Raw genomic sequence first — 449129 nt, 5'->3', positions numbered from 1 at the left:
CGTCGAGCTCCGGCCGATCGGGATGGTGACCACCCCGGGCCTGTAATCCGCCGGGGTGCGCAGGCAGTAACGCGCCACGGTCCAACTGCCGCGTCCGATGTCGACGAGCGTGCCACCGAGCAGAGCCGGGACACCGGCGAGTCGCTGCGGTGCCGAGCCTGCCGGTCGCAAGCCTTCGGGCGGCGGCAGCGGACGGACGAACCGTGCACTCACGACGAGCAGTGCCGCGAGAACCAACCCGACGGCGACGTCACCGAGCTGGGCCTGTCCCAGTACCAACAGGTAGACCGCCGTGAGTGCGGCGATCTTCGCGAGTGCGCGGACCATCTGGGTTCACCTCCGGATCAGGGCTTCGGCGGCTCTGCCGCTGAGTGCCAGTAAGGGCTCCGGCCACAACCCGGCGCCCAGGACGACGAATGCCAGGACGAGCATCAACGTTCGTAACGGCAGCGGACTGGCCTCGTGCCAGGCTTCTCCGATGGCCGACTCCCCGACCGGTCCGCTCCTGTGCCAGAAGACGTGCTGGTACACCTGGAACAGGTAGACCAGCGACAGGGCGCTCCCGACGAACAACAGGACCACGAGGGCGGTGCTGCTCGCGGCGATCGCCGTCCGGAACATCTCCAGTTTCCCGACGAAGCCCGCCGCGGGAGGCACACCGGCGACGCTGAACGCCCCGATCGCGAAGGCGGCGGCGACCAGCTTGCCCCGCAGGCCGGCGCTCAGAAACAGCAGTGTCTTGTTCAACCCGTTGACCACGCTGTAGAGCACCGCGGCCGTCAGGCCCACCGCTCCGCCGACTCCGATGGCGACCAGGACGTAGCCGATCTGCCCGATCGTGGAGTAGGCCAGCATCTCGGCGGGATCACCGCGGGACACCGCCAGCAGGGCGCCGTAGACGATCGAGGCGGCTCCGAGCACGATCACCACGATCGCGGCCGATTCCAACTGCGACTCGAACATTCCCACGCCGAACCGGAGCAGGCCGTACGAGCCGATGTTGGCGACGGCGCCGCTGAGGATGGCGGCCACGGCGGGACGTGTGCCGGCGTAGACGGTCGGAAGCCAGAAGTGAAAGGGGAACAGTCCCACCTTGACGCTGAACGCCACGAAGAAGCCCAGCGCGATGAGCAACACCGCGTTGGCGGGCACCTCTTCCATCCGGGCGGCCACATCGCTCATCAACAGTGTCCCGGTCACCCGGTAGGTACCGGCCACGGACAGCAGGAAGAGGAACGAACCCAACAGGTTGACCGCGGTGAAGACCAGTGCCGCCCGCAACTGCCTGGTGCGGCCCCCGTAGGCGGTCAGCACGTAGGACACGATCATCGACAACTCGAAGAAGACGTAGAAGTTGAACACGTCGTGGGTGAGGAACAGGCCGCTCAACCCGGTGGCGAGCAACACCACCAGGCCCGGAAACGTCCGGAGCCGGACACCGTTTATGGCTTCGGCGGTGGCTGCGACCAGCAACACGAACACCGACAGCAGAGCGAACGTGACACCCATCGCGTCGGCGCGCAGCACGATTCCCACACCCGCGGGCCAGCCGCCCGTCACCACCTGCGTGGTGCCGGTGGTGAAGACGTCGACCGCGAGCACGGTGAGTGCGGCCAGGTCGGCGGCGAGGGCGCCGACAGCGAGCCAGGCGACTGCCGGTCGCCGCCCGTCGAGCCCGACCAACACGACGCCCGCGACCCAGGGCAACGCCAGCGCTACCGTCACCGCCGTCACGTCGCCTCGTCACGATCGAGCTGTCGTTGGTCGGCCAGTGCCTGCTCGTACTCCGCCTCGCTCGTGGTCAGTTCGTCGCGACGGGCACTGCGGAACACCGTGGTGACCCGGCTGACCAGCGCGAGCAGCAGCGCCACAGTGGCCAGTCCGATGACCAGCGCTGTCAGTGCCAGCGCCTGGGGGAGCGGGTCGGCGACCGGCTCGTCGATCGGGGCGATCGGTGCCTTGCCCTGGAACAGACCGGAGCCGATGATCATCAACACGGCACTCTGCGAGATCAGCATGATCCCGGCGGTCACCCGGACGAGTTCGTGTTGCAGTAGCAGGTAGGCGCCGCTGCCGAACAGCAGTGAGGACGTGAAGGCGATCGCGAGGTTCACCGGACCTCCTCGTCCTTGAGCAGCTCCGCATTGGCGAGGAGGTGCAGCATCGTCGTCAACACACCCACCACCAGCAGCAGGATCGCCACGTCGTAGGCCAGCGGGGTGAACAGTTCCAACGTGCCCACGGTGGTCACGGACTCGCCGGGCCCGGGCCGGTGGCTCAACGGCGGTTCGCCGAGTGCCAGCGGGAAGAACGCCGTGGCCAGTGCCAGCAGCAGCCCGCCGAGCACCAGGGCCGGGCTGAAGCGCAACAACGGCAGGGCCCGTTCGGCGGCCGACGTTCCCAGCGCCACGTACTGCAGCGCGATCGTCAGAGCAATGATCATGCCGGCGCTGAAACCGTCCCCGACCTCGGCATACCCCTTGGCGACCAGTGCTACCGCGACGACGACGCTCGGGGTGAGCAGGAGCCGGGCCACTCCCCGGACGATGACATCGGGATGCCTCACCACAATCGCCCCCGACGCAGCAGGCTCGCCACCCCGACGCCCGCGATCACCAGGACGGTGATCTCCCCGAGCGTGTCCAGCCCACGGAAGTCGGCGACGATCACGGTGACGGTGTCCTTGCCGTGGGCCACGGGCGTGAGGGCGAGGAGGTCGGTCGCCACGTACGGCGCTCGGGCGGGGTGGGACAGGGCGCTCCACAGGGCGACGAACATGCCGAGGCCCGCAGCGGACCCGGCGACCAGATTCCGCAGGTTCTGCCGCGCCGGGTCGATGTGTTCCCGGTCGGGAGCGGAGGGAGGACCACCTCGGCTCTCCCTCCGGTGCCGGGGTAGCCGGGCCAGTGCCACGAGGAACACCAACGTGATCATGGTTTCGACCGTGACGGCCACCAGCGCGACGTCCGGTTCGCTGAAGAACGCGTAGACGGCGGCCAACGCGAACCCCACCACCGCGAGTGTGAGAACCAGGGGCAGCCGGGCCCGGGACCGGGCGACCGCCACCGTCGCGATGGCCACCAGCGCCAACAAGGCCACGATCAGCCAGTCACCACCGGACACCGTGCCGACGACGTAGGCCCGCTGCCTCGGGGTGGTGAGGAAGGCCAGACCGACCAGCAGCGCGGCGGGCACGAGGACCACCGCGATGCTGTTGCGCAGGGTACGGACCTCCCGGTCGTGGACGAGGTTGGAGAGCGTGGACAGTCCCCGCAGCGACCCCGCATAGCTCCGGCGGGGGCCCCACCGCTCTCCGACCGCGGCCAGCCACTGCGACACGCGGGCTGAGGTCCGCCGCCCCACGAGTAGCAGCCCGCCCAGTGCCCACGCGGACAGCGCCATCAGGTTCTCCGGCCGGGCGTCCAGGTGGTAGGCGGGCGACAGGTGCACTCCGCCGACGTTGCTGACGTTGCCCGCGGCCTCGGCCAGCCCGGCGAACGGTTGAACCACCAGCCCCGTCAGCACGGCGATGACGGCCAGCACGACGACGGGAGCGACGAGCAGCGGAGAGGCTCTGACCCCACCGGCCCCACCGGGCACACCGGTGTCGGCGTCGCCCACGCGTTCCCGGCCGAGGAACAGCTTCCCCCAGAAGCGTCCGATGTAGGCGAAGGTCAGAGTTGCCGCCAGCAGTGCCACCACGGTCTCCCACGGGCCCGCCTCCAGTGCGGCCTTGAAGAAGAGTTCGTCCTTGAAGAATCCCGAGGTGAGCGGCAAGGCCGCCAGGGTCGCCGCCGCCACTCCGGAGGCGACCGCCAGCACCGGCATGCGGCGCCGGAGTCCACCCAGCCGGGACAGCTGGTCTTCCCCGGTTGCCGTCGTCACCGCCCCGGCCGTCATGAACAGGGCGCTCTTGGCGACCCCGTGGACCAGGACGTAGAACGCCGCCGCGCCGTTGCCCGCGGGCCCTCCGATCCCGTACATCAGCACCATGTAGCCGTACTGGGAGATCGTGGAGTAGGCGAGAACCTGTTTGAGCCGGTCCTGCCCCAGGGCGAGCACCCCGCCGATGACGATCGACACCGTGCCCACCACCAGCAGCAAGGTGAGGACGGCGTCGCTCAAGGCGAGCAACGGATGGACCCGGCCGAGCACGAGGACACCGGCCGCCACCATCGCCGCCGAGTGGAGGTAGGCCGACACCGGGGTGGGGGCGGTCATGGCCCGTGGCAACCAGAAGTGGAGGGGCACCTGCGCGCTCTTGGCCAGGGCGGCCACGGCCAGTAGCGCGGCCGCGGCGGTGGTGGTCGGTTCGCTTTCCGCCAGCCGAACCAGTTCGGGGATCGAGAAGGTGCCGTAGCGGCCGTAGAACAGGACCGCGGCGATGAGCATCGCGACGGCGCTGGCCACGGTGATGATGAGAGAGGCGATCGCGGCGGTACGGGCGTCGCGCTGTTCCCGGTCGAACCCGATGAGGAAGTACGAGCAGATGGCGGTGAGGTCGAAGAAGACGAACAGCAGCACGAGATCCTGTGCCAGTGCCAGTCCGGCCATCGACGCGGCGAACAGCACCATCCACGGCCAGAAGCGCCATCTTTCGGAGAGCGGACGTTCCTCGTGTTCCAGGTGCAGCTTCAGGTAGCGACTGCCGTAGGCGAACACCAGCGCACCGACACCGGTGGCCAGCAGCGCGTACAGCGCACCAAGCCCGTCGAGCGAGAAACTCAGCCGCAGGTCGAGGCTCGGCGCCCAGGGCAGGGACACCGAGAAACCACCGGCCGACCACGCGAGCAGGAACAGCCCGAACCCGACCGCCACGACGGCGCACGAAGCCCACCCCAGCCAGTCTGTCGCCGGGGCGCGACGACGGGAGCCGTCGGGTGGCTCCCGAACTTCGGCGCCATGGGCAGCAGACACCTCGCTCCTCCATCAGCGGCCCCGCAGCCGCGACCTCGCAGGGTGATCGGTCACGCGCCTCAATCCTCACAACGGCCCGCCGCGGTCGCGACTCGATCACCCCGAGTGTGTGCGCGTTCGGGTCATGCGGGCAGGGGCTCGATGATGTCCACAGAAGGCGTGTGGTCGGCTGCTCGGTTCCGATGGGGCAGGCGTATCGCCCACAGTGGTGGGTGAGCCTTTCGGCGTGTCCGCATTCTGCGTACGGGTATTGTTACTTCAGCTCCTGCCCGTCTTGCCAGCGGGCGGGCGACGATGAGTCGCTGGATCTGTCATGTGCCTTCGAAGACGTCTTCACCTGGCCGCCAGATCATCCATTCAGTGCTGTCACACGCTGGATCGTGGATGCGCAGTTGTGCGATCTCGGGACCGACGAGTTCTCCCGGATCCGGGTTGACGGTGATCGATCCCAAGGGGAAACGGATCACCAGGCCTGCTCGTGGGCTCTCTTCCGTGCTCTCGACCTTGTGTCCGATGAAGGCGCAGAGTGCGTCCCGATATCCAGGGTCTTCGAGACGCCGCGGTGTTGACTCGATCGTGACGACCGGCCACACATAGCTTGTGAAGGCCAAACCGTCGAAGTCGAGTCGCAGGTAATCCGCCACGAAGATGACAGCCGACAGTGTCTCGCCGCTGAGCTTCGAGAAAAGCGTCTCCACCAAGGCATCTTGTCACGGCAGCTCGCAGGTCCATTGCAGTGAAGGTCCGCCCTTGGTGGTGTGTCGTAGCGCAGGTGTGGGACCGGCCCGATGACGGGCCCGACGACGACGCCCAAGGCGGTTCGGTCCGGCTGCCCGAGGAGCTTTCTCCGCTTGGGATCAGGCCGGTCCTGAAACGACAGCACGTCTGACCTGTATCGCACCTTTTCTGACAGGTTCCTGTGCTGACCCCGATTGACCACCCGTAATGGCGATCGCGTCGAGCCACCGCTTGCGGACCGGGCCAGCGCCGGCAGCGACCCAAGGGGTGTCGATCACCCGGTGCGCCGCGGAATGCGACACTCCGAACAGCGGTCCAAGCTGACGCATCGTCAGGTTCGTCCGCCAACAGGTCGCGACCAGCAGTACACGATCGGCCAGCCAAGCCGCCACTGACGACCAGGTCGGCCGTCGGCGGTCTCGTCACCACCAGACCCACACCGGATTACGAGACATCCTTCAGGTGGCGTCTTCAGACTCCCGTCCGCGCTTTCCCCTTCGGGCGCACGGCGTCGAGCAGGAGGTCGAGCAGGCGGTCGGTCCGCTCTTGGGAGGCGCCGTCGATGATGGCGGCGAATACGCCGATGAGCAGGGTGGTGATGTCGTCGGGGTCGATGTCCGTGCGGAGGGTGCCTGTGGCGGCGCCTCGATCGAGGATCGTGGCGATGGGGGCGGTGACGCGCTCGCGTGAGGGGGCGGCAATGCGCCCGGAGGCGAAGGCGGTGCGCAGCGTGTCCATCATTCCGCGCTTGGTGGCGACGAAGGTGGCGTAGCGGCCGATCCAGGCGCGTAGGGCGATGTCGGCGGGGTGCTGGTCGAGCAGGTCGGGGACGCTGGCGGTGACGGCGTCGAGTTCGCTGGCGTAGACGGCGTCGACGAGGTCTTCGCGCGTGGGGAAGTGCCGATAGAGGGTGCCGATGCCGACGCCGGCCTGGCGGGCGATGCCTTCCAAGGAGACCGGGCCCTCCGCTTGGGCAAAAGCGGCCTGGGCGACGGCGATGAGCTTGTCGCGGTTGCGCCGCGCATCACGGCGGACCGGCCGGCCGATCGGTCCAGCCGAGTCCGAGTTCTGGGAGTGGGACGACGAAGACAAAGCGGAGGGCCCTCCGGTAGTGCTACGGTAAACGTATACGGAGGCTCCTCCGTATACGCCCAGTCTCTCACGAGAGCAGGTAGCCATGACTTCCGAAACCACCCACGTTCCTCACCTCGGAGGGACTGGCGAGCTGGCCGGTCGCACCGTGGCGCGCATCGGCTACGGTGCGATGCAGTTGGAACGCCTGCGCGACGACCGATCCGCCGCCGTCGCTCTGCTGCGCCACGCCATCGACCTCGGCGTCGACCACGTGGACACCGCCGAGTTCTACGGCAACGGCTTCGTCAACAGCGTGATCCGCGACGCGCTGCGCCCTGAGGACGACGTTTCGATCGTCAGCAAGGTCGGCGCCGTCTCCGACCCCGGCGGCCCGTTCCCCATGCGGGTAGCCCAGCGCCCCGAAGAACTGCGCGCCGGCGTCGAGGCCAACCTCGCCACACTCGGCGTCGAGCGGATCCCGGTGGTCAACCTGCGCCGCATGGACGTCGGGTTCACCCCGCCCATCCCTGACGACCAGGTCATCGACCTCGACGACCAGCTCGCGGTGATGACCGCGCTGCGTGACGAGGGCAAGATCGGCGCGATCGGCCTGAGCAACGTGTCCCTGGACGTTCTGCGCCGGGCCCTACCGGCGGGCATCGTGTGCGTGCAGAACGCCTACAGCCTCGTGGCCCGTGAGGACGAGGAGCTGCTCAAGCTTTGCGCCGCCGAGCAGCTCGCCTGGGTGCCGTTCTTCCCTCTCGGCGGCGCGTTGCCGTGGATGCCGAAGGTGACCGACGAGCCCGCCGTGATCGCCGCCGCCGAACGCCTGGGATGCACCCCGGCCCAGGTCGGCCTGGCCTGGCTGCTGCACCACAGCCCCCAGACCCTCCTCATCCCGGGCACCGCCACCACCAGCCATCTTGAAGCCAACCTCGCGGTGGGCGCGATCACCCTCGACGGAGAGACCCTCGCCGCGCTCGACGCTGTCCCCACCCGCCCGGCCACCCTTCCGCACCACTGACCAGCTGCCCGCTCACGCCCACATCAGGAGTGACGGCGGCTACGACAGGACCGGGCGGTCCTGTCGTAGCGGGTGGCGATGCCACGCCAGGTGCTTCAGCCGGTTGAAGCACCTTTCCATGACGTTGCGGCGCTTGTAGACCTCGCGATCGAAGGCCGGCGGGCGGCCCCTTGGCTGCCTCGCCGGGCCCGGGTGCGGGCCTGGTCGGCCCGCTCAGGAACCGGGTGCGCGATACCGCGGCGTCGGAGCGGGTGTCGGAGGTTCGAATCCTCCCGGGGCACGCAGAACACGGGCAACGTCAACAGTCGAGCGGCTGGTACTCGAAGACACCTGGTGGGTGTGAGTACCAGCCGTTCTCGCTGTGCCACCGTCGACTTCCTGAACACCGGCCGCCCACCGGACCAGGACACCAACCGCACTGACGTCACACGGGCGCTGACATGTCCCCCGTGGGAGCTACTCGGATCGTCCGCTCGCTGGTGATTCGCCGACGTCGGTGCGCTTCTAGCGTTTCCAGCGGGTCGCCCAACCGTGCGGCCGTGGTCAACTGGAGGTCACCATGCACACGATGTCGGTCGCGCGTACGGACCAGCAGCCTGGGCGAGCGGGCCGCGTCTTGCGGTTTCCGCTCGTCTGGATGCTGGTCGGGATAGTCGGTGTCGGCGGGGTGGCGGCGCTGTCCTCGGGTGGGTCGCCGGTGCTGGCGGTCGTGGGCGCGGTTGCCGCGGTTGCCGTCTACTGGGTGGTCATGCGCTACGTCGCGCGGCGGAGCACGCCGGAGATCGCGAGGGCACGGGCCGGGATCCAGGCGTTGCTCGGCATCGGGCTCGGCGTCGTGTTCATCACCACCTCGATGCTCATGGTGATCAGCGAGTTCTCGTTCACCAGGGCGTCCGGGAGTGTCATGGCGACCGTGGCGAGCATCGCTGCGGTGCAGCTCGGTGCGGCGGTGACCGAGGAACTGCTCTTCCGCGGCCTGCTGTTGCAGGGGCTGGAACGGATGTGTGGCAGTTGGGCGGCGCTGGCGATCAGCGCGGTGCTGTTCGGTGCCATCCACCTGGCCAACCCCGGCGCCACGTTGTGGACCGGGTTCGCGATCGCCGTCGAGGCCGGTGTCCTGATGGGCGCCACGTTCCTGTGGCTGCGCAGCATCTGGGCGGTCGTGGGCCTGCACTTCGCCTGGAACACCATCGAAGGGCTGCTCGGCGTCCCGGTCTCGGGTCACGCGTCGCCGGGTTTGCTGATCACCGAACCGACGGGCCCGGAGTTGCTGACCGGCGGCCAGTTCGGCTTCGAGGGGTCGATCGTTCCCGTCGTCGTGAGCCTGCTGCTCGCCCTGCCCATGCTCATCGCCGCTCACAAGCGCGGCAACCTCGTGCCCATGCGGCGGCGCTAAACTCGCCGAATGCTTGCCAGCGCGGCATCCCGCCTCAGCGCCGCACTCAACAGGTGGCGAGACCTTCCATCGTCTGTAAAGGACAGTGTGTTGGCGGCGGTGGTGACCGTGCTGGCATTCACGCCGACCGTCGCCCACATCGGGCCGGAGATCGGCGATCTGCCCCGACGCGATCCGGGCGGAATCGGCGCGGTGGTCGGTGCGGCGCTGACGCTGGCGATGTGCCTGCCGCTCGCGGTACGCAGCCGGATGCCTGCCGTGTGCCTGTCGGTCGTCGGTACCGCGTTCGCGATCGGTCAGGTGCTGAGCTACCCGGACACGTTCGGCAAGGTGGGGATTCTCCTCGCGTTGTACGCCGCAGGCGCGCACCTGGTGCGGTTCCGTCGAGGGCTTGCCGCAGTGCTGACCGCGGGTTATGCGGTGCTCACCGTGGCACTGCACAACCTTGGCTCACCGCAACGGTTTCCGGATTTTGTCGCGTTCTATCTCGTGTTGGTGGTGATCTGGTTGGCCGGCACCGGCATGCGTCGATGGCGCTCGGAAGAGGCTGAACGTAGACGGCTGGCGGCCGAGGTGGCCGCGGCCACCGAGCGGGCACGCATCGCTCGGGACCTGCACGACGTGGTCACCCATCACGTGACCGCGATGGTGGTCCAGGCCGACGCGGCGCAGTTCCTGCTCGACTCCGCGCCGGAACGAACCGGGACAGGCCTGCGTGCCATCAGTGACACCGGACGCCGGGCGTTGACGGAGCTGCGGACCCTGCTCGGCATTCTCGAGGCGACCGGCGAGGCCGGGACCGCGGACCGGACGCCGGCCATGGGAAAGGTCGCTGATCTGGTTGAACGGGCCCGGCTGTCCGGCCAGCCCGTCGAGTGGACCGAGCAGGGCGAGCAACTACCGCGGTCCGTCGACGTGGAGCTGGCCACCTACCGCGTGGTACAAGAGGCGCTCACCAACGCGCTCAAACACGCGACCGGAAACCCGACCAAGGTCATGGTCCGACACGGTAAGGACCACATCGAGGTCGAGGTGATCACCCTCGGTCCCGTGGTCGGCGACACGGCCACACCATCCGGTGGCCGAGGCCTGACAGGACTTCGGGAACGGGTGCGGATGCTCGGCGGGGACCTGGTTTCCGGTGGCCTGCCCGACGACGGCGGCTTCCGCGTCTGGGCCGTGATTCCAGGGAGCCCCACATGACCGAGCCGATCCGGGTGCTGATCTGCGAGGACCAGGAACTGGTGCGCACCGGCTACGTCACCATCTTCTCCGCGCAGCCCGACATCGTGGTCGTCGGTGAGGCGGCCGACGGGCGCGCGGCGGTGGAGGCCGCGCGGCGGTTGCGCCCCGACGTGATCGTGATGGACGTCCGTATGCCCGTTCTGGACGGCATCGAGGCGACCCGCCAGCTGACCGGTCCCGGCGTCGAGGTACCAGTGAAGGTGCTGGTCGTCACCACGTTCAACGTCGACGAGTACGTGTACGAGGCACTTCGCGCCGGCGCCAGCGGGTTCCTCCTCAAGGACACGCCGCCGGCGCAGCTGGTCGACGGCGTCCGCACGATCGCCCGCGGCGACTCCCTGCTGGACCCCGCGGTCACCCGAAACCTGATCGGCCACTTCGCCGAACGGCTCCGCCCCGCCGACACCTCCCGCCCGGCACGAGACGCCGTCGTGCGGGCACTGGCACCCCGCGAGCTGGAAGTGCTCGAACACCTCGCTGCCGGCCTGTCCAACGCCGAAATCGCCGCGGAACTGGTCATCTCCTCCGAGACGGTGAAGACCTATGTGTCCCGAATCCTCACCAAACTCGACCTGCGGGACCGCGTACAAGCAGTCGTCCTCGCCTACCGGGTCGGCCTGGTATCCAACACGGACTGACACCCGCCACTTCTCAGACACACACGGACCGGTCACGAGACGGTCGAACCTCGATGAAGCCCGTTTCGACGCGGGGGAGCTCCTGATCAAGGAGAGCGGAATCGGCTGGCCACCACAAGAACAGTTACGAGACACCTCTTCAGCGGCTCGAACGGTGCGGGCATCTCAGGGGATCCAATACCGAAGGTGCGTTGAGGTTTGGGAGGCTAGTGTGCCACCGCACGCTTCGATGATTCTGGCGGACGCTGTGTTGGCTGTATCGCAGGTCACCAGTACCGCGCCGACCCCGACGGTTCGAGCGACGATCAAACTCTGACGCAGGATTTCGGTTCCGTAGCCTAGCCGACGATGACCGGGGCGGACGGCGTATCCGATGTGCCCGCCCTTGTTCCGTAACTGGTCATTGAGCCGGTGCCGGATCGATGTACGGCCCACGACGACCCCGTCGACGTGGGCCAGGAGAAAAGTCGCTGGGACCTGATTCGCCGCCAGTCCGACGCCGAGTCTGATCCGTTCCAATTTCGCCAAGTACTCGCGCCAGTCCAGTTCGGGGTGCCAGCCGTGCCCGAACTCGAAACTCTCTACCGCCAGTTCCTGATATGCCGTGCGAAATACCGACTCGTCAGCAGGCATCAGCGGGCGAAGGCGCAGACCCGTACTCATGGACCGAGTTTAGGGTGGCAAGCGACCGAGCCCAACCGAGTATCAGAACGGCAACGTGCCGGAGTTCGCTCATACCTCCGCCGTCCACCGTTCTTGCCGGTTTGTCGTGTGTCCTGGGCTCGGTGTATATCGGCCTGGCCTTCAGGAGCCCACCATCACGAGGCGAGGTACTGGGCTGACCGGGAACTCCGCAAGGCCGAGGAGATCAAGCGCACCGGGGTACACGAGGGACCGGGGCGGACGGTGAAGGTCTGAGCGAGAGAACCGCCCGTCACCGCGGAAAGCACAGTGGGCGGGCGGTTCTCGCTTCACGACCTACTTCAGTTCCTTGCTCGTCTTGCCCAACAGCTTGCGGGCCACGATGAGTTGCTGGATCTGTTGGGTGCCTTCGAAGATGTCCAGGATCTTCGAGTCGCGCGCCCACTTCTCCAGCAGCGACTCCTCCGTGTACCCGAAGGTGCCCGCGAGCTCGACACACTTGAGGGTGATGTCCACGACCGCGCGGCCCGCCTTGGCCTTCGCCATCGACGCCTGTAGCGAGTTCGGTTTGCGGTTGTCGGCCATCCACGCCGCTTCCAGCGTCGTCAGGTACGCCGCCTCGTAGTCGGCCTCCAGTTGCAGGAACGTCGCCGCGGCGGCGTGCTGCGCGAGCGCGGGCTTGTCGTAGTCCACCTCGATGCCGGCCTCTTCCAGGATCCGCCGGGTCTCCTCCAACGCCGCCCGCGCGACGCCGACGGCCATCGCGGCCACCAGCGGGCGGGTGTTGTCGAAGGTCTGCATGACCCCCGCGAAACCCTTCTTGGTGTCGATCTCCGGCGAGCCGAGCAGGTTCTTCGCGGGCACCCGGCAGTTGTCGAACCGCAGCACCGCCGTGTCGGACGCGCGGATGCCGAGTTTGTGCTCCAGCCGCACCACCTCGAAGCCGGGCGTGCCCTTCTCGACGACGAACGACTTGATGGCGGCGCGGCCCTTGCTCCTGTCCAGCGTCGCCCACACCACCACGGCGTCGGCGCGCTCGCCGGAGGTGACGAAGATCTTCTCCCCGTTGAGGACGTAGTCGTCGCCGTCCTTGGTGGCCGTGGTGGTGATGGCGGCCGAGTCGGAGCCGCAGCCGGGCTCGGTGATGGCCATGGCCGCCCACAGCTTGCCGAACCGTTCGAGCTGTTCGTCGTCGGCCACCGACGCGATGGCGGCGTTGCCGAGTCCCTGCCTCGGCATCGACAGCAGCAGCGCCACGTCGCCCCAGCACAGTTCGATGGTGCCGAGCACGGTGAGCAGGTTGCCGCCGTTGCGGTTGCCGGCAGTGTCCTTGCCGTCCTTGCCGTCCTTGTCGTCCTTGCGGCGCACCCCCGCCGCGCCCGCGCCGCCCTCGCCGGAGGTGTTCAGCCCGTCGAGCAGCGCGGCGAGCATGTCCAGCTCGGTGGGGTAGGAGTGCTCGGCGCGGTCGTACTTGCGCGAGATCGGCCGGAACACCTCGGTCGCGGCCTGCCTGGCCTGGTTGACCAGGGCCTTGGCCTTCTTCGGGACCTCAAGATTGATCATGCTGAGACGACCCCTTCCATGACGCCGACCGCGCGCAGGTCGCGGTACCAGCGCTCCACCGGGTGTTCCTTGACGAAGCCGTGCCCGCCGAGCAGCTGCACGCCGGTGTTGCCGATCCGCATGCCCTTGTCGGTGGCGAGCTTGCGCGCGAGCGCGACCTCACGGGCGTGCGACTTGTCCTGCTCCATGCGGGACGCCGCGCGCAGCGTCACCAGCCGCATGCCCTCCAGTTCGATGCCGATGTCGGCCACCTGGAAGGCCACGCCCTGCCGGTGGCTGACGGGCTCGCCGAACGCCTCCCGCTCGTTGACGTACGGGACGACGTAGTCGAGCACGGCCTTCGCGGTGCCGCACGCGAGCGCCGCCCACGCCAGGCGCGACGAGCGCACGACGTCGGTGAACACCTCGCGCCTCCCGCCGCCGATCAGCGCGCTCGCGGGCAGAGACACGTTGTCCAGCACGAGCTTGCCGGTGGCGGCGCCACGCAGGCCCATCGCGGGTTCGGCCTCGATCGACACCCCGCCGGTACCGGACTCGACGACGAACAGCGCCGGGCTGTGGCCCTGGGGGCCTTCCAGGTTCGCCGACACGACGAACAACTCCGCCTGCGCCGCCCTCGGCACCAGGTTCTTCACCCCGTCGAGGCGGTAGCCGTTCGGCGTGCGGCGCGCGGTGGTCCTCGGGGCGAACACGTCGAACAGCGGCGCGCTCTCCTGCAACGCCAGTGCCGCCGCCGGGACGTCCTCGCCGGTGAACGCGGGCAGGTAGGTCGACTGCTGGTGGGCGTCGCCGTGGCGGACGAGGACGTTACTCACCGCCGACGGCGCGAGCACGGCCACGGCCAGCCCCAGGTCGCCGTGGGCGAGGGCCTCCGCGACGAGCACGTTCGTGACGGCCGACCGCTCGGTGCCGACGCCACCGACCTCCTCGGGGATGCCGACCACCGTCAGTCCCAACTCCGCCGCGCGCACGAGCAGGCCGTCGGGAGGCGCGAGCTTGTCGTCGGCCTCGGCCGCGGCCGGCCGGAGCTGCTCGGCGGCGAACTCTCTGACCGTGTCGACGATCATCTGCTGCTCGTCGTCCGGCGTCAGGTCGAACAGCCCCGCCTCGGGGGCCGGAGCCAGCCGCGCGGGCTTGCCGAGCCGAGTGGTCGCCTTGAACGCCCGTTGCGCCGCGCCCGCTGCGCGGAAGCCTCCGCGCGTGGCCGTGGCCACGATCCTCTCCACGGGTTTGCGCAGTCCGGTGCGGTCGAGCAGTGGGTTTCCGGCGAGCCGGTTGAGCGCCGCGAGACCGAAGCCCATGGCGTCGCGTCGTGTCGCTTTCTGTCGGGCCACAGTGTTCCCCTCCGTGTACCTACTCGCGAGTAGGTTAACGGGTGGGGGTGGCGGTCCGCCAGTAGGGTGGGCGACTCAGTCGATGTCCAGTACCGCGTGCAGCAGCGTGGTCAGTTCCGCGACCAGGTTCGGCCGCGAGGCCACCCGGCGAGTCCGCGTGAGGTCGTTGGCGATGGTCAGCGCCGCATGGACGATGATCTTCGCTTCGCGGGTGTCCAGTTCGGGACGCACGGCCTCCAGCAGCCGCACCCACTGCGCCACGTAGTCGCGCTGGATCCGCAGCAGCTCCGGCCTGTCCTTCTCGTCGATGTGCACGTGATCCACAGAGAACGCCACGAGCAGCTCGGGCGGGCCGGTCAGGGTCCGCACGTAGGAGTCGGCGAGCCTGCGCAACGCCTCCCGCTCGTCGGGCGGGGCGCTCGCTCGCAGCGCGTGGTCGGCGGCGACCATGAGCCGGTCGCCCGCGCGCCTGCCGATGGCGGCGAGCAGCGCCGCCTTGCTGGGGAAGTGCCGGTACACGCTGGGCCCGGCGATCCCGACGGCCCTGCCGATGTCCTCCATGCTGACGTCGGTGAACCCGCGCCTGCGGAACAGCTCCGCGGCCTCGGTGAGCACCTGCTCGCGCCGCGACGGCCTGCCCAGGGCCAGTGCGGGCGGCGTGACCGCAGCGGACGGCTCGGCGTCGTCGGGCTCGGGCAGGTCCACGTGCAGCACGCGCAGCGCCAGCGTGGTGAGCAGGTCGGTGAACCGGCGCTTGGGCAGTGTCGTGCGGTGGACGGACACGCTGCCGAACACCGACAGCGTCGCCCAGCACAGCAGCTCGGCGTCCTCGCCGGGAAGTTCGGGACGCTTGCGCATGAGCACCTTCGCCCACGCCGCCAGCATGGCCGTGGAGCGGCGCCGGATCTGTTGCTGGGCGTCGGCGTCGAGGTGGCGCCCCTCCCAGCGCCACAGCGCGGCGACGTCCCTGCGTTCCACCGAGCGGGCCGCGAGGCCGGTGAGCAACTCGCGGATGCGGGCGTACGACTCGGTGCGGCTCTCGTCGAGCGCGGCCTCGGTGGCGAGCTCCATGTCGCCCAGCCCCGTGAGCAGTACGTGCGCGAGGATCGCCTGCTTGTCGGCGAAGTGCCGGTAGAGGGCGGGGCCCGTCACGCCGGCCGCGGCCGCGATGTCGTTGATGCTCACACCGTGGTAGCCGCGCTGCCGGAACAGCTCGGACGCGACCGCGGCGAGCTGGGCCTTCCGGTCGCGCGGACGCCTGTTCCTGCTGTTTCCATCACCCATAACGTGAGCCCACTCTAGCGTTTGTTGTCAGGGAGACAACCCGTTGACAACCTCGAACGATGCGGGATTATGTTAGTAGCGATTAGCACCACGAACGGCAATCTGCGCCAGGAAGGACCTCAGGCGTGAGTACAGAGGCGTTCATCTACGAGGCGATCCGTACGCCTCGTGGCAAGAACAAGGGCGGTTCCCTCCACGGAACCAAGCCGATCGACCTGGTGGTCGGCCTGATCGACGAACTCAAGGCGCGGCACCCGGGCCTGGACCCCGCGCTGATCGACGACATCATCCTCGGCGTCGTCTCGCCGGTGGGTGACCAGGGCGCCGACATCGCCCGCGCGGCCGCCATCGCCGCCGGGCTGCCCGAGACGGTCGCGGGTGTGCAGCTCAACCGCTTCTGTGCCTCGGGTCTGGAAGCCGTCAACCAGGCCGCACAGAAGGTCCGCGCGGGCTGGGACGACCTCGTCATCGGCGGTGGTGTCGAGTCGATGTCGCGCGTGCCCATGGGCTCCGACGGTGGTGCGATGTTCACCGACCCCGCCACCAACTACGACTCCTACTTCGTGCCGCAGGGCATCGGTGCCGACCTGATCGCGACCACCGAGGGCTTCACGCGTGAGGACGTCGACGCCTACGCCGTGCGCTCGCAGGAGCGGGCCGAGGCCGCGTGGGCGGGCGGTTACTTCGCCAAGTCCGTGGTGCCGGTCAAGGACATCAACGGCGTGACCATCCTCGACCACGACGAGCACCGCCGCCCCGGCACCACGATGGAGGCGCTCGCCAAGCTGCGTCCCGCGTTCGCCGACCTCGGTGACTTCGCCGGGTTCGACGCCGTGGCGCTGCAGAAGTACCACTGGGTCGAGAAGATCGACCACGTGCACACCGGTGGCAACTCGTCGGGCATCGTCGACGGCGCCGGGATCGTGCTGGTGGGCAGCGAGGAGATCGGCAAGCGGATCGGCATGGAGCCGCGTGCGCGCGTCGTCGCCACCGCGGTCACCGGTTCCGACCCGACGATCATGCTGACCGGCCCGACGCCCGCCACCGAGAAGGTGCTGGCCAAGGCGGGTCTCACGGTCGACGACATCGACCTGTTCGAGCTGAACGAGGCGTTCGCCGCCGTCGTCCTCAAGTGGATGAAGGACCTGAACCTCCCGGAGGAGAAGGTCAACGTCAACGGCGGCGCCATCGCCATGGGCCACCCGCTGGGCGCGACCGGCGCGATGATCCTGGGCACGATGGTGGACGAACTGGAGCGCCGCCAGGCTCGGCGCGCGCTCGTGACGCTGTGCATCGGCGGTGGCATGGGCCTCGCCACGATCATCGAGCGCGTGTGAGGGACGAGAACAAACGATGACTGAATCCAAGACCATCCGCTGGGAGAAGGACTCCGACGGCATCGTCGTGCTGACGCTCGACGACCCGAACCAGTCGGCGAACACGATGAACGCCGACTTCCGCTCCTCGCTGCGTGTGATCGTCGATCGCCTGGAGGCGGAACAGGACTCGATCACCGGTGTGGTGCTGGCCTCGGCGAAGAAGACGTTCTTCGCGGGCGGTGACCTCAACGACCTCATCAAGGCGACGCCCGCCGACGCCGAGGCCATCACCGAGATGTCCAACGCCATGAAACAGGACCTGCGCCGCCTGGAGACCCTGGGCAAGCCCGTGGTCGCCGCCATCAACGGCGCGGCCCTCGGCGGCGGCCTGGAGATCGCGCTGGCCTGCCACCACCGCATCGCAGCGGACGTGAAGGGCGTCCAGATCGGTCTGCCCGAGGTGACCCTCGGTCTGCTGCCCGGCGGCGGTGGCATCGTGCGCACCGTTCGCCTGCTCGGCATCCAGAACGCCGTGCTCAACGTCCTGGTGCAGGGCCAGCGGCACCGGCCCGCCAAGGCGCTGGAGCTTGGCCTGGTCCACGAGCTCGTGGGCTCGGTCGACGAGCTGCTGCCCAAGGCCAAGGAGTGGATCAAGGCCAACCCCGAGGCCCAGCAGCCGTGGGACGTCAAGGGCTACAAGATCCCCGGTGGCTCGCCGTCGAACCCGAAGTTCGCCGCCAACCTGCCCGCGTTCCCCGCGACGCTGCGCAAGCAGCTCAAGGGCGCGCCGATGCCCGCTCCGCGTGCCATCCTGGCCGCGGCGGTGGAGGGCGCGCAGGTGGACGTCGACACCGCGTCTCTGATCGAGACGCGGTACTTCGTCAGCCTCGTCACCGGCCAGGTCGCGAAGAACATGACGAAGGCGTTCTTCTTCGACCTGCAGCACATCAACTCCGGTGGCTCGCGGCCCGACGGCTACGAGAAGTACCAGGCGCGTAAGGTCGGTGTGCTCGGCGCGGGCATGATGGGCGCCGGTATCGCGTACGTGTCCGCGAAGGCGGGCATCGACGTCGTCCTCAAGGACGTCTCCAAGGAGAACGCCGAGAAGGGCAAGGACTACGCCCGCAAGCTGGAGAAGAAGGCTCTGGCGCGCGGCAAGACCACCGAGGAGAAGTCCAAGGCGCTGCTCGACCGGATCGTCACCACCGGTGACGCGGCCGACCTCGAAGGCGTCGACTTCGTGATCGAGGCGGTCTTCGAGAACACCGAGCTCAAGCACAAGGTGTTCGCCGAGATCGAGAACATCGTCGAATCCGACGCGGTGCTCGGCTCCAACACCTCCACGCTGCCCATCACCGGCCTGGCCGAGGGTGTGAAGCGGCAGGAGGACTTCATCGGCATCCACTTCTTCTCGCCGGTGGACAAGATGCCGCTCGTGGAGATCATCCGCGGGGAGAAGACCTCCGACGCCACGCTGGCGAAGGTCTTCGACTACACGCTGCAGATCAAGAAGACGCCCATCGTCGTCAACGACAGCCGGGGCTTCTTCACCAGCCGGGTCATCGGCACGTTCCTCAACGAGGCCGTCGCCGCGGTCGGCGAGGGCGTGGAGCCCGCCACCATCGAGCAGGCCGGTGCGCAGGCCGGGTACCCGGCGCCGCCGCTGCAGCTGATGGACGAGCTGACGCTGACGCTGCCGCGCAAGATCCGCGCCGAGACGAAGGCCGCGGTGGAGGCGGCGGGCGGCACGTGGACGCCGCACCCGTCCGAGGCCGTCATCGACCGGATGCTCGACGAGTTCGACCGCAAGGGCCGCTCCGCCGGGGCCGGGTTCTACGAGTACGACTCCGAGGGCAAGCGGGCCGGGCTGTGGCCGGGGCTGCGGGAGGCGTGGGGCAGCGGCAGCGGTGACGTGCCGTTCAGGGACCTCCAGGAGCGGATGCTGTTCGCCGAGGCGCTGGAGACCGTCAAGTGCTTCGACGAGGGCGTGCTCAACTCGGTGCAGGACGCCAACATCGGGTCGATCTTCGGCATCGGCTTCCCGGCGTGGACCGGCGGTGTGGTGCAGTACATGAACTCCTACGAGGGCGGGCTGAAGGGCTTCGTCGCGCGGGCGCGTGAGCTCGCGCAGCGCTACGGCAGCCACTTCGAGCCGCCGGCCTCCCTGGTGGAGAGGGCCGAGAAGGGCGAGCTCTTCGAGTAGGACCGCAAGGAGCGAGCCGAGGGCCACCGTCCCGTGCCGGGCCGGTGGCCCTCGCCGTCAGAGCAGGGGCGGCACCATGGCTTCGATGAGGTGGGGGCCGGGTTCGGACACCGCGCGGCGGAACTGCTCCGCGAGCTGCTCGGCCGTCTTCGCGCGGGTCGCCGGGACGCCGAAGCCCTCGGCCATCCTCACGAAGTCGAGGTCCGGTGTGGACAGGTCGAGCAGCCCGCTGGCCTTCGGCCCGGACGACTCCGCGCCGACCCGCTGCAACTCCATCCGCAGGATGGCGTACGCACGGTTGTTGAGCACCACGGTGGTGACGTCGAGGTTCTCCCGCGCCTGCGTCCACAGTGACTGAACGGTGTACAGAGCACTGCCGTCGGACTCCAGGTTGATCACCGGTCGGTCCGGAGCCGCGATGGCCGCGCCCGTGGCCACCGGCATCCCCTGGCCGATCGCGCCGCCCGTCAACGTCAGCACGTCGTGGCGGGGAGCTCCCGCCGTCGCCATCGGCACGAGCAATCCGGACGTGTTGGCCTCGTCGGAGACGATCGCGCCCTCGGGCAGCAGCGCGCCGATCACCTGCGCCCAGTTCTGCGGCGTCAGGTCACCGGTGGGCAGCTCCGGCCGCTGGGCGGGTGCGAGGTCCGGCTCGACATCGGCAGCCACCTCGTCCGCCAGCTCCTCCAGCGCGGCGACGACGTCGTCGCCCACCTCGGCCAGGGTGTGGACGTGTGCGCCCTCCGGTACGAGGTCGCTCGCCTTGCCCGGGTAGGCGAAGAACGACACGGGCGCACGCGTGCCCGCGACGACGACGTGCCGCACGCCGTCGAGCTGGTAGGCCACCTGCTCGGCGAGGTAGCCGAGCCGTTCGATGTTGGGCAGACCGGCTCCGCGCTCGATGCGTGCGGGGAACGTCTCCGCGAACGGCTTGGCGCCGGTGGCCTTCGCGATCCGGCTCAGCGCACGCAGGCCCGCTTCGCGACAGGCGACCCCACCGACCAGCAGGGCCACGGGCTCGCCCCCGCGCAGCACCTCGGCGACCGCCTTCACCACGTCCGACGCCACCGGACGCGGGGCGCGTGGAGGCACCGGCGCGGCGGGTGTGCCGCCGTCGCCCCACGAGACGTCGGCGGGCAGGACCAGCGTCGCCACCCGGCCGGGAGCGTCCTGGGCCGCCGCGACCGTCGCCGCGGCGTCGGCGCCGACGTCGGCCGTGCTCGGCGACCGCCGCACCCAGCCGTTCAGCGATCCGGCGAGGGCCTCGATGTCGGACTCCAGCGGAGCGTCGAACTTCTTGTGGTAGGTCGCGTGGTCGCCGATGACGTTGACGACCGGCGTGTTCGCGCGGCGGGCGTTGTGCAGGTTCGCGAGCCCGTTGGCGAGGCCGGGACCGAGGTGCAGCAGTGTCGCGGCGGGTTTGCCCGCCACCCGGCCGTACCCGTCGGCGGCACCGGTCACCACGCCCTCGGACAGCCCGAGCACGCCCCGGATCTGGGGCACGTCGTCGAGTGCGGCGACGAAGTGCATCTCGGACGTCCCGGGGTTGGTGAAGCACACGTCCACGTCGGCGTCGACGAGCGTGCGGATCAACGACTGGGCACCGTTCATGGCCATGTTCAATCCTCCCGGCCGAAGAGCACACCGGGGTTCAGAATCCCGGCGGGGTCGAACGCCCGCTTCACTCGGCTCATCAGTTCGATCTTGACTGGGTCCTCCAACCGGAGGAAGTGGTCCTTCTTCGCGCGTCCGATGCCGTGCTCGCCGGAGATGGCACCACCGAGTTCCATCCCCGCGGCGAAGATCTCGTGCAGGAGCCGGGCGCGCTTGTCCGGGTCCTTCTGGAACACGGCGAGGTGCACGTTCCCGTCACCCGCGTGGCCGCAGCCGACCACACCGGACTCCGTGCGCGCCGCGGCGGCCTGCGATTCGGCGAGGAACGCCGGGAGTGCCGAGCGCGGCACCACGACGTCGATCACCTCGTCGGCGCCTGCGGCCTTGGCGGTCCAGAACGCCTTCTCCCGCGCCTCGATGAGCTTGCGAGCGGACGGTCCTTCGAGCACGTAGGAGTCCGAGGCCCCGAGCTCGGCGAGCAGTGCTCCGACGGCCTCGACGTCGCCCGCGAGCCGGTCGGCGTCCCGGTTCTCCAGACCCACGACGAGGTAGGCCTGCGACGCCTCGCGTACGTCGTCGGGGATGCCGAGCGACAGCTGCGCGGTGTGGGTGATGGCGGCCATCGTGAAGGCGTCGATGTATTCGAGGATGTGCGGCGCGAGACCGCTGGAGACGATGCGCGGCACCGCGTTCATCACCGTGTCGAGTGTGGGGAAGGGCGCGAGCACCGTCGCGCCGTGGGCGAGACGGGGGTGCAGTTTGACGATCACTTCGGTGGCGAGCGCGAGCGTGCCCTCCGAACCGATGATGAGCTGGGTGAGGTCGTAGCCGGTGGAGGTCTTGACGGTGCGGCCTCCGGTGCGGACGAGCTCGCCCGTCGGCAGTGCCGCCTGGAGGCCGAGGATGTTGTTGCGGGTGACGCCGTACTTCACGGCGCGCATGCCGCCCGCGTTCGTGCCGACGTTGCCGCCGACGCTCGCGCTCATCTCACCGGGGTAGACGGTGTAGCCGAGGCCGACCTCGGCGGTCTTGACGTCCAGATCGGACAGTGTGACCCCGGGCTGCACCACGGCGACGTGGTTGGTGGTGTCGATGTCGAGAATCGCGTTCATCCGCTCGAAGGACACGACCATGCCGCCTGCCAGGGGGCGCGCCGCGCCGGAAAGGCCGGTGCCGGAACCCCGCGCGGTCACGGGTACGGATTCCTCGGTGGCCAGCCGCAGCACGGCGGCGACCTCTTCGGCGGTTCCGGGTTTCACCACGTGAGCGGGCCGGACCCGGTCTCCGGCGAGCGTCTCGTCGCCGGTGTAGTCGTCACCGACGGCGTCGCCGCTCGCCACGTTGTCGGCGCCGACGATCTCGGCCAGCCGCTGTGCTACGTCGCCCATGGGCGAGCAGCCTAGTACGGTCCGGCTCCCGTCGGCTATGAATCATTCTCGCGTTTTTGGCTTCGGACGAAAGCGGGGCCGACCCCGCGCCTGGTGCCGGCCCCGCTTTCGTCATGCCTGTGACGTCGTTTCTCAGACCAGCCAGCCGAGCAGGTGGGCGAGGTGCGCCAGCAGCCCGGTGAGGAGGTCGGTCGAGTGCACGGCGATGATCTGCATGAGGGGCTCCTTCACCAAAAGGATTCGTTGGCAGTACAGCGAATTGGTGTGCGCACACCGCTTTCGAAAGCGAGATCGACAATTCCAGGAGGAGGCGCTCGCTGTCAAAGATCCAGGTGTGCGGACGGAGCCCGAGGTGAAATCCCCTCAGTTTAAACACGTACCTCTTTCGGGTTTTACAGAGGGGCCAGTGTTTTCAGTCGGACGTGACAATTCGTGTTCGCCCGACCGGGTCGTTCTGCTGCGATGAGTTTTCACGTGTCCGTTTCGGACCTCCGGTCCACTCCAAAGAGTTACCACGTCAGTACTATGCGTGAATATCGCAACATTACCCGGTCGGGTGAACACCGCTGTGTCAAGCGCGGGCGAACGTCATGGTCTCCCCCTCGACCCCGCGCAACCACAGATCCTGGGCCGCGGCGGCCATCTCGTCGAGGCCCTCGATGATCGTGGCGAAGACGTTTCCCGGCACCCAGCCGGCGTCCCCGTTGATCAGCAGATTGTTGCGGCCGTAGAAAATGGCGAGATCGGTCGCGCCCTGCGCGCTGTGCGCCTCGCTGCCCTCGTCGTAGCCGTACGCGGGGTTGCCGATCTCCCACGCCTCGAACCCGAAGTACACGACGTCACCGGGAATGGGTGTCACCGTGGGGTTCTCACGGCCCGGTTTCGGGTCGGCGAACGGCGGGACGAGGGTGTAGACCTCGTTGCGGGCGTACTTCGCGTGGTACGCCGAACCGCTCTGGGGCAGGGCGTCCCACACCGCCCGGCACGTCCTCGGTGCCTCGGCGTCGAGCAGACGAGCGCGGCAGGAAACACCGCGCTTGTCGAGCGTGATGGTGATGTAGCGGGCCAACGGGTACTCCTCGTCAGACGGGATCGGTCACCGGCTCAGGCGCCGGTGACCGAGGCGACGACGTCGGCCCAGATCTCCAGCGCTTCGTCGATCTGCTCGGCGGTGACGACCAGTGGCGGGATCATGCGAACGACGTTCATGAACGCCCCGCACGTGAGCAGCAGCAGGCCCTTCTCGGCCGCGGCCTTCTGCACGGCCTGGGCGGTGGCGCCGTCCGGCTTGCCGTCGGCCGTGACGAACTCCGACCCGACGAGCAGCCCCAGCCCGCGCACGTCACCGATGCCCGGCGTCTTCTCGCCGACCGCCTTCGCGCCGTCGAGCAGTTGCCTGCCCCGTGCCGCCGCGTTCTCGACGAGGTTCTCCTCCCGGATCACGTCGAGGGTGGCGATGGCCGCCGCACACGACACGGCGTTGCCGCCGTAGGTGCCGCCCTGAGAGCCCGGCCAAGCCTTGCCCATGAGGTCCTTCGACGCGGCGATGCCCGACAGCGGGAAGCCGCTGGCGAGGCCCTTCGCGATGAGCACGACATCGGGGCGGACGTCGAAGTGCTCGTGGCCCCAGAACCGGCCGGTGCGCCCGAAACCGGTCTGGATCTCGTCGACGACGAGGAGGATGCCGTGCTCGTCCGCGCGGCGCCGCAGGCCCGCCATGAACTCGGTGTTCGCGGGCACGTACCCGCCCTCGCCCAGCATCGGCTCGACGAAGAACGCGGCCGTCTCCTGCGGCGAGGTCTGTGTGGCGAACAGGTAGTCCAGCTCGCGCAGCGCGAACTCCGTGGCCGTCCGCTCGTCCCACCCGTAGTGGTAGGCGTACGGGAAGGGCGCCACGTGCACGCCGCCCATGAGTGGCGAGAAACCCGCGCTGAAGCGGGTGCCGGAGGTGGTCATGGACGCCGCGGCCACCGTCCGGCCGTGGAATCCACCCTGGAACACGACGACGTTGGGTCTTCCGGTGGCCTGCCTGGTCAGGCGCAGCGCGGCCTCGACGGCCTCGCTGCCGGAGTTGGCGAAGAACAGGGAGTCGAGTCCCTTCGGCAGGACCTCGCCGAGCCGTTCGCTCAGTTCGAGCAGGGGCCGGTGCATCACGGTGGTGTACTGGCCGTGGATCAGTTTGCCGACCTGTTCCTGGGCGGCGGCCACCACGCGGGGGTGGCAGTGTCCGGTGCTGGTCACACCGATGCCCGCCGTGAAGTCGAGGTGTCGGCGTCCGCTCGTGTCGTAGAGGTAGGCGCCCTCGCCGTGATCGACGACGACAGGGGTGGCCTGCTTGAGGATCGGGGAAAGCTGGGCCATGTCAGCGTGCTCCTTTGGGACGCGGCGGTGAACGGGGTCGGACGGCGGTGAACGGGGTCGGACGGCGGTGAACGGGGTCGGACGGCGGTGGACGGAGTTGGACGGAGTTGGACGGCGGTGGACGGTGTTGGACATCGGGGGTGAGGGTGTGCTCACCTCGGTCGTGAGGGGAGCCCCGCATGTGTCGCGGTCGTGTCACCCTCGGGGTTGTAGATTGTCAACAATATTCGTAGCATGGCGCTCGCAGCGGCGCAATCAGCGACAGCAGGGAGTCTTCATGAGCGCGGTGACCGAGTCGGGCGTGGTGGACGCCGTCACCAAGGAGCTGTTCATCGGCGGCAAGTGGACGCCCGCCACCAGTGGCGCGACGTTCCCCGTGCACGACCCGGCGACGGGGGCGGTGCTCTGCGAGGTGGCCGATGCCTCCGCCTCGGACGGCATGGCGGCTCTGGACGCCGCCGTCTCGGCGCAGGCGGAGTGGGCGGCCCACCCGCCGAGGGAGCGAGGTGAGATCCTGCGCAGGGCCTACGACGCGCTGTTGGCGCGCCAGGAGGAACTGGCCCTGCTGATGACCCTCGAGATGGGCAAGCCGCTGGCGGAGTCCCGCGGCGAGGTCGCCTACGCCGCGGAGTTCTTCCGCTGGTTCGCCGAGGAGGCGGTGCGCATCGACGGCGGGTACGCCGTGGCTCCCAACGGCAGCGGCCGGTTCCTCGTCACCAAGCAGCCAGTGGGGCCGTCCCTGCTCATCACGCCGTGGAACTTCCCGATGGCGATGGGCACGCGCAAGATCGGTCCGGCCGTGGCGGCGGGCTGCACCATGGTCGTCAAGCCCGCCGAGCAGACGCCGCTGTCCATGCTGGCGCTGGCGCGGATCCTCGCCGACGCGGGACTGCCCGACGGCGTCCTCAACGTCGTCACCACGTCCGACGCGGGTGGCGTGATGGAGCCGCTCATCCGTGACGGCAGGGCCCGCAAGCTGTCGTTCACCGGCTCGACGGCGGTCGGCAGGCTCCTGCTGGAGCAGTGCGCCGACAAGGTGCTGCGCACATCGATGGAACTGGGGGGCAACGCGCCGTTTCTGGTGTTCGACGACGCCGACCTCGACGCCGCCGTGGAAGGCGCCATGCAGGCCAAGATGCGCAACATCGGTGAGGCGTGCACGGCGGCCAACCGTTTCTACGTGCAGCGCGGTGTGGCCGACGAGTTCGCCCGCAGGCTGACCGAGCGCATGTCCGCGTTGCCCATCGGCCGTGGCACGGAGGAGGGCGTCGTGGTCGGCCCGCTGATCGACCACGATGCCGTGACCAAGGTGGGCGAACTCGTCGAGGACGCGGCCAGGCGCGGTGCCGAGGTGCTGACCGGCGGCGCGACCGTGGACGGGCCGGGCAACTTCTACCAGCCGACCGTGCTCACCCGCGTGCCCGCCGACGCGCGCATGTCCCGCGAGGAGATCTTCGGCCCCGTCGCGCCGATCTCGGTGTTCGACACGGAGGAGGAGGCCCTCGCCGCCGCGAACGACACCGAGTACGGGCTCGTCGGGTACGTCTACACCAACGACGTCAAGCGCGCCCTGCGTGTCAGCGAGCGATTGGAGACGGGCATGGTGGGCCTGAACCAGGGCATCGTGTCGAACCCCGCGGCACCGTTCGGCGGTGTCAAGCAGTCCGGCCTGGGGCGGGAGGGCGGCACCGTCGGCATCGACGAGTTCCTGGAGACCAAGTACGTCGCGGTGAGCCTGTGAGTGCGCCGGTGAGGACCTACGAGATCGCCACCATCCCCGGCGACGGCATCGGTGTGGACGTCACCGTCGAGGCACGCAGAGTGCTCGACGCGGCGGCGGCCGAACACGGCTTCGCGCTGCGCTGGACGGAGTTCGACTACAGCTGCGAGCGCTACAGCGACACGGGCGCGATGATGCCGGAGGACGGCGTGTCGACGCTGTCCGGCTTCGACTCGATCCTGCTGGGCGCGGTCGGGTTCCCCGGCGTCCCGGACCACGTCTCGCTGTGGGGTCTGCTGATCCCGCTGCGACGTGCGTTCTCGCAGTACGTCAACCTCCGCCCGGTGCGGTTGCTGCCCGGCACCACGTCGGTGCTGGCGAACCGTACGGCCGACGAGCTGGAGATGGTCATCGTCCGCGAGAACTCCGAGGGCGAGTACTCCACGCTCGGCGGCAGGCACAACCAGGGGCAGCCGGGGGAGTTCGTGCTCCAGGAGTCGGTGTTCACCCGCGTCGGGGTGGAGCGCATCATCCGGTACGCGTTCGAGCTGGCCCGCACCCGGTCGAAGCGTGTCTGCTCGGCGACCAAGTCGAACGGCATCATCCACACGATGCCGTTCTGGGACGAGGTCTTCGAACTCGTCGCCGCCGAGTACCCGGACGTGGCGGCCGAGCAGTGCCATATCGACGCGCTCGCCGCGAGGGTGGTGCAGCAGCCGGAACGGCTGGACGTGATCGTGGCGTCCAACCTGTTCGGCGACATCCTGAGCGACCTCGCAGCGGCGGTGACGGGCGGACTCGGCATGGCCCCCTCCGGCAACATCAACCCGGAGCGCACGCACCCGTCGATGTTCGAGGCCGTGCACGGCAGCGCCCCGGACATCGCGGGAAAGGGCATCGCGAACCCGGTGGCGCAGATCCTCGCGGGCGCGATGATGCTCGAACACCTCGGTGAGACCGAGGCCGCGCGGGCGGTCGACGCGGCCGTCGAGAAGGTGCTGGCCGAGGGGCGCGTGGCGACTCCCGACCTCGGGGGCGAGGCCACGACGGAGCAGCTCGGCACCGCCATCGCCGAGGCCGTTTAGCACGCGGCGGACCTGCGGCGGGTGTCAGTCCGGCGGGAGTGGGCACCCTGCGCTTCATGAGGGTGTTCGGTGTCCCCCTGCCGGGGCCGCTGTCCGTCGTGGGAGCCGCCGTCGGCACCGCGCGCGGCGTCGTGTCGCTCGTGGGCACGCCCCCGCCCCGCGTGGTGGCGGGTTCGGACCACCTCTACGTCGACGTCCACGGCATCCACGGTGAGGGCGGTGCGCGGATCGCCCGGCGTATCGAACGCGCCGTCGAGGCTCATCCGGGAGTGGCGTGGGCCCGGGTCAACGGCCCTTCGTCGCGGCTGTGCGTGGCCGTGACCGAACCCCGGCCCCGGCCCTCGGAGATCGCGGCGATCGTTCGCAGGGCCGGCAGCACCCCGGCCGCACCCGACGACGAGGCCGCGGAGGACGAGATCCAGCACCCGGCCGACGGCCTGCGCGGCACGCGGGTGGTCCCGACCCTGGCCGTCGACCTGCTCGGCTTCGTGATGTCCCTGCTCACCCGGATCGCCCCGTGGGCACCGCTGCCCCCGGAGGTGGCCGCGCTCATCGGCGTGGCCGAACACCACCCGGCCGCCAAGGACGTCGTGGCCCGCCGTGCCCGCAGTCACACCAGAGCCGATTCGCTCACGTCGATGACGGGAGCGGTCACGCAGGGACTCGCGGCGGGCAACGAGGGCATCGTGCTGGACGTGGTGCAGCGGGTGGGCCAGTGGCGGGAGGCCCGGGCACTGTGGCGTGCGTGGTGGAACGTCGAGAAGGACGTGGTGACGGGCCCGGACGCGGTGGCTGCGGAGGTGTTGCCGACGGCGAGGCCGCCCAGGGAGGGGGAGGTCGAGCGCTACCAGCGGACGGCGTTGCGGGCGGGCCTCGTGGCAGGCACGGCGGCGTTGCCGTTCCTGGGGCCGCGCAAGGCACTGGCCGTGGGCCTGGCGACGATGCCGAAGGCGGCCGAGACGGGAAGGTCGGCGTTCGGCAGCGCGCTGGGGCGCGCGCTCGGCAGGCGAGGGACGGTGGTCATGGACCGTTCCGTGCTGCGCCACCTGGACTGTGTCGACGCGGTGGTGCTCGACCGTGCCGCGTTGAGCACGGGCAGGCTCGCCCTGTCGGATCTCGTCGCGCTGCCGGACGCCGATCCGCACGAGGTGGCCGAGCGGGCCTGGCGGCTCTTCGGGACGGGGGAGCGGGCGGAAACCGAGGTCACCGACGGCGACTGGTGGCTGGGGCCCGTGGACGGCCGGGAACTCGACGGATCTCGTGGGGAACAGGAGCGTGAGCGTCTCGCCCGGCGAGGCACCGCGCGGGTGCTCGGGCTCGGCCGGGGCCGCCGCCTGCACGCGGTCCTGGGACTGCGGAACGAGATGCTTCCCGGCGCTCACCTGCTGTCACTGGCCGCCCAGCACAGCAGACTTCCCGTGCACGAGACCGACGATCCGGTGGACGCGGTGCGGGACCTCCAGCGCCGTGGTCACGGCGTGCTGCTGGTGTCCGGTGACTGCCGCGCGCTCGCCATGGCGGACTGCGGGGCGGGAGTGCAGCTCGAAGGGCAGCCGCAGCCGTGGGGCGCGCACGTGCTGGTGGGCACGGACCTCGGGACGGCGGCGTTGCTCATCGAGGCCGTCGGCGCGATGAAGACCATGAACGCCCAGAGCGTCCGCATCAGCCAGACCGCCTCGGGGGTCGGCATGGTCGCGGCGTTGCGTGGTGGCCGGACCAACCCCACCAGTCGGGCGATGCACGCCGTCAACGCCGGTGCGGCCATCGCGTTGGTCAACGCCCGCAGACACGCGGCACGCCTGCGGGAACCGCGTGCCGTGGAGGTCGCCGACACGGTGCCGTGGCACGCCATGCCGGTGACCGCCGTGCTCGAACGGCTGTCCTGCTCGGACGGCGGGCTGACCGAACGGGAGGCCGCCCGCAGGAAGGTCGAACGCGGAGGCGGGCGCGAGCTGGGTACGAGCTTCGGCAGCGCGTTCCTCGCCGAGCTGGCCAACCCGTTGACGCCCGTGCTGGCGGGAGGCGCCGCGTTGTCGGCGGCCGTGGGATCGCCGACGGACGCCGGGCTGGTGGCGGCGGTGGTCGGGATCTCCGCGCTGGTCGGTAGCCTCCAACAGCTCGGCACCGAGCGCAGGCTCGCCGACCTGCTGCGGCGCTCGTCGGTGAGCGCGACCGTGGTGCGGGACGGGGACGAACGGGTGCTGACCGCCGAGGACCTCGTGCCCGGCGACCTCGTGGCCCTCACGGCGGGCGACGTGGTGCCCGCCGACTGCCGGGTCGTGGAGGCAAGCGGTTTCGAGGTGGACGAGTCCTCCCTCACCGGGGAGTCACTGCCCGTGGCCAAGACGCAGGCGCCTGTAGTGGCGTCGGAGGTGGCCGAACGCTCGTCGATGGTCTACGAGGGCACCACCGTGGCGGCCGGGCAGGCGACGGCCGTGGTGGTGGCCGTGGGCGACGACACGCAGGCCGGGCGCAGCATGGCCACCGCGAGGGAAGCCGCTCCCACGACCGGTGTCGAGTCACGGCTCACCGAACTGACCCAGCGCAGTCTGCCGCTGGCGGTCGGATCGGCGGCCGCGGTCGCCGGTTCGGGGCTGCTGCGGGGAGTGCCGTTGCGCGAGAGCATGGGCGCGGCCGTGAACCTCGCCGTGGCGTCGGTGCCCGAGGGGCTGCCGTTCCTCGTCAACGCGGCGCAGTTGGCGGCGGCGCGGCGACTCGCCGAGCTCGGAGCACTCGTACGCAATCCCCGCAGCATCGAGGCGCTCGGCCGGGTGGACGTGCTCTGCTTCGACAAGACGGGCACGCTCACCGAGGGCAGGCTCAGCGTCAGCGAGGTGGACGACGGACACGTGCGGTCGCGTGTGGACACCCTGACCGAGTCGCTGCGGCCCGTGCTGGCCGCGGCGCTGCGGGCGACCCCCCACTCCGACGTTCCCGAAGAACTGCCGCACGCCACCGACCGAGCCGTGGCGGAGGCCGGCGCGAGACTCGCCATCACCGCGGGGTCGGGAGCCTCGGGCTGGCGGGAGTTCGCGACGGTGCCGTTCGAACCCTCCCGCGGTTTCCACGCCACGGTGGGCCGCACCCGAAAGGGGCTGCTGCTCAGCGTGAAGGGCGCTCCGGAGGAGGTGCTGCCCCGGTGCGACGTCGACGCGCGGACGCGCAGGCGCCTGTCCGCCCGGCTGCGGACACTCGCGCAGGCCGGCCACCGGGTCCTGGCCGTGGCCGAACGACCGATCGAGGGTGACTCGCCGGAGACCGGGTGGGACGAGGACTCCGTGACGGGGCTGCGGTTCCTCGGGTTCCTCGCCATCGCCGACCCGGTGCGCGGCAGCGCCGCACCGGCCGCCGCCCGCCTGCGCGACGCGGGCGTCCACATCGTCATGCTGACCGGTGACCATCCGGCGACAGGCGAGGCGATCGCCGCGGAGATCAACGGCCACGACGACGGGCTCCACGTCATCACCGGTGCGGAGTTGGACGAGCTCGACGAGGCCGGGTTGCGGGAGATCCTGCCCGAGGTCGACGTGATCGCGCGGTGCACGCCCGCGCACAAGGTGCGGATCGTCGAGGCGTACCGCGCGTTGGGCCGGACGGTCGCGATGACGGGGGACGGTGCCAACGACGCACCGGCCATCCGGCTCGCCGACGTGGGCATCGCCCTCGGGGGCAGGGGAACGCCCGCGGCCCGCGCGGCGGCCGACGTCGTGGTGGCCGATGACAAGCTCGAAACGATCATCGCCGCGCTCGTGGAGGGCCGGGCCATGTGGGCGTCGGTGCGTTCGGCGCTCGGCGTGTTGCTCGGCGGCAACCTCGGTGAGATCGCGTTCAACGTGCTCGGTGCGGCGCTCACCGGCCGTTCACCGCTGAACGCGCGGCAACTGCTGCTGGTCAACCTGCTCACCGACCTCGCGCCGTCGATGGCGATCGCCTCCCGGCCACCGGAGGGGGACACCGTGGACGACCTGCTGCGGGAAGGACCGGAGAGTTCGCTCGGCAAGCCGCTCTACAGCGAGATCGGTGTCCGGGCGGGCACGACCACCCTGGGAGCGACCGCCGCCTGGACCCTGGCGAGATTCACCGGGCGCAGGCGCAGGGCGAGCACGGTGGCGCTGGCGGCGCTGGTCGGCACACAGCTCGCCCAGACGCTCGCGGAGGGATGGCGCAGCCCTGCCGTCCTCGCCAGCGGCCTCGGGTCCGCGGCGGTGCTGGCCGGCATGGTGCAGACTCCCGGGGTGAGCCACTTCTTCGGTTGCACGCCGCTCGGCCCGGTGGGCTGGACCACGGCCGTGGGCAGTGCCGCCGCGGCCACGGCGCTGGGAGCACTGGCCTCCTGAGACCGGCGCCCGGACGCCGACGGCGCTGGTTCCGGAAAGGGAGGATCGTGATACGCGCAGCACGAGAAGGTGACCTGACGATCTGCCAGGAGATCGAGCGCGCGGCGGGAGCGCCGTTCGCCGACCTCGGCATGTCGGCAGTGGCCGAGGACGAGCCACCGGGCCTGGACGTTCTCCGTGCGTTCCAGCGCTCGGGCCGGGCGTGGGTCCACGTCGACGACGACGACGTTCCGGCCGCCTACCTGCTTGCCTCGATGGTCGACGGTGCCGCGCACATCGAGCAGGTTTCGGTCTGCCCCACACACGCGAGGCGACGCCTGGGCCGGGCACTCGTCGAACACCTCGCCCAGTGGGCCCGCCGACGGCACGTCGAAGCCCTGACGCTGACGACCTTCACCGAGGTGCCGTGGAACGGCCCCTACTACCAGCGCTGCGGATTCCGCTACCTGACCGACGCCGAAGTGGGACCCGAACTGCGCGCGATCCGGGCGGACGAGGCCGCACGTGGCCTTGATCGGTGGCCAAGGGCCGCCATGCGCCGCGACCTGCGTCGCTCGTCCGCCGTCACGGCTCCGGGGTGGCACCCGTGACCAGGCTCTTCTCCGGCGCCAGGCGTTGCACGGCGTCCTCCATGTGCGCTTCCAGCAGCGCGAGCAGGAGTTCCTCGTCGCCGTCACGCAGGGCCTCGATGATGCGGTTGTGCTCGGCGATCCGCTCGTCGACGCCCTGGGAGTTGCGCCGGTACGTGCTCTGCAGCGCGGACAGACACATCCGGGTCTCGATGAGCAGCGTGCTGGCCATGCGCGCGAGCCGCCTGCTTCCCGCCGCCCCGATGAGCGCCTCGTGGAAGGCGAGATCGGCCTCGCTGAGCGCGGTGGGGTCGTCCTGCTCGTCGGCCTCGGCCATCGCGGCGACCGCGTCCGAGAGGACGTCGGCGACGCGGTCGCGGTCGGGCCCGCGCACGACACGTTGGGCCGCCGCCCTCTCGACGGCCGAGCGGGCCCAGTAGATGTCGTGCACGTCGTCGGGTTCGAGGTCGATCACGAACAGGCCGCGATGCGGTTCGCTGCGCAGCAGCCCTTCGGAAACCAACCGCTGCATGGCCTCACGCAGCGGGCCGCGTGACACCTCGAACCGGGAGGCCAGCTCCGCCTCGCCGAGCTGGGTACCCGGTGGCAGGGTGCCGGTCATGATCGCGTCCCGGAGCTGACGGGCGATGATCGACGCGGTCGACTCCCGGTTGACGGGTTCGATGTCGGCCAGCATGGCTACGTGCCTTTCCTTCGGAACAGGGTGCCCAGTCCGGGCACGGTGGGGATGTCACCGACGAGACGCAGACCCTCCCACACGGTCACCTGGTTGGCGGTCAGGACGGGTTTGCCGAGACGCTGTTCGAGGAGGTCGACCAGCGCGAGTGTGCGCATGGCCGTGTCGGGTACGAGCAGCGCGTCGGCGTCCGGCCGGTCGCGGCCGGCGATCAGCTCCACCACGGCGTCGGGGGAGAGCCGACCGACCTCGGCCGCAGTGACGATATCGGCACTCGACATGCCCACGACGTCCACACCGCCACGGCGGAGGAACTCGACGAACAGCTCGGCCACGTCGTCCGGGTAGCTGGCGGCGACGGCCACCGTGCGCACACCGAGAGCCCTGGCGGCCCGGACGAACGCGAACGAGGTGCTGGAGGCGGGCAGCCCGCCCGCCGCGGCGGAGAGCTGCTCGACCTGCGTGTGCGCACCGTCCCAGCCGTAGACGAAACTACCGCTCGTGCACGCCCACACCACCGCTGCGGGCTCGTGCGCGGCGAGTTGGGCGGCTCCTTCCGCGAGCCGGGCCGGGCTGCCGAGGTCGAGCAGTTCGGGAACCGCGTGGAGGTCGATGCCGTAGATGTGCTCGACCGGCAGTCGCGCCGTGCCGCCGAGGAGCTTCTCGGCGTACGGGTAGTCGTCCTCGGCGGCGTGGTCCGGATAGATGAACCCGACCGAGACGGCCGTGCTGTCCTGCTGGGTGGGCGACAACGGGCACCTCCTACGGCAGATTGTTGACAATCCTACTCAAAAATCAGGACACTTCGCGCAACCACTGGCCCGGTCCCACGATCGGCAGCTCCATGCGCCGCAGGCAGTCCCACATCGTGAGCTGGTTGGCCGTGAGCACCGGCTTGCCGAGCGCCTTCTCGAGCGGCTCGATGACGTCGTAGGTGGGGAGGTTCGTGCAGCTGACGAAGATCGCCTGAGCCTCGGTGTGGTCGGCGGCGAGGATGCGTTCGGCGATCGTGCGGTAGCTGACCTTCCAGATGCCGCCGCCGAGACCGAGATGGTCGCTGGTCACGGTGTCGACCCCCAGTTCGCCGAGGAACTCGTGCAGCCGTTCGGTCAGGTCGGCGTCGTAGGGCGTGAGCACGGAGATCCGGCGCAGGTCGAGCCGTCGCAGCACCTCGGCGAGCGCTCCCGAGGTGGTGACGGCCTCGGGCGCGCCCGCGTCGCAGATGACCTTGCGCAGCGACTCCTCGGCGCAGACCCCGTTGACGAAGCTGCCCGACGTGCACAGATAGGCCACGACCTCCGGCTCCACGTGGAGGACGTCACGTGTGGCGGCGGCGAGGTGAACCGAGTTGCTGACCAGGTGGGCCATCTCCATGCTGACGGGAACGGGCTCGTACGGAGTCCGCGCGAGATGCAGTGACACCTCCATGGGCACCCAGCGCCACAGTTCGCGTTCGAGGGCGAGGTCGAAGGGTGCGATCACGCCGATGCCGCGCTGCGCGAGCGGGCCGTCGAACGAAGGGATGTCGAGTGCTGCGAAATCCAAGGGTCGACCTCCGACGGCTTTTGTGCATGAAGGGACCTCCGGGGGGACTCCTCGGATTGTTGACAATCATACGACTGCCTCATACCGTGTCAACGTGAGCGGCACGGAAAGTCCGGTTCTCGCCGTTTTGTGCGGCGACCGGCGTCCCCCGGACATGGAACCCATCGAACGAGCGGCGACAGTTCGTTACGCCCGCGCGGACGAACTCCCCGACGCCCTTCGCGGTGCCGACGCGCTGTTCGTCTACGACTTCCTGTCGCGGGCCGTCCCCGGCGCGTGGCACGCCGCCGACCGGCTGAGGTGGCTGCACATCGCCAGCGCGGGCGTCGACCCGGTGATGTTCCCCGAGCTGCGTGACAGCGACGTCGTGCTCACCAACTCCCGTGGGGTGTTCGACTCGGCGATCGCGGAGTACGTCCTCGGCGTGGTGATCGCCTTCGCCAAGGACTTCGCCGGTTCGCTGCGCCTGCAGCAGCAACGCGCGTGGCGGCACCGCGAGACCGAGCGCGTCGCGGGCACCTCCGCCCTCGTCGTGGGAACGGGCCCGATCGGCAGAGCGATCGCGCGCCTGCTGGGTGCCGTGGGTATGCGCGTCACCGGAGCCGGTCGCCGTGCCAGGGACGGTGATCCCGACTTCGGGCGGGTCGTGGCGTCGGAGGACCTCACCCGGCACCTGCCCGACTTCGACGTCGTGGTCGCCGTGGCCCCCCTGACCGAGCAGACCAGGGGCATGTTCGACGCGCGCGCCTTCGCGGCGATGCGGCCGGGCGCCCGGTTCGTCAACGTCGGCCGGGGCGAGCTGGTGGTCACCGAGGACCTGGTGTCGGCCCTGCGCGGCGGACACCTCTCCGGCGCGGCTCTCGACGTGTTCGAGCAGGAGCCACTACCGCCCGAGAGTCCGTTGTGGGCGATGGAGAACGTCCTGGTCTCCGCGCACATGTCCGGTGACTTCGTGGGCTGGCGCAACGCGCTCGTGGAGGTCTTCGCCGACAACTTCGCCCGGTGGTGCGGTGGTAGACCCCTGCGCAATGTCGTGGACAAGCGTCTGGGCTATGTACCCTCGACGCCCTGACGCGCGAGCGGCCGTCGTCGACGAGCACGAGGAGAGTCATGTCGAGCACACCCATGCTGACCGCGAGCGAACTCGTCGCCGCGTACTCGTCCGGTGAGCTGTCGCCCGTCGAGGCCACGCGGGCCGCGCTCGACGTGATCGTCGAGCGCGACTCCGACTACCGGGCGTTCACACTCGTCGACCCCGAGGTGGCGCTCGACGCGGCCCGCGGTTCCGAGGAGCGGTGGCGCGAGGGAAACCCGATCGGGTGGCTCGACGGCGTTCCCGCATCGGTCAAGGACATGTTCCTCACCCAGGGCTGGCCGACGCTGCGCGGATCGCTGTGTATCGACCAGGACCAGGCGTGGGAGGTCGACAGCCCCGTCACCGCCCGGATGCGGGAGAACGGTCTCGTGCTGCTCGGCAAGACCACCACGCCGGAGCTGGGCTGGAAGGCCGTGACGGACAGCCCGCTCGACGGCATCACACGTAACCCGTGGAACCCGGCGCTGACCCCCGGCGGGTCGAGCGGTGGCAGCGCGGTGGCGGTGGCCACCGGGATGGGGGAGCTGTCCGTCGGCACGGACGGCGGTGGGTCGGTACGCATTCCCGCGTCGTTCTGCGGCGTGGTCGGGTTCAAGCCCACGGGAGGTCGCATCCCCCTGTACCCGGCGGGTCCGTTCGGCCCGCTCTCGCACGCGGGTCCGATCGCTCGCTCTGTGGACGACGTGGCGCTGCTCCTCGACGTGCTCACCACGTCCGACCACCGCGACCCGTCGTCGCTGCCGCCGCCGCCCGGCACCTACCGTGAGGCGGTTCGCCGTGACGTGCGGGGGCTGCGCGTGGCCTACTCGGCCGACCTCGGCTACGTCGACGTCGATCCGGAGATCGCGCAGATCGTCGTGGCGCTGGTGGCGAAACTGAGCGAAGCCGGGTTGACGGTCGAGGACGCCGATCCGGGCTTCAGCGACCCGGCCGCCGCGTTCGGGGTGTTGTGGTCCACGGGGGCCGCCAAATGGCTCGACTCGTTCCCACCGGGATCCGAGGAGAAGGTCGATCCCGGCCTGCGTGAGGTGTGGGAGCGCGGCCGGACCTACTCCGCGAGCGACTACCTGGAGGCCAACGCCGAGCGAATCGCGTTGGGCATCCACATGGGAGAGTTCCACACGGCCTACGACGTGCTGCTCACGCCCACCATGCCGATCGCGCCGTTCGAGGTGGGACACGACGTGCCACCCGGCGGCGACTACGGGAGCTGGCCGGAGTGGACGCGGTTCACCTACCCGTTCAACATGACGCAGCAGCCCGCCATCACCGTGCCCGCGGGGTTCACCTCGAAGGGGCTGCCCGTGGGACTGCAGATCGTCGGGCCCCGCCACTCCGACGACCTGGTGCTGGCCGTGGCCAAGCTGGTCGAGGAGATCAGCCCGTGGCCGACCGATCGCCCAGCGGGTTCCCGGGACTGACCCGGCGCTCCACCGAACCACCGTGTCCGCAGCCTGTGTACGGGTGTTCGCAGTTTCCGTACGGCGGTGTGTACAGGAAGTGCAAACACGCGTGCGAGAAGTGCGGACACGCGTACGTAACCTGCGGACACGGTGTTGGTGGTTACAGCACCGCGCGTTCCAGGGCCGCCAGGCCGTCCTCCAGGTGGGTGAGGAGACGTTGGAGGTGCGGTACGCGGCGGCGACAGCCCGTGATGCCGACGTCGAGTGTGTCGCCGCTCGTGGTCGTCGTGATGTTCAGGGCCAGCCCGTCGAGCAGCACCGAAGCCGGGTAGAGGCCGTCGAGGCGGGCGCCGTTCCAGTACAGCCGAGTGCGTGGACCCGGCACGTTCGAGATCACGACGTTGAACGCCGGGCGGGTGTGGGTGACGAACCCGGGCAACGGTGCGGCGGCGAACGGCGCGACGTTCAACGCCGACAGCAGCAACGCCTGCAGCGGCGACAGGTCGCTGAACAACCGCTTGCCGTCCGCCATCGATCGCCGGATCACCGCGAGCCGGTCGGCCGGATCCGCCAGGTGGGTGCCGAGGTCGCACAACAGCGCACCGATGCGGTTGCCCGACGTCTCGCCCCCCGCGTGCGGGCGCAGGGACACCGGAACCATCGCCACCAGCGGTGCGTCCGGCAGGGCGTCGTGATCGAGCAGGTAGCTCCGCAACGCGGCCGAGCACATCGCGAGCATCACGTCGTTACGGGACACGCCCGCCGCCGAGGCCACGGCTCCGAGTCGTTCCAGCTCCCACGACTGCGCGGCGAACCGGCGAGCACCGCCCACCGGAACGTTGAACATCGTCCTCGGCGCCTGCAGGGGCAGGGTGAGCCGGTGTTCCCGGAACGCCTCGCCTGCCACGCGGGCGGCGAGCGGCGCCATGCCGGCCAACTCGCTCACCGCGCGACGGCCGGCCCGCAGCATCGTGCGTGGGCGCAGGCCCGGGCGCTCGCGGTCGCCCCGCACGTCGCGGGAGCCCCAGGGAGGCGGACAGTCACGCGCGGTCGGGTCGTCGGTGAGAAAGCTCTGGAGATGGCGCAGTGCCGACACTCCGTCCAGGAGCGCGTGGTGCACCTTGCTGTAGAGGGCGAAGCGGCCGTCGGCGAGACCCTCCACGAGGTGGATCTCCCACAGCGGCCGGTGCCGGTCGAGCGGCGTGCTGTGCCATCGCGACGTCACTTCGAGCAGTTCGCGGATGCGCCCGGGACGCGGCAACGCCGAGTGCCGGAAGTGGTAGTCGAGGTCCAGTTCGGTGTCCTCGACCCACGACAGGTACCCGCGGGTGCTCAGTGGGGTCGCGGGCCGGAGCCGGAACACGTCGCGGACACTGGAGTTCGTGAGCAGGTCCTCCCGCAGTGTTCGCAGGTGGTCGCGGTCCGCGTCGGCAGGAGGGGTGAACAACGCGAGGCCACCGACGTGCATGGGGTGCTCCCGCGTTTCGAGCGCGAGGAACATGGAGTCGGTGACCGGCATCAACCTCATCAGCGCCCCACCTCATCGCCGTCCCAGCACGCCGTGCCGGTGAGTCTACGGTTCACCGGAGTACTAGCGTCGGCGCCATGAGCATCGAGACGGACCCGGAGACCGGGCAGTTCCACCGCGCTCCCAATCACTTCGCCTCCCGTATCACCGCCGACGGCCGTGACGGGTGGCCCGTCGAACCCGGCCGCTACCGCCTCGTCGTCAGCCGCGCGTGCCCGTGGGCCAGCCGGGCACTCGTCGTGCGACGGCTCCTCGGACTGGAGCACGCGCTGTCGGTCGCCGTGGCCGACCCGATCCAGGACGAACGCAGCTGGCGCTTCACCCTCGATCCGGACGGCCGCGACCCCGTGCTCGGTATCCGTTTCCTCGGCGAGGCCTACGCCAAGGCCGACCCGGACTACTCGGGTGGCATCAGCGTGCCCGCGATCGTGGACATACCCAGTGGGAAGGTGGTGACCAACGACTATCCGCAGATCACGCTCGATCTGTCGACGGAGTGGACCGCCCACCACCGGCCCGGCGCTCCCGACCTCTACCCCGAGGCACTGCGGGACGAGATCGACGAGGTGAACGCCGCCGTCTACGCCGACGTCAACGCGGCCGTCTACGAGGCGGGGTTCGCCACGAAGCAGGAGGCGTACGACGACGCCTACGACCGCCTGTTCGCACGCCTCGACGCGCTGTCGGAGCGGCTGGAGACGCAGCGCTACCTGGTGGGTGACACGATCACGGAGGCGGACGTCCGGCTGTTCACCACGCTCGTCCGGTTCGACGCCGTCTACCACGGTCACTTCAAGTGCAACCGCGACAAGCTCACGGAGCTGCCCGTGCTGTGGGCGTACGCGCGGGACCTGTTCCAGACTCCCGGGTTCGGTGACACGGTCGACTTCGACCACATCAAGCGGCACTACTACCAGGTGCACGAGGGGATCAACCCGACGCGGATCGTGCCGAAGGGCCCCGACCTGTCGTTGTGGGCCACGCCCCACGGCCGCGAGGCGCTCGGCGGACGTCCCTTCGGCGACGGCACTCCACCCGGGCCGCCTCCGCGCGAGGAGACCCTGCCCGCCCAGTGGTGACGAAGATCGTATCCTCGCCGCGTGGCGGTGAACGGTGCGCGCAGTCTCGTGAGGACTCTGACCGAGCTCGGAGTCGACGCCGCCTTCGGGCTCCCCGGTGCGCACAGCCTGCCGATCTGGGACGCGCTGGCCGACAGCGAACTCGGAGGTATCCGGCTCGTCGGTGTGCGGCACGAACAGGCAGCGGCCCACGCAGCCGACGGCTACTCCAGGGCGGTGGGCTCGCTCGGCGTCGCCCTCGTGACGACGGGCCCGGGCGCGGTCAACACGTTGCGCGCGGTCGGGGAGGCGAGGGCGTCGGCCTCGCCCGTGCTGGTGATCGCCACGGACGTGCCTTCCACCCCGCGAGCAGCAGGCACCGGACGTGGCTCGGCGCAGGAGATCGACTGCCAGGAGAGGCTCTTCGAGCCGCTGACGAAGGCGGCCTTCACGGTGGAGCAGCCGACCGAGATCGCCGCCGTGGTGCGCCGGGCGGCCGAGATCGCGATGCGGCCGCAGAGCGGTCCCGTGTACGTCGGTATTCCGGCGGACTTCCTCGGTGAGCCGGTCATGGAGCAGCCGGAGCCCGCAGGCCCGGTCGTGCCCGGACCGCCGTCGGTGGCGAGCGAGGACGTGGAGCGCGCGCGGGAGGCGCTGGTGGAGGCCCGGCGTCCGCTGATCTGGGTGGGCGGAGGTGCCCTGCGCTCGGGGGCGGGTGAGGCGATCGGCGGCCTCGCCGAGCGGCTCGCCGCACCCATCATCACCACGTTCGCCGCGCGCGGCATCGTGCCGCCCGATCACCCGTGCCTGGCGTCCAACCCGGTGCACGCGCCCGAGGTGGGTGCGTTATGGGACGAGGCCGACGTCGTGCTCGCGGTGGGCACCGACTTCGACGGCACGATGACGCAGAACGGGCGCATGCCGCAGCCGCCGGGCCTCATCGCGGTGAACATCGACGCCGAGGACGCGGCGAAGAACTACCCACCGGATTTGCTGCTGCTCGGTGACGCGCGGGAGGTCGTGGAGGAGTTGTCGCTGGGCATCTCCCCGAAGCCCGGTCTCGACGAGCTGACGCGCAGGCTCGACGAGATCGAGGTGCGGGTGCGCAGACGGGTGCGCAAGGAGGAGCCGCACGCCGCCGAGTTCCTGTCCGCGCTCAAGGAGACGCTGCCCGAGGGCTCCGTCCTCGTGTCGGACATGTGTGTGGCGGGGTACTGGATCGGTGGCTTCCACCGGGTGTCGGGGCCGAGGCAGCTCGCCCTGCCGACGGGCTGGGGCACCGTGGGTTTCGGTTTCCCCGCGGCGTTGGGCGTCGCCGCCGCGGGTGCGGTGCGGGCCGTGTGCGTGACGGGTGACGGCGGATTCCTGCCCGGATGCGCGGAGTTGGCGACAGCCATCCAGGAGAAGCTGCCCGTCACCGTGGTGATCGTCGACGACGGTGGTTACGGCATGTTGCGCTACGACCAGGCTCACGCGGGGTTCGAACACCACGGCGTCGACCTCGTGACGCCGGACTTCGTGGGGCTCGCCAAGTCGTTCGGCGTCTACGCCGATCGCGTCGACGGCTTCGGGAGGGCGTTCCGGCGGCTGCTGCGCGAGTTCACGCGCTCGGACGAGCCGAACGTGCTCGTGGTGAGCGCGGAGCTGCGCCCGCCGCTGAACACGTCGTCCCGCTGGTATCGGTAGCAGAACACGTGGTAGTACAGCGGGGCACTCGGGAAGGGACGACACCATGACGACCAGCCGACCACCGGCCGAACGGATCCTGCGCGAGTTCGACACCATCGCCGTGGTGGGACTCAGCCGCGACCCCGCGAAGGAGGCGCACTCGGTGCCTGCCGCGATGCGTGACGCGGGCTTTCGGGTCATCCCGGTGAACCCGGTCGCCGAGCCGGGGAGCGTGCTGCTCACCGAGACCGTGTTCCGCAACCTCGGCGAGGCGGCGGAGGCGGGCAGGCCGATCGAGGTCGTCAACGTGTTCCGGCCTTCACCCGAGGCCGCTGCGGTGACACGGGACGCCGTGCGGGTCGGTGCGCGGGCGGTGTGGCTGCAACTGGGCATCGCGTCGGCCGAGGCACGGGCACTGGCGGAGGACGCGGGGATGCTCTACGTCGAGGACGAGTGCATGGCCGTGGTCCGCGCCCGGCTCGGGATCGTGAAGAGCGCCGGAGAAGGCGGAGAAAAGGGCTCTCGGTGACGAAGGTCTCGTAGTAGCATCGCGGTCATGCGCACCCGATGTTGACTGACGCGACCGCGACGTCCGACCGGACCCGAACGCGTACTCGTTCGCCGGCTGCGCCTGTGGGCGTTGCTTTCGGAATCCGTTCCGTTCTATCCGCTGTACGCGCTGTTGTTCGCCGACGTCGGACTGTCGGACGCCGAGATCTCGTGGTTGTTCGTCGCCTGGTCGGTGACAGGCATCCTCGCCGAGGTGCCCAGCGGCGCGCTGGCCGACCGCTTCTCCCGCCGGGGTTCGATGGCGCTGGGTGGGCTCGCCCAGGCTTCTGCCTACGTGTTGTGGACCGCTTGGCCGGGGTTCACCTCGTTCGCTCTCGGCTTCGTGCTGTGGGGAGTCGGTGGGGCTCTGGTGTCCGGGGCGATGGAGGCGCTGCTGTACGACGGGCTGTCGGCGGTGGGCGCTGCCGAGAAGTTCGGCCGGTTCTACGGGCAGCTCGACGCCATCCAGCTCGCCGCCAACGTGCCCGCCGCCGTGGCTGCCACCACGTTGTTCGCCGCCGGTGGCTTCTCACTGGTCGGCTGGGTGAGTGTCGGTGTCTGCGCGGCGGCGGCCGTATCGGCCGCGTGCCTTCCGGAGCCGCCGAGGGCGCAGCCGGACAGTCCCGAGGAGGTCGGGCAGCCGGACAGCTACGTCGGCGTGCTCCGGGCCGGAGCCGTCGAGGCGCTGACCAACCCGGTGCTGCGCGGGGCCGTAACGGCGGTGGCGCTGCTGACGTCGCTGGATGCGATGGAGGAGTACTTCGGTCTCCTGGCCCGTGACTGGGGTGTGCCCACGCAGTGGATCCCCGCGGCGGTGGTGGGCATCCCGATCGCCGGAGCGCTCGGTTCCGTGTGGGCGGGGCGGCTCACACACGTTCGCCCGAGCACCCTGGCGTCGCTCTTCGGCGCGGCCGTCGGTGTGTTCGCCGTCGCAGTGCTGGTGGGGCAGACGGGTGGACTCGTGGGCGTGGCGGTGTTCTACGCCACCTACCGGGCCGTGCTCGTGGTGGCCAACACCTGGGTGCAGGAACGCATTCGTGGCGGTGAACGCGCCACCGTCACGTCGTTCGTCGGGCTGGGCACAGAGCTGGCGTGCATGCTGGTCTACGCCGCGTGGGCGCTGGGACAGGCCGATGCGGTGGTCGTGTTGTCGGTGGCGATCGCGCTGTTCCTGCCGTACGGGCTGCGCCGTCCCGGCCCGCCGCGCCGTAATCGGCCACTGTGGACCATGACGGCGAGAGAACGTGCGCGGTGAGTGACCCTGCCCCGCTGCCACCACACCCGTGGGCGGCGGACCCCACCGCGCCCCGGTGAAGGGTGAGGCTGGTCACGCGGAGCAACCTTTCCGATTCCTGCTGTTGAATTTGATCTGCTGAATGGCGACGCTGTGCTTCCTTTTGGTCGGGAATCAGTGTCGGATCCCACTGCAACGACTGCAATTGGATACGGGCAGTCAGCTATTTCGCTACGCGAACGAGATGGTGGGTACGTGACCCGTGCCGCTGTGGAGATCATAATTCCCGATCGAGAGTGAACGACGTCATGTTCAGACATTTTCGCTGGTCAGAGCGACGAAACCTGGTTGGGTAAACCGCACTGGCGCGGGCCAAACGCAGTCGATCTGTGTTCCTGGCCACCCGTTAGTGATTTTTGGTGTTTCCGTTTCGTAATCTCGCACAGGTCTTCGCGTTGACCGAACCTTTCCCCCGAGGGGTCGCGCGAAGCAGCCGTCGGTCGAAGCCCCCGAACAGTACCGGCGGTACCTCAGCGAGAAGGAGATCCACGCTCGTGGCAGACCACAAGATGTTCGAGCGCGTGAAGAAGATGATCGCGCTTCAGGCCCCGACCCGGAACATCTCCGCGCCTGCGATGTCGCTCGGCCGGTCCATGCGGGACGTCGCCCGCGGCTACGCCTCGGTCGGTGTGCTCGCTCTGTTCGTCACCGGAGTGGCGAGCCCCGCTGTGATGGCGGGCACGGACGAGGAAGCAACGAAGGTTGTGGCGGCTGACACCGCTGCCGTCGTCCAGCAGAGCAACGCCCAGCCGGGCAAGAACGCCGACGGCGGTGACAAGGCGGAGAACGCGGAGAACAAGAACGACGCCGCCGGTCCCGTCGGCGGTGGCGCTCCCGCCCCGAGGAGCGGTGACCCCGCCGCGCACGACGAGCCTGCCGTCGCAGAGAAGCAGGAGGCCGCCCCCGAGCCCGCGGCGCAGCCGGAGCCAGCCCCGCAGCAGGCCGAGCCCGCAGCGAACGCCCAGGGCGGCGGTGCCCAGCCTCCGGCACCGGTCGAGCCGGTCGACGAGCTCGACGGCTGGATCCGGACGGCGATCGACGTGATGCAGGCCAACGGCATCCCCGTGTCCGAAGCGGACATCCCCAGCATCCGGACCGTCATCGAGAAGGAGTCCAGCGGTGACCCCCGGGCCATCAACCTGTGGGACATCAACGCCAAGCGCGGTACTCCGTCCAAGGGTCTGATGCAGACCATCGACTCGACGTTCAACGCCCACAAGCTGCCCGGCTACGACGACATCTACGACCCGGTGTCCAACATCATCGCCGGCACCCGGTACACGTTGAGCCGCTACGGCAGCTTCGCCGAGCACCCCGGCCTGGCCCAGATGGCCGCGGGTGGCGGCTACCGCGGCTACTGATCCGACAGCGGACGTTTCCTGTAACACACGCCACACCCGGCCGGTGAGTCATCGGCCGGGTGTGGCGTGTTCCGTTTCGTACGGAGTGGACGGTTCCCTCAACGCTGCCCCGGATGCGTTGGGGAAAGCGGTCCCAGCGGTTTCTTCCCTCCGGGGGCGGAGCGCGGCGGCAGAGCGTCGGTGAGCACCGGCCTCCAGGTGGTCCAGCACCGGCGCGTCACACGGGAGGAACGGAGGTGCCGGGAGCCGCACCGGGTTCGTCGCGCTCGGCCGCGACGAGCTCCTTCACGGCCGGAGCGATCCGGTCGCCGAACTCGGCGACCGTGTCCGGGTCGTCGGTGGCGAGGACGAACGTGGACACGCCGTACTTCAACACGATGTCGGTCAACACCCGTGGGTCGAGGTCCTGCGGAGTGATGTTCAACCAGCGCCGGATCTCGGTCGGCTTCCGGCCCGCCTCGACCGCGGCGGCATCGATGATCTCGTTCATACCGGCGAGGGCTTCCGGGCCGGGGAGGTAGGGAAGCGAAGGCAGCCAGCCGTCGGCCGCGCGTCCGACCAGGCGCAGCATCCGGGGCTTGTAGGCGCCGAGAACGATCGGGACGTCGTGCGCGGGTGCGGGCCCGCGTTTCGCGCCCACGACCTGGTAGCGCTCACCGTCGTGGCGCACACCACCGCGCTGGGAGGTGTCCCAGAGGTCCCGGATGATCTCGATCGCCTCCGCGAGTGCGGCCACGGCCTCGCCCGGTGTCAGCCGCCGGCCTCCCATGGCCTCGATGGCGTCCCAGAACCCGCCTGCACCGAGACCGAGTTCGACCCGGCCGCCGCTGAGGAGGTCGAGGCTTGCCGCGGCCCTGGCGAGGACCGCGGGAGGTCGCAGCGGCAGGTTCGCGACGTTGGGTGCGAGCAGCACGCGCTCGGTGCGGGCGGCGACGAACGACAGCAGCGTCCAGGTGTCCAGGAACGCGGGTTGGTACGGGTGGTCCTGGAACGTGACGAGGTCGAGCCCTGCCTGCTCACTGAGCTGGGCGAGGTGCACCACCTGTTCCGGTTGCGCCGCCTTCGGCGTGAGGAACGTGCCGAACCGCGGGTCGTGTCCGTAGCCGCCCATGTGCAGCCCCCTGGTAGTTGAGAGATGAAGTGTATCCCGTCACACCGCCGTGGTGTCGTTCTCGAACCGGACGGGCATCCACCGGGCACCCCGTTTCGTGAGCGAGGAGGCGGCATGACCTACGGCAGAGAGGTACGGCACGGCCTGCGGGAACCCACGCGCGCACTGCGGAGCGCGATCCCCGGCGCGTATGAGGGATACGCACGGTTGCACGGCGCGGCAATGGAAGCGGGCGCACTCGACACCCGGACGAAGGAGCTCATCGCGCTGGCCATCGCGGTGAGCGAGCAGTGCGACGGCTGCGTCGCCGCGCACGCCCAGGCCGCCGTGCACCACGGTGCCCAGCCGCAGGAGGCCGCGGAGGCGATCGGTGTGACGTTCCTGATGAACGGGGGGCCCGCCACCGTGTACGGCGCGCGGGCGTACGCGGCGTTCCTGGAGTACTACGAGGAGAAGGAGCAGCGGGACTCCCGTTGAGACAGGGCAGGGGCGGGCTCGCGTCCTGACCGCGGATCACACGAAGTGGCACGCGAGTGTCCGCCTCCCCGGCCAGGCTGGTTCGCCGTCCGAGCCGTGATTCCGGGGGAGCGAGGACGAACCAGTCCCATCCGTACAGAGGCGCGCCGGGACACGTGTCTCCACAGCGGATGCCGCCACCGCAGGTGCCGCTGTGACAATCGCCGCCGGGACCACCGGGGCAGGTGCCGCAGTGGCAGATCCCGCCTCTTCCCTCTTCGCCGCAGTCGGCACCGCCCCCCGCACGGGTACTCACCCCACTGGCAGCGACCCCCAGCAGCCGCGACGGGTTCCGGTCGGTGTTCTCGTCGGGGTCAGCCTCCGGGCGTCTGCTCGTCGTGGTGTTCGCCTGCACCGGTTTCTTCGCCATCGTCGGCGACGTGGGATTCGACGCGGTGATGCCGGGCTGAGTCGGCAGGCGAGCCTGTTCACCGCGATCGTCTACATGGGGCTACTGCTGTACCCGGCGTTCACGGGAGGACGGCGACACGAGCCGAACTCGCCGTGGCTGCGCGGGGCCACCGCCGTGTTGCTGCTGCTCGTGCCGGGCACGTTCCTGACGTTGATGGGCGGTGACCTCAGTGAGACCGGGTCGCTGTTCGAGCACCTGCCGACGCCGCTCGTGGTGCTGGTCGACTGGATCGCCGTCGGGCGCGGCCAGGCGGCGGTGATGTGGTGGCACCCGATCACCTGAGTAGGCCCTCCGCTGGCGTATCTGGTGCACTTCCTCGCCGCGGTGCTGTTCGGCCGGGTACCTGCTCTACGGCTGCGCGAAGGTGAAGTCCCTGGTGGCGGCAGGTGTGACGTCCCCGCAACCGCCGGTCCGGTACTGAGCTGTTGGACGGAAGTTTTCGAAATCCGCATTGACTCCGCGAGATCGTCACCGCACGATGCGGACCGTGCGACGAACCCTGCACGACGCACTCATCTTGCGGAGGCGCAATGCGTAGACGGATCGGATATGTGCTCGCCGTTCTGGCACTCGTACTCAGTGGCACCGTCGTGACGGGCGTGCTGGCGCCCGCCACCGCGTCGGCCGACGAGTGCTACACGTGGAGCCGCGTGCTCAAACGCGGTATGAGCGGCAGTGACGTGAGGGAACTGCAGATCCGGGTGGCCGGCTGGGTCGCTTCGGGAGAGAACCTCGCCATCGACGGCAGCTACGGCCCCGCCACCGAGGCGGCGGTCAAGCGATTCCAAAGTGGATACGGACTGAGCGCGGACGGCGTGGCCGGTACCAACACCTTCAACAAGATCTACCAGTTGCAGGACGCCGACTGCACGCCGATCCACTTCAGCCACTCCGAGTTCAACTACAACTGCGGCGCCCGTAACTACAACGGCGGGAAGGTCACGGCGGCCACGGCCAGGGAGAACATGCGCCGCATCATGTGGCAGCTCGAAGCGCTGCGACACAAGCTCGGTGACCGCCCGCTGGTGGTGACCTCCGGCTTCCGCAGCGTGTCGTGCAACTCGTCGGTGGGTGGGTCGTCCACCAGCCTGCACATGTACGGGCAGGCGGCCGACCTCGGGCTGAGCAGCTCGCCGACGCAGTGCCAGATGTTCCACGGCTCGAAGTCGGCCGGTTTCGAGGAGATCCTCGGGCCGGGCTATCCGGGCCACAACGACCACGTGCACGTGGGTAACAAGGCGAGCCGGTTCTGGAGCGCCCCTAACTGCTGACTGCTGACGCCGTGTGGTCGCCGGTCGCGAGGGCGGGCCGACGACCACACGGCGCCGCCGCCGGAGGGCGGCACGGCGGTCATCGGGTGGCGGCCTCGACGAAGCGGTCCAGCGTGCCGGTCCAGCCACCAGGGGAGTCGAACACCGCGTACATCCTGTCGGCCTGGTCGCCGTAACGTTCGAGGTGGCGATGCCGGAGTTCCACCACTGTCCGGCTGGCGGACTCCGCGGTGAAGGTCACCTCGACCTCCGTCTCCAGTCGCGGGTCGTAGCGGAAGTCGGCGCCGATCTGCCACAACAGCACGACCCGCTCGGGCGGTTCCCACACCGCGACCCGGCCCCACGGGCACTCGACGCCATCGGTTCCGCGTTCGTACCAACGCCCCTCGACTTCGGGCTCGACAACGACCTCGGCGATCGGCGAGGTGCCTATCGAGTGCTCCGTGGGCCAGAACTCGCTCATCCGGGCAGTGAACAGGTCGAAGGCCTTCGCCGGGCTCAACGGCACCGTGACCGTGCGGTGAACCTGAACCTCGGTGGTCTGTTCGCTTGTCATCAAGTCTCCTCGTGATTGTCGGCGGAGGCGTCGTGATGTGCTGCCTCGGCTCTGGCCAGCGCGGCGAACCGAGACAACGTGGTGTCCCAGAAACGGTCGAGGTAGTCCCGCACGGCATCGGCGCCCGACGGATTCAGCTCGTACAGGTGCCGGGTTCCTTCCACCCGGACGATCACCAACTCGGCTTCCTTGAGTACCCGCAAGTGCTGGGAGACCGCCGGCCGTGAGACGGGCAGCTGGTCGGCGAGCACCCGGACAGGCAGGGGGCCTGCGGACAAGCGCTCCACGATCGCGCGCCGGGTCGCATCGCCCAGCGCGTCCAGTACGACTTCGGGAGGAACGGACACTTGGTAAGTATGAACTAACGGTAAGTTGAAAGCAACCATTCCGGGCTTCCCTGATTCGGTCGCGCCTCCACCGGGTGCCCTGCCTTCCGTACTGACGGCACGGTGCGGAAACCAGCCGAGCCCGTGTGGCGGGAATTGTTGAGCGCACTCACCGTGGGGTGGGGCGGTCCCCACGGTGGATGCGGTGGTACGCAGGCGTGTGCGAGCAGGGACCTGCGGACGAGAGTGAACGGTGACACCAGCGCTCCCGTCGAAAGGGTCTCGATGTCTCCTCACAACGTCACCGCGGTCACGACCGCGGAGTCCAGTCGTGCGCCGCGTCCTGTTCGGACCGCTGCGATCCTGTGGGTGGTCGCCATCGCGGCTGGTGTGTTCGAGACGGTGCTGGCGATCGTCGGACTGCTCGGAGAGCGGCCGGTTCCGTTCGGCGAGCTTGTCACGGGTGCGGGTGTGCGGCTCGTCGTCTTCGTCGTGGCCGGTTGCCTCGTCGTCCGGCTGCTCGGAGGGCGGAACTGGGCTCGCTGGGCGTTGACACTGCTGTTGGGGATGCTCGGCGGGGCGTCTCTGCTGATCGATCCGGTCCGATGGCTACTGGACGGCAACGACCTCGGCGAAACCCTCGCGGCCTTCGCCGCCGCTGACTGGCTGTTCGCGGTGAGTCGTGTCGTGCACCTCGGCGCGGTGGTCGCCGCGCTGGTGTCGATGTTCCGTCCGGAGTCGAACCGCTACCTCACCGCCACCACCCACGGTGAAGCGGCGTGCGGCCTGCCGAGGAAGTGACGTTCTCCCGGGAGTCCGGTCTCATCTGTTGCGGGCCATCGCTTCGACACCTCCGACGAGGAGGTCGAGGCCGAACCGGATGTGGCGTTCGGGGTCCTCGCACTCGCTCAACGGGTTCGCCGCCTCGGCAAGACGGGGGAACCGGTCGGGTTCCAGCGACTCCAGAAAGAGCCGCATCCGGCGTCGGGTCTCCGTCAGCTCGGGGTTGTCCGGCCGGGGGACCGCTTCGACGAGATGGGCGAGAGTGCTCAGTGCGTGCCTCGCGATCTGTGTTGCGTCCCTCGGTGAGAACCCGCCGCGCCTCAGGATGTCGAGCAGTGCCTCGGTGATCCGCAGGCTGCTTTCGGACGCCGGGCTGCGGGTGGCGAACAAGGGCGCGGCCGACGGGTACCTGCGCAGAACGTCGATGACCGAGCCGAGGAGGTCCCGGAGCTGTCGAGGCCAGGGCGCTGAAGAGTCCGCAGTGGGCTCCATCTGTGAGTAGAGTTCGCCGACCATACCGTCCAGCAGCTCGTCCTTGTTGCGGAAGTGCCAGTAGAGCGCCATGGGCGTCACGCCCAACTCCTTGGCCAGTCGCCGGATCGTGACCGATTCCAGACCGGCGGATTCGGCGAGTGAGAGTGCCGCGCCGACCACTGTCCGAGGAGTGAGAGGGGGCCTTTCCGTGTCGACTGCTTCGTGTGCCATCGCTGCGCGATTGTACAGCGTAAAGGGGCCCTGTACGGTGTACATGTACGTTGTAGAGGAGTGGGCGATGGGTTTGAAGACGTGGTTCTATCGCGGCGGGCACCCGAATCGGCTCGCCCGCCTGCTCGACCGAGCCACCGCGGCGCTGTACGCCAGGGGAGTGGCCCCGAACCGCCTCGTCACGTTGGAGGTGGCAGGGCGGAGTTCGGGCAGGATCGTCATGCTGCCGCTGGTCATGACCGTTGTCGGTGGCGAGCGCTATCTCGTCTCGATGCTCGGCGGCGGTGCGAACTGGGTGCGCAACGTGCGAGCCGCGCGGGGTGAGGTCGTCCTCCGCCACGGCCGTCGTGAGCGGGTGCGGCTGGAAGAGGTGGGACCCGAGCGACGGGCTCCGGTCCTCAAGGCATATCTGCACCGGGCGCCCAACGCCAGGGCGCACCTGCCGGTCGGCAAGAACGCGCCGCTGGCGGAGTTCGAGCGGGTGGCTTCGGGTTACCCCGTCTTCCGGGTCGTGTCGAAGGGTGAGGCCGGGGGCGCCGGTTGACCACCTGTCACGGTCGGTCGGTGGTGCGGGCGTTCGCGCGTTGGACGGACCGCTGGACCAGCTTGCGCAGCGGGGGCAACCGGATAGCGCGGATCATCAGTTCGCGCGCCAAGACGTGAGCCGTGGAGGGCGGTGCGTACTGACTCATTCCCTTACGGGCCAGTGCCTGTCGTTTGCGGACCTCGGTGCGCAGCGGCTTCTCCCAGTGCGTCAACGCCGAGGGGACGTCACGGCCGTGCGCTTCGAGGGCGGCGCCGAGCTGGTCGGCCCCGGTGAGCGCGAGGGCTGCACCGTAACCGGCGAACAGCGTGACGCACCAGGCCGCGTCGCCGACCAGCACCACTCGACCCCGGCTCCACGAGTCCATCGTGATCTGGCTGACCGAATCGAAATAGGCGTCGGCCGGGTCGGCGGCGAGCTGGCGGAGAACGGCGGGAACGCCTCCGCCCAGATCTCCGAAAGCCGTGGTGAGGGCTCGCCCCGGTCCTTTCGTCAGCTCGGCTTCCGGGTCCGCGTCGCGGTAGGTGAAGAAGGCCGATGACCGCCCCGGCCCCAAGTTGATCACCGCCGCCGTACGTCCAGGGCCGATGTAGGTGGTACCGGCCCCCTCCGGCACGTCCTGCGGAACCCGCTCCAGGGGGAACGCCGCGACAAGGTGCCGGAAGTCCACGCGGAAGTCGGTCTCCGGGCCGAACACGAGCTCGCGGACACCGGAGTGCACGCCATCGGCGCCGACGAGAAGGTCGGCGCGCTCGGAGGTGCCGTCACTGAGTACGACCTCGACCTCATCGGCGCTCTGTGTGACGGTGTGCACGGTGGTGCCGAAGCGGATGGGGACGATGTCGCGTACAGCCTCGAACAGGGCGGATTCCAGATCGCCGCGGAACACCGTGATCGCCCGAGACCCGAGTGCGGACTGAGCGAGTTCGGCTGGAACAGCGAACTTCGGCCGGCCGTCGGCCTTGACGAGGACCGAGGTGAACGCGCCGATGTCCCGGCCTGTCAGTTCGGGGAGCACACCCAGCCGGTCCGCGGCGTCATAGCCGTATCCCAGCAGGTTCACCAGGTAACCGCTGCTGCGCCTTCCCGGCGCGCGCTCGACAACGAGCACGTTCCAGCCAGCCTGGTGGCATCGCAGCGCCGTCGCCAGGCCTGCGATCCCGGCGCCCACGACGATCACTCGGCCTGCCCGCGCAGTACGGCCCGCCCCATTCACCACGGTTTTGCTCCTCCGCTTTGTTTGGTCATGTGTTCAAACCAGTATGAACACATGTTCAAACGCATGGCAAGTCAGCTACAATCCGGACGTGCCCAGAGGCGTCGCCATCCCCGAGCTCAGGCAACAGCTGTTCTCCGCCGTGGAACGCGTGATCACGCGGGACGGCCCTGGCAGGCTCAGCGGACGCGCTGTCACCGCGGAAGCCGGCGTCGCGACCGGACTGCTCCACGCGCACTTCGCCGACCTCGACGACTTCCTGACGGCGTACGCCGTCGATCGGTCCTTCCTGGTTTCCGCAGAGGCCGCGAACCTGCCGGAACGGGCCGGGACCGGAAGCGTGGCGGAGAACCTGTGCGACGCCGTGCTGGCGACGCCGCCGCAGACCCTTCTGACCCTTGCCAGGTTGCTCGTCTCGCGACCGGAACTGACAGGGCGTGTTCAGGCCGTACTCGGCGACCGGACGGCTGGCCTCGGCGCGATCGAGACCGCCGCCGCGCGCTACCTCGCCGACGAGCAGCGGCTCGGGCGGGTCGCCAGTACGGCACAGCCGGCGGTGCTGGCGCTCGCACTTGTCGGCGTACTGCACCACCTCGTGCTCACCGCCACTCCCGAGGCCGAGCTGCACGCACGCATCCGGCACACGGTCACCACACTGGTCGAGGAGGTCACCGCCGCACCCACACGACACGGTGCCCCCGCAAGCCGAGCGGCGACCAAGGGGCACGACCCGAAGTAGTCCCAAGGTCTCTGACCGTGCTTGTGACCAGCGCAGGAGTTGGTCTTCAGCGCCTGCTCCGGGATCCCTCTCGTCGTCTTCGTCCGCTCCGGCGTCCGCTTCGGGAAAGGCCACTTCGTCGAACGGCGCGAAGCGGTTCGAACCTCGACTCACCCACGAGTCCCGACAATCGCTCGTCAATGCCGGGGGCGGCGTTTGTGGAGGTCCACGGCCGTGTCGAGGACCCGATCGATGTCGGCGGCGATGCTGGTGTCCGTGTTGTTCAGGTGCCGCACGATCGCCGCGCCCGCCCACGTGACGGCTGTGGGAGGTACGGGAACCGTCTGGAAGAGCTGCGGAAATCCGTAGATGTGGCGGAGGATCTCCTCCACGACGAACTCGTTGACCGGTCGCCGCTCGCTCCGGTGCCCGGCGGCGACCTCGTCGCTGAACGCCGCGAGGTCCTCGATGTCGCACCGGTTGCCCAGTCGCGGCGCGAGGAGCACGGCGACCACCGAGACGAGGAAGTCGTTTATCTGGCCGGAAACCGGACGCCATTCGTTTCGGGTCGATGGTCGTTGGTGGCGGATCACAGGTTCTCCTGCACTTGGACGTCTTCGCCGTGGTACTGGGGACAACGATGGAGAATCGCGCCAAGAGCACCCGTTGCTAAGCTGACCGGTGGCCGACCGTGCTCACGACGTTGTACAACGCTGAACGCACAAACGAACACCGCTGACGTCAGTCTCGGGGTGGCGGTCAGGCCGGTTCGGGTGGTCGGAGATCATGTCACGAGTTCGGTGTGTTTCTGTGCGGTCAGGATTGGGTGACAACCGGCGTCATCGATCGTCGGTCACCGCATGCCGATCAAGGGAATGCGTGTTGTGGATGTTGGCCGACGGACTCGGGACGGTCGGAACTTCCCGGCACGGTCGATCGAGTTCCGTCCGGTTGTCCTCGATGTCACCGGTGTCGCTCCCGTAGATGTCGTCCGCAGTGGGCCCGGCCTCCTTGGCCACGGTGAGCCAGTCGTCGGCCACCGCTGCGAACGCATCCGGATTCACGTCCTGGAGCTGCTGGTAGGCGATCATGGGATGGATGGTGGGAACCGGGACGCAGTGGGCCAAGGCCATACGGAGGCCAAACCGGCCGGTATGGCTGACCTGCGAGAACGTCAACCCGTGGCCTGCCCTGTCGTCCGGTTCCGCCGCTACCGTCGGGTGATCCGGGCACCGCAGACGGCAGCGGCGATGTCGCGGGGGAGGGAGACCGCGACGATGGCGCTCGATCTCCACGGGCGCCTGTTCCCGAACCGTCTGGGCGAGGTCGCCGTTCGCATGGACCGGGCGGTGTGCGACCCGAATGTGCCCCGCGAACGATCTCGACTGGGGTTGGAACGCTCTCGGCGGCACCGTCGGCGGGATCCGAACTCGCGAGACCCGCTTCGGTAGGGGTTGGGAGCGGTTGGGCTCGTGCGAACTGGCGACCTGTGGAAACAACGGTTCGCGCGATGCTGACGTTGCCGTCGTTGTCCACGGACGACCGGACTCGATCGGGTGTCACCGGGTTCGGTCGGGTAAGACGAGATCGGGCCCCGACTGGCGTTTCCGCTGGTCGAGGCCCGTTTATTGTGCTGCGCGTGGGGCGCCCTCGGCAGGATTCGAACCTGCGACACCTGCCTCCGGAGGGCAGTGCTCTATCCACTGAGCTACGAGGGCCCATCGCGTGTGCGACGAGTGAAGCTTAGCGCATACCCCGTAGGGCCCGTTCCGGTGGGTTGCTTTCCGCGATCCCGGGTTTTGTCGCGCTGGGCGCAGGGAAGCTCCGACGGCGGCGGGAGGCGTCGCTTGGACGCGTCGCGCCATCCTTGCATTCATGCGCATGTGCTTATATGTTCGCCCTCGACACGGTCGGAGGAAGGCGAGGCGATGGGACACGGCCACGGACACGGGCACCTGCCTCCGCAGGGGGCGAGCGCATCCGGACGCTACGTCGTGAGCCTGGGCGTCGCGCTCGTGCTCGGCGCGGTCGTCATGGTCGTCGAGTTCGGCGTGGGGTTCGCGACCTCGTCGCTGGCGCTCATCTCCGACGCCGCTCACATGCTCACCGACGTGCTCGGGATCGGCATGGCGCTCGTCGCCGTCCAGCTCGCCCGCCGCAGCGGGCCGACCTTCACGCGGACGTTCGGCATGTACCGCGCCGAAGTGCTGGCCGCCCTCGCCAACGCCGTGCTGTTGTTCGGGGTCGCCGGATACGTCGTCTACGAGGCCGTCGGCCGCCTCACCGATCCGCCCGAGGTTCCCGGACTGCCCGTCCTGCTGGTGGCGGCACTCGGCCTCGTGGCGAACGTGATCGCCTTCCTCCTGCTGCGCCGGGGTGCCGAGGAGAGTCTCAACGTGCGCGGCGCCTACCTGGAGGTGCTCGCAGACCTCGTCGGTTCGATCGGCGTGCTCGTCAGCGGCGCACTGACCCTCACCACCGGCTGGCGTTACGCCGACCCGATCATCGGTGTGGCCATCGGCGTGTTCGTGCTGCCCCGCACCTTCGTGCTCGCCCGCCGGGCGCTGCGCATCCTCTTCCAGCACGCACCCCACGGCATCGACGTGGCGGCGCTCAACAGTGATCTGCACGGGCTGCCGGGCGTCGAGGACGTGCACGACCTGCACGTCTGGACGCTGACCTCCGGGATGGAGGTCGCCTCGGCACACCTCACTGTCGACGCGGGCACCGACCCGGCCGAGGTGCTCACGTCAGCGCAACAGCTGCTGTCCTCGCGCTACGCGATCGAGCACGCCACACTCCAGGTGGAGCCGAAGGAGTCGGCCCGCCGCTGCGCGCAACTGCGCTGGTGACCGGTCAGGGGAACGGCAGTGGCTGCGCCCCGCGTTCGGCCAGCATCCCGCGCATCGTGTCCATCTCGGCGTCCTGTGAGACGAGCATGCTGTTCGCGAGCGTCTTCACCGCCCGCACAGACGAGTGGTCGTAGCCGTACTGGGCCATCTCGACACCACCCTGGTGGTGGCGCAGCATGAGCTGGAGGAAGTAGACGTCCAGCTCTTCGCCCGACAGCGAGCGCAGCTTGGCCAACTCCTCCTCACTGGCCATGCCGGGCATCCGGCCGTCGTCGGACGCATCGGGCGCATCGGACGCATCGGACACGGCCCCGCCGCTCGAACCGTGGGCGTGTCCCTGCGGACCCGACATCCACGTCATCGGTTCGCCCAGCGGCTCCTCGGGCTGGCTCCACAACATGAGCCAGCCCTTCATCCGCCCCACCTGTTCGAGCTGAACACTCGCGATGTCGAACGCGAGCTGCTTGATCGCCGGGTCGTCACTGTGGTCACGAGCCCAGTTGGCCATCGTGACGGCCTGGAGGTGATGCCGCGACATGTCCTGGGCGAATCCAACCGCGACCGAGCCTGCCTGCGGGGACGCCGGGGGCTCGTCACCCGCGCGACTCTGCCCGATGACGAGCCCGATCGTGGCTCCGATCAGCAGCGCCGCGAGGGCCGCGGCACCGAAGATCACCGCGCGGGACCACGTGGGCGGCGCGCTGCGCGGAGGGCCCGCCGTCTCGGCGGACGTCTCCGGGCCGGACTGCTCCTGCGCCGCCATCACTCAGCCCTCGCTCGGCGTCGACGACTCCGACTGCTGCTGCGGCAGCTGGGTTCCCATGCTCTCGTCAGCGGCGCCCTCGCTGCCCTGGTAGTCCATCGGCTTGGCGTCCGGACCGGGAGGCTCGGCGTTGAACGCGGGCGGGTTGTCCGGGTCGAACATGCCCGGCCCCAGCGCGTCACAGGAGGCGCCGATCTCCGGGTAGGTGTTCGGGTTGCGGCGCAGCGCGGCGATGAACTGGTCGATGCGCTCGTCCTCGACGCTGTCGAGCTTGAGCTGGTGGCCCCACGACTGCAGCGAGATGGGCGAGTCGAGCCCGGGATACGGCGACATCATCATGAACGGCTCGCCCTCGACGCGGAGCTTGAGCTGCTCCAGGGCCTCGCCCTTGATCCGGTCCGGGTCGTAGGCGACCCACACCGCACCGTGTTCGAGCGAGTGGACCATGTTCTCGGTCCGCACGGCCTGCGGGTAGACGACGCCGTTGCACGCGGCCCAGAAGCCGTCGTGCGGGCCGCCGAACGGCGGGGTCTTGTCGTAGGCGACGCGTTCGGTTGGCAGTACGTGAGCACCGCCCACGTACTCCTGCTTCACCACACCCTCGATCTTGCCGGAGGGGTCGGGGTTGTTCTCGCTCGGCGCGAAGCTGGCCGCGGCCTCCTCCCGGTCGCGCTGAGCGCGTTGGTCGCTGGAGGCCACGTAGTAGTAACCGAACACGCCGGCGGCAAGCAGAACGATGCCCACGACCGCGGCGATGGTGCCCCACGGAGTCTGCTTTCCGGCGACCACCGAACCCCGGGCCGCGGCGACGCTGCCCTTCTTCTTCGCGGCGCCCTTCTTCTGCTTTCCGTTGGCCATGGCTCCTGTCGTTTCGTCCGGCGACGGTTACCCGCTCTGAAGTGTAGTGATACTACCGACGACCGGTGTCAACCGTGGACGTCGCCGGACTTACACTCGCCTCGTGACTCCCGCCGCTCTTGCTGATCTCGTTCGCACGTCCGCCGCCCGGATCTTCTCCGATCGTGGGCTCGATCACGGCATCCTGCCCGAACGGGTGACAGTGGAGCGACCTCGCAATCCCGAGCACGGCGACTACGCCACGAATCTCGCCCTCCAGGTGGCGAAAAAGGCCGGGTTGAAGCCCCGGGAGTTCGCGCAGGAACTCGCCGATGTGATCTCTGCCTCACCCGGTATCGACTCGGCCGAGGTCGCGGGTCCGGGCTTCCTCAACCTCCGCCTCGCCGCCGACGCCCAGGGTCAGATCGTGTGGCAGGTGCTGCGGGAGGGGACGGCGTACGGCCGCGGCACGACCTACGAAGGTCGCAGGATCAACCTGGAGTTCGTGTCGGCGAACCCGACCGGTCCCATCCACCTCGGTGGCACCCGGTGGGCCGCCGTCGGCGACGCGCTCGGCAGGTTGCTCGCCGCGCAGGGCGCCGAGGTGACGCGCGAGTACTACTTCAACGACGCGGGCGCCCAGATCGACCGGTTCGTGCGCTCGCTGATCGCGGCAGCGAAGGGCGAGCCCGTGCCCGAGGACGGGTACGCGGGCACGTACGTGAACGACATCGCCGCGCAGGTGCTGCGCGAGGAGCCGAACGCGCTGGCACTGTCGGAGGACGAGCGTCACGAGACGTTCCGCCGCATCGGTGTCGGGCTCATGTTCTCGGAGATCAAGAAGAGCCTGCACGAGTTCGGCACCGACTTCGACGTGTTCTTCCACGAGGACTCCCTGCACGCCTCCGGTGCGGTCGACTCGGTGGTGGAGGAGCTCAAGGCCGGCGACAGCCTCTACTTCGCCGACAACGCCTGGTGGCTGCGCTCCACCGAGCACGGCGACGACAAGGACCGTGTCGTCATCAAGTCCGACGGAGCACCCGCCTACATCGCGGGTGACCTCGCCTACCTGCGCGACAAGATCAACCGTGGCTTCGACCTGTGCATCTACATGCTGGGTGCCGACCACCACGGCTACATCGCGCGGCTCAAGGCCGCCGCGGCGGCGATGGGGCACAGCCCCGACACCGTCGAAGTGCTGATCGGGCAGCTCGTCAACCTCGTCAGTGGTGGCAAGCCGGTGCGCATGAGCAAGCGTGCTGGCACGGTCGTCACGATGGAGGACCTGGTCGAGGCCGTCGGCGTGGACGCCGCCCGCTATGAGCTGTCGCGGTACTCCGTCGACTCCTCCCTGGACGTGGACCTGGACCTGCTGCGCAAGCGCAGCAACGACAACCCGGTCTTCTACGTGCAGTACGCACACGCCAGGCTGGCCTCCCTGCAACGCAACGCGGCCGAGCTGAACCTCGAACCGCGTCCCGACGCGGACGTCAGCCTGTTGACCCACCCGAGGGAGGGTGACCTGATCAGGACGATCGGGGAGTTCCCCTCGGTGTTGAAGAAGGCGGCCGAACTGCGGGAACCGCACCGCGTCGCCCGCTACCTCGAATCGCTGGCGTCGGCCTACCACAAGTTCTACGACGCCGCACGGGTCCTGCCGCAGGGGGACGAGGAGCCGACCCCACTCACGTACGCCCGGCTCGCCCTGTGTGAGGCCGCCCGTCAGGTGATCGCCAACGGGCTGTCACTGCTCGGAGTGTCCGCACCGGAGCGGATGTAGCAGGGCGTCCGGCGACTCGGCGCGCGAGTGCCGAGCCGTGGCCAACTGCAATGCCCCGGCGATGCTTCGGCGTCGCACGGGATCGCCGTAAAGGAACGTAGCAATGTGCGCACATCCCGCGGGGCCCCGGCACGCGGAGGTCTACCCACACGCGGACCAGGCGGGTTTCCCGCCGTCCACTTCGGAGGAAATCGACCGGCTCTACCCGAAGGTCTGGCCACGCAACACCTACCGCGCCCCCGACGGTGTCGTCCGCATCGCGGGGGTGGACGTGCGGGAACTCGCCCGGACGTACGGCACGCCGCTGTTCGTGATCGACGAGGTGGACTTCAAGGCGCGCTGCGCCGAGTACGCCGAGGCGTTCGAGGACCCGGCCCTGGTGCACTACGCCGCCAAGGCGTTCCTGTGCACGGAGGTCGCCCGCTGGGTGGCCGAGAAGGGCCTCAGCCTCGACGTGTGCAGCGGCGGTGAGCTGGCCATCGCGCTGCGGGCGGAGTTTCCGCCCGAACGCATCGCGTTCCACGGCAACAACAAGTCGCTCGCCGAGCTGGAGCAGGCCGTCGAGGCCGGCGTGGGCACCGTGGTGCTCGACTCCTACCACGAGATCGCGCGGCTCGCCGAGATCGCGGAGCGACACGGTGTGGTGCAGGCGGTCATGGTCAGGGTCACCGTGGGTGTCGAGGCGCACACGCACGAGTTCATCGCCACGGCCCACGAGGACCAGAAGTTCGGGTTCTCGCTGGCCTCCGGTGACGCCGCGGAGGCGGTGCGCCGGGTGCTGAACAGCACGTCGTTGAAGCTCGTCGGCCTGCACAGCCACATCGGCTCGCAGATCTTCGACACCGACGGCTTCGAGGTCGCCGCGCGTCGTGTCGTCGGCCTGCTCGCCGAGCTGCGCAAGGAGCACGGTCCGGAGCTGCTCGACCAACTGTCGGTCGTGGACCTCGGCGGCGGCTTCGGCATCTCCTACACCGATCGCGACAACCCCCCGCCGCCCGCCCAGATGATCACGCAGATCCGGGACATCGTGCGCAAGGAGTGCGAGTTCGCCGACCTGCCCGTGCCACGGATCGCCGGTGAGCCGGGACGCGCCATCGCCGGGCCGGGCACCGTGACCCTGTACGAGGTGGGCACCATCAAGGACGTCACTCTCGGTGAGGACGCGGCGCGGCGTTACGTGAGCGTGGACGGCGGTATGAGCGACAACATCCGCACCGCCCTGTACGACGCGGCGTACGACTGCCGGCTGGTGTCGCGGGCCAGCGACGACGGCCAGCCAGGTGAGGTGCGCGCCGTGCTGTCCCGGGTCGTGGGAAAGCACTGTGAGTCCGGCGACATCGTGGTCCGCGACTGCTGGTTGCCGGACACCCTGGCTCCGGGCGACCTGCTCGCCGTGGCGGCGACGGGTGCGTACTGCTACTCGATGGCGAGCAACTACAACAAGCAGCCGAGGCCCGCTGTGGTGGCGGTGCGCAACGGCAACCACAGGCTGTTGCTGAGGCGGGAGACGAACGAGGACATGTTCCGACTGGAGGTGTCGTGAGTGAGCATCGTGTGGGCACTCGCGGGCACCGACCGGGGTGGGCCCCCTTCGCGGCAAGGGCCGCGGATGGGGAGGGTGTCCCGCAGGGCACTGGAGATGTCGCGAGCATGCTGGAGGTGTCGTGAACGAGCGTCGTGAGGCTCCCGTCCGGGTCGCGTTGCTGGGTTGCGGCACGGTCGGCAGTGAGGTCACCCGCCGGTTGCTGGGTGACGCCGACGAACTGGCCGCGAGGATCGGCGCGCCCGTCGAGCTGGCCGGTATCGCGGTGCGTAGACCCGACAAGCACCCGGAGCTGCCACAGCACCTGCTGACGGCCGACGCGGGCGAGCTCGTCGAGTCCGACGTGGACGTCGTGATCGAGTTGATCGGTGGCATCGAGCCCGTGCGCGGTTGGCTGCTGACCGCCCTGCGCAAGGGAAAGTCGGTGGTCACCGGTAACAAGGCGTTGCTGGCGGAGCACGGCGCGGAACTCGCCGCCGCGGCGGGCGAGTCGGGTGCCGACCTCTACTACGAGGCCGCGGTGGCGGGTGCGATTCCGCTGCTGCGCCCGCTTCGGGAGTCTCTGGCGGGTGACCGGATCACGCGCGTCATGGGCATCGTCAACGGCACCACGAACTTCATCCTGTCCGCGATGGACTCCACGGGTGCGAGCTATGCCGAGACGCTCGACGAGGCGACCCGCCTCGGATACGCGGAGGCGGACCCCAGCGCCGACGTGGACGGCTACGACGCCGCGTCGAAGGCGGCGATCCTCGCGTCACTGGCCTTCCACACGCGGGTGACGGCGTCCGATGTGCACCGTGAGGGCATCACGGGCATCAGCGCGTCGGACATCGTCGCGGCGAAGCGGTTGAACCGCACGGTGAAACTGCTCGCGATCTGTGAGCGGGTGACGGCCGGGGAAGGCGCCGACGGCACCGAGTCGGTGTCGGCGCGGGTGCACCCGGTGATGATTCCGAGGAATCACCAGCTCGCGGGTGTGGGCGGCGCTTTCAACGCGGTGTACGTCGAGGCGGAGGCCGCGGGCGAGCTCATGTTCTACGGGCAGGGTGCCGGAGGCGCTCCCACGGCCAGTGCCGTGCTGGGCGACTTCGTGGCGGCTGCCCGCAACCGCGTCGCGGGCGGCCGGGGGCCGCGCGAGTCCGCGCACGCCGCGTTGCCGGTACGGCCGATGGGGCAGACGCCGACGCGCTACCACATCAGCCTCGACGTGGCCGACAAGCCGGGTGTGCTCGCGCAGATCGCGCAGGTCTTCGCCGTGCACGGGGTGAGCATCGCGGCGGTGCGGCAGCGGGACAAGCACTCCACCGCCAGCCTCGTGGTGGTGACGCACCTGGCGCCGGACGCGGCGCTGCAGGCCACGGTCAGCGAGATCAGCAAGTTGGACGTGGTACGGGAAGTGGTCAGTGTGATGCGGGTGGAAGGCGAGGACTCGTGAACGCGCAGAGCTCTTCGGCGGCGGGACAGGGTGTGCGCCCGGGCTGGCCGGGCATCATCGCGGCGTACGCGTCGCGCATCCCGATCCCGGAGGGCGCCGAGATCATCACGCTGGGCGAGGGCAACACACCGCTGCTGTTCGCTCCGCACCTGTCCGAGCTCACCGGCTGCACCGTGTACCTGAAGGTCGAGGGGGCCAACCCCACCGGCTCGTTCAAGGACCGCGGTATGACGGTGGCGATCACGCATGCCCTGGCCAGCGGGTTGAAGGCCGTCATCTGCGCGTCCACGGGCAACACCTCGGCCTCGGCGTCCGCCTACGCCGCCCGGGCGGGGCTCACCACGGCGGTGCTGGTGCCCCAGGGCAAGATCGCGATGGGCAAGATGGCCCAGGCGGTGACGCACGGTGCCCGCATCCTGCAGATCGACGGTAACTTCGACGACTGCCTGGAGTTGGCGCGTAAGACGGCGGCCGACTACCCGGTGACGCTGGTCAACTCGGTGAACCCGGTCCGGCTGGTGGGGCAGAAGACCGCGGCGTGGGAGATCTGTGACGCGCTGGGGCAGGCCCCCGACATCCACTGTCTCCCGGTGGGCAACGCGGGCAACATCACCGCCTACTGGGCCGGCTACACCGAGTACGCCGCCGACGATGTCGTCAGCACCGTGCCCCGGATGTTCGGCTTCCAGGCCGCGGGCGCCGCTCCGCTGGTGAAGGGCGAGCCGGTGAAGGAGCCGGAGACGGTGGCGACGGCGATCCGCGTGGGTAGCCCGGCGTCGTGGGAGTCGGCGGTGAAGGCGAAGACCGCCAGCGGCGGGCTTTTCGAGGCCGTGACCGACGAACGCATCCTGGACGCCTACCGGCTTCTGGCCCGGCGCGAGGGCGTGTTCGTGGAGCCCGCGTCGGCGACGAGCGTCGCCGGGTTGCTGCTGACGGCGGCCGACGGGCGGCTGCCGAAGGGCTCGACGGTGGTGTGCACGGTCACAGGCCATGGTCTCAAGGACCCCGCGACAGCCCTGGAGGGCAACGTGGAGGTCGAGCCGCTCGCGGTCGATCCGCGGGCCGTCGCGGCGGCGCTACAGCTGTAGCCGCCGCCGGGAAACGAGTGTTGGCGTGAAGTACACGATCACCGTCCCGGCGTCGACGGCGAACCTCGGTCCGGGGTTCGACACGTTCGGCCTGGCGTTGGCACTGCACGACGTCGTCGAGGTCGAGGTGACCGGGTCCGGCCTCAGCGTCGAGGTGATCGACGCCGGAGCGGGGGACATGTCCGGCGTGCCCACCGACGAGTCCCACCTCGTGGTGCGCGCGCTGCGACGTGCCTGTCGTCATCTGGACGTGGCGGTGCCCGGTGTGGCGCTGCGGTGTCACAACGCCATCCCGCACGCGCGGGGACTCGGCTCGTCGGCCGCGGCGGTCGTCGCGGGGGTCGCGGCGGGATACGCGTTGGCGGGCAAGGACATCGACGAGGGCGCGCTGCAACTCGCCTCGGAGTTCGAGGGCCACGCCGACAACGCCGCGGCGAGCCTGCTGGGCGGGTTCGTGGTGGCGTGGCAGTCGGGTGCGACGTTCCACGCGGAGCGGCTTTCGCCGCACTCCGCGATCAGGCCGGTGGTGGCCGTGCCCGACGAGCGGTCGGCCACGGACCAGACGCGGGGACTGCTGCCCGACTACGTTCCGCACGGCGACGCCGCGTTCACGGCGAGCCGTAGCGCGTTGGCCGTGCACGCCGTGACGACGCGACCGGACCTGCTGTTCGCGGCGACGGAGGACCGGCTGCACCAGGAGTACCGTGAGCCCGCGTATCCGGCTTCGGTGCGGCTGATGCGGGCCCTGCGGTCGCGGGGGGTCGCCGCTGTGATCTCGGGCGCAGGACCCACCGTGCTCGCGTTGACCACCACGGGAATACTTCCGGAAGGCGTGGACGTTACGGGATTCGAGGTCATGGAGTTACCCATCGATCCGGTCGGAGTCCGCCTCGGAGCGGACTCCGTGACGGCGCCGGGACGGCCCCGTGGCGACTCCCTCCGATGATCGGAAGATGATCGGAAAAGGGCGGCGCCATGTGGGGGGTGGTTGTTGCACCGCGTGCCTGGGCGGTCTACCCTCGGAGGCGTTCGGTCACCGTGCGGTTTCCGCACCCGGTGCTGGTTCCGGAGCCTCTTCCGGATCGGATCTTTTCCGTTGGTTCTCGACGGGGTTTCGGGTAAACACGGTGATCGATTGATCTCTTGCCGGCGGTTCTCGCTGTGTCTCGCATGCTCGGCGACGAACCGACCGCACAGGGATCCCAGTACGCCGTCTCGCAATTCGGACGCGGGCGGTGGTCCGCTGGTCCGCGCATGGAGCGTTGACCGGTCAGGAAGGACATGTGTGAGCAACACCGATCTGTTGAGCGGCGACGAGACCCAGGCAGCCCCATCTGCATCGTCCGACTCGGGTGAGCGGACGCCGCAGTCCAACGGCGCGGGATCGGCCCCGAAGCGGCGTCCCGGCGGCCTGTCGGGCATGGTGATCGCCGAACTCCGTGCACTCGCCACCGAGTTGGGCATCGGCGACACCACGGGCATGCGCAAGGGCGATCTGATCGCGGCCATTCGCGAGCGCCAGGGCAAGACGAAGCGCACGAGGTCGACGGCCAAGGACACCGCTGCGGCTCCCGAGGCCGCCAAGGAGGCGACCCTGCCTCTCGACGGAGTGGGCCAGGCCGACACGGCCGGTGACGCCGGTGACGCCAAGGAGAAGCGGTCGGCCAAGCGCGGAGGCGCCGGTCAGGACGGGGGTCCGTCCGAGCAGGCTGCTGGGAGCGACGCCGACACAGGCAACACCGGCAAGGACTCCGGTGACGGTAAGGACGGCGGCAAGGACGCCAAGCCCACCGGTGACGCCCAGGACGACAGCGGGAGCAGGCCGAACAGGCGTCGGCGTGGCTCGCGGGGCGGCTCGGGCGTGGCCGAGGGCGGTGCCGCGCAGCGCTCCGACGACGAGTCGGGCCAGCGTGACGGCGGCGAGAAGGACGGCAAGTCCGACTCCGGCAAGCCCGAGAGCAAGCAGGACGGCAAGTCCGACGGCAAGCAGGCCGGCAACCAGCAGCGCGGCCAGGGCGGCAACGCGGGCGGTGGCCAGAACGGCAACAACCAGGGCGAGGACGACGATCGGGGCGGTCGCCGCAGCAGGCGCTTCCGTGACCGTCGCCGCCGTGGCCGGGGCGAGGGTGGCGGCGGTGCCGACACCGAGATCAGGGAGGACGACGTCCTCCTCCCCGTCGCGGGCATCCTCGACGTGCTGGAGAACTACGCGTTCGTCCGGACCTCCGGCTACCTGCCCGGACCCAACGACGTCTACGTGTCGTTGTCGCTGGTGCGCAAGTACGGCCTGCGCCGTGGTGACGCCATCACGGGTGTCGTGAAGCAGCCGCGTGAGGGCGAGCAGCAGCGTCAGAAGTTCAACCCGCTGGTGCGTGTCGACTCGATCAACGGGCTCGACCCCGAGGTCGCGAAGAAGCGCCCCGAGTTCCACAAGCTGACCCCGCTGTACCCGAACGAGCGACTGCGGCTGGAGACCACGCCGAACAAGCTCACCACGCGGGTCATCGACCTGGTGATGCCGGTCGGCAAGGGGCAGCGTGCGCTGATCGTGTCGCCGCCGAAGGCGGGCAAGACGACGATCATGCAGGACATCGCGAACGCGATCACGACGAACAACCCGGAGTGCCACCTCATGGTGGTGCTGGTGGACGAACGGCCCGAAGAGGTCACCGACATGCAGCGGTCGGTGAAGGGCGAGGTCATCGCCTCGACGTTCGACCGCCCGCCGTCAGATCACACCTCGGTGGCCGAGCTGTCCATCGAGCGGGCCAAGCGGCTCGTCGAGATGGGGCACGACGTCGTGGTGCTGCTCGACTCGATCACCCGTCTCGGCCGTGCCTACAACCTGGCCGCCCCGGCGTCCGGGCGCATCCTGTCGGGTGGTGTCGACTCCACTGCGCTGTTCCCGCCGAAGCGGTTCCTGGGCGCGGCCCGCAACATCGAGGGCGGCGGCTCGCTCACCATCTTCGCCACGGCGATGGTGGAGACGGGTTCCACGGGTGACACGGTGATCTTCGAGGAGTTCAAGGGCACCGGCAACGCCGAGCTCAAGCTCGACCGCAAGATCGCCGAGCGTCGGGTGTTCCCGGCCGTGGACGTCAACCCGTCGGGTACCCGCAAGGAGGAGCTGCTGCTCTCGCCCGACGAGCTGGCGGTGACCCACAAGCTGCACCGGGTGCTGCACGCGCTCGACTCGCAGCAGGCCATCGACCTGTTGCTGGACCGGCTGCGCAAGACGAAGACCAACATCGAGTTCCTGATGCAGGTCTCCAAGACCGCGCCCGGCATGGACGACGACTGAGACGTCGCGCCCACGAAGGCGGTAGTCGGGGCCTGCCCGGTAGTCACAGCGACACCGGGCAGGCCCCGTTTCGGTTTTCAGGGCGATGTTCGTCTCGGTGTTCTTCAGTGTTCTTCAGTGTTCTTCAGTGTTCTTCAGAGGCCGCGCAGCGAGGTGAGCCGGGACAGGTAGGCGTCCCGGGATGGCAGGAGGTGGGCGCGGCAGGTCTCGGCGAGGGCGTCGGAGTCCTGCCGTCGCAACGCCTGGATCATTTCCCAGTGCTCCTGCTGGCTGCGGTGGAGGTACTCGGGTGAGGTCACGGTGACCGACCTGATGGCGTAGGTCATCTGTGCGTGCCTGCGGATGGCGTCCACCAGCACGGTGTTGTCCGACAGGCTGAACAGTTCGTGGTGGAACTCCATGTTGGTCTTCACGACCCCGCGGAGGTCGTTCGTCTCCACCATCCTGTCGTGCTGCCGCTGGATCTCGGTCAACCGGTCCAGACGTGACTGCTCGACCGGCAGCGGGATCAGCTTCGCGCAGTGCACCTCGAGCAGTTCCCGCACCGCGTACACGTCGTGCACTTCCTTGGCGGTGTAGGCCCTGACGAACGCCCCCACGTTGGGCTTGCGCTCGACGAGTCCCCTGTTCTCCAGTTCCTGGAGAGCGCTTCGCACGACGTGTCGCTTGGCTGAGAAGCTGCGCATCAGATCGTCCTCGACGAGCCGCTCCCTCGGGTAGCGGAGTCCGAGCACGATTTCCTCTTCCAGCTGTTCCACCAGCGACAAGGCGCTGTCCCTCCGTCGTGCGGCTGCCTGACTGACTGTCAAGTCTGGCACGGCTCTTGCCCAGCGCGTCACACGCGTGCTTAGATGACGCCGATTTTATCGCATAGATTATTGATAATAAGGATGACAGTGGATCGGCACACATCAGGCACGGGCATGGCGAAGGGGCTGCCGAACTACGGCGATCCCGGCTTCTCCCTGTTCCTGCGCAAGGCGTTCATCAAAGGCGCCGGCTACACCGACGACGCGCTCGACCGCACCGTGGTCGGCATCGTCGACACGGGCAGCGGCTTCAACCCCTGCCACGGCAACGCGGCCCAACTGGTGGAGGCCGTCAAGCGTGGAGTGCTGCTCGCCGGAGGGCTCCCCGTCGAGTTTCCGACAATCTCGTTGCACGAGAGCTTCTCCAATCCGACGAGCATGTACCTGCGCAACCTCATGTCGATGGACACCGAGGAGATGATCAAGGCGTTGCCGCTCGACGCGGTGGTGCTGATCGGTGGTTGCGACAAGACCGTGCCCGCGCAACTGATGGGCGCTGCGTCCGCGGGGATCCCGGCCATCCAGCTCGTGACCGGCTCCATGCTCACCGGCGGCTACCGGGGCCGGCGGGTCGGGGCGTGCACGGACTGCCGCGCGTACTGGGGTTCCTACCGCGGTGGGGAGATCGACGACGCCGAGATCACCGAGGTCAACTCCCGGCTCGTGGGCAGTGTGGGAACGTGCTCGGTGATGGGCACGGCCAGCACGATGGCGTGTGTTTCCGAGGCGATGGGCATCGCGCTGCCCGGCAGTGCCACCCCGCCCGCAGTCACCGCCGACCGGGCCCGCGTGGCCGAGGAGACGGGGCGCCGCGCGGTCGGGCTGGCCGCAGAAGGCCTGACGATCGACCGCATCCTCACCGAGGACGCCTTCGAGAACGCGTTGCGGGTACTACTGGCGCTCGGCGGGTCGACGAACGGAATCGTGCACCTGGCGGCGATCGCGGGCCGGCTGGGTTTCGACATCGACCTCGACACCTTCGACGCGCTCAGCCGTGAGACTCCGGTCCTGGTGAACCTGAAGCCGGCGGGCAGTCACTACATGGAGGACCTGCACCGGGCCGGTGGGGTTCCGCGGCTGCTGAACGAGCTTCGCGACCAGCTCAACCTGGACGCGCTCACCGTCACCGGGCGCACGCTGGGGGAGGAGCTCGACGAGCGGCGTGAGGACTTCCCCCAGGACGTCATCAGGACCCGCGACAACCCGGTCTACGCCTCGGGTGGCATCGCCGTCCTCCGCGGCAACCTCGCACCCGGCGGTGCCATCGTCAAGCAGGCGGCGGCCTCTCCCGAACTGCTGGAGCACCGGGGAAGGGCCGTGGTGTTCGAGAACTCGGCCGACCTCGCCCGGCGCATCGACGACGACGACCTCGACGTCACCGCCGACGACGTGCTCGTGCTGAAGAACATCGGCCCGGTGGGTGCGCCGGGAATGCCCGAGGCCGGCTACATTCCGATCCCGAAGAAGCTGGCCAGGGCCGGAGTCAAGGACATGGTCAGGATCTCCGACGGCCGCATGTCCGGAACGGCCGCGGGCACGATCGTGCTGCACGTGTCCCCCGAGGCAGCGGTCGGCGGACCGCTCAAGCATGTCCGGACCGGCGACATGGTGCGGCTCAGCATCAGCGAGCGCCGCCTCGATGTCGAAATCCCGCCCGAGGAGCTGCGCCGCCGCGAGCAGGCCGACACCTCCGGCACCACAGCCGCGGTCGAGCCGCCCGAGCGAGGCTACGCGCGCCTGTTCGTCGAGCAGGTGACCCAGGCCGAGCACGGCTGCGACTTCCGGTTCCTGCGGGCGCGCGAGCAGCGCGGTTCGGTTCCCCGCGCGCGGTGACCCGCGATCCCTTCCCCTTCCCCTTTCCCCATCGACATCAATGGTGATGCCATGACAACGACCACGTGGACACTCCTCGCCGCCGTCCTCGCGGTTGCTCTGCTGCTCGTGCTGGTGATCTGGGTCAAGCTCCAGGCGTTCGTCGCGCTGCTCATGGTGAGCATCGGGTTCGGCCTGGCGACCGGCGTCGACGCCCTCGAACTGGTCGATCTGATCGTCGACGAGATGGGTGGTGGCCTCGGCCAGGTCGCCCTCGTCATCGGACTCGGGTCGGTCTTCGGTGAAGTCCTCCAGAGAGCCGGGGCGGCCCAGCGCCTGGCCTCGACACTGGTGGAACGGTTCTCCGACCGGAACGTCGCGTACGGGCTCGGGTTCGCCGGTTTCCTCGTCTCGATCGCCGTGTTCATCGACGTCGCGATCGTCATCCTGGTGCCGATGCTGTACGGCATCGCGCGCCGGACCGGGAAGTCCCTGCTGTTCTACGGGATCCCGCTCGCGGCGGGCCTGAGTGTGACCCACACCTTCATCCCGCCCACCCCTGGGCCCATCGCGACCGCGGGGATCATGGGAGCGGACCTCGGCCTGGTCATCCTGTTCGGCGTGCTGTGCGGGGTGCCCGCCATGCTCGTCGCGGGCCCGGTCTTCGGCCGCTTCATCTCGAAACGGCTCTTCGTGCCCGTGCCGGAGGAGCTCGCGGCCGGCCAGGCGGACGACGCTTCGGACGGCAACCCGCTGCCGAGCTTCGCCAGTGTCGTCGGGGCCCTGCTGCTGCCGCTCGTGCTGATCCTGGGTGGGACGACGGCCGACGCCGTGCTCGCGGAGGGCTCGGTGCCGCACACGGTGCTCAGCTTCATCGGGCATCCGGTGATCGCGTTGCTGCTGACCTGCCTCTACACGCTGTACTTCTTCGGAGTGCGGCGAGGTGCCTCACGCGACGAACTCCAAGCGCTGAGCACCCGCGCGCTCGGCCCCGCCGGCGTGATCATCCTGATCACCGGCGCGGGTGGAGTGTTCGGCGGTCTGCTCGTGGAGTCGGGAGTCGGCGACACGCTCGCCGACTGGATGCAGGGCATGAACATGCCGATCATCCTGTTCGGCTTCCTCACCTCGGCGGTGGTCCGCATCTCGCAGGGCTCCGGCACCGTCGCGATGATCACCGGTGCGACACTGACGGCGCCGGTCGCCGAGCTGATGGGCGTCGGCGGCGGGATGCTCGCGCTGACCTGCATCGCGATCGCGTGTGGCGGCACGGCGTTCTCCCACGTCAACGACTCCGGTTTCTGGATGGCCAACCGCTACTTCGGGATGTCGGTCGCCGACACGCTGAAGTCCTGGACGGCCATGAAGACGATCGTGGGCTTGACCGGGTGTGCCGCCGCGCTCGCCCTGAGCACGGTCGTGTCGTGAGGAATACTCACCCACGAGGGTGCGTTGAAGGCTTCGTCTGTCCCTCTGGCAGACTTGTTCCGCTGACGTCCGGCTCCGGTTCACCCCACGCGGTTGTGTGGGGATCCGGCGGCCACGAGGAGAGGACACCATGAAGAGCGGTATTCACCCGGACTACCACGTCACCACTGTGAACTGCGGTTGCGGCAACACCTTCACCACCCGCAGCACCGCCGCCTCCGACTCGATCAATGTCGAGGTCTGCTCGAACTGCCACCCGTTCTACACGGGCAAGCAGAAGATCCTCGACACCGGTGGTCGGGTGGCGCGCTTCGAGGCTCGCTACGGCAAGCGCAAGAAGTAGCTTGGTGGACGGCGCTCGCTTCTGCTCGTGCGGCAGGAGCGGGCGCCGTTTCGCTTTTCACAGTGCCTGGGGTCCGCGAGGAAGGCGTTCGAGAGAGGTAAGGCCGTGGAGTCGGAATCACTGCGAGGATTGCTCGACGAGTACGCCGAGCTCGAAGAGCAGTTGGCGGACCCGGCAGTGCATGCCGATCAGGCTCGTGCCCGCAAGCTGGGACGCCGCTACGCGGAGTTGTCACCCGTCGTCAAGACGGTCAGGGAGCTGGAGTCCACCCGCTCGGACCTGGTCGCGGCCAGGGAGTTGGCCGCGGAGGACGAGACGTTCGCCGAAGAGGCCCAGGGGCTGGCCGAGCGGCTCCCGGCGCTGGAGGCGCGGCTGACGGAGCTGCTGCTGCCCCGCGACCCGTACGACGGTTCGGACGCCGTCATGGAGATCAAGTCCGGTGAGGGCGGCGAGGAGTCCGCGCTGTTCGCCGGTGACCTGCTGCGCATGTACCTGCGGTTCGCCGAACGGCAGGGCTGGTCGACGGAGATCCTCGACGCCACGGCCTCGGACCTCGGCGGCTACAAGGACGTGACCGTGGCCATCAAGAGCAAGGGCACGGACGTCGACGGTGTGTGGGCCCGCCTGAAGTTCGAGGGCGGGGTGCACCGCGTGCAGCGGGTGCCCGCCACCGAGTCGCAGGGCCGCATCCACACCTCGGCGGCGGGGGTGTTGATCTACCCCGAGCCGGAGGAGGTCGAGGTCGAGATCGACCCCAACGACCTGCGCATCGACGTGTTCCGGTCGTCAGGGCCGGGCGGGCAGAGCGTGAACACCACCGATTCGGCGGTCCGGGTCACCCACCTGCCCACCGGCATCGTGGTGTCGTGCCAGAACGAGAAGTCGCAGATCCAGAACCGGGCGCGCGCCATCCAGGTGCTGCAGGCACGGTTGCAGGCGCTGGCGGAGGAGGAGGCCGCGGCGAAGGCCGCCGACGCCCGCCGCTCGCAGGTGCGGACGGTGGACCGCTCCGAGCGCGTGCGCACCTACAACTTCCCCGAGAACCGGATCTCCGACCACCGCGTCAACTACAAGGCCTACAACCTGGACCAGGTGCTGGACGGCGAGCTGACGGGTGTGCTGGACGCGCTGCGCGCCGCCGACCGCGAGGAGCGCATGGCGCAGGCCCAGTCGGGCGCCTGAGCGACTGTTCCCAACCGTTCGTGGTCGGGCTGACGGTGGCAGCCGCGCCGAGAGCCCGGTAGTCGGTTCGACCGGCTCGGTGTGTCGTAAGTGGTCTCCCGCGGATCCGCCGTTTCTCAGTGCCGCTTTTGACCTTTTTCAGGGAGCCCTCGACAGGGCGCGGTCCGTGTTATAACCCCCATACCGGTGGTCGGAGAAGGTCTGTCGTGACACCGAGCAGGGGGTGTGGATGCCGGACCACAGAGCCGCCTTCGGCGAGCTCACCGCGTTGCTGGCCGGTTGCGTGGAAGGCCGGGGCGGGCTCGCGTTGGTCACCGGCGGGCTCGGTAGTGGGAAGACCGAACTGTTGCAGCGGTTCACCGATCATGCCGGTGAGGCCGGAGCGCTGGTGTTGTCCGCGGGCGGGGCGTGGAGCGAGCAGTCGCTGCCCGCAGGGGTACTGGACCAGCTCGCGCACAGTTCCGGCCTGCCGCCCGAGGTCGCCGACCGGCTCGCCGAGCTGATCAAGCCCTGCGTCGGGCAGGTACCCGAGCACCGGTCGAGCGCTCGCCTGCTCCACGAGCTGTGTGCGGAGTTGCTGGAGCTGTCGTGCAGGCGGCCGGTCGTGGTCAGCATCGACGACGTGCAGTTCGCCGACTGTCTGTCCCAGCGGTTCCTGCTCCAACTGCGCCGGAGGGTGTCCTCGGCGCGGATCCTGCTGGTCCTCGGCAAGTGGGACCACTCCCACCCCCTGTCGATGCGGCTGCACGCGGAGGTCGACCAGAGGCCGACCCGCCGGATCTGGCTCGGTCCCCTGAGCGAGTCGGGGATCGCCGCGCTACTCGCGGAGCACACCGATTCCGCGACGGCCTCGCGGCTCGCGCCACTGTGGCTCCGGTGGAGCGGCGGCAACGTGATGCTGGTGCGCGCGATGATCGACGACCTCGCCACGGGCCACGCCGCCGACGAGGAAGGGCTCGGACCCGCCGCCGTCGGTTCGGTGCTCGCGGCGCTGCACCGCTGGGAGCCGTCGATCACGGCTGTCGCCCAGGCGATGGCGGTGCTCGGCGACGACTGCTCCGTGGACCTCGTCGCACGGCTCGCGGCGGTCACCACCGAGGTCGCGAGGCAACTCGTGGCGTTTCTGGGTACGTCGGGGCTGGTGCTGGACACCCGGTTCCGGCATCCCGGTGCGCGAGCGGCGGTGTTGCACAGCCTCTCCACCGACGAACGTTCCGCGTTGCACGGTCGGGCGGCCGAGGTGCTCTACCGCCGTGGCGACGACGCCACCACGGTCGCGGCACACCTGCTCGCGCTCGGCCGGATCGATGCCGAGTACGCCCCCTGGGCGGTCGACGTGCTGCGGGTCGCGGCCGAACAGGCGCTGTCGGCCGACGACGTCGACGCCGCGATCCGGTGCCTGGAACTCGCGCTGGCCGCGGCTACCGGGTCGCAACACCTCGACGTGAGCCGGATGCTCGTGCGCGCGCTGTGGCGGATCAACCCGTCGGCGTCGGCCGCGCACCTCGAACCGCTGCGCACGGCGATGTGGGCAGGCCGGTTGCACGGCCGGGACGTGGTGGTCCTGCTGTGGCACGCCCTGTGGACCGGTGACCACACCACGGTCGACCGCGTGCTGGGAGTGTGCCGGGAGAACCCCGACCTCCTCGACGTCCAGTCGGCGGCGGAGTTGAGGATCGTCTGCCAGTTCCACGGCGTGGGCGTGGGGTACGCGGGCGGGCTGGCGATGGTGCCGTCGGGCTCCGACCCGTGGGCCGAGGCCGGGCGTGCGCTCGGACAGTTCTGGACCACGAAGTTCGACCGGCGGGCGGTGGCCGCGGCGGAGCACGTCCTCAAGAGCAGCCGTCCCGGTGAGATGGCACCGGAAGTGGTCGCCACCGCGCTTCTGGTGCTGGTCTTCGCGGGGGACGTCGGAGCCGCCGCGCACTGGTGCGGCCGGGTGATCGACGAGGCCCTCAAGGGTGGCGTGCGGACGTGGCAGGCGTTCTTCGAGGTCGTGCGGGCCCACCTGACCTTGCGGCGGGGGGATCCGGCGACGGCCTTCCGGCTCGCCGAGTCCGCGCTGAGGCTGTTGCCGACGCAGAGCTGGGGCGTGTTGATCGGCTACCCCGCCGCCGTGCTGCTCACCGCTCTCGCGGAACTCGGGGAGACGCACCTGCTGGAGGAACTGCTGCGGCTGCCGGTTCCCGAGGCGATGTTCGACAACGTCATCGGCCTGTTCTACCTGCACGCCCGGGGACACGCCCAGCTTGCGCGCGGCCGTGCGCTCGCCGCCATCAGCGACTTCCAGCACTGTGGTCTGAAGATGGAGAAGTGGGGATCGGACCTGCCGTTGGTGGCGCCGTGGAGGCTCGACCTCGCGGAGGCCAACATCGCGCTCGGCAGGCACGACGCCGCACGTGACCTCGTCACCGAGCAGCTCACGAGGCCGAAGGTCGGCCGCCGGACCCGGGGCATCGCGTTGCGCATCCTGGCCGAGTTGAGCGCTCCGCATGACCGTATCGGCCTGTTGAGGGAGTCGGTCGAGCTGTTGAAGGCCTCCGGCGACGGCCAGGAGCTCGCGAAGGCGCGGCACCGACTCGACCTGCTCTCCCACGGCGGGCCGGTCCCCGCCGACCACTCGGCACCTCAGGACATCCCGGCGTGTTCGCCGCACGGGTCCTCAGGGGTGTCGACGTTGAGCGACTCCGAACGAAAGGTCGCCGAGCTCGCCGCGACCGGACACACCAACCGCGAGATCAGCGCCCTGCTCTACATCACGGTGAGCACGGTCGAACAGCACCTCACCCGGGTGTACCGAAAGCTGGGAGTGAAGGGCCGTGCCGAACTCCCGCGAGAACTGGGCATTCCCGTCGACGTCTACGGCACGGGTGCCTGAGTCCTGTTCGCGAACCACGAAACGGAGAACGTCCATGGCACCCGAACCCCACGAACCCGCCGCACCCCACTGCCGGATCTGCGGTGCCGCGGTCGCCGAGTTCCTCGACTTCGGCACCCAGCCCCTGTCGGACGCGTTCCGCGACCCCGCCGACGTGACGGAGGAGTTCACCTTCCGGCTCGCGGTCGGCCTGTGCGGAACGTGCGGCATGGTGCAGTTGACGGAGGAGGTACCGCGCGAGGAGATGTTCCACGAGGACTATCCGTACCTGTCGCGCGGCTCGGCGGTGATGCGCGAGCACTTCCGCTCGCTGGCCGAGAGGTTCCTCGCGACGGAGTTGTCCGGAGAGGACTCGTTCATCGTCGAGCTGGGTTGCAACGACGGCACCATGCTGAAGACCGTGGCCGACGCGGGGGTCCGGCACCTGGGGGTGGAACCTTCGGGCGCCGTGGCCGACCTGGCGGCCGGGGAGGGCGTTCGGGTGCGGAAGGACTTCTTCGAGGAGGCCACGGCCCTCGACATCGCCGACACCGAGGGCCGGGCCGACGTCGTCTACGCGGCCAACACCCTGTGCCACATCCCGTACATGTCCTCGATCCTGCGGGGAGTCACGGCACTGTTGAAGCCGAACGGCGTGTTCGTGTTCGAGGACCCCTATCTCGGTGACATCGTCGAGCGCACGTCCTTCGACCAGATCTACGACGAGCATTTCTTCTTCTTCAGCGCGAGCTCCGTCGACGAGATGGCCCGCAGGCACGACCTCGAACTGGTCGACGTGGAACGCCTTCCCGTGCACGGCGGCGAGGTCCGTTACACACTCGCGCGTCCCGGAGCGCGCAGGCGCTCCTCGGCGGTCGCCGAGTTGCTCGCCGAGGAACGCCGCACCGGCCTCGGTGAACTCGCCGTGCTGGAGGGCTTCGCCGACCGGGTACGCGCCGTCAGGGACGACCTGGTGGAGCTTCTGACCCGCCTGCGTGCGGAGGGCCACCGCATCGTGGGTTACGGCGCTACCGCGAAGAGCGCCACGGTGACGAACTTCTGCGGTATCGGGCCGGAGTTGGTGGAGTTCGTGTGCGACACCACTCCGGCGAAGCAGCACAAGCTCACGCCGGGCGCGCACATCCCGGTGCGGCCACCGGAGGCGTTCGCCGAGGACTACCCGCCGTACGCGTTGCTGTTCGCGTGGAACCACGCTGACGAGATCATGGCCAAGGAGCGGGCGTTCCGGGAGGCGGGTGGCCGATGGATCCGGTACGTGCCGAACGTGCACGTGGTCTGACGGTGGGGTCCCTGCCCGCGGGGACCCGCGTGGTCGTGCTCGGCGGCTCGGGTTTCATCGGTTCGGCCGTGGCCGCGCGGTTCGCGGCGGTGGGCGCGACAGTGCGGTCGGTGTCGTCGAGCGGCCGTGCCCCCTGCGCCGACGTCGAGGGGGTGGCCGCCGATCTGACCGAGCCCGGCCGGGTGGCCGAGGTGATCGCGGACGCGGACGTGGTGCTGCCGCTCGTGCTGTACACGGGCGGTGGCACGTACCGGGTCGGTGAGCACGAAGCCGCCGCGGCGGCACGGGTGAACGTCTCCGTCGTGCGTTCGGTGCTCGCTTCCGTGACGGCGGGATGCGTGGTGGTGTTCGCCGGGTCGACGTCGCAGGTCGGTTCCGGGGCGCGCGACCGCATCGACGGCACGGAACCGGACGAGCCGACCACCGAGTACGACCGGCAGAAACTGGCGGCCGAACGCGTGGTGCTCGACGGCGGCGGCGTCAGCCTGCGATTGCCCACGGTCTACGGACCCGCGCCGGTCGCGCTCGACCGTGGCGTGGTGACCGCGATGGTCCGCAGGGCACTGGCGGGAGTGCCGCTGACGGTGTGGGGTGACGGTGCGATGGAGCGGGACCTCGTCTTCGTCGACGACGTCGCGAACGCGTTCGTCCACGCCGTCGTCGACGCCCGTCGACTCGCGGGACGGCACTGGCTGCTGGGCTCCGGACGTGGCGTCGGGGTGCGCGAGCTGTTCGATCGGATAGCGGCGTCCGTGGCCGCCCACACCGGACGGCCACCGGTGCCGGTGGTGTCCGTGCCGCCGCCGCAGCAGGCCACCGCGATGGACGTGCGCAGCCTGGTCGCCGATTCCACGGCGTTCACGGCGGCGACCGGATGGCGCGCCGCGGTCGGTCTGGCCGACGGAATCGACGCGACCGTCGCGGCCGTGGCGGCCCGGGAGGGCCGGGCGAGCGACCCCTATTCCGGGAATTAGGGGTAGGGCTGTGGTTGACCACCGGAAACGCGCGCGACGAAGCTTGCCGGTGCCGGCGGCTGTGTCGGCCGCGGGGCCCACCACGGTCGATCACCGGCATCGCGGAAACGCCAGTCCTGCCGAAGGAGTCGCTCGGTGGTCGCTCCCTTTCGCCCCCCGTCGCGCGGTGAAGCCGCGTCCCGCCTGACCGACTCGCTGCTTGCGCCGGGTTCCCACCTTCCCGGCACGGCCGCGGTGCACGACTGGCTCGCGGGGTTGTCGCGGCACACCTGGATGGAGACGCAGCGGGCCGGGCTCGACGAGCTGGCCGGTTGGGTGCGGGAACCGGACACGGGATTCCTGCGCCACCACACCGGACGGTTCTTCAGCGTCGAGGCGGTGACCGTGGAGCGAGCCGACGCCGTCGTGCCGTCGTGGCGGCAACCGATCATCAACCAACCCGAGATCGGCATTCTCGGAATCCTGGTGAAGGAGATCGACGGGGTACTGCACTGCCTGATCCAGGCCAAACAGGAGCCGGGCAACCCGGGGGGCGGGCTGCAGCTGTCGCCGACGGTGCAGGCGACCCGCAGCAACTACACGGGAGTGCACAGGGGACGAGCGATCCCGTACCTGGAGTACTTCCGCGAACCCGCCGGGCGCGGGGTGCTCGTGGACATCCGGCAGTCGGAACAGGGCGCCTGGTTCTACCGCAAACGCAACCGCAACATGGTGGTGGAGGTCGGGGACGACGTCGAGGCCGTCGACGGGTTCTGCTGGCTGACGCTTCGCCAGCTCGCCGAACTGCTCAGCGTGCCGGACCTCGTGAACATGGACACCCGGACGGTGCTGGCCTGCCTGCCGGGTGGGGGTGCGTACTGGTCGGAAGCCGTCGCCTCACGGCCGGGCGACGACTTCCTCGCGGCGTTGGCGCGCTCCGCCGACCCCGCCGCACCGTCCGTGCACACCACCGACGAGGTGCTGAGCTGGATCACCGAGGCCAGGACCCGCACCGAGCTGCGGGTGGAACGCACCCCGCTGCGGGAACTCGCTGGGTGGTGCACAGAGGACGGTGTGATCTCCCACCGCAGCGGTCGCTTCTTCTCCGTCGTCGGCGTGCACGTGAAGGCCGAGGGCCGGGAGGTCGGTGCGTGGTCACAGCCGATGATCGAGCCGGTGGGCACGGGCGTGATCGCCTTCCTCGTCAGGACGATCGACGGTGTGCTGCACGTGCTCACCCACGCGAGGACCGAGCCCGGCTACGCCGACGTCGTCGAGCTCGCCCCCACCGTGCAGTGCACTCCCGAGAACTACGACGTGCTTCCCGACGCGGCGCGTCCCCGGTTCCTCGACGAGGTGCTGCGCTCGGAGCGGATCCGGTTCGACACGGTGCTGTCCGAGGAGGGCGGCCGGTTCCTGGGGGCGCAGAACCGGTACGTGATCGTGGAGACCGACGCGGACGTCGCCGCCGACGACCCCGACTACCGCTGGCTGACGCTGTCCCAGTACGACGAGCTGTTGCGGCACAGTTTCTACGTCAACATCCAGGCGCGCAGCCTGCTGCTGTGCCTGCGGAGCCTGGCCGTGACGTGACCGGCCGCCGACAGCTCCCTGACAGCCCCGACGCTATTCGTTCGCCCCGGTCACGCCCGCCAGGCGCATCAGCAGGTGACCCCGGCGGTACCGTTCCCCCTCGCCCGGTTCCCGCAGCATCCTGCCGATCTCGGTGAACCCCGCTTCGCCCGCCAGCTCCGCGAGGTCGTCGATCGGCCACCGGTAGGCCGTCGTCACCTTGTGGTCGAACGTCGTGAGCGGTCCGCCCTCCGACTCGAAGAAGGCGAGCAGGAGGTGGCCGCCGGGCGCGAGTACGCGGCGGAACTCGGCGAAGTACGAGGGCAGGTCACGCGGTGGGGTGTGGATGATCGAATACCACGACACGATGCCGTGGAGCGCTCCGTCGGCGAGGTCGAGAGCGTCCATGGAACCGTGTTCGAACCGCAGGTCCGGGTAGGCCTCACGGGCCAGCTCGATCATCACTGGCGACAGGTCGACGCCGAAGACGTCGAGCCCCAGATCCCGCAGGTGCGCGGTGGTCTGGCCGGGGCCGCAGCCCAGCTCGGCGACGGTTCCGGAACCGGTGGTCCGCACGAGTTCGGCGAAGGCGGCGAGCACGGCGCGATCCAGGGGAAAGGCGTCGAATGCGTCGCGAGCGAATTCGGCGTAGAGGACGGCGACGGCGTCGTAGGCCTCCGCTGTCGTCTGGAGTGAGGGCTCGGTCACGCGAGGACACTAGCGGGTCGAGCCCGCCGACTGCCCGCAGGACCGCTACTAGACCGTGGCCAGCACCGACCTGAGCGCGTCGATCACGCGGTCCTGCGTTTCGCGGGGCAGCGACGGGTACATCGGCAGGGAGAAGATCTCCTTCGCCACCGCCTCCGTGACCGGCAGGCTGCCTTCTGCGTAGCCGAGGTGGGCGAAGCCCGTCATCGTGTGCACCGGCCACGGGTAGCTGACGTTGAGCTGGATGTCGTGGGCCTTCAGGGCTTCGAGGATCTCGTCACGGCGGGGATGACGCACGACGTACACGTAGTACACGTGCGTGTTGCCCTCGGCGGTGGTCGGCAGCACGAGCTCGGTGTCGGACAACGCCTCGGCGTAACGGTCGGCGACGGCCTGCCTGCCCTTGACGTAGCCGTCGAGCCTGCGCAGCTTGCGCCGCAGGATCTCGGCCTGCACCTCGTCGAGCCTGCAGTTGTGCCCCGGCGTCTCGACGACGTAGTACCGCTGCTCCATCCCGTAGTAGCGGTGACGGCGGAGGTTGGCGTCGACGGTGGCGTCGTCGGTGATCGTCGCGCCCCCGTCACCGTAGGCGCCCAGCACCTTCGTGGGGTAGAAGGAGAACGCCGCCGCCGTGCCCATGGACCCGGCCACCCTGCCGTGGTGACGGGCGCCGTGAGCCTGGGCGCAGTCCTCCAGGACGAGCAGGCCGTGCCTGTCGGCCAACTCGCGCAGCGGTGCCATGTCGACGCACTGCCCGTAGAGGTGGACGGGCAGCAGACACCGCGTCCTGGCCGTGATCGCCGCCTCGACCTGCTCGACGTTCATCAGGTAGGTGTCGGGGTCGACGTCGACGAAGACCGGGGTGGCGCCGACGGCGTCGATCGCCACGACCGTGGGCGCCGCCGTGTTCGACACGGTGATCACCTCGTCGCCCCTGCCGATGCCCATGGCCTGGAGCGCGAGCCGGATCGCGTTGGTGCCGTTGTCGACGCCGACGCAGTGGGAGACGCCGTGGTAGTCCGCGAACTCCGCCTCGAACGACGAAACGCTCCGTCCGAGGACGAGCCGGCCCGACGAGAACACCGTCTCCACCGCGTCGAGGATGTCGTCGTGCTCGTCGTGGTATTCGTGCAGGTAGTCCCAGACCAGCGTTGGCATCGTCGTCCCTGTCGCCCTTCGGCTCGCGCGGTTTGCCGCCAGCATAGGTACGGGCGAGGCCATAGGGGTAACCCCTAATCCGGCGGGTGAGGAGGGCGGACCGGCCCTGCCAGGGGCGGCGCCACTGCTCCGTTCCGCGTATCGGACACCTCCGTGGGGGATAGGGGAGCGGGTAGGGGTTTCGGTCGCCTCGTGTCGGCTTTACGTTGTCGGCGGCGGCCGTAGTGCCTGATCAGCGCGTGATCCGCTGCGTTCCCGTGCCGCCGAGTCCGATCCCCGGTGGGAGCCGACATGCCACGCAAGATCCTGTTTCTGTGCCATCCCGACCACGGGCACGTCATTCCGAGCCTGGCCATGGTGGCCGAGCTGGTGCGCCGAGGTCACGAGGTGCTGTACCTGACGGCGCCCAGCATGCGTGACATCGTCGCTGCCACGGGCGCGACCGTGCTGGCGTACGACTCCCACTACCGGGACGCCGACTTCACCCGCCTCGCCGAGGATCCCGGGTACCTGCTCTCCGTGCTGCTGGACGAGAGCGCGGCGATGCTCCACACAGCCGTGTCCGAAGTGGAGGGCATCGGTGAGGTGGCCGGCGTCGTTTACGACACGTCGGTGCTCTACGCGGGCCGGATCCTCTCGCGGCGCTGGGGAGTTCCCTCGGTGCAGCTCATCCCGTTCTTCGCGTCGAACGAGAAGTTCTCCTACCTCAACGCCATGTACAACGACGCGGGCGGCGACGGCCCCGCCACCGAGAAGCCGGCGGAGCTGCCCGAGTGGGTCGGCACGACGATGCGCCGGATCGGCGAGCTGAGCCACGCCCACGGTGTGGACACCCCGCCGCACGAACTCTGGTTCGAGGTCCCCGAGTGCAGTCTCGTGACGATTCCCCGCGAGTTCCAGTACGAGGGGGACAGCTTCGACGAGCGGTTCACGTTCGTCGGGCCGTGCGTGGGCGACCGTGACTTCCTCGGGGAGTGGACTCCGCCCGGCGGTGAGGAACCCGTCGTGCTGGTGTCACTCGGCGCCGTGTTCAACGAACACGAGGAGATCTTCCGCGCGTGTGTCGAGGCGTTCCGGGGCCGGCCGTGGCACGCGGTGCTGACCGTGGCGGAGGGGACCGACCCGGAGAGCCTCGGTGCGCTTCCGCCGAACGTCGAGGTGCACCGCTGGGTACCGCACGTGACCGTGCTCGAACACGCGGCCCTGTGCGTCACCCACGGAGGCATGGGCACGGTGATGGAGGCGTTGCGCGCGGGCACACCGCTGGTGTGCGTCCCCACCTCCGCGCTGGACCGGCCCACCGGGTGGCGGATCGGCGAACTCGGACTCGGCGTGGTGATCGACCCGGCCGACATCACCCCGGAGGTGCTCGCCGAGGCCGTCCGCTCGGTGCTGGCCGACCGGGCCGCGGCCGAGGCGGCCGAGCGGATGAGCAAGGCGGTGGCCGAGGCCGGAGGCGCGGCCCGCGCAGCGGAACGCATCGAGGACCACCTGGCGCGGGGACACTGATGGTCGGCCCGGTGCAGATCCAGATCATGGGCCCCGTCCGCGTCATGCGGGCGGAGCGGGAGATCCGGGTCGGAGGGGCCCGCGAACGGGCCGTTCTGGCCAGTCTCGTACTGGATGCGAACCGGGTGGTCAGCGTCGACCGGCTCATCGGTGCCGTCTGGGGTGGCGAGCCTCCCGCCAGCGCGCGCAGCCAGGTGGCCATCTGCGTGTCCCGGCTGCGCCGCGCGCTCAGCGTCGTGGGACTGGACAAGGCCATCGGCACCGCGAGCCCCGGCTATCTCATCCGGCTGGAGGAGAACGCGGCGGACTGGCTCCGGTTCGGGTCACTGACCGCGCGCGCCGCGGCGAAGGCCGCCGCGGGCGACCGGCTTGCCGCCGTGGCACTGCTACGCGAGGCGCTGGGCCTGTGGCGGGGTATGCCGTTCGAGAACCTGCCGGGCATGCGTGTCGAAGCGCACCGGCTCCACGAGGCCCGCCTCGACGCCGTGGAGACGTGTGCGGAGCTCGAACTCCAGCTCGGCAGGCACGACCGTATCGTCGCCGAGTTGTCCGCCGTGGTGGCGGAGCAGCCACTGCGGGAACGCGCGAGGGCGCAGCTCATGCTCGCCCAGTACCGCTCGGGACGGCGGGCGGAGGCGTTGCGGACCTACCAGGACGCCCGCCGTGTCCTGGTGGAGCAGATCGGGCTCGAACCCGGCCCCGAGCTGCGGGAACTTCACGAGCGCATCCTGCGGGACGCTCCCGCGCTGTCGCCTTCCCCCGTGCCACTGTCCCTTCCTGTCGCGCCGGCGTCCACCATTCCCTCGCAACTGCCGAGGCAACCGGTGCCCTTCGCGGGCCGGGGACAGGAGCTGCGGGCTCTCGACGAGGCACTCGCCGACCACCCGGACGCCCCCGGCACGATGGTGTTGTGCGGGCCGGGCGACGTGGGCAAGACGGCTCTCGCGCTGCGGTGGGCACACCAGCGGGCGGAGCGGTTCCCGCACGGCCAGTTGTTCGCCGATCTGCGCGACCCGAGTGGGAGGCCGGTGCCCACGTCCGCGGTCCTCGACCGTTTCCTGCACGCACTGGGCGTGGCACCGCAGTCCGTGCCGGGCGACCTCGCCGAGAAGGTCGCCCTCTACCGCAGCACGGTCGCCCGCAAGAGGCTTCTCGTGGTGCTCGACGACGCCGTCGACGTGGCCCAGGTGTTGCCGCTGCTACCGGGATGCTCCGACTGCCGGGTGCTCGTCACCAGCCGCGATCCGCTGAGCGACCTGGTCGTGCGGCAGGGAGCACGGCGCAGCGTGCTCGGCCCGCTGCCGCCGGGAGAGTCACGCGAGTTGCTCGCCCTGCTGTTGGGTGAGGACTGGGTCGACCGGCAGTCGCGGGACGCTGTGCGCATCGCGGGCATGGCAGGTGGGAACCCGGTGCTGCTCCGGCGTGCCGCGGCGGGGCTGAACTCGCCCGCGCCTCCGGTACTCCGCGTGCAGTCCCCTACGGTGTCCGCGTGAGGACGGTGTCCAGGACCTCCACGAGGACCTCCGCGCTCGCCGTGCCGTCGGCGACCCGCCAGGCCACGTGACCGTCCGGCCGGACCAGCACCGCTCCCGTCGGGCTCACTCCGTAGACCTCGGCCCACCGTGGTGCGGTGACGGCGACGTTTCCGCCCGCCCTCGGGGAGACCTCGATGGGCACGACGTGCACGCCGGTGCGGGTGCCGGCCTCCTCCGCCGCCTTCGCCCAGCCGCTCCCGTCAGGGGTGAACAGGGTGAAACCCGTGCCCATCAAGTCCAGAGTGGACATGTTCGTGCCGTTGCGACTCACCACGACGTGCGGGGCGCGGTGGCCGGGCCGGGCCGTCGCGACGTAGGTGCGGTAGGGATCGTCCGGTTCGGGCGGCCGGGTGCCGTCCGGAACCACCGCGGCCGACTCGTAGTGGAACCCGAGCACCAGACCCTCACTGCGTCTCCTGCCCGCCTGTAGTGCGATGGCCTCCTTCATCGTCAGCTCACCCTCCATCATGCGGAAGGTGATCAACGCGTTGTCGAGGCTCTCGGCGACCGTGCGCTGTCCGACGGGATGCCGTTCGGCGGAGTAGGTGTCGAGCAGTCCCTCGCCCGCGAGCCCCTTCAGCACGGCGGCGAGCTTCCACACGAGGTTGTGCGCGTCCTGGATGCCGCAGTTCATGCCGAACCCGCCCTGCGGGGTGGACACGTGCGCCGCGTCGCCCGCGAGGAAGATCCGCCCGTCACGGAACCGCTCGGCCGTCACGGCCTGTTGGAGCCACGGCATGATGCCCACCAGCTCCACGTCCAGGTCGGGCACCCCGACCGCCTCCCGCACCAGGTGAACGCAGAACTCCGGCGTGAAGTCCGCCGCGCTGCCGCCCTCCTCGGGGTCGTACCCGGTCTGGACGATCCAGCGGCGTTGGTTGTCGACGGCTTCGACGGCGCACGGGATGGTGCTTCTGAGGAAGTACAGCGCGCACATCCGGTCGTGCAGCAGGGGAACGAGGTCGGCGTCGAACATGATGCTGATCATGTGTCCGAGCGGGGGCGGGCCCTCCACCCCGATGCCGAGCCGCTGCCGGACACCGCTGCGTGCTCCGTCGGCGGCCACCGCGTAGGCGGCGCGGACCGTGAACGTGCCTGCCGCCGACTCGACCACGGCGGACACCCCGTCGGAGTCCTGCGTCAGAGACGTCATCGTGGTGGCGAACCGGACGTCCGCGCCGGGCATCGACTCGGCCGTGCGTTTGAGGACGACCTCGAACTTGTCCTGCGCGCAGATGTAGGTGTAGGTCGGGCTCTGCGGCGCGTCCTCCACGATGGGAGCGACCTCGCGATGGAAGTCCGGCGCGGTCAGCGAACTGCCCACGCCGACGGCGAGGCTCTCCTCCCTGGGCAACCCGAGGCGCTCCACCTCGTCCTGCAGCCCCCACGCGCGGACCAGCTCCATCGTGCGGGTGGACACGAGCCGTGCCTTGGGAAAGATCGACGTGCTCTCGTGCCGTTCGACCAGCAACGAGGTCAGTCCGTGCCGGGAACACTCCAGTGACGCGGTGAGGCCGACGGGCCCTCCGCCGACGATGAGGACGTCCACCTCGAGGTCAGCCATGCGCTTGAGCGTGAAGCACCGCGAGAACCCCGGTCAAGGTGCTGATATTCGCGTGATAAGTCGGTGAAATCCCGATTCAGTACGTTGGGCCGGCACGCCGACGGGCGCAGTCCGACAAGCGCCGGAAACCCTTGTGGAGTCGCGGATGTTCGCAGCAGGCTCGGTCGCTCTGGTCACCGGTGGGTCCCGTGGAATCGGTCGGGCGGTGGCGCTCGACCTCGCCGCCAACGGGAACCACGTGGTGATCAACTACTCCCGTTCGGAGGAGGCGGCCAAGGAACTGGTCGCACGGATCGAGTCGAACGGGGGGTCGGCGTCGACCATCCGGGCCGACGTCACCGACGAGGGCGCCGTCCGCGAGATGTTCCGGTCGTTGCGCTCGGAGCACGGCAGGCTCGACGTCCTCGTGACCAGTGCGGGAGTCACCCGCGACAAGCACCTCGTGGCGATGAGCAGTGACCTGTTCGACGAGACGATGGGCATCAACATGAAGGGCACGTTCTTCGCGTGCCGTGAGGCACTGCGCATCATGCAGCACCAGCGCCGTGGTTCCATCGTGACCCTCAGCTCGGCCAGCGGGCTCGACGGCGGTTTCCCCGGCCAGACCAACTACGTCGCCTCCAAGGGCGCGATCATCGCGTTCAGCAAGGCGTTGTCGTACGAGGCCGCGCCCTACGGGGTGCGGGTCAACGTGGTCGCCCCCGGCTTCGTCGAGACCGATATGACCAGGATGATTCCCACGAAGCTGCGGGAGAACTACGCCTCGCGTATCCGGCTCGGCCGGATGGGCCGGCCCGAGGAGATCGCCCACCTGGTGACCTTTTTGGCCTCGGATCGGGCTTCCTACATCACCAGCGAGACGTTCGTCGCCAACGGCGGCGGTCTCGGCTGAGCACAGCACCTTCGGAGGAGATTGTGACCATCGACGAACTCCGTGCCGCCGCAGCCGCACGACAGCAGACCTGCGCCCAGATCAAGAAAATGATCGTGTCGCGGCTCGACCTGCCGATCGAACCGGAGTGGATCACCGACGACCAGCCGCTGTTCGGCAGGGGCCTCGAACTCGACAGCCTCGACGTGCTCGAACTCTACGTCGCCATCGAGGCCGAGTTCGGCGTGGCGCTCTACGACAGCGACATGTCCGTGTTCGGTTCGGTCTCGCGGTTGGCCGAGTACGTCAACCCCGACCTGCCGAAGACGGAACCCGGGGCGGGCGAGCGCGCGGCATGACGACCACGAGCGAGCCGACCGCCACCCTGACGGGCCTGGACAACGACCGCATTCGACAGATCCTGCCGCACCGGTGGCCGATGCTCCTGCTCGACCGGGTCGAGCGGGTCGAACCCGGTGTCAGGGGAGTCGGAACCAAGAACGTCACCGCCACGGAGCCGTGGTTCCAGGGGCACTTCCCGGCCGACGCCGTGTTCCCCGGCGTGCTGGTCGCCGAGGCGCTGGCACAACTGTCCGGAGTGGTCTTCGCGCTCGCTGGGGCGGGTCCCATCGGTTACCTGGCCGGGGTGCGTTCGATGAGGTTCCGGCGTCCGGTGAGGCCGGGGGACTCGCTGCTGCTGACTTCGGAACGCACCGCGGGTGGCCGCGGCTTCTGCGAGTACAAGGTCAACGCCAGGGTGGACGGCGCCGTCGTCGCCGAAGGATCGATCACGATCGCCGACCCGGCCGCTACCAGTTCGAACGGAAAGGTCTGAAAACCCGTGAATGACACGCCAACCCTGACCTCGCCGCTGCGTTCGGCGCATCCGGAAGGCACGGTGTACGGCACCGTCGGTGAGGCCACCGCGACCCTGCGTTACTCGACTCTGGAGCAGGAGTACGACGCGATCCGCAACCGCGCCGCCGTGTTCGACCTCTCCGGCGCGCGGTTGATCGAGATCACGGGCGACGGTGCGGTGGAGTACGCGCAGCGGGTGCTCGCGCGGGACGTCGAGTACCTGACGGCCGAGCGTTGCATGACGAGCCTCGTGCTCGACGCCGAGGGTTCCGTCGTGGACGAGGTCGTGGTGTGGGGCCGGGAGGACGGGCTGCTGCTGGAGAGCTCGGTCGGTAACGGTGCACTCCTGCTGGAACACCTGCGGGCGCAGGCGGGCGACGATGTGACGATCACCGACCGCACCGGCGAGCTGGTCGTGCTCGCGCTGGAAGGCCCTTACGCGTGGGGCGTGGTCGGCAGACTCATCGACGGCGAGTTGGCGGCGCTGCCGTTCGAGTCCGTGGTCGACACGACGTGGGACGGCGAGGACATCGTCTTCGCGCGCACCGGGTCGACGGCCGAGTACGGCTACAAGGTCATCGCCTCGGCCACCTCGGTGGAGAAGCTGTGGAGCAAAGCCGTCGAGCAGGCCCTGCCCGCCGGGTACGAGGCTCTGGAGCTCGCGATGCTCGAGGTGCGTCAGCCCGTCGTGCGCCACGAGGCGACCGGCGCGGACATCATCGAGATGGGCGCGAACTGGCTCGTGGACATCACCAAGGAGGAATTCCTCGGCAGGGACGCGGTGCTGGCCGCGTTCAACGCGCCCGCCAAGCGGCGCACGATCGGCTTCTCCGGCGGGGACTCGGTGCCCGAGCCCGGTACGCCGGTGACGGTCGACGGAGAGCAGGTCGGCGAAGTCGTCCACGCAGCCCGCAGCATCGCGCTCGGCACCACCCTCGGGCTGGCCAGGGTCGCTCCCGAGCTGGCCGCGGCGGGGCTGACGCTGTCGGTCGGTGACGCCGAGGTGACCACGCTGACGAGCCCGTACATCACGCCGAAGAGCTGGAGCACCCCGATCATCTGATCGCCGCGAGGCGAGTGAGGAGCGAACATGGTGCTGCGCCCTGTCGTCATCACCGGGGTCGGGGTGATCTGTGCGGTGGGCCGTGACGCGGACGAGTTCTGGCGGCGGCTCATGGCGGGCGAGTCCGGCATCACCGCCGTGCGCGACGAGCGGTTCTCCGCGTTCGAGGCCCGCTTCGCGGGCCAGGTGCCGGACGAGTGGATCGACGGGCAGTTGCCCGAGGCGGACCACCGTCTCGACCGGACAGCCCGGCTGGCACTGGCCGCGGCGCGCCAGGCCGTGGCACACGCGCGCCTCGACGAGGTTCCCGCCGAACGGTTCGGGTTGGTGCTGGGCAAGTGCCAGGCCACGCCCGACGGAGTGGGGGCCTACCAACCGATGCACGCCACCGCCGACACGGTGGGAAGGCGCCTCGGTGCGGGTGGCCCCCGCATCCTGGTGTCCACGGCGTGCGCGGCGGGAGGCAACGCCGTCGGCCTGGCGAAGGACAAGATCCTCACCGGTGAGGCCGACGTCGTGCTGGCCGGTGGCGTGGACCCGCTGCTGTTCGGCACGTACGCGGGTTTCGCGGGGCTTCAGGCGCTCAGCTCACGGCCGTGCGCGCCCTACAGCCGTTCCGACGGGCTGAACCTGGGTGAGGGTGCGGCGTTCCTGGTGGTGGAGCCACTCGACCGGGCACTCGCGCGCGGCGCCGAGCCGCTCGCCGAGGTGGCGGGATACGGGCTGTCCGCCGACGCCTACCACGCCACCGCCCCCGACCCCACGGGACGCGGCGGGGTCAGCGCGGTGCGGCGGGCGTTGGCCGACGCGGGACTGACCACCGACGACGTCGACTACGTCAACGGACACGGCACGGGAACGCCGGCCAACGACGCGATGGAGAAGAAGGTCATGCGCACCGTCTTCGGCGAGCGTGCGGGGGCGGTGCCGACCAGCAGCATCAAGTCCTTCATCGGCCACACCCTCGGTGCGGCGGGAGCGGTGGAGGCGGTGGCGAGCGTGCTCGCGCTCCGGCACGGGGCCGCGCCACCCACCATCGGGTTCACCGACGAGGCCGTCGCCTCGGCGACGTTGGACTTCGTGCCCAACACGTCGCGAGCGCTGCCGATGGACGTCGTCGTGTCCAACAACTACGCGTTCGGCGGCAACAACGCCTCGCTCGTGCTGCGCAAACCGGAACCGGAGCGCGAGTACACCGAACTGCCGGCCAAGGAAGCCGTGATCACCGGAATCGGGCCCGTGCTCGGTCTCGGCACGGGGGTCGACCAGCTCGCGCGGGCACTCGCCGAGGGCCGCACCGCCGTCGGCGCCGAACCCGTGCTGGACGGCCGGACGTTCGCGCCGCGCTCACTGTGGCGGCACATGAACCACCTGTCGCGCATGGCGATCGCCGCCTCGCGGCTGGCGTGGGAGGACGCGCGGTTGAAGCTCGGCAGGTCGGCGCTGGAGAACGTCGGCGTCGTCTTCGCCACCGCCGCGGGGTCGGTGGAGAGCACCCTGGGGTTCGACGAGAGCGTGCTGGCCAACCCGAACAAGCCGGCTGTGCTGAGTTTCTCCAACGTGGTGCTGAACGCGACCGGCGGCGCGGTGTGCCAGACCCTGGGGCTGCGCGGTGTCACGACCACGATCTGCAACGGCAACGCGTCGGCTTCGATCGCCCTGGACTGCGCGATGGAGGCCATCCGCTGCGGCAAGGCCGAGGTGGTGCTGGTGGTGGCCGCGGACGAGGCGGTGGAGGGTGCGTCCGCCCCAACCACGGTGACCCCGTACGACGCGGACTCCGCCGCCGTGGCGACGGCGTCCGGTGCGGTGTGTCTGGTGGTGGAGTCGGCCGAGCACGCGGCCGCGCGCGGCGCCACCCCGTACGCCAGGGTGCTGGGCTCGTCCCACACCTCGGTGGTCGGTGATGACGAGGCGACACTCGTCGAGCGCGGCATCGCCGCCGTGGCGGGCGAGGGCGCCGACCTCGTGGTCGGGTCCGCCTTGGGCGGCGAGGACGACGCCTCGGAGGCCCGCGCCGTCCTCTCCGCCGCACCGGGTGGACCGCTCACCGCGTCGGCGGGACTGACAGGTGACCTGCGTTCGGCGACCGGGGCCCTGAACCTCGCCCTGGGGGCGCTGGCGGTGCGCGACGGCGTCGCACCCGCACTCGTGGACCTGGCGAGTCCTCGCGTCGGAACGCTCGGCGACTACCTCACGAAACCCGACGCGGTCGCGAGTGTGCGGACCGCGCTGGTGCTCAGTTCCGCACCGGGGTCCGTGCGCGGCGTGACACTGCTGGGGGCGGTATGACGTCGGCACCTTTCGACGTGCTCGAAACCGACCGCCTGCTCACCACCACGCGTTCGGTGCGGCGCAGGCTGGACTTCGAGCGGCCCGTGCCCCGGGAGGTGATCGAGGAGGCGCTGGAGGTCGCCGTGCAGGCGCCCACGGCCAACAACCAGCAGAACTGGCGCTGGGTCGTCATCACCGAGACGTCGGTGAAGGAACAGCTCGCGGAGCTGTTCGACATCTCGTGGCGCTTCCACCAGAAGGAGGTCTGGACCGCGTCGGGGCGGCGACGCAACAGCCGTCAGGCGCAGCGCAACAACGACTCGGCCGCACAGCTGGCCCGCGACATCGCGAGGGTGCCGGTACTCGTCGTCCCGTGCGTGCTGGGCAGGCCACCGGACATCGGCGCGATCGACACCGAGTGGCTGCGGTCGCGGGCCGACGACGCGGCGACGGCCCGCGACGACGTCCGCATCGGTGCCATGCGGGCCAGCATCTTCTACGGCTCGATCTTCCCCGCCGTCTGGTCGTTCCAGCTCGCGCTCCGTAGCCGAGGACTGGGCAGCACGATCACGTGCATGCACCTTCCGTTCGAGCGGCGCGTCGGCGAGCTGCTCGGCATCCCGGCCGGGGTGACACAGGTGTGCATGGTGCCCGTGGCGTACACGGTCGGCACCGACTTCGCTCCCGCCAAGCGGTATCCGGCGAAGTCGCGCACGAGTTGGGAGAGGTGGCAGGCATGAGTGTGGAAGACACCGACGTCGTCATCGTGGGTGGCGGCATGGCGGGTACGGCGGCCGCCGCCTACCTGAGCGCGAACGGACTGTCGGTGGTGTTGCTCGAAAAACAGGAGTCCTACACCGACATCGTCCGCGGCGAGTGGTTCGCGCCGTGGGGCATGCAGGAGGCACAGCGACTCGGTGTGGACGAGGCCATCGCGTTCGGTGGTGGCTGGGAGATCCGCGAGTGGACCCAGTGGGACGAGGTGGTGGCTCCGGACGAGGCGGAGACCGTCGACATGACGCACTTCGTACCCGGTGTCGGCGGCCCGCTGGGATTCCCGCATCACACGGTGTGCGAGGCGATGGCCGAGCAGGCGGCCGACTCGGGGGCGAAGGTCGTGATGGGCGCGCAGCGCTGTGAGGTGACGGCGGGCCGGGAGCCCTCCGTGCGCTACCAGCTCGACGGCGAGCCCCACGAGGTCCGCGCGCGGATGATCATCGGGGCGACCGGTCGTGGCGGCAGGGTGGGCAGGCAGATCGGTGTCTCGATGAGGACGGCCGTGCACCACTGGGGCGGTGGTGTGCGGGTCGAGGGGCTCGACGACTGGCCGATGGACGTCCAGGCGATGGGCACCGAGGGCGAGAAGAACTTCATGGTCTTCCCCCAGGGCGACGGCCGGGCCCGGCTGTACATCAACTTCCCCACGCACAACAAGCACCGGTACCGCGGCGCCGGGGGAGTGGAACGCTTCCTCGCCGACTTCGAGCTGGACTCCCTGCCGGACGGCGGCAAGTCCGTCTACGCCGCCGCGAAGCCGATCGGCCCGCTCAAGGTGTGGCCTTCGATGACGCTGCGGCCGGAGCAGTCCATCGTCGCGGAGGGCGCGGTGCTCGTCGGTGACGAGGCGGGCAACGCGGACACGGTGCTCGGCACGGGACTGTCCTGCGCGCTGCGCGACGTCCGGGTCGTGTGCGACATCCTGCTGTCCGAGAGCGACTGGTCACCCGAGGCGTTCGAGCCGTACCTGACCGAACGCGAGGCCCGCATGAAGCGGCTGGTGTTCGGGGCGTCGATCATCGCGAAGTTGCAGTGCGAGTTCGGACCCGAGGCGACGGAACGCCGACGCCGTGCCCGCAAGCTCATGGCCGAGAACCCCGCAGCCCAGGTGCTCGGCCTGCTCAACATGGTTCCGCCGGAGCAAGTTCCGGAGTTCGGCTTCAGCGAGTTCTTCGCGGAGCGCCTGTTCAGGGAGACCGCATGATCGCCAGACAGACACTGCTCACCGACTCGGTCCACGTCAACGGGGTGGACCTGGCCTACGTGGACAAGGGCGAGGGAGACCCCGTCGTGCTGCTGCACGGCTTCCCCGACTCCCACTACCTGTGGCGCCACCAGATCGATCCGCTGGTGGAGGCCGGTTTCCGGGTCATCGCACCCGACCTGCGCGGGTTCGGCGAGTCCGGCAAGCCGCAGGAGATCGAGGCCTACGACATGCGCACGATCGTCAACGACGTCGTGGGTCTGACACAGCACCTCGGCATCTCCAAGGCCCACCTCGTCGGGCACGACTGGGGCGCGGCCATCGCGTGGATGTACGCGTTCCTCATGCCCCGCCGGGTCGACCACCTCGCGGTGTTCTCGGTGGGTCACCCGGGCGTCTTCTCGACGCCGACGATCGAGCAGCGCAGGGCGAGCTGGTACATGCTCTTCTACCAGTTCCCCGGGGTGAGCGAACAACTGTTGCGGCGCAACGGCTGGCGGTTGTTCAAGGAGATCATGGGCACCGAGGGCGACTACCAGCGCTACCCCCGGGAGCTCGCGAAGCCGGGTGCGCTGACGGCGGCGCTGAACTGGTACCGGGCCAACCGGTCGCCCGAGGCCGAGCTGCGCGTGGAACGGAACTTCCCGCCCGTGCTCGCTCCGACGCTGGGGGTGTGGTCCACGGGGGACCAGGCCATGTTGGAGGAGGGCATGACCGGCTCGGCGAAGTTCGTCAAGGGCCCGTGGCGCTACGAGCGCGTCGAGAACTCCAGCCACTGGATTCCGCTCGACCAGCCGGAGCTGACCACGAAGTTGCTGACGGGCTTCCTCGGCACCGAGAAGCCCGCGACGATGCCGACCCGCAGGCGCAGGCTCTGACCCGGGAGCGGAGGACGTGGTGATCGGTTTCGTGTTCCCCGGCCAGGGCACCGTACGGGTCGGCATGGGCGGCTGGCTGCGGCGTGACCCCGTCGGCGGCGCGGTGGTGCGGCGGGTGGACGAGCTGTTGCCGGAACCGATCAGCCCGTTGTGCGCGCGGGGTCCGCTGCCTCTGCTGGTGGACACCGCGCACGCCCAGCCCGCCGTGACGGCGTGCAACCTCGCCGCGCTCTCGGTGCTGCGGGACCGGGGGCACACCCCGGACGTCGTGGCGGGACACAGCGTCGGTGAGCTCAGCGCCCTGTGCGCCGCGGGAGTGCTGGACGTCGACACGACGATCCGGCTGGTGGCCGCCCGGTCCCGGCTGATGTCCGAGCTCGCGGAGACCGGCGCGATGGCCTCGGTGCTGGGCCTGCCGGTGGAACGGGTCGAGCAGCTCGCCGCGCAGGTGGCCGCGCCGGACGAGCCCCTGGTGGTGGGCCTGGAGAACACGGCCGACCAGACCGTGGTGTCGGGCTCGGCGCGGGCGATCGAACGGTTCACGGCGGCGGCGGCCGACGCCCGCAAGATCGTGCCGCTGAAGGTGAGCAACGCCTTCCACTCGCCGTTGATGGCGGGTGCGGTGGACGGCTGGGCCGAGGCGGTGCGCTCGGCACCCATGCGGCCACCGGAGATCCCCGTGATCCCCAACGTCACCGCCGAGCCGACCACCGACCTCCCCACGATCGTCGACGCCCTGATCGGGCAGCTCACCGGGAGGGTCCGGTGGACGTCGACCATGCGCGCACTGTCCGGCGTGGACCAGTGTGTCGAGGTGGGCGACAGTAAGGCGCTGACGGGAATGCTGCGCACCGAGGGTGTCCGCTGCGTCAGCATGTCGGCACCCACCGCGCTGCGCGCGTTGGCGGGGAGGACCGCGACATGACGTACGGGACGCCGTGGGGAAGCGCGGCCGTGCCGTTCGGCGGGATCAGCACGCCGGACGCGCTGGTGGACCCGCTGCCGCTGGAGGCGGTCTTCACCCACGCCGAGCGCGTGCGTTCGAGCAGGGGCCGGACCGTCCAGCACTGGGCGGGACGGCTCGCCGCCAAGTACGCCGTACTGCGGTTGCTGGGGGTGGACGGGGACCCGGCCGCCGGACGGCTCGGCGAGGTGGAGATCCTTCCCCGCCCGTCACCGCTCTGCGGCCGCACGGCGGCGTGCCTGCACGGACACCCGCCCGGCGTGCGACTTCGAGGGGCGCTGCGTGGCCGGGTGGAGCCGGGCACGCGCGTCGGGGTGTCGATCAGCCATGCGGCGGGGTTGGCGCTCGCCGTGGCGCTGGCGTCCGCGCCACTGCCCGAGGACGGCCCCGAGAATGACGAGGACGGGAACGGATGAACCTCACGGAGACCGCGCGAAGCTGGGTGTCGGCGTGGCGGGACGGTAGTGCCGAGGAGGTGGCCGCCGTGGTCACGTCCTTCGCCGATCCCGACACTCCCGAGCCGGTGACGGGCGAGGCGTTGAGGCACCACCTCGACACGGTGTTCCTGCGGTTTCCGAAGTGGACGCTGGAGGTGGAGTCCGTCGCCGACGCCGGGTCCACCGCCGTGATCACGTGGACGCTCTCCGCCCCGCAGCGCGCGTCCTACCTCGGCATCCCGGTCACCGGGGGCGATGCCGCGGTGACCGGCGTGCGGGGTTGTGACGTGCTCACCCTCGTGGCGGGGCAGGTCCACGCGCGGCGCTACTACGACCGTCTTGACGTCGCCGACTCGCTCGGCCACAGCGCCCGGTTCCTGCCCCCACCCACCCGGGAGTTGCAGTACGGCACGAGTTTCCGCTCCGGCACCGACCGCGCCACCCGGCCCGCCGCGTTCACCCTGACCTGGCTCGACGTCCGGGACGAGGAGGAGGGCGCCGACGTCACGCTGCTCAGCACCGAAGTGGTCAGATCACTGAGCACCACCAAGGGCTTCCTCGGCGCGGCGATCTTCGAGATCGGCGACCGGAAGTACACCCTCAGCGCGTTCGACTCGCTCGCCGCCGTCCGTGCCGTGCACGCGAGGCCGCACCAGCGTGCCATGCGCAGGTTCTTCCGGGGCGGTCTGTGCACCGGCGCCTACACCAGTGTGTGGCAACTCGAACGCGACAGCCTCTACGTGCGGTGTCCCTCCTGCGACACGATGGTCTCCGCGCCCCCCGATGCCGCTGGGGCCGACGGCGCGTCGTGCGACTGCGGGTGGACGCCTCCGCCCAGCCCCCTGTTCCCCCGAAGCGAGGAGTGAGGTCCGTTGCCCACCTTCACCGCCGAGCACTACAACACCCCCGCGGACCGGCCCCTCGTCGCCTTCATGTCCGCGTTGTTCGCGGGCAAGTGGATCTGGGACCACCCGTTCGACGCCCTGTCGCGGGCGGGTTGGCCGGTGCTGCGCACGAACGAGGCGATCTGCGCGGTCGACGCGAGAGTGGCGGGCTCCATCGAACGGCTCGGTGACGCGTTCCTGGAGTCGTGCGACGACGTGGGAGCCAGCGAGGTCGTCGTCTGCGCCAACTCGCTGGGCGGGCTGGTGGCCATCGACCTGGCGGGCCGGTTCCCCGATCGGGTCCGCGGCATCGTCGTCAGCGGCGCGCCCGGGTTGAGTACCGAGCCGGACGTGGGCCTGAGCATGGACCGGCGGGGCAGCGTCAAGCTCGCCACCGACCAGTTCCGGGAACGCATGCTGAGCGCGTTGTTCCACGGCGAGCCGCTGTTCACCGAGGAGCAGATCCGCGACACCGGTGAGCTGCTCTCCACCGGCCCGGCCATGGTCGCGATGGCCCGCAGCCTGCGTGCCACACGTACCTACCGGGTGCCGTCCGGACTGGACAAGGTCCGCTGTCCCTCGTTGTACGTGTGGGGCCGCCACGACCGGATGACGCCGGTGGAGCCGTGGCGGGAACTGGTGCCGCGCCACCCGGACACGGAGTTCGTCACGGTGGACGACTGCGGCCACATCCCGATGGTGGAGCGCGCGGACGACTACACGCGGCGGCTGCTGTCCTTCCTCGACCGGATCACCGGATGAGGGTGCCCGCTGTGCTGTTCGGCGTCGACGTCCTGGACGCGCGGAGGGTGGCCGAAGCCCTCGACCGCAACGGTGCCGTGTACGCCAGGCACGTCATCGCGGCGGACGAGCGGGACCTCACCGAGGACCGTGCGCTGGCCACCGCGGTCGGCGTCGCGGTGAAGGAGAGCTTCGTCAAGGCAGTGGGCGGACGGCCTCCGGGGTTCTCCTGGCACGACTTCGCCGCGTGCGAGGACACCGAAGTCCCCGGCCCGGCCGAACGGTTGCTGACAGACGCGCTGCCGTCCATCACCGCGGCCACCGACATCACGTTGACCGAAAGGCGCACCTACGTGGTGCGCGGGGCCAGCCGGGACGCGGCGCTGGCCCGACTGGGGGCGACGGGCCACGACGGGACGTCCGTGGTCGGCGCCGCCCGCTGGGGACGACACCACGAGGTGATCGTCGCCCTTGCCGTACTCGTCACCTCTGCGAAGGAGTCCTCATGAGTTCCGCGACCGATGCCCGCACCGAGGTTTCCGTGGCTCCGGGTGAGTCGGTGCAGGCCGCACTCGACGCCGCCGGGCCGGGAACGGTGGTGCGGCTCGCCGAAGGGACCTACGAGGGCAGCCTCGCCCTCACCGAACCCGGCGTGAGGCTGGTGGGCGCGGGTTCGGGGCGCACGGTGATCGTGCCCGGCGCGGTGGCTCCGACGACGATCCCGCCGCTGCACGACGCACCGGACGGCGTGGTCAGCGGCATCGCGGTCCACGCGGTCTCGGACGTGGAGATCGAGGGCCTGACCGTCCGTGGCTTCAGCGGTGCGGGCGTGTACGTCCACAGCTGCTCGGGCGTGCGACTGCGAGACGTCGAGGCCGACGACAACCGGGTGTGGGGACTGTACCTGCGCGAGTCGAGCGACCTGGCGGTGGAGCGGTGCCGGGCGAGCGCGAGTCAGTACGCCGGGGTCGCGTTCGCGTTCTGTCCCGAGGCGGAGGCGGTCGTGTCCGACAGCGACTGCACCGGCAGCGCGTTCGGGGTGTTCGTCGACAACTCCAGCCGTGTGAGGGTGTTGGGCAACCGCTGCCACGGCAACGCCGCGGGCATTCTCCTGCTGCACCAGACCTACGAGGGTGAACTGCCGGGCGGGGTGCGGGACTGCCTGGTGGCGGGCAACGAGACGGTCGGCAACACGCTCGCCGCGGGCGGCGAAGAACCGGATGCCCTGGGCGCGGCGGGCCCGCCGATCTCCGGTGTGGGCATCGCCGCGATCGGGGTCGAGCGGGTCGCGGTCGTCGGCAACCGCGTGCACGACAACCGCCCGTCCGGGCCCTCGGTCATGCCTGGTGCGCTGGTACTGGCCAGCTCGGCCGACTGGGGCGGCTCCGACGCGGTGGACAACTCCTTCGAGTGGAACGTCGTCACCGATAACGAACCGTTCGACGCTTTGGTCGGAACCGACCCGTCCGCGCAGCGGTTCCGCAACAATGTGGTCGGCTCCTCACAGCCCGAAGGACCATTCGGTGGAAACGGACCACAGGGGACGGTATGACCGCTGCTCTCAGCTGCGAGAACCTGGTCAAGCGGTACGGCGACAAGACGGTGGTCGACCAGGTCGGCTTCCACATCGAGCCCGGTGAGGCGTACGGCCTGCTCGGCCCGAACGGCGCGGGGAAGACCACGACCATCTCGATGCTCGTGGGACTGCTGAGACCCGACGAGGGGTCGGTGCGGGTCCACGGCATCGACGTGGGGGACGACCCGGTGGCCGCCAAGCGGCTCATCGGTTACGTGCCACAGGAGATCGCCCTCTACCCCGAGCTGACCGCGCGGGAGAACCTGCGGTACTTCGGGCGGCTCTACGGCCTACCGCGGAAGCGACTCGCCCAGCGCATCGACGAGGTGTTGGCGGCGGTCGGGCTCACCGAACGCGGTGACGACAAGGTGCAGACCTACTCCGGTGGCATGAAGCGCCGCACCAACATCGGTGTGGCACTGCTGCACGAGCCGAGGCTGCTGATCCTCGACGAACCCACGGTGGGCGTCGACCCGCAGAGCCGGGTGGCGATCCTCGACAACGTCGAGCGGCTCGTCGGCGACGGCATGAGCCTGCTCTACACCTCGCACTACATGGAAGAGGTCGAACGCGTCTGCACGCGGGTCGGCATCATCGACAAGGGCAGGGTCGTGGCCGACGGTACGAGGCGGGAGCTGGTGTCCGAACTCGGCGGCACCGACACGGTCGAACTCGTTCTCGACGGTGACGTCGAAGCCGCGGCCGAGAAGCTACGGGTCGTGGAGGGCGTCACCGAGGCCGCGGTCACCGGGCAGAACTCGGTGCGACTGCTGGCCGTCGGGGGGCGGCACCTGCTTCCCGGCCTGCTCGCCGCCGTGACCGGCGTGGCGCAGGTGACGGGTGTCGAGGTGATCGAGCCGGACCTCGAAGCGGCGTTTCTCCACCTGACCGGCAGCACACTGCGCGACTGACCACAGGAGTGAGCGTGGCGAGCAAGCTCGGCCCTCTGGCCGTGATCGTCGGTCATGAACTGAGGTCCCGCCTGCGGGACGGAACCGCGTTGTTGATCGCCTTCGTCGCGCCGGTCGTGCTGGCGACGCTGTTCGGTGTCGCGCTCGGCGGCGACGACGAGGGCCCGCTGCGCACGGTGATCGGTGTCGTCGACGACGACGGCGGCGAGTTCCCGGCGAGCGTGCAGCGGGAGGCGATGGAGACCGAGGAGCTGCGGGAGTTGCTGGAGTTCCGGCAGTTCCCCGACGAACCCGGCGCGCGGGGCGCACTGGACGCGGGTGAGATCGGTGCGGCCATCGTGTTCCCCACCGGGTTCAGCGACAGCGTCAGCGCGGGAGAGGGCGGCGAGGTGTCGGTCCTGGAGTCGGTGGAGGCTCCGTACGCCGGAGCCATCGCCAGGAGCCTGGTGAACCAGATCTCGGCGCTGGTCGAGGCGCGGACACTCGCGGTCAAGGCCTCGCTGGACGCGGGGGTCCCGGCCGACGAGGTCAAACTGTTCGTGGAGGCCAACGGCGCCGACGGCCCGGCGCTGAGGATCTCCGGTGACACGGTGGCCGCGGCCGAGGTCGACATGACGGTGCACTACGGCGCCGGGATGGCCGTGATGTTCGCGTTCTTCGTGGCGGGGACGTCGGCGCGCAGCCTGCTCACCGAACGGCAGCTCGGGACGCTCGACCGCATGAGAGCGGCGCCGATCCCGCTGTGGACGACGCTGGCGGGCAAGGCCGCGGTGGGCTTTCTGCTCGCGCTCGTGAGCATGTGCGTCACCTGGGTGTCCTCGGTGGTGATCTTCGGCACAGACTGGGGCGACCCGACGGCGGTGTTCCTGCTGCTGTTCGGGCACACCTTCGCCGCGACGATGCTCGTGCTGCTCGTGGCGAGTCGCGCCAGAACCGACGCGCAGGTGGACGGCTTCGTCATGGCCGTCTCGTTCGTGTTCGCGCTGCTGGGCGGCAGCATCGTCCCCGTCTACAACCTGCCTGACCTCCTCCAGACGGCCACGCTGATCACTCCCAACGGCTGGGTGTCGACCGGCCTCGGTGAGCTCGCCGAGGCCGGTGCTGGGGTGTCCGCCGTGGCCACGCCGGTGGCGGTGCTGCTGGGCATCGGCGTCGCGGCGGGGGTACCGGCATTCCTGCGGTTCGCGAAGGGACGGTTCGCATGAGACCACGTCCGATTGCCGCGCTGGTCGCGGCGAACCTGCTGCGGCAGGTGCGCGACCGCGTGGGTCTGTTCTTCATGGTCGTCATGCCGTTCGTGACGATCCTGTTCGTGGGGCTGGCCATGGGCGGCACCTCCGCCGACGACGAACTGCCGATCGCCGTGTACGCACACGAGACCGACCCGGTGGCCGCCGCGGTGTTGTCCGAGCTGGAGCGAGGCGACCACGTCGTCGTCGAGCCCGCTGACTCCGTGGAGGAGCTGCGAGACGAGGTGAGCAAGGGCACCGTGGCGGCCGGGCTCGTGATCGAACCGGGCGAGCCGGAGCTCGACATCGTGATGGCGCAGACCAACGGGACGACGCTGGCGGCGCGCGCCGAGATCGACGTCGCCGTCGGCAAGGTGGCCGCCGTACTGGAAGCCCGGCGGGCCGCCGAGAAGGCGGGCGCCACGCCCGAGGAAGCGGCCCGGTACGTGAGCCAGGCGCAGGCCGAGGCCGCGCCTGCCACCGTCGGCGTCCGCACCAGCGAGGGAGCCGACGACGGTGGCACGCCCAGCGGGTTCGCCTACACCGCCCCCGCCAACCTGTTGCTGTTCACGTTCATCAACTCCATGGCCGTCGCCGCCGCCCTCGTGGAGAGCAAGCGGCTCGGCATGATCCGGCGTTCCGTGGCGGCGCCGGTGAGTCAGGAGCGCATCCTGGTGGGCGAGGCGGTGAGCCGGTTCGCCGTGGCACTGGCACAGTCGCTGCTCATCATCACGGTGAGCGCGCTGCTGTTCGACGTCGAATGGGGCGATCCGCTCGGCGTCGCCGTGGTGGTGGGCGTCTTCTGCCTGGTGGCCACGGGTGCGGCGATGCTCGTCGGCGCCTACGTCTCCTCGCCGCAACAGGCCCCCGCGATCGGTCCGCCGCTGGGCATCGTGCTCGGCATGCTCGGCGGCTGCCTGTGGCCACGCGAGGTGGCCGGGGAACCGCTGAGCACGCTCGGTTACCTCTTCCCGCACGCGTGGGGCATGGACGCACTCCTGGCACTCACCGAACCGGGCGCGGGGCTGGCCGACGTGTGGCCGGAGGTGGCCGTCATCGCGGGTATGGCGGTGGTCGTGCTCGGTGCGGCCCTCGTGGTCTTCCGCAGGCGGGCCGTGGTCGTCACCTGAGGCGGCCCGCCCCTCAGGACACGGTCACGCCCGGGACTCCGTGGCGAAGCGGACGAAACCGGTGACGCGGGGGTGGAACGTGACCGGGCATTCCCGGCCGATGCCGGAGCGCAGGCTCTCCGCCACCTCGGCGTCCGGCTCACCGAAAACGTCGAAGCGCTCCACCCGGCAGTGCTCCATCACCTCCCGGATGTAGGGGTCCGCGAGCTTCCAGTGCGTCCGGACCGCGTCGGAGTCGCGGTAGAGCTGGAAGCTGTGCGCGAGCATCCGCTCGGTGTCCACGAAGGTCTCCACCAGCAACTGCGGTCCGTGTTGCCGGACGAACTCCACGGCTCGGACGACGGCGTCACGGAAGCTCTCCAGATGGCCGTCGGTGATCCGCATGGTGTTGTGGAAGAGAAGGATCGTGTTCGTGTCGCTGTGTGCCGTCATGCACCCACTCTCGTACCTCGACCAAACTGGAGATCAAGCGTCGGCCGCCTGTGGTCGGCGCAGGAAGTCCGTCACGACCTTCAGCCACTCGGCCGGAGCCTCCGCGCCGATGGCGTGCCCGCAGTCGATCTCCACGAGCCGCGCTCCGGGGATGCCGTGCGCGAGTTCACGCCCGAGGTCGGCACTCACGAGCTGGTCGCGGGTCGTGGCCACGACGAGCGTCGGCACGCTGATGCGCGGCAGTTCGGCCCGCGTGTCCACGGAGGCGACCAGGTCGACGTGCTCCGGACTGCCGGGCGGGATCGTCGCGGCGAGGTTCTCGACGGCCCTCCCGAGTGCCTCGGGGGTGAGTTCGGCCAGCCGAACCGGGTCCGTGGCCGCGTAGGTGAGGAACTCCGCGAGAGTCCGGCGGTCGCCGTCGAGCAGACGACGCCAGATCTCGATGCCGAGGCGCATGCGGTTGTCGAGTCGGGAGAACCCGGCGGTGAGGATCAGTCCTGTCACCCGTTCCGGGTGCCGGGTGGCCGCCCTCACCGCGACCGCCGTGCCCAGCGAGTAGCCCAGGACGGTGAACCGTGGCACTCCCGCTCGCACGGCCGCGGCCACGAGCGAGTCGGCCAGCCCGTCGAGACTCAGCGGGGTGGTGCTGCGCGGCGTGGCGCCGCTGCCCGGGTAGTCGGAGCCGATCACGGTGTGGGTACGGGCCAGTTCGTCGATCAACGGTGCGAAGTTCGCTTCCACGCCGCCGCCCGCACCGTGGGCCAGCAGCAGCCCGGGCCCCGAACCCCTCGTCGACGTCGCGAAATTATCGATCATGCCGCGACGTTAGAGCCTGACACCGGTGACAAGGTCAAGACTGGAGGGTGACGTGCTGATCGGTGAGTTGTCCGCCCGTACGGGAGTGAGTGCCCGGCTGCTGCGGTACTACGAGTCCCAGGGGTTGCTCCAGGTGCGGCGTGACACCAACGGGTACCGCGTCTACGACGAGGACGCGATCATCCGGGTGCGGCAGATCAAGGCGTTGCTCGGCGCGGGCCTCTCCACCGAGCAGATCCGGCACGTGCTCCCGTGCGCGCGAGGGGAGAAGCCGGACCTCGACATGTGTCCCCAGCTGCGCGAACTACTGGAAGGGCAGCTCCGCGCCGTCGACGACCACATCGAGAGGTTGCGACGCAACCGGACGGCGCTGGCGGGCCTGGCCGGTCGGGTCCCGGTCTGACCACGCTGTCCGGGGCATGTGCAAGTCTTGACGCCGTGAAGAGACTGCCCCTGCGACTGGCGCTGATGGAGGCTGCTCGAATCCTGGACGAGGCCGGCGTCGCGTCACCGCGCACCGAGGCCGAACTCATCGCCGCCCACGTGCTGGGTGTCGACCGGGGACGGCTGCCGCTCGTTCCCCTCGTCGATCCACCCGTCGTGGAGGCCATCCGTCGCATCGTCGCCGAACGCGCCACCCGCGTGCCGCTCCAGTACCTCCTCGGGGAGGCCGTGATGGGCGGCATCGGTGTCCGGGTCGGTCCGGGAGTGTTCGTTCCCCGGCCCGAGACCGAACTGTTGCTGGAGTGGGGGCTCAAGCTGCTCAAGGGCCGCGAGTACCCGGTGGTGGTGGACCTGTGCACCGGGTCGGGTGCCCTCGCCCTCGCCGTGGCGCACGCCAGGCCGGACGCGGTCGTCTACGCGGTGGACAACGACCCCGACGCGCTCGCCTGGGCCCGGCACAACGCCGACCTGCGCGCCGAGGCCGGTGACACGCCCATCCGCCTGTACTCCGGCGATGTGACGGACGACACGGTGTTCGCCGAGCTGGACGGACTCGTCGACCTCGTGCTGTGCAACCCGCCGTACGTGCCGCAGGGCACACCCGTGCCGCCGGAGGTCGCCGACTACGACCCGCCGCAGGCGGTGTTCGCGACGCAGGGCGGGCTCGACGTGATCAGACACGTCGTCACGATGGCGGCTCGCCTGCTGAGACCGGGGGGCGGCGTCGCCGTCGAGCACGACGACACCCACGCGCACGCGGTGCCGCCCCTCCTGGAGGCCCGGCGCGTGCTCACCGACGTGGTCGACCACCCCGACCTGGCGGGGCGGCCACGCTTCGTCACGGCCCGCAGGGTGTGACCGCCGGGGCCGTGGCCCGGCGCAACGGCATCGCTAAGCTTGGCGCGCATGAGCGCGGTGTACGACTGCGGTGAGCCGCACACGAGGTCCGACGGGCTGAAGGCTGCCGCCTCGGCGGTGCGTTCCGGCAGGCTCGTGGTCCTGCCGACCGACACCGTCTACGGAATCGGTGCCGACGCCTTCGACGCGGAGGCCGTGCGCGCCCTGCTGCGGGCCAAGAACCGGGGGCCGGACATGCCGGTCGGCGTCCTCGTCGGTTCATGGTCCACAGTGGATGGGCTGGTGCTCGGTCTCTCCCAGCAGGCCCGGAGTCTCATCGAGGCGTTCTGGCCCGGCGATCTCTCGATCGTCGTGCCGCACGCGCCGAGCCTGCAGTGGAATCTCGGCAGCACCCGGGGCACAGTGATGCTGCGCATGCCGCTGCACCCCGTGGCGCTCGAACTGCTGCGGGAGGTCGGGCCCATGGCCGTGTCGAGCGCCAACGTCTCCGGGCAGCCGCCCGCGTCCACGGCGCAACAGGCACGTGACCAGCTCGGCGAGTCCGTCGCGGTCTATCTCGACGGCGGCCCCAGCGGGGAACCCGTGCCGTCGACCATTGTCGATCTCACCGGCGACACCCCGTCCCTGCTTCGCGAGGGTGCGGTGAGTGCCGAGGCGGTGTCGGAGGCGCTGGGCATGGAGATCGGCCCGAAAGAGTGACCGTGATCGGTAGCGGTAGCGTTGCGCACTGTGAACCACCCGTTCGTATGTTTCGGAGGGTGACGCGGTCGTGAACTCCGCTGTCCCCACCGGTCTCCCCATCCGCGAGTACCTGCTCGTCGCTCTCGTCTCCGCCGCGGTGACCTACCTGCTCACCGCTCTCGTGCGCCGTTTCGCCATCAAGGTCAAGGCCGTCGCCGTCCCGCGCAAACGCGACGTCCACGTCGTCCCGATCCCGAGGATGGGCGGGCTCGCGATGTACCTCGGTGTGGTCGGCGGCATGGCGCTGGCCCACCAGCTGCCGGTGCTGAGACGGGCCTTCGAGTACTCCTACGATCCCGTCGCCGTCCTCATCGGTGGTGGCGTCATCGTGCTCATCGGCGCGCTCGACGACCGGTTCGAGATCGACGCGTGGACCAAGCTCGCGGGTCAGATCCTGTGCGCGGGCATCCTCGTGCTGTTCGGCGTGCAGTGGGTCTCGTTGTGGGTGCCGTGGGGCGGGGACGCGGACGCGCTCGGCAACGTGCTCATGTTCGACCGCAACCAGGGTGGGTTGCTGGTCGTGCTGCTGGTCGTGGTCATGGTGAACGCGATGAACTTCGTCGACGGCCTCGACGGGCTCGCGAGCGGGCTCGGGCTCATCGCGGCGGCGGCGACGTGCACGTTCACGCTCTGGCTGCTCGACTCCTCCGGCGGTGAGGTGAGCACCTATCCGCCCGCGCTCATCGCGGCGACGCTCGCCGGCGCCTGTCTCGGGTTCCTTCCGCACAACTTCCAGCCCGCGAAGATCTTCATGGGCGACTCGGGCTCGATGCTGATCGGGCTGATGCTGGCCGCGGCGAGCACGTCGGCGTCGGGCCGGATCGTCTACACGTCGTTCGACGCCACCGACGTCGTGGCCCTGCTCTCGCCGTTGTTCGTGGTGGCGGCGGTGCTGTTCCTGCCGCTGCTCGACCTGGTGCTGGCGGTCGTCCGCCGCACCCGGCGCGGGGAGAGCCCGTTCGCGGCCGACAAGATGCACCTGCACCACCGGTTGCTGGAGATCGGGCACTCCCAGCGTCGGGCCGTGCTTCTCATCTATCTGTGGGCCGCTCTGCTCGCGTTCGGGGCGGTCGCGGTGGCGATGTTCGACACGGCGGCCGTGTTCTGGGGCACGTGTGGGGGGCTGTTGGTCGCCGCGCTCGTCTCGTTCGTGCCGCGCCTGCGACGTCAGGGCCAGAAGAACACCGCATAGGCTGTGGCGAGGCCGGCGAGGCCGGCGAGGCCGGCCGGTGTGGTGAGGCAGCAGGTGATCGGAGGGGCGAGGCGAGTGAACGCAGTGGACGGTGGCGCGGACGCCGGGACGGCCGCCCACGACTCCGCGCAGGACGCCGCCCGTGACTCCGCCGAGGCGGAGGTCCGTGCCGCGCACGCGCGATCGGTGTACGCGCTCGCCGACGCGATGTTGCGGTGGGGCATGCTCCTGTCGCTGCCGTCGGTGCTCGTCACAGTGGGCGTGGCCACGCTCTCGGCGGGGCGACCCGGGCTGGTGGGTGCCGCGTTCGGTGTCGTGCTGGGATTCGGTTCGTCCCTCGTGACGATCACGATGATGCGGGTCGCGGCCACGCGCCCGCCGAGCACGCTCATGACCCTCGCGCTGGGTGGCTACGCGGTGAAGATGACGGCGTTGTTGCTGGTCATGCTCCTGCTGAGGGACGTCGAGGGGTTCAGCAGGCCCGCACTCGCGTTCGGCATGCTGGTGACCGTCGTGGCGTGGGCGGCGGCCGAGGTGGTGGCGTTCCGGACGACCCGGACCCCCACGCTCGTCGTCCCCCGTTCGGTGGAGCGGACTACGGACGAGTAGCCCGGTCGTCCGATCGAGGTCCGTTGAAGTACGCCCGTACGGATTGCCTGTTCCGCTCCTGGTATCGTCCGCAACGAGGTCTCATCCCCGTTCGGGGATGCCCTGCACGGTGCCGGAACTGTATCCGGTACGTTAAGTCCAGGTTTGTGACGATTCCCCCGGCGGAGTGAACGCCGGCCGGGAGAACCGGAAGGAGCCCAGTTGGGCGCGCTGGTACTAGCCGCAGGTGACGAATTCACACCGCCGACGGCAGAAGCCTTCAATCTGCCGGCAATCTTCGGCTGGGTCACGAAACCCATGCTGCTTGCCGTGCTCTCGGTCGTCATCATCGTGGCTTTCTTCCTGCTGACCACCAGGAAGATGAGCGTCGTTCCGGGCAAGGGGCAGTTCCTCGTCGAATCGCTCTACGACTTCGGGCGCAACAACATCGCCCGTGAGCAGATCGGCGCGGCGGACTTCCTCCGTTTCGTGCCGCTGGTGCTGAGCCTGTTCACCTTCATCCTGGTGAACAACCTCTTCGGGATCGTGCCGATCCTCCAGTTCCCGACGATGTCGCACATCGGGTTCCCGCTGGCCCTGTCGGTGCTGGTGGTGTACCCGGTGTACCACTACGCGGGCATCAGGAAGCACGGCCTCGGCAAATACCTCAGGCTGCAGCTCGCGCCTCCGGGAGCGCCGAAGCTCGTGTACATCCTGCTCAGCCCGATCGAGTTCTTCACCAAGTTCTTCATGAACCCGATCACGCTGGCGATCCGGGTTTTCGCGGCCATGTTCGCGGGTCACCTGCTGATCATGCTGTTCGGGATCTCGGCCGAGTACCTGTTGTTGCACGGCGAGGGTCTGGTGAAGGCGGTTTCCGCGTTCTCGTTCGCGGGTGCCTTGGCGATGACCTTCATCGAGGCACTCATCATGGTGATCCAGGCGTTCATCTTCGCGTTGTTGTCGGCCAACTACATCGGAGCGGCTCTGGCCGAAGAGCACTGAGCCGAACCAGAAAAGACCGGCGGACGGCCTACGCGAAGGTGACGTCCGTTCGACCCCAAGGCAAAGACTCCGTTAACCGAACACGGACGAAGTTGGAAAGGGAAATCACGTGAGCTCCATGCTTCTTGCCCAGCAGGCCGCCGAGACCGACATCAACGCGGGTCTCGCCGTCATCGGCTACGGCCTCGGTGCCATCGGTGGTGGTATCGGCGTGGGCATGATCTTCTCGTCGGTCATCAGCGGCACCGCCCGCCAGCCGGAGGCGCAGGGCAAGCTGATGAACATCGGCTTCACCACGTTCGCCCTGGTCGAGGTGCTCGCGCTGCTCGGGTTCGTGCTCTTCTTCCTCGCGGGCTGACGTCCCTCCACCGACTGCTTGAGTAACCAGACGAAGTGGAGACGGCGATGATTCTGGCGCAGGAAGAGTACAACCCTGTTCTTCCGCACACCTCCGAGATCATCATCGGTCTTATCGCTTTCCTCCTCCTGCTGTTCGTCATGACGAAGTTCGTCAAACCGCGCTTCGAGAAGCTGTACGAGGAGCGGGCAGCCAAGATCGAGGGCGGCATCGAGAAGGCCGAGAAGGCTCAGGCCGAGGCCGAGCAGGCGCTGGCGCAGTACAAGGCGCAGCTCGCCGAGGCTCGCAGCGAGGCGGCCAAGATCCGCGATGACGCGCGGGCCGAGGCCGAGCAGATCAAGGAAGAGCTGCGGGCGCAGGCCGAGGAGGAGGCGCGACGCATCGTCGCGCAGGGCGAGGCGCAGTTGCAGGCCCAGCGGGCTCAGCTGGTGGCCGAGCTTCGAGAGGATCTCGGGCGCAACGCCGTCCTGCTCGCCGGGCGGATCGTGGGTGAATCGCTCGAGGACGAGGCGCGGCGCCGTGGCACCGTTGACCGGTTCCTGAACGAGCTCGAAGTCAGTGGTGCGGCCGGAGCAAGGAAGTAGGGCCTAGATGACGCTGCATGCTGCGAGCCGCGAGGCTCTGAGCTTCGCCGAGACCCGTCTCGACGGAGTACTCGGCGACGCGGGCGCCGATCCGTCCGCCGTCGGGGAAGAGCTGCTCTCCGTGGTGGACCTGCTCACCAAGGAGATCGGGTTGCGGCGGGCCGTGTCGGACGGTTCGTCGGACCCCGAGGCCCGCAAGCAGCTGGTCGCGACCCTGCTGCGGGACAAGCTTTCGGCTCCCGCGCTGTCGGTGCTGGAAGCCGTGGTGGGGCAACGGTGGTCGACCCCGCGTGAGCTGGTGGACGGCCTCGAACACCTCGGTTTCTCCGCCCTGCTCGTCGGTGCGGAAAAAGCAGGCAAACTGGACGCCGTCGAGGACGAGTTGTTCCAGTTCGCTCGTATCCTGGACGGTAAGCCCGAGCTGGAGGGGGCGCTGTCCGAAAGGACGGCGCCCGCCGAGGCGAAGCGCAGCCTCGTCCGTCAGCTCATCGCGGACAAGGTCGACCCGATCACCAGGGTGCTGGTCGAGCAGGTCGTGCTCCGTCCACGCGGTCGCAGCGTCGCACGCGGTGTCGACCAGCTGGTGGAGCTGGCCGCCGGTCGTAACGACCGGGTGGTGGCCTACGTCACCAGCGCGACGGAGCTGACGGCCGAGCAGCGGGAGCGCCTCTCGGGTCAGCTGGAACGGCTCTACGGGCGACCGACCGCGTTGCACGTGGCCCTCGATCGTTCGCTGGGCTCCGGCCTGGTGGTCCGGGTCGGCGACGAGGTGATCGACGGCAGTGCCGCCGGCAGGCTGGAAGCCCTCCGCAGGCAACTGGCCGGGTGAACGAGCCGGCGACATGACACATACTTTGCACACTGGCAAGAACGAAGTGAGAGCGGGAACGACATGGCGGAGCTGACGATCTCCTCGGATGAGATCGCCAACGCGATCGAGAACTACGTCTCGAGTTATTCCCCGGACGTGAGCCGGGAAGAGGTCGGCGTCGTCGTCGACACCGGCGACGGTGTTGCCCACGTCGAAGGCCTGCCGGGCACCATGGCGAACGAGCTGCTGGAGTTCCCCGGCGGCATCCTCGGCGTCGCGCAGAACCTCGACCCGCGCGAGATCGGTGTCGTCATCCTCGGTGACTTCGACTCGATCGAAGAGGGCCAGGAGGTCAAGCGCACCGGCCAGATCCTCTCGATCCCGGTCGGCGAGAACTTCCTCGGCCGTGTCATCGACCCGCTCGGCAAGCCGATCGACGGCCTCGGCGACATCGAGTCCACGGAGCGCCGCGCACTGGAGCTCCAGGCCGCCTCGGTGGTGGAGCGGCAGCCGGTGGGTGAGCCGCTGCAGACCGGTATCACGGCCATCGACTCCATGACGCCCATCGGCCGTGGCCAGCGCCAGTTGATCATCGGCGACCGCAAGACCGGCAAGACCGCCGTCTGCGTCGACACGATCATCAACCAGAAGGCCAACTGGGAGAGCGGCGACCCGAAGAAGCAGGTTCGCTGCATCTACGTCGCCGTCGGCCAGAAGGGCTCGACGATCGCCTCCGTGCGCAAGTCGCTGGAGGACGCGGGCGCGATGGAGTACACGACCATCGTCGCCGCTCCGGCCTCCGACGCGGCCGGCTTCAAGTGGCTCGCGCCGTACTCGGGCTCCGCGCTCGGCCAGCACTGGATGTACCAGGGCAAGCACGTTCTGATCGTGTTCGACGACCTCACCAAGCAGGCCGAGGCCTACCGCGCGATCTCGCTGCTGCTGCGTCGTCCGCCGGGCCGCGAGGCCTTCCCCGGTGACGTCTTCTACTTGCACTCCCGTCTGCTGGAGCGCTGCGCCAAGCTGTCGGACGAGCTGGGTGGTGGCTCGCTGACCGGTCTGCCGGTCATCGAGACGAAGGCCAACGACATCTCGGCCTACATCCCGACCAACGTCATCTCGATCACCGACGGGCAGTGCTTCTTCCAGTCGGACCTCTTCAACTCGGGCCAGCGTCCCGCCGTCGACGTCACGACCTCGGTGTCGCGAGTCGGTGGTGACGCGCAGATCAAGGCCATGAAGACGGTCTCCGGTTCGCTGCGGATCGACCTGTCGCAGTACGAGGAACTGAAGGCGTTCGCCGCCTTCGCCTCGGACCTCGACGCCGCGTCGAAGGCGCAGCTCGACCGGGGTGCCCGCCTGTACGAGCTGCTCAAGCAGCCGCAGTACTCGCCGGTGCCCGTGGAGCAGCAGGTCCTCACCGTGTTCCTCGGCACGAAGGGGCACTACGACGACGTGCCGATCGAGGACACGGCGCGGTTCAACTCCGAGCTGCTCGAGCACATCCGGCACAAGCACGACGACATCCTCGCCTCGATCCGGGACACCGGTAAGTGGTCCGACGAGCTCGCGGAGCGGGTCGTGTCGGTCACCGCGGAGTTCAAGAAGGGCTTCACCACCTCCGAGGGCAAGTCGCTGGTCGGCGACGAGACCGTGGAGCCCATGGACGCCGACAAGGTCGGGCAGGAGTCCGTGAAGGTGCACCGTCCCGAGACTGTGAAGAAGTAGGGCGCGAGCAATGGCCGCTCAGCTTCGTGAGCTCCGGCAGAAGGTCCGGGCAACCAAGTCGATCGGGAAGATCACCAAGGCGATGGAGCTCATCGCCACGTCCCGCATCAGCAAGGCGCAGGCACGGGTCGAGGCGTCTCGGCCCTACGCCACGGAGATCACCAACGTGCTCTCCGCCCTGGCGGGGGCCAGCACCAGTCTCGATCATCCGCTGCTGGTCGAGCGCCCGAACCCCTCCCGGGTCGCGGTGCTGGTGGTCACCAGTGACCGGGGCCTGGTCGGTGGCTACAACGCCAACGCGCTGCGTGCGACCGAGGAGCTGCTCGCCCTGCTCCGCGAACAGGGCAAGAACCCGCAGCTCTACGTGATCGGCGGTAAGGGCGTGAACTTCTACCGGTTCCGTAACCGCGAGATCGCGGGCAGCTGGACCGGGTTCTCGCAGCAGCCGCACTACGAGAATGCCGCCGAGGTGGGCGAGACGCTGGTGAAGGCGTTCCTCGCGGGGGCGGACGATTCGGGCACCGACGCGGGCGCGGACGGTGTTCTGGGCGTGGACGAGCTGCACATCGTCTACACCGAGTTCCGTTCGATGCTCACCCAGACCCCGGTCGCGCGTCGTATCGCACCGCTCGAGATCGAGTACACCGAGGAGCCGGAAGGCATCCCGCCGGCGTACGAGTTCGAGCCGAGTGCCGAGCAGTTGCTGGGTGCGCTGCTGCCGAAGTACATCAACACGCGCATCTACGCGGCGTTGCTGGAGTCGGCGGCATCCGAACTGGCGGCTCAGCGCAACGCCATGAAGTCGGCGTCGGACAACGCCCAGGAGCTGGTCGAGACGTACACCCGACTGGCGAACCAGGCCCGCCAGGCCCAGATCACCCAGGAGATCAGCGAAATCGTCGGTGGGGCGGACGCGCTCGCCGCCACAGGAAGTGATGTGTAAGCCATGACTGCCGTGCAAGACACAGCAACCGCGGCCAAGGGGCGGATCGTCTCCGTGACCGGGCCGGTCGTCGACGTCGAGTTCCCTCGTGGCGCGGTGCCCAACCTGAACAACGCCCTCAAGGTCGAGATCGAGTTCGAGGAACTCCGCAAGACCGTCACCCTGGAGGTGGCTCAGCACCTCGGTGACAACCTCGTGCGCACCATCTCGCTCCAGCCGCAGGACGGTCTGGTGCGGGGCGCCGAGGTCACCGACACCGGTGCGCCGATCTCGGTGCCGGTGGGCGACAAGGTGAAGGGCCACGTCTACAACGCGCTCGGCGAGTGCCTCGACGAGCCCGGCTACGGCGAGGACCTGGAGCGGTGGAGCATCCACCGCAAGCCGCCGGCGTTCGACCAGCTCGAGGGCAAGACCCAGATGCTGGAGACCGGCCTCAAGGTGATCGACCTGCTCACCCCGTACGTGCAGGGTGGCAAGATCGGTCTGTTCGGTGGTGCCGGCGTCGGCAAGACGGTGCTCATCAAGGAGATGATCACCCGTGTCGCCAAGAACTTCGGTGGTACCTCGGTGTTCGCCGGTGTCGGCGAGCGCACCCGTGAGGGCACGGACCTCTTCCTGGAGATGAGCGAGGACGGCGTCATCAACGACACCGCGCTCGTGTTCGGGCAGATGGACGAGCCGCCCGGCACCCGTATGCGGGTGGCGCTGTCCGCTCTGACGATGGCGGAGTACTTCCGCGACGTGCAGAACCAGGACGTGCTGCTGTTCATCGACAACATCTTCCGGTTCACCCAGGCTGGTTCCGAGGTGTCGACCCTGCTGGGCCGCATGCCGTCGGCCGTGGGTTACCAGCCGACGCTGGCGGACGAGATGGGTGTGCTCCAGGAGCGCATCACCTCGACCCGGGGCCGGTCGATCACGTCGATGCAGGCGATCTACGTCCCGGCGGACGACTACACCGACCCCGCTCCGGCGACGACCTTCGCCCACCTGGACGCCACCACGGAGCTGTCCCGTTCGGTGTTCCAGAAGGGCATCTTCCCGGCCGTGGACCCGCTGGCCTCCAGCTCCACGATCCTCGACCCGGCCATCGTCGGTGAGGACCACTACCGGGTCGCCTCCGAGGTCATCCGGATCCTGCAGAAGTACAAGGAACTGCAGGACATCATCGCGATCCTCGGTATGGACGAGCTGTCGGAAGAGGACAAGCTGACGGTGAACAGGGCCCGCCGCATCGAGCGGTTCCTGTCGCAGAACATGCTGGTGGCGGAGACCTTCACCGGTATCCCCGGCTCGACGGTTCCGCTGTCGGAGACGGTCGAGGCGTTCGACAAGATCGCCAAGGGTGACTTCGACCACTACCCGGAGCAGGCGTTCCTGGGTATCGGTGGCCTTGACGACCTTGAGAAGAAGTACAAGGAAATCACCGGCAAGTGAGTTCCGTGAGCGACGGGGTGGCGTCCACTGTGGATGTGGCCCCGTCGTTCGTGTATCACCGGTGCGACCGCCCGCCGGCGGCCCCGGGCTACACTGGGCGGAACGCGCGTGAGGCATGAAGGAGAGCTACGTGGCTGAGATGTCCGTCGAGCTGGTGGCCGTCGAACGCCGCCTGTGGTCGGGGACGGCCAAGTTCGTCGCCGCGCAGACCACCGAGGGCGAGATCGGCATCCTGCCCGGCCACGAGCCGGTGCTGGGTCAGCTCGTCGAGGGTGGAATCGTCAAGGTGACGACCACGGACGACGAGACCGTGACGGCGGCCGTGCATGGCGGCTTCCTGTCGGTCACGGCCGGCGCCGTCAGCGTGCTCGCGGAGTCGGCCGAGCTGGGCGAGGAGGTCGACGTCGAGCAGGCGCGTCGCGCGCTTGCCGAGGAGGACGCGACCGAGCGCGCGAGGGCAGCGGCCAGGCTTCGAGCGGCTGGTCAAACGGTCTGACCGGGTAACGAGCGGGAGCCGACCATGGACATCGCAACGCTGGTCCTGGCGCTCCTGCTCGTGCTCCTCGTCGTGGCGCTGTGCTACGCGCTGCGATGGGTGTTCATGCGCCGCCGTGGCGGCGTCAGCGTGGCTCTGCGGTGGCGGCCGGACAGCGATCGCTCCGGCTGGCACCTCGGTGTGGGCCGGTATCGCGGTGAGGAGTTCGTCTGGTACCGCGTGTGGAGCCTGCGCATTGGGCCGAGTCGTGTCTTCCGCAGGGACACACTGCAGATCGTCGGGCGTCGTGACCCGGTGGGCACCGAGTCGTACGCCGTGCCCACGGGTTCGCGGGTGCTCCGTTGTCAGCCGGACGACGAGGAACCCATCGAGATCGCCATGGGGCCCGGCGCGCTGACGGGGTTCCTGTCGTGGCTGGAGTCAGCCCCTCCGGGCCGGAGGCTCCCCCGAGCGAGCTGACCGCGGCCGTGTCCTCACTTCCCGCACTCGTGTCCGCAGTCTGCGTACGCGTGTTCGTACTTCCCGTACGGCGGATCGACGGTGGCGAGCCCTCTCGGCGCCCCATCCCGCCCGTGGGTGTCGCCCTCAGCGGTCGCCGCCGGGCTTCCACAGCACGTCGCCGTCGGGGTTGGCGACTCTGGCGAGGATGAACAGCAGGTCCGAAAGCCGGTTGAGGTAGGTCACCGCGAGCGGGTTCGTGCCCTCCCGGTCGGCTTCCACCAGCGCCCACGCCGACCGTTCCGCCCTCCGGGCCACGGTCCGCGCCTGGTGCAGCAGCGCCGCACCGGGTGTGCCGCCGGGGAGGATGAACGACGTCAGCTTGCCCACCCGCTCGTTGAACTCGTCGCACCAGTCTTCGAGACGCTCGACGTAGTCCTTGGTGACGCGCAACGGCGGATGTGGAGGGTTGTCGGTCACCGGAGTGCTCAGGTCGGCGCCCACGTCGAACAGGTCGTTCTGCACGGTCCGGAGCACCCGCGTGATCTCGTCGGGCAGCGCACCGAGGGCGATCGCGACGCCGACCACCGAGTTGGTCTCGTCGACGTCGGCGTAGGCGCCCAGCCGGGGGTCGGTCTTGGGGACGCGGGTACCGTCGCCGAGTGCCGTGGTTCCGTTGTCGCCGACTCGGGTGTAGACGCGGTTGATCCGTACGGGCATGGCGGAAGTCTACGGCCACGCCTGCCGTGGAGGCACCGGACACATCGAGGTGTGACCATGGCCAGCGCGGGCTTATCGTCCTGTGGTATCCGAACGTTTCAGTATGAGCGAACCTGTGTCCTTGTTGATCGATAACGTGCCCCAGCGCACAGCCCGAGACCGAGCCGGGCAAGATGGGCGATTATGAGCGAGCACTTCGATGTGTACGGCGGTGCGCGTCTGGTCGGCGAGGTCGAGGTTGTCGGCGCCAAGAACAGCGTGTTGAAGTTGATGGCGGCCGCTCTGCTCGCCGAGGGGACCACCACGATCCGCAACTGCCCTCAGATTCTCGACGTCCCGTTGATGGCCGACGTGCTGCGCAGCGTGGGCTGCGAGGTCGAGATGGACGGCGACGTCACACGGATCACCACGCCCGCGGAACTCTCGCACCGCGCCGACTCGCCCGCGATGGGCAAGCTGCGCGCGTCCGTGTGCGTGCTCGGTCCGCTGGTCGGGCGGCTGAAGCGGGCGGTGGTGGCGCTTCCCGGCGGGGACGCCATCGGTTCGCGGCCGCTGGACATGCACCAGAACGGTCTGCGCAAACTGGGGGCGACGAGCGCGATCGAGCACGGCTGCGTGGTCGCCGAGGCGGACGGGCTGCACGGCGCGCAGATCTGGCTGGACTTTCCCAGCGTGGGGGCCACGGAGAACATCCTGATGGCGGCGGTGCTGGCCGAGGGCACCACAGTGATCGACAACGCCGCCCGCGAGCCCGAGATCATCGACCTGTGCACGATGCTCACCGAGATGGGCGCCCGCATCGAGGGGGCGGGTACGTCGACGTTGACCGTCGAGGGCGTCGACGCGCTGCGACCCACGGAACACCGCGTCATCGGTGACCGCATCGTCGGCGCGACGTGGGCGTTCGCCGCCGCCATGACCCAGGGAGACGTGACGGTGACGGGCGTCGACCCGCACCACCTCGACCTGGTGCTGGACAAGCTGAGGCTGGCTGGCGCCGACGTCACCGCGTTCGACGGGAAGGGCTTCCGCGTCGTGCAGGCCGACCGGCCGAAGGCCGTGGACTTCGTGACGCTGCCGTATCCGGGCTTCGCCACCGATCTCCAGCCCTTCGCGGTCGCCCTGTCGTCGGTGTCCGAGGGCACTTCGATGATCACGGAGAACGTCTACGAGGCACGGTTCCGGTTCATCGAGGAGATGGTGCGTCTCGGAGCTGACGCGCGGACCGACGGGCATCACGCCGTCGTTCGCGGCGTGGAGCGGTTGTCGAGCGCCCCGGTGTGGGCCTCCGACATCCGGGCCGGGGCGGGGCTCGTGCTCGCCGGTCTGTGCGCGGAGGGGGTCACGCAGGTGTGGGACGTGTTCCACATCGATCGCGGTTATCCGGCCTTCATCGAGAACCTCAATCGGCTCGGTGCGCGGGTCGAGCGAGTGGCTTCCGAGCCGGGACACGCCGCAGGGGAGTAGACGCGCTCAGCCCTCGACGGCGAGGGCGGCGCCGAAGCCGATGAGTGTCGTGCCGGTGGCCACGTCGAGGCCCCGGCGCACACTCCTGCGCTGAAGCCAGACCCGCACCGTGTGCACGAAGGCCACCAGCAGGAGCAGCCACACCGCGCCCAGCACCGCCACCGTGTAGGCGAGCAGCAGAGTGTCGCCGACCGAGTTGTGTGTGGGATCGATGAACTGCGGTAGCACCGAGAGGTAGAGGGCCAGCACCTTCGGATTGGTGACGTTGGAGAGGAACCCCTCTCGGAACCGGCGGAGCGCGCCGGACTGGGCTCCTGTCGCGTCGAGAGACGCGTAGTCGCCTCTGCGGGCCGATCGCAGGGCCTGCACTCCCAGGTAACAGAGATAGGCCACGCCGAGCCAACGGAGGGTGTGGAACACCGGCTGGGACCCCACGATGAGGGTGCCGAGCCCGAACGCCACCGCTGTGCCCTGGACGACGTTTCCCGTCGCGATCCCCGCCGTGGCCACCAAGCCGCCGCGGAAGCCTCCCGCGAACGAGTTCTTGAGTGTGACGACGGTGTCCGGTCCCGGGGCGAGCACCACGAGGACCACCAGCACGAGGTAACTGCCGTACGTACTCCAGGTCACGCTGCCCCAGCGTAACCGGAAGCGCAGTGTGCTCGTCGTCGTGCGCAGTGTGGTCACGCCGCCTCGCTCCGGGCCACGTCGGCTGCCGAAGTGGGTGGAATTCGCTTGTGCGTGCCGTTGAGCTGCGAAATCGCGGGTACGGACATACGGTCGGTATAAGGAATATGCGCTGTCGGAAGCTGAGTCGAAATGGTTGCCCGATGTTCGTGAAGTAGGCGGTCAAGGGGCCGGTCCCGCCGTTTCGAGACCTCAGGGTGTTGATCTCGTTCTGATAACGGAGGGTCACTTCGGTTTTGACCCGATCGTGTTGAACACCTACGTTCGGTGACCATGTAGGAGAAGATCGTTCGTCTGAGTCGGCGAACAGGCCCAATCGATAAGGGGTGCGATCATGGCTCAGGGTGAGTGGGCACGACGGGTTCTGTCCCGACGATCTGCCATGAAGGGCGCGCTGGCGGTCGGTGTCACCGCGACGCTCGCGGCGTGCACGGAAGCGCCACAAACGGGTGGCCAGGGCGGCGGGAACACGCTGCAGCGACTGCGCGACGCCGGCACTGTGAGGGTGGGTATCGCCGGCGAGATTCCGTACGGCTTCACGCGTGACGGCGAGGTGACCGGTGAGTCGCCCGAGGTCGCCAAGGCGGTGTTCAAGGCCATCGGAGTGCCCAACGTCGAGGCGACCCAGGTGGAGTTCGGCCAGCTGATCCCCGGGCTGAACGCGGGCCGGTACGACATGGTCGCCGCGGGCATGGCCATCATCCCGCAGCGGTGCGGGCAGGCGCAGTTCTCGGCCGTCGACTACGTCACCAACACGGCTTTCCTGGTGCCGCAAGGAAACCCCGAGGGCGTCAACAACTTCGACGACGTCAAGGCGAAGGGCGTGACCCTCGCCGTGCTCTCCGGGACGATCGAACAGCAGGTCGCCGAAGCGCTGGGCGTCACCAACCTGCAGACCTACGGGGCCCAGGCCGACATGCTGCAGGCTCTGCAGGCCGGTCGCGCCTACGCGGGTGCGCTCACCGACATCTCGCTGCGCGCGCTGCTGGAGCAGAACCCCGACGCGCAACTCGAGGTCACCGAGGGCTTCGTGCCGGTCGTGGACGGCAGGGAACAGATCCAGGCGGGTGGTTTCGTGTTCCGCAAGGGCGACACGGAGCTGGTGAACGCCTTCAACCAGGAACTGCGGAAGATCCACGAGAACGGCCAGTGGCTGGAGATCGTGCGGCCGTTCGGGTTCACGGAGGACAACCTGCCGCCGTCGGACGTCACCACCGAACAGCTGTGCTCGGGTGAGTGATGCCCGGGATTCGGTAACCGAGCATGTTCGACAACGCTTCCCACTTCGCCTCCGTCATAGCCGACGGACTGCTGGTGACGGTCCAGGCGACTGTCGGCGGCATCATCCTGGCCACTTTTTTGTCCTTTGTGGCCGGTCTGGCTATGCTCTCGCGCCACACCGCCGTGAGAGCGGTCACCCGGGTGTACGTCGAGATCTGGCGTGGCACGTCCGAGGTGGTCCAGCTCTTCTGGCTCTACTTCGTACTGCCCGTGCTGACCGGGTTCCAGCTCCTGCCGCTGTGGGCCGGGATCGTGGTGCTCGGTCTGAACTTCGGCGCGTACGGTGCCGAGATCGTCAGGGGTGCTGTGCAGTCGGTGCCCAAGGAACAGCACGAGGGCTGTGTGGCGCTCAACTTCAGCCCGGCCCAGCGGATGCAACGGGTCATCCTCCCGCAGGCGCTGGTGGAGATGGTGCCCCCGTTCAACAACCTGTTCATCCAGTTGCTCAAGGGCACGGCGCTGCTGACGTTCATCACGGTGCCCGAGATGACGCACCAGGCCACGGTCGTCCTCGTTCCCTCGTTCACGGGCCAGGTCGCACTGATCTTCACGATCCTGCTGCTGTTCTACCTCGTACTGTCCATTGTGATCACTTTCCTGATGCGGCTGCTGGAGCGCTGGGCCGCGAGGAAGGTCGGTAGGACACCGCCGAAGCGTGAGGCCGCGATCGCGAAGGGCGGTGGTGTCGCGTGAACTCGGTCTGGGACTGGAATTTCGCTCTCGAGGTGCTGCCCGCGATCCTCGAAGGGCTGCTGATCACCCTCCAGGCCACCGTCCTCGGCTCGTTGCTCGCCTACGTGCTGGGGCTGGTGTTCGCGCTGCTGCGCCGATCCCGTATCCGGGCGGTCAGCACGGTCGTGTGGCTGATCATGGAGTTCGTGCGGAGCACGCCGCTGCTGGTGCAGTTGTTCTTCCTGTTCTACGTGCTTCCTCTGGTGGGCGTCACGCTCTCGCCGATGGTGACCGGTGTGCTCGGACTCGGCCTGCACTACGCCACCTACACCGCCGAGGTCTACCGTGCGGGGATCGAGGCCGTGCCACGGGGTCAGTGGGAGGCCGCCACCGCGTTGAGCCTGCTCACCCACCGGATCTGGACCGGGGTGATCCTGCCGCAGGCCATTCCGAGGGTGCTGCCCGCGCTCGGCAACTACACCATCTCGATGTTCAAGGAAACGCCGTTGCTGCTCGCGATCGGTGTGCTCGACATCGTGGGCGCGGCCGAGGAGGAGGCGTCGCTGGCTTTCCGGTACGTCGAGCCGATCACGATCGCCGGTGTCCTGTTCCTCCTGCTGAGCTACCCCGCCTCACTGCTCGTTCGATACATGGAGCGTCGTTTTGGAATCGCAAAGTAATCCGTCGACCCGCCCGGTGTCCGACGTGATGATTCGTTTCGACCGGGTGTTGAAGAAGTTCGGCGACAACGTCGTGCTCCGTGATCTGAGCTTCGAGGTCGAGCCCGGCGAGTTCGTCACCCTCATCGGGCCGAGTGGTTCGGGAAAAACCACCATCCTGCGTTTGCTGATGACGTTGGAACGCGTCAACGGCGGCACCATCCAGGTGGGTGACGAGTACCTCAGCCACGTGGAGAAGAACGGCAAGCTCGTTCCCGCCGACGAGAAGCACCTCCGGCAGGTGCGCAAGCGCATCGGAATGGTGTTCCAGCAGTTCAACCTGTTCCCGAACATGAAGGTGCTGCAGAACATCACCGAGGCGCCGATCCGGGTGCTCGGCAAGTCCCGTGACGAGGCCGAGAGCAAGGCGGAGTCGCTGCTGGACATGGTGGGCTTGACCGACAAGATCGACGCTCACCCGTCGCAGCTCTCGGGCGGGCAGCAACAGCGTGTGGCCATCGCTCGTGCGTTGGCCATGGAACCCGACGTCCTGCTGCTCGACGAGGTGACCTCCGCGCTGGACCCCGAACTCGTGGCGGGCGTGCTCGGGGTGCTGAGGGAGATCGCCGAGACCACCGAGATCACGTTCCTGTGCGTGACGCACGAGATGCAGTTCGCGCGGGACGTTTCGGACCGCGTCATGATGTTCGACAAGGGCCAGGTCATCGAGGACGCCAAGCCGGACAAGCTGTTCACCGACCCGGACCACGAGCGGACCAGGGAGTTCCTGCACGCCGTGCTCGACCGGGCTTAGGCTTTGCCGGAAGGGCCGCCGTCCCGCTGCGGGCGGTGGCGTCTTCGGGGTTGGTGTGCTGGTCGAGGCGGGCTACGGTCGCAGCATGGGTGACTACGAACACGTCCTCGTCAAACGGGAGGACGACACCGTCACGATCACCATGAACCGGCCCGCGCGGCGCAACTCGCTGTCCGAGCCGCATCTGCGGGAACTGCTCGCCGCCTTCACCGAGGCGGGCGAGTCGGACGCGACCGGGATCGTGCTGGCCGGTGCGGGACCCGTGTTCTCCGCCGGCCACGACTTCGCCGACGTCGCGGCGCGCGACCTGAGCGCGGTGCGGGCGCTGCTGCGGTTGTGCACCGACGTGATGGGTGCCGTCCAGTCCGTGCCGCAGGTGGTCCTCGCCCGCGTTCACGGGCTCGCGACGGCAGCGGGCTGCCAGCTCGTGGCATCGTGCGACCTGGCCGTGGCCGCGGCCTCGGCGGCGTTCGCCCTGCCGGGCGGGAAGGGCGGATGGTTCTGCCACACCCCCGCCGTTCCGGTGGCACGCGCGGTCGGTCGGAAGAGGCTGATGGAGCTGGCGTTGACGGGGGACGCCATCGACGCCGCGACGGCGCTCGACTGGGGACTCGTCAACCGGGTGGTGCCGGACGCCGACCTCGACGAGGCTGTCGCCGAGCTGCTGGCCAGGGCGACCCGGGGCAGCCGCGCGTCCAAGGCGTTGGGCAAGCGGACGTTGTACGCGCAGCTCGACCGCCCGGAGCAGGACGCCTACGCGCTCGCACTGGAGGTCATGGCGTCGGCTTCGCAACTGCCCGGCGCCCGTGAGGGCATGGCGGCGTTTTTGGAGAAGCGCAACCCCGAATGGCCCGACTGACGCCTGACACGGTGTCCGCAGGTTGTGCACGCGTGTCCGCACCTGGTGTCACCGTGTCCGCAGGTTGCGTACGGGTGTTGGCAGTCCTGGTACGTGCGGGAAGTGCGGACACGCGTGCGGGTCAGGGGGTGTTGCGGCGTTCCCACAGGAGCAGGAGGGTGTAGGCGGCGACGGACTGGGCGTCGGTGATCTCGCCGTCGGCGATCATTCGCTCGACCTGCGCGCGGTCGAACCAGGCCGTTCGCATGTCCTGTTCCTCGGGTTCCGGTTCCGGCTCGCCGTCGGTGAGGTCCGTGGCGAGGAACACCCGCCCACGCTGACTCGCCAGCCCCGGTGCGACGTCGAGCAGCCCGAGCTCCACCAGGGATCCCGCGGACAGTCCGGTCTCCTCACGCAGCTCCCGCGCCGCGAGTTCGGCGGGAGGCAACTCAGCGCGGTCGGGCGCGGTGCCCTGCGGGAACTCCCACCGGCGGATCCCGAGTGGGTAACGAAACTGCTCGACAAGCTGGAGCTTGTCCCCGTCGAGCGGGATGACGAGCGCGTAGTCGGGCTTGTCGACGACACCGTAGACGCCGTCCGAACCGTCCGTCCTCCGGATCCGGTCCTCCCGGAGCGTCATCCACCTGTTGGCGTACACCTGGCGTGAGCTGAGTGTCTCCATTCCCCGCATTCTTCCCGAGCCACCCGATCGGGCCCGAGGTCCCGCGTGACTCGAACGGGGGATCGTCGCGGGTGGCGAGTACTCGCCCACTGGAGTCGCCTACCCTCTCGTCGTGCGCTTAGTGATCGCCCGGTGTCAGGTGGACTATGCGGGCCGCCTGACCGCCCATCTGCCGATGGCCACACGTCTGCTGCTCGTCAAGGCCGACGGGTCGGTGTCGGTGCATTCCGACGACCGTGCCTACAAGCCGCTGAACTGGATGAGCCCGCCGTGCTGGCTGATCGAGGACGGCGATCTGTGGATCGTCGAGAACAAGGCGGGCGAGAAACTCGTCATCACGATCGAGCAGGTCATCGACGAGATGAAGCACGATCTCGGGGCCGAACCGGGGTTGGTGAAGGACGGGGTCGAGGCGCATCTGCAGGAGCTTCTCGCCGAGCACATCACCACGCTCGGCGAGGGCTACACGCTCGTGCGCCGCGAGTACATGACCGCCATCGGCCCGGTGGACATCCTCGCGCGCGACGCCGACGGTGGCACCGTGGCCGTGGAGATCAAGCGGCGCGGCGAGATCGACGGTGTCGAGCAGCTCACGCGGTACCTGGAGTTGCTGAATCGTGACCCGTTGCTGGCACCCGTGCAGGGTGTCTTCGCGGCGCAGCAGATCAAGCCGCAGGCGCGCACGCTCGCCGAGGATCGCGGAATCCGGTGCGTGACCTTGGACTACGACAAGCTGCGCGGGATCGCGAGCAACGACCTCACTCTGTTCTGAGTCCTTGCCCGCCCGACGGCAAGGTCACGATCCCGGGAACCCCGCACGGCCGTGGAGGTGCGGCGGCTAACGTGCACACGTGCTGAGTCGTGCTGTATCGCGTCGGATGATCGTCTGCTGGGTCGCTGCGTTGGGTCTGCTCGCCGGTTGTGCCGGTGAGGACCTGGCGAAGAAGAACTTCGAGCGCACCACGGTGAAGGCCGAGCCGGGCACCGGTCAGGGGCAGGTGCCTTCCGGGCCGATCGACGATCCCGCCGTCGAGCTGACGGCCCTGCGGACGGTGGACGCCTGCGGACTGCTGGGTGACGACGTCGTCGGCAACTTCACTCCGCAGGACGACCCGACCGGCAGCGGATGGGGCATGTGCTCGCGCTCGTTCGTGGACCCGGGAGGCAAGCCCATCCGCGTGTTGCTCGAAGTGGGTGAGGGCAGCGTGTTCCCCGACCAGGCCACGAGCAACATCGCGGGGCTGCCGCTGGTGCAGACGAGCGTCGACGAGACGTCGTGCGTCTCCACCGCGGTGACGCAGCGCGATCCGGGCCTCGGTATCAGTGTGATGGCCACACACGAGCAGGGCGGTGATCCGTGCCAGAGCGGCTACGTGGTGCTCGAGAGCGTCATCGGGCAGTTGCGGGCGAACCCGCCGATGCTGACTCCCCAGGAGGGGTCGCTGCTGACGGTGGATCTCTGTGAGTCCCTCGCTTCCGAGGAGCTCGCCGCCGTGCTGGACACGGACGAGGAGGCCCGTGTGATGCCCAGCGGCCTGCACTTCTGTCAGCTCTCGCAGGACGACTTCGTCGTGTACGCCCACGCGCGCGTCGGTTTCCCCGTGTCGCCGACCGAGGGAACGAAGGAGATCGAGCTGGCGGAAGGCCTTCCCGCGGTGCAGGAGCCGGGTACGACGGACATGGCCGAGTGCGACGTGTCGTGGAACCACCTCGAACTGGGAGAGGACGAGGCCGAGCTCATCAGTTTGAGCTACTACGACTACGCGGGGGAAGGCGACGTCGACGCCGCGTGCGAACGGGCGACCGAACTCGCGAAGGCGATGGTGAAGACCCTGCCGTAGCAGCGGAATTTGGTTAGGTTGAGAACCGAACCCGCCACGCATTCCCGCGCTCGGAGGTAGCAGTGAAGAAGATCATCGACGATCCGGCGACGGTGGTCGCCGACTCGCTGGCGGGTCTCGCCGCCGCGCACGCCGACCTCGTGCGAGTGGAGTACGAGCCGAACATCGTCGTGCGCGCCGACTCGCCCGCGCGCGGGGTGTCGGTCATCTCCGGTGGCGGCTCGGGTCACGAACCGTTGCACGTGGGGTTCGTGGGGCCGGGGATGCTGCACGGAGCCGTTCCGGGCGCGGTGTTCACCTCGCCGACCCCGGACGCGGTCCAGGCGGCGATCTCGGCCACCACGGGCGAGGCGGGCGCGCTGCTGGTGGTGAAGAACTACACCGGGGACGTGCTGAACTTCGAGACCGCGGCCGAGCTGGCGTCGGCGGAGGGGCTCGACGTGCGCACCGTGGTGATCGACGACGACGTGGCCGTGGCCGACTCCACGTTCACCGCCGGACGTCGTGGCGTGGGCGGCACGGTGCTGCTGGAGAAGATCGCCGGGGCGGCGGCGGAACGGGGCGACGACCTCGACACCGTGGAGGCGGTGGCCCGCAGCGTGGTGGAGCGCGTGCGCTCGATCGGGGTGGCGCTGACGGCGCCGACCGTGCCCCACGTCGGCGAGCCCAGCTTCGAACTCGGTGCGGGCGAGGTGGAGTTCGGCATCGGCATCCACGGGGAACCGGGCCGTGAACGCATCGAGGTGGAGCCCGCCTCCGCGCTCGTGGAGCGCATGGTGGCGGCGGTGGCGGACGACTTCCCGCTGGAGCGTGGCGACGACGTCCTGCTCTTCACCAACTCGATGGGTGGCTCGCCGCTGCTGGAGGTGTACCTCGCGCACGGCATCGCGGAGCGGCTGCTCGCCGACCGGGGTGTCAACGTCGTACGCAGACTCGTCGGCCCGTACATCACGAGCCTGGAGATGCAGGGCATCAGTCTCACGATCCTGCGGTTGGACGAGCGGTTGACCGAGTTGTGGGACGCGCCCGTGAAGACTCCCGCTCTGCGTTGGGGGATGTGATGGCCTGCACCGCGAACGACGTCGCGGCCGCTCTGCGCGCCGCGGCCGAAACCGTCGCCGAGCATCGGGTGGAACTCACCGACCTCGACCGGCCGATCGGCGACGCCGACCACGGCGAGAACATGCACCGCGGGTTCACCGCGTTGACGGCCGGTCTCGAAGGGGCCGTCCCGGAGACACCCGGTGCTGTGCTCAAACTGGCGGCCACCACGCTCATCTCGAAGGTCGGTGGGGCGGCGGGCCCCCTGTACGGCACGGCGTTCCTGCGTGCGGCCACGGCTGTGGGTCAGGCGGGCGAGCTGGATGCGGCAGCGGTCGTGGCCGCGCTGCGTGCCGGGCTCGCGGGCGTGGTGGCCAGGGGCAAGGCCGAGGTCGGTGACGCCACGATGGTGGACGCGTTGAAGCCCGCCGTCGACGCCGCCGAACGGGCCGAGGGCGACGGCGTGGCGGCGGTGCTGTCCGCCGCGGCGGACGCGGCCGAGGAGGGGGCGAACTCCACGAAGCCGCTCGTGGCCAGGAAGGGCCGAGCGTCCTACCTCGGTGAACGCAGCATCGGGCACCTCGATCCGGGAGCCTGGTCCACGGCCCTGCTGTTGCGGGCGTTCGCGGAGGTGGCGCGATGAGGGTCGGTCTCGTGGTGGTGTCACACAGCGCCAAGCTCGCCGAGGGCATCGCCGAGGTCGCCGGGCAGATGGCGCCCGACGTCACGGTGGTGCCCGCGGGAGGGTCGCCGGACGGTGGGATCGGCACCGACTACGACGCGGTGTCCAACGCGGTCGAGCGGGCGAACACCGGTTCGGGAGCCGTGGTGTTGTACGACCTGGGAAGCGCGCAGATGACGGCCGAGATGGTCGTGGAGGCACTCGACGACCCGGGCGCGGCGGTGGTCGTGGACGCGCCGCTGGTGGAGGGTACGGTGGCGGCGGCCGTGGCCGCGCAGGGCGGTGCCGACCGCGCGGGTGTCGCGCAGGCCGCGAGCGAGGCCGCCGGCGCAGGCGAGGCTGCTCCCGCTTCCGCAGCCGCTCCCGCCGCCGAGGCGGAGGCCGTGGGGACGGAGTTCACGCTGGAGAACGAAGCGGGCCTGCACGCACGGCCCGCCGCGTTGCTGGTGAGGGCCATCGCCGGAGTGGACGCCGACGTCCGGATCCGGTTCGGTGCGGGCGAGGCCGACGGGCACAGCGTGCTGGCGATCATGTCGCTGGGTGCTCGCAAGGGCGATCGCGTCAGTGTGGAGGCCACCGGCCCGCAGGCGCAGGAGGCGATCACCCGGGTCGAGGCGCTGGTGCAACGACGTTTCGACGAGGACTGAGCAGACTCCGGGATCGCCGCGACGTCGCTCGCGCCGGACAGGGCCCGGCCACGGTCCGCTCTCGTCCTGGTCACGAGTCGGCTAAACGGGTGACATCGGCTGATCGGGTGACGATGTAGCACCTGTGTTGTCGAGACGTCTCGGAATTCTGTTCGCCCTGGTCGGTTTGCTGGCGTCGTGCACACCGACCGTGGACGGTACGGCCGACGCCGTTCACGTGCCGCCCCTGACGAGCGAGGAAGCGCTGGGTGAGCCCACCACGGTCGACTTCTGCAGCCTGCTCGACGAGCGGAAGCTGCGAGAAGCCGACGTGTCGGTGGAGCTGGCGACGTCGGGGTTCCTCCGGTGCTACGCGGAGGTCGAGCTGGGGACGGTCGGGCTGTCCGTGACGATCGGAGACCTGTACGAGGCCACACCGTTCCTCCAGTCCGACGAGTCCCGGGAACTCGCGCGGTCGGTGCACCGCCGCCACTTCGAGGAGGAGTGGGCCTGCTGGCGGGAACTCGTGTTCGCGGATGGGGTCGCTCTCGACGTCACCGTGTACGAGGCGTACGGCGACATCGAGGGCAGGCCGGGGGATGCCGAGATGTGCATCGTGGCCGATCTCGTCACCGACGGCGTGCAGCAGGCCGCGTACTTCGGTACCGGCGAGACGATGACCTTCGCCGAGGGGTCGTTGGCCGAGCTGGAGCCGTGTGCCCTGCTCACCGCCGACGAGGCCGCCGATGTCCTCGACGTGGAAAGCGTGCTGTACGAGGAGGCCCTCGGCGGTGGTGGGTGCTCGTTCTGGTGGTACGGCGAGCCGTACGTGGGGACGGACGTCGAGTTCGCCGTGACCGACCTGGGCACCGATGTCTCCGAGTACTACGAGGAGAACATCGGTGGAAGACCCAGCGCCACCTTCCTCAGCGAGGGCCGGTGTGTGCTGGAGACCCCGCACATGCCCGTACCCGCGGAGGTGTCCACCGAGTGGGAGGTGGTCAATGTCTACGTCTACGACGAGGAGGGCGACCCCTGCGCCGCGGCAACGGAGCTGGCCGAGCTGGTCTGGCCCCGGCTGCCCGAGTACGAAGACTGAGCAGGTGGCCGTCAGCCACAGCCGCAGGCGCCACCGCAGCAGCCGCCGCCTGTCGGGGCAGGTGTCTGCGCCGAACCAGTCAGCGCCACCGTGGTCAACAGCTTCACCGTGTCGTCGTGCCCCTCGGGGCAGGATGCGGGCGCAGCGGACTCGCTCATCGGACGGTTGAGCTCGAAGGACTCCGCGCACACGCGGCAGCGATAGGCGTAGGTCGGCATGAACCGATTATCGCCCGTTCCCCGTCGTCATGGGAGGCTGACGGGATGGACAAGCCCATGCTCGACGCCGGGACACCCCTGTTGGCCGAGGTGACCCCATCGGCGCTCGGTGCGCTCGGGGTCGCCGGTTTCGCCGACACGCTCGGTTTCGGTTCCCGGGTTCGCGTGGGAGTGCTGCTGGTCGACGGCCTCGGCTGGGACCTGCTGGCCGACCACGCCGCCGACGCCCCGGTGCTGTCCGGGCTGCCGCGCCGGCCGCTGCGCGTGGGCTACCCGGCCACCACCGCTGCCGGGCTCGCCGCGATCGGCACGGGCGTCGCCTCAGGTGAACACGGCCTGGTGGGCTACTCGTTCGACCTGCCGGGCGTGGGGGTGTTGAACGCGCTGCGCTGGCGCAGGCACCCGGACGGTGAGGACCTGCACGACCGCGTGCGCCCGGCCGAGGTGCAGCGACTGCCGACGACCTTCGCCCGCGCCGCCGAAGCCGGCCTGACCACCACCGTGGTGTCCTCCGCGTCGTTCGCCGACAGGCCGTTGACCCGGGCCGTGCTGTCGGGAGGGTCGTACGTGGGGGTGCACGCGCTCGGCGACCTCGCGGCGGCCATGTCCTCGGCGCTGAGCTCGCCGGGCAGCTTCTGTTACGCCTACCACGGTGATCTGGACTTCATGGGGCATCTCCACGGTCCCGGCTCGTTGCCGTGGCGGATGCAGTTACGGCAGGTGGACCGGCTGGTCGAGTCCGTGGTCGAGAACCTGCCGCCGGGTGCGGTCCTGGCCGTGGTTGCCGACCACGGCATGGTCACCCTCGACGGCAGCGCCGTCGACGTGGACGCCGAACCCGCGCTGACGGCCGGCGTGCGGGCGTTGGCGGGCGAGGTCAGGGCCCGGCACGTCTACGCCGAGAGCGGAGCGGTCGACGACGTGTTGACCACGTGGCGGGAGGTGCTCGGCGACCGCGCATGGGTGCTGCACAGGGACGACGCCGTGGAAGCGGGCTGGTTCGGACCGGTGGTGGCCCCTCATGTGCTGCCACGCATCGGTGACGTCGTGGCGGCCGCCCGTGGCCGTGCGGGGATGCTGCGGAAGACCTGCGAGCCCAAGGAGTCGGCGCTCGTCGGGCAGCACGGCTCGCTGTCCCCGGCGGAGCAGCTCGTACCGTTCGTTCTGGCGGAAGCCGGCTGACGTGTGGTCGGCGGCAGTGTGAGGGACGCTGTGGTGTGACGGTTACCGTGGAGCCATGCCCCGACGTAACCGTGCACGCCGTGTCGAACCCCGAACAGGTTCGTCCGCGGGTTGGGCACGTGCCGAATCGGGGCCCGACGGTGACTGGGTGGTGCGTTCGGTGCCGGGTGCGCAGGCCACCAAGACCTACCGCTGTCCCGGCTGCGACCACGAGATCCGGCCCGGGGTGGCGCACGTCGTGGCCTGGCCCGCCGGTGAGTACGGCTCCGCCACCGACCGGCGGCACTGGCACCAGGGCTGCTGGCGGGCGCGAACCCGCAGGGGACCGACCCGTCGCCGCTGGTGAGACCGGTCAGCCGGTGTGCCGGGGCTCTCTGCGGTAGTACACCGCGGGAGCGCCGCGGTAGAGGTCTCGCCGGTATTCCGAGAACGCCAGCTTCTCCGCCACCCGTCGCGCCGCGGTGTTGCGGACGTTCGTGACGATCACCACCGGTTTCTCGGGGAACTCCCGCTCGGCCCAGTCGATCAGTGCCGCCCCCATCTCGGGGGCGTAGCCGTGCCCCCAGGCGTCCGGGCGGAAGCGGTAGTACAGGTTGAGCACCGACTCCCCGTCGAGATCGGTGGTCTGGAGGCCGCCGACGCCGATCACGTCCCGGACCTCGGCGAGCTCCACCGCGACGTACCCGAAGCCGTGGTCGGCCCAGTGCCGCCGCCAGGAGTCGAACTGGACCCGTGCCTCGTCCGGGGTCGGGGGCGCGCCCTCGTGCGGATGGGTTTCCCGCGCGGCCTGGAGCCCGACCACGATCGGCAGGTCGTCGTCGACGAACGGTCGCAGCAGCAGCCGTGGCGTGCGCAGGGACCCCAGCCGTGTCATGTCCGCGAATCTAGTGCCTTCCCCCGACAATGGGAGGCATGTCGTCTCTGCCGCTGGTGCTGCTGCACGCCTATCCGCTCGACGCGCGCATGTGGGACCCCGTGCGCGCACCGCTCGCCGAACGTACGCGGCTGATCACGCCCGACCAGCGCGGGCTCGGTCGTTCCCCGCTGCCCGACAGCGGCGACACGGACGCCGAGCCGAGTCTCGACCACGCGGCTCGTGACGTGCTGGCCCTGCTCGACCGACTCGAACTCGACAAGGTCGTGCTCGGCGGCTGCTCGATGGGAGGCTACGTCACGCTCGCGCTCCTGAGGCTCGCTCCCGAACGCGTCGGTGGGGTCGCGTTGCTCGGTGCCAAGGCGACGGCCGACACCGACGAGGCCAGGGCGAACCGCCTGGAGGTGGCACGGCGGGCCGAGGCCGAGGGCACGGCGGGTTGGCTCGCCGAGCAGATGCTGCCGAAGCTGCTGGGCGAGACCACGCGACACCGCCGTCCCGAGGTGACCGAGCGGGTGCGCGAACTCGTCGAGCAGCAGCCGCCGTCGGGGGTCGCGTGGGCGCAACGTGCCATGGCCGCGCGTGGTGACTCCACCGAGCTGCTCCGCTCGGTGGACGTGCCCACCGTGGTGGTCGCGGGTGAGGAGGACACCGTGAACCCTCCGCAGACCGCGCGTGACCTCGCCGACACGGTGCCGCACGCCGAACTCGTGGTGCTGCCGGAGGCCGGTCACCTGACCCCGATGGAGGCCCCGGAAGCCGTGGTCGACGCCGTCTCGCGCGTACTCGGCTGAGGCGGTAGTGACGTAGCCAACAGGGCTCGTGGAACGCGCCCCCGTGAGCCACAACACGCACCTTCACCTGCGGTTTTCGGGTGATCGCGGCGGTGCGGTGGGTCGCGAGGGGGGTGGTCGGGAGGTCCGGGAAAGTGATCTGTGCTCCCGGTGCGCGAGCCCGGATGGGCGGAGGGATACGATCCCCCGTAGCCAACGTGGGTCCCCGCCCGTGGCGAGCAAGGTTCGCGGGGTTTCGAGTGCAGGAGGCTTCAGTGACGGCCGTAGCGCCCCAGCCGATCGCAACGCGTCCGTACCCGACGCGAGAGTCGGTGAAGGGATCGTCATTGTTGCGGTTCTTCCGCACGACGGACCACAAGCAGCTCGGCATCATGTACATGGTGACCGCGTTCGCTTTCTTCATGGCCGGCGGCGCGATGGCGATGCTGATCCGCACCGAGCTCGCGGTACCCGGTCAGCAGTTCCTGTCCCAGGAGCAGTACAACCAGCTGTTCACCATGCACGGCACGGTGATGCTGCTGTTCTACGCGACGCCGATCGTGTTCGGGTTCGCGAACTACGTCCTGCCGCTGCAGATCGGTTCGCCCGACGTCGCGTTCCCGCGGCTGAACGCCTTCTCGTACTGGCTGTACCTGTTCGGCGGCCTGACCTCCATGGCCGGCTTCATCACGCCAGGTGGTGCCGCCGACTTCGGCTGGTTCGCCTACACCCCGCTGTCGAACGCCATCTACTCGCCCGGCATCGGCGCGGACCTGTGGATCGCCGGGCTGGTCGTCAGTGGTCTGGGCACCATCCTCGGCGCGGTCAACATGATCACTACGGTGGTCTGCCTGCGTGCTCCCGGCATGACGATGTGGCGGATGCCGATCTTCACGTGGAACATCCTGATCACCAGCCTGCTCGTCCTGCTGGCGTTCCCGATCCTCACCGCCGCGCTCGTGGGCCTGCTCGCCGACCGCCAGCTGGGCGGCCACGTCTTCGACCCGGCCAACGGTGGCGTGATCCTGTGGCAGCACATGTTCTGGTTCTTCGGCCACCCCGAGGTGTACATCGTGGCGCTGCCGTTCTTCGGTATCGCCTCGGAGATCGTGCCGGTGTTCGCCCGCAAGCCGATCTTCGGTTACAAGGGTCTGGTCTGGGCCACGCTGTCCATCGCGGCGCTGTCGATCGCGGTGTGGGCGCACCACATGTACGCGACCGGCGCGGTGCTGCTGCCGTTCTTCGCCTTCATGACCTTCCTCATCGCCGTCCCGACCGGTGTGAAGTTCTTCAACTGGATCGGCACGATGTGGAAGGGGCAGATGAGCTTCGAGTCGCCGATGCTCTTCACCGTCGGTTTCATGGTCACCTTCCTCTTCGGTGGTCTGACCGGTGTTCTGCTGGCCGCGCCGTCGATCGACTTCCACGTCTCCGACAGCTACTTCGTGGTCGCGCACTTCCACTACGTGCTCTACGGCACGATCGTGTTCGCCACGTTCGCCGGCATCTACTTCTGGTTCCCGAAGATGACCGGCCGCATGATGGACGAGTCGTTGGCCAAGCTCCACTTCTGGCTCACGTTCCTCGGCTTCCACCTCACGTTCCTGGTGCAGCACTGGCTGGGCAACGAGGGCATGCCGCGCCGGTACGTGGACTACCTCGCCAGCGACGGGTTCACCACGCTGAACACGATCTCCACCATCGGCGCGTACATCCTGGGCGCTTCGACGCTGCCGTTCATCTGGAACGTGTTCAAGAGCTACCGCTACGGTGAGATCGTCACGGTGGACGACCCGTGGGGCTACGGCAACAGCCTCGAGTGGGCCACCAGCTGCCCGCCGCCTCGGCACAACTTCACCGAGCTGCCGCGGATCCGTTCCGAGCGCCCGGCGTTCGAGCTGCACTACCCGCACATGGTCGAGCGGATGCGTAGCGAGGGCCACGTGACGTTCACGGGCAAGACGCTGCCGCACAAGGACGCCAAGGACGCTCCGTCCGAGCTCGTCACCGCGGGCGCGATGCCCGGGGACCGGGACAAGGACAACGCAAGCGAACAGTGACCGGGACCTCCCGGCCATGCGAGCCGGAGCCGAAGGAGACGCAGTGAGTCCCACTCCAGTCCTGATCACCGCGACCGGACCGGACAAGCCGGGCGTCTCCTCGGTCCTGTTCGCCGCGTTGACCCGCCAGGGTGTCGAGGTCCTCGACATCGAGCAGGTCGTCATCAGGGGGCAGCTCGTACTCGGTGTGCTCGTCACCGTCGAGTCGGACCCAGAGGGCCTGCAGGAGATGGTCGAGCAGGCCATGGCGACCGTGGCCATGAACGTGGACGTGCGGATCGGGTCGGCCATCGGAGCCGACCCGTTCGCACCGGCCCGGCGCGGCTCGACTCACGTGCTGGTGCTGCTCGGCAGACCCATCACGGCCCGGGCCTTCACGCGGGTCGCCCGCTCGCTCGCGCGGATGAGCGTCAACATCGACACCATCCGCAGCATCGCGGACTATCCCGTCACCGGTCTCGAACTCCACGTCTCGGCCGCCGACGACACGCCTGAGGCCGACAGCGAACTCCGCACCGTGCTCGCCGACGTGGGCGCACGCGGTGGCCTGGACGTCTCGATCGAGCGCGCCGGCCTGTCGCGACGGGCCAAACGACTGGTGGTCTTCGACGTCGACTCGACCCTCATCCAGGGCGAGGTGATCGAGATGCTCGCCGCGCACGCCGGTGTCGAGCCGGAGGTCCGCGAGATCACCGACGCGGCCATGCGGGGTGAGTTGAACTTCACCGAGTCGCTGATGCGGCGTGTGTCGCTGCTGGAAGGTCTTCCCGAAACGGTGCTCGACGAGGTGGCCGCGAAGATCGAGCTCACCCCTGGGGCCCGGACCACCGTGCGGACCCTCAAGCGCCTCGGTTTCCGGTGCGGCGTGGTCTCCGGAGGGTTCACGCGCATCATCGACGGCCTCGTCACCGACCTCGGTCTCGACTTCGCCGTCGCCAACGAACTGGAGATCGTCGACGGCAGGCTCACTGGCCGGGTCGTCGGCGACGTCGTCGACCGTGCCGCGAAGGCGGAGTCGCTGAAGCGGTACGCCGCCGGCTACGGCATCCCCCTCGGCCAGTGCGTCGCGGTGGGCGACGGCGCCAACGACATCGACATGCTCACCACCGCGGGTATGGGCATCGCGTTCAACGCCAAACCCGCGCTGCGCGAGGTGGCCGACGCCGCCCTGTCGCACCCGTACCTGGACGCGGTGCTGTTCATGCTCGGGGTGACCCGTGCCGAGGTGGAGGCGGCCGACGTCGCTGACGGGCTTCCCCTGATCCGGCCATGACCGCGGCAGAGCAGGAACCCGTACTGGAGCCCGTGGCCGCCCGCTACGCGTGGTGGCTCGGGCTGCCCGCCGAGCGCACCGCCGACCGTGACGTGCCACCGGAGCAGGTGTGGGCGATGCCCGTGGTGCTTCGGATGGAGAAGTCGGCGCCGCCGTCGCGGACGCCACTGCTGGAGGCCGCGGCTGCCGCAGCGCTCGCCGTGTGTCTCCACGGCGACGCCCGTCCCGGAGGACCCTGGTACGAGGCGCTGCACACGTGGACGTCCGGCCACATCCGCAAGGTCGCGCGCCGCGCCAGGGGAGCGCACTGGGACGCGGTGCAGGAGTTGCCGGGCGTGACGATGGAGGTGGACGGCGCACAGGCCCGCGCGCTGCTGCCGTGCCGGGTCGGCGACCTCCCGCGCGAGGTCTCGCGGTTGCAGATCTCCGGCAGCGACCTTCCCGCCGACGAACCCGGACCCGCTCCCGGCGACCGACCCGTGCTGCTGCTGAACCCCGGCGTGACGATGTCGGCGGGCAAGGCCGCCGCACAGGTGGGCCACGCGACCATGCTGCTCGCGGCCCTGCTCGACTCCGCCCGGCTCGCCGCCTGGGCGGTACAGCACTACCGCTGCTATGTGCGCGTGGCCGAGGCGGAGCAGTGGGCGCGCTCGACGGCCGCGCTCGCGCGGCCCCACGAGGCGTGGAACGAGCACGGGTTGGTGGCCGTCCGCGACGCCGGGTTCACCGAGGTCGAGCCGGGCACCGTGACGGTGGTGGCGAGGCGGGCCTAGGGGCGGCTGAAGCCGTTGTCGCTGCGGGTGGGTGGCCGCCTTTCGGGCGGACTCCGAAGCCTCGCATGACGGCCGCCCGCCACCCTCGGGTCGCTCTCGCCCGCGCAGCTCTGCGACAGCGAGCCACGGCTGGCACCGTGGGGTGATGCCGAACATCAACGAACCCGACGACGGACGCGGCACACTGACGGTGACGTTCGGGCACGAGGAGCTGGTCCTACGCCGACGTTACGAGATCCTCAGCATCGGCAACGACCTGCTCATCGCGTTGTGGTTCGTGGCGGGCAGTGTGCTGTTCTTCTGGGAGTCCACCGCCACCGTCGGCACGTGGTTCTTCCTGGTGGGGAGCCTCCAGCTCGCCGCGCGGCCCGGTATCCGCCTGTTCCGCCGGGTTCACCTGCGCCGCGTCGCCGGTGCCGCTGCCGAGACGACGCGCGACTTCTGACGCCCTCACCGCCGCGACGTCCATGTGGCGGCCATCCGCCCACTCCGTCAACCTTGACGGCCTGGGTCGGGTTTCATGAGTCCTCCCCGTGCAGCCGGTACGCGGGAAGCGTGAAACACGGCCTAGTTCGCCTTCCACACGACGTACGCCTTGTCGGCGTCGGTGGTCATCGCCTCGACGAACGTGTCGTGGTCGAAGCCGGGAAGCGTCTGCAGCCGTTCGATCAGCGCGTCGGCGGCCGGATCACCGCTGGGAACCGCCGTGCCCGTGCCGTCGGAGGCCGCCAACATGAGGAAGACGTCCTCCTTCCACGGACCCTCGGGAATCACCCTCACGACGACGGCGGCCAGGTCGGTCCACGTGATCGACTCCTCGGTTCCGTCGGCCAACAGGCGACGGACACCGGTGTCGTCGACGCTGATGGAACGGGAACGGGCGCTGGACGAATCGGGCGGCAACGACATCTCCCTCGGTGTCGGGTTGGCGTCCACCGTAGTCCCTCGCCGTGGCCGACTCAGGCGGGGGCGGCGGCGTCGAGTCGCCGCAGGGCGTCGCGGACGACGTCGGGTCGCTGGGTCGGCCACAGCGGCGGCAGGGAGGCACGCAGGAAGCCGCCGTACCGAGCGGTGGCCAGCCTGGAGTCCAGCACCGCGACCACGCCGCGGTCGCTCACCGAGCGGTGCAGCCTGCCGACGCCCTGGGCGAGCAGCAGAGCCGCGTGCGTGGCGGCCACGGTGAGGAAGCCGTTCCCGCCTCGAGCCTCCACCGCGCGCTGCCGGGCCGACGCCACCGGATCGTCGGGCCGGGGAAACGGCAGCCGGTCCACGATGACGAGCGACAGCGACGGGCCGGGCACATCCACGCCCTGCCACAGCGACAGCGTGCCGAACAGGCACGTGCGGGCGTCCTCGGCGAACTTGTTGACCAGCAGTGACGTGGAGTCGTCACCCTGGCACAGGATGGGGTGCGCGATGCGGTCGCGGAGTTCCTCGGTGGCCTGCTTCGCGGCTCGCATGGAGGAGAACAACCCGAGCGTGCGACCGCCCGCCGCGTCGATCAGTTCGGCGATCTCGTCGAGTGTGGCCGTGCCGAGGCCGTCTCGACCTGGCGGAGGCAGGTGCTTGGCGACGTAGAGGATGCCGTTGCGGCGGTAGTCGAAGGGGGAACCGACGTCGAGCCCGCTCCACCGGGGGCCGCTGTCGGTGTCCGACGGCGGGGGTTTCTCCGTCGCCGTGCCGCTCGCCTTCTCGGTGGGCTGCGGTGCCGGGGGCAGACCCCACTGACGGGCGAGGGTGTCGAACGTGCCGCCCAGGGCCAGGGTCGCCGACGTGAGCACCGTGGTGCTCGTGCCGAACACCCGCTCGCGCAGCAGGCCGCCGACACCCAGTGGTGCGGCGTGCAGTGCGGGGGGCCTCGGACTCGCGGACTGCCTGTCGCCTGTGGCCCACACCACGTCCTTGCGGTCGGCGGGGTCGTCGTCGAACGCGTCGAGCAGCCGGACGGCCGTGTCGTGCACGTCGTCCAGCGAGGAACGCGCGAGCTTGCGTTTGGTGGCCTCATCGGGGTCCTCGCGGCGCTCGGAACCCAGCGCGGTGAGGCAGGCGTGCGCGGCGTCGCGCACGGCGGCGAGCGCGCCACCCAGAGCGTCGGGGAGCACGTCCAGCCTGCCCGGCGGTACGTCCTCCAGCATGAGCGACAGGCCCTCACCCGTCTCCAGCAGGCGGTCCGCGATGTCGGCGTCGATGAGCCTGCCGCAGCGCCGGGTCGCCGCCGTCACCATGGCGGGTGACAGGTCCGCGGTGGCCGCCGACGTCACGCGGTCGACCAGCTCGTGGGCCTCGTCGATGATCGTGACGTCGTGGTCGGGCAGGACCTGGTATTCCTGCAAGGCGTCGATGGCCAGCAGCGCGTGGTTGGTGACCACGACGTTCGCCCTGCCCGCCTCGGCCCGCGCCAGCTCGGCGAAGCAGTCGTCACCGACCGGGCAGCGGCCCGCGCCGAGACACTCCTTCGCCGTCACCGACACCTGGCGCCACGCCTGCTCGGACACGCCGGGAACCAGCTCGTCGCGGTCGCCGGTCTCGGTGTCGGACGACCACTCGTGGAGTCGTTTCACCTCGCGGCCGATCCGGGAGATGGCGAACTGGTCGAACAGGGCGGTGTCCTCCGGCTCGTCCTCCACGCCGGTGTGCACGCGGTGCAGGCACAGGTAGTTGCGTCGGCCCTTGAGGATCGCGAACGTCGGTTCCACGCCGAGGGGTTTCTTCAGCGCCCTGGCCAGGCGCGGCAGGTCGCGGTCGACGAGTTGGCGCTGCAGCGCGATCGTCGCCGTGGACACCACCACGGTGGTGTCGGACTCGACGGCGTGGCGGATGGCGGGGACGAGGTAGGCGAGCGACTTGCCGGTGCCCGTCCCCGCCTGCACGGCGAGGTGCTCGCCGGTGCGGATGGCGCGGTCCACGGCCTCGGCCATGCGAACCTGGCCCTCGCGCTCGGCACCACCCACCGCGTCGACGGCGTGGCTGAGGAGTTCGCGGACGCTGGGCAGGTCCGAACGGGCACCGGTCACGTCCCGAAACGTTACCGCCAGGGCCTGTCGTTCTCGTCGCCCACCGCGTGTGCCGCCCGCCCCGACATCGTGTCCGCGGTTCTCGTGCGGGTGTCCGCAGTTCCTGTACGTGTGTCCGCAGCCTCCGGCGCGGACACACGTGCACAACTTGCGGACACGGCGTCAGCGGGGGCGGGTGAGCAGTTTGAGTTCCTCCCGGTCCGGAAGGCCCGTCGTCTCGCCGGGGACGGTGAGGGAGAAGGCCCGGCACGCGGCGGCCGTGCGCAGTCGCCGATCCGGCGACGCACCTGTCAGGAACTCCGCCAGGTAGCCCGCGACGAACGCGTCGTCGGCGCCCTCGGTGTCCACCGACCGCACCGGGTAGCTCGGCACGTCGTACCGGGACCCGTGCAGCTCCGCCACGGCCCCGCGCGGCCCGAGCTCGATGATCACCTGTTCCGGTCCGAGTTCCGCCAGTCCGGCCGCCAGCTCCTGCGGATCGCCGTCCAGACCGAGCAGCCGGGCGGCGTCGTCCCCGGCGAACACGATGTCGCACAACGACACGAGGTCGTACAGGATGTCGGCCGCGTCCTCGGGGTACCAGAGAGCGTGGCCGTAGTCGATGTCGAGTGACACGGGAACGCCTTCGCCGCGGGCGGCCTCGGCCGCGGCGAACACCGCCTTGGCGGCCGAGTCCGAGAGCCCGGGGGTGAGGCCACTGAGGTGCAGCACGCCCGCCGCGCGGATGTGGTCTTCCGGGATGTCCTCCGGGCACAGCCGGGTTCCGGCGCTGCCGTTGCGGTAGTACGCGGAGCGAGTGGCGTCCGCGTTGCGGAAGTCCTTGATCATCAACCCGGTGGGTGCCTGGCGGTCGGTGCGCACGGCGGAGGTGTCCACCCCCTCCTCCCGCAGCCGTGCCAGGACGAGTGCGCCGGGTTCGTCGGCGCCGAGCCTCCCCGCCCACGCGGCGGGGACACCCAGCCTGGCCACACCGATGGCGACCATGGCCTCGGACCCGGCGATACCGACGTCCACCGAGGTGGCGTGCCGTAGTTTGCCCGACTGCGTGCTGAAAACCGTGAGCGCCTCGCCGAAGGTCAACAGCCCCGTACCCGTCACGAAGCGACCTTCGGTTCTCCGACGACGGCCACCTCGGCCTCACGCAGTTCCGCCAGCGCCGCGTCCACCGTGGACGCCGAGACGCCCGCGGTGAGGCCGGCGAGAACGCGGACGTCGAAGCCGTGCCGGGCGGCGTCGAGCGCGGTGGCGCGCACGCAGTGGTCGGTGGCGATCCCGACGACGTCGACCGCCGTCACCTCGCGCACCCGTAGCCAGTCGACGAGGAGCTCGCCCGCGTCCGTCTCGCCCTCGAAACCCGAGTAGCCGTCGCTGTACTGGCCCTTCGAGAACACCGCTGTGATCGGTGTGACGTCCAGGCGGGGGTGGAAGCTCGCGCCCGCCGTGTCAGCCACGCAGTGCCGGGGCCACGAACGCACGAAGTCGGGATCGTCGCTGAAGTGCTCACCGGGATCGATGTGGTAGTCGCGGGTGGCCACCACGTGGTCGTACGCGGAGCGGTCACCGCGCACGTACGCCGAGATGGCGTCGGCCACCGCGGCTCCTCCGGCGACCGCGAGCGAACCTCCCTCGCAGAAGTCGTTCTGCACGTCCACCACGATCAGTGCGGTAGCCATGTTCACCTCCGGGATCGACGCGACCACGTGCCGGCTAAAGGAAGGTCGTGGGAATGGCGGGGTCGCCGCTGGACAACTTCAGCCCTTCCCACGGCAGGCTCACCAGCGCGCGGCGCAGGCGCTGCCTGGCGTCTTCAAGGGTGGGCAGGTCCTCCGCCGGTTGTCCAGCACGCAGCAGGGGAATGTGCAGTTCCTTGTCGTGCTCGGCGGGCTCGGGCGGGTTGCCGGTCGGGTAGACGACCTCCTCCAGCGCGGTGCCCGTGGGCTTGTGGCGGCGCAGCGCGGCCTTGCGGCCTCCCCGGGATGCCTTGTGCTCACTGCGTTTCGCCACGGGCCGACCGTCCACCTCGACCAGTTTGTACACCATCCCGGCGGTGGGTGCGCCGGAGCCGGTGACGACGGACGTGCCCACGCCGTAGGCGTCCACGGGTTCGGCGCGCAGGGCGGCGATGGCGTGCTCGTCGAGGTCACCGGAGACGACGATGCGGGTGTCCTTGGCTCCCAACGCGTCGAGCTGTTCGCGGGCCTGCCGCGCGAGCACGCCGACGTCGCCGGAGTCGATGCGGATGGCACCGAGTTCGGGACCCGCCACGCGAACGGCGGTGTCGATTCCCTTGGTGATGTCGTAGGTGTCCACCAGCAGGGTGGTGTCGGTGCCCATCTTCTCGATCTGGGCGCGGAACGCGGCCTCCTCGGTGTCGTGCAGGAGCATGAACGCGTGTGCGACGGTGCCTCGGGTGGGAATGCCGTAGCTGCGGCCCGCTTCGAGGTTCGAGGTGGTGGCGAAGCCGGCGAGGTAGGCGGCACGGGCGGCGGCCACGGCGGCGTGCTCGTGCGTGCGCCGACCGCCCATCTCGATGATGGGGCGCCCGTTGGCGGCGGCCGACATCCGAGCGGCGGCGGAGGCGACCGCGCTGTCGTGGTTGAGGATCGAGAGCACCACGGTCTCGAGCAGGACGCTCTCGGCGAACGTGCCGCGCACGGTGAGGACCGGTGAGCCCGGGAAGTACAGCTCCCCCTCGGGGTAGCCGTCGATGTCGCCGGTGAACCGGTAGTTCGCGAGCCAGTCGAGCGTGGCCGAGTCGACCACGGCGGTCCGCTCCAGCTGGGCGAGTTCGGCTTCGGTGAACCGGAAATCGGCGATCGCGTCGAGAACCCGCTGTGTCCCGGCGACGACGCCGTAGCGGCGTCCGGCGGGAAGCCTGCGGGCGAACACCTCGAACACGCAGTCTCGTTCGCCGGTCCCGTCACGCAACGCGCTCGCCAGCATTGTCAGCTCGTAGTGGTCGGTGAACAGCGCGGTGCTGCTTCCGCTCGCCGGGGAGGACATGCCGCAAGATTATTCGTCACTCAGAACCGCGCGGCCAGGGTGGGCCGCCGGGTGGGTGCGGAAAGGGTGCACTCTCACCCGCGTGGCCTACCTCTGGCACGCCGGTGCTGTGCCCCGTGACACCATGGGGGGCATGACCACGCCCGTCGAGGCCGAAGAAACACTCGGTGCGGATCTCGGCGCCGAAGACCGACCGTGGCAGACGATCGTGTGGAACGACCCGGTCAACCTCATGTCCTACGTGACCTACGTGTTCCAGCGGATCTTCGGGTACAGCAAGGACCACGCCACGAAACTCATGCTCGACGTACACCACAAGGGCAGAGCCGTCGTGTCGTCGGGAACGAAGGAGAAGGTGGAGGGCGACGTCGCGAAACTTCACGCGGCGGGCCTGTGGGCGACGATGGAACAGCCGTGAGGGAATGGCGCCGCAGGGGCGGCAAGGTGGTCGGCGGTTTCGAGCAGCAGGAAGCGGCCGTGGTGCGCGGGCTGGTCGGCCAGATCGAGGACATGCTGAAGACGCGCGCGGACGAGGCTCCGCGGGACGAACTCGCTGAGCTGACCGGCATCCGCACCGGCCCGTCGGAGGGGCCGGAGGACCCCGTCCTGGGACGGTTGCTGCCCGACTTCCACAGGCTCGACCCCGACAGCCCGTCGAAGGAGTCGCTGGACTCGGCGGCGGCGTTGCGGTCGCTGCACGAGCCCGCGCTGCTGGACGCGAAGCTCGGCGTGGCCGAGGTGGTGTTGCGGACGCTGCCGCCCGGCGGTGGCGAGGTGCGCCTGACGTTCGAGCAGGCCGACGCGTGGCTGTCGGCGCTCAACGACGTGCGGCTCGCGCTGGGCACCGCGCTCGACGTCACCGAGGACATGCCCGACCAGTTGCCCGAGGACGACCCGCGTGCCCCGCACCTCGGCGTCTACCACTGGTTGACGTGGGTGCAGGACACGCTCGTGCAGGCGCTCACCGAGTGAGGCGGAACGGGTGACGACGACCAACCCGGGACGCCACAACGCGATCACGGACGTGCGGGGGATCCGGGTCGGCCACCACGACCGCACCGGCGACGGGTGGCTGTGCGGCACCACGGTCGTGTTGCCGCCGGAGGGCACCGTCGGGGCGGTGGACCAGCGCGGTGGCGCGCCGGGCACGCGGGAGACGGACCTGCTCGCACCCGAGAACCTCGTGCGCACGGTCGATGCCGTGTGCCTGTCGGGCGGCAGTGCGTTCGGCCTCGCCGCGGCCGACGGGGTGATGAGGTGGCTGGACGAGCGGCAGCGCGGCTTCCCGGTGGGTCCGGAGCCGGCTCACGTCGTGCCGATCGTCCCCTCGGCGGTGATCTTCGATCTGCCCCGCAGCACGTGGGGCAACCGCCCCGATGCGACGTTCGGCCACGCCGCCTGCGAGGCGGCGACCGGAGGGCCCGTCGCGCAGGGCTCGGTGGGAGCGGGCGCGGGTGCGCAGGTCGGCTCGCTGAAGGGCGGTGTCGGCACGGCCAGTGAGGATGTCGACGGCATCGTGGTCGGCGCGCTGGCCGTGGTGAACGCCGCCGGTGAGGCCGTGCGCCTGGACACCGGGTTGCCGTACGCCGCCGAGTACGCCGACGAGAACGAGTTCGGTGTGTCCCGCTGGCCGGAGCGTGCGGGGAACTTCACCGCACCGTCCGGGACCCGGCTGAACACGACGATCGGTGTGGTGGCCGTCGACGCGACGTTGTCGAAGGCGCAGTGCCGCCGGTTGGCCGTCGCCGCGCAGGACGGCATCGCCTGGGCCGTGCGCCCGGCGCACACGATGTTCGACGGTGACACCGTGTTCGCGTTGGCCACGGGGGAGAAGGACCTGCAGAGGGCGGAAGGGCCGATCGGGGACGCGGGTAGCGCGGCGGCGCTCGACCGCCTGTGCACCGCGGCGGCGCGGGTGTTCGCCCGCGCGATGGTGCACGGTCTGCTGTCCGCGAAGGGGGTGCCGGGGCTGCCCGCCTACGCCGAGGTGTGGCCGGAAGTGTTCGCCGATGGCTGAGCGTGCGCGGTGGCACGTCGATCTGCACCACGACGACGTGAACCGGTTCCCAGGTGTGGCTTTCGTGTTGTGGCACGTGTGCGGCGTGGACAAGCAGACCGGCGTGGCGTTGGCCGACGAGGCGCAGCGGCACGGGATCGCGCGCGTGCTGTCCTTCGGCACCCGGGAGGAGGCCGAGCGCGTGGTGGCCGAGATCCAGGTGCTCGGCGTGCGGGCCACCGTGAGCGACAGTGCCGAGCCCGGCGCGATGGCTCCGTGACGTACGACCAGACAGTGTGACCAGACGAGGAGACGAGTGACGGGGGAGTTCGTCCGGGCGTGGCGCGCCGGACAGGGCGTGTGCCTTGCGGTGTCCCGGCTGGTGGCGGAGGGCCTGCTCGGGGTTTTCGACGACCTGGAGTGCGCGTTCACGGGGCAGCGCAGGCGGTTCGGGCGCAGGCCGCCTTCCCTGCCCGACCGGCGGCTGTTCCCCGACGCCTACTTCGACCGTGAGGCGAGCGCGGACTTCCGGGCCCGGCACGGGGAGGCGATGCGGCGCCAGGTGTTCGACGCGGTGCGCCGCACCAGCGTGCTCTTCGCGCACGCTCACGACTCCGGGGAGGATCCGGCCGTGGTGACGGTGCCCGAGGTCGCCGTGCCGGACGTCTTCTGCGCATTGGGTCATGCGCAGTCACTGTTCGTGTCGCGGCCGAGGTGGAACGCGCTCGTGGACTGGCCCACGGTCACACTCCGCAAGGGCGGGAGGGAGCTGACGTGGCTGGTCACGTGTCAGACCGCGCTGGCGGAGGCGGCGCTTGCGGCCTCCGCCAACCTCGGCGAGGACTCCGAACAGTAGCTCGACCTGCGGTTTCTCACGTTGTGAACGCCCTGTTGCGGAACCGTAGAATGAGCCTCGTGCTCCAGATTCGCCGTGACCTCGTGGACGCGATCGTCGAGCATGCCCGCCGGGACCACCCGGACGAGGCGTGTGGGGTGATCGCGGGTCCTGACGACGGCACGGACCGCCCCGAGCGGTTCATTCCCATGGTGAACGCGGCGCGCTCGCCGACCTTCTACGAGTTCGACTCGGGCGACCTGCTCAGGCTGTACCGGGAGATGGACGCCCGCGACGAGAAGCCCGTGGTGATCTACCACTCGCACACCGCGACCGAGGCGTATCCCTCGCGCACGGACATCAAGCTCGCGCAGGAACCCTTCGCGCACTACGTGCTGGTGTCGACCCGGCAGCCGGACACGTACGAGTTCCGGTCGTACCGCATCGTCGACGGCGAGGTCACCGAGGAGGAAGTGGAGATCGTCGACGCGTACCCGGCGGCCGGCACCGGCGGCCACGACTCCTCCGAATCCTCCGAATCCTCCGAGGCGCTCTGAGTCACTCGCGGGAATAGCCCCGCGCTCCGGAACGTCTGTTCTGTCGTCAACCCCGAGTGGAGGTAACCCATGTCCGTGACCGTCTCCATCCCTACGATCCTGCGCACGCACACCGACGGCGAGAAGTCCGTCGAGGCGTCCGGCAAGACCGTGGCCGAGGTGATCGACGACCTCGACGCCAAGTACGGCGGTATCAAGGAGCGCCTGGTCAAGGACGACAAGCTGCACCGCTTCGTCAACGTCTACGTCAACGACGAGGACGTTCGGTTCGCCGGTGGCCTCGACGCCGAGGTGGCTGACGGCGACACCATGACGATCCTTCCCGCCGTCGCCGGCGGCGCACGGTAGGTCGGCCGTGGCCAGGTACGCCTCACTGCTCGACGCCCTCGGCGGAACCCCACTGGTGGGGTTGCCGAGGCTGTCGCCGTCACCCGAGGTCCGCCTGTGGGCGAAGCTGGAGGACCGCAACCCCACCGGCTCGATCAAGGACCGTCCCGCGCTGGCCATGATCGAGGCCGCCGAACGGGACGGCATCCTCAAGTCCGGTGACACGATCCTCGAACCGACGTCCGGCAACACCGGTATCTCGCTGGCGATGGCCGCCAAGCTCAAGGGCTACGGCATGGTCTGTGTGATGCCGGAGAACACCTCGGAGGAGCGTAGGCAGCTTCTCCAGGCGTACGGCGCGCGGATCGTGTACTCGCCCGCGGCGGGCGGGTCGAACGAGGCCGTACGGCGGGCGAAGGAACTGGCGAAGGCGAACCCGGACTGGGTCATGCTGTACCAGTACGGCAACCCGGCCAACGCGGACGCGCACTACTACGGCACCGGGCCCGAGCTGTTGAAGGACCTGCCCACGCTGACGCACTTCGTCGGCGGCCTCGGCACCACGGGAACGCTGGTGGGAGTCGGCCGGTACCTGCGCGAGCACAAGCCGGACGTACAGGTCATCGCCGCCGAGCCACGTTACGGCGAGCTCGTGTACGGCCTGCGCAACCTCGACGAGGGTTTCGTCCCGGAGCTGTACGACCCCGAGGTGCTCAGCGGCCGGTACTCCGTCGGGGCGTACGACGCCCTGCGGCGCACCCGCGAGTTGCTGGAGAAGGAGGGCATCTTCGCGGGCATCTCCACCGGGGCCGTGTTGCACGCCGCCCTGGGAGTGGCCAACAAGGTGCTCAAGAAGGGCGGCAGCGCGGACATCGCCTTCGTGGTCGCCGACGCGGGGTGGAAGTACCTCTCCACCGGCGCGTACAGCGGCTCCCTCGACGAGGCCGCCGAGCGGCTCGACGGCCAGCTCTGGGCGTGAGCTCTCGGAGCCTGTTCTCGAACCCACCGCGCAGCGGGTAACCGGGGTTCACCAGCGGGCTCTCAGGGTTTTCACCCGAGGCGGGGGGCCTCGGTGCGGGGTTAGCCTGCACGACGTGGACATTCCCAGCGCCTCCTCACCGACGCCGCCGACTCCGCAGCGCAACGGGGCCAAGCGGGTCATCCCGCGCAGGCCTCTCGCCGCGGCAGCCGTGTCGGCGGCCTTCGTCGCTCTGCTCTACCTCGTGGAGCTCGTCGACGTCGTCCTGCCCCTGGAGCTCGACCGGAACGGCATCGTGTCGCGCTCACTCGACGGGCTCGACGGTGTGGTGTGGGCGCCGCTGCTGCACGACGGCTGGTCGCATCTGTTCGCCAACACCTGGCCGGTGGCCGTGTTCGCCTTCCTCGCGATGGCGGGTGGCCTCGGGCAGTGGGTGATGGTGACGGCCGTGATCTGGGTCGTCGGTGGTCTCGGCGTGTGGCTGGTCTCGCCCGACCACACCGTGACGGTCGGCGCCTCCGGACTGGCGTTCGGCTGGCTCGCCTTCCTGCTCCTGCGGGGGGTGTTCTCCCGAAGCCTCGCGCAGCTCGCGGTGGCCGTGGTGCTGTTCGCGCTGTGGGGCGGAATGCTGTGGGGCGTGTTCCCTGGCACACCGGGGGTGTCCTGGCAGGGGCACCTGTTCGGCGCGGTGGGTGGTGTGCTCGCGGCGTGGCTGGTGGCGAGAGCGGACCGGAGGAAGAGGTCGACGGCGCGGCCGGAGCTGCCAGGTAGTCTCGGCGCGTGACCACGACCCGCTCCGCCTCCGCCCCGATCGGGATCTTCGACTCCGGAGTCGGCGGGTTGACGGTCGCGCGTGCCGTGGCCGACCAACTGCCAGCCGAACGCCTCCGCTACGTCGGTGACACCGCCCACGCCCCGTACGGTCCGCTGCCCATCGCCCGGGTGCGCGAGCTGGCTCTGACAGCGCTCGACGGACTCGTCGCCGACGGGGTGAAAGCCCTCGTGATCGCGTGCAACACCGCGTCCGCCGCCTGCCTGCGCGACGCGAGGGAGCGCTACGACATCCCGGTCTTCGAGGTGGTGCTGCCCGCCGCCCGCCGAGCGGCGGCGACGACCCGTAACGGCCGGGTCGGGCTCATCGGCACCGAGGGCACAGTGCGGTCGCGGGCCTACGACGACGCGCTGGCGGCCACGGACGTCGAGCTCAGCAGCGTGGCGTGTCCCCGGTTCGTCGAGTTCGTCGAACGCGGAATCACCTCCGGCAGGCAGGTGCTCGGGCTCGCACAGGGCTACCTCGACCCGCTCGTGCGCCACGGCGTCGACACCCTGATCCTCGGCTGCACGCACTACCCGCTGCTGACGGGCGTCCTCCAGGCCGTCATGGGTCCCGACGTCACTCTCGTGTCGAGTGCCGAGGAGACGGCCAAGGACGTGGTGAACGTCCTCACCGAACTCGACCTGCTGGCTGAGCGGCCGGAACCGCCGGAGCACGAGTTCGTCGCCACCGGCTCGGCCGAGCAGTTCGCCAGACTGGCCCGGCGTTTCATGGGCTTCGGCACAGTGCTCGCCACCACGTGAGGAGGGCGCGGCGCCCTCTGCCGTGGCATGGTGTTGATCGTGCGACTGACGATCCTCGGCTGTTGCGGCAGCATTCCCGGTCCTGACGCGGCAGCTTCCGGCTACCTCGTGGAGGCCGAGGGGTTCCGGCTGGGGCTGGACTTCGGCAACGGCATCCTGGCGCGTCTCCAGACGGTGTGCGACCCCTTCGAATTGGACGCGCTCGTGTTGTCGCACCTGCATCCCGACCACTGCGCGGACTTCAGTGCCCTCACGGTGCTGCGCCGCTACCATCCCGACCCGCCCTACGACCCGAGGCGGCGCAGGCTGCCCGTCCACGCGCCGTCGGAGGCCCCGGCCCGGCTCGCCAACGCCTACGCGCCGCACGAGGCCGAGCGCCGCGACACGGACCTCTCGGACGTGTTCGAGTTCCACGCGCTGAGCCGTGAGGCGAGGACCGTCGGCCCGTTCACGGTGACGCCGGTGCCCGTGGTGCACCCGACCGAGTCGTTCGGCGTGCGCATCACACACGGCGACACCACGCTCGCCTACACCGGTGACACCGGACCGTGTGCCGCGCTCGACGAGCTGGCCGACGGTGCGGACGTGCTGCTGTGCGAGGCGAGCTGGACCGACGCGCCCGACCGCCCCGCCGACCTGCACCTGTCGGGCACGCAGGCGGGCGAACTCGCGGAGCGGGCGAACGTGGGCAGGCTGCTGCTCACCCACGTACCGCCGTGGTCGGACGGCGAGGCGATCCTCGCCGAGGCCGGGGCGGCGTTCCACGGCCCCACGGAGCGTGTGCGGCAGGGCGCGGTCTACGACCTCTGACCGGGTTCTCCTTCGGTGAGGACGGGCAGGCCGGCCTGCCGCAGCAGCCGCCGCAGGTACGCGGTGTGGCCCGAGGCTCGTGCGCTTTCCGGCTCCAGTGCCAGGCGATGGATCACGGCACCCAGCAACATGTCGATCAGGAGGTCGAGGTCGGCGTCCGCGGCGAGTGCGCCGTTTGCCTGCGCGTGGCGGAGCACGGCCCGCGCCCTCTCGCGGCGTGGGACGACGTGGTGGTGCCAGTACGCGGACAGCAGGGCGGGATGGTCGGCACCCGCGCCGACCAGCCGGGCGGTCAGCGCCCGGTAGCGAGGGTCCGCGAGCGCCTGGCCCCACAGCGGTAGCAGTCTCTCGATCAGCTCGGGCAGGGGGACGTCCCAGTCCTGCTCGTCCAGGGCCGGGATGTCCTCGCGTGCGGACTCGATCGCCTCGGCGAGCAGGTCCTCCTTCGAGGACCAGCGCTTGTAGACGGTCGCCTTCGCCACACCCGCGCGCCGGGCGATGGCCTCGATGCTGGTCCCCGCTATGCCGCGTTCGACGAGCAGGTCCACGGCCGCGGTCAAGATCGCCGTGTCGGCGCGGGGGTCGCGGGGCCGTCCCGGCCCGGCATGTCGGGTCGTCCTGACGTTCATGCGTCGATCCTGGCGTGCAGGACCTCGGTGAACCACCGGCGTAGCCCGTCGGGATCGTCACCCCGCCACGCGAGGTGCCCGTCGGGCCGGATCAGGAGAGCGGGCCCGGTCGCCGCCGGGTCGGTCAGGGCGGTCACCTCGCCACCCAGGTGGGCACGCGCGGTGCGGGCGAGCGCGTCGGCTTCGGCTCCGGGCGGGGTGAGGACCACCCAGGCCGGGTGCAGCTCCGAATGCAGGCGTACCGGGCTGCCGTCGGAGCGGGTGCAGGCGAGGTCGGCGATCCGGTCTCCGGGACGCGGCGTCCGTCCGCGCCCACCGAGCGGCCCTCGCCGGTAGGTGACCCACAACTGGGACGCCCTGCGGGTCGCGACACGTTGTACCCGGGGCGAGTCCAGGAGGGGGACGACGAGCCGGTCGCGGACGAACCTGCCCACGGCGCCGTCGGCGACCAGCAGCCGGGTGTTGTTCGTGGTGGTGCGCAGGACCTCGGCGGCCAGCGGGCGCCGCTCGGCCGGGTAGGTGTCCAGCAGGTTCTCCGCCGCTCTGCCACGGACGACGAGCGCCAACTTCCATGCCAGGTTCTCGGCGTCGCCGATGCCGGTGTTCATGCCCTGGCCACCGATCGGGCTGTGCACGTGGGCGGCGTCCCCGGCGAGGAGCACACGGCCGCTGCGGTAGGTGTCCGCGAGCCTGCGGTGGATGCGGAACACCGACGTCCACACCGCGTCGCGGATGCGCATGCCCCGGTCGCCCGTGCGCACGGCGACGAGCTCGGCGAAGCGCGCGATGATCTCCTCTGCGTCGAGCCGGCGGTCCAGCGCGGAGACGTCGGCCATCAGGCGCCAGAGGTCGCCGTTGTCCGTGCCGCTGTCATGATCGCGCATGGGCATGGCCAGCAACAGGCCGTCCGGGTGGAAGAAGCCCGCGGAGGTGCTCCGGTCCCGCTTCCAGTCCGCGTGGACGTCGGCCAGCAGGAACTGCTCGACGACGGGCACTCCGGGAAAGCCGATGCCGGCGGCCTCGCGGACCGTGCTGTGCGCGCCGTCGCAACCGACCAGCCAGCGCGCCTGTGCCCGCGTTCCGTCGGCGAACTCGACGCTCACGCCCTCGGCGTCCCGCACCACTCCAGTGCACGTCGTACCCCACTCCACGGCCCCGCCCAGCTCGTCGAGCCGGGCGCGGAGCTGCCGCTCGACCAGGGCCTGTGACACGAACAACGCCTGGACGTCCTCGCTGTCGTCCGGCGTGAAACGCATGGTGGAGATCGGTCGCGAGCCCGCGTGCATGCGCATCCCCATCGGAGCGAGCGACCGTTCGCGCAGGTCGCCGAGGGCGCCGAGCCGTCGGAGCACCTCCACGCCGCGTGCGTGCAGGATGTTCGCCCGCGACGTCGAGGCCGGTCCGCTCGCGCGGTCGACCACGCGTACGGCCACCCCCTGCGCCGCCAGTCCGCACGCCAGCGCCAGACCGGTGGGGCCCGCGCCGACGACCAGGACCTCCGGGTGTCGCTCCATGGCCACCCTCCAATTTCTATACGTATACGGATGCGTATAGAAAATAGGATACTCGGCGACCGGGAACGGCCGGGCCCCTGATCGCGGGCCGTTCACGCCGGGGTCACGCCCTTCTCACCCGGCGTCCGGGTGGCTTCACTAGGCTGCCAGGCGTGGTGCGAGAAGACGGCAGGAACGACGACCAGCTCCGCGAGGTACGGATCACCCGCGGTTTCCAGCAGTGGCCGGCGGGCTCGGTGCTCGTCGAGTTCGGCAACACGAGGGTGCTGTGTGCCGCGAGCGTCACCGAGGGAGTGCCCCGGTGGCGGGCCGGTTCGGGCCTGGGCTGGGTGACCGCCGAGTACGCGATGCTGCCGTCGGCCACGCACACGCGCGGCGACCGCGAGTCGATCAAGGGCCGGGTCGGGGGCCGGACCCACGAGATCAGCAGGCTGATCGGCCGCTCGCTGCGGTCGTGCATCGACCTCGCCGCGCTGGGCGAGAACACCATCGTCATCGACTGCGACGTGATCCAGGCCGACGGCGGCACGCGCACGGCCGCGATCACGGGTGGCTACGTGGCGCTGGCCGACGCCATCACGTGGCTCGGCGCGGCGGGGCGGCTCGCCGATCCGCAGCCGCTGTCGGCCGCAGTGTCGGCGGTCAGCGTGGGTGTCGTGGACGGCCGGGTGCGGCTCGACCTGCCGTACGAGGAGGACTCGCGCGCCGAGGTGGACATGAACGTCGTCGCCACCGACACGGGCACGCTCATCGAGGTGCAGGGCACCGGCGAGGGCGCCACGTTCACCCGGTCCACTCTGGACAAGATGCTCGACCTCGCGCAGGCGGGCTGCGCGGAGCTGGCGCGTATCCAGGCCGAGGCGCTCGCGGCCCCGTATCCCGGTGAGCTGCCGGAACCGCCGCCCGCGAAGAAGAAGGGCTCCAAGTGACCACGCAGGTGCTGCTGGCGACACGCAACGCGAAGAAACTCGACGAACTGCGTCGCATCCTCGCCGACGCGGGAGTGGAGGGCGTCGAGATCGTCGGCATGGCCGACGTCGAGCCGTTCGACGAGGCCCCCGAGACGGGCGCGACGTTCGAGGAGAACGCCCTCGCCAAGGCACGCGACGCCGCAGGCGCCACCGGTCTCGCGGCGGTGGCCGACGACTCCGGGTTGACCGTGGACGCACTGAACGGGATGCCGGGCGTGCTGTCGGCGCGCTGGGCGGGTGCCCACGGCGACGACGAGGCGAACCTGAAGCTGGTGCTGGGACAACTCGCCGACGTGCCGGACGAGCGCCGGGGCGCGGCGTTCGTGTGCGCGGCCGCGCTCGTCGTGCCGGGCGCCGAGCCCGTGGTGCTGCGCCGGGAGTGGCGCGGCGTGCTCGTGCGCGAACCCCGGGGCGACAACGGCTTCGGCTACGACCCGATCTTCGTGCCCGACGGCGAGGCGCGGACCTCGGCGGAGTTGGCGCCGGAGGAGAAGGACGCCGTCTCCCACCGAGGTCAGGCGCTGCGCGCCCTGGTGCCGCACCTGCGGGAACTGGGTCAGAAGTAGCGGACCTTCACGCCGGTCGTCGCCTCCTAGGCCGCCAGCTTCAGATCCCGCAGCAGCTTGGCGACGTGGCCCGTGGCGCGGACGTTGTACTGCGCCACCGCGATCGTGCCCTCCGGGTCCACGACGAAGGTCGACCGGATCACGCCCTGCACGACGCGCCCGTAGTTCTTCTTCTCACCGAACGCGCCCCACTCGGTGAGGACGGTCTTGTCCGGATCGGAGAGGAGCGGGAAAGTCAGCTTCTCGTTCTCCGTGAACTTCGCCAGCTTCTCCGGCTTGTCCGGGGAGATGCCCAACACCTGGTATCCGGCGTCGTTCAGCTGGGCGAGGTTGTCGCGGAAGTCGCACGCCTGCTTGGTGCAGCCGGGCGTGCCCGCGGCCGGGTAGAAGTACACCACCACGGACTGGCCGCGGAAGTCGGACAGCGACACGGTGTTGCCCTCGCTGTCGGGCAACGTGAAGTCGGGGGCCGGGTCGCCGGGGGAGAGACGGTTGCGGTCGGTCATGGCCGAAGCGTAACGCGCGGGGTCAGACCGACCCGACGAACACCACCTTGGTGGGCTTGGTGGAATCCGGGCGGAGCGTGAGTTCGACCGTCGCGGGTTCGGCGGGGAGCGCGAACGCGAGCGTCACCTTCGTCGAATCGCCCGCCGCGAGGTCGCTGTCGGCGTTGACGATGCCGTTGTAGCCGCGCGTGATGTCCTGGACCTGCTTGATCTCCTTACCGTCGATCATGGCTTGCGCCGAGAGGTCGGAGATGCGGTACGGATCCTGCCCCTCGTTGTAGAGCTCGATGCCGAAGGCCGCGGCACGCGCGGATCGCGGGTAGGCACTCTCGCTGGGCACGAAGACGTTCGGCGACGAGACGGTCACCACCAGACCGGAAGGAAAGCGGTGCTCGGAGCCGAACCGCAGCAGTCTGCCCGACGAGGTGGCCGCGGGCGACGACTGTTCGGCGGAGGCCTCCGACGACGGAACCGCTTCGGGGCCGTCACCCGCCGACGACGTGCCGCACGCGGCCAGTGCGAACGCCGCGCACACCGCAGCGACTGTCCTCGCCGTAGACAAAGCCTGGCTCCTTGGTCCGATCGCAGGGCGGAAGTTACTCCGTCCGGGGGCGCAACCGTCGCCCTCGTCCACTCTGGCGACGTGGACCCGAGCAGGCCAGCCGGATCGAACGGTTGAGGCGGAGTCGGAGCCCGCCCGTGTCCTCACCGTGATGCGCCCGCACCGAAGGAGTGATGGCAGTTACGGACGGTGGCTCACACGGCGATGGCGAAGACGAGAATGAAGACGGCGAGCCCGGCGAGCCACAGGACGATCAGCCAGCCCCAGTCCCGCCACGGGTCGACGACGCGGTTGTCCTCACCGGGTACGTAGACGCCACGTTTCTCGAACCAGTCGGCCCATTCGTCCGGCCAGCGCAGTAGGCGCCGTCCGACCATGCGTCACCTCTTCTGCCACGCAGCATGTCGTCCTCACATATTTCAAGTCGGCGACGTCGAAGGCAAGCCGCCCGGCGCGGTGGCCGCTCAGGACGCCGGGTCGAGTGAACTGGCGGTCTTCGCCGCACTCGGCGCACGATCTACCGTGATGCCGGTCATACGGTCGCCCAGACGACCACACCGGTATCGGCGTCGCCGAGCCGGAAGAGCCGACCCAGACGAAGGAGCCTCCAGGATGCGAGCGTCAGCAGCGTGGCGGACGGCGGTCTTGGCGAGCGCGACCGCCCTGGTCGTCGCCGCGTGCGGTGGAGCCGAGAGGCAGGGAGGCGGGGACGACGGCGGCGACGGTGTGCTCGACCTCGGTTACGTCCTGCCGGAGACGGGACAGCTGGCGTACCTCGGGCCGCCGCAGATCGAGTCGGTGAAGTTCGCGGTCAAGGAGATCAACGGCGCGGGGGGCGTGCTCGGGCAGCCGATCCCCGAGGTGGTGGCGGCCGACGAGGCCGGGCAGGCCAGGACCGCCGTGCAGTCGGCGAACCGGGTGCTGTCGGCGGGCGCCGACGCGGTCATCGGCGCGGCGGCGTCGAGCATGTCACTGGCCGTCGTCGACAACGTGACGGGTTCGGGGGTCGTGCAGTGTTCGGGCTCCAACACCGCGGCGGAGTTCACCGACTACCCCGACAACGGTCTCTACTTCCGCACCGCGCCCAGCGACGATCTGCAGGCGACCGTGCTCAACAGGGTGATCACCGGGGACGGAAACAAGCGCGTCGCCATCGCCGCACGCGCGGACGACTACGGCCGCGGGCTGCTCGCCTCGACCACGAAGGCGCTCGAGGCCGCGGGAGCCACCGTGGTGCTGGGGGAGACCTACGACCCCGAGACGAAGGACTTCGACCGGATCGCTCGGCGGATCAGGGCGGCGAACCCGGACGCCGCTGTGGTCGTGGCCTTCGAGGAGGGCGTCCAGGTGCTCCGGTCGATGATCGAGGCCGGCGTCGGTCCGCGGGACATCGACGTCTACGGCGCGGACGGACTGCGCCGCGCCGAGTTGGCGTCATCGGTGGCGCCGAACGATCCCGGCGTGCTCGCAGGCATGAAGGGCACGGCCCCGACCGTCGGGAACGACGAGTACGGCGAGCGGCTCAGGGCTTCCGCGCCCGGCCTGAAGGAGCTGCAGTTCGCGCCGCAGGTGTTCGACTGTGTGACGATCATCGCGTTGGCTGTCGAGGCCGCGCAGTCCGACGACCCGACCGTGTTCGCCACCGAGATCCGCGACGTCACCGCGAACGGCGAGAGGTGCACGTCGTTCGCCGACTGCAAGGGCCTGCTCGACCAGGGCACCGACATCGACTACGACGGCGCCAGCGGCCCACTCGACTTCGTGGAGCAGGGTGAGCCCGGCAAAGCGACCTTCGACGTCTACACCTACGACGGGTCGGGCACGCTCCGGACCGTTCGAACCGAAGAGGTCACGGTGGCGAACTGAACGCATCGGCCGGGAGGGCCACCGGCCGGTCCCTGGGTGCCTTGGCGACCGCTGACCACCGTCGGCGGGCCGGTCGGGTAGGGTGATCGTGTGCTGGGAATGAACCAGCATGCCAGGACGTTGTCCTGAGCAGTCGCAGGTTTTGCGTGTTCGTGTTTTGCACGTCCGCGAAAGATCGGTGCGGGCGTGTCACGTCTCCTCGCGACAAGTGGGAACGCTGGCCGGCTCGACCCCGCGGCTGCGGTGGTCACACGGTGTGGCCGCCGACACCCTCTCACGAAGGAGACGACATGACCGAAGGAACCGTGAAGTGGTTCAACAGCGAGAAGGGCTTCGGCTTCATCGCCCCCGATGACGGGAGCGCCGACGTCTTCGTGCACTACAGCGAGATCGACGGCCGCGGATTCCGCAGCCTGGAGGACGGCCAGCGGGTGTCCTTCACCGTCGGCCAGGGCAACAAGGGCCCGCAGGCCACGGGAGTGCGCGCGCTCTGAGTGCACCCACGGGACGCCGCGGAGCACCACTTCGCGGCGTCCCGTGCTCGCGACCACTTCAGGAGTGTCGCAGAGGGAGAAGTACTTGCACTCATCATCCGATTCCACGCCCCACGGCGCTCAGGTCGACGCGGGCGTGGTGCCTTTCAGCCACATCACTCACGAGGAACCGGTCGACTACCGGGAGCTCGAAGCTCCGCAGGAGACCGGTATCGGGGGCCCCGCTCTCTTCCAGGCCCCGCCCGCCTCCGCGGTCTCCCCCGCCCCCTCGGCGCCGACCCCGGGTTCCAGGCCCTCTTCCTCGCCGGGCCCGGACAACCGGAAGAACACCCGGCGCCGCTCGTCGCGTTCCCGCCGTTCCAGGTCTCGTCACTGACCTCCCGGGTCGGGTGACGCACCGCGTCAAGGCCCCCGGTTTCCCGGCTAGCCTGGCTTCCTCAGGGAGTCGTGCGAGTCGGAAGAGGTGTCCGTGTGCGTGTGCGTCGAGTACTGGCGGCCACGGACCTGTCCACCGGGGCCGGGTTGGCCGTGCGGAGGGCGGCCCGACTCGCCGCCGTTCACGATGCCCGTCTGACGGTGTTGTCCGTCATACCGCCGTCGCTGGCGGAGGAGCACTCCGACTTCGTGGCGGGCGCGCTCGACGACCACGTCGCCGCCCACGCCGGAATCCCGGCCGACGTCGTGCTGCGAACCGGACCGGTGTCCGACACGATCCTCGCAGAGGCCGCCGACCTTCCGGCCGACCTGCTCGTCCTCGGAGCACACGGTTCGAGGGGGCTCGCGGGTTCCCGCACCGGCCCCACGACGGAGAACATCACACACGCGAGTGTCTGTCCCGTGCTGGTGGTACGGACCCCGGCCACCGACTACGAGACCGTGCTGCTGGCCGTCGACGACACTGAGCCCGCACATCGGGCCGCGCAGTTCGGAGTCGCGCTGACGCCGTCGGCCGTCCACGTGCTCGCGCACGTGAGCGTGGTGATCGGTGAACAGTTGTTGCGCCTGCGCGGACTCGACGAGACCGACATCGAACGACTGCGTGAGGCGAGCACCGCTGAGATCCGCCCCAGGATCGAGGAGCTGGCCGCGCGACTCGACCCGCGGCCCCACGCCGTCGTCATCGGGTCCGGGACGCCGCAGCGGGCTCTGCCGGAACTGGTGTCGCACTACGCTGCCGATCTCGTGGTGATCGGCAGCGGATCGAGTACGCGGTTCGAGCGCGCGCTGCTGGGTAGTGTCGCGCAGAGCGTGCTCCGGTACGCACCCTCCGACGTGCTGGTCGTGCGTGGTGGCACACGCTGAGCCAGGCTCCCGGCCGGTTGTAGGCTGCGCTGGCAGCAAGATCGACTTTGGGGGTTTCTCTCGTGTTCGGCATCATCCGCCCGTGTCGGCACCGGCTGTCCGCGACTCTGCACGCCGACTGGGTCGCCCATCTCTGCGGCCTGTGCCTGACGCTGCGCGACCAGCACGGGCAGCTCGCCCGCGCGGCCACGAACTACGACGGCATCGTCGTGTCGGCACTCGTGGAGGCCCAGTCGGAGCACGACGGCGCACGCCGCTCGGCGGGGCCGTGCCCGCTGCGCGGCATGCGGCGCGCGTCCGTGGCCCACGGCCCCGGCAGCAGGCTCGCCGCCTCGGTGTCGCTCGTGCTGGCCTCGGCGAAGCTGCGTGACCACGCCGACGACGGGGATGGCGCGTTACGCCACTCCGTGCTCGCTTCCCTCGCTCGTTCGGCGGCAGGCCGGTGGGCGGAACGTGGCGGCGCGACGGCCACGCTCGTGGAGTTCGACACGTCCGTCCTGACGGCCGCGGTGGAGAGTCAGTCCACAGTGGAGCGTGCGCTGGGGCCGGGAAGTTCCGTGCTGGCGGCCACCGAACCCACTGAGATCGCGACGGCAGCCGCCTTCGCCCACACCGCCGTGCTCGCGGGACGCCCGGACAACGCGGAGCCGCTGAGCGAGGTGGGCCGCTTCTTCGGTCGTGTGGCACACCTGATCGACGCGGTGGAGGACATCGACGACGATCGCGCTACGGGAGCCTGGAACCCGCTCACCGCCACCGAAACGTCGGCGGCGGACGCGCGGCGCCTGTGTGAGGACGCCGTGCGCGGTGTGCGGTTGGCTCTGCGCGAGGCGGAGTTCACGCGCCCGGCGCTGGTGCACGCGTTGCTGGTGCACGAACTCGACCACGCCGTGCGACGGACGTTCGGACATGCGGGTCAGCCCCCGAGCACACACGAGAGCGGTACCCCGGAGGAGACGCACCGGACCACCCCGCCACCGGCTCAGGACGGGCCGACCGGTCCGACACCGCCGGACAACGACGAGCCACCTGGTTCGGCCCCGCCGCCGGACAACGGCGGCGTCTCGGACGGCGACGGCGGAGGCTGCTGGGTGCCGAGGTTCCGGGTCCCGCCGAAGAAGCGCAACGTAGTCGTGGGCTGCCTGATCGCGCCCTACATGTGCTGCACCTATCAGTTCTGCTGCCGGAACCCGTGGCCGGGCCCGTGGAGCGGCCGTCCCCGTAAGGCCCTGTACGACGTCGTCTGCGACTGCTGCGACTGTGGCGGCTGCGACTGCGACTGCTGAACGACGACACCGCTGGATGATCACCGCGCGGAATCGAAAGTCGTTCACCTCTCGTGTGTCCCTTCCTGCTTTCACCCGGACACAGTCTTGCGGTCGTACTCTCCGTACGAGTTACATCACAGAGTGGACACGAAATCGTCGAGAAGTGAGAGGGAGGTGCACAGCACAGCAGGACGGGTCCAAGGACGTGGGGAGTGACCAGTGCCCATTTTCGGGATCGACATCTCACATCACCAAGGCAGCTTCGATGTGGAGCGCGCGGCTCGTGAGGGCATCGACTTCTTCATCTTCAAAGCCACCGAGGGCAGCAACTTCACCGACTCCCGTTTCGGGGAGAACACCGCGAAGGCACGGAGGACGGGCAAACCCTTCGCGGCCTACCACTACCAGCGCGCGGGAGTGAGCGCGGCGGCTCAGGTCGCGCACATCCGCAAGGTGGTGCCGCGCACCGTTCCCGTCATCCCCGACGTCGAGGCGAACAGCGGCGGCGTGCCGCTCACCCGCGACCTCGTGGCGCGGTTGCGCGCGGCGGGGTACTCGGTGCCGCTGCTGTACCTACCGAGGTGGTACTGGCAGCAGATCGGATCGCCTTCCCTGGCCGGTTTGCCGCCGTTGTGGTCGTCGCGCTATCCGGACAACAACGTCGGGGACATTCGCGACGAGTACGCCGACGTGCCCGCTCACTACTGGAACGGGTACGGCGGTCTCCGGGTCGCCGTGCTCCAGTTCACCAGTTCGGCCAGGGTGGCCGGACGTTCGCCCATCGACGGCAACGCATACCGGGGCACGCTGGCGCAACTGCGCGCCCTGTTCCGCTCGTCGGGCGGAGCCCCGTCGATTCCGCAACAGGAGGACACCATGCCTGTGAAGTTGAACGTGGGCACGCACGCCCAGAGCTTCCAGATCCCAGAGGGAGCCGACAAGCTCGCCATCAACTGCCCCCACGGCGAGCTGAAGGTGAAGGCACTGCTGTTCGTGGGGGACCGCTATCCCGACGGCAAAGAGGAGGACGGCCTGCCGAAGTTCGACTTCCGTGGCAATCCCACGCCGGACGGGGGGAAGACGATCCACCGGCTGCGTCCGTGGCGCGTCGAGATTCCCAAGGGCGCCACCAGTGGAGCGCTCTACTACGAATATCCCAAGCCCGACGACCGCTACGAGTACTACGGTTCGCTGGACTTCGTGTACTGACGTACGAGGAGGGGTGGGGACACGAGCGGGATCGTCCGCCGTGCCTCCACCCCTCCTCGCTACTCGTCGTCGCCGTTGAGCGCGGAGCTGATGCTCGTGGGTACACCCTTCACGATGTCCACGATCGTCTTGCCCACGCCGCCCTGCCATCCGTAGAAGGGGTCGGTGAGTGTCTTCACGGCCGACTCGAGCTTCTCGACGTTCTCCGCACCGATCAGCTTGCTCAGCTGCTCCTTGGGGAGGTTGGCGATCTTGTCGAACTTCTCCGCGAACTCGGGACCTTGGCCGGCCTCCATCATCTTCTGCTTCACCATCTCGGTGAGCCGGTCCGGGAAGGTCGGCTTGGGCTTCCCCGCGTCGGGGGTGCTGGTCGAGTCACCCGGTGACGAGTCACCGGAATCCGGTTTGGACTCAGAATCCGGTTTGGACTCGTTGTCGGGCTTCGACTGGCTGTCCGGCTTCGATTCGCTGCCTGGCGTGGACCCGCCGTCCGGCTTGGGCCCGTCGTCCGGCGCGGAGTTACCACCACTCGCCGGGGGAGTGCCCGGTGTGTTGCTGTCCGAGGGAGGCGAGCCGGGCGCGCCGCCGCCTTCGGGAGCGTCACCCGGTGTGTTCGGGGCGGGCTCGGGGGTGTTGGTGGTCGACGTGCTTACGGCGGGGGGAGGGTCCGTCGGCGTGGTGTTGCCACTGGACGGCGTGTTGCCCGGCGGAGGCGTGCCGGGTGTGTTGGCGCCCGGCGGAGGTGTGGAGGGCGTGCTGTTGCCCGCGTCGGTTGTGGTCGGCGTGGACGGTGTGCTGCCGCCCGCGTCGGTTGTGGTCGGCGTGGACGGTGTGCTGCCGCCCGCGTCGGTTGTGGTCGGCGTGGGCGTGTTCGCCGTACTACCGCCGGGAGGAGGCGGTGTGCTGAGCGCGGGACCACCGGCCGGCGGAGTTGTGGGGTTCGGGCCCGGAGTGCTGGACGCCTGGGCCGGTGGCGGCGGTGTCGACTGTCCGCCGCTCGGTGCGGGTGTCGCTGTGCTGGTGCCGGGCGAGTTCGGGGCCGGGTTGCCGCCTCCGTTGTCGTCCGGCTTGGGTGACGGAGGCGTGGAGTCGGGCCCGTCGGCCGACGAGGTGGACCCACCAGCCGGGATGTCGGGTTCGTTCGCCGGAGGCTTCGGCGCGCCCCCACCGCTCGGGCCACCACCGGCTGCCCCGCCACCGGTCTTGGTGGCGGTCGCGCTCGACCCCACGAAGTCGTCCCCGGCCTTGCCCAGCGTGGCCAACGACGAGTTCAGGCCGGTGAGCTTGTTGGTGAGTTGCGCGATCTTCGCGCCGATCTTGCCCAGAGCGGTGGCCACCATCCCGATCGTGGTCCCGATGAACGCCACGATCGACGCTCCGAAGGTGACCGGTGCCAGAGCCGCCGCGATCAACGCTCCCTTGATGATCGCGGCGAGCGCCATCGCGATTATGTCCCGCACGATACCGCGGAACGCTCCCACGATGCCGCCCGCGATCTCCATGTGCTTCGCGGCAGCGTCGATGTAGCCGCCAAGGGACGACAGTTCCTGGGCGACGGCGTCCATCTTCGCCTTGAACTTGTCGGCGGTCTCTCCCGACCAGCCTTCCATCAGGCGCGTGACGGCGTCCGTGTGCTCCGCGGCCCACTGGTCGAGCTTCTCTCGCTCGGCCTTGATGGCGTCGGTGGCGGCCCTGATGCCGTTCGGGTCGCCCATCAGGAAGTCGAGTGGCCAGCGCAGCGGGTCGCAGTGTTCGATGATCCAGCCGATGCCCGCCGTGAGAATGCTGCCGATCGGGTCGAGAATCATCCCGAGCGCTTCCAGCGCCATTCCGGCCGAACCGATTCCGATAGCGACCTGGTCCTGCTTCTTGACCGCTTCGTCAAGCGACAGGGCGGATTCGAAGAAACCCGCACCGGCGCGCCAGTCCTCGGCACTCTCGAATTCGTGTAAACCGAGGTCGTTCGGCCTGTAGGTGACGTCGTCGCTCATACCTGGTACCTCGAGATGTTCAGTTCGGCCTCGTCATCTCCGGATTCGTAGGCCCTGGCGGCCTGACGCAAGTCCTCGGCGCACCGGGAAATGTCCTCGGAATAGGAGTTGAGTTGGTCTCTCGCCTTGTCGCAGTGCGCGCTCGCGCCGGCGCCGAAAAGCTGTCCGACCAGGCCGAAGATCCCGACGTCGCCTACGCATCCCCCGACGACCCCGGCGGTCGAGTCGATGTTGTCGCGCAGCGTGTCCAAGTGATCGGCGAACTTCGTCAGGTATTCGCTCTCTACGCGGAAACCGGTGCTCACCACGGCCTCATTTCGTCTTCGCCGTCAGAAGTCGTGGGCCTGCGTCGGCGTGGCGTGGGGCGTGGCGAGGCGGTCGGCGCAGCGGGGGGCGTGGGCTCCGGTTCCGGCGCCATGTCGGCGGCGAACTTCTCCTGTGCCGCTTCCTCTTCGGTCGGCTCCTCGACGGGAAGGAACGAGCGCACGAGTTCGGCCGTCTCACCGTCTCCGTTGACGAGGGTGAAGGAATCCGACACTCGGCGGGCGGTCTGCCGCTGCGCCTCCCGTACAGTCTCCATGATCGTCGTCGTGAGCCTGGCAGGTCCGAGTTCGCAGGCTCGGTGGCCGAGCTGGAGGTTGCTCAGCGCGCCGTTCGGCTCCACCGTGACGGTGACCGAGCCGTCACGGGAGCTCACCGTCGTCCCCGCCGCGGAGAACGCCTCCTTCAACGCCGCGGCCTTTTCCTGCATCTCCCTGACCTGTTTGTCGAGGAGGTGCTGGAAATCTTCTCCTGATCGAACGTTCGGTTGCACTCCCACTCCTCGAACAGATTTCTGGCATGCGGAACAGGCGGACATCATTGTCCGCGGCGCGGGTGAAAGGTGTCAGCTCGCGATGCGCGAGAACGGATGCGCGAATGGGGACGGACAGCCGCTCTCTCGCGGAGGGTGCTCAATGTAGCGGGCAGGGTGTGTGCTGGTCCAGAGTGGGCCCTACAGGGAACCCGTTGCGCTCAGGTGAGCGGAGAACGTACCCCGTGTTGTGGCATGAGCCGGGTGTGTGATCAACTGTGCTTGTCCCGTGCCGAGGCGGCACCTCGTGCTTTCCCTGTCGTGCACCTTTTCCTGGAAAGGCGGCTTTCGGCGACGTGTCCGAGACATACGAATTCGTGTTGGGCAGTGTGGAGGCCGACGTCGTCGGGCAGGCGCTCGGTGTCGATGTCCGCCGGTTTCCGCTGAGGTTGCGCAACACGACCACCGACCCGGCTCGGCGGGTTCGGTTGACAGCGATCGTGGGGCAGCGGCTCGCCGAACGCGGGTTGTCCACCGGAACGGCGCTGCATCCGTCCCTGCGTACGACGTTCGGCCTGTTCGCCGACTTCCGGGTCAGTGTGGCCATCAGCGGTGTCGACGGTTTCGGTTCCGACATCGCGGTTCTCGCCCTCACCGACGGTGCCCAGGCTCTGGGCGTGACCCAGCACGCCGGTGCCGACGAGCTGCTGTTCTCGTTGTTCTCGGACGACGAACTCGTCGAGGTGCTCTCCGGGGTGCTGCCGCAGATGCCGCCGGCTCCGGGGTCGACGGTCACCGTTCGGGGCCGCGTCACCGAACACGCGACGGCGTGGGACGCGCGCAAGGCGGCTGAACGGGCCGAGGACGAGGAGGAGACCAGCGCCTTCGGCAATCTGGAGGTGGTGGGCACCGTCGACGCCCCGCGACCGCAACGGCGCGGGTACCGGATGGGCGACGAGGACCGGCTTCGTCTCGCCCTGTCCGGCCGGCGACTCGGTGGTGGGCACATCACCGTCGACGGCCGAGGCGACACCGGCTCCCAGTCGTTGAGCTGGCTCGACACGGAGGAGGGGCGCTACCTCGTGCACGCGGAACGCAGCCAGGGCGAATGTGTGGCCACCTACGAGCCGGCGGGCCGCGCCGAGGTCGCGCGCGCCATCCGGGAAACCCTCGCTCGCGCGTACTGAAAGGTCCGGAGTGGAGAATGACTGACAACAGTGACCAGGTGGAGGCGGCACCGCTGCAGGCGATGCGCCGCGCGCTCAGCGGAGTCGAACTCAAGAAGCTCGCCGCCGGGCGCGGGTTCTCGGTGGACGACACCACCGGCGAGCGCATGATCCGTGCTCTCCAGGACATCGTGGACCTCCTGGAGGAGCGCTGGGCCACCCTCGAGAAACTCGCCTCGAATCCTCCGTTGAGCGTGACCGCCACGGCGCGGTGGACCGCACAGCGGACGGTCTCCACGGCCGCCGACGAGTACGGCCTGCTCACCCAGCTGAGGCAGGCGCGCGACGAGTTGCCGCAGTACATCGAGGCGATCCGCACGGCCAAGCGCGGCTACAGCGAGACCGAGACGGCACACCGCAAGGCGATCGACGGACTGTCCCCGTCCTGAACCCTCCGCAACCCACTCGACGAGAACGAGGAGTCCTCGCGTGTCCACTCCGGACGACAAGGTCCGCGCGGTGTCGGACCCCGCAAGCCCCGACTACGATCCCGGCAGCCCCCACTACGACGTCACGGCCGACTCGTCGTCGCCGTTCTACGTCGGTCCGCTCGAGAACACGGCCTTGTCCGGTGACCAGATCCGGGAATTGGTCACCATGTTCGCAAACCCCCTGACCGCGGAGTTGTCCGAACGGGACAAGGACGCGGTCATCCAGAAGCTGTACTCGGACACGCTGGTGAATGCCCGGGACGGTCTCGACGAGGGGCTCGAACTCCGGCCGAGGGACGAACCACCGCGCACGCTGTGGGAGAACGCCTCGCACGAGTACATGGACGTGGTCATCAACACGGACGCCGACTCGGCGGCGATCGCCGAGACCTCCGAGGAGTGGGTTCGGCTCGGCAACGAGTTGGCTCTGCACCAGAAGGCGATCGCCGAGGCGATCGAGGACAGCATGGGCAACTGGTCGGGCGAAGGTGGCGACGCGGCCCGGCAACACCTCGCCGAGGTGGCCCGGTGGCTGGGACGCACGGCACAGGGATCGGTGCTGACCGGGCGGCAGCAGCAGATCCACTCACAGACCCTCAACGAGACCCAGAAACAGATGGCGGCGAACCCGCCCGTGCACTTCTCTGTCGAGGAGGCCAACGCCACGCTTCAGCAGATCACCGATCCTGTGCAGTACGCGCAGGCGGCGGGCCAGGCGATCGCCACGATGGAGGCGCAGCGCGCGGCACGTGAGCAGGCGGCCAGGCTGATGAAACAGTTCGACGACACGATCGGCGAGGCCGTCGACATGCCGTACTTCACACCGCCGCCGAAGCTCGCCGCCGGAGGGGGTTCCGCAGCGTCCGGTGGATACGCTCCGCTCAGTGAGAAGCGGGTGGACGCGATGCGTGCGGAGACCGAGCCCTACCTGCAGGCGCGGAAACTCGGCACCGTCGACGGCGTCGACGTGGGCCTTTCCGACCGCGCCAACATGGCCCTGGCCGACGGCGGCAACGTGGGCCTGCCTGACAACGCAGTCACGGGGTTCGACCCCGCGACTGCGGGCAGCGGAGACTTCGCGACGGGAAGCACTCCGGCGATGCCGACTCCGCTCGCGTTCGACGGGTCCGCCGGAGGCTCCATGCCTGGATTCTCGGGCCAGCAGAGCCCGGGACACTACACCCCGCCGAAGCTGGAGGCCCCCGAGCTCCCGTCCGGTGGGACGATTCCGGGTGCTCCGATGTCGGTCGGCGGTGGCCTGCCCGGCGTTCCCGACCTGCCGGAGTACGAGCTGCCCGACCAGTCCGGCACCACGGTTTCGTCGTACACGCCGCCGGAGATCCCGCAGTCGAGCGCCGGCCGGGGGGTGCCGGGCATGCCGGTGTCTCCCCATCTCTCCGGTGACTCCCTCAATCAGCGTTTCGGGCCGGGGGCCGGGCCGTACCCGGGTGGTCCTCCTGGCACCATCCCGCCGCTCGGTCCGACCACGGTGTCCTCGCCGAGTCAGAAACTCGGAGGACTCGGCGGTAGCGGCGTCGGCGGTGGTGGCGGCGTCGGTGGTGGAGTCGGCGGTGGTGTACCAGGAGGCGTCCCTGGCGGAGGCGCCGGGGGTGGCGGCGCCTCCGGCGGGAGCACGCCGGGACAGAACTCCGCGGCGATGCGCGGGCCCGGTACAGCAGCCGATGCGGCGATGCGGGCGGCCCAGCAGGCGCAGGGGCAGGGAATCCGCGGAGGTGCCATGCCGATGGCCGGTGGAATGCCTCCCGCCGGTGGTGCCCGTCAGCAGGAGGAAGACAAGGAACACCGCGTCGCGGCCTACCTGACCGACGAGGACGGCATCTTCTCCCCGGAGGAGGTCATCGCCCCGCCGGTCATCGGCGACTGGAGCAACAAGGATTGGAAGTAGGGCCGAGACCGGTCGAAAGTGGGTTGTTCACCGGCGGAGTGTCCTGTTCGCTCGTCCCGGCCGACGATGTCGTCGGCCGGGACGAGAACCATCGACGTGGAGAGACGAGCTGCCATGGGGAACAGGACGAAGAGGGTGCCGAGCCGGGCTGGTGCGGTCGTGGGAACGGTGTTGACAGCTGCCACGGTGGCACTCGCCGGGGCCGGCACGGCGTCCGCGGCGAACTACTACTACGAGCTGCCGTACCCGGCGGGGGAGGCCTACCAGGTCACACAGGGGCCTGAGGGAACGTTCTCCCACGTCGGCCCGTACAACGAGTACGCCTGGGACTTCGGCCTCCCGGCCAACTACGAGGTGTCCGCCGCGCAGGCGGGCACGATCGTGTACTCGAACTGGTCGCCGTACGCCGCCAACGGCATCGAGGTGATCATCAGGCACTCGAACGGCCAGTGCACCCACTACGCGCACCTCAACCGCGCGATCTACAACGCCGGTACCTGGGTGCCGCAGGGCCGCGTCGTCGGATGGTCGGGCAGCACGGGCAACTCCACCGCCCCGCACCTGCACTTCCAGGTGATCGACTGCAACACCCGCGTGGGCCTGCCCGCCACGTTGCAGGGGTGGACGCCGCCCACCGGTTCGTGGCCGGTGAGCGTCAACCACTACGCCTGACAAGACTGTCCGACCACGCGGCCCGAGCGCGGCCGCCGCGTCGTCACTCGCGCCCGACGCCGTACACGGCGCGGGTGGCGACCGCGCCGAGCTTGTCGGGGTTCGCGACATTGTGGACGGCGATGATCCGGCCACTGTCGTCGAGGTCCAGGGTCAGCGTGGAGATCACGCGGCCCGCGCCGACGAAGACGATGCCCGGACCGCCGTTCAGCTCCGTGACCTCGATGGCCATGTCGGCGGGGTCCACGCCCTCGTACGACCTGCGCGCGATGCCCGCGAACCAGGCCGCGACGCGTTCGGCGCCGACCACCGGGCGCATCGCCTGGCGGACCCTGCCTCCTCCATCTGTCCACAGTGCTACGTCGGGTGCGAGGAGCCTCATGAGTGTGTTGAGGTCCCCTCCCGTCGTCGCGGCGATGAACCGCTCCGTGACCTCGCGCTGCCGGGCGCGGTCGGTGTGGAAGCGGGGCCGCCGTGCCCGCACGTGCGACCGCGCCCGGTGCGCTGCCTGGCGCACGGTGTCCTCCGAGCGGTCCACGGCGTCGGCGATCTCGGCGTGGCTGAACCCGAAAGCCTCCCGCAACACGAAGACGGCGCGCTCCAGCGGGGTGAGCGTCTCCAGGACCACCAGCAGCGCCATCGACACCGACTCGGCCGTCGCCACGTCGTCCGAGGCGTCGACCGTGGTGAGGATCGGCTCCGGCAGCCACGGTCCCACGTACGTCTCCCTGCGGCGTTGGGCGGACCGTAGGCGGTCCATCGCGACCGACGAGACGATCCGCACCAGGTACGCCTTCGGGTCGGCGACCTGGGAACGGTCGGTCGACGACCACTTCACCCAGGCGTCCTGCACGGCGTCCTCCGCGTCGACCGCGGTGCCGAGGATGCGGTAGGCCATCGAGAACAACAGCCGCCGGTGCTCGGTGAAGACGGTCGCGTCGGCCTGGCCGGACCCGGTCATCGTGTGTACCTCCCGCCACGCCGCCAGGCGAAGGAACCCGACCGTGGCATCGTGCGCATCCGTGCGAACGAGGGCCATGGCGCCGCGCTCACCGTCTCCTTGTACCAGACGGCGCGACGCCCGGTCAGCACGAGCCGTTTCGGCGAGTGGTCGGGTCGGGTGAACTGCACCACCGCGTCGTGTCTGCCGAGGCTGACGGGGGTGTGGAGGTAGCCGAACCGGAACGCCTTCGGCCGCCTGCCCTTCAGCTCCGCGGTGATCGACACGGCAGCGTGTACGCCGGTCGGCATCCCGCTCTGGCAGGTGCCGTGCAGGACCCCGAACCTCTGCCGGACCGCGGCGGCGTCACCCACCGCGTAGACGTGCGGGTGAGTGACCGATCGCAGCGAGGAGTCGGTGACGATGCGACCGAGCTCGTCGACCTCGAGTCCGGCTGCCGACGCCAGTGGCGACGCGGTGACGCCGCTGGTCCAGAGCACCACGTCGGCGGTGACACTCTCACCTCCCGCCAGTTCCACGGAGCCCGGCAGCACCTTGACGATCTCGACCTCGTCGCGCACCCGCACGCCGAGCCGGTCGAGCGCGGCCCGCACGTGGGCCCTCGCGCGTTCACCGAGCGCGGCACCGGGCTCCTGCCTGCCGAGCAACACGACGTCGGCCGCCGGGTGCTGTTCGGCGATCTCGGCGGCGGCCTCGACGCCGGTCAGTCCGCTGCCGCACACGGCGACCGTCGGGGCACCGGGCTCGGACAGCCGCCGTGCGAGCAGCTCGGCGTCGTGCGTGCTGTCGAGCGTGTAGGCGTGGATGTCGGCTCCTGGGACGGTCGAGGTCCGCGCCACGCTGCCCAGCGCGTACACGAGCGTGTCGAACTCCAGCACCCGCTGGTCGTCGACGCGGACGGTACGGGCGGTGGCGTCGAGGCCGGTGACCCACCCGCGTACGAACTCGACGCCGGTGTCCCGCAGCAGCTCGGGGATGCGAAAGTCGGCCACCCGCTGCCCGGACGCCACCTGGTGCAGTCGCAGCCGTTCGGTGAACCGCTCAGCCGCGTTGACGAGCGTGATGTGCACGTCGTCCCGGTGTTTCGTCCGGGCGGCCAGGTTCACCGCCGCCGTCAGGCCCGCGTATCCCGCACCGAGCACCACGATCTTGTTCATGTTCTCGTCCCTTCTCGCTTCCGAAGTCGCCGGACACCCGCATGACGAGGTGGGAGAAGCGGACGTGAATTAGAGTGATGTGTGTCACAGAGCGGTCAGTCCGCGGTGGGAGGCAACCCCTCGAGAGTGCTCAGCAGGGCCGTGAGGCCGTGGGTGAGCTCCTCGCGCCGCTCGTCGGGCAGAGGGTCCAGTACCCGCTGTTCAGCCGTGAGGTTGCGATGGAACGCCCGGTCGATCACCTCACGCCCGAGGTCGGTGAGGTGGACGTAGGCGACGCGCCTGTCTCGCTCGTCGGTCGTGCGCTGCAGCAGGCCGCGTTCGGAGAGGTTGTGCAGGCGTTTGGTGGTCGCCGCGCCGGAGGACACGGTCTGCTCGCCCAGCCTGCCCACCGTCACCGGGCCTCCGCTGCGGCGTAGCGCGCACAACAGGTCGAACTCCGCGCGGTTGAGCCCCTCTTCGGCGAGCACCGTGTCGAGCCGCCGTCGCAGTACGGCCGCCGCCCGGAACACGCGACCGATGACGTCCATGCTGCTCGTGTCCGTGTCGGGGTGAACCTCCCGCCACTGTTTCCTGGCCGCGGCGATGAGGTCAGGTGTTCGATCCATCTCACTAGTGTTTCACTAGTGAAAGGAATCGGTATCGTGGGGTGACGTGCCTCGAAGCGTCCTGTTCCGCGATCTCTCGCGCACCTTCCGCATCCGCCGGGCCGGCCCGCTGCTGTGGCCGGCCTGCCGCGCGTTGCTTTCGGTGAGCGTTCCGCTCGTCATCCTGCTCGGGCTCGACCGGCTCGACCTCGTGGCGGGCGCGGTGTTCGGCGCCCTCACCAGTGTCTACTCCCGCAACGACCCGTACCGGCGCCAGGTACGCACGCTCGCGGCGGTGGCGGTCGGGATGGTGCTGGCCGTGGCGATCGGCGATCTCGTGGCCGTGGTCTGGGGTGGGTCGACGTGGCACGTCACCGTCGCACTGCTGGCCACCGCACTCGTGGGCGCACTGGCGACGATGGCCTGCACGGCGGTCAAGGCGGGCGCGCCGGGAGGGCTCATGTTCGCGTTCGCCACCGGCGCGTGCGCCCACCTCCCGCTGTCCGCGGGTGAGCTTCCCGTCCACCTCGGTGTCACCGCGGCCAGCGCGACGTTGGCGTGGACGGTCTCCTACGTGGGAGCGCGCGTCCGTGGTCTGCGGCCACAACGTGAGGCCGTGGCACAGGCGCTGGAGGCCACCGCCGCGCATCTGGAGGCCCCGTCCGGCCTGCCGACCCGGCACCGGGCCGCCGTGGCCGTGGACCGTGCCTGGAACAGTGTGGCCGAGGTGGGCAAGCGGCATCGGGCGAGTTCCGTACTGGCCGACCTGGTACGGGCGGTGAGCACGTGCGAGTCGGTGCTCGTCGACGACGAGTCCCCGAGGGCGACGCCCGCTGACCTGCGTCGCGCGGCACACGCCGTCCGCCACGGTGAGCCGTCCCGCCCTTCCGGCAAGGGGGAGCGGGGAGAGCCGCCCGCGCAACGGGTTCCCGAGTCGCGCTGGCGGACCCTTCGCGGGCTGGGCGTCGCCGCCCTGCGGCCCGGCCAGCACCCGAGCGCATGGTTGCTCCCCTACGCCGCCAGGGTCGGCGTCGCGGCGTTCGCCGCCGGTGTCCTGACCCATCTGCTGGGGATCGGACACGCCTACTGGGCGGCGGTGTCGGCGGTGTCGGTGCTCCAGGCCACCAGCACGTCGACGTCCGTGCCACGCATGGTGCAGAGGGTCTCGGGCACGGTGTTCGGGGTGCTGGTAGGCCTTGCGGTGCTCAGCGCCCACCCCGCCGCCTGGGTCGTCGTGCTCCTGCTCGCGCTGCTGCAGTGGGGTGCCGAGATGACGGTGACGGTCAACTACGCGTTCGGGCTGTTCTTCGCCACCCCGGTGGCCCTGCTGGTCAGCGCGCTCGGCTCGGCCTTGCCGCCGCACGAGCTGGTCGCAGACCGGGTGTGGGCGACGCTGGTAGGCGCGACCGTGGCCGTGGTCGTGGCGCGGTTGGCGCCGAAGCGCGCGTGGCTGTCGCGAGTGCACCTGGCTCTCGCCGGAGTCCGACGGCTGAGCAGCGCCGAGCAACCCGATCCGGCGAGGTTGCGGGCGGCGTTGCTGGAGCTGCACGAGGCCTATGACGTCGCGGCGGGCGAGGTGCCGCCGGAGCGTTTGCCGACCGAGGACCTGCTCACCGTCTCCCACCGCGCCTACCGGGTGTTGGACGGCCGCGAACCCGTCATGGGTGGCTAGCGGCCGCCCGGACTCAGCCGTCGAGTGGGCCCGTTTCGAGTAGCCGACCGTCGGAAAGCCGCAGCCAGCGGTCGATTCCGATCTCGGCGAGGAAGCGCTGGTCATGGCTGACCACCACGAACGCGCCCCGGTATGCGTTCAGCGCGCTCTCCAGTTGGCCCACGCTGACCAGATCGAGGTTGTTGGTCGGCTCGTCCAGCAACAGCAGTTGCGGCGCGGGCTCGGCGTGCAGGACGCAGGCCAGCGTGGCGCGGAGCCGTTCGCCCCCCGACAACTCCGCCACGGGCAGCTTCAGATGGTTCTCCGTGAACAGGTACTGGGCGAGCAGGTGCATCCGCCGCGTTCGCGACATCGTGGGCGCGGCGTCGGCGAGGTTGTCGCCGACGGTGCGGTGCAGGTCCAGCAGGTCGAGCCGCTGTGAGAGGTAGGCGACGCGGCCGTCGGCCACGCGGGTGAGGGAGCCCTCCGGCCGCAGCTCGCCGCTGATGAGGCGGAGCAGCGTGGACTTGCCGCTGCCGTTGGCTCCCGTCAGCGCGATACGTTCGGGTCCACGCACGTCGAGCGTGAGCCCGTCACCGGCGAACAGCGCCCGCCCGTCGTGGTGGACCTGGAGGCGCCGGCCCTCGAACAACGTGCGCCCCGAGGGCACAGCGGTCTCCGGCAGGTCCACCACGATCCTCTGTTCGTCGCGCAGCGCCCTGCCCGCCTCGTCGAGGCGCTCCTGTGCCTGCCGCACGCGAGCTGAGTGGATGTCGTCGGCCTTGCCCGCCGACTCCTGCGCACGGCGCTTCATCGCCCCCGCCACGATCTTGGGGATTCCGGCGTCGCGGATGTTGCGGGCGGCGTTGCTCGTCCGCCGGGCGGCACGCTCACGAGCGAGTTGCATGTCCCGCTTCTCCCGCTTGACCTCCAGCTCGGCCTGGCGGAGATTGCGTTCGGCGACCTCCTGCTCCGCCCGGACCGTGTTCTCGTAGGCCGTGAAGTTGCCGCCGAAGAACCGCAGCTCGTCGCCGTCGAGTTCGGCGATGCGGTCGAGGCGATCCAGCAGCTCCCGGTCGTGGCTGACGACCACGAGGCAGCCGTTCCAGTTTTCGAGGGCGTCGTAGAGCCGGTGCCGGGCGTCGAGGTCGAGGTTGTTCGTGGGCTCGTCGAGCAGCAGGACGTCAGGACGCTTCAGCAGTTGCGCCGCCAACCCGACCGAGACGACCTGTCCGCCGCTCAGCGTGTGCAGTGGCCGGTCGAGCGTGATGCCGTCGAGGCCGAGCCGGTCGAGCTCGGCCCGGGTGCGTTCCTCGATGTCCCAGTCGTTGCCGATCGTGGTGAAGTGCTTCTCGTCGACGTCGCCGGACTCCACGGCGGTCAGCGCGGCGAGCACGGGCGCGACACCGAGTGCCTCGGCGACGGTCAGCTCGCTCTCCAACGGCAAAGTCTGCGGGAGGTAGCCGCAGACGCCGTTCACGGACACGGTGCCGCTCGTGGGGGTGTACTCGCCGACGACGAGTTTCAACAGCGTGCTCTTGCCGGCGCCGTTGGGGGCCACGAGGCCGGTACGCCCTGTGCCGATGCTGAAGGACAGGTCGGTGAAGAGAGGAGTGTCGTCGGACCAGTGGAACGACACACGCGAACAGACGATGGATGCGGACATGAAAGACCTCGATGAGGGAAGGACGTACCGGTAGGCGGTACGGGAACGAACGAGGATGACGAGATCGCGGCCCCGGCGGCGCTTTCGCCTGCCGGTGGCCGATCATGCTCCGGTATCACCCGGAGATGTCGTCGTCACTCACCACGTCGGCTCCTCATCGATCGTCGGCAGTCGCCGACGGTGACGATAACACCCGGGGGGCGCCCGACGCAGGTGTTTAACGAGCGGTGGCCGGGCTTTCGGCGGCTTGGGTGCGGGCTCGGCGTCCACCGGTCGGATCGGCGCCGATCGACCCGGGCCGATCGCAGACTCAGACCGGCGGGCGTAGTCCGCGGCGGCGGCCGCTGTCCTCGCACCAGCGGCACGGTCGTGACGTGACAACGGTCTGCGGTACACCGGCGATGACCGCCACCTTCGGGTCGGAGACGCGTCCCTCACCCTCGCAGGAGCTGCACAGTGCACCCAGTTCGAAGTCGTCGTCCATGCCGTTCCTCTCACAGTCCGACCGCTACCGTCGCACGGCGGCCGGACGTGGTCACAACCACCCTGCCCGTCCGTTGACCGGCGTGGAGGACCGCCTTGACGTCGTCGCCCCGGACGCCGGTGAAGACGGGAAACAACCCTGGTTGACAAATCTCCTAGGGGACTTGTCTACTAGGGGCATGGTTCTGTCACGCATCATCCTGGGGTTGCTCGCCCTCGGTCCCATGACCGGTTACGACCTCAAGCGGCACTTCGACTCGACCGTCGGGCACTTCTGGTCGGCGGACAAGGCCCAGATCTATCGCACCCTCGCCCAGCTCGTCGCCGACCGCTGTGCGGAGGTCGAGACAGTGGCAGGCTCGGGGGCGCCGGACCGCCAGGTGCACCGCATCACCGCCGCCGGGCGGGCGGCTCTCGCCGAGTGGCTCGCGAGCGCCCCGGAGCGCCATGTCGAACGCGACCCGTTCCTCGCCAGGGTGTTCTTCGGCGGCGACCTCGACGACGACGGCCTCCGGTCGCTTCTCGCGCGACGTCGCGAGGCGACCGAAGCGAAGTTGGAGCGTTTCGAGCGGATGCGAGCCGAGGCCGAAGCGTCCGATCGAGGTGCCCGCCTGCGCCTCGCCACCCTGGACAACGGCATCGCGCACCTGCGCACCGAACTCGCCTGGCTCGACGCGGTCGAGGAGGAAGTCGCATGAGTGGCTTTCCGGAGGTACACCGCCCCGCGACGGACACGGCGGCGCGCCCGCTGGTGATGCTGCACGGAGGCAACGTCGCGAACTGGATGTGGGAGCCACAGCTGCCCGCGCTCACCGACCGGACGGTGCTCGTGCCCGATCTCCCCGGCTTCGGGGAGCGAGTCGGGGAACGCTGGCCGGGTCTGGACGCGGTGGCCGACGACATCGTGGAGCGAGTGACGTCGAACGGTGTCGACGGTCCCTTCGACCTCGTGGGGCTTTCCCTGGGCGCCGTGACGGCACTGCGCGTGTTGGCTCGGCACCCCGACCGGGTGCGCTCGGCGTTCCTCACCGGAGCGCCACTCAAGCCGGCCGGTCTCGGACTCCGTCTGGTCTGCAGACTGCAGTTGGCGTTCTGGCGGGCGCCGTGGTTCTGGCTTTCCCAGGCCACGGCCATGGGGATCCCGAAGGACTCACGCGCCCAGTACGTCACGCACGCGCTCTCGGTACACCCGGAGACAGCGGCCGCGATGAACGCCGAAGTGTGCGCGGGTGGTGTGCCTGCGGACCTGCGCCGCTACTCGGGCCCCCTGCTCGCGATCGTGGGGGAGAAGGAGTCCGCGGCGGTGCGCGACTCCCTGACGGTGATCGCCGAGGCCGCGCCGCAGGCACAGTTGCGGCTCGCGCCGGGAATGCACCACATCTGGAACGTGGAAGACCCGAACCTGTTCAACGGGGTCCTGCGTTCGTGGCTGGACGGGACCACGGACCCGCGCCTGGTCCCGGTCCGGGGAGCCTGAGCCACGACGGCGTCGCGCGTTCGGGACGGGCGACGGCTTCACGGCTTCGGCCTCACGACACCGCCTGTGGACGGTGGGAGAAGTGCGGTTCTCGTCTAGTTCGGTGGGCCCGGTGGGACTCGAACCCACACTGGCACGGACCTAAACCGTGTGCCTCTGCCAATTGGGCTACGGGCCCGACACCGAGCAGCCTAACGCCTGGCCCGGCGCCACGGGACAAGCGGTGTTGCGATCGTTTCCGCCGTCCTGCCCGACGGCGTGGCCGGTGAGGCGGGTCTGCCTGCTGTGATCTACCGTGACAGCACTGCGAACAGTGCTTTTCAGGGAGGACACGTGGCGCGCGACCCCGAGACGATCGAACGCGACATCGAGAAGGCCAGGGAGGCACTCGCGGTCACCCTGGACCGCATCGGTGAGAAGGCGAATCCGAAACAGCTCGCCGACTCGGCACGGAGCACTGTCCAGGCCAAGTTCGACGAGCCGAAGGTGAAGTACCCGCTGATCGGTGCGGGCCTGTTGCTCGGCGTCCTGCTCCTGCGCAAGCTGCTGCGCTGAGCCTGCGCCGAGCGGGGAGACGTCGCGGGCCGCCGCGGCGTCTCAGCCCGCGTGGGCGTAGCGGTGTTCCGTGCTCCGCGGGTCGCGGCCCAGTTCCTTGCGCGGCACCGTTGTCGTGGCCGAGGGCTTGGTGCTCTCCTCGTCGCCTTGCTGAGCGGCGTCCTGGGTCTCGGCAGGCCTCTCATCGTCCGCCGGTGCCTCGGGTGACTCGGGACCGCGCGTGAGCCGGGCCGTCATGTAGGTGGAGGTGAACTCGTACGCACTGCCGTTGAGCAGGTGCACCACCGTGGGGGGTGTGCCTTCTCCCGCGAGCTGCTCCACGAGCTGGTCGGCGCGGTCCCTCGCGGCGATGATGCCCGACGCCTCTCCGTTCAGCGTCTTGCCGAGGCCGGACACGGTGACGGTCCAGTCCTCGTCGCGTTGCACGTACTTCGCCGTGATTGTCTGCATCGCCTCGTTCATCCCCTCTTCGCGACAGGGCGCAGCGTTCCCCGGGACGTTCCCCTGTCTTTATGACGATGATTCAAGTCTGTAACGCGCCCGGCGTACCAGCAACAGGAGGGGGCGGAAAAGGCTACTCAGAGTGATAACCCTCTCAGTCTGTTAACACTTAGAGTTAAGTTAACGCCTCGTACTGTCGATCATTGTTGCGCGAGGTGACGTAAACCACCCCAGAGCAAGTTCATCGTGTAGTCCGTGGCCGTCTCCGGGGTGATGTTCTCGTTCTGCTCACACCAGAGCGCCAGGCGTTCGCAGCCGCCCACCACGAACTCGGCCATCGCGTGCGTGAGCGCGGGATCGGACACGTTCAGGTAGCCGCCCATGAGCGAGGCGATGAGGTCGGTCTGCTGCTTCCGGGTGGCTTCGAGTTCGTCGGCGGCCGAGGTGCCGACCAGGCTCGTCTCATGGCGCAGCAACGACCACGCCTGCCTGCGGTCGCGCACGAACTCGAAGAACGCCAACAGTCCCTTCCGCAGGGCCTCCTCCGCGGTCGTCGCGTCGAGCACGGCCCGCTGGGTGGCGTCCCGGAGCGCGGAACGGGCGGCCTGGATGCAGGCGAGCAGCAGGCCTTCCTTCGACTGGAAGTACTCGTAGAGCATGGGCTTGGAGACGCCGACACGTTCGGCGATCTCGTCCATCGACGCGGCGGAGTAGCCACGTTCGGCGAACACGCTCTCGGCGACCTCGATCATCTGCTGTTCGCGTTCGGCTCGCGGCATTCGCCTGCGCCGCTGGGTTGGGGGCTTTGCGGTCGCGCTCACGATCGTTATCCTACTCGCAGTAACCTACTCTGGGTAAGGTGGACTCGGGGTAACAGGAACCGTCGCATGGAGGCACGGACATGGGTAATCGCACCGAGACCGGGGTGGTCGTCGTCGGAACCGGGTTCTCCGGTCTCGGCATGGCGATCCAGTTGCGTAGAGACGGTCGCGAGGACTTCGTCGTGCTGGAGAAGGCCAACGAGGTCGGCGGCACCTGGCGCGACAACACCTACCCCGGTTGCGCGTGCGACATCCAGTCCCACATGTACTCGTTCTCGTTCGAGCAGAATCCGAATTGGTCTCGCTCCTTCTCCCCGCAGCCGGAGATCCACGACTACCTGCGCGGTGTCGCGAGGAAGTACGGACTCTACCGTTTCATCCACTTCGGCCAGGAAATGACGGGTGCGCGGTGGGACGCCGACGAACACCGCTGGCACGTCACGACAGCTTCGGGTGACGAGTACGTGGCCCGCTACCTGGTGTGCGGGGTGGGTGCGCTGCACCTGCCACAGATTCCCGAACTCGTCGGCGCCGAACGCTTCCGTGGTGCGGCGTTCCACTCGGCGCAGTGGGACCACGACTTCGACCTGCGCGGCAAGCGTGTGGCCGTGGTCGGCACCGGCGCCAGCGCCATCCAGTTCGTGCCCGCGATCGCGGGCCAGGTGGGGCGGCTACATCTCTTCCAACGTACCGCGCCCTGGGTGATGCCGAAGGCCGATCACACGATGCCGGACTGGGTCAAGCGGTTGTTCGCCCACGTCCCGCTCGCCCAGCGTGCCTACCGCGACTTCCTCTACTGGACCCTGGAACTGCGCGCCGTCGGCTTCAACGGCGACCCCCGCATCATGCGGCTCGCGCAGAAGATCGCGAAGCGCCATCTCGACAAGCACGTCACCGACCCCGGCCTGCGGGCGAAGCTCACCCCGGACTACGTGCTCGGGTGCAAGCGCGTGCTGATCTCCAACGACTACTACCCGGCCCTGACGCGGGACAACGTCGAGGTCGTCACCGACGGCATCGCCGAGGTCACCGAGACGGGCATCCTCGACAAGGCCGGGATCGAGCGCGAGGTCGACGCGATCATCTACGGCACCGGGTTCCACGTCACCGACGGCTTCGACCACCTCGACATCGTGGGGGCCGACGGCACCAACCTCGGCAGGCAGTGGGCCCGGCACGGCATGCAGACCCATCTCGGCATCACCGCCAACGGATACCCGAACCTGTTCTTCCTGCTCGGCCCCAACACCGGGCTGGGTCACAACTCGGTGGTGTTCATGATCGAGCAGCAGATCCGGTACATCTCCGAGGCCATGCGCTACGTCGAGTCCCACGGTGCCGACGCCATCGAGGTGCGCGCCGACACCCAGGCACAGTCCAACGCCGACATCCAGCGCAAGCTCGCGAACGGCATTTGGACCCGGGGCGGATGCAGGAGCTGGTACCTGGACTCGCAGGGCGTCAACCGCACCATCTGGCCGGGGTTCACCTGGCGGTACTGGATGCGCACGCGCAGGCTGGATCCGGCCGACTTCCGGCTCTCCCGGCGCGCTACAGCGTCGCCGCGGACAGCTTCTTCAGTCGCGTGACGAGCTCTTCGGTCCGCAGGTCGCACAGTGACGCGAGCTGCTCCAGGGTGGCTCGGTCGAACCGCACGTCGGTGGATCCGCCCGCGGCGAGCCTGCCGCGCGCCCAGCGGCGCAGCGGGAGCAGCTCGGGTTGTTCGTCGGCCACGACGTCGGCCAGGTTCACGCGCACCTGGTCGGCTTCGTGGGTGAACAGCCTGCTGTGGACGCGGGCGAGCAGGTTCTGCGGCAGCTCGCCCATCGCGAGGCACAGTTCGGCGAGCCTCACCACGGAACACTGTCGCGTGCCCAGCTCGTAGGTGGCGAGCGTCTGCAACGAGATGCCGCTCTGCAGGCGCTCGCCCAGTTCCTTGCGGGTCCAGCCGCGTTGGGTCCGCAGTCTGCGCAGTTCCTCACCCAGGATTCTCTGGTACATGTCGTTGTCGATCAACACTGGTGTCCCCTGCTCCTGCCGTGCCGCCGGTTGTTCTACGACATGTGAATGGGCGAAGGGCGCTGCCCTTACGCGGCAGCAGGAAGAAAACCCACCAATCCGACGTGGTTGGTCCTAACGGAGTAGTCCGCTGCGCTTTTCGGGCTAGCGGTGTCTGCCGAGGGTGATAGTCTCTCGGCGATCCTGGCGCTATGTCGCCCGATCGGGGTAGTGAGCCGCTGCTTCGCCGGGTCGGGAGCTCTCAGTTGACGCAGGTGACGCCGTCTGCGGTGATCGGCTGCTCGGCCGACCCCTCACCCGCCTGCTGGGGGGCCGCACCCGGTGCGTTCCCACCTCCGGCCGGCGCACCCGCCGCTGAGCTACCGGTGGACTGGTAGTCCGGCGCGAGCAGCACACGCACGTGCCCCGACGTGACCTCCGCGCTCTCCTCCACGGCGATCCCACCGCCCAGTGCGTCGGCGACGGCCTGTGCGGAGGCGCGTTCCCCCTTCGCGGCCTGGACCACGCTCGCCTGCCGGGGCGTGTCGTTGGCCACCTCGCCCTGCACGTAGCCCTGCGCGACGAGCGACTCGGACACCGTGCCCGCGAGGCCCTGAACGTCCGAGGTGTTGTAGACGTCGACGGTGATCTCGCCGGGCGCGGGAGCCTGCTGAGACTTCCCGCTCGGCTTCTTGCCCGACAGTTTCGCGACGAAGTTCCGGACCTCGGTCGGGTCGACCTGTACCGCCATTCCGTCGGGGGTGTCGTACTCGGGGTTCACGATCGGAATGGTGCGGAACTGGATCTGCCCGCCGGTGAGCCCCTTCATCTGCTGGGCGAACGACAGGATGTCCCAGCCCTTGTTCACGACGACGGACTTCTTGATCGCGTCGACGAGGTTGTTCAGCTTGGCCGGGTCCGTCAGCGTGCCCGCCGAGAGCACCCTGTTCGCCAGCCCGGCGAGGAACACCTGTTGCCGCACGACTCGGTCGAGGTCGCCCCGCAGCAGCCCGTGCCGCTGCCGGACGAACGCGAGCGCCTGCACCCCGGAGATGGTCTGCTTGCCCGCCTTGAAGTTCGCGCCGGAGTACGGGTCTTTCGTGGCCTGCTTCAGGCACACCTCCACACCACCGATGGCGTTGGTGATGTCGTAGAAACCGAGCAGGTTGATCGAGGCGTAGTTGTCGATGGTCTGGCCCGTCAACGTCTCGATGGTGGAGATGAGCGTCTTGGCGCCCTCCTGGTTGCTGCGCAGCTCCAGTTCCTTCTCGTCGGTGACCCCCTGCTGTTCCAGCTCCCTCTTCGCGGCCATCTTCCCGCGTGCGTACGCGGAGTTGATCTTGTGTTGGCCGAACCCGGGGACCGTCACGTAGGAGTCCCTCGGCAGGGACAGCGCCACAGCCTTCCCGCCGTCGTTGGGGACGTGGAGGAGGATCAGCGTGTCGGTGTTCAGTTCACCGTCGGCCACACCGGCGTTGAGTTTGGCGAGAACGTCCTTCGGCAGTGGGTTGCCCTGCGCGTCGACCCGGCTGTCCATGCCGACCAGGAGGATGTCGCGCGCCCCGTCGGCGGGAAGCTCTTCCTCCTCCTTTTCGATGACGTCGGCCATCGTCAGGCCGTTGACGAGGCCCTGCATGGCTGCCCAGGCGTAGCCGGTGACGGTGAGGACGAGCACGGACACGAGTGCCAACGCGGCCCTGGCACCGACGTGCCCGCCTCGACGGTGTGGTCGGGCGCCGCCCCTCGGCTTCGCGCTCTGCCTGCTCGGCTGCCGTGCCGGGCGCTCCCCGCGCGTTCCGTCCGACCTGGTACGTGCCTCCTGACGCCCGCGCGGCGCCCCCGTACGCCGTGGGTCACGGCTGGGAGGCTGCTGTCTGCGTACCCGCTCGCCGTCGCGGTCCCTGCCACCCCGGCGCGGGCCGCCACGAGTTCCGTCGACGGCTCGCTCCGGCCCGCGGCGCGGGGGGCGAGGGCGGCGCGGGTCGTCTCCCGGCGGTCGCTCCACGCCAGGGCTCCTTTCCGTCGCTGCTTCTCCGTCGAGCCTGTCGGCCCCCACGGATTCAGACGCACGGGTGCAGGCTGCGGTTGTCGTAGGGTGCCACACGAGGAACCGCCGACACGGACACCACCCCACTCGGCCGGTCGTTCAGCCCCGCGCCCCCCGGGAGGGGGAGGTCAGGGCGATCACCGTGGTCGTGACCGCCGCGGCGACGGCGACCAGGCAGGTCATCGCGTGCACCACCACGCCGACTGAGTCGGGCGACGGCGCCGCCGTCACCGACAGCAACGGCGGCACGCAGGCAGCCGCCGTGAGCAGCCATATTCCCGGAGTGTTGGTGGAACCGGTGCGCACGCTGTGCAACAACGACATTCCCAGTAGGAGGTGCACCAGGCTCTGCACCGGATCGAGCAGCAGACCCGAGAGAGCCGTCGGTGTGGTGTTCAGTGTCGCCAGCGCGAAACCGAACACGCCGAGGACGGCGAAACCGAAACCCGCGACCGTCGCACCGTGGGAGAACAGCCGGTCCAGCCCGGCCTGCGTGTGACTCCATACCGGGAAGGGCGGCGGCCGGTGCCACACGTGGCGTTCGATCCAGACGAACACGAAGACGGCGGGGCCGACCAGCAGTGTGGTGGCGAGCAGAGCACGGGGTTCCACGCCCGGTGCGCCGAACCCCGACCCGAGGCGCCTCGGCAGGTACACGGCACTCACCAGCAACAGCACCGTCGCGAGGAAGAGCAGGTAGAGACTCATCGGCGCGCGGGAGGCCAACCCCGCCACGCGCAGAATCGGCGGGCGGCACACCAGACGGCCGAGGCGGGCCCTGAGCAGACCGAGCACCGCGATGTGGACCACACCGACCAGCAACACGGCTGTCGTGGGCCCGGCCAGCGCGGGCGGTGCGTCGGCGACCCCGAGCACCGTGAGTGGCAGCACTCCCGTGGTGACCCCGATCGTCAACGCGCCGGTTCCGGCCCCGGCCGTGAGCAGGAGCTGACGCCGCGTGGGGGTGAACCCGTCCCGATGGGCGAAGGCGGCCTGCTGCGCCAACAACGCGAGGGTCAGCGTGCCGAGATGGTGAGGCCACGACGACGTGGTGAGCGTGGTGGTCCACTCCGCGCCGGCGAGCGCGAGAGCCAGCCCCAACGGCACCGCGCGCGGCGCGCGGCGGTGCAGCGCCTGCATCAGCGGGGTGAGGACCACCGTGAGCAGGTAGAAACCGAGCAGCCACAGTGGGTGCAACGCCATCCGGACGACACCCTCGACGGTCGTCGGCGGCACGTGCAGCAGTTCCAGCGCGAGGGGGACCGCGAAGGCCACGACGGCGAACACGAGTGTGAGCCGCAGCAGCCAGCTGCCCCTGTGGGCCAGGTAGGCCCGCACCCCGCCGCCGGTTCGCGAGCTGGCGTCCCAAGCCGCGGCGTTGCTGTGTCCCGCGGCGAAGAAGAACAGCACCGCCGACTGCGTCAGCCAGGTGAGGGGCCACAACCACTGGCCGCCCACGTCGGCCCAGCGAGCCAACGCCACCGTCGACTCGCCGAGGATGAGTACCACCACGCTGCCGACGCCGAGCAGCGTCCACGGCATGGCGGGCACGATGCCCCTGCTCCGGCGTGGTGCGGAGTCGGGGCGCGGCGCGGCGGTGGAGGCGCCGAGAAGACGTTCGCGAAACCGGTGCCACAGCAGCACACCGATGACCACGACCCCGGCCAACAGCGGAAGCAGGGGCTCACCCACCGGAGGTCCCCACCTCTGGTGCCAGGAGTTCACCACGAGACCCGCCGTGTAGATCGCGGCGACGCCGCGGCACAGCCCGGGCGTCCCCTTCGGGTTGACGTCGCAGGTGGCGTACATGTCGTCGGACAGCCGGTCGTCGAGCGCCTCCCTGAGCTCGGCCCTGAGCGGGCTGCCCTTCTTCTCCGCGTAGCGAAGCAGGTCGTAGCCGAGGTCGTGGGAACGGCAGGGTGTGCCGAAGTCCCACCGTGTGCTGTCGTCACCCCACGGTGCGGAGCATCCGCCACCGACGTGCACGGCCCTCACCGTGCCGTCGAGCGCCTTCTGCGACGCGGCCTCGACGCCGGTCACTGCCGCGAAGTCGGCAGGCAGCATGGACAGCGCCTGGGCCGAGCGCTCGGGATCGAGCAACGCTTCGACGGCACGTTCGGCGTCGGCCAGGCTCTCGTCGGCGGGCCCGGCTTCGGAGGTGGCGGGTGTGGCTTCCGACCGCGAGGCCAGGAAACCGAAACCCGCCACCAGTAGGACCAGCAGCAGGAGTCGAGCGATGCCGCCCGGTGTCCGTCGACGCGTGTTCAGGCTTTGGCGGGCGGGCATGCCCACAGGGTGGCAGCAGGGAAGTCGTCGTGTCAGCAAATCCGGGAATCGGTCACGCTCGCTGGTCTCGACCGCGGCGTGTCGAGCCTTCGCCCCCGTCACGTCGGGACCGGAGCGAAGCTGACGCGGTTGCGGCCGGCCTCCTTCGCCTCGTACACGGCCGTGTCGGCGGCCTGGAGCAGACCGTCGAGATCGTCGGCGTGCCGGGGGAACACGGCGACCCCGATGGAGGCGGTGCGGCCGCTGATGGTGGCCTGAGCGCCCCGCTTGTCGGTGGTGGGGATCCGTAGGCCTGCGATGGTCGTCCGAATCCGTTCGGCCGCGAGTTCCGCGGCCGAGGTGTCGGCGTCGGGCAACAGCAACAGGAACTCCTCGCCGCCGAAGCGGCCCACGACGTCGGCGGGCCGGGTCACGCTGGACAGGGCACTCGCCACCGCGGCCAGTACGTCGTCGCCCGCCGGGTGCCCGTAGGTGTCGTTGACCCACTTGAAGTGGTCCAGATCCACCATCAGTACGGACAGTGTGCTTCCCGCGCGCCGCACCCGGTTGAGTGCGCGGTCGGCCGACTCCGTCCACCCTCGCATGTTGAGCAGGCCGGTCTTGGGGTCGGTCACCACCGCGTCCTGGAGCTGGTCGATCTCCGCGAGGCGGTTGAAGACGACCGTGACCACCGCCATGATCGCCACCGCCGGAGGCATGATGACCACCAGTACGGCGGTGACGGCGCCGAGCCCGGTGGTGATGGCCTCCAGGAGGTTGTCGGCCTTGCTGCCGAGGACGGTGCGCACGGTCGGGGTGGGCGAGCCCAGCGCCAGGATGCCGCCCACGTAGACGATCTGCACCGCCTCGTACACCGCCGCCGTCACGAGCACGAGCCCGAACTCCCGAAGCGAGCCCGTCGCGGTCAACGTGTTCCAGTCCTGCGGTGACATCGCCGTGTAGCTCAGGTTGGCGAGCGCGGCCGCGAGACCGTGGGCGATGGACGAGTACACGAAGTTGTGCGTGGGGCGGCGAGCGATGAACCAGCGTTGCAGCCGGATGAGCACGACCAGCAGGACCGCGAGCGTGGCGGGCAGGACCAGTGTCGCGGGGAAGACCCAGACTGCCGTGAGATCGATGAGCACGGTCTTCGTTCGGTTGCGCCGACGCTCTTCCTGCCGGTGTGTGAACTGGACGTGCGTGGTGGCGCCCAGAGCGAGGATGGCGAACTCGAGCCAGTCGGAACCGTCGGGCATCGGCGCGTTGGCGAACGCCACCGTGAAACCGGCGACCGACAACGCTTCCATGGCCAGAAGGAACACGACGAAACGCCGCGGTCTGGTCCACAGCGCCCAGTTGCGGGGCAACAGTGCCCTACGGCGATCGCCTGCTCCCGCACGGTCACCGACGGATTGCCGAGGCTGCGGCGTCCGGTTCACAGCCTTCCGGCCCGGGTCGGACGTAACGATTTCTGGCGACGGCCGATCCTGTGGAATGAGCGGCACTCGCCGATCCTCTCGCGTGTGTCGGTCAGGCGGACGGCCGGACTCGGGGAGGCTCGGTTTCGGAGGCCGGTCCGGCTCGGTCCACTACGGGGCAAGGCATCCTCGGTGATCGGTATCATCGCACTGCACCGGAAATTCGTGTAGGCGAGGCCACCGGACGGTAGCGTCGGGTACTGGGGGTGTGTTGTTCTGTACGCGTTTTCGACGTCGGCACGAACTCGGACGCGAGTGGAGGTGTTCTCTCTTGTCTGACCGCGACTTCTGACCTAGAACTGACACATCGCACGACCACGACACCCTGGGGAGGCAACTCGTGTCCGACCGCGACTTCTGATTTCCCCGTGCCAGTTCGTTGTTCGACTCACCAGGTCAGTGCCACCCACGAGGAGGTGTTCACCATGACCGACCGCGACTTCTAAAGAAGCTTCGGCACTGTCGTCGCCGGCCAATGGAAGAACGTGCGCCGTGACAGGTCGTAAACGCCTGAGCGCCGCTCGCTGGCAAGTCATGGTTCACACATCTCGCATTCCGTTCTGTCCACGACGGCAAGGTCGTTTCCGAAGGCTGTGGTTCCTTCCTTGTCGAGTAACCTTTTTCACCGGCTTCACGCCGTGATGGCACCGGCACAATCAGGTGGTCGTCGTGACGCTACCGATCGTCACGATCGCTTTCCGTGTGCCCGATCCTCCTGGCGTCAGTCGGTCTTCTGCACGCGTGCCCAGGCGAGCGCGACCGGGATCGTGAGAACGACACCGGTGGCCCCTGCGATCGCGATCGCGGTCGTCGCGGACCCGACGAGGTCCGCGGCCACTCCGCCCAGTGCGACACCGATACCCTGCGCGACCCGGAGTCCGGTGCGGTAGACGCCGCCCGCGCCACCACGTTTGTCGTTGGGCACCCACGTGATGAACGTGGCCCCGACGGTGATGATGTAGGCGCCTGCCGCGCCGGCGAGCATCAGTAGCAGCAGGGCGAACGGCAGGGTCGGTGTCGCTGCGAAACCGATGAGGAGTGCGGCCGCGAGCGTGGCCAGCACTCCCATCACGCGCTTTCGGTTCTCCGCGGACACGAACCGTGACAGGACGAACGTGCCGAGGATGAAGCCCACCGGATCGGCGGCGAGTAACCAGCCGACGGCTTGCTCGGAAGCACCGATCTGCTCGGCCAGTGGAGCGGCGAGCCCCTCGGGGATCACGGCGAGACCGACCAACCAGGACAGTGCGAGCAGCACGCGCAACCGTGGTTGTCCCCACACCCAGCGCGCCGCGCTGAACCAACTGTCGTCCGGGCTGCCTGCGGCTGGGCGTTGCCGGACCCGGAGTTGCACGAGCAGCGCCGCGACGAGGAAGGTCAGTGCGTCGATCGCCAGAGCCCACGACGCGCCGAGCGACGTGACCAGGAGCCCGCCTCCGGCGAGCCCGATGAGCATGGTGATGTTGTTCGTGATACCCCGCAGATCCTGACTGCGCAGATACAGCTCGTCGTCGGTGAACACCTCGCGCGTCAGGGCGTTCTGCGCGGCGTTCGCCGGCGCGCCCGCGAGGCGGGCCAGGACGACGAGTACGCACAGTGGCGCCAGTGGCATTCCGGGAACGGCCATGGTTCCCACCAGCACGGCCTGCACGGCGGCTGACGTGACGAGAACCGTCTTGCGTGGCAGCCGGTCGGCGAGCTGTGCGAGCCCGAGACCGCCCGCGAGGGCCGGTAGGAAGGTGAGGGCGTACACCACGGCCGCCCACAGGGCCGAGCCGGTGCGGCTGTACACGACGATGGACAGCGCCACGGTCGTCAGGTGGTCGCCGAGGACCGACTGTGCCTCGGCGATCCACAGAGCCCGGAATTCGCGGTTGCGGACGGCGTCACTCATCCGCGCCGCTGTCGTGGTAGCTACCAACTGGTCACCTGTGCCGAATCGGTTACTTATTGCGACGTCGGCGCCCACGTTAGTTTTGATCTACCAGGTGTGGAGCCGATCGTCGGACGTTACCCAGATCGGACTAACGCCGAGGCCCGGCGCTTTCCGATGGCCGTGCCAGGTCATGGCTTCCCCGATGAGTCCCCCTGAACTGCGGGGCGTATCCGGCGACCGATCGCTCACCACTCGTTCGGCGCAGTCCGAACACCGTTCGTCGTGGACTCCTCCGTAGCCTCTCGGGCCGGGTCGAGACTGACGATGACCGGCCGCGAACCGCGCCGGAGACGAACGAGCCCGCGCTCGCGGTGGGAGACGAAACGAATGAACGGACAACTCCACGGCAAGGTCGTGGTCGTGACGGGAGCAGGCAGGGGACTGGGGGAGGCGTTCGCGACACACGCCGCTCAGGCAGGCGCCCGCGTGGTGGTCAACGACGTCGACGGGGACCTGGCGGAGCGGACGACCGCGAACATCACCGCTCACGGTGGCCGGGCGGTGGCCAGCGGCCACAACGTCGCGGATCCCGCCCAGGCGGCCGCGCTCGTCGAGCTCTGCGTGACCGAGTTCGGGAGCGTCGACGGGCTGGTCAACAACGCGGGCCTCAACTACGAGGCCGTCTCCTGGGAGGACGATCCCGACGACGTGCGCAGAGTCGTCGAGACCAACGTTCTCGGGGTCATCTACGTGGGAACGGCCGCGGCGCGTGCCATGGTGGCCAGCGGCCGTGGCGGTTCGATCGTCAACATCTCGTCGGGGGCGTCGCTGGGGCAGCGCAAGCTCGCCACCTACTCGGCCAGCAAGGGGGCGGTGGCGTCGCTGACCTACTCGTGGGCGCTGGACATGGAGGAGGTCGGAATCCGGGTCAACGCCGTGTGCCCGCTCGCGCACACCCGGATGGTGTGGAAGTCGGAGCGGTCGCTGCGGAACTGCCCGCCGGAACGGACTCCCGCGCGGATCGCGCCGCTGGTGCTGTTCCTCCTCGGTGACGACTCGCATGGCATCACCGGTCAGTTGCTCCGGTGCAACGGTTCGGACCTGCACATCATGGGGCAGCCGTACGTGAAGGAACCCGTGCTGCGCAGGGACGTGTGGGACAGCGAGAGCGTTCGGCGGGCCTTCACCGAGGTGTTCGCCGCGCACCTCGAACCGTACGGCCTGGAGAAACGGGTTCCGCCGACGTTGCGGGAATGGACCGCCACCGCTTCGGTGGGTGGGCGTTCGCCCTGGCCCCGGCGCAGCGCCTGAGGGAGCTGCGCTCCTCGGGACGGGCAGGCGGTGGGGAGACCGGCCCGGGCTTCCCACCGCCTGCCGCGATCAGACGGCGTAGAGCGCGTCGATGTCCGAGCGGTAGCGGCTGGTGATGACGCGCCGCTTGAGCTTCAAGGTCGGCGTCAGTTCCCCGCTTTCGGGAGTCCACGCCTGCGTGAGCACGTGGTAGCGCTTCACCTGTTCCACCCTGGCGAGCCGCTCGTTGGCCGATTCGACGGCGCGGTCGATCTCGGCGCGCACGGCGGGGTGCCGGGCCAACGTCGCCAGGTCGTCCGCCTCGATACCCCTGGCGGCGGCCCAGGCAGGGGCCATCTCGTCGTCGAGCACGAGCAGAGCGGTGACGTAGGGCCGGTCGTCACCGATCGCGGCGGCCGCTCCGATGAGCGGGTGCTCCTTGAGCAGCCCCTCGATCCTCGACGGCGCGATGTTCTTGCCGCCCGCGGTGATGATGATTTCCTTCTTGCGGTCGGTGATGGTGACGAATCCGTCCTCGTCGATCGACCCGATGTCGCCGGTGGCGAACCAGCCGTCGGCGTCGGTCGCCTCCTCGATCGAGCCGTCCTCCCGGAGGTAGCCGAGGCACACGATCGGCCCCCGGACGAGCAACTCACCGTCGTCCGCCGTCGTGACCTCCACGTCCGCGATCGGCCTGCCGACACTGCCCGCCCGGAACGCTCCCGCATGGTTGCTCGTGGCCGCGCCGGTGGTCTCCGAAAGGCCCCACACCTCCTGGATCTCCACTCCGAGGCCCGCGAGGAAGTACAGCACGTCCACCGGCAGCGCCGCCGCACCGCTGGAGGCGAACGCGAGTCTGTCGAGACCGAGCAGCTCGCGGATGGGGGCGAGCACGGTACGGTCGGTCTCGGCGATGCGGTCGGCCAGTTCGGGTGGCACCTCCTTGCCCGCGCTGCGGAGCTTGTACCCCTCCTGCAGCAGTTCGCTCGCCGCGAGCAGGGCTTTCCTGCGATCTTCGGGGACGCCGGCGAGCATGGTCCTCAACCCGGTGACCAACTTCTCCCACACCCTGGGGACGCCGAAGAACGACTCCGGCCGGACCCGGTTGAGCGCCGCGACGATCCCTGCCGGGTCGGAGAGCGTGTGGACGTGTCCGGCACGGACGACGGGCAGGTAGATCGACAACTCCCGTTCGGCGATGTGCGCCAACGGCAGGTAGGAGATGTTGGACAGGTGCGGGGAGGCGCCGTGCAGCGAGTCCACGGCGATCGCTTCGTGGATGGCGTTGCGGTGGGAGAGGACGACTCCCTTGGGCACGCCGGTGGTGCCCGAGGTGTAGATCATCGACAGCGGGTCGTCCGGTTCGATGTCGTCGGTGAGTTGCTCGAACGTGTGCGGTGACTCCGCGTGCAGGGCCGCGCCCCGGTCGCGCAGTTCCGTGTACGGGAGGAACCGCTCGTCACCGTCCGGGACCGCGTCGGTGTCGAACACGACGACGTGCCGCAGGCTCGGAAGGTCGTCGAGGACCGGTTGCCAGCGTGCGAGCTCGTCGGCTCCGGCGAGGACGGCGATCGGCGCGGAGCTGTGGTCGGCCACGTACCGGATCTGGTCGCTGCTCAACGTCGAGTACGCGGTGCACGGGACGGCGCCGAGGTTGGCGGCGGCGAGGTCGGTGACGATGTGCTCCACACGGCTCGGCGACATGATGATCAGTCGTTGGCCTGCCCGGAGGCCGAGGTCGGCCAACCCACGGGCGACGGCGGCGACGTGGTCGCGCACCTGCGCCCAGCTCAGCGTGGGACTGTCCGGTTCGTCGAGGGAGGTCAGGGCGGGAAGGTCGCCGAACTCGGTGGCGTTGCGGCGAAGGAACCTGGCGATGGTCTGGCCCTCCACCCGGGCCGCGACGGATTGCTGAGTGGTCAACGCTGTCCTCCTCGGGTCTCCGTGGACCCCACACCTTATGTAACGTGGATCACTTTGGGGAGGGTTGATCGGGGGACGGCGGGCTCGGTGTCGCTCGGTGAACGGCGGGTACTGCTGGAACATGAGCGAAGCGCCGGAAACGGCTCGTACGGCGAAGCGGCTGTTGCGGGTGGCGGGACGGACCTACGCCGACGAGGCCGGGATCAGACTCGCCGACACGCCGTCGTCGCTCTACCGGTTGCTGGTGCTGTCGGTGCTGTTGTCGGCCCGGATCAGGTCCGGCATCGCCGTCGCCGCGGCGCGGGAGCTTTTCGCGGCGGGCTGCCGGACGCCGCGGCGAATGCTCGACGCGTCGTGGCAGGACCGGGTGGACGCGCTGGGGCGGGGGCACTACGTGCGTTACGACGAGAGCACCGCCACGACGCTGGGCAAGGGCGCGGAGTTCCTCACGGAGGAGTACCGCTCGGACCTGCGCCGGATGGCGAAGCGCGCGGACGGCGACGTGGCCGCGCTGCGGAGACTGCTGTGCGAGGTGCCCGGCATCGGGGCGGTGGGCGCCGACATCTTCTGCCGTGAGGTGCAGGACGTGTGGCCGTGGGTGCGCCCGTACCTCGACCGGAAGGCGAGGAAGGGGGCCGAACGCGTCGGTCTGCCCGGTGACGTCGACTCCCTCGCCTCACTGGTGAAGGATGCAGACCTCGGCCGGTTCGCGGCCGCTCTCGTGCGCGTGAGCCTCGACGCCGCGTTGGCGAAGGAGGTCACCGGTTGACCGCCGGAACCACGGAGGCGTTCGGGCCGTCCACTTGTCGTGAGCGACTCCGGATACTTCCCGCCCCCACCGTCACCGCCGTCACCGCCACCGTCGGCCACGCCGTCGGGCTATCCGGTGCCGCCCGGGTACCGGCTCGTGCCGGCGCGGCCCGGCCTCGGGACGACGCACTGGTTGCACCTCGCCACGTTCGCCACCGGGCTGGCCGCGCTGTTCCTCGGTTTCGCTCCGGCGGCGGAGTCCGCAGCCGGTGTCAGCGAGGACTACTTCGGCGCCGTCTACTCCGTGTCGATCTACGAGGGCGGCGCCGGGCTGACACCGGCACTGTTGTTCACTGCGGGGTTCGTGGCCCTGCTCAGCGTGCTGCCGGGCGGCAGGGAACGAACGGGGCCCGGCCCGGTCGTGCCCGCGCTCAGCGTCGGGGTGACCCTGGAAATGCTGTTCAGCACCTTCACGATGCCCGCGGAACAGGAAGCCGCGGTCGGCTGGATCATGGTGATGGTGCTCTGCGTGCTCCAGTCCGTCATCGCGCTCGTCGCCTACTTCATCGGGCGGTCCGTTCCCGAAAGCCGGTGACGGGAGTCGCTCTCAGCGGGTCGCCGACCGCAGGTGAGCGCTGATCGGCACCACGAGCGGGGTTCCCGCCACCGGGTCCGGCAGGATCGTGGCGTCCAGGCCGAACACCTCGGACAGCAGTTCCTCGGTGAGCAGTTCGGTGGGAGGGCCCTGAGCCACCACCCGGCCGTCCTTCATGGCCACGAGTGTGTCGGCGTAGCGGGCGGCGAGGTTCAGGTCGTGCAACACCATCGCCACCGTGGTGCCCCGCTCCGTGTGCAGTCGGTGGACGAGGTCGAGCACGTCGACCTGGTGTGCCAGGTCGAGGTAGGTGATCGGTTCGTCGAGCAGGAGCAGCGACGTGTCCTGGGCGAGCGTCATGGAGATCCACGCGCGTTGCCGCTGCCCGCCCGAGAGCTGATCGACGACGCGGTCGGCATAGGTGTCCATTCCGGTGAGCCGCAGGGCCCTCGACACGGCTTCCTCGTCGTCCGCCGACCACTGCCGGTGCCAGCTCTGGTGCGGGTGCCTGCCACGGGACACGAGGTCGGCCACGGTCAGGCCCTCGGGAGCGGTCGGTGACTGCGGCAGCAGGCCGACGACGCGCGCGACCTCGCGGGTCGGTTGCCGGTCTATGCGTTTGCCGTCGAGCAGCACGGCTCCACCCTGTGGGCGCAGCAGGCGACCCAGTGCGCGCAGCAGTGTCGACTTGCCGCAGCCGTTGGGGCCGATGATCACCGTGATCGCCCCGTCGGCGACGTCGAGATCGAGCCCGTCGACGACGAGTCGTTCGCCGTAGCCGAGCCGAATTCCCTCGGCGCGCAGTCTCGCCTCGGTCATGCCCGCACCTTTCGCATCGTCTTTCGTTGCCGTCCGCCTCGTGGAATCACGGAGTGGGCTCATCCGCGCCGCGTCCGTACGAGCAGGTAGAGCAGATACGGCGCGCCGAGGATCGCGGTCAGCACCCCGACCGGAAGGCTCGCCGAGACCAGCCGCACGACGAGGTCGGCGCTCACCACGAGCGTTGCTCCCAGCACCAGGGAACCCACCAGGGGCGGTTGCGCGGTGCGGGCGAGGCGCAGCGCGATCTGCGGCGTCGCGAGGGCGACGAACGCGATGGGCCCCGCCGTCGCGGTGGCCACGGCGGCCAGCGCGGTGGCGAGCAGCAACATCGTTCCGCGGGCCGCGTCCACCCGGATGCCCAGCCCGCGCGCGGTGTCGTCGCCGAACTGGAGGCCGCCGAGCGTGTGAGCGCCCACCAGCGCGGTGACCACGAGCACGGTGAGCGCGATCGAAACCCCGCCGATCTGCTCCCAGCCGGCGTCGGCGAGGTTGCCCACGAGCCACACGGTGGCTCGGGTGGCGTCGTCCACGTCGCCCACGGTCAAGAGCCAGTAGACGAGGTTGTAGAAGACGGCCGACAGCCCGATGCCCACGAGCACCATGCGGTAGCCGTCGATGCCGCGTCGCCACGACAGCGCGTACAACGCCACCCCGGCGACGAGGCCACCCACGAGAGCGGCGAGGGGGACACCGAGTTCGGCGACGAGACCGCTCACCTGCCCGCGAGTCCCTCCGAGGACGATCACCGCCACCGCCCCGGCCCCGGCACCCCACGTGACGCCGAGGATGTCGGGACTGGCCAGCGGGTTGCGGGCGATCGACTGGAAGAGCGCTCCTGCGAGGCCGAACGCCGCGCCCACGAGGGCACCGGCCAGCGTGCGGGGCAGCCGCAGGTCGAAGACGATGCCGTTCTCCCGCCGGTCCCCTCCGCCCGCGAGTGTGCGCAGCACGTCCAGCACGTCGATCTGCGCGCTGCCGAGCGCGATGTTCAGCGAGGACACGGCCAGCAGCACACCCACGCCGACGAGCGGCACCGCCACCACCCGGGGGCGGAAGGTCAAGGACAGGCGTCCGACCGCCAGCACCTTCCTGCCGGGCACCGCCTCGACGTCGCGTACGAGGTTCACAGCCTGCTGAGCCCCCTTGCGCGCACCAGCCGGATGAACACCGGCGCGCCGATGACGGCGCACATGATGCCGACCTCCAGGCTGTCGTCGGACACGAGCCGGCCACCGACGTCTGCGAGCAACAACAGGACGGCGCCCAGCAGCCCGGCGACCGGGACGAGCCTGCGGTAGTCGGGGCCGGTGAGAACACGCGCCACGTGCGGCACGATGAGCCCCACGAAGGCGATGGGCCCGCACGCGGCCACGGCGGCACCCACCAGCAGCGTGATGGCGGCGATCCCCAGTGCCCTCGTCCGGGCGGTGCTGCGTCCCAGCGCGGTGGCGACGTCGTCCCCGAGCGCGAGCGTGTTCAGGCCGGGCGTGTTGACCAGTGCCAACACGAGCCCGACAGCCAAAAACGGCAGCACCTGCCAGACGACGTCGTAGTTCCTGCCCGCCAGTGAGCCGACCTGCCAGAACCGGAAGACCTCCATGCCCTGACGGTTGCCGAGCACGAGCGCGGCCGTGAGCCCGGACAGCAGGGCGCTCACGGCCGCGCCCGCCAACGCCAGCGTGACCGGTGCCGAACCACGACCGCCGGTGTTGCCGAAGAGGAAGACCACGGAGGCGGCCACCAGCGCACCGGCGAAGCCGAACCAGACGAACCCGGTCAGTGAGCCGACACCGAACACCGTGAGGGCGCACACGATGCCGAACGCCGCACCCTGGTTGACGCCCAGGAGACCGGGATCGGCGATCGGGTTGCGCGTGTGCCCCTGCATGAGCGCCCCGCCGATCCCGAGCGCCACCCCGGCGAGGACCCCGAGAATCGTTCGAGGGCCGCGCAGAGACCGCACGATGATGTCGTGTTCACTCCCGGTGGGCTGGGTCAGGGCACGCCAGACGTCCCCGACGGGCACCGGGTGCGCCCCGTAGGCGAGGCTGAGCAGCGCCGCGACGCACAGGGCGGCCACGAGCGCGGCGAACGTGTACCCGTACCGCGCCCGGGAGCGGCCGGAGCCGTCGGCGTGGGGGGACGACGGTGCCGTGGCGCTCGCGGGTCGTACCCGCGAGGGCGGCGGTGTCGGGGCCATATCCAGTCCCTCGTCATCGACATCACCGGACCCTTTTGTCATGGGGCCCCGTGGATTACAGTCCCGATGTTACTTAGGGGAGCCTAACCGAAGGTGAAGGGTGATCATGATCCGCCTGTTCCGACCGCGGAGTAGCTCGACCAGGGTGGCCTCGTTGGCCGTGTTGGGCGTGGTCGCGCTCGCTGCCTGTTCTCCGGCCAACGAGGAACCCGCCGAGGGTGGGGGAGGCGAGAACGGCAACGGCTTCCCGCGCACCGTAGCGCATGCCATGGGCGAGACCGTGATCGAGGAACGGCCCGAAACGGTCGCCGCGCTCGACTCCAGTTACGTCGACGCGGCGTTGGCGTTGGAGACCAGGGTCGTCGCGTACACGAGCTACCCGACGTCGGACACTCCGCCGGAGTACCTCGGTGACGACGTGCGGTACCTGTCGGACGCCCGCGTCGTGGGGGAGCTGGCGAACCCGGACGTGGAGGCACTGTACGACGTGGCGCCCGACCTCGTGGTCTCCGCGAGGGTGCGCCACGAAGGTATCTACAGTGAACTGTCCAATGTGGCTCCTACTGTGTTCAGTGAGACCACGGGAGCGACGTGGAAGGACAACATCCGGCTCCTCGCGAAGGCACTCGGCAAGGAGGAGCTCGCCGAACGCAAGATCTCGGACTACGAGCGGAGGGCCGAGGCCATCGGCAAGGCCATCAAGGCCAAGGAGGGTGAGCTGCCCACCTACTCGCTCGTGCGGTTCGTGGAAGGCGAACCGACCGTGCGGCTCTACACGGCGGAGTCCTTCCCCGGCATCGTCGCGTCGGACGTCGGGCTGCGCAGGCCGAAGGGACAACCGAGCGGTGAGTCCGGGATCGCCGTCGAGCTGAGCCAGGAGCAGATCGGGCAGCTCGACGCCGACCACATCTGGGTGTCCAGCTACGTGGACGACACCCAGCAGGCGGAGAACCCGAAGGCCGCGTTCGAGTCGAACCCCCTGTGGGGCAAGCTCTCCGGAGAGGTCAGCGAGGTCAGCGACGAGACCTGGTACGTGTCGGTGAGCCTGCAGGGTGCCCACGCGATGCTCGACGACATCGCCGAGCAGTTCGGGGTCGACCCCGCGCGAGACTAGGCGGTGTTTCACGCCTCCCACGTACCGACTGCGCGGCGAGGACTCACGGAACACACGCCTCGGTGGGCGCGATCACTTCGACCGTGCGCCGACGACGAGGACGACGGTGTGGCCGTCCTCGTGCCTGTGCATCGTGACGTAGTCGCACACCTGGTGCACGATCCAGAGCCCCAGGCCACCGTCGGCCCGGCTGCGCTGGGCGGGAGCGAGCCCTGCGAGCGGGTCGTCCGGGCCGTCGCCCGCGTCGGTCACCGTCGTCACCACCCGGTGTGGCTCCGCCCACAGGCGCAGCCACACCGGTGGTTGCCCGTGGTGCACGGCGTTGGTGACCGACTCGCTCACGGCGAGCACCAGTTCGCCGATGCGGGCCTCGCCGAGTCCTGCCTGTTCGCCGACGCGGTGCGCGGCGTCACGGGCCTGCTCCGGGTGCGGCGTCCGCAGTTCCACTGTCGGGGCGCAGTGGGGGAGAGCGACCTCGGTCGGGTCCGGCACGTGCGTTTCGAGGAACACGAGCGGGTCGGTGAAGGCGGTGCTCGACGTATGGTTCCCGCCGGGCAGTGCGAGCCACGGATGTGTGCGCAGGACGTCGTCGAGCACGGGCCTCGGTGTCGTGCGGGCGTCGTACGTGCACAGACTCCACAGCGGCAGGTCGTCGAACAGGTGGTTCACGGCGGCCTCGTAGCGAGCCCAAGGCCCCCACGGCGTGACGTGGCCGGGGTTGTCGAGCTCGCCGACCAGGTGTACCTGCCTGGCTCCCCGCTGGGTGTGGTGGGACACCACGTCGCGGTAGTGCTTCACCGCCGTCGCGGGGTTCGCGTACACGGTGGCCGTGTCGAGGAAGGTCACCGAACCCGCGTCCACGAAGGCCCTGCGCAGGAGCCTGGCCTTCGCCGGGGGCAGGCAGGCGATGGTCGGCTCTCCCGCGTCGATCCCCCGCCGGAGGAACGGAATCAGCACCGACAGGAATTCTTCGTCGGAGCCGTAGACGGCCGCCTCATGGAAATGGACGCCCTGGCCTGATGTCACTTCCAGCCTCATAGTGGCGGGACCCCGCACTGCACACGGCGCATCATAGGTGGGAGCCACGGGAACGGCCACTGCCCGCCCCGCCGGAACCAAGAAATGTCCACTGTGGAGTTACCTCCTTCCGTGGGAGTGTCGGGGGCCACGATCGGGCGGTTTCGCCGAACGATGCGCCGGCCCGGGTCCGTCGGCCTACCATGAGGGCTCGGACCGTCCGGTGTGAGAGCTGTGGGAGCGGGACAGGGGAGGCCGTCGTGAGCGGCGAGGGCGAACTGGTCGCTGGGCGGTACCGGTTGTCGGACCGGGTGGGCCGGGGCGGCATGGGCGTCGTGTGGCGAGCCCACGACGAGCGACTCGATCGGGTGGTCGCCGTCAAGGAGTTGCGCACCGACCACGGTGACGACGACACGGCCCACGAGGCGGCACTCGAGCGGGCCATGAGGGAGGGCCGGGTCGCGGCGCGGCTGCGGCATCCCCACGCGGTCACCGTGCACGACGTGGTGACTCACGGCCACACCCCCTTTCTCGTCATGGAGTTCCTTCCTTCCCGAAGTCTGTCCGCGCTCGTCGCCGACCGAGGGCCGTTGCCCGCCGAGGAGGTCGCCGTGCTCGGCGCGCAGGTGGCGTCGGCACTCGCCGCGGCGCACGCGGAGGGCATCGTGCACCGCGATGTGAAACCGGGAAACGTGCTGGTCACCGACGACGGGACCACCAAGATCGCCGACTTCGGAATCTCCCGGGCCGACGGCGAGGGCACGATCACGGACCGTGGCGTCATCGCGGGAACACCTGCCTACCTGTCGCCCGAAGCCGCCGACAGCGGACGGGTGGGCCCGCCGTCGGACGTCTTCTCGCTCGGCGCGACGTTGTATTTCGCGATTGAGGGTGTTCCCCCGTTCGGGGACACGGGAAACACGATCGCGTTGCTTGTGCGGATCGCGCATGCGCAACCCGCGCCGCCTCGCAACGCCGGCCCGCTGGCCGAGCTGCTGCTGGCGATGTTGCGGCGTGATCCGGACGAACGGCCGACCATGCGGCAGGTGCGCGAGTTGCTCACAGCGGTGGCCGAAGGGCGCAGCGCGAGCGTGCCGAGAGCGCATCCCCGCACCCGGTTGCTCCCGGTGGGTGCCGCGAGACGGCTGCCGAGACGCGCTGCCGTCACCGGACTCGTGGCGGGGGCGCTGGTGGCGGTGGGCATGGCGCTCGGGGCGGCGCTCAACACCGATCGTTCACTCGGGGAAGCGGCGGCGCAGCCTGCCGCGTCGAAGTGCGAGGCGGAACTGCGGGTGACCAACCGCTGGCCGGGCGGTTACCAGGGTGAGGTGGTCGTGAAGCCCGGCAGCGGGGGCGTCGTCGGCTGGGAGGTGCGCTGGTCCTTGCCCGAGGGGCACAGGGTCAGCGACGTCTGGAACGGGACACCGACCCGGCTGGGCGACGACCTTCGGGTGCGAGACGCGGGCTGGAACGCCGCGGTGCGTCAGGGCTCCGCCACGGCGTTCGGTTTCGTTGCCAGTACCTCCCCGGAAGCCGACTCGGTGGACGAGGTCGGTGGGTCGCTGGCCTGTGTGCCCGGCTGAGCCGCCTTCCTGCTCCGCGGCAGTACGCGGTCCAGGTGGTAGTGCAGCACCGCCATCGCCGCCTCGGCGCTGCGCTGGCCCACGAGGACGCTCGTGCCGAGGCCGTGTTCGAGGGTCACCAACCGCGCGGCCTCGGTCTCCGGATCCGCGCCCGGTGCGAGCTCGCCTCGTTCCTCTGCTGTGCGCAGCGCCTCGGCGAGGTGACGTTCGAGGCGGTCCGGGCCGGAGACGAACGGACGGCGCGCGAGTTCGGGATCGGTCATCGCGAGGACGGCGTAGGAGGTCCAGACGAGGTGGAACAACCGGCTGTCCTCGTCGGTGGGCAGTGCCTCGGCGAGGAACCGCTCGACGTGGTCGCGGGTCGACGGCTGGGCCGACAGCGCGGACAACCGGGCGTTCCATCGCTCGTGACTGCGTTGTTCGAGGTGTTCGAGCGTCGCGTGCAGCAGTTGGGCCTTCGTGTCGAAGTAGTACTGCACCAGCCGAAGTGACATCCCGGCTTCGGCCGCGACCGCTCGCATGGTGACGGCGGCCAGGCCCTCGCGGCCGGCGACGCGGAGCAACGCGCCGATGATCTGCGCCTTGCGTTCACCATGGTCGACTTTTCTCGGCACCGGACCCCTCCTTTATGATACAAGTGTATATGATACGTGCGTATCAGAATGGTGGTCGCTGATGCTCGTACTCCTCCTGGCGTGCGTGGTGCAGTTCCTCGTGGTGCTCGACGTCTCGATCGTCAACGTGGCACTGCCCTCGATGGAGACGGCACTCGGCCTCGACCAGGAGGGCGCGCAGTGGGTCGTCAACGCCTACGCACTCGTGTTCGCCGGACTGTTGCTCCTCGGTGGCCGCCTGGCCGATCTCCTCGGGTTGCGGCGGGTGTTCCTCGCGGGGCTCGTCACGTTCACCGCGGCGAGCCTGCTCGGCGGTACGGCCACCGATGCCGCGACGGTCATCGCCGCGCGAGCCGGGCAGGGACTCGGCGCCGCGGTGCTCGCTCCCGCCACGGTGACCATGCTCACCACCACCGTCCCGGAGGGGCCACGCCGTCATCGCGCGCTCGCGGCCTGGACCGCTGTCGGACTGGCGGGCGGCACCACGGGCAATCTCGTCGGCGGCCTGTTGACCGAGTACCTGTCCTGGCGGTGGGTACTGCTCGGCAACGTGCCCGTCGGCCTGGTCGCGGCGGTGTTGGCCGTGCGAGCGCTGCCTGCCGGTGACACGGTGCGACGGCGCCCCGTCGACCTACCCGGAGCGGTGCTCGCCACCACAGGACTGCTGGCGCTGACGTTCGGCGTCGTCCGCTCGGGCACGCACGGCTGGGACTCACCGACCACGCTCGTCGCGCTGGCCTGCGGGCTCGGCGCCCTCACCGCGTTCGTCGTGGTCGAACGGAGGTTCGCGCGGGTTCCGTTGCTACCACCGACCCTGTTCGGGGTCCGTTCCGTCGTGCGCGGCAACATCGTGCTTCTGCTCGCGGGGGCGTGCCTCAACCCGATGTGGTACTTCCTGACGTTCGCCATGCAGAACGTGCTGGGGTTCGGCCCGTTGCTCACGGGGCTCGGGTTCCTGCCGCACACGGTGCTCACCATCGTGGTGGGGGTCTGGCTGACCCCGCGGCTGATGCGCAGGGTCGAGCCCCGCACCCTCGTGGTGGCGGGCGCCGCCGTGGCGGCGGCGGGGTTCGCGTGGCAGAGCGGACTCGATGCCGACTCCGCCTACCTGCCGGGCGTTCTGGGGCCCGCAGTGCTCATCTCGCTCGGTGGCGGACTACTCAACACACCGATCACCGTCCTCGCCACCAGCGGAGTCGCCGAGGAGGACGCGGGTGCGGCGTCAGGGCTGCTCAACACCACGAAGCAGGTCGGCGGAGCGGTGGGGCTGGCCGCGCTCGTCGCGATGGTGAATCCCGTCGTGGACGGCGGAGGGGCCACGGCTTCCGCGGACGGGTACGGACTCGCCTTCCTGATCATGGCGGCGTTGTTGGTCTCCACCGCACTCTGTGCCATGTTGCTGCCCCGCTCGCTCACGACTCCGGTCCCCGACGCGATCCCCGGCCGCGTAACCGGTGATCGGCGTGGGTAGCCACCGCGGGTGAGCGAGACCGGAAAGGACACACACCCCGCAGCGCTGGACGACGAGGAGTTCCCACGGGTGGTGATCGGCCTACTGTGCGATCCGGGACTGCCGAGCGATGTGGTGAGCACGTTGGTCGACGACCTCGAGGGGGAGTTGAAGGAAAACGTCAGCGACAAGGTCGCGTGGGAGGTGCGCATGCGCACCGAGTCCCTGCTCCTCGACGAGGACGGGCGGGTGCCCCTTCTGCGTCTCGCGGAGATCGTGCGGCCGAGGTACGGGTGGGACCTCGTGGTGTGCGTCACCGACCTGCCGAGGCAACTGAGCAGCACCCCGGTGGTGGCCGACATCAGCGTCCGCCACGGGATCGCGCTCGCCTCACTGCCCGCGCTCGGGATCGTGGGAGTGCGGCGGCGGCTCCGGGACACCCTGCTCTACCTCGCGGGCGAACTCGGACGGGGCCTTGTGGGCGGTCGCGCCGGGCGGGAACGTCACCGGGCGGGCGGGAGGTTCACACCGGTCACCTGGGTGGACAACCCGGACGCCGAGATCGAGGTGAGTCTCGCGCTCGTGGGGTGGCGGGGACGGCTGCGACTGCTGGGCGGCATGGTGCGGGACAACAAACCGTGGCGACTCGTGCCCGGGCTGTCCACGGCGCTCGCCGCGGGTTTCGCCGCCGCGGCGTTCGGCATCTTCTACAGCAGCATCTGGTCACTCGCCGACGCTCTGAGCATCAGACGGCTCACCCTCATCAGTCTGCTCGCGATCGCCGCGATGGTGGCGTGGTTGATCGCGTACAACCGACTGTGGGAACCCTCCGGAGGGTCGAGGACGAAGACCGTCCTCTACAACCTGGCTTCGGTGGTGTCGTTGACCATCGGGGTTGCGTCGTCGTATCTGGTGCTGTTCGTGGTGACGTTCGCGGGCGCGTTCACGGTGATCGAGAGCGGGTACCTGGCGCGTTCGCTGGGGCATCCGGTGGGCTTGGGCGACTACCTCACCCTGGCATGGTTGGCCAGTTCCATGGGCACGTTCGCGGGCGCGCTCGGGTCCAGTCTGGAGAATGAGGAAGCGGTGTACCGGGCCGCCTACAGCAGGCGGGAACGGGAGCGGCGCCGCCGCTCGCGTGAGGCGCGCGAGGCGGAGGAGGAGCACGAATCCGGTGGCACGTGAGCCGTGGCACGACGACGCGGCGAGGTGGAACGCCCGCTATGCGCACCAGCCTCCGACGTTCGAGCCGCATCCTCTCGTGGCGGAGGCGCTCGCGGCGGGGATCCCGGACGGTCCGGTGCTGGACCTGGCGTGCGGCCGGTCGGGCAGTGCGTTGGCGCTGGCCGAACGGGGCCGCCGGGTCCTCGCGGTGGACGTGTCCGACGTGGCGTTGCACCAACTTCGAGCCGAGGCTCGCCGGAGGGGGCTCGGCGACCGCGTGTGGTGCGTGCAGGCGGACCTCCGCACGTTCGTCCCCGCCCCCAGGACGTTCACTTTGGTGCTCGCGACGCTGTTCTGGGACGCCACGACGTTCCGTGCCGCCCGCGAGGCCGTGGCGCCGGGCGGACTACTGGGCTGGGAGGCACTCGCTGCGACGGCGGGTGTCGGCTCGACGCGGTTCCGGGTGCGGCCGGGCGAGCTCTCCGCCGCGCTGGACGAGCGTTGGGAGGTGCTGGCGGAGGACACCGGCGAAGGGGCTTCCGGGCCGCGACAGCGCGAGACCTGCCGGGTGCTCGCGCGTGCGGCCCGGGAGTGAGCGCGGAGCGTGTCAGGCGTCGATGGCCTTGCGCTCCGGTGTGGCGGCCACGGCGATCTTGCGCGGCTTCGCCTGCTCGGCGACCGGGATGCGCAGAGTCAGTACACCCGCGTCGCAGTGGGCGCTGATGTTCTCGTTGTCGAGGGAGTCGCCGAGGAACAACTGCCGACTGAACACACCTCGCGGCCGCTCGGTGACAAGCATGTCGGCGTCGTCACCGTGGTCTGGCTTCCGCTCGGCGCGCACCGTGAGGACGTTGCGCTCGACGCCGAGGTCGATCGACTCGGGAGCGACGCCGGGAAGGTCGAACTGCACGACGAACTCGTCGCCCGCCCGGTAGGCGTCCATGGGCATCGCGGAGGGGCGGGTGTCGGTGCCGTTCAGGCCGAAGAGTTGTGCCAGCCGGTCGAATTCCCGGAACGGGTCCGTGCGCATCAGCATCGTGGTCATACCTCCTTTCCGATGTTCGACGGATCGACACTGTCGCGCACCGTGTCAGGTGGTACAACTTTTTTGTACTCTGCGGTGCAGGTTCTGTCAAGCAGTCAATGATGACTAGCTGAGTCCACAGAGTGCAGGAAGCGCGTCACGTCAGGGTGTTGCCGCCGTTCACCGCGATGCGCTGCCCGGTGACGAAGCGCGCGCGGTCGGAGGCGAGGTAGGCGACCGCCTCCGCCACGTCCTCGGGGCTGCCGAGCTGCCCCAGCGGCACGCCGCTCGCGTAGTCCGCCTTCTCCTCGTCCGACGAGTCGGCGTGCCGGTCGGTGGGAATCCAGCCCGGCGCCACGAGGTTCACCGTGATGCCGTGCGGGCCGAGTTCGCGTGCCCAGGACCGGGTCAGTCCCAGTTGCGCACCCTTGGCCGACACGTAGGCACTCGACGACGGCACACCCAACTCCACCACCTCGGAGCCGATGTTGACGATGCGGCCCCAGCCCCGGCGCCGCATCGCGGGAACCACCCGCTGTGCCAACAGCAGCGGGCTCTTCACGAAGAACTCCAGTTGGTCGAGCATGTCGCGCCAGCTCAGTTCCTCCAACCCCAGAAGCGGCTGAGGTCCCGTCGCGTTGAGTACCAGGACGTCGATCCGCCCGAACTGCGCGAGCACCGCTCGGTACAGCGCGTCGACCTCACCCTCGTCGGTCACGTCCGCGCGGAAGACCTCCGCCCGGCCGCCGGAGTCGGTGATCTGCTCACGCAGCCGGTCGGCCGCGGCTTTGTCCCGGGCGAAGTTGACGGCCACGGCGAACCCGTCGCGGGCCAGCGCGCTGCTGATCGCGGCGCCGAGTCCCCGCGAGGCTCCGGTCACGAGCGCCACCCGAGTGCCGTCCCCAGCGTCGTCGATGTGCACGATGGTCTCCCGTCTCCAGTCGCGGCGAGGTGATCGCCACGCTAGCGGGTTCCGGGCGTCCCAGGGGTGCGGATCGTGGTGAAGTCAGGGATCGCCCCCGATGCGCGCTTCGCCGGTCCGCTCGACACTGGGGACATGGCAACCACCGCTGTCGTGACCCGTTCTCGAGACAACCGAATGATCGCCGGTGTCTGCGCAGGCATCGCACGCCGTTACGGGTGGAAGACCCGTAACGTACGGCTGGCGTTCATCGCGTCGTGCGTGCTGCCGGGGCCGCAGTTCCTGCTGTACCTGGTGTTGTGGGCGGTGCTGCCCGAGGCGTGAGGCGGCCGGTCACCAGTGGGCCGGGCGCACGAGCCGGTGAGGCAGCCGGGTGCGCGCGTCACCGCGCGCGGCGTTCAACTGTGGCTGGGTGAGGAAGAAGCAGCCGGAGAGGTCGGCACCCCGCAGGTCCGCGTCCCGCAGGTCGGCTCCGAGGAAGTCGGCCTCCCGCAGGTCGGCCTCCCGCAGGTCGGTGGCGATGAGAAGGGCGCCCCGGAACGTCGCGCCCCGCAGCGAGGCCCTGCGCATCCGCCGCCCGGCGAGGTCGGCCCCACGGTGGTCGCGGGTCCGGCCCGGCACTCCCGCGCGCACGGTCTCACTCACCCGTGACAGCAGCGGACCGATCTCCTGGCGCACCGCGCCGACGTCGGTGGCGGCGAGTGCCTCCGGCTCGGCGCCCGCCAGCGCGTCGACGCGGTCGAACTCGCTGCGCACTTCCTCGCCGAGTCGCGCGGCGAGCGGGAGCTCCAGCGCTTCGGCGAGGTACCACAGGATCTCGTGCAGGTGCCGCGCCACCGCGAAGGCTGCGAACATCCGCTGGGCGAGCCCCGGTTCGTCCCGCCAGTTCCTGCCGCCGAACGACTCCTGCGTGATCCGCTGACCGGCGCCGAAACAGTCGAACACGGTGCACCCGGTGAAACCTTTCGGGCGCAGTTCGGTGTGGACCCGGCAGCGGAAGGACCGGTCGAGGTGGCGGCAGGCGTCTCCCGCGTTCTTGTCGGCGGGGAACCCGGCCGACGCCGAGAACGGCAGCGCCACGCAGCACAGGCCCGCGCACCGCGAGCAGTCGGCACGCAACTCCCGCACGGGCGCCGATGCTGGCTCCACGGTCCATCACATCCTCGGTCGTCTTTCGTGGCATTGTCGCGCGAACGGGCCTGCCGTAGCGCTCCGGGCCCTCAGACGAGGCCATCCCTTCGCGCTGATTCGGCGGGGTGGGTCGAGAGCCAGCCGTGGTCGGACGGAGGAGTGACGTCGACGAGCCGTGCGAACAGGTCGATCACCGCGTCGTCCAGCTGCTCCGTGGTCGGTGCCATGAGCGTCGAGACATGTTCGTCGAGGGACACCGAACGACTGTTCCAGGGACGTGCGCAGACGGCGACGAGCACAGCCTGTTCGATGGCCAGTCGCATCCTCCCGCAGACAGCGAGGAAGGACTCGGAGATGTCGAGTGTGGCGGCCACGGCCGCGTCGGCGGCCTGGGCCGACAGTGCGCGGGACACGGCCACCGACACGTCGGCGCTGGAGATGCCGGTTTCGGGCCACGAGACCCTCGTGCGCGCTGCCAACGCAGCGCGGCGCACGGCCACCAGGGGTGCCTCGATCAGTTCAGCGGCGTCGGAGACACCGAGTACCGGTTCGTGCTCGGCGAGGCTGGCTGCCGCCAGACCGAGTGACGGGACCAGGCGTAGCCATGCCGGTGTGTGGACGCGCACGAGCCAGTCCATGGCGAGCAGTGAGCGCTCTCGGTCGCGTCCGTCGCCGGCCGTCCCCACAAGCGCCGGAACGAACCGCTTGAGCCGTTGCCGTTTCCGGTCCGGAAGCCGGTCACTGAGCACCGTGGCACTGGCCAGCAGCATCGATGACACGCAGCGTGGCCGGTCGGAATGACCTTCACCGGCGAACCAGGCCACGGCTTCCGGCAGGCTCATCGACGTACTGCGGTTCGGGGTGGCCTTCCTGGTGAGTGTGATCGTGCCGAGGTCGCACGCCTCCATCCTCGCTCCGTTCCCCACGCCGGATCGGATTAATCGCGGAATCCACGATCTCGGAACCCCGCGCCATGGGCAAGGAAGTCACCCGGACAGCCGTGTGTGATCTCGGTCCCCGACGGCCGCGTGAGGGGCCTCCGCGACACGGATTCCCGCGACCACGGGACCTGTTCACGGGAGGGAGTTGACGTTCCAGCGACTGGAGTCCCTAGCGTGACGATGCTCTTGAGGATGCCGTCGTCGCTGCCGGTCGCCGTCCGGCCGGGGAGGAAGCATGGCTGCCGCTCGAAGTGAAACCTGGAGGCGCGTCGTACTCGACGCCGAACAGGCCCTGGCCGTGTCGCCCGTCGGGAACCTGGCCGCCGCAGCGACCGACGAGCACACCGCCGCAGGCCTGCTCAACGAACACCTGGCCCTGGGAACCCCGGTCCTCGTCCCAGTGGGCTTTCGCTGGTGGCTGGATTACCGATCCTCCAGTCCCTCGGCGCGGGCCGCGTTCGCCCTGGCTCAGTTGGTGGTCCTGGACACTGGATTCACCAGGATCAAGCAGTGCGAGCGTTGCCGGCGTCCGTTCATCGACCGGACCGCTGCCAGGACCGCCAAGAGATGCGCCGACCACAATCGCAAGCCTGCCGTACCACGGAGGTGGCTGTGACACCTTGCCCCGAATGCGGAGCCCCCGCCCAGCCTCACTCGTGCGAGGACCTCTTCGGCACGGTCCTCGCGCTCGACCACTCCCGGCGCGCGCCCTGGGGCCCCCTCCACAGCGTCACGGTCTCCTGCTTCCTGCTTCAGCACCCCAGTCGCCTGCCCGAGACCGCCCGGGCTCGACCCTGGGGAGTGCTGCAGACCTATCTCGACGGAGGTCTCCCCGCAGTCGCTCGGCTCACCGAGCGGGCCCGTCGCGCCAACAGCCACCGCGGTCGCGACGGTCGACCGCCCGAAGCCGTCCCCGGGTTTCCGCCCCCGCCCGTCACCGCCCCGCCCACGGCCTTCGGCGTCACCATCGACGACGTCGCCCATGACGGCACGTTCCCGGCCGACGGTTTTCCCGAGCGCGTCACCGCCTGGGCGGAAGCCGTCGTCGGTGCCTGGGAGGCGCCGACCACAGCGACACGTTCCCGCCCGACGACCGTCACTCCCGCGCGATCCGATGCCGGGTAGCGTCGTGCCCTCAGCCGGACTGTGGTGCGTATCCGTATCCGATCTCGTTGCCGTCCGGATCCCGGTAGATCGCCTTACGCGCGCCGTTGTCGTAGGTTTCCCGCTTCTCCGGCCGGATACCGCGTTCGGTGATCTCTGCCACGATGCCGTCGAGATCGTCCACCAGGATCGTCTGCATGGAATGTCCGGCGTTGTGGGGATTCTCGACGACGTACACCCAGCGGTTCTCCGCCAGCTCCCACACCGACTCGGTGTCGGTGGCCTGGAACGACGCCGGGCGGCCGAAGAACCGCTCGTACCACGCCACGGCGGTCGCGTGGTCGCTGACGGGGATCCCGGCGAAGAGCATGAGGGACATGGCGACGGACGTTAGCAGCATCCGCATGGGTCGCGCAGGACAAACGTCAGTTACCGGCTGTTCGTTTTCGAAGGGTTCGGTGATTTCCCGTCGTACGAAGCGTACGCGTCGTTACACTTCACGCGTGAGTGAGCTGCCAGCGACACACTGCGTACCGGTGGTGCGCGCGGACTTCAGTGACGACCAGTTCTGGGCGCAACTCAAAGAAGAAATCACCAGCCCGACCGAAGAGGGCTTCCTGGCCAACGTCGAATTCGTGGAGGACCGAACGCTCGAAGGCTTGGAAGAAGCGGTGATCGTGGCAGGATTCCCTCGAGCCTACCCGTACCACTACAGGCATCCTGTCCTCTTCGTGGTCGACAGTGTGACAGTCTCGTCCGCGGAACGTCCTCTACTTGTGGTCAACCTGAACGAGTGGGATCCTTCGAGACCTTTTCGTGCGGTACCGAGGCAGGTTCAGAGCATAGAGAACAATCTGTCGATCGCGAACATGGACTTCTTCGAGTTCGCGCGTTCCGTGGACGCGGACGGCGTTTTCCGGGGTTTCTAGGGTCCTGTCTCTCAGCAGGTCGATGTTTCAGGTCGTGGAACCCTTCTTTCGCTCCGGCGGCCGAGAGAACTTCCGTCACGCTTTCCTGCCAACAGGCACATACGCGGGTCGATTCGGCAAGTGAAGGCGTTGCAGGGTTCGGCTGGAGCGGACACCGGTCTTCGGTCAGGACGTCCGGGGCCATCTTTCCGGATTTGTGCGGTGCTGTGGTTCGGCGCGGCGTGTTGACGGTGAGCCGGTGCGCGCCGCTTGCCCGCAGTGCCGCTCGGTGACGGGGCAGGGTGAAGCCGGAGAACCCGGGAGGAGCTTTCCGAAGAGTCTCGGTCGCGGGAGACTAGCCGCCTACGGTGCGGCCGACGAGTTATCGGACCACTCGTGGGTGCCGCAGGACCACAGCAATGCCGTAGACGGCACGGTGATCGATACAAAAAATCCCCAGGCCTTGCGACCTGGGGTTTCTGTGCGCCATCAGGGACTCGAACCCCGAACCCGCTGATTAAGAGTCAGCTGCTCTGCCAGTTGAGCTAATGGCGCCTGTCTGTGTTTGTCGCCTTCGGCTCCGGTGTTCCCGGCTCCTCTTGGCGACGGGAGAAACATTAGCACGCCCCTCGGAGGCCTCCCACACGGCCCCCCTTGTTCACACTTGGACACAAGTTGGTCAAGTACCGGAACACTCTGCGACGGGTGCGACACACTCGCCACACGTTCGAGGTATGCGGTAACGGGAACGGGTGGTAGGTGTGACGCGAACGCGTGGTCTCTCGGCGCGATCGGGTGGCAGGTGGATTCCACTTCTGCTGGCGGCGACGGTCGTGGCGGGATGCGTGTCGACCGCGGAAACCGGGCAACCACCCGTGCCATCCGAGACGACCTCGACCGAAGCGCCCAAGCCGGTCCTGCTCGCGCTCTCGGTGACCGACGGGGATGACGCCGTCGAACCCGGCAGGCCCATCACGGTGAACGCGGAACACGGCACCATCACGAAGGCCTCGCTGATCGGCAAGCACGGCACTCACGTCAAGGACGATCTGCGGTCGGAGGGCACGTTCTGGACGACTGCCGAGCCCCTCGGCTACGGCAAGACCTACACCCTCACCGTCGAGGCGAAGGGGGAGGACGGCAGGACGGTGACGGAGGAGTCGACGTTCACCACCGTCACCCCGGCCCGCACCGTCGCCGTGTCGATCAACGTGTGGGACGACGAGACCGTCGGCGTCGGTATGCCGCTCATCTTCGACTTCACCGGCCCGGTGCCCGACCGGGACGCCGCCGAGGAGGCGCTGGACATCGCGGCCGAACCGGAGACCGAGGGCGATTTCCACTGGTTCGGTGACACCAGGGTGATCTGGCGACCGAAGGAGTACTGGCAGCCTGGCACGGAGGTCTCGATCGACGCGGGGATCTACGGCATGGATCTCGGCGACGGCACCTACGGCACCGAGGACAAGGCCGTGGACTTCACGGTGGGCGAGAAACTGGTGGCGGTGGCCGACGGCCGGAAGCACACGATGACGGTGTCGATCAACGACAAGGACGTGAAGACCATGCCCATCTCGATGGGCAAGCCGAGCAGCCCGACGCCGGAGGGCACCTACACCGTCATGAGCGAACACAACGGCTACACCATGGACTCCAGCACCTACGGTGTCCCGGTGGACAGCTCGGCCGGCTACCGCCTGTACGTCGACTACGCGGTGCGCCTTTCCAACAGCGGCATCTTCTACCACTCCGCCCCGTGGTCACTGGGCGACCAGGGCAACGCCAACGTCAGCCACGGATGCATCAACCTCTCCACGGAGAACGCGGCGTGGCTGATGGGCAAGACGAAGCGCGGGGACGTGTTCACGGTCGAGCGCAGCGGAGGCCCGGAGCTGGTTCCCGAGGACGGTTGGAGCGTGTGGCAGATGCCCTGGAAGGAGTGGCAGAGCTAGCACCCCAGGTGGGGAGGGCCCGGGCAGACGACCTGCCCGGGCCCCGTCGTCAGCGCCGCTGTTCCGCCATTTCGGGAATGACGCCGAGCTGACGCAACTGGCCGAACAGGTCGAAGCTGCCCCATTCCTCGACGACGCGGTCGTTCTCCCACTTGGTGAGCTGCATGCCGCTCATCACCCACGTCTTGCCCGTGCCGGGTATGCCACGGAACTCACCGCGGGCGGTGCCGCCCATGGTCCAGCGCGCCGCGAGCAGGTCGCCGTCCACGAGAATGTCGTGGATGTCGCAGTGCACGTCCGGGTTGGCCTGCCGCAGTTCTGTCATGAACTGCTTGTAGCCCTCGATTCCCTCCACGGGGAAGTTCGGCCAGTGGAACGTGCAGTGCGAGGCGTACATGTCGGCACACGCGTCGAGGTCGCCCTCGTTTATGACGGCGTGGACCGTGCGGCGGGTGAGATCCTTGCGCTCCTCGGGTGTCACCTGCGGACACCTCCTTCGTGCTGTCCTTTTCTGGAGTGTGTCGGGCCGAGAGGGCCCGCGTCTCAGGACACGCGCGTCGCGAAGCGGTCAGTAGGGCCCTTCGTCACCGGCCTCACCCTTGTGGCACGAACACCTTCTCCGCGCCGATGCGCCGGATGCGCTCGGTGCCCCATTCGCCCAGCGCCGACAGTGCCTCGTTGAGTGAACGGCCCTCAGCGGTGAGGGAGTACTCGACCTTCGGCGGAACCTCCGGATACACCGTGCGGTGCACGAGACCGTCCTCTTCCATCTCGCGGAGATGCTGGATGAGCATCTTCTCGCTCACACCCGGCAGGCCCCGGCGGAGTTGGGCGAAGCGCCGCACGCCGTAGTGCTCCAGCTCCCACAGGATGAGCACCTTCCACTTGCCCGAGATGACGTCCATCGCCGCATCGATGCCACAGAAGTAGGGGCCGCTCCGCGCTGTGTTCCTCATCTGCCCTCCTCAGAAGCACTGACAAAAAAGTAAGTACTGAACAAATTAGTCAGTACTTGTCGATTTCGGTAGTTCGAGAAACGATCAGTGCGCGCAAACGAGCAGGAAGGAATCGACGGGTGACGAAGCACAGTGACACGAAGGTGGCGGTTCTCGGCCTCGGGGCGATGGGAAGCGCACTCGCCTCGGCTGTGGTGAAGGCCGGATACGTGACGACGGTGTGGAACCGATCACCGCGCAAGGCGGACGCTCTCGGAGCGGAGGGCGCGGTGGTCGCGGCGACCGCGCGCGATGCGGTGACGGCGAGCGACGTCGTGGTCGCGTGCCTCTTCGACGCGGCGTCGGTGCGGGAGGTGCTCGATCCGATCGCCGACAGCCTCGCCGGACGTACGTTGGTCAACGTGACCACCACCTCGCCGGAGGCGGCCCGCGAGTTCGCGTCCTGGGCAGCGGAGAGGGGCGTGGTCTACCTCGACGGCGGGATCATGGCGGTGCCCGAGATGATCGGCAGTCCGGGCTCCTCGGTCCTCTACAGTGGATCCGAGGGGGCGTTCGAGCGGCACCGTCCGCTGCTGGACCTGTGGGGCGAGAGCGTCTACTGCGGTGAGGACGCCGGTATGGCGTCGTTGTACGACCTGGCGCTGCTCTCGGGCATGTACGTGATGTTCGCCGGTTTCATGCACGGTGCGGCCATGGTCGCGGGCGCGGGAGTGTCCGCGCGGGAGTTCGCCGGGCGGTCCGCGGCGTGGCTGCGCGCCATGACGGAGGGTTTCGCAGGGTTCGCCGAGGTGATCGACGGCGGCGACTACACCGTGCCCGGTCAGCAGAGTCTGGAGTTCTCCAGCCTCGACGACCTGCTGACCGCCAGCGCGGCGCAGGGCATCAGCACCGAGCTCCTCGACGCGGTGCAGAAGCTCATCCAGCCCCAGATCGACGCCGGTCACGGCAAGGAGGGCTTCGCACGCGTCTTCGAGAGCATCAAACACCCCGCGTGAGCGGAGCCAACCGATCCCGAGGCGTTGAAACACGGAACCGGAAGACACGGAAACGCGCGGGTACTGCCGCGCATAGAAGGAGGTGATGCACCGACCCACACCGAGACCGGGAGACCACGTGCTCACCGACCGCGGCAAGCAGCTTCAGGCGTTTTTCGACGAACTCACCGTGCACCTCGCCCGATGGGACAACCGCCACGCGGGTCAGGCCGACGCGGGCGCACGCCGTGCCGCCGACGACGCCGTCGCGTCGATCACCGCGCTCACCCGCGCGCTCCACAAGCTTCGCAGGGAACTCGTCGGCGAGGCGCGCAGAACCGGCGACGCCACGGCTGCGCGGAGGAGCGCGTTGCCGCACCGTTTCCGTGGCTACGACGGCTACGACGGCTATGGCGGCTATGACGGCTACGAGATCGACGACAACGACGTCGTCGACGACCAGGCCGAGCAGGCGATGTGAGCACGGGCAGAGAACCACGAACCGTAGCGCCATCCCGCCCGGTCCGTCGGCCACGAGCGCGCCCGGCAGGCCGTGGACACGATGTTCACACGGTCTGCCGGACGTCGACGGTTCGTCGTTGGGCGGTTCTCTCCCGAGAATCCAGCCGGTCGCCGATCAGCGCTCCTGGTCGACTCAGCCCTTCAGCAGTTGCCGGGCCATCACCATGCGCTGGATCTGGTTGGTTCCCTCGTAGATCTGCGTGATCTTCGCGTCACGCATCATGCGCTCCACGGGGAAGTCGCGGGTGTATCCCGCGCCGCCGAACAACTGCACGGCGTCGGTGGTGACCTCCATGGCCACGTCCGAGGCGTAGGTCTTGGCGGCGCTGGCGAGGAAGGTCGCCCGCGCGTCACCCCGTTCGGTGGCCGCCGCCGACGCGTACACCATGTGCCGAGCGGCCTCGATCTTCATCGCCATGTCGGCGAGCATGAACTGCACGCCCTGGAACTGGCTGATGGCCTGGCCGAACTGCTTGCGGTCCTTGACGTACTCCACGGCGGCGTCGAGAGCGCCCTGTGCGATGCCCAGTGCCTGCGCGCCGATGGTGGGACGCGTGTGGTCGAGCGTCGCGAGCGCCGTCTTCAGGCCCGTGCCCGGCTCACCGATGATGCGGTTCTCCGGAATCGTGCAGTTCTCGAAGTAGATCTCCCGAGTGGGCGACCCCTTGATGCCGAGCTTCTTCTCCTTCGGCCCCACCGAGAAGCCGGGGTCGTCGGCGTGCACGACGAACGCCGAGATGCCGCGAGCCTTCTTCTCCGCGTTCGGGTCGGTGACGGCCATCACGGTGTACCAGCTCGACTCGCCGGCGTTGGTGATCCAGCACTTGGTGCCGTTGAGGACCCAGTGGTCGCCGTCGAGCTGCGCCCGGGTGCGCATCGACGCGGTGTCGGAGCCGGCCTCGCGCTCGGACAGCGCGTACGACGCCGATGCCTCACCGGTGGCGATGGACGGCAGCACCTGCTTCTTCAGCTCCTCCGACGCCGAGAGCAGGATCGGCTGTGTGCCGAGCTTGTTCACGGCGGGGATGAGCGAGGCCGAGGCGTCGACCCTCGCCACCTCTTCGATGACGATGCAGGCCGCGACGGCGTCCGCGCCCTGGCCCGAGTACGCCTCGGGAATGTGCACGGCGTTGAACCCTGCCGCGGTCAGTGCCTGTGCGGCCTCGACCGGGTAGCGCTCCTGCTCGTCGACCTCGGCCGCGTACGGGGCGATCTCCTTCTCCGCCAGAGCCCGAACGGCGGCGCGGAGCTCCTCGTGCTCCTCCGGCAACTGGTACATCTCACTCTCCCCGGGTGTAGTCGTAGAAGCCTCGACCGGACTTCCTGCCGTAGAGCCCGGCCTCGACCATGCGCTGCAACAGCGGCGGCGGGGCGTAGAGGGGCTCCTTGTACTCCTCGTACATGGACTCGGCGACGGCCTTGGTGGTGTCGAGCCCGACAAGGTCGGCGAGGCGCAGCGGACCCATCGGGTGGGCGCATCCGAGCACCATGCCGTTGTCGATGTCCTCCGGCGTCGCGTGGCCGGCTTCGACCATGCGGATGGCCGACAGCAGGTAGGGAATGAGCAGGGCGTTGACCACGAAGCCGGCGCGGTCCGGAGCCCTGACCACGGTCTTGCCCAGCACGTCGGAGGCGAACGCGGCGGCGTTGGCGGCGGTGTCGTCGCTGGTGAGCAGGCTCGGGATCAGCTCGACGAGTTTCTGCACCGGAACGGGGTTGAAGAAGTGCAGGCCCACGACACGCTCCGGCCGCTCTGTCGCCATCGCCAGTCGCGTGATCGGCAGCGACGACGTGTTGGACGCCAGGACGGTGGCCGGCTCCACGATCTTGTCGAGTCTGCCGAACACGTCGAGCTTCACGGCCTCGTTCTCGGCGACGGCCTCGATCACCAGTTGCCGGTCGGCGCAGGCGTCGAGGTCCGTGGAGAACGTCAGCCGCGCGAGCGCGGCGTCACGCTCCTCGGCGGAGAGCTTGCCCTTGTCGACGCCTCGGCCGAGGGACTTCTCGATCCGTGCCCGGCCTGCCTCGGCCGCGGCGGTGTCGGCCTCGACGACGACCACGTCGAGACCGGCTCTCGCGGTCACCTCCGCGATGCCCGACCCCATCAGGCCTGCACCGATCACGCCGACCCGCGTGATGTCACCCATGACGATCCTTCCTGGTGGTCTCGCGTTACCGGCGAGTTTAGTAGGGCGTCCTACTGTTTCCCACGGGCTCTGATGCGATCCTGCTCTCAAGGGAGATGCCGCAGCGCAGCCGGGCCGGAAACCGCCCGGCAGGGTGAACGTGGGTTCGCCCGGAAAGGCGAAAACCCGGAGCGCGGCGTCACCGCGTCCGGGCTTTCGGCGAAGGGTGAGTGACGGGACTTGAACCCGCGGCCCCCTGGACCACAACCAGGTGCTCTACCAGCTGAGCTACACCCACCGTGTGAGGTGCCTGGAGCACCTCGGCTCGATCATCATAGCGTGCCCGTGTGAGACCGTCGCACGGGGTCACCCCTCGTGGTTACGGAGCACCTCGTCGGCGGCCGCGCGGGCCTCCTCGCTGCTCGGGCCGGGCTGCGGCACGAAGGCGGTCCGCCGGTAGTACCTCAGCTCGCCGATCGACTCCCTGATGTCGGCCAGGGCCCGGTGTGCCAGGCCCTTCTCCGGCTTGGCGTAGTAGACGCGCGGGTACCAGCGGCGCACCAGTTCCTTGACCGAGGACACGTCCACCATGCGGTAGTGCAGGTGCGAGTCCAGGGCGGGCATGTCCCGTGCGATGAACCCGCGGTCGGTGGCGATCGAGTTGCCGGCCAGGGGAGCGGTCTGCGGGTCGGGAACGTGCTCACGGACGTAGGCGAGTGCCCGCTGCTCGGCTTCCTCGAGCGTCATGGTCGAGCGCCGGACCTCCTCGGTGAGCCCCGAGCGGGCGTGCATGTCACGGACGACGTCGGGCATGTTCGCCAGTGCCTCGTCGTCGGCGTGGATGACGAGGTCGACACCCTCGCCGAGCACGTTCAGTTCAGCGTCCGTGACAAGCACGGCGATCTCGATGAGGGCGTCCTTGGCAAGGTCGAGGCCCGTCATCTCACAATCGATCCAGACAAGACGGTCGGTCACCGGCAAACCCTAACGTGTGCAGTGTTCGTGTCCCTTGCCACACTCCGTTTCCCATGCTGTCATACCGCGTCCGGTGGCTGTTCACGACGTGCCGTGGCGACATCGGCGAATGCCGCCCAGGCACGGGGTGTGACGGTCCCCGCACGGAATCCGGGTTCGAGGCCGCGGCGGGACGGCAGTCGTGTGCGGCCCGGATGCCGGTGTGGGGTGCCAGTGCCCGGGCCGAACGGCCGGGAGGTCGCTCGGTTGTCGGTGATCGCTGACAGCCGAGCCGTCTGACGGTGACCGCTGCGAAGTCCACAGTGGCCGGTGGGTGGAAGCGGTTGGCGTGTGCCGGGAAGGCGGCGCGGCAGAGGCGCGAGACCGAGTCCGGCGGATCCGCCGTGGAGTCGCGCGGGAAGAGACGGTCGCAGTCGTTGCTGTCCGAACAACCGCATCCGGATGTAGCTGGCGCTGGGGCCCATGTGCCCGCGGGCGCAAGTGCTTTCGCCGTCACTCCAGCGGAGCAACTTCGTATGCGAGTGGAACCGTTCGAATCCCGACTTGCTTCCGGAGCGGGCCGAGTGGTCGTAACGTCGGTGGCGACCGGGATGGAGGTTCCAGTCAGTCCACAGTGTTCGGTGCTTTTCCTTGGTAGGAAACGGAAGGACGCGAGACATATGACAGCGGTCGCCTTCGGGAAAGTCGTCGTCGACGTCGAGGTGCGCGGGGGTGTCGACCTCGCGGACTACGTCGCGTACCTCACGCGCACACCGGCACGCTGCGGGATCGCGAGCGGAACCGCGCCGGCCACCGTCGCGCTCGCGTTCTCCGTGGAGCGGACGTGGCGTTACGCGACCGCGCTCGTGAGTCGGCGTGCCCCTGGGCTCGTGAGCGTCGAGGTGGACGCCGCGGTGGAAGATGCGCAGACCGTGGCTCACCAGGCGTGTCGCATCCTCTCACTCGACGTGGACGGCAGTGGGTTCCCCGCCGTGGTAGCCGGTGATCCGGTGCTCGCTCGTCGGGTGCGGGCCGGGCCGGGACTGCGGCCGGTGCTGTTCGGCTCGCCTTACGAGGCCGCGTGCTGGGCCGTGGTGTGTCACCGGTTCCGGGTGGCGCAGGCCGATGCTCTGGTGCGTCGCATCGCCGAGCACCGGGGCCGGATGCAGCGCGTGGGCGGTCGCGAGGTGCTGTGCTTCCCCGCGCCTCAGGACCTCGGTGGGCTCGACTCCGCGTACGGCCTGTCCGGCGTGAAGCGGCGTCGCCTGGAGGCCATCGCCGAAGCGGCGCTCGCGGGTGAACTCGATGCGGCCCAGCTACGTGACCTGCCGGTCGACGTGGCGTTGGAGACGGTGCGGAGACTGCCCGGCATCGGGCCGTTCTCCGCCGAGCTCGTGGTCGGTCGTGGCGCAGGACATCCCGATCTGTTCCCGAACGCCGAGTCCCATCTCGTAGCGACGCTGCGGCGGCACTACGACACCGACGACGCAGGCGTGGCAGCAGTGGCGGGTCTGTGGCAGCCGTACCGGGGGTGGGCGTCGTTCTTCTTCCGGGAGGTGTCAATCGACGAACAGTAGCGCGTCGCGTCCGAGCCGTCACCGAGGTGGGGTTGGCGGCCTGGTCGGACACCTGTGATGAGCTGACGCTGTGAACGGGGTGGACGTGTATGGGGTGGCCGGAATCGATCTCGCGTCGCGGTCTTTCGGTCTCGATGTCGACGCGGCGAGCACGATCGCCGTCGTCACGGGAGTGCTGGCGTTGGCCGTCGTCGTCGTGGACAGGCCGTGGCGGTTCGCTCGCAACGTGGTGACCATCGTGCACGAAGCGGGGCACGCGTTGTTGGCGTTGCTCGCGGGGCGCCGTCTGCAGGGCATCACCCTGCATTCGGATACCTCTGGTGTCACGGTGTCGAAGGGCAAGCCCACCGGGCCCGGGATGGTGCTGACGGCATTGGGGGGATACCCGGCGCCCGCCGTGCTCGGTCTCGTGTTCGCGTGGCTGGTCTCGGCCGAGAAGCTCAGCGTGGTGCTGGGTATCGCCGCGGTGTTGTTGTTGGGTGTGCTGGTAATGGTGCGCAACGCCTACGGGATCTTCTCGGTGGTGCTTTCCGCGCTGGTGCTGGGCGGAATCGCGCTGTTCGCCGGGCCCGGAGTACAGGCGGCCTTCGTCTACCTGATCACCTGGTTCCTGCTCTTCGGGGCGATCCGGCCGATGTTCGAGCTTCAGACGAAACGTCGCAGGGGGGCGGCCAGGGATTCGGACCTCGACCAGTTGGCGCGGTTGACGGCTTTGCCCGCACTTCTCTGGCTGCTTGTGCTCGGTGTTCTCGCGGCTACGTGCGTGATCGTGGGTGGCATGTTGCTGATCGATCCCGCTGTGGCGCCGGACATCTTCGCCGTCGCCGAGACCTGACCGGGCACCGCTGCCGTTCCGGCGGTGGGGCACACTTGCAACAGGTAGGAAAATCGATGCGAGCACCCGGGAACGGTGTGCGGTCGTCGGGAGGACGGTGCGGTGACGGACGAGGTGGCGAAGGCGGTCGAGGAGTGCGCTCGGGCGGCGAAGGGAGCGGCTCCGTCATTGGCCGGTGCCACGGACGAGGCCGTCGACGCCGCGCTGAGGAACATGGCCGAACGGCTGCTCACACACCGGGACGAGGTCCTGGAAGCCAATCAACAGGATGTCGTGGCAGCGAAGTCGGCCGGGATGAGCGCGGGCCTGCTCGACCGGTTGACCATCACCGAGAGCCGCTTGACGGGGATGGCCGACCAGCTCCGCCTGCTGGCGGAAGCGCCGCACCCGGAACGCACCGTGCCCGTGTCCACGCTCGACGGCGGGTTGCGGCTCGTGGAGCGGCGTCGTCCGGTCGGCGTGATCGGGGCCAACTACGAGGCCAGGCCCAACGTGACCGTGGACGTCGCGTCCCAGCTGGTGAAGTCGCGTAACGCGGGAGTGCTGCGCACGGGATCGGCGGCTCTCGGCTCGGCCACTCGCCTGCTCGACGTGGTGATCCGTCCGGCGCTCGCCGAGGCCGACATCGACGAGCACGTCGTTCAGCTCGTGCCTCGGGCGGAGCGGGAAGCCGCGGCCGAGCTGGTGCGGCTGCCCGACCTCGTGCCGCTCGTGATCCTCCGGGGCAGCGGGGAGAGCACCCGGTCGCTGGCCCTGACCGCCGCGCAGCACGGTGTGCGGACTCTCGCCCACGCCGACGGCGGGGGAGTGCTGTACGTCGACGAGCACGCGGACGTCGACACGGTGCGCTCGTTGGTCGTGAACAGCCTTGACCGGCTGGGCGTGTGCAACCGGCTGAACCTGTTGCTGATCCACGACGCGGTACACGACGAGATCTGGCCGGTGGTGTCCGCGGCGCTCGCCGAGCGCGGCGTCTCGCCGTCGCTGCCGCCGTACGAGCATCCCATCGGCTACGAGTGGGCTCTCGACTCGGACCGGGAGGCCACGGTGACGGTGGCACGGGTCGGTGGAGTCGCCGAGGCGGTCCGCATCGCCAACGAGGAGACGTCCGGCTTGGCGGCGGGCATCGCCACCGAGGACGCCACCGTGGCCGAGGCGTTCTTCGACGGCTACCAGGGCACCGGGGTGTTCTGGAACGCGCCCACGCGCCTGCTGGACGGGTTCAAGCTGCTCGGTGTGCCGGAGACGGGCATCAACCTCGACAAGGTGCCCGGACCCCGCGGCCCGGTCACCTACACCGACCTGTACGTGCGCCAGTACGCGGTGCTCCCTGCCGAACGGTGACCTGCGGAAACGCCTTTCGGGGCCGGAGGGAACCGAGGGGAGTTTCTAGGACAGTTGTAGCAGGTCAAGCAGTGTCCGCGTCACCCCCGGCCGGAACGTCTGGGAGTGCCTGGTTGTCGAAGTCGGGTCCACGCCCGGGTCCACGCGGGTCCACGGCCGCCAACGGCGCGACCTCGCCCAACGCCGCGAGCATCCGGGCCCGAGCCTGCCGTGTCTCCTGGACGTACCCGGCTAGCTCCGACAAATCGGCGTGACCCATCACACGCTGCACCGCGAACACGTCGGCGCCGCCCTCGATCACGCGGGTGGCGAAGCCCCGGCGGAGGGCGTACGCCGACTTCGCGGGCAGCCCCGCGGCCAGTGCTGCCTCCCGCATCCGCCGAGACAGCAGATCGGGATGCAGCACGCCGCCGCGCACGTTGCGGAACACCAGCACCGATCGGCACATCGATCCGTCGAGGTGCGGGACACCGCAACCCGCCGTCAAGTCGCGGCCGTCGAGGTGCTTCCGGATGATCTCGATCGCGCGGCTCGACAGCGGCACCCGCCGCGCGTCGCCGTCCTTCGGGTGCGCGCGGATCACCCGGAGCTTCTGCACGAACACGTCGCGGATCATGACCCAGCCGTTCTCGAGGTCCACTTGATCGGCGTGAAGGCCGGCCATCTCGTTCGGGCGGCACCCGACCTCCAGCATGTACTCGCAGGCGTCGACGAACACTGGATTGAGGTGGTCGCGCAGCTTCCCCGGCTCGCCTGCCTCCACGTAGGTCTTGGCCTGCTTCGGGCGCCGGGGCAGCTTGATGCCCACCAGCGGCGACGCTTCCAGGACGCCGCGCGTGACGGCCGTGTTGATGCTGCGTTGCAGCGGCCCGTAGATGTTGCGGACGTAGTTCGCCGAGTAGCCTTTGCGGCAGAGCTCATCGACCCACGCCTGCACGTCCCCGCGCTTGATCCCGGCGAGTGGAACATCACCCCACCGTGGGAGGACGTGCTTGTCGACGTTCTGCCGCTCCTTCACCCCGTGGTCTGAGATGTGGGTCTTCTCGTCGGCGAGGATGCGCCACCAGTCGCGCCAGCTCGTGCGCGCGGACAGCTCGCCCGTGGTGGCAGCGGCACGCCGCTTGGCCTTCGCTTGCGCTTCGACCGCGGCGTCGAGCGCGTCCGACTTGCGCGGGAACGAACCACGCAGCCACCGCTTCTTGCCGTCGGCATCGACGTAGCGGCCCCGCCATCGGCCCGACGGCAGTTTCTCAACGCTCGCCATCATCGTCACCTTCGTTGCCACGGTTGGTTGAGCGGAGAAAGTAGCTCAGATCGAGCTTTGGTGAAAGCAACGGGAGGATGCGCCTGGCCCCACGCGTCACAACCTGAATCAGCGATTTGAGTTCCGTGAGAGCTGTATCTTGGCTCTGCCGCAGGCGGAACAGCTCCTGTGCTGATTTTCTTGCATCGTCAATTGAACAATCTTCCGTCTCTAGTAGGGCGGCGAGTCGCCTCTCTGCTTCCTTGACCCTTGTGTCGGCGTTACCTAGGTCGGCAAGTACCTCGGCTTCTTTCCTGATAGCTGCTTCCATCAGTGCGAGTTCGACTACCGCTTGTACAGTGTCGACCGGGAGGCGGTCCATGTAGTCCCTGAGGTTACGTACGAAGTGCTCAGGAAACTGGTCCACATTTCCGCTGAACGGAGAGTCGTCCGCGAAGACCGTATCCGCCAACTTTGCTTCTGGTTGCGGGCGCGTATCGCTGTACAAGTCGTGCAGATGGCCGTGTCTCGAGAAATGATCGAGTGCTGCACCGGGTCGGTACTCGAAGGCTTCATCGATCTTGAAATATGTGCTCGGCCTCGCAGGCTTGCCATCCTCTATCCGTTGCCATGTCTTCGCGGATACGCCGGCTCGACGCGCAGCTTCCTCTGCTGTCCATCCGCGCGTCAACCGTTCGCGTTCAACTGCTTTGGCGAACGCATGTTCGAATGGCAACCCCTGTTCATTGCTCTCGTCGCCGCGCGAGGTGTCGGAGGTCTTCGGGTTGGGATCGTCAGATGGGGTCACAGCGACAGAATGCCAGGTAGTGGCAGGGAGTGTCTAGGAGCCTGCGGCAACACTAGTGGTCACTAGTGGTCACTTTCGTTAGTGTCCGTTAGCTCGTGTTAGCTCGCGTTGAGCTGGTGTCTACCTGTGCCCTTTCGTGTCCTCTGATCCTGCAAAAACATGCGTTGTCCTGCGTTATCCTGCGTTGTTCTGCGGAGCTAGCGATCTCTGAGGGTGGCCGTTTCGATCTTCATAGATGTGATCGCGTCGGGCGCGGCGTCGCCCGATGCGGTGGGACTCTTGTGGTAACGTCCGTCGCAGTCGGGGGACTTGAGTGGACAGCAAGGAGGTGTGATGAGGAAGACGACCGTAGAAGCGGTCCTTCGCCCGAAGGAGGCAGCCGAGTACGCCGGTTGCCACGTCAAGACCCTGCTGCGGGCGCTCCGGCGAGGCGACCTGGTGGGACACCAGCGTGTTGCTGGTGGGTCGTGGCGAATCTTCGAGTCGGACTTGATCGCGTGGATCAAGGGGGAGTCGCCTAAGCGCAGGAGGACAGCCTGATGTTCCACACCTTGAAGGAAGAAGTGACGAACCACCCGATCCCAAGCTTGCCGGCGCAGGTCGGGCGGTCCGTCGACGAGAACACCATTACTAAGGAGTAACGATGTCCGTTTCCATGGTAACGGCCACCGGGGCGGCCAGCCTGCTGGTTGCCCTGATCGTGGCGCTGGCCACGGCGTGGCGGTACCGCCGGATGGCTGACCAGCACCGCGACGAGTACCTGGCGCTGGAGCACGCGGTCGCGCTTCTCGGCGGACGCGCGGCGCAAATGCTGAGGGGTGAGGCTGACCGGTTCCAGCGTGAGGTCGACGGCGACCCCACGGCTGCGGCCGAGCGGCTCGGCAGTGTCTCCGCGCTCGTGGGACTGAAGCGCCAGCTCGCCAGCGGCGAGCAGTTCGCCACGGCCGAGCGTGACGCGCTCGCCCTGGCCGCCGAGAACCGTGACGCCACCCGCGCACGCCGGGCAGCCCTGATCGAGGCCGCCGAGGGCGGTGACGCCCGATGAGCCAGATCAGCGAGACCACCCACACGACGCAGTCGATGTTGCGTCTGCTGGAGCAGATGACGGCCACGCTGTCCAGCCTCCAGACTGACGGCAACGAACCGGACATCACCGTGATCGGCACCGTCCCGGTCTTGGCAAACGACCTCGTCGATCCCGGCGCGGACCCGCTCACGCCGCTGCGGATCGAAGTCGAACGCTACCCCGGCGAGGACGCAGCGGTGGTCATCTCGCCCAACGGCTGGAGCGAATGCGCAGCCCTCAGCGTGGAAGGTGCTCGCGCAGCGCGCGACCTCCTCGACCAGGCCGTGCGCGTGGCCGAGGGTACCGAGGTGTTCGCGGGGGTGGGTCGTGGCTGACCTCTTCGACCTGTTCTCGACCCCGGCCGAGCAGCCGACCGGAAACCTCGCCCGCGTCAAGCACTTCGCAGAGCAGGCGCGGCAGGGCCGCCTCGCGGCACTCGAAGCGCTCAACCAAGCCGTCGCCGAGGTCGACGCCTACCTCGCTCGGCAGGCACAGGCGCGCGACACCGAGGTACGCGCGACCACCGAGGGCAAGACGACGGCCAATCCTCGAGCCACCTCGGCGCGGGCGGCACGCAACATCGCGCCGAAGACCGGGACACAGCGGGCCCGCGTACTCGCCGCGGTCGTGCGCCACGGCGGGCTGACCGACCTGGAACTCGCCGAACAGCTCGGGTTGCTGGAGAACTCCGTGCGGCCGCGTCGCACCGAGCTCGTGACGGGCGGATACGTCGTCGACTCCGGACGCACCCGCACCCACCGGGGTACCGAGTGGGTCGTGTGGGAGGCCACCGACGCCGGTAAGGCGTGGTTCGCCGACCAGCTCGGGGGTGCCGCGTGACGCACCTCGACGACTTCACCCAACCCTCGGACTTCGAAGGAGCGCCGATGCCCGGCACGCTGCCCGACGATCGTTCCCTCGCCTCGATCCGCCGCTACTACCGGCGGACGATCCCGCTGTTCGACGCCTACTGCAAGGCCATCGAGACGCACAACGTCAGCGACCGGCCCATCACTGAGCCGATGCCCACCGCGGGCACAGTGTCCAACACCGGGGCCGCTCGGATCGCGTTGGAACACCTCGGCCGCCCCGCCGACGACCTGTCAATCACCATGGCGACGGCCTACCTCGAGCGGATCGAAGAGGAGATCCGGCTGCTGTCGACAGAGAAGCCGACCTTCGACGATGTCGTGCTGGGGCACTTCTTCAACTGGGCCGGATGTGTGCCGGCCCCGCACGAGTGGCTCGCGCAGTCCGCTGACGACCAGGTCGACGACGCCGACGAGATCGCCGCGAAGCTCGATGATGAGCAGTTCGCCCAGGCAGTAAGGGACGCGATCCCCGTTGCCCTGGAGCGGATCATCGCTCGGGACGCGAAGGGCCGGAAAGCTGCGGGAGGTGCGTCGTGACCACAGCCGCCGTCTGCCTGCCGGGGTGCCGCTTCGCGGACGACCTGGCTGCTGATCTCGCCGACCGGCGCTCGCCGGGCCACGTGTGCGTTGTACGCGTGGCCACGGTCGAATCGGTGAAGCCGCGGCCCGTGGTGGTCCGGCTCGTCCGGTACGTCGACCTCGACGGTACGGCCCCAGTCCAGATCGAGGTGGGATCGACCGAGGGAATGCCCATCGGCGACGACCTCGAACTGTCTGCCGAGGCGTCGACGGAGTTGGCGGCCGCGTTGTCGCGTGCCGTCGCGCTGAGAGCGGAGGTGTCCGCGTGAGCACCGCGATCACGGCGATCTGGCTCTCAGCCGCGGCCCTGTTCGGCTTCACCGCCGGGGGCTTCACCGTCGCCTTCCTCCAGGGCCGTCCCGGGCATGACGCCGAGGACAGCCGCAACCAGTAGCACCGTGGCGGTCGGCCCCGCACCGACTGGGGCCGGCCGTCCCTACCACTGAGGGGAGGTGGCGGTGTCCGCCGGATTTCGTGCCATCCGTTGGGCGAAGCAGGTGCCACCTGTACGCCGCGCCGATGGCAAGCCGGACAGCACTGCACACCATGTCCTGTTGGTGCTGGCGACGTTCTGCGGCAAGGACGGCACGGCCAGGCCAGGAGTGCCCACGCTCGCGGCCGAGTCTTACCTCGCGGAGAAGACCGTGGACGCTGCCCTATTGCGACTCGAGGACGCCGGGTTGATCCAGCGGGCTGGAGAACTCAACGGCGGCACGGTCGTGTGGCGGTTCAACTTCGACGCGACATCGGACGGTGCTGTAGCTCGCGAGCGCGAGGAACGGCGGCAGCGCGCGCGAGCGTTGGCCGCCGAGCGTGCTCGCCGTCATCGGCAGCGGCAGAAGCAGCAACAGCAGGACGGTGACCGTCACGCCGTCTCAGGGCGTGACGTAACGCCATCGGACAGCGTGACGAACGAGACCGTAACGCCGTCGGACGGCGTACGTAACGCCGCCGGACGGCGTACGTCACGCCGCCGGACGGCGTACGTCACGCCCTCGACATCGTTACAACCGCAGGTCACCCCGGCTACAACTGCCATAGAACTGCCATATGAACTGCCAGTAGAACTGCCACCCGATCCCGAGGGATCGGAGCGCGCGAACGTCGTCCCATTCCCAGCACCCGAACCCACCTCGAAGCCGCAACCGAAACGCGGCTACACCGAGGCGTTCGAGGACGCGTGGAAGGCGTACGGCAGGCGTGGCACCAAGAAGGCCGCGTTCGCCGAGTGGAAGAAAGCGATCAAGCGCGCCGATGCCGCCACGATCACCGCGGCCATCCCGCCCTACGTCGCCTCCACGCCCGAACTCCGGTTCCGCAAGCACATGGAGCGCTGGCTGCGCGACGACGGGTGGGAATCCGCCGTCACTCCCGCCCGCCACGCCGTCGGCCAGCACCAGCCCTACCAGAACCCCGCGGACATCTCCGCCTACTACGAGCCTCTGCTGTGAAGGAGGACCCAGACATGCCCGACCGACTGTCCACCTTGCTTGCCAACGTCGAGGACGACCTGCGCGCCGCCTGGCGCACCGAGGGAAGCCCGGTCCCGTTCGACGAGTGGAAGACCGAGCGTCGCGCTCGCGAGCGAGCCGACGAGGAAGCCCGCGTTCAGGCCGAGATTCGCGCCGAGAGGCGTTCCCGGCTGCTTGAGCGTCTGGACGCCCAGATCCCACCCCGCTACCGCTCAGCGCGCGTCACAGACCCGCGAATCGCGTCCTGGTGCGACACCGCCCATGAAGGGCGCGGTGAAAGCCTGCTCATCCTCGGGCCCGTCGGCGTCGGCAAGAGCTACGAAGCGTTCGGCGCGATGCGACACCTCGTCGGCCGGCACATCCGCAACGCCGTGGTCGTCGTCGCCGCTGACCTCTATGCCGCGCTCCGGCCGCGTGCTGGAGTCGACACCGAAGCTGAGTTCGAACGCTACGCCCACGCGCAGCTGCTGCTCGTTGACGACATCGGCGCGGCCAAATCCAGCGAATGGACCGAAGAGATCAACTACCGGCTGGTCAACTTCAGGTACAACCACGAGCTGCCGACCGTGTTCACCAGCAATACCCCACCCCGCGAACTCGGCACCGTCGTCGGACAGCGCGTCGCATCCCGCCTTACCGAGATGTGCACCGTCGTCGTGCTCGACGGCCAGGACCGTAGGAGGGCAGCGTGAAGGTCAACCAGTCCGACGCCGAGATCACCGGCTGCACCATGCCGACCAAGCAGGGCGACCCCTGCGGCAAGCCCGGACAGGTCGGCCTGCCCGTGGGGATCTGCCCCGAGCACGCCTTGGGTGTGTACCGGGCCGTGAAGCAGCTCGTCGACGAGCAGGCCACCCGTGAAGCTGCCCGCCACGCACAGGGGGTGGACCGGTGAACCGTCCCTGGACCACAAGGCGCGGCCTGCCGGTCACGCTCATCCACGGTGACGCGCTCGACGCCACCGGCAGCGTCTCCTACTCCGTGGTCGTCGACGGGCTCCCGATCGGCTACGTCGGCGACAGCCGCGAACCCGGACGGCTGGGGCGTCGCTGGTTCGCCTGCGCCAGCATCATCGGCGACGCCGCCACGGTGGCCGCCGCGATGTGGGACTCCGGGCCCGCCTACCGCACCCGCAGGGCCGCACTCGACGCCCTCGTCCGCCACGTGCAGAAGGTGGCACGGTGACGGCGGCAACGAGGGACGTGCAGGCGGAAGCCCGGGTGTGGGTGGCGGATCTGTTGGCTGCCGGGCGCGAGTTGTCCGGCAGGGAGGTCGGCGAACGGTTCGAGCGGTCGGACCGTTGGGGCCGTGACGTGTTGGCCGCGGTGCGGGCCGAACACGCTGCGGCGGAGATGGACCGGCTGCCGGTGGTCGAGCCGGAAGCCTTGACGGCTGCCGTCGAGGTCGAATCGGCTGCCGCCCCGGAAGCAGACGGAAACCAGCAGGTCAGCGCGGAGGGTACCCACGAAGTGAGTACCCCTGATGACGAGCCCGAGAAGGGGCACCCGCGCCAGTCGGGCCCTGCGGGTCATCCGGGTGCGCGGCTGGTGGCGTGGCTGGGGTTCGGGTTCGGCACCGTGATCTCGGTGGCGGCGAACGTGCTGCACGCCTGGATTCCGCCGGAAGGCGCGGCGGAAGCGTGGCGGCCCGGTCTGGCTCCGCAGCTCGGCGCGGCGGTGTGGCCGGTGGCGCTGCTGCTGTCGGTTGAGGTGCTGTCGCGGGTGGCGTGGCCTGCCGGGTGGCAGTGGGCGGCAGCGAAGTTCGGCGGCGTGGTCGCGGTGGCTGCCGGCGCGGCGGTGATCTCCTACGGCCATATCCGGGACGTGCTCGTTCACTGGGGCTACGGCACCGCGGGCGCGCATGTCGGCCCGCTGGTGGTCGACGGGTTGATGATCGTGTGCGGGTTCGCGCTGCTGGCGCTGTCCCGTGAGATCAAGCCGGTGGTCGAGGCAAGCTGATGTCGAAGTCGTGGGCCAAGGGCAGCACGAGGGCGTGGCGTAAGACCCGCGCCCTCGTGCTCGCCCGCGACGGATGGGTGTGCCAGCTCTGCCACAGGGCCATCGACCCGCAGCTCCGGCCACCGCACCCGGGCAGCGCCACCGTTCACCACACCCTCGGCAAACGCTACGGTGACAACCCCGCGCACCTGGTGGCCGCGCACCGGAAGTGCAACCTCGACGTGGGCGACCCGACTACCCAACCCGATCCGCCCGCCGAGCCCGTGACGAAGTGGTGACCGTGGCCGTCCTACAGGTATTCGATCACGGCCGACAAGTCGGCGAGGCGGGTCGGTGCGCCACGCCAACGGCGGCCGGTCACAGCGATGTAGCGGCCGCTGCCGTACACCTCGACCGCGGTACCGTCCTGCTCCCGGATCACCCGGCCACGCGGCACACTGCCGTAACCCCACACGTGCAGTCCGGTACCGGACGGCGACACCTCAACGAACGTGGACGGGCAGCGGTCGAGGATGCGTCGCGCCCACTCGGTCACGCGGCCGTCGGCGAGGCAGCCGTCGAGGTCGAGGCACACGGTCCCGTCGCCGTTGAGTACGAATCCGAGGCCGACACCCTCACTACTGTCGGCCGCCTGGTCGTACGTGGTCCACGTGCGCGGCTGCGTCGACGAAGCGTTGCGCCCGTTGGTCTGCACTGGGCGCTTGTCGGCCGCGCGTCGCACCCACCGTGCGCGCTGCGTCAGTTCACGCGGCACACGCGGACGGGCCCGGTAGGCAGCCGTGCGGCAAGCAGCCGAGCAGTACCGAGCAGGACGACCACGCCGGGCGCGCGGAAGCTCGGTCTCGCAGCCCTGACGTTGACACGTCGTCGCGATCACGTCTCTGATCATACCAGAATGTGTGACGAAAAAATGTGTCTACCAGGGAAAACAATGGAAGGACATGGGGGTGCCGTCTCAGTTGGCGTGTGCCTGCACGGACCATCGAAACACCCTCAACGGCACACGAACCGCCCGCAGTCGAACAGCCAGCGGGCAACATGCGGTGATCCGGGCCCGGATTTTCCCGGCCATGCCAACCTCGGACATCCGCGTCCCCATGTTCTCCCTCTCCCCGAAGGCTCAGGAGGTCGTCATGAGTGACATCGAGTCACAGAGCGTGATGGACGCGCTCAGGTCAACACTGGGTGCGCTCGATCTCGACGAGGAAGATCAGGCCGCGTGCGCGCTTGCGTGGCGACTCGCGGAAGCGATCGACACCGAAGGCAGCGCGCGGGCGCTCGCGGATCTCGCGGGCAAGCTGTTACAGGTGCTGGAGTCGCTGGGGGCGACGCCCGCGGCACGGAAGGCACTGGTGAAGGGGGTGGATCAGGGTGCTGGAGCAAGGCAGCGCAGCGCGCTCGACGAGCTTCGAGAACGGCGCGATCGTCGGAAGAACGGAGCCGCGACTGTGGACGCCACCACTACGTGAACTCACGCCCGACACGTCGTTCGGGTTCGACGTGGTGGACTTCGCCGACCAGGTGCTCGGGCATCCGCTGGACCCGTGGCAGGAGTGGGCGGTGATCCACGGCGGTGAGCTGTTGCCCGACGGCAGGCCACGGTTCCGGAAGCTGCTGATCCTGGTGTCGAGGCAGAACGGCAAAACCGAACTGCTCGTGGTGTTGTCGCTGTACTGGATGTTCGTCGAGCGGGTGTCGATGATCCTGGGAACGTCGACGAAGCTGGACTACGCGGCCGAGTCATGGATGAAGGCGTACCGGCTGGCGAAGGGGGTGCCGGATCTGCGGCGGGAGCTGTCGCACAAGGGGCACATCCGCAAGGCCAACGACGGCAAGGTGTTGTGGCGCGCTGACGCCGAGGAGGTGGACGCCGAGAGCGGCAGCCGCTACAAGATCGCGGCGTCGAACGAGGAGGGTGGGCGGTCGCTGACGATCGACCGGCTGATTCTCGATGAGCTGCGGCAGCATCACGACTACTCGGCGCACGACGCCGCGGTTCCCGCGACGAACGCGGTGCGGGACGCGCAGGTGTGGGCGCTGTCGAACGCGGGGTCGGACAAGTCGGTGGTGCTCAACGACTGGCGGGACTCGGCGTTGCACTACATCGACACCGGCGAGGGTGATCACCGGCTGGGGTTGTTCGAGTGGTCCGCGCCGGACGGGTCGTCACCGCTGGACCTGGAGGCGCTGGCGCAGGCGAACCCGAACCTCGGCCGCCGTATCGATCCGGACGCGCTGCTGGGTGACGCGAAGACGGCGATGGAGAAGGGCGGCGAGAAACTCGCCGGGTTCAAGACCGAGAACATGTGCATGCGGGTGCGGATCATGGACTCGGCGATCGACGGCGAGAAGTGGGCCGAGTGCAAGGATTCGGGGGATCTCGCCGCGGTGCGGTCGCGGGTGGCGCTGTGCGTGGACGTGGCACCGGATGGGCAGCACGCCACGCTCGTCGCGGCTGCGGTGCTCGACGACGGGCGGGTGCGCGTGGAGGCCGTCGCGGACTGGTCCGGGCCCGACTGCACGAAGCAGTTGCGGCGGTCGTTGCCGGGGCTGGTGGTGAAGATCCGGCCGCAGGTGCTCGGGTGGTTCCCGTCCGGTCCGGCCGCGTCGGTGGCCGCTGATCTCGCCGACCGCAAGCGGGCCGGGTGGCCGCCGCCGGGCGTGAAGGTGGAGGAGATCCGTTCCGAGGTGCCTGCGGTGTGTATGGGGTTGGCCGAGCAGGTGCAGTCGAAGCAGATTGCGCACAGCGATGATCCGTTGTTGAACACGCACGTCACGAGCGCGGAGAAGCTGCGTCGTGGGGATGCGTGGGTGTTCACCCGCAAGGGTGCTGGCCATGTCGATGCGGCGTATGCGACGGCGGGTGCGGTGCATCTGGCGCGGACGCTGCCGCCGTCGGTGGGTAAGCCGCGGGTGGTTGTGGCCCGCCCAGCCTGACTACTACACGCCGCAGTGCTACATCTCGTAGTACTACATGGTGTAGTATTTCGGTGTGGGCTGGTTGCGGTCGTTGCTGCGGTGGGCGGATGCGCCCACCGCGCAGCACAACGACACAGTGGTGTCGTTCACGCACGACCTCACCACGCCCGTCGACCCGATCGACCGCATCATCCGGGGCCACACCACACACCTCTCCAGTGCGCCCGTGAACCGCGACCAGGCGCTGTCGGTGCCTGCGGTGCTGCGTGGCCGGAACCTGCTGTGCTCGATCGCGACGTTGCCGTTGGTGACCCGCGACCGCGACCGCGCCGAGGCCCGGAGCGCGCTGCTGGAGCAGATCGACCCGGACGTGCCGAACGTGGTCACCCTCGCCCAAACCGTCGAGGATCTGATCTTCGAGGGCATTTCGTGGTGGCAGATCACCGACCGCTACGCCGACGGCTGGCCTCGTACCGCGATGCACCTCGACGTGGGCACGGTGTCGATGCAGCCCCCGGCCGGGTCGTGGCGGCAGCTCCGCACCCTCCCCTCGGGGCAGCATCTGCCTGGCGGGGTGGTGTGGGTGAACGGCCAACCCGTGCCGGGCCGGGATGTGGTGCGGTTCGACAGCCCGAACCCTGGCGTCCTCGTCGCGGCGGCGCGGGCGATCCGGCGGGCGATCCTGCTGGAGAAAGCCGCCGCCCTGTACGCCAACGACCCCCGGCCGCTGGACTATTTCACGCCGGTCGACAACGCCGACCCGGCCGCCGACGAGGAGGTGCAGGACATCCTCACCGCGTGGGCGGAGGCGCGCCGTGAGCGTTCCACCGCCTACGTTCCCGCGGCACTGAAGTACAACACCGTGGACACCCCGTCCCCGGCGGAGTTGCAGTTGGTGCAGTTGCAGCAGCAGGCCACCGTGGAGATCGCCAACGCGATGGGCCTGGACGCCGAGGACTTGCAGGTGTCGACCACGTCCCGCACCTACGCCAACGCCGTGGATCGCCGCCGGGACCGGATCAACGACGTGCTCGCTCCGTACATGCGGGCGATCACCGACCGGTTGTCGATGAACGACATCACCCGGCGCGGCTACAGGGTCGAGTTCGATCTCGACGACTACATGCGCGCCAACCCCACCGAGCGGTGGAGCACCTACCAGACGGGTCTGGCCACGCAGGTGCTGTCCGTGGCCGAGGTGCGCGAGATGGAGGGGCTCCCGGCCGTGCCGATCGAGCCTGTCCGGCCGCAGCCACGACCGCAGCCACGACAGCCTGAGCAGGAGGCCGGCATGTCTCGTAGGACGCATTTCAGCAGCGACGGCACCGAGCGGATCGCGTTCGAGATCCCCGAAGCCGACGCCGAGTTCCGGGTCAACCGGGACAAGCGCACGATCTCCGGGCTGCTGATCCCATGGAACACCATCGCCCGCAACGGGTTCGCCAAATGGCGGTTCGCGAAGGACTCGCTGACGTGGACCCAGGAGTCGCGGGTGAAGCTCAACCGTGAGCACGACCGTCGTGAGGCGGTGGGTGTGGCCACGCGGTTGCAGTCCACCCCGAAGGGCTTGGACGGTTCGTTCAGGATCGCCCGCGGGCCCGAGGGGGACCAGGTGCTCAGCCTCGCCGAGGACGGTGTCCTCGACGGGTTCTCCATCGAGGCCGAGTTCGACGACGACAGCTACGAACTGTCCCGCGACAACACCGACGATCTGGTGCGTGACGTGAAGACGGCACGGCTGGTGGGTGTCGCGATCACCGCATCTCCAGCGTTCGACGACGCGCGGGTGTCGCGTGTCGCCGCGTCCAGGAAGGAAATGAGCATGGCAGACACGCCCGACGCGCCGCAGCGCACCGAAGGCACGCCGGCCGCCGGGCCGGACAAGCAGACGACCGAGGCGTTCACGTCCGCGGTGGAGGCGTTCACTTCCACTGCTGGCGGGTTCACCGAGGCGATCAAGCAGCTCGTCGAGGTGCAGCAGAACAAGACTGACGGGCCCGAGGTCGTGGACCCCACCCGGCGGAAGGCGCAGTTCGCGGTGAACGAGGAGCCGATGTACCGGTTCGACGGTTCCCGCGGCAAGCACGACTTCAGCTCCGACATCATCGCGATGTCGAAGAAGGACCACGAGGCCGAGGCCCGCGTGATCGAGTGGATCAAGGACAGTTTCGGTCCGATCGCGAAGTTCGTGAGCACTGGCGATGTGTCGACGCTGAACCCGGTGCGGCAGCGGCCCGATTTGTATGTCGATCAGTTGCAGTTCCCCACACCTCTGTGGGACTCGATCAACAAGGGCACCCTCGACGACAACACCCCGTTCGTCCTGCCGAAGTTCGCTTCCGCGGCGAACCTCGTCAACGACCACACCGAAGGCACCGAACCCACCGCCGGGTCGTTCACGACCACGTCGCAGACGATCACCCCGTCCGCGGTGTCCGGGAAGGTGGAGATCACCCGTGAGGCGTGGGACCAGGGCGGCAACCCTCAGCTCTCGGTGATCCTGTGGCGGCAGATCGTGCGTGAGTACTTCGAGGCGCTGGAGCAGGCCTCCGCGACCATGCTCGACGGCCTCACGGTGCCTGAGATCACGCTGACCGCCAACGGCGCTGACGATGTGGTCACGACCGAGTTGAAGAAGGCTCTTGCTGATCTGCACTTTGTGCGGGGTGGGTTCCGGTACCGGGACTTCAAGCTCGCGCAGGATCTCTACACGAAGCTCGCGGCAGCGAAGGACGCCGATGGGCGGCCGCTGTTCCCAGTGCTGGGTGCACAGAACGCCGACGGAACCACGGGCGCACTGTTCGGTTCACTCGCGATCGCTGGCCTGGCGGGAACGCCCGCATGGGCGTTGCCTCAGACGGTGTTCGGTACCCCGAACACGCCTTCCAAGTCGTACCTGTTCAACCGGGAGGACGTGCACGGCTGGGCCAGTGCTCCGCAGCGGCTGGACTTCGAATACCGCGTGGCCTACGTGGACATCGGGGTGTGGGGCTACAAGGCGCTGGCGTGCACCCGCACCGACGGTGTGCGCCGCATCAACTACGACGACGGCCGCACGGCCTGATCGGCGGCTGGATCATGAATCGCTACATCCTCGTGAAAGTCGAGCAGACGGCCACCGGGGTCGCCGACTTCTACACCGTCGTCGACACGAGTGTCGGTCGGGTTATCGCGCGCGGCTCGATTGCCGACATGTCCGCCGTTCGCGATGCGCTCAACGCGGCTAACTCCGGGACGGTCTGACGTGGCGGCCCGCAAGAAGGCGACTCGGCCGGTCGAGGACACGCAGGTATCGCAAACCGGCGCGCGTGAAACAGAAACACGCGACGCGGAGCGCGAAACCTCAGAGCAGGTCGCCGAGAAGTTCGAATCCGCTGATGAGCAGCCTGCCACACATCGGCGTCCGGTGTGGATGGTTCCCGTCGGCGAGAACTGGGTGCCCGAGCACGAGCTGAAGCGGAGACGGTGACGTGTCGGGGTGGGTGACGCTCGACGACCTCAAGGCCGAGATGGGGCTCGAACCGACGGACACGCGCGACGACGAGCAGTTGCAGCTCGCGCTCGACGCCGCGGTTGTGTTCGTCGAGCGCGTCCGTCACGGCCAGTTCAACTTCGACGGCGACCCGGTGTCGGAGCTGCCCGCACCCACCCCGGACGTGAAGCTGGGGACGCTGATGCTCGCTCGACGGTGGCACACCCGCCGGCGTTCGCCTGACGGGCTGGTGGCGATGGCAGATCAGGCTTCGGCGCGGGTGGCGTCGTTCGACCCGGACATCGACCGGTTGCTGCGCATCGGCCGGCACGCGAGGCCGGTGGTCGGATGAACGACGCGACAACTGAGGCTCGGCGGCGGCTCGAAACCGTGCTCAAGGGCGTCGACGGGGTGCGGTACTACGACGATCCCGCGGGGGCTGCTGATCCGCCGGCGACGGTGCTGAGCCTGCCGGCACTGGAACGTGAGTCTGGTTGTCCGCAGTGGACGACGGCGACGTTCAGTGTGTGGGTGCTGCACGCGCTCGACGAGCGGGCAGTCGAGCGGTTGCCCGAGTTGGCGACGCGGGTGGCTGACGCGCTCGACGAGTTGCCCGAGGCGGTGGTGACCCGTGCGACCGCTATGCCGTTCAGGGCCGGCACCCAGGAACTACCCAGCTACGAGATTGAAGTGGAGGTGGCGTTGTGAGCGTGCACCATCGCAAGGTCAAGGTTGTTCAGTTCGCGCTGAACGGCACCCAGTTCGAGTGTCAGGTGCAGACGTTCAACCTGGTCAACAACACCGAGCTCGGGGACAAGCAGTACGCGATGTGCCCGGCAGGTGAGTTCCGGGAGGAGGGCGACCCGGACTACTCGCTGGAGATCACGTTCTTCGCGGACTGGCGGCTGGACGGCATCAGTGACTTCCTCACCGCCAACGACGGGCTGGTGGCGGACTTCACCGCCGATTGGCACCCCGACATCCCCGGCGAGCACGTGCGCCGCACCGGCCAGTGCTACCTCCGTGACCCCGGCATGGGCGGAGAGAGCCGACAGACGGAGACGCACGAGCTTACGTTGCAGGTGATCGGGAAGCCGACCTACGAGAGGGTGGCCTGAGATGGCGCGGGTGGATCTGACCACGCAGCAGGTGGCCCGGGAGGGTCTGGTGCCTGCGCTGACCGCGCCGACGGTCGATGGTGACGTGATCGACGCCGGGCGGGTGGCGCTGATGGTGACCAACAACGGCGCCGCGGCGCACACGGTCACGGTGCAGTCCCCGGTGACGGTGGACGGGCTGGCGGTCGAGGAACTGGCGGTGTCGGTGGCCGCGGGTGACACGACGCTGATCGGGCCGTTCCCGGCGCGCACCTTCGGGCAGCCGGTCGGCTCCGCTGATGCGGGCCGGGTGTACGTCGACTACGACACCGGCTCCGATGTGGACCTGATGCGAGGGGTGGTGTCGTTCTGATGTTCACGATCACGGTCAAGCCCGACGGAGTCGAGGCGTTCACGGTCGAGGCCACGTCCCGGGACGTGCTCAACTGGGAGCGCACCAACAAGGGCGTCAACCTCAAGAAGCTCGAACAGGCCCCGAGCATGGTCGACTTCTACAAGATCGCGCACTTCGCGGTACAGCGCACCGGCCAGTGGGCAGGCAGCGTCGACGAGTTCATGGCCACGTGCGAGATCGAGGTCGAGGACGACGAGGCGGACCCTACGAACGCGGCTCCCTGAGCCGCTCGCTCATCGCCCTCGCGATCAACACCGGTATCCCGATGTCCGAATGGCTGTCCGCAGGGGATCGAGCGATCTGGACGGGCCTGGAGCTGATCGACGAAGCACGCCGCGAAGCCAACCGCGCTACCAAGTGACCGAGGGGAGGTGACCAGCATGACGCAGCCGACACCGCCGAAGAAGACGGCGCTGACACTCAACCTGGCGATCGACAACGTCAAGCCGACGTTGGCGGCGTTCCGGAAGCTGCCGAAGGAGGCGAACAACCAACTGCGGGAGCGGTCCAAGGCGCTGGCGGAGCTGGTCGCCACCCGGATCAAGGCCGCGGGGTTGGCCGAAGGGAAGCAGGCCGCGCTCGTCGCCCGCACGGTGAAGGCACGCCGGGACCGGGTTCCGGTGGTGCAGGCTGGGGGTACGAAGAAACTCGGCCGCCACCAGGCCCCCGCCTACAGTCTGCTGTTCGGCAGCGAGTTCGGCATGAACCAGCGCACCGGCTGGTACGCGGCAGCGCGGTATCAGCGCTCCATCGGCTACCAGTACCACCCGCACACCGGTCGGCAGGGGGCATGGTTCTTCCCGACCGCCGAGGCGCAGCAGCCGATGATCAACCGGGAGTGGAACGCCGCCGCCGATGAGATCCTGCGCGCGTTCGCAGGGGGTGCGTGATGGCCGCAGGCGAACGCACAATCCGGATCCGGTTCACCGGCACCGTCGAGGGCCTGGCGCGGGCGGCGAAGCAGGCCGAGTCGCACGTGGCGAAGATGTCCCGCTCGGTGGGTGGCGTGGCCGCCTCGTTCGGCAAGCTCACCGCGGTGGCGTCGGCGGGTGCTGTGGCGGCTGGGGCGGCGATCGGCGGTGTGGCGGTCGCGTTCGCTGGTGTCGGCATCGCTGCGGCCGCCGCGAATGAGCAAGTGCAGTCGGCGTTCAGTGGGCTCGCCGACCACGTGAAGAGTGAGCTCCAGGCTGCGGCTGAGCCGCTGGTGCCGGTACTGACCGGCATCGCCGACGACCTGCGCGGCACGTTCGACTCCCTCATGCCCGACATCGAACGCGTGTTCGCGTCGCTGGGGCCGTTGATCGAGTCGCTTGCCGACGGCGTGCAGGAGTTCGTGAAGGGCGCGATGCCGGGGTTCGTGGCCGCGTTCGAGGCGGCGGGCCCGGTGATCGACGCGATCTCCGAGGGCATGGCCGCGTTGGGTCCGGCGCTGTCGCAGTTCTTCACCACCATCGCCGGATCGGCTCCGGCATTGGGGCAGGTGTTCACGACGATCTTCGACGCCGTCGCGCAGCTCCTGCCGCTGTTCGGGCAGTTGTTGGCCGGGTTCGCCGAGTTCGCCGGGCCGGTGCTGGAGGCGCTGCTGCCGCTCATCACGCAGTTGGTGACGGTGTTCATCGAGGCGTTCCTCCCGGTGTTGGAGGAACTCACCCCGGTGTTCGTGACGATCCTGGAGTCGCTGACACCGATCATCGAGGCGTTCGGTCAACTGCTGGAGGCGGTCGCGCCGCTGCTGCCGCCGATCGCCGAGCTGATCGCGCAGCTCGTCGAAGCGCTCGCGCCGGTGATCGCCGACCTCATCGAGCTCATGACCCCGTTCATCGAGCAGTTCATCAAGATCGCCACCGCGGTGCTGTCGGTCGCGGTCCCCGCGCTGACCGGCATCATCGGCACGTTCGGCGACGTGATCGCCGGAGTGAAGAACGTCGCGAAGTGGATCGGCGACCGGTGGGACTGGATCACCGACAAGATCAGCGCCGCGGCCGGGGTGATCGGCGATGTGCTCGGTGGCATGTGGGACGGGCTCACCTCCGGTGTGAAAACGGCGATCAACGCCGCGATCAGCATCCTCAACGGCCTGATCGGGGGAATCAACAACATCATCGACGGGCTGAACTGGGTCAACCCGTTCGACGACATTCCGCACGTGCCCACGATCGGCTACCTCGCCAAGGGCGGCACGGCCCAGGCCGGGCACCCGTACATCGTCGGTGAAGAGGGCCCGGAGTTGTTCGTGCCGGGCCGCACGGGCACGGTGGTGCCGAATCACAAGCTCGCCGGTGGCGGTGACACGCTGGTGCAGGTGTTCCTCGGTGACCGCGAGATCACCGACATCGTCGACACCCGTATTCAGGAGAACACGCGGCAGGCACAGCGCACCCTCGTTTCCCGCACGGGAGGTGCGTTCGCGTGACCGTCACCGCGACCTACCTCGACGACCTCGGCCGCGTGCGCATCGCCTTCACCGGCATCGCCGCGACCGTGGACTACGCCACGGTGGAACGCAGCATCGACGGCGTGCGCTGGCACCAGGTGCGCGGCGCCGAGACCGTGCCCGTCGTGGGTGGTGCCGGCCACGCCGACGACTACGAGTACATGCCAGGTGTGGCGAATCGCTACCGGGTGCGGTTCGTGGACTCCGCGCCGATCTCCTACGTCGGCACGGGCACCGCGGCGCACGCCGACAATGCGGCCATCACGCCGGGCCTGCCCGACGGTCTCGCCGCCGGTGATCTGCTCGTGCTGGCCGTGGGCACCACGCGCGGCGCCGTGCCGGACACCCCGCCCGGCTGGACGCTCATCGCCGACATGCAACCGCTGTGGGTGTTCCAGCGCTACCACGACCCGGCCGCCGCGGCGCCGACGGTGACGTGGACGGGCGGTGTCGCGGGTGACTCCATGTCGGCGGTGATCTCGGCATGGCACAACGGTGCGCAGGGCAACACACCGATGAACGGGATCGTCAACCAGACAGCCGCGCAGGACATCACCACGCCGCCGCTGACGATCCCAGCGGACGGGCAAGCGGTGTTCCTCGTGTCGTGGAAAGCCTCGAACGCCGACGTGGCCGTGCCGCCGTATGAGTTCGAGCTGCGGGCGCTCGCGTCGACCACGGGACAGAGCATCACCGTGTCGAGCATCCCGGCCGAGCTGAACGTGCGCGAGGTCGCCTACGGCGGCCCGATCGCCGTCACAGGCGGGATCGCGGCGCCGTCGTGCGCGGTGATCTGGTCCACCGGGTCGAGGCCAACGCAGTCGGAAGAGACCGTGACGGTCACGCCGACCGCATCGGGGTACTGGATCAAGAACGTGCGTCGACCGAACCTCAACCGCAAGACGACGGTGATCGGCGTCGGCGACATCAGCCGACCGTCGCGGGCCGGGGTGTTCGACGTGGCCGGCCGTGGCGACCCGATCGCGGTGACCGAGGTGCAGGGGTCGCGGCGCACGTCGTTGACGGTGCGGTGCGCTACGGTCGGCGAGGCCGACACGCTCGACCGCACGCTCGCCACCGGTGATGTGCTGCTGTTCCAGGGCGACGGCCCGGAGTGCCCGGTACCGACGATGTACGGCGTCACCGGTGTGGTGCGCCAGTACCGACCGTCGCAGCGACCCGACTCGACGGTGCGCTACGTCGAGATACCCGTCACCGAGGTCGCCGCACCCGACCTGTCCGTGTTCGTCGGCACCGTGACGTGGGCCGACATCGTCAACCAGTTCGCGACGTGGGCCGACCTGATCGCGGCCGAACCGACATGGTCGGACGTGCTCACCATCGTCGCCGAGTCCGACGTGATCACCGGATGATCGGGGGTGCGTCATGCGTCCAGTGAGTGAGCGGTTCCTCGCCACGGTGCGCGGCTCGCACCAGATGACCGCGCGTGCCCGCATCGTGTCTGGTGAGCCGGTCGGCGTCGACCCTGACGGCGTCGAAATCCCGATCGTCGACGGCACGGTGCGCTTCGACCTCAACGGCGAGGTGCGCGCCACACTGGACCTCACCACCCACGGCCGGTGGCCGACCTCGCCCGACGACGCGCTCACCCCGTACGGCGACGAGGTGTTCGTCGAACGCGGCATCGACTACGGCGACGGCACGCGCGAATGGGTGTCACAGGGCTACTACCGGATTTACACCAGCGAGCAGCAGGACGCGCCGAAGGGCACCATCCGGATCACCGGACGTGACCGCGCATCGAAGCTCGTCGACGACCGGCTACTGAGCCCGTATCAGTTCAGCGCGTCGGCGTCGGTGGCTGGTGTCGTCGACTACCTCGTTGGCGAGACCTTCGCCGACCCCTACATCTACTTCGACTGGCAGGCCGACGACGAAACCCTCGGCACCGACCACATCGTCGAACGCGACCGATGGAAGTTCCTCCGCGAGCTCGCCACCGCGTACGCGAAAGACCTGTACTACGACTACCGCGGCTACCTCGTGATGGCCGACCCACTCGACCCGGGAGATCCGGTGTTCAGCGTCAACCGCGGCCCCCGCGGTGTACTCACCAGCGCATCCCGCACGCTCACCCGCGACGGCGTGTACAACGTCGTCGTCGCCGAGGGTGAGCCGGTCGGCGAGGCGCCACCAGTGCGCGGCATCGCCTACGACGCCGTGCCGAGCTCGCCGACGTACTGGCGCGGCAAGTTCGGCCGGGTACCGCGGTTCTTCACGTCGAGCTTCCTGAAGACCGAGGACCAGTGCGTCGCGGCCGCGCGCAAGATGCTCGCCGATGTCACCGGCCTGCCCTACGTCGTGAACTTCGGGATGGTGCCGAACCCGGCGTTGGAGGTCGGCGACCCGGTCGAGGTTGTCTACGAGGCCGACGGCACGGTCCGCACTCACGTGATCGACACGCTGACGCTGCCGCTCGTCGCGTCGTCGCCGGTCACCGCCACCACACGACGAATCGACTTCGAGTAGGAGGGGCGGCATGGATTTGGGGTTGCTGCTCGGAGGGATCGCGCAAGGCGGCGGCGACAACATCGGTTTCCACACCGGTGTGATCACGTCGTGGGACGAACTGACCGGCGTCAACACCGTCAGCGTCGGCGGCACCGACATGGCCAACCTGTCCGTGTTGTCGCCGTCGACCACCATCGGGTTGCGCGCCGGCATGACCGTCGGCGTGCTGAGGGTGCGCACGAAGTACTTCATCCTCGGCCGGATCGCCGCGCCCGGCGCCGGGGCAGCGCTCTCCGTCCGACGCGCAAGCGAACCTCTCATCGTCGAAACCATGAGCAGCAGCTGGGTTGACCTCGGCGGCCCCACCATCAGCAACGTCTACATCGGAGACTCCAGGGCCGCGCTGGTGTTCCTGTCGGTCGGGGTGATCTCGCGGAACCAGTATTCCCTCGCCTCGTTCGAGGTCACGGGCGCATCGAGCATCAGCCCGGACGCACTCGACGCCGCGACCGGCACGGGCGCGTTCGACATCAGCGGGAATCAGAACGTCCACATCGTCAACTACACCTCAAGCGTGTACCTCGTCGACGAACAACTGGGTCTCAACACGGGGTTCAACACGTTCTCGATGCGCTACCAGCGGGCCACAGCCGACGGGTTCTCATCCAGCCAGCCCGCGCAGTTCGAGGCCCGCCGACTCGTCGTCATGCCACTGTAGGAGGGGAAACCATGCCTGTGACACCGAACTTCAACCTCCCGTATCCGGGGTTGGGTGACCCGCCGGACGGGCCCGGACAGGTGCAGGCGCTCGCCCGGGCCACCGATACCGCCCTGTACGAAACACAGCAGGCGTTGGTCCCGGTCGCCGGGCGACAGACCCTGACCAACATCACCGCCCCACCGAACGTGAGCACCTGGACCAACTGGGGGCCGTCGCTGCTGCTGAGCAACCCCGGCACGTCGTGCATGGTGCTCGCGTGGGGCACCGGCTACTCCACCAACAACCTCGGGCCCGCGCAGATCCGGATGCGACTTCAGATCTCCCTCGACGGCGGCATCACGTGGTCCGACGGCGTCGACTCGCGAGGCCAGAACGGCGAATCCAACGGCAGCAGGCGCGACGGGCTGTCCGCGTTGCACTTCGCCACCGGCACCCCGTCGAGCACGATCATGGTGCGCGCCCAGTGCTTCTGGGACGACGCCGGGCTCGGCGGCGAGCCGACATGGTGGAACGGCAACATCCTCGGCCTGGTCCTGCCGGCGCCGGGGTGATCATGATGCCGGACTCAGGTACCGAAACCGCCATCACGTTGCGGTTTCTGCAAGAAGCGTTCGCCGATTGGAAGTCAGGCGTGGACCGCCGATTCGACGACGTGATCGCGCGCTTGGATCGCGTCGTCGCCGAGTTCCAGACCTACGCCCAGGAGCAGGGCCCCCGCACCACAGCCCTGGAGCATCGGGTCGCCGAGACCGAGAAGGACATCGCGGAGTTGCAGCGGTTGCGGGAGCGGGACCGCCTGGAGGCGCGCGAGGACCGGCGCACCTCCACTGGCACGAAGGTCGCGATCGCTACGGCGCTGCTCGGCGCGCTCGTGGCCGTGGTGTTCGGGGTGCTCAACCTGACGATGGGAGCCTGAATGAGCTGGCGTGTCGCGCGGTCACTGCTCACGCTGCGCGAGCAGATCAACGACCGCTACCCGAACCGCAACAAGGCGTCCGACGGCACGATCGGCGACGCCGACCACCGCAACCGCACCAGCGACCACAACCCCTGGTACGGGCCCGGCATCGTGACCGCGCTCGACATCACCCACGACCCGGCGAACGGGGTGGACATCGACCGGTTGACCGACGAACTCGCAGCGTCCCGTGATCCGCGGATCAAGTACGTGATCGCGAACGACCTCATCATGTCCGGCGCCGGTGGCCCGTCGCCGTGGACATGGCGCGAGTACTACGGGGCCAACGAGCACACCCGGCACTTTCACCTGTCGGTGGTGGCGTCGCCGTTGTGCGACGACGACAGCCCGTGGAACCTGCCTTCGCTCGTCGGCCAGCGGACCGCACGCCCCGGCGGCGGGGCTGCCCCGTCTGCGCCTGAGCGCACCCCGAACCGACTGGAGGAGAACATGCACAAGCTCGCATCGGGCTACCACATCGAGTACTTCACGATTCCCGACGGCGTGGAACGGATGGCGATCGGCTGCCCCACGGGCGAGATGGACGTGACGATCCTGTGGCACGGCCGCGGCTACCCGAGCGAGCGCGTGAAGAGTTCCGGGCTGCCGAAGTACGACCACGTCGCCAAGGACTACAAGAACACGATCCACCGCATGCGTCCGGACTACGTGGAGTTCCCGGCCAAGGCGACCGGGTTCGACCTCATCTGGCACTTCCGGCCGGAGAAGCGGGAGTACGAGACCCAGACCGCGAAGATCACGTTCCTGTGAGCCGAGGAGGCAACACGATGTCTAAGCACGCTGTGAAGCGCGAAACGATCGTCGAGGCGAAGGTCAAGACGGCGTCGCTCGCGGCGGCCGTGGCTGGGCTGGTGCTGTCCCTGCTGGGGCACCTGCTGGGCGGCGAGGTGCCGAGCGTGCTGGCCGGCACGATCGAGTCCGCGGTCACCGCGCTCGTTACCGGCGGTGTCACGTTCGCCGGGGGCTGGCTGGCGCGGCACACCCCGCGCGAGGTGATCGACGTGGACGTGGAGTAGACCCGGGCCGCCTACCCCCAGGGGTGGCCCGACACGAGCCCCCGTACCCGGATCGCTGCCGGGTGCGGGGGCTCGTGTCGTGTCCGGGGTCCGGTTGGTGCGGGGAGCGGCAGGGAAAGAAAGGCCGGGCCGATCACGCATTGACCGTTTAACGATCCGTAACCGCGAACAGGGGGGCCATTACCGGATCTGTGGGGTTTCGGTTCCCGTTCGCGTGAAGTCGGAGAGGTATAGTCACACACAGTAAGCCCCCGCGCCGTAGTGGCGGCCGGGGGCGTGGTCGATGTCTAGCTGGAAGGAACCACCGACATGGCCGATCGTATCACCGAGGCTGATCTCCTAGACTCCCGCGACGTGCGTAATCTTCGTCTCGCCCGCGTCAACGTCCTCGACAAGGTCGGGTCGCTCACCGTGTTGCCGGACGACGTGCACGCCACCACCAAAGCCGTGGCTTCGTTCTACGGCGTGCCCGAAGCGACGATCAAGTCAGCGGTGAAGGAACACCGTGCCGAACTTGAAAGCAACGGGTACCGGGTCGTGCGCGGTGCTGAGCTGCGTGAACTGGCTCGCGAGATGGGAAACCAATCTCGCGAACTTGGTCCGAACACTCGATCGCTCGCGCTGTTCACTCGCCGGGCTGTGCTGAACGTCGGCATGCTGCTCCGCGACAGCGAGGTCGCCAAGCAGGTGCGGGCCTACCTGCTCGAGGTCGAAGAGGTCGCGCCACCTGATCTGCGGAAGACCGCCTATGAGCGGTTGCGTGAGAAGGCCGAGTATCGCGGCCTGCGTGACCTGATCGCTGAATCGGCTACCGATTACTCGCCGAGCGACAAGGCCACCCGGATGGCGTTCGCTCGGGCGCAGAACCTCTTGTACCGGTCGACGATCGGCATGGACGCGGCACAGTTGATCAGGAGCGGAAGGCCACTACAGAACTGGTCTGGCAAGAATGGCCCGACCAAGACCGACCGCGGCATCGCCAAGAACTATCTGACCGCGGACGAGCTGAACAAGATGACCAGCCGGGTCACGCTGCTGTTGGCGCACGTGAATGTGCGGTTCGAGAACGACACGCAGCCGTCGATGCAGCAGTGGCTTGAGCTGATTGAGGAAGTCCTGCCGCAGCCCGCCGTCCTCGCCTAAAGCTCGACAGCAGAGCCCCCGAACTCCCCGGATCGCCGGGTCGAGTGCGGGGGCTCTTGCGTCGTGCGGGGCGTCTCGGCTGCGATCGTCCTACATTACTGTGACCAGCCTTAACCGGGCTGACGATGCTAGGCTGATAGCCACGCTATGAGGTCCGTCCCGTCGGGGGACGGCTAGCGAAGCTCCTGTCGGAGGAGAAAGACTATGGCGCTCAGCCGTCTGGCCCAGCAATTCGCTGACGAGATCCGCAACCACGACTGGTCTGACGCGCCCTGGCGGCTTGATCGAGCAGGTCACCGGCGCGAATATGACACGAACATTGGCGAGACCCCCCAGTTGAATCCTAGGGAAACGGACAATGTCCGTACGAATGTGATGTGGGTGGTTGGTCAAGTTCTTGGCTATCAGGATCCCAACTTCGATCCCTACGAGTTCGCCGAAGCGTGTGGGGTCTCTACGACGACCCGTTCGGGGCGTCCCCGTAGCGGCCACATCGAGGCAGGCTTGCGAATCGACGCCGACGGCCGCTTCATGCCACCCGGAGGTTGGTTCGGCGAATAACGGCTCACCCCGATCCGGCACAGAGGCAAGGCAGCTCATGCTGTGGGGTCCGGTCGGGGCGAGGAGCCAGCGGGAGCGCGGTGGCCGTCGGCACGGTCTACGCCGCGATTCGACGATACTGGAAGGGCCCCGCACCCTGGTTCATGCCACGGGTGCGGGGCCCTTTCGCTGCTGTGGCTACCCGAACTGAAGCCGCGGGTAGGCCGCGATGTCCAGGCCGTAGTGCTGGTAGACCTTGGTGGTGTTCATCCCCGTGAGTGTGTCGGGGTCGAGGCCAAGCCACTCGGCGGCGCGGCGCACGGCGTCGGCGGTCTCCCCTTCGATCTCCAGGTACGGCGGGATCTTTGGCCACTCGTCGAGCTCGAACCGCACACCGGAGTGTTCCCAGCTGGTGCGGTAGTTCTCCTGGTAAGCCTTCGGCGTGTAGCCGAGCATCTGCAGCATTTGGTGGGTGGTGTCGAAGTTGGAGACCTCGACCTCCCACTCGTGGGTGCCGTCGATGCCGTCGTGTTCGATGCGTTTGATCGACAGCGTGGTGCCGGTGTGGGTTTGTCGGAGCCGCATCCACGTCGATGCGTCGCCGGGCGCGATGTCGTACACGTAGCGCCGCTGCAGGGTCCGCGGCTGGACCACTGGCGCCTGGCGCAGCCGATCCGCGATCCTCTCGCGGTCGATGTCCAGCGCCTTCGCCTCGTACTCGATCGGCATGAGCTGACCCTATCCCTTCGTCTGCGTGTGCGCGTCCGCCACAAGGGCATCGTGTTCGCTGTCCCGGAGTTCGCGGACCTCACGGGCGGCGTCACCGGAGGCGAACTCACCGACGCCCTGGCACAGGTCCATCCTCTGGATGCACAGCCCGGCCAACCACTTCTTGGTGCGGGAGCGGTACAACCGCACCCCGTAGAACCCCTCCTGGCAGTCGCGGTCGTTGTTGAACCGGCAGGTCGTGCAGGTGCGCGGCAAGCGGGTGGGCCGGATGCGCTTGACGTAGATTCGTCGTCCCTCGGGCAGCAGGTAGGAGGTGCGGAACCCGGACACTCCCGCGGTGATGTGGTGAGCCTCGATCACGGCGCCGCGCTGCCGCAGTACCTCGTCGATGGCATCGAGGCTCTCCTGGCCGTCGTCGAGGGAGTTGAGCAGCCGCACCGACAGCTGCGGGCTGTACTCGTCGAGCAGACGGTGCACCCGCGCGATGTGGGTGTGGTCGACCACGACGATGTTGGCGTCCGCCCGCACGCCGTGGGTGAGGCAGGCGCGGATGCTGTCCTTCAGCGCGGCGATCTTCGCGGCGGCACGGGCCTCGTCGGCGAAGCGGGAGTGCTGCACCTGCGCCAGTTCGGCGGGCGTGGTGCCGAAGATGGAGAAGTTCACCTTCTCCAGACCAGCATCGGCAGCCGCGGGGATCACCCTCGCCCCGTTCTCGCCGTTGGAGGTCATGCGCACGCTGTACCCCGCTTCGCGGGAGAGGCGCACCAGCTCCGCCAGCCGCGGGTGCAGCGTCGGCTCGCCGCCGGTGAGGTGCAGTTCGGTGAGGTCGAGCGCGTCCCGCAGCGTGCTGATCGCCTGCACGTACTCGGGGCCCGGCATCATCGTGGCCGGCACGAACTGAGCGCCGTTGGTGGGCGTGTAGATCGACACCCGGCCGCTGGACCCGGCCGCGGTGAGTGGAAGGGAGCGGTTGTCTGCCGCGACGGGTGTGCCCTCGTTGTGGCAGAACGTGCAGGTCATCCCGCACGCGTCGAGGATCTTCACTCTCAGCGTGGTGTCCCGCGTGATGTAGGTGGGCACAGTGCCCATGACGACCTCCGTTGGTCGTGGGAAGGAGCTATCGCGTCTCCCGAGGTGGTGGTGTGGCCCTGAGGGCACGGGGTGCTCGCATGCGCAGGCCGGTGGTCTACGTGAGCTGCCGGAGTCCTTCGAGGACGGCGTGCAGAAGTGGTGTAGCCGGGTCAGACCAGGCGATGAGGCGCCAGTCGCCGTCGATCAACGGCGGGTCGGGGTCGATGCGCGGCCAGTCGTCGATGCGTGGCAGCACGGCGGTGGTGTCGTCGAGCGCCCGCATCGGTGTGGTGGGGTCGCCGTCGAGGGTGAGCCAGTCGTCGACGGGCACATCGGTGATCATCGTGCGGTTTCCAGGTCGGCGGCATCGGGGATCTCGTCCGCCGGGAATCCCAGCCGCACGCGGACCTCGTGGTCGCAGTGCCAGCAGGTGGGGTCGAGCCAGACCCCGACGATGTCGTCGGTCGTCGGGGTGACGGTCGCGCCGCACAGGACCGGCAGTGCCCGCTGTGCGGCTGGTTGGTGGTGGTCGGTGTCGTAGGCGTGCCGTTTGCCGTCTGCCTGTTGCCAGAGGTAGCGCTGCACCATGCCCCCAACTGGTAATGTCATCTGTACCAGTTTGAACGGTGGCAGACCGGGAAGCAGAGGTCAAGACGTAATCTGGTCATGACAACTAGCCCCGGGGAGAATCGATCGAATGGTGGACAAGACAAGCGGTGTCCCCGTGCACCGACAGGTCGCAGCAGACCTGAGGGAGCGCATCACCACAGGCGAGTACGCGCCCGGGGACAAACTGCCCAGCGAACGAGCCATGATCGAGACTTACGGCGTTTCGCGGCTCACCATCCGTGAAGCACTCGGCATCCTTCGCGCTGAAGGAGTTGTTGTCACCGAGCACGGGCGCGGAGTGTTCGTGCGTCCACCCGCATCCATCCAGCGTCTGTCGCGATCCCGGTTGTCGCGGGCGGCGCGCGCGGAGAACAAGGGCGCCTTCCTCGCCGACGCGGCCGCGCAGGGCTTCACGCCCAGCAGTTCGGTGCGCGTGCGGTTCGAGCCGGCCGACGAGCGTGCCGCCGGTCATCTCGGAATCCAGCCGGGAGATGAGGTGACCGTGCGGGATCGCGTGATGCGGGCCGACGGGCTCGTGGTGCAACTCGCCGTTTCCCGCCTGCCGCGCACGTTCACGCGCGGCACCGCGATCGAAGAGGTCGACACCGGCCCTGGCGGAGCGTACGCGCGACTGGAGGAAGCCGGACACACCATCGGCCACTACGCCGAGCACGTCGGTTCCCGCATGCCCACACCCGAGGAGGCATCAGCACTTCAGCTCGGTCAAGGCATCCCGGTCATCACCGTGACGCGGGTGGCCTACCGGGAGGACGGCACGCCGCTGGAGATGAACGACATGGTTCTCCCGGCCGACCGGTACGAACTGTCCTACGAGTGGGCTGCCGAGTAGCTCTCAGCGTCGATCACCGGGTGGGCGTCGATCTCGGCGGCTCGGTCGATGAATTCACGGCCCAGCCCGGCGAGCAGCTCGCCGACCTCGCGCAGCGGCCCGGCCGGTAGCTGCCCGCCGTCCTGGCGGATCATCAGTTCGACGACGATCTCGCCGAACGACCGGTTGACGTTCGCGGCGCGGGCGAGGAGGGCGCGGTCGCGTTCGATCATCGGCCGCACCCCAGGCAGTCGACGACCGGGCCGTCGTGTGGCTCGTCGGTGGCAGGAAACGACCGGCCGCACACAGTGTGCTCGACGACTGCATCGCCGGTCTCGTGGTTGTAGGCGACGACCGCGTGCCGTACGCCGTCAGCGTCGACCATCGTTCCAAGGGCAGTTGTGGGCGCGTTCACGCTGCTCAGGGTAGGACGCATGGGAACGCGTAGGAATGCGTCGTGATGCGTCATCACTCGAACGGACGCGTCCGTTCGGTTTCCGCCGCGTCTTGCCTGTCTACGTTCGACGCGTGCCTACGCCGCCGTTCACGCCCGATCCGGCAGACCCGCGCTACTTGTATGAGCAGCTCGCCGACTACATTGCCGAGCAGATCGCCGCAGGGGAGCTACGGCCGGGCGACCGCCTGCCCGCAGAACGCGAATTCGGCGACGTGTACGGCGTCTCACTCGGAACTGGGCGGCGAGCTGTGGAGATCTTGCGGGAGCGCGGGCTCGTCGTCACGAAACCAATCACCGGAACGTTCGTGGCGAAACGCTGATAGCACCTGTCGCCGTCAGCGTTCGAGACCCTACGAACCAGCCGCCGTGTAGCGCTCGTTCTCGGCGATCAGGCTCGCCGCTTCGAGTACGTGCCAGGACGTGCACCCGTAGCCGCGGGTGCGCTCTGACTCTTCGACGTAGCTGCGGCGTGAGATCACCGGGTCGGCGACGATCAGCTCGGTGCCGCACTCGGCGACCATCTCGGCATCCAGCCGAGTGCCCGAAGCTTGTTGCGTGGCTTCCCACGACCCGTAGCGGTCGAGCTGACGCAGATGGAGCCATTCGTGCACGACGACGGTCTCGACGTACGAGCAGGGGATGTCGGGGTGGATCATGGGGACGCCGGTGGCGGGGTCCACGCGGCCGGAGTAGCCGTCCATGTTGCTGCCGCCCCACACCACCCAGTCGCGCCAGTCTTCGCCGAGCATGGCGAGGGTGGCGTGGTACGTCTGGTCCCAGTCGCAATGCTCCTCGGCGCGGCCTGGGATGGGAGTGGTCGTGGAGGACGCCGGACCAGGGGGTGCCGCCGCGGCGACGACGAGAACCAGGGCGAACACCACGGCGAGCGCGAGTGATCTTCTCACCGCGATCACATCGCCTGCTCGGCCTGGTCGCCGTACGCATCGGCATCGAGCATGAGGCGGTAGTCAGGGCACTTCGCCTCGTGCGGGCCGCCGCCGCAGAACGGGCAGGTCGACAGTCGGGGCACGTTCGACAGACCGCAGTAGCCGACCCCCTCGCCGCAGGGCGTGAGGTAGACGACAGTTGCCGGGCGGCCGCAGGTGCACCGCTCGCCAGGGTTGGCGGGACGTTCCGAGAGGTCGGGATTGGTACGGTTGTTGGGCACGGGTACCTCCGTTCAGGTACCTCGGGTCCACATCCGGTCCATCAAGTAAGGGTCTATGCAGGTAGTCGATTCTTGTCCGCCAGTACGCGGTGCTCCCTGCCGGGCGGTGAGCATACGCGGGAATGCACAGTGTCCCGCGAACGTCGTCACTGTGTGGTGATGGCGCGGTCCGCGCCTCGCCGAGGTGATCGATCACCTGTTCGAAGAGTACCGTGGGTCGCCGCCCCTGCCTGGGTGGTGCCACGGCTGTGGCGTCACCGAGAAGATCAACCCCCAGAAGCAGGAGCTTTCCATGGTCGCCATCACGGCGGAATCGCACAACGTCCTCGAGGCCGCCTCCGACCCGGCCACAGACATCGACCCGGTGGCCGACTTCGGTGCCCTGGGCCTGCGGCCGGAGTTGTTGAAGGCGCTGTCGGACCTCGGCTACGAGGAGCCGACCCCCATCCAGCGGGCCGCGATCCCAACGTTGCTGGACGGCGCCGACGTCGTCGGCCAGGCCGCCACCGGCACCGGTAAGACGGCCGCGTTCTCGCTGCCGGTACTACACCGGATCGCCGACCTCGAACGGGGTACCGAGCCCAGTGCCCTTGTGTTGGTGCCTACCCGGGAGCTCGCCGCGCAGGTGTGCGAGGCGATGTACCGCTACGGCCACCACCTCGGTATCCGGGTCGTCCCCGTGTACGGCGGGCAACCGATGGGCAGGCAGCTCCGCAACCTGGAGACCGGCGTCGACGTGGTCGTGGCCACACCCGGCAGGGCGCTCGACCACCTGTCACGCGGCTCCTTGGACCTGTCGAAACTGCGCATGGTGGTCCTGGACGAGGCCGACGAGATGCTCGACATGGGTTTCGCCGAGGACATCGACGCGATCCTCGACCGGACTCCCGCCGATCGACAGACGATGCTGTTCTCCGCGACCATGCCACCGCGCATCGCCGGCATGGTGCGTCGTTACCTGCGCGAACCGCGCAGGATCGAGCTGTCGCGCGCCGAGTCGATGAGTGGTGACGCCGCCTCGATCACGCAGACGGCCTACATCGTGCCCCGGGGGCACAAGCCGGCCGCGCTCGGCCGGGTTCTCGACATCGAGGCTCCCGAAGCCGCGGTCGTCTTCTGCCGGACCCGGGAAGAGGTCGACCGCCTCACCGAGACCATGAACGGCCGCGGATACCGCGCGGAGGCACTGCACGGCGGCATGGACCAGAACCAGCGCAACCGCGTGGTCGGACGTCTGCGCGCGGGCACCGCCGATCTCGTGGTCGCCACCGACGTCGCCGCGCGCGGACTCGACATCGACCAGCTCACCCACGTCGTGAACTACGACGTGCCGAGCGCGCCCGAGGTCTACGTGCACCGCACCGGCCGGGTCGGCCGCGCCGGGCGCGAGGGCAGCGCGATCACGCTCGCCGAGCCCCGCGAACACCGCATGATCAAGACGATCGAGCGGGTGACAGGCCAAACCATTCCGGTGCGCAAACTGCCCACCGTGGCCGACCTGCGCGCGCGTCGGCTCGAACTCACCCGCACCGCGCTGCGCGACGCGTTGGTGGGCGCCGACGACCTCGACCAGTACCGCGTGGTGGTGGAACCGCTGGCCGAGGAGTTCGACGTCGTCGAGATCGCACTCGCGGCCGTCAAACTCGCTCACGCCGACGCCGGCAACATCGACGAGAACGAGATCCCGGACGTGGAACTGCGGACGCGGGACGAGGGAAGGGCCCGCCGCGGGCCCCGGGACCGCGGTCCCAGGGACACGCGGCGCGGGAAGCGCGCGGGCGGCGGGATGACGCGGTTGTTCGTGAGTCTCGGCCGGAGGGCCGGTGTCCGACCGCAGGACCTCGTCGGCGCCATCGCGGGCGAGTCGCAGCTGCGGGGCAAGGACGTCGGCGCCATCGAGATCACCGACAGGTTCTCGCTCGTGGACGTACCGGACGCCGCTGCGGACGACGTCATCACGGCGCTGCGGGACAGCAGCATCAAGGGTCGCAAGGTCACCGTGCGCCGCGAACGTCGTGCGACCCGGTGACGGCTCGGCGGGATGGCGGAGCACATCGGGCGTACCCGGTGGAAGCCCGGTACGAGGGCACCGTGCGCGGTGGTCCGCCGTGGCAGCCGACGAGGCGTTGACCAGAACGGTCCGAGGGCCGACCACCGAGGTGAGCCGGTTGGCGAGACTCATCTCCCAAGCCAGCGCGATGGGCAGCGCCCCCGCAGGGAAACAGGGGTGAGAAATCACCTCGCCGCCTCCGACCGAGGTGGGGCCGAGTGTCCGCCCTGCGCTCCGCGAGCTGGTCGGTGACACGTCGACCTCCGTGGAGTCCTGCCGGGTGGCACCGCGTTCGACCTCGGCCGGATCCGCCCGGCCGCCCTCAGGTGGTGTGGACGATGAGCACGTCCACCCCGGACTTACGGGCCACCTCGGACGGCACCGAACCGAGGATCCGGCCCGCGAGCGTGTTGAGTCCCCGGTTGCCGACCACGAGCAGGTCCGCGCCGTGGTCCCTCACGACCTTGCGCAGTGAGCTCACCGGCTCGCCGACCACTGCGGTGGTCTTCACCGACGTGGCTCCGGCCTTCGTCGCCCGCTCCAACGCGGTGCGTAACGTCTCCTCCGCAGGAGTGGAACCGACCACCTGGTACGCCTCGTCACCGAGCACGTCCTGGGCTTTGTCGATCCGTTCCTTGCCCGCGGGGTAGTACGCACACGCGATGACGAGGGTGGCGGCGGAGTCGGCTGCGACCTTCGCCGCGCGCTCGACGGCGGCCAGTGACGAGTCCGAGCCGTCGGTGCCGACGACGACGGTGGTGTAGGCGGCCATCCGGTCCTCCAGTGGGTGTCGTACCGGGTCTGGAGGGTGACAGTAGCGGGTCGGCGGTGGCCGCGCAGCAGTTACCTACTCGCGAGTCGGTTTCGTTGTGACCGCCCGTACCCGCACTGTCGGAGCCGACGCGCCGTCGCTGTTGTGTGCTGCCGCGTCCACCGACTCACCGTCACCGGGCTGCTTGCCGTTGTCCGGCTGCCCGTTGCCGTCCTTGGCCTCGGCGGAGCCGAGGGCCGACTCCGCCTCGGCGAGCATCGCCCTGGCGGCCTTGACCTGCTCGGCGATCCGGGCGCGTAGCGTGCGCAGCTCCTCGACCCTGGCCGTGGCCTCGGCCACGCGACGGTTGGACTCTTCGGTGGCTTCGCGGACGCGGCGCTTGGCTTCGTCGGTGGCTTCGGCCACGCGCGCGTTGGCTTCGCTGATCGAGTCCTGCTTACGGCGGTTGGCGTCCTCCACGGACTCGCGACGCCTGCGTTCGATCTCCGCTTCGGCCTTCGCCCGCTCGTCGGCGACCTGGGCCCGGATGGTGGTGGCCTCCTCGCCTGCCTCCCGCACCCGACGTTCCGCCTCGGCCTTGCTGGCGGCTTCCTGCTCGGCCAGCACGCGCATCGACTCGGTGCGCCGCTGGGACATCGCGATCTCGAAGTCCTCCTCGACCTGCGTGCGGCGCTGCTGCGCCTCGCGGTCGAGCCGCTCGCGCTCCTGCTCGGCCTCGGAGGTGATGCGGGCGGCCTCGGCGCGGGCGTCTTCGAGTACCTTGGCGTGCTCGGCCTCCATCTGCTTGCGCCGCTCGGCCAGCTCGGTGAGCAGTTGCTCGTAGCGGGCGCGCATGGCGCTCGCGTCGGACTCGGCCTTGGCCCTGATGTGGCTCGCCTCGGCCTCGGCCCGGGCCTTGGTGTCGCTCGCCTCCTCCTGGGCGAGCCGCAGCATCCGTTGAAGCCGTTCGGACAGTCCCTCGATGGTCGTGGGGGGCTGGGCGAGCCGTTCGACCTGTCCGCGCAGGTCGTCGATCTCGATGCGCGCGGACTCGAGCTGTCTGGCCAGGTCGTCCGCCTGCGAGATGGCCGCGTCGCGATCGGACATGAGCATCTTGATGTCGGCGTCGAGCCGTTCCAAGTGCTCGTCGACCTGCGCGCGGTTGTAGCCGCGCTTCTCGAAGTCGAAACCGGCTCCCAGCGGCACGAGCTCCCGTTCCTCGCCAAGGCTCATGGTCTCCACCCTAGCGGGCGGGCTCGGCGTGCACGTGTCGGAGAGTCCGATGGAGCGAGAGGGGGCAGCGGTGCCGACGATCCGGCTGTCCTAACGGGCTGCTGCGCGGCGTTGGATCCGACCACGCGAGCTGGGACGTTGCGGTTCGACGCGAGCGCCGCGGGGCGGTCCGGACATTGGGAGCGCCCGCGTTCCGGCCCCCTTCCCCCGGTCGCGTGCTCGCGCATCATGGACGGACGCGAACACGCGACGAGAGGGCGGTGATGTGCGGATGCCTCGACGACCGCAGGGTGCCGACGTGCCGGCCAGGGAGCGGATCCTCCGCGCGGCCGAGCGGCTGTTCGCGGAGTTCGGGTTCCAGGCCACTCCCACGTCGCGGATCGCCGAGGTCGCCGGGGTGCCGAAAGGTCTGGTGCACTACCACTTCCGCCGCAAGCCCGATCTGCTGACCGCATTGGTCGAGCGGTTGCCCGACGAACGGGTCGATCTCCAACGGGTGGTGGTGCGGGGCGACGTCGCCGAGAGCCTGCACCGACTCGTCACCGAGTTGGACGGCAGGTTGTCGGCGTCCCGCGTGCTGTCACACCTGCTGTGGCGTGAGGCCGACACCCACAGCGTGGTACGTGAGGCTCTGCGTCAGCGTTACGAGACGCTGATCGCCCAGGTTCGTGCGGTCATCCTCGCGGCGGGTGTGCCCGCGCGAAGTCCCGCCGACGTCGACAGCGCGTCGGCGCTGGTCGCTCGCGCGGTCAGCTACCGGCACTCGGTGGCACGGCACACGGAGGAGCCGGAGGAGATGCGGCGGGAGCTGTCCCTCATCGCCTCGGCGCTCGAGGCGAAGGCCGGCGCGGCCGAGCCTACGGGCCGGTAGAGCGCGGTGGTGCCGCCGGTCACCTGGCGCCCGACGCGGGCCTCCGCTGCCTTGTCAGTGCGCCGTCAGTGCGCCGTCAGTGCGCTTCGGCGGGCTCGACGAGTTCCACCAGCACTCCGCCCGCGTCCTTCGGGTGCACGAAGTTGACCTTGCTCCCGGCGGTGCCGCGGCGGGCCCGCGGGTACAGCACGCGCAGCCCCGCCGACCGCAGTGCCTCGGCGGCGGCCTCGACGTCGCTGACGCGATAGGCGAGCTGCTGGAGTCCGGGGCCGTTGCGGTCGAGGAACTTGGCGATGGTCGACTCGTCGTCGGCGGGCGCCAGCAGTTGCACGGCCGCTCCGGAGGCGTCGCCCGGGGCACGCAGCATCGCCTCGCGGACCCCTTGGTCCTCGTTCACCTCGACGTGGGTGACCTCGAGCCCGAAGTGCTCCGTGTGGAACGCGATGGCGGCGTCGAGGTCCGGCACGGCGATGCCGACGTGGTCGACGGCGGTGACGAACGACGAGAGCGGCTCCAGTGCCTGGTTCATGGCCCGGAGGATAGACCGCACCGAGACGGTGTGGCAGTACGGCAGTGATGTCGGTCGCGATCGACCGTGGGTGGTCCCGGAGGCGGTATCGTCGGTTCATCGCTGATGCGCTGCGCCAGCGTCCGGCAGCGTCGACGTCGATGACTCGCAGGAGGCATGTTGTGTCCGGTTCCGTGATCCTGGGCGCCGCCCGTACCCCCATCGGCCGGCTTCTCGGCTCGTTGAAGGACTTCTCCGGCGCGCAGCTGGGTGGGATCGCCATCAAGGCGGCTCTGGAACGGGCCGGTGTTCCCGCCGACGCCGTCCAGTACACGATCATGGGCCAGGTGCTCACCGCGGGTGCCGGCCAGATCCCGGCACGTCAGGCTGCCGTGGCCGCGGGGATTCCCATGGAGGTTCCCGCGCTGACCATCAACAAGGTGTGTCTGTCGGGCCTCGACGCCATCGCGCTGGCCGACCAGTTGATCCGTGCGGGCGAGTTCGACCTCGTGGTCGCGGGTGGTCAGGAGTCCATGTCGCAGGCGCCGCACCTGCTGCCGAAGTCGCGCACCGGGGTCAAGTACGGCGATGCCACGCTGGTGGACCACATGGCCCACGACGGCCTGTTCTGCGCGTTCGACCAGGTCGCCATGGGCGAGTCCACCGAGCGGTACAACGCCCGCTACGGCCTGACCCGCGAGGAGCAGGACGCCTTCTCCGCGCGCTCGCACCAGCGCGCTGCCAAGGCGGCCGCCAACGGCGTGTTCGACGACGAACTCGTTCCCGTCGAGATCCCGCAGCGCAAGGGCGATCCGGTGGTGTTCTCGTCGGACGAGGGGGTGCGCGCCGACACGACCGCCGAGGGGCTGGCGCGGCTGCGGCCCGCCTTCACCGCCGACGGCACCATCACGGCGGGCTCGGCGTCGCAGATCTCCGACGGGGCCGCCGCGGTCGTCGTGGCGAGCAGGGCCAAGGCGGAGGAACTGGGCATCACGCCGCTGGCCGAGATCGGCGCGCACGGTGTGGTGGCGGGCCCCGACGCGAGCCTGCACGAGCAGCCGTCCAACGCCATCAAGGCCGCGCTCGCCAAGGCGAAGCTGGAAGCCGACGCACTCGACCTCGTGGAGATCAACGAGGCGTTCGCGGCGGTGGGTCTGGTCTCCGCACGCAAGCTCGGTCTCGACGAGGAGAAGGTCAACGTCAACGGCGGTGCCATCGCACTCGGCCACCCCATCGGGGCCTCCGGTGCTCGCCTCGTCGTGCACCTGGTCCACGAACTGCGGCGGCGGGGCGGTGGGCTCGGCGCGGCCGCGCTGTGCGGTGGTGGCGGCCAGGGCGACGCGCTGCTGCTCAAGGTCTGACCGGACAGGCGGAGCGCGCACTCGCGTCCGAGAACGTGCGGGCGAGGGCTTGGACGGTGGGCTCGAAGGCGTGGTCGGACGGGGCGGCGTATCCCAGGACCACGCCCTGGAGCGACCTCCGCTCGTTCCGCGTGATCCAGTGCGGGCCCAGCGCGACGACTTCGAGGGAGTTGTGGCGGGCCGCGCGTAGCACGTCGGTCTCGCCGGGCCCGTCCTCGGGTAGCGGCACGAAAACGTGCAGGCCGGCCGAGATTCCGCGCGGCGTGAAGCCCTCGGGCAGGGCTGCCACGATCCGGTCCCGCCGGTGCCGGTACTTCGTCCGGGACCGGCGGACGTGCCTGCCGTAGGCACCCGAGTTCAGCAGTTCGGCGAACACGAGCTGCTCCAGCACGCCGACCGCTCCCCGGGCTCCGGCCTCCAGCACCGACCGCACCTGGTGGACGAGGAAGCGGGGCAGTACGAGCCAGCCCAGCCGTAGCCCGGGGGCGAGGGTCTTGCTGGTCGTGCCCGCGTACACGATGCGTTCGGGGGCGAGGGCCTGCACCGCGCCGACGGGTGCGCGGTCGAAGCGGAACTCCCCGTCGTAGTCGTCCTCGATCACGAGAAGTCCCTGCTGGGCTGCTCGCGCGAGTTCGGTGCGGCGGTGCGGTGCGAGTGTCACCCCTGTCGGGTACTGGTGGGCTGGGGTCACCACCACGGCCGGGTCGGTGAGGTCCGGCACCCGAAGGCCGTCGCCGTCGACGTCCACTCCGGTGACGGTGAGGCCTGCCGCGGTGGCGATGTCGCGATGGACCCACAGCGACGGGTTCTCGAACGCCAGCCGGGGCAGCCCCTGCGCGCGCAGCGCGGTGGCGAGCAGCGCCAGCCCGTGTGAGTACCCGGCGCAGACGACGATCCGGTCGGGGTCGGCCACCACGCCGCGGGTTCGGCGCAGGTGGTGGGCCAGCGCCTCCCGCAGTGTGGGGACGCCGAGGGGATCAGGCAGGTCGAACGCCGAGACGGGCGCACGGGCCAGCACTCTGCGGGTCGCGGACAGCCAGGTGCCCCGAGGGAACGCCGAGAGGTCGGGTCGTCCGGGAAACAGGCTCCACCGTGGCCGCTCGACCGCCGGTGGGGGGACCGAGGGTGTGCTGTCGTGTCCTTCACCCGCCGTGACCACGGTGGGCGCTCCCTGCCGGGTGCGGACGTAGCCCTCGTCGGCGAGGTCTGTGTAGATCCTGGTGACCGTGCCCCGGGCTATGCCGAGGTCGGCCGCGAGCGTCCGCGTGGAGGGCAACGCGGTGCCGTGAGGGAGCCGACCGGACCGGATCGCGCGCCGGACGGCTTCGGCGAGCCCCGCCCGGCCGCTGGCCGGATCCCAGTCGAGGTGAAGGTCGTCCACTGAAGTGGACCACGATTTCGCCACGGAACTGGACCATACCTGTGGTCCGCTTGCTCGCTAGGTTCGTCGGTGTGAGTCAACGCATTCAGCTCAGTAGCGCACTGCCCCAGGCGTACCGGGACATGCTCGCCCTGCACACCACGGTCGAGAAGGCCGCCGCCGACGCCGGTCTGGACCAGCGGCTGATCGAACTGGTCAAGATCCGGGCTTCCCAGCTCAACGGCTGCGCGTTCTGCCTCGACCTGCACGCCCGCGACGCCCGAAAGCTGGGGGAGGACGAGCGGCGGATCTACCTGCTCGACGCCTGGCGGGAGACCGACCTCTACACCGACGCCGAGCGTGCCGCGCTGGCGCTCACCGAGGCGATGACGACCCTGCCCTCCACCCGGGACGTACCCGACGACGTGTACCGGCAGGCGCTGGAGGTGTTCACCGAAGAGCAGTACACGGCGGTGGCGTGGGCCGCCACGGTGATCAACGCCTTCAACCGGCTCGGGGTGACCAGCCGCAAGCCCCTGCCCCGGACATGATCGCCGCGCGACTGCGGGCGCTGCATGTCCCCGGCAGGCCGCTGGTGCTACCCAACGCGTGGGACGCCGACACCGCCCGAGCCGTCGTGGAGGCGGGGTTCCCGGTGGTGGCGACCAGTTCCGTGGCGGTCGCGCGAAGCCTCGGCCACGCGGACGGCGAGCAGGCCCCTGTCGACGAGATGCTGGCCGCCGCGCGCCGGATCGCGCGTGCGGTCGACGTGCCCGTGACGGTGGACGCCGAATCCGGCTACGGACTGCCGCCGGCGGAGCTGGTCGAGCGGCTGCTCGACGCGGGAGCCTCGGGTTTCAACATCGAGGACACCGACCACCGCGCGGGTGTCCGCCGCGAGGTGGAGCAGCAGGCGGAGCTGCTGGCGTCGCTCCGGCAGGAGGCGGGAGACCGGTTGGTGATCAACGCGCGGATCGACTCCTTCCTGGGAAGCGGTGGCGGTGCCGTGGACGAGCGCGCGCTGGTGCCCGAAGTGCTCGACCGAGCGCGGCGTTACCTCGCGGCGGGCGCCGACGTGGTCTATCCCATCCACGTGCGGGACGCGCGGGTGATCCGCGCGATCACGACGGAACTCGCGCAGGCACCCGTGAACGTGACCCTGTTGCCGGACGGGCCGGACCTCACCGAGCTGGCCGCACTGGGGGTGGCCAGGGTTTCGCTCGGTGGTGGTCTCCGCACGGTGGCGCGGGAGGCTGTCACGCGGTTCCTGAGCGATCTGGCCGGGCGAACGCGGCACTGAACGGGCCGGTGGTCAGCCCCGCGCGGCGGGTGGGCGGCAGCGGATGACGGCCACGTCGCCGTCGAGTTCGAGCTCACCCGCCGCGTGCGGCACCACCCAGGTGTCGCCTGTGGACAGTTCGTGGACGTCCCCGCGGGTGTTCTTCAACCTGCCCCGCCCCTCGCTCACGACGAGAACCGCGAACGACGGGTCGAGGGCGAGCGGGGTCCTCGGTCGCAACCGGTCGGCACGGAAGAACGGGCGCGAACCCGGGGCGAGCAGATCGACGGTGGCCGATTCCGGGGCCGTCTCGGAGATCGCGGTGTGCCGGATGAGGCTCGCGAGCCGCTCCTCGTCCCACACTGAGGTGTCGAGCGCCTTCAGCGCCGTGTCGAAGCCGAGCCCGAGATGTCCCTTCGCCTCGTCGCCGAGGAAGTCGCGCCACTCCAGCGTCAGTGAGAAGTCGGTGGGCTGCTGGAGTTCGACGACGAACACACCTTCGCCGATCGCGTGCGGCAGTCCCGCCGGGATGTGGACGGTGTCGCCGGGTTCGACCGGGACCGCGTTCAACGCGTTCAGCATGGTCGGCGCGTCCTGGTCGGCGACCCAGTCGGAGATGGTGCGTGCGTCGAGCGCTTCGCGGAAGCCCGCGTACACGGTGGGTGAGGAACCCTGGGTGCCCACGACGATCCACGCCTCCGTCTTGCCGAAGTGCGAGTCGAAGTGGCGGCGGGCGAACTCGTCGTCCGGGTGGAAGTGGACGGGCAGCCGTTGGCCCGCGTCGAGCAGTTTCACCAGCAGTGCGGTGGAGGAGCCGAAGACCTCGACGTGGTCGCGGCCGAGCCAGCCGAGTGGATCGGCCTCCACCGCGTCACGCAGCCACCGCCCGTCGGGCAGCCGGGTCAGGCCCTCGGTGTCACGGCCGAACAACGTGGTCGTGGACGCCACCCAGTCCTCGGGGCCGAACTCGGCGGCACGGCTCGCAGCCCCGCCGGACGACGCCGAGCGGAGCGCGGCGATGGCCGCACCTCCCCGGTAGAACTGGGCGGGCTGGTTCGCGGGAAGCCGGATGGGCGCTGACGGTGCACTCATGGCCGGAGAACTTACCGGGTACGGATCGACAACGATCGGTGTCGAGATCGCTCACGCGGCTTCCTGGCGCCCCGGTGATCAATAGAGTGACACCATGCCTGCCTCCTCCACGACTCCCAGGGTGTCCGCTGCCCTCGCGGTGTCCGACATCCGCAAGCACTACGGCGACGTGCGAGCGGTCGACGGCGTGAGTTTCGAGGTCGTCGAAGGGGAGTTCTTCGGCATCCTGGGGCCCAACGGAGCGGGCAAGACCACGACGCTGGAGATCGCGGAGGGACTGCTCGCGCCCGACGCCGGTACGGTCCGGCTGCTCGGGCAGTCGCCGTGGCCCCGCAACGAGGCGTTGTTGCCCCGCATCGGCGTCCAGCTCCAGGCTTCGTCGTTCTTCGAGCGGCTGACGGCACGGGAGCAGTTGAAGACCTTCGCCGCCCTCTACGGGGTCGGCCCCGCCAGGGCGGACGAGATGCTCGAACTCGTCGGCCTCGCCGACAAGGCCGACACCCCGGAGAAGAAGCTCTCGGGCGGGCAGCGCCAGCGGCTGTCCATCGCGTGCGCCCTCGTGCACGACCCCGAGCTCGTGTTCCTCGACGAGCCCACGGCCGCGCTCGACCCGCAGGCCCGCCGCAACCTGTGGGACGTGCTCCGGCAGATCAAGGCACGCGGGAGCACCATCGTGTACACCACGCACTACCTCGACGAGGCCGAGATCCTGTGCGACCGCGTGGCGATCATGGACCACGGGAGAATCCTCGCGATGGACGCTCCGGCACGGCTCGTGCGTGACCTGGACGCGCCCACCCACGTCACCCTCGACACCACGGTTCTCACACCGGACGACGCGCGGGTGCTGCCCGGCGCCGACAGCGTCAGCACCGACGACGTCACGGTGACGATCACCACGCGCACCCCCGCTCCGCTGCTCGCGGCACTGGCCGAGCGCGGCACCGTGGACGGGCTGACCGTGCGCACAGCGACGTTGGAGGACGTGTTCCTCCACCTGACCGGCAGGGAGTACCGGGCGTGACGACCACCGAAGAGGAACGGACGACCACGAAGCGCGGGACGACGGCGCCGACGCCGTTCCGCGCACTGTCCGTCGCGATGTTCAAGGGCATCGTGCGGGAGAAGACGACCCTGTTCTTCACCTTCCTGTTCCCGCTGATGTTCCTGGTGATCTTCGGGTTGCTGTTCAACGGGCAGGGCGACACCCGGGTGACGGTCGCGGTCGTCGGTGAGGGCCCGGTCATCACCGCGCTGGAGCACACGGAGGCCCTCGACCTCGAATCCGTCGGAACGGTCGAGGAGGCGGAGGAGCAGGTCCGCGACGGCGACCTGCCTGCCTACGTGACGCAGGACGGCGACACCGTGCGCGTGCGGTTCGCGGCCAGCGCGCAGGAGACGGCGAGCCTGGTGCTCGGCATCGTCGACGGGGTGGTGAACCGCACCAACGTGGCCGTCACCGGCCAGGAGCCGAGGTTCTCGCTCGACGCCGAGCAGGTGGAGGACGCCTCCCTCGAAGCCATCCAGTACATGACGCCCGGCATCCTCGGCTGGGCCGTGGCGATGGGGGCGGTGTTCGGCGCGGCCATCACGCTCGTGAACTGGCGTCGCAACCAGGTGCTGCGCAGGCTGCGGCTCGCGCCCGTGCGGCCGAGCACCGTGCTCACGTCGCGACTGCTCGTGACCCTCGGTGTCTCGGCCGCGCAGTTCGTGCTCTTCGTGTCCGTCGCGCTGCTTCCCGCGTTCGGGCTGAAACTGACCGGGCAGTGGTGGCTGGCGCTGCCGTTGCTGATGCTCGGCACGCTGGCGTTCTTCGCCATCGGCATGCTCGTCGGGGCCTGGTGCCGCACCGAGGAGTCGGCGAGCACGGTGGCCAACCTGGTCACACTCCCCATGGCCTTCCTGTCCGGTGCGTTCTTCCCCATCGAGACCGCCCCGTCCTGGTTGCAGCAGGTGTCGTGGGCACTGCCGATGCGGCACCTGAACGAGGGCATGCTCGACGTCATGGTGCGTGGGCACGGCGTGGAGGCGCTGCTCGTGCCCGCGCTGGTGCTGGTCGGGTTCACCGCCGTGATCGGTGCGCTCGCGGCGAAGGTGTTCCGCTGGGAACCGTGACGTGGCTCGCGTTCGCCGGGTGAGGGGCCGGTAGGCCGGTGACGGACGTCACGGCTCACACTGGTACCACGACGTTCGACAGCGTGGTTGACGTGCGTGGAGAGTGCTGTACGGCCGCCCGTGCGTGGTGGTCGGCTATCCGAGGAGGAACCCTTGTCGAACAAGGCTGCCGTCTTGTTCCGTGTCGTCGCGATCGCCGAAGCCTTCTCGTGGACGGGGTTGCTGGTCGGCATGTTCCTGAAGTACGTCGTGGAGCTCGGCGAGGGCGGCGTCCCGGTGCTGGGCATGGTGCACGGCGTGCTGTTCGTTCTCTACCTCGTCACGACGCTGGCCGTGGCGCGTCCCCTCGGATGGCGGTTCGGCACCGTGGTGCTGGCGCTGCTCGCGTCGATCCCGCCGCTGTTCACGTGGCTGTTCGAGAAGTGGGCGCTGCGGCGGGGCAAGCTCGACGGCCCCGAGCAGTTGCGCTACGGCGGCACCGGCCTGTTCGTGCGCCGCGGCAACGGCGACGCGGTGGCCGGAGCCTGACGCTTTCGCGCCCCTCCGGCGGGCGGGCCTTCAGTCCGTGAAGTCGCCCGCGGCCTTGCGCACCCTCGTCAACAGCTCGGTGAGCTGCTCCGTCTGCCGGTGAGTGAGCCCGGTGAGACCGAAGTCGATGTCGGTCACCGCCCTGGTGGCCTCCTCGCGCCGCGCCGTGCCCTCCTCGGTGATCTCGACGAGGGTGGTGCGGCGGTCGGTCGGGTGCGGCAGGCGCTTGACCAGGCCGTCCTTCTCCAGCCGGTCCACGATGTTCGTGACGCTCGTCGGGTGCAGTTGCAGCCGCTCTCCCATGACTCGCATCGGCAGCCGCGAGTGGCGGGAGAAGCTCAGCAGGGTCAACGCCTCGAAGCGCGCGAACGTCAGGCCGTGCGGCTTGAGCGCTGCGTCGACGGCCGACTGGATGATCTGCTGGACACGCATCAGCCCGGTGACGGCGGACATCGTCGTGGAGGGCCCGATGCGCTCCTCCCACAGCTGCGCCGCACGCGCGATCGGGTCGAACGACAACGGACCTTTCATGGGGCTCGAAGTTAGCAGCGTTGCCCGGCAGGCTTGGGACGGGTACGGCACGGATGTGCCGCAGACATCGGCATCGGGAACACGAGGAGTCAGCGATGATCGTGGCGTTCAGCGTCAGCCCGGCGGGCGGGGACGACGACGGCGGGGTGAGTGAGGCGGTGGCACGCGCGGTCCGGGTGGTGCGCGAGTCCGGATTGCCCAACGAGACCAACGCCATGTTCACCAACGTCGAGGGCGAGTGGGACGAGGTCATGGACGTCGTCAAGCGCGCCGTGGAAGCCGCCGGTGAGGGCTCACCGAGGGTGAGCCTCGTGCTCAAGGCCGACATCCGCCCTGGGCACACGGGTCAGTTGTCGGCGAAGGTGGAGCGCGTGGAGGAGCGCCTCACGGGTTCCTGAGCACACTCGATCGGGGTGCGCGTCAAGCCGTGGACCAGCGATGACGGCACCGACCGTCCATGCCAGGATGGAGACCGTGACACAGCCACGCGGATCAGGAAACAACTCACCCGCCGTGTCCGCCGCGCTCTCCGGAGCCGTGGACCTGTCGGCGGTGAAGGCACGAGCCGAGGCGGCGGCACGGCAGGGGACGCAGGCCGGTGCCGGGGCAGGTGGCCAGGCGAACGGCGCGGCGAGCGCGTCCGTCATCGACGTGACCGAAGCCACCTTCCAGGCCGAGGTCCTGGAGCGGTCGCTGCAACAGTTGGTCGTCGTGGATCTGTGGGCCGACTGGTGCGGTCCGTGCAAGCAGCTCAGCCCGGTGTTGGAGCGGCTCGCGGGCGAGAGCGGCGGCGCCTGGGTGCTGGCCAAGATCGACGTGGACGCCAACCCGCGCATCATGCAGCTCTTCGGTGTCCAGTCGATCCCGACGGTCGTCGCCATCGCGGGCGGCCAGCCCGTGGACGCGTTCTCGGGGGCGTTGCCCGAGCCTCAGATCAGGCAGTGGTTGACGCAGTTGCTGGACCTGCTGCGGGACAAGCTGCCCGGTGTGCAGGCGGCGCAGCAGGGTCAGGAGGCGGAGCAGCCGCAGGACCCGCGGTTCGTCGAGGCCGAGGACGCCTTCGAGCGGGGTGACTTCGCCGCGGCGGAGGCCGCCTACAAGCGGATCCTCGACAGCGAGCCCGGCAACGAGCAGGCGAAGGCCGCGCTCGTGCAGGTGCGGTTCGCCGCCCGCGCCGAGAGCACCGACCCGTCGGCGATCGCCAAGGCGGACGCGAACCCGGACGACCTCGACGCGCAACTGGCCGCCGCTGACGCGCAGGTGGCCATGGGGGAGGTCGAGAACGGTTTCGCAAGACTCGTCGCCACCATTCGCCGCACCGCGGGCGACGATCGGAACCGGGTGCGGGAACACCTCGTGAGCCTGTTCGAGCTGTTCGACCCCGCCGACGAGCGGGTCGCCAAGGCGCGGCGCGACCTGGCCAGCGCCCTGTTCTGACGCCCGCGCCCCGACAGTGACTGCCCGGTCCCCAGGGCGGTGGTTCCGGCCGCCACCCTGGGGACGTCCCCGGGGACGACCAGGGGCGGGTCCGGGGTTCGCCCGATGTGCGGCCCTCCGGGCGGCGACATGATCATCGGCATGTCGTTGAAACGTACTGTCGCCCTGTCCCTCACCGGTGTCCTCACCGCGATCGTCACGGCCCTCACCGCGGGCGGCGCCGCCACCGCGGCCGAGCCGCTGCCGGATTTCGACTTCTCCGACTGTCCGGCGCTGCCCACCGGGGCGGACCCGGCGCAGTGGCGCTGTGAGGTGCTGGTGTCCACCGGCACCCTGTCGTTCGGGAACCTCAGCGACGTGCCACTCGAGCCCATGCGGCTCACCTTCGCCGAACGGTGGACCGGCGGGCCCTACGAGCAGGAGTTCGGCGCGTTGCGCTCCGAGCCCACCCCGCTGCCCGGCCTGCCGGGAACGTCGCTGCGTTTCCGCTACGGTGGTTACTCCGACTTCCAGTCCAACGACGAACGCAAGGGCGAGATCGACCTCGTGGCGGCGTTGGAGGGCCCGTTCCTGCCGCGTGGCTGTGCGATCGGCACGCAGGCCGACCCGATCCATTCCGTCCTCCAACAGCCCGGCCCCACCGAGGTGGTGTCGAGCGATCCGCTGGTGCTGCGGTTCGACTCGATCGACGAGCAACTCGCCATGCCCGCCGTGAGCGGATGCGGACCGTGGCGCGGGCTGCTCGACCACCGACTCGGACTGCCGTCGGCGAGCGGTGAGAACGTCCTGGAACAGCAGACCTACGTGGCGATCCGTCACTACGGCTGACCGTGGTGGGGCCGGACGCCGGCTGGCCGGAACCATTTCGTGACCGACCCGTACGCCGAACGGCGGCTGCTCGCCGCCGCCGTATCGGTGAAGATCCATTTCGTTCGATCATGACCGCCGCGCGGGGCGGGTGAAGGTGACAGGTTCGCCGGGCGGTTCGGCTGGGCCGAGGAAAATGTTCAGCGCCTTCCTGAAGGGAACGAAAGAGTGATCCGGATCCGGTACACCGGCCTGACCACTGCTGACTTGAATCCCGAGTGGACGGCGCTTGGCGAGCTCTTCGTCCACGTCGAAGCCGACATCTCCATTTGGGACGGGGAACGGGAACTCTACAGTGAGATACTCTTTCCGGTCCTCGAACTGGCTTCCCGGGTGCATGACTGGACGCGCGTCGACTCTGTGGATCGGGAAGACTTCGAGCTGGATTCCCTCTCTTTCGAGGAAACCGGCGTCGTACGGATAGTGCGCTTCGGTCCGGGTTGGTCCCTGGGGTCCGTTCACGAGCCAGGCAGGTGGAGTGGGCGCTATTCCTTGGAGGAGGTGGACGCTGCGGTACTGCCGTTCGTGCGACGCGTGCGAGCTGAAGCGGAAGCAAAGGTGGGGATCGATCTCTCCATGCTCTTCGAGGAGAGCTGACCAACTGGTTTCCGGTGTGGCAAACGTCCGACGGTGAAACCGGTGGCCTGCCGGTCTTCGGGGTTTGAGTGAAGCGCTCTCGGTGAAAACAGGAGGAGATCGAGTGTTGAGAGTATTGGGCAGGGCTCCTTCGGGGCTGGCGCGCTCAGAAGCGGATCCGTGGATACCTTTGAAGGTGTTCTGGGAGGTGCGTCGACCGGGTGTCTCCCTCGATCTTCACATCACGGGGCGTAGCGGCGGATTCGTCGAGATGAGAGTGGACTCCGAATCCGGCGCACTTCACGAGTTGGTGGGTATTACGCTTCCGCCGGTTACTCGCCGGACGTTACAGGAAGCTCCCGTGGTTGAGGACATGGCGTCTCCCGTGCTGGATCGGGAACTGTGGCCATGGAAAGTAACTCCGGACTACAAGGAGCCGGAGAGAACGAACATCGACATGTCGGGGGAGTTGTCGGTCTCCACGGTCGAGGGGGATGTCGTGCTCTGGTTCTCGGACTTGCCGGTACACGGGTATATCGCATGCGGCGAGGTGAAGGTCGGGTGTTCGTCCACGTCCGACCTCGTCTGCATTGTGGCGCCTGATCCGCCGATCGTGGAACCCGAAATCCTGTCCTGAAGGGAAGCAGGTCTGGAGCCGTCCCCGACCGTGGACCTGAACGCCTTGAGCGATGAGCTGGGAGGTTACGAGGTCGAGGTCATGGCCGCGTGTGAGGTTCTGGAACAGGCGGGTGTCGGGTTTCGAGTGTCCGGTTTCGGCTTGGATGACTGGCGGCTGGACGTTGAGTATGACTGCTCCATATTCATGGAGAATCTTCCGGACCTCCTTGACGCACTCGCTCGCAAGGAAGAACATGTGTTCTTTTTCGCCTCCCAGGGAGTCGAAGTCGTACTCGCGTTCGTTCCCGTGGACGAGTCCGTGGTAATCAACTGCTCTTCTTTGGTTGCTCGGGCTCCGAGCCCTGTCGTCGAGACAACGGCAAGGGCGGACCTCGTGTCGATGCTCGAACGGTTCGCGGTCGACTTCGGAGTCGCTCTCACGAGGGTTTCTCCGCCTCTGGCATCGGAGGAACCGTTCCGTTCATGGGCCGAAGGTCGTCTGGGAAGTGACCTCTGAGGAGCGGGGGGCGATGGAAGGCAAGAGAATGCCTGCCGACATGTGGCGGCTTGACGGGTGCATTCTCGTTGGAGTTTGCGTAGTAGCCGGCATGGTGTGGGGATTGGGGGCCCTTTCCTTGGTGTCTTCCAAGTTCGTCTCTTGTGCGGTTGAGCTTGGTGTAGTCGAGGCTCGGGAGTCTCTCGAATGGGCTTTGCTGCGGCTGCTCTTCTATATGGCTGCTTCTTGGTTGGCCATTGTGATTGTCCGTTGGTTGTTGAGGCGCTCTGTGCCGCTTCGGTGGAGAGTTGTTGGATTGGCTTGCTTGGCACTGGGGGCTTTCTTCCTTACCTGGGGAGAGTTGGCGCTGTATGCGCAATTGAGGTTCGAATGGGGGGAGACGATTCTGTTTCCCAGATTTGGAGCCAACGTGATCCAATGTCAAGGTGAGCTTCCTTCGTTGTGGCCGGATTGGCTTCCTTTTCCCAGTCCGAGCAAGTGAGGTTCTCTAATGTCTTTGATTCGTGCTGCTGACTCCGACCTCCGGGTGTGTCGGGTCAGTTTCGATACACTTCTGGAAATTCAAGTGGAGGCAGAGGGGCGAGGCTGGGCGACTCGGTGGACTTCGGTGGACGCACTCCGCAGCCAGGTCAAGGAAAGAGACCTCTTCCTGCAGTCGCTGATGCGTGAGGAAAGAGAGGGCATCGTGCGGGCCTACCGATGTCTTCTCCTGTTCTCGACGGTGGACCATGAAGTCGCCGGCGGAGTTGCCACGATTGATATTCATCCGGCCAGGTTCGAGTCATTGGAGCGGATTGATCGGGACCCGGGTGTTCGGGAGGCGCTGGTCCGGATGTTCTTCCTTGTGGTGGGCGGAATCTCGCCGATTTCGAAGAGGTAGTGGGCTCCCCGGTTCTGTGTGTTTGAGTCGCATGGTTCAGCGCCAGCTGTTGAAGCGTAATCTTCTTCTGCCGGTTGGCGATATAGGTGGCGTGGTGGGGGATACTTCGAGAGCGCGAGGGCAGATGCCTTCTCCGCTGGGGTGCTGGATCGCTGTCGGTTCGGTGTTCGTGGGGCTGCTGTGGCAGGTTGGCGCGGGTTTGCTGGCGGCTCCGGATCTCAATTCGTGTGCCGAGCACCTCGTGTCTGTGGTGGTAAGACCTTCCCTTGAGTTCGTCCTGTTGAGTATTGTGTTCTATTCGCTCGCGGCGTGGGTTCTGATTCAGGTCATCCGTCGGGTTTGGAGACGGTACGGAACACTGAAGGCGCGAGCGTTCTGGATTGCGGGCATCTTTGTTGCGGTGGTGTTGTTGACGTGGGGGCAGCTCGCGCTTCATGCGCTGGTCCGATTCCATCCCGACATGGACCTTCTTCCTCGGGGTATCGACCCGATTGCCTGCACTGGTGAACAGCCTTCCTTGTGGCCGGATTGGCTTCCGCTTCCGAAAGCAGTCGATGGAACATGGGAAAGTCTGTAAAAGCAAGGGGAGGTCCGTGTCCGCGGCCGACTGCATGAAGAGGGCGGAAAATGATCGTGGTGCAGAGTCACGTCAGAACGGCATCGGGGAGTTCGTCCGTTGCGAGGGTTTTCAGAGTAAGGTCACAGAACTCGGCCTGGTCGAAAGGCGCGATTGAGTTGACAGTCGATGAGTCACTGCTTCTCGGGACTCGGCACTGGGACTACGTGTTTCCCCTGTGGGCTTACTTCGCTGATGCGATGAGTAGGTTCCGGAGACACGGGGAGGCGTCGTTCCAGTTCCCGGACCAACCTATCGAGGTCGACATCGAGCGCGCGGCCGAAGCGGTCCGGCTGCGCGTCAGGGGCGATGGGCCGGACCGGGAGGCCGTGACCGCCGAGCCGAGGTTCGTCCAAGCAGTACGTGCCCGGGGAGCGAGCTTCTTCCGGGCCGCGATCGGGGGTTGTCCGAACGAACGGCACTCCATTGAGCGGAGTTTGACTCGCCTGTTGGAGGACCCGCCCGGGATGGCGTTGTCGGACAGCCCCTGGGAGCGACGCCTGGACGTCAAGCACGCAGCTGCGTTCCGCCATGCGGAACGGATGATCCGGCGGCCGTTCAGCCCTTCGGAGCGCGAAACTCTCATCGAAGAGGTGGCCGGTAGAAGGTGCTCCTTCGAGAAATGCATCGAACTTGTTCTGGCTGTTACGGAACCCTGGGGTGATATCGGTTGACGAAGTCGATGCGTACGAACAGTCGGATGGAGGAGGTTCTGAATCGCGAGGAAGTAGTGCAAGACGACGTACTGCCTGACGAGCTGAGAACGATAATCAGGAAGGGGTGGTACTTCACGCCCGCAGGGGCTTTCGTCTTGGAGGCTCTGGAGCCGCGTTCGATGCTCGCGAAGACATTCCTGACGAAACACTTCCGCAGGAACCGAGAGTTGGCGTCGCATTGGGGTGGTGTGGCGGACTACGAATACCACACCAACGACGTGAAGATCCCCGAGTCCGGCCTTCCTTCGGACAAGGAACGATTCCTTTCGGCAGTCGCCATTCGGGCTCTCTGTTTCATCGAGGAGGCATTCCGGTCGGCTGCGCGCTTCGAGGTGTCGAACGGTCTCACGGCAGTGGTGTCTGTCGGAGTCGGTGATAACTACCTCTCCCACGGTACGACCGTCAAGTTCTTCACTCGGCGGGCGGGGCGTCCGGACTGGTACGAGGACCTGGAGCGATTCAAGATCGAAGCCATCGCTGTCCTGACACGTTGAGGAGAGTTCCAATTTCGGGACATCGGTTCGGCGAAGGCTGCGAAGTCGTCGAGCCCGCCACCGGGCTCGCGTCCGGTGAGTTCGGCCAGCGCGGCCATGTCGATGCTGATGTCACCTATGCTCGCGTGTCCGGCTTGTCACCGCTGTACGGACTGTCGTCCACACGGGCTGAACCCGGGTGGGAAATGCGGTCATGCGTGGCTGTAGTTCGATTGGTGGAGGTCCGCTCGACGGTCCGAAGCGTGCCGAGTGGGCCTACGACACCGCGGAGTGGGGCATCGGCCGCCTCGCGTCGTCGACGCGGTACGTCGACGGCGAGGCGTACGTGCGCAAGACCTCGATCTACGACCCGTTGTACAGCCGCTGAAGACCCAGATCGTGATCCCGGAATCCGAGGAAGGGCTCGGCGGCACGTACACCACCACGGCGGCTTACAACCCGGACGGCAGTCTGGGTGGTATCGGTTACGCCGAGGCCGGCGATCTGTCGGCGGAGCCGTACAGCCTGGTCCATGACGATCTCAGGCTTCCTGAGAACGAGCCACGGCGGTCTCAGTGGGCAGGGGACCACGGAGTACGTCACGGACACGCAGTACACCCGCTACGGCGAGCTTCAGCGGACGCAGTTGGGTGAGCAGGGGCAGCGAGTGTGGCTGTCGCGGTACTACCACGAGCACACACGGCGGTTGGCGCGCACGATCGTGGACGCCGAGCTGCCGAAGCCGATGCAGTCGGACACGCGTTACTCGTACGACCCGGCGGGCAACGTCACCTCGATCGCGGACGTGCCGCTGGACGGACTCGCCGACGTGCAGTGCTTCCGGTACGACCACCTGCGAAGGCTGGTGGAGGCGTGGACGCCAGCAAGTGACTGTGCCGGGAACCCGACGGTGGAGGCGCTGGGTGGGCCCGCGCCGTACTGGCACTCCTTCACCTACGACGAGGTGGGCAACCGGATGTCGCAGGTGGAGCACACTTCCGACGGCGACACGGTGCACGAGTACGCCTACCCTGACGGCGGGCATGCCTTGGAGTCGGTGACCAGCCAGTTCCCGAGCGGCAGCACCACGCTGGAGCAGTTCGTCTACGACGAGTCCGGTAACACGGTGCGGCGGACCTCCGTCGACGGCGAGCAGACGTTGGAGTGGGACGCCGAGGGCAATCTCGTGAAGTCCACCAAGGATGAGGTGGTCACCGAGTTCCTGTATGACGCGGACGGCCAGCGGTTGATACGGCGCGATCCCGACGGGGCGACGCTGTACCTGGAGGGACAGGAGCTGCGGTGGGACCGGGAGAGTGGTGAGACCACGACCACTCGGTACTACAGTTTTGGTGATTCCACGGTCGCGATGCGCACCGAGGCCGGGGTGACGTGGCTGCTGGGTGACCACCAGGGCACCTCACAGTTCGCGGTGGACGCGTAGTCGATGCAGGTGACGCGGCGCTGGCAGTTGCCGTTCGGTGGCCGGCGTGGTCCGGAGGTGGAGTTCCCAGGGGAGAAGGGGTTCGTCGGCGGGACGATCGACGACTCGGCCGGCTTCGTGACCCTGGGGGCACGGCAGTACGACCCGGAGCTGGGGCGGTTCCTGTCGGTGGATCCGCTGATGGACCTCACCGATCCGCAGCAGATGCATGGCTACACCTATTCGAACAACAGCCCGATCACCTATTCGGACCCGTCGGGGTTGTTCTTCGGATGGTTCAAGAACGTGGTCTCGACTGTCGTCAAGGTCGTCAAACAACGGTATTTCCAGCGTCCTCGATGGTCCGGTGGGGGTTACTCGAAAAAGCGGAGCACCCGCACAGCGGGTTACAGCCGACCGGGTGGTGGAGCTTCCGGTGTCGGCGGTGTTTCGGTTGCGCAGAACAGCTTTTGGGGTGATGTGGGCAACTGGCTTGTGGACGCGGGTGAATGGATAGTTGATAACGGCAGTGATTTAGGGCATCTTACTCTTGATGGTGTGGGCCTGGTTCCGGGTATTGGCATTGTTGCGGATGGCCTGAATTGTGCGTGGTACGGGCTTGAGGGAAATGGTGTCGATGCTGGGCTTTCGTGTGCGGGAGCACTTCCGGGCGGGCAGGCCGCGACACTAACAAAGTGGTTCGGCAAGGGTGCGGATGCTGCTGGTGATGCGGCGGGTGCGGGTCGTCGAAGTGGTGGTGGTCCGCCGGGGTGCAACAGTTTCGTGCCCGGTACCGGTGTGTTGTTGGCCGATGGCAGTGTGAAGTCGATCGAGGAGGTCGGGGATCGGGTGTGGGCCACCGATCCGGAGACCGGCGAGGAGGGGCCGCGTACGGTCGTGGCGACCATCACCAGCTCCGGCATCAAGGAGCTCGTCGAGATCACGGTCGACGTCGACGGTGCAGACGGTGACAAGACCGCCACGGTGGTGGCCACGGCCGAACACCCTTTCTGGGTCGACGACCAAGGCCACTGGCTCCACGCCGACCAGCTTGCCCTCGGCAGTGAGCTGCTGACCGCGGACGGCGAGCGGTTCGAAGTCCTCAGCCTCGATTGATGTCGGCGGCGGTGAGGCTGCGGGGTTGGAGTAGTTCGGCTATGGGCTTCGTCGAGGTCGCCGGGGGAGGGGCGCAGCAGTGCTCCGTCGTGGTCGGCGGCGGTCCAGACGCCGAGGAGGCAGGCGGTGCGCAGACCTGCGTTGGCGTTGTCCACGGGCACGTTCAGGCCTACCTGGATGCCGTGCGCGTAGCGGGAGACGATTTCGGCGAGGGCGGCGAAGTCGCCGAGTCCACCGCCGGACTGGCGTCCGGTGAGTTCGGTCTCCCGGTCGGTCGGTTGCCCGAGTTCGGCCAGTGCGGCCATGTCGATGCTGACGGTGTCGGTGGGGGAGTGGTCAGGCTGCGGGGGTGTCGGTGCCGCGCAGGATGTACGTGTCGTCGCCGAACACGGCGGAGATCTGGATGTGTCCGCCGAGGGCCTGGACGTAGCGAGCGATGGCATCGACGGTGGAGACCTCGCCGCGTTCGATCTGGGAGATTCGGCTCTTGGTCACGCCCATCTTCTCGGCCACGTCGGTCTGGGAGAGGCCGAGAGCCTTACGACGCTCGCTGAGCCGGTGGCCGTCTATGTAGGCCTGGTTGCGCTTCCTGGCCTCGGTCACCGCCTCCTCGCCGCCTGCCTCGGCGACGACGTTGGCGCGAACCTCGCTCCACTTGGGGAATTTCGTCATCGCTGCTCCTCCTCGGCTTGACGTTCCTTCAGATACTCCTCGTACAGGTCCTCGGCCAGGGGGATGGCCCGCTGGTACCAGCCCGACCAGTTGCCCGACTTGTCCCCGCCCGTCAGCAGGACGGCCGAGCGCCACGGACCGAACACGAATAAGATTCGAATCTCTGACCGGCCCGCCGAGCCCGGCCGCAGTTCTTTGAGGTTGTGCAGGCGGGAACCTGCGATGCGGTCCACGAGTGGCCGACCCAGCCTCGGTCCGGCCTCGGCGAGCCGATCGATGGCATCAACGACCAGTGCCTTCGACCGCTTGTCCAGGGCATTGACCCAGACGAGCAGGTCGTTGGTGATGCGTGTCTCCCACTCCTCCACCCATGAGAGTGTAGCAAATGCTTTACTTCCGGAGCTGTGTCACGCGTATCCGCTCTCGTCTGAATCGCGGTGTGCGGGAGCATCGAGGGCGCCATGCACACCAACGAGCCGCCCTCACGGATACTCCGCGCTGCATGCTCCTGAGCCGTTGAGGTAGCCCTGGCGCAGAGCCTCGATGCGGGCGAAGCCGTTCACTGCCGGGTGTCCGTTGACGTCGGCGGCGATGAGGCTGCGGGGCAGCAGCAGCTCGGCGATGGCTTCGTCGAGGTCGCCCGGTGAGGGGCGCAGCAGTGCTCCGTCGTGGTCGATGGCGGCGGTCCAGGCGCCGACGAGGCAGGCGGTGCGCAGTCCCGCGTTGGCGTTGTCCACGGGCACGTTCAGGCCCACCTGGATGCCCTGCACGTAGCGGGAGACGACCTCGGCGAAGGCGGCGAAGTCGCCGAGCCCGCCGCCGGACTCCCGCCCGGTGAGTTCGGCCTCCCGGTCGATCGGTTGCCCGAGCTCTGCCAGCGCCGCCATGTCGATGCTGACGGTGTTGGAGTCCTGGCAGTAGGACGCGGGCGGCGTGGAGACGCCGTTCGGGCAGGACGCGCCCTGGTTGACGATCTTGGGGCCCGGCACTCCGGCGCCCGCGAACGACTCGTCGAGGCTCTGCTGGAGCATTCCCAGGGTCTGGTCGTTGACGCTGATGTCGCCCATGCCCGCGTCGTCGGGGTCGAAGGGGCGCTCCGTGATGCGCGAGTCGACGTCGGCCTGGTCGATGGCCGCGCACTTCGCCGCGTCGGTCTCGAAGCCGAGCTGGAACGCGTAGGTGCGGTCGAACGCCGTGCCGTGCGCGCCGGCCGCCGCGTGCGACTGGCCGGGGGAGTCGCGGATGAAGAACAGCGACGCCATCACCTGGTTCAGGCCTTCGGACGTGGAGACCTCGAAGTACTGGCTGTGGCCCTCGGCGATCCACCGGAAGTACGCGCCGGTGAAGCAGTCGGCCTGCTGTTCCTTGACGATCGTCGACGTCTGCTCGCTGATGCCGGCCTTCGCGCCGAGACGGTACTGCACTGCGTGCCCGAACTCGTGGCCGAGCACGGTGACCACGGCCATCGGGCCGAACCGTTGCCGCAGCAGCGGCAGCAGCGTGCCCCGGTCCCAGGCCACCAGGTCCTCCGGCGGGCAGTAGAACGCGTTCATGGCCACGTCGGCGGTGGTCGCCCCGCACACGTTGATGTCGTCCGTGGTGGAGTCGTAGGACAGCAGCCTGCTCACCGGCTGGAACTGCTCGCCGAAGTGGCGGGGGAACTGTTCCTTCCAGAACGCGGACACGTCCGCGATCGCGGCGACGGCGAGCCGGTCGTCCTCCTCGGAGGAGACGTTCTCGACGTTCAGCCGCGGTTTCGGCGCGGAGGTCCTGAGCCCGCTCTCGAAGTGGGTGATCGGCAGTCCCGCGATCTCGCCCTCGCTGCGGAGTTCGCCCTCGATCTCACCTGAGCAGGCCGCCGTCAACGTGGCCACGGCGACGGCCAGAGCCAGGAAAGCGCGCCGCACCCCTCGTCCCCCTGTGCGTTCCATGGCGGGCACAGTAGCGGACGCGGGGGTCGTATCGAGGCGATCCCGTACAAGTCGGGTGTGACGCCGCTGACGGTGACTCCGGGGTCCGGCGGCGGTGTGAGGCCGCGCGCGGCACTCGCGGCCCGGCGATATGGTCGATCATCATGAAAGCTGTCCGCCGGTTCACCGTGCACGCGCGGGTGCCCGACGAGTTGACGGGGCTCACCGAACTGGCCACCAACCTGCGGTGGACCTGGCACCCGCCGACGCGCGATCTGTTCGCGTCGATGGACGACGCGCTGTTCCGCAGGATCAGGGACCCGCTGCGCATGCTGGCCGAGGTGCCGGCCTCCCGGCTGGAGGAACTCGCGCGCGACCCGGAGTTCCTCGCCAGGGCGCGCGAGGCCACCGACGACCTGCGGCGCTACCTCACCGAGCCACGCTGGTTCCAGCGCCGGGTGGAGGAGGCGGGCGACGGGGAACGGTTCCCGCGCGCGGTGGCGTATTTCTCCATGGAGTTCGGGGTGCACGAGGCGCTGCCGAACTACTCCGGCGGGCTGGGCGTACTGGCAGGCGACCACCTGAAGGCCGCGTCCGACCTCGGCGTCCCGGTGATCGGCGTGGGACCGCTGTACCGCGCGGGGTACTTCCGGCAGTCGCTGTCGCTGGACGGCTGGCAGGTCGAGCACTACCCGGTGATCGACCCGAGCGGGCTGCCGCTGGAGCTGCTCACCGAGCCGTCCGGCGATCCGGTGTACGTGCGGGTGGCGATGCCCGGCGGGCGTGACCTGCTGGCGCAGATCTGGCAGGCCCGCGTCGGCCGCGTGCCGCTGCTGTTGCTCGACACCGACGTCGAGGGCAACGACGAGGACCTCCGTGGGGTCACCGACCGCCTCTACGGCGGCGACGACGACCACCGCATCCGGCAGGAGATCCTCGCCGGGATCGGCGGCATGCGGGCGGTGCGCCGGTACTGCGAGCTGACCGGACACCCGCAGCCGGAGGTCTTCCACACCAACGAGGGCCACGCCGGGTTCCTCGGGCTGGAACGGGTGAGGGAGGTCCTGTCGGCGGGTGAGCTGACGTTCGACGAGGCGTTGTCGGCCGTGCGCGCGGGCACGGTGTTCACGACGCACACGCCGGTGCCAGCCGGGCTCGACCGCTTCGGGGCGGACCTCGTCCGGCACTACTTCGGTGACGGCAGGCTGTTGCCGGGCGTGGACGTGGGCCGCGTGCTCGCGCTCGGCGCCGAGGACGACCCCCGGCGGTTCAACATGGCCCACATGGGGTTGCGGCTCGCGCAGCGCGCCAACGGCGTGTCCGCCCTGCACGGGAGGGTGTCGCGACGCATGTTCACCCGGCTGTGGCCGGGTTTCGACACCGAGGAGGTGCCGATCTCGTCGGTGACCAACGGTGTCCACGGGCCCACGTGGGTGGCGCGGGAGATGAGCGCGCTGCTCGGCGGCAGCGACGAGGAGTGGGGCCACGACGGCGACGGGTCCGGTATCGACCCGAACGTCACGGACGAGCAGTTGTGGGAGCTGCGCCGCGAACTCCGCGGGAACCTCGTCGCCGAGGTGCGGCGCCGGGCGCGCCAGGCGTGGCTGCAACGCGGGGCGTCGGCGCTGGAACTCGGCTGGACCGAGCGCATCTTCGACCCCGACGTGCTCACGGTCGGGTTCGCGCGGCGCGTCCCCACGTACAAGCGGCTCACGCTGATGCTGCGTGACCCCGAGCGGCTGCGTGCTCTGCTGCTCGACGATGAGCATCCCATCCAGATCGTGGTGGCGGGCAAGTCGCACCCGGCCGACGAGGGCGGCAAGGCGCTCATCCAGAAGATCGTGAAGTTCGTCGACGACCCCGCCGTGCGGGAGCGGATGGTGTTCCTGCCCGACTACGGCATGTCGATGGCCCGCTACCTCTACCGGGGTTGCGACGTGTGGCTCAACACGCCCACGAGGCCACTGGAGGCGTGCGGCACCTCGGGGATGAAGGCGGCGCTCAACGGCTGCCTGAACCTGTCGATCCGCGACGGCTGGTGGGACGAGTACTACGACGGCAGCAACGGCTGGGCCATCCCCACGGCCGACGGGGTGACGGACCCGCTGCTGCGCGACGACCTGGAGGCGGCGGCGCTCTACGACCTGCTGGGCCAGCAGGTGGCGCCGCTGTTCTACGACCGCGACGCCGCCGGGGTGCCGCGAGGCTGGGTCTCCATGATCTGGCACACACTCCGCACGCTTGGGCCTCGGGTGCAGGCGTCGCGCATGGTGCGGGAGTACGTGGAGTCCTACTACGGGCCCGCGGCCACGACGGTGGCGGCGGCCGTGGCCGACGACTACGCGGGCGCGCGTTCGCTGGCGGCCTACCGGGCCCGCGTGGACGCGTGCTGGCCGCTGGTGCGCGTGGTGTCCACGGACCTGTCCGTCGAGGGCGGCGACACGCCCGTGGTCGGCACGCCCGCCCGCCTCACGGCCCGCGTCGACCTGGCCGAACTCGATGAGTCCGATGTGGAGGTTCAGGCCGTCGTGGGCAGGGTGGGCGACACCGACGACCTCAGCGACGTGGTCACCGTGCCGCTGTCGCCGTGCGGGCGCGGCGAGTTCGCGGGCACGCTGCGGCTGCCGTTCGCGGGCTCGCTGGGCTACACGGTGCGCGTGCTGCCACGGCATCCGTTGCTGGCGAGTCCCGCCGAGCTCGGCAGGGTCGTGCTCGCCTGAGCTTCGGGGTGCGTTCTTGCCTTCCCGGGCCGGTCGGTGACAATGAGCCCGTGAATGACGTGGCGGTCCCGGAGAACCTAGCCGATCTCGTGATCCACGCCTCCGGTGTGGGGGTCAGGAGGGGAAAGAACAACCTGCTCGCCGACCTCGACTGGTCGGTGGAGCTGGACGAACGGTGGGTGGTGCTCGGCCCGAACGGCGCGGGCAAGACCACGCTGCTCAAGCTCGCCGCGGCGGAACTGCACCCCACCACCGGTGCGGTGCACGTGCTGGGTGAGCGGCTCGGCCGCGTGGACGTGTTCGAGCTGCGCACGCGGATCGGGTTCACCTCCGCCGCGATCAACGGCCGCATCCCGCCCGAGGAGAAGGTGCGGGACGTGGTGGTCAGCGCCGGGTACGCCGTGCTCGGACGCTGGCGGGAGTCGTACGACGAACTCGACACCGCCCGCGCCGAGGAGCTGCTGGCGGCGCTGGGCATCGGCCACCTCGCCGACCGCAGCTACGGGACGCTGTCCGAGGGCGAGCGCAAGCGGACGCTCATCGCGCGGTCGCTGATGACCGACCCGGAGATGTTGCTGCTGGACGAGCCCGCCGCCGGACTGGACCTCGGCGGTCGGGAGGACCTCGTCGCCCGGCTGTCGGATCTGGCCCTCGACCCCGACGCGCCCGCCATGGTGCTGGTCACCCACCACGTGGAGGAGATCCCGCCGGGGTTCACCCACGCGTTGCTGCTCTCGCAGGGGCGGGCGGTGACGTCCGGCCTGATCGACGACGTGCTGACCAGTGAGAACCTGTCGAAGGCCTTCGGGCAGGACCTGTTGCTGGAACGCTCGGGGGACAGGTTCTTCGCCCGACGTCGCTGATCTCCTCTACCGGCGGGTAGCCTGCGGTGGAGGCGACAACGCGATCGGCGCCGATCGCGGAACGTGAAGGAGGAAGGCGTGGGCGAGTTCGTCCGTCTCGAGGTCGACGAGGGCATCGGCACGATCCGGCTTGACCGGCCGCCGGTGAACGCCCTGAACAACCAGGTGCAGGCGGAGTTGCGCGAGGCCGCGATCGAGGCGGGCGAGCGCGACGACGTGCGGGCGGTCATCCTCTACGGCGGCGAGAAGACCTTCGCGGGCGGCGCCGACATCAAGGAGATGGCGGCGAGGTCGTACGTCGAGATGCAGCGGTTCGGCGCCGCGCTCTCGGCGTCGCTGACCACCATCGCCGAGCTGCCCAAGCCCACGGTCGCCGCCGTCACCGGCTACGCGCTCGGCGGTGGGCTCGAACTGGCGTTGACCGCCGACCGCCGGATCGTCGGCGACAACGTCAAGGTCGGCCAGCCGGAGATCCAGCTCGGCATCATCCCCGGTGCGGGCGGTACGCAGCGACTCGCCAGGCTCATCGGCCCGAGCCGTGCCAAGGACCTCGTGTTCACCGGCCGGTTCGTCAAGGCGGAGGAGGCGCTCGCCATCGGACTCGTCGACGAGGTCGTCGCGCCCGACGACGTGTACGCCGCCGCCCGCCGGTGGGCGGCGCAGTTCGTGAACGGCCCGGCCGTGGCGCTGCGGGCGGCGAAGGCCGCCATCGACGGTGGTCTCGACACCGACCTGCGTAACGGGCTGAAGCTGGAGACCGAGCTGTTCACGGCGCTGTGGGCGACCGAGGACCAGAAGCGTGGTATGCAGTCCTTCATCGAGAACGGTCCGGGCAAGGCCACCTTCGAGGGGAAGTGACGTGACCCACGTGTCGGACCCGGCCCCGAACCCGCACGCCACCGCCGACGAGGTTCAGGCCGCGTACCACGACCCCAAGCTCGCCAACGTGCTCTACCACGACTGGGAGGCGGGCACGTACGACGAGAAGTGGTCGATCTCCTACGACGAGCGCTGCATCTCCTACGCCACCGACGTGTTCAACGCCGTCGCGGGCACGCAGGGTCAGCCCTACGGCCACGCCATGGAGCTGGGAAGCGGCACCGGGTTCTTCCTGCTCAACCTCATGCAGGGCGGGGTGATCAAGAAGGGCTCGGTCACCGACCTCTCACCCGGCATGGTGCAGGTGGCGCTGCGCAACGCCGAGAACCTCGGGCTCGACGTCGACGGCCGGGTCGCCGACGCGGAGCGCATCCCGTACGACGACGACAGCTTCGACCTCGTGGTCGGGCACGCGGTGCTGCACCACATTCCCGACGTGCGCGCGGCTCTGCGTGAGGTGCTGCGGGTGCTCAAGCCCGGCGGCCGGTTCGTGTTCGCGGGTGAGCCGACGAAGATCGGCGACTTCTACGCCCGCAGACTCGGCAGGCTCACCTGGTGGCTGACCACCAACCTCACCAAGCTGGCGCCGTTGCGCGCGTGGCGCAGGCCGCAGACGGAGCTCGACGAGTCCTCGCGGGCGGCGGCGCTCGAAGCGGTCGTCGACCTGCACACGTTCGACCCGTCCGAGCTGGAGCGGATGGCGTTGGGCGCGGGAGCGGTGGACGTGCGCGCGGTGACGGACGAGTTCAGTGCCGCGCTGGTCGGCTGGCCGATCCGCACGTTCGAAGCGGCGGTGCCACAGGAGAAGCTGACGCTGCGGTGGCGGCTGTTCGCCTACCACGCGTGGCTGCGGCTCTCGGCGCTGGACCGCAAGGTGCTGGCCAAGGTGTTGCCGAGGGAGCTGTTCTACAACGTGATGATCACCGGGACCAAGCCGGCCGAGCCCTCGCGACTGTAGGGGCCCGGGTGGCCTACGCCTTCTCGCTCGGCGACGTCGCGTTCCTGCGTTCGCGGGAGGGCGGCGAGGCCCTGGAAGCGTGTTCCGGGCTCGGATTGACGGAGTCCAGCCGGTTGGCCGACGTGGCCGCCGCTCGTCGCCTCGTCGGCCCGGAACACGCCGCCGCCGTACTGGAGACACTGCTGCTGCGCCGTAAGGCTGAGGCCAAAGTGGACGGCGGTGGTCGCTGGCTGTTCACGGACGACGCCCTGCAGCAGGCGAGCGCGTCGCCCGTGGCGACATACCGCGCGGGCAGGCTCGCCGGGCGCGACGTGCACGACGTGACGTGTTCCGTGGGAGCCGACCTCGTGGCGCTCGCGGGCACCGCGGCGCGGTGTGTCGGTTCCGATGTGGACGAAGTGCGGCTGGCGATGGCGGCGCACAACTGCGCCGTCTCCGGCGTTTCCCCGGTCCTCGTGCGTGCGGACGCCCTGCGTCCGGTGACCCGCGAGGCCGTCGTGGTGGCCGATCCCGCACGGCGGGACGCGGCGGGGCGGCGGCGCTGGCGGCCCGAGGACTTCGTGCCCGCACTCGACGAACTCGCCACCGCGTACGCGGGGCGGCCGCTGCTGGTGAAGTGTGCTCCGGGGATTGATCCGCAGGCCGCGCCGTGGGCGAGGGAGGTCGAGATCGTCTCCCTCGACGGGCGGGTGCGGGAAGCGAGCCTGCTGAGCGAGGGCCTCGCCACGGTAGTGCGCAGGGCGACGGTGTTGCGGTCGGACGGCAGCGCGTGGTCGATCACCGACGCCGAGCCCGACGACGTAGCCGTGGGAGAGGCCGGGCAGTGGATCGTCGACCCCGACGGCGCCGTGGTGCGTGCCGGGCTCGTCCGGCACTACGCGGCCAGGCACGGGCTCTGGCAGCTCGATCCCCGCATCGCCTACCTGACCGGTGACACCCCGCCTCCCGGTGTGCGGGCCTTCCGGGTACTGGACTCCGGCCGTTACACCGAGAAGGCGCTGCGGGCGCTGCTGCGCCGACACGACGTCGGGCGGCTGGAGATCCTGGTGCGTGGCGTGGACGTCGACCCGGACGCACTGCGACGCAGACTCAAACCACGCGGCGCGGGCGAGGCCAGCGTCGTGATCACGCGCGTCGGCAGGACCGCCGTGGCCTTCCTCTGCCGTGCCGAACGGATACCGGAGGCCCGCGACGGCGAGCAGGGTTGAGGTAGCCGCTACCTTCCGATGACGCCTGGCCGTGCCGGTGACCTGGGATTCCACGCACCCGGCTAGGGCCGGTACGGGTGGGGATACTCCTGCGACGGTCCCTGTCCCTCGGGGTAGATCGTGCCGAGGTCGATCACGTCTTCCTCGGCCTCCTCGATCTGCCGCTGGATGTCGGGGGAGATGTTCGGCGTCATCGGTGGCCTCGGATGTGGGGTCATCACGCGCGAGCGGATCATCTCCTCCCTGCTCATGCCGTCGGAGTCCGCGGCGGGCGCGGGCTCGGGCTCGTCGGCGGCGACGGGCGCCGGAGCGGCGGGTTCCGCAGACACCTCGGAGGGTGGGGCGGACGGTGTGGTCGTCGGCTCCGAAGTGGACGAACGCGTCACCTCGTCGCTGTCGTCGGCCTTGTCCGAGGAGCTCGGAGTGCCGGTGGGGTCCGTGGCTTCCGGGGTGGGTGCCTGCCTGGTGACGGTCGTCTGTTGTGCCGTGTCCTCACCGGACCACAGCACGGAGGCGAGCACCGAGGCCGGAACCGCCGCGACCAGCACACCGAGGGAGATCCACACCTGGCGTCGCGGAGGAATACGTCGCATGGACACGTGTTGCCTTTCGGGTTCTTCGTACGGAAGGTGATGATCGAAAAGAGCGCCTGAACCTAACATCCGGCTCTCGTTGCTCCGCTCGGGTGAGACGAAGACTTGATCCGATCGAGACTGCGGGCGCGGATCGTCGGTCACAGCGGGACACTGGGTGTATGTGCCGAAACATCAAAACGCTGCGGCCGCCGTTCGCCGAAGGCGTCACCGACGCCGACATCCGGGCGGCCGCGCTTCAGTACGTGCGCAAGGTGTCCGGATTCCAGCGGCCCGCGGCCCACAACGCCGAGGCGTTCGAGCAGGCCGTGGACGCCGTCGAGGCGGCGACAGCGCAACTGCTGTCGTCGCTGAGGGTGCGAGGAGCCCCGGCCCGCTGAGCTACCCGGCCGAGCCCGCCGTCAGCCGCGCGTGAGGTGCAGGACGATTCCCTCGTGGGTGCGCAGGCGGACGGAGGACACACCGGGGATTCCGATGCCGACCCGGCCCTCGCCGTGGGACCTGGCTCGGACTGCGACGGCCTCCGGATCGTCGACTTCCAGCACCACCTCCCACGCCGGCGCGCCGTCGACCTTCTCGGCCACGAACGCCGCGGAGGCAAGCTCGGCTTCGAGCACCGTGCGGTAGAAGTCCCGCGCCCGCGCCGCGTCGGGGTGGGACAGCACCATGCGGTACGGGGCTGCCGGGAGCCCGGGCGGGAAGTCCCACCCGGCGAACCCTTCTGCCTGCCACAACGAGAACGCGGCACCCAACGGGTCGGTCAGCGTGGCCATCCGGCCCTGACCGGGTACGTCGAAGGGCCCGACCACGAGCTCGGCGCCCCGCGCCAGAGCCATGTCGACGCGCCGGTCGACGTCGGTGACGGCGAGGTAGTACGCCACATGAGCCGGAAGACCTTCCGGATACACGGGGTTCGCCAGATCGCTGACGCCTCCGATCTCATGCCCTGCGACACTGAGCACCGGAGACCGCCTCGGGCTGTCCGGGGGAACCGCGACCTGCCACCCGAGCACGGCGGTGGCGAAGGCGGACACCCCCGTGACGTCGTGGGTCTTCACGTCCAGCCAGCAGAAGGAGCTCGCGGCCGAGCCAGGCGCACTGTGCACAGGGCAGTGATAACGGCCTGGCGCCCCGGGAGCAACGGAGTTTCCCGCCCGCCTTCCGTCAGGGCTTCAGGTGCCGGTTCAGCACCTCGGCCTCCGCCCGGAGCCGTTCGGCGGCTTCGACGCGGCCCAGCCGCTCGTACTCGTCCGCTGCGGCCGTGCGCTGTCGTACCTCGTTCTCGACGATAGACCGCAGCTCCGCCTCGGTGAGGTCGCGTCGCCTCGTCTCCGCCGCACCGACACCACTCGCCGCCCCCGCGACGTGTTCGCTGTCGGTGCCGGTGGCTTGCGCGCTGTCGACGGGGACGGCCTCGGCGTTGTCGATGGCTCCCAGTGCGGAGCGCAGTGCCGCGATGGCGACGCGGTCGCGGGTCTTGAGGGCGGCGGTCAGGTCCTGGCGCAGATCGGCGCGCATGGCGAAGCTCCTGTCGTGGGTGAAGAGAGATTTGGCGGTATGGACGTATGATAAAAGCATGCCACGGATCGTCGATCATGATGAGCGCCGTAACCGGATCGCGCGGGCGTTCCAGCGCCTGCTGGCCGCTGAAGGGTTCGCCGCGGTCTCGTTCTCCCGGGTGGCGGCCGAGGCCGGGGTCTCGGTCGGGCTCATCCAGCACTACTTCACGGGCAAGGACGCGTTGCTGCGTTTCGCCTACGACGACGCCGGGTGTCGCATGAGCGAGCGGGTGCGGGTCCGCGTCCGCGCGGGTGAGGCCGCCGGTCTGCCGATCGCGCGGGTGCTGCTCGACTCCCTGGTCGAGCTGCTGCCGCTCGACCAGGAGCGCGACCTCGAATACCGCGTCCGCCAGCACCTGCAGGCCCAGGCGCTGCACCATGGGGGGCTCGCCGAGGTGGCCCGCAGGGCCGGCGGCGACATTCTCCGCCACGTCACGACCGTGATCGAGCACGGCAAGGAGTGCGGTGAGGTCGATCCCGGCGTGGACGCGGTGCTCGCGGCCCGGACGATCCTCGCGACCGTGCAGGGGTTGGCGGACCAGGTCGCGCTCTCCGGTGCGGACGCCTTCCCGGCACGCGACGCGCTGGGCCGGGTCATCGGCACGGTGTTCACCGGTGGGGGCGGCGTCCCGGATCGCTGACCCTTCCCAGGGCGATGGCGGCGTATTGCTACTTTGATCATATGACCTTATTGCAAAAACCAGGGGGCACTTGGTGACCCGGCACGTGACCGTGCGGCTGTCCAGCGGCGCCGTGCGCGGCCGCCGCGTCGACGGGCATCTCTTCTTCCAGGGCATCCCCTACGCCGCGGCCCCGGTCGGGGAGCTGCGATGGCGGACGCCCGCGCCGGCCGAGCCGTGGTCCGGCGTCCGGGACGCGACCGTGCCCGGCAACCCAGCTCCGCAACTCGCCCAGCCGTTCGAGGCCGTCACCTCCCTCGACGAGGACTGCCTGACCCTCGACGTCACCGCTCCGGAGGAGACTTCCGAGGGCGCGGGCAAACCGGTGCTGGTGTGGTTGCACGGCGGCGGTGGTACGAACGGAACCGCTACCGCCTATGACGCACGGCGGCTCGCGGTCACCGGCGACCTCGTGGTCGTGAAACCGAACTTCCGGCTCGGAGTGCTGGCGTGTTTCGGCTATCCGGGGCTGGCCGACAGCGGAACCTTCGGCCTGCGGGACCAACAGGCAGTACTGCGCTGGGTGCGGCGGGAGATCGCCCGGTTCGGTGGCGATCCGGACAACGTGACCCTGGCCGGCGAGTCGTACGGCGCGCTGCAGGTCGCGGCACACCTGACAGCACCCGCCTCGGCCGGGCTGTTCCACCGTGCCGTCCTGCAGAGCGTGTTCTCCGTGCTGGGCTCGACGCCCGCACACCTGCTCATCCCCGGTGTTCCGGCGCTGCCGCCGAGGTGGTCGCCGGTGGCCGAGTCGCAGCGGTTCGGCGCCGCCGTCGCGGCCGAACACGGTTGGGTGAAGCCGGGCAGTGACCCGGAGTCGGCACTCGCACAACTTCGGCGCGTTCCGGTGAAGGACCTGCTCCAGACGTCAGGAGCCTTCATCCGGCCCGCCTTCGGTGGGGCGGTCCTGCCCTTATCGCCGGAGGTGGCGATCCCCGCAGGTCGCTTTCACCGGGTGCCGGTGCTGCTGGGTACCACGCGTGACGAGGCCCGGTTCTTCGTCGGGCTCTTCGCCGACGCCGTCGGCAACCCCGTCACGGCTGAGGACTACCCCCGGCTGCTGGCCGAGGCGTTCGGGGACGCGGCCGACGACGTCGCCACGCGATACCCGCTGGACGACTTCGCGACCCCGAGCCTCGCCTGGGCACAGATCTGCACGGACCGGGCCTGGGCCCGACCCACCTGGGAACTGGGCCGGGCCTTCGCGACCCACACCGACACCTGGCTCTACGAGTTCGCCGACCGCGACGCCCCGGCTCCGCTGCCCCTGGCGGGGCTTCCGTCCGGGGCCCAGCACGCGTGTGAGCTGAGGTACCAGTTCGACGTCGCGGGTACTCCGCCGCTGTCGGCGGCACAACGCAGGCTCGCCGACCGGATGAACCGCTACTGGGCGGCCTTCGCCGCTGACGGTGATCCCGGCCGCGACGACCTCCCCGCCTGGCCCGGCTTCGGCACCGGCCACGTCCAGTCGCTGGCACCCGACCGCGTCGGCGGCACGGACTACGTGGCCGAGCACCGCCTCGACTTCTGGGAACGGATGCCGTGAGAGTGCCTCCGCGCGTTTCGACCCCACGGACCCGATGGAGCGGGGCGTCGACGATACCGGCTGTCACCGGGGCGCCGTACGATTCCGGTCGTGACAGTTGTGACCGGCGCCCCATCCGTTCCCGCGGCCTCCCGACCGCAGGAGGTGTCACCCGCGGCGCAGTACCTGCGCGACCTCGCACTGCTGCGCCGGGTGCGCGACCGGATCGACCGGGAGTACGCGCAGCCGCTGAACGTCGAGGCACTCGCCCGCGGTGTCAACATGTCGGCCGGGCACCTCAGCCGCCAGTTCCGGCGAGCCTACGGCGAGTCGCCGTACTCGTACCTGATGACGCGGCGCATCGAGCGTGCGATGGCGCTGCTGCGTCGCGGTGACCTCAGCGTCACCGAGGTCTGTTTCGCGGTCGGTTGCTCGTCGCTGGGCACCTTCAGCACCCGCTTCACCGAGTTGGTCGGTGTGCCACCCAGCGTCTACCGGCGGGAGTCGGCGCGCGAGGCCGAAGGGATGCCGCCGTGTGTGGCGAAACGGGTCACGAGACCGGTCAGGAATCGAGAAGCATCACCTCGCCGGGGCGCAATAGCGTGACGGCCATGAACACCACAGATCTCACCATTCACCAGACGTTCCTGCCGCACACCGACCCGGAGGCCTCCCTGGCCTTCTACCGGGACACGCTCGGCTTCGAAGTCCGCAACGACGTCGAGTACCAGGGGATGCACTGGATCACGGTGGGCCCTCCGGGGCAGCCCGGCACGTCCATCGTGCTGCACCCGCCCGCGGCCGACCCCGGCATCACCGACGACGAGCGCCGCACCATCGCCGAGATGATGGCCAAGGGCACCTACGCCAGCATCAACCTGGCCACCAAGGACCTCGACGGTACCTTCGAGCGACTGCAGTCCGGTGACGCCGAGGTCGTCCAGGAACCGACCGACCAGCCATGGGGCGTCCGCGACTGCGCTTTCCGCGATCCGGCGGGCAACATGGTCCGCATTTTCGAGCTGCGGTGAGTCCCGGACGCGCGTCCGACCACTGCGACGACCCGACGACCTGACGACCCGCACACGGCACCTGGGAGGAACCCGGGTGCCGGGGCGGTCGGCACCGCCCCGCCTGACAGAGGAGACACGATGAGCACGGCCACGAGAACGCAGTCGCGACCGAGCCGGGAGACGCCTGCGGTGCACGCCGCCGACAGCCACGACCTGATCCGCGTGCACGGTGCGCGCGTGAACAATCTCGCCGACATCAGCGTCGAGCTCCCGAAGCGCCGCCTGACGGTGTTCACCGGTGTCTCCGGCTCCGGCAAGAGCTCGCTCGTGTTCGGCACGATCGCCGCGGAGTCCCAGCGGCTGATCAACGAGACCTACAGCGCCTTCGTGCAGGGGTTCATGCCCACCATGGCGCGCCCCGACGTCGACGTGCTGGACGGACTCACGACCGCGATCATCGTCGACCAGGAGCGGATCGGTGCCAACCCCCGTTCGACGGTCGGCACCGTGACCGACACCGGCGCCCTGCTCCGCATCCTGTTCAGCAGGCTCGGGCAGCCCCACATCGGTTCCCCGCAGGCCTTCTCGTTCAACGTCGCCTCGATCAGCGGAGCCGGTGCGGTGACGCTGGAGCGTGGTGGCAAGACGGTGAAGGAACGGCGCGAGTTCAGCATCACCGGCGGCATGTGCCCGCGCTGTGAGGGCATGGGCACCGTCACCGACATCGACCTCACCCAGCTCTACGACGACTCCAAGTCGCTCGCCGAGGGCGCCTTCACCATCCCGGGCTGGAAGTCGGACAGCTTCTGGACCGTCCGGGTCTACGCCGAGTCCGGGTTCGTCGACCCGAACAAGCCGATCCGGGAGTACACCGAGCAGGAGCTCGCCGACTTCCTCTACCGGGAGCCGACCAAGGTGAAGATCGAGGGGGTCAAACTCACCTACGAGGGCCTGATCCCGAAGATCCAGAAGTCGTTCCTGTCCAAGGACCGCGAGTCGATGCAGCCGCACATCCGGGCCTTCGTCGACCGGGCGGTCACCTTCACCGCCTGCCCCGAGTGCGACGGCACGCGGCTCAGCAAGGAGGCACGGTCGTCGAAGATCGCCGGGATCAGCATCGCCGACGCCTGTGCGATGCAGATCAGTGACCTCGCCGAGTGGGTTCGCGGCATCGATGAGCCCTCCGTGAAACCCCTGCTGGACACGCTGCGGCACACCCTCGACTCGTTCGTGGAGATCGGGCTCGGTTACCTGTCGCTCGACCGTCCCTCGGGCACCCTCTCGGGCGGTGAGGCGCAGCGCACCAAGATGATCCGGCACCTCGGTTCCGCGCTGACCGACGTCACCTACGTCTTCGACGAACCCACCATCGGGCTGCACCCTCACGACATCCAGCGGATGAACAACCTGCTGCTGCGGCTGCGGGACAAGGGCAACACGGTGCTCGTCGTGGAACACAAGCCCGAGACGATCGCCATCGCCGACCACGTCGTCGACCTCGGTCCCGGCGCGGGTTCGGCGGGCGGCACCGTCTGCTTCGAGGGCACCGTCGAGGAACTGCGTGACAGCGACACCCTCACCGGTCGCCACCTCGGCGACCGGGCCGCGCTCAAGGAGACGGTGCGAAAGCCCACCGGCGCGCTGGAGATCCGAGGCGCGACGGCGAACAACCTTCGAGACGTCGACGTCGACATCCCGCTCGGGGTGCTCGTCGTCGTCACCGGCGTCGCCGGTTCCGGCAAGAGCTCGCTCGTGCACTCCTCGATCCCCGCGGACGCCGGTGTGGTGTCGATCGACCAGGGCGCGATCCGTGGCTCGCGGCGCAGCAACCCGGCGACCTACACGGGACTGCTCGACCCGATCCGCAAGGCGTTCGCGAAGGCGAACGGCGTGAAGCCGGGGCTGTTCAGCGCCAACTCCGAGGGAGCCTGTCCCAACTGCAACGGGGCCGGCGTCGTCTACCTGGACCTGGCGGTGATGGCGGGCGTCTCCGCCCCGTGTGAGGAGTGCGAGGGCAAGCGGTTCCAGGCCTCGGTGCTGGAGTACCGGTTCGGCGGTCGCGACATCAGCGAGGTGCTCGCGATGTCGGTGGCGGAGGCCGAGGAGTTCTTCGGCGCCGGTGAGGCACGCATCCCGGCCGCGCACAAGATCCTTCAGCGCCTCGCCGACGTCGGACTCGGTTACCTCCGCCTCGGACAGCCGCTCACGACGCTGTCCGGTGGCGAGCGGCAGCGGCTCAAGCTGGCCGTTCACATGGCGGAGCAGGGTGGGGTCTACGTCCTCGACGAGCCGACCACCGGCCTGCACCTCGCCGACGTCGAGCAGTTGCTCGGACTGCTCGATCGGCTCGTCGACTCCGGCAAGTCGGTCATCGTCGTCGAGCACCACCAGGCGGTCATGGCCCACGCCGACTGGATCATCGACCTCGGCCCCGGCGCGGGCCACGACGGCGGCCGGATCGTCTTCGAGGGCACCCCCGCCGACCTCGTCGCCGCTCGCTCCACCCTCACCGGCGAGCACCTCGCGGACTACGTCGGCGCGGGGGAGTGAGGGTGAGTGCGCCGCTGCGGGCCGCCGGTCAGGCGGTGCGTTTGGCCCGGGCCAGGGCGAGCGCGCCGAGGACGACGGCGAGCAACCCGACGGCCAGGTCGAGGAAGCCGCCGACGATCCCGTAGCCGGTGCCCGGGCCGCCCTCGGCCGTGATCACGACGAGTCCTCCGGTGACCATGCCGGCCACCCCGGCGGCCAGTGCCACGAGGGCGCCAGTCGGCCTCGGTCCGGTGCCGAGCCGACCGTTGGGACGGGCCAGCGCCACCCCGGCGACCACTACACCGGCCACCGCCACCAACGCGGCCACGAGGGACCACAGGCGGCCCGGGGTCACGGTGAGCGCGTCGATGGCCGGTTGCGCCAGGACGTGCGCGGCCGCTGGTGTGGTGAGCGTCAGGGCTCCGGTCGAGGCGATGGGCGCGGCGGTGAGTGCGTGACGGACGGACATGGGGAGTTTCATCCCTTCCTCTGTGACTGGACGTGGCTGCATCATGTCCCCGAGCGGCACTTCCGATCGTCGTACGGACGCGGTCATCCGACGCTGCGACCGACGTGGTGTCCGTCTACTGCGGACGCCGTCGGAGTCGTGGGCGCCTACCACGATCGCGGTAGGCGGTTGATCGTCTCCGCGCGGGATTCGTCCGCGTCCGCGTCCGAATAGGGTGCCCGCGTGAACGAGACACGGATCGGTGTCGCAGACTGGTTGATCGCCGTTGGCGTGGCCGCGGCTCTGCTGGTGACAGGTTTGTCCGGGCAACACCCGGCCACGAGTCTCGACCCGCTGGGTCACGTGCTGCTGGCAGCAGGTGGTCTCTCGCTGGCCGTACGACGCCGGAGCCCGATCACCGTGCTTGCCGTCACCGGGCTGTGCGCGCTGGGTTACCAGGCCGTCGGCTTCGACGTGCCTGTCGTCGCGTATCTGTTCGCGGTTTACGCCGCGATGCGAGCGGGCCACCGTGTCGTCACGGTGGCGGCCTCGGTGGTCATGTTGGGCGCCCTTCCGCTCGCGATCCTGGTCTCCGCCCAGGACGTGCCCCCGGGGACGGCGTTCACGCAGTCCCGGGACGTCCTCGAACTGGCCTGGCTGGTCGCGGCCGGTGCGGCCGGGGAAGCGCTGCGGCAGGCCGAGCGCCGGGCGGAGGAGGCCGAGCGCACCCGCGAGGAGACCGCGCGGCGCCGTGCCGACGAGGAACGCCTCCACATCGCGAGGGAGTTGCACGATTCCCTCACCCACCAGATCTCGGTCATCAAGGTCCAGGCCGAGGTCGCCGTCCATCTCGCCCGCAGGCGTGGCGAGCAGGTGCCGGACGCCCTGGTGGCGATCCTGGAAGCCGGTCGCGAGGCGGCCCGCGAGCTGCGTGCGACGCTGGAGGTGTTGCGTGGTGACGACAGGGACTCGGCGCGCGGGATCGACGACGTTTCGGTGCTGGTCGAAAGGGCGCGCATGGCAGGGCTCGACGCGAAGCTCACGGTCGAGGGAGCACGGACCGAAGTGCCTTCCACGGTGCAGCGCACCACCTACCGGATCGTGCAGGAGGCTTTGACCAACATCGCGCGCCACGCCGACGCCACCGTCGCCTCGATCCACATCGAATACCGTCCCGATGCCGTGGTGGTCCGGGTCGAAGACGACGGCAAGGCCACTCCGGAGTCCATGCCGGTGCCCGGAGTCGGGTTGCTGGGAATGCGAGAACGCGTCACCGCTCTCGGAGGGCACCTTCGTGCGGAGCCGCGAGAACAGGGCGGCTTCGCCGTCCAGGCCGAACTGCCCGTGGAGCCAGTGGCATGATCCGCGTCCTGCTCGTCGACGACCAGCCGCTTGTCCGCAGTGGGTTCCGCGCGCTCCTCGACGCCGAGGACGACATCGAGGTGGTGGCCGAGGCCACGAACGGCCGCGAGGGTGTGGAGCTGGTCAGGACACACCTGCCCGACATCGCGCTCGTCGACGTTTCGATGCCCGTCATGGACGGTATCGAGGTGACTCGGCGGATCGCCGAGGAGCCGTCCCTGGCCGAGGTCCACGTCGTCATCCTGACGAACTACGGTCTCGACGAATACGTGTTCAACGCGTTGCGGGCCGGCGCGGCCGGGTTCCTCGTCAAGGACATCGAGCCGGAGGACTTTCTGCACGCCGTACGGGTCGCCGCGCGTGGCGACGCCCTGCTCGCACCGTCGATCACCCGGAAGCTGATCGACCGGTACGTCAGCGGCCCGCTCGTCGCCACCGGTGCGGGCAGAAAGCTGGACGGTCTGACCAACCGGGAACGCGAGGTGGTCACGCTGGTCGCCCAGGGCCTGTCCAACGAGCAGATCGCCCATCGTCTGGTGATCAGCCCACTGACCGCGAAAACCCATGTCAACCGGGCCATGACCAAGCTCCACGCCCGCGACCGCGCTCAGCTCGTCGTCTTCGCCTACGAATCAGGTCTGGTCGTGCCCGGCAGCCTCTGACCACCACACCGGGGGCGGGGCCGGTTCCGCGCCGGTTGCTCCGTACGTGTTCGCTGCGTGGTCGAAGGGACTTCCCGGAGTCGGGGTGAATCCTTTCGCGGTGTCGGGGTCTCTTATGGGGCGATGGTTACGTCAGGAGGGGCAGGCGCGATGAGTTCGCTCCGTGGTTCGGAGGTGGGCGTGGTCGACCGTGGTTGGGCGAGTGAACAGCTGATCGAGGCCGCGCAGGGAGGTGACCTGGAGTCGATCACCGCTGTGGTGCACGGGGCTCATCCGCACGTGCGACGCTTCGCCGAACATCTCTGCGCATCTCGGCAGGACGCCGAGGACGCGGCACAGGAAGCGTTGATCATCCTCTACCGCAAGATCGGTTCGTTGCGTGCCTCGGCGGCGCTGGCTTCCTGGATGTTCCGGATCGTCCGGCACGAATGCCTGCGCCGTGCCCGGCGCCTGCTCGACCACCACGACGGGGCCGGCCTCGGTCCCGTCGCGTCGGCCGAGGACGAAGTCCTCAAGCGTCTGGAAGCCGAGCGCGTCGCAGCGGCGATCCGGGCGTTGCCCGACGTCCAGCGCCGTGTGCTGATCATGCGTGACGTGCTGGGGCATCCGGGACGGGCGGTCGCCGAGGCGCTCGGTCTGAGCACCGCGGCGATGAAGTCCCATCTGCATCGAGCCAGGACCACGCTCCGGCTCAGCCTTCGTGGTGGGAGCGAGGACGCCGAAAGCCCCTCGACCTAGCCCTCAGCAGTTGGCCCGAACCGACGTTTTCGACAACCCGATTCGAAGGGAAATCTCGCCATGCTCGCAGCCGGATCGCCCGCACCGCAGCTGGTGCTGGAAGACACCACAGGACAGACCGTCCGTCTGTCCGACTACCGGGGCAGGCACGCGGTGCTGCTCTTCTTCGTGCGTTCGACGTCGTGCCCGGTCTGCAACAGGCATGTCCGGGACCTCGTCAGAAGTGGTGACGAACTGGCGGCCGACAACGTCCGTGTCCTGCTCGCGGTCCCGGAGGATCGTGAGAAGGCGGCCGCGTGGAAGGCCAGACACCAGATCCCGTTCCCCGTTCTCACCGGACGCCGCGACAGCCCACACGAGATGGTCGGGCTGAGCAGGAAGGTCTTCGGTTCGATGCAGCAGTCCGGCAGCATCCTCGTCGACTCCCACGGGATCGTCCGCCACGCCCACGGCGCCACCATGCCCACGAGCAGCTACGACAAGAAGGGAATCACCGCGGCCATCGCATCCCTGAACACCCCGGCCTGATCCGAGCGCGGTGGGATGTTCGGCCACCCCAGAGAGTGGGGGCGGAGCCACAGCGCCGGTCGCTCGGCTCGGTGATTGGGACGCCTTTGGACTGATCATTCAGCCTCCGCCTTCGAGGCGGGTCCTTCCTGCGGCTTTCGTGGAAGTCGAGTACCGAGGTGGCTGGTTTCCGCGCCGATTGACCTCGATCTTGCTTGAGGTTGCAAGCTCGTGGCGTTCGCGTCGCGAACGCCCGAGCGAGTGGTACGGAGAGGAACGACATGACGACAACCGACGGCCTGACCGGCGTGGCCAGCCAGGTCACCGTGCTCGGTCTCGGTGACATGGGATCGGCGATCGCCAAGGTGTTCGTGAACCGCGGATACCGCACGACGGTGTGGAACCGGACGGCGAGCAAGGGCGCGCCGCTGGTGGAGGCTGGTGCCACGGCGGCCGCGACGGCCGCGGAGGCGGTGGCGGCGAGCCCGCTCGTCGTGGTCTGCCTGCTCGACAACACAGCGGTGGAGCAGGTGCTCGGGTCCGTCGACGCCGCGGTCGCGGGCAGGGTGCTGGTGAACGTCACGAGTGGGTCTCCTGCCCAGGCGCGGTCCAACGAGCGCTGGGCGAGTGAGCGCGGCGCCGAGTATCTCGACGGCAAGATCATGGGGGATCCGCCGTATGTGGGTACGCCGAACATCGTGTTCCCGTTCAGTGGTGCTCGCAGGGCGTTCGAGGCCCACGAGTCGACGCTGCGGGTACTGGGCAGTGTCGAGTACCACGGCGAGGACCCCGGGGCGGCGGCGGTGGAGTTCATGGCCCAGGTCGCGGTGGCCTACGAGCTCCTCATCGGCTTCCTGCACGCGTTGAGACTGGTCCAGGCGGAGGGCGTCGACGTGGCGGAGTTCGCCGAGCGGGTCGCCGGCTCGTTGGGCGCTTACCCGCCGTTGTTGACCTCGTTCGGGCAGGCCGTCAAGAACGGCGAGTACGGACCCGACCTCGGTTCGCTCGACGTCCAGGCCGCGCTGATGGACGACATGATCAGCCATCGCGAATCCATGGGCGTGGAAGCCGTACGCATGCGCGAGGTCAAGGACCTGATGGACCGCCGCATCGCCGACGGCCACGGCGACCAGGGATTCTCGAGCCTGTTCGAGGTGATCACGAAGCGACGGTGACGCTCATGCGGTGCCGCGGTCACCTGTGTCGATCGCGCGCGGCCCTGTGGTCCGCGACTGCTCGACCGGCGTTGAACCCTCACGGGTCCACTCCAGGCCTGGCGCTAGGTGCGGGTGCACGGGGTCGATCCATGATCTCGGGTGCCCGCACCCCGCTTTGCGTCGCACAACCCGGACCACCTCGCCGGGCGTCTCCGTACGCGCTCTTCCGCCGCCTGGTCAGAGGGCCCGTGGTCATCTGCGCGGAAGCTGTCACTCTTGTGCGGAAGCCGCGAGCGACTACGCGGCCGACGGCCTGCCCGCGCCCGCGTAGTTGTCGCCGGGCTTGCGGTAGTTGTGCACCTGCACGGCCTGGCCGAACGTCGGGGCGTCGATCATCTGGTCGTTGCCGATGTAGATGCCGACGTGGTGGATCTTGGTGGCGGGATCACCGAAGAAGATCAGGTCGCCGAGCCGTAGTTCGTCGCCCTTCTCGACCAGCGGCACGCTGTGGTACTGGGTGTGCGCGGTGCGCATGAGGGAGATCCCCGCGTCGGCGTAGGCAGCGGTGGTGAGGCCGGAGCAGTCGAACCCGGCGTCGCCGTGCTCGGTGCCGTTGCCTCCCCACACGTACGGCAGGCCGATCTTGTCGATCGCGAAGGTGACCGCCGTCAGCGCCGCCGTGTCCGGCTTGGTGCGGCTTTCGCCCACGGTGCCGTAGACGTTGGCGGTGGCCAGTACCCGGTGCAGGAACAGCGGCTCGTCCTGCAGCGCCGACACGCCGGCCAGCCAGTCGTCGCCGTCGGAGAGGTTCCGCTTGCCGTCGCACATGGCCCGGCCCGCCGTCAACGCGGCGTCGTCGATGTCCTGGATGTCGGGTCGTTCGCCGGTCGCGCTCGCTTTGAACCGGTTCCACACGCCGGGGGAGAGCTGCAACGGTCCCGCCGCGCCGGGTTCGGAGATCACCTCGTCGGCGAAGTCCCGCACCTCGACCGTCGCGATGGGCTCGGACATGCCGCCTTCTTCGGTGATGCTGCCGCCCTCGACCCGGCCGTGGTCCGTGGTGGTGCGGCCGACCCCCGCCAGGGTGACCCACGACAGGTTGCAGTCCGGCTGCTCGTCGGCGAGCGTCACCGTCGCCGACGCGTACGCGTACATGGCACGGCGGGGGATGTCGAGCCAGTCGGCCACGTCGTCGACCCACTTCTCGAACTTCAGCTCCGAATCCGCCGGCACGGAGGACGCGGGAGGGGCGGTGCTCGTGACCGTCGGCTCCGGCTGTCGTGCCGACGTCGACGGATGCGGCGACGGCGCGGCGGCCGTTTCCTCGACGCTCTCCGGGGCGAAACGCAACGCCACGACGAAGACGCCGACGGCTGCCACCGCCGCCGCGACCGCCGCGATCACCAGTCTGCTGCCCCGTGGTCCGCCGCCCGCGCTCATGGGCACAGGATAGGCACTTGTCGGCCACGGTGCGTGAGGACATCCCCGACGTGGGGGAGGTGGACCCCGCTCTCGGACGGGTGTCGAGGTCAGCGCAGCGTGAGACGTTCCAGGAGGAACGCCCGCAGCATGTCCAGGTCGGTGTCCACGGCCACGTTCACGGTGTTCCCGCCTTCGGGCACCTCCGTCTCCGCCCGCAGCTCGGGACGTCGCTGGTCCACCACGGTCGCGCCACGCGCGGGGCCGAAGGAGGTCTCCACCGACACCGGCACCGCCTCGGTGCGCAGGACGCCGGGCCGGATCGCCTCCGCGACCGCCACCGCGTCGTGGACGACCATCCCGTCCCAGCCCAGCGCCTTGCGATAGTGGGCGAGGTAGTCGGGCGTCAGGGCGGTGAGCGCGGCCCCCACGGGGCCCGAGGCCGCCAGCGCGTCCAGCCACTCGCGGCCGACCGCGCAACGGTAGGTGAGGTCCATCGGCACCAGCACGCACGGCACCTCCCCGCCGCCGAGCACGCGCTGCGCCGCCTCCGGATCACTCCAGATGTTGAACTCGGCCGCCGCGCTCGTGTTGCCGTGCCCCAGCGCGCCGCCCATGACGACGATCCTGGCGATCCTGTGGTGCAGGTCGGGGCGTGCGCTCAACAGCGTCGCGATGTTCGTCAGCGGCCCGATCGGCGCGATCGTCACCGGCTCGTCGGAGGACTCCAGAAGCCGCGACAGCAGCCACACGGCACCGCCGGGTTCGAGAGGACGCTCCGCCTCCGGAAGGGCCGCCGAGCGGCCGGACAACCCGTCCAGTCCGTGCGCGTACTTGGCCACGTGGGGATGGACGTGTACGAGCGGACGGGCGGCGCCCTCCGCGACCGGCACGTCACCGCGTTTGCACAGCGCCAGCACGCGCCGCGCGTTGCGTGTGGTGGCGTCGATGCCCACGTTGCCGAAGACCGTCGTCACTCCCAGCAGGTCGACGTCCTCGCTCAGGGCCGCCAGAGCGATCGCGAAGGCGTCGTCCACGCCCGGGTCGGTGTCGATGATGAGCTTCGTCCCCACGTCCCACACTCCCTCGTTTCCACGTACGCCACACACGTTACGGTCACCTCCATGACGTCGATGTGGGGTTCTCCCGTGCTGTCGCGGGTCCAGGCGTGGCGCCGGGCCCGGCGTGATCCCCGGCAGGCGCGGTTTCTCACGGCCTCGTCGCTGCGCTGGGTGTGGCGCAACCGGGCCTTCACCCCGTGGTACCTGGTGCGGTACTGGCGGTTGCTGAAGTTCCGCCTCGCGAACCCGCACGTCGTGCTGCGCGGGATGGTGTTCCTCGGCAGGAACGTCGAGATCCACTGCCGTCCCGGCTACGGCCGCATGGAGATCGGGCGCTGGGTCCACATCGGCGACGGCAACGCCATCCGCTGCCACGAGGGGTCGCTGCGCATCGGCGACAAGGTCGTGTTCGGCAGGCAGAACGTGGTGAACGGCTACCTCGACATCGAGATCGGCGCCGCCACGCTCGTCGCCGACTGGGTCTACGTCTGCGACTTCGACCACGTCACCACCGACATCACGCTGCCGATCAAGGACCAGGGCATCGTGAAGTCGCCGGTGCGGATCGGTCCGGACACGTGGATCGGCACGAAGGTGTCGGTGCTGCGGGGGACGCGGGTGGGGCGCGGCTGTGTGCTGGGCGCACACGCCGTGGTGCGCGGTGACATCGCCGACTACGGCATCGCGGTGGGCTCGCCCGCCCGTGTCGTGCGGGACCGCAGGGCGGACTACGCGGCCGACGCCGAGCGCCGGGAAGCGGTGAAGGACATGGCCCGCAAGGCGAACAAGGCACTGAAGAAGACCCTCGGCGAAGCCTGAGAGTCCTCGGGACATCGTGTCCGCAGCCTGCGTACGCGTGTCCGCACCTGGTCACCGTGTCCGCAGGTTGTGTACGGGTGTCCGCAGCTGGGGGACGGGTGTTGGCAGTCCTGGTACGTGGGGTTCGCGTGTTCGCGCCGTAGGCCGCGGACACGCGGGAAGTGCGGACACGCGTGGTCTCCACCTCCACCGGACCGGATCGATCCCTCTAGCGGCCCTTCACGGCGAGGTCGTTCGTTGCTACAACTAACTTTTGTCCGTGACATTGTGATTACTCCCCGCAGGGGGTAATCCCTGTTCTCTGGAGTCGCTCGTGGCAGCAATCAGGCGTCCCGCGCGGGCGGTGCTGGCCGGGGCCGGGGCCTTCGCGTTGATCGCGACCGCTTCCCCGGCCATCGCCGGCCCGGCCGATCCCTCCGATTTGCCCGCCTACTCGACACAGCTCGACCGTCCTCAGACAACCGACAGCGCGTTCGTCACCGAGTGCAGCGAAGAGCCGCGTGACCTGCCGATCAACGAGTTCACCGACCACCGGGAACTCGGTGTCGAGCTGGACCGCATCGAACGGAACAGTGACGGCCGGGTGGACGTCGAGCAGGTCGGCATGAGCAACCGCGGTCGCGAGATCTGGAGCGCCCGAGTGGGCACGGGCCCCAAGGCGGTGCTGATCACCAGCGAGATCCACGGTAACGAGAAGACCGGCACCGACGCCATCCTCGACCTGCTCGACTGGCTGTCGACCAGCGACTCGGCGAAGGCCAAGCGGTGGCTCAAGGAACTGACCATCGTCGCCGTTCCGAAGATGAACCCCGACGGCGCCGAGCTGGACCGGCGCGGCAACGACATGACGTGGGAGGAGGTGACGGCTCGGTTCCCGCAGCTGCGCGGTAGCGAGCCCGCCTGGAACTACTACACCGGCAGCCTGCAGGGTGACGACTACTCGGACCGGCCCGGTTTCGACACCAACCGCGACTACCACCCGGATCTGAACTACGTGCCGCGTGCCGAGGACTTTCCCGGCACCTCCGAGGACACCGGCTGGTACATCACACCGGAAAGCCGGACGGTGCGCGACGTCTACCGCGGGCTTACGGCCGAGTTCGGCGAGGTGGACGTCTATGTCGACCTGCACCACCAGGGTGCTTGCTACGTGATGCCGGACGACCCGGACGAGTTCGTCACGCTGTCGATCTCGGGCAAGTTCGTCGACGACCCGGCCACCATGCCTGGGTACGAGCAGTACGCGGCGAACTACGACCTGGACCACTCCAAGCGTCTCAACGTCGCCGTCTACAACGCGTTGCAGGGTGCGGCGAACAACCGTCCGCTGTTCGGCAACGTCACGCTCTACCCGCAGGACACCAACCTGCCGGGTACCGGGCTCGGCAGCTTCGCGTTGAACGGAAGCGGCACGGTGCTGTTCGAGGTGCGAGGGCAGACGCAGACGCTCGGCCAGCAGTACCGCGCGGTACTGACCCGTGCTGTCTACATCGGCTTGGACGGGATGCTTTCCGCGGTGGCCAGTGGTCGGGTGGACAAGCTCGACCCCGCGGACTACGACGCGATCCCCCCGCGCGGGCCGAGCATCGGCAGTGACGCCAGCCAGGAGCGGAAGGCGGCTTCGCAGCAGTAGGCGAAACGAGAGGTGGACGGGGCGCCGGTCTCCCCCGGCAGCGGTGAGGTCGGCACCCCGTCGCGATGTCAATCGGCCTTCGGCACCGCCGGGTAGGGCACGAACGTGCTGGTGTTCTCGTCCACCGTGAGCTGCTTGCCGATCGTGGGAAAGGCCCGCTGCGGGCACGCCGGGCGTTCGCACACCTTGCAGCCGATGCCGATGGGCGTGGCCGCGGTCTTGTCGTCGAGGTTCAGTCCCGACGAGTACACGAGCCGGTGTGCGTGTCGCAGTTCGCAGCCGAGCCCCACCGAGAACATCTTGCCGGGGCTTCCGTACCCGCCGATGTTGCGGGAGATCGTGCGAGCGATCCAGAAGTAGCTCTTGCCGTCGGGCAGCGTCGCGACCTGGGTGAGCACCTTGCCGGGCCGGGTGAACGCCTCGTAGATGATCCACAGTGGACATGCTCCGCCCACGCGGGAGAAGTGGAACCCGGCCGCCGACTGCCGTTTGGACATGTTGCCCGCGCGGTCGACCCGGACGAACGAAAACGGGATTCCGCGCAGCTTGGGGCGCTGCAGCGTCGACAGCCGGTGGCAGACGGTCTCGAAGCCGATACCGAAGTGCTCGCACAACAGCTCGATGTCGTAGCGGAACCGTTCGGCGGCGCCGTGGAAGTCCCGGTAGGGCAGGATGAGCGCGCCCGCGAAGTAGTTCGCCAGCCCCACCCGCGCCAGGGAACGGGCGGGAGCGCCGGAGAACGCCCACGAGTCGGCGAGTTCGGTGATGAGGTCGTCGTACTCCAGCAGCGCGATCTGCGAGGCCATGCGGAAGGCCTGCTGCCCGATGCGCAGGGTCGGGGCCATGCGGAGGATCTTGGCGCCCGGTTCGTACCGGTGCTGTTCGCCCGCGGCGAGGTTGAGGCCCTCGGTGGTGACGGTGACGCCGTAGTGCTCGGCCAGCCGGTCTCGCAACCCGTTGCGGATCTCGTCGCGCCGAAGCCCCAGTTCGCGGTACATCTTCTCGGCGCGTTCGTCGAGTTCGGCCACGTAGTTCTCGCGCTCGTAGAAGAAGTCGCGCACCTCCTCGTGGGGCAGGGGCGCGGCGGGGCTGCCGTGAACACCCCGGCCGTCCTCGGTGACGAGCGCGGCGGTGGTCTCGACGGCGTTTCGGTAGCTGCGGTGGAGCTTGACCAGCGCCTCGGCCACCGAGGGCAGGTTCTTCGCGAGGTCGTTCATCTCGCCGGGTGAGACGTTGGCGCCGATCGACTCGTCCAGCAGGGCCTCCCTGACGTCGGCCACGAGCCGGGAGGTGTCGTTGTCGGCGAAGAACTCGGCGTCGACGCCGAACGCCTCGGTGATGCGCAGCAGCACCGGCACGGTCAGCGGGCGGGTGTTGTGCTCGATCTGGTTGAGGTAGCTGGGGGAGATCTCGAGCAGCCGGGCCAGGTCCGCCTGGCTCATCGAGCGGCTCTCCCTCAGGTGGCGCAGCCGGGCGCCGGCGAAAGTCTTCTCCACTGAATCGAATCCTTCGCGAAGGAATTTCTGTCCGGAAACGGTCAAGATCCCGGAATCCAAAGCGTTGCGAACGCTGGTGTTCGCAACGTTCACAGGATGCTACGAGAAATTTGCACAACTTCGCAAGTTGGAACTCTGGTGTCGTTTGCGCAGGCCATGTCATCGTCATCGTTAACAGGCGAGTGATCGCAACGTTCGCAAAGTTGGAGTGAAAGCGATGACGGAGAAGCAGACCCGCTTGGAGCAGGAAGCGGCCGCCCTGGAGCGGGAGTGGCAGAGCAACCCCCGCTGGAAGGACGTGAAGCGCTCCTACTCCGCCGCGGACGTGGTCAAGCTGCGCGGTAGCGTCGTCGAGGAGCACACGCTCGCCCGCCGCGGTGCCGAGAAGCTGTGGAACCTCCTTCACACCGAGGACTACATCCACGCTCTGGGCGCTCTCACCGGTAACCAGGCCGTCCAGCAGGTCCGTGCGGGCCTGAAGGCGATCTACCTGTCGGGCTGGCAGGTCGCCGCCGACGCCAACCTGTCCGGTCAGACCTACCCCGACCAGAGCCTCTACCCGGCCAACTCCGTCCCCGCCGTGGTGCGCCGCATCAACAACGCGCTCACCCGTGCCGACCAGATCACCTGGGCCGAGGGCAACACCGACATCGACTGGTTCGCGCCGATCGTCGCCGACGCCGAGGCGGGCTTCGGTGGTCCGCTGAACGCCTTCGAACTGATGAAGGGGATGATCGCCGCCGGAGCCGCGGGCGTGCACTGGGAGGACCAGCTCGCCTCCGAGAAGAAGTGCGGTCACCTCGGTGGCAAGGTGCTCATCCCCACCAAACAGCACGAGCGCACCCTGAACGCGGCCCGCCTGGCCTCCGACGTGCTGGGAGTCCCGTCGCTGATCGTCGCCCGCACCGACGCCCAGGCCGCGACGCTGCTCACCAGCGACGTCGACGAGCGCGACCGGAGGTTCCTCACGGGCAACCGCACGTCCGAGGGCTTCTACGAGGTGAGCAACGGCATCGAGCCGTGCATCGAGCGTGGACTGGCCTACGCCGAGTACGCCGATCTGCTGTGGATGGAGACGTCCACCCCGGACCTCGACGTCGCGCGTAAGTTCGCCGAGGCGATCAAGGACAAGCACCCGAACCAGATGCTGGCGTACAACTGCTCGCCGTCGTTCAACTGGAAGAAGCACCTGGACGACGACACCATCGCCAAGTTCCAGCGCGAGCTGGGCCACATGGGCTACAAGTTCCAGTTCATCACGCTGGCCGGCTTCCACGCGCTCAACTACTCGATGTTCGACCTGGCCAAGGGCTACGCGAACGAGGGCATGACCGCCTACGTCGACCTCCAGGAGCGCGAGTTCGCCGCCGAGGACCGCGGCTACACCGCCACCAAGCACCAGCGCGAGGTCGGCACCGGCTGGTTCGACCTGGTGAGCACCGCCCTGAACCCCGAGAGCTCCACCACGGCGCTGACGGGCTCCACCGAAGAAGCGCAGTTCTAAGACCGGAGCTGCGTCAGCTCGAAGGGGACGAGACATGGCTGACACGATGAACGGCCGGCTGCGCGTCGCCGGCCCGATGCGGGAGCGTTACGACGAGATCCTCACTCCGGCGGCGCTGGAGTTCGTGGCGAAGCTGGACAACGCCTTCGCGGGTCGTCGCAGGGAACTGCTCGACGCTCGGCGGCTGCGCAGGGAACGGCTCGCCTCCGGGGAGGAGACGCTGGGCTTTTTGCCGGAGACGCGGTGGATTCGCGGTGACGAGTCCTGGCAGGTGGCCCAGCCCGCCCCCGGCCTCGAGGACCGCAGGGTGGAGATAACCGGCCCGCCCGAGAAGAAGATGACGGTCAACGCGTTGAACTCGGGCGCGAAGGTGTGGCTCGCCGACTTCGAGGACGCGACGTCGCCGACGTGGCACAACATCGTGTCGGGCCAGCTCAACCTGTACGACGCGATTCGGCGCGACATCGACTTCACCGACCGGGGCAAGCGGTACGTGATCGGCGAAGAGCCGGCCACGATCGTCGCCAGGCCGAGGGGCTGGCACCTGGTGGAGAAGCACGTCCGGATCGACGGTCGTCCCGTGTCGGCCAGTCTCGTCGACTTCGGGCTCTACTTCTTCCACAACGCGCGGCAACTCCTCGCGCGAGGCAGCGGGCCGTACTTCTACCTGCCGAAGCTGGAGAGCCACCACGAGGCTCGCCTGTGGAACGACGTGTTCCGCTTCGCGCAGGACGAACTCGGCATCCCGAGGGGCACGATCAGGGCCACGGTGCTGATCGAGACGATCACCGCGGCGTTCGAGATGGACGAGATCCTCTACGAGCTGCGCGAGCACGCCGCCGGGCTGAACGCCGGTCGCTGGGACTACATCTTCAGCATCATCAAGACCTTCGCCTCACACGGTGCGGACTACGTCCTGCCGGACCGGGTGCAGGTCACGATGACGGTGCCGTTCATGCGGGCCTACACCGAGCTGCTGGTGCGCACGTGCCACAAGCGTGGTGCTCACGCGATCGGTGGGATGGCGGCGTTCATCCCGAGCCGGGACCCGGAGGTCAACGCCACGGCGCTGGAGAAGGTGCGGCAGGACAAGGAACGCGAGGCCGGTGACGGCTTCGACGGTTCGTGGGTGGCCCACCCCGGCCTGGTGCCGGTCTGCAGGGAGGCGTTCGACGAGGTGCTGGGCGGTTGGCCCAACCAGCTCGGCAGGCTGCGTGAGGACGTCGTCGTGACGGCCGAGGACCTGCTCAACGTGGCGAGCGCGGGTGGTGAGGTCACGGAGCAGGGCGTGCGGTCGAACATCAACGTCGCCCTGCGCTATGTCGACGCCTGGTTGAGGGGCACGGGCGCCGCCGCCATCTTCGGCCTCATGGAGGACGCGGCCACGGCGGAGATCGCCCGCTGCCAGGTGTGGCAGTGGGTTCGCAACGGCACGAAGCTGGCCGACGGCACGGCCATCACACCGGAGCGGGTGATGGACTGGCTGGACGCCGAACTCGCCGGCGTGCACGCCGAACTCGGTGAGGGCAACCGTCTCACCGAGGCACGGGAGATCCTCGTCGAGACGGCGTTGTCGGAGAAGCTGCCGAGCTTCTTCACGACAGGGGCCTACGCCCGGTATCTGACGACACCGAGCTGACCACCCGGCTGCCGGACGAGGCCGGAGGTCACGATGAGGGTCCGTGGAGGTCACCGCCGCAAGCGGTGGCCTCCACGACCGCGTTCAGCGGCCCGCCGCGTCGAGAAGCGCCTCGGCGCAGGCACGGCTCGTCCGAGCCGCGTCGAGGTCGCCCGTCACCGCCGCCACCACCGTGGCTCCTTCCACGAGTACGGCGAGCTGGGCGGCGAGTCCGTCCGGATCGGACACATCCAGTGGCTCCACGAGCTGCCGCAGGTAGGCGCCGACGGCTTTCTTGTGCGCTCGCGCGGTCTCCGCCACGACCGGGGACACCCCGCCGAGTTCGCCGAACGAGTTGACGAACGCGCACCCGCGGAACTCCGGGCGGCGGAACCACTCGGACAGCCAGTCGAACACCGCGAGGATCGCTCCCTCGGCGGTGTCACCGTGTTCCCGCACGTACTCGGCGAGCTGGGTGCGCCAGCGGTCGTCCCTGCGCCGGAGGTAGGCGGCCACGATGTGGTCCTTGGACGGGAAGCACTGGTAGAGCCGCTTCAGGGACACGCCGGAGCGTGAGCGGATCGCGTCCATGCCGACGGCCTGAATGCCGCGCTCGTAGAACTGTTCCTCGGCCGCGTCCAGCACGCGGGTCGTGGCTTCCTCGACGTCCATGGCTCCACTCTGGCACGGAGAACGATCGTTCTCTAGGATGGCGTCATGACATCACGCCCGCCGTTCCCACCATTCGACGAACACACCGCAGTGCAGAAGGTCCAGGCCGCCGAGGACGCCTGGAACACGCGTGATCCCGAGCGCGTCGCGCTCGCCTACACCGAGGATTCCGTGTGGCGCAACCGTGACCGCCACGTCGTCGGCCGGCAGCAGATCATCGCGTTCCTCACGGAGAAATGGGAGCGTGAGCTCGACTACGCGCTCCGCAAGGAGCTCTGGGGATTCCGGGGAAACCGCATCGCCGTGCGGTTCCAGTACGAAAGCCGCGACCGTGATGGGCAGTGGTGGCGCAGCTACGGCAACGAGCTGTGGGAGTTCACCGACGACGGACTGATGCGCCGCCGCGAGGCCAGCATCAACGACCACCCGATCGAGGCCTCGGAGCGTCGGATCTTCGGGCCGCGCACGGAGAGCGAACGAGGCCTGGCGCTGCCGGTGTTCTGACGTTCCGCCTTCGCCCGAACGCCGCAGGGACGCGCCCGTACCGGTGCGTCCCTGCTTCTGGTGTGGCCTGCTCGGAAAAGCCGTCGCGGACTGTGCGGCCCGGGACCGAGCCCCGAGCGGGCGCGGCTACGGCTCGAACGCGTTGCCCGTGGCGATCTTGGGACGGCCGAACGCCTGCGGTGGGGCCGCCTTCGTCCGGCGGTAGACGCGGACGGTCTCTGCGGCGATACGGGACCAGTCGAAGTCCGTCGCCAGCCGGGACGCGGCCGCGTGCGCACGTCGGGAAGCCGCGTCGCCGTCGGTCAGCACGGCATCCACCGCCCGCACGATCCCGTCGACGTCACCGGGGGCGAAGGCGAGCCCGGTCTCGCCGTCGACGACGAGTTCGGCGAGCCCGCCCGCCGTGGAGACCACCAGCGGGGCCTGGGCCGCGGCGGCTTCGAGCGCGACGATCCCGAACGGCTCGTAGCGGCTCGGCAGCACGACCGCGTCGGCCGCCGACAGCACCGCGCGCAGGTCGGTGTCGGGAAGGTGGCCCACGAACTCCACGGCGTCGTCCAACGACAACCGCACGGTCTGGGCCACGAGCTCGTCCCGGTGCCTGCCCGCACCCGCCACCACGAGCCGGGTGCCGGGATGCCTGCGGCGAATCTCGGGCAGCGCGTCGAGCAGGTCCTGTACGCCCTTCTCCCACTCCAGGCGCCCGAAGAACAGCAGGAGGGGCCCGTCGGGGCTGTGGGCGGCGCGGACGCGGGCGACGTGGTCGCCCGTCACGCACCAGTTCCGCTCCTCGATGCCGTTGTGGATCACCGTGATCACCTCGTCCGGCACCTCGAACAGGCGCGCCACCTCCCGGCGCATCGCCTCGGAACAGGTGATGAGGGCGTCGACCCGGTTGGCGAGCCACCACTCGACGGAGTGGATCTGCTGGTTGAGGGGGTGGGAGAGCCAGCCGGAGTGCCTACCCGCCTCCGTGGCGTGGATCGTGCCCACCAGCGGCACGCGAGCCGCTTCGGCCAGGGCGATCGCGGGCTGCGTGACGAGCCAGTCGTGGGCGTGCACGACCTCCGGCCGCCAGGTGCGCAACAGCTCCGTGCCCGCGCGGATCATCGCGTGTCCCATCGACAGCGTCCACGCCACGAGGTCGCGTTCGAACGTCACGTGGACGGGGTCCTCCGCGACCCGGATCAGCCGCACACCGTCGACGATCTCGTCGGTCGTGGGATGGGTTTCGGCGTCGGTGCCCGCGGCGTGCCTGCACAGCACCACCACCTCGTGCCCGCCGAGCGCGAGATGCCGGGCCAGCGCGTGGACGTGCCGGGCGAGCCCCCCGACCACCACGGGCGGGTATTCCCAGGACAGCATCAACACGCGCATAGGCCGAGGTTACTCATCGGTCGCTTCGTCGGCGGCGCCCAGTCCCACTTCTGTGCCAGCATCGGAGGCGATGAGCGCAGAAGTGACGTCCACGGTGCCGGAGACGTCGGCGATGTCAGTGATGTCGGAGACGACAGAGCTGTCGTCGATGTCAACGCCGTGGACCTACCAGGTGAACCCCGACAACGCCCATCCCGAACACCCCCGCCCGCAACTGACGAGACCGAACTGGCGCACGTTGAACGGTCTCTGGGACTACGTGGGCCAGGACGAAAACGGTGCCGTGCACCGCGGTGAACGCATCCTCGTGCCGTATCCGCCGGAGTCACGGCTGTCGCGGATCGGACGTCGTGACGAGCGCATGTGGTACCACCGCACCTTCGACGTGCCGCCCGAGTGGCGCGTCGGCCGGGTACTGCTGCACTTCGGAGCGGTGGACCAGACCGCCACCGTCTGGGTCAACCACCAACCGCTCGCCCGCCACGAGGGCGGCTACACGGCGTTCACCGTGGACATCACCGACGTGCTGCGACCCGACGCCGAGCAGGAGGTGCTGGTTCGCGCCGACGACGAGGGCAACCGGGGCACGTTCGCGGTCGGCAAGCAGGCCAACCGGCCCGGCGGCATCCTCTACACGGGTTGTTCGGGAATCTGGCAGACCGTGTGGTTGGAGGCGGTCCCGGCCGTCCACGTCACCGAGCTCGACATGGAGCCCGACCTGCACGGTTTCGACCTCGTGGCGCACGTCGCGGGCGCGCACGGGAAGGTGGCCGTGTCCGTGGAGGTGTCCGCAGCCGGAGGGGAGCAGGTGGCGTCGGCGCGCGGCAACCCCGGCGAGCGACTGCGCCTCGACGTGCCCGACCCGCTGCTGTGGAGCCCCGACCACCCCCACCTCTACGACGTGACCGTGCGGGTGGTGGGCGACGACGGTGCCGTACTCGACGAGGTGGCGAGCTACACGGCGCTGCGCACCGTGCGCGTGGACACCGAGGGAGACGGGCCGCGACGGGTCCTGCTCAACGACCGGCCGGTGTTCCTCAACGCGCCGCTCGACCAGGGTTACTGGCCCGACGGCATCTACACCGCCCCCACCGACGAGGCACTGCGGTTCGATCTGGAACGCATCAAGGCGCTCGGGTTCAACAGCGTGCGCAAGCACGTCAAGGTGGAGCCGATGCGCTGGTACCACTGGGCCGACAAGCTGGGTCTGCTGGTGTGGCAGGACATGCCGTCGCTGCCGGTGGTGCTCGACAACCCGCCGGGCCCGCAGCAACCGCCCGTGGTCGTGGCGCGCGAGCGGTTCGAGACGGAGTTGCGGGCGATGCTGCACCAGTTGCGCAACGTTCCCTCGATCGTCGTGTGGGTGGTGTTCAACGAGGGCTGGGGCGAGTACGACACCGCCCGCATCACCGAGGAGGTGAAGGCCACGGACCCCGGTCGCCTCGTCGTCGCCGCCAGCGGCGTCAACTGCTGTCACTCGCACCCCGACTCGGGGGCGGGTGACGTGTACGACGACCACACCTACGTGGGACCGGGGCGGCCGGAACTCGCCGCCACCGATCCGAGGGCGATCGTCGACGGCGAGTTCGGCGGCGTCGGGCTGGTCGTCGAGGGCCACCTGTGGCCCGGTGAGCCGATGGCGTACGAGATGGTGTCCGACCGCGACCGGCTCACCGAGCGGTACGTGGAGTTGAGCACCGAGTTGGAGGCGCTGGCCCGCGACCGGCTCTCCGGCGCCGTCTACACCCAGATCACCGACGTGGAGAACGAGGTCAACGGTCTGCTCACCTACGACCGCAGGGTGGTCAAGGTGGCCGTGCCCGTGGTGGCCGAACGCAACCGTGCCGTCATCGCGGCGGGATCGCGGACGTGAGCAGGTCGCGGGCGTCGAGGTGCCCGAAGGGCAGCGCCGTGGCGCGGTAGTTCTCGGCGAGGGCTCGGGCGTCGGGCCGCCCGGCGCGCAGGGCTTCCGCGAGCGCATCGAAGCGTTCGGTGTGCTCGCGGGCCCGTCTGCGCGCGTAGTCGGCCGCGGAGTCCTTGGTCACCATGAACGCCCAGTCGCTCGACAACGCCAGCAGCGCTTCGGTGACGGCCTGGTCGGCCACGGTGTCGCGCGCGGCACCCGGAGCGGGCAGCGCCAGGAGCCGTCGTTGGAGTGCGGCGTTGGCCTGCACCAGGTCGGCGACCTGCTCACCGTCCCACACGCGCCAGTCCTTGCCCGATCCCCACGAGGAGGCGGGCAGGTCCACCGGGCCACCGAGATGACCCGCCTCCAGCGCTCCGCGCAACGTCGTGACGCGGACGCCCGCCTCGGGCAGCGCCCGCAGGACCGCTTCCAGCCACTGTGGACCTTCGTACCACCAGTGGCCGAACAGCTCGGTGTCGTAGGCGGCGACGACGAGCGCCGGACGTCCGTGCCGCTCGCGCAGCGACCGCAGCCTGCGCACCACGGTCTCGACGAAGTCCTTGACGTGCAGGCGCAGCGCGTCCGCCGCGAGCGCCGGGTCGTAGGGCGCCTTGTCCGCAGGCGCGATGTGCTTTCCGGTCACGCGCGAGGGCTTGAGGCCGACTTCGTGCGCCCAGGTGTGGAAGTCGCGGTAGGCGCTGTGCCCCGGATACCCGGCCTTCGGGGACCAGACCCGGTAGGTCACCTCCAGGTCGCGGCCGAAGCACACGACGTCGGAGTCCCCGACCGTGCGGGCCGCGGCGGTGTTCCCGCGCAGGGACGGGCCGTCGACGAGGAACCGGCGCACGCCCGCCTCGGCGTAGTCGTGTTCCATGCCGGGCGCGTAACCGCATTCGGGTGCCCAGACACCGTCGGGGCGCCTGCCGAGCCGCAGTGCCGTGTCCGCGAGTCCGGTGCGTAGCGCGAACGCCCGCACGCGGCGGTCGAGCAGGGGCTGGAACGGGTGGGTCGCCGGTCCACCGAGGAGTTCGATCACCTCGGAGTCCACGAGTGACCGCAGGACGGGGGAGAACCCGTGTCGCCACCGGCTCTCGGCCTCGGCCAGTACGTGGTGGGCGGCGCGGTGTTCCGCGACGGCGAGGTCGGACAGCAACTCGTCGCCCCGCCACAGTGTCGCCGCCTGGTTGGCCCGCAGGGTCCAGTGGCCGAGCCACTCGTGGAACGCGCGCAGCGTGTAGGGGTCGTCGAGCTGCGCGGCCAGCACGGGCGTGACGCCGAGGGTGAGGACGTCGCGGCGCCCCTCGTCGGCGAAACGGCGCAGCAGGTCGACCACGGGCACATAGGAGTGCGCCCACGCCTGGTATAGCCATTCCTCACCGACGGGCCAGTTTCCGTGGTGGGCCAGCCACGGCAGGTGGCTGTGCAGGACGAGGCAGAAAGTACCTTCGGTCTCGGTCATCGACGCACCGCCACGGCGAGGAGGTCGAGGCTCGCGTCGAGGTCGTCGTCGCGCAACGTGAAGTCGTCGGCGGTGATCGCCTCGACGTCGGCGAGCAGGTCCCGCGGCCACGTGGCCTGGCCGGGGAGGCTGCCCATGACGACGGCGAGCTGCGCGTCGACGACCGAGCCACCGTACCGCCGGTCCAGTTCGCTCAGCGACGGCCCGTGGTGGACGCCGGAGAGTCGCTCCACGGTGAAACCGGCCTCCCGCAACAGGGCATCCAGTTCGGACGGTGAGAGTTCCCTGGTGTGGTAGGGGTTGAGCGGGGTGTCGGAGTCCGGAGTGAAGGTCAGCCGGTTGGGTGTGGTGACGAGCAGGCGCCCGCCCGGCCGCAGTACACGGTGGCATTCGGCGAGGAACCCGGCCTGGTCCCACAGGTGCTCGATCACCTGGAGGTTGGCCACCACGTCGACCGACCCGGAGGCCACGGGCAGGAACGCGAGGTTGCCGCGTACCACGCCGAGCTTCGGGTACCGCCGCGCCACGTGAGTCGTGGTGGGCTCGTCGTAGTCGAGAGCGAGCACCGACCGCGCATGCTCGGTCAGCAGCGCCGCGCCGTACCCCTCCCCGCAACCGGCCTCCAGCACCACCGCGTCGCGGCACAACGGTGCGAGCGCCAGGTAGGCGGCCTCGTGCCTGCGGAACCAGTAGTTCTCCTCGGGAACGCCCGGCACCGTGCGCTCACCCGTGAGATGCAGGGCGATCGCCCTCTCCGCGGTGCTCCCTGACACAGGTACGTACTCCCGCCGCTCGGTCGGTTGGGTCGACGGCGTGAGCGTTCGCTCACGTCCGTTCCCTGGCACGGTAGCCGACGGGCTGCGGACGGCGACGCGAACCTGGGCGAGGAAGGTGTTGACCTCCACCGCACTGGAGCAAGGAGGCTCAGGACTTTCCACGGCAGGATTTCCTCTCCACGAAGGAGACACCATGAAACCCGAGGTCACAGGAGTTCCGGTCCCACAGCAGGAGGTGGACGCCATCGTCGCGTTGGTCGCGGGCGTCGAGCACGCCCAGCAGAACGCGTCGCCGGACGAGTTCCTGCGCGCCTTCCGGAAGGACACCGTCTGGACCACCGCGCACGGGAAGCGGCTGACCGGCTTCGACGAGATCAGCGATTTCACCCATGCGGTGCTGCCCAGGACACTCGGACAGCCGGTGACGGCCACCTACGAGGCGGAACACATCCTGTTCGTCCGGCCCGACGTCGCCGCAGTCAAGATCCGTCAGCGTCCGGTCACCCGGGACGGGCACCCGCTCGACGAGGTGTTCCGCGGGCACGCGGACCCGGCCGCGCTGGTGACCGAGCGCCCTGACGCGGTGCCGGGCACCCCGTTGTACGTGCTGGCGAAGGACGAGGGCGAGTGGCGCATCGCCGCGGCGCAGAACACCAAGGTCGTCGATCCCGACGTTCTCGCCGAGGGATGACCGGGGCGGTCAGGGAACGGGCGCCACGGTGACGCCGAGGGCGCCCGGGCCGACGTGCGCGGTGATCACGGTGCTGGCGTGGACCAGCATGATGTCGTTCAGCCGTGGGATGCGGCCGCGCAACTGCTGTACCAGAGTCAGTTCCCGGTCCGACGGCGTCACGGACGCCACAGCGACGTCGACGACCCGGTCACCGGCTTCGGTGACGGCGAGATCGACCAGCCTGGAAAGGGCTCTGCGCGTGCCGGAGACCTTCGTGAGTGGGGCGACCTCGCCGTTTCGCACGGTGAGCAGCGGTTTGATGGCGAGCGCGCTGCCCAGCAACGCCGACGCCGCGCCGATGCGCCCGCCCCGCCGCAGGTACTCCAGCGTGTCGACGTACATGAACTCCCTGCTGGACCGGTAGCGCTGGTCGGCCACCTCCATGACGCGCTGCGGCCCGGCTCCGGCGGCGGCGGCCCGCGCCGCGGACAACGCGGCGAATCCGAGGCTCATGCTGGTGGTGGCGCTGTCGAGCACGTGGACGGGTACCCGCACCTGCTGTGCGGCCTCCCGGGCCGCGTCGGCCGTGGCGGAGAGACGGCGTGAGATGTGGAGGCTGACGATCGCGTCGGCGCCCGCGCTCACCGCGTCCTGGAAGCTCCAGAAGAACGCCCCCGGGTCCGGAGGGCTCGTCGTGACCGCGTTCCCCGCGCGCAACGTCTCGACCAACTCCGCCCTGTCGAAGCGGGACTCGTCGTCGATCCGTCCGTTCGCCTGGATCAGGAGCTGGACGACGGAGATCCCCCACTGAGCGGCCAGTTGCTCGGGCAGGCAGGCTGTCGAGTCTGTGATCACTGCTACTGGCACGTCGGCAGGGTAGCGGCTTCGACCACCCATTAGAAGCAGCGCGTTGCGACTTTTGGCGCAAGAGTCGTTTCGGGGCGTGTTCATCGCCCGAGTGGGGAACTATTGGGACGATGGTCCCTGTTTTCTGCGATTCCGGGTGAAGGCTGTCACCTCGGCAGGCGTAGCGTGAGGAGAGCGCCGTAATCTACCGACCAGTAACGCCTTGCGCGCCGAAGGAGACCCATGACCAACATCGTTGTCCTGGTCAAGCAGGTGCCCGACACCTACTCGGAGCGAAAGCTCAGCGAGAACGACCACACGCTCGACCGTGAGTCCGCCGACGCGGTGATCGACGAGATCAACGAGCGCGCCGTCGAGGAGGCGCTCAAGATCAAGGAGGCCGGCGAGGGCGAGGTGACCGTCCTCTGTGTCGGCCCCGACCGCGCCACCGACGCGATCCGCAAGGCCCTGTCCATGGGCGCCGACAAGGCGATCCACGTCTCCGACGAGGCCCTGCACGGCTCCGACCTGATCGCCACCGCCAAGGTGCTGGCCGCCGCGGTGCGGAAGGTCGGGAACGTCGACCTCGTCATCGCGGGCAACGAGGCGTCCGACGGTCGCGGCGGCGCCGTGCCCGCGGCGCTCGCCGAACTGCTCGGCATGCCGCAGCTCACCCACGCCCGCCAGGTGACCGTCGAGGGCGGCAGCATCAAGGTCGACCGCGAGACCGAGGACGGCATCACGCACCTCGAAGCCTCCCTGCCCGCCGTGGTGAGCGTGACCGAGAAGATCAACGAGCCGCGTTACCCGTCGTTCAAGGGCATCATGGCCGCGAAGAAGAAGCCGGTGGAGACCCTCACGGTCGCCGACCTGGGCGTCGACGCGGGCGAGGTCGGCCTCGCCAATGCCGGGTCCGCCGTCCTCGAGGCGGCGCCGAAGCCGCCGAGGACCGCGGGCCAGAAGGTCACCGACTCCGGTGACGGCGGTACGAAGGTCGCCGAGTACCTCGTGGCCCAGAGGATCATCTGACTTCATCGAACGACGACAGACAAGGAAAAGAACTCATGAGCGAAGTACTCGTCCTCGTCGACCACGTCGACGGTGAGGTCAAGAAGGTCACCTTCGAGCTGCTGACCGCGGCCCGCGCCCTCGGCGAGCCGTCGGCCGTGGTCGTCGGTTCGCCCGGCAGCGCCGCGAAGGCGAAGGAGTCGCTGGCGTCCTACGGCGCCGCGAAGGTGTACGTGGCCGAGTCCGACGACGCCGCGTCCTACCTCGTGACGCCGAAGGTGGACGCGCTGCAGGCCGTCGTGGAGCAGGCCTCGCCCGCCGCCGTGCTCGTGGCCGCCACCTCCGAGGGCAAGGAGGTGTCCGGTCGGCTGGCCGTCCGCCTCGACTCCGGCTGGATCGCCGACGCCGTGGGTGTGAACGCCGACGGCAGTGTCGACCAGTCGATCTTCGGTGGCGCGTTCTCCGTGAAGTCGAAGACCACCCGCGGGGTGCCCGTGATCTCCCTGCGGCCGGGTGCCGTCGAGGCCGAGCAGGCCGAGGGCGCCGCCGCCGAGGAGACCGTGGCGCTGCCCGCCGTCGACGAGGCCAAGTCGGCGAAGATCACCGGCGTCGAGCCGGTCGTCGCGGGCGACCGCCCCGAGCTGACCGAGGCGTCGATCGTCGTGTCCGGTGGTCGCGGTGTCGGCTCCGCCGAGCAGTTCGACGTCGTGGAGAAGCTGGCCGACTCGCTCGGTGCCGCCGTCGGTGCGTCCCGTGCCGCGGTCGACTCCGGCTACTACCCGGCCCAGTTCCAGGTCGGACAGACCGGCAAGACCGTGTCGCCGCAGCTCTACATCGCGCTCGGCATCTCCGGTGCCATCCAGCACCGCGCCGGTATGCAGACCTCCAAGACCATCGTCGCGGTCAACAAGGACCCCGAGGCCCCGATCTTCGAGATCGCCGACTTCGGTGTCGTGGGCGACCTGTTCGCCGTCGCCCCGCAGCTGACCGAGGAGGTCGCCAAGCGGAAGGGCTGAGTGGGCCCGTTCCTTCGGAGGTTCGTCTCGAAGGCCGTCTCGTCGCACCGTGCGGCGGGGCGGCCTTCGCTCGTGTTCACGAAATGTGCAGCCACCCGTCACGGACGGCATCCCCGTCGGTCGCATGTCGCCGTGAGCATCGACAGCCATGACAGCCATGACGCCGTCACAGCTTCTCGCTCGAACCGACCGAACGAAGCCCGCGGCGAGCCGCTACTCGCTGTTCGTAGCCAGGGACGGCGCGGACGTGCGCGCCGCCCAGCGACTCCGGTACCAGGTGTTCGCCGAGCAGTTGGGTGCTCGGCTGCACACCAGTGAGGCCGGACTCGACATCGACTACTTCGACGACTACTGCGACCACCTCGTCGTGCGACAGGACGAGACCGGCGAGGTCGTCGGCACCTACCGCATGCTCCCGCCCTCCCGCGCCGCCGAGGCCGGGAACCTCTACTCCGACCTCGAGTTCGACCTCTCCGCGCTCGACCGACTGAGGCCCTCGCTGGTGGAGACCGGCCGCTCGTGCGTGCACCCCGACCACCGCGGCGGTGCGGTCGTCGGGCTGATGTGGGCCGGCATCGCGCGGTACATGACGTTGTCCGGGCATCGCTACCTGGTCGGCTGCGCGTCCGTGCCGCTGGACGACGGCGGGGCGCGGGCCACCGTCGTGTGGGAGACCGTCCGGACGCGGCACTACGCGCCGGAGCAGTACCGGGTGTCGCCGTTGCGTCCGTGGGACGGCGCAGACGGCTCCACGAGCCCGGACACCGGTCCGCGGCCCACCGTGCCGCCGCTGCTGCGCGGCTACCTGCGCCTGGGGGCGAAGGTGTGCGGACCGCCCGCGCTGGACGTGGACTTCCACGTCGCCGACTTTCCCGTGCTGCTCGACATGCAACGCCTCGATGCCCGTTACCTGCGTTTCTTTCTCGGGGAGTCGTCGTGACCACCGGGCAGGTGTGGAAGCCGTCGTCGCCGTGCGGCACCGCGTGTCTCACCCGGGGCGAGGACACGGTGACACCGGTGGGGTCGTTCGTCCGCGCGCTGGCGCTGCTGGTCGTGCTCGCCGCCGCGGTTCCGGCCGCCGGGGCCATAGCGTTGCTGCGGGGGAGGGCTCGCGACCGTGTGGTGCGTGCCGTGTTCCGCGCGGTGTTGACCGCCTGCGGTGTTCGTCTCGTGGTGCGCGGACGCCTCGACGGGCGGGGGCGAGGCGCGTTGGTGGTCACCAACCACGTCTCGTGGCTCGACATCGTGGCCCTCGGCGCTGTGCGGCCCATGAAAGCCGTCGCCAAGCGGGAGATCGCTTCGTGGCCTTTCCTGGGCCGGTTGGTGGCGAGGTCCGGCACCGTGTTCCTCGATCGCGAGCGCCTGTCGACGTTGCCCGTCACCGTCGCGCGGGTGGCCGACGTGCTGCGGGCGGGAACACTCGTCAACGTCACACCCGAGGGCACCACGTGGTGCGGGCGGGCGTCCGGCCGGTTCCGTCCCGCGTTCTTCCAGGCCGCGATCGATGCCGGTGTGCCCGTTCGCCCGGTGGCCCTGCGGTACCGGATGGAGAGCGGGCGCGAGACGACGCGACCGGCGTTCGTCGGCCCTGAGTCCCTGGTCGAGTCGATACGGCGGACGCTGCGGTTGCGTGGACTCGTTCTGGAGGTCGTCGTGTGTCCTGAGATCGCGCCGGGTCGTGCGGCCGATCGTCGGGAGGCCGCCGGGCTCGCGGAGGCCGCCGTACTCGCCGCGCTCGACAGGAAGGCACCGTTCCCGGCGGCGTCGTACGGCACCGAGGTGACTAAGCGCTCTGTTAGTGTCTCCTCCGGTCTCCGGATGTCGGTTTCCGGACGTCGAAGGAAGGACTGCCGTGCCCACGCTGCACCACCGCGACCCCGTGTTCGTGCTCGAACTCGGAGCTGACGAGAACCGGTTCTCGCCCGAGTGGCTGACGACGGTCCACGGGATGCTGGACACCGTCTCGGAGCACGAAGGACCGGCAGCGCTCGTGACGGTGGGCCAGGGCAAGTTCTACTCCAACGGGCTCGACCTGGAATGGCTCGCCGCCCACGCCGACCAGACCCCGAGCTACGTCCGGGACGTGCACGAGCTCTTCGCCAGGGTGCTCACCCTGCCGGTGCCCACGGTGGCCGCCGTCAACGGCCACGCCTTCGGCGCGGGTGCCATGCTGGCGATGGCGCACGACGTGCGCGTCATGCGCGCCGACCGGGGTTACTTCTGCTTCCCCGAAGCCGACATCAACATCCCGTTCACCCCGGGCATGGCCGCCCTCATCCAGAGCAAGCTGACGCCAGCCGCGGCGATCGCGTCGATGACCACGGCGCACCGGTTCGGTGGTCCCGAGGCGGAGCGCACAGGACTCGTCGACGCGGTCGCGGAGCAGGACGTGCTGCTGGACGTCGCGTGCGAGCGCGTCAGCGCACTGGCGGGCAAGGACAAGGGCACGCTCGGCGCCATCAAGTCGACGATGTTCGCCTCGGCAGTGGCCGCGCTGCGCTCCCCGACGCCGGGGTCCTGACCGGTTCCACCTGCCAGTCGCCCGGTTTTCCGGCGGTTGTGCGTGAGCTAGATTCGCAGGCGGCGGCGAGGAGGCCCGGAACGACCTTCCGGTTCGTGGCCGCCCACAACCGAACACCGGCACACCGGAGCGCGAGCCACAAGCCGCGCCGGGCGACGACAAAGGAGTCACGACCGTGACCGATGGTGTATTCGGCCGCGACGGCGGCCACGAACAGGTGGTCTACTGCCAGGACCCGCAGACCGGGCTCAAGGCGATCATCGCGGTGCACTCCACCGCACTCGGGCCCGCCCTGGGCGGAACCCGCTTCTACCCGTACGCGTCGGAGCAGGACGCGTTGAACGACGTGCTGGCGCTGTCGATGGGCATGTCGTACAAGAACGCCCTCGCGGGACTCGACCTCGGTGGTGGCAAGGCCGTCATCGTCGGTGACCCCGCCACGGTCAAGTCGGAAGCGCTGCTGCGGGCCTACGGCCGGTTCGTCGAGTCCCTCGGTGGCCGCTACATCACCGCCTGCGACGTGGGCACCTACGTGTCCGACATGGACGTGATCGCGAGGGAGACCCGGCACGTCACCGGCCGCTCCCGCGACGACGGCGGTGCCGGGGACTCGTCCGTGCTCACCGCCTACGGCGTGTTCCAGGGCATGCGAGCCTCCGCCGAGCACGTGTGGGGCAGCCCCGAGCTGCGTGGGCGCCGCGTCGGTGTGTCCGGTGTGGGGAAGGTCGGCCACCTTCTCGTGGGGCATCTGGTCGAGGCTGGCGCGGAGGTCGTCGTCACCGACGTCTCCGAGGCCGCGATCGACCGCGTCCGCGCCGCGCACCCGTCGGTGGACGTCGTCTCCGACACCGCGGCACTGGTCGCCTCCGACATCGACGTCTACGCCCCGTGCGCGCTCGGTGGGGCGCTCGACGACGCGACCGTGGAGGTGCTGCGCGCCAGGATCGTCTGTGGCGCGGCGAACAACCAGCTCGCCCACCCGGGGGTGGAGAAGCTGCTCGACGAGCGGAGGATCCTCTTCGCTCCCGACTACCTCGTGAACTCCGGTGGCGTCATCATGGTCAGCGACGAACTCCACGGGTTCGACTTCGAGCGGGCCCACCGCAAGGTGAGCGCGCTGTACGAGACGACGAAGAAGGTGTTCGCCCTCGCCGAGGAGGAGGGCGTGCCGCCGGTGACCGCGGCCGACCGCCTCGCCGAGCGCCGTATGGCGGAGGTGTCCCGGCTGAGGTCGATACTCACCAGGTGATCGAGTTCTTCGAAGCGACGGGCGTGCACGCGCAGGTGCACGCCCGTTGTCTTGCCACCGGCAGGCAGACGGGAGTCGGGTCCGGCGAGCGCGCGGTGCTCGCGTCGGTCGTGAAGGTGCCGCTCGTGCTGGAGTTCGCCCGCCAGGTCGCGGCGGGGCAGCTCGACCCGGCGGACCGGGTGCGGGTGTCGGCCGAGGACCGGCTGGGCGGCACCGGAACGGCGGGGTGCGCCGACGACGTCGAGCTGAGCCTGCGGGACGCGGCGTTCCTCGCGATGAGCGTGAGCGACAACAGCGCCGCGGACCTGCTCTTCGACCGAGTGGGCGTGGACAACGTGCAGGCGCTGGTGACGGAGCTCGGCCTGACCGCGACGCGCGTGGTCTGCCCACCTCGCGACGTGGTCCGGAGTATGGCGGAGGACGTCGGCGCACGCGGCCCGGCCGACTTCGCGGCCCGGTTCCCCAGGCTGACCGCGGAGGAGGTGCTCGCGACCCGCGCGCTGGACCCCGCGCACACCAACGCCGGCACGCCCGAGGAGATGACCCGGCTGCTGGAGCTCGTGTGGACCGACCGGGCGGGCCCGCCGGAGAGCTGCGCGGCCGTGCGGAGGTGGATGGCGCAGCAGGTCAACTGGTTACGGCTGGGGTCGGCGTTTCCCGCCGAGGCCTCGGTTGCGGGCAAGACGGGCACGCTGCCGTGCGTGCGCAACGAGATCGGCGTGGTCACCTACCCCGACGGCGGCCGGTACGCCGTCGCCGTGTTCACGCGGGTGGCCTCGCTGGAGGGGCGACGCCCCGACATCGAGCGGGCCATCGGTCTCACGGCGCGTGCGGCGGTGGAGTCGCTGCGTCAGCCCGACGCGTAGACGACGTCCCACGGCCGGGGCGGCTGCACGGGATCGGGAGCCCGCGCGACCGTCGACACGCCGTCGCGGCGCAGCACCTCGGCGGCCACCTCGGCGAGCCGGGCCGCCAACGGGTGCGGGCTGGTGGAAGGCCATGCGAACGACATGCGCCAGACGAGCGGCTCCGGCCGCAACGGCCGCCACACCGCCCTCGGCTCCTTCCTCGCGACGCCCCCGCTGTCGAACGCCACGCCGTGGCCCGCGAGTACCAGACCGAGCACGAACTCCGGGTTGCGGGCGTGGTGCACGGTGGTGGGCCGGAAACCTCGCTCCCAGCACGTCCGCAGCGTCTCGTCGTATCGGCCGGGGGCCGCGGCCCTCGGGAAGAGCACGAGTCCGTGGCCCGCGAGGTCGGGCAGGGTGAGGTCGGTGCGGGGGGCCAGCGGGTCCTCCCTCGGCAACACCACACCAAGGGGCGTCTCCACGACGGGACCGAGGTGCAGCCCCACGGTGTCGACCGGGTGGTGCAACAGTCCCGCGTCGAGCTGCCGGTCGGCCAGCAGCGGCAACTGCTCCGCCGTCGTGAGTTCCTGGAGGTCGAGCCGCACGTCGGGGCAGGCGTCGGTGAACGCGCGGAGGATCGCGGCGAGTGTGCGGCCCGGCACCTCGGGCGGCACCCCGGCGCGTAGCGTGTCCGTCTCGCCGCGGTGGGCCTTGCCGACGAGGGCGACCATGCGGTCCCACCGCGCGAGCACGTCCCTGGCCTCCGCGAGCAGCACCTGCCCGGCCTCGGTCAGCTCGACCCGTCGGCTGTCCCGATCGAACAGTCGCGCACCGAGTTCGCTCTCCAGCCGCGCGATGCGTCTGCTGAGCGGTGGTTGGGCGATGCCGAGCCGGTCGGCGGCCCTGCCGAAGTGACGTTCCTCGGCCACGACGACGAAGCTGCGCAGCGCACGCACGGGGTCCACACAGCGACGATACCGGTTCGGGTATCACGGACCACAACTGTCGATATTGGACAGATGGAGTGAGGGTGTAGCTCAATGTGCTCATGAACGACAGAGACGACAGGGTGAGCCGGCGTGCGATCTTCGGCGTGGGACTCGGGGCTGTCGCCATGGCCGCGACCGGCGGCGTGGTGGCCGCGACGTCCTCGTCCGAACCCGAGGTGGGGCAGCGACAGGCGAGGGCGGGCCTGTGGCTGCGCTGGTGGGGCAACAACAGCTGGGAGATCCGTACGAAGGCCGGCGACGGCCGCGAGAGGACCGTGCTCATCGACCCGTGGCTGACCCGCTTCCACACCGGCACCTACACGAAGGAAGGTGCCGACCCGAAGACCAGGATCGAGGTCGACACCGCGCTCATCGACAGGATGGTGGACTCCGGGGAGTTGCGCGCCGACCACATCCTGGTCACCCACGGCCACTACGACCACCTGACCGACGTGCCCTACCTCGCGAAGAAGACCGGGGCCACCGTCGTCGGCACCGAGACGCACGTCAACCTGATGCTCGCCCTCGGCGCGCCGGAGGAGCAGCTCTGCGTCGCCACGGGTGGTGAGTACCTGTCCTTCGACGGCTACACCATCCGGGTACTGCGGTCACTGCACTCGGCATCCGCGCCGCGCGGGCGGGTCGCCTTCGCCGGAACCCGCCCGGCCGTGCCGCCGAAGCGGCCCGAGTACATCCGCGACCTCGTCGAGGGCGGCACGCTGGCCTACGAGGTGATCGCCGACTCCGGTGCGAGCGTGCTCGACTTCGGCGGGTCGAACTACATCGAGTCCGAGCTCGCCGGACTCCGCCCCGACGTCGTGCTGCTGCCCGCGGGCGGAGGAATGGTGCCCGACTACGTGGGCAGGCTGCTCCGGACGCTGGGACACCCGCCGTACGTCGTGCCGACCCACTGGGACGACTTCGACCACTCGCTGTTCGAGCCCGCGAAGGACTGGGGCGGGCTCGAACAACTGAGGGAAGCCGTCACCACGGCGAGCCCGGCGTCGGAGTTCCGGGTGGTGGACCACCTGGAGACGCTGCGGACGTAGGTCGTGCGCTCAGCCGCTCTTGCGGCGGAAGTCGCGCTTGTGCGCGAGCGGACCGTGGGGGTGGGCCGCCGCGTTGCCGCGGTCGGCGTGTGACTCACCGGCCTTGTGCTTGGCCTGCTTGCGCGCGAGCGCTTCCTGGAAACGTCGTTTGACGTCGTCGTTCCGGCTGTCCCCGCCGTTGCTTGCTGTGGTGTCGGACATGGGAACCTCCGCGAGTCGGAAAGCCTGCTTTGCTCCACCTTGGCAGTCCGGACTCGCGGAGGCCACCGATTTACGCGCTCAGTCCTTGTTCTTGCAGACGATCTTCGGCTGCGGGTTGTACTTCACCGTGCGCTCTTCCCTGCGCACTTCCTGCCCCGTCTCGATGTCCTTGAGGATGCGGGTGTCGGTGACCGTGAAGCCGGGCGCGCCGGCACTCGCGTGGCAGTTCTCCTTCGGGCCCTCCACCGTGTGCGGTGGCACGTGGTTGGTCTCGGGACCCGTCTGACCCACGACCTCGTAGCGCTTCGTGCCCCACAGCCTCACCGTGATGTCGGACGGTGTCCAGATGGTCTGGATGGCCACGCCGTGAGGGCTGTCGTTGGTGAACTTCAGGTCGATGACGCTGGAGCCGTCGGGGTTCTGGAACACCGTGGCCTCGCGGCCCTTCGGGTACCGGCTGATGTAGTAGCTGTGCTCCTGGTGCCCCGCGTCCTTGAGTCCGGCGTTGTAGTACGCGTTGTAGAGCGTGGTGGCGAACTGCGAGATGCCGCCGCCGACGGCCTTGCCGGGTGCGCCGTCCTGGATGATGCCCGCCTCGACGTAGCCCTCGGCCTTGGTGCGGGGACCGGTGTACTCGTTGAGGCTGAAGGTCTCACCGGGCTTGACGATCGCGCCGTTGACCTCCTCGGCCACCACCCGGATGTTGACGCCCGAGTCGGCCGCGAACCCGCCGGTGCTGAACTCGCCGATGACCTCCTTGATGCCGAGGCCCTCGGCCTCCTCGGTGGTGAGTTCGGCAGGTTTCTTCTCGTAGGTGGCGGTCAGCTCCCGCCCCTCGGTCTTCTTCAGCACGTCGAGCAGCGGCTTGAGGGTCTCGTCCCACTTGATCTGGTTTCCGTCCTCGGAGGGTTCGACCGCGGGCTTGCCACCCTGGAAGACGATCTTGGCGTCCTTGCCCTCCTTCTCCGTGGAGGCCAGCTCGGGCTCGACGCCCGCGACGATCTTCTTCTGGTCGATCTTCGGGACGAGTGAGCCGTTCTTCGCCTCGAACGACAACCCTTCCGCGATCTCCTCCGGTTCGAGCACGCCGTCGGCGCCTTCCCCGTGCACGGTCACCGGACCGGACATGGCGGGCTGCGCGACCTCGCGAAGCGCCTTCTGGACCTCCTCCATCGGCACGGTCACCGGGGTCGAGGTCACCGGCAGTGTGAGCCGCTCGCCGGAGGCCCAGTGCGTCAGGATGGTCTCCTGCGCCGCCTCCGTCTGAAGCTTCTGCCCCTGCTTGGGCTCCACCGCCTTCGGCCGGGCGCCCTCGAAGACGACGTCACCCTCGACGGGTTCCTGGTCGATGTCCTTGCGCAACGCCTTCATGGCGTTGTCGAACTGGTTGGGCTCGGCCTGGGTCACCACACCGAGCTCGGTGGTGGTGAAGAAGGAGGAGATCCGGGTGAAGGGGTTGAGGGGCTGGTCGCCCGCCTGCTCCAGGGTGGCGTCCCAGTCGAGGGCGAGACCCGACTCCTTGGGGTTCAGCTCGCCCGTCACCTCGCCCGCGCTGTAGGCGACGGGCTGGTTGAGCCTCGGCTCGATCTCCTCGCGCAGCAGGTTCTCGGCCTCGGAGTGGCTCATTCCACCCACGTCGACGCCGGCCACGGTCACGCCGCGGGGAATGTCACCGCTGGTGAAGAGAAGATCCAGTCCGTACACCAGCACGAGGAAACCGAACACGGCCGCGGCGATGATCCCGGGCCTGCGCCAGCGGGGGCGGGACGGTTTCGCTGCGGTGCCGCCGGGTTGTCCCGGAGGTGGGGTGCCGCCGCCCTGGCCCGTGGAGGAGAGCTGCTGGGTCGGCGCGTCGTGCGCGGCGATGTACTGGGTGCTCTCCGTGGCGTTCGAATCGGGCTGGGCCTGCTGCGCGTCAACCCGCGGAAGTATGTCCGTTTGTTCGCTGTGAGACTCGGGCCACTGGCTATTCTGCTGCAAGGCAACCCCTCCACGTCCGGCGTCCGGCCAGAACTCCGCAGGCCAAGATACGGGTGACGGCGACGGGGACGACATGAGCCCCCCGTCTCGGGCTCCGCCGAATCGGCGCAGGTCACGCGGTTGACAGGCGAATCCTTCGGGCATTGTCGAGTCGGGTTTCGGCCTCTCCGGGGCGATGTACCAGTTTTATTTCATTGCGATAGCCGTTTTTGTGGGTACCCGGCAGTGATCGGATGTGAAGAAGCGAGCGGGAGGTTCCATGCGTGTCACTGCCGACGCTGTTCGCGCGTTACTCACCAGCGACGACCCGTCGGCGCGGCTGGTGCTCCACGAGGGGACGCTGCGGGTGCTGGGGGAGGGGGAGTTGCGCTCCCCGGACTACGCAGGAGCGCTGGAGGTGGCCGGCCGGGACGAGCTGCGCGACCGGCTCGGTGGGCGGGAACCGTCCGCGGCGGAGTGCGAACGGATCGCGGCCGGTCTGGACGTCGAGATCTCGAACCAGGGCGGTTGACGGGTGACGGCATGAGGGCGCTGGTGATCTCCGATACGCACGTGCCGCAACGGGCGCGTGAACTGCCCGAACAGGTGTGGCGTGAGATCGAGAACGCCGACGTCGTGGTGCACGCGGGCGACTGGGTCTCGGAGTCGCTGTTCGACCGGCTCGACGAGGCGGCCCGGCGGCTGGTCGCCGTGTACGGCAACAACGACGGCCCCGCGCTGCGGCGTCGGCTCCCCGAGGTGGCGAGAGTCGATCTGGACGGTCTGCGCATGGCCGTGGTCCACGAGACGGGCCCCGCCAAGGGACGGGAGAAACGCTGCGACGCGTGGTTCCCCGACACCGACGTGCTGGTTTTCGGGCACAGCCACATTCCGTGGGACAGCGTGACCCCGGGTGGCCTACGCCTGCTCAACCCCGGATCGCCCACAGACCGGCGCCGGCAACCGGCGTGCACCTATCTCACGGTGACGGTCGAGAGCTCCCGTCTCCGCGACGTGGAGTTCCACGAGCTTCCCCGGAAGGTGAGGCGATGAATCCCGTCGGCGTACTCAGGCAGATCGCACTGCACCTCGAACGAGAGGGAGCACCGACGTACCGCGTCAGGGCGTTCCGCAGGGCCGCGTCGGTGGTCGAGGGACTCGGCCGGGAGGAGCTGGAGCGCAGGGTCGCCGAGGGCAGGCTCACCGAGCTGAGCGGGATCGGCAAGACCACGGCGAGTGTCATCACCGACGCGCTGGCGGGGCGCGAACCCGCCTACCTGACCGAGGTCGCGGGCAGTGCGGAGAACCTGCCCGACGGCGGGGAGCTGCTCGCCGCGTTGCGCGGGGACTGCCACACGCATTCGGACTGGTCGGACGGCGGCAGCCCCATCGACGAGATGGCCGAGGCGGCTCGCGCGCTCGGGCACGAGTACGTGGCGCTCACCGACCACTCCCCGAGGCTGACGGTGGCACGAGGGCTGAGCGCCGACCGCCTGCGCCGCCAACTGGACGTCGTGGCCGAGCTCAACGCCGCGTACGCGAGCGAGGGCACACCGTTTCGCGTGCTCACCGGCATCGAGGTCGACATTCTCGACGACGGCTCGCTCGACCAGGAGCCGGACCTGCTCGCGGAGTTGGACGTCGTGGTGGCGAGCGTGCACTCCCACCTGCGGATGGACTCCCGTCACATGACCGAACGCATGGTCGCCGCCGTGTCGAACCCGGACGTCGACGTGCTCGGCCACTGCACGGGACGGCTGGTCACCGGCAAGGGCAGGCCCGAGTCGGAGTTCGACGCCGACGCCGTGTTCGAGGCCTGCCGTGAGCACGGCGTCGCCGTGGAGATCAACTCCCGTCCGGAGCGGCTCGACCCGCCCCGACGCCTGCTGCGCCGCGCCCGGGAGCTGGGTTGCCGCTTCGCCGTCGACACCGACGCGCACGCACCGGGACAGCTCGGCTGGCAGCCCTACGGGTGTGCGCGTGCGCTGGAGTGCGGCGTCGAGGCGGGCGACGTGGTCAACACCCTGTCAGCCGACCGGCTCCTGGAGTGGGCGCGGGGGTGACTGACGTCGCGCCCGGCTCGACGGGTTCGACAAGACGGGTACGGGCGTACTAGAAGAGGGGCGTGTCCATGCCCAGACCCGCGGCGCCGCCGAGCGGTGAGCCCGTCTCCCCTCTGCGTCACCGGCCGTTTTCGCTCATGCTCCTCGTCGCGGCCGGAGCGTTCAGCGGCTTCTCGTTGTTGCTGCCCGTGGTGCCGCTGTGGGTCGTGCGGCACGGGGCGGACTCCGTCGTCGCGGGAGCCTCCACCAGTGTCTTCATGGCCAGCACCGTGCTGGCGCAGTTCGCCGTCCCCGCGTTCGTGCGAGCGTTCGGCTACCGCGCCGGACTGCTGCTCGGGACGCTGCTGATCGGCGTGCCCACACCGTTGCTGGCCGTGTTCCCCTCCTCGCCCGCCATCCTGACCGTCTCGTTCGTGCGCGGGTTGGGTTTCGGGCTCCTGACGGTGTGCGGTAGCGCGTTGATCGCGGAGTTGCTGCCGGCGGGGCTGGTGGCGCGCGGCTCCGGGCTCTACGGGCTCGCCGTGGGGCTGCCTCAGCTCGTCGGGTTGCCCGCGGGCGCGGCCATCGCGGAGAACTGGGGCTTCGTGCCGGTGTTCGTGCTGGCGACCGCCCTACCGCTGCTGGCGCTCGTGCCGACCTGCGGTCTGCCCCGCTCGCGCCCGAGGAACGACACCGCGCGCGGCGGATTGCGCGGGGCCGCGGACGTCGCGGCGGCCACATGGCGACCGTGGCTGCCCATGCTCGCGTTGTCCACCGGCTACGGCGCGCTCGCGACGTTTCTGCCCATCGTGCTGAGCCCGCCGGTCGCGGCCGTCGCGCTGCTCGTCGTGCCGGGAGCGGCCATGCTCACCCGCTGGCTCGCCGGACACTACGGAGACCGCGTCACCACCCCAGGCCGCATGTTGCTGCCCGCCCTCGTGGCCGGGGGCGGGGGCCTGCTCGCTTTCGCGCTCGTCGCCGAGGCGGACGGTCTCGCCGTCGTCGCCGTCGTGGCGGTGGCCGTGTTCGGCGTCGGGTTCGGGGTCGTGCAGAACGACGCCCTCGTGGCGATGTTCGCCCGCACCCCGGCCGCCCAGGCGAGCGTGGCCTGGAACATCGCCTTCGACGCAGGGCAGGGTCTCGGCGCCTTCGCCGTCGGAGCGCTGATCTCGGCCACCACGGTGGGTGCCTCGTTCACGTTGCTGGCCGCCATGGCGCTGGCCGTGCTGCCCGCGGCCTGGCAGGCGGGTCGCCGGGTCAGCGGGAGCGGTTAGGTCGTGTTTCGTGAGTCCTCTCCGAGCGCAGCCGGTACGCGGGATTCGCGAAACACGGCCTAAGCTGGTGGGCGTGCCTTCAGTCGCCATCCTTGACTACGGTTCCGGCAACCTCCGCTCCGCCGAACGTGCCCTGCGGCGCACGGGCGCGGACGTCGAGGTGACCTCGGACCATCGCGCAGCTCTGGAGGCCGACGGTCTCGTCGTACCGGGCGTGGGAGCCTTCGCGGCGTGCATGGAAGGGCTACTGGCCGTCGGCGGTGACCGCATCATCGATACCCGGCTCGCCGGGGGCAGGCCCGTGCTCGGCATCTGCGTCGGGATGCAGATCCTGTTCGAACGTGGTGTCGAGCACGGCGTCGAGGCCAAGGGCGTCGGCGAGTGGCCGGGAGCGGTCGAGCGACTCGACGCCGACGTGCTGCCCCACATGGGATGGAACACGGTGCGCGTACCCGCCGGCTCGGAGCTCTTCGCGGGCCTCGATGCGGACACCCGGTTCTACTTCGTGCACTCCTACGCCGTGCGGCGGTGGGAACTGGTGTCGGAACTGCCCGGTGGGCAGCCGAAGGTCACCACGGCCCACCACGGGGAGGAGTTCGTGGCCGCGGTCGAGAACGGGCCGCTGTGGGCGACACAGTTCCACCCGGAGAAGTCGGGCGACGCGGGCGCGCACATCCTCCGCAACTGGGTGCGGACCCTCTGAGCCGTCGAGGCTCCCTCGGTTCCTATAGTGGCCCGGTGAGCTTCACACTACTTCCCGCCGTGGACGTGGCCGACGGACAGGCCGTGCGTCTCGTGCAGGGCGAGGCAGGCACCGAGACCTCCTACGGATCGCCGCTGGAGGCGGCGCTGGCCTGGCAGCGAGACGGCGCGCAGTGGATCCATCTGGTGGACCTCGACGCCGCGTTCGGCAAGGGCTCCAACCGCGAGCTGTTGGCCGAGGTCGTCGGCAAGCTCGACGTGGACGTGGAGCTGTCCGGCGGCATCCGGGACGACGAGTCGCTCGAAGCGGCCCTCGCGACGGGCGCCCGCCGTGTGAACCTCGGCACGGCGGCCCTGGAGGACCCGGAGTGGAGCGCGCGTGTCGTCGCCACGTACGGCGACCGCGTCGCCATCGGGCTCGACGTCCGGATCACCGACGAGGGGCATCGACTCGCGGCCCGGGGCTGGACCAAGGACGGCGGCGACCTGTGGGAGACCCTGGAGCGGCTCGACCGTGACGGCGCTCAGCGCTACGTCGTCACCGACGTGAGCAAGGACGGCACCCTGCGCGGCCCCAACCTGGACCTCCTGCGTGAGGTCACGGCCCGCACCGACGCGGCGATCATCGCGTCGGGCGGCGTGTCCAGTCTCGACGACCTGCGAGCCCTCGCCACGCTGCAGCGCGACGGCGTGGAGGGCGCGATCGTGGGCAAGGCCCTGTACGCGGGAGCGTTCACACTGCCCGAGGCCCTCTCGGCCGTCGGGTAGGCGCCGCGCCCCTGGCGCGGTCAGTCGGCGAGGGCGATGGCGATGCCCACGGTGCGCCGTGGGCCGCCTCGCAGTCGGCTGAAGAACATCGTCAACCTGCCCACGAGGCCGTACCGGCGGGCGATCACCCGCCTCGCGTGGGCGCTGCCCTCGTCGTCGAGCACGCGCGCCTTGCCGGTGACGGTCGCGCCGTGGGTCCTCCGCCCGCGAACGTCGCAGGCGGTCAGTTCGACCCTCGGGTCGTTACGGATGCGTTTCACCTTGCCCGCGTGGCGTTCGCTGAAGACGAGCAGTTCGTCGCCGTCCCTGGCGATCCACACCGGTGTCGCTACACCGACGCCGGTCCTGCGGAACGTGACCAGGGAGACGTACTTCTCGGAGTCCAGGCGCGCCAGTTCGCTCTCGGTGTCCATTCGCATCATCGTGCCGTGCCCGGGGCCGACGGGGAAACCTGCCGCACCCGCTGGGCGTCAGCGTGCCGCCGCCTCCGGACGAGCCGGGGACTCCGGACTCCGCTCCTCCCCGGGGAAGGGCTCGGACAGGCCGGTCTCCCCCCGGTGCAGGGTCGGGCCGCAGTCCCGCAGCGGGGACACCCCGGCCCGCTGTTCCACCCAGGCCGCCGACCGGTCGGCGTAGTCGCGCAGTTCGGCGAGCAACTCCGGCGTGGGCACCGCTGACTTGCGTACCCAGTCACCGTGGGGTTCGCCCTGGTAGATGTCGAAGTGGATGGGGTAGTAGTCGCGTTCGAGCCTCGGGTCCCACCCGATGCCGGTCCCGCTGCTCCACGGTTCCCGCACGTGGACGAACGTCGGCTTGGCCACCGTGTAGACGTACTCCACCTGCGCCCTGCGGTCGCCCTCCCTGGCCATCTCGGCGAACTCCGCGTGCGTCAGACCCGCCATGTCGACCAGTTCGAGCCTGCTCGTGAGGGCGGAGCCGCCGAGGTCCGGGATCAGCAGCGACGCCTTCTCGAGCCCGAGGATGTCGGCATAGCCGTTGAACACCCTGCCGAACCGGTCGGCGACGTAGCAGGCGGAGATGTTGGGTTGCGCCTGGAACTCCTCGGACGCCTCGGCGAAAACGGCTCCGGTCGGCAGCAACGTCGCGACCAGCCCGGCGGTCAGCCACGCACGCGCCCGTACGCTCGCCGAGCGCAACACCTCGACGGCCGCCAGCGTCGCGGCGAGCGTCCCGAGCACCCACACCGGAGTGGCGAACCGGTACTGCTCCATCCAGTCCGGTTCCAGCACGGCGTAGGCGATCACCGCGAGGCCCAGCGGGGCGAGCACGGCCAGCAGGCCCGGCCGCCACCACGGGGCCCTCGCGAGCGCGATGGCGATCACCGCCATGACGAACAGGACCGCCAGCGCGCCGAGGTAGGAGACGAGTTCACCCGGCCGGGCCATGTCCTCCAGGGTGGGCAGGTCCTGCGCCTTCGCCACGGACGGCATGGACAGCCACTGCCCGAAGGTCGCGTACCGCCAGCCGAAGTAGGCGCCGACGGGAAGGGCGAAGGCCACCGTCGACTCCACGCAGCGCCGCACGCTCATCGGGAACGTGGCGCGCCGCAGCTGCGTCAACAGCACGAGCGGGTAGGTGCCCGCGTAGATCAGACCCTCCGGCCGGGTCAGGGCGGCGAGCGCTGCGAGCCCACCGGCCGCCAGCGCCACCTTCGTCGTGAGCAGCCGGTTGTCCAGGACGGCGCAGAACAGCAACACCGCCTGGCCGACCAGCAGCAGCGCGTACAGCGGGTTCTCCAGGCCCGAGAAGGCCCAGATCACGAACGAGGGGATCGCGGCGAGCACGGCTCCGGTGGCGAGTGGCACGACCCACGCCAGAGTGGAGAACACCTTGCGTGCGGCCACGTAGCTCAGTGTGAGGATGCCCGCGCAGCACAGCAGGGCCAGCGCCTTGGGGAACAGCACGTAGTCGGGAACGCCGAACAGCGTGCCGTTGTCGAACAGGCCGGTGAACCTGCCGAGGACCAGCAGGAGCAACCAGGTCGGATTGGAGTAGCCCTCCACCGGCGGGGCGCCGGGTTGGACGACGGGCCCGAGTCCCTCGGCGAAGCTGCGGGCGTACGCGAACGTGATGGCCGCGTCGTCGATCAACCAGTTGCCGTACAGCGACGCGTGGACGCCGATCAGCGCGGTGCCCGCGGACACCGAGGCGATGGGGGCGAAACGAGCGCGTCGAGCGGGCCCCGGGTGAGGGGTTGCGCCGTCCCCCGGCTGTGGTTCGTGGACGGTCCGCACGTCCCCCACCGAGGCGAGTGTCATGGCATCACTGTAGAGAGCGGCCCGATCGCCCCACGTTCGGGCCATGCGCACCCGGTGATCGTGGGCACGCGGTGTCACCCTGCTTCGCGGCCACCCGTCCCGGTTAGGCTGGTTCGCATGTCCGTCGCGGTGAGAGTCATTCCCTGTCTCGACGTCGACGCGGGTCGGGTGGTCAAGGGCGTCAACTTCGCCGATCTGCGGGACGCCGGCGATCCCGTCGAACTCGCCCGCCTCTACGACTCCGAGGGCGCCGACGAGCTGACGTTTTTGGACGTCACCGCGTCGTCGGGCAACCGCCAGACCACGTTCGACGTCGTGCGCAAGACGGCGGAGCAGGTGTTCATCCCGCTCACCGTGGGCGGTGGTGTGCGCAGCACGGACGACGTGGACCGGTTGTTGCGGGCCGGTGCCGACAAGGTGAGCATCAACACGGCCGCCATCGCGAGACCGGAGTTGCTGCGCGAGGCGTCCCGCCGGTTCGGCGCCCAGTGCGTGGTGCTGTCGGTGGACGCCCGGCGCGTGCCCGAGGGCGGCACGCCGACCCCGTCCGGCTTCGAGGTCACCACCCACGGCGGGCGGCGCGGCACCGGTATCGACGCCGTGGAGTGGGCCGCGCGCGCCGAGGAGTTGGGGGTCGGCGAGATCCTGCTCAACTCGATGGACGCCGACGGCACGAAGCAGGGGTTCGACCTGGAGCTGATCGGACTCGTCCGGGCCGCCGTCCGGGTGCCGCTCATCGCGAGCGGCGGAGCCGGCGCGGTCGACCACTTCCTTCCCGCCGTGCGTGCGGGGGCGAACGCGGTGCTGGCCGCGAGCGTCTTCCACTTCGGGGAGATGAAGATCGGCGATGTGAAGGCGGCGCTGCGCGAGGGGGGTGTCGAGGTCCGGTGAGCGAACCCGAGGGGCTCGACCCGGAGCTCGCGCGGCGGCTCAAGCGCAACGCCGACGGACTCGTGTGCGCGGTGGTGGTGGAGCACTCCACCTCGCGGGTGCTGATGGTGGCGTGGATGGACGACGAGGCGCTGCACCGCACTCTCACCACGCGCAGGGCGACGTACTTCTCCCGCAGCCGTGGCAGGTTGTGGGTCAAGGGAGAGACGTCCGGCCACACGCAGTACGTCCGCGAGGTGCGGCTCGACTGCGACGCCGACACGTTGCTGGTACGGGTCGACCAGACCGGCCCCGCCTGCCACACCGGCTCCCACACGTGCTTCGACGGTGACGAGCGGGTGCTGCTCGCCGACCGGTAGGTCAGCTCCCGGCCTGCCCGAGGTCACCGGTGAGGTAGCGCTGGAGGGTGGGCGCGACCGTGGTCACGAGCGCCTCGACGTCGGCAGAGGCGACCGGTTCGACCTCGGCCACGTAGCGGGCCATGCCGAGGCCCAGGATCTGCGTGGCGCACAGCGCCGCCCGCAGGTCCGGCTGATCACTTCCCGCCGCCGACGTGATCGCGGGGAGGAGCTTTCCCAGCAGGACCTCCCTGAGGACGTCCAGTGCCTCCCCGTGGGTCGTGAGGCTGCGCACCAACGCGACGAACACGCTGCCGCCCGCGCCGTCCCACGTGGTGACGAACCGGCGCACGATGTTCTCGCCGAGCCGCTCCGGTCCGTCGGCCGTCACGTCCTCGACGATCTCCCGGACGTCGAACGGCACGTGCAACACCGCCTGGGCGAACAGTCCGTCCTTGCCGCCGAACCAGTGGTTCACCATCGCCGCGTCCACGCCCGCCCTGGTGGCGATGGCCCGGACGGTCGCGTGGTGGTAGCCGCTCTCGGCGAACACCTCGCGGGCGGCGGCGAGCAGTGCTGCCCTGGTGTCCTCGCCCGCCGGTCGCCTGCCCCGCCTGCGAGCGGTCCTCCGCCCGGCCGGGTTCTCCTTCGCGGTCGCCATGTCGACCATGATGCCGCACGAACGGATCACTATTTCCACTGGTGTTGAAATCACCCGCTGACGATCCTGTCGCGGGCGGCGGCACAATGAACCCATGGTGACTGCCCAGAACTCCCACACCGCGGCCCGCGGCCTGGGCGAGGTCGGCCCGAGTCGTGACGACTTCCGGGCGCTCGCGCGGGACCGTCGTGTGATCCCCGTGGTGCGGCGGTTGCTCGCCGACGCGGACACGCCCGTGGCGCTGTACCGCAAGCTGGCGGGCGACCGGCCCGGTACGTTCCTGCTGGAGTCGGCCGAGAACGGGCAGTCCTGGTCGCGTTGGTCGTTCGTCGGCGTCGACAGCCGGGCCGCGCTCACCGTCCGTGACGGGAAGGCCGTCTGGACGGGTAAGCCCGTCGCGGGGCTGCCCACCGAGGGCGACCCGCTGACCATCCTGCGCGAGACCCTCCAGAAGCTGCACACCGAGCCGCTGCCCGGTATGCCGCCGTTGACCGGGGGACTCGTGGGCTACATCGGGTACGACGCCGTGCGGTGGCTCGAACGCCTGCCCGAGCTCGCGGAACGCGACCTCGACATCCCAGAGGTGACGATGCTGCTCGCCACCGATCTCGCCGCGTTCGACCACCACGAGGGCACGGTGACGCTCATCGCCAACGCCGTGAACTGGGACGACTCCCCCGAGCGGGTGGACGCGGCCTACGACGACGCCCTGCGGCGGCTGGACGTGATGACCGAGCGGCTGGCCAGTCCCGCGCCCGCCACCAACGCGGTGTTCGAGCGGCCCGCGCCCGAGTTCACCCGGAAGCGCACCAAGGAGGACTTCCACGCGGCCGTGCACAAGGCCGTGGAGGCCATCCACGCCGGTGAGGCGTTCCAGATCGTGCCCTCGCAACGGTTCGAGATGCGCACGGACGCCGACGCGCTCGACGTGTACCGCGTGCTGCGCACCTCCAACCCGAGTCCGTACATGTACCTGCTGCGGCTGGAGGGGTTCGACATCGTGGGCTCCAGCCCCGAGTCGCTCGTCACCGTGCGTGACGGGCGCGCGAGCACCCACCCCATCGCGGGGACGCGGTGGCGTGGTGCGGACCCGGAGGAGGACGCCCAGCTCGCCAAGGACCTCCTGGCCGACGAGAAGGAGCGCGCCGAGCACCTGATGCTCGTGGACCTCGGCCGCAACGATCTCGGCAAGGTGTGCCGCCCCGGCACGGTCCGCGTCGTGGACTCCTTCACCATCGAGCGATACAGCCATGTGATGCACATCGTGTCGACGGTCACCGGGGAGCTGGCGGATGACGCCACCGCGTTCGACGCGGTGCTGGCGTGCTTCCCGGCGGGCACGCTCTCGGGCGCGCCGAAGGTCCGGGCCATGGAACTCATCGAGGAGTTGGAACCCACTCGCCGAGCCCTCTACGGCGGCATCGTCGGCTATCTCGACTTCGCGGGTGACGCCGACACCGCCATCGCCATCCGCACCGCGCTGATGCGGGACGGTGTGGCCTACGTCCAGGCGGGTGGGGGTGTGGTCGCGGACTCCGACGCGGACTACGAGGACAACGAGTCGCTCAACAAGGCGAGGACCGTGCTGTCGGCCGTGGCCGCGGCCGACACGATGGCCCCCGCGAAGGCGGCCGATCCTGGTGCCTGACTCCGACAAGCGTCCACTGTGGATCGCCGTGGCGGCGTTGGCGCTGGCCGCCGTGGCGCTGTGGGGGGCCTCGTCGCTGACGTGGATCGACGTACCTCCGGGCACCGTCGTCGGCGGCGAGCTGCGCGAGGAGCTGTCGGGCGGCGACCTGGTGGCGTGGCCCGTTCCGCTGGCGCTGCTGGCCCTGGCCGCCGTCGCCGCGACGCTGGCGCTGCGCGGCGTCGCCCGGCGCGTGCTGGGCGCAGTGCTTCTCGCTGTGGCCGTGTGGGTGGCGGTGCTCGTGCTGGGCGGTTCGGCCTACGACGTGGACCTGTCCACGCGGGCACCCGGCTACGACACGATTCCCGGCGAGCCGACGAGGACGTGGACGGGCCCCGCCGCGGCACTCGCGGCGGCGGCGCTGTACGCGGTCGCGGGGGCCGTGCTCGCGTGGCGAGGGCACCGCATGCCCCGGATGGGCGCGAAGTACTCCGCACCGGGTGACAGGAAGGGGCGCGTGCGGTCCGGAAATCCCGACGCGGACCTGTGGAACGCGTTGTCGGAGGGCGAGGACCCCACGACACGCGATCGTTGACTCGGTGTTTATGCCTGGCGGACAAGGCGAACACGACCCCAGGCCGATGCGCGACACCGCGCGGGTTAGCATCGAATCGGCGGGAAGGGGAAGGTTTTTGTGAGCCACCTTGCGAGTGAATCAACAGGTTTCGTGACTCCCGGTGGGGCCGCCCGGTGAGCGTTCTGGAAGACATCATCGCTGACGTGCGGGCCGATCTCGCCGAGCGCGAGGCGGCGCTGCCGTTCGACGAACTCAAGCGCCGTGCCGCAGCGGCACCCGAGCCCAGGGACGCCATGGCGGCTCTGCGCGAGTCCGGCATCGCCGTGATCGCGGAAGTCAAGCGCCGCAGCCCCTCCAAGGGCGATCTGGCAGCGATCCCCGACCCGGCGTCGCTGGCGAAGGACTACGAGGACGCGGGCGCGCGGGTGATCAGTGTGCTCACCGAGCGTCATCGTTTCGGCGGCTCGCTGGCCGACCTCGACGCGGTTCGGGCCGCGGTCGATGTTCCCTTGCTGCGCAAGGACTTCATCGTCAGCCCGTACCAGGTTCACGAAGCACGACTACACGGCGCCGACCTGGTGCTGCTGATCGTGGCCGCGCTGGAGCAGAACGCCCTCGTGGCGCTGCTCGACCGGGTCGAGTCCCTCGGGATGACGGCGCTGGTGGAGGTGCACAACGCGGAGGAGGCCGACCGCGCGCTGGAGGCCGGCGCGTCGGTCATCGGCATCAACGCGCGCAACCTGCACACGCTGGAGGTGGACCGGGACGTGTTCGGCAGGCTGGCGCCCGGGCTGCCCATGGACGTCTACAAGGTCGCGGAGTCCGGCGTGCGCGGGCCCGGTGACCTCATGGCCTACGCGGGGCACGGTGCCGACGCGGTCCTCGTCGGGGAGGGGCTGGTCTCGACCGACGACCCGAAGGGTGCCCTCGTGAAACTCGTGACGGCGGGGTCTCACCCGGCCTGCCCGAGGCCGAGTCGATGACGGGAGCGGACACCGTGAACACGGACCAGGCGGCAGGCGCGCACGACCCCGACGAGCGCGGGCACTTCGGCCCGTACGGGGGTCGCTATCTGCCCGAGGCGCTGATGGGCGCGTTGGACGAACTGGCGGCCGAGTACGACAAGGCGCGGTCGGACCCCGAGTTCACGCGGGAGTTCGACCGGCTTCTCTCCGGGTACGCGGGCAGGCCGTCGCTGCTCACGGAGGCGCCGCGGTTCGCCGAGCACGCCGGTGGGGCTCGCATCTTCCTCAAACGTGAGGACCTCAACCACACCGGTTCGCACAAGATCAACAATGTGCTGGGTCAGGCACTGCTCACCAAGCGCATGGGCAAGACCCGCGTGATCGCCGAGACGGGGGCGGGGCAACACGGGGTGGCGACGGCCACGGCGTGTGCGCTGCTCGACCTCGACTGCGTGGTCTACATGGGCGAGGTGGACACGCAACGGCAGGCGCTCAACGTGGCCCGGATGCGGTTGCTCGGCGCCGAGGTGGTGCCGGTGCGGACCGGCTCGCGGACGCTGAAGGACGCCATCAACGAGGCGCTCCGCGACTGGGTGACCAATGTGGACACCACCCACTACCTGCTGGGCACGGCGGCCGGTGCGCACCCGTTCCCGCTCATGGTGCGCAACTTCCACCGGGTCATCGGCGAGGAGACGCGCAGGCAGATCCTCGAACTGACGGGCAGGTTGCCGGACGCCGTAGCCGCGTGCGTGGGTGGCGGCTCGAACGCCATCGGCATCTTCCACGGCTTCCTCGACGACCCCGAGGTCCGGCTGGTGGGCCTGGAACCGGGCGGGAAGGGTCTCGACTCCGGCGAACACGGCGCGACGCTCACGCGGGGCACGCCCGGAACGCTGCACGGCGCGTTGTCCTACCTGCTGCAGGACGAGGACGGCCAGACCACCGAGGCGTACTCCATCTCGGCGGGTCTGGACTACCCGGGCGTCGGCCCCGAGCACTCGTGGCTGAAGGACAGCGGCCGGGCCGAGTACCAGGCCGTCACCGACGCCGAGGCGATGGACGCGTTCCGGTTGCTGTCCCGGACCGAGGGCATCATCCCGGCGATCGAGTCGGCGCACGCGCTCGCGGGCGCCCTTCGGCTCGGCCGGGAACTCGGTCCCGAGGCGCACATCGTGGTCAGCCTCTCGGGCCGGGGTGACAAGGACGTGGACACCGCCGCCCGGTACTTCAACCTCGTGGAGGACGTGTGAGCAGGCTGGCCGAGCTGTTCGACAGCACAAGGGCGGATCGGCGGGCCGCGCTGGTGGCGTACCTGCCCGCCGGGTACCCGACCGTGGAGGGCTCGAAGGAGCTGATCGCCGCCACCGTCGACGCCGGAGCGGACCTCGTCGAGGTCGGTGTTCCGTACTCCGACCCGGTGATGGACGGCCCGACCATCCAGGGGGCCGCCGACGCGGCGCTGCGCAACGGCTTCAAACTCAGGCACCTGTTCGAGGTCGTGGAGTCGGTCGCCTCGCGCGGCGGCAGGGCCGTCGTGATGACGTACTACAACCCGGTGCACCGCTACGGGGTCGACGCCTTCGCCCGCGACCTGGCGTCGGCGGGCGGGCTCGGGCTCATCACCCCCGACCTCACGCCGGACGAGGCGTCGGAGTGGCTGACCGCGTCCACCGAACACGGGCTCGACCGGATCTTTTTGGTGGCGCCGTCGTCGTCCGACGACCGCATCGCGATGACGACGAAGGCCACCACGGGCTTCGTGTACGCGACCGCCGTCATGGGCGTCACGGGCGCGCGCGAGTCGGTGGGCAGTGCCGCCTCGGAGCTGGTACGGCGCACCCGGCGGCACACCGATCTGCCGGTGGGAGTCGGTCTCGGAGTGCGATCCGGTGACCAGGCCGCCGAGGTGGCCTCCTTCGCCGACGCGGTGATCGTGGGTTCCGCCCTGGTCTCGAAGGCCGCGGAGGGGACCGGACCGCTGGCCGAGTTGACGTCGGAGCTCGCCGAGGGGGTTCGCCGACCGGCCCGCTGATCCTCGCCGCGGCCGGGTGGCCTTCACGACGAAGAGGCAACTCGCGGTGGGGCCCGCAGTGGCGTGCGCGGCGTCGCGCTACGGTGACCCTGTGAACACCGCGTCGGCGTACTTCCTCGCGAACATCCCGAGCCCGGACAGGGGCGTCTGGCAGATCGGCCCCTTGTCGTTGCGGGCCTACGCCCTGTGCATCATCGCGGGGATCGTCCTCGCCATCTGGCTGGGCGAGCGCCGGTGGGTGCAGCGCGGCGGCACCAAGGGCACGATCATCGACATCGCGGTGTTCGCGGTGCCGTTCGGTCTGGTCGGTGGGCGGTTGTACCACGTCATCACCGACAACCAGCTGTACTTCGGGGAGGGCAAGGACCCGATCCGGGCGCTCTACGTCTGGGAGGGCGGCCTCGGCATCTGGGGCGCCATCGCCCTGGGTGCGGTGGGTGCGTGGATCGCGTGCCGCCGGAAGGGCATCCCGCTCCCGGCCGTCGCGGACGCGGTGGCCCCCGGAATCGTGATCGCGCAGGCCATCGGCCGCCTCGGCAACTACTTCAACCAGGAACTCTACGGTGGGCCCACCGACCTGCCCTGGGGCCTGGAGATCTACCAGCGGGTCGACCCCGCCACGGGGCTGCCGGACGCGCTCAACGGCGTGGCCGTCACCGACGTGCCCCTGGCGGTCGTGCACCCGACGTTCCTCTACGAGCTGCTGTGGAACCTCGGTGTGGCGCTCCTCGTGTTGTGGGCCGACCGGAGGTTCCGGCTCGGGCACGGGCGTGCGTTCGCGTTGTACGTCGCGGGTTACACGGCCGGCCGGTTCTGGATCGAGCTCATGCGCACCGACCAGGCCAACCACATCCTCGGTCTTCGGGTCAACGTGTGGACGTCGGTGCTGGTCTTCGCCGGTGCGGTGGCTTACCTGGTGATCGCCAGGCGGTTCGGACCGAGGGAGCGGCCGGAGGATCTCGCGACCGGCCCCGACGACGGCGGGGCGGCGGGTGACGGCGACGGCGCCGACGGCGCCGACAGTGCCGAGGACACTGGCGCCGGTGCGGACACCGACACCACGGACCGTGCCGACGGCAGCGGTACCGAGGACACCGGCGGCACCGGACCCGACCGGCGGGGCGGCTCCGGAGGCGGCGGAACGGCGAGTACCGAGGTCGGTTGACACCCCTCCGGCAAGGGGGCACAGAGTCCGGTTCAGCTGGAACGGACCGGAGCCACGACCGGATGTCCGGTCGTGGTGGTGAGCACCTCGACCTGTGCCGAGTAGTGCGTCCGCAGGCGGGCGGCGGTCAGCACTTCGTGGCCCGAGCCCGCCACCGCCACCTCACCGCCGTCGATCAGTAGCAGCGTGTCGGCGTACTGCGCCGCGAACGTGAGGTCGTGCAGCGTGGTGACCACGGTGATGCCGTCCTCGGTGCGGAGCCTGTCGAGCCGTTCCAGCAGGGCCTGGGCGTGGCCGATGTCGAGCCCGGAGGTGGGTTCGTCCAGCAGCAACAACCGGGTCCGCTGGACGAGCACCCTCGCCAGCACCGCGCGTTGTCGTTCCCCGCCGGAGAGCGTGTCGAGCTCGCGTCCCGCGAGCGCGCCGAGGTCGAGCCGGTCGAGTGTCTCCCGCACGATGTCGAGGTCGGCCGCGGTTTCCCTCGCGAGCGGACCCAGGTGGGGCGTGCGCCCGAGCAGCACGTAGTCGGTGACCGTGAGCTTGCCCGGGAGCACCGGACTCTGGGCGGCGTAGCCGACGAGCGTGGCCCGTTGTCGCCGCGTCAACGTGTCGGTGGGCGTGCCGTGCACCGTGATGGAGCCGGCATGGGGCACGAGCCCGGCGATGGCCTTCAACAGGGTGGACTTGCCCGCACCGTTCGGGCCGACGACGGCGAGCCAGCCCCCTTGCTCCAGTGCGACGGAGACGTCGCGTACCACTGGTTCACCGTTGTAGGCGACACCGACGCCGTCGAGTCGCAGGGCCGTCACGAGGCGCGTCCCTTCGTCGTGTGCAGGACGATGGCGAAGAACGGTGCGCCCGCGAACGCGGTCACCACGCCGAGGGGCAGCTCACCCGGCATCACGGTGCGGGCGACGTAGTCGGCGAGGATCAAAAACGCGGCGCCGCCGACGAGGGACAGCGGCACGATCACGCGGTAGCTCGCCCCGGCGAGCAGGCGCACGATGTGGGGAACCACGATGCCGACGAACCCGATCAGTCCGCTCACCGCGACGGCGGCGGCCGTGGCCAGCGACGCCGCGCCGAGCAGAACGAGCCGCAGCAGCCCGGGACGCAGCCCCAGGGACGTGGCCTCCGCGTCGCCGAGGGCGAGGACGTCCAACAGCCGCGCGCACAGGCACAACACCACCGCGGCAGCGGCGACATAGGGCAGGGCCAGCCACACGTCGGTCCAGCCGCTCACGTTGAGCCCGCCGAGCGTCCACGTGTACACCTGCTTGAGCGTGTCGGTGTTGAGCTGCTGCACGAACGTCTGTACAGCGGTCAGGAAGGCGGTCACCGCCACACCCGCGAGCAGCAGCGTCGCGGTGCCGCTTCCACCGGCGGAACGCCCCAGCACCCAGCTCATCCCCACCCCGCCGAGCGCACCGGCGAAGGCGGCCAGCGGCACGGGCCCCACCGGCCAGGTCGTCACGGCGGGAGCCAGCACCATGACGAGGGTGGCGGCCATCCCCGCACCGGCCGCCGCGCCGAGCAGGTACGGGTCGGCCAGCGGGTTCCGGAACACACCCTGGAAGGCGGCGCCGGCGCTCGCGAGAGCGGCACCCACGATGCCGGCGAGCAGCACCCGAGGTACCCGCAGCTCCCAGACGATGGCCGCCTCACGTTCCGACAGCGGTGACGTCGTGCCGGTGACCTGGGCGACGATCTCGGCGAGCACGCGTTGCCACCCCAGCTCACCGGCTCCGACCACCACGGCGAACACGCAGACGGCCAGCAGCCCCGCGAGAGCGAGCAGCACCGTGCCCGGACGGAGCCGGGTGGTGTGCTCGCGCCCGCGGTCGCGCGCGCGTCGCGCCGAGCGTTTCAACACGATCAGGCGGCGGCCTTCGTCACGCCGTCGGCCACGGCGCGGACGAAGTCGACCAGCCTCGGTGTCCACCGCGACGCTGCGTCGTCCTCCAGCTCGATCACCTGGTCCTCCTTCACCGCGGTCAGCGTGTCCCAGCCGGGCCGCTTCGCCACGGTTTCGGCGTTCTGCCCGCAGCACTGCGTGTCGGCCAGGAAGACGAGGTCGGGGTCGGCCGACAGGATCTTCTCCGCCGACAGCTGCGGGTAACCGCCGTGGGCGGACGGGTCGCCCTGGTCGGCGATGTTGGTGAGGCCGAACAGGTCGTACACCTGGCCGATGAAGGTTTCCGAGGTGACGCTGTAGAAGCTCGGGTCGAGTTCGTGGTAGTAGCTCAGGCCCTTGCCCGCGTCGCCCGCGTCGGCGACCAGTTTCTCGATCTCCTGCTTCGTCTGCCGGGCCAGGTCCGCGCCTTCCTTCTCGTGGCCCGTGGCCTCTCCGACGAGCTCGAACTGCGCGTACATCGAGTCGAGCGACGTCGGTGCGGGCAGCACCAGCGTGGGTGTGCCGGTCTTGGCGAGCGCGTCGGCCAGCTTGCCGTCGGTGTCCGACTCCACGACGACGAGGTCGGGGTTGTGTCCGGCGATCTGCTGCGGGTCGGGGCTCAGGCCCGACATCTCCGTGCGCGGAGCGTTCTCCGGGACGGTGGACATCTCGTCGACGGCCACCACCTGGTCGCCGGCCCCGACCGCGTACAGGACCTCGGTCGTCGACGGCGACAGCGACACGATGCGCTCGGGGCGTTCCTCCAGCGTGACGGCGGGCGCGCCTTCGGGCTTCAACTCGACGGGGAAGCCACTGCTGTCGGCCGGGGTCTGAGGAGCGTCCTCCTGGCGCTCGGCGCAGGCGGTGAGGGAGAGCACCAACAGTAGCGGGAGGAGCAGAAACCGTCTGACAGGCAACATCGGACCTCGACTTCTCGGCCGGCGCGTCGGCCGCGCCGAGACCGTCGGGCGGTCGCGGACGCCGCACCTCTGCGCCGGAGGCGGTAATGGCGTCACGTGAACGGTCAGGCGACCTGGCTAGGCCCAGCCGTACGGCTCGTTCACGAGCCGCCACGGACGGTCCATCACAGTTGCGGCACAGCGCCGGATTCCCACCGGACTTCGCTCCCGCCCACGTCGCAGTGACAGTACCAGGCCGAACCGTCGAGTAGACTCGGGTGACCGGCTCGACAACCCACGCGGCGACGGCCGGACGGCGGTCCGGCGACCGGCCGGTACAGCCACAACAAGACACCAGCGCAAAGCCGACGCGGCAACGCTGCCGGATTGTTACGCCACCGGGGCACAACGGCTGATTCAACCCATTTCCAGGACATTTCCCAGGTGTTAAAGTCGCGCTAATCAGCGGGCCATTGTCGTCCCGTGCCCAGCACGAATGAGAGCACGACGACGACGCAGGAGGTCGCTTTGATCTTCTCCGCGATCCCAGAGAAGCAGGGTTTCTACGATCCTGCGGCGGAAAAGGACGCGTGCGGCGTGGCCATGGTCGCCCACGTCAAAGGCTTGCGCTCGCACGATATCGTCACGGACGGTCTCACCGCGCTCACGAATCTCGACCATCGCGGTGCGGCGGGCGCGGAGCCCACGAGTGGTGACGGTGCGGGCATTCTGCTGCAACTTCCGGACGATTTGCTCCGCGCCGATGTGGATTTCGCTCTTCCCGAACCCGACGGACGAGGTAGGCACCGCTACGCGGCGGGCCTCGCCTTCCTCCCCGTGGAGGAGGAGCCGCGGGCGCGGGCGGTGGAAGTCGTGGAGCGCATCGCGGCCGAGGAGAACCTGGTCGTGCTCGGTTGGCGAAAGGTACCGACGGACCCGGATGCCGCCGACATCGGCCCCACTGCCCGGTCGGTGATGCCGCACTGCTCCATGCTGTTCGTCGCGGAGGTCCCGGACGTCGACGGCAACCGTCGCGCCGGCATCGACCTCGACCGGCTCGCGTTCTGCCTGCGCAAGCGTGCCGAGCACGAGAGTGTCGCCGCCGGGTGCGGGGTGTACTTCCCGTCGCTTTCGGCGCGGACCCTCGTCTACAAGGGGATGCTCACGCCCACCCAGCTCCCGCTGTTCTTCCCCGACCTGCGGGACGAGCGGCTGGCCAGCGCCATCGCGCTCGTGCACAGCCGGTTCTCGACCAACACGTTTCCGTCGTGGCCGCTGGCGCACCCGTTCCGGTTCGTCGCGCACAACGGTGAGATCAACACCATCCGGGGCAACCGCAACCGGATGCGGGCGCGGGAGGCGCTTTTGGCCTCCGAGCTCATCCCGGGCGACCTCAGCAGGCTCTACCCCGTGTGTACGCCGGACGGCTCCGACTCGGCCTCGTTCGACGAGGTGTTGGAACTGCTGCACCTCGGTGGCCGGAGCCTGCCGCACGCCGTGCTGATGATGATCCCCGAGGCGTGGGAGAACCACCACACCATGGACCCCGGTCGCCGGGCTTTCTACCGGTTCCACGCCAGTCTCATGGAACCGTGGGACGGCCCGGCGTGCGTGACCTTCACCGACGGGTCGCTGGTCGGCGCGGTGCTCGACCGCAACGGACTGCGACCGGCGCGCTGGTGGCGGACCAAGGACGACCGCATCGTGTTCGCCAGCGAGAGCGGTGTGCTGGACGTGCCGCCGGGTGAGGTCGTCGCCAAGGGCAGGCTCAAGCCGGGCCGCATGTTCTGCGTGGACACCGAGGCCGGCCGGGTCGTCGACGACGACGAGATCAAGTCGGAGCTCGCGGCGCAGGAGCCCTACGACGAGTGGCTGCACGCCGGGTTGTTGTCCCTCGAACGGCTCGCCGAACGCGAGCACGTGACCCAGCCCCACGCCTCCGTGCTGCGTAGACAGATCGTCTTCGGCTACACCGAGGAAGAGCTGAAGATCCTGCTCTCGCCGATGGCTCTCAAGGGTGCCGAGCCCGTGGGGTCGATGGGGTCGGACACCCCGCCGTCGGTGCTGTCGAAGCGGTCCCGGCTGCTGTACGAGTACTTCAAGCAGGGGTTCGCGCAGGTCACCAACCCGCCGCTCGACGCCATCCGCGAGGAACTCGTGACCTCCATGAGCCGGGTGATGGGACCGGAGCAGAACCTGCTCGCACCGGGACCCGCTTCGTGCAGGCACATCCAGCTCGCCTCGCCCGTCATCGACAACGACGAGCTCGCCAAGCTCATCCACGTCAACGACGACGGTGACCTTCCCGGCTTCTCCTGCACCGTCCTTTCGGGGCTGTACGAGGTGGACGGTGGGGGCAGGGCTCTCACCGAGGCGATCGAACGGGTACGGAGGGAGGCTTCGGAGGCCATCGCGGCCGGTGCCCGCATGCTCGTGCTCTCCGACCGCGACTCCGATCACCGGATGGCGCCGATTCCGTCGTTGCTGCTCGTGTCGGCGGTGCACCACCATCTCGTGCGGACCAAGGAGCGCCTGCGGGTCGCGCTCGTGGTGGAGACGGGAGACGCGCGCGAGGTCCACCACGTGGCCCTGTTGCTCGGGTACGGCGCCGCGGCGGTCAACCCGTACCTGGCGTTCGAGTCGATCGAGGACATGCTCGCCCAGGGCTCCATCAGCGGCGTCGAGGCACGCACCGCCGTGCGCAACTACGTCGTGGCGCTCAACAAGGGCGTCTTGAAGATCATGTCGAAGATGGGCATCTCGACCGTCGGCGCCTACACGGGAGCGCAGGTGTTCGAAGCCCTCGGCCTGTCGCAGGACGTCCTCGACGAGTACTTCACCGGCACCGTGTCCACCCTGGACGGGGTGGGGCTGGACGTGCTCGCCGAGGAGGTGGCCGTCCGGCACCGTCGCGCGTACCCGGAGAACCCGGCCGAGCGCGCCCACCGCGGCCTGGAGACGGGCGGCGAGTACGCCTACCGCCGGGAGGGCGAGCTGCACCTGTTCACCCCCGAGACGGTGTTCCTGCTCCAGCACGCGAGCGCGTCACGGCGGCAGGAGGTGTACCGCCGTTACGTCGACGAGGTGAACCGGCTGAACCGCGAGGGCGGTGTCCTGCGGGGGCTGTTCTCCCTCCGAGAGGGTGTGCGAAAGCCCGTGCCGATCGAGGAGGTCGAGTCGGTGGAGTCGATCTGCAGGCGCTTCAACACCGGCGGCATGTCGTACGGCTCGCTCTCGCTGGAAGCACACCAGACGCTCGCCATCGCCATGAACACGATCGGTGGCCGCTCGAACTCCGGGGAGGGCGGCGAGGACCCGGAACGGCTGCACGACCCGCTACGGCGAAGCGCGGTGAAGCAGGTCGCCAGCGGCCGTTTCGGCGTGACGAGCGAGTACCTGGTCAGCGCCGACGACATCCAGATCAAGATGGCGCAGGGCGCCAAGCCCGGTGAGGGCGGGCAGCTGCCGCCGAACAAGGTGTACCCGTGGATCGCCAGGACCCGGCACTCCACGCCGGGAGTCGGGCTGATCTCGCCGCCGCCGCACCACGACATCTACTCGATCGAGGATCTGGCCCAGCTCATTCACGACCTCAAGAACGCGAACGAGCGGGCGCGCGTCCACGTCAAGCTGGTGAGCTCGCTCGGGGTCGGCACGGTGGCGGCGGGCGTGTCGAAGGCCCACGCCGACGTGGTGCTCATTTCCGGTCACGACGGCGGCACGGGTGCCTCGCCGTTGAACTCCCTGAAGCACGCGGGCACGCCGTGGGAGATCGGGTTGGCGCAGACCCAGCAGACCCTGCTGCTGAACGGGCTGCGCGACCGCATCACCGTGCAGGCCGACGGTGGGTTCAAGACCGGCCGCGACGTCATCGTCGCGGCGCTGTTGGGAGCCGAGGAGTACGGCTTCGCCACCGCGCCGCTGGTGGTGGCGGGGTGCGTGATGATGCGGGTGTGTCACCTGGACACGTGCCCGGTGGGGGTCGCGACCCAGAACCCCGCCCTCCGCGAGCGCTACACCGGCCAGGCCGAGCACGTGGTGAACTTCTTCCGGTTCGTGGCGCAGGAGGTGCGGGAGTACCTCGCACGCCTCGGGTTCACCTCGCTCGACGAGGCCATCGGCAGGGCCGATCTGCTCGACGTCGACGACGCGGTGGAGCACTGGAAGGCGAAGGGGCTCGACCTGTCGCCGATCTTCATGGTGCCCACCGACACACCGTACGGCGGTGCGCGCAGGAAGGTGCGCGAGCAGGACCACGGTCTCGACCGGGCGCTCGACCGCACGCTCGTCCAACTCGCGGAGGCGGCGTTGGAGGACGCGCGGCCGGTGCGGCTGGAGCTCCCGGTGCGCAACGTCAACCGCACCGTCGGGACCCTGCTCGGGTCGGAGGTCACCCGCCGTTACGGCAGCGCGGGGCTGCCGGACGACACCGTCCACGTGCGACTCACCGGGTCGGCGGGCCAGTCGCTCGGGGCGTTCCTGCCTCCGGGGGTGACGCTCGACCTGGTGGGGGATGCGAACGACTACGTCGGCAAGGGACTGTCGGGCGGGCGGATCATCGTGCGTCCCGACCCGGAAGCACTGTTCGCGGCCGAGGACCAGGTGATCGCGGGCAACACCCTCGCCTACGGCGCGACGTCGGGCGAGCTCTTCCTGCGGGGGCAGGTCGGGGAGCGGTTCGGTGTGCGCAACTCCGGTGCGCTGTTGGTCGCCGAGGGCGTGGGGGATCACGCGTTCGAGTACATGACGGGTGGCCATGCCGTCGTGCTCGGCGGCACGGGCCGCAACGTGGCCGCGGGCATGTCGGGCGGTATCGCGTACGTGCTGCGACTCGACGAACGTGACCTGAACCCCGCGATGGTCGAGCTGCACGTACCGGACGCGGAGGACCTCGCCTGGCTGCGGAACGTCGTGGAACGGCACCACCGGTTCACCGGTTCACCGGTCGCGGCCTCCCTGCTCGGTGACTGGAGACGGCGGTCCGCGGCGTTCGTGAAGGTGGTGCCCACGGACTACCGCCGGGTCCTGGAGGCGACGAAGGCGGCGAGAGCGCAGGGACGAAACGTCGACGAAGCGATCATGGAGGAGGCAGCGCGTGGCTGAGAATGGTTGGGCAGTCGCGCGTGCCGATCGGGTGCGGGTGTCCCGCAAGACACAGGAGGCAGCGCGTGGCTGAGAATGGTTGGGCAGTCGCGCGTGCCGATCGGGTGCGGGTGTCCCGCAAGACACAGGAGGCGGCGCGTGGCTGATCCCAAGGGTTTCCTGCGGTATGACCGGGTCGATCCGCCCAAGCGCCCGCGCGACGAGCGGGTCGGGGACTGGCGCGAGGTGTACGCCGAACTCGACGTCGGGGAGCGCGATCGCGCGGTACGCACCCAGGCGACGCGTTGCATGGACTGTGGCATCCCGTTCTGCCACTCGGGCAGTGCCGGTTGCCCGCTGGGCAACCTGATCCCGGAGTGGAACGACCTCGTTCGGCAGGACGACTGGGAACGTGCGGCCGAGCGCCTGCATGCCACGAACAACTTCCCGGAGTTCACGGGCAAGTTGTGTCCCGCGCCGTGTGAGGCGGCGTGTGTGCTGGCGATCTCCCCGTCTTCGGGTGGGCCGGTGAGCATCAAGCGCGTCGAGGAGACGATCGCCGAGCACGCGTGGGAGTCGGGACGCCTCCGCGCGCAGCACGCGGCGTTGTCGACGGGCAGGGCGGTCGCGGTGGTGGGCTCGGGTCCCGCCGGGCTGGCGGCGGCGCAGCAGCTCACCCGCGCCGGTCACGAGGTGACCGTGTTCGAGCGGGACGATCGGCTCGGTGGACTGCTTCGCTACGGCATTCCCGAGTTCAAGATGGAGAAGAAGGTTCTCGACCGCAGGCTCGCGCAGTTGCGGGAGGAGGGGACCAGGTTCGTCACGGGTTGCGAGGTCGGTGTCGACGTCACCGTGGAGCAGCTGCGGGAACGGTTCGACGCCGTGGTGCTCGCGGTGGGTGCGCTGCGTGGTCGTGACGACACCTCCACACCGGGCCGGGAGTTGAGGGGCATCCACCTCGCGATGGAACACCTCGTGCCCGCCAACCGGGAGTGCGAGGGTGACGGCTCCACGGCCGTGAGCGCCGAGGGCAAGCACGTCGTGATCATCGGCGGTGGCGACACGGGCGCCGACTGCTACGGCACGGCGATCCGCCAGGGTGCGTTGTCGGTGACGCAGTTGGACCGCTACCCGCAACCACCGTCCACTCGGGACGACGATCGTTCGCCGTGGCCGACATGGCCCTACGTCCTGCGCACGTACCCCGTTCACGAGGAGGCGGGCGAGCGGCGTTTCGCCGTGGCGGTGCAGCGGTTCGTCGGGGACGACGACGGTCGGGTGCGCCAGCTCGAACTCCGCACGGTGGAGGTGCGCAAGGACCCGGAGACCGGCCGTCGTGAGGTCGTTCCGACCAGCGAGGAGGTCGAGCGCATCCCGGCGGACCTGGTGTTGCTCGCCATCGGTTTCGAGGGTGTGGACCGGATGCCGTTGCTCGACGGTCTCGGGCTGTCGTTGACCCGGCGGGGCACGATCTCGTGTGGTGCCGACTGGCAGACGCAGACGCCCGGCGTGTTCGTGTGCGGTGACGCCCACCGGGGCGCGTCGCTGGTGGTGTGGGCCATCGCCGAGGGGCGCTCGGCCGCCAGGGCGGTGGACGAGTACCTGATGGGCGCGTCCGACCTGCCCGCACCGGTTCACCCCACGGCGTTGCCGCTGGCTGTCTGAACCGGCGGGCGTGCCGCGTCCCTCTCTCGGCGGTACCACAATCGAGCGGCATCTCGGATCGTTCCTACCACTCAGTTGGCCAATAACCAACGGCGTGGAGGCACCGAGATGAAGCGAGGGTTGTCGAGGTCTGTCCCCCTGATGGCGGTCGCTCTGGTCGCTTTGGGAATCTCCGTTCCCGCGAGCGCGGAGGCCGACCGAGAAAATCGCCCACTTGACAAGGTGGCCGTCAACGAGATCGCCACTACGGCTGACGTGGTCACCGATTACTGGACACCCGAGCGGATGCGGGCTGCCGTTCCGATGGACCGGTTCGTCACCGTGAGCGCGGCTGACGTGGCCGCCGCGTCGGAGTCGCCGCAGGACGCCACGCGCGGTGAGGCCCGTACCGTCCCGGGTGTGAGTCCCCGGAGCTTCCCGACGTCGGGGGAGCCGTGGGCCGGGGGCGGTGAGGTGGTCGACACCGCGGGCCGGGTGTTCTTCACGTTCAACGGTGATCCCGCGTCGTGCAGCGGCAACGCCGTCACCAGCGACAACCGCAGTGTGGTCATCACAGCGGGTCACTGCGTCAAGTACCAGGGAAGCTGGCACACCAACTGGATCTTCGTGCCCGGCTACGACGACGGGCGGGCGCCGCACGGCGAGTGGGCCGCGCGCCTGACGCTCACGACGCCGCAGTGGGAGCAGAGCGAGGACATGAACCACGACATCGGTGCCGCCGTGGTGGAAACACTTGGCGGAGCCCACCTCACGGACGTGGTGGGAGCGCAGGGCATCGCGTTCAACCAGGAGCGCAACCAGGACATGTACGCGTTCGGTTATCCCGCGGCCGACCCCTACGACGGCAGCACGCTGATCCACTGCAGCGGCACCACGTTCACCGACTTCCTGCTCACTGACGACCACGCGATGAGCTGCGACATGACGGGCGGTTCGAGCGGCGGCCCGTGGTTCCTGGACTTCGACGAGTCCACGGGCACGGGCGTGCAGGCGTCGGTCAACAGCTTCGGCTACACGTTCCTGCCCGGGTACATGTTCGGTCCGTACTTCGGCACCGAGGCGGAGGCACTCTACGACACGGCCCGGACGGCCTGAACCGGCACCGGCCCCGTGGGCACGGGCTGTGACCAGGTGAGGACGTCCCGTGTGGGAGGTGTGAGGCAATCTCACACCTCCCACGGGTCGTGACGTGGTGACCGATTCGTATGCTGGAGGTCGTGAACTGGACTGTCGACGTCCCCATCGATGCCCTGCCCTCGCTGCCCCCGCTGCCCGCCGAGCTGCGCAAGCGCCTGGACGACGCGCTGTCCCGCCCGGCCGCGCAGCAGCCCGAGTGGCCTGATCCCGAGGTGGTCTCCCGCGTCAGGACGGTGCTGGAGAGCGTGCCGCCGATCACGGTCCCGGCCGAGGTGGACCGCCTGCGCGAGCGCCTGGCCATGGTCGCGCGCGGCGAGGCGTTTCTGCTCCAGGGCGGTGACTGCGCGGAGACGTTCGAGTCCAACACCGAGCCCCACATCCGGGCCAACCTGCGAACGTTGCTCCAGATGGCCGTGGTGCTCACCTACGGCGCGAGCCTGCCGGTGGTGAAGGTGGGGCGCATCGCGGGCCAGTACGCCAAACCGCGGTCCAACAGCACCGACGCGCTGGGGCTGCCGGTGTACCGGGGCGACATCGTCAACTCGCTCGCACCGGACCCCGAGCTGCGGGTTCCGGACCCCGGCCGCATGATCCGCGCCTACGCCAACGCGGGCGCCGCGATGAACCTCGTGCGCGCGCTGACCGGTGCGGGGATGGCCGACCTGGCCCAGGTGCACGCCTGGAACAAGGACTTCGTGCGCACCTCGCCCGCCGGTGAGCGGTACGAGGCGCTGGCCTCGGAGATCGACCGTGGCCTGAGGTTCATGGCGGCCTGTGGGGTCACCGACACCTCCCTGCACTCCACCGAGATCTTCGCGAGCCACGAGGCGCTGCTTCTCGACTACGAGCGCGCCATGCTGAGGCTCGACGACCCGAGCGCGGACAACCCGTCGCTCTACAACCTGTCGTCGCACTTCCTGTGGATCGGTGAGCGCACCCGGCAACTCGACGGGGCCCACATCGCGTTCGCGGAACTGCTGGCCAACCCCATCGGCATCAAGATCGGGCCGACCACGACGCCCGAGCAGGCCGTCGAGTACGTCGAGCGCCTCGACCCGAGGAACGAACCCGGCAGGCTCACGCTGATCTCCCGGATGGGCAACGGCAAGGTGCGCGAGGTGCTGCCCGCGATCGTGGAGAAGGTCGAGGCTTCCGGCCACAAGGTCATCTGGCAGTGCGACCCGATGCACGGCAACACGCACGAGTCGTCCAACGGCTACAAGACCCGGCACTTCGACCGCATCGTGGACGAGGTACAGGGCTTCTTCGAGGTGCACCGCAGGCTCGGCAGCTACCCGGGTGGGATCCACGTTGAGCTCACCGGGGAGGACGTCACGGAGTGCCTCGGCGGCGCGCAGGACATCTCCGACCTCGACCTGTCCGGCCGCTACGAGACGGCGTGCGACCCGAGGCTCAACACGCAGCAGTCGCTGGAGCTGGCGTTCCTCGTCGCGGAGATGCTCAGGGCCTGAGGCGTCAGGGACAGAGCTGGACCAGCGCGGCCATCGACTTGGTGACGGCGTCGGCCAGGGCTCCGGCCTGGTGCACGGCGTCGCCGCCGGTGTTGAGGCCGACGTGCACCCCGCCCCGGTAGGGCGACACCGCGAACCCCACGGACTGGTGCGGCGCGAGCGGCACCACGGGATACGCCTCGCGCAGGGGTGCGCCGTCCAGCGACAGCGGTAGCCCGGGCAACGGCACGGTGGTGATCACGGTGTCGAACAACGCCGGGGCCGCGTGGGCGACGGTGCGGGTGGCCAGGCGATGCACCACACTCGGCAACCGTTCGGCGAGAACGGGCAGTGCGCCCGCGCCGCGCCGCGGCCCTGCCTGCTTGTTGCGGTTCATGGCGTCGGTCACCGCGCGCAGGCGGTCGAGCGGGTCGTCGACGTCGACGGGGAGTTCGCACAGGTAGCCGGACAGCGCGTTGCCGCCCGCGAACTCGCCGCGCCGTCGCCGGGTGCTGACGGGTACGAGCGCGCGGAGCGGACGTAGCCGGCCCCCGTCGTTGCGGCCTCGAAGCCACTCGCGCAGCGCCCCGGCCAGCACGGCGAGTACCACGTCGTGGGTGGTTCCCCCGTGGGCCCTGCGGACACGGCGCAGCTCGTCGGCGTCCAGGCGGACGAACCCGAGCTGCCGGAGCGTCGACTGCTCGGTCATGGTCGGCGACAGCGGGAACGGCTTCACCGCGCGCACTATCTCCGCGGCGATACCCAACGACTCGACGGTTTCGCCGAGCGCCCGCTGCGCGCCCCGCCACAGGGCGCCCAGCGGGGCGGGGTCGTTCCGGGCGCGGCCGCCGCCGGGCGGGAGCGCGGTGGGCGCCGACCGTGCGGTGGGCGCCTGGTCCAACAGTCCGAGCGCGAGCTCGGCCGCGCCCGTGCCGTCGCACAGGGCGTGGTGGATCTTCGCCAGCAGTGCGAACCGGCCGTGTGGGAGCCCGGTCACCACCTGGACGTTCCACAGGGGAGCACGGGGGTCGAGCGAGGTCGCCAGCCATCGGGACGCGTGGGCGGTGAGCGGGTCGGCGACGTCACTCGCGGTCACCTGATGGGTGCTGACGTGCGCCGCGGGGTCGAAGCGGGGATCGGTCTCCCACCGGTCGGGTAGCAGCGGCCATCCCTGCCGCAACCTCAGCCGCAGCCTGGGTGATCGCTCCGCCCGCTCGGCCACGAGAGCGGCGATCCGTCGGGCGTCGGCGCGCTCATCGGAGGGCGGTGCGGAGAACACCCCGACCGCGCCCATGTGCATGGGCGCCGCGGGTTGGTCGATACAGAGGAATGCCGTGTCCAGTGCGCTGAGCCGGTCGGCTGGCATCGGCGCCTCTCTCGGGAGTGGGTGACGTGGTCTGCTGCCGTCGCCGGCTGGGGAAGTGGTGCGGGGACTTGCCGCACCGCTTCCATATTCGGTCACGTCACCGCACTCGGCGAGTCACACGAGCGACAGACCGCGCGATCAGGGGATCACCGACAGGCTGATCGTCGCTCCCGGTTCGACGAGTTCACCCCCGCCGGGGCTCTGGTCGATCACGAAGCTGATCGGGCCACGTGAGTCACCACCCGACACCTCGAAGCCGGCCTCCCGCAGGATCTGCACGGCCTTCTCGGTACGCCGGCCGACGACGGAGGGCACCTCCACCGCGTTGGAGACGAAAACACCGACCCGGTTGCCCTGTTCGACCGTGCTGCCGTTCGCGGGCTCGGTGCGCACGACGTGCCCTGCGGGCACATCGGCGGAGAACTCCTTGCCCGCCTCGTAGGGCTCGAAGCCCGCGTCGCGCAGCGCCTGGAACGCCTGCTCCCGTGACTTGCCGCTGACGTCGGGCACGGGCGTCGGAGGCGGCCCCTTCGACCGCACGATCGTCACCGCGTCACCGACGTTGGCCTGGCTGCCCGGCTGCGGCTTGAGCGTGACCACAGCTCCTTCCGGAACGTCGTTGCTGTACTCGTCGGTCTCGGGGGAGACGCGGGGTTCCAGTTGCACGGCGCTGATGGCTCGTTCGGCCTCCTCCACCGACGCGCCCGCGCGCACGTCGGGCACCACGGGCCTGCCGAGGGAGACGAACACGGTCACCTCGTCGCCCTGCAACGCGCGGGCGCCGCTGTCCGGATCGCTGCGGATCACCGTGCCGGACGGCGTGGTGTTGTGCCGTTCCTCCGCGAACACGGGCGTCAGCTCCAGCTGCCGTAACGCCGTCTCGGCCTCGTCACGGGTCATTCCCGCGACCGAGGGAACGTCGACGTAGCGGCCGTTGGAGAACCACCACACCCCGGCGCCGACCCCGCCGAGCACGAGCAGCACCACGAGCGCGAGTACCACGAGCGGCGCGCGGCGCCGGGCCGGGGCGGCAGGGGAGACCTCGCCCGGGTCCGGCTGCTGGAGCCGCTCCGCGACGGGCCGCGGGAGCGCCTGCGTGCCGCGCGGGCCCGCCTCGGCGGGGACGGCGGGCAGGGCGGGGACGGTGAGTTCGGAGTCGGTCTCGGCCGGTGTCGCCCCGGAAGCCCGGGGAGCCGTCACGATCGGGACCGGTGTGGGGCGCAGGCCGAGCACCGAGCGGACGTTCTCCAGCTCGGCGAGGAACGCCTCCGCGTCGGCCGGTCGGGCGTCGACCTCGCGGCGCGTCGCCCGTACCACGAGGTCGTCGAGCGCCGGGGGCAATTCGGGGACCACCGTGCTCGGGGGCGGAACGTCGTCGTTGACGTGTCGGTAGGCCACCGACAAGGCGGTGTCACCGCGGTAGGGGACCTGTCCGGTGAGCATCTCGTACAGCAGGATGCCGGTCGAGTACACGTCCGAGCGGGCGCTCGCCGCTCCGGTCGACACCTGCTCGGGCGACAGGTAGGCGACGGTGCCGAGGATGACGCTCGTGCTCGTGGTGCCCGCGCTCGCCGCCGCTCGCACCAGTCCGAAGTCTGCGACCTTCACCACGCCCCCGGCATCACCGCCCGTGCCGATGAGCACGTTCTCCGGTTTGATGTCGCGGTGCACGAGGCCCGCCGTGTGGGCTGCGGCCAGCGCCGAGAGGACCTGTTCGGCGACCGTCAGGGCCAACGGAACGTCGAGGCGCCCGCGTTCGGTCAGCAGGTCGCGCAGCGTGCCGCCGTCCACCAGCTCCATCACCAGGAACGCGCGCGGGTTGTCGGAGCCCGTCGAGGTGTCGAACCCCTGGTCGTGGACGGCGACGACGTGCGGGTGGTGCAGCCGGGCCGCCGACCGGGCCTCCCGCTCGAACCGGTCGACGAACGACCGGTCTCCCGCGAACCGCGAGTCCATGACCTTGACGGCGACCGGGCGGTCGAGCCGGGTGTCGACTCCGCGGTACACCGACGACATCCCACCTCGGGCGATGAGGTCCCCGACGCGGTATCGCCGGTCGAGGAGGGCGCCTGCGAGGCTGGTTTCCGTGCGTGTCACAGCGGTCGATCCTACGTTCGGGGCGTTGGAGGGCACCGACGAGCGCACCCGTCGGCGGCGGGGCGAAAAAGGCCTGCTCTCGAAAGCTCCGATTATGGCAAGGTATGGGGTGTGAGTGCGATTCCTGTCGCTGACGATGTGCTTGACCCCGATGTCGCCGTGCTGACCGTCGCCGAGGTGGCGAGCACGATCGGACAGTCCGAGAACAAGGTTCGGCAGATGCTGCGGGACGGTCACCTCATCGCGGTCCGCAGAGACGGCAGCCTCGTGGTACCCGCCGACTTCGTCGGGTCCGACGGTGCGATCAAGGGCCTGCCCGGCACGATCACCGTGCTGTCGGACGCAGGGTTCACCCGCACCGAAATGCTGCGGTGGCTGTACTCGGAGGACGAGTCCCTTCCCGGTGTGACACCCATCAACGCGCTGCGGACGAGCCACGGTACCGAGGTCAAGCGGCGCGCGCAGGCGATGGCGTTCTGACGTCCTTCCCGGGCTTTCCGCAGCCGGGTCGTTCTGGTCGGCCGTTCTGCGATCCCGCCCACACGGCCGGACTGGGTCGCGTCGTGCGTCGTGACGTCCTGTGTTCGCGGTCGTTCGGACGGTTCTCGGCGTCCGCCCTGCGAGCGGTGGTCGCCTAGTCGTGCACGCCGTGGTGCGCGGCCACGAACGCGTGGCCGCGCACCATCCGGTCGGCGGATGCCGCCCGGTAGTCGTGCCGGGTCAGTACGGGCAGGTGGAGCGGTACTCCTCGATGGAGCGGTCGGTCGGGTTCGGGCAGAGGAACTGGCTGTAGCGGGTGTCGTCGTCGACGAACCGCTTGAGCCACGAGATCGAGTACTTCGCGATCGTGGTGTTCGAGATGTTCGGCGCGAAGTGGGTCGCACCGTTCAGTTCCAGGTAGGCCTTCTCCAGCGAGGACGGCAGGCTCTCGTAGAACGGCTCGGCGTGGCTGCGTACCGAGGCGATGCTGTCGTTCTCCGCGCCGATGATGAACGTCGGCACCCGCACCTCACCCCACGTCTTGTCGAGGTTCCACGGGGTCAGCGGGATGGACGCCTTGAGCGAGGGCCGGTCCGCGGTCGCCTCCAGCGAGCCGCCGCCGCCCATCGAGTGGCCCATCACGGCGAGCCGGTCGGGGTCGAGGCGCCGACGGACGTCGCTGTCGCTGCGCTCGACGAGGTAGTCGAGTGCGGCCAGGAGCTGGTCGCCACGCTGCCCCGGCTGGTCGAGCCGGGTGTTGGTGTCGATGGTGAACACGATGAACCCCTGGGAGGCGATCCGCTCGCCGTACCACGACATGCTGCCCTGGTCGGCGGTGAAGCCGGGGGCGACGGCGACGGCGCCGAACGTGCCCTCGCTGGTGTCGGTGGGGTAGTAGATCGTGCCGCCGCCGAAGCCGATGGCGAAGGACGACACGCGTTCCTCGGCCACCCGGAACGGCCCGCGGACGGCCTCGATGCTGCCCTCCGTCGGGTCGGGGCCGCGCTCGTAGGGATTCTCCTGCGCGGTGGTGACCTCCGCGCCCGCCACACCGGCGCCTGCCAGACCACTCGCCACGGCGAGAGCCGCGGTCAGCACGCCGATCGTCCGACTCACCCGGCCGTGAGGGCGGGTGAGCGACCTGCTTCGGATTCGCACTGCGTCGCTCCTTTGCGTCGAGAACAACCACGGCGACCTTCGATGGCCACCTGTGTCCGTACGGTGACGGACCGTGGTGATTCTGGACGCGCGCCGAGCGTCGTGGCATCGGCGAAATCACCAGTTGCTACCGATCGGTAGCAACTGGTCAGCGATACAGCGCCGCGAGCTCGACCCGCGATCGGACGTCGAGCTTCGCGAAGACGTTGCGCAGGTGGTGGTCCACGGTGCGGTGGCTGATGAACAGCTGCGCGGCGATCTCCTTGTTCGTCGCGCCCTCCGCCACCAGCCGTGCGATCCGCTCCTGCTGCGGGCTCAGCGCCCGCTCCCGTTCCGGGCCGCGCCGGACCCGGTGACCGCAGGCCCGCAGTTCCCGGGAAGCCCGCTGCACCCAGTGGGCCGCGCCGAGCTCGTCGAAAAGGTGCACGGCCTCCCGCAGCACCTCCCTGGCCTGCCCGGGCCTTCGACGACGACGCAGCCACGACGCGTACAGCAACTCCGTGACCGCGAGGTCGTAGGGTGCGTCGGCTTCGCGGTGCAACCGAACGGCCTCGGTGAAGTGCGCCCTCGCCTCCCCGGCCTTCTCGGCCTCCCCGGCCAGCAGCGCGTGGCACCGGTGGGCCAGCGCGGCCCTCGCGGTGCCTCCCGTGGTGGCGGCCCACTGCTCGAACGTCGCGAGGGCCCGCCTGGCGACGTCCCGCTCGCCGCACCGCACCGCGGCCTCGACGAAGTGCGGCACCGCCATCACCTTCAGCGGCACACAGTGCCGTGAGCGCCCCACGGACATGCGGCGGAACCGGTCGAAGGCCTCGGCGGGGCGGTCGTGCGCGAGGTCGACGCAGGCCGCCGCCCAGGTGGCGAGTGCGCTCGGCCTGCCGAGGCCGCGTTCGGCCAGCTCCGAGTTCGCGGCTTCGAGGCGGGTCCGTGCCGTGTCCTGGTCGCCCTGCAAGGCGGCCAGCATGGCGAGCACCGTGACGTGGTCGACGGCCGAGTTCGACTGGCCGAGCGCCCGCGCCATCGCAAGACCGTCCAGCGCGGTGGTGGTCGCCGCGGCGAGCTGCCCGGACAGCAGGGCCGACAGCGCCGCGTACACCAGTGCCCACGGCACGTTGGACTCGTCACCGCGGGCGCGGGAACAGATCACCGCCTGAAGGGCGAGGTCGCGTGCTCGTTCGGCGTCGCCGAGTGTGAACGCCGCCTGGCTCGCCAGCGTTTTCGCGGTGGGGTCCCCCGTCGTCTCGCCCAGCCGCACGAGCCGCCGCAAGGGTGCGGCCGCGTCGCCGTGCCGTCCGAGGAAGGTGGCCGACATCGCGGTGAAGTGCTCGCGCACGACGAGGGTCATCGGCCACTCGCGCGGTTCGCACAGCGACGCGGCGTCCTGCGCGGTGAGGCAGTAGCGCGCGTTGTCGCCCGCGACGAAGCTCGCCTCGCCGGCAAGCAGCAGTGTGGTGGCCGCCAGGGTCCGATGAGTGGGTGCCAGGCGGCGTGCCGTGGTGATGAGTTCGGCGGCCGCCACCGACGGGTTGCCCCTGCGCAGTTCGATCTCACCCGCCAGTCTGCTGATGCGGACGCCGAGATCACCGGTGGCGAGCGGGGTGGCGAGGCGCAGCACGGTCCGTGCGCGTTGAGGACGGCCCGACGCCCAGTGGTCCGTGGCCGCGGCCACGAGCCGTTGGGCCCGTTGTGCCGAGTCGGGGGACAGCGCCGCCGCCCGTTCGCTCGCGGCGGCGGCCGTGCCGTAGGCGGCTTCGGTGCGGGCCCGCCGGGCGAGCCGGTCCAGTTGCTCGGCGACGTCGGACGCCGGTGCGGTGGCGGTGGCGGCGCGGTGCCACACCGCCCGGTCACGTTCACCCGTGGCCTCGGCGGTCTCCGCGAGTCGGCGGTGCGCGGCCTCGATCTCCCTCGGAGGGAGCGAGGCGAGCACGGCCGACGGCACGACGTCCTCCGCCAGGTGGATCGCGTCGGTGTCGACCACCACCAGGCCGGACCGTACGGCCTCGGTCAGCGCGGTTTCGCCGTCCTGGGTGGCCGCCCGACGGGCGAGCGGGCCGTCGAGTCCCTGGGCCGCGGCGGCCAGCGCCACCACGGCCCGGACGGGTGCGGAGAGGGCGGACACCCGCCGCTTCACGGCGCGGCACAGCCTGCCAAGGGGCGGGGGTGACAGCGGGGGAGCAGCCCGGCCACAGAGGTGACCGGGCGACAGGCTCTCGGTGAGTTCGACGAGGGCGAGGGGGTTGCCGCGCGCGGTGTCGACCAAGGTGTCCGCGAGATCGTGGGGAAGGGAGGGGCCGAGCCGGTCGCTCAGGAGCTCGTGAGCGGCCTCGTCGGTCAGCCTGCCGAGGTGGAGGCGGGGCAGTCCCGCCCACACCGACGGGTCGCGGCGGGAATCCGGCGCGGCGGTGTGGTCGACGGTGAACACGAACGCCAGACCGATGTGGCGGATGCGCCGGGCCACGAACGTGAGGGCCGACAGGGACGCCTCGTCGAACAGGTGCGCGGAGTCGACACAGCACAGCGTGGGTTGCCTGCCTGCGGCGACGTCGAGCAGAGCCGAGACCGCGGCCGGAACGGCCAGCGGGCCGCCGGGGTCCGCCTCGGTGGGGGGCAGGCCCAACACGGGACGCAGGGCCCGGGCACGATCGTCCGGCAGCAGCGCGACCAGGTCGCCGAGGGACCGCAGTAGTTGTTCGGCACCGGCGAAGTGGACCGCGCGCTCGGGCACGTTTCCCTCGGCCCTGAGCACCCGGAAACCGTCGGCCTGTCGGACGAGCGCGTCGAGAAGCGTCGTCTTCCCCGTCCCCGGCGCCCCGACGATGACGATTCCGCCACCGTTGCCCTGGGCGGCGGCGGCGAGTAGTCCGGTCAACGCGGCGAGTTCACGATCACGCCCGCGCACCGGCCGTGCGTGCGCGGGCGTGCCATCCTCCACGGCGAGCACCTCGTCAGTGTCGCGCCTTGGTCACCGCCCGGAAAGATCCCCTCGTGGGGAATCACCGTCGGCCGTTCCGGCTGTCCCTCCACGCGAGCCACTCGCGGAGTTCGCCGAACTCGTAGTCGGGTCCGCTCGCGGTCATCGTGAACAGCGTGATGCCGAGGTCCGCGAGTTGGTCGCCGGAGTCGGACGGGGAGCCGGACACCTCCACGGACCGTTCGATCTCCGCCGGGTCGCGGCCGACGTCGGCGCAGTGCCGGTCGAGGACCTCGATCTTGCGGGCGGCCACCTCGACGTCGCCGAAACCGTGCCAGATGTCGGCGTGCTGGGCCACCAGCCGCAGGGTCTTCCTCTCCCCACCGCCGCCGATCAGCACCGGGATCTTGCGAGTGGGCGCCGGATTCAGCTTCGAGAACCGCCGTTCGATACGGGGCAGTGCCTCCCCGAGGTCGGCGATCCGGCTGCCCGCGGTACCGAACTCGTAGCCGTACTCCGCGTAGTCCTTTTCGAACCAACCCGCACCGATGCCGAGGATGAGCCTGCCGCCGCTGATGTGGTCCACGGTGCGTGCCATGTCGGCGAGCAGCTCCGGGTTGCGGTAGCTGTTGCAGGTGACGAGCGCGCCGATCTCCACGCGGGAGGTGGCCTCCGCCCACGCACCCAACATGGTCCAGCACTCGAAGTGCTTGCCCTCCGGGTCACCGCTCAGCGGGTAGAAGTGGTCCCAGTTGAACAGGATGTCCACACCGAGGTCCTCGGCCTCCGCCGCGGCGCGCCGGATGGCGTCGTAGTCGGCGTGCTGGGGTTCGAGTTGCAACCCGATACGGACGGGGCGGTCGTTCCTGATCGTCATACCTTCGTACCCTAGTGGCGGCTGGAGAGGGCGAACGCGACTCGCTCGGCGGCGAGTCGACCCGAGACGAGTACCGGTGGGATTCCCACGCCCGGTGTCGTACCGCAGCCCGCGAGGACGACGTTGCCCGCTCCGCGCACGCGGTTGGCCGGCCGGAACGGGCCGGTCTGGGCGAGTGTGTGCGCGAGTGAGAACGGCGTCCCGGCGCCGAGCCCTTCGCCCGACCAGGTGCGCGGCGTGGCGACGTGTTCCACGACGAGGTCCTCGGCTATGCCGTGGAGTCCCCGCGCTTCGAGCGTGCGGAGCAACTCGTCGCGGTAGGCGGTGGTGATCCTCGGCCAGTCCACCCGCGAGGTGTGCAGGTTGGGCGCGGGGGCGAGCACGGTGATCACGTCCTCGCCGGGCGGGGCCAGGGTGGGGTCGGTGGCGGTGGGCCGGGTGACGAGCAGCGACGGGTCGCTCATCAGCCTGCCCTGCCGGACGATCTCGGAGAACGTGCCGTGCCACGCGTCGCCGAAGAACAACGTGTGGTGGCCCAGCCCGGCTGTGCCGTACTCGCCGTGCCCATCGCGCCTGCTGTGCCCGTAGAGGACCACCGCCGACGGCGAGTACCGCAGTCGCACCGGCCTGCGCGGGGTCCGGCCCAGCAGCGCGTACGCGGTGGTGAGTTCGGTCGCGAGCACCACGGCGTCGCACCGGATGCGCTCCCCGGTGCCGGTGTGCACGGCGCGAACGTCTCCGTCGGACGCCCTTTCGAGGTGCTCCGCCGACGTGCCCAACCGCACGGTCGCGCCCGCCGCGCGCGCGGTGGCCGTCATCGCCCTCGCCACCTGGCCCATGCCGCCCATCGGGTAGTGGACGCCCGCGACCGTGTCCATGTAGGCGATCACACCGTAGGCCGCCAGAGCCCGCATGGGATCCAGCCCCGCGTAGAGCGACTGGAACGTGAACAGCCGGCGAAGCCGCTCGTCGCCGATGAACCGCGCGACCTTGGCGCCGAGCCTGCCGAAGCCGCCCAGCGTGGCCAGCCGCGCGAGTTCCGGCGTGGCGAGGTTCAGCACGGAGTCGAAGTTCGCCCCGATGAACCGGTCACGTTGCACGGCGTACAGCTCCGTCAGCCACTGCCGGAGCCTGCGGTACCCGGCGGCGTCCGCGGGACCCGCCACGGCGCGGATCTCCGCCTCCATCACCTCCGGGTCGGTGTGCACCGCGATGGTGCTGCCGTCGGCGAAGTACGCGCGGTAGGCCGGGTCCAACCGCGTCAGCGTCAGCCGTTCTCCGACACTCGTCCCGACGGCGGCGAACGCCTCGTCGAGCAACTCGGGCATCGTGAGCACGCTCGCGCCCGTGTCGATGCGGTAGCCGTTCACCACGCGGTCGGCCACCCGCCCGCCCGGTTCCGTCTCGCGTTCGAGCACCGTGACGCTGCGGCCCGCGCCCAGCAGGTGCAGAGTGGCGGACAGTCCCGCCAGCCCCGCACCCACCACCACGACGTCGGCGGCCGTCTCGTCGGTTGTCGCCGTGTCCGCCTCCACCCGCACTCCCTTCGTTCGGGACGCGCCGGGCAGGCCGACGACGCGTCAGGACGTCCTTCGGGTCGCCCTGTCCGCGAGTTCCGCGAGCCGCTGCGCGGCCGGTTCGGCGAGCGCCGCCCGCTGCAGAGAGGCCAGTGCGCCAGCGGTCATCTCCTCGATCCGGCGTTCGACCTCGGCCACCGCGCCGACGTCGACGAGTGCCTGCCGGACGTCGTCCACCTCGGCGTCGGTCAGCCGGGAATCGCCCACCGCGTCGGCGATCACCTTCCGCTCACCGTCACGGCCCTGCTGCTCGGCGTAGGCCAGGCCGAGTGCCAGCAGCAGCGTCCGCTTGCCCTCGCGTAGGTCGTCCCCCGCGGGTTTACCCGTCACGGACGGGTCTCCGAACACGCCGAGCAGATCGTCCCTCAACTGGAAGGCGACACCGATGTCACCGCCGAACTCCAACAGCGCGTCGACGAGGGGCTGCTCCGCCCCGGCCAGTGCCGCGCCCAGGTGCAGCGGGCGCTGGACGGTGTAGGCCGCCGTCTTGAGCCGGTCGACGCGCAGAGCCGCCTCCGCGGACGCGTCTCCGGTCGCCTGCGTGTGGACGTCGAGGTACTGCCCGGCGAGCACTTCCGTGCGCATGGCACGCCATGCCGGGCGGGCGGAGAGCAGTGCCGGGGCGGGCAGCCCGCACTCGGCGAACATGTCGTCGGCCCACGCCAGGGCGAGGTCGCCGATGAGGACGGCGGCGGCCCGCCCGAACGACTCGGCCGAGCCCAGCCAGCGTCCCTGAGTGTGGCGCGCCGCGAACGCCACGTGCACCGTGGGGGAGCCGCGGCGGGAGTCGGACGAGTCGATGACGTCGTCGTGGACGAGTGCGCACGCCTGGATGAGTTCCAGGCTCGCCACGGCACGCAGTACGCCCTCCGCCTCCTCGGAGTCCGGATCGCCGCCCGCTCCGCGCCAACCCCACCAGGCGAACGTCGGCCGCAGTCTCTTGCCGCCGCCGAGTACGAAGTCGCTCAGCGCGTCCACCGCCGGTCCGAACGTCGGCTCGGTGCGGCGGATCGGTTCGCCCGCGCGGTGCAGGAAATCCCTCAGTACGCGGTCGATCTCGGACGGCAGGTCGGCGTCGAAGTGGTGCATGTCCTCATGGTCCCAGGCGAGGGAAAAGTGGTGTCTGCCCACATCCGCCAACGGGTAGCGTGCTGGCATGAACGTCCACGAGATCTCTGATCAGTTCCTCGACGACTACGCCGCGGCGCACCCGGACCTGGCGGCGGTCGTCGGGGTCGGTGACCACGACGACCAGGTCACCGACTACTCCCCGGAGGGTCACGCCGCGCGGGGAGCCATCCTGCGTAGGGCGTTGCGCGCCATGGAGGCGGCGGAGCCCACCAACGACAGCGAGCGGGTCGCGAAGGCCGTGTTCACCGAGCGGGTCGGCAACGAGCTCGCGATCCACGAGGCGGGGCTCGACGTCGCGTCGTTGAACGTGATCGCCAGTCCCCCGCAGGACATGCGCATGGTGTTCGACCTGCTGCCGACGGCGACCACCGAGAACTGGGAGACGATCGCCGCGCGCATGGCCGGGGTGCCCGGCGCGCTCGACGGAGTCCGTGCCTCACTGCTGGCCGCGTCCGAGGCCGGTAGGGCTCCCGCGCTGCGGCAGGTCACCAAGGTCGCGGAGCAGGCCGACGTCTGGTCGGGCCTGTCCGGCGGCACGGGGTACTTCGAGACGCTCGTGAGCAAGGCCGACGGTGTGCCGGACAGCCTGAAGCAGAAGCTCGACAAGGCCGCGCGCGAGGCGCAGGAGGCGTTCGCCGAGCTGGCCGGGTTCCTGCGCGCGGAGCTGGCGCCCGAGGCGCCGACGAAGGACGCCGTCGGTGAGGACGTCTACCGGTTGCGGTCGCAGTACTTTCTCGGTGCCGACCTCGACCCGCGCGAGTCGTACGAGTGGGGCTGGGAGGAGTTCACCCGCGTCGAGCGTGAGGCCAAGGAGGTCGCCGAGCGCATCAAGGCGGGCGCGACGCTGGCCGAGGCCGCCCAGGCACTGGACGCCGACCCGCGGTACCGCGTGCGTGGCCAGGCCGAGTTCGAGGCGTGGATGCAGCGGCTCTCCGACGACGCGCTGGCCGCCCTGCGCGACGTCCACTTCGAGATCCCGGACCCGGTCATGAACCTGGAGTGCCGTATCGCCCCACCCGGTGGTCCGGTGGGCGCCTACTACACGGGCCCCAACGAGGACTTCACCCGGCCCGGCCGTATGTGGTGGTCGGTGCCCGCCGGCAAGGAGGAGTTCTCCACCTGGCGCGAGGTGAGCACCGTCTACCACGAGGGGGCTCCGGGCCACCACCTGCAGATCGCGACGCAGGTCCACGAACGGTCCCTGAACCGGTTCCAACGCATGTTCGCCATGACCTCCGGGCACGCCGAGGGCTGGGCGCTCTACGCGGAGCGGCTGATGCAGGACCTCGGCTTCCTCTCCGACGACGGCAACCTGCTGGGCATGCTCGACGCGCACCTCTTCCGCGCGGCGCGCGTCATCGTGGACACCGGCATGCACTTGGAGCTGGAGATCCCGAAGGGCACCGGATTCCACGAGGGCGAGCGGTGGACTCCCGAGCTGGGGCTCGAGTTCATGCTCACGCGCACCATCACCGACGCCGACCACGTGCACGACGAGATCGACCGCTACCTCGGCTGGCCGGGCCAGGCCACCGCCTACAAGCTGGGCGAGCGGCTCTGGCTGGAGGCGCGGGAGGAGACCCGCCGTCGTGAGGGCGAGGCGTTCGACCTCAAGACGTTCCACACCAGGGCGTTGCGCATGGGCGGCATGGGCCTCGACACGCTCAAGGAACTGCTCTCCGCCTGAAAGCGGCGTGGGTGCCGTCCGGTTCAGTCCTGGCTGAGCCGGACGGCCTCCTGGTCGTCGGCGCGCTGGAGGACGTCGAACGGCGTGGCCAGCCCGTCGCGTGTGACGCGCCTGACGTCGGTGAACCGGTACACCAGCAGCGCCAGTCCCAGAATCACGTAGATGCCGCTGAGCACGGCGATCACGATCCGGTCGATCTCCTCCGGCAGCACGATGCTGGTGACGAACTGGATCGAGAACAACGTCAACAGCGCCGTCGCCCAACGTGCCGTCATGGTCAGCGACACCAGGATCGCCACGGCGAAGAACGACTGCGCAGCGGTGATCATCAACTCGAACCGCTGGTGCAGGTCGATCGGCAGGCCGTCGAACGAACCGCTGGAGATGGCGAACACGATCGGGATGGTGCCCACCAGCAGGGTCCACTGGTTCACCTTGCTCGAAATCAGCGTGCCGAGCGCCGAGCTGGCGTGCAGCTTCCACGCGAACAGGCACGCGACGATCAGCTCCGGCGACTCGCTCGCCAGGGGTGCGACCCACTGTACGAGCAGGAAGTGGTCGATGCCGAGTTCGGTACCCGTCTCCACGAGGTTGTGCGCGAAGTGCTCCGCCGTGGCGAGGATGACGATCGCGGCGAGGCCGAACATGGCGCCGTACAACCAGCGCCGGGCCGCCTTCGGGCGGTTGCCGACCCACGCCGACGTGCCCGTGAGTTCGGGTTCCTCCACGGGAGCCTTCGCCAGCCGCCACGCGTAGGCGACGAACAGGGACACGAGCACGGCCGCGTCCACGAGCGTCAGCGAGTCACGCAACGGCAGGTGCAGCGAGTACACCGTGGCCGCGCCGAGGAAGAAGACCTCCACCGACATGCGGCGGGGCAGCTTCACCCAGCCCTTGTGCGCGGACGCGCTGTGGGCGCCGCCGTTGCGGCGCGCCCGCACCACAGCCAGCGTGGCCACGAGCACCACCAGCGGCCAGCCGACACCGACGAGGATCCGGTTGGCCCCGGTCATGTTGGCCAAGGCCAGTGAACAGGGATTGGACCCGTCCGGTCCCGACATGCAGTGCCCGTGTTCGGCGTTGATCACGCCCGCGTTCACGGTGAACACGAAGTCGACCGCGTACTCGGGCAGCACGGCGAGGAAGGCCAGCAGGGCCAGGGCGAGTCCGCCGTTGATGTCGACCTGTGCCGCCTCCGCCGCCCACGACAGGATGAACGCGGCGCCGACGATCGCGATGCCGTAGACGAGCGCGGCGAACGGCGCGGGGAGCTGGGGATGTGGGAACCCCAGGTAGTCGGCGGCGCCGATGTAGAGCCCGGGCAGCGTCACCAGGGCCGCGAGCGGCAGTGGCGGTGTGAGGCGATCACTACGGTCCGGCACCCGCATCATGTTCCCGGCGTGTTCATGATCGAAACCACGGGTGGTTCCACTGCCGTGGAGCGTGAGGCTCCGGCTACGATCCCGCCATGCACCGAGTGTTCCCGCCGCTGTCGCCCCCGCGCTCCTGACGCGGGGTGACCGCCACGACCGTCTGTTCCGGCCGAACCGTGTCCGGCTTCCGGTGACGGTCTGTTTCGTCGCGCCCCGCGTCGTCCGTCGTCCGTCGTTCGACTTCCTGACGTTGGAGCGCGTTTCTCATGTCCACCATCAGTGCCGCGCCGTCGCGCGCGGCCTCCGCCAGTTTGATCACCGCCGGGGTTCTGTGGGGTACCGGCGGCCTCGCCGGGGCCGTCCTGTCGGAGCGGGCCGGACTGTCCTCTGTCGCCGTCGCCGTGTGCCGGTTGTCGCTCGGTGGTGTCTTCGCCCTGCTCCTGCTGGGCTGCGCGGGCAGGCTGCGGGCCCTGCCCCGCACGGGAGCGGCGTTGCGACGCCTGCTCGCGGCCGGCGCCTTGCTGGCCCTCTACCAGGCGTGTTACTTCGCCGCGGTGACGCTGACCTCGGTGAGTGTCGCCACGATGACCACGATCGGCAGTGTCCCGGTGTTCGTGGCCCTCGCGGGCAGCGTGCTGGAACGCCGACTGCCCGACCTGGTGACCACGACGTCCGTCATGTGTGCCGTGCTGGGACTCGTCCTGCTCACCTGGTCGCCCGGTGATGCCTCCGGGGGAGGGAGCCTCGTCCTCGGACTCGCGTGCGCACTCACCTCCGGAGCGGGCTTCGCGGCCCTGACACTCGTCACCCGCGACACCGTCGAGGGGCTGGATCCGCTGCGCACCACGGCGTTCGGCTGCCTGGTGGGGGCGGTCCTGCTGTTGCCGCTCCTCGCACTGTCGCCCGTGCCGCTGGGCGACGCGCTGTGGCCGGTGGGGGCCGACGTGCTCGCCGTGGCGGTCTACCTGGGCGCGGTGCCCACGGCCCTGGCCTACGGCGCGTACTTCCGTGGTCTCGCGGGATCACGTCCGGTCGTCGCGGCGTTGTCCGCGCTGCTGGAGCCGCTCACGGCGGCCGTGCTGGCAGCGGTGCTCCTCGGTGACGACCTGGGGCTCACCGGGTGGTGCGGCGCGGCGTTGCTGGTCGGGGCCGTGGCCGGCGGTTATGTGCGGCCCGCCCGCTGATTGTTGATCTTCCCTGCGGCCGGTCGTTAGCCTTCGCCCCGTCGGAAACCCGTCGCCGGAGGTGTCCGTGGAGCTACCGGAGCTGGAACTCGAACGGATCGCGCGAGTCCACGTGGAACTCGACGACGCCCTGCAGGTGGGCCCCACGGCGAGGGGAGTGCGGCGCGTCGTGCCGATCACCGGAGGGCGGATCGACGGCGACCGGCTGCGAGGGGAGATCCTGCCAGGTGGAGCCGACTGGCAGCTCGTGCACGACGACGGCAGTACCACCATCGACACGCGCTACACCGCGCGGACCGACGACGGCGCGCTGGTGTACCTCGCCACCTCGGGGGTACGCCACGGCACGGCCGACGTGCTCCGGCGCGTGGCCGCGGGGGAGGCGGTGGACCCCCGCGAGTACTACTTCCGCCTCGGGGTCCGGCTCGAATCGGGCGACGAGCGGTACGCGTGGCTGACCCGCACACTGTTCGTGGCGAGTGCGGCGCGGCTGGTCGACGCCGTGGCGTACGACCTGTACGCGCTGGCCTGAGCCGCCATCTCAGTCGAGGGGCAGCGTCCGTCCCAACACGGCGAACGCCCGAGGGTCGCCCGTGAACCGGTAGTCGCGCAGCACGTCGACGAAGCCGAGCCTGCGGTACAGCCGCCACGCGCGGGTGGGCCCCTCCGGGGTCGACAGCAGCACGTGCCGCTGCTCGACCCCGTCCAGCAGCGTGCGCAGCAGCGTCTCACCGATGCCGCGACCGTGGTGGTCGGGCCGCACGTGGATCTCCGTGAGTTCGAAGTAGTCGGACAACCAGGTCTGCGCGGTGTCCTCGCCCTCCCGGGCCACCACTCCGCGGCGTACCTGCTCGTACCACCATTGACCGGGACTGCCCTGGTAGCCGTAGGCCACGCCCACCAAAGCGTCGTCGGCGTCGAAAGCCGCGACGCCGCGCCAGCCCGCGCGCAGGGCGTGGGTGAGCCACATGGGCGCCCGTTGCTGCGCGGTGTTCGGCGGGTAGTTCATGGCCGCCACGTAGATCGACAGCGCTTCGGGAAGCAGCGCGCGGAACTCCTCGCCGGTGAGCCGGACGATGCGCTTGTGGCCGGGCGAGGTCGTGGTCATCGTGGTGCTGCCCTTCCGGTGTGGGGGTCGGTCGAGTCGGGTGGGCCCGCGTGGGAGACGCGGACGGTCTGGGAGGCGACCGTGGCGGGGCGGCCTCCGGTGGCTGCGACGAGGCCGGCGAACGTGGTGGGGAAGACGGTGTGCGGGTGTCCCGCCGCCGCCCACACGGTGCCGTACTCGCGCAGTGCCTCGTCCACCAGTGTGGTGATGCGACCGGGATGGCCGACCGGCGCCACCCCGCCGATCACGTGCCCCGTGTGCGCCCTGACGAAGTCGGGATCGGCCCGTTCGACGCTCCGTGCCCCGGTGAGCGTGGCGAGCCTGCCGGTGTCCGCCCGGTGGGCGCCCGAGGTGAGCACGAGCAGGGGCGCCGACGTGCCGTCGGCGGTCGTCATGCGGAACACCAGGCTGTTGGCGATGGCGCCCACGGGCACTCCCAGTGCTCCGGCGGCCTGCGCTGCCGTGCGAGCGGCACGGGGGAGGAACCGGATGCGCTCGGCGCTGTCGGTCTGGCCCGCTTCGGCGAGCGCGACGGCGACCTTGGCGACGGCCGGGTGATCGCGGGCGGGGTCGGTGGATCGGTCGGGTGTCCGGCTCATAGGGCTATGAGATCACGGCTCGTTCCGGCGTGCGACGCAGCTGGTCGGGTTTCGGACTTGAACGGAGACGAAGTCCGGGTTAGCCTTGAGATTGTTCGAACAGATGTTCGAACAGCGGTTGGTTCGTCGACGGGTGCGGTTCGACGAGGGCCCGGCGCGGTGGTGAGGGGAAGCACCCCGCGTCGGACCCGGCCAACCTGGCGCCCGAAGGGAAGGTGGAGCCATGACGGTGGGATTCGTGCCGCGGCGCAGCGGGGCCTGGTCGGCGCCCGTTCGGTCCGGACGTGTCGCCGGCAGTGCGTCGTCGGCACACGTCTCGGGTCCGGTGCCGGACACGGCCGGCGGCCATGCGATACCGCCCCCGCGCACGGAGCGGTCTTCCGTGTTCGAGCCGCGGCGGCCCGCCTCACCCGAGGCCGTGGCCCTGCTCGGGCAGGCCGAGCACGGCCTTGCCGAAGTCGACCGGGAAACGACGGCCGCGGGCAGGTTCGTCGCCTCTTACCTGTCCGCGCTGCGGGCGGGCGCCGCGATCCTGGTGGCGAAGGGGCGCCCCCATCGCCGTGCGGCGAGGCCTCAGAGCACCTGGACTTTGCTGACCTCGGCCGCGCCCGAGGTGGCGCAGTGGGCCGAGTACTTCGCGGCTCGCTCGGCCGCTTACGCGGCGGCGCAGGCGGGCATCAGCCGACACGTGGGAGCCGAGGCCGCCGACGAGTTGCGAGACCGCGCGGGGGAGTTCCTGTCGCTGGCCCGGCGTGTGGTGCACGGAAGCGATGACGAGCCCGAACCGCGGACCTCCCGGTGCGGCGCGTGTACCCGGCCCCGGTCGCGGCGAGGTGGGGAATGACCGGAATCGTGGTCGATCACGGTCGGCTGCTCGACGTCATCGGTTACGAAGCCGAACTACTGGTGGAGACCTCCCGTGCGGCCGCCCCCGGCACGGCCGTGCCGACGTGTCCGGGGTGGACACTGGGTGAGATCGTGCGACATGTGGGAAGTGTCCACCGGGCAGCCTCCCACTGGTTGCTCCGGGGCGAAGCGCCGCGACGATGGCAACGTGATCCGTCCCCGGGTCAGACCGTGCAGAGTTACCTGCGGGAGGGGACCGAAGGGTTGCGTGACGTGATCGCCGCGCGTGAGCCGTCCGAGCCTGCGGCCACGTGGTGGGGTGGCGACCCGACGACCGGGTTCTGGTGTCGCCGCATGGCCCACGAGACGACGGTGCACCGGGTCGACGCCGAACAGGCCGCGGGGGTGGAGAGCGCCGAGATCTCCCACGACGTCGCCCTGGACGGTATCGACGAGGCTCTGCTGCTGTGGTTCGGTCACCGGCTGCCGATGCTCGGTGTCACCGCCACCAGGCCTGCCACAGTGGCGGTCACGGTGGCAGGCTGCCGTTGGACCGCGCGTATGACGCCCGAGGCCACCGTCGCGTGGCGAAGCCCCGCGTACGACGCCGAGGAGGTGGACGCCGTGGTGTCCGGCGAGCCCGATCGGGTCTTCCTCTGGTTGTGGGGACGGCAGGGACCCGGAGCGGTCACCGTCACGGGTGACGAGGACGCCGCCGGGCAGTTGTGGGCGCTGTTGCGGCTGGCCACGCGGTGATCACCCGGCGGTGGGGCGCCTTCAGCACGTGACCGACACGTCCGCAACAGCGGTGAACGAGACGTGCACATGGTCCATGTGGTTCGCTGTGGGGCTGCCTCGGTCCTCCATGAGCGACCAGCCGGAGCCACTGTTGATGCGCTGTTCCCAAATGACGTAGGTGACGCCGAACTCGGCCTGGTGGGCGACGACGTACTCCGCGAGCGCGTCGCCCACCTCCGGGTCGACCATGAAGTCGAGGGCGAGACCCGCCGGGTGATCACTGGCGTTGGCCCGACTGGCACGCCCGCCCACCGAATCCACGGCGAACTGGGTGAGAACGTGGTGGCCGACCTGTGCCACGTGCGGTTCGGTGCCTTCCAGGTCGGTCGAGCACGACTGGGGTTCCGGTGTGACGGGCTCGGGTGAGGGTTCCTCCTCGGTCGTCTCGGGCGGTTCGGTCGTTTCCGGCTCCGTCGTCTCGGGTGGTTCCGACGTCGTCGTTGTCGTCGACGTCGTCGTCGTGCTCTCCGTGGTGGGAGCGGTTGTGGTGGAGGTCGTGCTCGTCGGAGTCCCGGCGGTCGTGGTGAAGAAAGGATCCGAGGTCATGGCCATGGCCGCGGGAGTGGTGTCGCCGTTCCGCATCAACCCACTGGTGGCGTAGACCGTCAGGGCGAGCATGCCGGCGGCGACGGTACCCAGTGCCAAGGGGCGTAACCAGGATGGCGAGGTTGTCGGTGCGCGGTGCCGGCCGCGCGGGGCCTTTCGTCGACCTTTCATCGTTCCCTCACTCCCGTGATCGCAGCGCCGGTCAGATTAAGAAACGGCAACGTTGATGTCACGAGAGAGTGGGAATGGACACAGATCGATAACGACCGTGATGGTTGCGCGTGTCGTTACGGTGACTGTCCTATCGAGACCAGAACCAGTCCTTGCCGCGTGCTTGGCGCAGCGCCTGCTTCCGATGCTCCGGGTCGAGCCGGTCGATGTACAGCAACCCGTCGAGGTGGTCGACCTCGTGTTGCAGACACTGGGCCATGAGCCCCTCGCCGGACACGGTCACCGGCTCGTTGCGCAGGTCCACACCCTTGACCGTCGCACGCACGGCGCGCACCGTCGGAAAGCCCAGTTCGGGCAGCGACAGGCAGCCCTCCATGACCTCGTGCCTCTCCTCGGAGAGCTCCACGATCTCCGGGTTCAGCACGTACCCCACGGCGCCGTCCACGTTGTAGCTGAACGCGCGCAGGCCCACGCCGATCTGGGGCGCAGCGAGCCCGGCGCGGCCCGGAGCCCGCACCGTGTCGAGCAGGTCGTCCACCAACGCCCGCGTCGTGTCGTCGAACGTCGTCACCGGGTCCGAGGGCGACTTCAACACCGGATCGCCGAAGTAACGAAGCTCGCGCATGGTCATGAAGCTGGTCCTTTCTGGAGAATCGCGCAGACGAGCCTAGCGACGTGGCCGACGCCCGCGATCACGTTCCGCTACGCCCGCAGCCGCAGCCCCTTCGGCGTCGCCCGGAAGCCCGCCTCGCGGAGCACGGTCGCCATTTCCGAGGTCAACACCTGCTCACCGTCGGCCCGCTGCACCTGCAACTGCCCGAGCCACCCGTCGCGCACCGCGTTCGACAATGCTCCGGCGGCGGCACGCAAGGTGACCGCGTCGTCGGTGAACGACAGTAGCGAACGGCCTCCCCGCTCGACGTACAGTGCCGGGACACCGTCGACGAGCACGGTCAGAGCGCCGGCCTTGCGGGCGGGACGGTGTTTCGTGTCTCCCACGACAGCGGGCCACGGGAGCGCGGCACCGTACGGCTGGGCCGGGTCCGCGGCGGCCAGCACGACGGCCCGCTGTTCGGCGCGCCAGCCACCGGCCTCCGACACCGCGCGCAACCGGTCGACCGCACCGCGGGCGGCGAACTGCGCCGCTCCGAGTCCCTCCACGACGTAGCCACGCACGACCTGACCCGAGTCCTCCATCCCACGCAACACGCGGTAGATGCCGGAGAAGCCGCCGCTCACCCGCTCGGTGTCCAGCGCCCCACGAGTGAGTACGCCGTGCCGTTCCAGGAAAGACTCGGTCCGCGCGTGGGCACGCCGCGTGGGATCCGGCTCCCGAGGCGGAGTCAATCCCCACCGCCCGGCCACCGCGGGCGGCCCGGTACGCGTCGGCATCGCAGGCCGCGTCGCACGCAGCCGTGCGTAACGGCTCCGTGGAGCCGACCGGCGCGGCTTGTGCGCCGCGCCCCTGCCCGCCACCTGCGCCCGCAGCGGCGCCAGCGTGTCACCCGACACGAGTCCCGCCCACACGAGGTCCCACAACGCGGCGATCACGTCGGAGTCGGTGCACGGCTCGTCCAGCGCGACACTCACCCGGTCGACGAGCTGGCGGAAGAACAGCCCGCCGCCCTCCAGCGCCGACACCACCGCCGAGTGCAGGGGACCGTGGGTCGAGGTGTCCTCCACGTCCGGGAGCAGCGCCTCGGCCACGTCCGCGGGTGCCAGTGCGATCCAGCCGTCACCACCGGGGAGCGACCCGCAACCGCACCACGTCACCTCGCCCGCCACCATGAGCTCGTCGAGCAGCGAAGGGTGGTAGCCGGGCAGCCTGCTGGGCAGGATCAACGATTCCACCGCGCTCGCGGGCAGCGGGGCGCCCGCGAGCTGTTCGACCACCGAGAGCACGTCGTCGGCGGTGGGAGCCCACCGGCCGTGGCGGTGGGTACCGACACCGTGCCAGCTCGGCAGGAAGCGTCCCAGCGCCGAACGCTCGACGGGTTCCACCTCGGCACGCAGCCGTGCCAGTGAGGCGCGGCGCAGGCGGCGTAGCACGGCGGCGTCGCAGTACTCGGTGCCCGTCTCCGGACCCTGTGGGCGCAGCTCACCGCGCACGAGAGCACCTTCGGCGGTCAACCGGTCGAGCACGCCGGTGACCACCGCGAGACCGAGCCCGAAGCGGGCAGCGGCCTCGTGAGCGGGGAACGGTCCCCGGGCCCGGGCGTAGCGCCTCATCAGGTCGCCCAACGGGTCGGCGACGGGCTCGGTGAACACCTCGGGAACGCCCACCGGGAGAGCCACGCCGAGCGCGTCACGCACCCGGCCCGCGTCCTCGACGGCCAGGTGGCGTTCCTCTCCCGCGATGCGCACCACGATCGCGCGCCGTTCGGCCACGAGCTGGTCGAGCCACTCCGGTAGCACACCGCGGGCCGTCGCCTCGTCCCGAGTGAGGTCTCCCAGAAAACGCAGCAGGTCGGCGGTGTCCTCGGGACCTCGGGCGTGTCGTTCGGGGTCGAGCCGTTGCAGCGACCGTTCCACTTCGGCGACGACCTCGGCGTCGAGCAGTTCGCGGATCGCCTCGGTGCCGAGCAACTCGGCCAGCAGGGCGGAGTCGAGCGACAGCGCGGCGGCACGCCGTTCGGCCAGCGGCGCGTCGGTCTCGTAGAGGAACATGCCGACGTAGCCGAAGAGCAGGCTGCGGGCGAACGGCGAGGGCGACGGTGTCTCCACTTCGACAACGCGCACGGAGCGCGCCGCGATGTCGGCCATCAGTTCGCGCAGCCCACCCACGTCGTAGACGTCCTGGAGACACTCCCGCATGGCCTCCAGCACCACAGGGAAGCGTTCGTACTTCGCCGCGACGCCGAGCAGTTGTGACGCCCGCTGCCGCTGCTGCCACAGGGGAGTGCGCCGACGGGGATCCCGGCGGGGCAGCAGGAGGGACCGGGCCGCGCACTCGCGGAACCGCGCCGCGAACAACGCCGACCCGCTCACCTCCGTGGTGATCAGCGACTCCACCTCGTCGGGGTCGAGCAGCACGTCCTCCGCGCCGATCACCACCTCGCGACCCTCGTCGTCGAGCGCGTCCGGCAGCCGCAGCACGATCCCGTCGTCGGAGTGGGCCACCTGAGCGTCCACGCCGCGGTTCTCGCGCAGCCGGGCTGCCACGGCGAGCGCCCACGGGGCGTTCACCTGTGCGCCGAACGGGGAGTGCACGACCACCCGCCAGTCGCCCAGTTCGTCGCGGAACCGCTCCAGCAGCACGGTCCGGTCGTTCGGTACGTGCCGCGTCGCCTCCCGTTGCTCGTCGACGTAGGCCAGCAGGTTCTCGGCGGCCCATTCGTCGAGCCCGGCCTCCTCGGCGCGACGCAACGCCTTGTCGTGATCCGAAGTGGACAGAAAGCGGAGGAACCGCCCCAGCGCGCGGCCCAACTCGAGCGGTCTGCCCTGGGCGTCACCGCGCCAGAAGGGCATCCGCGCGGGTTCGCCCGGTGCCGGAACCACGATGACGCGGTCCCGGGTGATGTCGGTGATCCGCCACGACGACGTGCCCAGCAGGACCGTGTCACCCACTCGGGACTCGTACACCATCTCCTCGTCGAGCTCGCCCACGCGGGATCCCGGCCGTTCGCCGTCGCCCGGCGTCGTCACCGTGAACAACCCGCGATCGGGGATCGTGCCGCCCGAGGTGACGGCCAGCCGTTGCGCGCCCGGTCTGCCCTGCAACACGCCCGTGACCCGGTCCCAGGTGATCCGCGCGCGCAACTCACCGAACTCCTCGCTCGGGTACCGGCCCGAAAGCATGTCGAGCACGGCGTGCAGCGCGTCGTCGGGCAGAGCCGTGAACGGCGCCGCCCTGCGCACGGTCGCCGCCACTTCGTCCACCGTGCGCGGCTCCACGGCCACCATGGCCACGACGTGCTGGGCCAGCACGTCCAGCGGGTTCCGGGGATACCGCACGGCCTCGATGGCGCCCTCGGCCATGCGTTCGGCCACCACGGCGCACGAGACGAGATCACCCCGGAACTTGGGGAACATCACGCCCGTGGACACGGCGCCGACGTGGTGGCCCGCGCGCCCGACGCGTTGCAGCCCCGACGCCACCGTGGGCGGTGCCTCCACCTGGATCACGAGGTCCACCGCGCCCATGTCGATGCCCAGCTCCAGGGAGGAGGTCGCCACCACGCACGGCAGCCGTCCCGACTTCAGCTCCTCCTCGACGCTCGTCCGCTGCTCCCGCGACATCGAGCCGTGGTGTGCCCTCGCCACCACCGGCGCCGCCTCCGTGAGCGGCCGGGTGACTCCCGACTGGCCGACGGCCTCGGCGGGGAAGGCGGACTCGGCCGAACCCGTGAGGTCGGTGGCCTGCTCCGCCCGTTCGGCGGCCAGCTCGTTGAGCCGGGCGGTGAGCCGCTCGGCGAGGCGGCGGGAGTTGGCGAACACGATGGTGGAGCGGTGCGCGCGGACGAGGTCGAGCACCCGCTCCTCCACGGCAGGCCAGATCGACGGCCGCCGAGCTCGCTCGGGTGTGTTCGGATCGCCGTCGGGGTCCGCCTCCGTGGGTAGCGGAGCCGGTTCCGCAGGCGTGGGCCGGGCGTCGAGCTCGCCCATGTCCTCGACGGGCACCTCGACCCGGACCTCGATCGTCTTGCTCAGGGTGGGTTGTACGACGCGGACGGGCCTGCCACCGGTGAGGAACGCGCCCACCTCGTCCACGGGTCGTACCGTCGCCGAGAGCCCGATGCGCTGCGCGGGGCGGTCGAGCAGGTCGTCGAGGCGTTCCAGCGACAGTGCCAGGTGTGCGCCGCGCTTGCTGCCCGCGACGGCGTGCACCTCGTCGATGATCACGGTCTCGACGCCGCGCAGTGACTCGCGCGCCGCTGACGTCAGCAGCAGGAACAGCGACTCCGGTGTGGTCACCAGGATGTCGGGCGGGGTGCGCGCGAACGCGCGGCGTTCGGCGGGTGTGGTGTCGCCAGTGCGCGTGCCCACGGTGATGTCCGGAGGCTCCAGTCCCAGCCTGCGCGAGGCCTGCGAGATACCGGCCAACGGCGCGCGGAGGTTGCGCTGGACGTCCACGGCGAGCGCCTTGAGCGGGGAGACGTACAGCACCCGGCAGCGCCGCTTCCGCTCGGGTGGATCGGCCGTGGCCAGCCGGTCGAGCGCCCACAGGAACGCGGCCAGCGTCTTGCCGGAGCCGGTGGGGGCGATCACCAGCGCGTGCTCGCCCGCTCTGGCCGCCCGCCACGCTCCCTCCTGGGCGGCTGTGGGCGCGGCGAACGCACCCGCGAACCACTCCCTGGTGGCAGGTGAGAACAGCTCCAGTACGGCAGGACGGACGTCGTCGGGCACGTCTCCATCATGCGTGCCGCACCGACAGTCCGGCCCGGCGTTCCGCGGTCGGGTGGCCGAACCCGGCGGGTGCGTCCCCACGCCGCCGTCCGACGTGAAAGCATCACCGCGGTTTCTCGGGAACTCGACAAGGGAGAACTGGTGGGGATTCTGTCCGTCGATCTCGGTACGTCGAACACCGTGGCCGTACTCTCCGCGCACGGAAGGCCGCCCAGGGTGATCGACGTCGACGGCTCGGCCACGATGCCCTCGGCCGTGTTCGCCGAGGAACAGGGCGGCCTCGTGGTCGGCAGGGACGCCGAGCGCCGCGCCCGGCTCGATCCCACCCGTTTCGAGCCGAACCCCAAACGCAGGGTGGACGAGCAGACCCTCCTCCTCGGTACCGACGTGGTGCCCGTCAACGAGGCGCTCGCCGCCGTGCTGCGCCGAGTGCTGGACGAGACCGTGCGACAGCTCGGCGGGGAACCGCCCGAGGAGGTCCGCCTGACCCACCCCGCCCAGTGGGGTCCCGTGCGGCGCAACGTGCTGCTGTCCGCGGCCCGGCTGGCCGGCATGGGCAACGCGATCACCCTCGTTCCCGAGCCCGTCGCCGCCGCGGCGCACTTCGCGTCGTTCCCCGGGAAGGGACTCGCTCCGGGGCAGACGCTCGCCGTTTACGACCTGGGCGCGGGCACGTTCGACGTCGCGGTGCTCGGAGCCACCCAGAACGGCTTCACGGTGCTGGCCGAGGACGGACTTCCCGACCTCGGTGGGCTGGACGTCGACCAGGCCCTGCTCGTGCACGTCGGCCGCGAGGTCTCACACAGCGACCCGCAGCGCTGGCAGCGTCTCCTGCGCCCCGAGTCGACCGCCGACCGCCGTGCCCGCAGGGCGCTGCAGGAGGACGTGAAGGCCGCCAAGGAGGCTCTCTCGCGGCTCCCCCAGACCGAGGTTCCCATGCCGGAGCCGTTCTCGGACGTGCTGGTGACGAGGGCGGAACTGGAGGCGCTCGTGCGGCCCGCGATGCTGCGCAGCGTCGAACTGCTCGCGCGCACGGTCCGTTCGGCGGGACTGAGTCCCGACCAGCTCGCCGGGATCTATCTCGTCGGCGGTTCGAGCAGGCTACCGCTCGTGGGCAGCCTGCTGGCCGAGAAGCTCGGCGTGGTGCCCTCCAGCCTCGACCAACCCGAGACGGCCGTGGCGTTCGGCGCGCACCACGTGGGCCCCGACGGTCTCACCATGCGCACACAGCAGGTCGACGGCGACGTGGTCGGTGCGCAGTCGGCCCCCGCCACAGGCACCCCCGCGGCCGGGGCACCGGCCCTGACGGGCCCGTACTCGCCCCCCGCCGGAATGGTGCCGCCCCAGCCGACACCACCGCAGTACCACCACGCCACCACCCAGGCCTACCCGGCGAGCGGAGCGCAGCCGGCGCCGGGAGCGCCTCTCACCCCCGCCGGGCCCCAGCTCGCCAACTTCCCGTCGGTGCCGAACGGCGGAGGCAGGAGCAAGCGCACCGGCTGGATCGTGGCCGCGGCCGTCGGCGCTCTGGCCGTGCTCGGCGGTGGGGCGGCGTGGCTGTTCTGGCCGTCGTCCTCGGCCGAGACCTACACCGCTCAGGAATGCCGGCAACCCGGTACCCCCGACGAGCAGGGCTTCACCGGGTGCCTGCGGCAGCTCGCGGGCACCGTGCCGCAGGGCAACAACTGCTCGCCGGGCACCGGCACGGGACCCGCGGCGGCGGCGAACGAGGAGGAACTCGGTGTCACGGTGACCTGCTCGGCCCCCGGACTGCCCGGCGCGCAGATCACCTACCTCCACTCGGCTTCTCCCGAGGCCATCGAGCAGTACACCGACGGGCTGCTGACCCGCACGGGCGGTGGAGACCAGGTCCAGGCGGCGTGGAAGGGCAACGGGCTCTCCGGCCGCTACTCGGCCTCCGCCGGACGCAACTCGTCGGTGGTGGTGTTCACCGTGGACGACCGCCCGCTCGCCGGGTTCGTCTACCAGGTCAACGTCACGGGCGAGGGGGAGGCCACCCCGCCGAACGACATGGCGAGCTACTTCGAGAACACGGTGCAACCGGGCGAGTGAACCGGCTCACTTCCTCCGGTTGCGGCGCACGCTGATGATCAACACGATCAGCGCGCTGCCGACCACGGCGATCGACGCCAGCGTGAGCGCGGTGGACTGGAGGTCGGAAAAACCCTGGAACGACGCCATGACGGCAACCCTACGGTTCTTCGAGGCGTGCTGCGGGGATGACTACGCTGGAGCCGATGCGAATCACGGTGTTCCGACGGCTCATGGCTGAGGAGTTCGGTCCGACGCGCGCCACGACGTTGTCCTCCGACCACGTTCTCAGCGGTCTGGGAGGGCGGACCGTCGACCAGGCTCTCGACGACGGTGTGCCGGCCAGGGAGATCTGGCGCGAGGTGTGCGCGGAGTTCGACGTCCCCGCCGAGCGGCGCTGAAGGAGCTGAAGGGCGCTGAAGGACGGTAGCGGAATGCCGTGTCGTTTCGACGTCGAACACGTGTTCGGCTATCGTGTTGTCCACAACCGGGTTCGGCTGTGGACAACTGCCCGGCGCGGCCGCGAACTGTCAGACCCCGCCCGTAACGTCGGACCCGGACAACAGACATCCACGGACTCCCGACAGCACATCTGCGGGCCCCGATGAACAGCCAATGAGGTGGATTCCATGCCAGCAGCACCGGACAAGGGCAAAGCGCTCGACCTGGCCCTTGCCCAGATCGACAAGCAGTTCGGCAAGGGATCGGTGATGCGTCTCGGTGAGGACAGCAGGCCACCGGTCGAGGTCATCCCGACGGGAGCCATCGCGCTGGACATCGCCCTGGGTATCGGCGGTCTGCCGCGCGGCCGCGTCGTGGAGATCTACGGCCCGGAGTCGTCGGGTAAGACGACGGTCGCGCTCCACGCCGTGGCCAACGCGCAGAAGGCCGGGGGCATCGCGGCCTTCATCGACGCCGAACACGCGCTCGACCCCGAGTACGCCAAGGCGCTGGGGGTCGACACCGACGCCCTGCTGGTGTCCCAGCCGGACACAGGTGAGCAGGCGCTGGAGATCGCCGACATGCTGATCCGTTCCGGCGCGCTCGACATCCTGGTCATCGACTCGGTGGCCGCTCTCGTGCCGAGGGCCGAGATCGAGGGCGAGATGGGCGACTCCCACGTGGGTCTCCAGGCGCGGCTGATGAGCCAGGCACTGCGGAAGATCACCGGTGCCCTGCACAACTCGGGCACCACAGCGATCTTCATCAACCAGCTCCGCGAGAAGGTCGGAGTGATGTTCGGCAGCCCGGAGACCACCACCGGTGGTAAGGCGCTGAAGTTCTACGCCTCGGTGCGGCTCGACGTGCGCCGTATCGAGACGTTGAAGGACGGCGGTGAGCCGGTCGGCAACCGCACCAGGGTCAAGGTCGTGAAGAACAAGGTCGCGCCGCCGTTCAAGCAGGCCGAGTTCGACATCCTCTACGGCGTCGGAGTGTCCCGCGAGGGCTCGCTGATCGACATGGGTGTCGACCAGGGCATCGTGCGCAAGTCGGGCGCCTGGTACACGTACGAGGGCGACCAGCTCGGTCAGGGCAAGGAGAACGCGCGGCGGTTCCTGCGCGAGAACCCGGACGTCGCCAACGAGATCGAGAAGAAGATCAAGGAGAAGCTCGGCATCGGAGCCCAGGAGGGCGAGGACGGCGCTCCCGCTCCGGTCGACTTCTGACGGGCTGCCGCGTCGATGCGCGAGCTGTCGCCCGACGAGGCGTGGCGCAAAGCCAAGGAGGTCTGCTTCGACCTCCTGGCCGCCCGCCCTCGTACCAAGGACGAGTTGCGCCAGGCGTTGCGACGGAAGGGCTTCGCCGACGACGTCGGGGAGCGGTTACTCGGCAAACTCGACGACGCGGGGCTGGTGGACGATGCCGCGTTCGCCGAGACGTGGGTGCGGTCGCGGCACACCCATCGAGGCCTCGCTCGTAAGGCCCTGATCGCCGAGCTGAAGCACAAGGGAGTCGACCCGGAGGTCGCGGCCGAGGCCGCCGGGGAGATCGACGCCGCTGCCGAGGAGCAGCGCGCCAGGGAACTGGTGCGCAAGAAGCTGCGGACCATGGTCGACGTCGACGAGCAGAAGGCTACGCGCCGCCTGCTCGGCATGTTGGCCCGCAAGGGTTACTCGCAGGGGCTGGCGTACCGGGTCGTCCGCGAGGAACTCCGAGAAGCGGGAGCGGAAACGACCCTCCTCGACGACGGCGTCCCCTGACACCGTGTCCGCAGCCTGCGTACGCGTGTCCTCAGTTCCCGTACGCCTGACGTGTGCGGCTCACCCTTCCCGGGCACGCCGGGCTGGCGTCACACGGGCACCGGGGTGCCGTCGGCGCTGAGCCGGCAGGTGCGTACCACCGTGCCGACGGGTTCCCTGACCCACCACGCCCCGGTCTCGGCACGCTCGGTCGGTGTCGTGAACCGGTAGTGGAACAGTCGCGCCCGCAGATGCGTCGGTGCGTGGCCGTCGAACGGATCGCGACGTAGCAGCCGACGGATCTGCGTGTCACCGTCGAGCAGTTTCGTGACGAGCACGGGCAGCCAGCGGCCCCCGTACCGAGACGACAGCGACAGGAACCACAGCTGCCAGTCCAGTCGCAGGTGGTACGGCGCGACCTGCGGAGGACGCCGGTGCGGGTCGCCCGGCTTGCCCTTGAACTCGTACTCGCGCCACACCGTTGCCGAGTCGACGGTGTCCTCGTCGGTGCCTTCGATGATCACCTCGTACCGGTCGCGGGTGACACTGCCGAAGGCGCCGTAGGTGTTGACGAGGTGGAACTGGTTGAAGCTGTAGTTCATCACCTGGCCCCGTCCGAGCAGGTTCTTCACGGGCCAGTAGCTCAGCACCGCGATACCGGCCGTCACGGCGATCACCACGGCTCCGTACCAGACCGGTGGCGTGGCGAGCTCGTCCGGCGGGGGCACACCCAGCATCGCGCCGTCGACAGCGGGCACGGCGAGCGTGATGGTGAGGGCGTTCAGCCAGGAGAAGTTGCCGCTGACCATCAGCCAGCCCTGAGTGACGATCACGATGCCCGCCGCGACACTCGCCGCGGGCTGGGGCGCGAAGAGCACGAACGGGACCACGAGCTGGGCCCCGTGGTTGGCCGCCGCCTCCACCCGGTGCATCCACTGCGGCAGGTGGTGGAAGTACCAGCTCAGCGGGCCGGGCATCGGCTGGGTCTCGTGGTGGTAGTACAGGCAGGTCAGGTCCCGCCAGCAGCGGTCGCCCCGCATCTTGATCAGTCCGGCGCCGAACTCCAGCCGGAACAGCAACCAGAGCAGCAGCCACAGCACCAGCGTCGGCACGCCCGTGTGCGCGGGTCCGAGGAAGATCGCCAGAAAGCCTGTCTCCAGCAGCAACGACTCCCAGCCGAACGAGTACCAGGTCTGTCCGACGTTGACGATCGACAGATAAAGCACCCACGGCACCGCCCACAGCAGCAGGCACGCCCACACGGGCAGCAGATCCGCCGCACCCCCGAGCAAGGCGGCCGACACGACGACGCCGGTCACCGCCACCGCGGCGAAGAACCGGTCGGAGTAGTGCGCGTGGAACAGGCTCGGCGAGCGGCGGAAGCTCACCCTGGCCAGGAAGTCCGGCACAGGCAGCAGTCCCCGCTCGCCGAGCAACGCACGGAACTGGTTGAGGGCGCAGAGGAACGCGACCAGGTACGTCGTGGCCAGCAACTTCTGGAAGACCAGCCGCGAAATCCAGTACTCGTCGGCGGTGAACCAGTCCCACGACATGCTCCCGGCAGACCTCCTTCCACGACGGGTGGGGCCCGCCGTGCCCGCTATGTCGTCGCCGTCGCGGCCTCCGTTCCCAGCGCGGTGGCCTCCTTGGCCAGTGTCTCAACGCGTGCGTAGTCCTGCGCCGCGAGCGCGTCCTTCGGCGTCAGCCAGGAACCTCCGACACAAGCCACGTTGGGCAGCGCCAGGTAGCGCGGAGCACTGTCGGACGTGATGCCTCCGGTCGGGCAGAACCGCAGGTGCGGCAGGGGTCCTCCGATGGCCGACAGCGCGCCCACACCACCGCTGGCTTCGGCGGGGAAGAACTTCAGCCGGTCGAAGCCGCGCTCGGCCAGCCGCATGGCCTCGGACACGGTCGAGGCGCCGGGCAGCACCGGCAGACCGGTGTCGACAGTGGCGTCGAGCAGGGCGTCGGTGGTTCCGGGAGTCACGAGGAACGCCGCGCCCGCGTCCGCCGCCGCCCGCGCCTGGTCCGGCGTGATCACTGTGCCCGCGCCGACCACCACGTCGGGAACCTCGGCGGCGACCCTGCGGATGGCCTCCAACGCCGCGTCGGTACGCAGGGTCACCTCCATCACCCGCACACCGCCCGAGTGCAGGGCGCGCGCCACCGGGACGGCCTGCTCCACCTCGTGCAACACCACCACGGGCAGTACGGGGGAGAGGGTGAGGAGGTCGTCGGCGTTCATGCGCGTCCTTCTTTCACGTCGGCCAGGTTGTCGGTGGTCGTGGCTGTCGCCCACGCGGCGGGATCGCCGAAGACGCTACCGCCGAGATCGGCGGGGCCCACGGTACTGCGCAGGGCGGCGAAGAGCTCGCGCCCGTTGCCGCGCCATTCGTCCGGCGACGGCGGCTCGGCCGGTCGGCGTTCCGCCAGCGTGGTCGCGTCCACGAGCACGTCGAGTTCGCCGGCCTCGGCGTCGAGCCGCACGATGTCGCCGTCCTCCACAAGGGACAGAGGTCCGCCGACGGCGGATTCCGGGGTCACGTGGATGGCGGCCGGGACCTTCCCCGAGGCGCCGGACATGCGGCCGTCGGTGAGGAGGGCGACACGGTGACCACGGTCCATGAGGACGCCGAGCGCGGGAATCAACGCGTGCAGTTCCGGCATGCCCTTGGCGCGGGGCCCGTGGTCGCGTATCACCACGACGACATCGCGGTTGAGCTCACCCGCCCGGAACGCCCGGGTGAAGTCGGCCTGCGAGGAGAAGACGCGCGCGGGGGCCCGCACGGCGCGGTTCTCCGGTGCCACGGCCGAGACCTTGATGACGGCGCGTCCGAGGTTGCCCGAGACCATGCGCAAGCCACCCTCGGGCGCGAACGGGTTGTCGGCGGTGCGGAGCACGGTGTCGTCGAGCGTGGCTGTGGGCACCTCGCGCCAGAGCAGCTTGCCGTCGTCGAGGATCGGCTCCTGGCGGTACCGCTGGAGGCCCGGCCCGGCCACGGTCTCGACGTCGGGGTGCAGCAGACCGGCGTCGAGGAGGGTGCCGACGAGGACCTGTACCCCTCCTGCGGTGTGGAAGTGGTTGATGTCCGCACTGCCGTTGGGGTACAGGCTCGCGAGTGACGGCACGGCCGCCGACAGGTCGGCGAAGTCGTCCCACGTCAGCTTGATACCCGCCGCGGCGGCGATGGCGGGCAGGTGCAGCGTGTGGTTCTGCGAGCCGCCGGTCGCCAGCAGGGCGACGATCCCGTTCACGATGCTGCGTTCGTCGATGACACGCGCGATCGGGGTGTACTCCCCGCCCTGCGTGATCTCCACGATGCGGCGGGCGGCCTGCTCGGTGAGCGCCTTGCGCAGTGGCGTGCCGGGGTGGACGAAGGTGGTGCCAGGCAGGTGCAGCCCCATCACCTCGACCACGAGCTGGTTGGAGTTGGCGGTGCCGTAGAAGGTGCAGGTGCCGGGTGAGTGGTACGCGGCGGCCTCGGCGTCGAGGAGGTCCTCGCGGGTGGCCTTGCCCTCGGCGTACAACTGCCGGATGCGGGCCTTCTCCTTGTTCGGCAGGCCCGACGGCATGGGGCCCGCGGGGACGAGCATCGCGGGCAGGTGTCCGAAGGCGAGGGCGCCGATGAGCAGCCCCGGCACGATCTTGTCGCAGACGCCGAGCAGGAGCGCACCGTCGAACATCTCGTGGGACAGCGCGATTCCGGTGGCCATCGCGATGACGTCCCTGCTGAACAGGGACAGTTCCATGCCGGCGCGGCCCTGCGTGATGCCGTCGCACATCGCGGGCACGCCGCCCGCGAACTGGGCCACGCCACCCGCCTCCCTGGCGGCGGCCTTGATCCACGCCGGGAACTCGTCGAACGGCTGGTGTGCGGACAGCAGGTCGTTGTAAGCCGACACGATCGCGATACCGGGTTTGCGGGCTTCCCTGACGGCGAGGAGGTCGGGCCCCGAGCAGGCGGCGAAGCCGTGTGCGAGATTGCTGCACCCCAGCGCCGCGCGTGCGGGGCCTTCGGCGGCGGCGTTCTCGACGCGGGCGAGGTAGGCCCGCCGTGTTTCGGTGCTGCGTTCGGCGATGCGGTGAGTGACGTCGGCGATGACGGGATGAAGGCTCAACGGCGTGTTCTCCGGTCGATTCACGGCGGGTGAAGAGCGCACGAACTGCTTACGCAGTGTGAGCAACTGGGAAGACGAGACGGCGGCGATGGCGTCGCGACTGTGTGGCAGCTTGCACGATACAGCCCAGGCCCACCGCAACAAAATCGATCCAGATAGCGATCTTTAGTGATCTTGGTCACGTCAAACGGTAGTGGTGTGCTACTTGTCACATTGATGCGTCCCGGTGCAGAGTCGGCCGTACCGGTGTCGGACGCGGACAACGAATTCGGAGGGTGATCATGTCCAGTGCCGAGATGACGGAGTTGCGCCGGGCCATCGGCCAGCTCAGGCAGTGTGTGGGCGGGCTAAGAGCCCGGTACGGCGAATCGCCCGCCGTGCGCCGGATCACCAATGACATCGACCGGCTCGACATCGACGCCGAGGAACTCGCGCAGGCGCCGCCCGTGCCTGCGCAGGCGTCCGGTCCCCGGCCCGACGTCGTGAAGATCCCCGACACCCCGTACGACCCGGCGCTGTGGAAGGGAGCCGACGACGAGGGCGTGGGTGGTTATCAACGTGACCAGCACTGACCACTCGAACAGGAGCGAGGCCACGAATCCCGGAGACGGAGCGGGTGACGTGCCAGTACGGACGCGCGCGGCGCTCACCCGACGAACCCTGCGCGCCGACCGGTGGTGGATTCCCCCGCTGTTCACCACGCTCGGTCTGACCGCGTTCGTCGTCTACGCGACCATTCGCTCGTTCATGCGCGAGGGATACTGGGACGCGGAACACCACTACCTGACGCCGTTCTACTCGCCGTGTCTGAGTGATTCCTGCGTGCCGGGGTCGAGCCACTTCGGCACACCGATCGGCGAGCTGCCCGGCTTCATCCCGCTGGCGTTTCTGTCGTTGCCGTTCCTGCTGGGGTTCCGGCTCACCTGCTACTACTACCGCAAGGCCTACTACCGATCGGTGTGGTTCGCGCCTCCCGCCTGCGCGGTGACCGAACCGCACGCCCGGTACACGGGTGAGACGCGGCTGCCCCTCGTCGTCCAGAACGTGCACCGGTACTTCTTCTACGTCGCCTTCGTCATCACGGTGATCAACACTTACGACGCCGTCGTGGCGTTCGGCGGCCAGCGGGGCTTCGGGATCGGACTCGGCAACATCATCCTGCTGGTCAACGTGTTCTTCCTCTGGTGCTACACGCTGTCGTGTCACTCCTGTCGGCACGTGACGGGCGGCAGGCTGAAGCACTTCTCGAAGAACCCGGTCCGCTACTGGATCTGGACGCAGGTCAGCAGGCTCAACGTCCGGCACATGCAGTTCGCCTGGATCACCCTGGGCACGCTCGTCCTCACCGACCTCTACGTGTGGCTGGTGTCGACGGACACGATCTCCGACCTGCGCTTGCTCAACTGAAAACTTCCGACGACAGCCGTGCGGGCGCCCCGGCGCGGTACGGCGGACAACCGAAGGTGGCCAACTTTCCATGACCGAGGTCGAACGGCACAGCTACGACGTTGTGGTGATCGGTGCCGGTGGTGCGGGCCTGCGGGCCGCGATCGAGGCGCGGCAGCGGGGACTCTCCGTCGCGGTGGTGTGCAAGTCGCTGTTCGGCAAGGCGCACACCGTCATGGCCGAGGGCGGGTGCGCGGCGTCGATGGGCAACGCCAACCCCAACGACGGCTGGCAGGTGCACTTCCGCGACACCATGCGCGGCGGGAAGTTCCTCAACAACTGGCGCATGGCGGAGCTGCACGCGAAGGAGGCTCCCGACCGCGTGTGGGAGCTGGAGACGTACGGCGCGCTGTTCGACCGCACCGGAGACGGGCGGATCAGTCAACGCAACTTCGGCGGCCACACCTATCCCCGGCTGGCGCACGTCGGTGACCGGACCGGGCTGGAACTGATCCGCACGATGCAGCAGAAGATCGTGTCGCTGCAGCAGCAGGACCACGCCACCTACGGTGACTACGAGGCCAGGCTCAAGGTGTTCGGCGAGTGCACCGTGACGGAGCTGCTCACCTCCGACGGTGCCATCGCCGGTGCGTTCGGCTACTGGCGCGAGTCGGGCCGTTTCGTGCTGTTCGAAACACCGGCCGTCGTGCTCGCCACCGGAGGTATCGGCAAGTCGTTCAAGGTCACGTCGAACTCCTGGGAGTACACCGGCGACGGGCACGCACTGGCGCTGCGGGCCGGGGCGACACTGATCAACATGGAGTTCGTCCAGTTCCATCCCACCGGGATGGTCTGGCCGCCCAGCGTGAAGGGCATCCTCGTCACGGAAGGGGTGCGCGGCGACGGCGGTGTGCTGCGCAACTCCGAGGGCGAGCGGTTCATGTTCAACTACGTCCCGGACGTCTTCAAGGGCCAGTACGCGGAGACCGAGGAGGAGGCCGACCGCTGGTACACCGACCCCGACAACAACCGGCGGACGCCTGACCTGCTGCCGCGGGACGAGGTGGCCCGGGCGATCAACACCGAGGTGAAGGAGGGGCGGGGTTCCCCTCACGGCGGTGTCTTCCTCGACATCGCCAGTCGCATGCCGGCCGAGGAGATCAAGCGGCGGCTGCCGTCGATGTACCACCAGTTCACCGAACTCGCGGACGTGGACATCACGGCGGAGCCGATGGAGGTCGGTCCCACCTGCCACTACGTGATGGGCGGCATCGAGGTCGACCCGGACACGGCGTCGTCGAGCGTGCCCGGGTTGTTCGCGGCGGGCGAGTGCTCCGGCGGGATGCACGGCTCCAACCGGCTCGGCGGCAACTCGCTGTCTGACCTCCTGGTGTTCGGCCGCCGGGCGGGGCTCGGTGCGGCCGACTACGTCGAGTCACTCACCGAACGCCCTCAGGCGTCCGAAGTGGACGTCGCGGTGGCCGCGCGGACCGCGCTGGCCCCGTTCGACCCGCCTCGTGACGGGCAGGAACCGGAGAACCCCTACACGCTGCAGTCCGAGCTGCAACAGTGCATGAACGATCTCGTGGGCATCATCCGCACGGCCGACGAGATGGAGAAGGCCCTGGAGAAGCTCGACGAGATCCGGGGCAGACTGCGGGGCGTCACGGTGGAAGGGCATCGCCAGTACAACCCCGGCTGGCACCTGGCCCTGGACCTGCGGAACATGCTGCTCGTCAGCGAGTGCGTGGCGCGCGCGGCACTGCGGCGCACCGAGAGCAGGGGCGGCCACACCCGCGACGACTATCCGCAGATGGACGCGCGGTGGCGCAACACGCTGCTCGTGTGCTCGGTCACCGGCGAGGAGGCTCCGATCCCGCACGTCGAGGTCACCAGCAAGGAACAGGAACCGATGCGGGCCGACCTGCTCGGTCTGTTCGAGCTGGCGGAGCTGGAGAAGTACTACACCGACGAGGAACTGGCCGACCATCCGGAAAGGACGGCCTGACATGGGTTACGAGGCGAAGTTGCGGGTCTGGCGCGGTGACGACGGAGCCGGGGAGTTGCGTGACTACACCGTCGAAGCCAACGAGGGCGAGGTGGTGCTCGACCTGATCCACCGGCTGCAGGCCACGCAGGCCCCCGACCTGGCCGTGCGGTGGAACTGCAAGGCGGGCAAGTGCGGGTCCTGCTCGGCCGAGGTCAACGGCAGACCGAGGCTGCTGTGCATGACGCGCCTGTCGGTGTTCCGCCCCGAGGATGTCATCACCGTGACCCCGATGCGGACGTTCCCGGTGGTGCGGGACCTCGTGACGGACGTGTCCTACAACTACACCAAGGCACGGGAGATCCCGGCTTTCGCCCCGCCACCGGAGCTGGAACCGGGCGAGTACCGCATGCAACAGGTCGACGTGGAGCGTTCGCAGGAGTTCCGCAAGTGCATCGAGTGCTTCCTGTGCCAGAACGTCTGCCACGTGATCCGCGACCACGAGGAGAACAAGCCCGCCTTCGCCGGGCCACGCTTCCTCATGCGTATCGCGGAGCTGGAGATGCATCCGCTCGACGTGGCCGACCGCAGGGACGCCGCCCAGGCCGAACACGGGCTCGGCTACTGCAACATCACCAAGTGCTGCACGGAAGTGTGCCCGGAGAACATCCACATCACCGACAACGCGCTGATCCCCATGAAGGAGCGCGTGGCAGACCGGCGCTACGACCCCGTGGTGTGGTTGGGCAACAAGCTGTTCCGCCGTAGCAGGGGCTGACACACGGCGAGGGCCGTCGTCACCGTTCCCAGGTGACGGCGGCCCTCGCCGGTCCCACGAGTCGGCGTGCCGGTCAGGCGGGCTTGCCGTCGGTGAGCACGCCTTCCTCGGTCTCGGCCGTGACGTCCACCGCCAGCGTCTTCTTGCTGCGCCGGTTGCGGGCTTCCAGCCACTTCGCCACACCGGTCAACGCCAGGCACATCAGGATGTACATGGCACCGACCACGATCGTGATCGGGATGAGCGGCCGGTCGAACTCGATGATGCCGCCGAGGTAGCGGGCGTAGCGCAGCAGCTCCTCGTAGGTGATGAGGAAGCCGAGTGCGGTGTCCTTGAGCAACACCACGAGCTGGCTGATGATGGCGGGCAGCATCGCGCGCAGGGCCTGCGGCAACAGCACCAGGCGCATCACCTGGGTCTTGCGCATGCCGATCGCGTACGCCGCCTCGCTCTGCCCCTTGGGCAGCGACAGGATTCCCGCGCGGAACACCTCGGCGAGCACCGAGCCGTTGTACAGCGTCAGGCCGAGCACCACCGAGTAGAACGGTGCGCCCAGCGCGAGCCCGTAGTGGAAGAAGAAGATCATCACCACGAGCGGCACGGCGCGGAAGAACTCCACGATCAGCGTCGCCGGAACGCGCAGGAACGCGTGGTCGGACAGCCTGGCCGCGGCGAAGACCGCGCCGAACGCGAGCGCCAGTACCGCCGCGGCCGCGAACGCGCGCAGCGTGTTGAGCAGCGCGTCGACGATCTCGAGCTGGATCTGCTCGTAGAGGATCCACTCCCAGATCTCGGCGTCGAACTGACCGGCTTCCGCGAACTTGTAGACGATGTATCCGATGATCGCCGCGACGGCGAGCACGCCGGCGACCGCGTAGCCGCGGTGCCGCACTCGCGCCTTCGGCCCCGGGACGTCGAACAGGACAGCGCTCATCGGGCCACGCTCCAGCGCTTCTCGAGGCTACGTTGCAGCAGGGTCAGCGGAGTGATCAGGATGACGAAGCCCAGCGCCACCCACAGCAGGCCGATCAGCACGCTGTACCCGCGTTCGGACAGGTAGTTCTGGATCGCTCCCGCCTCCACGACCGAGAACCCGGCCGCGATCGTGGTGTTCTTCAGCAACGCGATCATGGTGCTGACCATCGGCGGCACCACGGAGCGCGTCGCCTGCGGAAGGATGATCTGACCCAGTGTCTGGCCGAACGTGAGGCCGATGGCGCGGGCGGCCTCCGCCTGGCCGACGGGCACGGTGTTGATGCCCGAACGCACGACCTCGCACACGAACGCCGACGTGTACACGGTCAACGCCACGATGGCGGCCCAGAAGTACGACAGGTCGATGATGTCCAGCAGCGGGTAGGCGAAGACGAAGAAGAAGAACAGCAGCGTCAGCGGCGTGTTACGGAACAGCGTCACGTACGCGGCACCCGCGGCGCGCAGGATCGGGACCGGGCTCACCCGCAACATCGCCAGGATCGTGCCCAGCACCAACGAGCCGATCGCCGACAAGACGAACAGTTTGATGGTGTTGAGAAAACCCGGCCCGTACAGGTCCAGGTTGTCCAGCAGTACGTCCATGTTTCCCTCGGTGGTGCGGGGACAGATGGGGCTGCCGACATGGACGGCCCTCGGCGGCTCCGCCTTTCGGGCGGGTCACCACCGAGGGCCGGCGTCGGCGTCAGTAGCGGTCGACTTCCGGCATGTCGGCCTCGTTACCCGACTTGCCGAGCGTGGCGTCGTAGATCTTCTTCCACGTGCCGTCGTCCATCGCCTCTTCCAGGATGTCGTTCACCTTGTCCCGGAGGGCGTCGTCCTCCTTGGGCAGGCCGATGCCGTAGGGCTCCTCGGAGAAGGACTCACCGACGACCTTCAGGTTGTCGGGGTCCTGGGCGGCGTAGCCGAGCAGGATGGCGTCGTCGGTGGTGACAGCGTCGACCTGGCCGTTGAGCAGTTCGGACACACACTGCGAGTAGGTCTGGAGTTCGACGATGTTGCCGGACTCGGTCAGACCCTCGTCACGCACTCGCTGGATCGGGGTGGACCCGCTCACGGAGCAGACCTTCTTGCCCTTGAGGTCGTCCTTGCCGTTGATGTCGTTGTTGTCCTTGGCGACCAGCAGGCCCTGACCGGCGACGAAGTACGGACCCGCGAAGCTGATCTGCTGCTTGCGCTTGTCGTTGATCGTGTACGTGCCGACGTAGTAGTCGACGTCGCCGTTGATGATGGCCTGCTCACGACCGGCGGAGGGGACGGCCTTGTACTCGATGGACTTCGGGTCGAAGCCGAGCTTGGCCGATACGAGCCGGGCGATCTCGACGTCGAAGCCGCTGTACTCGCCCGTCGTCGGGTCCTTGTAGCCCAGGTTCGGCTGGTCCTCCTTGACACCGACGACGACGTGGCCGGCCTTCTTCATCTTGTCGAAGGTCGGGGAGCCCTCGACGGTGACGTCCTTGGCCACCTCGTAGCTCAGGGCGGCGGTGTTGCCACCGTCGCCGTTCGAGCCGCCGGCGTCGGACGGCGTTCCCTCCTTGCCGCATGCGGTGAGGGCGAGGCCCGCGGCCAGCAGTCCCACCGTCAGGGTGCGAATCTTCATGTGCACCTCTCCTGTTTTCCGGTTGAGGCGGCCGATGCCGCCACGACATGTGTCAGTGAGTGAGGATCTTGCCGAGGAAGTCCTTCGCCCGCTCGGACCTCGGCGCGGTGAAGAACTCGTCGGGTGTCGAGTCCTCGACGATCTCGCCGTCGGACATGAACACCACGCGGTGGGCGGCCCTGCGGGCGAACCCCATCTCGTGGGTGACCACGAGCATCGTCATGCCGGCGTCGGCGAGCTCGGTCATGGTGTCGAGCACCTCCTGGACCATCTCGGGGTCCAGCGCGGAGGTCGGCTCGTCGAACAGCATGACCTTGGGGCGCATCGCCAGTGCCCGCGCGATCGCGGCACGCTGCTGCTGACCACCGGAGAGCTGTGCGGGGTACTTCTGCGCCTGGTTCGCGATGCCGACCCGGTCGAGCAGCTCCAGTGCCGTCTTCCGCGCCTCCTCGGCGCCGACCTTGCGCACCCTCGTGGGGCCGAGTGTGACGTTTTCGAGAATCGTCTTGTGCGCGAACAGGTTGAACTGCTGGAAGACCATGCCCACATCCGCGCGGAGGGCGGCGAGCGCCTTGCCCTCCGCGGGCAGCGGCTTGCCGTCGATGTGGATCTCACCGGTGTCGATGGGTTCGAGCCGGTTGATGGCGCGGCACAGTGTCGACTTGCCGGAGCCCGACGGCCCAAGGATCACGACGACCTGGCCCTTGGGCACCTCGAAGTCGATGTCCTTGAGCACGTGCAGGTCGCCGAAATGCTTGTTCACCGCCGCCGCCTTGATCATCGGCGGTGCTGGCGTCGCGGTGCTCATCTGACCTCCATCACACGGCAAGCCGCGGGTCGCGGGTTGTCACGGGCAACACGTGGATTTAACACCTTTGGGGCAATCCGGCGTGCTCTTTGAATCAAAAAGCAACCTTAAGTGTTCACGGAGGCTACATGGGGCCGCCCCCGCGAGAGCGTTACAGAACCCTAACGAGACGGTGCCGTCCGGACGCGGTGAGGTGGCGAGATGCCGTTGACCTACCCTGGCAGACGTGACCCGCACCTACGCGATCCGCACCTTCGGGTGCCAGATGAACGTGCACGACTCGGAGCGCCTCGCCGGTCAGTTGGAGGACGCAGGCTACGCGCTCGCCACGGACGGTGAGGACCCCGACGTGGTCGTGTTGAACACCTGCGCGGTGCGCGAGAACGCCGACAACAAGCTCTACGGACACCTCGGTCACCTGCGCGCGGCCAAGACGTCGAAGCCGGGGATGCAGATCGCCGTCGGCGGGTGCCTCGCGCAGAAGGACCGCGGCGAGATCGTGAAGCGGGCGCCGTGGGTGGACGTCGTCTTCGGCACGCACAACATCTCGTCGCTGCCCGTCCTGCTGGAGCGCGCCCGGCACAACGCCGAGGCACAGGTGGAGATCCTGGAGTCGCTGGAGACCTTCCCGTCGACGCTGCCCGCGCGCCGGGAGTCCGCCTACTCCGGTTGGGTGTCGATCTCCGTCGGCTGCAACAACACGTGCACCTTCTGCATCGTTCCTTCGCTGCGCGGAAAGGAGCGCGATCGGCGTCCCGGCGAGATCCTCGCCGAGGTCGAGGCGCTCGTGGCCGAAGGCGTCCTCGAAGTGACGCTGCTCGGGCAGAACGTCAACTCCTACGGTGTCGAGTTCGGCGACCGGCACGCCTTCGGGAAGCTGCTACGGGCGTGCGGTTCCGTGGAGGGACTCGAACGCGTGCGCTTCACCTCACCGCACCCCGCGGCCTTCACCGACGACGTGATCGACGCGATGGCCGAGACCCCGAACGTCTGCCACCAGCTCCACATGCCGTTGCAGTCGGGTTCCGACCGCGTGTTGAAGGCGATGCGCCGCTCCTACCGCTCCACGCGCTTCCTCTCGATCCTGGACAGGGTGCGGGCGGCCATGCCGGACGCGGCCATCACCACCGACATCATCGTCGGCTTCCCGGGGGAGACGGAGGAGGACTTCGAGCAGACCCTCCAGGTCGTGCGGCAGGCCCGGTTCTCGAGCGCCTTCACGTTCCAGTACTCGCAGCGTCCCGGAACACCGGCGGCCGACATGCCCGGCCAGGTGCCGAAGGAGGTCGTGCAGGAGCGCTACGACCGGTTGGTCGAGCTCCAGAACGACATCGCGTGGCAGGAGAACAAGAAGCTGGTCGGCAACACCGTCGAGCTGCTCGTCGCCGCGGGAGAGGGCCGCAAGGACGCCGAGACCCACCGGATGAGCGGCCGTGCCCGCGACGGCAGGCTCGTGCACTTCACGCCCAGCGGCAGCGTCGTCGACCGGGAGATCCGGCCCGGTGACGTCGTGGAGACCACGATCACGTACGCGGCCCCGCACCACCTGGTCGCCGACGGCGACGTGCTGTCGCACCGACGCACGAAGGCGGGGGACAACGTGGAGGCCGGGCTGCGCCCGAAGACGAAGGGGGTCAGCCTCGGGCTGCCCTCGTTCGGCGCCGCGCCGAAGGCGTCCGTGGGTGCTGCCGCCGGCGCTGACGCGGGAGGGTGTTCGCTGTGAACGACGAGACCGGTTCGAAGCACCCGCAGCAACCGGAAGACCGTGGCGACCTCGACCAACTCGCCGCTGACGTCGACGCCACCCTCGGCAGGACCGTGCGGACGGTGGAGTTCGGGCGACGCGGTTTCACCATCGCGGTGTTCGTGTTCGCCCTGCTGGTCGGGTTCGTGCTGCCGTGGGTCGACGGCAGTCCCGGCTGGCAGGTGTTGCTCGGGGAGGCGGGCGCGATCCCGCAGTTGTTCGCCGCGACGTCCGGTTTCTTCGGCGTGCTCGTCTCGGCGATCACGTTGGCGACCCGCCGGTGGTGGCTGACGTGGGTGTGCGCGGTCGGCGGCTGGTTCGCGTTCGTCGACGGCATCCTCGCCGTGTGGTCACAGCAGTCTTCGGGTATCAGCGGCGTCGCGGGCGCGGGCCCGGGCATCGGGTTGGTGATCGCGTCGATCGCGATGGCGGTCCTGGCGTTCCAGTGGATGAAGCTCGCGTGGTCCCGGCACTGAGTGGTGGGGAGCGACGAGCTCCCCACCACCAGGGCTGATCCGCGTCAGCGGTTGGCGAGAGCCTCCTCCGCGGTGCGCAGCCACTCGCGCCACTGCGCGGCCTGCTCCTCGGCCCGCTTCGCGCGGCGCTCGTCGCCCGCGGCGCGTGCCTTCGAGGCCTGAGCCTCCAGTTGCTCGACCCGCTCCCGGAACTGCGCGGCCCGCGCCTCGGCCTCGGGGTCGGTGCGGCGCCAGCGGGCGTCCTCGGCCGACCGGATGCGGTCGGCGACGGCCTTCAGGCGTCCGTCGAGTTCGCGAATGCGCTCCCTCGGCACCTTCCCGATCTCGTCCCAGCTCTCCTGGATACGCCGGAACTGGGCCTTGGCGGCGTCCAGGTTGGCCGAAGGGTCGAGCTTCTCGGCCTCTGCCAGCAGTTCCTCCTTGCGTGCCGCGTTCTCCGCGAACTCCGCGTCGCGTTCCGAGAACGCCGCGGCCCGGCGGGAGAAGAACGCGTCCTGCGCAGCCCGGAACCGCTGCCACAGGGCGTCGTCGGCGTCCTTGGGCGCCCGGCCCGCGGCCTTCCACTCGGCCATGAGCTCCTTGTAGCGCCCCGCGGTCGGGCCCCAGTCGGTGGAGTCGGAAAGGCTTTCGGCCTCCTCGATCAGCTCTTCCTTGCGACGCTTCGCGGCGGCGCGCTGCTTGTCGAGTTCGGCGAAGTGGGAGCCCCGGCGCCTGCTGAACGACTCCCGGGCCTTGGAGAACCGCTTCCACAGCTCGTCGTCCGTCTTGCGGTCGACGCCCTTGATCGTCTTCCACTCCTCGAGGATGGCCTTGAGCCGGTCGCCCGCGGCCTTCCACTGGGTCGACGACGTGGCGATCTCCTCCGCCTCCTCCACGAGAGCCTGCTTGCGTGCCACCGCCTCGGCCCTCGCCTGCTCCCGTTCCCGGCGGCTGCGCTCGAGCGCCTTCTCCGCGTGTTCGACGACGTGGTCGAGCCGCGCGCGGAGAGCGTCGAGGTCGCCGACGACGGCCGCCTCGGCGAGACCGTCCCGCAGGTGCACGGCGCTGGACAGTGCCTGCTTCGGGTCGCCTGCCCCCGAGGCCAGCCTCGTCTCCAGCAGTTCCACCTCGGTCCGCAGGTCGTCGAACTTGCGGGCGTAGTGCATCAGCCCCTCGTCGGCCGAGCCGGCCTGCCACACGCCCACGGCACGTTCACCGTCGGCCGTGCGTACGTAGACGGTGCCATCGTCGGCGACACGTCCCCAGCGCGACGGGTGCGTCTCGGCGACCGGCACAGCGGGCGCCTGCGTGCCTCCGGAGGACTGGGGCACCTGGTGTGGCGTGGGGACGTCCGACGGCACCTCCGGGGTTTCGGGGGCGTTGCCGACGCCGCCGACGCCGGGGACGTCACTGCCGCGTGGGGTGTTCTGCTCGGCCATGGCCGGCTCCTTCTCGCTGTCCGGCCCGCGTGACTCGCGGGCGCCCCGCGGTGTGCGGGGCCGGGTGCTGCGTGTACGGGTCTGTAGGCCGCATTCAAACAGGTAATACCGCTGATGGGTACTCCATGCCTCGATAGATACCTCCCGGGACGCTGCCGGTAACCTCGGGACGCGTGATCTCGTGTGCCGTCGTGGTGCCCTCGCCGCCGCTGCTCGTGCCCGATCTCGTGCCCGGTCTGGTCGAGCGCAGCGCCGCCGTGCGGGACGCGACGGTGGCCGCCGCGCGGGCGCTGGCGCAGGTCAGCCGACGTTGGGTGGCCGTGGGCGTGGCGTCCGGGCGGCAGACCGTGGACGTCGACGCGTGCGGCAGCTTCCGTGGTTTCGGCGTGGACGTCCCGGTCTCGCTTTCCGGCTCCGGTCCCGCCACCGCACCGAGCCGGCTTCCCCTGCCCGCCCTGCTGGCGGGGTGGCTTCGGGAGCAGGCCGGTGCCGAGTCGGTGCGGGTGGAGCTGGTGGCCGAGGACACGGACGTCGCGGAGTGCGTGGCTCTCGGTGAGCGATTCGGTGGGGCGGACGAGGGTGGTCTGCTCGTACTCGGCGACGGGTCCACGCGCCACGACACGGCACCGCCCGGCTGGCCCGACGCCAGGGCGGAGGGGTTCGACACGGTGGTGCGCACGGCGCTGGCCGAGGCCGACTGCGAGGCACTGTTGTCGCTCGACCCGGCACTCGCGACCGAACTCCAGGCGGAGGGCCGGGCGGCATGGCAGGTCCTCGCGGGGTTCGCCCGGTCGTCCGGCGGCTGGCGCGGGGAACTGGTGTACTCGCAGGCTCCGTTCGGTGTGGCCTATCACGTCGCGAAGTGGATCCGGCGATGATCACCCCCGTCGCCGTCGTCGGGCCCACCGCCACCGGCAAGACCGCGCTCGGGGTCGAACTCGCGCTCGCACTGGGCGGTGAGGTCGTCAACGCCGACGCCATGCAGCTGTACCGCGGCATGGACATCGGTACGGCGAAGGCCACTCGACAGGAGCGCAAGGGTGTGCCCCACCACCTGCTCGACGTCCTCGACGTGACCGAGACCGCGTCGGTGGCCGCGTACCAGAAGCAGGCGCGCGCCACCATCGAGTCACTGCTCGCGGCGGGCCGGGTTCCGGTGATCGTCGGTGGGTCGGGCCTGTACGTCCAGGCGATCGTGGACGACCTGAGGTTCCCCGGAACGGATCCGGCCGTGCGGCGGAACCTGGAGGAGCAGGCGCGGGAGGAGGGGACGGCCGCGCTGCACCGCAGGCTCGCGATGCTCGACCCGAAGGCCGCCGTGACGATCCTGCCCAGCGACACGCGACGCGTCGTGCGCGCGCTGGAGGTCATCGCCCTCACCGGAGAGCCGTTCTCTGCGAACCTGCCCACCCCGGGGCCGCCGAGGTACGGGACCGTCCTGATCGGAATCGACCGGGAAGCGGACGAGCTCGACGAACGCGTGGAACTCCGGGTGGAGCACATGTTCGCCGCCGGGCTCGTGGACGAGGTGCGGCGGCTCGAACAGCGCGGGCTGCGGCGGGGGAGAACAGCGTCACGGGCCCTCGGGTACCGCCAGGTGCTCGACGCGCTCGCGGGCGACGGTGACCTCGACGCCGCCGCGCGGGACACGATCGTGGCCACGCGGCGGTTCGTGCGCAGGCAGCGGTCGTGGTTCCGGCGTGACGACCGCATCACCTGGCTGGACGGCGGGGCGGCGAACCTGGTCGACGCCGTGCTGGCCCACCTCGGCCAGTAGCCTTGGGGCATGGCTGGCATCGAGTTCCTCAAGGGACACGGCACACAGAACGACTTCGTGCTCCTGCCCGACCCCGACGCGTCGCTGGAGCTGACCCCGCAGCGGGTCGCGGCGTTGTGCGACCGGCAGCAGGGGCTCGGTGCCGACGGGGTGCTCAGGGTCGTGCGCTCGGCCGCGCTCGGCGTCGAGTCGAAGGGCGAGTGGTTCATGGACTACCGCAACGCCGACGGGTCCCTGGCCGAGATGTGCGGCAACGGCACCCGCGTGTTCGCTCGCTACCTCGTCGAGGCGGGGCTGGAGGCGGGGCCGGAGTTCGCCGTGGGCACCAGGGCGGGCGACCGGCCGGTGCGGGTGCGCAGCGACGCCTCCGGGGACCTCTCGGTGACCGTGCACATGGGACCGGCCACGGTGACGGGCACCTCGGTGGCCGTCGTGGACGGGAGGCAGGTCTCCGGGGTCGCCGTGGACGTGGGCAACCCGCACCTCGTGTCCGTGATCGACGACGACGTGAGCACGCTGGATCTGAGCCGGGCTCCGCGGTACGACACCGAGGTGTTCCCCGACGGGGTCAACCTGGAGTTCGTCAACGTCCTCGGCCCCGACGCGTTGCGGATGCGGGTTCACGAACGTGGTGTGGGGGAGACGCGGGCGTGCGGCACCGGCACGGTCGCGGCGGTCGCGGCGGCGCTGCACCTGCGCGGCGACGACACCGGAGAATCCACAGTGGATGTTCCCGGGGGCCGGGTGTCCGTGACCGTGGGCAAGGAGACCTCGACACTCACCGGGCCCGCGGTGTTCGTCGCGAAGGGCGAGCTCGACCCCGCGTGGTGGGACGCTCTCGGTTAGTTCCCGGGACGAGGTGCCGTGACGTGTCCTTCGCGCCTCGCAGTGGCAACAGCAGCGCCCACAGCGCGGAGCAGGCGAGCCCCGCCGAGGTCAGCCACACGGTGGTGCGGACTCCCAAAGTCTCGCCCAGCACGCCACCGAGCAGCCCGCCGATCGGCAGGACGCCCCACACGACGAACCGCACGCTCGCGTTCATCCGGCCCAGCAGGTGGTCGGGACACAGGGTCTGGCGGTAGCTGACCTGGGCCACGTTGTAGACGATGACCCCGTAGCCGACGGCCACGAACCCGACACCGGCCAGTGTCACGCGCCAGCCCGGTTCGGACAGCGGCACGAGCAGTTGCGCGGGCCAGGTCAGCAGCGGCACGAGCCAGACGGCGCGGACGAGTCCGATCCGGCGCAGGCACCAGCCCGCTGTGACCGCGCCGAGCACCCCGCCGAAGCCGTGGCAGGCGAGCGCCCACCCCACCTCACCCGGGGACAGCCGGAGGTCGCGGGTGAGGAACAGGACTTCCACGGCGGTGAACGCCCCACCCATCAGGTTGCCCGACGCGGTGCAGAGTGTGATCGCGCGCAGGGCCGGGCTCCCGAAGACGAACCGCAGACCCTCGGCCACCTGTGCCCGCAGTCGTACGGGGCCGTCGCGCTCCGGTGACGGTTCCTCGGCGCGGATCCGCCGGAGCAGCCACGCGGACGCCAGGTAGCTCCCACCGACGGTGACCAGCGCGTTCGCGGCGCCTGCGAGGTGGGTCAGCGTCCCCGCGAGCCCGGGGCCCGCCACGTTCGCGACCGACTGGCTGGCCTGCAGCTTCGCGTTGCCCTCGATGAGTTTCTCCCGCCCCACCAGGGAGGGCAGGTACGACTGGTAGGCGACGTCGAAGAACACCGTGGCGACGCCGACGAGTGTGGCCACGGCGACGAGGTGGGCCAGGGTGAGGACGCCGAGCCACCAGGCGACGGGGACCGTCAGCAGCAGGAGCCCCCGAAGGAGATCGGCCCACACCATGACGGGTCTTCGTCGCACTCGGTCGACCCACACGCCGGCGGGAAGGCCCAGCACGAGAAAGGCGGCGTTCTCGGCCGCCGTCAGCACACCCATCTCGAGTGGTGTGGCGGCGAGCGTCGTCACGGCGAGCACGGGCAGCACCGTGCGGCTCACGAAGGTTCCGAACTGGCTGGCGGTCTCGCCTGCCCAGAGCAGCCGGAAGTCACGGTGCCACCACAGCGTGTCCCCAGTCATGGCCGCCAGTGTCGCCCCAGTGATTGGAAACTGTCAATCAGTGTGGCGGCATATCGTGAGCCCGTGGTGACGAAGCGACGGAAGGCGACGGAGGCCGAGGTGCGGGCCCTCGCCTCGGGAGTACGCCTACGGATCATCCGGCTGACTCATGCGACAGCCCTGACCAACAAGGAGCTGGCACAGCGGCTCGGACGTGATCCGGCCACCACGTTGCACCACGTCCGCAAACTCGTGGACGCCGGATTCCTCAGACCGGAGCCGGCGAGGCGCGGCACCCGCGGCGCGAAGGAGATCCCGTACCGCTCGACGGGGCTGTCCTGGCGGCTCGACACCGGCCACGAACCCGATGTCGACGAAGCCCTGCTCGAGGCGTTCCTCGCGGAGGTCGCCGAGGCGGGAGTCCGCAACGTGGAGCAGTGGCGGCTGGTCGCCCAGGTGCCCTCGGAGCGGCGCGAGGAGTTCCGCCGTCGCCTGCAGGACCTGCTGGAGGAGTTCGCCGACGAACCGATCGACGCCGACGCCGACCGCACCGCCGTGTACGTGGCGTTGTATCCGGGCAGCTGACAGGTGAGCGCGGTCCTCTCTCCGGGCGCGCGTGTCGGACGTGAGCGCAGCGGGCAGGGCCGAGGGCAGCGCCCAGGTCGTGGCGGGCAGCTCGGGGACATCGGGCTCCGCGTGGCCGGCACCCCTGGGCGGTCGTCGGTCGTGCGGGCGTCGGAGCCGTCGGGTGGCGAGGGCGCCGATCAGACTGGCGGGCTGGCTCGGTTCGGTACCCGGACGGTGCTGGGAGTCAGCGGTGCTTGTCGTCGTCGACGGGGAAGTCGCTCTGCTGCACCGAGCCCGTGGAACTGGCCTTCTCCCGCCGGTCCGACACCGCCGCACGTCCGGGTTGGGCGGGCTGGTCGCCGTAGGAGGCGTTCTCGTTCTCCACCGGCGCGGTGCGCCCGGCCTCCTGTTCGGCGAGGTGCTCGACGTACTCCTGTTGAGGGTCGCGTCGCTTGTCGTCCATGCCCGGTAACTACCCGGACGGGTGCGGCGGTCAACCCGGCCTCCTCGCCGCGATGGAATACGTCCGCTGCTCGTCTGGTTGATTCCTGTGACAGCTCTCACCGATGAGCCGACCGGGCGGCTCGGCCGTGACCACTTCGTGAACCCGCTCGAAGTGAGATCTCTCCGGCGGCATCCGAGAGACGGAGCTGTCCCGGCGCTCGGCCTCGGACACGACCGCGCCGCCGTGTCCGTGACGCTGTATCCGAGCAGCTAATTGGCTCGTTCTTTCCCACGGACCGTGGGACGATAGGGAGACGATGACAGAACTGACACACAACGTCGTTCCCGACGACCAGCTCGCCGACGTCGAGCTGTCGCAGGGGGAACTGGAACTCTCCGACCGCGCGTCCCTGCGCAGGGTCGCGGGGCTGTCCACCGAACTCGCCGACATCACCGAGGTCGAATACCGGCAGCTGCGGCTGGAACGGGTCGTGCTCGTCGGCGTGTGGACCGAGGGAACGGCGGAACAGTCCGAGGAATCCCTCGCCGAACTCGCGCGCCTGGCCGAGACAGCGGGCTCCGAGGTGCTCGAAGGGGTCGTCCAGCGTCGCTCGCGGCCGGACCCCGCCACCTACATCGGGTCGGGCAAGGTGAGGGAACTCGCCGACATCGTCGTCTCGACCGGTGCCGACACGGTGATCTGCGACGGTGAGCTCTCACCCGGCCAGTTGCGGCAGCTCGAGGAGAAGCTGCGGGTGAAGGTCATCGACCGCACGGCGCTGATCCTCGACATCTTCGCCCAGCACGCACGTTCGCGTGAAGGCAAGGCGCAGGTCGAACTCGCGCAGTTGCAGTACCTCATCCCGCGACTGCGCGGTTGGGGTCAGTCGCTGTCGCGGCAGGCCGGTGGTCGTGCCGGTGGTGCCAACGGTGGTGTGGGTCTGCGTGGTCCCGGTGAGACGAAGCTGGAAACCGACCGCAGGCGCATCAACAAGCGCATCGCGAAGCTGCGCAAGGACATCGCCGCGATGGACACCATCCGGGCCACCAAGCGGGGACGCCGGGTGGCCAACGAGGTGCCCAGCGTCGCACTCGTCGGCTACACCAACGCGGGCAAGTCCAGCCTGCTCAACGCCATCACGGGTGCGGGCGTGCTCGTGGAGGACGCGCTGTTCGCCACGCTCGACCCCACCACGCGGCGGGCCGTGACGCACGACGGGCTCGAGTACACGCTCACCGACACCGTCGGATTCGTGCGGCACCTGCCCCACCAGTTGGTGGACGCGTTCCGTTCGACGCTCGACGAGGCGGCGGACGCCGACCTGCTGCTGCACGTGGTCGACGGTGCGGCACCCGCACCCGAGGACCAGGTCACCGCGGTGCGCGAGGTCCTCGGCGAGATCGCCGAGAAGCGGTCGGAGCCGCTGCCTCCGGAGCTGGTGGTCGTCAACAAGGCCGACGTCGCCGACGAGGTGACCCTCGCGCGGCTGCGTAACCTGCTGCCCGACGCCGTGATCGTCTCGGCACACAGCGAGCAGGGACTCGACACGTTGGTGTCCGAGATCGCCGCGCGCCTGCCCCGGCCGGAGACGTTCGTGGAGGTCCTCGTGCCCTACACGCACGGTGAGCTCGTCGCGCGAGCACACGCGGACGGCGAGGTGCTGGCCGAGGAGCACAGGCCCGAGGGAACGCTGCTGAAGGCGAAGGTGTATCCGGAGCTCGCGGCTGCTCTTTCGGACTACGTCACGAACGGCTCACGCGTGTGACGCTAACGTAGCGGAGTGAGACGACTCGGCCTGGTCGTGGTGACGGCGGCACTCGTGACAGTGACACTGTCCGCAGGCACGCCCGTCGGACAGGTCGAGGACGTCCCGGTGGCCGCGCCCGAGGTGGTGTGCTCGGTCGACGATCCTCGGCTCGAGGAGCTGTCCGGGCTCGCCGCCGACACCGACCACGTGTACGCCGTGAGTGACGGCGGCACACAGGTCGAGGTCGCCGTTCTGGACGACGCCTGCCGGGTGCGAGAGGTGCTGACGGCTCCGACGGATCCGTACGACGTCGAGGACCTCGCACTCGGCCCCGGCGGGACCCTGTGGCTCGGCGACACCGGGGACAACCGTGGCCGACGCGAGACGGCGGCCGTGCACGCCCTGTCGCGGGACGGCACCTCCGTGCTGTATCGCCTCACGTATCCGGACGGTCCCCAGGACGCCGAGGCGCTCGTGGTGGACCACGCGGGCACGCCGTACATCATCACGAAGAACGTCGTCGGTTCCGCCCGCGTCTACCGTCCGGCCGAGCCGCTCGTCAGTCCTGGGCCGACCCCGCTCGAAGAGGTCGGTACGGTGTCGTTGCGGCCGACCGGGACGCAGGGAGGTCCGCTCGGGGCCGTGGGCACCGTGCTCGTCACGGGAGCCGCGCTGTCGGCGGACGGTAGCGTGGTAGCCCTGCGCACGTACACGGACGCCTACCTCTACCCGGTGGTCGACGGGGACGTCGCGGCGGCGTTCACCCGTGACCCGGTACGCGTTCCCCTGCCCGGCGAAGCACAGGGTGAGGCCATCGCCTTCACCCCCGACGGCACGCTTCTGTCCGCCAGCGAGGGCCGTGGCGAGCCGCTGCGAGCCGTTCGGGACGCCGTTTCGCTGGTGGGCGCCCAACCTGACGGCAGGGCCGAACCGAAGGATCGCGCGGCGAGTGCACCGGAGGAGCCGGTCGACCGGGAATCCGGTCTCGGCCTGGCTCCTGCCCTCGCCGTCGCCGCGGTCCTCGCCGCTGTGCTCGTGGCCTGGGGCAGCCGCCGCCGTCGGTAGGGCGGCGCGTGCCTGACCGAACCGAGGGAAGGGTTGGAAACGGCGCACGGAACACCCGCCCGTCTTTCCTCGGTGAGGAGTACGCCGGTGTTCACGCCGTTATCGCCGGACTCCCCTTCACAGTCGCCGTAGGACCGCGACGACCTTTCCGAGAATCGTGGCGTCGTCACCGGAAATCGGTTCGTACGCCTCGTTGTGCGGCATCAGCCAGACGTGCCCGTCGTCCTTGCGCTTGAACGTTTTCACCGTGGCCTCACCATCGATCATCGCTGCCACGATGTCGCCGTTCTCGGCGGTGGGCTGTTGCCGCACCACGACCCAGTCGCCGTCGGTGATGGCCGCGCCGATCATCGAGTCGCCGGTGACGCTGAGCAGGAAGACCTCACCCTCGCCGACGATGTCCTTCGGCAGCGGGAAGACGTCCTCGATCGCTTCCTCGGCGAGTACCGGCCCGCCCGCGGCGATACGGCCCACCAGCGGGACGAGAGCGGGCTCGCGGACCGGGTCCTCGGTCTGTGAGCCCGACGACGCGGCCGACCGCTCGCGGCCGATCGTCAGCATTCCCACCGCGCGCGGGCGATTGGCGTCGCGCCGTAGGTAACCCTTGCGCTGGAGCGCCTTCAATTGGTGGGAAACAGATGAGGTGGACGTGAGTCCGACAGCCTCCCCGATTTCCCGGACACTCGGCGGGTATCCGTACTTGTCCACCCAGGTCCTGATCACCTCGAGGACTTTCCGTTGGCGCGGTGTCAGGCTTTCGTCCGGGTTCTCGACCGTGCGCGGAAGGTCGGGGACCTCGCCGCCGCTCACGTCGTTGCCCGTTGTCTTGCGTGCCACCGCGATTTGCCTCCCAGTCGTAAGCCCGACCTGATGTGGGGCTTTTCGTACATCCGGTTGCGACGCTAGTCCGCTTCGTCGGGGATTTCAAACGTTTGTTCGAGCAACACGCCTTGGGTGCTCGATCTTCGCGCGTCTTGGTGGTACATGTTCGCACGGGTGTTCGAGGCGGTATGCGCTCGCCCGCGTGGTGGGTCCACGGCGCGGGGTGGACGGTCGAGCGGAAGAGGTGGCCGGCATGGTCGTGGTGACGAAGCGCTCAGATGTGGTCCGGGTGGCTCCGGCCCGCCCGCCGGCCGCGGGCGGTGGACGCTGCGCGCGTCGCCCTCCGACGCGGTCTCCGGTTGCTCCGGGGTTGCGGCGTGGTGGGGGCATGCGCGGTGATCCCACGAGGAGGGGACGGCGTTGCGGTGGTGCCCACTGGCCGTGGCTCGCGGTGGTGGCGCTCGTGGTGGCGGCGGCGGTCGTGGGCCTCGGACTCGTCGCCACGGACCCGGCGGTCGTGGGGCCCGGCCCCGGCGCGGCCGTTCCGAGCGCACCGTAGGCTGTCCGGGCCGCGTTCGAGCGGCCGCGGGGTGGCTCGCCGGGCGCGTGTCGGGGCGCGGCATCCTAGGTCGGATCTCACTCCGGTGAGGGAGGGGGTCGCGGTTGCGGTGGACCGGGCCGCGTCTTATGGTCGACCCCTACATCTAGTAGTTACATCGCTGTAATTGGTCCACAAGTTGGGGTAGGATCGGTTCTACGTTCACTGTCGGTGGTGTCCGGTCGTGGCGTGGACGACACTCACGCGCGGTACGCCGTGGAGTGCGTTGTCGGTGGCGTTCCTGCTGTGCAGGGGATGTTTCGGGAGGTGTTCGACTGTGCGGTGTCCGTTCTGTCGGCACGCGGACTCCCGGGTCGTCGATTCCCGTGAGGTGGACGAGGGCCAGGCGATCCGACGGCGTCGGTCGTGCTCGGCCTGCGGCCGCCGGTTCACCACGTCGGAGACGATGGTGCTCGCCGTCGTCAAGCGGTCGGGAGTGACCGAGCAGTTCAGCCGGGACAAGGTGGTTCGGGGAGTGCGGCGGGCCTGTCAGGGCCGTCCTGTCGACGACGACGCTCTGAAACAGCTCGCTCAGAAGGTCGAGGACTCGATCAGGGCGGCTGGGGTCGCGGAGATTCCGAGCCACGAGGTGGGTCTCGCCATTCTGGGCCCACTCAGGGAACTCGACACCGTCGCGTACCTGAGGTTCGCGAGCGTCTACCGGTCCTTCTCGTCGATCGAGGACTTCGAAGCCGAGATCAAGAACCTGCGTGAGGCGATCGCCGAGTCCTCGGCCCAGCAGGACCACAGCGAGTGAGGACGCGGACGACGGGTCACGTCGCCGCCAGTTTCTAACGCGGGAGTGGGAGTCATGACAGAAACCGTGGGGGTCGGCGCGGAATCCTCGCCGAAGCCGAGCAAGAAGCGCGGCGGCTCGGGCTCGCGCAAGGGGCTGCGCATCCAACGCGTCTACACCACCGAGGGCGTGCACCCCTACGACGAGGTGCGGTGGGAGCGGCGCGACGTCGTCATGACCAACTGGCGTGACGGCACGGTGAACTTCGAGCAGCGCGGTGTGGAGTTCCCGGAGTTCTGGTCGGTCAACGCGACGAACATCGTCACCAGCAAGTACTTCCGCGGCGCGGTGGGCAGCCCCGAGCGCGAGAACAGCCTCAAGCAGCTCATCGACCGTGTCGTCAAGACCTACGTCAAGGCGGGCCTGGAGCACGGCTACTTCGCCGGTGCCGCCGACGCCGAGGTCTTCGAGCACGAGCTGACCTGGATGCTGCTCCACCAGGTGTTCAGCTTCAACTCGCCGGTGTGGTTCAACGTCGGTACGAGCTCGAAGCAGCAGGTCAGTGCGTGCTTCATCCTGTCGGTCGACGACAACATGGACTCGATCCTCAACTGGTACCGGGAAGAGGGTCTGATCTTCAAGGGCGGTTCGGGCGCGGGCCTGAACCTCTCCCGCATCCGCTCCTCGCGGGAGCTGCTGTCGTCCGGTGGCACGGCGTCGGGCCCGGTGTCGTTCATGCGCGGCGCGGACGCCTCCGCGGGCACCATCAAGTCGGGCGGCGCGACCCGTCGGGCGGCCAAGATGGTCGTGCTCGACGTGGACCACCCCGACGTCGAGGAGTTCATCGAGACCAAGGCGAAGGAAGAGCACAAGATCCGCGTGCTCCGTGATGCCGGTTTCGACATGGACCTCGGCGGCGCGGACATCTCGTCGGTGCAGTACCAGAACGCCAACAACTCGGTGCGCGTGTCCGACGAGTTCATGCAGGCTGTGGAGACCGGTGGCGCGTTCGGTCTCCGGTCACGGACCACCGGTGAGGTTCTCGAGCAGGTCGACGCCAAGGGCCTGTTCCGCAAGATGGCGCAGGCGGCCTGGGAGTGCGCCGACCCGGGGCTGCAGTACGACGACACCATCAACGACTGGCACACGTGCCCCGAGTCGGGACGTATCACCGCCTCGAACCCGTGCTCCGAGTACATGCACCTGGACAACTCCAGCTGCAACCTCGCCTCACTGAACCTGCTCAAGTTCCTGCGCGAGGACGGCACGTTCGACGCGGAGTTGTTCGTCAAGGCCGTCGAGCTGGTCATCACGGCGATGGACATCTCGATCTGCTTCGCCGACTTCCCCACCGAGCCGATCGCGGAGACCACGCGCAAGTTCCGCCAGCTCGGCATCGGGTACGCGAACCTCGGCGCGCTGCTGATGGCGACGGGCCACGCGTACGACTCCGAGGGTGGGCGCGCGCTCGCCGCGTCGATCACCTCGCTGATGACGGCGGTGTCGTACCGGCGGTCCGCGGAGCTCGCCGGTGTGGTGGGTCCGTACGAGGGTTACGCCCGTAACGCCGAACCGCACCAGCGCGTGATGCGCAAGCACGCGGCGGCCAACGAACTCGTCCGCACCTACCACCACAACGACGCGGCGGTGCGTGCGCTGGCGACGCGGGAGTGGGAGCGGGGCATCGAGATCGGTATGAACAGCGGCTGGCGCAACGCGCAGGCCAGCGTGCTCGCCCCCACCGGCACCATCGGCTTCATGATGGACTGCGACACCACCGGTATCGAGCCGGACTTCTCGCTGGTGAAGTTCAAGAAGCTGGTCGGCGGCGGGTCCATGCAGATCGTGAACAACGCAGTGCCGCGTGCCCTGCGCTCGCTGGGCTACCAGGAGGAGCAGGTCGAGGCGATCGTCGACTACATCGCCGAGCACGGCCACGTGGTCGACGCGCCGGGGCTGCGCCCGGAGCACTACGAGGTGTTCGACTGCGCCGTCGGTGAGCGTTCGATCGCGCCGATGGGTCACGTGCGGATGATGGCGGCCGTGCAGCCGTTCCTGTCCGGCGCGATCTCCAAGACGGTCAACATGCCCGAGTCGGCGACCGTGGAGGACGTCGAGGAGATCTACTTCCAGGGTTGGAAGCTCGGGCTGAAGGCGCTGGCGATCTACCGCGACAACTGCAAGGTGGGCCAGCCGCTGTCGACGGCCAAGAAGGACAAGGCCGAGCCGGAGGGCAAGGCCGAGGAGAACAAGGTCGTCGAGTACCGGCCGGTGCGCAAGCGCCTGCCGAAGAAGCGCCCGAGCCAGACGGTGTCCTTCACCGTGGGTGGGGCCGAGGGCTACCTGACGGCCGGTTCGTACCCGGACGACGGGCTCGGTGAGATCTTCGTCAAGCTCGGCAAGCAGGGTTCCACCCTGGCCGGTGTCATGGACGCGTTCTCCATGTCGATCTCCGTGGGGCTCCAGTACGGCATCCCGCTCGAGTTCTACGTCCAGAAGTTCCAGAACCTGCGCTTCGAGCCGGCGGGCATGACCGACGACCCGGACGTGCGGATGGCCACGAGCGTGCTGGACTACCTGTTCCGCAGGCTCGCGCTCGACTACCTGCCGTACGAGAAGCGTGCGCAGCTCGGCATCTTCACCGCCGACGAGCGGTCGGCACAGGTCGAGGCCGAGTACGGCGGCGGCAGCGCTGAGCCGGAGAACGTGGACCTGGACGCCCTGCGCAGCAGCGTCGAGGCCGGTGGTGAGCAGTCGAGTGCCGACGCTCCCGCGAAGGCGGGCGACCGTCCGGCCAGGGAGGCACAGACCACCACCGAACTGGTCGAGTTGCAGCTCGGCAAGGCGGCTGACGCGCCCCTGTGCATGACGTGCGGCACGAAGATGCGTCCCGCCGGATCGTGCTACGCGTGTGAGGGCTGCGGCGCCACCTCCGGCTGCAGCTGACGGATTCCGCGGACGGGGGAGTCGGCCCGGTGGGTCGGCTCCCCCGTCGTGTTCCGGCCGCGTGGGGAGCGGTGACGGCTCGGAAGATCGGCCGGAGGATCACCGGGTTACCCACAGTCGCCAGTGACGCCACAGGCACTGCGCTACCGTAGTTATGTACTGGACAATACAAAACTTCGGAGGACGCGGTGCCTCGTGCCGTCTACATCCTGTCGCTGGGGATCTTCACCATGGTCACCAGCGAGTTCGCCGTCGCGGGACTGCTGTCGCCCGTGGCCGCCGGACTGGGCGTGTCCGTTCCCCAGGCCGGGTACCTCATCACCGCCTTCGCCGCCGCGATGGCACTCGGAGGGCCCGTGCTGACCATGGTTCTGAGCCGGCGGGCGCCGAAACCCGCGCTCCTGGCCCTGTTCGCCACGTTCGGGATCGGCAACGTCCTCGCCGCCGTCGCCCCGAACTACGCGGTGATGTTCGTGGCACGGGTGATCACCGGCATGGCCGCCCAGGCGTTCTTCGGGCTCGCCGTCTCGCTCGCGGCACAACTCACGCGCCCGGAGGTCCGTGGTCGAGCCGTCGCGGTCGTCATGAACGGGCTCATGCTCGGCACGTTGCTGGGACTGCCGATGTCCACGGTGGTCGGTGAGAACTTCGGCTGGCGGGCCGCGTTCTGGGCGGTCACGGGACTCGCGGCCCTCGCAGCCGTCGTCACGGTGGCGGGTTTTCCCGGACTCGCTCCGTCCGAAGCGGACCGACTCGGCTCCCAGTTCGGTGTCTTCCGCTCCCGCAGGCTGTTCCTGGCGCTGTGCACCAGCACCCTCGTCATCGGCGCGACCTTCGCCGCCTTCAGCTACTTCGAGCCGATCCTCACGAAGGTCAGCGGAGTCGACAGCTCCACCGTGCCGATCCTGCTCGTCGGCTACGGCGCGGCCACCGTGCTCGGCAACACCGTCGTCGGGCGCCTCGCCGATCGCTACCACGCGGTGGTGCTGCTCTGCGGCCTCGCGCTGAACGCCACGTTCCTCACGGCCTTCGCGGCCTTCGCAGGAAACACCCTCCCCGCGGTGGCGGCGATGATGGGGATCGGCCTGGTCGGCGTCACGATGAACCCGGCGATGGTGGTGCGCGTGCACCGTGAGGGCAACGCGAGCCCCTTGGTGAACACCGTGCACGGATCGTTCATCACGCTCGGAGTGATGATCGGGTCGTTCGTGGGCGGACTCGCGATCGACGCGCTCGGGCTGAGGGGCCCGCTGTGGCTGGGTGCGGTCCTCGCGGTGATCGGCATCGGCACCGTGGTGCCCGAACTCGTTCGGCGCCGTGGTGCCGAGCCGGCTCCCGAGCCGCTCGCGGCGGCACCGTCGTCGGCGCTGTGCCACAGTGAGAGCTGAACCCGCCCGCACACACGGGAGTACCGATGAGCACGGTGGCCGTCACAGGAGGAACCGGCACGCTCGGTCGCAAGGTCGTGTCCGCGCTGGAGAGGGCAGGCCATGACGTCGTCGTCACAAGCCGGTCGACGTCGTCGGTGCGCGACGGCGTCGAGACGGTGCGGGTCGACTACCGTTCGTCCGCCGGTCTCGCCGCCGCGTTCGACGGCGCCGACGCGGTCGTGCACTGTGCGACCGACTTCACCGGCTTCCGCGGCGGAGAGGTCGCGCTGGGCAGGCAGGTGCTCACCGCGGCCCGTCGCGCCGGATGCGAGCATCTGGTCTACGTCTCCATCGTCGGCGTCGATCGCATCCCGCTGCCGTACTACCGGAGCAAACACGCCACCGAGCGTCTTGTCGAGGACAGCGGCGTCCCGTGGACGATCCTGCGGGCGACACAGTTCCACGAGCTGGCCATCCGGCTGCTGTCCGGGTTGACGCGTCCGCCGCTCGTGCTCGTTCCCGATCTCCGGCTGCAACCCGTCGCGGCCACCGAGGTCGGCGCGCGGCTGGCCGCACTGGCCACCGCGCGCCCGGCGGGACGGGCGCCCGACATGGGTGGTCCCGAGATCACGACCGTTGCCGACCTGGCCCGGCGATACCTGGCCGCCGCCGGTCGGCGTCGCCGGGTCCGTACGGTCAGGCTGTTCGGCTCGGTGTACGCGGGCTACCGCGCGGGCCACCACCTCACGCCCGAGAACGCCGTCGGAACGATCACGTTCCAGGACCACCTCGACGCGCACGTCAGGTCTAGCCGCTGAGCCGCTGCCACAGGAACTCGAACACCAGCGCCCACTTGAAGGCCAGTTGCGCGTTGTCGGCCGCCGCGCCGTGCCCACCCTCGATGTTCTCGTAGTAGGCCACGTCATGGCCGTCGGCGTGCATTCTCGCCATCATCTTGCGCGCGTGCGCGGGATGCACCCGATCGTCCCGAGTGGACGTCACGAACAGCGTGGGTGGGTAGGTCCGGTCACCGTGGACGTTGTGGTACGGCGAGTATCGGCGCAGGTACGCCCACTCGTCGGGGTCGTCCGGGTCGCCGTACTCCGCCATCCACGACGCGCCCGCCAGTAGCTGGTGGTAGCGGCGCATGTCGAGCAACGGCACCTGACTGACCACGGCCCCCACCAGTTCGGGGTAGCGCGTGAGCATGACCCCGGTGAGCAGCCCGCCGTTGCTGCCGCCCTGGACGCCGAGCAACTCGGGTGTGGTGATTCCCCGTGCCACCACGTCGCGCGCCACCGCCGCGAAGTCCTCGTAGACCTTGAGCCGGTTGGTCTTCACGACCTGGTTGTGCCAGTCGGGGCCGTACTCGCCACCGCCGCGTAGGTTCGCCACCACGTACGTGCCGCCACGCGCGAGCCAGCCGCGTCCGATCACGCCACTGTAGGACGGCGTCAGCGACACCTCGAACCCGCCGTAGCCGGTGAGCAGGGTCGGCGCGGCGGAGGTCCGGTCGCGGGGCCCGACCACGAAGTAGGGGATCCGGGTGCCGTCGTCGGAGGTGGCGAAGTGCTGTGTCACGTCAAGCGACTCGGCGTCGAAGAAGGCGGGTGCGCGTTTGACCGTCTCCAGCGGTCCACCGACCTCGCCGCGGAGCAGCGTGGGCGGATCGGTGTAGCCGGTGGCCTCGACGAAGAACTCGTCACTGTCGTGCGGGTCGGTGGCGACGAGGTCGACCGCGCCGACGTCGGCGAGACCGGTCAGCGGTTCGTCCCGCCAGCCGTCCGCCCCCGGTGTGAGCACCCGAAGCCGGGTCTTGACGTCCACGAGAGTGCCCAGCAACAGGTGGTTGCGGGTCCAGGCGTAGTAGTCCAGCGAGGTGTGCGCGTCGGGTTCGAACAGCACGGTCAGGCGCCGGTCACCGGCCAGGAAGGCGTCCAGTTCGATACCCAGCAGGGCTCCGGCGGGGTAGGAGGTGCCCTCCACCGTCCACGGGCTGCGCGTGCGGACGAGCAGCCACTGCCGGTGCACCGAGGCGACGGCGTCGTCAGGCACGTCGATCCGCACGAACCCCGTGTCGGTCCGCAGATGCACCTCGGAGCGGTAGAAGTCGATCGCTCTGCGAACGACGTCCCGCTCCCAGCCCTGCGTCGGGTCGTGGACCGCGCGCACGGACACGTCGTCGGGCTTGCCCTCGAACACGAGCGTGGCGTCCTCCAGCGGAGTCCCGCGCTTCCACTCCTTCACCAGCCTCGGGTAGCCGGACGTGGTGAGCGAGCCCTCACCGAAGTCGGTGCCGACGTAGACGCGGTCCTCGTCGATCCAGCCGACCTGGCTCTTCGCCTCGGGCAGGGTGAAGCCGTCCTCCACGAACTCGCGCCGCTGCAGGTCGAACTCCCGGACCACGGTGGCGTCCGCCCCACCGCGGGACAACTCGACCAGGCACCTCCGGAACCCCGGGCGCAGCACGGTCGCTCCCTGCCACACCCAGTTCTCCGACTCGTGGGCGGCGAGCGCGTCGACGTCGAGGAGGATCTCCCACTCGGGGTTCGCCGTCCGGTAGGAGTCGAGGGTGGTGCGCCGCCACAGGCCCCGCGGGTGGTCGGCGTCGCGCCAGAAGTTGTAGAGGTGGCTGCCGCGGCGCCGGACGTAGGGAATCCGGGTGTCGGCGTCGAGGACCTCCCGCAGTTCGTTCCGCAGACTCTCGAACCGCTCACCTGTCGCGTAGCGGTCGACCGTCGCGGCGTTGTGTCCCCGCACCCACTCGAGCACGTCCTCCCCGGCGACGTCTTCCAGCCAGCGGTTCGGGTCGTGCTCCACGCTCGGATCAAGCTCGTCCATGGCCGCCAGTCTGCCAGCCCCGCGGCGGCCCCCGGAACAGCGACAACCCCGTCACGATGCCATTACGGAGAGTTGATCGGCGAGGAGGTGGAGACCTCCACCCGGAGGTAGCGATCACGCGAACAGGTGATGTTGGAATTGCTTTCCCGGTGACTCGCTCCCGCCGTTCGTCGGATCGTGCCGGTCCTCGCTTGACAGCGACGGTGCCCACGGCAATGGTCGACACCATTCTTGTCGCCGCCGTCCGATCTGGGGGCTTCGTGAGACTCAAGCGTGTGTCGATGGTCCTGGCCGCCGCCGTGGTGTCGCTACCACTCGTCGCCGTGAACGCGGCGGCGGGCGAGGTGCAGCAACCGGTGTTCGCCGACGGGCAGGCCCAACCGGTGTACAACCCGGCCGACGTCGTGCGGGAGCACGTCTGGGTGGAAGCCGGTGTGGACAGTGATCATGACGGTGTCGAGGACGTGGTGCACGTCGAGGTCGTGCGTCCCCGCGCCACGGACGACGGCCTTCGCGTACCGGTGGTGTACCAGGTGAGTCCGTACTACGCGGGCGGCAATCCGATCACCAACCACGACGTCGACCGCGAGCTGTACGTCCCCGGCAAACCTCTCGCCGACATCACCTGGCGCTACCAGGACTACTTCCTCGCACGCGGCTTCGCCGTCGTCTACGCCGAGTCGCTGGGGACCGGCCGCTCCACCGGCTGCCCGACCACCGGAGGCGAGAACGAGACCCGAGGGGCGGCCTCGGTGATCGACTGGCTGAACGGCCGAGCGGAGGCACGTGACGCCGACGGCAACCGGATGAGCGCTCACTGGACCACCGGGCGGACCGCCATGATGGGCGTGTCCTACAACGGCACCCTGCCCAACGCCGTCGCCACGACCGGCGTCGAGGGGCTCGAGACCATCGTGCCGATCGCGGCGATCTCGAACTGGTACGACTACTACCGTGAGAACGGTGCCGTCGTGGCTCCGGGCGGATTCCAGGGCGAGGACGCCGACGTACTCGCCGAGTACGTCTACACGCGCGCTGACCAGGAGATCTGCCGACCGGTCATAGAGCGTTTGGAGAAGGAGCAGGACCGGCTCACCGGCGACTACAGCAGTTTCTGGGACGAACGGAACTACCTCGACGACGTCCACAGGGTGGAGGCGTCCGTGCTGGCCGTGCACGGCCTCTCCGACTGGAACGTCACGGTCAGCCAGGTCGCCGAGTGGTGGGACGCACTGGCCGAGCACGGCGTCGAACGCGCGATCTGGCTGCACCAGTCCGGCCACGCCGACCCGTACTCGCTGCGCAAGCAGGAGTGGCTCACCATGCTGAACCGCTGGTTCAGCCACTACCTCTACGACATCGACAACGGCGTGGAGGCCGAGCCGAGGGCCACGATCCAGCGGGAGGACGGCTCGTGGACGCAGGAGGCCGACTGGCCCGCACCGGGCACGGACGACGCCACGTTGCGGCTGGGGCCGGGTGGAGACCGGCAGGGCGCGCTCGGAGCCGACCGCTTCCGGGGCAGGCCGGTGGTCGAGCGACTCACCGACGACGCCGGCGAGAAGGTCGAGGACCTGGTGAACGCAGCGGCCTCGGAGCACAGGCTGTCCTACAGCACGGAAGCCGCGAACGCGCCGGTCAGGTTGAGCGGCACACCGTCCGTGCGACTGCGGCTGGAATTCGACCGTCCCGCCGCGAACGTGACCGCGGTACTCGTGGACCGGGCCCCGGACGGCAGTTCCCACGTCATCACCCGCGGCTGGGCCGATCCGCAGAACCGGCACGGGCTGTCACGAACGAAGGCCCTGCGCCCCGGGGTGCCGTACTGGCTGTCGTTCGACCTGCAACCTCAGGACTATCTCGTGGCCGAGGGACACCGCCTGGAGTTTGTGCTGTTGTCGAGTGACCACGACTTCACCCTGCGCCCGGCCCCGGGCACGGGGGTGGGGCTCGACGTGAGCCGGTCGACGGTGACCGTGCCCGTGGTGGGTGGGGACGAGTCGCTGCGGCAGGCGTTCCCGCGCCGTTGAGGGCGAGCACCTACCACGCCCCACTGACACTCCGGTGACACCGGGGCCCATCCGGCCCCGGTTGTCCACATCGCATCGCGCCGTCCACAGATGTCGTCCACACCGTCCGCATCACCTGTGATCCGGTTCATCGTGGACACATGACACCTTCTCCCACGACGGGCTCTCACACCACCGAACCCGCTCCGATCGACCTGCGGGACCCCGGCGAACTGCTGGCCGCCACTCCGCACCTGCTGGGCTTCGAGCCGAGTAATTCCGTGGTGGTGGTCGGCCACCGCGGCACAGCCGGTACGCGAATCGGCAACATCGTCAGAGCCGATCTGCCACCGGCCGGAGGTGAAGCGGACCTGGCACGGCAGCTCCTCGGGCCGCTGACCCACCAGTCGGTCGCGGCCACCGTGGCCATCATCGGAGGGCGGCGGCCGCCGGGCTCGGCGGGGCCACCCGCCGCCGCGGTCGCCGCGGCCGTCGGCAAGGTCTTCGAACAGGCCGGCCTGCCTGTGCTGCACGCCCTCTGGGTCCCGGAGATCAGGGCAGGCGCTCCGTGGCGATGCTATGAGGAATCCTGCTGCGCCGGGCATCTGCCCGATCCGGGCAGCACCGTGATGGCCGCCGTGAGCGCGCACGCCGGGCTCGTCACCCACAGCAGCCGGGCCGCCATGGAGCGGCAGCTCCAGCCCGTGGCGTCCGATGTCCTCGCGCGCAGAGCCGCGATGTTGAGCCGCCGTGTGGGCGACGGGCCCCGCGACGACGTGGCATCGCTACGGCGAGGCCGAGCGGCCGTACGCACCGTGCTGGCGCGGGCATGGAAGGGAACACTGCTCCTGTCGGACACCGAGGTGGTCGAGCTCGCGGTCGCGTTGTCACTGCCGCAGGTCCGGGACGCCTGCCTGGCCACGGCTCTGCCCGCAGGCAGTGTCGGCGCGGTGACGGCCGAGCGCCTCTGGCTCCTGTTGACGAAGCACACGCCCGCACCTGAGCGCGCCCAGCCTGCGACCTTGCTGGCGTACTCCGCGTACGTGCGCGGAGAGGGCGCGCTCGCGGGTATGGCGTTGGACGCCGCCCAGGCCGCTGATCCACACCACCTGCTGTCACAGTTGCTCAGGCAAGCACTGCAACACGGCTTGCCGCCGGAGAAGCTCGCAGGACTCGCGCAGTCGTGCGACACCAGGCCGATCTGGACAGCGCCTGAGGACAGCGAGTCGTCGAACCGGCCTTCGGCGTCCGACCCGGCGAGGAGACCTACCGGGTCTCCTGACGACGCTGGGTGAACTCCCACGCGTCGGCCACGATGCCGGAGAGATCGGTGTGCCGCGGCTTCCAACCGAGCTCGTCCTGCGCCTTGTCGCTGGCGGCCACGAGCACGGCGGGGTCACCGACACGGCGCTGTGCCACGGCGGCGGGAATCTCGTGCCCGGTGACCGAGCGGCAGGCGTCGATCACTTGACGTACCGAGAAACCGGTGCCGTTACCCAGGTTGAAGATCTCGTGTTCGCCCGGTTTCGCGTGCGCCAGCGCGAGCAGGTGAGCGTCGGCGAGGTCGACCACGTGGATGTAGTCGCGGATCGCCGTGCCGTCCTCGGTGGGGTAGTCGTCACCGTAGATCTGCACCTGGGCTCGGTGCCCGGTAGCGACCTGGAGGATCAGCGGAATGAGGTGGGTCTCGGTGGTGTGCCGTTCACCGTAGTTGCCGTAGGCGCCGGCGACGTTGAAGTAGCGCAGGCTCACAGCCGCCAGCCCGTGAGCCCGTGCGTAGCTCGTGATGGCGTGGTCGATGGCGAGCTTGGTGGCGCCGTAGGTGTTGGTGGGGGCCGTCGGAGCGGTCTCCGGGATCGGTGTCACCTCCGGCTCGCCGTAGGTCGCAGCCGTTGAGGAGAACACCAGGCGCGACACACCGTGTGTCCGCATCGCGTCCAGTAGCCGCAGGGAGGTGAGCACGTTGCCACGCCAGTAGGTGCTCGGGTCCTGCATCGACTCGCCCACGAGACTCTTGGCGGCGAAGTGCAGGACGCCGTCGAATCCCTCGGCCAGAAGGGTGCCGGCGACCTCCGCCGCGTCGCCCTGGACGAACCGCGCTCCCTCGGGTACTGCGTCGGCGTGGCCGGTGGACAGGTCGTCGACGACGGTCACCTCGTGTCCCGCCTCGAGCAGTCGGGCCGTGCACACACTGCCGATATAGCCTGCACCGCCCGTGACAACGAGTTTCATGGACTTGCTCGACGTCGTGGTGTCGGTGGGCATTCGTGCGGGCCCTTTCTCGGGTGGGAAGAACGTTTCAACCGGTACGAGGCGACAGTGTGCACCCCTCGCCGAGTAGGCCGGAGAGCGGGGTCGCGGCAACCGTCAGGGGCGGCTCGTCTTCTGGGTGACACCGCCATGAGGAGTCGAGGGCCCGTGGTCGTGCTCTGCGGAGGTCGCCGCAGTGTGGAGGTGAGGCGGGGCAGCGTCGACGTGGGTCGAGGGGAGGGTCGAACAGCCGAACCCGACTCCGATCGTCCTCTGTCACGACAGTCGTACGGCATGGTGGCCGGGGGTGCGGTACCGGCCCCGCGGTACCGACGTCGTCCGGTACCGCGGCGATGACGATGTCGGCGCCGGTAAGGAGACCGCGGTCGTGGAGAACCCACGTCATGCCGGCGGCGTAGACCGTCCAGCCGGGAGGTTGGCCCCGGTGACGCGTCGTGGCTTCCGGTTCTGTCCGTCGGGCGCGGACGCCGGTATCCGGGGCCGCGACGGTGAGGGGGAGTGTCGCGGTGTGAGGTGAGGGCGGCCCTGTGCGGTATAGCGGTGCGAACGGCGGTATGTCGCCGCAGGGGGAGCCGGTGTACTCATCGATGAGGTGGACGCGGCCGGGAACCGGTCACGCCGCTGCCTGCCCGTGCGCGGACCGGGACGGCGCCGCGGTGAGGGACGCGGCGCCGTCCCGGTCCGGTCGACGCGAGGCCGATCGCCGGTGTGTCAGGCGGTCGGTAACGCCCCTCGACCCGGCTGTCACCGCGCTTGTGCGAGTACCGCCTGCAGTGCGGAGGTCGGAATCCGCGCCGTCGTGGTGTCGTCGGACACCTCGACAGTCAACTCACCTTTGGTGATCGTGCCGATTGTGACGGTGCGGCCGGGAACGATGCCGACCGAACGGAGCTCGCTCATCAAGCTCTCGTCGAGTTGCACGTGTTCGGCGATCCGCCGGATCTCGACCTTTCCGCCACCGGCCTTCGCCACGTCGGCCAATCGGACCAGGTCGGCTTCGGCCGGTGGAGCCGGTTCGCTGGCGGCGTCGAGCTTGTCGAGGCCGGGAATCGGGTTGCCGTACGGCGAGGTGGTGGGGTGGTCGAGCAGCTTGATGAGTTTGCGCTCCACCGCCTCGCTCATGACGTGCTCCCAGCGGCATGCTTCGTTGTGCACGTGCTCCCATTCCAGCCCGATGACGTCGACGAGCAACCGCTCCGCGAGCCGGTGTTTCCGCATGACCGCGACCGCCAGTTCACGACCGTGGTCGGTGAGCTGAAGGTGCCGGTCGTCGGCGACGACCACGAGGCCGTCGCGTTCCATGCGCGCCACGGTCTGGCTCACGGTGGGCCCGCTCTGGTGCAGCCGCTCCGCGATACGAGCACGCAGTGGGACGACCCCCTCCTCTTCGAGCTCGTAGATGGTGCGCAAGTACATCTCGGTGGTATCGATGAGATCGTTCACGCCTGTCCCCTTTGTTCGCCCCTCCCCATGGTAGTGGCTGGTACTGACGCTGAGAGCACGCGCCGTTGATGTGCCGGAGCAGGCAGGATGGGGGCATGCGACCCGTCATCTCGACATCCGAACTCGCGGATCTGCTGGACTCGGAACACCCGCCGACGGTGCTCGACGTGCGTTGGCGTCTCGGCGGCCCCTCCGGGCGGGAGTCCTACCGAGAGGCACACGTGCCCGGCGCGGTGTTCCTCGACGTCGATGCGGACCTGGCGAGTGAGCCGGGACCGCGGGGCAGGCATCCGCTTCCCGACCCCGAGACCCTGCAACGCACCCTGCGCGCCGCCGGGGTGAGCGAGGCGCGCCCCGTGATCGCCTACGACGACGCCGACGGCTCGGTCGCGGCGAGGGCATGGTGGCTGCTCCGGTGGTCGGGGCATGGCCGGGTCGCGGTGCTCGACGGGGGGTTCGCCGCATGGCGGTCGGAGGGGCGTCCGGTCAGCAGGGTGGAGCCCAGACCCGCGCCGGGCGACGTCGTGGTCCGGCCTGGAGCGCTGCCCGTGCTCGACGCGGACGGCGCCGAGAAACTGGCCCGGCACGGTGTGTTGCTCGACGCCCGGGCGCCGCAGCGCTACACGGGTGAGACGGAGCCGGTCGATCCGCGGCCGGGGCACGTTCCGGGCGCGGTCAACGCTCCTTTCGCCGCGCACGTCGACGAGGACGGGCGGTGGAGGTCGCCGGAGGAACTGGCCCGGCACTTCGCCACGCTCGGCGTGCGCGTGGGCACACCGGTGGGCGCGTACTGCGGTTCGGGCGTCACCGCGTGCTCGGTGGTGCTGGCGCTCGAGTTGGCCGGCCTGTCCGGGCCCGAGCGGCCTGCGGCCCTGTACGCGGGATCGTGGTCGAACTGGGTGGCCGATCCGGCGCGACCGGCCGCGACCGGACCCGAACCCGGCTGATGGGACGACGACGGGGCGCTGGGGGGATCGACACCCTAAGCTCTGATGCCATGTCCAGCTCGGCCGTCGTCTGGGATCCCGCCCTTCTCGCCTACAACCTGGGCAACGACCACCCGTTCAACCCGGTCCGCCTCGACCTCACGATCCGGCTCGCCACGGCACTCGGCGTGCTGAACGACGTGCCGTTCCTCGCGCCGAAACCCACCGAGGTCGAGCAGCTGTACCGTGCGCACTCCGCCGAGTACGTCGAGGCGGTCAGGCAGGCGCCGATGGCCGGCTGGGACGTGGGCCACGGGCTCGGCACGCCGGACAACCCGGTGTTCACCGACATGCACGAGGCGTCGTCGCTCGTGGTCGGGTCCACGCTGCTGGGCGCGTCCCGGATCGCCGAGGGCAGGGCGCTGCGCGCGGTGAACATCGCGGGCGGCCTGCACCACGCCATGCATGGCCGCGCTTCGGGTTTCTGCGTCTACAACGACTGCGCGGTGGCGATCTCGTGGTTGCTCGACCACGGTTTCGACCGCATCGCCTACGTCGACACGGACGTGCACCACGGTGACGGTGTGCAGGCCGCGTTCTACGGCGACCCGCGTGTGCTCACGGTCTCGCTGCACCAGCATCCGTTCACGCTGTTCCCCGGTACCGGGTACTCGGCCGAGACGGGGCAGGGCGAGGGCGAGGGCAGCGCGGTGAACCTCCCCCTGCCGCCTGCGACGAAGGACGCCGGGTGGTTCCGCGCGTTCCACGCGGTGGTGCCGTCGGTGCTCGCGGCGTTCCGGCCACAGATCCTCGTGACGCAGTGCGGCGTGGACTCCCACGAGGAGGACCCGTTGGCGGATCTGTCGTTGACCGTGGACGGGCACCGCGCCATCTACCGGACGCTGCGTGATCTCGCGGACACCTACGCGGAGGGCCGGTGGCTGGCCGTGGGCGGTGGCGGTTACCAGTTGATCCGGGTGGTGCCGCGGTCGTGGACACATCTGCTGGCGACGGTGTTGGATCGCGACGTGGACCCGACGACCCCGCTGCCGGGGGAGTGGACAGAGCACGTGCTGGCGATGGCCCCGAACGCGGAGGTACCCACGCGCATGACCGACGGTCCGGACGGCGCGGAACCGGCGTTCGCGCGCTGGGGCGACGGTATGGACGACGCCGTCGACATCGCGGTCCGCGACACTCGCCGTGCGGTCTTCCCACTGCACGGGCTGGACCCCGACGACCCGAGAGACTGAGGTGGAGCCGATGGCCTCGACGGGCGGTGCCTCCCACGGCGCGGGCGACGGCAGCGAGTACGGACGCGATCCGTTCGACTATCCCCGGCACTGGGAGGCCGACGTGGTGCTGGCGGACGGTCGCACCGTGCACCTGAGGCCGATCGTGCCCACGGACGCCGACCGCATCGTGGCCCTGCACGCGCGGTTGTCCGAACGCACCCGCTACCTGCGGTATTTCGGGGCGTATCCGAGGATTCCGGCGCGCGACCTCAAGCGGTTCACGACGGTGGACCACCACGACCGGGTGGCGTTCGTGGCGTTGCTGGGCGACGACATCGTGGCGGTCGGCCGTTACGAGAGGGTCAACGCGGCCTCGGCGGAGGTGGCATTCGTGGTGGACGACGCCCACCAGGGGCGGGGGCTGGGGTCGATTCTGCTCGAACATCTCGCCGCGGCGGCGTCGGAGTGCGGCCTGCGCCGGTTCGTGGCCGAGGTGCTGGCCGAGAACGTGGCGATGACGCGGGTGTTCCGTGACGCGGGCTACCAGGTGAGCCGCGCGTTCGAGGAGGGACTGCTGCACCTGGAGTTCGACATCGACCCCACCGAGGAGTCGCTCGCGGTGGCGCGTGCCAGGGAGCAGGCGGCGGAGGCGCGCAGTGTGCACAACCTGCTGCACCCGCGCTCGGTGGCGGTGATCGGCGCTTCCACGGACTCCACCAAGATCGGCTACGCGGTGCTGTCGAACCTGCTGGCCGCGGACTTCGCGGGACCGGTTTACCCGGTGAATCCCGAGCACGTGTCGGTGCGGGGTGTGCGGGCGTACAAGTCCGTGCTGGAGATCCCCGACCCGGTCGATCTCGCGGTGGTGGCGGTTCCCGCCGAGGCGGTGGAGTCGGTCCTCGACGGCGCGCTGACCAAGGGCGTGCAGACGCTGGTGATCGTCTCGGCGGGGTTCGCCGAGTCCGGCCCGCACGGTCTGCACGCCGAGTTGAGGCTGGTGGGCGAGGCCAGGGCGCACGGGATGCGGGTGGTGGGGCCGAACGCGCTCGGGGTGCTCAACACCGACCCTAAGGTGCGGCTGAACGCCACGCTCGCACCGCGGTTGCCCCGGCGCGGCCGGACGGGGTTCTTCTGCCAGTCGGGTGCGCTGGGGATCGCGATCCTGGCCGACGCGGAGGCGCGGGGGCTGGGGTTGTCGACGTTCGTCTCGGCGGGCAACCGCGCCGACGTCTCGGGTAACGACCTGCTGCAGTACTGGGAGACCGATCCGCACACCGACGTGGTCCTGCTGTATCTGGAGTCGTTCGGCAATCCGCGGAAGTTCGCGCGGCTGGCGCGGCGGCTGGCACGGACCAAACCGGTGGTGGCGGTGAAGTCGGGCAGGCACGCGGTGCGGCCGCAACTGGCGGCGACGTCCACCGACATCGACGAGTCGAGTGTGCAGACCCTGTTCGAGCAGGCCGGTGTGGTGCGGGTGGACACGCTGGCGCAGTTGTTCGACACGGCGCTGGTGTTCGCCAACCAGCCGTTGCCCGCGGGGCCACGGATCGGGATCGTCGGCAACTCCTCGGCGATCGCTCTGCTCGCCGCCGACACGGCGAGGGCGCAGGGGTTGAGCCTCGGCATCGAGCCGGTGGACGTCGGTTCGCAGGCGTCGCCGGAGTCCTTCGCCGCCGCGGTGGGGGAGGCGCTCGCGTCGCCGGAGGTGGACGCCCTCGTCGCTGTGTTCGTCCCTCCGGTCGCGACTCCGGGGACCGCCTACGCGCGGGCGTTGCGGGAGACGGTGCTGGCCACTCCCACCACGCCGGAGAAACCCATTGTCTCGACGTTTCTCGCGGCGGAGGGCGTGCCGGACGAGCTGGCGGTCACCGACGCGGACGGCACCGTGGTGTTCGGCTCGATCCCGTCGTATCCGAGTCCGGAACGGGCGGTGAACGCGCTGGCGAGGGTGGTGCGCTACGCCGAGTGGCGGCAGCGCCCTCAGGGCAGCGTGGTGCGTCCCGAGGGGCTGCACGCCGAGCGGGCCCAGAGCCTCGTGCGGGAGCTGACGGAGGAGCGCAACGTCGTGCTGGACGTGGACGACATGGTGCGCCTGCTCGACTGTTACGGCATCGACGTCGTGGCGTTCCAAGTGGTGTCCGATGTGGACGAAGCGGTGGCCGCCGCGCGGAAACTCGGTTTCCCCGTGACCCTCAAGGCCTACGACGACAGCCTCCGCGACCGGCCCGATCTCGCGGGGGTGCGGCTGGATCTCCCGACACCGGAGTCGGTGCGCGTGGCCTACCGTGACCTGCGCGAGGTGTCGGGCCGGGACGAGGTGTACGTGCAGCGGATGGCGCCCAAGGGCCTGTCCTGCGCGATCGGGCTCCAGGACGACCCCTCGTTCGGCACTCTGGTGTCGTTCGGGTTGTCGGGTGTGGTGAGCACCCTGCTCGGCGATCAGGCGTTCCGGGCAGTGCCGTTGACGGACGTGGACGCCGCGACGCTGGTGCGTGAGCCGCGTACCGCGCCGCTGCTCACCGGCTACCGGGGCGACGAGCCAGCCGATCTGTCCGCTCTTCAGGACCTGGTGCTCCGTGTGGCGGCTTTGGCCGAGGACCACCCGGAGGTGCGGTCGTTGTCGCTGGATCCCGTGCTCGCCTCTCCCGAGGGCGCGTTCGTCACCAACGCGCGCATCGTGCTCGGTCCGCCACCGTCGCGGCCTGACACCGGACCGCGACGGTTGCGGCAGATCGTGACGCCTGCCGAGCCCGGGTCGTCGGTTCAGAAGCCCGACGGGTCGACGGCGTAGACGAAGCGGCGATCCGGGTACTCGGTCAGTCCCCAGAGTTGGTCGCGCGGCCCCCAGTACGACAGGTCCTCAGGACCGACGGGTTGGGCGCCGGAGTGCCTGGTGGGCCCGCTGCTTCCGGTGAACGTGTACAGCGAGCCCCGGGTGCCCGATCCCGCGCTGGCCGAGACGAAGAACGTCTCGTCGATCGCCGTGGCGCCCTGCATGCTGGCGATGTCCACGCGGTAGGCCTCCGTGGCGTGGGTGTAGCCGTCGGAGGACTCCCTGAACTTGCGGTCGGTGTAGTCGATGGGGAAGCGCACGACGCGGGTGCCGGTGCCGTCGGCGTCGTACTCGGGTACGACGACGCTGTCGGGGGTGCTGGTGCGGTCGAGCGACGCGGCGGAGAAACGCAGCCGCGCGGTGCCGTCGGTGGTGGACGCCGTGAACCTGTGCGCCTGGGGCAGGACGTAGCGGTAGTCGAACGCGTGGTAGGTCCCGTCGGACTGGCGACCGATGCGACTCTTGTCGCCGGTCGACACGCGCCAGATGTGGCGCAGGTCGAACGCGCGGAACCCACCCCACGTGTCGGCCACGTAGAGGAAGTGGCCGTAGGCGAAGATGCCGCCCGCGTGCACGGTGACGGGCCGGAAGTCGGGGTTGCCCGCCGAGTCGGTGTACGGCTCGACCAGCAGCACGTGCCGGTAGACCGGCGTGCTCGATGTGGAGTGGTCCACGAAGGAGACGCGGACGCCCTTGTTCGGGTTGTCGTGGCGGTAGTACCAGCTCACGAAGAGGGCCGTCTCGCCCTCGTAGGTGCCGTTGCCGTAGGCGTCGGCGGTGGAGCTGATGCCCTGTGGGTACCAGTCGGCGGTGCCGTCGTCCCCCGAGTTCCAGCAGAACGCCGCCACCTGGTGCTCGGCGCCGGGCGAGCAGGCGGTGGCGGTGCGGTTGGCGCTCGCCAGCACGTCGGACACCGACGCGTTCGGCAGCAGGTCGTCGAGGCGGGCGATGGTCGGGTTGTACGGGCCTTCCGACAGGCGGAAGTGCGCGGCGGGGATGGCGGTCGGATCGGCGGAGGCCACGGGAGCGCTGACGGCACTGACGGTCGTGAGCGCGGCGGCGAGTGCGAACAGGCTTGCGGCGGTTCCACGACGGTTCATGCGGGCACGGTAGGGGAGGATCACCGGGTTGCCCAGTAGTCGGTGAAAAGTTGTCACAGATGTCCGACGACGTCCCCGGATCGGACCAGTCACCGCGGTCGGGACAGGTGGGCGAGGTGACCGGACATGACGTGTGGGACAGGCGAAAGGTTGCCGTGAAGGCGTGCACACGGCCGTGCGGGCGGCTCAGCGGCCCGCTAACCCCGCCGGTAACCTTCCCGCGTGTCTGTGAACAACGATGAGGCGTTCGCGCGGGGACGATCACGCCAGGACAACCAAGCCAGGGTCGTGGTGGCGCCGCCCCGCCCGCACCTGATCGAACCCGTTCCCCTGACGACGCTCGTGGCGAGGGCGGACGCGCGACTCATCGCCGACCCGGCCATCGTCGAGACCGTGGTCGTCACCGGCGCGACGTTGCGGGCGCAACACGTGCTTCCCGGTGACTTGTTCGCGGCCCTTCCGGGCGCGCGCGTTCACGGCGCGGACTTCGCCGCCGACGCCGTCGCCGCAGGCGCTGTGGCCATCCTGACCGACGAGGAGGGGGCCGCGCGGCCCGCCGTGCTTGAGGCCGGTCTGCCCGTCCTGGTCCACCCCGATCCCCGGGGCATGCTCGGCGCCATGGCGGCGTGGATCTACGGCGAACCGTCGCTGACGTTGTCGGTGCTCGGCATCACGGGAACGTCGGGCAAGACCACCACCAGCTACCTCGTGGAGTCCGGGCTTCGCGCGGCCGGATACCACACCGGGCTCATCGGCACGGTCGAAACCCGCATCGGCACCGAACGCCTGGCGAGTGCGTTCACCACTCCCGAGGCACCCGACCTCCAGGCGCTGTTCGCCGTGATGGTGGAGCGCGGGGTGACGCACGTCGCCATGGAGGTCTCCAGCCACGCGCTCGCGCTGGGACGGGTCAACGGAACCCGCTTCACCGTCGGCGCCTTCACCAACCTCTCGCAGGACCACCTGGACTTCCACCAGGACATGGAGGACTACTTCTCGGCCAAGTCGCTGCTGTTCGACGGCCGATCGACCCACGAGGTCGTGGTGGTCGACAGCGCGTGGGGGCAGACGCTGGTCACCCCGCAGACGGTGACGGTGTCCACGGAACCGGACAGTGACGCGAGGTGGCGGGCCACCGACATCTCACTCACCGGCACGGGAGAGCAGTCGTTCGTCCTGCACGCGCCGGACGGGCGCAGCGCGAAGGCCACGCTGCCGCTGCCCGGCGAGTTCAACGTCGCCAACGCCGTGCTCGCCGCCGCGATCCTCGACACGGTCGGGGTCGGCCTCGACCACATCGTCGCCGGGCTCGGAGCCGTGGAGGTGCCGGGCCGGATGGAGCGGGTCTACCTCGGCCAACCGTTCACGGCCGTCGTCGACTACGCCCACAAACCGGCCGCCGTCACGCAGGCGTTGCAGGCGCTGCGGGCCCGTACGCCGGGCCGCATCCTCACGGTCCTCGGATGCGGGGGTGACCGGGACACGGCCAAGCGGCCCATGATGGGCGAGGCCGCAGTGCGGGGCAGTGACCTGGTGATCGTCACCGACGACAATCCGCGCAGTGAGGATCCGGCGGCCATCCGTGAGGCGATGCTGGCCGGTGCCCGCGCCGTCGGTCCTTCCGAGGGTTGCGAGGTGCTGGAGATCGGAGACCGGCGCACGGCCATCGCCACGGCGGTGGAACGGGCCGAGCCGGGTGACGTCGTGCTGGTCGCGGGCAAGGGACACGAGAGCGGCCAGGAGGTCGCCGGTGTGGTCCATCCGTTCTCCGACCGTGACGAACTGGAAGCCGCCATCCGCGAAAGGCTGGGTGCCACGCAATGATCGAGCTCACTCTCGCCGAGATCGCCGACGTGGTCGGAGGACGCCTGCACCGCGCCGACGGCACGGAACGGGTCACCGGAACCGTCGAGTTCGACTCGCGCAGGCTCACCGAGGGCGGGCTGTTCGTGGCGTTGCCCGGTGAGCGAGCCGACGGCCACGACTTCGCCGCGTCGGCGGTGGCGGCCGGCGCGGCCGGGGTGCTCGCGGCGCGCGAGGTCGACGCGCCCGCCGTCATCGTTCCGCCGTTGCCGCCCGGAAAGGCGCACGAACGCTCCGTGGCGCTGACCGGGGACACCGACGGCTCCGGTGCCGCCGTCCTCGCCGCGCTCGCCGGGCTGGCCCGCCACGTGGTGACGCGGCTCTCGGAGAGCGGGCTGTCGGTCGTGGGCGTCACCGGCTCGTCCGGCAAGACGTCCACCAAGGACCTCATCGCGCAACTGCTCGAACCGCTCGGCCCGACCGTGGCGCCGCCGGGGTCGTTCAACAACGAACTCGGGCACCCGTGGACCGCGCTGCGGGCCGACGGGGAGACCAGACACCTCGTGCTGGAGCTCTCGGCGCGCGGGCCCGGACACATCGCCGAGCTCGCGGCCGTCGCCCCGCCTCGGATCGGGGTCGTGCTCAACGTCGGCAGTGCCCACGTCGGCGAGTTCGGTTCGAGGGAGGGCATCGCGCAGACCAAGGGCGAGCTCGTGGAGGCGTTGCCACCCCACGGCGTCGCCGTGCTCAACGCCGACGATCCGCTGGTGGCCGCGATGGCCTCGCGCACCCGGGCGCGGGTCGTGCGCGTCGGTGAGGCCGCCGACGCCGACGTCCGTGCCGAGAACGTCCGGCTCGACGAGCACGCGCACGCGTCGTTCGATCTCGTCGCCGGGGAACAGCGAGCGGCCGTGACGTTGCGGCTCGTCGGTGAACACCACGTCGGCAACGCTCTCGCCGCGGCCGCCGTGGCCCTGGAACTCGGCACACCGCTGCCTGACGTCGCCGCCCGGCTCAGTGCCGCCACCCGGCGTTCCGACCGCCGTATGGAGGTCACCACCCGCGCCGACGGCATCACCGTGCTGAACGACTCCTACAACGCCAACCCCGAGTCGATGCGGGCCGCGCTGAAGGCTCTCGCGTCCATGACCTCGACGAGACGATCTTGGGCGGTCCTCGGTGTCATGGGCGAATTGGGGGCCGATAGCGTGTCCGCGCACGACGAGATCGGTCGGCTCGCCGTCCGGTTGAACATCAACCGGCTCGTCGTGGTCGGAGAGCAGGCAGCCGCCATGCACCACGGGGCGAGCCACGAAGGTTCTTGGGGAGAGGAGTCGGTCCTGGTACCGGACACCGACGCCGCGATCGCGCTGCTGCGCGCGGAACTGCGGCCCGACGACGTTGTTCTTGTCAAGGCATCGAAGGTCGCCCAGCTGTGGAAGGTGGCCGACGCGCTGTTGGAGGAGGACGGGCGCGCGTGAGGCAACACGACGCACCGAGAGACAGCACTGACACGGCCGAGCAGGGCCCGAGGACCAGGAGGACCGAAGCGTGATCAGCATCTTGATCGCGGCCTCCGTGGGACTGGGTGTCTCCATCCTGCTCACGCCGTATCTCATCCGGTTCTTCTCGAAGCAGGGCTTCGGGCAGGAGATCAGGGAGGAGGGCCCCGAGGGCCACAAGTCCAAGCGCGGCACGCCCACCATGGGTGGTGTCGCCATCATCGTGGCGATGGTGGTCGGCTACTTCGTCGCCCACCTCGTGGACTACTGGCGTGGGTCGAGCAACGACGGTCCCACCGCGTCGGCTCTGCTCGTGTTGTTCCTGTCCGTGGGTCTCGGCATCGTCGGCTTCCTCGACGACTTCATCAAGATCCGCAAGCAGCGCAACCTCGGGCTCAACAAGACCGCCAAGCTCGTCGGCCAGCTCGTGGTGGCGGTCGCCTTCGCGATCCTGGTGCTGCAGTTCCCCGACGCCAACGGGCTCACCCCGGCGTCCCAGAACCTGTCCTACGCCAGGGACATCGAGCTGATCTTCTTGCCGATCCCGATCTTCATCCTGTTCTGCTACCTGCTGGTGTCGGCGTGGTCGAACGCGGTGAACTTCACCGACGGCCTCGACGGCCTCGCGGGCGGGGCGGGTGCCATGGTGCTCGCCACCTACGTGGTGATCTCGTTCTGGCAGGCGCGGCTCAGCTGTGTCGAGGCGTTCCAGCCCGCGTGTTACAACGTGCGCGACCCGCTGGACCTCGCCGTGGTGGCGGCCGCGGCCACGGGCGCCTGTGTGGGCTTCCTCTGGTGGAACGCCGCGCCCGCGAAGATCTTCATGGGTGACACGGGTTCGCTCGCTCTCGGCGGGCTGGTGGCCGGTCTGTCGATGACCACGCGCACCGAACTGCTGGCGATCGTCATCGGTGGTCTGTTCGTCGTCGAGATGATCTCGGTCGTGCTGCAGATCGCCGTGTTCCGCACCACCCGCAAGCGGCTGTTCCGCATGGCACCGTTCCATCACCACTTCGAGCTGGCAGGCTGGGCCGAGACGACCGTCATCATCCGGTTCTGGTTGCTGGCGGCGACGTGCTGCATGTTCGGGCTCGGGCTGTTCTACAGCGAGCAGCTCGGCCTCGGAGGAGGATGAGTCGGGCCATGGACATCGGCCGTGTTTCACAAGCCCCGCGTACCGGCTGCGCGGGGCCTGGCGCGGCGATTCGCGGCGTTGTCGTCGCCGGTAGCGCTGCTGTCAGCTCCTCCTCCGCCTTGCGGGGCCCCCGCGGCGGCACACTGTGCCGCCGCGGTAGGGGACTCGTCCACGCCACACCCCGCTCGCTCGGAGAGGACTCATGAAACACGACCTGGCCGAGGTCTCCGTCTGTGTCGCGGGCGCCGGGGTCACCGGACGTTCGGTGGCCGCCGCGCTCTCCGAGCTGGGAGCGCGGGTCACCGTCACCGACGCCGACGCCGAACGGCTCGCGCGTCTCGACGACCTCGACGTCCGACTCGTTCCCGGACTCGATGCGCCGCCGGAGGGCACGCGGCTCGTGGTCACCAGCCCCGGCTGGCGACCCACGGCACCGCTGCTGACCTCGGCGGCCGCATCGGGTATCGAGGTGATCGGTGACGTGGAACTCGCGTGGCGGATCGCGCGACAGCGACCGAACCCGCCGACGTGGCTCGCGGTGACCGGGACCAACGGCAAGACCACGACGGTGGGCATGGTCGAGTCGATGCTGCGTGCCGCCGGGATCGATGCCGTGGCGTGCGGCAACGTCGGTTTCGCGGTGCTCGACGCCGTGCTCGCAGGCCACTCGACGTTGGCCGTGGAGCTGTCGAGCTTCCAGCTGCACTGGTCGAGCACGCTGGCGCCCACCGCTTCCGTGGTCCTCAACGTCGCCGAGGACCATCTCGACTGGCACGGCGGCTTCACCGAGTACGCCGAGGCCAAGGGCACCATCCACCGTGGTTCGGCCACTGTGGTGGCGAACCTGAACGACCGCTGGTCGAGGACGTTGGCCGACGAGCACGCCTCCCGCGACGCGCGCCGCGTCGGGTTCACCCTGGACACCCCACGTCCTGGTGAACTCGGCGTGGTGGAGGACCTGCTCGTCGACCGCGCTTTCGTGGCCGACCCGGTGCGCACGGCCGACGAGCTGGGCACCCTGGCCGACGTCCGACCCGGCGGTCCCCACAACGTGGCGAACGCGCTGGCTGCGGCCTCCCTGGTGCGTTCGATCGGGGTGAGCCCGGACGCGGTGGTCGAAGGGCTGCGGAACTTCCGTCCCGGCGAGCACCGCGCCGTGGAGATCGCCGAACTCGACGGGGTCCGCTACATCGACGACTCGAAGGCCACCAACCCACACGCCGCCGCCGGGTCGTTGCTGGCCCATCGCAGCGTGGTGTGGATCGCGGGCGGGCTCCTCAAGGGCGCGTCCGTGGACGAGCTGGTCGCGTCCGTGGCCGGGCGGCTGCGAGGTGTGGTGCTGCTCGGTGCCGACGCCGACAGCTTCGCCGAGGCTCTGGCGCGACACGCACCGGATGTCCTCGTCAGGCGTGTCGGTTCGGGTGACGATGAACCCATGACTGCGGCGGTGAAGGCGGCGCGCACGCTGGCGCGCCCGGGTGACTCGGTGCTTCTCGCGCCCGCTGCGGCGTCGCTGGACATGTTCCGCGACTACGCCGAGCGCGGCGAGGCGTTCGCGGCGGCGGTCGGCGAGCTATCGCGGTGACGGCGGTGGGCTCCGACCGCGACGATCCGCGTGGGGCGGGCCGGGCACGACGGAGCCGACGGGTTCGGCAGCGGCCTCCGGAGCGTTCTCCCAGAACCCGTTCCGAGCGACGTCCCGTCGTGCCGAACACCCCGTTGACGGCATGGCTCTCCCGCCCGCTCGCCGACTTCCACCTCATTCTCGCGTTGTGCGGCACGCTCGGTGCGCTCGGCGTCGTGATGGTGCTGTCCGCCTCCTCGGTCACCTCGTACAGCCCCGGCAGCGACAGCAGCGTGTACGCACAGTTCCAGAAACACCTGATGTTCGTGGTCGTCGGCTCGGTGGCGTTCTGGCTGGGCGTGCGTGTCCCGTTGCCGCGCATCCGCGCGTTGTCGTCCACGGCCATGGTGGTGTGTCTCGGGCTGCTGGCGCTCGTGCTGACGCCGCTGGGTACGTACAGCAACGGCTCCCAAGGCTGGTTCGTGCTGGGCCCGGTGTCGCTGCAACCCGTCGAACTCGCCAAGGTGGCGCTGGCACTGTGGGGCGCGCACATCCTCGTGGTGAAGTACGAGGTGCTGCACCAGTGGCGGCACCTGCTCGTGCCGGTGGTGCCCGCGGCACTGCTGATGTTCGCCCTGGTCATGGCTCAGCCGGACCTCGGCGGCACCATCACGCTCGCCGTGGTGCTGTTGGCCCTGTTGTGGTTCGCGGGTGCGCCCAAGCGGTTGTTCGGGGTCATCCTGGCCGGTGCCGTGGCCGGTGCCGTGGTGCTGGCCGTCGCGGCGCCGTACCGGCTCGAACGCGTGACGGCGTTCCTCGACCCGGACGCCGACCCGCTCGGCGGAGGGTGGCAGGCGAGTCAGGCGCTGTACGCGCTGGCCGACGGCGGGTTGTTCGGCAAGGGCCTCGGTCAGGGACAGTCCAAGTGGATGTACCTCCCGAACGTCCAGCACGACTTCATCTTCGCGCTGATCGGTGAGGAGCTCGGGTTCGTCGGCTGTCTGGTGGTACTCGGTCTGTTCGGGTTGCTCGGGTTCGTCGGCCTGCGGATCGCCATGCGCAACCTCGACCCGTGGATCCGGATCGTCGCGGGCACGCTCACGACGTGGGTCGTGTCACAGGCGGCCGTGAACATCGGTTATGTCGTGGGTCTGCTTCCCGTCACCGGCGTGACGCTGCCCATGATCTCCTACGGGGGAACGTCGCTGGTCGTCACCATGCTGTTGTTCGGGCTGCTGGCCAACTGCGCGCGGCACGAGCCGGAGGCGGTGGCGGCGCTGCGCACCCAGGGGCCCGGTAAGTTCGGACGCCTGATGCGACTGCCCGCGCCGGAGCCGTACCGGCCACCCGCGCGGCGTCGCGGTGGCAACCGAGCGGGGACGGGCAGGACGGGCCGTCCGGCCCGGCGTACGGGCAGAACGGGCCGCGCCGTGGCAGGGGAGCGCAGGCGCGCGGCGCCGGAGTACGGTCGGCGCACGACCTCCCGTGCGACGGCGAGGCGGACGACGGTACCGAGAAGAGGACGCCGGTGAGCGGTGTCCGGCCACCCCTGGGCTCAGCGGTCCACGTGCGCTACGGGGTGGCGTGAGCGCGCCGCGGGCGGCGCGGCGTGTGGGAAACACTGGAGAAGGACGGACGTGACCGAGGCAAGGCCCGGCGACGCTGACGCGTCGCGTGCACAGTCGCAGGTGGGCGACACGGTGGAAAGTTCCAAGGCCGGCGACTCGCCGGAGAGAACCAAGCCCGCTCCGACCGTCGTGGTGGCGGGCGGCGGCACGGCGGGGCACATCGAGCCCGCGATGGCGCTCGCCGACGCGGTGATGCGGCTGCGGCCGGACGCGCGAGTGGTCGCGCTGGGCACCGAACGCGGGCTGGAGAACCAGCTCGTGCCCGCGCGGGGCTATCCCCTGGAGCTGATCCCCCCTGTCCCCATGCCGCGCAAGCCCACACTGGATCTGCTGAAGCTGCCCATGAAGGTGGCGGACTCCGTGCGCCGTACGCGACAGGTGCTCGACCGGATCGGCGCCGACGTCGTCGTGGGCTTCGGCGGCTACGTGTCGCTGCCCGCCTACCTCGCCGCGCGCGGTCGCGTGCCGATCGTGGTGCACGAGGCCAACCAGCACGCCGGTCTGGCGAACAAGGTCGGTGCCCGGTTCGCCGCGAGGGTCGTCGCCGCGGTGCCCGGCACGTCACTACCTGGCGCGGAGGTGGTCGGCATCCCGCTGCGGCGGTCCATCACGGCACTGGACCGGGCGGGTCTGCGGGCCGAGGCGCGACGGCACTTCGGACTCGACCCGGACGCCCCGGCGTTGCTGGTGTTCGGTGGTTCCCAGGGCGCGCGGTCGATCAACACCGCGGTGTCGCAGGCGGCCAAGCACTTCGCCGACGCGGGGGTGTCCGTGCTGCACGCCCACGGCCCGAAGAACACGCTCGCGGTGCAGGAGTTCCCCGGCAGGCCCCCGTACGTGCCGGTGCCGTACCTGGAACGCATGGACCTCGCCTACGCGGCGGCGGACCTCGTCCTCTGCCGCTCCGGCGCGATGACGGTGGCCGAGGTGTCGGCCGTCGGTCTTCCCGCGGTTTTCGTTCCGCTGCCGCACGGGAACGGGGAGCAGGCGCTCAACGCCCGGCCCGCGGTGGACGCGGGAGCGGCGCTGCTGGTGCCCGACGAGGAACTGACGAGCGACAAGGTGGCCGAACTCGTGGTACCTCTGGTGACCGACCCGGAGCGGCTGTCGCGCATGAGCTCGGCGGCGATCGGGCTGGGGCACAGGGAGGCCGACGAGGTCCTCGCGGCGATGGTGCTGGAGCAGGCTGAGGGGAGGCGTCGGTGAGCGGCGCACCCGACGAGGGGGAAGGCTGGGGCTATGACTGAGACACTCGGGACGCGCGAACTGCCCGAGGTACTGCGACGTCCGCATCTGATCGGCATCGGCGGGGCGGGGATGAGCGGGATCGCCCGCATCCTGCTCGCGCGGGGCGCCCACGTGTCGGGTTCGGACGCGAAGGACTCCAGGGCGTTTCTCACCCTGCGCGCTCAGGGCGCGCGTATCGAGGTGGGGCAGAAGGCGGAGAACCTCGACGTCTTCGACGACACGCCGTCCGCCGTGATCGTGTCCACCGCGATCAAGAAGACCAATCCCGAGTTCGCAGCGGCACGCGAACGCGACATTCCGGTGCTGCACCGGGCCGAGGCGCTCGCGGCGCTGATGGAGGACCACCGGGTGGCGTGCATCGCGGGCACGCACGGCAAGACCTCCACCACGTCGATGCTCACCGTGGCGTTGCAGCACTGCAGGCTCGACCCGTCGTTCGCCATCGGCGGAGACCTCAACGAGTCCGGAGCCAACGCCCACCACGGTGAGGGTGGGATCTTCGTGGCCGAGGCCGACGAGAGCGACGGATCGTTTTTGTCCTACTCGCCGTCGGTGGCCGTCGTCACGAACATCGAACCGGACCACCTCGACCACCACGGGACGGCCGACGCCTACCACGCGGTGTTCTCGGAATTCGTGCGGCGGATCGAACCGGGCGGCGTGCTCGTCGTGTGTGCGGACGACCCGGCGGCCGCCGCACTGGCCGACCGCGCGGAGGGCATCGGCGTCCGGGTGCGGCGCTACGGTCGCTCCGCGGCCGGTGAGTCCGACGCCAGGGTGTTGGGTTACAGCCCCGCCGAGGACGGCGGCACCGTGCGGATCGTGCTCGGCGGCGAACAGTTGCGGGTGAGGGTCGCGGTGCCCGGCGAGCACATGGCGTTCAACGCCGTGGGGGCGTTGCTGGCCGGAATCGAGCTCGGCGCCGATCCCGAGGCTCTGGTCGAGGGACTCGCCGCCTTCGGTGGTGTGCGGCGGCGGTTCGAGTTCAAGGGCCGCGCTGCCGATGTGCGGGTGTACGACGACTACGCGCATCACCCCACCGAGGTCGCCGCCCAGCTGAGGGCGGTGCGGCAGACCGCGGGCGGTGGCAGGGTCGTGGTGGTGTTCCAGCCGCACCTGTACTCCCGGACCAAGGCGTTCGCGGGAGAGTTCGCGGAGGCGCTGGGGTTGGCCGACGAGGTCGTGGTGCTGGATGTCTACGGGGCGCGGGAGGAACCCGAGCCCGGGGTCACCGGCGAGCTCGTGGCCTCGCGCGTCAGCGGCGCAGGTGTGCACTACGAGCCCGCGTTCGACCGGGCCGTCAACCTGGTCGCCGACCTGGTCAAGCCCGGTGACCTCGTGGTGACGATGGGAGCGGGAGACGTCACCCAGCTCGGCCCCGAGCTGCTCGCCGAGCTGGACCGCCGCGACCGCTGAGGTGGCGACGGGCGTGGCCACGAAGAGACAGCGCACTCCCCGTCGTTCCCGGACGGCGGGGAGCGCTTCACGTTCGGCCCCTCACGGTGGCAGTGCGAGGAAGGCCGGGACCCGGTCTTCGGCCGCCCGGCGTGGACGGGCGGGGACGCAGCGGGCGAAGCGCGGGCCGTCCCGTCATCAGGTGGTGCAGCGCCGGCGCATCGCCCTGCTGAGCGCCGTCACGGTCGCCGCGCTGGGTTACCTGCTGTGGTTCACGCCGTTCCTCGGGGTCGGCACGATCGAGGTGGTGGGTGCGCGTACGGTGGCCGACGACGCGATCCGGTCGGCGGCCGACGTGCCGGTGGACCACCCTCTGCTGCGCGTCGACACCGACGAGGTGGCCGCGAGAGTGAGCGGGCTGCCCGACGTCGCGACAGCGGACGTGACCCGATCGTGGCCGTCGACGTTGACGATCACCGTGACCGAGCGCAGGGCCGTCGCCTATCACGAGGGCGGTGGGGGCATCCGGCTCGTCGACGCCCACGGTGTGCCGTACAAGCGGGTGAGCGAGCCGCCGGACGGGTTGCCGAGGCTGGAACTGTTCGATCCGGGCCCTGCCGACGACGCGACGAGGGCCGTGACACGGGCGCTCGCCTCGCTTCCAGCCGAACTCGCGGGTCAGGTCGTCGCGGCCAGGGCCACCACACCCGGTGACGTGGAGTTCGACCTCACCGGCGATCGCATCGTGCGCTGGGGTGACGCGCACCAGAACACGGACAAGGCGCGGGTCCTCGGGGTGCTGTTGACGCGTGAGGGCACCGCGTACGACGTGTCGAGTCCGGAGCTTCCCACCGTGTCCTGACCGTGCGGGGCGGTGTGGCACGGTAACCGCCGTGGACAAGATCGACACGCGGCCGGAACCGCCGTACGCGGGTTCGGAGCGGGAGACGTTGAACGGCTTTCTCGACTTCCTTCGGGCGACGATCCGGTGGAAGTGCCGGGGACTGGGTGACGAGCAGGCCCGCAGGGCGCTGCTGCCGAGCGAGCTCACCACGGTCGCGGGTCTGGTCGGTCACCTCCGGTACGTGGAGCAGTACTGGTTCGGGGTCGTGCTCGGAGGAGAGCCCGACGAGTGGAAGGACACGCTGGCCTCGGACCCCGACGCCGAGTTCCGTGCCGCGCTCGACGTGCCGCTGGCGAGGTTGCTCGACGAGTACGAGCGGCAGTGCGAACACAGCAGGCGGATCGTCGAGGAGCGAGAACTCGACGACGAGGTGCCGTTCCGTGGCGCCACGGTGAGCGTCCGGTTCGTCCTGACTCACCTGATCGAGGAGACCGGGCGGCACGCGGGACACCTCGACGTCCTGCGTGAGTTGATCGACGGTCGGACCGGGGAGTGACCACGTTGGAACATGGTGTGGCGAAAGACGTTCGCGACACGCCGCGTGGCTGCTGGATTCCTGGCTGCAGTGTGCCTACGGTCCGTCAGCAACGTTGGTAGTTGACATAACTCTAAACCTCAACTTCAGGTTCAGAGTTCCGGCGGATTCGCCCGTACTCGTCGACGATCCAGCGTCGACGCACGACAGCACCACCACGATCAGGAAGGCAACCCGATGACGCCCCCGCACAATTACCTCGCGGTGATCAAGGTCGTCGGAATCGGCGGCGGCGGTGTGAACGCCGTGAACCGCATGATCGAGGTCGGCCTGAAAGGCGTGGAGTTCATCGCGGTGAACACCGACGCGCAGGCTCTGCTGATGTCCGATGCGGACGTCAAGCTGGACATCGGCCGCGAGCTCACGCGGGGCCTCGGCGCGGGCGCGTCCCCCGAGGTCGGACAGAAGGCCGCCGAGGACCATCGCGAGGAGATCGAAGAGGTTCTCAAGGGCGCCGACATGGTGTTCGTCACCGCGGGCGAGGGCGGTGGCACCGGTACCGGTGGCGCTCCCGTGGTCGCGCAGATCGCGCGCAAGCTCGGGGCGCTCACCATCGGCGTCGTCACCCGGCCGTTCTCGTTCGAGGGCAAGCGCAGGGCGCGGCAGGCGGAGGACGGCATCCAGGCCCTGCGCAACGAGTGCGACACCCTGATCGTCATCCCGAACGACCGGCTGCTGCAGCTCGGCGACATCGGTGTGTCCCTCATGGACGCCTTCCGCTCGGCCGACGAGGTGCTGCTGTCCGGTGTCCAGGGCATCACCGACCTCATCACGACGCCGGGGCTCATCAACCTCGACTTCGCCGACGTCAAGAGCGTGATGTCGGGCGCGGGCAGCGCGCTCATGGGCATCGGCTCGGCGAGGGGCGAGGGACGGGCGGTGCAGGCGGCCGAGAAGGCCATAAACTCCCCGCTGCTGGAGGCGTCGATGGACGGCGCCCACGGTGCGCTGCTGTCCATCGCCGGCGGTTCGGACCTCGGTCTCTTCGAGATCAACGAGGCCGCCTCGCTGGTCCAGGAATCCGCTCACCCCGAGGCCAACATCATCTTCGGGACGATCATCGACGACTCGCTCGGCGACGAGGTGCGGGTCACGGTCATCGCCGCGGGCTTCGACGCGGGTGCGCCGACGCACAAGAAGCTCGATCCCGGTACGTTCGGCACGCGAGGCTCGGGCGGTGCTGACTCCGAGAAGGGCGGTGGCGTGTCCTCCGCGTCCGGTGCCGGCGCGCGCGAACAACGTGACGGGGCTGCCCGTAACCCGCACGGTGAGGCAGGCAACCCCACCCCGCCCGTCGTGAGGCGGACGCCTCCGCCCGCCGGGCAGGGCAGCCAGTCGGGTTCGCTGCCGACGACGCACGGGACCACGCGCGGCTACTCGGTACCGTCGTCCTCGCAATCCTCCTCGGTGCACCGCACGCAGGGCAGCCTTCCCGGCCGGTCGTTCCCGGTCAACGACGACCCGACGGACGACGACGTCGACGTCCCGCCCTTCATGCGCCGCTGAGCCGTCGCGCCGCGTCGCTAAGCTCGCCAGCGAGAGAAACGGGTGTCGAAGAGGTTGAGCGGGGGTTGAGCGCGGTGCGCATTCGGCGAGTGGTGACCACCAGGGCGGGAGGACGGTCGAAGCCGCCGTTCGACTCGTTCAACCTGGGTGACCACGTGGGCGACGACCCGGAGGACGTGGCGGCCAACCGGCGCAGGCTCGCCACCGAACTCGGACTCACCGAGGACCGGCTCGCCTGGATGGAACAGGTGCACGGCCGTACCGTCACGGTCGTCGACGGCACCGAGTCGGAGCCTGCCGAGGCCACCGACGCGCTCGTCACCACGCGCCCTGGCCTGGCGCTCGTGGCGCTGGTCGCCGACTGCGTGCCGGTGCTGCTCGGCGACCCGGAGGCGGGTGTGGTGGCGGCTGTGCACGCGGGAAGGGTCGGGGCACGCGTGGGGGTGGTGCCGGCCGCTGTCGAGGCCATGGTCTCCCAGGGTGCGCGGCCCGACCGTATCGAGGCGTTGCTCGGCCCCGCCGTGTGCGGTGAGTGCTACGAGGTGCCGAAACAGATGGCCGACGATGTCGAGGCCCACCTGCCGGGCAGTGCGTGCCGGAGTCGGAAGGGCACCCCGGCTCTCGATCTGCGGGCCGGGCTGTGGAGGCAACTGGCGGATCTCGGAGTGGGCAGGATCGGGGTGGATCCGCGGTGCACGGTGGAGGACGAGACCCTGTTCAGCCACCGCAGGAGTGCCCCGACGGGAAGGATCGCGGCCGTCACGTGGATGGAGCAGTGAACAACCAGCGTTACGAGGAACTCGCGACGGCGCTGCGGGGGGTGACCGAGCGCATCGCGGCCGCGTGCCGGCAGGCGGGCCGGTCACCCGACGAGGTGCGCATGATCGCCGTGACGAAGACGTTCCCGGCGGCCGACGCCGTCGCACTGACGGATCTCGGGGTGCGTCACCTCGGGGAGAACCGCGATCAGGAGGCGTCGACCAAGGCCGTCGAAGTCGCGGAGTTGCGTCCCGAGGCCGACGTGCGATGGCACATGGTCGGTCGGCTGCAGCGCAACAAGGCGCGTTCGGTGGCGCGTTGGGCCGCGGAGGTGCAGTCTGTGGACTCCCTCCGACTGGCCGACGCGCTCACCAAAGGGGTGCGGGCGGCACTGGAGGCCGGGGAGCGGGATCAGCCGCTCGACGTGCTCGTCCAGGCCAGCCTCGACGACGATCCGTCGCGCGGCGGCTGCCCTGTTGATCATCTTAGGGAACTGGCCGAGGCGGTAGCCCGAAAGAGTGATTATCTCCACTTGCGCGGTGTGATGGCGGTCGCGCCGCTCGGAGTGGACCCCGAACCGGCCTTCGAACGGCTAGCCTCCGTCGCCGAGATGCTGCGAAAAGATCACCCGGAGGCCACGGAGATCTCGGCGGGCATGAGCGGCGATCTGGAGCGGGCGATCGCGTACGGCTCGACGTGTGTGCGTGTCGGAACCGCGTTGCTCGGCGGACGAGGTTTAGCCTCGCCCTAGCAAGGTCCACCCGAGCGGCATCCAGACGGCCCGGCCGTGTGTTGGACCGCACGAGTAGACCGTGGAGGGTGAGGGAGAGCCATGAGCGCGCTGCAGAAACTGAAGGCCTACTTCGGGATGGTTCCTGCAGAAGACGACGAGTACGACTTCGACGAGGACTACCGGCGCGACTACCAGGCTGACGACTACGGCTCCTATGACGAGTCCTCGTACAAGGACGCGCAACCGCGCAGGTCAAGGCCGCGTTACCGGGTCATGGACGAGTTCGAGGGTGCCGAGGCGTCCTCCTCCCGCGCCCGCCGGACACCGCCGCGCGGGGAGCCCGCCGTGCACGGATCGCTGGCCATGGACCGACAGCCGGAGACCGTCGCACGCGTGCGTCCGATGAGTGCCGCGACCCCGGTGGCGGAGTCGTCGAGCGCTGCGGCGCGTGACCCGTTGAGCCGCATCATCACGTTGCACCCCACCAGTTACGCCGAGGCGCGAGAGATCGGTGAGGCGTACCGTGACGGCGCTCCCGTGATCATGAACCTGACGGAGATGGAGAACGCCGACGCCAAGCGGCTGGTGGACTTCGCGGCCGGTCTCGCCTTCGCTCTCCGGGGGTCCATGGACAAGGTCACGAACAAGGTGTTCTTGCTCTCACCGCCGGATGTGGACGTGACGGCGGAGGACCGCAGGCGGATCGCCGAGGGCGGGTTGTTCCTCCGCCACTGATCTCGAACGCGACGTGTGGCAGAGTGGTGCCCGTGGTCACTGTCCGCATGATTCTGTACTGGCTGCTGTTCGTGTTCTGGCTCCTGCTCACGGCACGGATCGTGGTGGAGCTCGTACGCGCCTTCGCCCGTGACTGGCGTCCCGCAGGAGGGGTTGCGGTGGCGCTGGAGACCATCTACACAGTGACCGACCCACCGGTCCGGCTCGTCCGACGGATTATTCCGATCGTACGGATCGGCGGTGTGGGACTAGACCTATCGATTATGGTGCTGCTGTTGGTTGTGTTCATACTGATGCAACTGGCGCTCCCCGGGTAGCGGGGAACCCGGGTGGAACGGCAGGCCATGGAGTGCGTGAGGTGATCTGATGTCGTTGACTCCTGCTGACGTGCATAACGTCGCGTTCAGCAAGCCTCCGATCGGCAAGCGGGGCTACAACGAGGACGAGGTGGACGCTTTCCTCGACCTCGTCGAGACCGAACTTGCCCGGTTGATTGAGGACAATAACGAGCTGCGGCAGCAGGTCGAACAGCTCGATGCCGAGTTGGAATCAACTCGTAGTGAGTTGGAAGCCGCGAAGGCCCACGGGGGGCGTGACGAGGCTCCTTCGCGCAGGCTGGCGCCCGTGCCGCCGCCCGCTTCGGCGATGGAGCAGACGCAGGCCACGGGCTTGATGGCCGACAGCGGAGAGCCGAACGTCCAGGCCGCGAAGGTGCTGGGTCTCGCGCAGGAGATGGCCGACCGGCTCACCGCCGAGGCGAAGGCCGAGTCGGACGGCATGCTCGCCGAGGCCCGGACCAAGTCCGAGCAGTTGCTGTCGGACGCGCGGTCGAAGGCCGACTCGATGGTCAACGAGGCGCGAACCCGGGCCGAGACCACGCTGAACGAGGCGCGTACCAGGGCGGAGGCTCTGGAGCGGCAGGCGCGTGAGAAGGCGACCAACATGGATCGCGAGGCGCAGCGCAAGTACACCGAGACGCTGAACAACCTCAACACCGAGAAGACCGCGCTCAACAAGAAGATCGAGGAACTGCGCACGATAGAGCGCGAGTACCGGACCCGCCTGCGGGGCTTCTTGGAGTCGCAACTGCGGGAGTTGGACGACAGGGGTTCGGCGGCACCCGCGTCGGCGTCCTCGTCGAGCTCGGGCCAGTCGAGCAGCAGCGGGCAGGGCTACTCGTTCGGTCCGCGCGCAGAGGCCGGCTGAGTTCACCCGCGCGGGCGTCACGGCAGGTCACCCGGCCGTGACACCGGGCGATGTGCTGTAATTCACCGTGCTTTACATCGTCCTCCTTCTGGTGCTGGTGGCCCTGGGGTTGGTGGTGGCGGCACTCGTCACGGCCAGCTCGTTGTGGGCCTGGGTGTCGATCGGTGCGTCCGGCCTTGCCGGGGCGCTGCTGCTCGTCGACCGCCTGCGTCGTCGGTCGCGGAACCCGGCGGGGGCGTCGGCGACCACCCGTGATCCCGCCGACATCGGCAACGACCGGGTCACTGCCGACGCCGGAGACGGCGAGGCCACGGGTGCGCACGAGCCCGCTGACGTTTCCGGCCCCCCGGAGACTTCCGAGTCGACCAAGGCGGTCGAGGCGTCGGGGAACGTCGAAGCGGTCACGGCCGCGGACGCTGGGCCCGGTTTCGTGGCCGACGAGTCAGCCGGTGACGGCGCGGCCTCCGGCGGTGCGGCGGACGCCGCGGACAAGGGGAGCCGCGAGCCGGTTCCGACGCTCGTGGCAACGGCCGTGCCGGGATCGGACGAGCAGTCGGGCGTCCCGGCAAGGGAGCCGGTCGCGGCGAACGGCCTCGACCCCCTCACGGACACCGCTCCCCGCACGGCGCTGCTCGCGTCGTCGGGCGAGCTCGCCGGGGCGGACGTGGACCCGCCCGAGGAGGACACCGAGGTCGACGACGCGCTGCTCGTGTCGGAGTTGGAGTCGGAGGTCCTGGTGGTGGACGAGTACCCGCGTTACCACCTCGGCCACTGTGCCTGGCTCGGCACGAGGGCCACGATCCCGTTGGCGGTGAAGGAAGCCCGGGACCTCGGGTTCACCCCGTGTGGGCTCTGTGGACCGGACGCGGAGTTGGCGGCCGCTCACAGGCGGCGCCGCGTGCCGCGCCGGAACACCGCCTAGGCGTACTGACGCGGGGCCGGGCCCCTGGTCAGCGCTTCGGGGAGCCCGGCTACGCTGTACAGCACAGGCGTCGATCCGGCCATCACCGGGGAGCCTCCGGAAGAACGGACGCCCGCGGTGTCGCCGCGCGTCTCAGTAGAACCGGACGGGAGCGGCCCGTCATAGCCGTCGAACGAGTGGTCCGCGCTTCGTGAACCGGCGCGGGCAAGCGGGGTGGTACCGCGGTACGCGCGTCGCCGGACGCCGTCTCGTCCCCGAGCAGGCCGTCGGAACCCGACGGCAGCCACGGCCCTGAGCGAGACAGCGAAGACCGCGAGGAGCACACCGCAGATGTATCCGAAGGCATCCTTCGGCGACCAGCCCGCCGACCAGGTTCCCGCCCAACCGTCGTTCCCGGCGTTGGAGAAGGAGGTCCTGGCCTACTGGGAGGCCGACCGGACGTTCGCCGCGACCGTCGAGGCCCGTGAGGCGGGGACACGCGGCAGCAACGAGTACGTCTTCTACGACGGCCCGCCCTTCGCGAACGGGTTGCCGCACTACGGCCACCTGCTCACGGGCTACGTGAAGGACATCATCCCCCGCTACCAGACGATGCGGGGCAAGCGCGTCGAGCGCCGGTTCGGCTGGGACACCCACGGCCTGCCCGCCGAGCTTGAGGCCGAACGGCAACTCGGAATCACCGACAAGTCCCAGATCGACGACATGGGCATCGCCGAGTTCAACCAGGCGTGCCGGGACTCGGTGCTGCGCTACACCGACGAGTGGCAGGACTACGTCACCCGCCAGGCCCGCTGGGTGGACTTCGACAACGACTACAAGACGCTCGACCTCTCCTACATGGAGTCGGTGATCTGGGCGTTCAAGCGGCTGTGGGACTCGGGCCTGGTGTACGAGGGTTACCGGGTCCTGCCGTACTGCTGGCGTGACGAGACGCCGTTGTCGAACCACGAGCTGCGTATGGACGACGACGTCTACAAGAGCAGGCAGGACCCGGCCGTCACCATCGGCTACCGGGTCGAGGGCAACGACGGCGCGCACGCCGAACTCAACGGTGCCTACCTGCTGATCTGGACCACGACCCCGTGGACGGTGCCGTCGAACCTCGCCACGGCCGTCAACCCCGACGTGGACTACGTGGTGGTGCGTACGGACGACGGCAAACGGTTCGTGCTCGCCGAGGCCAGGACGGCCGCCTACGCCAGGGAACTCGGTGAGGAGCCCGAGGTGGTGGCGCGATACAAGGGCGCCGACCTGCTCGGCACCCGGTACGTGCCGCCGTTCCCGTACTTCGTGGGACACGAGAACGCGCACCGCGTGCTGGCCGCGGACTACGTGACCACCGAGGACGGCACCGGCATCGTCCACATCGCGCCCGCCTACGGTGAGGAGGACAAGGCCGTCACCGACGCCGCGGGCATCGCACCGGTCACGCCCGTGGACTCGAAGGGCCGGTTCGACGCGCAGGTGCCCGACTACGAGGGCCAGAACGTCTTCGACGCGAACGCCAACATCATCCGGGACCTGAAGAACGGAACGGGTTCGGCGGGCAGTCAGGGCGCGATCCTGCTGCGTCACGAGACCTACGAGCACTCGTACCCGCACTGCTGGCGCTGCCGTAACCCGCTCATCTACCGCGCCGTCTCGTCGTGGTTCGTGGCGGTGACGAAGTTCAAGGACCGCATGGTCGAGCTGAACCAGCAGATCACGTGGTACCCGGAACACGTCAAGGACGGCCAGTTCGGCAAGTGGCTGGAGAACGCCCGCGACTGGTCGATCTCACGCAACCGGTACTGGGGGACGCCGATCCCGGTGTGGGTTTCGGACGACCCGAACTACCCACGCGTGGACGTCTACGGCTCGCTCGACGAGCTGGAGCGTGACTTCGGCGTGCGGCCCACCGACCTGCACCGCCCGCACATCGACGCCCTGACGCGGCCGAACCCGGACGACCCGACCGGCAGGTCGACCATGCGGCGCGTGCCGGACGTGCTGGACGTGTGGTTCGACTCGGGGTCGATGCCCTACGCGCAGGTGCACTACCCGTTCTCCAACGCCGAGTGGTTCGAGCACCACTACCCCGGCGACTTCATCGTCGAGTACATCGGGCAGACCCGCGGCTGGTTCTACACCCTGCACGTGCTGGCGACGGCGCTGTTCGACCGGCCGGCGTTCCGCACGTGTGTGTCGCACGGCATCGTCCTGGGCTCGGACGGGCAGAAGATGTCGAAATCGCTGCGGAACTACCCGGACGTCACCGAGGTGTTCGAGCGCGACGGCTCCGACGCCATGCGTTGGTACCTCATGTCGAGCCCGATCCTGCGCGGCGGCAACCTGATCGTCACCGACAAGGGCATCCGAGACTCCGTGCGGCAGGCCGTGCTCCCGCTGTGGAACTCGTACTACTTCCTGGCGCTGTACGCGGGCGCCGAGGGAGTCTCGGGGACGGTGCGGACGGATTCGCGGCACGTGCTCGACCGCTACCTGCTCGCGAAGACCCACGAGCTCGTCACCGACGTCGGCAGCGCACTCGACGACTACGACATCGCGGGCGCGTGCTCCACGGTGCGGGACTTCCTGGAGGTGCTGACCAACTGGTACGTGCGCCGCTCGCGCGACCGGTTCTGGTCGGGTGACCGCGACGCCATCGACACGCTGCACACCGTGCTGGAGGTCGTGTGCCGCACGGTCGCTCCGTTGTTGCCGTTGACGACCGAGGCGGTGTGGCGGGGGCTGACCGGAGGACGCTCGGTGCACCTCACCGACTGGCCGCTGGTGGACGAGCTGCCCGCGGACCCGGCGTTGGTGGCCGCCATGGACCGCGTGCGGCAGGTGTGCTCGTCGGCGTTGTCGCTGCGGAAGTCGAACAAGCTGCGGGTCCGGCTGCCACTGGCGAAGCTGCTCGTGGCGACGGAGGACGCCGACGCCCTCGGCCCGTTCGCCGACATCGTCCGTGACGAGGTCAACGTCAAGTCGGTCGAGTTCACCACCGACGTGGCCGCTCACGGCGGGTTCGAGGTCGCGGTCAACGCGCGGGCCGCGGGACCGAGGCTGGGCCGGGACGTGCAGAAGGTCATCAAGGCGGTGAAGGCGGGCGACTGGACCACCACCGCCGACGGCGCCGTGGTGGCTGCCGGGATCGAACTCCTCGAGGGCGAGTACGAGCGGCGCCTCGTGGCCAAGGACTCCGGTGCGGCAGCCGAGCTGCCCGGCGGTGCCGGACTGGTGCTGCTCGACACCGACGTGACGGACGAGTTGGCACGTGAGGGCATGGCCCGTGACCTGGTACGGGTGGTGCAGCAGGCGCGGCGCGACGCGGGACTCGCTGTGTCCGACCGGATCACCCTCACCGTCGACGCACCGGAGGAGGTCACGGCCGCCGCGAAGGAACACGAGGCGTTCCTCGCCTCCGAGACCCTGTCCACCGCCGTGCGGTTCGCCCCCGTACCGGAGGGCTTCCCGGGCACGGTGGGTGACGGTGCGCGGGTCACCGTCTCGGTCGTCGCGAACGCCTGACGGTGCTGCCGTGCGGTTCGCCGTCCGGGTGAAGGCCGGAGCGAAGCGTGACGTCGTCGGCGGACGATGGGACGGGGCGCTCGGCGAGGCTCTCGTGGTCTCCGTCCGGGCGCCCGCCGTCGACGGCAAGGCGAACGCCGCTGTGTGCAGGGTGCTGGCCGCGGTACTCGGGGTGCGAGCACGCGACGTGGCTGTCGTGAAAGGACAGCGGTCGCGGGACAAGCTCGTGGAGCTTCCGGACGCGGAGGACATCGCTGTGCGCGTCGCCGGGCTGCTGGAGTCAGGCGTGGGAACCCACGGGTCAGGCTGAGCGAGGTGTCATGGACGAGCTGCCCGTTGTCCTCGGATCGGGCGCGATTGTCCTGCTCGCCTCGGTGTTCGCCGTCCGGTTCTCCATCCGGCTCGGCCTGCCGTCACTGTTGATCTACCTCGGGATCGGCGTCCTGATCGGGGAGGCCGGTCTCGGGGTGCAGTTCGACAACGCCGCCGTCATGCAGAGCCTCGGCATAGCGGCGTTGGTGATGATCCTCGTCGAGGGCGGGTTGACGACCCAGTGGTCGGCTGTGCGGCCCGGACTCGGTCCCAGCATCGCGTTGTCGGTGGTGGCCGTCGTGGTCACGGTCGTGGTCACCGGCGCGGCGCTGCACTGGCTGCTGGACCTCGAGTGGCGAACGGCGCTGCTGTGGGGCGCGGTGTTGTCGTCCACCGACGCGGCGGCCGTCTTCTCGGTGCTGCGTTCCTCGGGCATCGGGCGGAGACTGTCCGGCGTCGTGGAGCTGGAGTCGGGGCTCAACGACGCGCCGAGCTACATCGCCGTGGTGATGCTGACCACCGGCGTCTCCGTGGACTGGAGGCTGCCGCTGCAACTGCTCTACCAGCTCGGAGTGGGTGCGGTGATCGGCTTGGCCTTCGGGCTGGCAGGGGGGTGGCTGCTGCGCAGGAGCGCGCTGCCCGCTACGGGCCTCTACCCGTTGGCGACCGTGGCGATGTGCGTGCTGGCGTACTCGTCGGCGCAGTTGGCGCACGCCTCCGGGTTGCTCGCGACCTTCCTCGCGGGCCTCGTGCTCGGTAACTCACGACTGCCGCACCGGTCCGACACGCTGTCGTTCGCGGAGGGACTGGGTTGGATCGCCCAGATCGGGGTCTTCGTGCTTCTCGGCCTGTTCGCCTCACCGGGCAGGCTGCTGGAGGCCGTCGTTCCCGGACTGGTGGCGGGCCTCGTGGCGGTCCTGGTCGCGCGGCCGTTCGCCGTGGTGTTGTCCACCACGCCGTTTCGTGTCCCCTGGCGTGAGCAGGTGTTCCTGTCGTGGGCCGGGCTGAGGGGTGCGGTGCCGATCGTGCTCGCGACCATTCCTCTCGCCGCGGACCTGCCGGGCGCGCAGTTGCTGGTGGACGCCGTGTTCGTCATCGTGATCGTGTACACGCTGCTGCAGACGGCCTTCATGACCCCGTTGGCGAGAGCGCTGGGCGTGGTCTCACCGGCGGAACCGCAGCAGATAGACATCGACGCGGCTCCGCTCGACGAACTCGGTGCGGTGCTGCTCCAGATACGAATCCCGAGAGGCTCTCGGCTGCACGGCGTGTACCTCGCCGAGTTGCGCGTGCCCCGAGGTGCGAGTGTGAGCCTGGTGGTTCGCCGCGGCAAGGGTTTCACCCCGGAGACGACGACGCGGCTGCAGGAGGACGACCAGCTCCTCATCGTCACCACCGAGGCCGCCCGCAACGCCACCGAGCGCAGGTTGCGCGCCGTCGGCAGGGCCGGGCCCATCGCCCGGTGGAGGGGCGAGAGCGGGGACTGAGAGTCCCGCGTCGGTCGGCGGCGCCGTCGTCGCCAACGGCTGCGTGACCGGTGCCGACGCCCGACGTGGACAATGAACCGGTGAACACCGAGCAACAACCTGACCCCTCGGACACCGAGGAGCCGCAGCAGACCGCTCCGTCCCGGCGCACGGTGGGGGTGCTGGTTCTCGTCGCGGCGCTCGCCTACGCCGTCGACGTGGTGACCAAGGTGGTCGTCACGGCGACGCTGGAGGGCGAGGAGCCGGTTCGCATCCTCGGGGGCGCGGTGTACCTTCAGCTTCTGCGGAACCCGTACGCGGCGTTCGGCATGGACATCGGAGGCACCTGGATCCTCACGGTCGTCGCCACCGCCGTGGTGATCGGTATCGTGTGGTTCGCGCGCCGCCTCCGCTCGACAGGGTGGGCGATCGGGCTCGGACTCGTGCTCGCCGGGGCGCTCGGCAACCTCACCGACCGGATCTTCCGGGCGCCCGCCGTGTTCCAGGGACACGTGGTGGACTTCATCTCGGTGTTCGGTCCGAACGGTGAGTTCTTTCCCGTGTTCAACGCCGCGGATTCGGCGATCACGATCGGTGCGGGCCTCATCGTGCTGCTCACCCTGCTGGGCCGGGACTACGACGGGACCGTGATCCCCCGGGGGCGACGGGCGAAGGAGACGGACGGCGAGCCGGACACCAACGGGAAGGAGCGACCGGAGGCGTGAGCAGTCGCATGTTGCCCGTGCCGGACGGGCTGGACGGGATGCGGGTCGACGCGGGCCTCGCCAAGCTGCTGGGACTGTCCCGCACCGTCGTGGCGGAGCTCGCCGCGTCGGGTGAGGTGCTCCTCGACGGCAGGCCGGCGGGGAAGTCGGATCGGCTCGTCGCGGGCGGGCTGCTGGAGGTGACCCTGCCCGAACCGGACGCGCCGATGGAGATCGTCGCGGAGCCCGTCGAGGGGCTGCGCGTCCTCCACGAGGACGACGACATCGTGGTGGTCGACAAGCCCGTGGGTGTCGCCGTCCACCCCAGCCCGGGGTGGACGGGCCCGACCGTGGTGGGCGGCCTCGCCGCGGCGGGACTGCGGATCTCCACCTCGGGTGCGGCCGAACGCCAGGGCGTGGTGCACCGGCTCGACGCGGGCACCACGGGTGTGATGGTGGTCGCCAAGAGCGAGCACGCGTACTCGGTGCTGAAGCGGGCGTTCAAGGAGCGCACCGTGACGAAGGGCTACCACGCGCTCGTGCAGGGCCACCCGGACCCGACACGCGGCACCATCGACGCGCCCATCGACCGCCATCCCCGGCACGACTACAAGTTCGCCGTCGTGGCCGGCGGGCGGCCGTCGGTGACGCACTACGAGGTGGCCGAAGCCTTCCGCGCCGCGTCGCTGGTGGACGTCCGCCTGGAGACGGGCCGCACCCACCAGATCCGCGTGCACTTCTCCGCAATGCGCCACCCGTGTGTCGGCGACCTCACCTACGGCGCCGATCCCGTGCTCGCCCGCAAGCTCGGACTGACCCGGCAGTGGCTGCACGCGCGGACACTCGGCTTCGCCCACCCGGCCGACGGCCGGTGGGTCGAGTTCACCAGCCAGTACCCGGCCGACCTCGCGGGCGCGCTCGACACCCTGCGTGCCGAGTCCTGACCCGTCACCGCGGGGCGGCCTTGCCCGGAGCGGTGTGGACCGACGTCCTAGTCGTCCAGGGACCAGGTGAGGCTGCGTTCGTCGGGTTCCGGCCTGGGGCTCCACCGCACGGCGGTGATCCTCACCGAATCGCCCACGACGTACACCGTGTGACCACCGCTCGTCTCGCCCGGCTGGACGCCGATCCTGTGCGGTGGCCGCGAGGTGAGCGATACCGGCGCCTTGGCGATCACCGCGCCGTCGGCGGTGAGTAGTTCGAGATAGTTGTCGGGTAGTGAGGCGAAGGGGACGGCACCCTTGTTGGTGATCTCCGTGTGCACGACGACGGCACGCTCGCCGTCGTCGAGGGTGTAGCCGGCCGCCGAGAACAGGTAGTCGGCCGGATCCTGGACCTCCAGCAGCTGCACAGCAAGCTGTTCGCCCTCCAACCCGACGGTGTCGAGCACCTCGCCGGGACGGCCCTGCCTGCGGGTGTTCGTCGTGGGGGGCTGGTCCCCCCGAGCCCACAGCGCGCTCTGCGGGGGTCCCCACGTGCTCATCACCGGGTCCGGCGGTGGCAGCGGGGCCGGTTGGTGTGGCGGCGGGGGTTGTTGTGGTGGTCCTCCCGGCGCGGGCGGGGCCGAGGGGAACGCACCCGAAGGTGTGCCGTGCACCGAGTAGGCGCCACTGGGTGTGCCGTGCACGTGGTATGCGCCGCTGGGCGTGCCCTGGACGGATTGCGCGCCGCTCGCCGGGTTCTGCGCGGGATAGGGTCCGCTGGGCGTTCCGTGCACGTGGTAGGCGCCGCTGGGTGTGCCCTGCACCGGGTGCGGGCCGCTGGGAGTGCCGTGAACGTGGTACGGGCCGCTCGGTGTTCCGGCTACCTGGCCGGGACCCGGGGGTTGCCCGTAGGGCGGAGGGGAGCCTGCGGCGAGCGCGGCCCGCAGACCGGCCGGGTCGCTCTCGACCCCGACGAGCAGGGGGAGCCCCTGTGCCGACAGGCCGACGAGACGGTAGGCGACGTCGCGCGGATCCATCCCCACGCGCGCCGCGAGCTCGTGTACGGCCACCTTGCCCACCTCCGCCAGAGCGGCGAGCAGACGTGCGTCGACAGGATCGGTCAAGGCCACGATCACGAGCCTAGTCGGCCGGTAAGCTGCGTCCATGGCGCCCAGGACAACCGTGACCACACTCGCCGACGAGTGTGTCGACCTGCTCTTCGACATCGAACCGCTGTGGCCCGTGGTGATGGGGATCGACCCCACTCGGGCTGGGCTGGGCGATGTGACGGAGGCCGCGGAAGCGCAGCACCGGGCCGCGTTGGAGCGCCTCGTCGAGCGGGCGCGGGCCGTCGACACCTCGGAGCTGTCCGACCAGGATCGCGTGACTCGCGACGTGGTCGTCAGTCAGGCGCGGTCGCGTATCGAGCAGCTCGACAGCCGCCTGGTCGAGTTCACGATCTCCGACTTCTTCGTGGGGCCCGCCGCGAGCCTGCTCACGCTCCTGCCCATGGTGACGGTGGGCACCTCCGAGCAGGGCAGGGCGCAGCTCGACCGGCTCGCGGCCGTTCCGGCGTACCTGGAGCAGGTGGCCGAACGTCACCGGGCGGGTGTCGCAGCGGGCCGCACGCCCGTCGCGCATCTGGTTCGGGCGGCGGCCGAGCACCTCGACCGGTACCTCGCCGCTCCGGACGACGATCCGCTTCTGCGCCAGAAGGCACCGGACACGGAGTTCGCCTCCCGCCGGGAACGGCTGCTGACCGACGTGGTGCGGCCTGCGTTCGCGGCCTACCGCGACGTGCTGCGTTCGGAGCTGCTGGAACACGGCAGGCCCGAGGAGCGCCCGGGTGTGTGCCACCTGCCGGGCGGTGACGCCACGTACGCGGCGCTGGCGCGGGTCCACACGACGACGGAGCGCGACCCCGACGAGCTGCACTCCACCGGCCTCGACTGCATCGAGCGGCTGGCCGAGGAGTACGCGGTTCTCGGCCACCGGGTCTTCGGCACCGGCGACCTCGGCGAGATCTTCTCGCGGTTGCGGACCGACCCGGCTCTTCGGTGGGGCAACGCCGACGAACTGCTCGACACCGCGCGGGCCGCCATCACACGTGCGGAGCGGGAGGCGCCGAACTGGTTCGGCCGCATCCCGCCGCAGCCGTGGGTGGTCGAGCCGGTTCCGGCGGCGGAGGCTCCGGGAGCCGCTGCCGCGTACTACCTCCAGCCCTCCGTGGACGGCTCACGCCCCGGCACGTACTTCGCCAACACGTACCAGGTCACCGAGCGGTTCCGGCACACGTCGGAGGTGACGGCGTTCCACGAGGTGATTCCGGGCCATCACTTCCAGCTCAGCACGGCGCTGAGCCTCACCGAACTGCCGCTGCTGCGGCGGATCAGCGACTTCAACGCCTACACCGAGGGCTGGGGCCTCTACACCGAGCGGTTGGCGGACGAGATGGGGCTGTACTCCGACGACGTCGCCCGGCTCGGAATGCTCAGCATGGATTCGGTGCGCGCTTCCCGCCTGGTGGTCGACACCGGGCTGCACGCGAAGGGCTGGAGCAGGCAGCAGGCGATCGACTTCATGGAACGCAACACTCCCATGGCGCGGGTCGAGGTCGTCGCCGAGGTGGACCGCTACATCGCCTATCCAGGACAGGCGTTGTCGTACATGGTGGGCAGGCTGGAGATCCAGCGGCTGCGTGCCGAGGCGGAGCGGACGTTGGGGGAGTGGTTCGACATCCAGGGCTTCCACGACCTCGTGCTCGGCGGAGGGGCCCTGCCCATGACCGTGCTGGAGGACGTCGTGCGGACGTGGGTGCGCCGCCGGGAAGGCTGAGCCGGCCTGGGTCAGCCTTCCCCGACCGCCGCGGTGAGCCGGGCCGACACGACCACCGCTGTGTCGTCCCGGGGTGAGCCGAACCCGCCCGAGGCGGTCAGCAGGCGCAGCTCGGGATGGTCGGTGGGTAGGGTGGCGTGGTCCAGCGCGTACTTCTGGGGGAGTTCCTCCACGCGGTAGACGCTGAACACGGCGACCCTGCCGTCGGTGCGGGTGACCCGCACGGTGTCTCCCGGTCGAAGCAGTTCCAGTGAGAAGAAACTGCCGCGTTCGTAGGCGAAGGCGGTATGTCCGGTGAGGACGGACGTACCGGCCTCGCCCGGGGTGGGCTCGGAGGTCAGCCAGCCCACGGCGGTGGCGTGTGCGGGTACCTCGACCACTCCCGCCGGTGTGCGGCCGAGGCCGACGACCGCGTCGACGTCGACGCCGAGTGACGGAATCTCGACCCGGGTCGGCGAGGATTCGGGCAGGGCGTCGCGGGCGGCCGGCGCCGGCGCGGCGGCGATGGTGCGGGGGGCCGGGTTCTCGGTGCCGGGCGGCAGCGTCGGAGTCGGATCGCCGTCGGCTTCCGGCCGGATCAGGGTCGTGGCGACCACGGTCGCGGCGAGGAGTGCCACGACGGCGGCCACCGCTCCGGCCTGGCGCAGCTCGGGCGGGCGGGTGCGCAGGGGCGTGGCCACGGGCAGCGACTCCCCCGGTTCTGCTGCGAGATTCACACCCATCAACCGCCCCTCCTGCGATTAATCCCTCCAGAAATGAGATCGTTCGTGCTGTGACACCGTTACCGAAAAGTATCGGCGAGGATTGAACGTCACCTGTTCGGGTTATACACCTGTAATCCGTCGCCGGAGATGGGAATT

448 protein-coding genes, 4 tRNA genes and 2 pseudogenes (1 of these 454 running past the window's edge) are annotated in these 449129 nt (G+C 69.5%); 296 read left to right on the top strand and 158 right to left on the bottom strand.

Features of this window, described 5'->3' with window-relative positions; translation table 11 throughout:
* The 8 genes and pseudogenes from SACCYDRAFT_RS19750 to SACCYDRAFT_RS19720 form a co-directional block, all read right to left on the bottom strand.
* Positions 1 to 327 carry the 5' portion of a Na+/H+ antiporter subunit E gene (locus SACCYDRAFT_RS19750; protein WP_005458867.1) on the bottom strand. The gene continues 177 nt to the left of window position 1, outside the view, so the window shows 327 of its 504 coding nt (coding positions 1-327); it begins with the start codon at positions 325 to 327; its stop codon lies beyond the left edge, outside the window.
* Between the two features lie 6 nt (positions 328 to 333).
* A complete protein-coding gene (locus tag SACCYDRAFT_RS19745) occupies positions 334 to 1734 on the bottom strand; it encodes a complex I subunit 5 family protein (protein WP_005458866.1) in 1401 nt (466 codons plus the stop codon).
* Positions 1731 to 2114: a sodium:proton antiporter gene (locus tag SACCYDRAFT_RS19740; RefSeq protein ID WP_005458865.1), complete on the bottom strand. Its 384-nt coding sequence runs from the start codon at positions 2112 to 2114 to the stop codon at positions 1731 to 1733. The genes SACCYDRAFT_RS19745 and SACCYDRAFT_RS19740 overlap by 4 nt, the downstream gene beginning before the upstream one ends.
* Positions 2111 to 2566 (bottom strand): MnhB domain-containing protein, encoded by a 456-nt coding sequence (locus SACCYDRAFT_RS19735; RefSeq protein WP_232283709.1) that lies wholly within the window; start codon positions 2564 to 2566, stop codon positions 2111 to 2113. Before SACCYDRAFT_RS19735 ends, SACCYDRAFT_RS19740 begins: the two co-directional genes overlap by 4 nt.
* Entirely contained in the window at positions 2563 to 4917 is a 2355-nt protein-coding gene (mbhE, locus tag SACCYDRAFT_RS19730) for a hydrogen gas-evolving membrane-bound hydrogenase subunit E (RefSeq protein WP_005458863.1), read from the bottom strand. Before mbhE ends, SACCYDRAFT_RS19735 begins: the two co-directional genes overlap by 4 nt.
* Positions 4918 to 5228: 311 nt before the next feature.
* On the bottom strand, positions 5229 to 5615 hold the full coding sequence (locus SACCYDRAFT_RS25555; protein WP_005458862.1) for a type 2 periplasmic-binding domain-containing protein: 387 nt from the start codon (positions 5613 to 5615) through the stop codon (positions 5229 to 5231).
* 308 nt (positions 5616 to 5923) lie between these two features.
* Positions 5924 to 6076 (bottom strand): annotated as a pseudogene (locus tag SACCYDRAFT_RS26465) (helix-turn-helix domain-containing protein); the annotation flags it as partial.
* A gap of 50 nt (positions 6077 to 6126) precedes the next feature.
* On the bottom strand, positions 6127 to 6747 hold the full coding sequence (locus SACCYDRAFT_RS19720; protein ID WP_005458861.1) for a TetR/AcrR family transcriptional regulator: 621 nt from the start codon (positions 6745 to 6747) through the stop codon (positions 6127 to 6129).
* Positions 6748 to 6832: 85 nt separating this feature from the next.
* On the opposite strand from SACCYDRAFT_RS19720, the gene SACCYDRAFT_RS19715 reads away from it, so the two are divergent.
* The 4 genes from SACCYDRAFT_RS19715 (at position 6833) to SACCYDRAFT_RS19700 (ending at position 11032) form a co-directional block, all read left to right on the top strand.
* Positions 6833 to 7753, top strand: coding sequence for an aldo/keto reductase (locus tag SACCYDRAFT_RS19715; RefSeq protein WP_005458860.1), 921 nt, complete (start codon positions 6833 to 6835; stop codon positions 7751 to 7753).
* Between the two features lie 568 nt (positions 7754 to 8321).
* Positions 8322 to 9149, top strand: coding sequence for a CPBP family intramembrane glutamic endopeptidase (locus SACCYDRAFT_RS19710; protein WP_232283708.1), 828 nt, complete (start codon positions 8322 to 8324; stop codon positions 9147 to 9149).
* A 90-nt stretch (positions 9150 to 9239) separates the two neighbouring features.
* On the top strand, positions 9240 to 10352 hold the full coding sequence (locus SACCYDRAFT_RS19705; RefSeq protein ID WP_005458858.1) for a sensor histidine kinase: 1113 nt from the start codon (positions 9240 to 9242) through the stop codon (positions 10350 to 10352).
* Positions 10349 to 11032, top strand: coding sequence for a response regulator (locus SACCYDRAFT_RS19700; protein ID WP_005458856.1), 684 nt, complete (start codon positions 10349 to 10351; stop codon positions 11030 to 11032). The genes SACCYDRAFT_RS19705 and SACCYDRAFT_RS19700 overlap by 4 nt, the downstream gene beginning before the upstream one ends.
* 165 nt (positions 11033 to 11197) lie before the next feature.
* On the opposite strand, the gene SACCYDRAFT_RS26060 is transcribed toward SACCYDRAFT_RS19700, so the two are convergent.
* The 4 genes from SACCYDRAFT_RS26060 to SACCYDRAFT_RS19685 form a co-directional block, all read right to left on the bottom strand.
* Positions 11198 to 11695 (bottom strand): GNAT family N-acetyltransferase, encoded by a 498-nt coding sequence (locus tag SACCYDRAFT_RS26060; protein WP_005458855.1) that lies wholly within the window; start codon positions 11693 to 11695, stop codon positions 11198 to 11200.
* Positions 11696 to 12010: 315 nt separating this feature from the next.
* Positions 12011 to 13237, bottom strand: coding sequence for an acyl-CoA dehydrogenase family protein (locus SACCYDRAFT_RS19695; protein ID WP_005458854.1), 1227 nt, complete (start codon positions 13235 to 13237; stop codon positions 12011 to 12013).
* Complete coding sequence (locus SACCYDRAFT_RS19690; RefSeq protein WP_408640307.1) at positions 13234 to 14538, bottom strand: acyl-CoA dehydrogenase family protein; 1305 nt, start codon at positions 14536 to 14538, stop codon at positions 13234 to 13236. Before SACCYDRAFT_RS19690 ends, SACCYDRAFT_RS19695 begins: the two co-directional genes overlap by 4 nt.
* 108 nt (positions 14539 to 14646) lie before the next feature.
* The gene (locus SACCYDRAFT_RS19685) at positions 14647 to 15855 is read right to left on the bottom strand and encodes a TetR/AcrR family transcriptional regulator (RefSeq protein ID WP_005458852.1); all 1209 of its coding nucleotides are present in this window, start codon (positions 15853 to 15855) and stop codon (positions 14647 to 14649) included.
* A gap of 125 nt (positions 15856 to 15980) precedes the next feature.
* Between SACCYDRAFT_RS19685 and SACCYDRAFT_RS19680 the strand changes: the two genes are divergently transcribed.
* The gene (locus SACCYDRAFT_RS19680; RefSeq protein WP_005458851.1) at positions 15981 to 17192 is read left to right on the top strand and encodes an acetyl-CoA C-acetyltransferase; all 1212 of its coding nucleotides are present in this window, start codon (positions 15981 to 15983) and stop codon (positions 17190 to 17192) included.
* Between the two features lie 16 nt (positions 17193 to 17208).
* Positions 17209 to 19377, top strand: a complete 2169-nt coding sequence (locus SACCYDRAFT_RS19675; protein ID WP_005458850.1) for a 3-hydroxyacyl-CoA dehydrogenase NAD-binding domain-containing protein — start codon at positions 17209 to 17211, stop codon at positions 19375 to 19377.
* Positions 19378 to 19434: 57 nt separating this feature from the next.
* Here the strand turns inward: SACCYDRAFT_RS19675 and SACCYDRAFT_RS19670 are convergent, their stop codons facing one another.
* The 4 genes from SACCYDRAFT_RS19670 to SACCYDRAFT_RS19655 form a co-directional block, all read right to left on the bottom strand.
* Positions 19435 to 20994: an acetolactate synthase large subunit gene (locus SACCYDRAFT_RS19670; protein ID WP_005458849.1), complete on the bottom strand. Its 1560-nt coding sequence runs from the start codon at positions 20992 to 20994 to the stop codon at positions 19435 to 19437.
* A 2-nt stretch (positions 20995 to 20996) separates the two neighbouring features.
* Positions 20997 to 22379: an FAD-binding oxidoreductase gene (locus tag SACCYDRAFT_RS19665; protein WP_005458848.1), complete on the bottom strand. Its 1383-nt coding sequence runs from the start codon at positions 22377 to 22379 to the stop codon at positions 20997 to 20999.
* A 571-nt stretch (positions 22380 to 22950) separates the two neighbouring features.
* On the bottom strand, positions 22951 to 23448 hold the full coding sequence (locus SACCYDRAFT_RS19660) for a DUF3830 family protein (protein ID WP_005458847.1): 498 nt from the start codon (positions 23446 to 23448) through the stop codon (positions 22951 to 22953).
* A 35-nt stretch (positions 23449 to 23483) separates the two neighbouring features.
* Complete coding sequence (locus SACCYDRAFT_RS19655; protein WP_005458846.1) at positions 23484 to 24740, bottom strand: aspartate aminotransferase family protein; 1257 nt, start codon at positions 24738 to 24740, stop codon at positions 23484 to 23486.
* A gap of 277 nt (positions 24741 to 25017) precedes the next feature.
* Between SACCYDRAFT_RS19655 and SACCYDRAFT_RS19650 the strand changes: the two genes are divergently transcribed.
* From SACCYDRAFT_RS19650 to SACCYDRAFT_RS19635, 4 genes are read left to right on the top strand one after another with little or no spacing between them, the layout of a single operon-like run.
* Positions 25018 to 26481 (top strand): NAD-dependent succinate-semialdehyde dehydrogenase, encoded by a 1464-nt coding sequence (locus SACCYDRAFT_RS19650; RefSeq protein WP_005458845.1) that lies wholly within the window; start codon positions 25018 to 25020, stop codon positions 26479 to 26481.
* Positions 26478 to 27545: a tartrate dehydrogenase gene (locus SACCYDRAFT_RS19645; protein WP_005458844.1), complete on the top strand. Its 1068-nt coding sequence runs from the start codon at positions 26478 to 26480 to the stop codon at positions 27543 to 27545. Before SACCYDRAFT_RS19650 ends, SACCYDRAFT_RS19645 begins: the two co-directional genes overlap by 4 nt.
* Positions 27546 to 27601: 56 nt before the next feature.
* Positions 27602 to 31882: a cation-translocating P-type ATPase gene (locus tag SACCYDRAFT_RS19640; protein ID WP_043537418.1), complete on the top strand. Its 4281-nt coding sequence runs from the start codon at positions 27602 to 27604 to the stop codon at positions 31880 to 31882.
* A gap of 47 nt (positions 31883 to 31929) precedes the next feature.
* Complete coding sequence (locus SACCYDRAFT_RS19635; RefSeq protein WP_005458842.1) at positions 31930 to 32472, top strand: GNAT family N-acetyltransferase; 543 nt, start codon at positions 31930 to 31932, stop codon at positions 32470 to 32472.
* Here the strand turns inward: SACCYDRAFT_RS19635 and SACCYDRAFT_RS19630 are convergent.
* Genes SACCYDRAFT_RS19630 through SACCYDRAFT_RS19620 form a run of 3 tightly spaced genes read right to left on the bottom strand, consistent with a single transcriptional unit; the run spans position 32447 to position 34693 of the window.
* Positions 32447 to 33148 (bottom strand): GntR family transcriptional regulator, encoded by a 702-nt coding sequence (locus tag SACCYDRAFT_RS19630; RefSeq protein ID WP_005458841.1) that lies wholly within the window; start codon positions 33146 to 33148, stop codon positions 32447 to 32449. The genes SACCYDRAFT_RS19635 and SACCYDRAFT_RS19630 overlap by 26 nt on opposite strands.
* Positions 33149 to 33150: 2 nt before the next feature.
* Positions 33151 to 33900 (bottom strand): maleate cis-trans isomerase family protein, encoded by a 750-nt coding sequence (locus tag SACCYDRAFT_RS19625; RefSeq protein ID WP_005458838.1) that lies wholly within the window; start codon positions 33898 to 33900, stop codon positions 33151 to 33153.
* 43 nt (positions 33901 to 33943) lie between these two features.
* A complete protein-coding gene (locus SACCYDRAFT_RS19620) occupies positions 33944 to 34693 on the bottom strand; it encodes a maleate cis-trans isomerase family protein (protein WP_005458836.1) in 750 nt (249 codons plus the stop codon).
* 154 nt (positions 34694 to 34847) lie between these two features.
* Between SACCYDRAFT_RS19620 and SACCYDRAFT_RS19615 the strand changes: the two genes are divergently transcribed.
* Positions 34848 to 35765 carry a D-2-hydroxyacid dehydrogenase gene (locus tag SACCYDRAFT_RS19615; RefSeq protein WP_052309139.1) on the top strand — a complete coding sequence of 306 codons (918 nt, stop codon included), beginning with the start codon at positions 34848 to 34850 and terminating at the stop codon, positions 35763 to 35765.
* 38 nt (positions 35766 to 35803) lie between these two features.
* Entirely contained in the window at positions 35804 to 37210 is a 1407-nt protein-coding gene (locus SACCYDRAFT_RS19610; protein WP_005458828.1) for an amidase, read from the top strand.
* Positions 37211 to 37352: 142 nt separating this feature from the next.
* On the opposite strand, the gene SACCYDRAFT_RS19605 is transcribed toward SACCYDRAFT_RS19610, so the two are convergent.
* Entirely contained in the window at positions 37353 to 38720 is a 1368-nt protein-coding gene (locus tag SACCYDRAFT_RS19605) for a WS/DGAT/MGAT family O-acyltransferase (protein ID WP_005458826.1), read from the bottom strand.
* A gap of 77 nt (positions 38721 to 38797) precedes the next feature.
* Here SACCYDRAFT_RS19605 and SACCYDRAFT_RS19600 point away from each other — a divergent pair, with 77 nt between their 5' ends.
* The 5 genes from SACCYDRAFT_RS19600 (at position 38798) to SACCYDRAFT_RS19580 (ending at position 44650) form a co-directional block, all read left to right on the top strand.
* Positions 38798 to 39799 (top strand): glutathione S-transferase family protein, encoded by a 1002-nt coding sequence (locus tag SACCYDRAFT_RS19600; RefSeq protein ID WP_005458824.1) that lies wholly within the window; start codon positions 38798 to 38800, stop codon positions 39797 to 39799.
* Between the two features lie 21 nt (positions 39800 to 39820).
* Entirely contained in the window at positions 39821 to 41464 is a 1644-nt protein-coding gene (locus tag SACCYDRAFT_RS19595) for a thiamine pyrophosphate-binding protein (protein WP_005458823.1), read from the top strand.
* Positions 41465 to 41510: 46 nt separating this feature from the next.
* Positions 41511 to 41975, top strand: a complete 465-nt coding sequence (locus tag SACCYDRAFT_RS19590; RefSeq protein ID WP_005458821.1) for a CoA-binding protein — start codon at positions 41511 to 41513, stop codon at positions 41973 to 41975.
* Between the two features lie 111 nt (positions 41976 to 42086).
* A complete protein-coding gene (locus tag SACCYDRAFT_RS19585; RefSeq protein WP_005458819.1) occupies positions 42087 to 43250 on the top strand; it encodes an MFS transporter in 1164 nt (387 codons plus the stop codon).
* 533 nt (positions 43251 to 43783) lie between these two features.
* Positions 43784 to 44650 (top strand): transglycosylase SLT domain-containing protein, encoded by an 867-nt coding sequence (locus SACCYDRAFT_RS19580; protein ID WP_005458817.1) that lies wholly within the window; start codon positions 43784 to 43786, stop codon positions 44648 to 44650.
* A gap of 217 nt (positions 44651 to 44867) precedes the next feature.
* On the opposite strand, the gene SACCYDRAFT_RS19575 is transcribed toward SACCYDRAFT_RS19580, so the two are convergent.
* Entirely contained in the window at positions 44868 to 45761 is an 894-nt protein-coding gene (locus SACCYDRAFT_RS19575) for an LLM class flavin-dependent oxidoreductase (RefSeq protein ID WP_005458815.1), read from the bottom strand.
* A gap of 114 nt (positions 45762 to 45875) precedes the next feature.
* Here SACCYDRAFT_RS19575 and SACCYDRAFT_RS19570 point away from each other — a divergent pair, with 114 nt between their 5' ends.
* The 3 genes from SACCYDRAFT_RS19570 (at position 45876) to SACCYDRAFT_RS19560 (ending at position 47960) form a co-directional block, all read left to right on the top strand.
* On the top strand, positions 45876 to 46238 hold the full coding sequence (locus SACCYDRAFT_RS19570) for a carboxymuconolactone decarboxylase family protein (RefSeq protein ID WP_005458813.1): 363 nt from the start codon (positions 45876 to 45878) through the stop codon (positions 46236 to 46238).
* Between the two features lie 484 nt (positions 46239 to 46722).
* Positions 46723 to 46971: a hypothetical protein gene (locus SACCYDRAFT_RS27000; RefSeq protein WP_005458811.1), complete on the top strand. Its 249-nt coding sequence runs from the start codon at positions 46723 to 46725 to the stop codon at positions 46969 to 46971.
* A 248-nt stretch (positions 46972 to 47219) separates the two neighbouring features.
* Positions 47220 to 47960: a D-Ala-D-Ala carboxypeptidase family metallohydrolase gene (locus tag SACCYDRAFT_RS19560; RefSeq protein WP_005458810.1), complete on the top strand. Its 741-nt coding sequence runs from the start codon at positions 47220 to 47222 to the stop codon at positions 47958 to 47960.
* A 79-nt stretch (positions 47961 to 48039) separates the two neighbouring features.
* Here SACCYDRAFT_RS19560 and SACCYDRAFT_RS19555 read toward each other — a convergent pair whose 3' ends face one another.
* The gene (locus SACCYDRAFT_RS19555) at positions 48040 to 48516 is read right to left on the bottom strand and encodes an SRPBCC family protein (RefSeq protein WP_005458809.1); all 477 of its coding nucleotides are present in this window, start codon (positions 48514 to 48516) and stop codon (positions 48040 to 48042) included.
* Positions 48516 to 48863, bottom strand: a complete 348-nt coding sequence (locus tag SACCYDRAFT_RS19550) for an ArsR/SmtB family transcription factor (protein WP_232283706.1) — start codon at positions 48861 to 48863, stop codon at positions 48516 to 48518. The genes SACCYDRAFT_RS19555 and SACCYDRAFT_RS19550 overlap by 1 nt, the downstream gene beginning before the upstream one ends.
* A 348-nt stretch (positions 48864 to 49211) precedes the next feature.
* On the opposite strand from SACCYDRAFT_RS19550, the gene SACCYDRAFT_RS19545 reads away from it, so the two are divergent.
* Positions 49212 to 49643: a hypothetical protein gene (locus SACCYDRAFT_RS19545; protein ID WP_157606538.1), complete on the top strand. Its 432-nt coding sequence runs from the start codon at positions 49212 to 49214 to the stop codon at positions 49641 to 49643.
* Positions 49644 to 49664: 21 nt separating this feature from the next.
* On the opposite strand, the gene SACCYDRAFT_RS19540 is transcribed toward SACCYDRAFT_RS19545, so the two are convergent.
* A complete protein-coding gene (locus SACCYDRAFT_RS19540; protein WP_043536695.1) occupies positions 49665 to 50330 on the bottom strand; it encodes a TetR/AcrR family transcriptional regulator C-terminal domain-containing protein in 666 nt (221 codons plus the stop codon).
* A gap of 67 nt (positions 50331 to 50397) precedes the next feature.
* Here SACCYDRAFT_RS19540 and SACCYDRAFT_RS19535 point away from each other — a divergent pair, with 67 nt between their 5' ends.
* Entirely contained in the window at positions 50398 to 50874 is a 477-nt protein-coding gene (locus tag SACCYDRAFT_RS19535) for a hypothetical protein (RefSeq protein WP_005458804.1), read from the top strand.
* A 7-nt stretch (positions 50875 to 50881) separates the two neighbouring features.
* Here SACCYDRAFT_RS19535 and SACCYDRAFT_RS19530 read toward each other — a convergent pair whose 3' ends face one another.
* A complete protein-coding gene (locus SACCYDRAFT_RS19530) occupies positions 50882 to 52093 on the bottom strand; it encodes an FAD-dependent oxidoreductase (protein ID WP_157606537.1) in 1212 nt (403 codons plus the stop codon).
* 88 nt (positions 52094 to 52181) lie between these two features.
* Here SACCYDRAFT_RS19530 and SACCYDRAFT_RS19525 point away from each other — a divergent pair, with 88 nt between their 5' ends.
* Positions 52182 to 52829, top strand: a complete 648-nt coding sequence (locus tag SACCYDRAFT_RS19525; RefSeq protein ID WP_052309137.1) for a TetR family transcriptional regulator — start codon at positions 52182 to 52184, stop codon at positions 52827 to 52829.
* A gap of 176 nt (positions 52830 to 53005) precedes the next feature.
* Here the strand turns inward: SACCYDRAFT_RS19525 and SACCYDRAFT_RS19520 are convergent, their stop codons facing one another.
* The 3 genes from SACCYDRAFT_RS19520 to SACCYDRAFT_RS19510 form a co-directional block, all read right to left on the bottom strand.
* Positions 53006 to 53323: a hypothetical protein gene (locus SACCYDRAFT_RS19520; RefSeq protein WP_198284942.1), complete on the bottom strand. Its 318-nt coding sequence runs from the start codon at positions 53321 to 53323 to the stop codon at positions 53006 to 53008.
* A 324-nt stretch (positions 53324 to 53647) separates the two neighbouring features.
* Positions 53648 to 53899 carry a hypothetical protein gene (locus SACCYDRAFT_RS19515; protein ID WP_157606536.1) on the bottom strand — a complete coding sequence of 84 codons (252 nt, stop codon included), beginning with the start codon at positions 53897 to 53899 and terminating at the stop codon, positions 53648 to 53650.
* A 554-nt stretch (positions 53900 to 54453) separates the two neighbouring features.
* A tRNA-Arg gene (locus SACCYDRAFT_RS19510) sits at positions 54454 to 54526 on the bottom strand.
* A 210-nt stretch (positions 54527 to 54736) separates the two neighbouring features.
* Between SACCYDRAFT_RS19510 and SACCYDRAFT_RS19505 the strand changes: the two genes are divergently transcribed.
* Entirely contained in the window at positions 54737 to 55660 is a 924-nt protein-coding gene (locus SACCYDRAFT_RS19505; RefSeq protein ID WP_005458799.1) for a cation diffusion facilitator family transporter, read from the top strand.
* A 4-nt stretch (positions 55661 to 55664) separates the two neighbouring features.
* On the opposite strand, the gene SACCYDRAFT_RS19500 is transcribed toward SACCYDRAFT_RS19505, so the two are convergent.
* The gene (locus SACCYDRAFT_RS19500) at positions 55665 to 56423 is read right to left on the bottom strand and encodes a DUF305 domain-containing protein (RefSeq protein ID WP_005458798.1); all 759 of its coding nucleotides are present in this window, start codon (positions 56421 to 56423) and stop codon (positions 55665 to 55667) included.
* 3 nt (positions 56424 to 56426) lie between these two features.
* Positions 56427 to 57281: a DUF3105 domain-containing protein gene (locus tag SACCYDRAFT_RS19495; RefSeq protein ID WP_005458797.1), complete on the bottom strand. Its 855-nt coding sequence runs from the start codon at positions 57279 to 57281 to the stop codon at positions 56427 to 56429.
* 103 nt (positions 57282 to 57384) lie between these two features.
* Between SACCYDRAFT_RS19495 and argS the strand changes: the two genes are divergently transcribed.
* The 6 genes from argS to rho all read left to right on the top strand — a co-directional run bounded on the left by argS (position 57385) and on the right by rho (position 66410).
* Entirely contained in the window at positions 57385 to 59040 is a 1656-nt protein-coding gene (gene argS, locus SACCYDRAFT_RS19490) for an arginine--tRNA ligase (protein WP_005458796.1), read from the top strand.
* A gap of 103 nt (positions 59041 to 59143) precedes the next feature.
* The gene (gene lysA, locus SACCYDRAFT_RS19485) at positions 59144 to 60583 is read left to right on the top strand and encodes a diaminopimelate decarboxylase (RefSeq protein ID WP_005458795.1); all 1440 of its coding nucleotides are present in this window, start codon (positions 59144 to 59146) and stop codon (positions 60581 to 60583) included.
* Positions 60584 to 60704: 121 nt separating this feature from the next.
* The gene (locus SACCYDRAFT_RS19480) at positions 60705 to 62021 is read left to right on the top strand and encodes a homoserine dehydrogenase (RefSeq protein WP_005458794.1); all 1317 of its coding nucleotides are present in this window, start codon (positions 60705 to 60707) and stop codon (positions 62019 to 62021) included.
* The gene (gene thrC, locus SACCYDRAFT_RS19475; protein ID WP_005458793.1) at positions 62018 to 63109 is read left to right on the top strand and encodes a threonine synthase; all 1092 of its coding nucleotides are present in this window, start codon (positions 62018 to 62020) and stop codon (positions 63107 to 63109) included. Before SACCYDRAFT_RS19480 ends, thrC begins: the two co-directional genes overlap by 4 nt.
* Positions 63110 to 63134: 25 nt before the next feature.
* On the top strand, positions 63135 to 64055 hold the full coding sequence (gene thrB / locus SACCYDRAFT_RS19470; protein ID WP_005458792.1) for a homoserine kinase: 921 nt from the start codon (positions 63135 to 63137) through the stop codon (positions 64053 to 64055).
* Between the two features lie 339 nt (positions 64056 to 64394).
* Positions 64395 to 66410, top strand: coding sequence for a transcription termination factor Rho (rho, locus tag SACCYDRAFT_RS19465; RefSeq protein WP_005458789.1), 2016 nt, complete (start codon positions 64395 to 64397; stop codon positions 66408 to 66410).
* Positions 66411 to 66544: 134 nt separating this feature from the next.
* On the opposite strand, the gene SACCYDRAFT_RS19460 is transcribed toward rho, so the two are convergent.
* Positions 66545 to 67168 (bottom strand): GntR family transcriptional regulator, encoded by a 624-nt coding sequence (locus tag SACCYDRAFT_RS19460; protein ID WP_232283863.1) that lies wholly within the window; start codon positions 67166 to 67168, stop codon positions 66545 to 66547.
* A gap of 165 nt (positions 67169 to 67333) precedes the next feature.
* Here SACCYDRAFT_RS19460 and SACCYDRAFT_RS19455 point away from each other — a divergent pair, with 165 nt between their 5' ends.
* From SACCYDRAFT_RS19455 to SACCYDRAFT_RS19420, 8 genes are all read left to right on the top strand, one after another.
* A complete protein-coding gene (locus tag SACCYDRAFT_RS19455) occupies positions 67334 to 69052 on the top strand; it encodes an IlvD/Edd family dehydratase (RefSeq protein WP_005458787.1) in 1719 nt (572 codons plus the stop codon).
* A 51-nt stretch (positions 69053 to 69103) separates the two neighbouring features.
* Complete coding sequence (locus SACCYDRAFT_RS19450; RefSeq protein WP_005458786.1) at positions 69104 to 70459, top strand: GntP family permease; 1356 nt, start codon at positions 69104 to 69106, stop codon at positions 70457 to 70459.
* Between the two features lie 130 nt (positions 70460 to 70589).
* Positions 70590 to 70802 carry a 50S ribosomal protein L31 gene (gene rpmE / locus SACCYDRAFT_RS19445; RefSeq protein ID WP_005458785.1) on the top strand — a complete coding sequence of 71 codons (213 nt, stop codon included), beginning with the start codon at positions 70590 to 70592 and terminating at the stop codon, positions 70800 to 70802.
* 105 nt (positions 70803 to 70907) lie between these two features.
* On the top strand, positions 70908 to 71984 hold the full coding sequence (prfA, locus tag SACCYDRAFT_RS19440) for a peptide chain release factor 1 (RefSeq protein ID WP_043536689.1): 1077 nt from the start codon (positions 70908 to 70910) through the stop codon (positions 71982 to 71984).
* 229 nt (positions 71985 to 72213) lie between these two features.
* Positions 72214 to 74862: an AAA family ATPase gene (locus SACCYDRAFT_RS19435; protein WP_005458783.1), complete on the top strand. Its 2649-nt coding sequence runs from the start codon at positions 72214 to 72216 to the stop codon at positions 74860 to 74862.
* 34 nt (positions 74863 to 74896) lie between these two features.
* Positions 74897 to 76141, top strand: coding sequence for a class I SAM-dependent methyltransferase (locus tag SACCYDRAFT_RS19430; protein ID WP_005458782.1), 1245 nt, complete (start codon positions 74897 to 74899; stop codon positions 76139 to 76141).
* Positions 76105 to 77115, top strand: a complete 1011-nt coding sequence (locus tag SACCYDRAFT_RS19425; protein WP_005458781.1) for an NAD-dependent epimerase/dehydratase family protein — start codon at positions 76105 to 76107, stop codon at positions 77113 to 77115. Before SACCYDRAFT_RS19430 ends, SACCYDRAFT_RS19425 begins: the two co-directional genes overlap by 37 nt.
* 135 nt (positions 77116 to 77250) lie before the next feature.
* Positions 77251 to 78687: an NDP-hexose 2,3-dehydratase family protein gene (locus tag SACCYDRAFT_RS19420; RefSeq protein ID WP_005458780.1), complete on the top strand. Its 1437-nt coding sequence runs from the start codon at positions 77251 to 77253 to the stop codon at positions 78685 to 78687.
* Between the two features lie 33 nt (positions 78688 to 78720).
* On the opposite strand, the gene SACCYDRAFT_RS19415 is transcribed toward SACCYDRAFT_RS19420, so the two are convergent.
* A complete protein-coding gene (locus tag SACCYDRAFT_RS19415) occupies positions 78721 to 79374 on the bottom strand; it encodes a class I SAM-dependent methyltransferase (RefSeq protein ID WP_005458779.1) in 654 nt (217 codons plus the stop codon).
* Between the two features lie 48 nt (positions 79375 to 79422).
* Positions 79423 to 80532 carry a DegT/DnrJ/EryC1/StrS family aminotransferase gene (locus tag SACCYDRAFT_RS19410; RefSeq protein WP_005458778.1) on the bottom strand — a complete coding sequence of 370 codons (1110 nt, stop codon included), beginning with the start codon at positions 80530 to 80532 and terminating at the stop codon, positions 79423 to 79425.
* A gap of 291 nt (positions 80533 to 80823) precedes the next feature.
* Between SACCYDRAFT_RS19410 and SACCYDRAFT_RS19405 the strand changes: the two genes are divergently transcribed.
* Together SACCYDRAFT_RS19405 and SACCYDRAFT_RS19400 are read left to right on the top strand one after the other, a co-directional pair.
* Complete coding sequence (locus SACCYDRAFT_RS19405) at positions 80824 to 82041, top strand: macrolide family glycosyltransferase (protein WP_005458776.1); 1218 nt, start codon at positions 80824 to 80826, stop codon at positions 82039 to 82041.
* An 11-nt stretch (positions 82042 to 82052) separates the two neighbouring features.
* Positions 82053 to 83534, top strand: a complete 1482-nt coding sequence (locus SACCYDRAFT_RS19400; protein ID WP_232283705.1) for an AfsR/SARP family transcriptional regulator — start codon at positions 82053 to 82055, stop codon at positions 83532 to 83534.
* Here SACCYDRAFT_RS19400 and SACCYDRAFT_RS19395 read toward each other — a convergent pair.
* Positions 83518 to 85140, bottom strand: a complete 1623-nt coding sequence (locus tag SACCYDRAFT_RS19395; protein ID WP_005458774.1) for an FAD-dependent monooxygenase — start codon at positions 85138 to 85140, stop codon at positions 83518 to 83520. The genes SACCYDRAFT_RS19400 and SACCYDRAFT_RS19395 overlap by 17 nt on opposite strands.
* Before the next feature lie 145 nt (positions 85141 to 85285).
* Here SACCYDRAFT_RS19395 and fabG point away from each other — a divergent pair, with 145 nt between their 5' ends.
* The 17 genes from fabG to SACCYDRAFT_RS19310 are packed head-to-tail and all read left to right on the top strand — an operon-like array spanning position 85286 to position 100937.
* On the top strand, positions 85286 to 86032 hold the full coding sequence (fabG, locus tag SACCYDRAFT_RS19390; protein ID WP_005458773.1) for a 3-oxoacyl-ACP reductase FabG: 747 nt from the start codon (positions 85286 to 85288) through the stop codon (positions 86030 to 86032).
* 23 nt (positions 86033 to 86055) lie between these two features.
* Positions 86056 to 86370, top strand: coding sequence for an acyl carrier protein (locus tag SACCYDRAFT_RS19385; RefSeq protein ID WP_005458772.1), 315 nt, complete (start codon positions 86056 to 86058; stop codon positions 86368 to 86370).
* A complete protein-coding gene (gene fabZ / locus SACCYDRAFT_RS19380; RefSeq protein WP_005458771.1) occupies positions 86367 to 86846 on the top strand; it encodes a 3-hydroxyacyl-ACP dehydratase FabZ in 480 nt (159 codons plus the stop codon). Before SACCYDRAFT_RS19385 ends, fabZ begins: the two co-directional genes overlap by 4 nt.
* Before the next feature lie 6 nt (positions 86847 to 86852).
* On the top strand, positions 86853 to 87932 hold the full coding sequence (locus SACCYDRAFT_RS19375) for an aminomethyltransferase family protein (RefSeq protein WP_005458770.1): 1080 nt from the start codon (positions 86853 to 86855) through the stop codon (positions 87930 to 87932).
* A gap of 27 nt (positions 87933 to 87959) precedes the next feature.
* The gene (locus tag SACCYDRAFT_RS19370) at positions 87960 to 90224 is read left to right on the top strand and encodes a beta-ketoacyl-[acyl-carrier-protein] synthase family protein (RefSeq protein WP_005458769.1); all 2265 of its coding nucleotides are present in this window, start codon (positions 87960 to 87962) and stop codon (positions 90222 to 90224) included.
* Entirely contained in the window at positions 90221 to 90946 is a 726-nt protein-coding gene (locus tag SACCYDRAFT_RS19365) for a nitroreductase family protein (protein WP_005458767.1), read from the top strand. Before SACCYDRAFT_RS19370 ends, SACCYDRAFT_RS19365 begins: the two co-directional genes overlap by 4 nt.
* Positions 90943 to 92187, top strand: coding sequence for an NAD(P)/FAD-dependent oxidoreductase (locus SACCYDRAFT_RS19360; RefSeq protein ID WP_005458766.1), 1245 nt, complete (start codon positions 90943 to 90945; stop codon positions 92185 to 92187). Before SACCYDRAFT_RS19365 ends, SACCYDRAFT_RS19360 begins: the two co-directional genes overlap by 4 nt.
* Positions 92184 to 93065 carry an alpha/beta fold hydrolase gene (locus SACCYDRAFT_RS19355; RefSeq protein ID WP_005458764.1) on the top strand — a complete coding sequence of 294 codons (882 nt, stop codon included), beginning with the start codon at positions 92184 to 92186 and terminating at the stop codon, positions 93063 to 93065. Before SACCYDRAFT_RS19360 ends, SACCYDRAFT_RS19355 begins: the two co-directional genes overlap by 4 nt.
* A 19-nt stretch (positions 93066 to 93084) precedes the next feature.
* Entirely contained in the window at positions 93085 to 93990 is a 906-nt protein-coding gene (locus SACCYDRAFT_RS19350) for an ACP S-malonyltransferase (protein WP_005458763.1), read from the top strand.
* Entirely contained in the window at positions 93987 to 94445 is a 459-nt protein-coding gene (locus SACCYDRAFT_RS19345; protein WP_005458762.1) for a holo-ACP synthase, read from the top strand. The genes SACCYDRAFT_RS19350 and SACCYDRAFT_RS19345 overlap by 4 nt, the downstream gene beginning before the upstream one ends.
* Entirely contained in the window at positions 94442 to 95332 is an 891-nt protein-coding gene (locus tag SACCYDRAFT_RS19340) for a nuclear transport factor 2 family protein (RefSeq protein WP_005458761.1), read from the top strand. Before SACCYDRAFT_RS19345 ends, SACCYDRAFT_RS19340 begins: the two co-directional genes overlap by 4 nt.
* Before the next feature lie 6 nt (positions 95333 to 95338).
* Positions 95339 to 96112 carry an alpha/beta fold hydrolase gene (locus SACCYDRAFT_RS19335; protein ID WP_005458760.1) on the top strand — a complete coding sequence of 258 codons (774 nt, stop codon included), beginning with the start codon at positions 95339 to 95341 and terminating at the stop codon, positions 96110 to 96112.
* Positions 96109 to 96600 (top strand): holo-ACP synthase, encoded by a 492-nt coding sequence (locus tag SACCYDRAFT_RS19330; RefSeq protein WP_005458759.1) that lies wholly within the window; start codon positions 96109 to 96111, stop codon positions 96598 to 96600. The genes SACCYDRAFT_RS19335 and SACCYDRAFT_RS19330 overlap by 4 nt, the downstream gene beginning before the upstream one ends.
* Positions 96597 to 97643, top strand: a complete 1047-nt coding sequence (locus SACCYDRAFT_RS19325; RefSeq protein WP_005458758.1) for a right-handed parallel beta-helix repeat-containing protein — start codon at positions 96597 to 96599, stop codon at positions 97641 to 97643. The genes SACCYDRAFT_RS19330 and SACCYDRAFT_RS19325 overlap by 4 nt, the downstream gene beginning before the upstream one ends.
* A complete protein-coding gene (locus SACCYDRAFT_RS19320) occupies positions 97640 to 98578 on the top strand; it encodes an ABC transporter ATP-binding protein (RefSeq protein WP_005458757.1) in 939 nt (312 codons plus the stop codon). Before SACCYDRAFT_RS19325 ends, SACCYDRAFT_RS19320 begins: the two co-directional genes overlap by 4 nt.
* A gap of 14 nt (positions 98579 to 98592) precedes the next feature.
* The gene (locus SACCYDRAFT_RS19315) at positions 98593 to 99783 is read left to right on the top strand and encodes an ABC transporter permease (protein WP_005458755.1); all 1191 of its coding nucleotides are present in this window, start codon (positions 98593 to 98595) and stop codon (positions 99781 to 99783) included.
* Positions 99780 to 100937, top strand: coding sequence for an ABC transporter permease (locus SACCYDRAFT_RS19310; RefSeq protein WP_005458752.1), 1158 nt, complete (start codon positions 99780 to 99782; stop codon positions 100935 to 100937). Before SACCYDRAFT_RS19315 ends, SACCYDRAFT_RS19310 begins: the two co-directional genes overlap by 4 nt.
* A gap of 24 nt (positions 100938 to 100961) precedes the next feature.
* On the opposite strand, the gene SACCYDRAFT_RS19305 is transcribed toward SACCYDRAFT_RS19310, so the two are convergent.
* Positions 100962 to 101369 carry a hypothetical protein gene (locus SACCYDRAFT_RS19305; RefSeq protein WP_005458750.1) on the bottom strand — a complete coding sequence of 136 codons (408 nt, stop codon included), beginning with the start codon at positions 101367 to 101369 and terminating at the stop codon, positions 100962 to 100964.
* A gap of 33 nt (positions 101370 to 101402) precedes the next feature.
* Entirely contained in the window at positions 101403 to 102185 is a 783-nt protein-coding gene (locus SACCYDRAFT_RS19300; protein ID WP_005458747.1) for an alpha/beta fold hydrolase, read from the bottom strand.
* Between the two features lie 52 nt (positions 102186 to 102237).
* Here SACCYDRAFT_RS19300 and SACCYDRAFT_RS19295 point away from each other — a divergent pair, with 52 nt between their 5' ends.
* The 14 genes from SACCYDRAFT_RS19295 (at position 102238) to SACCYDRAFT_RS19230 (ending at position 113829) form a co-directional block, all read left to right on the top strand.
* A complete protein-coding gene (locus SACCYDRAFT_RS19295; protein ID WP_005458746.1) occupies positions 102238 to 102588 on the top strand; it encodes a MerR family transcriptional regulator in 351 nt (116 codons plus the stop codon).
* Between the two features lie 35 nt (positions 102589 to 102623).
* The gene (gene prmC, locus SACCYDRAFT_RS19290) at positions 102624 to 103487 is read left to right on the top strand and encodes a peptide chain release factor N(5)-glutamine methyltransferase (protein ID WP_005458745.1); all 864 of its coding nucleotides are present in this window, start codon (positions 102624 to 102626) and stop codon (positions 103485 to 103487) included.
* A 48-nt stretch (positions 103488 to 103535) separates the two neighbouring features.
* Positions 103536 to 104186, top strand: coding sequence for an L-threonylcarbamoyladenylate synthase (locus tag SACCYDRAFT_RS19285; protein WP_005458744.1), 651 nt, complete (start codon positions 103536 to 103538; stop codon positions 104184 to 104186).
* Positions 104187 to 104256: 70 nt separating this feature from the next.
* Positions 104257 to 105420 (top strand): glycosyltransferase family 4 protein, encoded by a 1164-nt coding sequence (locus SACCYDRAFT_RS19280; protein ID WP_005458743.1) that lies wholly within the window; start codon positions 104257 to 104259, stop codon positions 105418 to 105420.
* Between the two features lie 75 nt (positions 105421 to 105495).
* A complete protein-coding gene (locus SACCYDRAFT_RS19275) occupies positions 105496 to 106029 on the top strand; it encodes a hypothetical protein (RefSeq protein WP_005458742.1) in 534 nt (177 codons plus the stop codon).
* A gap of 201 nt (positions 106030 to 106230) precedes the next feature.
* The gene (gene atpB / locus SACCYDRAFT_RS19270; protein ID WP_005458741.1) at positions 106231 to 107013 is read left to right on the top strand and encodes a F0F1 ATP synthase subunit A; all 783 of its coding nucleotides are present in this window, start codon (positions 106231 to 106233) and stop codon (positions 107011 to 107013) included.
* A 118-nt stretch (positions 107014 to 107131) separates the two neighbouring features.
* Positions 107132 to 107371, top strand: a complete 240-nt coding sequence (locus SACCYDRAFT_RS19265; protein WP_005458740.1) for a F0F1 ATP synthase subunit C — start codon at positions 107132 to 107134, stop codon at positions 107369 to 107371.
* 47 nt (positions 107372 to 107418) lie between these two features.
* Complete coding sequence (locus SACCYDRAFT_RS19260) at positions 107419 to 107955, top strand: F0F1 ATP synthase subunit B (protein WP_005458739.1); 537 nt, start codon at positions 107419 to 107421, stop codon at positions 107953 to 107955.
* A gap of 7 nt (positions 107956 to 107962) precedes the next feature.
* A complete protein-coding gene (locus tag SACCYDRAFT_RS19255; protein ID WP_005458738.1) occupies positions 107963 to 108784 on the top strand; it encodes a F0F1 ATP synthase subunit delta in 822 nt (273 codons plus the stop codon).
* Between the two features lie 63 nt (positions 108785 to 108847).
* Positions 108848 to 110494: a F0F1 ATP synthase subunit alpha gene (gene atpA, locus SACCYDRAFT_RS19250; RefSeq protein ID WP_005458737.1), complete on the top strand. Its 1647-nt coding sequence runs from the start codon at positions 108848 to 108850 to the stop codon at positions 110492 to 110494.
* A gap of 10 nt (positions 110495 to 110504) precedes the next feature.
* Positions 110505 to 111437 (top strand): F0F1 ATP synthase subunit gamma, encoded by a 933-nt coding sequence (locus SACCYDRAFT_RS19245; RefSeq protein ID WP_005458736.1) that lies wholly within the window; start codon positions 110505 to 110507, stop codon positions 111435 to 111437.
* Between the two features lie 3 nt (positions 111438 to 111440).
* Complete coding sequence (gene atpD / locus SACCYDRAFT_RS19240) at positions 111441 to 112874, top strand: F0F1 ATP synthase subunit beta (protein WP_005458734.1); 1434 nt, start codon at positions 111441 to 111443, stop codon at positions 112872 to 112874.
* A 130-nt stretch (positions 112875 to 113004) separates the two neighbouring features.
* Positions 113005 to 113370 carry a F0F1 ATP synthase subunit epsilon gene (locus SACCYDRAFT_RS19235; protein ID WP_005458733.1) on the top strand — a complete coding sequence of 122 codons (366 nt, stop codon included), beginning with the start codon at positions 113005 to 113007 and terminating at the stop codon, positions 113368 to 113370.
* A 24-nt stretch (positions 113371 to 113394) separates the two neighbouring features.
* Entirely contained in the window at positions 113395 to 113829 is a 435-nt protein-coding gene (locus tag SACCYDRAFT_RS19230; protein ID WP_005458732.1) for a DUF2550 domain-containing protein, read from the top strand.
* Positions 113830 to 113955: 126 nt separating this feature from the next.
* Here the strand turns inward: SACCYDRAFT_RS19230 and SACCYDRAFT_RS19225 are convergent, their stop codons facing one another.
* Positions 113956 to 114528 (bottom strand): cob(I)yrinic acid a,c-diamide adenosyltransferase, encoded by a 573-nt coding sequence (locus SACCYDRAFT_RS19225; protein ID WP_005458731.1) that lies wholly within the window; start codon positions 114526 to 114528, stop codon positions 113956 to 113958.
* A 183-nt stretch (positions 114529 to 114711) separates the two neighbouring features.
* Here SACCYDRAFT_RS19225 and murA point away from each other — a divergent pair, with 183 nt between their 5' ends.
* Complete coding sequence (gene murA / locus SACCYDRAFT_RS19220; protein ID WP_005458730.1) at positions 114712 to 115995, top strand: UDP-N-acetylglucosamine 1-carboxyvinyltransferase; 1284 nt, start codon at positions 114712 to 114714, stop codon at positions 115993 to 115995.
* Positions 115996 to 116001: 6 nt separating this feature from the next.
* Here murA and SACCYDRAFT_RS19215 read toward each other — a convergent pair whose 3' ends face one another.
* Complete coding sequence (locus SACCYDRAFT_RS19215) at positions 116002 to 116625, bottom strand: LysE family translocator (protein ID WP_043537411.1); 624 nt, start codon at positions 116623 to 116625, stop codon at positions 116002 to 116004.
* 439 nt (positions 116626 to 117064) lie between these two features.
* Between SACCYDRAFT_RS19215 and ehuB the strand changes: the two genes are divergently transcribed.
* The 5 genes from ehuB to SACCYDRAFT_RS19190 all read left to right on the top strand — a co-directional run bounded on the left by ehuB (position 117065) and on the right by SACCYDRAFT_RS19190 (position 120967).
* Positions 117065 to 117922 carry an ectoine/hydroxyectoine ABC transporter substrate-binding protein EhuB gene (gene ehuB / locus SACCYDRAFT_RS19210; RefSeq protein ID WP_005458728.1) on the top strand — a complete coding sequence of 286 codons (858 nt, stop codon included), beginning with the start codon at positions 117065 to 117067 and terminating at the stop codon, positions 117920 to 117922.
* Positions 117923 to 117945: 23 nt separating this feature from the next.
* Positions 117946 to 118656 (top strand): ectoine/hydroxyectoine ABC transporter permease subunit EhuC, encoded by a 711-nt coding sequence (ehuC, locus tag SACCYDRAFT_RS19205; protein WP_005458726.1) that lies wholly within the window; start codon positions 117946 to 117948, stop codon positions 118654 to 118656.
* On the top strand, positions 118653 to 119315 hold the full coding sequence (ehuD, locus tag SACCYDRAFT_RS19200) for an ectoine/hydroxyectoine ABC transporter permease subunit EhuD (RefSeq protein WP_005458724.1): 663 nt from the start codon (positions 118653 to 118655) through the stop codon (positions 119313 to 119315). The genes ehuC and ehuD overlap by 4 nt, the downstream gene beginning before the upstream one ends.
* Before the next feature lie 28 nt (positions 119316 to 119343).
* Positions 119344 to 120108 carry an ectoine/hydroxyectoine ABC transporter ATP-binding protein EhuA gene (gene ehuA / locus SACCYDRAFT_RS19195; RefSeq protein ID WP_043537410.1) on the top strand — a complete coding sequence of 255 codons (765 nt, stop codon included), beginning with the start codon at positions 119344 to 119346 and terminating at the stop codon, positions 120106 to 120108.
* Positions 120109 to 120193: 85 nt separating this feature from the next.
* Positions 120194 to 120967, top strand: coding sequence for an enoyl-CoA hydratase-related protein (locus SACCYDRAFT_RS19190; RefSeq protein ID WP_043537409.1), 774 nt, complete (start codon positions 120194 to 120196; stop codon positions 120965 to 120967).
* Positions 120968 to 121088: 121 nt separating this feature from the next.
* Here the strand turns inward: SACCYDRAFT_RS19190 and SACCYDRAFT_RS19185 are convergent, their stop codons facing one another.
* Entirely contained in the window at positions 121089 to 121628 is a 540-nt protein-coding gene (locus SACCYDRAFT_RS19185; RefSeq protein ID WP_043536685.1) for an NUDIX domain-containing protein, read from the bottom strand.
* Between the two features lie 112 nt (positions 121629 to 121740).
* Here SACCYDRAFT_RS19185 and nucS point away from each other — a divergent pair, with 112 nt between their 5' ends.
* From nucS to SACCYDRAFT_RS19155, 6 genes are all read left to right on the top strand, one after another.
* Complete coding sequence (nucS, locus tag SACCYDRAFT_RS19180) at positions 121741 to 122400, top strand: endonuclease NucS (RefSeq protein ID WP_005458720.1); 660 nt, start codon at positions 121741 to 121743, stop codon at positions 122398 to 122400.
* Between the two features lie 79 nt (positions 122401 to 122479).
* Positions 122480 to 123469: a hypothetical protein gene (locus tag SACCYDRAFT_RS19175; protein WP_232283704.1), complete on the top strand. Its 990-nt coding sequence runs from the start codon at positions 122480 to 122482 to the stop codon at positions 123467 to 123469.
* A gap of 62 nt (positions 123470 to 123531) precedes the next feature.
* Positions 123532 to 124530 carry a dihydroxyacetone kinase subunit DhaK gene (dhaK, locus tag SACCYDRAFT_RS19170; RefSeq protein WP_005458718.1) on the top strand — a complete coding sequence of 333 codons (999 nt, stop codon included), beginning with the start codon at positions 123532 to 123534 and terminating at the stop codon, positions 124528 to 124530.
* Positions 124530 to 125153, top strand: a complete 624-nt coding sequence (dhaL, locus tag SACCYDRAFT_RS19165) for a dihydroxyacetone kinase subunit DhaL (protein ID WP_005458717.1) — start codon at positions 124530 to 124532, stop codon at positions 125151 to 125153. Before dhaK ends, dhaL begins: the two co-directional genes overlap by 1 nt.
* A complete protein-coding gene (dhaM, locus tag SACCYDRAFT_RS19160) occupies positions 125150 to 125839 on the top strand; it encodes a dihydroxyacetone kinase phosphoryl donor subunit DhaM (RefSeq protein ID WP_005458716.1) in 690 nt (229 codons plus the stop codon). Before dhaL ends, dhaM begins: the two co-directional genes overlap by 4 nt.
* A 124-nt stretch (positions 125840 to 125963) precedes the next feature.
* The gene (locus SACCYDRAFT_RS19155) at positions 125964 to 126917 is read left to right on the top strand and encodes a DUF3558 family protein (protein ID WP_005458715.1); all 954 of its coding nucleotides are present in this window, start codon (positions 125964 to 125966) and stop codon (positions 126915 to 126917) included.
* A gap of 11 nt (positions 126918 to 126928) precedes the next feature.
* Here SACCYDRAFT_RS19155 and SACCYDRAFT_RS26050 read toward each other — a convergent pair whose 3' ends face one another.
* Positions 126929 to 127135 carry an FmdB family zinc ribbon protein gene (locus tag SACCYDRAFT_RS26050; RefSeq protein WP_005458713.1) on the bottom strand — a complete coding sequence of 69 codons (207 nt, stop codon included), beginning with the start codon at positions 127133 to 127135 and terminating at the stop codon, positions 126929 to 126931.
* Positions 127136 to 127180: 45 nt separating this feature from the next.
* Here SACCYDRAFT_RS26050 and SACCYDRAFT_RS19145 point away from each other — a divergent pair, with 45 nt between their 5' ends.
* Entirely contained in the window at positions 127181 to 128317 is a 1137-nt protein-coding gene (locus SACCYDRAFT_RS19145; RefSeq protein WP_005458711.1) for an alkaline phosphatase family protein, read from the top strand.
* A 55-nt stretch (positions 128318 to 128372) separates the two neighbouring features.
* Positions 128373 to 128663 (top strand): hypothetical protein, encoded by a 291-nt coding sequence (locus SACCYDRAFT_RS19140; RefSeq protein ID WP_005458710.1) that lies wholly within the window; start codon positions 128373 to 128375, stop codon positions 128661 to 128663.
* A 6-nt stretch (positions 128664 to 128669) separates the two neighbouring features.
* Here SACCYDRAFT_RS19140 and SACCYDRAFT_RS19135 read toward each other — a convergent pair whose 3' ends face one another.
* The gene (locus SACCYDRAFT_RS19135; protein WP_005458709.1) at positions 128670 to 129191 is read right to left on the bottom strand and encodes a GNAT family N-acetyltransferase; all 522 of its coding nucleotides are present in this window, start codon (positions 129189 to 129191) and stop codon (positions 128670 to 128672) included.
* A 38-nt stretch (positions 129192 to 129229) separates the two neighbouring features.
* On the opposite strand from SACCYDRAFT_RS19135, the gene SACCYDRAFT_RS19130 reads away from it, so the two are divergent.
* The 5 genes from SACCYDRAFT_RS19130 (at position 129230) to SACCYDRAFT_RS19110 (ending at position 134515) form a co-directional block, all read left to right on the top strand.
* Positions 129230 to 129985, top strand: a complete 756-nt coding sequence (locus SACCYDRAFT_RS19130) for an alpha/beta fold hydrolase (protein ID WP_043536682.1) — start codon at positions 129230 to 129232, stop codon at positions 129983 to 129985.
* A gap of 254 nt (positions 129986 to 130239) precedes the next feature.
* Positions 130240 to 132024, top strand: coding sequence for an aa3-type cytochrome oxidase subunit I (gene ctaD, locus SACCYDRAFT_RS19125; RefSeq protein ID WP_005458707.1), 1785 nt, complete (start codon positions 130240 to 130242; stop codon positions 132022 to 132024).
* Positions 132025 to 132067: 43 nt separating this feature from the next.
* A complete protein-coding gene (gene serB, locus SACCYDRAFT_RS19120) occupies positions 132068 to 133297 on the top strand; it encodes a phosphoserine phosphatase SerB (protein ID WP_005458706.1) in 1230 nt (409 codons plus the stop codon).
* Positions 133294 to 134070 carry a peptidyl-tRNA hydrolase gene (locus SACCYDRAFT_RS19115; protein WP_005458704.1) on the top strand — a complete coding sequence of 259 codons (777 nt, stop codon included), beginning with the start codon at positions 133294 to 133296 and terminating at the stop codon, positions 134068 to 134070. The genes serB and SACCYDRAFT_RS19115 overlap by 4 nt, the downstream gene beginning before the upstream one ends.
* 145 nt (positions 134071 to 134215) lie before the next feature.
* Entirely contained in the window at positions 134216 to 134515 is a 300-nt protein-coding gene (locus SACCYDRAFT_RS19110; protein WP_005458703.1) for a YrhK family protein, read from the top strand.
* A 122-nt stretch (positions 134516 to 134637) separates the two neighbouring features.
* Here the strand turns inward: SACCYDRAFT_RS19110 and SACCYDRAFT_RS19105 are convergent, their stop codons facing one another.
* The 5 genes from SACCYDRAFT_RS19105 to SACCYDRAFT_RS19085 form a co-directional block, all read right to left on the bottom strand.
* Complete coding sequence (locus tag SACCYDRAFT_RS19105) at positions 134638 to 135006, bottom strand: hypothetical protein (RefSeq protein ID WP_005458702.1); 369 nt, start codon at positions 135004 to 135006, stop codon at positions 134638 to 134640.
* A gap of 23 nt (positions 135007 to 135029) precedes the next feature.
* Entirely contained in the window at positions 135030 to 137084 is a 2055-nt protein-coding gene (locus tag SACCYDRAFT_RS19100) for an ATP-dependent DNA helicase (protein WP_005458700.1), read from the bottom strand.
* A 162-nt stretch (positions 137085 to 137246) separates the two neighbouring features.
* A complete protein-coding gene (locus tag SACCYDRAFT_RS19095; protein ID WP_005458699.1) occupies positions 137247 to 138182 on the bottom strand; it encodes a sugar kinase in 936 nt (311 codons plus the stop codon).
* Entirely contained in the window at positions 138179 to 138757 is a 579-nt protein-coding gene (locus SACCYDRAFT_RS19090) for an isochorismatase family protein (RefSeq protein WP_005458697.1), read from the bottom strand. The genes SACCYDRAFT_RS19095 and SACCYDRAFT_RS19090 overlap by 4 nt, the downstream gene beginning before the upstream one ends.
* A gap of 34 nt (positions 138758 to 138791) precedes the next feature.
* Entirely contained in the window at positions 138792 to 140087 is a 1296-nt protein-coding gene (locus SACCYDRAFT_RS19085) for a nicotinate phosphoribosyltransferase (protein ID WP_005458695.1), read from the bottom strand.
* Positions 140088 to 140220: 133 nt separating this feature from the next.
* Between SACCYDRAFT_RS19085 and clpS the strand changes: the two genes are divergently transcribed.
* From clpS to SACCYDRAFT_RS19030, 11 genes are all read left to right on the top strand, one after another.
* Positions 140221 to 140505 carry an ATP-dependent Clp protease adapter ClpS gene (clpS, locus tag SACCYDRAFT_RS19080; RefSeq protein ID WP_043537408.1) on the top strand — a complete coding sequence of 95 codons (285 nt, stop codon included), beginning with the start codon at positions 140221 to 140223 and terminating at the stop codon, positions 140503 to 140505.
* The gene (locus SACCYDRAFT_RS19075) at positions 140502 to 141059 is read left to right on the top strand and encodes a DUF2017 domain-containing protein (RefSeq protein WP_043536678.1); all 558 of its coding nucleotides are present in this window, start codon (positions 140502 to 140504) and stop codon (positions 141057 to 141059) included. The genes clpS and SACCYDRAFT_RS19075 overlap by 4 nt, the downstream gene beginning before the upstream one ends.
* 10 nt (positions 141060 to 141069) lie before the next feature.
* Complete coding sequence (locus SACCYDRAFT_RS19070) at positions 141070 to 142104, top strand: P1 family peptidase (protein ID WP_005458685.1); 1035 nt, start codon at positions 141070 to 141072, stop codon at positions 142102 to 142104.
* The gene (locus SACCYDRAFT_RS19065) at positions 142097 to 142363 is read left to right on the top strand and encodes an ATP-dependent Clp protease adaptor ClpS (RefSeq protein WP_005458683.1); all 267 of its coding nucleotides are present in this window, start codon (positions 142097 to 142099) and stop codon (positions 142361 to 142363) included. Before SACCYDRAFT_RS19070 ends, SACCYDRAFT_RS19065 begins: the two co-directional genes overlap by 8 nt.
* 36 nt (positions 142364 to 142399) lie before the next feature.
* Positions 142400 to 142939: a DUF2017 family protein gene (locus SACCYDRAFT_RS19060; RefSeq protein WP_005458681.1), complete on the top strand. Its 540-nt coding sequence runs from the start codon at positions 142400 to 142402 to the stop codon at positions 142937 to 142939.
* Between the two features lie 50 nt (positions 142940 to 142989).
* Positions 142990 to 143475: a Mov34/MPN/PAD-1 family protein gene (locus SACCYDRAFT_RS19055; RefSeq protein ID WP_005458679.1), complete on the top strand. Its 486-nt coding sequence runs from the start codon at positions 142990 to 142992 to the stop codon at positions 143473 to 143475.
* Between the two features lie 69 nt (positions 143476 to 143544).
* Complete coding sequence (locus SACCYDRAFT_RS19050; RefSeq protein ID WP_005458676.1) at positions 143545 to 143823, top strand: MoaD/ThiS family protein; 279 nt, start codon at positions 143545 to 143547, stop codon at positions 143821 to 143823.
* A 7-nt stretch (positions 143824 to 143830) separates the two neighbouring features.
* Positions 143831 to 144781 (top strand): PLP-dependent cysteine synthase family protein, encoded by a 951-nt coding sequence (locus tag SACCYDRAFT_RS19045; protein ID WP_005458675.1) that lies wholly within the window; start codon positions 143831 to 143833, stop codon positions 144779 to 144781.
* A gap of 121 nt (positions 144782 to 144902) precedes the next feature.
* Positions 144903 to 145565: a rhomboid family intramembrane serine protease gene (locus SACCYDRAFT_RS19040; RefSeq protein WP_052309209.1), complete on the top strand. Its 663-nt coding sequence runs from the start codon at positions 144903 to 144905 to the stop codon at positions 145563 to 145565.
* Positions 145562 to 146359 carry a glutamate racemase gene (gene murI, locus SACCYDRAFT_RS19035; protein WP_005458673.1) on the top strand — a complete coding sequence of 266 codons (798 nt, stop codon included), beginning with the start codon at positions 145562 to 145564 and terminating at the stop codon, positions 146357 to 146359. The genes SACCYDRAFT_RS19040 and murI overlap by 4 nt, the downstream gene beginning before the upstream one ends.
* 39 nt (positions 146360 to 146398) lie before the next feature.
* Complete coding sequence (locus SACCYDRAFT_RS19030) at positions 146399 to 147169, top strand: MBL fold metallo-hydrolase (protein ID WP_043537406.1); 771 nt, start codon at positions 146399 to 146401, stop codon at positions 147167 to 147169.
* Here the strand turns inward: SACCYDRAFT_RS19030 and SACCYDRAFT_RS19025 are convergent.
* Entirely contained in the window at positions 147157 to 147798 is a 642-nt protein-coding gene (locus SACCYDRAFT_RS19025) for a TetR/AcrR family transcriptional regulator (protein ID WP_005458671.1), read from the bottom strand. The two genes, SACCYDRAFT_RS19030 and SACCYDRAFT_RS19025, sit on opposite strands and share 13 nt — an antisense overlap.
* On the bottom strand, positions 147795 to 149312 hold the full coding sequence (locus tag SACCYDRAFT_RS19020) for an FAD-dependent monooxygenase (protein ID WP_005458670.1): 1518 nt from the start codon (positions 149310 to 149312) through the stop codon (positions 147795 to 147797). Before SACCYDRAFT_RS19020 ends, SACCYDRAFT_RS19025 begins: the two co-directional genes overlap by 4 nt.
* 152 nt (positions 149313 to 149464) lie before the next feature.
* Here SACCYDRAFT_RS19020 and rph point away from each other — a divergent pair, with 152 nt between their 5' ends.
* Positions 149465 to 150241 carry a ribonuclease PH gene (rph, locus tag SACCYDRAFT_RS19015; protein ID WP_005458669.1) on the top strand — a complete coding sequence of 259 codons (777 nt, stop codon included), beginning with the start codon at positions 149465 to 149467 and terminating at the stop codon, positions 150239 to 150241.
* Positions 150238 to 150849, top strand: a complete 612-nt coding sequence (gene rdgB, locus SACCYDRAFT_RS19010) for an RdgB/HAM1 family non-canonical purine NTP pyrophosphatase (RefSeq protein ID WP_005458668.1) — start codon at positions 150238 to 150240, stop codon at positions 150847 to 150849. Before rph ends, rdgB begins: the two co-directional genes overlap by 4 nt.
* Before the next feature lie 26 nt (positions 150850 to 150875).
* Here the strand turns inward: rdgB and bcp are convergent, their stop codons facing one another.
* The 3 genes from bcp to SACCYDRAFT_RS18995 all read right to left on the bottom strand — a co-directional run bounded on the left by bcp (position 150876) and on the right by SACCYDRAFT_RS18995 (position 152294).
* A complete protein-coding gene (gene bcp / locus SACCYDRAFT_RS19005) occupies positions 150876 to 151355 on the bottom strand; it encodes a thioredoxin-dependent thiol peroxidase (RefSeq protein WP_005458667.1) in 480 nt (159 codons plus the stop codon).
* A 22-nt stretch (positions 151356 to 151377) separates the two neighbouring features.
* Complete coding sequence (locus tag SACCYDRAFT_RS19000) at positions 151378 to 151917, bottom strand: hypothetical protein (RefSeq protein ID WP_005458665.1); 540 nt, start codon at positions 151915 to 151917, stop codon at positions 151378 to 151380.
* Between the two features lie 194 nt (positions 151918 to 152111).
* Positions 152112 to 152294 (bottom strand): hypothetical protein, encoded by a 183-nt coding sequence (locus SACCYDRAFT_RS18995; protein WP_005458664.1) that lies wholly within the window; start codon positions 152292 to 152294, stop codon positions 152112 to 152114.
* 235 nt (positions 152295 to 152529) lie between these two features.
* Here SACCYDRAFT_RS18995 and SACCYDRAFT_RS18990 point away from each other — a divergent pair, with 235 nt between their 5' ends.
* The 5 genes from SACCYDRAFT_RS18990 (at position 152530) to SACCYDRAFT_RS18970 (ending at position 158056) form a co-directional block, all read left to right on the top strand.
* Positions 152530 to 153783, top strand: coding sequence for an ABC transporter substrate-binding protein (locus SACCYDRAFT_RS18990; RefSeq protein WP_005458662.1), 1254 nt, complete (start codon positions 152530 to 152532; stop codon positions 153781 to 153783).
* Positions 153784 to 154073: 290 nt separating this feature from the next.
* Positions 154074 to 154277, top strand: coding sequence for a cold-shock protein (locus SACCYDRAFT_RS18985; RefSeq protein ID WP_005440412.1), 204 nt, complete (start codon positions 154074 to 154076; stop codon positions 154275 to 154277).
* A 471-nt stretch (positions 154278 to 154748) separates the two neighbouring features.
* Positions 154749 to 155579: a universal stress protein gene (locus SACCYDRAFT_RS18980; RefSeq protein ID WP_005458660.1), complete on the top strand. Its 831-nt coding sequence runs from the start codon at positions 154749 to 154751 to the stop codon at positions 155577 to 155579.
* A gap of 62 nt (positions 155580 to 155641) precedes the next feature.
* Positions 155642 to 156865 carry a DUF5685 family protein gene (locus SACCYDRAFT_RS18975; protein ID WP_005458658.1) on the top strand — a complete coding sequence of 408 codons (1224 nt, stop codon included), beginning with the start codon at positions 155642 to 155644 and terminating at the stop codon, positions 156863 to 156865.
* A gap of 201 nt (positions 156866 to 157066) precedes the next feature.
* Positions 157067 to 158056 carry a glycoside hydrolase family 25 protein gene (locus SACCYDRAFT_RS18970; RefSeq protein WP_005458657.1) on the top strand — a complete coding sequence of 330 codons (990 nt, stop codon included), beginning with the start codon at positions 157067 to 157069 and terminating at the stop codon, positions 158054 to 158056.
* A gap of 59 nt (positions 158057 to 158115) precedes the next feature.
* On the opposite strand, the gene SACCYDRAFT_RS25545 is transcribed toward SACCYDRAFT_RS18970, so the two are convergent.
* The 3 genes from SACCYDRAFT_RS25545 to SACCYDRAFT_RS18955 are packed head-to-tail and all read right to left on the bottom strand — an operon-like array spanning position 158116 to position 160861.
* The gene (locus SACCYDRAFT_RS25545; RefSeq protein WP_005458655.1) at positions 158116 to 160047 is read right to left on the bottom strand and encodes a WXG100 family type VII secretion target; all 1932 of its coding nucleotides are present in this window, start codon (positions 160045 to 160047) and stop codon (positions 158116 to 158118) included.
* Entirely contained in the window at positions 160044 to 160352 is a 309-nt protein-coding gene (locus SACCYDRAFT_RS18960) for a type VII secretion target (RefSeq protein ID WP_005458653.1), read from the bottom strand. Before SACCYDRAFT_RS18960 ends, SACCYDRAFT_RS25545 begins: the two co-directional genes overlap by 4 nt.
* Complete coding sequence (locus tag SACCYDRAFT_RS18955) at positions 160349 to 160861, bottom strand: YbaB/EbfC family nucleoid-associated protein (RefSeq protein WP_005458652.1); 513 nt, start codon at positions 160859 to 160861, stop codon at positions 160349 to 160351. The genes SACCYDRAFT_RS18960 and SACCYDRAFT_RS18955 overlap by 4 nt, the downstream gene beginning before the upstream one ends.
* Positions 160862 to 161196: 335 nt before the next feature.
* Here SACCYDRAFT_RS18955 and SACCYDRAFT_RS18950 point away from each other — a divergent pair, with 335 nt between their 5' ends.
* The 4 genes from SACCYDRAFT_RS18950 to SACCYDRAFT_RS18935 all read left to right on the top strand — a co-directional run bounded on the left by SACCYDRAFT_RS18950 (position 161197) and on the right by SACCYDRAFT_RS18935 (position 165075).
* Positions 161197 to 162027: an ESX secretion-associated protein EspG gene (locus tag SACCYDRAFT_RS18950; RefSeq protein WP_005458650.1), complete on the top strand. Its 831-nt coding sequence runs from the start codon at positions 161197 to 161199 to the stop codon at positions 162025 to 162027.
* Positions 162028 to 162044: 17 nt separating this feature from the next.
* Positions 162045 to 162455, top strand: coding sequence for a hypothetical protein (locus SACCYDRAFT_RS18945; protein WP_005458648.1), 411 nt, complete (start codon positions 162045 to 162047; stop codon positions 162453 to 162455).
* A gap of 40 nt (positions 162456 to 162495) precedes the next feature.
* A complete protein-coding gene (locus SACCYDRAFT_RS18940; RefSeq protein ID WP_005458646.1) occupies positions 162496 to 164403 on the top strand; it encodes a hypothetical protein in 1908 nt (635 codons plus the stop codon).
* Positions 164404 to 164517: 114 nt separating this feature from the next.
* On the top strand, positions 164518 to 165075 hold the full coding sequence (locus SACCYDRAFT_RS18935; RefSeq protein ID WP_005458645.1) for a M23 family metallopeptidase: 558 nt from the start codon (positions 164518 to 164520) through the stop codon (positions 165073 to 165075).
* A gap of 43 nt (positions 165076 to 165118) precedes the next feature.
* On the opposite strand, the gene SACCYDRAFT_RS18930 is transcribed toward SACCYDRAFT_RS18935, so the two are convergent.
* The 3 genes from SACCYDRAFT_RS18930 to SACCYDRAFT_RS18920 all read right to left on the bottom strand — a co-directional run bounded on the left by SACCYDRAFT_RS18930 (position 165119) and on the right by SACCYDRAFT_RS18920 (position 167798).
* A complete protein-coding gene (locus SACCYDRAFT_RS18930; protein WP_005458644.1) occupies positions 165119 to 166036 on the bottom strand; it encodes an RNA polymerase sigma-70 factor in 918 nt (305 codons plus the stop codon).
* A complete protein-coding gene (locus tag SACCYDRAFT_RS18925) occupies positions 166033 to 167193 on the bottom strand; it encodes an NAD(P)/FAD-dependent oxidoreductase (protein WP_005458643.1) in 1161 nt (386 codons plus the stop codon). Before SACCYDRAFT_RS18925 ends, SACCYDRAFT_RS18930 begins: the two co-directional genes overlap by 4 nt.
* A gap of 95 nt (positions 167194 to 167288) precedes the next feature.
* On the bottom strand, positions 167289 to 167798 hold the full coding sequence (locus tag SACCYDRAFT_RS18920; protein WP_005458642.1) for a MarR family winged helix-turn-helix transcriptional regulator: 510 nt from the start codon (positions 167796 to 167798) through the stop codon (positions 167289 to 167291).
* A 46-nt stretch (positions 167799 to 167844) separates the two neighbouring features.
* On the opposite strand from SACCYDRAFT_RS18920, the gene SACCYDRAFT_RS18915 reads away from it, so the two are divergent.
* Positions 167845 to 169449 carry an FUSC family protein gene (locus tag SACCYDRAFT_RS18915; RefSeq protein WP_005458641.1) on the top strand — a complete coding sequence of 535 codons (1605 nt, stop codon included), beginning with the start codon at positions 167845 to 167847 and terminating at the stop codon, positions 169447 to 169449.
* Positions 169450 to 169462: 13 nt separating this feature from the next.
* Here the strand turns inward: SACCYDRAFT_RS18915 and abc-f are convergent, their stop codons facing one another.
* Positions 169463 to 171094 (bottom strand): ribosomal protection-like ABC-F family protein, encoded by a 1632-nt coding sequence (gene abc-f / locus SACCYDRAFT_RS18910; protein WP_005458640.1) that lies wholly within the window; start codon positions 171092 to 171094, stop codon positions 169463 to 169465.
* Between the two features lie 310 nt (positions 171095 to 171404).
* Positions 171405 to 171578: a hypothetical protein gene (locus SACCYDRAFT_RS26670; RefSeq protein WP_198284941.1), complete on the bottom strand. Its 174-nt coding sequence runs from the start codon at positions 171576 to 171578 to the stop codon at positions 171405 to 171407.
* A gap of 178 nt (positions 171579 to 171756) precedes the next feature.
* Between SACCYDRAFT_RS26670 and SACCYDRAFT_RS18905 the strand changes: the two genes are divergently transcribed.
* Together SACCYDRAFT_RS18905 and SACCYDRAFT_RS18900 are read left to right on the top strand one after the other, a co-directional pair.
* The gene (locus SACCYDRAFT_RS18905) at positions 171757 to 172275 is read left to right on the top strand and encodes a PadR family transcriptional regulator (protein ID WP_043536674.1); all 519 of its coding nucleotides are present in this window, start codon (positions 171757 to 171759) and stop codon (positions 172273 to 172275) included.
* Entirely contained in the window at positions 172272 to 173054 is a 783-nt protein-coding gene (locus tag SACCYDRAFT_RS18900; protein WP_005458636.1) for an alpha/beta fold hydrolase, read from the top strand. The genes SACCYDRAFT_RS18905 and SACCYDRAFT_RS18900 overlap by 4 nt, the downstream gene beginning before the upstream one ends.
* Positions 173055 to 173158: 104 nt before the next feature.
* Here the strand turns inward: SACCYDRAFT_RS18900 and SACCYDRAFT_RS18895 are convergent.
* Positions 173159 to 173232: transfer RNA gene (locus SACCYDRAFT_RS18895), tRNA-Leu, on the bottom strand.
* 155 nt (positions 173233 to 173387) lie between these two features.
* On the opposite strand from SACCYDRAFT_RS18895, the gene SACCYDRAFT_RS18890 reads away from it, so the two are divergent.
* Positions 173388 to 173609: a DUF3618 domain-containing protein gene (locus tag SACCYDRAFT_RS18890; protein WP_005458635.1), complete on the top strand. Its 222-nt coding sequence runs from the start codon at positions 173388 to 173390 to the stop codon at positions 173607 to 173609.
* Between the two features lie 42 nt (positions 173610 to 173651).
* Here the strand turns inward: SACCYDRAFT_RS18890 and SACCYDRAFT_RS18885 are convergent, their stop codons facing one another.
* Positions 173652 to 174059 (bottom strand): hypothetical protein, encoded by a 408-nt coding sequence (locus SACCYDRAFT_RS18885; RefSeq protein WP_005458634.1) that lies wholly within the window; start codon positions 174057 to 174059, stop codon positions 173652 to 173654.
* A gap of 191 nt (positions 174060 to 174250) precedes the next feature.
* Positions 174251 to 174871 carry a TetR/AcrR family transcriptional regulator gene (locus tag SACCYDRAFT_RS18880; RefSeq protein ID WP_005458633.1) on the bottom strand — a complete coding sequence of 207 codons (621 nt, stop codon included), beginning with the start codon at positions 174869 to 174871 and terminating at the stop codon, positions 174251 to 174253.
* Positions 174872 to 174951: 80 nt separating this feature from the next.
* Here SACCYDRAFT_RS18880 and SACCYDRAFT_RS18875 point away from each other — a divergent pair, with 80 nt between their 5' ends.
* The gene (locus SACCYDRAFT_RS18875) at positions 174952 to 176460 is read left to right on the top strand and encodes a flavin-containing monooxygenase (protein ID WP_005458632.1); all 1509 of its coding nucleotides are present in this window, start codon (positions 174952 to 174954) and stop codon (positions 176458 to 176460) included.
* On the opposite strand, the gene SACCYDRAFT_RS18870 is transcribed toward SACCYDRAFT_RS18875, so the two are convergent.
* The 5 genes from SACCYDRAFT_RS18870 to SACCYDRAFT_RS18850 form a co-directional block, all read right to left on the bottom strand.
* Positions 176423 to 176890 (bottom strand): helix-turn-helix transcriptional regulator, encoded by a 468-nt coding sequence (locus SACCYDRAFT_RS18870; protein WP_005458630.1) that lies wholly within the window; start codon positions 176888 to 176890, stop codon positions 176423 to 176425. The genes SACCYDRAFT_RS18875 and SACCYDRAFT_RS18870 overlap by 38 nt on opposite strands.
* Positions 176891 to 177131: 241 nt before the next feature.
* On the bottom strand, positions 177132 to 178550 hold the full coding sequence (locus SACCYDRAFT_RS18865; protein ID WP_043537403.1) for an LCP family protein: 1419 nt from the start codon (positions 178548 to 178550) through the stop codon (positions 177132 to 177134).
* Positions 178551 to 179015: 465 nt separating this feature from the next.
* Entirely contained in the window at positions 179016 to 181202 is a 2187-nt protein-coding gene (locus SACCYDRAFT_RS18860; RefSeq protein WP_005458627.1) for a phospholipase A2, read from the bottom strand.
* A 98-nt stretch (positions 181203 to 181300) separates the two neighbouring features.
* Positions 181301 to 182488: a GGDEF domain-containing protein gene (locus SACCYDRAFT_RS18855; protein WP_052309208.1), complete on the bottom strand. Its 1188-nt coding sequence runs from the start codon at positions 182486 to 182488 to the stop codon at positions 181301 to 181303.
* Positions 182489 to 183380: 892 nt separating this feature from the next.
* The gene (locus SACCYDRAFT_RS18850; protein WP_005458625.1) at positions 183381 to 184553 is read right to left on the bottom strand and encodes an MFS transporter; all 1173 of its coding nucleotides are present in this window, start codon (positions 184551 to 184553) and stop codon (positions 183381 to 183383) included.
* 369 nt (positions 184554 to 184922) lie between these two features.
* On the opposite strand from SACCYDRAFT_RS18850, the gene SACCYDRAFT_RS18845 reads away from it, so the two are divergent.
* Positions 184923 to 185846 carry an SDR family NAD(P)-dependent oxidoreductase gene (locus tag SACCYDRAFT_RS18845; RefSeq protein WP_005458624.1) on the top strand — a complete coding sequence of 308 codons (924 nt, stop codon included), beginning with the start codon at positions 184923 to 184925 and terminating at the stop codon, positions 185844 to 185846.
* Positions 185847 to 185915: 69 nt separating this feature from the next.
* Here SACCYDRAFT_RS18845 and SACCYDRAFT_RS18840 read toward each other — a convergent pair whose 3' ends face one another.
* The gene (locus tag SACCYDRAFT_RS18840; protein ID WP_005458622.1) at positions 185916 to 187748 is read right to left on the bottom strand and encodes an AMP-dependent synthetase/ligase; all 1833 of its coding nucleotides are present in this window, start codon (positions 187746 to 187748) and stop codon (positions 185916 to 185918) included.
* 121 nt (positions 187749 to 187869) lie between these two features.
* Here SACCYDRAFT_RS18840 and SACCYDRAFT_RS18835 point away from each other — a divergent pair, with 121 nt between their 5' ends.
* Both SACCYDRAFT_RS18835 and SACCYDRAFT_RS18830 read left to right on the top strand, forming a co-directional pair.
* Positions 187870 to 188517 (top strand): hypothetical protein, encoded by a 648-nt coding sequence (locus SACCYDRAFT_RS18835; RefSeq protein WP_005458620.1) that lies wholly within the window; start codon positions 187870 to 187872, stop codon positions 188515 to 188517.
* Between the two features lie 39 nt (positions 188518 to 188556).
* Positions 188557 to 189093 (top strand): DUF5336 domain-containing protein, encoded by a 537-nt coding sequence (locus tag SACCYDRAFT_RS18830; RefSeq protein ID WP_198284940.1) that lies wholly within the window; start codon positions 188557 to 188559, stop codon positions 189091 to 189093.
* 12 nt (positions 189094 to 189105) lie between these two features.
* On the opposite strand, the gene SACCYDRAFT_RS18825 is transcribed toward SACCYDRAFT_RS18830, so the two are convergent.
* Genes SACCYDRAFT_RS18825 through SACCYDRAFT_RS18815 form a run of 3 tightly spaced genes read right to left on the bottom strand, consistent with a single transcriptional unit; the run spans position 189106 to position 192115 of the window.
* Complete coding sequence (locus SACCYDRAFT_RS18825) at positions 189106 to 189912, bottom strand: ABC transporter ATP-binding protein (protein ID WP_005458618.1); 807 nt, start codon at positions 189910 to 189912, stop codon at positions 189106 to 189108.
* Between the two features lie 59 nt (positions 189913 to 189971).
* Positions 189972 to 191042 (bottom strand): FecCD family ABC transporter permease, encoded by a 1071-nt coding sequence (locus SACCYDRAFT_RS18820; RefSeq protein WP_005458617.1) that lies wholly within the window; start codon positions 191040 to 191042, stop codon positions 189972 to 189974.
* The gene (locus SACCYDRAFT_RS18815) at positions 191039 to 192115 is read right to left on the bottom strand and encodes a FecCD family ABC transporter permease (RefSeq protein WP_005458616.1); all 1077 of its coding nucleotides are present in this window, start codon (positions 192113 to 192115) and stop codon (positions 191039 to 191041) included. The genes SACCYDRAFT_RS18820 and SACCYDRAFT_RS18815 overlap by 4 nt, the downstream gene beginning before the upstream one ends.
* A gap of 106 nt (positions 192116 to 192221) precedes the next feature.
* Between SACCYDRAFT_RS18815 and SACCYDRAFT_RS18810 the strand changes: the two genes are divergently transcribed.
* The gene (locus SACCYDRAFT_RS18810) at positions 192222 to 193229 is read left to right on the top strand and encodes an ABC transporter substrate-binding protein (protein WP_005458615.1); all 1008 of its coding nucleotides are present in this window, start codon (positions 192222 to 192224) and stop codon (positions 193227 to 193229) included.
* 72 nt (positions 193230 to 193301) lie between these two features.
* Here SACCYDRAFT_RS18810 and SACCYDRAFT_RS18805 read toward each other — a convergent pair whose 3' ends face one another.
* Positions 193302 to 194267, bottom strand: coding sequence for a sensor histidine kinase (locus SACCYDRAFT_RS18805; RefSeq protein WP_043536668.1), 966 nt, complete (start codon positions 194265 to 194267; stop codon positions 193302 to 193304).
* A 239-nt stretch (positions 194268 to 194506) separates the two neighbouring features.
* Between SACCYDRAFT_RS18805 and SACCYDRAFT_RS18800 the strand changes: the two genes are divergently transcribed.
* Positions 194507 to 195829, top strand: a complete 1323-nt coding sequence (locus SACCYDRAFT_RS18800; RefSeq protein WP_005458612.1) for a serine/threonine-protein kinase — start codon at positions 194507 to 194509, stop codon at positions 195827 to 195829.
* Here the strand turns inward: SACCYDRAFT_RS18800 and SACCYDRAFT_RS18795 are convergent.
* Positions 195730 to 196443: a TetR/AcrR family transcriptional regulator gene (locus SACCYDRAFT_RS18795; protein WP_005458611.1), complete on the bottom strand. Its 714-nt coding sequence runs from the start codon at positions 196441 to 196443 to the stop codon at positions 195730 to 195732. The genes SACCYDRAFT_RS18800 and SACCYDRAFT_RS18795 overlap by 100 nt on opposite strands.
* 61 nt (positions 196444 to 196504) lie before the next feature.
* Here SACCYDRAFT_RS18795 and SACCYDRAFT_RS18790 point away from each other — a divergent pair, with 61 nt between their 5' ends.
* Genes SACCYDRAFT_RS18790 through SACCYDRAFT_RS18780 form a run of 3 tightly spaced genes read left to right on the top strand, consistent with a single transcriptional unit; the run spans position 196505 to position 199652 of the window.
* The gene (locus tag SACCYDRAFT_RS18790; RefSeq protein ID WP_005458609.1) at positions 196505 to 197914 is read left to right on the top strand and encodes an MFS transporter; all 1410 of its coding nucleotides are present in this window, start codon (positions 196505 to 196507) and stop codon (positions 197912 to 197914) included.
* Between the two features lie 9 nt (positions 197915 to 197923).
* Positions 197924 to 199078, top strand: a complete 1155-nt coding sequence (locus SACCYDRAFT_RS18785) for a hypothetical protein (RefSeq protein WP_043536667.1) — start codon at positions 197924 to 197926, stop codon at positions 199076 to 199078.
* Positions 199068 to 199652: a class I SAM-dependent DNA methyltransferase gene (locus SACCYDRAFT_RS18780; RefSeq protein ID WP_005458606.1), complete on the top strand. Its 585-nt coding sequence runs from the start codon at positions 199068 to 199070 to the stop codon at positions 199650 to 199652. The genes SACCYDRAFT_RS18785 and SACCYDRAFT_RS18780 overlap by 11 nt, the downstream gene beginning before the upstream one ends.
* 12 nt (positions 199653 to 199664) lie before the next feature.
* Here the strand turns inward: SACCYDRAFT_RS18780 and SACCYDRAFT_RS18775 are convergent, their stop codons facing one another.
* Positions 199665 to 200093 (bottom strand): Hsp20/alpha crystallin family protein, encoded by a 429-nt coding sequence (locus SACCYDRAFT_RS18775; RefSeq protein ID WP_005458603.1) that lies wholly within the window; start codon positions 200091 to 200093, stop codon positions 199665 to 199667.
* 145 nt (positions 200094 to 200238) lie between these two features.
* The gene (locus SACCYDRAFT_RS18770; protein ID WP_005458602.1) at positions 200239 to 201003 is read right to left on the bottom strand and encodes an SDR family NAD(P)-dependent oxidoreductase; all 765 of its coding nucleotides are present in this window, start codon (positions 201001 to 201003) and stop codon (positions 200239 to 200241) included.
* Between the two features lie 135 nt (positions 201004 to 201138).
* Here SACCYDRAFT_RS18770 and SACCYDRAFT_RS18765 point away from each other — a divergent pair, with 135 nt between their 5' ends.
* Positions 201139 to 201327 carry a PspC domain-containing protein gene (locus tag SACCYDRAFT_RS18765; RefSeq protein WP_005458601.1) on the top strand — a complete coding sequence of 63 codons (189 nt, stop codon included), beginning with the start codon at positions 201139 to 201141 and terminating at the stop codon, positions 201325 to 201327.
* A gap of 9 nt (positions 201328 to 201336) precedes the next feature.
* Here SACCYDRAFT_RS18765 and SACCYDRAFT_RS18760 read toward each other — a convergent pair whose 3' ends face one another.
* Both SACCYDRAFT_RS18760 and SACCYDRAFT_RS18755 read right to left on the bottom strand, forming a co-directional pair.
* Positions 201337 to 202152, bottom strand: coding sequence for a pentapeptide repeat-containing protein (locus tag SACCYDRAFT_RS18760; RefSeq protein WP_005458600.1), 816 nt, complete (start codon positions 202150 to 202152; stop codon positions 201337 to 201339).
* Between the two features lie 71 nt (positions 202153 to 202223).
* A complete protein-coding gene (locus SACCYDRAFT_RS18755; RefSeq protein WP_005458599.1) occupies positions 202224 to 203042 on the bottom strand; it encodes a hypothetical protein in 819 nt (272 codons plus the stop codon).
* Positions 203043 to 203310: 268 nt separating this feature from the next.
* Between SACCYDRAFT_RS18755 and SACCYDRAFT_RS18750 the strand changes: the two genes are divergently transcribed.
* Together SACCYDRAFT_RS18750 and SACCYDRAFT_RS18745 are read left to right on the top strand one after the other, a co-directional pair.
* Positions 203311 to 203691: a hypothetical protein gene (locus SACCYDRAFT_RS18750; protein ID WP_005458598.1), complete on the top strand. Its 381-nt coding sequence runs from the start codon at positions 203311 to 203313 to the stop codon at positions 203689 to 203691.
* Positions 203688 to 204200: a DUF5946 family protein gene (locus SACCYDRAFT_RS18745; protein WP_005458597.1), complete on the top strand. Its 513-nt coding sequence runs from the start codon at positions 203688 to 203690 to the stop codon at positions 204198 to 204200. The genes SACCYDRAFT_RS18750 and SACCYDRAFT_RS18745 overlap by 4 nt, the downstream gene beginning before the upstream one ends.
* A gap of 10 nt (positions 204201 to 204210) precedes the next feature.
* Here SACCYDRAFT_RS18745 and SACCYDRAFT_RS18740 read toward each other — a convergent pair whose 3' ends face one another.
* Entirely contained in the window at positions 204211 to 204558 is a 348-nt protein-coding gene (locus SACCYDRAFT_RS18740) for a VOC family protein (RefSeq protein WP_043537401.1), read from the bottom strand.
* A gap of 124 nt (positions 204559 to 204682) precedes the next feature.
* On the opposite strand from SACCYDRAFT_RS18740, the gene SACCYDRAFT_RS18735 reads away from it, so the two are divergent.
* Positions 204683 to 205108: a DUF6924 domain-containing protein gene (locus tag SACCYDRAFT_RS18735; protein WP_005458593.1), complete on the top strand. Its 426-nt coding sequence runs from the start codon at positions 204683 to 204685 to the stop codon at positions 205106 to 205108.
* A gap of 461 nt (positions 205109 to 205569) precedes the next feature.
* Here SACCYDRAFT_RS18735 and SACCYDRAFT_RS18730 read toward each other — a convergent pair.
* Positions 205570 to 205642: transfer RNA gene (locus tag SACCYDRAFT_RS18730), tRNA-Lys, on the bottom strand.
* Positions 205643 to 205839: 197 nt separating this feature from the next.
* Between SACCYDRAFT_RS18730 and SACCYDRAFT_RS18725 the strand changes: the two genes are divergently transcribed.
* Positions 205840 to 207039 (top strand): L,D-transpeptidase, encoded by a 1200-nt coding sequence (locus tag SACCYDRAFT_RS18725; RefSeq protein WP_083844774.1) that lies wholly within the window; start codon positions 205840 to 205842, stop codon positions 207037 to 207039.
* A gap of 49 nt (positions 207040 to 207088) precedes the next feature.
* Here SACCYDRAFT_RS18725 and SACCYDRAFT_RS18720 read toward each other — a convergent pair whose 3' ends face one another.
* Complete coding sequence (locus SACCYDRAFT_RS18720) at positions 207089 to 207520, bottom strand: ester cyclase (RefSeq protein ID WP_005458591.1); 432 nt, start codon at positions 207518 to 207520, stop codon at positions 207089 to 207091.
* A gap of 112 nt (positions 207521 to 207632) precedes the next feature.
* Complete coding sequence (locus tag SACCYDRAFT_RS18715) at positions 207633 to 207995, bottom strand: winged helix-turn-helix transcriptional regulator (RefSeq protein ID WP_005458589.1); 363 nt, start codon at positions 207993 to 207995, stop codon at positions 207633 to 207635.
* 56 nt (positions 207996 to 208051) lie between these two features.
* Between SACCYDRAFT_RS18715 and SACCYDRAFT_RS18710 the strand changes: the two genes are divergently transcribed.
* Complete coding sequence (locus SACCYDRAFT_RS18710) at positions 208052 to 208990, top strand: NAD(P)-dependent oxidoreductase (protein WP_332306954.1); 939 nt, start codon at positions 208052 to 208054, stop codon at positions 208988 to 208990.
* A gap of 85 nt (positions 208991 to 209075) precedes the next feature.
* Positions 209076 to 209450, top strand: coding sequence for a hypothetical protein (locus tag SACCYDRAFT_RS18705; protein WP_157606532.1), 375 nt, complete (start codon positions 209076 to 209078; stop codon positions 209448 to 209450).
* A gap of 174 nt (positions 209451 to 209624) precedes the next feature.
* On the opposite strand, the gene SACCYDRAFT_RS18700 is transcribed toward SACCYDRAFT_RS18705, so the two are convergent.
* The 4 genes from SACCYDRAFT_RS18700 to orn all read right to left on the bottom strand — a co-directional run bounded on the left by SACCYDRAFT_RS18700 (position 209625) and on the right by orn (position 212592).
* Complete coding sequence (locus SACCYDRAFT_RS18700) at positions 209625 to 210770, bottom strand: acyl-CoA dehydrogenase family protein (RefSeq protein ID WP_005458578.1); 1146 nt, start codon at positions 210768 to 210770, stop codon at positions 209625 to 209627.
* A 1-nt stretch (position 210771) separates the two neighbouring features.
* On the bottom strand, positions 210772 to 211638 hold the full coding sequence (locus SACCYDRAFT_RS18695) for a 3-hydroxybutyryl-CoA dehydrogenase (RefSeq protein WP_005458567.1): 867 nt from the start codon (positions 211636 to 211638) through the stop codon (positions 210772 to 210774).
* Positions 211639 to 211842: 204 nt separating this feature from the next.
* A tRNA-His gene (locus tag SACCYDRAFT_RS18690) sits at positions 211843 to 211915 on the bottom strand.
* 68 nt (positions 211916 to 211983) lie between these two features.
* Positions 211984 to 212592, bottom strand: a complete 609-nt coding sequence (gene orn, locus SACCYDRAFT_RS18685) for an oligoribonuclease (RefSeq protein WP_005458566.1) — start codon at positions 212590 to 212592, stop codon at positions 211984 to 211986.
* A gap of 659 nt (positions 212593 to 213251) precedes the next feature.
* Here orn and SACCYDRAFT_RS18680 point away from each other — a divergent pair.
* The 3 genes from SACCYDRAFT_RS18680 to SACCYDRAFT_RS18670 all read left to right on the top strand — a co-directional run bounded on the left by SACCYDRAFT_RS18680 (position 213252) and on the right by SACCYDRAFT_RS18670 (position 216327).
* Complete coding sequence (locus tag SACCYDRAFT_RS18680; protein ID WP_005458565.1) at positions 213252 to 214148, top strand: DNA-3-methyladenine glycosylase family protein; 897 nt, start codon at positions 213252 to 213254, stop codon at positions 214146 to 214148.
* Positions 214149 to 214218: 70 nt separating this feature from the next.
* On the top strand, positions 214219 to 214983 hold the full coding sequence (locus SACCYDRAFT_RS18675; protein ID WP_005458564.1) for a M50 family metallopeptidase: 765 nt from the start codon (positions 214219 to 214221) through the stop codon (positions 214981 to 214983).
* 102 nt (positions 214984 to 215085) lie between these two features.
* On the top strand, positions 215086 to 216327 hold the full coding sequence (locus SACCYDRAFT_RS18670) for an aldehyde dehydrogenase family protein (RefSeq protein WP_005458560.1): 1242 nt from the start codon (positions 215086 to 215088) through the stop codon (positions 216325 to 216327).
* A gap of 64 nt (positions 216328 to 216391) precedes the next feature.
* On the opposite strand, the gene SACCYDRAFT_RS18665 is transcribed toward SACCYDRAFT_RS18670, so the two are convergent.
* Complete coding sequence (locus SACCYDRAFT_RS18665; RefSeq protein WP_157606531.1) at positions 216392 to 217591, bottom strand: tyrosine-type recombinase/integrase; 1200 nt, start codon at positions 217589 to 217591, stop codon at positions 216392 to 216394.
* Entirely contained in the window at positions 217578 to 218378 is an 801-nt protein-coding gene (locus SACCYDRAFT_RS26045; RefSeq protein WP_083844773.1) for a helix-turn-helix domain-containing protein, read from the bottom strand. Before SACCYDRAFT_RS26045 ends, SACCYDRAFT_RS18665 begins: the two co-directional genes overlap by 14 nt.
* 333 nt (positions 218379 to 218711) lie before the next feature.
* Here SACCYDRAFT_RS26045 and SACCYDRAFT_RS18660 point away from each other — a divergent pair, with 333 nt between their 5' ends.
* The 13 genes from SACCYDRAFT_RS18660 to SACCYDRAFT_RS18600 all read left to right on the top strand — a co-directional run bounded on the left by SACCYDRAFT_RS18660 (position 218712) and on the right by SACCYDRAFT_RS18600 (position 224603).
* The gene (locus SACCYDRAFT_RS18660; RefSeq protein WP_005458557.1) at positions 218712 to 218918 is read left to right on the top strand and encodes a helix-turn-helix domain-containing protein; all 207 of its coding nucleotides are present in this window, start codon (positions 218712 to 218714) and stop codon (positions 218916 to 218918) included.
* A 103-nt stretch (positions 218919 to 219021) separates the two neighbouring features.
* Positions 219022 to 219423, top strand: a complete 402-nt coding sequence (locus SACCYDRAFT_RS18655) for a hypothetical protein (RefSeq protein ID WP_005458555.1) — start codon at positions 219022 to 219024, stop codon at positions 219421 to 219423.
* Positions 219420 to 219779 carry a hypothetical protein gene (locus tag SACCYDRAFT_RS18650; RefSeq protein ID WP_005458554.1) on the top strand — a complete coding sequence of 120 codons (360 nt, stop codon included), beginning with the start codon at positions 219420 to 219422 and terminating at the stop codon, positions 219777 to 219779. The genes SACCYDRAFT_RS18655 and SACCYDRAFT_RS18650 overlap by 4 nt, the downstream gene beginning before the upstream one ends.
* The gene (locus tag SACCYDRAFT_RS18645; RefSeq protein WP_005458553.1) at positions 219772 to 220284 is read left to right on the top strand and encodes a helix-turn-helix domain-containing protein; all 513 of its coding nucleotides are present in this window, start codon (positions 219772 to 219774) and stop codon (positions 220282 to 220284) included. The genes SACCYDRAFT_RS18650 and SACCYDRAFT_RS18645 overlap by 8 nt, the downstream gene beginning before the upstream one ends.
* A gap of 47 nt (positions 220285 to 220331) precedes the next feature.
* The gene (locus SACCYDRAFT_RS18640; protein ID WP_005458552.1) at positions 220332 to 220853 is read left to right on the top strand and encodes a hypothetical protein; all 522 of its coding nucleotides are present in this window, start codon (positions 220332 to 220334) and stop codon (positions 220851 to 220853) included.
* Positions 220850 to 221164, top strand: a complete 315-nt coding sequence (locus SACCYDRAFT_RS18635) for a hypothetical protein (RefSeq protein ID WP_005458551.1) — start codon at positions 220850 to 220852, stop codon at positions 221162 to 221164. Before SACCYDRAFT_RS18640 ends, SACCYDRAFT_RS18635 begins: the two co-directional genes overlap by 4 nt.
* A complete protein-coding gene (locus SACCYDRAFT_RS27210) occupies positions 221161 to 221289 on the top strand; it encodes a hypothetical protein (RefSeq protein ID WP_005458549.1) in 129 nt (42 codons plus the stop codon). Before SACCYDRAFT_RS18635 ends, SACCYDRAFT_RS27210 begins: the two co-directional genes overlap by 4 nt.
* Before the next feature lie 160 nt (positions 221290 to 221449).
* Positions 221450 to 222346, top strand: a complete 897-nt coding sequence (locus SACCYDRAFT_RS26460; protein WP_157606530.1) for a helix-turn-helix domain-containing protein — start codon at positions 221450 to 221452, stop codon at positions 222344 to 222346.
* Between the two features lie 14 nt (positions 222347 to 222360).
* Complete coding sequence (locus tag SACCYDRAFT_RS18620; RefSeq protein WP_005458547.1) at positions 222361 to 223059, top strand: ATP-binding protein; 699 nt, start codon at positions 222361 to 222363, stop codon at positions 223057 to 223059.
* A complete protein-coding gene (locus SACCYDRAFT_RS18615; RefSeq protein ID WP_005458546.1) occupies positions 223056 to 223262 on the top strand; it encodes a hypothetical protein in 207 nt (68 codons plus the stop codon). The genes SACCYDRAFT_RS18620 and SACCYDRAFT_RS18615 overlap by 4 nt, the downstream gene beginning before the upstream one ends.
* Positions 223259 to 223552 carry a hypothetical protein gene (locus tag SACCYDRAFT_RS18610; protein ID WP_005458545.1) on the top strand — a complete coding sequence of 98 codons (294 nt, stop codon included), beginning with the start codon at positions 223259 to 223261 and terminating at the stop codon, positions 223550 to 223552. Before SACCYDRAFT_RS18615 ends, SACCYDRAFT_RS18610 begins: the two co-directional genes overlap by 4 nt.
* A complete protein-coding gene (locus SACCYDRAFT_RS25540) occupies positions 223549 to 224325 on the top strand; it encodes a DUF2637 domain-containing protein (protein ID WP_005458544.1) in 777 nt (258 codons plus the stop codon). Before SACCYDRAFT_RS18610 ends, SACCYDRAFT_RS25540 begins: the two co-directional genes overlap by 4 nt.
* Positions 224325 to 224603: an HNH endonuclease gene (locus SACCYDRAFT_RS18600; protein WP_005458543.1), complete on the top strand. Its 279-nt coding sequence runs from the start codon at positions 224325 to 224327 to the stop codon at positions 224601 to 224603. Before SACCYDRAFT_RS25540 ends, SACCYDRAFT_RS18600 begins: the two co-directional genes overlap by 1 nt.
* 11 nt (positions 224604 to 224614) lie before the next feature.
* On the opposite strand, the gene SACCYDRAFT_RS18595 is transcribed toward SACCYDRAFT_RS18600, so the two are convergent.
* Complete coding sequence (locus tag SACCYDRAFT_RS18595) at positions 224615 to 225079, bottom strand: bifunctional DNA primase/polymerase (protein WP_198284939.1); 465 nt, start codon at positions 225077 to 225079, stop codon at positions 224615 to 224617.
* Positions 225080 to 225458: 379 nt separating this feature from the next.
* On the opposite strand from SACCYDRAFT_RS18595, the gene SACCYDRAFT_RS18590 reads away from it, so the two are divergent.
* The 21 genes from SACCYDRAFT_RS18590 (at position 225459) to SACCYDRAFT_RS26445 (ending at position 241554) form a co-directional block, all read left to right on the top strand.
* Positions 225459 to 225794: a terminase small subunit gene (locus tag SACCYDRAFT_RS18590; protein ID WP_005458539.1), complete on the top strand. Its 336-nt coding sequence runs from the start codon at positions 225459 to 225461 to the stop codon at positions 225792 to 225794.
* Entirely contained in the window at positions 225697 to 227262 is a 1566-nt protein-coding gene (locus SACCYDRAFT_RS18585) for a terminase large subunit (RefSeq protein WP_005458537.1), read from the top strand. Before SACCYDRAFT_RS18590 ends, SACCYDRAFT_RS18585 begins: the two co-directional genes overlap by 98 nt.
* 55 nt (positions 227263 to 227317) lie before the next feature.
* Positions 227318 to 230308 (top strand): phage portal protein, encoded by a 2991-nt coding sequence (locus SACCYDRAFT_RS18580; RefSeq protein ID WP_005458536.1) that lies wholly within the window; start codon positions 227318 to 227320, stop codon positions 230306 to 230308.
* A 14-nt stretch (positions 230309 to 230322) separates the two neighbouring features.
* Positions 230323 to 230487 carry a hypothetical protein gene (locus SACCYDRAFT_RS26455; RefSeq protein ID WP_005458535.1) on the top strand — a complete coding sequence of 55 codons (165 nt, stop codon included), beginning with the start codon at positions 230323 to 230325 and terminating at the stop codon, positions 230485 to 230487.
* A gap of 1 nt (position 230488) precedes the next feature.
* On the top strand, positions 230489 to 230713 hold the full coding sequence (locus SACCYDRAFT_RS26450; RefSeq protein ID WP_157606529.1) for a hypothetical protein: 225 nt from the start codon (positions 230489 to 230491) through the stop codon (positions 230711 to 230713).
* Position 230714: 1 nt separating this feature from the next.
* Complete coding sequence (locus SACCYDRAFT_RS18575; RefSeq protein WP_005458534.1) at positions 230715 to 231068, top strand: phage head-tail connector protein; 354 nt, start codon at positions 230715 to 230717, stop codon at positions 231066 to 231068.
* Entirely contained in the window at positions 231065 to 231424 is a 360-nt protein-coding gene (locus tag SACCYDRAFT_RS18570; protein WP_005458532.1) for a hypothetical protein, read from the top strand. Before SACCYDRAFT_RS18575 ends, SACCYDRAFT_RS18570 begins: the two co-directional genes overlap by 4 nt.
* A complete protein-coding gene (locus SACCYDRAFT_RS18565; protein ID WP_005458531.1) occupies positions 231421 to 231834 on the top strand; it encodes a hypothetical protein in 414 nt (137 codons plus the stop codon). The genes SACCYDRAFT_RS18570 and SACCYDRAFT_RS18565 overlap by 4 nt, the downstream gene beginning before the upstream one ends.
* 1 nt (position 231835) lies before the next feature.
* Entirely contained in the window at positions 231836 to 232186 is a 351-nt protein-coding gene (locus SACCYDRAFT_RS18560; protein WP_005458529.1) for a hypothetical protein, read from the top strand.
* Positions 232186 to 232452: a hypothetical protein gene (locus SACCYDRAFT_RS18555; protein WP_005458528.1), complete on the top strand. Its 267-nt coding sequence runs from the start codon at positions 232186 to 232188 to the stop codon at positions 232450 to 232452. Before SACCYDRAFT_RS18560 ends, SACCYDRAFT_RS18555 begins: the two co-directional genes overlap by 1 nt.
* A 156-nt stretch (positions 232453 to 232608) precedes the next feature.
* On the top strand, positions 232609 to 233118 hold the full coding sequence (locus tag SACCYDRAFT_RS18550; protein ID WP_005458527.1) for a hypothetical protein: 510 nt from the start codon (positions 232609 to 232611) through the stop codon (positions 233116 to 233118).
* The gene (locus SACCYDRAFT_RS18545) at positions 233118 to 234641 is read left to right on the top strand and encodes a phage tail protein (protein WP_005458526.1); all 1524 of its coding nucleotides are present in this window, start codon (positions 233118 to 233120) and stop codon (positions 234639 to 234641) included. Before SACCYDRAFT_RS18550 ends, SACCYDRAFT_RS18545 begins: the two co-directional genes overlap by 1 nt.
* Positions 234638 to 236035, top strand: a complete 1398-nt coding sequence (locus SACCYDRAFT_RS18540) for a hypothetical protein (protein WP_005458525.1) — start codon at positions 234638 to 234640, stop codon at positions 236033 to 236035. The genes SACCYDRAFT_RS18545 and SACCYDRAFT_RS18540 overlap by 4 nt, the downstream gene beginning before the upstream one ends.
* 13 nt (positions 236036 to 236048) lie before the next feature.
* Positions 236049 to 237152, top strand: coding sequence for a DUF5047 domain-containing protein (locus SACCYDRAFT_RS18535; protein WP_005458524.1), 1104 nt, complete (start codon positions 236049 to 236051; stop codon positions 237150 to 237152).
* Positions 237153 to 237162: 10 nt separating this feature from the next.
* Positions 237163 to 237852 (top strand): hypothetical protein, encoded by a 690-nt coding sequence (locus tag SACCYDRAFT_RS18530; RefSeq protein WP_005458523.1) that lies wholly within the window; start codon positions 237163 to 237165, stop codon positions 237850 to 237852.
* 11 nt (positions 237853 to 237863) lie between these two features.
* Positions 237864 to 238406, top strand: coding sequence for a hypothetical protein (locus SACCYDRAFT_RS18525; protein ID WP_005458522.1), 543 nt, complete (start codon positions 237864 to 237866; stop codon positions 238404 to 238406).
* A gap of 5 nt (positions 238407 to 238411) precedes the next feature.
* Positions 238412 to 238771 (top strand): hypothetical protein, encoded by a 360-nt coding sequence (locus SACCYDRAFT_RS18520; RefSeq protein ID WP_157606528.1) that lies wholly within the window; start codon positions 238412 to 238414, stop codon positions 238769 to 238771.
* Positions 238772 to 239584 (top strand): hypothetical protein, encoded by an 813-nt coding sequence (locus SACCYDRAFT_RS25535; RefSeq protein ID WP_005458519.1) that lies wholly within the window; start codon positions 238772 to 238774, stop codon positions 239582 to 239584. It abuts the gene before it with no gap.
* Positions 239585 to 239601: 17 nt separating this feature from the next.
* On the top strand, positions 239602 to 239850 hold the full coding sequence (locus SACCYDRAFT_RS18510; protein WP_005458518.1) for a hypothetical protein: 249 nt from the start codon (positions 239602 to 239604) through the stop codon (positions 239848 to 239850).
* Between the two features lie 309 nt (positions 239851 to 240159).
* Positions 240160 to 240993: a RhuM family protein gene (rhuM, locus tag SACCYDRAFT_RS25530; protein ID WP_005458517.1), complete on the top strand. Its 834-nt coding sequence runs from the start codon at positions 240160 to 240162 to the stop codon at positions 240991 to 240993.
* Positions 240994 to 241197: 204 nt separating this feature from the next.
* On the top strand, positions 241198 to 241554 hold the full coding sequence (locus tag SACCYDRAFT_RS26445; RefSeq protein ID WP_005458516.1) for a hypothetical protein: 357 nt from the start codon (positions 241198 to 241200) through the stop codon (positions 241552 to 241554).
* A gap of 177 nt (positions 241555 to 241731) precedes the next feature.
* On the opposite strand, the gene SACCYDRAFT_RS18500 is transcribed toward SACCYDRAFT_RS26445, so the two are convergent.
* The 4 genes from SACCYDRAFT_RS18500 to SACCYDRAFT_RS18485 form a co-directional block, all read right to left on the bottom strand.
* Positions 241732 to 242262, bottom strand: coding sequence for a class IV adenylate cyclase (locus SACCYDRAFT_RS18500; protein ID WP_005458515.1), 531 nt, complete (start codon positions 242260 to 242262; stop codon positions 241732 to 241734).
* A 9-nt stretch (positions 242263 to 242271) separates the two neighbouring features.
* A complete protein-coding gene (locus tag SACCYDRAFT_RS18495) occupies positions 242272 to 243351 on the bottom strand; it encodes a radical SAM protein (protein ID WP_005458514.1) in 1080 nt (359 codons plus the stop codon).
* A 97-nt stretch (positions 243352 to 243448) separates the two neighbouring features.
* Entirely contained in the window at positions 243449 to 243676 is a 228-nt protein-coding gene (locus SACCYDRAFT_RS18490; protein ID WP_005458513.1) for a hypothetical protein, read from the bottom strand.
* Entirely contained in the window at positions 243673 to 243942 is a 270-nt protein-coding gene (locus SACCYDRAFT_RS18485; RefSeq protein ID WP_408640294.1) for a zinc finger protein, read from the bottom strand. The genes SACCYDRAFT_RS18490 and SACCYDRAFT_RS18485 overlap by 4 nt, the downstream gene beginning before the upstream one ends.
* Positions 243943 to 244030: 88 nt before the next feature.
* Between SACCYDRAFT_RS18485 and SACCYDRAFT_RS18480 the strand changes: the two genes are divergently transcribed.
* A complete protein-coding gene (locus SACCYDRAFT_RS18480) occupies positions 244031 to 244792 on the top strand; it encodes a GntR family transcriptional regulator (RefSeq protein WP_005458511.1) in 762 nt (253 codons plus the stop codon).
* On the opposite strand, the gene SACCYDRAFT_RS18475 is transcribed toward SACCYDRAFT_RS18480, so the two are convergent.
* Positions 244771 to 245004: a hypothetical protein gene (locus SACCYDRAFT_RS18475; protein WP_005458510.1), complete on the bottom strand. Its 234-nt coding sequence runs from the start codon at positions 245002 to 245004 to the stop codon at positions 244771 to 244773. The genes SACCYDRAFT_RS18480 and SACCYDRAFT_RS18475 overlap by 22 nt on opposite strands.
* Positions 245001 to 245186 carry a hypothetical protein gene (locus tag SACCYDRAFT_RS26440; RefSeq protein ID WP_157606527.1) on the bottom strand — a complete coding sequence of 62 codons (186 nt, stop codon included), beginning with the start codon at positions 245184 to 245186 and terminating at the stop codon, positions 245001 to 245003. Before SACCYDRAFT_RS26440 ends, SACCYDRAFT_RS18475 begins: the two co-directional genes overlap by 4 nt.
* A 113-nt stretch (positions 245187 to 245299) precedes the next feature.
* Here SACCYDRAFT_RS26440 and SACCYDRAFT_RS18470 point away from each other — a divergent pair, with 113 nt between their 5' ends.
* Complete coding sequence (locus SACCYDRAFT_RS18470; protein ID WP_043536643.1) at positions 245300 to 245548, top strand: winged helix-turn-helix domain-containing protein; 249 nt, start codon at positions 245300 to 245302, stop codon at positions 245546 to 245548.
* A gap of 30 nt (positions 245549 to 245578) precedes the next feature.
* On the opposite strand, the gene SACCYDRAFT_RS18465 is transcribed toward SACCYDRAFT_RS18470, so the two are convergent.
* Together SACCYDRAFT_RS18465 and SACCYDRAFT_RS18460 are read right to left on the bottom strand one after the other, a co-directional pair.
* Positions 245579 to 246133 (bottom strand): hypothetical protein, encoded by a 555-nt coding sequence (locus SACCYDRAFT_RS18465; RefSeq protein ID WP_157606526.1) that lies wholly within the window; start codon positions 246131 to 246133, stop codon positions 245579 to 245581.
* Between the two features lie 5 nt (positions 246134 to 246138).
* Entirely contained in the window at positions 246139 to 246396 is a 258-nt protein-coding gene (locus SACCYDRAFT_RS18460; protein WP_005458507.1) for a hypothetical protein, read from the bottom strand.
* A gap of 292 nt (positions 246397 to 246688) precedes the next feature.
* Between SACCYDRAFT_RS18460 and SACCYDRAFT_RS18455 the strand changes: the two genes are divergently transcribed.
* Complete coding sequence (locus SACCYDRAFT_RS18455) at positions 246689 to 248425, top strand: DEAD/DEAH box helicase (protein WP_005458505.1); 1737 nt, start codon at positions 246689 to 246691, stop codon at positions 248423 to 248425.
* Positions 248426 to 248768: 343 nt separating this feature from the next.
* Here the strand turns inward: SACCYDRAFT_RS18455 and SACCYDRAFT_RS18450 are convergent, their stop codons facing one another.
* The gene (locus SACCYDRAFT_RS18450; protein ID WP_005458504.1) at positions 248769 to 249218 is read right to left on the bottom strand and encodes a universal stress protein; all 450 of its coding nucleotides are present in this window, start codon (positions 249216 to 249218) and stop codon (positions 248769 to 248771) included.
* Between the two features lie 75 nt (positions 249219 to 249293).
* Positions 249294 to 250430 carry a DivIVA domain-containing protein gene (locus SACCYDRAFT_RS18445; RefSeq protein ID WP_005458503.1) on the bottom strand — a complete coding sequence of 379 codons (1137 nt, stop codon included), beginning with the start codon at positions 250428 to 250430 and terminating at the stop codon, positions 249294 to 249296.
* A gap of 271 nt (positions 250431 to 250701) precedes the next feature.
* Between SACCYDRAFT_RS18445 and SACCYDRAFT_RS18440 the strand changes: the two genes are divergently transcribed.
* Positions 250702 to 251301, top strand: coding sequence for a TetR/AcrR family transcriptional regulator (locus SACCYDRAFT_RS18440; RefSeq protein WP_043536642.1), 600 nt, complete (start codon positions 250702 to 250704; stop codon positions 251299 to 251301).
* Positions 251302 to 251377: 76 nt separating this feature from the next.
* On the opposite strand, the gene mce is transcribed toward SACCYDRAFT_RS18440, so the two are convergent.
* A complete protein-coding gene (gene mce, locus SACCYDRAFT_RS18435) occupies positions 251378 to 251830 on the bottom strand; it encodes a methylmalonyl-CoA epimerase (protein ID WP_005458501.1) in 453 nt (150 codons plus the stop codon).
* A gap of 161 nt (positions 251831 to 251991) precedes the next feature.
* Here mce and SACCYDRAFT_RS18430 point away from each other — a divergent pair, with 161 nt between their 5' ends.
* Positions 251992 to 253170 carry an acetyl-CoA C-acetyltransferase gene (locus SACCYDRAFT_RS18430; RefSeq protein ID WP_005458500.1) on the top strand — a complete coding sequence of 393 codons (1179 nt, stop codon included), beginning with the start codon at positions 251992 to 251994 and terminating at the stop codon, positions 253168 to 253170.
* Here the strand turns inward: SACCYDRAFT_RS18430 and pdxR are convergent.
* Positions 253160 to 254575, bottom strand: coding sequence for a MocR-like pyridoxine biosynthesis transcription factor PdxR (pdxR, locus tag SACCYDRAFT_RS18425; protein ID WP_005458498.1), 1416 nt, complete (start codon positions 254573 to 254575; stop codon positions 253160 to 253162). The two genes, SACCYDRAFT_RS18430 and pdxR, sit on opposite strands and share 11 nt — an antisense overlap.
* Positions 254576 to 254592: 17 nt before the next feature.
* On the opposite strand from pdxR, the gene SACCYDRAFT_RS18420 reads away from it, so the two are divergent.
* Together SACCYDRAFT_RS18420 and SACCYDRAFT_RS18415 are read left to right on the top strand one after the other, a co-directional pair.
* Positions 254593 to 255081 (top strand): carboxymuconolactone decarboxylase family protein, encoded by a 489-nt coding sequence (locus tag SACCYDRAFT_RS18420; RefSeq protein ID WP_005458497.1) that lies wholly within the window; start codon positions 254593 to 254595, stop codon positions 255079 to 255081.
* Positions 255078 to 255830 carry an isocitrate lyase/PEP mutase family protein gene (locus SACCYDRAFT_RS18415; RefSeq protein WP_005458495.1) on the top strand — a complete coding sequence of 251 codons (753 nt, stop codon included), beginning with the start codon at positions 255078 to 255080 and terminating at the stop codon, positions 255828 to 255830. Before SACCYDRAFT_RS18420 ends, SACCYDRAFT_RS18415 begins: the two co-directional genes overlap by 4 nt.
* Positions 255831 to 255842: 12 nt before the next feature.
* Here SACCYDRAFT_RS18415 and SACCYDRAFT_RS18410 read toward each other — a convergent pair whose 3' ends face one another.
* Complete coding sequence (locus SACCYDRAFT_RS18410) at positions 255843 to 256901, bottom strand: class I mannose-6-phosphate isomerase (protein ID WP_005458493.1); 1059 nt, start codon at positions 256899 to 256901, stop codon at positions 255843 to 255845.
* 94 nt (positions 256902 to 256995) lie between these two features.
* Here SACCYDRAFT_RS18410 and SACCYDRAFT_RS18405 point away from each other — a divergent pair, with 94 nt between their 5' ends.
* The 3 genes from SACCYDRAFT_RS18405 (at position 256996) to SACCYDRAFT_RS18395 (ending at position 259544) form a co-directional block, all read left to right on the top strand.
* Positions 256996 to 257925 (top strand): ABC transporter ATP-binding protein, encoded by a 930-nt coding sequence (locus tag SACCYDRAFT_RS18405; protein WP_005458491.1) that lies wholly within the window; start codon positions 256996 to 256998, stop codon positions 257923 to 257925.
* The gene (locus tag SACCYDRAFT_RS18400; RefSeq protein ID WP_005458490.1) at positions 257922 to 259016 is read left to right on the top strand and encodes an ABC transporter permease; all 1095 of its coding nucleotides are present in this window, start codon (positions 257922 to 257924) and stop codon (positions 259014 to 259016) included. Before SACCYDRAFT_RS18405 ends, SACCYDRAFT_RS18400 begins: the two co-directional genes overlap by 4 nt.
* A 153-nt stretch (positions 259017 to 259169) precedes the next feature.
* Positions 259170 to 259544, top strand: coding sequence for a DUF3817 domain-containing protein (locus tag SACCYDRAFT_RS18395; protein ID WP_005458488.1), 375 nt, complete (start codon positions 259170 to 259172; stop codon positions 259542 to 259544).
* A 30-nt stretch (positions 259545 to 259574) separates the two neighbouring features.
* Here SACCYDRAFT_RS18395 and SACCYDRAFT_RS18390 read toward each other — a convergent pair whose 3' ends face one another.
* A complete protein-coding gene (locus SACCYDRAFT_RS18390; protein WP_005458486.1) occupies positions 259575 to 260075 on the bottom strand; it encodes a MarR family winged helix-turn-helix transcriptional regulator in 501 nt (166 codons plus the stop codon).
* Positions 260076 to 260170: 95 nt separating this feature from the next.
* Between SACCYDRAFT_RS18390 and SACCYDRAFT_RS18385 the strand changes: the two genes are divergently transcribed.
* From SACCYDRAFT_RS18385 to SACCYDRAFT_RS26985, 13 genes are all read left to right on the top strand, one after another.
* Entirely contained in the window at positions 260171 to 260473 is a 303-nt protein-coding gene (locus tag SACCYDRAFT_RS18385; protein WP_005458484.1) for an MTH1187 family thiamine-binding protein, read from the top strand.
* Between the two features lie 40 nt (positions 260474 to 260513).
* The gene (locus SACCYDRAFT_RS18380) at positions 260514 to 261512 is read left to right on the top strand and encodes a tetratricopeptide repeat protein (protein ID WP_005458482.1); all 999 of its coding nucleotides are present in this window, start codon (positions 260514 to 260516) and stop codon (positions 261510 to 261512) included.
* 141 nt (positions 261513 to 261653) lie between these two features.
* Positions 261654 to 262340: a hypothetical protein gene (locus tag SACCYDRAFT_RS18375; protein ID WP_052309207.1), complete on the top strand. Its 687-nt coding sequence runs from the start codon at positions 261654 to 261656 to the stop codon at positions 262338 to 262340.
* 207 nt (positions 262341 to 262547) lie between these two features.
* The gene (locus SACCYDRAFT_RS25525; RefSeq protein WP_005458478.1) at positions 262548 to 262976 is read left to right on the top strand and encodes a DUF7878 domain-containing protein; all 429 of its coding nucleotides are present in this window, start codon (positions 262548 to 262550) and stop codon (positions 262974 to 262976) included.
* 103 nt (positions 262977 to 263079) lie between these two features.
* The gene (locus SACCYDRAFT_RS26435; RefSeq protein ID WP_005458476.1) at positions 263080 to 263592 is read left to right on the top strand and encodes a hypothetical protein; all 513 of its coding nucleotides are present in this window, start codon (positions 263080 to 263082) and stop codon (positions 263590 to 263592) included.
* Between the two features lie 30 nt (positions 263593 to 263622).
* Positions 263623 to 264090, top strand: a complete 468-nt coding sequence (locus SACCYDRAFT_RS18360) for a polysaccharide deacetylase family protein (protein WP_005458474.1) — start codon at positions 263623 to 263625, stop codon at positions 264088 to 264090.
* A gap of 607 nt (positions 264091 to 264697) precedes the next feature.
* Positions 264698 to 264970 carry a hypothetical protein gene (locus tag SACCYDRAFT_RS18355; protein ID WP_232283701.1) on the top strand — a complete coding sequence of 91 codons (273 nt, stop codon included), beginning with the start codon at positions 264698 to 264700 and terminating at the stop codon, positions 264968 to 264970.
* A gap of 31 nt (positions 264971 to 265001) precedes the next feature.
* Positions 265002 to 265547: a hypothetical protein gene (locus tag SACCYDRAFT_RS26430; RefSeq protein WP_157606525.1), complete on the top strand. Its 546-nt coding sequence runs from the start codon at positions 265002 to 265004 to the stop codon at positions 265545 to 265547.
* Positions 265548 to 265597: 50 nt separating this feature from the next.
* Positions 265598 to 266260, top strand: a complete 663-nt coding sequence (locus SACCYDRAFT_RS18350) for a hypothetical protein (protein ID WP_005458470.1) — start codon at positions 265598 to 265600, stop codon at positions 266258 to 266260.
* A gap of 26 nt (positions 266261 to 266286) precedes the next feature.
* A complete protein-coding gene (locus SACCYDRAFT_RS18345; RefSeq protein ID WP_157606524.1) occupies positions 266287 to 266796 on the top strand; it encodes a hypothetical protein in 510 nt (169 codons plus the stop codon).
* A gap of 193 nt (positions 266797 to 266989) precedes the next feature.
* Positions 266990 to 267163 (top strand): hypothetical protein, encoded by a 174-nt coding sequence (locus SACCYDRAFT_RS26995; RefSeq protein ID WP_005458466.1) that lies wholly within the window; start codon positions 266990 to 266992, stop codon positions 267161 to 267163.
* 144 nt (positions 267164 to 267307) lie between these two features.
* Positions 267308 to 268219 (top strand): RHS repeat protein, encoded by a 912-nt coding sequence (locus tag SACCYDRAFT_RS26990; protein ID WP_005458465.1) that lies wholly within the window; start codon positions 267308 to 267310, stop codon positions 268217 to 268219.
* 3 nt (positions 268220 to 268222) lie between these two features.
* Positions 268223 to 269314, top strand: a complete 1092-nt coding sequence (locus SACCYDRAFT_RS26985) for an RHS repeat-associated core domain-containing protein (protein ID WP_005458463.1) — start codon at positions 268223 to 268225, stop codon at positions 269312 to 269314.
* On the opposite strand, the pseudogene SACCYDRAFT_RS26980 reads toward SACCYDRAFT_RS26985, so the two are convergent.
* The 4 genes and pseudogenes from SACCYDRAFT_RS26980 to SACCYDRAFT_RS18325 form a co-directional block, all read right to left on the bottom strand.
* Positions 269310 to 269640 (bottom strand): annotated as a pseudogene (locus SACCYDRAFT_RS26980) (neutral zinc metallopeptidase); the annotation flags it as partial. The gene SACCYDRAFT_RS26985 and the pseudogene SACCYDRAFT_RS26980 overlap by 5 nt on opposite strands.
* Positions 269641 to 269650: 10 nt before the next feature.
* Positions 269651 to 269986 carry a helix-turn-helix domain-containing protein gene (locus SACCYDRAFT_RS18335; RefSeq protein ID WP_005458461.1) on the bottom strand — a complete coding sequence of 112 codons (336 nt, stop codon included), beginning with the start codon at positions 269984 to 269986 and terminating at the stop codon, positions 269651 to 269653.
* Complete coding sequence (locus SACCYDRAFT_RS18330; RefSeq protein WP_005458459.1) at positions 269983 to 270354, bottom strand: type II toxin-antitoxin system RelE/ParE family toxin; 372 nt, start codon at positions 270352 to 270354, stop codon at positions 269983 to 269985. The genes SACCYDRAFT_RS18335 and SACCYDRAFT_RS18330 overlap by 4 nt, the downstream gene beginning before the upstream one ends.
* Positions 270355 to 270468: 114 nt before the next feature.
* Positions 270469 to 271917, bottom strand: a complete 1449-nt coding sequence (locus SACCYDRAFT_RS18325; RefSeq protein WP_043536633.1) for a neutral zinc metallopeptidase — start codon at positions 271915 to 271917, stop codon at positions 270469 to 270471.
* 143 nt (positions 271918 to 272060) lie between these two features.
* Between SACCYDRAFT_RS18325 and glgP the strand changes: the two genes are divergently transcribed.
* The 5 genes from glgP to SACCYDRAFT_RS18300 all read left to right on the top strand — a co-directional run bounded on the left by glgP (position 272061) and on the right by SACCYDRAFT_RS18300 (position 278524).
* A complete protein-coding gene (gene glgP / locus SACCYDRAFT_RS18320; protein WP_005458455.1) occupies positions 272061 to 274616 on the top strand; it encodes an alpha-glucan family phosphorylase in 2556 nt (851 codons plus the stop codon).
* Between the two features lie 50 nt (positions 274617 to 274666).
* Complete coding sequence (locus SACCYDRAFT_RS18315; protein WP_043536631.1) at positions 274667 to 275479, top strand: ABC transporter ATP-binding protein; 813 nt, start codon at positions 274667 to 274669, stop codon at positions 275477 to 275479.
* Between the two features lie 78 nt (positions 275480 to 275557).
* Positions 275558 to 276337 (top strand): enoyl-CoA hydratase/isomerase family protein, encoded by a 780-nt coding sequence (locus SACCYDRAFT_RS18310; RefSeq protein ID WP_005458452.1) that lies wholly within the window; start codon positions 275558 to 275560, stop codon positions 276335 to 276337.
* A 1-nt stretch (position 276338) separates the two neighbouring features.
* On the top strand, positions 276339 to 277316 hold the full coding sequence (locus SACCYDRAFT_RS18305; protein ID WP_005458450.1) for a class I SAM-dependent methyltransferase: 978 nt from the start codon (positions 276339 to 276341) through the stop codon (positions 277314 to 277316).
* A gap of 8 nt (positions 277317 to 277324) precedes the next feature.
* Positions 277325 to 278524, top strand: a complete 1200-nt coding sequence (locus SACCYDRAFT_RS18300) for a THUMP-like domain-containing protein (RefSeq protein WP_005458448.1) — start codon at positions 277325 to 277327, stop codon at positions 278522 to 278524.
* A 62-nt stretch (positions 278525 to 278586) separates the two neighbouring features.
* On the opposite strand, the gene SACCYDRAFT_RS18295 is transcribed toward SACCYDRAFT_RS18300, so the two are convergent.
* On the bottom strand, positions 278587 to 279117 hold the full coding sequence (locus tag SACCYDRAFT_RS18295) for a hypothetical protein (protein ID WP_005458447.1): 531 nt from the start codon (positions 279115 to 279117) through the stop codon (positions 278587 to 278589).
* A gap of 161 nt (positions 279118 to 279278) precedes the next feature.
* On the opposite strand from SACCYDRAFT_RS18295, the gene SACCYDRAFT_RS18290 reads away from it, so the two are divergent.
* Positions 279279 to 279497, top strand: a complete 219-nt coding sequence (locus SACCYDRAFT_RS18290; protein WP_005458446.1) for a DUF2277 domain-containing protein — start codon at positions 279279 to 279281, stop codon at positions 279495 to 279497.
* 21 nt (positions 279498 to 279518) lie between these two features.
* Here SACCYDRAFT_RS18290 and SACCYDRAFT_RS18285 read toward each other — a convergent pair whose 3' ends face one another.
* Entirely contained in the window at positions 279519 to 280223 is a 705-nt protein-coding gene (locus SACCYDRAFT_RS18285) for a VOC family protein (protein ID WP_005458445.1), read from the bottom strand.
* A 58-nt stretch (positions 280224 to 280281) separates the two neighbouring features.
* Positions 280282 to 280635 carry a GatB/YqeY domain-containing protein gene (locus SACCYDRAFT_RS18280; protein ID WP_005458444.1) on the bottom strand — a complete coding sequence of 118 codons (354 nt, stop codon included), beginning with the start codon at positions 280633 to 280635 and terminating at the stop codon, positions 280282 to 280284.
* A 58-nt stretch (positions 280636 to 280693) separates the two neighbouring features.
* Here SACCYDRAFT_RS18280 and SACCYDRAFT_RS18275 point away from each other — a divergent pair, with 58 nt between their 5' ends.
* The 5 genes from SACCYDRAFT_RS18275 (at position 280694) to SACCYDRAFT_RS18255 (ending at position 286444) form a co-directional block, all read left to right on the top strand.
* The gene (locus SACCYDRAFT_RS18275) at positions 280694 to 281317 is read left to right on the top strand and encodes a TetR/AcrR family transcriptional regulator (RefSeq protein WP_005458442.1); all 624 of its coding nucleotides are present in this window, start codon (positions 280694 to 280696) and stop codon (positions 281315 to 281317) included.
* Between the two features lie 73 nt (positions 281318 to 281390).
* Positions 281391 to 282902 carry a carboxylesterase/lipase family protein gene (locus SACCYDRAFT_RS18270; RefSeq protein ID WP_005458440.1) on the top strand — a complete coding sequence of 504 codons (1512 nt, stop codon included), beginning with the start codon at positions 281391 to 281393 and terminating at the stop codon, positions 282900 to 282902.
* 99 nt (positions 282903 to 283001) lie between these two features.
* A complete protein-coding gene (locus SACCYDRAFT_RS18265) occupies positions 283002 to 283487 on the top strand; it encodes a helix-turn-helix transcriptional regulator (RefSeq protein WP_043536630.1) in 486 nt (161 codons plus the stop codon).
* 5 nt (positions 283488 to 283492) lie between these two features.
* A complete protein-coding gene (locus SACCYDRAFT_RS18260; protein ID WP_005458438.1) occupies positions 283493 to 283912 on the top strand; it encodes a VOC family protein in 420 nt (139 codons plus the stop codon).
* Between the two features lie 120 nt (positions 283913 to 284032).
* Positions 284033 to 286444, top strand: coding sequence for an ATP-binding cassette domain-containing protein (locus SACCYDRAFT_RS18255; RefSeq protein WP_005458437.1), 2412 nt, complete (start codon positions 284033 to 284035; stop codon positions 286442 to 286444).
* 28 nt (positions 286445 to 286472) lie between these two features.
* On the opposite strand, the gene SACCYDRAFT_RS18250 is transcribed toward SACCYDRAFT_RS18255, so the two are convergent.
* Complete coding sequence (locus SACCYDRAFT_RS18250; protein WP_232283700.1) at positions 286473 to 286892, bottom strand: DUF6223 family protein; 420 nt, start codon at positions 286890 to 286892, stop codon at positions 286473 to 286475.
* 222 nt (positions 286893 to 287114) lie between these two features.
* Here SACCYDRAFT_RS18250 and SACCYDRAFT_RS18245 point away from each other — a divergent pair, with 222 nt between their 5' ends.
* The 5 genes from SACCYDRAFT_RS18245 to SACCYDRAFT_RS18225 all read left to right on the top strand — a co-directional run bounded on the left by SACCYDRAFT_RS18245 (position 287115) and on the right by SACCYDRAFT_RS18225 (position 291315).
* On the top strand, positions 287115 to 288233 hold the full coding sequence (locus tag SACCYDRAFT_RS18245) for a sensor histidine kinase (protein ID WP_005458435.1): 1119 nt from the start codon (positions 287115 to 287117) through the stop codon (positions 288231 to 288233).
* Positions 288230 to 288895, top strand: a complete 666-nt coding sequence (locus SACCYDRAFT_RS18240; RefSeq protein ID WP_005458434.1) for a response regulator — start codon at positions 288230 to 288232, stop codon at positions 288893 to 288895. Before SACCYDRAFT_RS18245 ends, SACCYDRAFT_RS18240 begins: the two co-directional genes overlap by 4 nt.
* A 150-nt stretch (positions 288896 to 289045) precedes the next feature.
* Positions 289046 to 289633, top strand: a complete 588-nt coding sequence (locus SACCYDRAFT_RS18235) for an RNA polymerase sigma factor (RefSeq protein WP_005458433.1) — start codon at positions 289046 to 289048, stop codon at positions 289631 to 289633.
* A 60-nt stretch (positions 289634 to 289693) separates the two neighbouring features.
* Positions 289694 to 290161 (top strand): peroxiredoxin family protein, encoded by a 468-nt coding sequence (locus SACCYDRAFT_RS18230; RefSeq protein WP_005458432.1) that lies wholly within the window; start codon positions 289694 to 289696, stop codon positions 290159 to 290161.
* A 260-nt stretch (positions 290162 to 290421) separates the two neighbouring features.
* Positions 290422 to 291315 carry an NAD(P)-dependent oxidoreductase gene (locus SACCYDRAFT_RS18225; protein ID WP_005456667.1) on the top strand — a complete coding sequence of 298 codons (894 nt, stop codon included), beginning with the start codon at positions 290422 to 290424 and terminating at the stop codon, positions 291313 to 291315.
* 279 nt (positions 291316 to 291594) lie between these two features.
* Here SACCYDRAFT_RS18225 and SACCYDRAFT_RS18220 read toward each other — a convergent pair whose 3' ends face one another.
* Together SACCYDRAFT_RS18220 and SACCYDRAFT_RS18215 are read right to left on the bottom strand one after the other, a co-directional pair.
* Positions 291595 to 292737: a C40 family peptidase gene (locus tag SACCYDRAFT_RS18220; protein ID WP_005458431.1), complete on the bottom strand. Its 1143-nt coding sequence runs from the start codon at positions 292735 to 292737 to the stop codon at positions 291595 to 291597.
* Between the two features lie 89 nt (positions 292738 to 292826).
* Complete coding sequence (locus SACCYDRAFT_RS18215) at positions 292827 to 293789, bottom strand: nucleoside hydrolase (protein ID WP_043537390.1); 963 nt, start codon at positions 293787 to 293789, stop codon at positions 292827 to 292829.
* Between the two features lie 51 nt (positions 293790 to 293840).
* On the opposite strand from SACCYDRAFT_RS18215, the gene SACCYDRAFT_RS18210 reads away from it, so the two are divergent.
* Together SACCYDRAFT_RS18210 and SACCYDRAFT_RS18205 are read left to right on the top strand one after the other, a co-directional pair.
* Positions 293841 to 294596 carry an acyltransferase gene (locus SACCYDRAFT_RS18210; RefSeq protein ID WP_005458429.1) on the top strand — a complete coding sequence of 252 codons (756 nt, stop codon included), beginning with the start codon at positions 293841 to 293843 and terminating at the stop codon, positions 294594 to 294596.
* A 313-nt stretch (positions 294597 to 294909) separates the two neighbouring features.
* Positions 294910 to 296229, top strand: a complete 1320-nt coding sequence (locus SACCYDRAFT_RS18205) for a M14 family zinc carboxypeptidase (RefSeq protein WP_005458428.1) — start codon at positions 294910 to 294912, stop codon at positions 296227 to 296229.
* 68 nt (positions 296230 to 296297) lie between these two features.
* Here SACCYDRAFT_RS18205 and SACCYDRAFT_RS18200 read toward each other — a convergent pair whose 3' ends face one another.
* Positions 296298 to 297725 carry a short-chain fatty acyl-CoA regulator family protein gene (locus SACCYDRAFT_RS18200; RefSeq protein ID WP_005458426.1) on the bottom strand — a complete coding sequence of 476 codons (1428 nt, stop codon included), beginning with the start codon at positions 297723 to 297725 and terminating at the stop codon, positions 296298 to 296300.
* A gap of 217 nt (positions 297726 to 297942) precedes the next feature.
* Between SACCYDRAFT_RS18200 and aceA the strand changes: the two genes are divergently transcribed.
* Entirely contained in the window at positions 297943 to 299229 is a 1287-nt protein-coding gene (gene aceA, locus SACCYDRAFT_RS18195) for an isocitrate lyase (RefSeq protein ID WP_005458425.1), read from the top strand.
* Between the two features lie 34 nt (positions 299230 to 299263).
* Positions 299264 to 300868: a malate synthase A gene (aceB, locus tag SACCYDRAFT_RS18190; RefSeq protein ID WP_005458424.1), complete on the top strand. Its 1605-nt coding sequence runs from the start codon at positions 299264 to 299266 to the stop codon at positions 300866 to 300868.
* 84 nt (positions 300869 to 300952) lie between these two features.
* On the opposite strand, the gene SACCYDRAFT_RS18185 is transcribed toward aceB, so the two are convergent.
* Positions 300953 to 301519 (bottom strand): TetR/AcrR family transcriptional regulator, encoded by a 567-nt coding sequence (locus SACCYDRAFT_RS18185; protein WP_005458423.1) that lies wholly within the window; start codon positions 301517 to 301519, stop codon positions 300953 to 300955.
* Positions 301520 to 301564: 45 nt separating this feature from the next.
* On the opposite strand from SACCYDRAFT_RS18185, the gene SACCYDRAFT_RS18180 reads away from it, so the two are divergent.
* Complete coding sequence (locus SACCYDRAFT_RS18180) at positions 301565 to 302023, top strand: nuclear transport factor 2 family protein (protein ID WP_005458422.1); 459 nt, start codon at positions 301565 to 301567, stop codon at positions 302021 to 302023.
* 126 nt (positions 302024 to 302149) lie between these two features.
* Here the strand turns inward: SACCYDRAFT_RS18180 and SACCYDRAFT_RS18175 are convergent, their stop codons facing one another.
* Complete coding sequence (locus SACCYDRAFT_RS18175; protein WP_005458421.1) at positions 302150 to 303400, bottom strand: glycosyltransferase family 4 protein; 1251 nt, start codon at positions 303398 to 303400, stop codon at positions 302150 to 302152.
* 112 nt (positions 303401 to 303512) lie between these two features.
* Here SACCYDRAFT_RS18175 and SACCYDRAFT_RS18170 point away from each other — a divergent pair, with 112 nt between their 5' ends.
* Positions 303513 to 305273 (top strand): glycoside hydrolase family 2 protein, encoded by a 1761-nt coding sequence (locus SACCYDRAFT_RS18170; RefSeq protein WP_005458420.1) that lies wholly within the window; start codon positions 303513 to 303515, stop codon positions 305271 to 305273.
* Here SACCYDRAFT_RS18170 and SACCYDRAFT_RS18165 read toward each other — a convergent pair.
* Together SACCYDRAFT_RS18165 and SACCYDRAFT_RS18160 are read right to left on the bottom strand one after the other, a co-directional pair.
* The gene (locus SACCYDRAFT_RS18165; protein WP_005458419.1) at positions 305248 to 306765 is read right to left on the bottom strand and encodes a 1,4-alpha-glucan branching protein domain-containing protein; all 1518 of its coding nucleotides are present in this window, start codon (positions 306763 to 306765) and stop codon (positions 305248 to 305250) included. The two genes, SACCYDRAFT_RS18170 and SACCYDRAFT_RS18165, sit on opposite strands and share 26 nt — an antisense overlap.
* Complete coding sequence (locus SACCYDRAFT_RS18160) at positions 306762 to 307538, bottom strand: class I SAM-dependent methyltransferase (protein WP_005458418.1); 777 nt, start codon at positions 307536 to 307538, stop codon at positions 306762 to 306764. Before SACCYDRAFT_RS18160 ends, SACCYDRAFT_RS18165 begins: the two co-directional genes overlap by 4 nt.
* A 196-nt stretch (positions 307539 to 307734) precedes the next feature.
* Here SACCYDRAFT_RS18160 and SACCYDRAFT_RS18155 point away from each other — a divergent pair, with 196 nt between their 5' ends.
* Positions 307735 to 308232: an SgcJ/EcaC family oxidoreductase gene (locus tag SACCYDRAFT_RS18155; RefSeq protein WP_005458416.1), complete on the top strand. Its 498-nt coding sequence runs from the start codon at positions 307735 to 307737 to the stop codon at positions 308230 to 308232.
* Between the two features lie 9 nt (positions 308233 to 308241).
* On the opposite strand, the gene SACCYDRAFT_RS18150 is transcribed toward SACCYDRAFT_RS18155, so the two are convergent.
* Complete coding sequence (locus SACCYDRAFT_RS18150) at positions 308242 to 309111, bottom strand: DegV family protein (RefSeq protein ID WP_005458415.1); 870 nt, start codon at positions 309109 to 309111, stop codon at positions 308242 to 308244.
* A gap of 192 nt (positions 309112 to 309303) precedes the next feature.
* Between SACCYDRAFT_RS18150 and SACCYDRAFT_RS18145 the strand changes: the two genes are divergently transcribed.
* The 7 genes from SACCYDRAFT_RS18145 (at position 309304) to SACCYDRAFT_RS18115 (ending at position 315720) form a co-directional block, all read left to right on the top strand.
* A complete protein-coding gene (locus SACCYDRAFT_RS18145) occupies positions 309304 to 310089 on the top strand; it encodes an electron transfer flavoprotein subunit beta/FixA family protein (RefSeq protein ID WP_005458414.1) in 786 nt (261 codons plus the stop codon).
* 35 nt (positions 310090 to 310124) lie between these two features.
* Positions 310125 to 311084, top strand: coding sequence for an electron transfer flavoprotein subunit alpha/FixB family protein (locus tag SACCYDRAFT_RS18140; RefSeq protein ID WP_005458413.1), 960 nt, complete (start codon positions 310125 to 310127; stop codon positions 311082 to 311084).
* 157 nt (positions 311085 to 311241) lie between these two features.
* Positions 311242 to 312024 carry a GNAT family N-acetyltransferase gene (locus SACCYDRAFT_RS18135; RefSeq protein ID WP_043536626.1) on the top strand — a complete coding sequence of 261 codons (783 nt, stop codon included), beginning with the start codon at positions 311242 to 311244 and terminating at the stop codon, positions 312022 to 312024.
* Positions 312021 to 312989, top strand: a complete 969-nt coding sequence (locus tag SACCYDRAFT_RS18130; RefSeq protein WP_005458411.1) for a lysophospholipid acyltransferase family protein — start codon at positions 312021 to 312023, stop codon at positions 312987 to 312989. Before SACCYDRAFT_RS18135 ends, SACCYDRAFT_RS18130 begins: the two co-directional genes overlap by 4 nt.
* A complete protein-coding gene (locus SACCYDRAFT_RS18125) occupies positions 312937 to 313605 on the top strand; it encodes an enoyl-CoA hydratase/isomerase family protein (RefSeq protein WP_005458410.1) in 669 nt (222 codons plus the stop codon). The genes SACCYDRAFT_RS18130 and SACCYDRAFT_RS18125 overlap by 53 nt, the downstream gene beginning before the upstream one ends.
* Before the next feature lie 175 nt (positions 313606 to 313780).
* Positions 313781 to 314854, top strand: coding sequence for a Glu/Leu/Phe/Val family dehydrogenase (locus SACCYDRAFT_RS18120; RefSeq protein ID WP_005458409.1), 1074 nt, complete (start codon positions 313781 to 313783; stop codon positions 314852 to 314854).
* Positions 314851 to 315720 (top strand): serine hydrolase, encoded by an 870-nt coding sequence (locus SACCYDRAFT_RS18115; RefSeq protein ID WP_005458408.1) that lies wholly within the window; start codon positions 314851 to 314853, stop codon positions 315718 to 315720. Before SACCYDRAFT_RS18120 ends, SACCYDRAFT_RS18115 begins: the two co-directional genes overlap by 4 nt.
* Here SACCYDRAFT_RS18115 and SACCYDRAFT_RS18110 read toward each other — a convergent pair.
* Positions 315705 to 316667 carry a LysR family transcriptional regulator gene (locus SACCYDRAFT_RS18110; RefSeq protein ID WP_005458407.1) on the bottom strand — a complete coding sequence of 321 codons (963 nt, stop codon included), beginning with the start codon at positions 316665 to 316667 and terminating at the stop codon, positions 315705 to 315707. The genes SACCYDRAFT_RS18115 and SACCYDRAFT_RS18110 overlap by 16 nt on opposite strands.
* Before the next feature lie 83 nt (positions 316668 to 316750).
* Here SACCYDRAFT_RS18110 and SACCYDRAFT_RS18105 point away from each other — a divergent pair, with 83 nt between their 5' ends.
* On the top strand, positions 316751 to 317740 hold the full coding sequence (locus tag SACCYDRAFT_RS18105) for an MBL fold metallo-hydrolase (RefSeq protein ID WP_005458406.1): 990 nt from the start codon (positions 316751 to 316753) through the stop codon (positions 317738 to 317740).
* A 9-nt stretch (positions 317741 to 317749) separates the two neighbouring features.
* On the opposite strand, the gene SACCYDRAFT_RS18100 is transcribed toward SACCYDRAFT_RS18105, so the two are convergent.
* Positions 317750 to 317941, bottom strand: a complete 192-nt coding sequence (locus SACCYDRAFT_RS18100; protein ID WP_005458405.1) for a DUF5302 domain-containing protein — start codon at positions 317939 to 317941, stop codon at positions 317750 to 317752.
* Between the two features lie 78 nt (positions 317942 to 318019).
* Positions 318020 to 319921, bottom strand: coding sequence for a VanW family protein (locus SACCYDRAFT_RS18095; protein ID WP_005458404.1), 1902 nt, complete (start codon positions 319919 to 319921; stop codon positions 318020 to 318022).
* A gap of 259 nt (positions 319922 to 320180) precedes the next feature.
* Between SACCYDRAFT_RS18095 and SACCYDRAFT_RS18090 the strand changes: the two genes are divergently transcribed.
* From SACCYDRAFT_RS18090 to priA, 6 genes are all read left to right on the top strand, one after another.
* A complete protein-coding gene (locus tag SACCYDRAFT_RS18090; RefSeq protein ID WP_005458403.1) occupies positions 320181 to 320432 on the top strand; it encodes a hypothetical protein in 252 nt (83 codons plus the stop codon).
* Positions 320433 to 320443: 11 nt separating this feature from the next.
* Positions 320444 to 320953, top strand: a complete 510-nt coding sequence (locus SACCYDRAFT_RS18085) for a metallophosphoesterase family protein (RefSeq protein ID WP_043536624.1) — start codon at positions 320444 to 320446, stop codon at positions 320951 to 320953.
* A complete protein-coding gene (locus SACCYDRAFT_RS18080) occupies positions 320950 to 321963 on the top strand; it encodes a PHP domain-containing protein (protein ID WP_005458399.1) in 1014 nt (337 codons plus the stop codon). The genes SACCYDRAFT_RS18085 and SACCYDRAFT_RS18080 overlap by 4 nt, the downstream gene beginning before the upstream one ends.
* Before the next feature lie 68 nt (positions 321964 to 322031).
* The gene (locus tag SACCYDRAFT_RS18075) at positions 322032 to 323216 is read left to right on the top strand and encodes an MFS transporter (RefSeq protein WP_005458397.1); all 1185 of its coding nucleotides are present in this window, start codon (positions 322032 to 322034) and stop codon (positions 323214 to 323216) included.
* 73 nt (positions 323217 to 323289) lie between these two features.
* The gene (hisH, locus tag SACCYDRAFT_RS18070; RefSeq protein WP_043537389.1) at positions 323290 to 323919 is read left to right on the top strand and encodes an imidazole glycerol phosphate synthase subunit HisH; all 630 of its coding nucleotides are present in this window, start codon (positions 323290 to 323292) and stop codon (positions 323917 to 323919) included.
* A gap of 35 nt (positions 323920 to 323954) precedes the next feature.
* Positions 323955 to 324686, top strand: coding sequence for a bifunctional 1-(5-phosphoribosyl)-5-((5-phosphoribosylamino)methylideneamino)imidazole-4-carboxamide isomerase/phosphoribosylanthranilate isomerase PriA (gene priA / locus SACCYDRAFT_RS18065; RefSeq protein ID WP_005458393.1), 732 nt, complete (start codon positions 323955 to 323957; stop codon positions 324684 to 324686).
* A gap of 20 nt (positions 324687 to 324706) precedes the next feature.
* Here the strand turns inward: priA and SACCYDRAFT_RS18060 are convergent, their stop codons facing one another.
* Both SACCYDRAFT_RS18060 and SACCYDRAFT_RS18055 read right to left on the bottom strand, forming a co-directional pair.
* A complete protein-coding gene (locus SACCYDRAFT_RS18060) occupies positions 324707 to 325108 on the bottom strand; it encodes a PPOX class F420-dependent oxidoreductase (protein ID WP_005458391.1) in 402 nt (133 codons plus the stop codon).
* 48 nt (positions 325109 to 325156) lie between these two features.
* On the bottom strand, positions 325157 to 326965 hold the full coding sequence (locus SACCYDRAFT_RS18055; protein ID WP_043536621.1) for a hypothetical protein: 1809 nt from the start codon (positions 326963 to 326965) through the stop codon (positions 325157 to 325159).
* A 117-nt stretch (positions 326966 to 327082) separates the two neighbouring features.
* Between SACCYDRAFT_RS18055 and hisF the strand changes: the two genes are divergently transcribed.
* Together hisF and hisI are read left to right on the top strand one after the other, a co-directional pair.
* Positions 327083 to 327856, top strand: a complete 774-nt coding sequence (gene hisF, locus SACCYDRAFT_RS18050) for an imidazole glycerol phosphate synthase subunit HisF (RefSeq protein WP_005458387.1) — start codon at positions 327083 to 327085, stop codon at positions 327854 to 327856.
* Positions 327853 to 328215: a phosphoribosyl-AMP cyclohydrolase gene (hisI, locus tag SACCYDRAFT_RS18045; protein WP_005458385.1), complete on the top strand. Its 363-nt coding sequence runs from the start codon at positions 327853 to 327855 to the stop codon at positions 328213 to 328215. Before hisF ends, hisI begins: the two co-directional genes overlap by 4 nt.
* A 1-nt stretch (position 328216) precedes the next feature.
* Here the strand turns inward: hisI and SACCYDRAFT_RS18040 are convergent, their stop codons facing one another.
* Entirely contained in the window at positions 328217 to 328855 is a 639-nt protein-coding gene (locus SACCYDRAFT_RS18040; protein ID WP_043537388.1) for a TetR/AcrR family transcriptional regulator, read from the bottom strand.
* A 94-nt stretch (positions 328856 to 328949) separates the two neighbouring features.
* Between SACCYDRAFT_RS18040 and SACCYDRAFT_RS18035 the strand changes: the two genes are divergently transcribed.
* From SACCYDRAFT_RS18035 to lgt, 6 genes are all read left to right on the top strand, one after another.
* Positions 328950 to 330503 carry an anthranilate synthase component I gene (locus SACCYDRAFT_RS18035; RefSeq protein WP_005458381.1) on the top strand — a complete coding sequence of 518 codons (1554 nt, stop codon included), beginning with the start codon at positions 328950 to 328952 and terminating at the stop codon, positions 330501 to 330503.
* A complete protein-coding gene (locus SACCYDRAFT_RS18030) occupies positions 330496 to 331077 on the top strand; it encodes a Trp biosynthesis-associated membrane protein (protein ID WP_005458379.1) in 582 nt (193 codons plus the stop codon). Before SACCYDRAFT_RS18035 ends, SACCYDRAFT_RS18030 begins: the two co-directional genes overlap by 8 nt.
* 155 nt (positions 331078 to 331232) lie before the next feature.
* On the top strand, positions 331233 to 332042 hold the full coding sequence (gene trpC / locus SACCYDRAFT_RS18025) for an indole-3-glycerol phosphate synthase TrpC (RefSeq protein WP_005458378.1): 810 nt from the start codon (positions 331233 to 331235) through the stop codon (positions 332040 to 332042).
* Positions 332039 to 333277, top strand: a complete 1239-nt coding sequence (trpB, locus tag SACCYDRAFT_RS18020; protein WP_005458376.1) for a tryptophan synthase subunit beta — start codon at positions 332039 to 332041, stop codon at positions 333275 to 333277. Before trpC ends, trpB begins: the two co-directional genes overlap by 4 nt.
* Positions 333274 to 334059 (top strand): tryptophan synthase subunit alpha, encoded by a 786-nt coding sequence (trpA, locus tag SACCYDRAFT_RS18015; protein ID WP_005458374.1) that lies wholly within the window; start codon positions 333274 to 333276, stop codon positions 334057 to 334059. Before trpB ends, trpA begins: the two co-directional genes overlap by 4 nt.
* 91 nt (positions 334060 to 334150) lie before the next feature.
* Positions 334151 to 335224 (top strand): prolipoprotein diacylglyceryl transferase, encoded by a 1074-nt coding sequence (gene lgt, locus SACCYDRAFT_RS18010; protein ID WP_043537387.1) that lies wholly within the window; start codon positions 334151 to 334153, stop codon positions 335222 to 335224.
* A gap of 32 nt (positions 335225 to 335256) precedes the next feature.
* On the opposite strand, the gene SACCYDRAFT_RS18005 is transcribed toward lgt, so the two are convergent.
* The 3 genes from SACCYDRAFT_RS18005 to SACCYDRAFT_RS17995 are packed head-to-tail and all read right to left on the bottom strand — an operon-like array spanning position 335257 to position 338038.
* The gene (locus tag SACCYDRAFT_RS18005; protein ID WP_005458370.1) at positions 335257 to 336033 is read right to left on the bottom strand and encodes an ABC transporter ATP-binding protein; all 777 of its coding nucleotides are present in this window, start codon (positions 336031 to 336033) and stop codon (positions 335257 to 335259) included.
* Positions 336030 to 337097: a FecCD family ABC transporter permease gene (locus tag SACCYDRAFT_RS18000; protein ID WP_005458368.1), complete on the bottom strand. Its 1068-nt coding sequence runs from the start codon at positions 337095 to 337097 to the stop codon at positions 336030 to 336032. The genes SACCYDRAFT_RS18005 and SACCYDRAFT_RS18000 overlap by 4 nt, the downstream gene beginning before the upstream one ends.
* Positions 337098 to 337099: 2 nt before the next feature.
* Positions 337100 to 338038, bottom strand: a complete 939-nt coding sequence (locus SACCYDRAFT_RS17995; RefSeq protein WP_005458366.1) for an ABC transporter substrate-binding protein — start codon at positions 338036 to 338038, stop codon at positions 337100 to 337102.
* A gap of 507 nt (positions 338039 to 338545) precedes the next feature.
* On the opposite strand from SACCYDRAFT_RS17995, the gene gltB reads away from it, so the two are divergent.
* The 4 genes from gltB (at position 338546) to SACCYDRAFT_RS17975 (ending at position 347373) form a co-directional block, all read left to right on the top strand.
* Positions 338546 to 343120 (top strand): glutamate synthase large subunit, encoded by a 4575-nt coding sequence (gene gltB / locus SACCYDRAFT_RS17990; protein WP_005458365.1) that lies wholly within the window; start codon positions 338546 to 338548, stop codon positions 343118 to 343120.
* A 138-nt stretch (positions 343121 to 343258) separates the two neighbouring features.
* Positions 343259 to 344764: a glutamate synthase subunit beta gene (locus tag SACCYDRAFT_RS17985; protein WP_005458363.1), complete on the top strand. Its 1506-nt coding sequence runs from the start codon at positions 343259 to 343261 to the stop codon at positions 344762 to 344764.
* Positions 344765 to 344872: 108 nt separating this feature from the next.
* Positions 344873 to 345859, top strand: coding sequence for a trypsin-like serine peptidase (locus SACCYDRAFT_RS17980; protein WP_005458361.1), 987 nt, complete (start codon positions 344873 to 344875; stop codon positions 345857 to 345859).
* 110 nt (positions 345860 to 345969) lie between these two features.
* Positions 345970 to 347373: a class II 3-deoxy-7-phosphoheptulonate synthase gene (locus SACCYDRAFT_RS17975; protein ID WP_005458359.1), complete on the top strand. Its 1404-nt coding sequence runs from the start codon at positions 345970 to 345972 to the stop codon at positions 347371 to 347373.
* A 4-nt stretch (positions 347374 to 347377) separates the two neighbouring features.
* On the opposite strand, the gene SACCYDRAFT_RS17970 is transcribed toward SACCYDRAFT_RS17975, so the two are convergent.
* Entirely contained in the window at positions 347378 to 348718 is a 1341-nt protein-coding gene (locus SACCYDRAFT_RS17970) for a wax ester/triacylglycerol synthase family O-acyltransferase (RefSeq protein WP_005458357.1), read from the bottom strand.
* 138 nt (positions 348719 to 348856) lie between these two features.
* Positions 348857 to 350815, bottom strand: a complete 1959-nt coding sequence (gene pknB / locus SACCYDRAFT_RS17965; protein ID WP_005458355.1) for a Stk1 family PASTA domain-containing Ser/Thr kinase — start codon at positions 350813 to 350815, stop codon at positions 348857 to 348859.
* 111 nt (positions 350816 to 350926) lie between these two features.
* Between pknB and SACCYDRAFT_RS17960 the strand changes: the two genes are divergently transcribed.
* A complete protein-coding gene (locus SACCYDRAFT_RS17960; protein ID WP_005458354.1) occupies positions 350927 to 351295 on the top strand; it encodes an Rv2175c family DNA-binding protein in 369 nt (122 codons plus the stop codon).
* A gap of 240 nt (positions 351296 to 351535) precedes the next feature.
* Here SACCYDRAFT_RS17960 and SACCYDRAFT_RS17955 read toward each other — a convergent pair whose 3' ends face one another.
* The 5 genes from SACCYDRAFT_RS17955 to SACCYDRAFT_RS17935 form a co-directional block, all read right to left on the bottom strand.
* Positions 351536 to 352453: a poly(ethylene terephthalate) hydrolase family protein gene (locus SACCYDRAFT_RS17955; protein WP_005458352.1), complete on the bottom strand. Its 918-nt coding sequence runs from the start codon at positions 352451 to 352453 to the stop codon at positions 351536 to 351538.
* Positions 352454 to 352601: 148 nt separating this feature from the next.
* Positions 352602 to 355391 (bottom strand): helix-turn-helix transcriptional regulator, encoded by a 2790-nt coding sequence (locus SACCYDRAFT_RS17950; protein WP_043536620.1) that lies wholly within the window; start codon positions 355389 to 355391, stop codon positions 352602 to 352604.
* Between the two features lie 52 nt (positions 355392 to 355443).
* Positions 355444 to 356238 carry an LLM class F420-dependent oxidoreductase gene (locus SACCYDRAFT_RS17945; protein WP_005458348.1) on the bottom strand — a complete coding sequence of 265 codons (795 nt, stop codon included), beginning with the start codon at positions 356236 to 356238 and terminating at the stop codon, positions 355444 to 355446.
* Positions 356239 to 356249: 11 nt separating this feature from the next.
* On the bottom strand, positions 356250 to 357773 hold the full coding sequence (gene crtI / locus SACCYDRAFT_RS17940; protein ID WP_005458346.1) for a phytoene desaturase family protein: 1524 nt from the start codon (positions 357771 to 357773) through the stop codon (positions 356250 to 356252).
* 45 nt (positions 357774 to 357818) lie between these two features.
* Complete coding sequence (locus tag SACCYDRAFT_RS17935) at positions 357819 to 358904, bottom strand: polyprenyl synthetase family protein (protein ID WP_005458344.1); 1086 nt, start codon at positions 358902 to 358904, stop codon at positions 357819 to 357821.
* 67 nt (positions 358905 to 358971) lie between these two features.
* Between SACCYDRAFT_RS17935 and SACCYDRAFT_RS17930 the strand changes: the two genes are divergently transcribed.
* A complete protein-coding gene (locus tag SACCYDRAFT_RS17930; protein ID WP_005458343.1) occupies positions 358972 to 360633 on the top strand; it encodes a DUF885 domain-containing protein in 1662 nt (553 codons plus the stop codon).
* Positions 360634 to 360656: 23 nt separating this feature from the next.
* Here SACCYDRAFT_RS17930 and SACCYDRAFT_RS17925 read toward each other — a convergent pair whose 3' ends face one another.
* Positions 360657 to 362021, bottom strand: a complete 1365-nt coding sequence (locus SACCYDRAFT_RS17925; RefSeq protein ID WP_005458341.1) for a sodium/calcium exchanger protein — start codon at positions 362019 to 362021, stop codon at positions 360657 to 360659.
* 251 nt (positions 362022 to 362272) lie between these two features.
* Between SACCYDRAFT_RS17925 and SACCYDRAFT_RS17920 the strand changes: the two genes are divergently transcribed.
* Together SACCYDRAFT_RS17920 and SACCYDRAFT_RS17915 are read left to right on the top strand one after the other, a co-directional pair.
* Entirely contained in the window at positions 362273 to 363190 is a 918-nt protein-coding gene (locus tag SACCYDRAFT_RS17920; protein ID WP_005458339.1) for a DMT family transporter, read from the top strand.
* A gap of 67 nt (positions 363191 to 363257) precedes the next feature.
* Positions 363258 to 363722 carry a DUF3237 domain-containing protein gene (locus SACCYDRAFT_RS17915; RefSeq protein WP_005458337.1) on the top strand — a complete coding sequence of 155 codons (465 nt, stop codon included), beginning with the start codon at positions 363258 to 363260 and terminating at the stop codon, positions 363720 to 363722.
* A 9-nt stretch (positions 363723 to 363731) separates the two neighbouring features.
* On the opposite strand, the gene SACCYDRAFT_RS17910 is transcribed toward SACCYDRAFT_RS17915, so the two are convergent.
* Positions 363732 to 364298: a GNAT family N-acetyltransferase gene (locus tag SACCYDRAFT_RS17910; RefSeq protein ID WP_005458334.1), complete on the bottom strand. Its 567-nt coding sequence runs from the start codon at positions 364296 to 364298 to the stop codon at positions 363732 to 363734.
* Positions 364295 to 364897, bottom strand: a complete 603-nt coding sequence (locus tag SACCYDRAFT_RS17905) for a YbaK/EbsC family protein (RefSeq protein ID WP_005458332.1) — start codon at positions 364895 to 364897, stop codon at positions 364295 to 364297. The genes SACCYDRAFT_RS17910 and SACCYDRAFT_RS17905 overlap by 4 nt, the downstream gene beginning before the upstream one ends.
* 382 nt (positions 364898 to 365279) lie before the next feature.
* Here SACCYDRAFT_RS17905 and SACCYDRAFT_RS17900 point away from each other — a divergent pair, with 382 nt between their 5' ends.
* Positions 365280 to 365741 carry an SAV_6107 family HEPN domain-containing protein gene (locus tag SACCYDRAFT_RS17900; RefSeq protein ID WP_232283699.1) on the top strand — a complete coding sequence of 154 codons (462 nt, stop codon included), beginning with the start codon at positions 365280 to 365282 and terminating at the stop codon, positions 365739 to 365741.
* Positions 365738 to 366499, top strand: a complete 762-nt coding sequence (locus tag SACCYDRAFT_RS17895; RefSeq protein WP_005458328.1) for a maleylpyruvate isomerase family mycothiol-dependent enzyme — start codon at positions 365738 to 365740, stop codon at positions 366497 to 366499. Before SACCYDRAFT_RS17900 ends, SACCYDRAFT_RS17895 begins: the two co-directional genes overlap by 4 nt.
* A gap of 21 nt (positions 366500 to 366520) precedes the next feature.
* On the opposite strand, the gene SACCYDRAFT_RS27360 is transcribed toward SACCYDRAFT_RS17895, so the two are convergent.
* A complete protein-coding gene (locus SACCYDRAFT_RS27360; protein ID WP_456300049.1) occupies positions 366521 to 366841 on the bottom strand; it encodes a hypothetical protein in 321 nt (106 codons plus the stop codon).
* Positions 366842 to 366851: 10 nt separating this feature from the next.
* On the opposite strand from SACCYDRAFT_RS27360, the gene SACCYDRAFT_RS27355 reads away from it, so the two are divergent.
* The gene (locus SACCYDRAFT_RS27355) at positions 366852 to 367142 is read left to right on the top strand and encodes a hypothetical protein (RefSeq protein WP_456300048.1); all 291 of its coding nucleotides are present in this window, start codon (positions 366852 to 366854) and stop codon (positions 367140 to 367142) included.
* A 246-nt stretch (positions 367143 to 367388) separates the two neighbouring features.
* On the opposite strand, the gene def is transcribed toward SACCYDRAFT_RS27355, so the two are convergent.
* Positions 367389 to 367889: a peptide deformylase gene (def, locus tag SACCYDRAFT_RS17885; protein ID WP_005458323.1), complete on the bottom strand. Its 501-nt coding sequence runs from the start codon at positions 367887 to 367889 to the stop codon at positions 367389 to 367391.
* Positions 367890 to 367960: 71 nt separating this feature from the next.
* Positions 367961 to 372604 carry an ATP-dependent helicase gene (locus SACCYDRAFT_RS17880; RefSeq protein WP_005458321.1) on the bottom strand — a complete coding sequence of 1548 codons (4644 nt, stop codon included), beginning with the start codon at positions 372602 to 372604 and terminating at the stop codon, positions 367961 to 367963.
* 141 nt (positions 372605 to 372745) lie between these two features.
* Between SACCYDRAFT_RS17880 and SACCYDRAFT_RS17875 the strand changes: the two genes are divergently transcribed.
* Positions 372746 to 374677, top strand: coding sequence for an Hsp70 family protein (locus tag SACCYDRAFT_RS17875; RefSeq protein WP_005458318.1), 1932 nt, complete (start codon positions 372746 to 372748; stop codon positions 374675 to 374677).
* 6 nt (positions 374678 to 374683) lie between these two features.
* On the opposite strand, the gene SACCYDRAFT_RS27205 is transcribed toward SACCYDRAFT_RS17875, so the two are convergent.
* Positions 374684 to 374806: a hypothetical protein gene (locus SACCYDRAFT_RS27205; RefSeq protein ID WP_005458316.1), complete on the bottom strand. Its 123-nt coding sequence runs from the start codon at positions 374804 to 374806 to the stop codon at positions 374684 to 374686.
* Positions 374807 to 374862: 56 nt separating this feature from the next.
* Between SACCYDRAFT_RS27205 and SACCYDRAFT_RS17870 the strand changes: the two genes are divergently transcribed.
* The 3 genes from SACCYDRAFT_RS17870 to SACCYDRAFT_RS17860 all read left to right on the top strand — a co-directional run bounded on the left by SACCYDRAFT_RS17870 (position 374863) and on the right by SACCYDRAFT_RS17860 (position 376857).
* On the top strand, positions 374863 to 375057 hold the full coding sequence (locus SACCYDRAFT_RS17870; RefSeq protein WP_043536618.1) for a DUF3046 domain-containing protein: 195 nt from the start codon (positions 374863 to 374865) through the stop codon (positions 375055 to 375057).
* A 228-nt stretch (positions 375058 to 375285) separates the two neighbouring features.
* The gene (gene recA, locus SACCYDRAFT_RS17865; protein WP_005458313.1) at positions 375286 to 376323 is read left to right on the top strand and encodes a recombinase RecA; all 1038 of its coding nucleotides are present in this window, start codon (positions 375286 to 375288) and stop codon (positions 376321 to 376323) included.
* Between the two features lie 15 nt (positions 376324 to 376338).
* Positions 376339 to 376857: a regulatory protein RecX gene (locus SACCYDRAFT_RS17860; protein ID WP_005458311.1), complete on the top strand. Its 519-nt coding sequence runs from the start codon at positions 376339 to 376341 to the stop codon at positions 376855 to 376857.
* A gap of 89 nt (positions 376858 to 376946) precedes the next feature.
* Here the strand turns inward: SACCYDRAFT_RS17860 and SACCYDRAFT_RS17855 are convergent, their stop codons facing one another.
* The 3 genes from SACCYDRAFT_RS17855 to edd are packed head-to-tail and all read right to left on the bottom strand — an operon-like array spanning position 376947 to position 380955.
* Positions 376947 to 378389, bottom strand: coding sequence for a lipase maturation factor family protein (locus SACCYDRAFT_RS17855; protein WP_005458309.1), 1443 nt, complete (start codon positions 378387 to 378389; stop codon positions 376947 to 376949).
* Positions 378390 to 378436: 47 nt separating this feature from the next.
* Entirely contained in the window at positions 378437 to 379081 is a 645-nt protein-coding gene (eda, locus tag SACCYDRAFT_RS17850; RefSeq protein ID WP_005458307.1) for a bifunctional 4-hydroxy-2-oxoglutarate aldolase/2-dehydro-3-deoxy-phosphogluconate aldolase, read from the bottom strand.
* Entirely contained in the window at positions 379078 to 380955 is a 1878-nt protein-coding gene (edd, locus tag SACCYDRAFT_RS17845; protein WP_232283698.1) for a phosphogluconate dehydratase, read from the bottom strand. The genes eda and edd overlap by 4 nt, the downstream gene beginning before the upstream one ends.
* Positions 380956 to 381236: 281 nt before the next feature.
* Here edd and SACCYDRAFT_RS17840 point away from each other — a divergent pair, with 281 nt between their 5' ends.
* From SACCYDRAFT_RS17840 to SACCYDRAFT_RS17825, 4 genes are all read left to right on the top strand, one after another.
* Positions 381237 to 381527, top strand: coding sequence for a hypothetical protein (locus SACCYDRAFT_RS17840; protein ID WP_005458303.1), 291 nt, complete (start codon positions 381237 to 381239; stop codon positions 381525 to 381527).
* Positions 381502 to 382362: a hypothetical protein gene (locus tag SACCYDRAFT_RS17835; RefSeq protein WP_005458302.1), complete on the top strand. Its 861-nt coding sequence runs from the start codon at positions 381502 to 381504 to the stop codon at positions 382360 to 382362. The genes SACCYDRAFT_RS17840 and SACCYDRAFT_RS17835 overlap by 26 nt, the downstream gene beginning before the upstream one ends.
* A gap of 70 nt (positions 382363 to 382432) precedes the next feature.
* Positions 382433 to 384349: a fumarate reductase/succinate dehydrogenase flavoprotein subunit gene (locus tag SACCYDRAFT_RS17830; RefSeq protein ID WP_005458301.1), complete on the top strand. Its 1917-nt coding sequence runs from the start codon at positions 382433 to 382435 to the stop codon at positions 384347 to 384349.
* A 1-nt stretch (position 384350) separates the two neighbouring features.
* Complete coding sequence (locus SACCYDRAFT_RS17825) at positions 384351 to 385106, top strand: succinate dehydrogenase/fumarate reductase iron-sulfur subunit (protein WP_005458300.1); 756 nt, start codon at positions 384351 to 384353, stop codon at positions 385104 to 385106.
* Positions 385107 to 385179: 73 nt separating this feature from the next.
* On the opposite strand, the gene SACCYDRAFT_RS17820 is transcribed toward SACCYDRAFT_RS17825, so the two are convergent.
* The 4 genes from SACCYDRAFT_RS17820 to SACCYDRAFT_RS17805 all read right to left on the bottom strand — a co-directional run bounded on the left by SACCYDRAFT_RS17820 (position 385180) and on the right by SACCYDRAFT_RS17805 (position 388480).
* A complete protein-coding gene (locus SACCYDRAFT_RS17820) occupies positions 385180 to 386040 on the bottom strand; it encodes an amino acid ABC transporter permease (protein WP_005458299.1) in 861 nt (286 codons plus the stop codon).
* Complete coding sequence (locus tag SACCYDRAFT_RS17815) at positions 386037 to 386684, bottom strand: amino acid ABC transporter permease (protein ID WP_005458298.1); 648 nt, start codon at positions 386682 to 386684, stop codon at positions 386037 to 386039. Before SACCYDRAFT_RS17815 ends, SACCYDRAFT_RS17820 begins: the two co-directional genes overlap by 4 nt.
* Positions 386685 to 386784: 100 nt before the next feature.
* The gene (locus tag SACCYDRAFT_RS17810; RefSeq protein ID WP_005458297.1) at positions 386785 to 387699 is read right to left on the bottom strand and encodes a glutamate ABC transporter substrate-binding protein; all 915 of its coding nucleotides are present in this window, start codon (positions 387697 to 387699) and stop codon (positions 386785 to 386787) included.
* A gap of 52 nt (positions 387700 to 387751) precedes the next feature.
* The gene (locus SACCYDRAFT_RS17805) at positions 387752 to 388480 is read right to left on the bottom strand and encodes an amino acid ABC transporter ATP-binding protein (RefSeq protein WP_198285036.1); all 729 of its coding nucleotides are present in this window, start codon (positions 388478 to 388480) and stop codon (positions 387752 to 387754) included.
* Positions 388481 to 388733: 253 nt separating this feature from the next.
* Between SACCYDRAFT_RS17805 and miaB the strand changes: the two genes are divergently transcribed.
* Complete coding sequence (gene miaB / locus SACCYDRAFT_RS17800; protein ID WP_005458293.1) at positions 388734 to 390230, top strand: tRNA (N6-isopentenyl adenosine(37)-C2)-methylthiotransferase MiaB; 1497 nt, start codon at positions 388734 to 388736, stop codon at positions 390228 to 390230.
* Complete coding sequence (locus tag SACCYDRAFT_RS17795; protein ID WP_005458291.1) at positions 390227 to 390727, top strand: Rv2732c family membrane protein; 501 nt, start codon at positions 390227 to 390229, stop codon at positions 390725 to 390727. The genes miaB and SACCYDRAFT_RS17795 overlap by 4 nt, the downstream gene beginning before the upstream one ends.
* A 44-nt stretch (positions 390728 to 390771) precedes the next feature.
* Here SACCYDRAFT_RS17795 and SACCYDRAFT_RS17790 read toward each other — a convergent pair whose 3' ends face one another.
* Entirely contained in the window at positions 390772 to 392145 is a 1374-nt protein-coding gene (locus tag SACCYDRAFT_RS17790; RefSeq protein ID WP_005458289.1) for a DUF349 domain-containing protein, read from the bottom strand.
* 173 nt (positions 392146 to 392318) lie between these two features.
* Between SACCYDRAFT_RS17790 and SACCYDRAFT_RS17785 the strand changes: the two genes are divergently transcribed.
* The 3 genes from SACCYDRAFT_RS17785 to dapF are packed head-to-tail and all read left to right on the top strand — an operon-like array spanning position 392319 to position 394768.
* Positions 392319 to 393023, top strand: a complete 705-nt coding sequence (locus tag SACCYDRAFT_RS17785) for a class III extradiol ring-cleavage dioxygenase family protein (RefSeq protein WP_005458287.1) — start codon at positions 392319 to 392321, stop codon at positions 393021 to 393023.
* Positions 393020 to 393922: a tRNA (adenosine(37)-N6)-dimethylallyltransferase MiaA gene (miaA, locus tag SACCYDRAFT_RS17780; protein ID WP_005458286.1), complete on the top strand. Its 903-nt coding sequence runs from the start codon at positions 393020 to 393022 to the stop codon at positions 393920 to 393922. The genes SACCYDRAFT_RS17785 and miaA overlap by 4 nt, the downstream gene beginning before the upstream one ends.
* 9 nt (positions 393923 to 393931) lie before the next feature.
* Positions 393932 to 394768 (top strand): diaminopimelate epimerase, encoded by an 837-nt coding sequence (dapF, locus tag SACCYDRAFT_RS17775; protein WP_005458284.1) that lies wholly within the window; start codon positions 393932 to 393934, stop codon positions 394766 to 394768.
* Here the strand turns inward: dapF and SACCYDRAFT_RS17770 are convergent.
* Positions 394701 to 396008, bottom strand: a complete 1308-nt coding sequence (locus tag SACCYDRAFT_RS17770) for an MFS transporter (RefSeq protein WP_005458283.1) — start codon at positions 396006 to 396008, stop codon at positions 394701 to 394703. The genes dapF and SACCYDRAFT_RS17770 overlap by 68 nt on opposite strands.
* Positions 396009 to 396071: 63 nt before the next feature.
* Here SACCYDRAFT_RS17770 and SACCYDRAFT_RS17765 point away from each other — a divergent pair, with 63 nt between their 5' ends.
* Complete coding sequence (locus tag SACCYDRAFT_RS17765) at positions 396072 to 396572, top strand: ArsR/SmtB family transcription factor (RefSeq protein WP_043536615.1); 501 nt, start codon at positions 396072 to 396074, stop codon at positions 396570 to 396572.
* Between the two features lie 226 nt (positions 396573 to 396798).
* Here SACCYDRAFT_RS17765 and SACCYDRAFT_RS17760 read toward each other — a convergent pair whose 3' ends face one another.
* Positions 396799 to 397017, bottom strand: coding sequence for a hypothetical protein (locus SACCYDRAFT_RS17760; RefSeq protein ID WP_005458281.1), 219 nt, complete (start codon positions 397015 to 397017; stop codon positions 396799 to 396801).
* 298 nt (positions 397018 to 397315) lie between these two features.
* Between SACCYDRAFT_RS17760 and hflX the strand changes: the two genes are divergently transcribed.
* Positions 397316 to 398764 (top strand): GTPase HflX, encoded by a 1449-nt coding sequence (gene hflX / locus SACCYDRAFT_RS17755; RefSeq protein WP_005458280.1) that lies wholly within the window; start codon positions 397316 to 397318, stop codon positions 398762 to 398764.
* Between the two features lie 15 nt (positions 398765 to 398779).
* The gene (locus SACCYDRAFT_RS17750; RefSeq protein ID WP_043536613.1) at positions 398780 to 399811 is read left to right on the top strand and encodes a hypothetical protein; all 1032 of its coding nucleotides are present in this window, start codon (positions 398780 to 398782) and stop codon (positions 399809 to 399811) included.
* Positions 399812 to 399928: 117 nt separating this feature from the next.
* On the opposite strand, the gene lexA is transcribed toward SACCYDRAFT_RS17750, so the two are convergent.
* Positions 399929 to 400648, bottom strand: coding sequence for a transcriptional repressor LexA (lexA, locus tag SACCYDRAFT_RS17745; protein ID WP_005458278.1), 720 nt, complete (start codon positions 400646 to 400648; stop codon positions 399929 to 399931).
* A gap of 373 nt (positions 400649 to 401021) precedes the next feature.
* Between lexA and SACCYDRAFT_RS26425 the strand changes: the two genes are divergently transcribed.
* The 5 genes from SACCYDRAFT_RS26425 (at position 401022) to SACCYDRAFT_RS17720 (ending at position 407101) form a co-directional block, all read left to right on the top strand.
* Positions 401022 to 401192 (top strand): hypothetical protein, encoded by a 171-nt coding sequence (locus tag SACCYDRAFT_RS26425; RefSeq protein WP_005458277.1) that lies wholly within the window; start codon positions 401022 to 401024, stop codon positions 401190 to 401192.
* A 316-nt stretch (positions 401193 to 401508) separates the two neighbouring features.
* Positions 401509 to 401988 (top strand): transcriptional regulator NrdR, encoded by a 480-nt coding sequence (gene nrdR, locus SACCYDRAFT_RS17735; protein ID WP_005458275.1) that lies wholly within the window; start codon positions 401509 to 401511, stop codon positions 401986 to 401988.
* A gap of 54 nt (positions 401989 to 402042) precedes the next feature.
* A complete protein-coding gene (locus tag SACCYDRAFT_RS17730) occupies positions 402043 to 404913 on the top strand; it encodes a vitamin B12-dependent ribonucleotide reductase (protein ID WP_005458273.1) in 2871 nt (956 codons plus the stop codon).
* A gap of 188 nt (positions 404914 to 405101) precedes the next feature.
* Entirely contained in the window at positions 405102 to 406301 is a 1200-nt protein-coding gene (locus tag SACCYDRAFT_RS17725; protein ID WP_005458271.1) for an MFS transporter, read from the top strand.
* Between the two features lie 26 nt (positions 406302 to 406327).
* On the top strand, positions 406328 to 407101 hold the full coding sequence (locus SACCYDRAFT_RS17720) for an SDR family oxidoreductase (RefSeq protein ID WP_005458269.1): 774 nt from the start codon (positions 406328 to 406330) through the stop codon (positions 407099 to 407101).
* Here the strand turns inward: SACCYDRAFT_RS17720 and SACCYDRAFT_RS17715 are convergent.
* On the bottom strand, positions 407091 to 409124 hold the full coding sequence (locus SACCYDRAFT_RS17715) for a prolyl oligopeptidase family serine peptidase (protein ID WP_005458267.1): 2034 nt from the start codon (positions 409122 to 409124) through the stop codon (positions 407091 to 407093). The two genes, SACCYDRAFT_RS17720 and SACCYDRAFT_RS17715, sit on opposite strands and share 11 nt — an antisense overlap.
* 215 nt (positions 409125 to 409339) lie before the next feature.
* Between SACCYDRAFT_RS17715 and SACCYDRAFT_RS17710 the strand changes: the two genes are divergently transcribed.
* A complete protein-coding gene (locus SACCYDRAFT_RS17710; protein WP_005458265.1) occupies positions 409340 to 411154 on the top strand; it encodes a Xaa-Pro dipeptidyl-peptidase in 1815 nt (604 codons plus the stop codon).
* Positions 411155 to 411294: 140 nt separating this feature from the next.
* The gene (locus SACCYDRAFT_RS17705) at positions 411295 to 412428 is read left to right on the top strand and encodes a DUF4192 domain-containing protein (protein ID WP_005458263.1); all 1134 of its coding nucleotides are present in this window, start codon (positions 411295 to 411297) and stop codon (positions 412426 to 412428) included.
* On the opposite strand, the gene galE is transcribed toward SACCYDRAFT_RS17705, so the two are convergent.
* Both galE and SACCYDRAFT_RS17695 read right to left on the bottom strand, forming a co-directional pair.
* Positions 412400 to 413398 (bottom strand): UDP-glucose 4-epimerase GalE, encoded by a 999-nt coding sequence (gene galE, locus SACCYDRAFT_RS17700; protein ID WP_005458261.1) that lies wholly within the window; start codon positions 413396 to 413398, stop codon positions 412400 to 412402. The genes SACCYDRAFT_RS17705 and galE overlap by 29 nt on opposite strands.
* Before the next feature lie 750 nt (positions 413399 to 414148).
* Entirely contained in the window at positions 414149 to 414847 is a 699-nt protein-coding gene (locus SACCYDRAFT_RS17695) for a metal-dependent transcriptional regulator (RefSeq protein ID WP_005458259.1), read from the bottom strand.
* Positions 414848 to 414942: 95 nt separating this feature from the next.
* Between SACCYDRAFT_RS17695 and SACCYDRAFT_RS17690 the strand changes: the two genes are divergently transcribed.
* The 3 genes from SACCYDRAFT_RS17690 to SACCYDRAFT_RS17680 are packed head-to-tail and all read left to right on the top strand — an operon-like array spanning position 414943 to position 419799.
* Entirely contained in the window at positions 414943 to 415794 is an 852-nt protein-coding gene (locus tag SACCYDRAFT_RS17690; protein ID WP_005458257.1) for a sulfurtransferase, read from the top strand.
* A gap of 50 nt (positions 415795 to 415844) precedes the next feature.
* The gene (locus SACCYDRAFT_RS17685; RefSeq protein ID WP_005458255.1) at positions 415845 to 417026 is read left to right on the top strand and encodes an acetoin utilization protein AcuC; all 1182 of its coding nucleotides are present in this window, start codon (positions 415845 to 415847) and stop codon (positions 417024 to 417026) included.
* A 10-nt stretch (positions 417027 to 417036) separates the two neighbouring features.
* Positions 417037 to 419799: a bifunctional acetate--CoA ligase family protein/GNAT family N-acetyltransferase gene (locus tag SACCYDRAFT_RS17680; protein WP_005458253.1), complete on the top strand. Its 2763-nt coding sequence runs from the start codon at positions 417037 to 417039 to the stop codon at positions 419797 to 419799.
* Here SACCYDRAFT_RS17680 and SACCYDRAFT_RS17675 read toward each other — a convergent pair.
* Positions 419772 to 420941: a hypothetical protein gene (locus SACCYDRAFT_RS17675; RefSeq protein ID WP_043536611.1), complete on the bottom strand. Its 1170-nt coding sequence runs from the start codon at positions 420939 to 420941 to the stop codon at positions 419772 to 419774. The genes SACCYDRAFT_RS17680 and SACCYDRAFT_RS17675 overlap by 28 nt on opposite strands.
* A gap of 228 nt (positions 420942 to 421169) precedes the next feature.
* Between SACCYDRAFT_RS17675 and SACCYDRAFT_RS17670 the strand changes: the two genes are divergently transcribed.
* The 21 genes from SACCYDRAFT_RS17670 to SACCYDRAFT_RS17570 all read left to right on the top strand — a co-directional run bounded on the left by SACCYDRAFT_RS17670 (position 421170) and on the right by SACCYDRAFT_RS17570 (position 445455).
* Complete coding sequence (locus SACCYDRAFT_RS17670; protein ID WP_232283861.1) at positions 421170 to 422765, top strand: UDP-N-acetylmuramoyl-L-alanyl-D-glutamate--2,6-diaminopimelate ligase; 1596 nt, start codon at positions 421170 to 421172, stop codon at positions 422763 to 422765.
* Positions 422762 to 424225, top strand: a complete 1464-nt coding sequence (locus tag SACCYDRAFT_RS17665) for a UDP-N-acetylmuramoyl-tripeptide--D-alanyl-D-alanine ligase (protein ID WP_005458248.1) — start codon at positions 422762 to 422764, stop codon at positions 424223 to 424225. The genes SACCYDRAFT_RS17670 and SACCYDRAFT_RS17665 overlap by 4 nt, the downstream gene beginning before the upstream one ends.
* Positions 424226 to 424295: 70 nt before the next feature.
* The gene (gene mraY, locus SACCYDRAFT_RS17660; protein ID WP_005458247.1) at positions 424296 to 425381 is read left to right on the top strand and encodes a phospho-N-acetylmuramoyl-pentapeptide-transferase; all 1086 of its coding nucleotides are present in this window, start codon (positions 424296 to 424298) and stop codon (positions 425379 to 425381) included.
* 202 nt (positions 425382 to 425583) lie between these two features.
* Complete coding sequence (gene murD, locus SACCYDRAFT_RS17655) at positions 425584 to 426966, top strand: UDP-N-acetylmuramoyl-L-alanine--D-glutamate ligase (protein WP_005458246.1); 1383 nt, start codon at positions 425584 to 425586, stop codon at positions 426964 to 426966.
* 119 nt (positions 426967 to 427085) lie between these two features.
* Complete coding sequence (gene ftsW / locus SACCYDRAFT_RS17650; protein WP_005458245.1) at positions 427086 to 428477, top strand: putative lipid II flippase FtsW; 1392 nt, start codon at positions 427086 to 427088, stop codon at positions 428475 to 428477.
* Positions 428478 to 428633: 156 nt separating this feature from the next.
* Entirely contained in the window at positions 428634 to 429779 is a 1146-nt protein-coding gene (gene murG, locus SACCYDRAFT_RS17645; RefSeq protein WP_408640306.1) for an undecaprenyldiphospho-muramoylpentapeptide beta-N-acetylglucosaminyltransferase, read from the top strand.
* A gap of 33 nt (positions 429780 to 429812) precedes the next feature.
* The gene (gene murC / locus SACCYDRAFT_RS17640) at positions 429813 to 431237 is read left to right on the top strand and encodes a UDP-N-acetylmuramate--L-alanine ligase (RefSeq protein WP_005458243.1); all 1425 of its coding nucleotides are present in this window, start codon (positions 429813 to 429815) and stop codon (positions 431235 to 431237) included.
* Positions 431238 to 431418: 181 nt separating this feature from the next.
* Positions 431419 to 432078 carry a cell division protein FtsQ/DivIB gene (locus SACCYDRAFT_RS17635; RefSeq protein ID WP_005458242.1) on the top strand — a complete coding sequence of 220 codons (660 nt, stop codon included), beginning with the start codon at positions 431419 to 431421 and terminating at the stop codon, positions 432076 to 432078.
* A gap of 31 nt (positions 432079 to 432109) precedes the next feature.
* On the top strand, positions 432110 to 432616 hold the full coding sequence (locus SACCYDRAFT_RS17630) for a DinB family protein (RefSeq protein WP_005458240.1): 507 nt from the start codon (positions 432110 to 432112) through the stop codon (positions 432614 to 432616).
* 216 nt (positions 432617 to 432832) lie between these two features.
* Positions 432833 to 434161: a cell division protein FtsZ gene (gene ftsZ / locus SACCYDRAFT_RS17625; protein ID WP_005458239.1), complete on the top strand. Its 1329-nt coding sequence runs from the start codon at positions 432833 to 432835 to the stop codon at positions 434159 to 434161.
* Positions 434162 to 434235: 74 nt separating this feature from the next.
* Entirely contained in the window at positions 434236 to 434940 is a 705-nt protein-coding gene (gene pgeF / locus SACCYDRAFT_RS17620; protein ID WP_005458238.1) for a peptidoglycan editing factor PgeF, read from the top strand.
* Positions 434937 to 435671, top strand: a complete 735-nt coding sequence (locus SACCYDRAFT_RS17615; RefSeq protein WP_005458237.1) for a YggS family pyridoxal phosphate-dependent enzyme — start codon at positions 434937 to 434939, stop codon at positions 435669 to 435671. Before pgeF ends, SACCYDRAFT_RS17615 begins: the two co-directional genes overlap by 4 nt.
* Positions 435672 to 435752: 81 nt before the next feature.
* The gene (locus tag SACCYDRAFT_RS17610; RefSeq protein ID WP_005458236.1) at positions 435753 to 436388 is read left to right on the top strand and encodes a cell division protein SepF; all 636 of its coding nucleotides are present in this window, start codon (positions 435753 to 435755) and stop codon (positions 436386 to 436388) included.
* 47 nt (positions 436389 to 436435) lie between these two features.
* Positions 436436 to 436705 carry a YggT family protein gene (locus tag SACCYDRAFT_RS17605; RefSeq protein WP_043537378.1) on the top strand — a complete coding sequence of 90 codons (270 nt, stop codon included), beginning with the start codon at positions 436436 to 436438 and terminating at the stop codon, positions 436703 to 436705.
* A 49-nt stretch (positions 436706 to 436754) separates the two neighbouring features.
* Positions 436755 to 437594, top strand: a complete 840-nt coding sequence (gene wag31 / locus SACCYDRAFT_RS17600; protein ID WP_005458234.1) for a DivIVA-like cell division protein Wag31 — start codon at positions 436755 to 436757, stop codon at positions 437592 to 437594.
* Between the two features lie 67 nt (positions 437595 to 437661).
* Entirely contained in the window at positions 437662 to 438516 is an 855-nt protein-coding gene (locus SACCYDRAFT_RS17595) for a hypothetical protein (RefSeq protein WP_005458232.1), read from the top strand.
* A 330-nt stretch (positions 438517 to 438846) separates the two neighbouring features.
* The gene (gene ileS / locus SACCYDRAFT_RS17590; RefSeq protein ID WP_005458230.1) at positions 438847 to 442029 is read left to right on the top strand and encodes an isoleucine--tRNA ligase; all 3183 of its coding nucleotides are present in this window, start codon (positions 438847 to 438849) and stop codon (positions 442027 to 442029) included.
* A 10-nt stretch (positions 442030 to 442039) separates the two neighbouring features.
* The gene (locus SACCYDRAFT_RS17585) at positions 442040 to 442339 is read left to right on the top strand and encodes a DUF167 domain-containing protein (protein ID WP_005458229.1); all 300 of its coding nucleotides are present in this window, start codon (positions 442040 to 442042) and stop codon (positions 442337 to 442339) included.
* Between the two features lie 10 nt (positions 442340 to 442349).
* Positions 442350 to 443828: a potassium/proton antiporter gene (locus tag SACCYDRAFT_RS17580; RefSeq protein WP_005458228.1), complete on the top strand. Its 1479-nt coding sequence runs from the start codon at positions 442350 to 442352 to the stop codon at positions 443826 to 443828.
* Positions 443829 to 443908: 80 nt separating this feature from the next.
* On the top strand, positions 443909 to 444532 hold the full coding sequence (gene lspA / locus SACCYDRAFT_RS17575) for a signal peptidase II (RefSeq protein WP_043537377.1): 624 nt from the start codon (positions 443909 to 443911) through the stop codon (positions 444530 to 444532).
* Complete coding sequence (locus tag SACCYDRAFT_RS17570) at positions 444529 to 445455, top strand: RluA family pseudouridine synthase (protein ID WP_085979180.1); 927 nt, start codon at positions 444529 to 444531, stop codon at positions 445453 to 445455. The genes lspA and SACCYDRAFT_RS17570 overlap by 4 nt, the downstream gene beginning before the upstream one ends.
* 47 nt (positions 445456 to 445502) lie before the next feature.
* Here SACCYDRAFT_RS17570 and SACCYDRAFT_RS17565 read toward each other — a convergent pair whose 3' ends face one another.
* A complete protein-coding gene (locus SACCYDRAFT_RS17565; protein ID WP_043537376.1) occupies positions 445503 to 446564 on the bottom strand; it encodes an AsnC family protein in 1062 nt (353 codons plus the stop codon).
* A 34-nt stretch (positions 446565 to 446598) separates the two neighbouring features.
* On the opposite strand from SACCYDRAFT_RS17565, the gene SACCYDRAFT_RS17560 reads away from it, so the two are divergent.
* Positions 446599 to 448269 (top strand): DUF885 domain-containing protein, encoded by a 1671-nt coding sequence (locus SACCYDRAFT_RS17560; protein ID WP_043536608.1) that lies wholly within the window; start codon positions 446599 to 446601, stop codon positions 448267 to 448269.
* A gap of 11 nt (positions 448270 to 448280) precedes the next feature.
* Here the strand turns inward: SACCYDRAFT_RS17560 and SACCYDRAFT_RS17555 are convergent, their stop codons facing one another.
* A complete protein-coding gene (locus SACCYDRAFT_RS17555) occupies positions 448281 to 448991 on the bottom strand; it encodes a class F sortase (RefSeq protein WP_005458223.1) in 711 nt (236 codons plus the stop codon).
* Positions 448992 to 449129: the final 138 nt, after the last annotated feature.

The sequence above is a fragment of the Saccharomonospora cyanea NA-134 genome, from assembly GCF_000244975.1.
Lineage (GTDB): Bacteria > Actinomycetota > Actinomycetes > Mycobacteriales > Pseudonocardiaceae > Saccharomonospora > Saccharomonospora cyanea.
Note: the sequence above shows the minus strand (reverse complement) of the source record. Positions and strands in the feature narration are given on the sequence as shown.

Coding starts and splice junctions, on each gene's coding strand:
- SACCYDRAFT_RS19715 (WP_005458860.1), top strand. CDS start 6,833: ATGACTTCCGAAACCACCCACGTTCCTCACCTCGGAGGGACTGGCGAG.
- SACCYDRAFT_RS19710 (WP_232283708.1), top strand. CDS start 8,322: ATGTCGGTCGCGCGTACGGACCAGCAGCCTGGGCGAGCGGGCCGCGTC.
- SACCYDRAFT_RS19700 (WP_005458856.1), top strand. CDS start 10,349: ATGACCGAGCCGATCCGGGTGCTGATCTGCGAGGACCAGGAACTGGTG.
- SACCYDRAFT_RS26060 (WP_005458855.1), bottom strand. CDS start 11,695: ATGAGTACGGGTCTGCGCCTTCGCCCGCTGATGCCTGCTGACGAGTCG.
- SACCYDRAFT_RS19695 (WP_005458854.1), bottom strand. CDS start 13,237: ATGATCAATCTTGAGGTCCCGAAGAAGGCCAAGGCCCTGGTCAACCAG.
- SACCYDRAFT_RS19690 (WP_408640307.1), bottom strand. CDS start 14,538: ATGGGCTTCGGTCTCGCGGCGCTCAACCGGCTCGCCGGAAACCCACTG.
- SACCYDRAFT_RS19685 (WP_005458852.1), bottom strand. CDS start 15,855: ATGGGTGATGGAAACAGCAGGAACAGGCGTCCGCGCGACCGGAAGGCC.
- SACCYDRAFT_RS19675 (WP_005458850.1), top strand. CDS start 17,209: ATGACTGAATCCAAGACCATCCGCTGGGAGAAGGACTCCGACGGCATC.
- SACCYDRAFT_RS19670 (WP_005458849.1), bottom strand. CDS start 20,994: ATGGCCATGAACGGTGCCCAGTCGTTGATCCGCACGCTCGTCGACGCC.
- SACCYDRAFT_RS19665 (WP_005458848.1), bottom strand. CDS start 22,379: ATGGGCGACGTAGCACAGCGGCTGGCCGAGATCGTCGGCGCCGACAAC.
- SACCYDRAFT_RS19655 (WP_005458846.1), bottom strand. CDS start 24,740: ATGGCCCAGCTTTCCCCGATCCTCAAGCAGGCCACCCCTGTCGTCGTC.
- SACCYDRAFT_RS19650 (WP_005458845.1), top strand. CDS start 25,018: ATGAGCGCGGTGACCGAGTCGGGCGTGGTGGACGCCGTCACCAAGGAG.
- SACCYDRAFT_RS19640 (WP_043537418.1), top strand. CDS start 27,602: ATGAGGGTGTTCGGTGTCCCCCTGCCGGGGCCGCTGTCCGTCGTGGGA.
- SACCYDRAFT_RS19630 (WP_005458841.1), bottom strand. CDS start 33,148: ATGCTGGCCGACATCGAACCCGTCAACCGGGAGTCGACCGCGTCGATC.
- SACCYDRAFT_RS19615 (WP_052309139.1), top strand. CDS start 34,848: ATGGAACCCATCGAACGAGCGGCGACAGTTCGTTACGCCCGCGCGGAC.
- SACCYDRAFT_RS19610 (WP_005458828.1), top strand. CDS start 35,804: ATGTCGAGCACACCCATGCTGACCGCGAGCGAACTCGTCGCCGCGTAC.
- SACCYDRAFT_RS19605 (WP_005458826.1), bottom strand. CDS start 38,720: ATGAGGTTGATGCCGGTCACCGACTCCATGTTCCTCGCGCTCGAAACG.
- SACCYDRAFT_RS19600 (WP_005458824.1), top strand. CDS start 38,798: ATGAGCATCGAGACGGACCCGGAGACCGGGCAGTTCCACCGCGCTCCC.
- SACCYDRAFT_RS19590 (WP_005458821.1), top strand. CDS start 41,511: ATGACGACCAGCCGACCACCGGCCGAACGGATCCTGCGCGAGTTCGAC.
- SACCYDRAFT_RS19575 (WP_005458815.1), bottom strand. CDS start 45,761: ATGGGCGGCTACGGACACGACCCGCGGTTCGGCACGTTCCTCACGCCG.
- SACCYDRAFT_RS19570 (WP_005458813.1), top strand. CDS start 45,876: ATGACCTACGGCAGAGAGGTACGGCACGGCCTGCGGGAACCCACGCGC.
- SACCYDRAFT_RS27000 (WP_005458811.1), top strand. CDS start 46,723: ATGGGGCTACTGCTGTACCCGGCGTTCACGGGAGGACGGCGACACGAG.
- SACCYDRAFT_RS19560 (WP_005458810.1), top strand. CDS start 47,220: ATGCGTAGACGGATCGGATATGTGCTCGCCGTTCTGGCACTCGTACTC.
- SACCYDRAFT_RS19555 (WP_005458809.1), bottom strand. CDS start 48,516: ATGACAAGCGAACAGACCACCGAGGTTCAGGTTCACCGCACGGTCACG.
- SACCYDRAFT_RS19540 (WP_043536695.1), bottom strand. CDS start 50,330: ATGGCACACGAAGCAGTCGACACGGAAAGGCCCCCTCTCACTCCTCGG.
- SACCYDRAFT_RS19535 (WP_005458804.1), top strand. CDS start 50,398: ATGGGTTTGAAGACGTGGTTCTATCGCGGCGGGCACCCGAATCGGCTC.
- SACCYDRAFT_RS19515 (WP_157606536.1), bottom strand. CDS start 53,899: ATGATCGCCTACCAGCAGCTCCAGGACGTGAATCCGGATGCGTTCGCA.
- SACCYDRAFT_RS19505 (WP_005458799.1), top strand. CDS start 54,737: ATGGGACACGGCCACGGACACGGGCACCTGCCTCCGCAGGGGGCGAGC.
- SACCYDRAFT_RS19500 (WP_005458798.1), bottom strand. CDS start 56,423: ATGGCGGCGCAGGAGCAGTCCGGCCCGGAGACGTCCGCCGAGACGGCG.
- SACCYDRAFT_RS19495 (WP_005458797.1), bottom strand. CDS start 57,281: ATGGCCAACGGAAAGCAGAAGAAGGGCGCCGCGAAGAAGAAGGGCAGC.
- lysA (WP_005458795.1), top strand. CDS start 59,144: ATGTGCGCACATCCCGCGGGGCCCCGGCACGCGGAGGTCTACCCACAC.
- SACCYDRAFT_RS19455 (WP_005458787.1), top strand. CDS start 67,334: ATGGCGAAGGGGCTGCCGAACTACGGCGATCCCGGCTTCTCCCTGTTC.
- SACCYDRAFT_RS19450 (WP_005458786.1), top strand. CDS start 69,104: ATGACAACGACCACGTGGACACTCCTCGCCGCCGTCCTCGCGGTTGCT.
- rpmE (WP_005458785.1), top strand. CDS start 70,590: ATGAAGAGCGGTATTCACCCGGACTACCACGTCACCACTGTGAACTGC.
- SACCYDRAFT_RS19435 (WP_005458783.1), top strand. CDS start 72,214: ATGCCGGACCACAGAGCCGCCTTCGGCGAGCTCACCGCGTTGCTGGCC.
- SACCYDRAFT_RS19430 (WP_005458782.1), top strand. CDS start 74,897: ATGGCACCCGAACCCCACGAACCCGCCGCACCCCACTGCCGGATCTGC.
- SACCYDRAFT_RS19425 (WP_005458781.1), top strand. CDS start 76,105: ATGGATCCGGTACGTGCCGAACGTGCACGTGGTCTGACGGTGGGGTCC.
- SACCYDRAFT_RS19410 (WP_005458778.1), bottom strand. CDS start 80,532: ATGCCAACGCTGGTCTGGGACTACCTGCACGAATACCACGACGAGCAC.
- SACCYDRAFT_RS19405 (WP_005458776.1), top strand. CDS start 80,824: ATGCCACGCAAGATCCTGTTTCTGTGCCATCCCGACCACGGGCACGTC.
- SACCYDRAFT_RS19395 (WP_005458774.1), bottom strand. CDS start 85,140: ATGGCTGACCTCGAGGTGGACGTCCTCATCGTCGGCGGAGGGCCCGTC.
- fabG (WP_005458773.1), top strand. CDS start 85,286: ATGTTCGCAGCAGGCTCGGTCGCTCTGGTCACCGGTGGGTCCCGTGGA.
- fabZ (WP_005458771.1), top strand. CDS start 86,367: ATGACGACCACGAGCGAGCCGACCGCCACCCTGACGGGCCTGGACAAC.
- SACCYDRAFT_RS19370 (WP_005458769.1), top strand. CDS start 87,960: ATGGTGCTGCGCCCTGTCGTCATCACCGGGGTCGGGGTGATCTGTGCG.
- SACCYDRAFT_RS19365 (WP_005458767.1), top strand. CDS start 90,221: ATGACGTCGGCACCTTTCGACGTGCTCGAAACCGACCGCCTGCTCACC.
- SACCYDRAFT_RS19360 (WP_005458766.1), top strand. CDS start 90,943: ATGAGTGTGGAAGACACCGACGTCGTCATCGTGGGTGGCGGCATGGCG.
- SACCYDRAFT_RS19355 (WP_005458764.1), top strand. CDS start 92,184: ATGATCGCCAGACAGACACTGCTCACCGACTCGGTCCACGTCAACGGG.
- SACCYDRAFT_RS19345 (WP_005458762.1), top strand. CDS start 93,987: ATGACGTACGGGACGCCGTGGGGAAGCGCGGCCGTGCCGTTCGGCGGG.
- SACCYDRAFT_RS19340 (WP_005458761.1), top strand. CDS start 94,442: ATGAACCTCACGGAGACCGCGCGAAGCTGGGTGTCGGCGTGGCGGGAC.
- SACCYDRAFT_RS19330 (WP_005458759.1), top strand. CDS start 96,109: ATGAGGGTGCCCGCTGTGCTGTTCGGCGTCGACGTCCTGGACGCGCGG.
- SACCYDRAFT_RS19325 (WP_005458758.1), top strand. CDS start 96,597: ATGAGTTCCGCGACCGATGCCCGCACCGAGGTTTCCGTGGCTCCGGGT.
- SACCYDRAFT_RS19320 (WP_005458757.1), top strand. CDS start 97,640: ATGACCGCTGCTCTCAGCTGCGAGAACCTGGTCAAGCGGTACGGCGAC.
- SACCYDRAFT_RS19310 (WP_005458752.1), top strand. CDS start 99,780: ATGAGACCACGTCCGATTGCCGCGCTGGTCGCGGCGAACCTGCTGCGG.
- SACCYDRAFT_RS19305 (WP_005458750.1), bottom strand. CDS start 101,369: ATGACGGCACACAGCGACACGAACACGATCCTTCTCTTCCACAACACC.
- SACCYDRAFT_RS19300 (WP_005458747.1), bottom strand. CDS start 102,185: ATGATCGATAATTTCGCGACGTCGACGAGGGGTTCGGGGCCCGGGCTG.
- SACCYDRAFT_RS19285 (WP_005458744.1), top strand. CDS start 103,536: ATGAGCGCGGTGTACGACTGCGGTGAGCCGCACACGAGGTCCGACGGG.
- SACCYDRAFT_RS19265 (WP_005458740.1), top strand. CDS start 107,132: ATGCTTCTTGCCCAGCAGGCCGCCGAGACCGACATCAACGCGGGTCTC.
- SACCYDRAFT_RS19260 (WP_005458739.1), top strand. CDS start 107,419: ATGATTCTGGCGCAGGAAGAGTACAACCCTGTTCTTCCGCACACCTCC.
- SACCYDRAFT_RS19255 (WP_005458738.1), top strand. CDS start 107,963: ATGACGCTGCATGCTGCGAGCCGCGAGGCTCTGAGCTTCGCCGAGACC.
- atpA (WP_005458737.1), top strand. CDS start 108,848: ATGGCGGAGCTGACGATCTCCTCGGATGAGATCGCCAACGCGATCGAG.
- SACCYDRAFT_RS19245 (WP_005458736.1), top strand. CDS start 110,505: ATGGCCGCTCAGCTTCGTGAGCTCCGGCAGAAGGTCCGGGCAACCAAG.
- atpD (WP_005458734.1), top strand. CDS start 111,441: ATGACTGCCGTGCAAGACACAGCAACCGCGGCCAAGGGGCGGATCGTC.
- SACCYDRAFT_RS19230 (WP_005458732.1), top strand. CDS start 113,395: ATGGACATCGCAACGCTGGTCCTGGCGCTCCTGCTCGTGCTCCTCGTC.
- SACCYDRAFT_RS19225 (WP_005458731.1), bottom strand. CDS start 114,528: ATGCCCGTACGGATCAACCGCGTCTACACCCGAGTCGGCGACAACGGA.
- murA (WP_005458730.1), top strand. CDS start 114,712: ATGAGCGAGCACTTCGATGTGTACGGCGGTGCGCGTCTGGTCGGCGAG.
- ehuB (WP_005458728.1), top strand. CDS start 117,065: ATGAAGGGCGCGCTGGCGGTCGGTGTCACCGCGACGCTCGCGGCGTGC.
- ehuC (WP_005458726.1), top strand. CDS start 117,946: ATGTTCGACAACGCTTCCCACTTCGCCTCCGTCATAGCCGACGGACTG.
- ehuA (WP_043537410.1), top strand. CDS start 119,344: ATGATTCGTTTCGACCGGGTGTTGAAGAAGTTCGGCGACAACGTCGTG.
- SACCYDRAFT_RS19190 (WP_043537409.1), top strand. CDS start 120,194: ATGGGTGACTACGAACACGTCCTCGTCAAACGGGAGGACGACACCGTC.
- SACCYDRAFT_RS19185 (WP_043536685.1), bottom strand. CDS start 121,628: ATGGAGACACTCAGCTCACGCCAGGTGTACGCCAACAGGTGGATGACG.
- dhaL (WP_005458717.1), top strand. CDS start 124,530: ATGGCCTGCACCGCGAACGACGTCGCGGCCGCTCTGCGCGCCGCGGCC.
- dhaM (WP_005458716.1), top strand. CDS start 125,150: ATGAGGGTCGGTCTCGTGGTGGTGTCACACAGCGCCAAGCTCGCCGAG.
- SACCYDRAFT_RS26050 (WP_005458713.1), bottom strand. CDS start 127,135: ATGCCGACCTACGCCTATCGCTGCCGCGTGTGCGCGGAGTCCTTCGAG.
- SACCYDRAFT_RS19145 (WP_005458711.1), top strand. CDS start 127,181: ATGGACAAGCCCATGCTCGACGCCGGGACACCCCTGTTGGCCGAGGTG.
- SACCYDRAFT_RS19140 (WP_005458710.1), top strand. CDS start 128,373: ATGCCCCGACGTAACCGTGCACGCCGTGTCGAACCCCGAACAGGTTCG.
- SACCYDRAFT_RS19135 (WP_005458709.1), bottom strand. CDS start 129,191: ATGACACGGCTGGGGTCCCTGCGCACGCCACGGCTGCTGCTGCGACCG.
- SACCYDRAFT_RS19130 (WP_043536682.1), top strand. CDS start 129,230: ATGTCGTCTCTGCCGCTGGTGCTGCTGCACGCCTATCCGCTCGACGCG.
- SACCYDRAFT_RS19115 (WP_005458704.1), top strand. CDS start 133,294: ATGACCGCGGCAGAGCAGGAACCCGTACTGGAGCCCGTGGCCGCCCGC.
- SACCYDRAFT_RS19110 (WP_005458703.1), top strand. CDS start 134,216: ATGCCGAACATCAACGAACCCGACGACGGACGCGGCACACTGACGGTG.
- SACCYDRAFT_RS19090 (WP_005458697.1), bottom strand. CDS start 138,757: ATGGCTACCGCACTGATCGTGGTGGACGTGCAGAACGACTTCTGCGAG.
- SACCYDRAFT_RS19085 (WP_005458695.1), bottom strand. CDS start 140,087: ATGTCCTCCCCGGCGAGCGGAAGCAGCACCGCGCTGTTCACCGACCAC.
- clpS (WP_043537408.1), top strand. CDS start 140,221: ATGACCACGCCCGTCGAGGCCGAAGAAACACTCGGTGCGGATCTCGGC.
- SACCYDRAFT_RS19065 (WP_005458683.1), top strand. CDS start 142,097: ATGGCTGAGCGTGCGCGGTGGCACGTCGATCTGCACCACGACGACGTG.
- SACCYDRAFT_RS19055 (WP_005458679.1), top strand. CDS start 142,990: ATGAGCCTCGTGCTCCAGATTCGCCGTGACCTCGTGGACGCGATCGTC.
- SACCYDRAFT_RS19050 (WP_005458676.1), top strand. CDS start 143,545: ATGTCCGTGACCGTCTCCATCCCTACGATCCTGCGCACGCACACCGAC.
- SACCYDRAFT_RS19025 (WP_005458671.1), bottom strand. CDS start 147,798: ATGAACGTCAGGACGACCCGACATGCCGGGCCGGGACGGCCCCGCGAC.
- SACCYDRAFT_RS19020 (WP_005458670.1), bottom strand. CDS start 149,312: ATGGAGCGACACCCGGAGGTCCTGGTCGTCGGCGCGGGCCCCACCGGT.
- bcp (WP_005458667.1), bottom strand. CDS start 151,355: ATGACCGACCGCAACCGTCTCTCCCCCGGCGACCCGGCCCCCGACTTC.
- SACCYDRAFT_RS18995 (WP_005458664.1), bottom strand. CDS start 152,294: ATGGTCGGACGGCGCCTACTGCGCTGGCCGGACGAATGGGCCGACTGG.
- SACCYDRAFT_RS18990 (WP_005458662.1), top strand. CDS start 152,530: ATGCGAGCGTCAGCAGCGTGGCGGACGGCGGTCTTGGCGAGCGCGACC.
- SACCYDRAFT_RS18985 (WP_005440412.1), top strand. CDS start 154,074: ATGACCGAAGGAACCGTGAAGTGGTTCAACAGCGAGAAGGGCTTCGGC.
- SACCYDRAFT_RS25545 (WP_005458655.1), bottom strand. CDS start 160,047: ATGAGCGACGACGTCACCTACAGGCCGAACGACCTCGGTTTACACGAA.
- SACCYDRAFT_RS18945 (WP_005458648.1), top strand. CDS start 162,045: ATGACTGACAACAGTGACCAGGTGGAGGCGGCACCGCTGCAGGCGATG.
- SACCYDRAFT_RS18935 (WP_005458645.1), top strand. CDS start 164,518: ATGGGGAACAGGACGAAGAGGGTGCCGAGCCGGGCTGGTGCGGTCGTG.
- SACCYDRAFT_RS18930 (WP_005458644.1), bottom strand. CDS start 166,036: ATGACCGGGTCCGGCCAGGCCGACGCGACCGTCTTCACCGAGCACCGG.
- SACCYDRAFT_RS18925 (WP_005458643.1), bottom strand. CDS start 167,193: ATGAACAAGATCGTGGTGCTCGGTGCGGGATACGCGGGCCTGACGGCG.
- SACCYDRAFT_RS18920 (WP_005458642.1), bottom strand. CDS start 167,798: ATGGATCGAACACCTGACCTCATCGCCGCGGCCAGGAAACAGTGGCGG.
- abc-f (WP_005458640.1), bottom strand. CDS start 171,094: ATGTCCGCATCCATCGTCTGTTCGCGTGTGTCGTTCCACTGGTCCGAC.
- SACCYDRAFT_RS26670 (WP_198284941.1), bottom strand. CDS start 171,578: ATGGACGACGACTTCGAACTGGGTGCACTGTGCAGCTCCTGCGAGGGT.
- SACCYDRAFT_RS18905 (WP_043536674.1), top strand. CDS start 171,757: ATGGTTCTGTCACGCATCATCCTGGGGTTGCTCGCCCTCGGTCCCATG.
- SACCYDRAFT_RS18900 (WP_005458636.1), top strand. CDS start 172,272: ATGAGTGGCTTTCCGGAGGTACACCGCCCCGCGACGGACACGGCGGCG.
- SACCYDRAFT_RS18885 (WP_005458634.1), bottom strand. CDS start 174,059: ATGCAGACAATCACGGCGAAGTACGTGCAACGCGACGAGGACTGGACC.
- SACCYDRAFT_RS18875 (WP_005458632.1), top strand. CDS start 174,952: ATGGGTAATCGCACCGAGACCGGGGTGGTCGTCGTCGGAACCGGGTTC.
- SACCYDRAFT_RS18860 (WP_005458627.1), bottom strand. CDS start 181,202: ATGCCCGCCCGCCAAAGCCTGAACACGCGTCGACGGACACCGGGCGGC.
- SACCYDRAFT_RS18855 (WP_052309208.1), bottom strand. CDS start 182,488: ATGGAAGCGTTGTCGGTCGCCGGTTTCACGGTGGCGTTCGCCAACGCG.
- SACCYDRAFT_RS18850 (WP_005458625.1), bottom strand. CDS start 184,553: ATGAGTGACGCCGTCCGCAACCGCGAATTCCGGGCTCTGTGGATCGCC.
- SACCYDRAFT_RS18845 (WP_005458624.1), top strand. CDS start 184,923: ATGAACGGACAACTCCACGGCAAGGTCGTGGTCGTGACGGGAGCAGGC.
- SACCYDRAFT_RS18835 (WP_005458620.1), top strand. CDS start 187,870: ATGAGCGAAGCGCCGGAAACGGCTCGTACGGCGAAGCGGCTGTTGCGG.
- SACCYDRAFT_RS18825 (WP_005458618.1), bottom strand. CDS start 189,912: ATGACCGAGGCGAGACTGCGCGCCGAGGGAATTCGGCTCGGCTACGGC.
- SACCYDRAFT_RS18815 (WP_005458616.1), bottom strand. CDS start 192,115: ATGGCCCCGACACCGCCGCCCTCGCGGGTACGACCCGCGAGCGCCACG.
- SACCYDRAFT_RS18810 (WP_005458615.1), top strand. CDS start 192,222: ATGATCCGCCTGTTCCGACCGCGGAGTAGCTCGACCAGGGTGGCCTCG.
- SACCYDRAFT_RS18805 (WP_043536668.1), bottom strand. CDS start 194,267: ATGAGGCTGGAAGTGACATCAGGCCAGGGCGTCCATTTCCATGAGGCG.
- SACCYDRAFT_RS18790 (WP_005458609.1), top strand. CDS start 196,505: ATGCTCGTACTCCTCCTGGCGTGCGTGGTGCAGTTCCTCGTGGTGCTC.
- SACCYDRAFT_RS18775 (WP_005458603.1), bottom strand. CDS start 200,093: ATGCTGATGCGCACGGACCCGTTCCGGGAATTCGACCGGCTGGCACAA.
- SACCYDRAFT_RS18765 (WP_005458601.1), top strand. CDS start 201,139: ATGGCAACCACCGCTGTCGTGACCCGTTCTCGAGACAACCGAATGATC.
- SACCYDRAFT_RS18755 (WP_005458599.1), bottom strand. CDS start 203,042: ATGGAGGCGTGCGACCTCGGCACGATCACACTCACCAGGAAGGCCACC.
- SACCYDRAFT_RS18750 (WP_005458598.1), top strand. CDS start 203,311: ATGGCTGCCGCTCGAAGTGAAACCTGGAGGCGCGTCGTACTCGACGCC.
- SACCYDRAFT_RS18740 (WP_043537401.1), bottom strand. CDS start 204,558: ATGTCCCTCATGCTCTTCGCCGGGATCCCCGTCAGCGACCACGCGACC.
- SACCYDRAFT_RS18715 (WP_005458589.1), bottom strand. CDS start 207,995: ATGAGGAACACAGCGCGGAGCGGCCCCTACTTCTGTGGCATCGATGCG.
- SACCYDRAFT_RS18705 (WP_157606532.1), top strand. CDS start 209,076: ATGCACCGACCCACACCGAGACCGGGAGACCACGTGCTCACCGACCGC.
- SACCYDRAFT_RS18700 (WP_005458578.1), bottom strand. CDS start 210,770: ATGTACCAGTTGCCGGAGGAGCACGAGGAGCTCCGCGCCGCCGTTCGG.
- SACCYDRAFT_RS18695 (WP_005458567.1), bottom strand. CDS start 211,638: ATGGGTGACATCACGCGGGTCGGCGTGATCGGTGCAGGCCTGATGGGG.
- SACCYDRAFT_RS18680 (WP_005458565.1), top strand. CDS start 213,252: ATGACAGCGGTCGCCTTCGGGAAAGTCGTCGTCGACGTCGAGGTGCGC.
- SACCYDRAFT_RS18665 (WP_157606531.1), bottom strand. CDS start 217,591: ATGGCGAGCGTTGAGAAACTGCCGTCGGGCCGATGGCGGGGCCGCTAC.
- SACCYDRAFT_RS18660 (WP_005458557.1), top strand. CDS start 218,712: ATGAGGAAGACGACCGTAGAAGCGGTCCTTCGCCCGAAGGAGGCAGCC.
- SACCYDRAFT_RS18655 (WP_005458555.1), top strand. CDS start 219,022: ATGTCCGTTTCCATGGTAACGGCCACCGGGGCGGCCAGCCTGCTGGTT.
- SACCYDRAFT_RS18650 (WP_005458554.1), top strand. CDS start 219,420: ATGAGCCAGATCAGCGAGACCACCCACACGACGCAGTCGATGTTGCGT.
- SACCYDRAFT_RS18640 (WP_005458552.1), top strand. CDS start 220,332: ATGCCCGGCACGCTGCCCGACGATCGTTCCCTCGCCTCGATCCGCCGC.
- SACCYDRAFT_RS18620 (WP_005458547.1), top strand. CDS start 222,361: ATGCCCGACCGACTGTCCACCTTGCTTGCCAACGTCGAGGACGACCTG.
- SACCYDRAFT_RS18600 (WP_005458543.1), top strand. CDS start 224,325: ATGTCGAAGTCGTGGGCCAAGGGCAGCACGAGGGCGTGGCGTAAGACC.
- SACCYDRAFT_RS18590 (WP_005458539.1), top strand. CDS start 225,459: ATGAGTGACATCGAGTCACAGAGCGTGATGGACGCGCTCAGGTCAACA.
- SACCYDRAFT_RS26455 (WP_005458535.1), top strand. CDS start 230,323: ATGAATCGCTACATCCTCGTGAAAGTCGAGCAGACGGCCACCGGGGTC.
- SACCYDRAFT_RS18570 (WP_005458532.1), top strand. CDS start 231,065: ATGAACGACGCGACAACTGAGGCTCGGCGGCGGCTCGAAACCGTGCTC.
- SACCYDRAFT_RS18560 (WP_005458529.1), top strand. CDS start 231,836: ATGGCGCGGGTGGATCTGACCACGCAGCAGGTGGCCCGGGAGGGTCTG.
- SACCYDRAFT_RS18555 (WP_005458528.1), top strand. CDS start 232,186: ATGTTCACGATCACGGTCAAGCCCGACGGAGTCGAGGCGTTCACGGTC.
- SACCYDRAFT_RS18550 (WP_005458527.1), top strand. CDS start 232,609: ATGACGCAGCCGACACCGCCGAAGAAGACGGCGCTGACACTCAACCTG.
- SACCYDRAFT_RS18545 (WP_005458526.1), top strand. CDS start 233,118: ATGGCCGCAGGCGAACGCACAATCCGGATCCGGTTCACCGGCACCGTC.
- SACCYDRAFT_RS18535 (WP_005458524.1), top strand. CDS start 236,049: ATGCGTCCAGTGAGTGAGCGGTTCCTCGCCACGGTGCGCGGCTCGCAC.
- SACCYDRAFT_RS18530 (WP_005458523.1), top strand. CDS start 237,163: ATGGATTTGGGGTTGCTGCTCGGAGGGATCGCGCAAGGCGGCGGCGAC.
- SACCYDRAFT_RS18525 (WP_005458522.1), top strand. CDS start 237,864: ATGCCTGTGACACCGAACTTCAACCTCCCGTATCCGGGGTTGGGTGAC.
- SACCYDRAFT_RS18520 (WP_157606528.1), top strand. CDS start 238,412: ATGCCGGACTCAGGTACCGAAACCGCCATCACGTTGCGGTTTCTGCAA.
- SACCYDRAFT_RS25535 (WP_005458519.1), top strand. CDS start 238,772: ATGAGCTGGCGTGTCGCGCGGTCACTGCTCACGCTGCGCGAGCAGATC.
- SACCYDRAFT_RS18510 (WP_005458518.1), top strand. CDS start 239,602: ATGTCTAAGCACGCTGTGAAGCGCGAAACGATCGTCGAGGCGAAGGTC.
- rhuM (WP_005458517.1), top strand. CDS start 240,160: ATGGCCGATCGTATCACCGAGGCTGATCTCCTAGACTCCCGCGACGTG.
- SACCYDRAFT_RS26445 (WP_005458516.1), top strand. CDS start 241,198: ATGGCGCTCAGCCGTCTGGCCCAGCAATTCGCTGACGAGATCCGCAAC.
- SACCYDRAFT_RS18500 (WP_005458515.1), bottom strand. CDS start 242,262: ATGCCGATCGAGTACGAGGCGAAGGCGCTGGACATCGACCGCGAGAGG.
- SACCYDRAFT_RS18495 (WP_005458514.1), bottom strand. CDS start 243,351: ATGGGCACTGTGCCCACCTACATCACGCGGGACACCACGCTGAGAGTG.
- SACCYDRAFT_RS18490 (WP_005458513.1), bottom strand. CDS start 243,676: ATGATCACCGATGTGCCCGTCGACGACTGGCTCACCCTCGACGGCGAC.
- SACCYDRAFT_RS18485 (WP_408640294.1), bottom strand. CDS start 243,942: ATGACATTACCAGTTGGGGGCATGGTGCAGCGCTACCTCTGGCAACAG.
- SACCYDRAFT_RS18480 (WP_005458511.1), top strand. CDS start 244,031: ATGGTGGACAAGACAAGCGGTGTCCCCGTGCACCGACAGGTCGCAGCA.
- SACCYDRAFT_RS18475 (WP_005458510.1), bottom strand. CDS start 245,004: ATGATCGAACGCGACCGCGCCCTCCTCGCCCGCGCCGCGAACGTCAAC.
- SACCYDRAFT_RS18455 (WP_005458505.1), top strand. CDS start 246,689: ATGGTCGCCATCACGGCGGAATCGCACAACGTCCTCGAGGCCGCCTCC.
- SACCYDRAFT_RS18450 (WP_005458504.1), bottom strand. CDS start 249,218: ATGGCCGCCTACACCACCGTCGTCGTCGGCACCGACGGCTCGGACTCG.
- SACCYDRAFT_RS18445 (WP_005458503.1), bottom strand. CDS start 250,430: ATGAGCCTTGGCGAGGAACGGGAGCTCGTGCCGCTGGGAGCCGGTTTC.
- SACCYDRAFT_RS18440 (WP_043536642.1), top strand. CDS start 250,702: ATGCCTCGACGACCGCAGGGTGCCGACGTGCCGGCCAGGGAGCGGATC.
- mce (WP_005458501.1), bottom strand. CDS start 251,830: ATGAACCAGGCACTGGAGCCGCTCTCGTCGTTCGTCACCGCCGTCGAC.
- SACCYDRAFT_RS18415 (WP_005458495.1), top strand. CDS start 255,078: ATGATCGCCGCGCGACTGCGGGCGCTGCATGTCCCCGGCAGGCCGCTG.
- SACCYDRAFT_RS18410 (WP_005458493.1), bottom strand. CDS start 256,901: ATGAGTGCACCGTCAGCGCCCATCCGGCTTCCCGCGAACCAGCCCGCC.
- SACCYDRAFT_RS18405 (WP_005458491.1), top strand. CDS start 256,996: ATGCCTGCCTCCTCCACGACTCCCAGGGTGTCCGCTGCCCTCGCGGTG.
- SACCYDRAFT_RS18390 (WP_005458486.1), bottom strand. CDS start 260,075: ATGAAAGGTCCGTTGTCGTTCGACCCGATCGCGCGTGCGGCGCAGCTG.
- SACCYDRAFT_RS18385 (WP_005458484.1), top strand. CDS start 260,171: ATGATCGTGGCGTTCAGCGTCAGCCCGGCGGGCGGGGACGACGACGGC.
- SACCYDRAFT_RS18380 (WP_005458482.1), top strand. CDS start 260,514: ATGACGGCACCGACCGTCCATGCCAGGATGGAGACCGTGACACAGCCA.
- SACCYDRAFT_RS18375 (WP_052309207.1), top strand. CDS start 261,654: ATGTCGTTGAAACGTACTGTCGCCCTGTCCCTCACCGGTGTCCTCACC.
- SACCYDRAFT_RS26430 (WP_157606525.1), top strand. CDS start 265,002: ATGGTTCAGCGCCAGCTGTTGAAGCGTAATCTTCTTCTGCCGGTTGGC.
- SACCYDRAFT_RS18350 (WP_005458470.1), top strand. CDS start 265,598: ATGATCGTGGTGCAGAGTCACGTCAGAACGGCATCGGGGAGTTCGTCC.
- SACCYDRAFT_RS18345 (WP_157606524.1), top strand. CDS start 266,287: ATGGAGGAGGTTCTGAATCGCGAGGAAGTAGTGCAAGACGACGTACTG.
- SACCYDRAFT_RS26995 (WP_005458466.1), top strand. CDS start 266,990: ATGCGTGGCTGTAGTTCGATTGGTGGAGGTCCGCTCGACGGTCCGAAG.
- SACCYDRAFT_RS26990 (WP_005458465.1), top strand. CDS start 267,308: ATGACGATCTCAGGCTTCCTGAGAACGAGCCACGGCGGTCTCAGTGGG.
- SACCYDRAFT_RS26985 (WP_005458463.1), top strand. CDS start 268,223: ATGCAGGTGACGCGGCGCTGGCAGTTGCCGTTCGGTGGCCGGCGTGGT.
- SACCYDRAFT_RS18335 (WP_005458461.1), bottom strand. CDS start 269,986: ATGACGAAATTCCCCAAGTGGAGCGAGGTTCGCGCCAACGTCGTCGCC.
- SACCYDRAFT_RS18325 (WP_043536633.1), bottom strand. CDS start 271,917: ATGGAACGCACAGGGGGACGAGGGGTGCGGCGCGCTTTCCTGGCTCTG.
- glgP (WP_005458455.1), top strand. CDS start 272,061: ATGAAAGCTGTCCGCCGGTTCACCGTGCACGCGCGGGTGCCCGACGAG.
- SACCYDRAFT_RS18295 (WP_005458447.1), bottom strand. CDS start 279,117: ATGCGACGTATTCCTCCGCGACGCCAGGTGTGGATCTCCCTCGGTGTG.
- SACCYDRAFT_RS18290 (WP_005458446.1), top strand. CDS start 279,279: ATGTGCCGAAACATCAAAACGCTGCGGCCGCCGTTCGCCGAAGGCGTC.
- SACCYDRAFT_RS18280 (WP_005458444.1), bottom strand. CDS start 280,635: ATGCGCGCCGATCTGCGCCAGGACCTGACCGCCGCCCTCAAGACCCGC.
- SACCYDRAFT_RS18275 (WP_005458442.1), top strand. CDS start 280,694: ATGCCACGGATCGTCGATCATGATGAGCGCCGTAACCGGATCGCGCGG.
- SACCYDRAFT_RS18260 (WP_005458438.1), top strand. CDS start 283,493: ATGAACACCACAGATCTCACCATTCACCAGACGTTCCTGCCGCACACC.
- SACCYDRAFT_RS18255 (WP_005458437.1), top strand. CDS start 284,033: ATGAGCACGGCCACGAGAACGCAGTCGCGACCGAGCCGGGAGACGCCT.
- SACCYDRAFT_RS18250 (WP_232283700.1), bottom strand. CDS start 286,892: ATGTCCGTCCGTCACGCACTCACCGCCGCGCCCATCGCCTCGACCGGA.
- SACCYDRAFT_RS18240 (WP_005458434.1), top strand. CDS start 288,230: ATGATCCGCGTCCTGCTCGTCGACGACCAGCCGCTTGTCCGCAGTGGG.
- SACCYDRAFT_RS18235 (WP_005458433.1), top strand. CDS start 289,046: ATGAGTTCGCTCCGTGGTTCGGAGGTGGGCGTGGTCGACCGTGGTTGG.
- SACCYDRAFT_RS18230 (WP_005458432.1), top strand. CDS start 289,694: ATGCTCGCAGCCGGATCGCCCGCACCGCAGCTGGTGCTGGAAGACACC.
- SACCYDRAFT_RS18225 (WP_005456667.1), top strand. CDS start 290,422: ATGACGACAACCGACGGCCTGACCGGCGTGGCCAGCCAGGTCACCGTG.
- SACCYDRAFT_RS18220 (WP_005458431.1), bottom strand. CDS start 292,737: ATGAGCGCGGGCGGCGGACCACGGGGCAGCAGACTGGTGATCGCGGCG.
- SACCYDRAFT_RS18210 (WP_005458429.1), top strand. CDS start 293,841: ATGACGTCGATGTGGGGTTCTCCCGTGCTGTCGCGGGTCCAGGCGTGG.
- aceA (WP_005458425.1), top strand. CDS start 297,943: ATGACGGAGAAGCAGACCCGCTTGGAGCAGGAAGCGGCCGCCCTGGAG.
- aceB (WP_005458424.1), top strand. CDS start 299,264: ATGGCTGACACGATGAACGGCCGGCTGCGCGTCGCCGGCCCGATGCGG.
- SACCYDRAFT_RS18185 (WP_005458423.1), bottom strand. CDS start 301,519: ATGGACGTCGAGGAAGCCACGACCCGCGTGCTGGACGCGGCCGAGGAA.
- SACCYDRAFT_RS18180 (WP_005458422.1), top strand. CDS start 301,565: ATGACATCACGCCCGCCGTTCCCACCATTCGACGAACACACCGCAGTG.
- SACCYDRAFT_RS18175 (WP_005458421.1), bottom strand. CDS start 303,400: ATGCGCGTGTTGATGCTGTCCTGGGAATACCCGCCCGTGGTGGTCGGG.
- SACCYDRAFT_RS18170 (WP_005458420.1), top strand. CDS start 303,513: ATGTCAGTGATGTCGGAGACGACAGAGCTGTCGTCGATGTCAACGCCG.
- SACCYDRAFT_RS18165 (WP_005458419.1), bottom strand. CDS start 306,765: ATGACCGAGACCGAAGGTACTTTCTGCCTCGTCCTGCACAGCCACCTG.
- SACCYDRAFT_RS18155 (WP_005458416.1), top strand. CDS start 307,735: ATGAAACCCGAGGTCACAGGAGTTCCGGTCCCACAGCAGGAGGTGGAC.
- SACCYDRAFT_RS18150 (WP_005458415.1), bottom strand. CDS start 309,111: ATGGGTGGTCGAAGCCGCTACCCTGCCGACGTGCCAGTAGCAGTGATC.
- SACCYDRAFT_RS18145 (WP_005458414.1), top strand. CDS start 309,304: ATGACCAACATCGTTGTCCTGGTCAAGCAGGTGCCCGACACCTACTCG.
- SACCYDRAFT_RS18140 (WP_005458413.1), top strand. CDS start 310,125: ATGAGCGAAGTACTCGTCCTCGTCGACCACGTCGACGGTGAGGTCAAG.
- SACCYDRAFT_RS18135 (WP_043536626.1), top strand. CDS start 311,242: ATGACGCCGTCACAGCTTCTCGCTCGAACCGACCGAACGAAGCCCGCG.
- SACCYDRAFT_RS18105 (WP_005458406.1), top strand. CDS start 316,751: ATGAACGACAGAGACGACAGGGTGAGCCGGCGTGCGATCTTCGGCGTG.
- SACCYDRAFT_RS18100 (WP_005458405.1), bottom strand. CDS start 317,941: ATGTCCGACACCACAGCAAGCAACGGCGGGGACAGCCGGAACGACGAC.
- SACCYDRAFT_RS18090 (WP_005458403.1), top strand. CDS start 320,181: ATGCGTGTCACTGCCGACGCTGTTCGCGCGTTACTCACCAGCGACGAC.
- SACCYDRAFT_RS18085 (WP_043536624.1), top strand. CDS start 320,444: ATGAGGGCGCTGGTGATCTCCGATACGCACGTGCCGCAACGGGCGCGT.
- SACCYDRAFT_RS18080 (WP_005458399.1), top strand. CDS start 320,950: ATGAATCCCGTCGGCGTACTCAGGCAGATCGCACTGCACCTCGAACGA.
- SACCYDRAFT_RS18075 (WP_005458397.1), top strand. CDS start 322,032: ATGCCCAGACCCGCGGCGCCGCCGAGCGGTGAGCCCGTCTCCCCTCTG.
- SACCYDRAFT_RS18060 (WP_005458391.1), bottom strand. CDS start 325,108: ATGATGCGAATGGACACCGAGAGCGAACTGGCGCGCCTGGACTCCGAG.
- SACCYDRAFT_RS18055 (WP_043536621.1), bottom strand. CDS start 326,965: ATGACACTCGCCTCGGTGGGGGACGTGCGGACCGTCCACGAACCACAG.
- hisF (WP_005458387.1), top strand. CDS start 327,083: ATGTCCGTCGCGGTGAGAGTCATTCCCTGTCTCGACGTCGACGCGGGT.
- SACCYDRAFT_RS18040 (WP_043537388.1), bottom strand. CDS start 328,855: ATGGCGACCGCGAAGGAGAACCCGGCCGGGCGGAGGACCGCTCGCAGG.
- SACCYDRAFT_RS18035 (WP_005458381.1), top strand. CDS start 328,950: ATGGTGACTGCCCAGAACTCCCACACCGCGGCCCGCGGCCTGGGCGAG.
- trpB (WP_005458376.1), top strand. CDS start 332,039: ATGACGGGAGCGGACACCGTGAACACGGACCAGGCGGCAGGCGCGCAC.
- SACCYDRAFT_RS17995 (WP_005458366.1), bottom strand. CDS start 338,038: ATGTTGCCTGTCAGACGGTTTCTGCTCCTCCCGCTACTGTTGGTGCTC.
- SACCYDRAFT_RS17980 (WP_005458361.1), top strand. CDS start 344,873: ATGAAGCGAGGGTTGTCGAGGTCTGTCCCCCTGATGGCGGTCGCTCTG.
- SACCYDRAFT_RS17975 (WP_005458359.1), top strand. CDS start 345,970: ATGCTGGAGGTCGTGAACTGGACTGTCGACGTCCCCATCGATGCCCTG.
- SACCYDRAFT_RS17970 (WP_005458357.1), bottom strand. CDS start 348,718: ATGCCAGCCGACCGGCTCAGCGCACTGGACACGGCATTCCTCTGTATC.
- SACCYDRAFT_RS17945 (WP_005458348.1), bottom strand. CDS start 356,238: ATGACGATCAGGAACGACCGCCCCGTCCGTATCGGGTTGCAACTCGAA.
- SACCYDRAFT_RS17935 (WP_005458344.1), bottom strand. CDS start 358,904: ATGCACCACTTCGACGCCGACCTGCCGTCCGAGATCGACCGCGTACTG.
- SACCYDRAFT_RS17930 (WP_005458343.1), top strand. CDS start 358,972: ATGAACGTCCACGAGATCTCTGATCAGTTCCTCGACGACTACGCCGCG.
- SACCYDRAFT_RS17925 (WP_005458341.1), bottom strand. CDS start 362,021: ATGCGGGTGCCGGACCGTAGTGATCGCCTCACACCGCCACTGCCGCTC.
- SACCYDRAFT_RS17920 (WP_005458339.1), top strand. CDS start 362,273: ATGTCCACCATCAGTGCCGCGCCGTCGCGCGCGGCCTCCGCCAGTTTG.
- SACCYDRAFT_RS17910 (WP_005458334.1), bottom strand. CDS start 364,298: ATGACCACGACCTCGCCCGGCCACAAGCGCATCGTCCGGCTCACCGGC.
- SACCYDRAFT_RS17905 (WP_005458332.1), bottom strand. CDS start 364,897: ATGAGCCGGACACCCGACCGATCCACCGACCCCGCCCGCGATCACCCG.
- SACCYDRAFT_RS17895 (WP_005458328.1), top strand. CDS start 365,738: ATGACCGGAATCGTGGTCGATCACGGTCGGCTGCTCGACGTCATCGGT.
- def (WP_005458323.1), bottom strand. CDS start 367,889: ATGACCATGCGCGAGCTTCGTTACTTCGGCGATCCGGTGTTGAAGTCG.
- SACCYDRAFT_RS27205 (WP_005458316.1), bottom strand. CDS start 374,806: ATGGCGTCGTTCCAGGGTTTTTCCGACCTCCAGTCCACCGCGCTCACG.
- SACCYDRAFT_RS17870 (WP_043536618.1), top strand. CDS start 374,863: ATGCGAATCACGGTGTTCCGACGGCTCATGGCTGAGGAGTTCGGTCCG.
- recA (WP_005458313.1), top strand. CDS start 375,286: ATGCCAGCAGCACCGGACAAGGGCAAAGCGCTCGACCTGGCCCTTGCC.
- SACCYDRAFT_RS17860 (WP_005458311.1), top strand. CDS start 376,339: ATGCGCGAGCTGTCGCCCGACGAGGCGTGGCGCAAAGCCAAGGAGGTC.
- SACCYDRAFT_RS17855 (WP_005458309.1), bottom strand. CDS start 378,389: ATGTCGTGGGACTGGTTCACCGCCGACGAGTACTGGATTTCGCGGCTG.
- eda (WP_005458307.1), bottom strand. CDS start 379,081: ATGAACGCCGACGACCTCCTCACCCTCTCCCCCGTACTGCCCGTGGTG.
- SACCYDRAFT_RS17840 (WP_005458303.1), top strand. CDS start 381,237: ATGTCCAGTGCCGAGATGACGGAGTTGCGCCGGGCCATCGGCCAGCTC.
- SACCYDRAFT_RS17830 (WP_005458301.1), top strand. CDS start 382,433: ATGACCGAGGTCGAACGGCACAGCTACGACGTTGTGGTGATCGGTGCC.
- SACCYDRAFT_RS17825 (WP_005458300.1), top strand. CDS start 384,351: ATGGGTTACGAGGCGAAGTTGCGGGTCTGGCGCGGTGACGACGGAGCC.
- SACCYDRAFT_RS17820 (WP_005458299.1), bottom strand. CDS start 386,040: ATGAGCGCTGTCCTGTTCGACGTCCCGGGGCCGAAGGCGCGAGTGCGG.
- SACCYDRAFT_RS17815 (WP_005458298.1), bottom strand. CDS start 386,684: ATGGACGTACTGCTGGACAACCTGGACCTGTACGGGCCGGGTTTTCTC.
- SACCYDRAFT_RS17810 (WP_005458297.1), bottom strand. CDS start 387,699: ATGAAGATTCGCACCCTGACGGTGGGACTGCTGGCCGCGGGCCTCGCC.
- SACCYDRAFT_RS17805 (WP_198285036.1), bottom strand. CDS start 388,480: ATGATCAAGGCGGCGGCGGTGAACAAGCATTTCGGCGACCTGCACGTG.
- SACCYDRAFT_RS17790 (WP_005458289.1), bottom strand. CDS start 392,145: ATGGCCGAGCAGAACACCCCACGCGGCAGTGACGTCCCCGGCGTCGGC.
- miaA (WP_005458286.1), top strand. CDS start 393,020: ATGATCACCCCCGTCGCCGTCGTCGGGCCCACCGCCACCGGCAAGACC.
- dapF (WP_005458284.1), top strand. CDS start 393,932: ATGGCTGGCATCGAGTTCCTCAAGGGACACGGCACACAGAACGACTTC.
- SACCYDRAFT_RS17770 (WP_005458283.1), bottom strand. CDS start 396,008: ATGACTGGGGACACGCTGTGGTGGCACCGTGACTTCCGGCTGCTCTGG.
- SACCYDRAFT_RS17760 (WP_005458281.1), bottom strand. CDS start 397,017: ATGGACGACAAGCGACGCGACCCTCAACAGGAGTACGTCGAGCACCTC.
- hflX (WP_005458280.1), top strand. CDS start 397,316: ATGACAGAACTGACACACAACGTCGTTCCCGACGACCAGCTCGCCGAC.
- SACCYDRAFT_RS26425 (WP_005458277.1), top strand. CDS start 401,022: ATGCGCGGTGATCCCACGAGGAGGGGACGGCGTTGCGGTGGTGCCCAC.
- SACCYDRAFT_RS17730 (WP_005458273.1), top strand. CDS start 402,043: ATGACAGAAACCGTGGGGGTCGGCGCGGAATCCTCGCCGAAGCCGAGC.
- SACCYDRAFT_RS17720 (WP_005458269.1), top strand. CDS start 406,328: ATGAGCACGGTGGCCGTCACAGGAGGAACCGGCACGCTCGGTCGCAAG.
- SACCYDRAFT_RS17715 (WP_005458267.1), bottom strand. CDS start 409,124: ATGGACGAGCTTGATCCGAGCGTGGAGCACGACCCGAACCGCTGGCTG.
- SACCYDRAFT_RS17710 (WP_005458265.1), top strand. CDS start 409,340: ATGGTCGACACCATTCTTGTCGCCGCCGTCCGATCTGGGGGCTTCGTG.
- SACCYDRAFT_RS17705 (WP_005458263.1), top strand. CDS start 411,295: ATGACACCTTCTCCCACGACGGGCTCTCACACCACCGAACCCGCTCCG.
- galE (WP_005458261.1), bottom strand. CDS start 413,398: ATGCCCACCGACACCACGACGTCGAGCAAGTCCATGAAACTCGTTGTC.
- SACCYDRAFT_RS17690 (WP_005458257.1), top strand. CDS start 414,943: ATGCGACCCGTCATCTCGACATCCGAACTCGCGGATCTGCTGGACTCG.
- SACCYDRAFT_RS17685 (WP_005458255.1), top strand. CDS start 415,845: ATGTCCAGCTCGGCCGTCGTCTGGGATCCCGCCCTTCTCGCCTACAAC.
- SACCYDRAFT_RS17680 (WP_005458253.1), top strand. CDS start 417,037: ATGGCCTCGACGGGCGGTGCCTCCCACGGCGCGGGCGACGGCAGCGAG.
- SACCYDRAFT_RS17675 (WP_043536611.1), bottom strand. CDS start 420,941: ATGAACCGTCGTGGAACCGCCGCAAGCCTGTTCGCACTCGCCGCCGCG.
- SACCYDRAFT_RS17665 (WP_005458248.1), top strand. CDS start 422,762: ATGATCGAGCTCACTCTCGCCGAGATCGCCGACGTGGTCGGAGGACGC.
- murD (WP_005458246.1), top strand. CDS start 425,584: ATGAAACACGACCTGGCCGAGGTCTCCGTCTGTGTCGCGGGCGCCGGG.
- murC (WP_005458243.1), top strand. CDS start 429,813: ATGACTGAGACACTCGGGACGCGCGAACTGCCCGAGGTACTGCGACGT.
- ftsZ (WP_005458239.1), top strand. CDS start 432,833: ATGACGCCCCCGCACAATTACCTCGCGGTGATCAAGGTCGTCGGAATC.
- SACCYDRAFT_RS17610 (WP_005458236.1), top strand. CDS start 435,753: ATGAGCGCGCTGCAGAAACTGAAGGCCTACTTCGGGATGGTTCCTGCA.
- SACCYDRAFT_RS17605 (WP_043537378.1), top strand. CDS start 436,436: ATGATTCTGTACTGGCTGCTGTTCGTGTTCTGGCTCCTGCTCACGGCA.
- wag31 (WP_005458234.1), top strand. CDS start 436,755: ATGTCGTTGACTCCTGCTGACGTGCATAACGTCGCGTTCAGCAAGCCT.
- ileS (WP_005458230.1), top strand. CDS start 438,847: ATGTATCCGAAGGCATCCTTCGGCGACCAGCCCGCCGACCAGGTTCCC.
- SACCYDRAFT_RS17580 (WP_005458228.1), top strand. CDS start 442,350: ATGGACGAGCTGCCCGTTGTCCTCGGATCGGGCGCGATTGTCCTGCTC.
- SACCYDRAFT_RS17560 (WP_043536608.1), top strand. CDS start 446,599: ATGGCGCCCAGGACAACCGTGACCACACTCGCCGACGAGTGTGTCGAC.
- SACCYDRAFT_RS17555 (WP_005458223.1), bottom strand. CDS start 448,991: ATGGGTGTGAATCTCGCAGCAGAACCGGGGGAGTCGCTGCCCGTGGCC.